The sequence below is a fragment of the Methylophaga thalassica genome (assembly GCF_030159795.1).
GTDB lineage: Bacteria > Pseudomonadota > Gammaproteobacteria > Nitrosococcales > Methylophagaceae > Methylophaga > Methylophaga thalassica.
In genome coordinates this window covers 115,343-576,715 of sequence record NZ_BSND01000005.1, presented here as the reverse complement: position 1 = coordinate 576,715, position 461,373 = coordinate 115,343, and the positions used below count along the sequence as shown (strand labels likewise).

The 461,373-nt window shown below is 43.7% G+C and carries 434 protein-coding genes, 1 tRNA gene, 1 other RNA gene and 3 riboswitches (2 of these 439 only partly in view); of the genes, 261 read left to right on the top strand and 175 right to left on the bottom strand.

From position 1 onward, the window contains the following. From QQL60_RS09940 to QQL60_RS09920, 5 genes are all read left to right on the top strand, one after another. Positions 1–2,939 carry the 3' portion of a DEAD/DEAH box helicase family protein gene (locus QQL60_RS09940; protein WP_284723211.1) on the top strand. Its footprint begins 385 nt before the window's first position, so only the last 2,939 of its 3,324 coding nucleotides appear in the window; its start codon lies beyond the left edge, outside the window; it ends in the stop codon at positions 2,937–2,939. Positions 2,940–3,040: 101 nt separating this feature from the next. Next, positions 3,041–4,192: an SIR2 family protein gene (locus QQL60_RS09935; RefSeq protein ID WP_284723210.1), complete on the top strand. Its 1,152-nt coding sequence runs from the start codon at positions 3,041–3,043 to the stop codon at positions 4,190–4,192. Beyond that, entirely contained in the window at positions 4,189–5,943 is a 1,755-nt protein-coding gene (locus QQL60_RS09930) for an ATP-binding protein (protein WP_284723209.1), read from the top strand. The genes QQL60_RS09935 and QQL60_RS09930 overlap by 4 nt, the downstream gene beginning before the upstream one ends. Positions 5,944–6,118: 175 nt before the next feature. Next, positions 6,119–8,326 carry a GmrSD restriction endonuclease domain-containing protein gene (locus tag QQL60_RS09925; protein WP_284723208.1) on the top strand — a complete coding sequence of 736 codons (2,208 nt, stop codon included), beginning with the start codon at positions 6,119–6,121 and terminating at the stop codon, positions 8,324–8,326. Between the two features lie 70 nt (positions 8,327–8,396). Further along, positions 8,397–8,669, top strand: a complete 273-nt coding sequence (locus QQL60_RS09920; protein ID WP_284723207.1) for a hypothetical protein — start codon at positions 8,397–8,399, stop codon at positions 8,667–8,669. Positions 8,670–9,111: 442 nt separating this feature from the next. Here QQL60_RS09920 and QQL60_RS09915 read toward each other — a convergent pair whose 3' ends face one another. The 9 genes from QQL60_RS09915 to QQL60_RS09875 all read right to left on the bottom strand — a co-directional run bounded on the left by QQL60_RS09915 (position 9,112) and on the right by QQL60_RS09875 (position 14,689). Beyond that, entirely contained in the window at positions 9,112–9,291 is a 180-nt protein-coding gene (locus tag QQL60_RS09915; RefSeq protein WP_284723206.1) for a hypothetical protein, read from the bottom strand. Between the two features lie 14 nt (positions 9,292–9,305). Continuing rightward, complete coding sequence (locus tag QQL60_RS09910; RefSeq protein WP_284723205.1) at positions 9,306–10,322, bottom strand: type IV secretion system protein; 1,017 nt, start codon at positions 10,320–10,322, stop codon at positions 9,306–9,308. Then, a complete protein-coding gene (locus tag QQL60_RS09905) occupies positions 10,322–10,819 on the bottom strand; it encodes a hypothetical protein (RefSeq protein WP_284723204.1) in 498 nt (165 codons plus the stop codon). The genes QQL60_RS09910 and QQL60_RS09905 overlap by 1 nt, the downstream gene beginning before the upstream one ends. 13 nt (positions 10,820–10,832) lie before the next feature. Further along, positions 10,833–11,687: a hypothetical protein gene (locus QQL60_RS09900; RefSeq protein WP_284723203.1), complete on the bottom strand. Its 855-nt coding sequence runs from the start codon at positions 11,685–11,687 to the stop codon at positions 10,833–10,835. A 105-nt stretch (positions 11,688–11,792) separates the two neighbouring features. Next, entirely contained in the window at positions 11,793–12,527 is a 735-nt protein-coding gene (locus QQL60_RS09895; protein ID WP_284723202.1) for a hypothetical protein, read from the bottom strand. Between the two features lie 479 nt (positions 12,528–13,006). Continuing rightward, a complete protein-coding gene (locus tag QQL60_RS09890) occupies positions 13,007–13,237 on the bottom strand; it encodes a hypothetical protein (protein WP_284723201.1) in 231 nt (76 codons plus the stop codon). A 223-nt stretch (positions 13,238–13,460) separates the two neighbouring features. Further along, on the bottom strand, positions 13,461–13,667 hold the full coding sequence (locus QQL60_RS09885; RefSeq protein ID WP_284723200.1) for a hypothetical protein: 207 nt from the start codon (positions 13,665–13,667) through the stop codon (positions 13,461–13,463). Between the two features lie 137 nt (positions 13,668–13,804). After that, positions 13,805–14,422 (bottom strand): helix-turn-helix domain-containing protein, encoded by a 618-nt coding sequence (locus tag QQL60_RS09880; protein ID WP_284723199.1) that lies wholly within the window; start codon positions 14,420–14,422, stop codon positions 13,805–13,807. 63 nt (positions 14,423–14,485) lie between these two features. Then, positions 14,486–14,689 carry a helix-turn-helix domain-containing protein gene (locus QQL60_RS09875; RefSeq protein WP_284723198.1) on the bottom strand — a complete coding sequence of 68 codons (204 nt, stop codon included), beginning with the start codon at positions 14,687–14,689 and terminating at the stop codon, positions 14,486–14,488. Positions 14,690–14,803: 114 nt separating this feature from the next. Between QQL60_RS09875 and QQL60_RS09870 the strand changes: the two genes are divergently transcribed. Continuing rightward, a complete protein-coding gene (locus QQL60_RS09870; protein ID WP_284723197.1) occupies positions 14,804–16,396 on the top strand; it encodes a DUF6166 domain-containing protein in 1,593 nt (530 codons plus the stop codon). Between the two features lie 141 nt (positions 16,397–16,537). On the opposite strand, the gene QQL60_RS09865 is transcribed toward QQL60_RS09870, so the two are convergent. Both QQL60_RS09865 and QQL60_RS09860 read right to left on the bottom strand, forming a co-directional pair. Next, the gene (locus tag QQL60_RS09865) at positions 16,538–17,113 is read right to left on the bottom strand and encodes a hypothetical protein (RefSeq protein ID WP_284723196.1); all 576 of its coding nucleotides are present in this window, start codon (positions 17,111–17,113) and stop codon (positions 16,538–16,540) included. A gap of 402 nt (positions 17,114–17,515) precedes the next feature. Further along, positions 17,516–17,746, bottom strand: coding sequence for a sulfurtransferase TusA family protein (locus QQL60_RS09860; RefSeq protein WP_284723195.1), 231 nt, complete (start codon positions 17,744–17,746; stop codon positions 17,516–17,518). A 103-nt stretch (positions 17,747–17,849) separates the two neighbouring features. On the opposite strand from QQL60_RS09860, the gene QQL60_RS09855 reads away from it, so the two are divergent. From QQL60_RS09855 to QQL60_RS09730, 26 genes are all read left to right on the top strand, one after another. Then, on the top strand, positions 17,850–19,292 hold the full coding sequence (locus QQL60_RS09855) for a M48 family metalloprotease (protein WP_284723194.1): 1,443 nt from the start codon (positions 17,850–17,852) through the stop codon (positions 19,290–19,292). Between the two features lie 5 nt (positions 19,293–19,297). Continuing rightward, positions 19,298–19,783, top strand: a complete 486-nt coding sequence (locus QQL60_RS09850) for a thiosulfate oxidation carrier protein SoxY (RefSeq protein ID WP_284723193.1) — start codon at positions 19,298–19,300, stop codon at positions 19,781–19,783. After that, a complete protein-coding gene (gene soxZ, locus QQL60_RS09845; RefSeq protein WP_284723192.1) occupies positions 19,783–20,100 on the top strand; it encodes a thiosulfate oxidation carrier complex protein SoxZ in 318 nt (105 codons plus the stop codon). Before QQL60_RS09850 ends, soxZ begins: the two co-directional genes overlap by 1 nt. Further along, positions 20,097–21,815, top strand: a complete 1,719-nt coding sequence (locus QQL60_RS09840) for a PAS domain-containing protein (RefSeq protein WP_284723191.1) — start codon at positions 20,097–20,099, stop codon at positions 21,813–21,815. The genes soxZ and QQL60_RS09840 overlap by 4 nt, the downstream gene beginning before the upstream one ends. Beyond that, positions 21,812–22,456, top strand: a complete 645-nt coding sequence (locus QQL60_RS09835; RefSeq protein ID WP_284723190.1) for a response regulator — start codon at positions 21,812–21,814, stop codon at positions 22,454–22,456. The genes QQL60_RS09840 and QQL60_RS09835 overlap by 4 nt, the downstream gene beginning before the upstream one ends. A gap of 129 nt (positions 22,457–22,585) precedes the next feature. Further along, the gene (gene pqqA, locus QQL60_RS09830) at positions 22,586–22,657 is read left to right on the top strand and encodes a pyrroloquinoline quinone precursor peptide PqqA (RefSeq protein ID WP_081443609.1); all 72 of its coding nucleotides are present in this window, start codon (positions 22,586–22,588) and stop codon (positions 22,655–22,657) included. Between the two features lie 142 nt (positions 22,658–22,799). Next, positions 22,800–24,143: a sensor histidine kinase gene (locus QQL60_RS09825; RefSeq protein WP_284723189.1), complete on the top strand. Its 1,344-nt coding sequence runs from the start codon at positions 22,800–22,802 to the stop codon at positions 24,141–24,143. Beyond that, complete coding sequence (locus QQL60_RS09820; RefSeq protein WP_284723188.1) at positions 24,140–24,784, top strand: response regulator; 645 nt, start codon at positions 24,140–24,142, stop codon at positions 24,782–24,784. Before QQL60_RS09825 ends, QQL60_RS09820 begins: the two co-directional genes overlap by 4 nt. Before the next feature lie 184 nt (positions 24,785–24,968). After that, positions 24,969–26,747, top strand: coding sequence for a methanol/ethanol family PQQ-dependent dehydrogenase (locus QQL60_RS09815; RefSeq protein ID WP_284723187.1), 1,779 nt, complete (start codon positions 24,969–24,971; stop codon positions 26,745–26,747). 267 nt (positions 26,748–27,014) lie between these two features. Next, positions 27,015–28,367, top strand: coding sequence for a sensor histidine kinase (locus QQL60_RS09810; RefSeq protein ID WP_284723186.1), 1,353 nt, complete (start codon positions 27,015–27,017; stop codon positions 28,365–28,367). After that, on the top strand, positions 28,354–28,992 hold the full coding sequence (locus QQL60_RS09805) for a response regulator (protein WP_007146856.1): 639 nt from the start codon (positions 28,354–28,356) through the stop codon (positions 28,990–28,992). Before QQL60_RS09810 ends, QQL60_RS09805 begins: the two co-directional genes overlap by 14 nt. Before the next feature lie 190 nt (positions 28,993–29,182). Continuing rightward, positions 29,183–30,961, top strand: coding sequence for a methanol/ethanol family PQQ-dependent dehydrogenase (locus tag QQL60_RS09800; protein ID WP_007146855.1), 1,779 nt, complete (start codon positions 29,183–29,185; stop codon positions 30,959–30,961). A gap of 224 nt (positions 30,962–31,185) precedes the next feature. Then, positions 31,186–32,961 carry a methanol/ethanol family PQQ-dependent dehydrogenase gene (locus QQL60_RS09795; protein WP_284723185.1) on the top strand — a complete coding sequence of 592 codons (1,776 nt, stop codon included), beginning with the start codon at positions 31,186–31,188 and terminating at the stop codon, positions 32,959–32,961. 40 nt (positions 32,962–33,001) lie between these two features. Further along, entirely contained in the window at positions 33,002–33,640 is a 639-nt protein-coding gene (locus tag QQL60_RS09790; RefSeq protein WP_273178491.1) for a response regulator, read from the top strand. 174 nt (positions 33,641–33,814) lie between these two features. Then, the gene (locus tag QQL60_RS09785) at positions 33,815–35,593 is read left to right on the top strand and encodes a methanol/ethanol family PQQ-dependent dehydrogenase (RefSeq protein WP_007146852.1); all 1,779 of its coding nucleotides are present in this window, start codon (positions 33,815–33,817) and stop codon (positions 35,591–35,593) included. A gap of 488 nt (positions 35,594–36,081) precedes the next feature. Beyond that, on the top strand, positions 36,082–36,153 hold the full coding sequence (gene pqqA / locus QQL60_RS09780; RefSeq protein ID WP_081443609.1) for a pyrroloquinoline quinone precursor peptide PqqA: 72 nt from the start codon (positions 36,082–36,084) through the stop codon (positions 36,151–36,153). A gap of 105 nt (positions 36,154–36,258) precedes the next feature. Beyond that, the gene (gene pqqB / locus QQL60_RS09775; protein WP_284723184.1) at positions 36,259–37,173 is read left to right on the top strand and encodes a pyrroloquinoline quinone biosynthesis protein PqqB; all 915 of its coding nucleotides are present in this window, start codon (positions 36,259–36,261) and stop codon (positions 37,171–37,173) included. A gap of 30 nt (positions 37,174–37,203) precedes the next feature. After that, positions 37,204–37,935, top strand: coding sequence for a pyrroloquinoline-quinone synthase PqqC (gene pqqC, locus QQL60_RS09770; RefSeq protein WP_284723183.1), 732 nt, complete (start codon positions 37,204–37,206; stop codon positions 37,933–37,935). Beyond that, a complete protein-coding gene (pqqD, locus tag QQL60_RS09765; RefSeq protein WP_284723182.1) occupies positions 37,932–38,216 on the top strand; it encodes a pyrroloquinoline quinone biosynthesis peptide chaperone PqqD in 285 nt (94 codons plus the stop codon). Before pqqC ends, pqqD begins: the two co-directional genes overlap by 4 nt. Continuing rightward, positions 38,188–39,381, top strand: coding sequence for a pyrroloquinoline quinone biosynthesis protein PqqE (pqqE, locus tag QQL60_RS09760; RefSeq protein ID WP_273180231.1), 1,194 nt, complete (start codon positions 38,188–38,190; stop codon positions 39,379–39,381). Before pqqD ends, pqqE begins: the two co-directional genes overlap by 29 nt. Beyond that, complete coding sequence (locus QQL60_RS09755; protein WP_273180233.1) at positions 39,371–40,309, top strand: ABC transporter ATP-binding protein; 939 nt, start codon at positions 39,371–39,373, stop codon at positions 40,307–40,309. The genes pqqE and QQL60_RS09755 overlap by 11 nt, the downstream gene beginning before the upstream one ends. Next, on the top strand, positions 40,306–41,094 hold the full coding sequence (locus QQL60_RS09750) for an ABC transporter permease (RefSeq protein ID WP_273180235.1): 789 nt from the start codon (positions 40,306–40,308) through the stop codon (positions 41,092–41,094). The genes QQL60_RS09755 and QQL60_RS09750 overlap by 4 nt, the downstream gene beginning before the upstream one ends. A 177-nt stretch (positions 41,095–41,271) precedes the next feature. Beyond that, the gene (locus QQL60_RS09745) at positions 41,272–41,928 is read left to right on the top strand and encodes a protein-L-isoaspartate O-methyltransferase family protein (RefSeq protein ID WP_273180237.1); all 657 of its coding nucleotides are present in this window, start codon (positions 41,272–41,274) and stop codon (positions 41,926–41,928) included. 14 nt (positions 41,929–41,942) lie between these two features. Then, entirely contained in the window at positions 41,943–42,266 is a 324-nt protein-coding gene (locus tag QQL60_RS09740) for a rhodanese-like domain-containing protein (protein ID WP_273180239.1), read from the top strand. Between the two features lie 40 nt (positions 42,267–42,306). Then, entirely contained in the window at positions 42,307–43,629 is a 1,323-nt protein-coding gene (locus tag QQL60_RS09735) for a TolC family outer membrane protein (protein WP_273180241.1), read from the top strand. Further along, positions 43,630–44,196, top strand: coding sequence for an isochorismatase family protein (locus QQL60_RS09730; protein ID WP_273180242.1), 567 nt, complete (start codon positions 43,630–43,632; stop codon positions 44,194–44,196). Here the strand turns inward: QQL60_RS09730 and QQL60_RS09725 are convergent. The 4 genes from QQL60_RS09725 to hemL form a co-directional block, all read right to left on the bottom strand. Continuing rightward, positions 44,189–44,404, bottom strand: a complete 216-nt coding sequence (locus tag QQL60_RS09725; RefSeq protein WP_273180244.1) for a DUF1289 domain-containing protein — start codon at positions 44,402–44,404, stop codon at positions 44,189–44,191. The genes QQL60_RS09730 and QQL60_RS09725 overlap by 8 nt on opposite strands. 77 nt (positions 44,405–44,481) lie before the next feature. Continuing rightward, positions 44,482–45,993: a B12-binding domain-containing radical SAM protein gene (locus QQL60_RS09720; RefSeq protein ID WP_273180246.1), complete on the bottom strand. Its 1,512-nt coding sequence runs from the start codon at positions 45,991–45,993 to the stop codon at positions 44,482–44,484. A 1-nt stretch (position 45,994) separates the two neighbouring features. Then, entirely contained in the window at positions 45,995–47,443 is a 1,449-nt protein-coding gene (gene sbcB / locus QQL60_RS09715) for an exodeoxyribonuclease I (protein WP_273180247.1), read from the bottom strand. A 105-nt stretch (positions 47,444–47,548) separates the two neighbouring features. Then, on the bottom strand, positions 47,549–48,829 hold the full coding sequence (gene hemL / locus QQL60_RS09710; RefSeq protein WP_284723181.1) for a glutamate-1-semialdehyde 2,1-aminomutase: 1,281 nt from the start codon (positions 48,827–48,829) through the stop codon (positions 47,549–47,551). A 72-nt stretch (positions 48,830–48,901) separates the two neighbouring features. Here hemL and QQL60_RS09705 point away from each other — a divergent pair, with 72 nt between their 5' ends. The 12 genes from QQL60_RS09705 to QQL60_RS09650 all read left to right on the top strand — a co-directional run bounded on the left by QQL60_RS09705 (position 48,902) and on the right by QQL60_RS09650 (position 60,299). After that, positions 48,902–50,341, top strand: coding sequence for a LapD/MoxY N-terminal periplasmic domain-containing protein (locus tag QQL60_RS09705; protein ID WP_237701235.1), 1,440 nt, complete (start codon positions 48,902–48,904; stop codon positions 50,339–50,341). Next, positions 50,235–50,870, top strand: coding sequence for a response regulator (locus QQL60_RS09700; protein ID WP_040576633.1), 636 nt, complete (start codon positions 50,235–50,237; stop codon positions 50,868–50,870). Before QQL60_RS09705 ends, QQL60_RS09700 begins: the two co-directional genes overlap by 107 nt. A 293-nt stretch (positions 50,871–51,163) precedes the next feature. After that, positions 51,164–51,937 (top strand): DUF3450 domain-containing protein, encoded by a 774-nt coding sequence (locus QQL60_RS09695; RefSeq protein ID WP_273180249.1) that lies wholly within the window; start codon positions 51,164–51,166, stop codon positions 51,935–51,937. Further along, positions 51,934–53,289 (top strand): MotA/TolQ/ExbB proton channel family protein, encoded by a 1,356-nt coding sequence (locus QQL60_RS09690; protein WP_007146833.1) that lies wholly within the window; start codon positions 51,934–51,936, stop codon positions 53,287–53,289. The genes QQL60_RS09695 and QQL60_RS09690 overlap by 4 nt, the downstream gene beginning before the upstream one ends. Then, complete coding sequence (locus tag QQL60_RS09685) at positions 53,273–53,797, top strand: MotA/TolQ/ExbB proton channel family protein (RefSeq protein WP_007146832.1); 525 nt, start codon at positions 53,273–53,275, stop codon at positions 53,795–53,797. The genes QQL60_RS09690 and QQL60_RS09685 overlap by 17 nt, the downstream gene beginning before the upstream one ends. A gap of 9 nt (positions 53,798–53,806) precedes the next feature. Then, a complete protein-coding gene (locus tag QQL60_RS09680) occupies positions 53,807–54,214 on the top strand; it encodes an ExbD/TolR family protein (RefSeq protein ID WP_273180251.1) in 408 nt (135 codons plus the stop codon). An 11-nt stretch (positions 54,215–54,225) separates the two neighbouring features. Then, a complete protein-coding gene (locus QQL60_RS09675; RefSeq protein ID WP_007146830.1) occupies positions 54,226–54,885 on the top strand; it encodes an energy transducer TonB in 660 nt (219 codons plus the stop codon). Next, a complete protein-coding gene (locus QQL60_RS09670; protein ID WP_273180252.1) occupies positions 54,882–56,114 on the top strand; it encodes a tetratricopeptide repeat protein in 1,233 nt (410 codons plus the stop codon). Before QQL60_RS09675 ends, QQL60_RS09670 begins: the two co-directional genes overlap by 4 nt. Continuing rightward, a complete protein-coding gene (locus tag QQL60_RS09665; protein WP_284723180.1) occupies positions 56,095–56,667 on the top strand; it encodes a class II aldolase/adducin family protein in 573 nt (190 codons plus the stop codon). The genes QQL60_RS09670 and QQL60_RS09665 overlap by 20 nt, the downstream gene beginning before the upstream one ends. An 80-nt stretch (positions 56,668–56,747) precedes the next feature. Next, positions 56,748–58,886, top strand: a complete 2,139-nt coding sequence (gene ovoA, locus QQL60_RS09660) for a 5-histidylcysteine sulfoxide synthase (protein WP_273180256.1) — start codon at positions 56,748–56,750, stop codon at positions 58,884–58,886. Further along, entirely contained in the window at positions 58,886–60,061 is a 1,176-nt protein-coding gene (locus QQL60_RS09655; protein ID WP_273180258.1) for a pyridoxal phosphate-dependent aminotransferase, read from the top strand. The genes ovoA and QQL60_RS09655 overlap by 1 nt, the downstream gene beginning before the upstream one ends. A gap of 37 nt (positions 60,062–60,098) precedes the next feature. Beyond that, entirely contained in the window at positions 60,099–60,299 is a 201-nt protein-coding gene (locus QQL60_RS09650; RefSeq protein ID WP_007146825.1) for a winged helix-turn-helix domain-containing protein, read from the top strand. On the opposite strand, the gene QQL60_RS09645 is transcribed toward QQL60_RS09650, so the two are convergent. The 6 genes from QQL60_RS09645 to cydP are packed head-to-tail and all read right to left on the bottom strand — an operon-like array spanning position 60,286 to position 64,147. Then, positions 60,286–60,870, bottom strand: coding sequence for a Tll0287-like domain-containing protein (locus tag QQL60_RS09645; protein ID WP_284723179.1), 585 nt, complete (start codon positions 60,868–60,870; stop codon positions 60,286–60,288). The two genes, QQL60_RS09650 and QQL60_RS09645, sit on opposite strands and share 14 nt — an antisense overlap. A gap of 5 nt (positions 60,871–60,875) precedes the next feature. Continuing rightward, positions 60,876–61,154, bottom strand: coding sequence for a cyd operon YbgE family protein (locus QQL60_RS09640; RefSeq protein ID WP_007146823.1), 279 nt, complete (start codon positions 61,152–61,154; stop codon positions 60,876–60,878). Further along, positions 61,147–61,251 carry a cytochrome bd-I oxidase subunit CydX gene (cydX, locus tag QQL60_RS09635; RefSeq protein ID WP_040576631.1) on the bottom strand — a complete coding sequence of 35 codons (105 nt, stop codon included), beginning with the start codon at positions 61,249–61,251 and terminating at the stop codon, positions 61,147–61,149. The genes QQL60_RS09640 and cydX overlap by 8 nt, the downstream gene beginning before the upstream one ends. A gap of 9 nt (positions 61,252–61,260) precedes the next feature. Then, positions 61,261–62,403, bottom strand: a complete 1,143-nt coding sequence (gene cydB / locus QQL60_RS09630; RefSeq protein ID WP_284723178.1) for a cytochrome d ubiquinol oxidase subunit II — start codon at positions 62,401–62,403, stop codon at positions 61,261–61,263. A gap of 2 nt (positions 62,404–62,405) precedes the next feature. After that, positions 62,406–63,968 (bottom strand): cytochrome ubiquinol oxidase subunit I, encoded by a 1,563-nt coding sequence (locus QQL60_RS09625; protein WP_273180263.1) that lies wholly within the window; start codon positions 63,966–63,968, stop codon positions 62,406–62,408. Next, positions 63,965–64,147 (bottom strand): cytochrome oxidase putative small subunit CydP, encoded by a 183-nt coding sequence (gene cydP, locus QQL60_RS15285; RefSeq protein ID WP_379006734.1) that lies wholly within the window; start codon positions 64,145–64,147, stop codon positions 63,965–63,967. The genes QQL60_RS09625 and cydP overlap by 4 nt, the downstream gene beginning before the upstream one ends. A gap of 293 nt (positions 64,148–64,440) precedes the next feature. On the opposite strand from cydP, the gene parE reads away from it, so the two are divergent. From parE to lysS, 8 genes are all read left to right on the top strand, one after another. After that, a complete protein-coding gene (parE, locus tag QQL60_RS09620; protein ID WP_284723177.1) occupies positions 64,441–66,342 on the top strand; it encodes a DNA topoisomerase IV subunit B in 1,902 nt (633 codons plus the stop codon). A 20-nt stretch (positions 66,343–66,362) separates the two neighbouring features. Beyond that, a complete protein-coding gene (gene parC / locus QQL60_RS09615; protein WP_007146818.1) occupies positions 66,363–68,600 on the top strand; it encodes a DNA topoisomerase IV subunit A in 2,238 nt (745 codons plus the stop codon). A 171-nt stretch (positions 68,601–68,771) separates the two neighbouring features. Then, complete coding sequence (gene surE / locus QQL60_RS09610; RefSeq protein WP_007146817.1) at positions 68,772–69,518, top strand: 5'/3'-nucleotidase SurE; 747 nt, start codon at positions 68,772–68,774, stop codon at positions 69,516–69,518. Between the two features lies 1 nt (position 69,519). Continuing rightward, entirely contained in the window at positions 69,520–70,179 is a 660-nt protein-coding gene (locus QQL60_RS09605; protein WP_007146816.1) for a protein-L-isoaspartate(D-aspartate) O-methyltransferase, read from the top strand. Continuing rightward, complete coding sequence (locus QQL60_RS09600) at positions 70,179–70,754, top strand: YqaA family protein (RefSeq protein WP_273180266.1); 576 nt, start codon at positions 70,179–70,181, stop codon at positions 70,752–70,754. Before QQL60_RS09605 ends, QQL60_RS09600 begins: the two co-directional genes overlap by 1 nt. Positions 70,755–70,758: 4 nt before the next feature. Continuing rightward, the gene (locus tag QQL60_RS09595) at positions 70,759–71,547 is read left to right on the top strand and encodes a peptidoglycan DD-metalloendopeptidase family protein (RefSeq protein WP_284450950.1); all 789 of its coding nucleotides are present in this window, start codon (positions 70,759–70,761) and stop codon (positions 71,545–71,547) included. 110 nt (positions 71,548–71,657) lie between these two features. After that, positions 71,658–72,735 (top strand): peptide chain release factor 2 gene (prfB, locus tag QQL60_RS09590; protein ID WP_284723176.1). Its coding sequence is split into 2 segments (ribosomal slippage): positions 71,658–71,711 and positions 71,713–72,735, totalling 1,077 coding nucleotides; the frame shifts between segments, so codons are not numbered across the junction. 13 nt (positions 72,736–72,748) lie between these two features. Then, positions 72,749–74,242, top strand: coding sequence for a lysine--tRNA ligase (lysS, locus tag QQL60_RS09585; RefSeq protein WP_007146812.1), 1,494 nt, complete (start codon positions 72,749–72,751; stop codon positions 74,240–74,242). Positions 74,243–74,341: 99 nt separating this feature from the next. Here lysS and QQL60_RS09580 read toward each other — a convergent pair whose 3' ends face one another. From QQL60_RS09580 to QQL60_RS09570, 3 genes are all read right to left on the bottom strand, one after another. Beyond that, complete coding sequence (locus QQL60_RS09580; protein WP_284723175.1) at positions 74,342–74,785, bottom strand: DUF3617 domain-containing protein; 444 nt, start codon at positions 74,783–74,785, stop codon at positions 74,342–74,344. An 83-nt stretch (positions 74,786–74,868) separates the two neighbouring features. After that, positions 74,869–75,402, bottom strand: a complete 534-nt coding sequence (locus QQL60_RS09575) for an NlpC/P60 family protein (protein ID WP_284723174.1) — start codon at positions 75,400–75,402, stop codon at positions 74,869–74,871. Between the two features lie 76 nt (positions 75,403–75,478). Further along, positions 75,479–76,327: an HDOD domain-containing protein gene (locus tag QQL60_RS09570; RefSeq protein ID WP_007146809.1), complete on the bottom strand. Its 849-nt coding sequence runs from the start codon at positions 76,325–76,327 to the stop codon at positions 75,479–75,481. Between the two features lie 95 nt (positions 76,328–76,422). On the opposite strand from QQL60_RS09570, the gene alaC reads away from it, so the two are divergent. Genes alaC through QQL60_RS09550 form a run of 4 tightly spaced genes read left to right on the top strand, consistent with a single transcriptional unit; the run spans position 76,423 to position 80,627 of the window. Further along, positions 76,423–77,601: an alanine transaminase gene (gene alaC / locus QQL60_RS09565; protein WP_040576629.1), complete on the top strand. Its 1,179-nt coding sequence runs from the start codon at positions 76,423–76,425 to the stop codon at positions 77,599–77,601. An 8-nt stretch (positions 77,602–77,609) separates the two neighbouring features. Further along, positions 77,610–78,923 carry a homoserine dehydrogenase gene (locus tag QQL60_RS09560; RefSeq protein WP_007146807.1) on the top strand — a complete coding sequence of 438 codons (1,314 nt, stop codon included), beginning with the start codon at positions 77,610–77,612 and terminating at the stop codon, positions 78,921–78,923. Between the two features lie 34 nt (positions 78,924–78,957). Next, complete coding sequence (thrC, locus tag QQL60_RS09555; protein ID WP_007146806.1) at positions 78,958–80,100, top strand: threonine synthase; 1,143 nt, start codon at positions 78,958–78,960, stop codon at positions 80,098–80,100. Between the two features lie 5 nt (positions 80,101–80,105). Continuing rightward, positions 80,106–80,627, top strand: coding sequence for a hypothetical protein (locus tag QQL60_RS09550; protein WP_284450954.1), 522 nt, complete (start codon positions 80,106–80,108; stop codon positions 80,625–80,627). A gap of 30 nt (positions 80,628–80,657) precedes the next feature. On the opposite strand, the gene QQL60_RS09545 is transcribed toward QQL60_RS09550, so the two are convergent. The 5 genes from QQL60_RS09545 to rph form a co-directional block, all read right to left on the bottom strand. After that, on the bottom strand, positions 80,658–80,948 hold the full coding sequence (locus tag QQL60_RS09545) for a hypothetical protein (protein ID WP_273180279.1): 291 nt from the start codon (positions 80,946–80,948) through the stop codon (positions 80,658–80,660). Between the two features lie 40 nt (positions 80,949–80,988). After that, positions 80,989–82,143 (bottom strand): radical SAM family heme chaperone HemW, encoded by a 1,155-nt coding sequence (gene hemW, locus QQL60_RS09540; protein WP_284723173.1) that lies wholly within the window; start codon positions 82,141–82,143, stop codon positions 80,989–80,991. Beyond that, positions 82,143–82,613, bottom strand: a complete 471-nt coding sequence (locus tag QQL60_RS09535) for a hypothetical protein (protein ID WP_284723172.1) — start codon at positions 82,611–82,613, stop codon at positions 82,143–82,145. The genes hemW and QQL60_RS09535 overlap by 1 nt, the downstream gene beginning before the upstream one ends. Positions 82,614–82,823: 210 nt before the next feature. Further along, positions 82,824–83,429: an RdgB/HAM1 family non-canonical purine NTP pyrophosphatase gene (gene rdgB / locus QQL60_RS09530; RefSeq protein ID WP_007146801.1), complete on the bottom strand. Its 606-nt coding sequence runs from the start codon at positions 83,427–83,429 to the stop codon at positions 82,824–82,826. Further along, positions 83,426–84,145 (bottom strand): ribonuclease PH, encoded by a 720-nt coding sequence (rph, locus tag QQL60_RS09525; protein WP_007146800.1) that lies wholly within the window; start codon positions 84,143–84,145, stop codon positions 83,426–83,428. The genes rdgB and rph overlap by 4 nt, the downstream gene beginning before the upstream one ends. Positions 84,146–84,275: 130 nt before the next feature. Here rph and QQL60_RS09520 point away from each other — a divergent pair, with 130 nt between their 5' ends. From QQL60_RS09520 to QQL60_RS09490, 7 genes are all read left to right on the top strand, one after another. Further along, the gene (locus QQL60_RS09520; RefSeq protein ID WP_284723328.1) at positions 84,276–85,130 is read left to right on the top strand and encodes a YicC/YloC family endoribonuclease; all 855 of its coding nucleotides are present in this window, start codon (positions 84,276–84,278) and stop codon (positions 85,128–85,130) included. Between the two features lie 351 nt (positions 85,131–85,481). Then, positions 85,482–86,738 (top strand): tyrosine-type recombinase/integrase, encoded by a 1,257-nt coding sequence (locus QQL60_RS09515; RefSeq protein WP_284723171.1) that lies wholly within the window; start codon positions 85,482–85,484, stop codon positions 86,736–86,738. 1 nt (position 86,739) lies between these two features. Beyond that, complete coding sequence (locus tag QQL60_RS09510; protein WP_284723170.1) at positions 86,740–87,078, top strand: hypothetical protein; 339 nt, start codon at positions 86,740–86,742, stop codon at positions 87,076–87,078. Between the two features lie 195 nt (positions 87,079–87,273). Continuing rightward, positions 87,274–87,576: a type II toxin-antitoxin system HigB family toxin gene (locus QQL60_RS09505; protein ID WP_001926661.1), complete on the top strand. Its 303-nt coding sequence runs from the start codon at positions 87,274–87,276 to the stop codon at positions 87,574–87,576. 31 nt (positions 87,577–87,607) lie between these two features. After that, positions 87,608–87,979 (top strand): helix-turn-helix domain-containing protein, encoded by a 372-nt coding sequence (locus QQL60_RS09500; protein WP_000354813.1) that lies wholly within the window; start codon positions 87,608–87,610, stop codon positions 87,977–87,979. Between the two features lie 25 nt (positions 87,980–88,004). After that, a complete protein-coding gene (locus tag QQL60_RS09495) occupies positions 88,005–90,413 on the top strand; it encodes a TOTE conflict system archaeo-eukaryotic primase domain-containing protein (RefSeq protein ID WP_284723169.1) in 2,409 nt (802 codons plus the stop codon). A 468-nt stretch (positions 90,414–90,881) separates the two neighbouring features. Beyond that, a complete protein-coding gene (locus tag QQL60_RS09490) occupies positions 90,882–91,568 on the top strand; it encodes a hypothetical protein (RefSeq protein ID WP_284723168.1) in 687 nt (228 codons plus the stop codon). A 188-nt stretch (positions 91,569–91,756) separates the two neighbouring features. Here QQL60_RS09490 and QQL60_RS09485 read toward each other — a convergent pair whose 3' ends face one another. The 12 genes from QQL60_RS09485 to QQL60_RS09430 all read right to left on the bottom strand — a co-directional run bounded on the left by QQL60_RS09485 (position 91,757) and on the right by QQL60_RS09430 (position 107,729). Then, a complete protein-coding gene (locus QQL60_RS09485) occupies positions 91,757–92,470 on the bottom strand; it encodes a M48 family metallopeptidase (RefSeq protein WP_284723167.1) in 714 nt (237 codons plus the stop codon). Then, the gene (locus QQL60_RS09480; RefSeq protein WP_284723166.1) at positions 92,470–95,562 is read right to left on the bottom strand and encodes a type I restriction endonuclease subunit R; all 3,093 of its coding nucleotides are present in this window, start codon (positions 95,560–95,562) and stop codon (positions 92,470–92,472) included. Before QQL60_RS09480 ends, QQL60_RS09485 begins: the two co-directional genes overlap by 1 nt. Positions 95,563–95,700: 138 nt before the next feature. Continuing rightward, positions 95,701–97,173: an ATP-binding protein gene (locus tag QQL60_RS09475; protein WP_284723165.1), complete on the bottom strand. Its 1,473-nt coding sequence runs from the start codon at positions 97,171–97,173 to the stop codon at positions 95,701–95,703. Positions 97,174–97,243: 70 nt separating this feature from the next. After that, positions 97,244–98,221 carry a hypothetical protein gene (locus QQL60_RS09470; protein ID WP_284723164.1) on the bottom strand — a complete coding sequence of 326 codons (978 nt, stop codon included), beginning with the start codon at positions 98,219–98,221 and terminating at the stop codon, positions 97,244–97,246. Then, positions 98,218–99,327, bottom strand: coding sequence for an AAA family ATPase (locus QQL60_RS09465; RefSeq protein WP_284723163.1), 1,110 nt, complete (start codon positions 99,325–99,327; stop codon positions 98,218–98,220). The genes QQL60_RS09470 and QQL60_RS09465 overlap by 4 nt, the downstream gene beginning before the upstream one ends. Beyond that, complete coding sequence (locus tag QQL60_RS09460; protein ID WP_284723162.1) at positions 99,320–100,450, bottom strand: DUF262 domain-containing protein; 1,131 nt, start codon at positions 100,448–100,450, stop codon at positions 99,320–99,322. Before QQL60_RS09460 ends, QQL60_RS09465 begins: the two co-directional genes overlap by 8 nt. After that, complete coding sequence (locus QQL60_RS09455) at positions 100,443–101,843, bottom strand: restriction endonuclease subunit S (RefSeq protein ID WP_284723161.1); 1,401 nt, start codon at positions 101,841–101,843, stop codon at positions 100,443–100,445. Before QQL60_RS09455 ends, QQL60_RS09460 begins: the two co-directional genes overlap by 8 nt. Next, on the bottom strand, positions 101,840–102,883 hold the full coding sequence (locus QQL60_RS09450) for a PDDEXK nuclease domain-containing protein (RefSeq protein WP_284723160.1): 1,044 nt from the start codon (positions 102,881–102,883) through the stop codon (positions 101,840–101,842). Before QQL60_RS09450 ends, QQL60_RS09455 begins: the two co-directional genes overlap by 4 nt. Continuing rightward, positions 102,880–105,318, bottom strand: coding sequence for a type I restriction-modification system subunit M (locus QQL60_RS09445; protein ID WP_284723159.1), 2,439 nt, complete (start codon positions 105,316–105,318; stop codon positions 102,880–102,882). The genes QQL60_RS09450 and QQL60_RS09445 overlap by 4 nt, the downstream gene beginning before the upstream one ends. 9 nt (positions 105,319–105,327) lie before the next feature. Continuing rightward, the gene (locus QQL60_RS09440) at positions 105,328–105,552 is read right to left on the bottom strand and encodes a helix-turn-helix domain-containing protein (protein WP_039422734.1); all 225 of its coding nucleotides are present in this window, start codon (positions 105,550–105,552) and stop codon (positions 105,328–105,330) included. Between the two features lie 271 nt (positions 105,553–105,823). After that, positions 105,824–107,566: a DUF927 domain-containing protein gene (locus QQL60_RS09435; RefSeq protein ID WP_284723158.1), complete on the bottom strand. Its 1,743-nt coding sequence runs from the start codon at positions 107,564–107,566 to the stop codon at positions 105,824–105,826. Further along, a complete protein-coding gene (locus QQL60_RS09430) occupies positions 107,553–107,729 on the bottom strand; it encodes a helix-turn-helix transcriptional regulator (protein ID WP_428243026.1) in 177 nt (58 codons plus the stop codon). The genes QQL60_RS09435 and QQL60_RS09430 overlap by 14 nt, the downstream gene beginning before the upstream one ends. Positions 107,730–108,273: 544 nt before the next feature. Here QQL60_RS09430 and QQL60_RS09425 point away from each other — a divergent pair. Beyond that, the gene (locus QQL60_RS09425) at positions 108,274–108,588 is read left to right on the top strand and encodes a helix-turn-helix domain-containing protein (RefSeq protein WP_000381861.1); all 315 of its coding nucleotides are present in this window, start codon (positions 108,274–108,276) and stop codon (positions 108,586–108,588) included. 319 nt (positions 108,589–108,907) lie between these two features. Here QQL60_RS09425 and QQL60_RS09420 read toward each other — a convergent pair whose 3' ends face one another. The 3 genes from QQL60_RS09420 to QQL60_RS09410 all read right to left on the bottom strand — a co-directional run bounded on the left by QQL60_RS09420 (position 108,908) and on the right by QQL60_RS09410 (position 111,583). Beyond that, positions 108,908–110,257 (bottom strand): type II toxin-antitoxin system HipA family toxin, encoded by a 1,350-nt coding sequence (locus QQL60_RS09420; RefSeq protein WP_284723157.1) that lies wholly within the window; start codon positions 110,255–110,257, stop codon positions 108,908–108,910. Beyond that, positions 110,247–110,537, bottom strand: coding sequence for a helix-turn-helix domain-containing protein (locus tag QQL60_RS09415; protein WP_001011876.1), 291 nt, complete (start codon positions 110,535–110,537; stop codon positions 110,247–110,249). The genes QQL60_RS09420 and QQL60_RS09415 overlap by 11 nt, the downstream gene beginning before the upstream one ends. Positions 110,538–110,932: 395 nt before the next feature. Next, complete coding sequence (locus QQL60_RS09410) at positions 110,933–111,583, bottom strand: hypothetical protein (protein ID WP_284723156.1); 651 nt, start codon at positions 111,581–111,583, stop codon at positions 110,933–110,935. Between the two features lie 345 nt (positions 111,584–111,928). Between QQL60_RS09410 and gmk the strand changes: the two genes are divergently transcribed. Genes gmk through QQL60_RS09365 form a run of 9 tightly spaced genes read left to right on the top strand, consistent with a single transcriptional unit; the run spans position 111,929 to position 120,323 of the window. Beyond that, positions 111,929–112,546, top strand: a complete 618-nt coding sequence (gmk, locus tag QQL60_RS09405) for a guanylate kinase (protein WP_273180287.1) — start codon at positions 111,929–111,931, stop codon at positions 112,544–112,546. 45 nt (positions 112,547–112,591) lie between these two features. Next, entirely contained in the window at positions 112,592–112,852 is a 261-nt protein-coding gene (gene rpoZ, locus QQL60_RS09400; protein ID WP_007146778.1) for a DNA-directed RNA polymerase subunit omega, read from the top strand. Positions 112,853–112,858: 6 nt separating this feature from the next. Beyond that, the gene (locus QQL60_RS09395; RefSeq protein WP_007146777.1) at positions 112,859–115,015 is read left to right on the top strand and encodes a RelA/SpoT family protein; all 2,157 of its coding nucleotides are present in this window, start codon (positions 112,859–112,861) and stop codon (positions 115,013–115,015) included. A gap of 24 nt (positions 115,016–115,039) precedes the next feature. Beyond that, positions 115,040–115,426, top strand: coding sequence for a RidA family protein (locus QQL60_RS09390; RefSeq protein WP_284723155.1), 387 nt, complete (start codon positions 115,040–115,042; stop codon positions 115,424–115,426). 26 nt (positions 115,427–115,452) lie between these two features. Then, positions 115,453–117,540: an ATP-dependent DNA helicase RecG gene (recG, locus tag QQL60_RS09385; protein WP_284723154.1), complete on the top strand. Its 2,088-nt coding sequence runs from the start codon at positions 115,453–115,455 to the stop codon at positions 117,538–117,540. Between the two features lie 15 nt (positions 117,541–117,555). Beyond that, positions 117,556–118,098, top strand: a complete 543-nt coding sequence (locus tag QQL60_RS09380) for a chorismate--pyruvate lyase family protein (RefSeq protein ID WP_273180293.1) — start codon at positions 117,556–117,558, stop codon at positions 118,096–118,098. After that, positions 118,095–118,973: a 4-hydroxybenzoate octaprenyltransferase gene (gene ubiA / locus QQL60_RS09375; RefSeq protein WP_273180294.1), complete on the top strand. Its 879-nt coding sequence runs from the start codon at positions 118,095–118,097 to the stop codon at positions 118,971–118,973. Before QQL60_RS09380 ends, ubiA begins: the two co-directional genes overlap by 4 nt. Then, the gene (locus QQL60_RS09370; protein ID WP_273180296.1) at positions 118,970–119,467 is read left to right on the top strand and encodes a hypothetical protein; all 498 of its coding nucleotides are present in this window, start codon (positions 118,970–118,972) and stop codon (positions 119,465–119,467) included. Before ubiA ends, QQL60_RS09370 begins: the two co-directional genes overlap by 4 nt. A 31-nt stretch (positions 119,468–119,498) precedes the next feature. Then, the gene (locus QQL60_RS09365; protein WP_273180297.1) at positions 119,499–120,323 is read left to right on the top strand and encodes a thermonuclease family protein; all 825 of its coding nucleotides are present in this window, start codon (positions 119,499–119,501) and stop codon (positions 120,321–120,323) included. Positions 120,324–120,326: 3 nt separating this feature from the next. On the opposite strand, the gene QQL60_RS09360 is transcribed toward QQL60_RS09365, so the two are convergent. Genes QQL60_RS09360 through QQL60_RS09350 form a run of 3 tightly spaced genes read right to left on the bottom strand, consistent with a single transcriptional unit; the run spans position 120,327 to position 122,569 of the window. Further along, a complete protein-coding gene (locus QQL60_RS09360) occupies positions 120,327–120,755 on the bottom strand; it encodes a potassium channel family protein (RefSeq protein WP_273180298.1) in 429 nt (142 codons plus the stop codon). After that, entirely contained in the window at positions 120,756–121,820 is a 1,065-nt protein-coding gene (locus tag QQL60_RS09355; RefSeq protein ID WP_273180299.1) for a GGDEF domain-containing protein, read from the bottom strand. It lies immediately after the preceding gene. Positions 121,821–121,858: 38 nt separating this feature from the next. Next, positions 121,859–122,569, bottom strand: a complete 711-nt coding sequence (locus tag QQL60_RS09350; protein WP_284723153.1) for a ComFC family protein — start codon at positions 122,567–122,569, stop codon at positions 121,859–121,861. Positions 122,570–122,611: 42 nt separating this feature from the next. Here QQL60_RS09350 and bioB point away from each other — a divergent pair, with 42 nt between their 5' ends. From bioB to QQL60_RS09315, 7 genes are all read left to right on the top strand, one after another. Next, on the top strand, positions 122,612–123,625 hold the full coding sequence (gene bioB, locus QQL60_RS09345; RefSeq protein ID WP_284723152.1) for a biotin synthase BioB: 1,014 nt from the start codon (positions 122,612–122,614) through the stop codon (positions 123,623–123,625). Between the two features lie 15 nt (positions 123,626–123,640). Continuing rightward, on the top strand, positions 123,641–124,816 hold the full coding sequence (gene bioF / locus QQL60_RS09340) for an 8-amino-7-oxononanoate synthase (protein ID WP_284723151.1): 1,176 nt from the start codon (positions 123,641–123,643) through the stop codon (positions 124,814–124,816). Then, positions 124,806–125,567, top strand: coding sequence for a pimeloyl-ACP methyl ester esterase BioH (gene bioH / locus QQL60_RS09335; RefSeq protein ID WP_284723150.1), 762 nt, complete (start codon positions 124,806–124,808; stop codon positions 125,565–125,567). Before bioF ends, bioH begins: the two co-directional genes overlap by 11 nt. Next, positions 125,560–126,453 carry a malonyl-ACP O-methyltransferase BioC gene (gene bioC / locus QQL60_RS09330; RefSeq protein ID WP_284723149.1) on the top strand — a complete coding sequence of 298 codons (894 nt, stop codon included), beginning with the start codon at positions 125,560–125,562 and terminating at the stop codon, positions 126,451–126,453. Before bioH ends, bioC begins: the two co-directional genes overlap by 8 nt. After that, the gene (gene bioD, locus QQL60_RS09325; RefSeq protein WP_284723148.1) at positions 126,450–127,115 is read left to right on the top strand and encodes a dethiobiotin synthase; all 666 of its coding nucleotides are present in this window, start codon (positions 126,450–126,452) and stop codon (positions 127,113–127,115) included. The genes bioC and bioD overlap by 4 nt, the downstream gene beginning before the upstream one ends. A gap of 257 nt (positions 127,116–127,372) precedes the next feature. Then, positions 127,373–129,853: a P-loop NTPase gene (locus QQL60_RS09320; protein ID WP_284723147.1), complete on the top strand. Its 2,481-nt coding sequence runs from the start codon at positions 127,373–127,375 to the stop codon at positions 129,851–129,853. 194 nt (positions 129,854–130,047) lie between these two features. Beyond that, complete coding sequence (locus QQL60_RS09315) at positions 130,048–130,632, top strand: hypothetical protein (protein WP_284723146.1); 585 nt, start codon at positions 130,048–130,050, stop codon at positions 130,630–130,632. Positions 130,633–131,301: 669 nt separating this feature from the next. Here QQL60_RS09315 and QQL60_RS09310 read toward each other — a convergent pair. Continuing rightward, the gene (locus tag QQL60_RS09310) at positions 131,302–131,940 is read right to left on the bottom strand and encodes a helix-turn-helix domain-containing protein (RefSeq protein ID WP_284723145.1); all 639 of its coding nucleotides are present in this window, start codon (positions 131,938–131,940) and stop codon (positions 131,302–131,304) included. Between the two features lie 235 nt (positions 131,941–132,175). On the opposite strand from QQL60_RS09310, the gene QQL60_RS09305 reads away from it, so the two are divergent. From QQL60_RS09305 to QQL60_RS09210, 20 genes are all read left to right on the top strand, one after another. Continuing rightward, on the top strand, positions 132,176–133,417 hold the full coding sequence (locus QQL60_RS09305; RefSeq protein ID WP_007146758.1) for an FAD-dependent oxidoreductase: 1,242 nt from the start codon (positions 132,176–132,178) through the stop codon (positions 133,415–133,417). A 15-nt stretch (positions 133,418–133,432) separates the two neighbouring features. Continuing rightward, positions 133,433–133,696 carry a sarcosine oxidase subunit delta gene (locus QQL60_RS09300; protein ID WP_040576622.1) on the top strand — a complete coding sequence of 88 codons (264 nt, stop codon included), beginning with the start codon at positions 133,433–133,435 and terminating at the stop codon, positions 133,694–133,696. Further along, complete coding sequence (locus tag QQL60_RS09295; RefSeq protein WP_284723144.1) at positions 133,693–136,605, top strand: FAD-dependent oxidoreductase; 2,913 nt, start codon at positions 133,693–133,695, stop codon at positions 136,603–136,605. Before QQL60_RS09300 ends, QQL60_RS09295 begins: the two co-directional genes overlap by 4 nt. A gap of 2 nt (positions 136,606–136,607) precedes the next feature. Further along, positions 136,608–137,276 carry an aminomethyltransferase family protein gene (locus QQL60_RS09290; protein ID WP_007146755.1) on the top strand — a complete coding sequence of 223 codons (669 nt, stop codon included), beginning with the start codon at positions 136,608–136,610 and terminating at the stop codon, positions 137,274–137,276. Between the two features lie 38 nt (positions 137,277–137,314). Then, positions 137,315–138,682: a type III glutamate--ammonia ligase gene (gene glnT / locus QQL60_RS09285; protein WP_284723143.1), complete on the top strand. Its 1,368-nt coding sequence runs from the start codon at positions 137,315–137,317 to the stop codon at positions 138,680–138,682. A gap of 33 nt (positions 138,683–138,715) precedes the next feature. Beyond that, the gene (locus tag QQL60_RS09280) at positions 138,716–139,618 is read left to right on the top strand and encodes a class II glutamine amidotransferase (RefSeq protein WP_284723142.1); all 903 of its coding nucleotides are present in this window, start codon (positions 138,716–138,718) and stop codon (positions 139,616–139,618) included. 25 nt (positions 139,619–139,643) lie between these two features. Beyond that, the gene (locus tag QQL60_RS09275; protein ID WP_284723141.1) at positions 139,644–140,369 is read left to right on the top strand and encodes a GltB/FmdC/FwdC-like GXGXG domain-containing protein; all 726 of its coding nucleotides are present in this window, start codon (positions 139,644–139,646) and stop codon (positions 140,367–140,369) included. A 25-nt stretch (positions 140,370–140,394) separates the two neighbouring features. Further along, positions 140,395–141,726, top strand: a complete 1,332-nt coding sequence (locus QQL60_RS09270) for an FMN-binding glutamate synthase family protein (protein ID WP_007146751.1) — start codon at positions 140,395–140,397, stop codon at positions 141,724–141,726. Between the two features lie 411 nt (positions 141,727–142,137). Then, entirely contained in the window at positions 142,138–142,926 is a 789-nt protein-coding gene (gene folE2 / locus QQL60_RS09265; protein ID WP_284723140.1) for a GTP cyclohydrolase FolE2, read from the top strand. Positions 142,927–142,940: 14 nt separating this feature from the next. Next, on the top strand, positions 142,941–144,092 hold the full coding sequence (gene ribBA, locus QQL60_RS09260) for a bifunctional 3,4-dihydroxy-2-butanone-4-phosphate synthase/GTP cyclohydrolase II (RefSeq protein WP_284723139.1): 1,152 nt from the start codon (positions 142,941–142,943) through the stop codon (positions 144,090–144,092). A gap of 60 nt (positions 144,093–144,152) precedes the next feature. Next, the gene (gene sugE / locus QQL60_RS09255) at positions 144,153–144,467 is read left to right on the top strand and encodes a quaternary ammonium compound efflux SMR transporter SugE (RefSeq protein WP_273179659.1); all 315 of its coding nucleotides are present in this window, start codon (positions 144,153–144,155) and stop codon (positions 144,465–144,467) included. A gap of 467 nt (positions 144,468–144,934) precedes the next feature. Beyond that, on the top strand, positions 144,935–145,258 hold the full coding sequence (locus QQL60_RS09250; RefSeq protein ID WP_284723138.1) for a helix-turn-helix transcriptional regulator: 324 nt from the start codon (positions 144,935–144,937) through the stop codon (positions 145,256–145,258). Next, the gene (locus QQL60_RS09245) at positions 145,255–146,532 is read left to right on the top strand and encodes a type II toxin-antitoxin system HipA family toxin (RefSeq protein WP_284723137.1); all 1,278 of its coding nucleotides are present in this window, start codon (positions 145,255–145,257) and stop codon (positions 146,530–146,532) included. The genes QQL60_RS09250 and QQL60_RS09245 overlap by 4 nt, the downstream gene beginning before the upstream one ends. 289 nt (positions 146,533–146,821) lie before the next feature. Continuing rightward, the gene (locus QQL60_RS09240) at positions 146,822–147,172 is read left to right on the top strand and encodes a hypothetical protein (protein ID WP_284723136.1); all 351 of its coding nucleotides are present in this window, start codon (positions 146,822–146,824) and stop codon (positions 147,170–147,172) included. A 178-nt stretch (positions 147,173–147,350) separates the two neighbouring features. Beyond that, positions 147,351–147,887 carry a DUF6988 family protein gene (locus QQL60_RS09235; RefSeq protein WP_284723135.1) on the top strand — a complete coding sequence of 179 codons (537 nt, stop codon included), beginning with the start codon at positions 147,351–147,353 and terminating at the stop codon, positions 147,885–147,887. Positions 147,888–148,304: 417 nt separating this feature from the next. Continuing rightward, the gene (gene ribH, locus QQL60_RS09230) at positions 148,305–148,778 is read left to right on the top strand and encodes a 6,7-dimethyl-8-ribityllumazine synthase (RefSeq protein WP_007146729.1); all 474 of its coding nucleotides are present in this window, start codon (positions 148,305–148,307) and stop codon (positions 148,776–148,778) included. Between the two features lie 168 nt (positions 148,779–148,946). Next, the gene (locus tag QQL60_RS09225) at positions 148,947–150,080 is read left to right on the top strand and encodes an aminomethyl transferase family protein (protein WP_273179683.1); all 1,134 of its coding nucleotides are present in this window, start codon (positions 148,947–148,949) and stop codon (positions 150,078–150,080) included. A 12-nt stretch (positions 150,081–150,092) separates the two neighbouring features. After that, a complete protein-coding gene (locus tag QQL60_RS09220; RefSeq protein ID WP_284723134.1) occupies positions 150,093–150,701 on the top strand; it encodes a dimethylamine monooxygenase subunit DmmA family protein in 609 nt (202 codons plus the stop codon). Continuing rightward, positions 150,698–151,651 carry a PDR/VanB family oxidoreductase gene (locus tag QQL60_RS09215; RefSeq protein ID WP_007146726.1) on the top strand — a complete coding sequence of 318 codons (954 nt, stop codon included), beginning with the start codon at positions 150,698–150,700 and terminating at the stop codon, positions 151,649–151,651. The genes QQL60_RS09220 and QQL60_RS09215 overlap by 4 nt, the downstream gene beginning before the upstream one ends. Before the next feature lie 10 nt (positions 151,652–151,661). Further along, positions 151,662–152,702 (top strand): heme-dependent oxidative N-demethylase family protein, encoded by a 1,041-nt coding sequence (locus tag QQL60_RS09210; protein WP_284723133.1) that lies wholly within the window; start codon positions 151,662–151,664, stop codon positions 152,700–152,702. Between the two features lie 292 nt (positions 152,703–152,994). Here QQL60_RS09210 and QQL60_RS09205 read toward each other — a convergent pair whose 3' ends face one another. The 4 genes from QQL60_RS09205 to QQL60_RS09190 form a co-directional block, all read right to left on the bottom strand. Further along, on the bottom strand, positions 152,995–153,399 hold the full coding sequence (locus QQL60_RS09205; protein ID WP_284723132.1) for a hypothetical protein: 405 nt from the start codon (positions 153,397–153,399) through the stop codon (positions 152,995–152,997). Between the two features lie 59 nt (positions 153,400–153,458). Continuing rightward, positions 153,459–154,253 (bottom strand): hypothetical protein, encoded by a 795-nt coding sequence (locus QQL60_RS09200; protein WP_284723131.1) that lies wholly within the window; start codon positions 154,251–154,253, stop codon positions 153,459–153,461. A gap of 29 nt (positions 154,254–154,282) precedes the next feature. Further along, positions 154,283–154,813, bottom strand: coding sequence for a hypothetical protein (locus QQL60_RS09195; protein WP_284723130.1), 531 nt, complete (start codon positions 154,811–154,813; stop codon positions 154,283–154,285). A gap of 325 nt (positions 154,814–155,138) precedes the next feature. Then, positions 155,139–155,786, bottom strand: coding sequence for a glutathione S-transferase (locus QQL60_RS09190; protein WP_284723129.1), 648 nt, complete (start codon positions 155,784–155,786; stop codon positions 155,139–155,141). 96 nt (positions 155,787–155,882) lie between these two features. Here QQL60_RS09190 and QQL60_RS09185 point away from each other — a divergent pair, with 96 nt between their 5' ends. Together QQL60_RS09185 and QQL60_RS09180 are read left to right on the top strand one after the other, a co-directional pair. After that, positions 155,883–156,956, top strand: a complete 1,074-nt coding sequence (locus tag QQL60_RS09185; protein ID WP_284723128.1) for an efflux RND transporter periplasmic adaptor subunit — start codon at positions 155,883–155,885, stop codon at positions 156,954–156,956. Next, entirely contained in the window at positions 156,949–160,140 is a 3,192-nt protein-coding gene (locus QQL60_RS09180; protein WP_284723127.1) for an efflux RND transporter permease subunit, read from the top strand. The genes QQL60_RS09185 and QQL60_RS09180 overlap by 8 nt, the downstream gene beginning before the upstream one ends. Here the strand turns inward: QQL60_RS09180 and QQL60_RS09175 are convergent. Together QQL60_RS09175 and QQL60_RS09170 are read right to left on the bottom strand one after the other, a co-directional pair. Further along, entirely contained in the window at positions 160,127–160,741 is a 615-nt protein-coding gene (locus tag QQL60_RS09175) for a PilZ domain-containing protein (protein WP_284723327.1), read from the bottom strand. The genes QQL60_RS09180 and QQL60_RS09175 overlap by 14 nt on opposite strands. A 91-nt stretch (positions 160,742–160,832) precedes the next feature. Beyond that, positions 160,833–162,242, bottom strand: a complete 1,410-nt coding sequence (locus tag QQL60_RS09170; protein WP_007146710.1) for a PhoH family protein — start codon at positions 162,240–162,242, stop codon at positions 160,833–160,835. 580 nt (positions 162,243–162,822) lie between these two features. On the opposite strand from QQL60_RS09170, the gene QQL60_RS09165 reads away from it, so the two are divergent. Together QQL60_RS09165 and QQL60_RS09160 are read left to right on the top strand one after the other, a co-directional pair. After that, entirely contained in the window at positions 162,823–163,254 is a 432-nt protein-coding gene (locus QQL60_RS09165) for a hypothetical protein (protein WP_284723126.1), read from the top strand. A 324-nt stretch (positions 163,255–163,578) separates the two neighbouring features. Beyond that, positions 163,579–165,930: a bifunctional diguanylate cyclase/phosphodiesterase gene (locus tag QQL60_RS09160; protein ID WP_284723125.1), complete on the top strand. Its 2,352-nt coding sequence runs from the start codon at positions 163,579–163,581 to the stop codon at positions 165,928–165,930. Positions 165,931–166,009: 79 nt separating this feature from the next. Here the strand turns inward: QQL60_RS09160 and QQL60_RS09155 are convergent, their stop codons facing one another. Continuing rightward, a complete protein-coding gene (locus QQL60_RS09155; protein WP_284723124.1) occupies positions 166,010–166,723 on the bottom strand; it encodes a matrixin family metalloprotease in 714 nt (237 codons plus the stop codon). Positions 166,724–166,932: 209 nt separating this feature from the next. Between QQL60_RS09155 and QQL60_RS09150 the strand changes: the two genes are divergently transcribed. Continuing rightward, the gene (locus tag QQL60_RS09150; RefSeq protein ID WP_237701234.1) at positions 166,933–167,175 is read left to right on the top strand and encodes an MGMT family protein; all 243 of its coding nucleotides are present in this window, start codon (positions 166,933–166,935) and stop codon (positions 167,173–167,175) included. Positions 167,176–167,272: 97 nt separating this feature from the next. Further along, positions 167,273–168,154: an EamA family transporter RarD gene (gene rarD / locus QQL60_RS09145; RefSeq protein ID WP_284723123.1), complete on the top strand. Its 882-nt coding sequence runs from the start codon at positions 167,273–167,275 to the stop codon at positions 168,152–168,154. A 27-nt stretch (positions 168,155–168,181) separates the two neighbouring features. Here rarD and QQL60_RS09140 read toward each other — a convergent pair whose 3' ends face one another. Then, on the bottom strand, positions 168,182–168,652 hold the full coding sequence (locus QQL60_RS09140) for an Lrp/AsnC family transcriptional regulator (protein ID WP_273179723.1): 471 nt from the start codon (positions 168,650–168,652) through the stop codon (positions 168,182–168,184). Between the two features lie 312 nt (positions 168,653–168,964). On the opposite strand from QQL60_RS09140, the gene leuA reads away from it, so the two are divergent. The 8 genes from leuA to QQL60_RS09100 all read left to right on the top strand — a co-directional run bounded on the left by leuA (position 168,965) and on the right by QQL60_RS09100 (position 182,035). Then, positions 168,965–170,662, top strand: coding sequence for a 2-isopropylmalate synthase (gene leuA, locus QQL60_RS09135; RefSeq protein WP_284723122.1), 1,698 nt, complete (start codon positions 168,965–168,967; stop codon positions 170,660–170,662). A 226-nt stretch (positions 170,663–170,888) separates the two neighbouring features. Continuing rightward, complete coding sequence (locus QQL60_RS09130) at positions 170,889–171,158, top strand: hypothetical protein (protein WP_007146698.1); 270 nt, start codon at positions 170,889–170,891, stop codon at positions 171,156–171,158. A 179-nt stretch (positions 171,159–171,337) separates the two neighbouring features. Then, the gene (locus QQL60_RS09125; protein ID WP_007146697.1) at positions 171,338–171,814 is read left to right on the top strand and encodes an LEA/WHy family protein; all 477 of its coding nucleotides are present in this window, start codon (positions 171,338–171,340) and stop codon (positions 171,812–171,814) included. A 75-nt stretch (positions 171,815–171,889) separates the two neighbouring features. Further along, on the top strand, positions 171,890–173,599 hold the full coding sequence (locus tag QQL60_RS09120; RefSeq protein WP_284451040.1) for a potassium/proton antiporter: 1,710 nt from the start codon (positions 171,890–171,892) through the stop codon (positions 173,597–173,599). 261 nt (positions 173,600–173,860) lie between these two features. Continuing rightward, a complete protein-coding gene (locus QQL60_RS09115; RefSeq protein ID WP_284723121.1) occupies positions 173,861–175,969 on the top strand; it encodes a methyl-accepting chemotaxis protein in 2,109 nt (702 codons plus the stop codon). Positions 175,970–176,094: 125 nt separating this feature from the next. Beyond that, complete coding sequence (metH, locus tag QQL60_RS09110) at positions 176,095–179,793, top strand: methionine synthase (RefSeq protein WP_284723120.1); 3,699 nt, start codon at positions 176,095–176,097, stop codon at positions 179,791–179,793. After that, positions 179,793–179,996, top strand: coding sequence for a SlyX family protein (locus tag QQL60_RS09105; protein ID WP_007146693.1), 204 nt, complete (start codon positions 179,793–179,795; stop codon positions 179,994–179,996). Before metH ends, QQL60_RS09105 begins: the two co-directional genes overlap by 1 nt. 14 nt (positions 179,997–180,010) lie before the next feature. Then, the gene (locus tag QQL60_RS09100) at positions 180,011–182,035 is read left to right on the top strand and encodes a tRNA(Met) cytidine acetyltransferase TmcA (protein WP_284723119.1); all 2,025 of its coding nucleotides are present in this window, start codon (positions 180,011–180,013) and stop codon (positions 182,033–182,035) included. On the opposite strand, the gene QQL60_RS09095 is transcribed toward QQL60_RS09100, so the two are convergent. The 9 genes from QQL60_RS09095 to rluC are packed head-to-tail and all read right to left on the bottom strand — an operon-like array spanning position 182,032 to position 188,848. Then, entirely contained in the window at positions 182,032–183,240 is a 1,209-nt protein-coding gene (locus QQL60_RS09095; RefSeq protein ID WP_284723118.1) for a permease, read from the bottom strand. The two genes, QQL60_RS09100 and QQL60_RS09095, sit on opposite strands and share 4 nt — an antisense overlap. Positions 183,241–183,274: 34 nt before the next feature. Then, positions 183,275–183,622 carry a Rieske (2Fe-2S) protein gene (locus QQL60_RS09090; protein WP_284723117.1) on the bottom strand — a complete coding sequence of 116 codons (348 nt, stop codon included), beginning with the start codon at positions 183,620–183,622 and terminating at the stop codon, positions 183,275–183,277. After that, positions 183,619–184,479: a PfkB family carbohydrate kinase gene (locus QQL60_RS09085; RefSeq protein ID WP_284723116.1), complete on the bottom strand. Its 861-nt coding sequence runs from the start codon at positions 184,477–184,479 to the stop codon at positions 183,619–183,621. Before QQL60_RS09085 ends, QQL60_RS09090 begins: the two co-directional genes overlap by 4 nt. 45 nt (positions 184,480–184,524) lie before the next feature. Continuing rightward, entirely contained in the window at positions 184,525–185,172 is a 648-nt protein-coding gene (locus QQL60_RS09080; protein WP_007146688.1) for an adenylate kinase, read from the bottom strand. Between the two features lie 37 nt (positions 185,173–185,209). Continuing rightward, the gene (locus QQL60_RS09075; protein WP_007146687.1) at positions 185,210–186,061 is read right to left on the bottom strand and encodes an HDOD domain-containing protein; all 852 of its coding nucleotides are present in this window, start codon (positions 186,059–186,061) and stop codon (positions 185,210–185,212) included. Next, positions 186,058–186,207 carry a hypothetical protein gene (locus tag QQL60_RS09070; protein WP_007146686.1) on the bottom strand — a complete coding sequence of 50 codons (150 nt, stop codon included), beginning with the start codon at positions 186,205–186,207 and terminating at the stop codon, positions 186,058–186,060. Before QQL60_RS09070 ends, QQL60_RS09075 begins: the two co-directional genes overlap by 4 nt. Position 186,208: 1 nt before the next feature. After that, the gene (locus tag QQL60_RS09065; RefSeq protein WP_007146685.1) at positions 186,209–187,192 is read right to left on the bottom strand and encodes a S49 family peptidase; all 984 of its coding nucleotides are present in this window, start codon (positions 187,190–187,192) and stop codon (positions 186,209–186,211) included. A 40-nt stretch (positions 187,193–187,232) separates the two neighbouring features. Next, complete coding sequence (locus QQL60_RS09060) at positions 187,233–187,895, bottom strand: HAD-IA family hydrolase (protein WP_007146684.1); 663 nt, start codon at positions 187,893–187,895, stop codon at positions 187,233–187,235. Next, the gene (gene rluC, locus QQL60_RS09055) at positions 187,892–188,848 is read right to left on the bottom strand and encodes a 23S rRNA pseudouridine(955/2504/2580) synthase RluC (protein ID WP_284723115.1); all 957 of its coding nucleotides are present in this window, start codon (positions 188,846–188,848) and stop codon (positions 187,892–187,894) included. Before rluC ends, QQL60_RS09060 begins: the two co-directional genes overlap by 4 nt. 557 nt (positions 188,849–189,405) lie before the next feature. Between rluC and QQL60_RS09050 the strand changes: the two genes are divergently transcribed. Further along, entirely contained in the window at positions 189,406–191,886 is a 2,481-nt protein-coding gene (locus tag QQL60_RS09050) for an Rne/Rng family ribonuclease (protein ID WP_284723114.1), read from the top strand. After that, a complete protein-coding gene (locus tag QQL60_RS09045) occupies positions 191,870–192,145 on the top strand; it encodes a hypothetical protein (RefSeq protein WP_284723113.1) in 276 nt (91 codons plus the stop codon). Before QQL60_RS09050 ends, QQL60_RS09045 begins: the two co-directional genes overlap by 17 nt. Here the strand turns inward: QQL60_RS09045 and kdsB are convergent. Genes kdsB through QQL60_RS09010 form a run of 7 tightly spaced genes read right to left on the bottom strand, consistent with a single transcriptional unit; the run spans position 192,131 to position 199,153 of the window. Next, entirely contained in the window at positions 192,131–192,883 is a 753-nt protein-coding gene (gene kdsB / locus QQL60_RS09040) for a 3-deoxy-manno-octulosonate cytidylyltransferase (RefSeq protein WP_284723112.1), read from the bottom strand. The two genes, QQL60_RS09045 and kdsB, sit on opposite strands and share 15 nt — an antisense overlap. Beyond that, on the bottom strand, positions 192,884–193,063 hold the full coding sequence (locus tag QQL60_RS09035) for a Trm112 family protein (RefSeq protein WP_284723111.1): 180 nt from the start codon (positions 193,061–193,063) through the stop codon (positions 192,884–192,886). Continuing rightward, positions 193,056–194,039, bottom strand: a complete 984-nt coding sequence (gene lpxK, locus QQL60_RS09030) for a tetraacyldisaccharide 4'-kinase (RefSeq protein ID WP_284723110.1) — start codon at positions 194,037–194,039, stop codon at positions 193,056–193,058. The genes QQL60_RS09035 and lpxK overlap by 8 nt, the downstream gene beginning before the upstream one ends. 5 nt (positions 194,040–194,044) lie before the next feature. Further along, entirely contained in the window at positions 194,045–195,799 is a 1,755-nt protein-coding gene (gene msbA, locus QQL60_RS09025) for a lipid A export permease/ATP-binding protein MsbA (protein ID WP_284723109.1), read from the bottom strand. A gap of 3 nt (positions 195,800–195,802) precedes the next feature. Then, on the bottom strand, positions 195,803–196,222 hold the full coding sequence (locus QQL60_RS09020; protein ID WP_284723108.1) for an ExbD/TolR family protein: 420 nt from the start codon (positions 196,220–196,222) through the stop codon (positions 195,803–195,805). Continuing rightward, positions 196,197–196,853: a MotA/TolQ/ExbB proton channel family protein gene (locus QQL60_RS09015; protein WP_007146675.1), complete on the bottom strand. Its 657-nt coding sequence runs from the start codon at positions 196,851–196,853 to the stop codon at positions 196,197–196,199. The genes QQL60_RS09020 and QQL60_RS09015 overlap by 26 nt, the downstream gene beginning before the upstream one ends. 56 nt (positions 196,854–196,909) lie before the next feature. Then, entirely contained in the window at positions 196,910–199,153 is a 2,244-nt protein-coding gene (locus QQL60_RS09010; protein WP_284723107.1) for a DNA internalization-related competence protein ComEC/Rec2, read from the bottom strand. A 44-nt stretch (positions 199,154–199,197) separates the two neighbouring features. Between QQL60_RS09010 and QQL60_RS09005 the strand changes: the two genes are divergently transcribed. Next, positions 199,198–199,734, top strand: coding sequence for a DUF2062 domain-containing protein (locus QQL60_RS09005; RefSeq protein WP_273179775.1), 537 nt, complete (start codon positions 199,198–199,200; stop codon positions 199,732–199,734). Here QQL60_RS09005 and lolD read toward each other — a convergent pair. The 3 genes from lolD to rpiA all read right to left on the bottom strand — a co-directional run bounded on the left by lolD (position 199,717) and on the right by rpiA (position 202,376). Beyond that, positions 199,717–200,403, bottom strand: coding sequence for a lipoprotein-releasing ABC transporter ATP-binding protein LolD (lolD, locus tag QQL60_RS09000; RefSeq protein ID WP_284723106.1), 687 nt, complete (start codon positions 200,401–200,403; stop codon positions 199,717–199,719). The genes QQL60_RS09005 and lolD overlap by 18 nt on opposite strands. After that, entirely contained in the window at positions 200,396–201,643 is a 1,248-nt protein-coding gene (locus QQL60_RS08995; protein WP_273179780.1) for a lipoprotein-releasing ABC transporter permease subunit, read from the bottom strand. The genes lolD and QQL60_RS08995 overlap by 8 nt, the downstream gene beginning before the upstream one ends. A 67-nt stretch (positions 201,644–201,710) precedes the next feature. Next, positions 201,711–202,376 carry a ribose-5-phosphate isomerase RpiA gene (gene rpiA / locus QQL60_RS08990; RefSeq protein ID WP_273179782.1) on the bottom strand — a complete coding sequence of 222 codons (666 nt, stop codon included), beginning with the start codon at positions 202,374–202,376 and terminating at the stop codon, positions 201,711–201,713. A gap of 162 nt (positions 202,377–202,538) precedes the next feature. Between rpiA and ilvA the strand changes: the two genes are divergently transcribed. Next, positions 202,539–204,053 carry a threonine ammonia-lyase, biosynthetic gene (ilvA, locus tag QQL60_RS08985; RefSeq protein ID WP_284723105.1) on the top strand — a complete coding sequence of 505 codons (1,515 nt, stop codon included), beginning with the start codon at positions 202,539–202,541 and terminating at the stop codon, positions 204,051–204,053. A gap of 48 nt (positions 204,054–204,101) precedes the next feature. Here ilvA and QQL60_RS08980 read toward each other — a convergent pair whose 3' ends face one another. Beyond that, positions 204,102–204,791, bottom strand: coding sequence for an SIMPL domain-containing protein (locus tag QQL60_RS08980; protein WP_284723104.1), 690 nt, complete (start codon positions 204,789–204,791; stop codon positions 204,102–204,104). A 169-nt stretch (positions 204,792–204,960) separates the two neighbouring features. Between QQL60_RS08980 and pgl the strand changes: the two genes are divergently transcribed. From pgl to QQL60_RS08960, 4 genes are read left to right on the top strand one after another with little or no spacing between them, the layout of a single operon-like run. Continuing rightward, complete coding sequence (gene pgl / locus QQL60_RS08975; RefSeq protein WP_284723103.1) at positions 204,961–205,671, top strand: 6-phosphogluconolactonase; 711 nt, start codon at positions 204,961–204,963, stop codon at positions 205,669–205,671. Positions 205,672–205,673: 2 nt separating this feature from the next. After that, entirely contained in the window at positions 205,674–206,660 is a 987-nt protein-coding gene (gene glk, locus QQL60_RS08970) for a glucokinase (RefSeq protein WP_284723102.1), read from the top strand. A gap of 3 nt (positions 206,661–206,663) precedes the next feature. Further along, positions 206,664–207,044, top strand: a complete 381-nt coding sequence (gene apaG / locus QQL60_RS08965) for a Co2+/Mg2+ efflux protein ApaG (protein WP_007146665.1) — start codon at positions 206,664–206,666, stop codon at positions 207,042–207,044. A gap of 16 nt (positions 207,045–207,060) precedes the next feature. Next, entirely contained in the window at positions 207,061–207,681 is a 621-nt protein-coding gene (locus QQL60_RS08960; RefSeq protein ID WP_284723101.1) for a DUF2238 domain-containing protein, read from the top strand. Here QQL60_RS08960 and QQL60_RS08955 read toward each other — a convergent pair. Further along, entirely contained in the window at positions 207,670–208,551 is an 882-nt protein-coding gene (locus QQL60_RS08955; protein WP_284723100.1) for a pentapeptide repeat-containing protein, read from the bottom strand. The two genes, QQL60_RS08960 and QQL60_RS08955, sit on opposite strands and share 12 nt — an antisense overlap. Before the next feature lie 65 nt (positions 208,552–208,616). On the opposite strand from QQL60_RS08955, the gene fliK reads away from it, so the two are divergent. The 3 genes from fliK to QQL60_RS08940 all read left to right on the top strand — a co-directional run bounded on the left by fliK (position 208,617) and on the right by QQL60_RS08940 (position 212,596). Beyond that, the gene (fliK, locus tag QQL60_RS08950; protein WP_284723099.1) at positions 208,617–210,302 is read left to right on the top strand and encodes a flagellar hook-length control protein FliK; all 1,686 of its coding nucleotides are present in this window, start codon (positions 208,617–208,619) and stop codon (positions 210,300–210,302) included. Continuing rightward, entirely contained in the window at positions 210,299–210,592 is a 294-nt protein-coding gene (locus QQL60_RS08945; RefSeq protein ID WP_007146661.1) for an EscU/YscU/HrcU family type III secretion system export apparatus switch protein, read from the top strand. The genes fliK and QQL60_RS08945 overlap by 4 nt, the downstream gene beginning before the upstream one ends. Before the next feature lie 186 nt (positions 210,593–210,778). Then, the gene (locus tag QQL60_RS08940) at positions 210,779–212,596 is read left to right on the top strand and encodes a putative bifunctional diguanylate cyclase/phosphodiesterase (protein WP_007146660.1); all 1,818 of its coding nucleotides are present in this window, start codon (positions 210,779–210,781) and stop codon (positions 212,594–212,596) included. On the opposite strand, the gene QQL60_RS08935 is transcribed toward QQL60_RS08940, so the two are convergent. From QQL60_RS08935 to QQL60_RS08820, 24 genes are all read right to left on the bottom strand, one after another. Further along, on the bottom strand, positions 212,593–212,964 hold the full coding sequence (locus QQL60_RS08935; protein ID WP_007146659.1) for a DUF2802 domain-containing protein: 372 nt from the start codon (positions 212,962–212,964) through the stop codon (positions 212,593–212,595). The genes QQL60_RS08940 and QQL60_RS08935 overlap by 4 nt on opposite strands. Positions 212,965–212,993: 29 nt before the next feature. Further along, complete coding sequence (locus QQL60_RS08930; RefSeq protein WP_273179807.1) at positions 212,994–213,176, bottom strand: hypothetical protein; 183 nt, start codon at positions 213,174–213,176, stop codon at positions 212,994–212,996. A gap of 12 nt (positions 213,177–213,188) precedes the next feature. Continuing rightward, positions 213,189–213,662 (bottom strand): chemotaxis protein CheW, encoded by a 474-nt coding sequence (locus QQL60_RS08925; protein WP_007146657.1) that lies wholly within the window; start codon positions 213,660–213,662, stop codon positions 213,189–213,191. A gap of 83 nt (positions 213,663–213,745) precedes the next feature. Next, entirely contained in the window at positions 213,746–214,507 is a 762-nt protein-coding gene (locus QQL60_RS08920) for a chemotaxis protein CheW (RefSeq protein ID WP_284723098.1), read from the bottom strand. After that, positions 214,500–215,288 (bottom strand): ParA family protein, encoded by a 789-nt coding sequence (locus tag QQL60_RS08915; RefSeq protein WP_007146655.1) that lies wholly within the window; start codon positions 215,286–215,288, stop codon positions 214,500–214,502. The genes QQL60_RS08920 and QQL60_RS08915 overlap by 8 nt, the downstream gene beginning before the upstream one ends. 2 nt (positions 215,289–215,290) lie before the next feature. Then, positions 215,291–216,184: a flagellar motor protein MotD gene (gene motD, locus QQL60_RS08910; RefSeq protein ID WP_007146654.1), complete on the bottom strand. Its 894-nt coding sequence runs from the start codon at positions 216,182–216,184 to the stop codon at positions 215,291–215,293. A 10-nt stretch (positions 216,185–216,194) separates the two neighbouring features. After that, positions 216,195–216,935 carry a flagellar motor protein gene (locus QQL60_RS08905; RefSeq protein ID WP_273179812.1) on the bottom strand — a complete coding sequence of 247 codons (741 nt, stop codon included), beginning with the start codon at positions 216,933–216,935 and terminating at the stop codon, positions 216,195–216,197. Position 216,936: 1 nt separating this feature from the next. Continuing rightward, positions 216,937–217,992: a protein-glutamate methylesterase/protein-glutamine glutaminase gene (locus QQL60_RS08900; protein WP_007146652.1), complete on the bottom strand. Its 1,056-nt coding sequence runs from the start codon at positions 217,990–217,992 to the stop codon at positions 216,937–216,939. An 8-nt stretch (positions 217,993–218,000) separates the two neighbouring features. Then, positions 218,001–220,019, bottom strand: a complete 2,019-nt coding sequence (locus tag QQL60_RS08895; protein ID WP_284723097.1) for a chemotaxis protein CheA — start codon at positions 220,017–220,019, stop codon at positions 218,001–218,003. Positions 220,020–220,030: 11 nt separating this feature from the next. Further along, positions 220,031–220,762, bottom strand: a complete 732-nt coding sequence (locus QQL60_RS08890) for a protein phosphatase CheZ (protein WP_007146650.1) — start codon at positions 220,760–220,762, stop codon at positions 220,031–220,033. A gap of 14 nt (positions 220,763–220,776) precedes the next feature. Next, entirely contained in the window at positions 220,777–221,154 is a 378-nt protein-coding gene (gene cheY / locus QQL60_RS08885; RefSeq protein ID WP_040576613.1) for a chemotaxis response regulator CheY, read from the bottom strand. Positions 221,155–221,182: 28 nt separating this feature from the next. After that, entirely contained in the window at positions 221,183–221,905 is a 723-nt protein-coding gene (locus tag QQL60_RS08880; protein WP_284723096.1) for an RNA polymerase sigma factor FliA, read from the bottom strand. Next, positions 221,902–222,774 carry a MinD/ParA family protein gene (locus QQL60_RS08875; RefSeq protein ID WP_007146647.1) on the bottom strand — a complete coding sequence of 291 codons (873 nt, stop codon included), beginning with the start codon at positions 222,772–222,774 and terminating at the stop codon, positions 221,902–221,904. Before QQL60_RS08875 ends, QQL60_RS08880 begins: the two co-directional genes overlap by 4 nt. After that, positions 222,767–223,975, bottom strand: a complete 1,209-nt coding sequence (gene flhF, locus QQL60_RS08870; RefSeq protein WP_007146646.1) for a flagellar biosynthesis GTPase FlhF — start codon at positions 223,973–223,975, stop codon at positions 222,767–222,769. The genes QQL60_RS08875 and flhF overlap by 8 nt, the downstream gene beginning before the upstream one ends. Positions 223,976–223,996: 21 nt before the next feature. Continuing rightward, positions 223,997–226,084: a flagellar biosynthesis protein FlhA gene (gene flhA, locus QQL60_RS08865; RefSeq protein ID WP_007146645.1), complete on the bottom strand. Its 2,088-nt coding sequence runs from the start codon at positions 226,082–226,084 to the stop codon at positions 223,997–223,999. Positions 226,085–226,090: 6 nt separating this feature from the next. Then, positions 226,091–227,224, bottom strand: a complete 1,134-nt coding sequence (flhB, locus tag QQL60_RS08860) for a flagellar biosynthesis protein FlhB (protein WP_284451067.1) — start codon at positions 227,222–227,224, stop codon at positions 226,091–226,093. Further along, positions 227,217–227,999 (bottom strand): flagellar biosynthetic protein FliR, encoded by a 783-nt coding sequence (fliR, locus tag QQL60_RS08855; protein WP_273179824.1) that lies wholly within the window; start codon positions 227,997–227,999, stop codon positions 227,217–227,219. The genes flhB and fliR overlap by 8 nt, the downstream gene beginning before the upstream one ends. Before the next feature lie 2 nt (positions 228,000–228,001). After that, the gene (gene fliQ, locus QQL60_RS08850) at positions 228,002–228,271 is read right to left on the bottom strand and encodes a flagellar biosynthesis protein FliQ (protein ID WP_007146641.1); all 270 of its coding nucleotides are present in this window, start codon (positions 228,269–228,271) and stop codon (positions 228,002–228,004) included. 2 nt (positions 228,272–228,273) lie between these two features. Next, positions 228,274–229,008: a flagellar type III secretion system pore protein FliP gene (fliP, locus tag QQL60_RS08845; RefSeq protein ID WP_007146640.1), complete on the bottom strand. Its 735-nt coding sequence runs from the start codon at positions 229,006–229,008 to the stop codon at positions 228,274–228,276. Further along, positions 229,005–229,427 (bottom strand): flagellar biosynthetic protein FliO, encoded by a 423-nt coding sequence (gene fliO, locus QQL60_RS08840; protein WP_284723095.1) that lies wholly within the window; start codon positions 229,425–229,427, stop codon positions 229,005–229,007. Before fliO ends, fliP begins: the two co-directional genes overlap by 4 nt. Next, positions 229,427–229,885, bottom strand: coding sequence for a flagellar motor switch protein FliN (gene fliN, locus QQL60_RS08835; RefSeq protein ID WP_007146638.1), 459 nt, complete (start codon positions 229,883–229,885; stop codon positions 229,427–229,429). Before fliN ends, fliO begins: the two co-directional genes overlap by 1 nt. Beyond that, a complete protein-coding gene (gene fliM, locus QQL60_RS08830) occupies positions 229,882–230,904 on the bottom strand; it encodes a flagellar motor switch protein FliM (protein ID WP_284723094.1) in 1,023 nt (340 codons plus the stop codon). Before fliM ends, fliN begins: the two co-directional genes overlap by 4 nt. A gap of 2 nt (positions 230,905–230,906) precedes the next feature. Further along, entirely contained in the window at positions 230,907–231,404 is a 498-nt protein-coding gene (locus QQL60_RS08825; protein WP_284723093.1) for a flagellar basal body-associated FliL family protein, read from the bottom strand. A gap of 50 nt (positions 231,405–231,454) precedes the next feature. Continuing rightward, a complete protein-coding gene (locus QQL60_RS08820) occupies positions 231,455–231,865 on the bottom strand; it encodes a flagellar basal body-associated FliL family protein (RefSeq protein WP_007146635.1) in 411 nt (136 codons plus the stop codon). A gap of 83 nt (positions 231,866–231,948) precedes the next feature. Between QQL60_RS08820 and asd the strand changes: the two genes are divergently transcribed. Beyond that, positions 231,949–232,839, top strand: coding sequence for an archaetidylserine decarboxylase (asd, locus tag QQL60_RS08815; RefSeq protein ID WP_284723092.1), 891 nt, complete (start codon positions 231,949–231,951; stop codon positions 232,837–232,839). 61 nt (positions 232,840–232,900) lie between these two features. On the opposite strand, the gene zwf is transcribed toward asd, so the two are convergent. After that, a complete protein-coding gene (gene zwf / locus QQL60_RS08810) occupies positions 232,901–234,370 on the bottom strand; it encodes a glucose-6-phosphate dehydrogenase (protein WP_007146633.1) in 1,470 nt (489 codons plus the stop codon). Between the two features lie 79 nt (positions 234,371–234,449). Between zwf and glgA the strand changes: the two genes are divergently transcribed. Next, entirely contained in the window at positions 234,450–235,913 is a 1,464-nt protein-coding gene (gene glgA, locus QQL60_RS08805; RefSeq protein WP_273179840.1) for a glycogen synthase GlgA, read from the top strand. A gap of 4 nt (positions 235,914–235,917) precedes the next feature. Continuing rightward, on the top strand, positions 235,918–238,761 hold the full coding sequence (gene ppc, locus QQL60_RS08800) for a phosphoenolpyruvate carboxylase (RefSeq protein ID WP_284723091.1): 2,844 nt from the start codon (positions 235,918–235,920) through the stop codon (positions 238,759–238,761). Here the strand turns inward: ppc and QQL60_RS08795 are convergent. The 9 genes from QQL60_RS08795 to trxA all read right to left on the bottom strand — a co-directional run bounded on the left by QQL60_RS08795 (position 238,758) and on the right by trxA (position 246,801). Further along, a complete protein-coding gene (locus tag QQL60_RS08795) occupies positions 238,758–239,249 on the bottom strand; it encodes a paraquat-inducible protein A (RefSeq protein WP_284723090.1) in 492 nt (163 codons plus the stop codon). The two genes, ppc and QQL60_RS08795, sit on opposite strands and share 4 nt — an antisense overlap. Continuing rightward, positions 239,236–240,447 carry a DEAD/DEAH box helicase gene (locus QQL60_RS08790; RefSeq protein WP_284723089.1) on the bottom strand — a complete coding sequence of 404 codons (1,212 nt, stop codon included), beginning with the start codon at positions 240,445–240,447 and terminating at the stop codon, positions 239,236–239,238. Before QQL60_RS08790 ends, QQL60_RS08795 begins: the two co-directional genes overlap by 14 nt. Further along, the gene (locus QQL60_RS08785) at positions 240,448–241,317 is read right to left on the bottom strand and encodes an SMP-30/gluconolactonase/LRE family protein (protein WP_273179850.1); all 870 of its coding nucleotides are present in this window, start codon (positions 241,315–241,317) and stop codon (positions 240,448–240,450) included. Positions 241,318–241,371: 54 nt separating this feature from the next. After that, positions 241,372–242,241: a DMT family transporter gene (locus tag QQL60_RS08780; RefSeq protein ID WP_284723088.1), complete on the bottom strand. Its 870-nt coding sequence runs from the start codon at positions 242,239–242,241 to the stop codon at positions 241,372–241,374. Between the two features lie 2 nt (positions 242,242–242,243). Further along, complete coding sequence (locus QQL60_RS08775) at positions 242,244–242,753, bottom strand: DUF411 domain-containing protein (protein WP_284723087.1); 510 nt, start codon at positions 242,751–242,753, stop codon at positions 242,244–242,246. Next, positions 242,754–243,005, bottom strand: a complete 252-nt coding sequence (locus tag QQL60_RS08770) for a hypothetical protein (RefSeq protein WP_284723086.1) — start codon at positions 243,003–243,005, stop codon at positions 242,754–242,756. Beyond that, a complete protein-coding gene (locus QQL60_RS08765) occupies positions 243,002–244,111 on the bottom strand; it encodes a TRAP transporter substrate-binding protein (protein ID WP_284723085.1) in 1,110 nt (369 codons plus the stop codon). The genes QQL60_RS08770 and QQL60_RS08765 overlap by 4 nt, the downstream gene beginning before the upstream one ends. A 15-nt stretch (positions 244,112–244,126) precedes the next feature. Further along, a complete protein-coding gene (gene uvrD, locus QQL60_RS08760; protein WP_284723326.1) occupies positions 244,127–246,295 on the bottom strand; it encodes a DNA helicase II in 2,169 nt (722 codons plus the stop codon). Positions 246,296–246,474: 179 nt separating this feature from the next. Further along, the gene (trxA, locus tag QQL60_RS08755; RefSeq protein ID WP_007146622.1) at positions 246,475–246,801 is read right to left on the bottom strand and encodes a thioredoxin TrxA; all 327 of its coding nucleotides are present in this window, start codon (positions 246,799–246,801) and stop codon (positions 246,475–246,477) included. A gap of 98 nt (positions 246,802–246,899) precedes the next feature. On the opposite strand from trxA, the gene rhlB reads away from it, so the two are divergent. Genes rhlB through QQL60_RS08740 form a run of 3 tightly spaced genes read left to right on the top strand, consistent with a single transcriptional unit; the run spans position 246,900 to position 249,211 of the window. Continuing rightward, the gene (gene rhlB, locus QQL60_RS08750) at positions 246,900–248,204 is read left to right on the top strand and encodes an ATP-dependent RNA helicase RhlB (protein ID WP_007146621.1); all 1,305 of its coding nucleotides are present in this window, start codon (positions 246,900–246,902) and stop codon (positions 248,202–248,204) included. Further along, positions 248,188–248,532, top strand: a complete 345-nt coding sequence (locus QQL60_RS08745) for a hypothetical protein (RefSeq protein WP_007146620.1) — start codon at positions 248,188–248,190, stop codon at positions 248,530–248,532. Before rhlB ends, QQL60_RS08745 begins: the two co-directional genes overlap by 17 nt. Further along, positions 248,519–249,211: a hypothetical protein gene (locus QQL60_RS08740; protein WP_284723084.1), complete on the top strand. Its 693-nt coding sequence runs from the start codon at positions 248,519–248,521 to the stop codon at positions 249,209–249,211. Before QQL60_RS08745 ends, QQL60_RS08740 begins: the two co-directional genes overlap by 14 nt. Here the strand turns inward: QQL60_RS08740 and QQL60_RS08735 are convergent. The 5 genes from QQL60_RS08735 to QQL60_RS08715 all read right to left on the bottom strand — a co-directional run bounded on the left by QQL60_RS08735 (position 249,204) and on the right by QQL60_RS08715 (position 254,141). After that, positions 249,204–249,797, bottom strand: a complete 594-nt coding sequence (locus tag QQL60_RS08735; RefSeq protein ID WP_284723083.1) for a DUF502 domain-containing protein — start codon at positions 249,795–249,797, stop codon at positions 249,204–249,206. The two genes, QQL60_RS08740 and QQL60_RS08735, sit on opposite strands and share 8 nt — an antisense overlap. A 64-nt stretch (positions 249,798–249,861) precedes the next feature. Continuing rightward, positions 249,862–251,076, bottom strand: coding sequence for a UbiH/UbiF/VisC/COQ6 family ubiquinone biosynthesis hydroxylase (locus QQL60_RS08730; protein ID WP_284723082.1), 1,215 nt, complete (start codon positions 251,074–251,076; stop codon positions 249,862–249,864). After that, positions 251,073–252,278: a 2-octaprenyl-6-methoxyphenyl hydroxylase gene (gene ubiH / locus QQL60_RS08725; RefSeq protein WP_284723081.1), complete on the bottom strand. Its 1,206-nt coding sequence runs from the start codon at positions 252,276–252,278 to the stop codon at positions 251,073–251,075. Before ubiH ends, QQL60_RS08730 begins: the two co-directional genes overlap by 4 nt. A 4-nt stretch (positions 252,279–252,282) precedes the next feature. Continuing rightward, positions 252,283–253,593, bottom strand: coding sequence for a Xaa-Pro aminopeptidase (gene pepP / locus QQL60_RS08720; protein WP_284723080.1), 1,311 nt, complete (start codon positions 253,591–253,593; stop codon positions 252,283–252,285). After that, the gene (locus QQL60_RS08715; RefSeq protein ID WP_284723079.1) at positions 253,593–254,141 is read right to left on the bottom strand and encodes a UPF0149 family protein; all 549 of its coding nucleotides are present in this window, start codon (positions 254,139–254,141) and stop codon (positions 253,593–253,595) included. The genes pepP and QQL60_RS08715 overlap by 1 nt, the downstream gene beginning before the upstream one ends. Positions 254,142–254,293: 152 nt before the next feature. Here QQL60_RS08715 and QQL60_RS08710 point away from each other — a divergent pair, with 152 nt between their 5' ends. The 4 genes from QQL60_RS08710 (at position 254,294) to QQL60_RS08695 (ending at position 256,977) form a co-directional block, all read left to right on the top strand. After that, positions 254,294–254,503 carry a TIGR02449 family protein gene (locus QQL60_RS08710; RefSeq protein ID WP_007146613.1) on the top strand — a complete coding sequence of 70 codons (210 nt, stop codon included), beginning with the start codon at positions 254,294–254,296 and terminating at the stop codon, positions 254,501–254,503. Beyond that, positions 254,500–254,805, top strand: coding sequence for a cell division protein ZapA (locus QQL60_RS08705; protein WP_273179884.1), 306 nt, complete (start codon positions 254,500–254,502; stop codon positions 254,803–254,805). The genes QQL60_RS08710 and QQL60_RS08705 overlap by 4 nt, the downstream gene beginning before the upstream one ends. A gap of 41 nt (positions 254,806–254,846) precedes the next feature. Next, positions 254,847–255,029: non-coding RNA, 6S RNA (gene ssrS, locus QQL60_RS08700), on the top strand. Between the two features lie 208 nt (positions 255,030–255,237). Further along, positions 255,238–256,977, top strand: coding sequence for an OFA family MFS transporter (locus QQL60_RS08695; protein ID WP_284723078.1), 1,740 nt, complete (start codon positions 255,238–255,240; stop codon positions 256,975–256,977). A gap of 66 nt (positions 256,978–257,043) precedes the next feature. Here the strand turns inward: QQL60_RS08695 and aroE are convergent, their stop codons facing one another. Next, complete coding sequence (aroE, locus tag QQL60_RS08690; protein WP_284723077.1) at positions 257,044–257,871, bottom strand: shikimate dehydrogenase; 828 nt, start codon at positions 257,869–257,871, stop codon at positions 257,044–257,046. A gap of 27 nt (positions 257,872–257,898) precedes the next feature. Beyond that, positions 257,899–258,912: a porphobilinogen synthase gene (hemB, locus tag QQL60_RS08685; protein ID WP_284723076.1), complete on the bottom strand. Its 1,014-nt coding sequence runs from the start codon at positions 258,910–258,912 to the stop codon at positions 257,899–257,901. 159 nt (positions 258,913–259,071) lie between these two features. On the opposite strand from hemB, the gene QQL60_RS08680 reads away from it, so the two are divergent. The 23 genes from QQL60_RS08680 (at position 259,072) to QQL60_RS08570 (ending at position 284,147) form a co-directional block, all read left to right on the top strand. Then, the gene (locus QQL60_RS08680; protein WP_284723075.1) at positions 259,072–259,884 is read left to right on the top strand and encodes a carbon-nitrogen hydrolase family protein; all 813 of its coding nucleotides are present in this window, start codon (positions 259,072–259,074) and stop codon (positions 259,882–259,884) included. Between the two features lie 163 nt (positions 259,885–260,047). Then, complete coding sequence (gene carA, locus QQL60_RS08675; RefSeq protein ID WP_284723074.1) at positions 260,048–261,178, top strand: glutamine-hydrolyzing carbamoyl-phosphate synthase small subunit; 1,131 nt, start codon at positions 260,048–260,050, stop codon at positions 261,176–261,178. 6 nt (positions 261,179–261,184) lie between these two features. Next, positions 261,185–264,403 (top strand): carbamoyl-phosphate synthase large subunit, encoded by a 3,219-nt coding sequence (gene carB / locus QQL60_RS08670; protein WP_284723073.1) that lies wholly within the window; start codon positions 261,185–261,187, stop codon positions 264,401–264,403. Next, the gene (gene greA / locus QQL60_RS08665) at positions 264,403–264,879 is read left to right on the top strand and encodes a transcription elongation factor GreA (RefSeq protein ID WP_007146603.1); all 477 of its coding nucleotides are present in this window, start codon (positions 264,403–264,405) and stop codon (positions 264,877–264,879) included. The genes carB and greA overlap by 1 nt, the downstream gene beginning before the upstream one ends. A gap of 1 nt (position 264,880) precedes the next feature. After that, a complete protein-coding gene (locus QQL60_RS08660; RefSeq protein WP_284451087.1) occupies positions 264,881–265,345 on the top strand; it encodes a DUF4149 domain-containing protein in 465 nt (154 codons plus the stop codon). A gap of 1 nt (position 265,346) precedes the next feature. Continuing rightward, complete coding sequence (gene rlmE, locus QQL60_RS08655) at positions 265,347–265,964, top strand: 23S rRNA (uridine(2552)-2'-O)-methyltransferase RlmE (RefSeq protein WP_284723072.1); 618 nt, start codon at positions 265,347–265,349, stop codon at positions 265,962–265,964. A gap of 38 nt (positions 265,965–266,002) precedes the next feature. Continuing rightward, positions 266,003–267,904: an ATP-dependent zinc metalloprotease FtsH gene (ftsH, locus tag QQL60_RS08650; protein WP_040576611.1), complete on the top strand. Its 1,902-nt coding sequence runs from the start codon at positions 266,003–266,005 to the stop codon at positions 267,902–267,904. Positions 267,905–267,922: 18 nt separating this feature from the next. Then, positions 267,923–268,762, top strand: a complete 840-nt coding sequence (gene folP, locus QQL60_RS08645) for a dihydropteroate synthase (RefSeq protein WP_465263622.1) — start codon at positions 267,923–267,925, stop codon at positions 268,760–268,762. Further along, on the top strand, positions 268,755–270,101 hold the full coding sequence (glmM, locus tag QQL60_RS08640) for a phosphoglucosamine mutase (RefSeq protein WP_284723071.1): 1,347 nt from the start codon (positions 268,755–268,757) through the stop codon (positions 270,099–270,101). Before folP ends, glmM begins: the two co-directional genes overlap by 8 nt. Before the next feature lie 127 nt (positions 270,102–270,228). After that, positions 270,229–271,014, top strand: coding sequence for a triose-phosphate isomerase (gene tpiA, locus QQL60_RS08635; RefSeq protein ID WP_284723070.1), 786 nt, complete (start codon positions 270,229–270,231; stop codon positions 271,012–271,014). 6 nt (positions 271,015–271,020) lie between these two features. Next, positions 271,021–271,350: a preprotein translocase subunit SecG gene (gene secG / locus QQL60_RS08630; RefSeq protein WP_284723069.1), complete on the top strand. Its 330-nt coding sequence runs from the start codon at positions 271,021–271,023 to the stop codon at positions 271,348–271,350. A 23-nt stretch (positions 271,351–271,373) separates the two neighbouring features. Continuing rightward, positions 271,374–271,458: transfer RNA gene (locus QQL60_RS08625), tRNA-Leu, on the top strand. 158 nt (positions 271,459–271,616) lie between these two features. Continuing rightward, positions 271,617–272,207 carry an adenylyl-sulfate kinase gene (gene cysC / locus QQL60_RS08620; protein ID WP_284723068.1) on the top strand — a complete coding sequence of 197 codons (591 nt, stop codon included), beginning with the start codon at positions 271,617–271,619 and terminating at the stop codon, positions 272,205–272,207. Between the two features lie 5 nt (positions 272,208–272,212). Beyond that, positions 272,213–273,187: a DHH family phosphoesterase gene (locus QQL60_RS08615; protein WP_284723067.1), complete on the top strand. Its 975-nt coding sequence runs from the start codon at positions 272,213–272,215 to the stop codon at positions 273,185–273,187. Between the two features lie 73 nt (positions 273,188–273,260). Then, complete coding sequence (locus tag QQL60_RS08610) at positions 273,261–274,670, top strand: undecaprenyl-phosphate glucose phosphotransferase (protein ID WP_007146593.1); 1,410 nt, start codon at positions 273,261–273,263, stop codon at positions 274,668–274,670. 229 nt (positions 274,671–274,899) lie between these two features. Beyond that, a riboswitch (cyclic di-GMP riboswitch) is annotated at positions 274,900–274,986 on the top strand. 37 nt (positions 274,987–275,023) lie between these two features. Continuing rightward, entirely contained in the window at positions 275,024–275,512 is a 489-nt protein-coding gene (locus QQL60_RS08605; RefSeq protein ID WP_284723066.1) for a hypothetical protein, read from the top strand. Positions 275,513–275,696: 184 nt separating this feature from the next. Beyond that, positions 275,697–275,775: riboswitch (cyclic di-GMP riboswitch) on the top strand. 35 nt (positions 275,776–275,810) lie between these two features. Further along, on the top strand, positions 275,811–276,329 hold the full coding sequence (locus QQL60_RS08600) for a hypothetical protein (protein ID WP_284723065.1): 519 nt from the start codon (positions 275,811–275,813) through the stop codon (positions 276,327–276,329). A 128-nt stretch (positions 276,330–276,457) separates the two neighbouring features. Then, positions 276,458–277,009, top strand: coding sequence for a polysaccharide biosynthesis/export family protein (locus QQL60_RS08595; RefSeq protein WP_284723064.1), 552 nt, complete (start codon positions 276,458–276,460; stop codon positions 277,007–277,009). A 23-nt stretch (positions 277,010–277,032) separates the two neighbouring features. Further along, positions 277,033–278,211, top strand: a complete 1,179-nt coding sequence (locus QQL60_RS08590) for a porin family protein (RefSeq protein ID WP_284723063.1) — start codon at positions 277,033–277,035, stop codon at positions 278,209–278,211. Between the two features lie 44 nt (positions 278,212–278,255). Next, on the top strand, positions 278,256–280,010 hold the full coding sequence (locus QQL60_RS08585) for a Wzz/FepE/Etk N-terminal domain-containing protein (protein ID WP_284723062.1): 1,755 nt from the start codon (positions 278,256–278,258) through the stop codon (positions 280,008–280,010). Positions 280,011–280,039: 29 nt separating this feature from the next. Continuing rightward, on the top strand, positions 280,040–280,885 hold the full coding sequence (locus tag QQL60_RS08580) for a CpsD/CapB family tyrosine-protein kinase (RefSeq protein ID WP_284723061.1): 846 nt from the start codon (positions 280,040–280,042) through the stop codon (positions 280,883–280,885). A 3-nt stretch (positions 280,886–280,888) separates the two neighbouring features. Then, a complete protein-coding gene (locus QQL60_RS08575; RefSeq protein WP_284723060.1) occupies positions 280,889–281,779 on the top strand; it encodes an ExeA family protein in 891 nt (296 codons plus the stop codon). A 328-nt stretch (positions 281,780–282,107) separates the two neighbouring features. Continuing rightward, positions 282,108–284,147 carry a right-handed parallel beta-helix repeat-containing protein gene (locus QQL60_RS08570; protein ID WP_284723059.1) on the top strand — a complete coding sequence of 680 codons (2,040 nt, stop codon included), beginning with the start codon at positions 282,108–282,110 and terminating at the stop codon, positions 284,145–284,147. A 63-nt stretch (positions 284,148–284,210) separates the two neighbouring features. On the opposite strand, the gene QQL60_RS08565 is transcribed toward QQL60_RS08570, so the two are convergent. Then, positions 284,211–285,128 (bottom strand): glycosyltransferase family 2 protein, encoded by a 918-nt coding sequence (locus tag QQL60_RS08565; RefSeq protein WP_284723058.1) that lies wholly within the window; start codon positions 285,126–285,128, stop codon positions 284,211–284,213. Positions 285,129–285,236: 108 nt separating this feature from the next. On the opposite strand from QQL60_RS08565, the gene QQL60_RS08560 reads away from it, so the two are divergent. Further along, positions 285,237–286,310: a polysaccharide pyruvyl transferase family protein gene (locus QQL60_RS08560; protein ID WP_284723057.1), complete on the top strand. Its 1,074-nt coding sequence runs from the start codon at positions 285,237–285,239 to the stop codon at positions 286,308–286,310. Here QQL60_RS08560 and QQL60_RS08555 read toward each other — a convergent pair. Both QQL60_RS08555 and QQL60_RS08550 read right to left on the bottom strand, forming a co-directional pair. Beyond that, entirely contained in the window at positions 286,307–287,665 is a 1,359-nt protein-coding gene (locus QQL60_RS08555) for an oligosaccharide flippase family protein (RefSeq protein ID WP_284723056.1), read from the bottom strand. The two genes, QQL60_RS08560 and QQL60_RS08555, sit on opposite strands and share 4 nt — an antisense overlap. Next, positions 287,665–288,927, bottom strand: a complete 1,263-nt coding sequence (locus QQL60_RS08550; protein ID WP_284723055.1) for a polysaccharide pyruvyl transferase family protein — start codon at positions 288,925–288,927, stop codon at positions 287,665–287,667. Before QQL60_RS08550 ends, QQL60_RS08555 begins: the two co-directional genes overlap by 1 nt. 172 nt (positions 288,928–289,099) lie before the next feature. Between QQL60_RS08550 and QQL60_RS08545 the strand changes: the two genes are divergently transcribed. The 20 genes from QQL60_RS08545 to QQL60_RS08450 all read left to right on the top strand — a co-directional run bounded on the left by QQL60_RS08545 (position 289,100) and on the right by QQL60_RS08450 (position 311,569). After that, a complete protein-coding gene (locus tag QQL60_RS08545) occupies positions 289,100–290,032 on the top strand; it encodes a glycosyltransferase (RefSeq protein WP_284723054.1) in 933 nt (310 codons plus the stop codon). Then, a complete protein-coding gene (locus QQL60_RS08540; RefSeq protein ID WP_284723053.1) occupies positions 290,025–290,963 on the top strand; it encodes a glycosyltransferase family 2 protein in 939 nt (312 codons plus the stop codon). The genes QQL60_RS08545 and QQL60_RS08540 overlap by 8 nt, the downstream gene beginning before the upstream one ends. A gap of 131 nt (positions 290,964–291,094) precedes the next feature. Further along, positions 291,095–292,225 carry a glycosyltransferase family 4 protein gene (locus QQL60_RS08535; protein WP_284723052.1) on the top strand — a complete coding sequence of 377 codons (1,131 nt, stop codon included), beginning with the start codon at positions 291,095–291,097 and terminating at the stop codon, positions 292,223–292,225. Then, complete coding sequence (locus QQL60_RS08530; RefSeq protein ID WP_284723051.1) at positions 292,222–293,130, top strand: NAD-dependent epimerase/dehydratase family protein; 909 nt, start codon at positions 292,222–292,224, stop codon at positions 293,128–293,130. Before QQL60_RS08535 ends, QQL60_RS08530 begins: the two co-directional genes overlap by 4 nt. Before the next feature lie 9 nt (positions 293,131–293,139). Beyond that, positions 293,140–294,540, top strand: coding sequence for a hypothetical protein (locus QQL60_RS08525; protein ID WP_284723050.1), 1,401 nt, complete (start codon positions 293,140–293,142; stop codon positions 294,538–294,540). Beyond that, the gene (locus QQL60_RS08520; protein ID WP_284723049.1) at positions 294,540–295,556 is read left to right on the top strand and encodes a glycosyltransferase family 4 protein; all 1,017 of its coding nucleotides are present in this window, start codon (positions 294,540–294,542) and stop codon (positions 295,554–295,556) included. Before QQL60_RS08525 ends, QQL60_RS08520 begins: the two co-directional genes overlap by 1 nt. A 23-nt stretch (positions 295,557–295,579) precedes the next feature. After that, complete coding sequence (locus QQL60_RS08515; protein ID WP_284723048.1) at positions 295,580–296,179, top strand: acyltransferase; 600 nt, start codon at positions 295,580–295,582, stop codon at positions 296,177–296,179. Then, positions 296,169–297,149: a glycosyltransferase family 2 protein gene (locus tag QQL60_RS08510; protein WP_284723324.1), complete on the top strand. Its 981-nt coding sequence runs from the start codon at positions 296,169–296,171 to the stop codon at positions 297,147–297,149. Before QQL60_RS08515 ends, QQL60_RS08510 begins: the two co-directional genes overlap by 11 nt. Next, the gene (locus QQL60_RS08505) at positions 297,142–298,005 is read left to right on the top strand and encodes a sulfotransferase domain-containing protein (protein ID WP_284723047.1); all 864 of its coding nucleotides are present in this window, start codon (positions 297,142–297,144) and stop codon (positions 298,003–298,005) included. The genes QQL60_RS08510 and QQL60_RS08505 overlap by 8 nt, the downstream gene beginning before the upstream one ends. Before the next feature lie 9 nt (positions 298,006–298,014). Further along, positions 298,015–298,539 (top strand): serine O-acetyltransferase, encoded by a 525-nt coding sequence (locus tag QQL60_RS08500; RefSeq protein ID WP_284723046.1) that lies wholly within the window; start codon positions 298,015–298,017, stop codon positions 298,537–298,539. After that, positions 298,536–299,570 (top strand): acyltransferase family protein, encoded by a 1,035-nt coding sequence (locus QQL60_RS08495; protein WP_284723045.1) that lies wholly within the window; start codon positions 298,536–298,538, stop codon positions 299,568–299,570. The genes QQL60_RS08500 and QQL60_RS08495 overlap by 4 nt, the downstream gene beginning before the upstream one ends. 74 nt (positions 299,571–299,644) lie before the next feature. Then, positions 299,645–300,628 carry a glycosyltransferase family 2 protein gene (locus QQL60_RS08490; RefSeq protein ID WP_284723044.1) on the top strand — a complete coding sequence of 328 codons (984 nt, stop codon included), beginning with the start codon at positions 299,645–299,647 and terminating at the stop codon, positions 300,626–300,628. A 50-nt stretch (positions 300,629–300,678) separates the two neighbouring features. Continuing rightward, positions 300,679–301,602 carry a glycosyltransferase family 2 protein gene (locus tag QQL60_RS08485; RefSeq protein WP_284723043.1) on the top strand — a complete coding sequence of 308 codons (924 nt, stop codon included), beginning with the start codon at positions 300,679–300,681 and terminating at the stop codon, positions 301,600–301,602. A gap of 12 nt (positions 301,603–301,614) precedes the next feature. Beyond that, positions 301,615–302,844 carry a glycosyltransferase family 4 protein gene (locus QQL60_RS08480; RefSeq protein WP_284723042.1) on the top strand — a complete coding sequence of 410 codons (1,230 nt, stop codon included), beginning with the start codon at positions 301,615–301,617 and terminating at the stop codon, positions 302,842–302,844. Positions 302,845–302,988: 144 nt separating this feature from the next. Continuing rightward, positions 302,989–303,564, top strand: a complete 576-nt coding sequence (locus QQL60_RS08475) for an ElyC/SanA/YdcF family protein (RefSeq protein WP_284723041.1) — start codon at positions 302,989–302,991, stop codon at positions 303,562–303,564. Continuing rightward, entirely contained in the window at positions 303,561–304,682 is a 1,122-nt protein-coding gene (locus QQL60_RS08470) for a WecB/TagA/CpsF family glycosyltransferase (protein WP_284723040.1), read from the top strand. The genes QQL60_RS08475 and QQL60_RS08470 overlap by 4 nt, the downstream gene beginning before the upstream one ends. Before the next feature lie 8 nt (positions 304,683–304,690). Next, positions 304,691–306,244 carry a VPLPA-CTERM-specific exosortase XrtD gene (gene xrtD, locus QQL60_RS08465; protein WP_284723039.1) on the top strand — a complete coding sequence of 518 codons (1,554 nt, stop codon included), beginning with the start codon at positions 304,691–304,693 and terminating at the stop codon, positions 306,242–306,244. Positions 306,245–306,253: 9 nt separating this feature from the next. Continuing rightward, positions 306,254–308,644: a tetratricopeptide repeat protein gene (locus tag QQL60_RS08460; protein WP_284723038.1), complete on the top strand. Its 2,391-nt coding sequence runs from the start codon at positions 306,254–306,256 to the stop codon at positions 308,642–308,644. A 30-nt stretch (positions 308,645–308,674) separates the two neighbouring features. Next, positions 308,675–310,072, top strand: coding sequence for a mannose-1-phosphate guanylyltransferase/mannose-6-phosphate isomerase (locus tag QQL60_RS08455; RefSeq protein ID WP_284723037.1), 1,398 nt, complete (start codon positions 308,675–308,677; stop codon positions 310,070–310,072). 9 nt (positions 310,073–310,081) lie between these two features. Further along, positions 310,082–311,569 carry a phosphomannomutase gene (locus QQL60_RS08450; RefSeq protein ID WP_284723036.1) on the top strand — a complete coding sequence of 496 codons (1,488 nt, stop codon included), beginning with the start codon at positions 310,082–310,084 and terminating at the stop codon, positions 311,567–311,569. 31 nt (positions 311,570–311,600) lie between these two features. Here QQL60_RS08450 and QQL60_RS08445 read toward each other — a convergent pair whose 3' ends face one another. Then, a complete protein-coding gene (locus QQL60_RS08445; protein WP_284723035.1) occupies positions 311,601–314,240 on the bottom strand; it encodes a PAS domain S-box protein in 2,640 nt (879 codons plus the stop codon). Between the two features lie 290 nt (positions 314,241–314,530). Between QQL60_RS08445 and QQL60_RS08440 the strand changes: the two genes are divergently transcribed. The 16 genes from QQL60_RS08440 (at position 314,531) to fusA (ending at position 331,404) form a co-directional block, all read left to right on the top strand. After that, positions 314,531–314,887 carry an NADH-quinone oxidoreductase subunit A gene (locus tag QQL60_RS08440; RefSeq protein WP_007146561.1) on the top strand — a complete coding sequence of 119 codons (357 nt, stop codon included), beginning with the start codon at positions 314,531–314,533 and terminating at the stop codon, positions 314,885–314,887. Further along, positions 314,878–315,360: a NuoB/complex I 20 kDa subunit family protein gene (locus tag QQL60_RS08435; protein WP_007146560.1), complete on the top strand. Its 483-nt coding sequence runs from the start codon at positions 314,878–314,880 to the stop codon at positions 315,358–315,360. Before QQL60_RS08440 ends, QQL60_RS08435 begins: the two co-directional genes overlap by 10 nt. A gap of 14 nt (positions 315,361–315,374) precedes the next feature. Then, positions 315,375–316,034, top strand: a complete 660-nt coding sequence (locus QQL60_RS08430) for an NADH-quinone oxidoreductase subunit C (protein WP_284723034.1) — start codon at positions 315,375–315,377, stop codon at positions 316,032–316,034. Beyond that, on the top strand, positions 316,034–317,287 hold the full coding sequence (locus QQL60_RS08425; protein WP_284723033.1) for an NADH-quinone oxidoreductase subunit D: 1,254 nt from the start codon (positions 316,034–316,036) through the stop codon (positions 317,285–317,287). The genes QQL60_RS08430 and QQL60_RS08425 overlap by 1 nt, the downstream gene beginning before the upstream one ends. Further along, a complete protein-coding gene (gene nuoE / locus QQL60_RS08420; RefSeq protein ID WP_284723032.1) occupies positions 317,284–317,796 on the top strand; it encodes an NADH-quinone oxidoreductase subunit NuoE in 513 nt (170 codons plus the stop codon). Before QQL60_RS08425 ends, nuoE begins: the two co-directional genes overlap by 4 nt. Further along, complete coding sequence (gene nuoF / locus QQL60_RS08415) at positions 317,793–319,070, top strand: NADH-quinone oxidoreductase subunit NuoF (protein WP_284450662.1); 1,278 nt, start codon at positions 317,793–317,795, stop codon at positions 319,068–319,070. The genes nuoE and nuoF overlap by 4 nt, the downstream gene beginning before the upstream one ends. Positions 319,071–319,083: 13 nt before the next feature. Next, positions 319,084–321,423, top strand: coding sequence for an NADH-quinone oxidoreductase subunit NuoG (gene nuoG, locus QQL60_RS08410; protein WP_284723031.1), 2,340 nt, complete (start codon positions 319,084–319,086; stop codon positions 321,421–321,423). Next, positions 321,420–322,478: an NADH-quinone oxidoreductase subunit NuoH gene (nuoH, locus tag QQL60_RS08405; protein ID WP_273180004.1), complete on the top strand. Its 1,059-nt coding sequence runs from the start codon at positions 321,420–321,422 to the stop codon at positions 322,476–322,478. The genes nuoG and nuoH overlap by 4 nt, the downstream gene beginning before the upstream one ends. Further along, on the top strand, positions 322,475–322,966 hold the full coding sequence (gene nuoI / locus QQL60_RS08400) for an NADH-quinone oxidoreductase subunit NuoI (RefSeq protein WP_007146553.1): 492 nt from the start codon (positions 322,475–322,477) through the stop codon (positions 322,964–322,966). The genes nuoH and nuoI overlap by 4 nt, the downstream gene beginning before the upstream one ends. A gap of 12 nt (positions 322,967–322,978) precedes the next feature. After that, positions 322,979–323,575, top strand: a complete 597-nt coding sequence (locus QQL60_RS08395; RefSeq protein ID WP_284723030.1) for an NADH-quinone oxidoreductase subunit J — start codon at positions 322,979–322,981, stop codon at positions 323,573–323,575. After that, entirely contained in the window at positions 323,572–323,877 is a 306-nt protein-coding gene (gene nuoK / locus QQL60_RS08390) for an NADH-quinone oxidoreductase subunit NuoK (protein WP_091712823.1), read from the top strand. The genes QQL60_RS08395 and nuoK overlap by 4 nt, the downstream gene beginning before the upstream one ends. A 3-nt stretch (positions 323,878–323,880) precedes the next feature. After that, positions 323,881–325,827 (top strand): NADH-quinone oxidoreductase subunit L, encoded by a 1,947-nt coding sequence (nuoL, locus tag QQL60_RS08385; RefSeq protein ID WP_284723029.1) that lies wholly within the window; start codon positions 323,881–323,883, stop codon positions 325,825–325,827. A gap of 20 nt (positions 325,828–325,847) precedes the next feature. Then, on the top strand, positions 325,848–327,359 hold the full coding sequence (locus tag QQL60_RS08380) for an NADH-quinone oxidoreductase subunit M (RefSeq protein WP_007146549.1): 1,512 nt from the start codon (positions 325,848–325,850) through the stop codon (positions 327,357–327,359). A 14-nt stretch (positions 327,360–327,373) separates the two neighbouring features. Next, positions 327,374–328,807, top strand: coding sequence for an NADH-quinone oxidoreductase subunit NuoN (nuoN, locus tag QQL60_RS08375; RefSeq protein ID WP_284723028.1), 1,434 nt, complete (start codon positions 327,374–327,376; stop codon positions 328,805–328,807). A gap of 8 nt (positions 328,808–328,815) precedes the next feature. After that, complete coding sequence (locus QQL60_RS08370) at positions 328,816–329,118, top strand: DUF2818 family protein (protein ID WP_007146547.1); 303 nt, start codon at positions 328,816–328,818, stop codon at positions 329,116–329,118. 195 nt (positions 329,119–329,313) lie between these two features. Next, positions 329,314–331,404, top strand: a complete 2,091-nt coding sequence (fusA, locus tag QQL60_RS08365; protein ID WP_007146546.1) for an elongation factor G — start codon at positions 329,314–329,316, stop codon at positions 331,402–331,404. A 63-nt stretch (positions 331,405–331,467) separates the two neighbouring features. Here the strand turns inward: fusA and QQL60_RS08360 are convergent, their stop codons facing one another. From QQL60_RS08360 to rluD, 9 genes are all read right to left on the bottom strand, one after another. Continuing rightward, positions 331,468–332,841 (bottom strand): PFL family protein, encoded by a 1,374-nt coding sequence (locus tag QQL60_RS08360; RefSeq protein ID WP_007146545.1) that lies wholly within the window; start codon positions 332,839–332,841, stop codon positions 331,468–331,470. 39 nt (positions 332,842–332,880) lie between these two features. Beyond that, complete coding sequence (locus QQL60_RS08355) at positions 332,881–333,447, bottom strand: glycine cleavage system transcriptional repressor (RefSeq protein ID WP_284723027.1); 567 nt, start codon at positions 333,445–333,447, stop codon at positions 332,881–332,883. 153 nt (positions 333,448–333,600) lie between these two features. Then, on the bottom strand, positions 333,601–333,759 hold the full coding sequence (locus QQL60_RS08350) for a YqaE/Pmp3 family membrane protein (RefSeq protein WP_007146542.1): 159 nt from the start codon (positions 333,757–333,759) through the stop codon (positions 333,601–333,603). 34 nt (positions 333,760–333,793) lie between these two features. Continuing rightward, positions 333,794–334,252 (bottom strand): DUF4112 domain-containing protein, encoded by a 459-nt coding sequence (locus QQL60_RS08345; RefSeq protein WP_007146541.1) that lies wholly within the window; start codon positions 334,250–334,252, stop codon positions 333,794–333,796. Further along, complete coding sequence (locus QQL60_RS08340; RefSeq protein WP_007146540.1) at positions 334,249–335,157, bottom strand: diacylglycerol/lipid kinase family protein; 909 nt, start codon at positions 335,155–335,157, stop codon at positions 334,249–334,251. Before QQL60_RS08340 ends, QQL60_RS08345 begins: the two co-directional genes overlap by 4 nt. Further along, the gene (locus QQL60_RS08335; RefSeq protein ID WP_284723026.1) at positions 335,147–335,941 is read right to left on the bottom strand and encodes a metallophosphoesterase family protein; all 795 of its coding nucleotides are present in this window, start codon (positions 335,939–335,941) and stop codon (positions 335,147–335,149) included. Before QQL60_RS08335 ends, QQL60_RS08340 begins: the two co-directional genes overlap by 11 nt. Positions 335,942–335,967: 26 nt before the next feature. After that, on the bottom strand, positions 335,968–338,082 hold the full coding sequence (mdoH, locus tag QQL60_RS08330) for a glucans biosynthesis glucosyltransferase MdoH (protein ID WP_007146538.1): 2,115 nt from the start codon (positions 338,080–338,082) through the stop codon (positions 335,968–335,970). Further along, the gene (locus QQL60_RS08325; protein ID WP_040576604.1) at positions 338,082–339,635 is read right to left on the bottom strand and encodes a glucan biosynthesis protein G; all 1,554 of its coding nucleotides are present in this window, start codon (positions 339,633–339,635) and stop codon (positions 338,082–338,084) included. Before QQL60_RS08325 ends, mdoH begins: the two co-directional genes overlap by 1 nt. Before the next feature lie 127 nt (positions 339,636–339,762). Next, positions 339,763–340,725, bottom strand: coding sequence for a 23S rRNA pseudouridine(1911/1915/1917) synthase RluD (gene rluD, locus QQL60_RS08320; RefSeq protein WP_007146536.1), 963 nt, complete (start codon positions 340,723–340,725; stop codon positions 339,763–339,765). Positions 340,726–340,797: 72 nt separating this feature from the next. On the opposite strand from rluD, the gene QQL60_RS08315 reads away from it, so the two are divergent. Continuing rightward, positions 340,798–341,094, top strand: coding sequence for a c-type cytochrome (locus tag QQL60_RS08315; RefSeq protein WP_284723025.1), 297 nt, complete (start codon positions 340,798–340,800; stop codon positions 341,092–341,094). Here QQL60_RS08315 and mutM read toward each other — a convergent pair whose 3' ends face one another. The 12 genes from mutM to gatC form a co-directional block, all read right to left on the bottom strand. Beyond that, complete coding sequence (gene mutM, locus QQL60_RS08310) at positions 341,095–341,913, bottom strand: bifunctional DNA-formamidopyrimidine glycosylase/DNA-(apurinic or apyrimidinic site) lyase (protein ID WP_007146534.1); 819 nt, start codon at positions 341,911–341,913, stop codon at positions 341,095–341,097. A gap of 6 nt (positions 341,914–341,919) precedes the next feature. Next, positions 341,920–342,801, bottom strand: a complete 882-nt coding sequence (locus tag QQL60_RS08305; protein WP_007146533.1) for a DUF4340 domain-containing protein — start codon at positions 342,799–342,801, stop codon at positions 341,920–341,922. Next, on the bottom strand, positions 342,798–344,171 hold the full coding sequence (locus QQL60_RS08300; protein ID WP_007146532.1) for a GldG family protein: 1,374 nt from the start codon (positions 344,169–344,171) through the stop codon (positions 342,798–342,800). The genes QQL60_RS08305 and QQL60_RS08300 overlap by 4 nt, the downstream gene beginning before the upstream one ends. Then, positions 344,171–344,914 carry an ABC transporter permease subunit gene (locus QQL60_RS08295; protein ID WP_007146531.1) on the bottom strand — a complete coding sequence of 248 codons (744 nt, stop codon included), beginning with the start codon at positions 344,912–344,914 and terminating at the stop codon, positions 344,171–344,173. Before QQL60_RS08295 ends, QQL60_RS08300 begins: the two co-directional genes overlap by 1 nt. Next, on the bottom strand, positions 344,907–345,848 hold the full coding sequence (locus QQL60_RS08290) for an ABC transporter ATP-binding protein (RefSeq protein ID WP_007146530.1): 942 nt from the start codon (positions 345,846–345,848) through the stop codon (positions 344,907–344,909). The genes QQL60_RS08295 and QQL60_RS08290 overlap by 8 nt, the downstream gene beginning before the upstream one ends. Before the next feature lie 5 nt (positions 345,849–345,853). Continuing rightward, a complete protein-coding gene (locus QQL60_RS08285) occupies positions 345,854–347,080 on the bottom strand; it encodes an EAL and HDOD domain-containing protein (protein ID WP_007146529.1) in 1,227 nt (408 codons plus the stop codon). 101 nt (positions 347,081–347,181) lie between these two features. Then, positions 347,182–347,337, bottom strand: a complete 156-nt coding sequence (rpmG, locus tag QQL60_RS08280; protein ID WP_007146528.1) for a 50S ribosomal protein L33 — start codon at positions 347,335–347,337, stop codon at positions 347,182–347,184. Between the two features lie 9 nt (positions 347,338–347,346). Further along, positions 347,347–347,583: a 50S ribosomal protein L28 gene (rpmB, locus tag QQL60_RS08275; RefSeq protein ID WP_007146527.1), complete on the bottom strand. Its 237-nt coding sequence runs from the start codon at positions 347,581–347,583 to the stop codon at positions 347,347–347,349. Between the two features lie 125 nt (positions 347,584–347,708). Then, the gene (locus QQL60_RS08270) at positions 347,709–348,206 is read right to left on the bottom strand and encodes a TlpA family protein disulfide reductase (RefSeq protein WP_284723024.1); all 498 of its coding nucleotides are present in this window, start codon (positions 348,204–348,206) and stop codon (positions 347,709–347,711) included. A gap of 6 nt (positions 348,207–348,212) precedes the next feature. Beyond that, positions 348,213–349,844: an acetolactate synthase large subunit gene (locus QQL60_RS08265; protein WP_007146525.1), complete on the bottom strand. Its 1,632-nt coding sequence runs from the start codon at positions 349,842–349,844 to the stop codon at positions 348,213–348,215. Positions 349,845–349,945: 101 nt separating this feature from the next. Continuing rightward, positions 349,946–351,400 carry an Asp-tRNA(Asn)/Glu-tRNA(Gln) amidotransferase subunit GatA gene (gene gatA / locus QQL60_RS08260; protein WP_284723023.1) on the bottom strand — a complete coding sequence of 485 codons (1,455 nt, stop codon included), beginning with the start codon at positions 351,398–351,400 and terminating at the stop codon, positions 349,946–349,948. Positions 351,401–351,418: 18 nt separating this feature from the next. Next, entirely contained in the window at positions 351,419–351,706 is a 288-nt protein-coding gene (gene gatC / locus QQL60_RS08255; RefSeq protein WP_273180059.1) for an Asp-tRNA(Asn)/Glu-tRNA(Gln) amidotransferase subunit GatC, read from the bottom strand. Between the two features lie 121 nt (positions 351,707–351,827). Between gatC and QQL60_RS08250 the strand changes: the two genes are divergently transcribed. The 14 genes from QQL60_RS08250 to QQL60_RS08185 all read left to right on the top strand — a co-directional run bounded on the left by QQL60_RS08250 (position 351,828) and on the right by QQL60_RS08185 (position 365,546). Next, a complete protein-coding gene (locus QQL60_RS08250; protein ID WP_091715336.1) occupies positions 351,828–352,874 on the top strand; it encodes a rod shape-determining protein in 1,047 nt (348 codons plus the stop codon). Between the two features lie 78 nt (positions 352,875–352,952). Beyond that, positions 352,953–353,855, top strand: coding sequence for a rod shape-determining protein MreC (mreC, locus tag QQL60_RS08245; protein WP_284723323.1), 903 nt, complete (start codon positions 352,953–352,955; stop codon positions 353,853–353,855). Then, positions 353,839–354,318, top strand: a complete 480-nt coding sequence (mreD, locus tag QQL60_RS08240; RefSeq protein WP_284723022.1) for a rod shape-determining protein MreD — start codon at positions 353,839–353,841, stop codon at positions 354,316–354,318. The genes mreC and mreD overlap by 17 nt, the downstream gene beginning before the upstream one ends. A gap of 7 nt (positions 354,319–354,325) precedes the next feature. Beyond that, positions 354,326–356,179, top strand: coding sequence for a penicillin-binding protein 2 (gene mrdA, locus QQL60_RS08235; RefSeq protein ID WP_284450677.1), 1,854 nt, complete (start codon positions 354,326–354,328; stop codon positions 356,177–356,179). Further along, complete coding sequence (gene rodA / locus QQL60_RS08230) at positions 356,172–357,302, top strand: rod shape-determining protein RodA (RefSeq protein ID WP_284723021.1); 1,131 nt, start codon at positions 356,172–356,174, stop codon at positions 357,300–357,302. Before mrdA ends, rodA begins: the two co-directional genes overlap by 8 nt. Beyond that, positions 357,299–358,276, top strand: coding sequence for a lytic murein transglycosylase B (gene mltB / locus QQL60_RS08225; RefSeq protein ID WP_284723020.1), 978 nt, complete (start codon positions 357,299–357,301; stop codon positions 358,274–358,276). Before rodA ends, mltB begins: the two co-directional genes overlap by 4 nt. Continuing rightward, positions 358,273–359,112 (top strand): septal ring lytic transglycosylase RlpA family protein, encoded by an 840-nt coding sequence (locus tag QQL60_RS08220; protein ID WP_007146515.1) that lies wholly within the window; start codon positions 358,273–358,275, stop codon positions 359,110–359,112. The genes mltB and QQL60_RS08220 overlap by 4 nt, the downstream gene beginning before the upstream one ends. Before the next feature lie 24 nt (positions 359,113–359,136). Continuing rightward, positions 359,137–360,285 carry a D-alanyl-D-alanine carboxypeptidase family protein gene (locus QQL60_RS08215; RefSeq protein WP_284450680.1) on the top strand — a complete coding sequence of 383 codons (1,149 nt, stop codon included), beginning with the start codon at positions 359,137–359,139 and terminating at the stop codon, positions 360,283–360,285. A 6-nt stretch (positions 360,286–360,291) separates the two neighbouring features. Then, entirely contained in the window at positions 360,292–361,140 is an 849-nt protein-coding gene (gene dat / locus QQL60_RS08210) for a D-amino-acid transaminase (protein ID WP_284723019.1), read from the top strand. Beyond that, complete coding sequence (locus QQL60_RS08205) at positions 361,137–361,412, top strand: HP0495 family protein (protein ID WP_091715358.1); 276 nt, start codon at positions 361,137–361,139, stop codon at positions 361,410–361,412. The genes dat and QQL60_RS08205 overlap by 4 nt, the downstream gene beginning before the upstream one ends. A 5-nt stretch (positions 361,413–361,417) precedes the next feature. Further along, on the top strand, positions 361,418–362,032 hold the full coding sequence (gene lipB, locus QQL60_RS08200) for a lipoyl(octanoyl) transferase LipB (RefSeq protein ID WP_284723018.1): 615 nt from the start codon (positions 361,418–361,420) through the stop codon (positions 362,030–362,032). After that, complete coding sequence (lipA, locus tag QQL60_RS08195) at positions 362,029–362,985, top strand: lipoyl synthase (RefSeq protein WP_284723017.1); 957 nt, start codon at positions 362,029–362,031, stop codon at positions 362,983–362,985. Before lipB ends, lipA begins: the two co-directional genes overlap by 4 nt. Before the next feature lie 18 nt (positions 362,986–363,003). After that, positions 363,004–364,278 carry an NAD(P)/FAD-dependent oxidoreductase gene (locus QQL60_RS08190; RefSeq protein ID WP_284723016.1) on the top strand — a complete coding sequence of 425 codons (1,275 nt, stop codon included), beginning with the start codon at positions 363,004–363,006 and terminating at the stop codon, positions 364,276–364,278. Positions 364,279–364,388: 110 nt separating this feature from the next. Then, a complete protein-coding gene (locus QQL60_RS08185; RefSeq protein ID WP_273180084.1) occupies positions 364,389–365,546 on the top strand; it encodes a citrate synthase in 1,158 nt (385 codons plus the stop codon). Here QQL60_RS08185 and epmB read toward each other — a convergent pair whose 3' ends face one another. Beyond that, complete coding sequence (gene epmB / locus QQL60_RS08180) at positions 365,547–366,554, bottom strand: EF-P beta-lysylation protein EpmB (RefSeq protein WP_284723015.1); 1,008 nt, start codon at positions 366,552–366,554, stop codon at positions 365,547–365,549. It lies immediately after the preceding gene. A 51-nt stretch (positions 366,555–366,605) separates the two neighbouring features. On the opposite strand from epmB, the gene efp reads away from it, so the two are divergent. Genes efp through QQL60_RS08165 form a run of 3 tightly spaced genes read left to right on the top strand, consistent with a single transcriptional unit; the run spans position 366,606 to position 369,163 of the window. Continuing rightward, a complete protein-coding gene (gene efp / locus QQL60_RS08175) occupies positions 366,606–367,175 on the top strand; it encodes an elongation factor P (RefSeq protein ID WP_284723014.1) in 570 nt (189 codons plus the stop codon). 8 nt (positions 367,176–367,183) lie between these two features. Continuing rightward, positions 367,184–368,164 carry an EF-P lysine aminoacylase EpmA gene (gene epmA, locus QQL60_RS08170; protein WP_284723013.1) on the top strand — a complete coding sequence of 327 codons (981 nt, stop codon included), beginning with the start codon at positions 367,184–367,186 and terminating at the stop codon, positions 368,162–368,164. A gap of 60 nt (positions 368,165–368,224) precedes the next feature. Next, positions 368,225–369,163 carry a GGDEF domain-containing protein gene (locus QQL60_RS08165; RefSeq protein ID WP_284723012.1) on the top strand — a complete coding sequence of 313 codons (939 nt, stop codon included), beginning with the start codon at positions 368,225–368,227 and terminating at the stop codon, positions 369,161–369,163. Positions 369,164–369,214: 51 nt separating this feature from the next. Here QQL60_RS08165 and QQL60_RS08160 read toward each other — a convergent pair whose 3' ends face one another. The 3 genes from QQL60_RS08160 to QQL60_RS08150 all read right to left on the bottom strand — a co-directional run bounded on the left by QQL60_RS08160 (position 369,215) and on the right by QQL60_RS08150 (position 373,351). Next, entirely contained in the window at positions 369,215–371,296 is a 2,082-nt protein-coding gene (locus QQL60_RS08160; RefSeq protein WP_284723011.1) for a TonB-dependent siderophore receptor, read from the bottom strand. A gap of 223 nt (positions 371,297–371,519) precedes the next feature. Continuing rightward, complete coding sequence (locus QQL60_RS08155; protein ID WP_284723010.1) at positions 371,520–372,827, bottom strand: TRAP transporter large permease; 1,308 nt, start codon at positions 372,825–372,827, stop codon at positions 371,520–371,522. Then, positions 372,827–373,351, bottom strand: coding sequence for a TRAP transporter small permease subunit (locus tag QQL60_RS08150; RefSeq protein WP_007146500.1), 525 nt, complete (start codon positions 373,349–373,351; stop codon positions 372,827–372,829). The genes QQL60_RS08155 and QQL60_RS08150 overlap by 1 nt, the downstream gene beginning before the upstream one ends. A gap of 147 nt (positions 373,352–373,498) precedes the next feature. Between QQL60_RS08150 and QQL60_RS08145 the strand changes: the two genes are divergently transcribed. Genes QQL60_RS08145 through thpR form a run of 4 tightly spaced genes read left to right on the top strand, consistent with a single transcriptional unit; the run spans position 373,499 to position 376,601 of the window. Then, positions 373,499–373,819 (top strand): DUF4389 domain-containing protein, encoded by a 321-nt coding sequence (locus QQL60_RS08145; RefSeq protein ID WP_007146499.1) that lies wholly within the window; start codon positions 373,499–373,501, stop codon positions 373,817–373,819. 43 nt (positions 373,820–373,862) lie between these two features. Continuing rightward, positions 373,863–374,633, top strand: coding sequence for a peroxide stress protein YaaA (gene yaaA, locus QQL60_RS08140; RefSeq protein ID WP_284723009.1), 771 nt, complete (start codon positions 373,863–373,865; stop codon positions 374,631–374,633). 36 nt (positions 374,634–374,669) lie between these two features. Further along, positions 374,670–376,079, top strand: a complete 1,410-nt coding sequence (locus tag QQL60_RS08135; RefSeq protein ID WP_040576601.1) for a diguanylate cyclase — start codon at positions 374,670–374,672, stop codon at positions 376,077–376,079. Positions 376,080–376,088: 9 nt separating this feature from the next. Further along, complete coding sequence (thpR, locus tag QQL60_RS08130) at positions 376,089–376,601, top strand: RNA 2',3'-cyclic phosphodiesterase (RefSeq protein WP_007146496.1); 513 nt, start codon at positions 376,089–376,091, stop codon at positions 376,599–376,601. 6 nt (positions 376,602–376,607) lie between these two features. Here thpR and QQL60_RS08125 read toward each other — a convergent pair whose 3' ends face one another. Beyond that, positions 376,608–377,255 (bottom strand): TetR/AcrR family transcriptional regulator, encoded by a 648-nt coding sequence (locus QQL60_RS08125; RefSeq protein ID WP_007146495.1) that lies wholly within the window; start codon positions 377,253–377,255, stop codon positions 376,608–376,610. Positions 377,256–377,538: 283 nt separating this feature from the next. Between QQL60_RS08125 and QQL60_RS08120 the strand changes: the two genes are divergently transcribed. Together QQL60_RS08120 and QQL60_RS08115 are read left to right on the top strand one after the other, a co-directional pair. After that, a complete protein-coding gene (locus QQL60_RS08120) occupies positions 377,539–378,729 on the top strand; it encodes an efflux RND transporter periplasmic adaptor subunit (RefSeq protein ID WP_007146494.1) in 1,191 nt (396 codons plus the stop codon). Between the two features lie 46 nt (positions 378,730–378,775). Then, positions 378,776–381,940 (top strand): efflux RND transporter permease subunit, encoded by a 3,165-nt coding sequence (locus tag QQL60_RS08115; RefSeq protein WP_284723008.1) that lies wholly within the window; start codon positions 378,776–378,778, stop codon positions 381,938–381,940. 12 nt (positions 381,941–381,952) lie between these two features. On the opposite strand, the gene QQL60_RS08110 is transcribed toward QQL60_RS08115, so the two are convergent. The 6 genes from QQL60_RS08110 to QQL60_RS08085 form a co-directional block, all read right to left on the bottom strand. Further along, entirely contained in the window at positions 381,953–383,257 is a 1,305-nt protein-coding gene (locus QQL60_RS08110) for a YbaY family lipoprotein (protein ID WP_284450695.1), read from the bottom strand. 99 nt (positions 383,258–383,356) lie between these two features. Beyond that, positions 383,357–385,231, bottom strand: coding sequence for a methyl-accepting chemotaxis protein (locus QQL60_RS08105; RefSeq protein ID WP_284723007.1), 1,875 nt, complete (start codon positions 385,229–385,231; stop codon positions 383,357–383,359). Between the two features lie 80 nt (positions 385,232–385,311). Next, positions 385,312–386,214 (bottom strand): tRNA glutamyl-Q(34) synthetase GluQRS, encoded by a 903-nt coding sequence (gene gluQRS / locus QQL60_RS08100; RefSeq protein ID WP_284723006.1) that lies wholly within the window; start codon positions 386,212–386,214, stop codon positions 385,312–385,314. 26 nt (positions 386,215–386,240) lie between these two features. Beyond that, entirely contained in the window at positions 386,241–386,519 is a 279-nt protein-coding gene (locus QQL60_RS08095) for a YrhK family protein (protein WP_007146489.1), read from the bottom strand. A gap of 109 nt (positions 386,520–386,628) precedes the next feature. Further along, the gene (locus tag QQL60_RS08090; protein WP_284723005.1) at positions 386,629–387,024 is read right to left on the bottom strand and encodes a YkvA family protein; all 396 of its coding nucleotides are present in this window, start codon (positions 387,022–387,024) and stop codon (positions 386,629–386,631) included. Positions 387,025–387,040: 16 nt separating this feature from the next. Further along, on the bottom strand, positions 387,041–387,796 hold the full coding sequence (locus tag QQL60_RS08085; RefSeq protein ID WP_007146486.1) for an endonuclease/exonuclease/phosphatase family protein: 756 nt from the start codon (positions 387,794–387,796) through the stop codon (positions 387,041–387,043). Positions 387,797–387,983: 187 nt separating this feature from the next. On the opposite strand from QQL60_RS08085, the gene htpG reads away from it, so the two are divergent. From htpG to QQL60_RS08070, 3 genes are all read left to right on the top strand, one after another. Beyond that, positions 387,984–389,891: a molecular chaperone HtpG gene (gene htpG / locus QQL60_RS08080; protein WP_007146485.1), complete on the top strand. Its 1,908-nt coding sequence runs from the start codon at positions 387,984–387,986 to the stop codon at positions 389,889–389,891. A gap of 141 nt (positions 389,892–390,032) precedes the next feature. After that, the gene (gene hslO, locus QQL60_RS08075; RefSeq protein ID WP_284723004.1) at positions 390,033–390,920 is read left to right on the top strand and encodes an Hsp33 family molecular chaperone HslO; all 888 of its coding nucleotides are present in this window, start codon (positions 390,033–390,035) and stop codon (positions 390,918–390,920) included. Between the two features lie 516 nt (positions 390,921–391,436). Further along, the gene (locus tag QQL60_RS08070; protein WP_348530027.1) at positions 391,437–391,919 is read left to right on the top strand and encodes an Hsp20 family protein; all 483 of its coding nucleotides are present in this window, start codon (positions 391,437–391,439) and stop codon (positions 391,917–391,919) included. A 617-nt stretch (positions 391,920–392,536) separates the two neighbouring features. On the opposite strand, the gene QQL60_RS08065 is transcribed toward QQL60_RS08070, so the two are convergent. The 7 genes from QQL60_RS08065 to QQL60_RS08035 all read right to left on the bottom strand — a co-directional run bounded on the left by QQL60_RS08065 (position 392,537) and on the right by QQL60_RS08035 (position 398,126). Further along, positions 392,537–393,040 carry an HNH endonuclease gene (locus tag QQL60_RS08065; protein ID WP_284723003.1) on the bottom strand — a complete coding sequence of 168 codons (504 nt, stop codon included), beginning with the start codon at positions 393,038–393,040 and terminating at the stop codon, positions 392,537–392,539. A gap of 335 nt (positions 393,041–393,375) precedes the next feature. After that, positions 393,376–394,551: an AI-2E family transporter gene (locus QQL60_RS08060; protein WP_284723002.1), complete on the bottom strand. Its 1,176-nt coding sequence runs from the start codon at positions 394,549–394,551 to the stop codon at positions 393,376–393,378. A 56-nt stretch (positions 394,552–394,607) separates the two neighbouring features. Beyond that, the gene (locus QQL60_RS08055; RefSeq protein WP_284723001.1) at positions 394,608–394,814 is read right to left on the bottom strand and encodes a hypothetical protein; all 207 of its coding nucleotides are present in this window, start codon (positions 394,812–394,814) and stop codon (positions 394,608–394,610) included. 82 nt (positions 394,815–394,896) lie between these two features. Next, a complete protein-coding gene (locus QQL60_RS08050) occupies positions 394,897–395,115 on the bottom strand; it encodes a hypothetical protein (RefSeq protein WP_284723000.1) in 219 nt (72 codons plus the stop codon). Between the two features lie 44 nt (positions 395,116–395,159). After that, the gene (locus QQL60_RS08045) at positions 395,160–395,861 is read right to left on the bottom strand and encodes a phytanoyl-CoA dioxygenase family protein (RefSeq protein ID WP_284722999.1); all 702 of its coding nucleotides are present in this window, start codon (positions 395,859–395,861) and stop codon (positions 395,160–395,162) included. Positions 395,862–396,194: 333 nt separating this feature from the next. Beyond that, complete coding sequence (locus QQL60_RS08040; RefSeq protein WP_284722998.1) at positions 396,195–396,593, bottom strand: hypothetical protein; 399 nt, start codon at positions 396,591–396,593, stop codon at positions 396,195–396,197. 564 nt (positions 396,594–397,157) lie between these two features. After that, positions 397,158–398,126 carry a bifunctional methionine sulfoxide reductase B/A protein gene (locus QQL60_RS08035; protein ID WP_284722997.1) on the bottom strand — a complete coding sequence of 323 codons (969 nt, stop codon included), beginning with the start codon at positions 398,124–398,126 and terminating at the stop codon, positions 397,158–397,160. A gap of 243 nt (positions 398,127–398,369) precedes the next feature. On the opposite strand from QQL60_RS08035, the gene QQL60_RS08030 reads away from it, so the two are divergent. The 3 genes from QQL60_RS08030 to QQL60_RS08020 all read left to right on the top strand — a co-directional run bounded on the left by QQL60_RS08030 (position 398,370) and on the right by QQL60_RS08020 (position 399,934). Further along, complete coding sequence (locus tag QQL60_RS08030) at positions 398,370–398,534, top strand: hypothetical protein (RefSeq protein ID WP_284722996.1); 165 nt, start codon at positions 398,370–398,372, stop codon at positions 398,532–398,534. Continuing rightward, positions 398,504–398,797: an autotransporter domain-containing protein gene (locus QQL60_RS08025; protein WP_284722995.1), complete on the top strand. Its 294-nt coding sequence runs from the start codon at positions 398,504–398,506 to the stop codon at positions 398,795–398,797. Before QQL60_RS08030 ends, QQL60_RS08025 begins: the two co-directional genes overlap by 31 nt. Positions 398,798–398,959: 162 nt before the next feature. Next, the gene (locus QQL60_RS08020; protein WP_284722994.1) at positions 398,960–399,934 is read left to right on the top strand and encodes a helix-turn-helix domain-containing protein; all 975 of its coding nucleotides are present in this window, start codon (positions 398,960–398,962) and stop codon (positions 399,932–399,934) included. Here QQL60_RS08020 and QQL60_RS08015 read toward each other — a convergent pair. Continuing rightward, positions 399,931–400,767, bottom strand: a complete 837-nt coding sequence (locus tag QQL60_RS08015; RefSeq protein WP_284722993.1) for an alpha/beta hydrolase — start codon at positions 400,765–400,767, stop codon at positions 399,931–399,933. The two genes, QQL60_RS08020 and QQL60_RS08015, sit on opposite strands and share 4 nt — an antisense overlap. Positions 400,768–400,936: 169 nt before the next feature. Beyond that, positions 400,937–401,016: riboswitch (cyclic di-GMP riboswitch) on the top strand. Positions 401,017–401,035: 19 nt separating this feature from the next. On the opposite strand from QQL60_RS08015, the gene QQL60_RS08010 reads away from it, so the two are divergent. After that, complete coding sequence (locus QQL60_RS08010; protein WP_284722992.1) at positions 401,036–402,418, top strand: autotransporter outer membrane beta-barrel domain-containing protein; 1,383 nt, start codon at positions 401,036–401,038, stop codon at positions 402,416–402,418. A gap of 121 nt (positions 402,419–402,539) precedes the next feature. Here QQL60_RS08010 and QQL60_RS08005 read toward each other — a convergent pair whose 3' ends face one another. Next, on the bottom strand, positions 402,540–404,018 hold the full coding sequence (locus tag QQL60_RS08005) for a hypothetical protein (RefSeq protein WP_284722991.1): 1,479 nt from the start codon (positions 404,016–404,018) through the stop codon (positions 402,540–402,542). A gap of 291 nt (positions 404,019–404,309) precedes the next feature. Between QQL60_RS08005 and recC the strand changes: the two genes are divergently transcribed. The 9 genes from recC to QQL60_RS07960 all read left to right on the top strand — a co-directional run bounded on the left by recC (position 404,310) and on the right by QQL60_RS07960 (position 421,664). Then, a complete protein-coding gene (gene recC / locus QQL60_RS08000) occupies positions 404,310–407,537 on the top strand; it encodes an exodeoxyribonuclease V subunit gamma (protein WP_284722990.1) in 3,228 nt (1,075 codons plus the stop codon). Then, complete coding sequence (gene recB, locus QQL60_RS07995; RefSeq protein WP_284722989.1) at positions 407,534–411,019, top strand: exodeoxyribonuclease V subunit beta; 3,486 nt, start codon at positions 407,534–407,536, stop codon at positions 411,017–411,019. Before recC ends, recB begins: the two co-directional genes overlap by 4 nt. Further along, on the top strand, positions 411,012–412,760 hold the full coding sequence (gene recD, locus QQL60_RS07990; RefSeq protein ID WP_007146464.1) for an exodeoxyribonuclease V subunit alpha: 1,749 nt from the start codon (positions 411,012–411,014) through the stop codon (positions 412,758–412,760). Before recB ends, recD begins: the two co-directional genes overlap by 8 nt. 122 nt (positions 412,761–412,882) lie before the next feature. Then, positions 412,883–414,538: a FecR domain-containing protein gene (locus tag QQL60_RS07985; RefSeq protein WP_007146462.1), complete on the top strand. Its 1,656-nt coding sequence runs from the start codon at positions 412,883–412,885 to the stop codon at positions 414,536–414,538. Between the two features lie 13 nt (positions 414,539–414,551). Then, positions 414,552–417,029: an EAL domain-containing protein gene (locus tag QQL60_RS07980; protein ID WP_284722988.1), complete on the top strand. Its 2,478-nt coding sequence runs from the start codon at positions 414,552–414,554 to the stop codon at positions 417,027–417,029. A gap of 220 nt (positions 417,030–417,249) precedes the next feature. Continuing rightward, entirely contained in the window at positions 417,250–417,801 is a 552-nt protein-coding gene (locus QQL60_RS07975; RefSeq protein WP_007146460.1) for a hypothetical protein, read from the top strand. 38 nt (positions 417,802–417,839) lie between these two features. After that, entirely contained in the window at positions 417,840–418,382 is a 543-nt protein-coding gene (locus QQL60_RS07970) for a cytochrome b (RefSeq protein ID WP_007146459.1), read from the top strand. Positions 418,383–418,573: 191 nt separating this feature from the next. Further along, on the top strand, positions 418,574–421,282 hold the full coding sequence (locus QQL60_RS07965) for a cation-transporting P-type ATPase (protein WP_284722987.1): 2,709 nt from the start codon (positions 418,574–418,576) through the stop codon (positions 421,280–421,282). 46 nt (positions 421,283–421,328) lie between these two features. Then, positions 421,329–421,664 (top strand): hypothetical protein, encoded by a 336-nt coding sequence (locus QQL60_RS07960; RefSeq protein WP_284722986.1) that lies wholly within the window; start codon positions 421,329–421,331, stop codon positions 421,662–421,664. 415 nt (positions 421,665–422,079) lie between these two features. On the opposite strand, the gene QQL60_RS07955 is transcribed toward QQL60_RS07960, so the two are convergent. Next, positions 422,080–422,655: an arylesterase gene (locus QQL60_RS07955; RefSeq protein ID WP_284722985.1), complete on the bottom strand. Its 576-nt coding sequence runs from the start codon at positions 422,653–422,655 to the stop codon at positions 422,080–422,082. A 72-nt stretch (positions 422,656–422,727) separates the two neighbouring features. On the opposite strand from QQL60_RS07955, the gene QQL60_RS07950 reads away from it, so the two are divergent. From QQL60_RS07950 to QQL60_RS07935, 4 genes are all read left to right on the top strand, one after another. Then, positions 422,728–423,408, top strand: coding sequence for an ABC transporter ATP-binding protein (locus tag QQL60_RS07950; RefSeq protein WP_284722984.1), 681 nt, complete (start codon positions 422,728–422,730; stop codon positions 423,406–423,408). Then, complete coding sequence (locus QQL60_RS07945) at positions 423,408–425,867, top strand: ABC transporter permease (RefSeq protein WP_284722983.1); 2,460 nt, start codon at positions 423,408–423,410, stop codon at positions 425,865–425,867. The genes QQL60_RS07950 and QQL60_RS07945 overlap by 1 nt, the downstream gene beginning before the upstream one ends. A gap of 29 nt (positions 425,868–425,896) precedes the next feature. Further along, on the top strand, positions 425,897–426,298 hold the full coding sequence (locus tag QQL60_RS07940; protein ID WP_284722982.1) for a lysozyme inhibitor LprI family protein: 402 nt from the start codon (positions 425,897–425,899) through the stop codon (positions 426,296–426,298). A gap of 166 nt (positions 426,299–426,464) precedes the next feature. Next, positions 426,465–426,929 carry a hypothetical protein gene (locus QQL60_RS07935; RefSeq protein WP_284450731.1) on the top strand — a complete coding sequence of 155 codons (465 nt, stop codon included), beginning with the start codon at positions 426,465–426,467 and terminating at the stop codon, positions 426,927–426,929. Between the two features lie 10 nt (positions 426,930–426,939). Here QQL60_RS07935 and QQL60_RS07930 read toward each other — a convergent pair whose 3' ends face one another. Then, positions 426,940–427,596 (bottom strand): class I SAM-dependent methyltransferase, encoded by a 657-nt coding sequence (locus QQL60_RS07930; RefSeq protein WP_284722981.1) that lies wholly within the window; start codon positions 427,594–427,596, stop codon positions 426,940–426,942. Positions 427,597–427,843: 247 nt separating this feature from the next. Further along, positions 427,844–428,098 carry a hypothetical protein gene (locus QQL60_RS07925; protein ID WP_284450733.1) on the bottom strand — a complete coding sequence of 85 codons (255 nt, stop codon included), beginning with the start codon at positions 428,096–428,098 and terminating at the stop codon, positions 427,844–427,846. A gap of 278 nt (positions 428,099–428,376) precedes the next feature. Here QQL60_RS07925 and QQL60_RS07920 point away from each other — a divergent pair, with 278 nt between their 5' ends. Next, on the top strand, positions 428,377–428,745 hold the full coding sequence (locus tag QQL60_RS07920; protein ID WP_284450734.1) for a YidH family protein: 369 nt from the start codon (positions 428,377–428,379) through the stop codon (positions 428,743–428,745). After that, positions 428,745–429,242 carry a hypothetical protein gene (locus tag QQL60_RS07915; protein ID WP_284722980.1) on the top strand — a complete coding sequence of 166 codons (498 nt, stop codon included), beginning with the start codon at positions 428,745–428,747 and terminating at the stop codon, positions 429,240–429,242. Before QQL60_RS07920 ends, QQL60_RS07915 begins: the two co-directional genes overlap by 1 nt. 83 nt (positions 429,243–429,325) lie before the next feature. Here QQL60_RS07915 and QQL60_RS07910 read toward each other — a convergent pair whose 3' ends face one another. Continuing rightward, on the bottom strand, positions 429,326–429,790 hold the full coding sequence (locus QQL60_RS07910) for a pyridoxamine 5'-phosphate oxidase family protein (protein WP_284450736.1): 465 nt from the start codon (positions 429,788–429,790) through the stop codon (positions 429,326–429,328). Between the two features lie 228 nt (positions 429,791–430,018). Beyond that, on the bottom strand, positions 430,019–431,065 hold the full coding sequence (pstS, locus tag QQL60_RS07905; protein ID WP_284722979.1) for a phosphate ABC transporter substrate-binding protein PstS: 1,047 nt from the start codon (positions 431,063–431,065) through the stop codon (positions 430,019–430,021). 234 nt (positions 431,066–431,299) lie between these two features. On the opposite strand from pstS, the gene QQL60_RS07900 reads away from it, so the two are divergent. The 7 genes from QQL60_RS07900 to QQL60_RS07870 all read left to right on the top strand — a co-directional run bounded on the left by QQL60_RS07900 (position 431,300) and on the right by QQL60_RS07870 (position 437,564). Then, the gene (locus QQL60_RS07900; RefSeq protein ID WP_284722978.1) at positions 431,300–431,692 is read left to right on the top strand and encodes a hypothetical protein; all 393 of its coding nucleotides are present in this window, start codon (positions 431,300–431,302) and stop codon (positions 431,690–431,692) included. Continuing rightward, the gene (locus QQL60_RS07895) at positions 431,692–432,039 is read left to right on the top strand and encodes a metalloregulator ArsR/SmtB family transcription factor (protein WP_284722977.1); all 348 of its coding nucleotides are present in this window, start codon (positions 431,692–431,694) and stop codon (positions 432,037–432,039) included. The genes QQL60_RS07900 and QQL60_RS07895 overlap by 1 nt, the downstream gene beginning before the upstream one ends. A 22-nt stretch (positions 432,040–432,061) precedes the next feature. After that, entirely contained in the window at positions 432,062–432,565 is a 504-nt protein-coding gene (locus QQL60_RS07890; protein WP_284722976.1) for a phosphatase domain-containing protein, read from the top strand. Between the two features lie 2 nt (positions 432,566–432,567). After that, on the top strand, positions 432,568–433,566 hold the full coding sequence (locus tag QQL60_RS07885; RefSeq protein ID WP_284722975.1) for an ArsJ-associated glyceraldehyde-3-phosphate dehydrogenase: 999 nt from the start codon (positions 432,568–432,570) through the stop codon (positions 433,564–433,566). An 18-nt stretch (positions 433,567–433,584) separates the two neighbouring features. Next, on the top strand, positions 433,585–434,814 hold the full coding sequence (arsJ, locus tag QQL60_RS07880) for an organoarsenical effux MFS transporter ArsJ (RefSeq protein WP_284722974.1): 1,230 nt from the start codon (positions 433,585–433,587) through the stop codon (positions 434,812–434,814). Between the two features lie 200 nt (positions 434,815–435,014). Next, on the top strand, positions 435,015–436,103 hold the full coding sequence (locus QQL60_RS07875; protein WP_284722973.1) for an alkene reductase: 1,089 nt from the start codon (positions 435,015–435,017) through the stop codon (positions 436,101–436,103). Positions 436,104–436,154: 51 nt separating this feature from the next. Then, positions 436,155–437,564 carry an NAD-dependent succinate-semialdehyde dehydrogenase gene (locus QQL60_RS07870; RefSeq protein WP_284722972.1) on the top strand — a complete coding sequence of 470 codons (1,410 nt, stop codon included), beginning with the start codon at positions 436,155–436,157 and terminating at the stop codon, positions 437,562–437,564. Between the two features lie 86 nt (positions 437,565–437,650). Here the strand turns inward: QQL60_RS07870 and QQL60_RS07865 are convergent, their stop codons facing one another. Both QQL60_RS07865 and QQL60_RS07860 read right to left on the bottom strand, forming a co-directional pair. Then, on the bottom strand, positions 437,651–439,177 hold the full coding sequence (locus QQL60_RS07865) for a DHA2 family efflux MFS transporter permease subunit (RefSeq protein WP_284722971.1): 1,527 nt from the start codon (positions 439,175–439,177) through the stop codon (positions 437,651–437,653). Then, positions 439,170–440,180, bottom strand: a complete 1,011-nt coding sequence (locus QQL60_RS07860; protein WP_284722970.1) for an HlyD family secretion protein — start codon at positions 440,178–440,180, stop codon at positions 439,170–439,172. The genes QQL60_RS07865 and QQL60_RS07860 overlap by 8 nt, the downstream gene beginning before the upstream one ends. Before the next feature lie 293 nt (positions 440,181–440,473). On the opposite strand from QQL60_RS07860, the gene QQL60_RS07855 reads away from it, so the two are divergent. From QQL60_RS07855 to QQL60_RS07845, 3 genes are all read left to right on the top strand, one after another. Then, complete coding sequence (locus QQL60_RS07855) at positions 440,474–442,636, top strand: transporter substrate-binding domain-containing protein (protein WP_284722969.1); 2,163 nt, start codon at positions 440,474–440,476, stop codon at positions 442,634–442,636. A 171-nt stretch (positions 442,637–442,807) separates the two neighbouring features. Beyond that, complete coding sequence (locus tag QQL60_RS07850; RefSeq protein ID WP_284722968.1) at positions 442,808–443,626, top strand: HD-GYP domain-containing protein; 819 nt, start codon at positions 442,808–442,810, stop codon at positions 443,624–443,626. A 340-nt stretch (positions 443,627–443,966) separates the two neighbouring features. Next, complete coding sequence (locus QQL60_RS07845) at positions 443,967–444,413, top strand: hypothetical protein (protein ID WP_284722967.1); 447 nt, start codon at positions 443,967–443,969, stop codon at positions 444,411–444,413. Positions 444,414–444,498: 85 nt separating this feature from the next. Here QQL60_RS07845 and vapC read toward each other — a convergent pair whose 3' ends face one another. Together vapC and QQL60_RS07835 are read right to left on the bottom strand one after the other, a co-directional pair. Further along, on the bottom strand, positions 444,499–444,900 hold the full coding sequence (vapC, locus tag QQL60_RS07840; RefSeq protein ID WP_284722966.1) for a type II toxin-antitoxin system VapC family toxin: 402 nt from the start codon (positions 444,898–444,900) through the stop codon (positions 444,499–444,501). Further along, on the bottom strand, positions 444,897–445,091 hold the full coding sequence (locus tag QQL60_RS07835; RefSeq protein ID WP_040576595.1) for a type II toxin-antitoxin system VapB family antitoxin: 195 nt from the start codon (positions 445,089–445,091) through the stop codon (positions 444,897–444,899). The genes vapC and QQL60_RS07835 overlap by 4 nt, the downstream gene beginning before the upstream one ends. A 414-nt stretch (positions 445,092–445,505) precedes the next feature. Here QQL60_RS07835 and QQL60_RS07830 point away from each other — a divergent pair, with 414 nt between their 5' ends. From QQL60_RS07830 to QQL60_RS07800, 7 genes are all read left to right on the top strand, one after another. Further along, a complete protein-coding gene (locus tag QQL60_RS07830; protein WP_284722965.1) occupies positions 445,506–446,513 on the top strand; it encodes a DNA topoisomerase IB in 1,008 nt (335 codons plus the stop codon). A gap of 103 nt (positions 446,514–446,616) precedes the next feature. Continuing rightward, positions 446,617–446,811, top strand: coding sequence for a hypothetical protein (locus QQL60_RS07825; RefSeq protein WP_284722964.1), 195 nt, complete (start codon positions 446,617–446,619; stop codon positions 446,809–446,811). Positions 446,812–446,874: 63 nt separating this feature from the next. Continuing rightward, positions 446,875–448,359, top strand: coding sequence for a cytochrome P450 (locus QQL60_RS07820; RefSeq protein WP_284722963.1), 1,485 nt, complete (start codon positions 446,875–446,877; stop codon positions 448,357–448,359). A gap of 398 nt (positions 448,360–448,757) precedes the next feature. Continuing rightward, positions 448,758–450,407, top strand: coding sequence for a ShlB/FhaC/HecB family hemolysin secretion/activation protein (locus tag QQL60_RS07815; RefSeq protein ID WP_284722962.1), 1,650 nt, complete (start codon positions 448,758–448,760; stop codon positions 450,405–450,407). Positions 450,408–450,428: 21 nt separating this feature from the next. Further along, entirely contained in the window at positions 450,429–456,140 is a 5,712-nt protein-coding gene (locus QQL60_RS07810; protein ID WP_284722961.1) for a hemagglutinin repeat-containing protein, read from the top strand. Beyond that, positions 456,137–456,742, top strand: a complete 606-nt coding sequence (locus tag QQL60_RS07805; RefSeq protein ID WP_273181256.1) for a hypothetical protein — start codon at positions 456,137–456,139, stop codon at positions 456,740–456,742. Before QQL60_RS07810 ends, QQL60_RS07805 begins: the two co-directional genes overlap by 4 nt. Before the next feature lie 57 nt (positions 456,743–456,799). Then, positions 456,800–457,156: a hypothetical protein gene (locus tag QQL60_RS07800; RefSeq protein WP_273181254.1), complete on the top strand. Its 357-nt coding sequence runs from the start codon at positions 456,800–456,802 to the stop codon at positions 457,154–457,156. Positions 457,157–457,264: 108 nt separating this feature from the next. Here QQL60_RS07800 and QQL60_RS07795 read toward each other — a convergent pair whose 3' ends face one another. Next, on the bottom strand, positions 457,265–457,762 hold the full coding sequence (locus QQL60_RS07795; protein WP_431356901.1) for a GNAT family N-acetyltransferase: 498 nt from the start codon (positions 457,760–457,762) through the stop codon (positions 457,265–457,267). Continuing rightward, positions 457,762–458,034 (bottom strand): type II toxin-antitoxin system TacA family antitoxin, encoded by a 273-nt coding sequence (locus tag QQL60_RS07790; protein ID WP_284722960.1) that lies wholly within the window; start codon positions 458,032–458,034, stop codon positions 457,762–457,764. Before QQL60_RS07790 ends, QQL60_RS07795 begins: the two co-directional genes overlap by 1 nt. 507 nt (positions 458,035–458,541) lie before the next feature. On the opposite strand from QQL60_RS07790, the gene QQL60_RS07785 reads away from it, so the two are divergent. Then, entirely contained in the window at positions 458,542–458,964 is a 423-nt protein-coding gene (locus tag QQL60_RS07785; RefSeq protein WP_284722959.1) for a BLUF domain-containing protein, read from the top strand. A gap of 150 nt (positions 458,965–459,114) precedes the next feature. After that, entirely contained in the window at positions 459,115–460,569 is a 1,455-nt protein-coding gene (locus QQL60_RS07780; RefSeq protein ID WP_284722958.1) for a catalase, read from the top strand. A 71-nt stretch (positions 460,570–460,640) separates the two neighbouring features. Here the strand turns inward: QQL60_RS07780 and QQL60_RS07775 are convergent, their stop codons facing one another. Beyond that, positions 460,641–461,054, bottom strand: coding sequence for a ZapG family protein (locus tag QQL60_RS07775; protein WP_273181244.1), 414 nt, complete (start codon positions 461,052–461,054; stop codon positions 460,641–460,643). Positions 461,055–461,196: 142 nt separating this feature from the next. Here QQL60_RS07775 and QQL60_RS07770 point away from each other — a divergent pair, with 142 nt between their 5' ends. Next, positions 461,197–461,373 carry the 5' portion of a helicase HerA-like C-terminal domain-containing protein gene (locus tag QQL60_RS07770; protein ID WP_284722957.1) on the top strand. It continues 1,269 nt past the right edge of the window, so 177 of the gene's 1,446 nt are visible here — the first part of the coding sequence; its start codon is at positions 461,197–461,199; the stop codon falls past the right edge of the window.

The following is a 461,373-nucleotide window of genomic DNA, read 5'->3' as shown; positions in this document are numbered from 1 at the left end:
ACCTGGATGCTTACTTTAAGGATCGTCATGCATTACTGGAAAGTCTTAATGAGCAAGTAGATTGCTTTAATTCTTTATGGAATGGCAGAGGCTTTCAGACAGGCATTGGGCATTATGAACTTGAAGACCTCAACAAACTTTGCCTCCAAAACGCGACTGGGAGTGGTAAGACCTTGTTGATGCATACGAATATTAGACAGTTTCGGCATTATTCCAAGCAGTCAGGCAAGACTAACGACTTTGGTCAAATCATTCTAATCACGCCGAATGAACGCCTGTCAGAGCAGCATGAGCAAGAATTCGCGGATAGCGGATTAAAAGCAGAGCGTTTGTCACAGGACACTGGCGACCTGTTTAGTGGTGAGCGTCAATCACTTCAGCGCCTTTCTGTAACAGAAATCACTAAGCTGGCTGTGAGTCAGGGCAAGAAGACCATGGCGGTAGATAGCTTTGGTGATGCAAACCTGTTGTTAGTTGATGAGGGCCACCGTGGCTTAGGTTCTGCAAAAGAAGAAAAAGGTTGGTTGGCTCATCGTCAGAAGTTGGCAGGACGAGGCTTTACTTTTGAGTACTCAGCCACCTTTAAAGAGGCTGTGGTGGCTGCCAAGGATGCTGAAGTTGAACAAACTTATGCTAAGAGCATCCTGTTCGATTATGGCTATCGCTATTTCTATGAAGACGGCTACGGTAAGGATTATCGTATCTTTAATCTACCAGCCAAAGTCCAAGACCACCGCCGTAATTACTTAACAGCGGCCTTAGTAGCGTTTTACCAACAGCGTAAGCTTTATGCTGAGCGTAAGACGGAGTTTCGCCCATACAACCTCACATCCCCGCTTTGGGTATTTGTAGGAGCCAGCGTAGTCAAAGATGATGGTAGTAAGGAAACCAAGAAAAACTATGATGAGCGTGCTTCGGATGTCGCACAGATTCTCCAGTTTATGGCTTGGTTCAGTGCAGAGCGCGAGCATGCTATCTCAGCCATAGAGTCAGTGGTCTTTGGCAATGCTAAAGGAGCTGGTCTGGTTGATGAGAATGGCAATGATATTTTTGCTGGAAGCTTTCCATTCGTAAAAGATTTAAAGCTCGATGCCGCTGGCCTCTACACTGAAATTATGCGCCATGTTTTCGGTACCAATGGTGGTGGCACCTTGGTGGTGGATCGTATTACGGGTGATTCTGGTGAGTTATTACTAAAAATTGGTGATAACGAGACACCATTTGGTTTAATAAATGTGGGTGATGCGCCAGGTTTGGCTGAACACTTGGAGTCGGCCAAACTTGAACACGTCGAGGTGCGTAAGTCAGAGTTTGACAGCCCTATCTTTGCTGAAGTGAATGGTGAAGCTTCACCTGTTAATGTTCTGATTGGTTCCAAGAAATTCATTGAAGGTTGGAACTGCTGGCGTGTTTCATCCATGGGCTTGATGAATACAGGTAAGAAAGAAGGCTCACAGATCATCCAGCTATTTGGTCGTGGTGTGCGACTCAAAGGCAAAGGCATGAGTCTGATGCGTTCTAGTCACCTTGAGCCAGCTACAGCACCAAAGCAAATTCATCTCTTAGAAACTTTGAACGTCTTTGGTGTAGGCGCTGACTTTATGGCGACATTCAGAGACTTCCTGAAAGATGAAGGCCTGCCAGGAAATGATAATCCTGAAGTCATTACTCTGAAGCTCAATGTCACGACTGATATGGGCAAAGAGCTCAAGATGCTAAGGCCTAAAGTTAGGAAAGATAATAACCAGCAATATTCCTTCCCCAGACATGGTCCTCTGGTACGTTTTGGTGGTGATGGGGCCGATTTGGGATTGCCGCCGGATATTACAAAAAAGAACCGGAAGATTCTGCTGGACCGCTACCCGAGGCTGGAAACAATTCAAGCCGATGGTGTGGCAATCAATGAGGCTGCAGCAAAACAGGCGAAAATTAATACCGTCGTCTTTGATGAAATACGCTTGTCATTTCTCGACATGCAGTGTCTATACTTGGATTTGAGTCGATACACCACACAGCGTGGTTATGCGAACTTATTGGTTGAGGCCGACACCAGCAAGCTGAAAAAATTATTGTTGTCGAACGATTGGTATGAGGTGCAATTGCCTCATAGCATGTGGAACCTCAGCACTAATAATTTTGTATTGTGGCAGCAAACAGCATTGGAACTGCTTTGCTTATTGGCAGACCGGGTTAATAACTACCATAAGCGTGCTTATTTAGAGCCTCGCCTAGAATTAGTAGCCCTGAAAGATGCTGATGGTAATTTACCTACTGATAACGAATATAGGCTGATTGTTGATGGTTCTGAGTCAGCACTAATTGAGGACATCAAGGCATTACGTAAAGCCTTCGATGAGAGCGGTTCTGACTCATACACATCCGGCTATGAGGATGGTGTTGATGGTACGCGTTTGGGTATTCATTTATACAACCCTTTGCTATCGGCCAGAAGCAACCGAATAAAAGTTGAGCCTGTTGTACTGGAAGATAGTGAGTTCCAGTTTGTGGAAGATCTAAAAACCTGGATTACCACCAATCAGGCCCGCTTGGATGCCTCTGGAGAGCAGCTCTATCTTTTAAGGAATCTTGTTCGCCATGGTGTCGGCTTTTTTGAAGCCGGAGGCTTTTGGCCAGACTTTATCTTATGGCGTGTCCACCAAGGTAAGCAGAAGATCGTTTTTATCGATCCTCATGGTCTTCAACATGAAGGTCCTGGTAGTGAAAAGATTGAGTTCGCAGAACGGATCAAAGAGCTTGAGAGCCGGCTGAAAGATACCGATGTCGTTCTTGAAAGCGTGATTTTAGGCCCACCAAAATCAAGTCGCTTAGAGATAGCCGGCCGCTGGAAAATGACAGATGATGAGCTTGCTCAAAGGCACGTTCTATTTATGGCTGACCACGATTACATGACCCAGTTGATGTCTCTGATAAGGACATAGCAGAAGTGATTAGGGTGAATTGTATATACACTTGGATACTGGAGCTTATGACGGTACAGTGTCTAAGCCCATAAAGTACAAACTATAAGCAAGGAAGCACTATGGCAGAAGATCCTCTTTCCCCTATTTTCAAAAAACCATTTGATGAAGTAATTCACCGCCTAGATGAGCTTTTATCTCAGAGTGGCAGAGCTTTCCTGCTTGGTGCTGGCTGTAGCAAATGTGCCAGTTTACCTTTAACTGCGGAGCTGACTGAAAAAGTTCTAGCCGATGGTGAGCTTGATGGTGGTGCTTCTGCCATTCTGCAAGCAATAAAGGATGAATTTGAAGGAGCTGAGCCTCCTGCGCATATTGAAGATTATCTGAGTGAACTAGTTGATTTAACCGCGATTGCCAGTCGACGACAGTCTAGAAATGCTGCCAGTCAGACCGTATCAATTGGTGGAAATGACTACACAGAGCCAGAACTACTATCGGCTATTGAGCACATTAAGAAAGCAGTGGCCGATATTATCGGAGCATCTGTAAATATTCATACACATAAACGCTTCGTATCGGCAGTTAACCAGCACTCAGCACGACCTGGGAAGTATTCACAAGCGCAATCTGTAGACTACCTGATTTTGAACTATGACACGCTTGTTGAGGATTCTTTAGCATTGGCCCAAATACCTTTTTCAGATGGGATGGAGGGCGGAGTATGTGCTTGGTGGAATCCTGACACATTTGAGCGCTCAGATCTTGGAGCAAGGGTATACAAATTACACGGATCAATTGATTGGTATGAAATAGCAGGTAGCACACTGCCTCAACGTGTCCCAATGAGAATTGAGCCTAGCGATATTGGTCAGCAACGAATTCTAATTTGGCCAGCCTCAACCAAGTATCGTGAAACTCAATTAGATCCATATGCTCAGCTTGCTGATCGAGCCAGAAGAGTCCTAAACCCTCAGCGTGGTACTCAAAGAGTCTTAGTTATTTGCGGTTATAGCTTTGGTGACTCCCATATCAATATCGAAATAGAGCGTGGACTGAAGGCCTCATCTGGCGATCTGACGGTGATTGCATTTACAAATGAGGATGAGCCAGCCGGGAAATTAAAAGAATGGCATGAAGATGAAAGCATAACTGAACAGGTACTTATTTTTGCCAATAAAGGTTTTTTCCATGGGCGCGATGTTCGGCGATCTGATGATCCACTTCTTTGGTGGCAGTTTGAACATATAACTTCCATTTTGGAGGGTAAAAAATGAGTAAGCCTGACTCAGTCCATGGAAAGCCAATTGAAAACCTGGCCATAGGCAAAGTTATAGAAGTCGACGGTTCACGGTTAATTGCCGAGCTAGATCCAAACATTTCAGAGTTATCCCGAGTTTATGCAGGTGAAACCTATCCCATTGGTCAGTTTGGCTCGATAGTTAAAGTCCATTTCGGAAGAAAGTCGATCTATGCATTAGTTGGCCGTTTGAGGATGAAAGCTGACTATCAAGTTGAGAAGGGGTTAGCGTTATCGGCCTCTGCAGATGAGCGAATTATTGAGGCAGACCTTTTTGGGGAGAGCGAGTGGGCTCAAAATCATGATGGCCAAGCTCTATTAAAATTCGACAGAGGGGTTGCCACTTATCCTCTGCCTCAGCAAACGCTTTATATTACGCCCAAGTCAGAGTTACGTTTTATATATGGTGATGCCAATGGCGCTGTTATCTCTTTGGGCTACCATGTCGGGTCAGGTGGAGCACCATGTTATGCAGATTTGAATGAGCTGTTGGGTAAACACACAGCAGTGTTAGGTTCAACAGGAGCTGGTAAATCAGGTACTGTAGCAGCAATCATTCACAGCATTTTGGATCGTGGTAATGAAGCCCAATATGCTAACTGGCATCCTCAAATTATCATTCTTGATCCCCATAATGAGTATGGAAAAGCTTTTGATGGACACCAAAGGCTTTCAACAGATGAGGGCTCTTTAAAGTTGCCATACTGGCTCTTAGATTTAGAAGAGTCACTTAGCCTATTCATAGGCAAAACAGAGTTCGCGGCCACGTCCCAGTCAAACATTGTAAAAAATGCTTTGATTGATGTTCGTGAGCAGGCCGCGAAAGCTCTTGATCTAGATACATCCAAACTTACCGTAGACTCACCTGTACCCTACATGTTGGGCTCTACGATAGGGCTTGATGATTTTGGAAAGATTGATGGCAACCGTTACGAAGTGGGACTGGTTGGGGCAATAAATAAACAAAGACCAGATAACAACAATAGAAGTCAGCATGAGGATTTTAACAAGGTAATCCGGAAGATTGACTCATTACTCAAAGATGGACGTCTGAGGTTTATGATGGATTTATGGAATGGTGAAGGTGATCCATTACCTGAAATCATGAACCAGTTTTTGACGGATCAATCAAAGGTACAAATTGTTGACTTGTCAGGCGTGCCTAATGAGGTTGCGGGTACAGCCAGTGCTGCAATTTCACGCATGATTTTTCAGATGAAAGTCTGGCAAAGCGAGGAAGAGAGAAAAAACAGCCCGGTGCTACTTGTATGTGAAGAAGCCCACCGTTATGTACCAAACCGTGGAGAAGCTCAATACGAGGCTGCTCAGAATGCTGTTAGGCGAATCGCTAAAGAGGGGCGAAAATACGGTGTTGGCTTACTCCTAGTGTCACAACGACCTAGTGAAGTTGAAGCAACGGTTCTATCACAATGCAACTCCTGGATCGTACTACGTATAACAAATGATGCCGATCGCGAGCATGTTAGGTCCATATTGCCAGACACAATGTCGGGTTTAACAAAAATGTTGTCTGGATTACGACGCCAGGAAGCGATTTTTGTAGGTCAGGCGGCTACATTACCATCAAGAATAATGATTAGAGATCTTTCAGAAAATCAGGTGCCTCGATCCAACGACATCGATTTTGATGGTGGTTGGCAAGAACCGGCGATGATTATAGATAATTTATCTGAAGTTGCCCAGCGTTGGAGGTATCAACAAAAATGAGTTCCATGCCTAAATAGACTCAGTTTTAGATTTTGTAGGCTGTCCTGGTCACCAATACAAACTATTGGTGGTTTGTGGGGCGACTTAAACGAGGCTTAATGAAATTGTGAGTAGCCCCTCTAAGTCATTCACCCTCGACAAGCAGGCCCTTTGGTGAGAACTAAAAAGAAAAAACATGAAGAATAAATCAGTATCAATTCGTAAGGCTGTCGGTTATCTGAATAATGAAGAGCAAGATGGTGGTTTTTGGTTACCTAATATCCAAAGGCCTTTTGTATGGAAGGAAGAGCAGATCGAGAAATTGTTCGACTCTCTAATGAGAGAGTATCCAATCAGTACTTTGCTTGTATGGCGAACACAGTCTGCAATTAAAAGAAGACGTTTCATAGATCTTTATAAGGATGGTGTGAAACTTTCTAATTATCATGTGCCTGAGGATAAAAAGACCAAAATGTTGGTGCTGGATGGGCAACAGCGACTGCAGAGTCTCTTTATAGCCTTGAAGGGAAGCTATAACAAGAAGGAGCTTTATTTCCATATACTGAGTGGGGGACAGAAAAATCCAGAGGAGATGAGATACCGTTTTCAGTTTATGGAGCCAGAAAAAGCGAGCTTTCCATGGGTCAACTTCAAAGAAATTGTTTTTTCTAACAGGGTTATGCCCAGTCAATTGGCTGACCACATTATAACGACCTCCTCTGCTACTGCTTCAGATGAAAGCCATAGAATAATGGAGGAAAATATCTGGCGTGCTCATAACGTTTTCGTCAACCAAGAGGCCGTCAATTACCAAGAGTTAGATAGCATTGATAATCCAGATGCCTACTCTGAAGATGATGTTGTAGAGATCTTTATTCGTGCTAACTCTGGCGGCACAAAGCTCGGTAAGTCTGATCTATTGTTCTCACTGCTTACAGCCTCATGGGAGGATGCGGATGAGGCGATGGAAGATCTTATCAGTGAACTCAATGCTACCGGTTATGAATTTAGTAGGGACTTTATATTGAAGACCTGCTTAGTATTGCTGGATAAAGGCGCAGCCTACGATGTAAGAAAATTCCGTGAAGAGACAACAAAGAGCCAGATCATTGAGCGTTGGGAAGACATTTCAAATGCAATTAAGGCTGTGAGAGATTATCTCTATGGCAAGACTTACATCAAATCAGATCATGCCTTGCCATCATATTTAGGTCTGATACCCCTGATCTATTTAAGATATAAATATCCAGAGAAGTGGGCGAAAAACAGACACGTAGATGCCTACCTTTTCAGGACCTTACTCTGTGGCGCGTTTAGTGGAAGACCAGATAATCTTATTGATAAATGTATCAAGAGGATAAACAAAGACGAGGACATGATTGCCGAGTCCATGTTTGATGTTATTCATAACGATGGTCGAAACATGGATGTCTCAGATGAGTCGATTTTGCACTCCAGCTACGGATCAAAAAACATTCATCTTTTATTTAACCTCTGGTACAGAGAGTTTGATTACAACCCGTCTTACCAGGGTAACTCACCAGAAGTTGATCATATTTTTCCTCAATCGATGTTGCGATCACAGAAGACTGAAGTACCGGAAACGGGTAAATGGGTCATGCGCTACCAAGCGGGGGCCAGAGATCAGATTGCCAACTGTATGTTGCTTACATCTGATGAGAATGGCTTCCAGAACAAAAACGATACCTTGCCGGAAGAATGGTTCTCAGATAAGCCCAGACATTATCTAGATTTGCACCTGATACCTGATAACCCAGAGCTGTGGAAGCTGGAGAATTATGAGCTATTCATAGAGGCGAGAAAGCAGCTCATCCTCAAGAAATTCCGCCCTATCTTGGAGAACCTTGGGGTAGTAACCAGTGAACGTTATATTCCTGATGCCGTAAGCGATAGGACAACGCCTGCTCCAGTAGAACGGATCGTAGCTCCTTCTGCAGATGCTACTGAAATGGTTGAATCGGATGATTCTGAAGTGGTGGCTACTAGAGCGATACAACCAGTTCCTGAGCCGCTACAGCATGACACTTCTGTAGGTGAAGTTGCTGATGCAGAGCAGCTACTTGGTAATGTCTTCACGCTTATAACCGAGCCAACAAAGTATGTTGCAGGCTATCGTGCTCCGAATGGTCTTGAGCTTGCCCTTATGAGAACAACCAAGTCCTTAACGGTTTGGACGGAGCAAGTGGATGGCTATGACGCTATAGGTCTAGTGCCAGAAAAAAATTACTCATCACTTGAACCAAGAAATTCCAACTTAAATAGAAAAAATACGCCAAAGCTACGGCTAGGGTTCCCGGCCATGGTATGGAAGTTGGAGAGTGTTGATGAGTTGATGGATCTAATTAATTGGTACAGTAATGCCGAGAGTCAGGTCTTAATCTAATCTGTGGCGATGATAAGTTTCGATTGACTATGCCTACCGGAAATCGATGGCGAGATCAGTCTAGGAACCAATGCCTAGACTGGTCTTGATTTCCCAAGTTGAGTATAGTTCCAGCTTGCTAGGCCGCGACTCTCCAGTTAAGTTTCGGTACTCTGTTTTTATCGCGCAGCCACTCTCCGCCGGCATAGAGTTTATGAACAAGCGTCTGAAAATACTGGCAAGTCAGTATTTCACTGTGCTTTATATATCCCGACAGTCTGGCAGTGTAATACTCGCGTTTTATGATAGCTCTTCATCTGCCGCGCTTCGCTTGTCTGATAGCTACAGCAATCAGGCTACCTGAATACTGTAGCTATCTCTTGGTTTAGGCATCATGATTATTAATGTAGTGATTCCCTGTAGCGTAACTCAGCATTGGCAGGGCCTCTACGACTAAGCGTTCCACTTAAGCATTAATGTAGTAATTCCCTGTTCCAGTGCTTCAGGCAATATCCCAATATGAATGTAGTGATTCCCTGTAGTTGAAAATAACGGAGTCAGTTGGGAGAAGAGCCTATATTGCCATCATTATTTAGCTGCGAGATTTGCTTAGATAGATCATGTGTTTTGTCGGTCACGCTCAAAATCTTTTTGTCAGTGATCTTATCTCCATCACAGTGGACCATTTCAGCGAAGTGATAAACCTGACCTAGGGTTGACTCACTCAGTTCAGGTGACCACACACACGCCATATCGCTTCACAGCTAAAACATAAAATGACATAAGAAATCCTTTTCTCAGTGTGATTAATGATTATTGTATTTCTCTACTTCCTCGATAGCTTCATCCAGCCGTTGTTTATTTTCTGGACTCGCCTCAAGGTGTGTGTGAGCATCCTCAGATGCTTCACACTTCATAATCCAGTAGGCAAAGACGCACCCCATCAAGATGATGATGAAAAGTGCGATAATATTTTCGATATCCATGATAACCACATTCACTATTTGAGATAGCGGCTCACTCCACCTGCACCGGCTAAGGCAACTTGGCTAAGCGTGCCACCAAAACCACCTACTCCACCAGAAATTGCTACGGCAAATTTTCCTGTAGCGAATAGTGCCAGTATGGAGACAAGGCACATCGACATCAATGCCCCAACATCTGAAAATGAATTGGCGGTTATGACAATGTTTTGGATTTCTGCATCGACACCCAACGGGATATCAAAATAGGCCTTCATCATAACGGCAACCAGGGAACCATTTACTCGGATAATGACGGCATAAAATAAAAAGCCTAGAAAGAAACGAAGCCAGCCATCAAACAAGGTCGCCGTTTTATCCAACAATAGGAAAGGCAGGAAAAACCAACCAATGAGTTTTGCCAGGGCAAAGCCCCATATTGACCATGCCATTCCGAAGAATGCGGCAATGCTGACAAGCCACAATAACCCTGTGCAGATGAACAGCATCAAAACATTCATCAAGTCAGGCATAAGACTCCAGCTATCATCAGTAAATGAGATTTTATCGACTACGTTGCTGAGATATGACGTGATAAAAAACACGTCATCATTGCCAACGATGGTGTATTGGATTATGCCGGCAAGATCTCCAGACCAGGTGAGTAAACCTGTGGTCAGGATATCGTAGAAATCAATCAGAATTTGCACGATTGAGATAAGTAAAACAACGGCAAAAATATCAATGAGTTCAGCGCTGTCCATAGCCCACTTGGACAGGATCATTGATAACCGAATAGTAGCGAAAGTGATAAATTCAGCATTGATAAACTGTGCAGCCTTGGAGTCTGGTGCCAACAACGCCTCTACATACGAGCCCACTTCTCTCAGAAAGGTCTCAAATGAGCTATGAGCCACTTTGTAACTGCCATAGTCGACATCTGCAGCAATAGCCATGTTTGAGTCTAATAACAGCCACAGCAAGCCTGTCAGAAACCCCAGAACCCATGCTTTTTTGTGGAGTTCATATTCCTTTTGAACTTTGCTTTTATACATTACTCGCACTCCGGTTCTCTGCTCTCGATGAAGGCCTTTTGCTTTTCATCCAGTGAGATGACGCAATGACGGTCAGGGTCATGATCACGCAGGTAAATAAGCTGATTGATTTCATACTTCAGCTTGAATTGAGTCAGCTCCCCCGGTTGGATTTCATCAGAGCTATACAAGTCCGCATCTTTAGCGTTTTGGAGTTGAGTTTCAATTGCCTCAATAGCTCGAGTGATATCTTCGTCGCTTTTGTTGATGAAGTGTTTGGCAAGGTATTCAGGTGTTCCTCTGATTCGTCCATCTATACGATAGGGCCGCTCAACTCGTGTAAAACAATCGAGTCGTTTTACAACAGGTACTTTTTTACACTCGCTCTCACGTGCCTTATCAATTGCTTTTTCAACTATGGCGTAGTCAGTATCTATGACCGCGTCATCACTGGTGATTATCTCTGCATGCGCTGGCATCATGGCTGCCAGTAAGCCAAAAACTAGAGTTCTCATCATCAATTCCTTTTGTTTACAGCCCCAAGTCTGCCCAATTAGTAATGCCAGATAACTCAGGTTTATTATCTTTGACTGCCTCCAACCTGGCGGCCTCGTTTTCTAGGCGCTTCGCCTTTTGAGCTGCATAGAGCGCTGAAGGGGGCTCATAGGTTTGTAGCAGTTGATTGAGCATCGTTGCCTGACCTTCCAGCTGATTGGAAAGCATGATTTGCTGGGATGCTATTTGTTGAAGTGTTGCTAGATCAGATTCATCCCCAAGCGATTTAAGCAGGGATTTATTTCTCTCTCTTATCCTGTGAAGTTTGGCGATCTGTTGTCTATTGGAAGCCACCATTTCAAGTTGATTGGAGTACTTGGAATAGGTTTGATTGGCTTGATCCATATTGGATTGAAATGCAGCCGTGTCTGTGACACCGGCTGACTCAAATCTAGTGATGACATCGTCTGTCGACTTGGGGGCAAGACCATATTCGTTCAGAACGCTACGAACATCTTCTTGATATGTCGGTGAAGTGTGATCCATGGAAGGGATAACCGATATATCAGCACTGCCATAAAATTGCTCAACAGTGCCAATCAACATATCCCATTCGCTTGCTGAGATCTGATTCTGTAATCCTTGGATCTGATTCAGATAGTGACCGTACTCCCTGAGAACTTGTTGGTAGTCGGTCAGCATCTGCATCATCTGACTCTCCTGTAATCCAGTTTGGATCATGTATTCTTTGTAATCTCTCAACTGTTGTTGATATTGCAGGACGGTTTCTGCGATGTGAGCCACATCAACAACCGGGATACCCGTTGCATAGACGTTCACAGAGCACAGACTATTGAAGAAAATAACTGCAGCAATAATGTGTTTTTTCATGGTTGTTTCCTGAATTAATTCCAGTTAAAAAAGAGACCCTAAGATAGGGTGACTGCGAGCAGACTTGTCTGATCCAGGTGCTCCATTGCAGCCTTATGCACCTGTTTACTGATAAGGCATACCTGTGGTGAATGAGAAGCGTTGCCTGATTTTGTCGCTTCGAGCATCAGCCATCACAAGCTCACCGTCGCGGATTTGCTGCTTGAATTTCCCTGTTTTATCTCGATACACGACTGGCCAGAAGTCGTCGTTAAACCGTTTCTGATAACGACTCATTAACGACGCTGAAGGGAAAATGTATTCAACATGTTCGTAATGCTCCGATTTCATATTTTCAATCTGTTCAAGAAAGCCCGCGTAGATACGATTACGACTTTTCTGAGTGATTTCGACCTCTAAGGCATGCCAGACACCATTTTTCATATAGACGGCATCTGGACGCTTGCCCTTGGTAATTTCAGTGACGTGTTTATCAAATCGGAAGTTGAATGGACGACTCAGATCCGCACGTGAGATTACGGCTTGTTGAACATTGAGGTTATGTATCAGGTTGGAGCCGGTGATTCGACTCTCTGTCATGGAATACGACTCTGCTAACTCTGATAGCAGGAACGCATAGTTTCGCCCTTGGTGAGACAAAATAATGACGTTCTCTCTGATAAAAGGGTGCCGGATAAATTTGAACAGGCCTGACTTTTTTAAAGATGCAAAGAAATTGCTCTGATGTTGTCGGTTGAGCCCGAGAGCAGAGCATAGGATTCTGGGAGTGGTGTAGTGAAATTCCAAAACCCACTCGATCAGAAAATCCCGTTTTTCTTCAAATCGTGCATGTTTATCCATAAACATTCTCCCTATACTTGATTTTTCGGTTCCGAAAAAGCACAGACTTCAATCAAAAGATCAGCTATTTTTCGGAACCGAAAAATAGAGACCTAACTTGTGTCATCGATTATTTTGCGGCCTAGTAAAATAGCGTTGACACAATGACGACATTCGCGACTTTTTCTATCAAAAAGCGAATGAGTCAGTGCATCGCCCTTGTGATTGATAAACCACAAGGGCGATCACACCTGGTGGCCAACCACCTGGATGCGAGCAGAGCAATTTCAGCCAGAAATTGCGGTCTCATTTGTGCCTTCCCAAAGGCATAAATGTGATGCTCGTTCCGTCAGCTTCCGTTCAGGATCTGACGGAATGACAAACGGCCAAGTTTGTCACTAATCGCTATGGTCAGCCCCTAGGCTGAACAAGCATGGTTTTGGCCCAAGCCAAAAATATGCGTTAGTGATTGCGCCCCCGTCATGCAAGTGCCATCCAGGTTAAGCACAGCGATAATCAATCAACGCATAACAAGTAATGTCATCATTAACCATCATTTCGCACGCAGCCTGACTACCTGTTTCGTGGGTCGAGCGTCCAGCGAGAGTTGCGGCCTCAAGCCACAACCGAGGCGATAAATAACCCCATGCAATGTGGTTTCGCCGAAGCCTGCGAAGCAGGTAGTCAGGCTGCGTGCAGTCCTGACGGGGGCGCTTCAAATTCATCATCATTATTTGCTCCATTTTCATCAGGGGCATTATCCAGGCAGGCAAAAAACGCTCTTTTTTGACTGTTATATCAGCGTTTTGCGAGGTGGTTGGGAATTCGTCCAGAATCAACCACGTCGTATTAAAAACGCGATTACATGCGATATCTAATGCGATATGAGCTCACATAAAGTCATGCGTGAGTCAGGCCTCATTGATTCACGCATACAGAAATGTAGTAATGTCATTATTGGGAAGGCTGAGTTATTGCTCGCATGCAGTTGCTTTCAATCAATGACTTCATTGCTTCAATACCTGCAGTCAGATCGTCATGGGTGACAGAGAACTTTTGTCCGTTGTAAGTCTTTTCGATTAAGAAAAGGCCATCAGGTAGTTCTGTGATTTCATTTTTTGATACATGTAGTCCAATCATAGAAACAGTGTTTTTATTCATTTGCTCGCTTCTTTGTTAAGTAAATTTCAGTTATCCACAATTTTTTTACTCTAAAAGATCTATATATCTATATATAAGGAAGAGACCCGTATCATATTTGATACGACCCCCAGCTCATATTTGATACTACCCCCATATCATATTTGACCCGGCTCATTTTTGAGCTGTGGATAAAGTTCGGTAAGTTTTTTTCTAAAATTCGGTGGTGTTTTCGGGTTTTGCAAGGCGCTTAAAATTGAGTCCATTTCTTCTTTTGTTAGATCAACGTCATGACTGATGTTGATATTAACCACGTTGTTATAGAAGTTGATGGTCATATTCTCGATGCTGACAGATACATCACTGGAGAGCTCACCTCCGGCTAGATATTTCTTTATTTCATCTCGAACCTTCGTCTCAGTAGCAGGTGCGTATTCCCACTTAGCTAATTTCGGCTCACCATCAACGACTAGTGGAACATGCTCAACTAAGTGGTACTGATTAACTTGTCCGTTACGTGACTTGTTTCTGAGATATTCATTCTTTACCAGGTTCGATATAGAGCGCTTAATCGTAGCAGTCGATAAACCTGCCATTTCAGACAGTCTTGGAGCAGCAATTTCTACCTCACCTGTTTTGTAATTGGCATAAGACTTAATCAAAAGATACAAATAAATATCCGTCGTATTTATTTTCTTTTGTCTTAGGGCACTTGCCATGGTGGTGAGCGTTGCCCGAATAACTCGGAACCAATTTAGGTCATTAGTTGGTTTCATAGATATTGGTCAAATGACGTTTATTAGGAAGAAAAGGTCGGTTTAATGCCACTAATTGGCAGCCTAAACCTCCTGCTCATTTGACGTCAGTTGTGCTGTTAGCCACTTACTTAGCTCGCTTACCGGAAATAGTCGACGACGTCCGATTTTGATCGAGGGTGGCATGGCGTCTCCTCTGCTTAAACGGTTTCTTATTGTTCCTACATCCATGTGAAGGACATCTGCCAGCTCTGCGACAGTAAGTAAATGAGTATCATTGAATGACATGAAATTATGCTCCAGAACGATATCGGATGGTTTTGGTGCATGTTATGCTTCAAGTGACAGTAGAAAAAGGTAAAGAATTGATTCTTTAGAATGTATTTTTTGCAGGAGTGCAAAATGGCAGGAAGACCTCCAAAAGAGGCTACTCGATTACCAACATGGGAAATTAGACTTCAGGCATGGGCTTTCCAATTGAAAAGAGAGTTCTGTCTAAGTCAAGAGATCACGGACATGGGTGCTGTAAGAGATATTGATCTTTATAACTTTGTCCATAATAGGTTGCCACTGTCCATTCGCATGTCCACTCGCAATAAAAAGCAAAACTTTTGCGATCCAACTACTGACAATGAAAAGCAATACTTTTGCGATCCAACCACTTTTAGTCGTTGGTTAAAGAGAAAAAGCGATCCCCCTCCTAGCAAGAGAGAGAAATTGTGCATTGCTTCACCTGACTCAGGGCAATTCCTCGTTCCAGATCATTCATTTATAGGCATACCAGCGCTATTGACAGCACTCGACTGTTACTTGTGTGCTAGATCTGCTGAACTTAGGCCATCTTTGCTGGCTCCGGATGATCAAGAAAGACTGGCAGAACGATGTTTGAGTGAAATTGCAAAAAAATGGCGAATTCCTTTTGTCTATGAAGGGGAAAAAACGTGGCAAAAAGATTTCGCAGTAAACGACATTTCTTTATCTTTACTTTGTACGCATAGCGTATCAGCTATACCAATGTTCTTGTGCAGTTCCGTCACGGATAAAATATTAAGTGACGAATCGGCTTTATGTGATTGGTATCTTGATATCATGATTTCTACACTGTTTGTTTCTGCAAGGCTGCATCAAAATATTTTTGACGACCCACACAGAGATTTAACGGAGGCAGAGTACCGCAGATTTCATTCAGAATATAAAAATTTAGTGGGCACCCCCTCAAACTTACTTAGGTTCTTGGGACTTCTAATAAGTGCAGAGTTTCCTATCGGCAGTGGAGCAATGGCTCTTGCATGCGTGAGTAATGACATTGTTGAAGTTGAAGAGCCTGAAAAGTTATTAATTGCTGTCTTGGCTGGGTATCAAAAGTTATCAAATGAATTTGAGAAATTAGGTTTTTCATGGGGAGACTTGGCCAAAGTAATAGCAAAAACTTTAAAGTTAGCTGATCCTATTATGAATGTGTTTTTGCCGCTAGTTCATATAGAGCCCATATCAATACAACATTATAGGTATTATGAAAAAACAAAAATCAATTTGAATACATTGGTTCTGTATCACTTAGATACGGAGGATGGGATTAGCCTTAAAAGGCAACTCATACATGATTCAGGGTACGTTTCAGATAAAACGAGCCTTTCACAAAAGCTAGGATTGTGGGGAGATCCCTCAAAAATTTTATGTGACCCACACAATGATAGTGAGTTTGCATGGGGCTATGGAGGAAGAGGTCCATACCAACTGGCATACACCATGTTGAAAGATCTTTTCAAAACTGCAGGTGTTTCTGAAGAGGTTGAATTTTATCATTGTGAAATAGTTGTTTACAGACTGTTGTCTAGATTTCCTGGCGATGTTTCATATACCGTGTCATCACGACAGCTACTACATGTACTTGGAAAACCATTGGTTTCAGAGAAAGATAGAATGCAATCTATTTCTTCTTCAATGAATCGATTTTTACTCAAGGGCTGTGTTTTTTCCAACTCAGGAACCTAACAGAATTTACAATATTGTTCAGAATCATTCTCGAACTATAAAAATGATAGTTCGGGGCTACTAAAAATTATTGGATTAGATAAAACGCAAGAAGCCTCTTTCTAGAGGCTTCTTTTTTTTGGGGGTAGGTAATGGCCTTGTTTACATTTCTTTCTCTGTAACCCATCCCTTATTCGTTTTAATAAGCATCATTGCATGTTTGGGTTCGGTATTACCGTATCCACCTTTTAAGCCTGATTCAGTGATCTTGAAAATCTTGCTCAGGTTTTCATTTTTTGACCACTCTGGTCGATCACTGACATTGAGAACATAATTTACACGAGACACCGTGTATCCCCGCATCGTGTTAGGTTCAGTAAAGTTAGTGACCTCTGTTACTTGAATACTGCCATAACAAAAGCTACCACTCCCATCATAGTATTTCTCGCCAGTGCTAGATAAAGAATAACCATCGCCAGCTTGTTCAATTAATCCGGCATCATTCAAGGCACCTAACTTATCTTCGAGAGAAGCACCGCCGATGTTCCAATCTAATGTTTTCTGATTTTCGTAAGGGAATTTTAGACCTGCTGATATGCAAGTCGCGGGTTTATCTAAAGAGTTGTAGTAATTTTGAAGAACATTTTTAAAGTTTTTTTCGCTGGCTTGATCGCTTGAGCAGCCGGTTACAGCAAAACTAAAAAAAATTGCAGTAAGAAAAGATTTACATAATTTCACATCACTCTCCATAGTGGTTAAGATTCCAGATTCTCTTTCAGAATAAAACAAATGCAAGTATTTGTCGTTAATACACACTCAAAAGATTAGAATATTTGGGACAAATTTGGGACACTAACAACGTGATTATTCGTGACTTAGTGTGCTTAGTCGTTATACTAAGTGATAGTAAAATCAGGGTGTTATAGAATACCCCTTTATAAAACAAAAGGTTAAATCCGTCTCCTAAGGGGAAGGCCACAGGTTCGACTCCTGTCGGGGACGCCATTTATCTTATTTTTTCAATAACTGACACATTCATTGCTGCAGTTTTTCTACCCATACAACGTTCTATAGCGACTATCTTGAGACACTGAACAGGGCTGTTTCGACAGGTCGAGAAGCGAACGAAAGTGCTGTCTTTTAGGCTTTTTCGAGGATGAAGTGATATTTGTTATCGACCTCTGAAGTATCAACCAACTGATTACCCGTCATTTTGCAAAAAGCGGGAATATCTTTGTTGGCACCTTTATCGGTCGCAATTAACAAAAGCCGCTGCCCAGATGCCATGTCTGCGAGTGCTTTTCGGGCTTTCAGTACGGGAAGAGGGCAATTGAGTCCGGATGTATCAATTTCTTTATGAAATTCTGACATACTAGTTGTCCAATTTATTCTTAAAATGTGACGCAATGATAAACGGATTTGTATTCACTGTCTTGCTGGAACCGTGCGCCTTTGTGGTAGGTCTATTTAGCTTATGAGAACAATATTTCACATCGTCAGCGTACTTTTCTTTTGTCATCTGAGCACAAGCTGGGCGCTGGATATTGCTTTACCTGAAATGGGCGATAGTGCCGGTGAGTTGATTTCTCCCCGAGAAGAGCAGGAGATAGGTCAGGCTTTTTTCTGGCGATTACAACAAAGCACAGAGCTGGTCGAAGACCCTGAAGTGACGAGTTACATTCAATCTTTGGGGTATCGATTGGCCTCAAACAGTAATGAGCCTAATTTAAACTACACTTTTTTTGTGTTGCCAGATGGTGCCGTTAATGCTTTTGCCACTCCAGGTGGCTATGTTGGTGTCAACTCAGGTTTGATCATAACGGCTGCCAATGAAGACGAATTGGCTTCTGTTATGTCGCATGAGATAGCTCACATTACTCAACGTCATATTTTGAGAAGTTTTGAGAACTCAAAGCGTATGACTATACCTCGTACTGCAGCCATGATAGCGGCTGCGTTATTAGGGGCGGCAGATCCCAAAGCTGGTTCGGCTGCCATTATGGCTGTGCAGGCAGGGAGTATTCAGAGTCAGATTGATTACACTAGAGCGAATGAAGCAGAAGCTGACAACATTGGTATGCAAACACTGGTTAAATCTGGGTTTAATCCGGAAGCCATGCCGAGCTTTTTTGAGAAGCTACAACAAGCAAGTCGATTTTATGGGGGGGATGCTATTCCAGAGTTTTTACGGACTCACCCTGTTACTACGTCACGTATCGCCGACTCCAGAGGTAGAGCCTCACAATATCAAGTTAAGCCTCGGCTTTCCGATCATGAACAGTTCTATTTAATTAAAGAAAAGCTGCGTGTGATGACGGCACAAGATATTCAGGAAGTCATTAAGTATTATCAGCACCAGTTGACTAGAGATGAGCTGACGAACAAGGACCCTGTCAATTATGGATATGTGCTGGCCTTGATTAAAAATGCACAATACACAGCGGCTCGGCAGCGTTTAATGCCATTAATCGAAAGGGAACCTGATCGCCTAGCCTATCAGCTCGCTCTAGCGGACATTGAATTATCTGTTGGTAGAGTAAAAGCAGCACTGGATATTTACGAGGATAATCAGCGCCTATATCCAGATGACCGGGCGTTGACTCTGAATCAGGTGCATGCTCTATTAAGAACGGCTAGGCCAGTAGAAGCCGCTAAGCTATTGCAAACCCAGATAGAGTTAGGTGAAGGGGGGCGCCAGATTTATAAACTCATGGCGCAAGCAAAAGGTGATACGGGACAAAAAAGTGAGTCCCACGCTTGGCTAGCAGAATATTATTACGAATCTGGTTTACTTAAAGCGGCTGCCGATCAGCTGCATTTGGCAGCAGAGGCAGCAGGTCGTGATGAATATCAACTATCAAAAATTGCTTCACGATTAAGAGAGGTTGAGAATGCCATGAGCGAAATGGAAAATTAAACGTGATGGATAATTCAAATAAAAGCCGACGTCATTTTTTAAAGAGTGCTATTTCTGCATCGACCTTGGCTCTGGTCGCAAGTACGGGCTTATTAGCTCCCAAGAGAGTGTTAGCTCATTGGCCCTCTGATGCCTTTACAGCTGATACAGTAGAGGATGCCTTGTTAGCACTGCTAGGACAGGCTCAAGATATTCCAGAAGATAAAGTCAGTTTTAAAGTAGGCTCACCACCCAGCTATGCGGTAAATGGTGCTTCCGTTCCTTTTGAGGTGCGCTCTTCTTTGGAAAATATTGAGCGTATCGCTATCTTGGTTGAGAAAAATCCTAATCCTCTGGCAATGAGTCTCGAATTAACCTCAGATGTAAAGCTGCCATTCAAAAGCATGATTAAAGTGGCTGAAGATTCAAAAATTATCGCTGTTATCAGAGCGGATGGTAAGTTATACAAAACCTCACGTGATATTTCAGTGGATATTGGAGGCTGCGCTTAATGGCCATTACTGCTAGAGATCGAATTCGTGCGAAGTTGAAAGATGGTGATACCACCGTTCGTTTATTGCTTGCCCATCCGATGCATACGGGAAGAGGCAAGGATGAAAAAGGTGAATTGATTCCAGCGGAGTTTATTCAGGATATTCGTTGCTGGCGAAATGGGAACGAAGTCATGGCGTTAAAGTGTGGAACGGCTACTGCACGTAACCCTTATTTTTCTTTTCAATTAGCTGGTGGAGCACTGGGCGATAAGATTATGATTCGATGGGTGGATAACCTTGGCGCCAAAGGCGTAACTGAAACTGAGTTACGATGAGTCTTAAATTAAAAGTTAATCTGTTTTTTACCGCTTTATTGTTGCTTTCATTACTGGCAAGCACAGGTGTATTGATATCGAATGCTCGCCAGTCAGTGCAGGTTGAAGTCGAAGACACCATGAATGCCGCAGCACGACTTATCACCCTAACTCTAGCTGATAAGCCTCTCAATCGTGACCACGGTATCAACGAACAAATTCATGAAATGGTCAAGGCCTTAAGTCAAATCAGAAGTTTACATATTCTGATGTTCGATACTCAGGGGCTGCTGTTTGAAGGTGAGCCTGACGAAACGCTAAAAGTTGAGCCACCTCAATGGTTTGTAAAAGTATTGTTTCCTGAAATTACTCCTCTATCGAAACGTTTTGGTACTGGGCATATGGTCATCTATGCGGCGCCAATGCAGGAAATTAGTGACCGTTGGATGGATATAAGAGGGATTTTAGCCTTAGGGCTAGTCGTTTTTGTATTCGTCAGCGTATTTCTCTACTGGGGCGTAGACTGGTTTCTTAGGCCATTGCAGAGACTATTACAGGTCTTATCTGCGTTTGAGAAAGGTGATCTGCATTTACGTTTACCTGACTTTAGTTTGGGGGAAATGAATCAGATTAGCCAGACATTTAATCGGATGGGGCAAGCACTTGAATTAAGTATGGCTGAAAACCAACGCTTGGCAATGCTAGTAAGGCAGTCTGGTGATGCTATTTTGTCTTTGGATCATGCAGGGAATATTACCTTCTGTAATTCGACAGCAGAGCGTTTATTTGCTAAACAAACCCCGGTTTTAAAAGGTGAAGCGCTTGCTAATTTAGGTTTCCAACAGTCTCATCAACAGATAGCGTCTATCCTAGAAAACTGTGAAACCACTGAAAATATGGAAACGACACTTTTGAGGCCGGATGGTGAAAAAGTATCACTTCTCATGTCAACAGTGCCCTTGTTTGATAAGGAGCAGCAAGTTATTGGCCTGATTTGTACCTTGCGTGATATCACCGAACTAAAACAGGCTGAAGCTGCCAGAACGCAACTCAGGGAAACACGTTTGCTGACACAGCATATGGATGAAGTACAAGAAGCGGAGCGACGCCATCTTGCTAGAGAGCTGCATGATGAATTAGGGCAATGCCTTACTGCGATTAAGACGGATGCCGTGTTAATCCGTAACCGCACCGAGCAGACTGAACCACGTGTATTCAATAGTGCTCAAGCAATTATTGATACAGCGAGTCATATCTACGATGTGGTGCATAATATGATCACGCGCCTGAGGCCAAGTCCTCTCGATGATTTAGGCTTGGTGCCGACATTGCAACAGGCGATTACCAGCTGGCAAGAGCGAGAGCCCGATATTCACTTTGATATACAAGTCTCTGGAAAGCTGGATAATTTGAATGAAATGATGAATATGACCGTATTCCGTGTTGTGCAGGAAGCCATAACCAATGCGGTTCGACATGCCGAAGCAAGCCAGATTCATGCGCTTGTTAAGACACAGAAAGCCAGTAACAGCGAGTTTGATAATCTTATTATCGAGATTAAAGATGACGGCAAAGGCATGGTCGTTAAAGACTTGCATTCCGATGTTGATTTTGGATTGCTAGGTATGCGTGAACGTGCGCAGAGTCTTGGTGGTGAGTTTCAACTAATTAGTGAGCCAGGTCATGGCGTTAAGATCAGCGTAATTATTCCTCTTAGAACGGACAGATTATTATGAGTCTGGATAAAAAAACAATATTGTTGGTTGATGATCATGAATTGGTCAGAGCAGGATTCCGCCGTCTTTTAGAGGATGGAGATAAGTTCACGGTAATCGCTGAAGCAGGGAGTGGAGAACAAGCCGTTCAGGATTTTAATAAGTATCACCCTGATGTGGTCGTAATGGATATTTCTATGCCGGGCATCGGAGGTGTGGGAGCCATTGAAAGAATTATTGCAAGAGAATCGTCAGCAAAAATACTGGTGCTGAGTGTGCATGAAGATAGTGTCTTTACCACCAGAGCCATGCAAGCCGGTGCCTTAGGTTTCATACCTAAACGAAGTGCACCTGAAGAAATGTTGAGAGCTGTAGAAATGGTCGCTCAGGGAAAAACCTGTATTGCACCTGAAATCGCTCAGCAACTCGCTATGCAAAAGCTAACAGGGTCTGAAAATCCCGTGGACGTGCTCAGTCAACGTGAGTTTGAAGTATTTCGACTGCTAGCCGAAGGGAAAACCGTGAACGAAATTGCCGATATTCTCAACTTGAGCCCGAAAACGGTAGGAACCCACCATACCAATATCAAACAGAAGTTGAATGTATCGAATTCGGCTGAGCTAGCAAGACTGGCCATCCGCTGTGGTTTGGTCGATGCCTAAGTATTCATCATTCAGAAAAATCCTGAGTTTTATCGAGTAAAAACCTCTCCGAATTCTTAACTGAACTGCGTAAAGTGTGAACCATGGAATTCAGCCAATAGTGGTTGAATAAATGAAGAGGTATTTATCATGTGGACTAAACCAGAATATTCAGACATGCGTTTCGGTTTCGAAGTAACAATGTACATCTGCAACCGCTAAACGCCTTTCTCATACAGAGAATACAAAAAGCCCCGCAAAGGGGCTTTTTTTTGCCTATCCCTTTTGTAAAAGGGAATTTCTCCTATCTCCAAGACATCTCGGCAATACTAAAATGATTGTTTTTTTCACATAGTCTTGCTGCATGAATCTCCGATACAGACTTAATCTAATCGTCACAGCTGTCTTATTAATTATTTTAGTTATTGGCGCCGTGAAGGCGATCCATAATGCGCGTGAAGATGTAAGGGCTGAAGTGGCTTCTACAATGGACTTTGCATTACACATGCTAGATGCGGAGTTAAGCCATTTTAGGTTCAAGGATAAAGCACTGGCAGAGCAATCTCAGTCACCATTTATGCTGAGTAAGTTAGCCGGTGTGAGACATCTGAGAATAGAGTTTTATGGACCAACTAATCAGCTTATTGAAAGCAATGAAGGTGAGAGTAGTGATGATCATCAACCATATCCTGACTGGTTCGGACAGGAGATGTATTCCGCGCTTGATGATTTGAAACCGGAAAGATTGCCTGTTTATGTCAACACCAAGAAAGTTGGTGAACTAGTTATTAAACCAAAACCAGACAATGAAATTGCCGAAGCATGGGGAGAGACAAAAACGTTGTTGACCATGATTTCTTTGTTTTTTGTATTTGTGAACATTTTGGTATACCTCGTGGTAGCTCGCGCTTTAAAACCTATTGATCAGATTATCTCCGTACTTACCGATATTGAAACCGGAAATCTGGATAGTCGCTTGCCTATCTTTGAATTACCTGAGATGGCCAGTATCAGTCACAAATTTAATATGATGGCTTCCACTTTGCAGAGCAGTATCCGCAATAATCATCGATTAACTCAACAAATCATTCGCTTGCAGGAAGCCGAGCGTAAAAGCCTCGCTCATGAGTTGCATGATGAAATTGGTCAGCATCTGACGGCGATTCACGTCGATGCTTCGGTTATCAAGTCAACTAATGAATTGGAAGCAGCTAAAAAAAGTGCTACTGCCATAGATGAAGTAGTGGGTTTGATGATGGATATCCTTCGTACCATGCTACAGCGATTGAGACCGGGTGGGCTGGATGAGCTTGGTTTTATTGCCGCTATGCAGGAACTTGTTGATAGTTGGCGTGAAAGACATCCCAATATAGATATGGAATATCACTTTGATGGTGAATTCTCATCTCTGGAAGAAAATGCACAATTAACACTTTATCGTGTCATACAAGAATGTCTGACTAATATCAGCCGTCATTCCAAGGCCAAGCAAGCTTGGATTGTTCTGAAAGAAGAAAATCAAGTCATTCATTTGACTGTAACGGATAACGGTAAAGGCTTTGACCCCAGAAAACATACACAACGTTTTGGTCTCGCAGGCATGAAAGAGCGATTAGACAGCGTGGGGGGCACTTTTGATATTTCATCTAATCTAAATCAAGGCGTCACTATAGATGTGACGGTTCCCAAACAAGGAGATAATGCGTGAGCCAGTTAATAAAAGTCATGCTGACTGATGATCATGCCGTCGTCAGATCAGGTCTATGCCGTTTACTCGAACAAAATGCTGAAATCAAAGTCATTGCTGAAGCTGAAAGCGGTGAACAAGCGTATCAAACTTATCCCGAAAACAAGCCAGATGTCCTTGTAATGGATATGTCTATGCCCGGTATGGGGGGGTTGGAAGCATTACGCCGGATTCTCCATCGCTGGCCTGAGGCAAGAGTTATCATGTTTTCTATGCATGAAAATGCGACCTATGCCATTCAATCACTAACCGCTGGAGCCATGGGATATGTCGCCAAATCTGGAAATGCAGAAGATCTCGTCAAAGCCGTCAAGGAAGTCGCTTCAGGAAAAAGTTTTTTAAGTGCTGATATGGCACAAAAGGTTGCATTACAGAGTTTGACAGGTGATGACAATCCAACTCAAAGGTTAACGTCTCGGGAGTTTGAGGTCTTTCGATTATTAGCTGAAGGTAAGTTGGTTGAAGAAATTGCGGGTCGTCTCAACATCGGTCAAAAAACCGTGGCGAACTATCAAACTAGCCTAAAACAGAAGCTAGATATTCATTCTCCGGTTGAATTGGTGAGATTGGCAATGAAATATGGCGTAATTACCGAACAGTAATTATTGATGAAATAATAATCATTTCAGTTGTTTAAGTTTTAATTCCTTAGTTAGCGTTATTTTGTTCCTGTGAAAATCGGGAAAATTTGGTAATGATTCTTGGGCATAACCAGCATAAAGTGTGGGAACCGTGTCGTTGTTATTCCTCTCGACACGTTCTGTAATCAAAAACTAGGGATTAAAAATGAAGCTGAAAACTTTGTCATTAGCAATGATGACATTGGCAGTGCCAGGCTTGGCTGCTGCTGATGAATTGCTTGAAATGCAAAAAGATCCAAATAACTGGGTAATGCCAGCGGGTAACTATAACAACCAACGTTACTCTGAATTAACTGAAATCAACAAAGACAATGTCAAAGACGTAAACATGACATGGTCTTTCTCAACCGGTGTTTTACGTGGTCATGAAGGTAACTCTCTAGTTATCGGTAGCACCATGTATGTTCACACACCATTCCCTAACATTGTTTACGCGTTGGACTTAAACAACGACGGTGCAATGAAATGGAAATTTGAGCCAAAACAAAACTACGATGAAACAGTGCCTGTTATGTGCTGTGACACGGTGAACCGTGGCTTGAGCTATGCAGATGGCAAAATCTTCTTAAACCAAGCTGATACTACTTTGGTTGCTCTGAATGCTGAAGACGGCAAAGTTGTCTGGTCTGACAAACGTGATGATGCAAAACGTGGTGCTACTAGCACGGCAGCAGCTCACGTATTCAAAGACAAAGTTATCGTTGGTATCTCAGGTGGTGAGTTTGGTGTACGTGGCTACGTTCAAGCGTATGACTTTGACGGTAATGTGAAATACAAAGCGTATAGCACAGGTCCTGATGATGAAATGTTAGTTGATCCTAACAAAACCACTTCTATGCTGAAACCAATTGGCAAAGATTCTTCTTTGAAAACATGGCAAGGCGACCAATGGAAAATTGGTGGTGGTACAACTTGGGGTTGGTATTCATATGATCCTGATTTGAACATGTTCTACTATGGTTCAGGTAACCCATCAACATGGAATCCAGTACAACGTCCTGGTGATAACAAATGGTCAATGTCATTATTTGGCCGTGACTTAGACACCGGTATGGCAAAATGGGTTTACCAAATGACGCCACATGATGAGTGGGATTACGATGGTGTTAACGAAGTCATCCTGGCTGATCAAAAGCTAAATGGCAAAATGCGTAAAACAGCCGTTCACTTTGACCGTAATGGTTTCGGTTACACCATGGACCGCGTCACTGGTGAACTGTTAGTGGCTGAAAAATATGATCCAGCTGTTAACTGGGCGACTGGTGTCAACATGAAGACTGGCCTGCCAGAACGAGCTGTAAAATACTCAACAGCAGCTAACGGTGAAGACGTGAATACTACAGGTATCTGTCCTGCAGCGTTAGGTTCTAAAGACCAACAACCAGCGGCTTTCTCGCCACGTACGGGTTTGTACTATGTGCCAACCAACCACGTTTGTATGGACTATGAACCATTTGAAGTGGAATACGTAGCGGGTCAACCATACGTTGGTGCAACTCTGAACATGTTCCCAGCACCAGGTGGTACTCATATGGGTAACTTCATTGCTTGGGATGCTCGTGAAGGTAAGATCGTATGGTCAAACCCAGAACGTTTCTCAGTATGGTCAGGTGCATTAGCAACAGCTTCTGATGTGGTGTTCTACGGCACGCTGGAAGGTTACCTGAAAGCGGTTGATGCACAAACAGGTCGTGAACTGTGGCGTTTCAAAACAGCATCAGGCATCATCGGTAACGTCAACACTTACCAATATGAAGGCAAACAATATCTGTCTGTCTTGTCTGGTGTAGGTGGTTGGGCTGGTATCGGTATGGCGATTCCTGACTTAGAAAACAGCTCTGATGGTCTTGGCGCAGTCGGTGCATACCGTGCACTGTCTAGCTGGACTAACCTGGGTGGTGTTCTGAGCGTATTTAGCCTGTAAGACCCAGATGATGTAGATTACTCCGTAATCTTAGTCTGAATAAAAGGCCCGGTATCTTTTGATGTCGGGCCTTTTTTTATATCTCTAAATCAAAATGGGATTTGAGGTATGTCTGTGGTTAAAAAAGCTATAATAGTCGGCTTCGACTGCATTGTTTATATCTAAGGATGTTGATGTAGCAAGGTGTGCTTGGGTGTGAAAACCTAAATACCAAACTTATTTCGTTAGGGACTACAGGTATTTTTAAGCCTCACGATAAGGGTATTGATGAATAAAATATTGACCGGCTCAGTTGCACAGAAAGTAGCGTTATTTATCGCTGGATTAATTTGCTTTCTAATTTTCTTAGAAGTCTTAGCCCTAGTACAAATCTACTTGATTAACCATCGTGAAACTACTCAGGAAGCCACCTTGGTTTCATCTATGATTCGTGAGCAGATTGACGATTTTAATATCGCCGAGACAGATAAAAATCAGATTCCTATATTTGAACTACAACAATGGCGTAATTTAGATCGTTTGAATATTGAGTTCATCTCTCAAGATGGTTCTATGATTGAAAGTAATCATCAATATCAATCTGATACTGATGGGGTGATGACAAAAGTGATGAAAGTCATTTTAGATATCTTTCATCTTAAATCTGTTTATATTATTGAGCCGGTAGTGATTCACTCCAGGCATGTCGGTGAAGTCATCATTCGCAGTGATATATATCATGAGCTGAAATATGTTGGGATAGGGATTGCCGAATTATTAATTCCCATTTTATTTACGTTCATATTATCAAGCTGCCTGGTCGTGTTTCTGTTCTCACTCATTTTAGAGCGTATTGATGGTCAACTTAACTTTCCAAGGCAGAAGGAAGAGAAAACTGGACGTCTACGTTATCTATCCTTATCCAATATCAAACGCCTTATTTTTCGTATTATTGAGTCAAGTGAAAGTTTAAAAAAGGTTTTTCACATACAAAAGAGAAAAGCCGTTGAATTACAAGAAATCGAACGAAAACGTATTGCGGCAGAGCTACACGATGAGCTCGGTCAACTTTTAACCACAATGCGTATTGAGTTGGACAAGTTTTATCACTCAGATGATCCCAATACAAAAGAAAATACCATCGCTAATCTAAGGCAACGTAGCGAGAGAATGTCAGATATTCTGAGATCGAATCTTAAACAATTACGCCCCCCTAATTTATCTGAATTTGGTTTAGCACATTGTTTACATGAGTTGGTTAATGACTGGATTTATAACCATCCGCAGCATCAACTTGAATTGACCATAAATTGTAATTTGAGGTTACTTGATGAGCATATGCAATTAAGCTGTTACCGTATCATTCAGGAAGGTTTAACTAACATCAGTCGTCACGCTGGTAACAATGTTGAAGCTAAAATTCTGCTTTACAGAAAAGACAATGACATTATTATCGACGTGATGGATAACGGTCAGGGATGCGATTTAAACTTGATAAAAAAAGGCTATGGATTATTAGGTATGCGAGAACGGGTAGAGACAGTATCAGGTCACATTCATATTGAAAGTCAGCCAGGACAAGGCATGAAAATTAAAGTGAAGCTGCCGTGTGGTATCGGAGAGATCGATGGCAAAAATTAAGATTCTATTGGCTGATGATCATGAGATTGTACGATCAGGTCTAGCGAGTATGCTGAACAGTTACGATGAGTTTCAGGTTGTGAAAGAAATTCCAAGCGGGGAAAAAGCCTATCAGGCATACACAGAATTATTACCCGACATCCTTATCACTGATATGTCGATGCCAGGTATTGGCGGTTTGGAAGCAGTAAGAAGGATCTGTGGTAAGTTTCGAAATGCTCGTATTATTGTCTTTTCAATGCATGAAAATGTGACATTAGCGATGCAAGCAATGAGTGCTGGAGCAAAAGGTTACGTTATCAAATCAGGTGATAGTCAAGATCTGGTGACGGCTATTCATCAGGTAATGAATGGCAAAAACTTTTTAAGTGCTGAAATGGCACAGAAAATTGCTATGCAAAGTGTGTCTGGCTCCGATGACCCTACCCAAAGATTGAGTACGCGGGAATTTGAAATATTCAGGCTGTTGGCTGAAGGACTGACCATTTCACAGGTTGCCTCCCAGTTAAGTCTGGAAGCGAAAACTATTGCTAATTACCAGACCATGTTAAAACATAAATTGGGTTTTAATTCATCGGCAGAAATGGTTCGCTTAGCCATAAAGTACGGTGTAGTCAGCAGTTAATACTAGATTTTCAATTATTTTCAGGAATCTTATTAATATTGTGTGGGAAGCCTTTCCGCCATGCTTGGGAATATATCCCAAACTATGGGTGATTATTCCCTAATGAAAAGAAGGTAAAAGCCGAATAGAGTCCTCCCTGACCGGCCAGTGTTGCCGTCATGTTAAATAACAATTAATAGAGGTCACTCTAATGAAGCTGAAAACTTTATCAATCGCAATGATGACTTTAGCTGTGCCAAGCTTGGCTGCTGCTGATGAATTATTGCAAATGCAAAAAGATCCGAATAACTGGGTAATGCCAGCAGGTAACTATAACAACCAACGTTACTCTGAATTAACTCAAATCAACAAAGACAATGTTAAAGATTTAAACATGGCATGGTCTTTCTCAACCGGTGTTTTACGTGGTCACGAAGGTAACTCTCTGGTTATCGGTGACACTATGTATGTCCATACTCCTTTCCCAAACATCGTTTATGCGTTGGACTTAAACAGTGACGGTGCGATCAAATGGAAATATGAGCCAAAACAAAACTACGATGAAACAGTACCTGTTATGTGCTGTGACACGGTTAACCGTGGTTTAAGCTATGCAGACGGCAAAATCTTCCTGAACCAAGCCGATACAACACTTGTTGCATTAAATGCTGAAGACGGCAAAGTGGTTTGGTCTGATAAACGTGATGATGCTAAACGTGGTGCAACAAGCACGGGTGCTGCATTTGTATTCAAAGATAAAGTGTTAGTCGGTATCTCAGGTGGTGAGTTTGGTGTACGTGGTTACGTTCAAGCCTATGACTTAGATGGTAACGTTAAATACAAAGCCTACAGCACGGGTCCTGATGATGAAATGTTAGTTGATCCTAACAAAACAACGTCTATGCTGAAGCCGGTTGGCAAAGATTCATCTTTGAAAACCTGGCAAGGTGACCAATGGAAAATTGGTGGTGGTACAACATGGGGTTGGTATTCATACGATCCAGATCTGAACATGTTCTACTATGGTTCAGGTAACCCATCTACCTGGAACCCGGTTCAACGTCCTGGTGACAACAAATGGTCAATGTCTCTATGGGGTCGTGACTTAGACACCGGTATGGCGAAATGGGTTTACCAAATGACACCACATGATGAGTGGGATTATGATGGTATCAACGAAGTTGTACTTGCTGATCAAAAAGTGAAAGGCAAAATGCATAAAACTGCTGTCCACTTTGACCGTAACGGTTTTGGTTACACCATGGACCGCGTCACGGGTGAACTGTTAGTGGCTGAAAAATATGATCCAGCGGTTAACTGGTCAAACGGTGTGAACCTGAAAACCGGTTTACATGATCGTGTAGCGAAATACTCTACTGCACGTAACGGTGAAGATGTGAATACATCTGGCGTATGCCCTGCAGCATTGGGTTCTAAAGATGAGCAACCTTCAGCGTATTCTCCACGCACAGGTCTGTTCTACGTGCCAACCAACCATGTATGTATGGACTATGAACCATTTGAAGTGGAATATGTAGCAGGTCAACCATACGTTGGTGCAACATTAAGCATGTACCCCGCACCAGGTGGTACACACTTAGGTAACTTTATCGCTTGGGATGCCCGTGAAGGTAAGATCGTATGGTCAAACCCAGAACGTTTCTCAGTCTGGTCTGGTGCCTTAGCAACCGCTTCTGACGTCGTCTTCTACGGTACATTAGAAGGTTACCTGAAAGCCGTTGATGCGCAAACAGGTCGTGAGCTGTGGAGATTCAAAACTCCATCAGGCGTTATCGGTAACGTCAACACCTACAAACATGACGGTAAACAGTATATTTCTGTACTGTCAGGTGTCGGTGGTTGGGCTGGTATCGGTATGGCGATCCCAAGCTTAGAAAACGAAACAGATGGTCTAGGCGCAGTCGGTGCATATAAATCACTGTCTAGCTGGACTAACCTGGGTGGTGTTCTGAGCGTATTCAGCCTGTAAGACCCAGATGATATAGATTACTCCGTAATCTTAGTCTGAATAAAAGGCCCGGCATCGTTTGATGTCGGGCTTTTTTTATTCAGCCAAGGTTCACTTGTCACATGTGAAAATACTCAGACTGGTCAGATCGGGAAGATTTGCCGGTGATTCATTCGTTTTTTAGGCATAGAGTGTGATGACCTACATGCCCTGAAAACGCATTTTTAATGAATAAACTGAGTAATATGACATTTCTAAGATTTTTAATTGCTTCTGCAGTCGGAATTTATGCTGGCACCAGCCAAGCTGATGAATTACAAAAACTTCAAGATGATCCGGCCAACTGGGTGATGCCAGCCGGAAATTATAATAACCAACGATACTCATCACTCAAGCAAATCAATAAAAAAAATATTAACAAGCTGAACATGGCCTGGTCTTTTTCGACAGGTGTTTTACGTGGTCATGAAGGCAATTCTCTAGTCATTGACGATACTCTATATATTCATACACCTTTCCCTAATATTGTTTATGCGCTCGATTTAAATAATGACGGTGCTATTAAATGGAAATACGAACCCAAGCAGAGCTATGACGAAACTGTGCCAGTCATGTGCTGTGATACGGTCAACCGAGGCCTGGCTTATGCAGATGGAAAAATATTTCTTAATCAGGCAGATACGACCTTGGTTGCGTTGGATATGCACACAGGTAAAGTCGTTTGGTCTGATAAACGTGATGACCCAAGGACAGGTGCCACCAGTACTGGCGCCGCTTTTGTTTTTAAAGATACGGTTTTAGTCGGCATTTCTGGCAGTGAATTTGGTATTCGTGGTTATGTTCAGGCATATGATTTACAGGGGAATGTGAAGTATAAAGCCTATACCACAGGACCCGATGATGAGATGTTGGTAGATCCTGTAAAAACCACCTCAATGTTGAAACCGGTAGGTAAAGATTCATCTCTGAAAACATGGCAGGGTGATCAATGGAAAATCGGTGGCGGTGTCACATGGGGTTGGTTTTCATACGATCCTGACTTAAATCTGTTCTATTACGGGACAGCAAATCCTTCCACATGGAATCCCGTACAACGACCCGGTGACAATAAGTGGACTATGTCATTGTTTGCCAGAGATTTGGATAGTGGAATGGCAAAGTGGATTTACCAAATGACACCTCATGATGAATGGGATTATGACGGTGTGAATGAAATTATTCTCAGTGATCAGAAAATTAAAAATAAACTACGCAAAACCGCAGTTCACTTTGATAGGAATGGTTTTGCCTACACCATGGATAGAGAAACGGGTGAGTTATTACTGGCGAAGAAATTTGATCCATCTGTGAACTGGTCAAAAGGGGTTGATTTAACCACCGGAAGGCATGACCGTGTTCAACAATATTCGCCCGATTTTAATGGTGAAGATGAGAATACAACGGGTATTTGTCCTGCAGCGTTAGGGTCAAAAGATCAGCAACCGGCGGCTTATTCTCCACGAACCGGTTTGTTTTACGTGCCAACCAATCATGTTTGTATGGATTATGAACCATTTGAAGTCGAGTATGTGGCCGGTCAGCCATATGTTGGAGCCAGCCTGTCAATGTACCCGGTAGATGACGATCCCAACTTAGGTAATTTTATTGCCTGGGATGCCCGTGAAGGCAAGATTGTCTGGTCTAACCCAGAACGTTTTTCTGTCTGGTCAGGTGCTTTGGCGACTGGGTCAGATATTGTTTTTTACGGCACCCTTGAAGGCTACTTAAAAGCGGTGGATGCCCAAACTGGACGCGAGCTTTGGCGTTTTAAGACGGCATCGGGAATCATTGGTAACGTCAATACCTATGAACATAATGGCAAACAATACGTTTCAGTGATATCTGGACTGGGTGGCTGGGCCGGTATTGGTATGGCGATGGGACTAAAAAATGATGCTGATGGCGATGGAGCAGTAGGTTTATACAAATCACTTTCCAGCTGGACAAATCTAGGTGGTGTATTAAGTGTCTTTAGCCTCTAAGCCAACTTACTTTCCTAAGATAAAAGTGATGTAAATATTAATGATAACAGTCATTCTGGTTGATGAGCATCATGTTGTACGTGCTGGGATTAAACGTCTAATTGAAGAACAGAATGACATATTAGTGATTGCAGAGACCAACCAGAGTGATCAACTGCCAGCCTTGTATGAAGAGTATCAACCGGATGTATTCATCATTGATATGAATACGGCTTATGGCTCGACCTTAAATAGGGTTAATGAGCTTACAATGACATACCCAAGCGCCCGTGTGATGATATTTTCGAACCTGCCGGAGTCTTTTTTTGCCAATGAAGCTATCCAATCTGGTGCAAAAGCTTACATAAGAAAAACCAGTACAACTGAAGAATTGCTGCTAGCCATTAGAAGTGTCGCTGCAGGCAAAACATATCTGAGTGTGGATATTGCCGAAAAATTGGCATTAAAAAATGTTGCTGATGAGCATGAGCCAAGCACAATACTTACCCCTAGAGAGTTTGAGATTTTTCGTTTACTTGCTGAAGGTATGGAAGTAGAATCCATCGCGAAAGAATTGAAGATCAGCCTCAAAACAATGGCTAATTATCAAACGCAGTTAAAGCAAAAGTTGAATATAGCGACACCCATTCAGTTGGTTCGTTTAGCACTTAAGCATCACGTTATCACCCTAAATGAATAATCAGAATTCATTTCTAGCGCCAAGTCAATCCCGAGTTAACTATGATTAATTCCTGCTTATATAGGGAGTTGCTCCTAATGTGCTAGGGGAAAAATAAGAATAAAGTATTCAGCAGTGGTTATTTATAGATTAGCCACCTATAAAAACAAACCTTCAATACTAGAGGTATATAAAATGAAGCTGAAAACTTTATCAATCGCAATGATGTCATTGACTGCGCCTGGCTTGGCTGTAGCTGATGAATTGCTTGAGATGCAAAAAAATCCGAATAACTGGGTAATGCCAGCAGGTAACTATTCAAATACACGTTACTCAACATTAACTGAAATTAACAAAGATAATGTCAAAGATTTAAACATGGCATGGTCTTTCTCAACGGGTGTTTTACGTGGTCACGAAGGTAACGCTTTGGTTATCGACGGTACTATGTACGTTCACACACCATTTCCAAACATCGTATTCGCATTGGACTTAAATAATGATGGTGCGATCAAATGGAAATATGAACCAAAACAAAACTACGATGAAACAGTGCCTGTTATGTGCTGTGACACGGTTAACCGTGGTTTAAGCTATGGCGATGGCAAAATCTTCCTGAACCAAGCGGATACAACATTAGTTGCTCTGAATGCCGCTGACGGTAGCGTAGTTTGGTCTGACAAACGTGATGATGCAAAACGTGGTGCGACCAGCACTGCAGCGGCTCACGTATTTAAAGATAAAGTTCTGGTGGGTATTTCAGGTGGTGAGTTTGGTGTACGTGGTTATATCAAAGCCTATAGCCTGGATGGTAAAGAACAGTACACGGCATACAGCACGGGTCCTGATGACGAAATGTTAGTTGATCCTAACAAAACCATGTCTATGCTGAAACCAGTTGGCAAAGATTCATCTTTGAAAACCTGGCAAGGTGACCAATGGAAAATTGGTGGTGGTACAACATGGGGTTGGTATTCATACGATCCAGATCTGAACATGTTCTACTACGGTAACGGTAACCCATCAACCTGGAACCCGGTTCAACGTCCTGGTGATAACAAATGGACCATGTCTTTATGGGGTCGTGACTTAGACACTGGTATGGCGAAATGGGTTTACCAAATGACGCCACATGATGAGTGGGACTATGATGGTGTGAATGAAGTCATTCTCGCTGAACAAAAAGTGAATGGTAAAATGCATAAAACCGCTGTCCACTTTGACCGTAACGGTTTTGGTTACACCATGGACCGCGTCACTGGTGAGCTGTTAGTCGCTGAAAAATATGATCCAGCGGTTAACTGGTCAAACGGTGTGAACCTGAAAACTGGTTTACATGACCGTGTAGCGAAATACTCCACTGCACGTAACGGTGAAGACGTTAACACAACAGGTATTTGTCCTGCGGCTTTAGGTTCTAAAGACCAACAGCCAGCGGCATTCTCGCCTCGTACAGGTCTGTACTATGTGCCAACCAACCACGTTTGTATGGACTATGAACCATTTGAAGTGGAATACGTAGCAGGTCAACCATACGTTGGTGCAACATTAAGCATGTATCCCGCACCAGGTGGTACACACTTAGGTAACTTCATCGCTTGGGATGCCCGTGAAGGTAAGATCGTATGGTCAAACCCAGAACGTTTCTCAGTCTGGTCTGGTGCCTTAGCAACAGCGACTGATGTCGTGTTCTACGGTACATTAGAAGGTTACTTGAAAGCCGTTGATGCACAAACAGGTCGTGAGCTGTGGAGATTCAAAACAGCGTCAGGCGTTATCGGTAACGTCAACACCTACAAACATGACGGTAAACAGTATATTTCTGTACTGTCAGGTGTGGGTGGTTGGGCTGGTATCGGTATGGCGATTCCAAGCTTAGAAAACGAAACAGATGGTCTGGGCGCAGTCGGTGCATACAAATCACTGTCTAGCTGGACTAACCTGGGTGGTATTCTGAGCGTATTCAGCCTGTAAGACCCAGATGATATAGATTACTCCGTAATCTTAATCTGAATAAAAGGCCCGACATCGTTTGATGCCGGGCTTTTTTTTGATCAAAAAAAACCAGGCACAGGGCCTGGTTAAATGAAATATAGGTAATGCAATAATGTGGTAAACCACAAAAAGATTAAAGAAGCTGAAATTCTCTAACTTGGTGAATAGTCTATCTTTCATGGTTAATCATGTCGTGAGCATAAATGCATTTAAATTTAGGTGTTTTTTGCCTGACCAGGCTAAGAAGATCTTCCCGCACATTTAGTCATTTTCATCAAATTTTAAAACTACTGTTTTAGCTAAAACTAAGCAGATAGAGCCTCTACAGCTTTTCGGTGAATCAGGAAAATCCTGAATGGCAAGGCGGGGAATCCTGACGAAACATCTCAATCTGCTGTGTACTATCTAATCGTCATTCAAATAGGTTGGATGACATTAAATAAAACAATTTTAGAGAGGATATAGTTATGTGGACTAAACCTGAATACTCAGATATGCGTTTTGGTTTTGAAGTAACCATGTACATCTGCAACCGTTAATCACGGTTTTGATGTATGCCCGGGGCTTTCTGCTCCGGGCAACGTTATACCAGATAAAATTTGTTAAAGTCTTATCTGGTCTAATGCAAGTTTCTAAGGATAATTATGTTTGTACATGTTTTAGGTTCTGGAGCCGGTGGTGGCTTTCCTCAGTGGAATTGTAATTGCACTAACTGCAAAGGTGTAAGAGAGGGCACAATCAAGGCCAGTCCTCGCACACAATCATCCATTGCTATCAGTGCAAACGGAACAGACTGGATTCTGTTTAATGCTTCACCTGATATCAAAAAACAACTGGATGATTTTCCCGCTTTACAACCTGCCAGACAAGTCAGAGATACCGCTATCTCGGCGATAGTGATCACAGATGCACAGATCGACCATGTCACCGGTATGCTCACCCTTAGAGAACATAATAAGCCATGGGATGTATACACAACCAAGGCTGTTTATGAGGATCTGACCACAGGATTTCCAGTCTTTAATATTCTTGGCCATTTCCGTGGCATTAATCATCATGAAATTGCGACGGATGAATCAAGCTTCACCATCCCCTCAGCAGAGGGATTGGTGTTCACTGCCGTGCCTTTGAAGAGTGAGGCACCTCCTTATTCACCACATCGTCATAATACGGTGCCTGGTGATAATATCGGCATGCGTATCGAAGATACGCGTACCGGCAAAAACTTATTCTATGCACCAGGATTAGGTGTAGCAGAACCGCATGTTATGGAATATATGGCGAATGCTGACATGGTTCTTGTCGACGGTACCGTTTGGACTGATGATGAGATGTCACATGAAGGCATTAGTAATAAACGTGCGCAGGAAATGGGGCATCTCGATCAGTCGAGTAAAGGCGGCATTATGGAGATCCTGAGTGGCATGGATAAACCACGTAAATTCCTGATACATATTAATAATACTAATCCAATACTCAACGAGGAATCACCCCAACGGAAAACGTTGGAAGCGGCTGGAATTGAAGTGTCGTATGACGGCATGGATATCGAGCTTTAACAGTCTAAGATGATTCTAGAGGAACATTACATGTCAGAAAAACCAGCACCATGGACACGCGAAGAGTTTGAACAAACATTACGTGATAAAGAGTCGCTGTATCATATCAACCATCCTTTTCATAAATTGATGCATGCAGGCAAGCTGGATCAAAAACAAGTTCAAGGTTGGGTCGCCAATCGCTTCTATTACCAAACGGCGATTCCAATTAAAGACGCAGCTATTATGGCAAATTGCGAAGATGCTTCTGTACGCAAACATTGGGTGCAACGCATACTTGATCATGATGGTTATGGCGGAGAAGAGGGTGGCATTGAAGCTTGGTTGCAACTGGGTGAAGCTGTTGGTTTGACAAGAGAAGAACTGGAATCACATCAACATGTATTGCCAGGTGTTCGCTTTGCTGTAGACGCGTATGTTAATTTCGCACGCCGGGCTAACTGGCAGGAAGCCGCCGGTTCTTCGTTAACAGAGTTATTCGCGCCTAAGATTCATCAGGCGAGATTGGACAACTGGCCAGATTTATATCCCTGGATCGATGAACGTGGTTATCGTTATTTCCGTAAACGTTTAAGTGAAGCGCGTCGTGACGTAGACCATGGTCTGCAAATTACACTTGATTACTGTGATACACGTGAGAAACAACAACGTGCTGTTGATTTATTACAATTCAAGCTTGATATCTTGTGGACCATGTTAGATGCGATGTGGATGGCGTATATTGAAGGACGTCCTCCTTACTATATGGAAGTTGAAAAATGACCGATCGCATTTTTAATGCAGACACGATTCCTGTGCTGGCTCTGGGTTACCGTTTCCAATGGGAGCCAGCGCAGGATTGTTACGTACTGCTTTACCCAGAAGGCATGGTGAAGTTAAATCCAGCTGCAGGTGAAATCCTGAAGCGGGTAAGTGAAAAAAAGCAAACTGTCGGCGAGCTCATCGCTGAACTTAAAGAAGCCTTTAATGGCGCTGACTTAGACGATGACGTCTATCAGTTTTTGGAGGAAGCTCATGACAACGACTGGATCAGACCAGAATAAAGCGCCCGGAAGTACTGGTGGCGCTGTAGGTATGAATGTCCGTGATAGCATTCGTCAGCCTCTATGGTTATTGGCCGAGTTAACCTACGCATGCCCGCTGCAATGTCCTTATTGTTCAAATCCTATGGATTTTGCCAGTGTCAAAAAAGAGCTGACAACAGAAGAGTGGATCAATGTTTTCCGTCAGGCTCGGGAAATGGGGGCCACTCAGCTGGGTTTATCAGGTGGTGAACCTTTAACTCGTCCTGATTTGATTGAACTTATCCGTGAAGCCAGAAATTTAGGTTTTTACACCAATTTGATTACCTCGGGTGTGGGGCTAAACGCAGATAAAGCAAAAGAGTTTAAAGAAGCTGGCCTGGATCATATCCAGGTTAGTTTTCAGGCGAGTTCAGAAGATTTGAATAATCTTATTGCTGGTACTGATGCTTTCCAACATAAGATTGAGATGGCAAAAGCGGTGAAAGCTGCTGGTTATCCAATGGTGTTGTGTTTTGTCACACATCGTCAGAATATTGATAAGATTGATGAGATTTTGGATCTGGCCATTAATCTTGATGCTGATTATGTTGAGCTTGCTACTACTCAGTACTATGGTTGGGCGATGCATAACCGTGACCAATTATTACCGATGAAAGAACAATTGGTGCGTGCAGAAGCAATTGCGCACGAATATCAGGAAAAGCAAAAAGGCAATATGAAGATTTATTATGTTGTTCCTGACTATTATGAAGATAGACCCAAAGCTTGTATGAATGGCTGGGGAAATGTCTTTCTGACAGTGACGCCAGATGGAACCGCCTTGCCTTGCCATGCTGCCCGTGAATTGCCAGGCATGGAGTTACCTAATGTTAAAGAGCTCAGTATAAAAGAAATCTGGGAAGGCTCGAACGACTTCAATCGTTTCCGTGGTTTTGACTGGATGAAAGAGCCTTGCCGTAGTTGTGATGAAAAAGAAAAAGATTTTGGTGGCTGTCGTTGTCAGGCCTATATGCTAACAGGGGATCCAGCCATGGCTGATCCTGTTTGTACGAAATCTCCCGATCATCATCTAATTCTGGAAGCGATTGAGAATGGTCGGCAGGAGGCTGAAAAATCAGCTGATGTTGCCAAACCTCTTGTATTCAGAAACCCGAAAAATTCAAAAGAAATTTGTGGCTTATAAAAATCAATATGCGATTTTAACCAAGGGCCTGACCAAGCAATATGGTCAGGCCCTTGCTGTTAATGGGCTTGATCTTAGTATCGAACCAGGACGGTTCTATGGTTTGCTTGGTCCTAATGGGGCAGGTAAAAGTACGACTATTCATATGCTGACTACCATGACTTCAGCCTCATCAGGCGAAGCCTGGATATCTGGTCGTGAAGTCAAACGCTATCCAGTACAAACACGTGCCGCAGTTGGCTTGGTTTTCCAGGATTCAGCCCTTGATCGGATGATGACGGTGGATGAAAACTTACAGTTCGCTGCCGCTTTATATAATCTGAATAAACAGCAAGCAGAGCAACGTATTTCTGAGTTGTTGTCAGTATTTGGCTTAGAAAAAAAACGTCATCAGAAATTATTAGCCTTATCCGGTGGGCAGCGGCGCGCTGTAGATATTGCTCGTGGCGTTTTACATAAACCTCAGGTCTTATTTTTGGATGAACCGACTATTGGTTTGGATTTACCTAACCGTCGTGCCATTTGGCGATTCATTGAACAGCTAAGAAAAGATGAAGGCATGACGGTATTTCTGACCACACATTATCTGGAAGAAGCAGAAGCCTGTGACCATGTCGATTTCATACAAAAAGGACAGTTGCAAAAAGGTGGCGCGCCTAAAAAACTGATTAAAAATCTAGCAGCATATATGCTGGAAATTGATTGTGCTGATACCGAAATAGTTAGCCAGCAGATGCGTCCGCAATTTGGTGAGCCTTTATGGGAAGACCAGCATCTGACGTATCGTATTCAAGATAAAGAAACCGATTTTTATCAGTTACAAAAAACGCTTGGTAATGCCATCAATGCAATGCAATGGCGTAAACCTAATCTCAATGATGTGTATCTATGGACAGTATGTCCACCTGATTATGGGGTCGTGACATGACACATATACTCGCCGTTAAGGCTGTGGTGGCAAGAGAGCTGACGAAGGTCTTCCGTCAACGTGCAAGACTGATCAGTGCCATGGTCAGACCGATGATTTGGCTGCTGGTGATAGGCTCTGGTGTTGGCAGTATGTTGCAGGGTGAGCAGCAAGCTGGTTACCTCAGCTTTCTAGTGCCTGGCATTGTGGCGATGACACTATTATTTGCTGCTTTATTGTCAGCATTAACCCTTGTTTATGATAAAGAATTTGGGGTGATGCGGATGATGTTGATTGCCCCAATTCCTCATTATTTAATTGTTATTGCTAAATTAATTGCTGCAGCTATTACCGCGATGGTTCAGGCCATTCTATTATTAGTGATCTTGGCCTTGATAGGTTTGATCGAAGTGAAAGTCGCTTTATGGTTATTATTACCGGCTTTAGCGACAGCCGTATGCTGTGCGGCAATAGGCGGTTTGATCGCTGCCTGGTCTAAAACTCTGGATAATTTTGCGGTGATTATGAATTTTTTCATCTTCCCGGTGTTTTTCTTGAGTGGTGCGCTTTATCCAGTCAATCAATTACCAGAGATGCTGAAATATGTCGTGTTAATCAATCCATTTAGCTATGGTGTCGATTTGATGAAACATGTTGTACCGACCGCGAATAGTGATTTTTCTATCATGACCGACATTACCGTGCTGGCAGTTTTTTCAGTGATGGCAATAAGTATTGCTTGTTGGCGTTTCTCTCGTGAGTCAGTTCATGAGCCATTATTTCATCGGGCTACAGGAAAAAAATAGACCGAATTAAGTGCGCCAGACTTGATGGGGTAGATGTCTATGCTTATCCATATCTGACAATAAAACACAGAATTAGCATATATTAATATTCCCCTATTTCCTCTATGGTTGCACCTATATAAGAAAGCACTTATCCTTAGTCTCCTAACTGCCATAGCTCAATAATAGGGGCAACATGTGTCTTCGCTAAATCATGCTCATACCAATATGGTCATTCAACAAGTTCGTCCTAGTGAAGTCCTGAATGACACTGTTTTAGCTGTGATGTCAGATGTTGCCAGGGCGGACTTTGTTGACGAGGATTCGGTGGGCATGGCGTATGCCGATACAATGCTAACCATTGCTTATGAGCAATGTATGTTAACGCCTATATTGGAAGGTCGTTTTTTACAGGCGCTTGACTTAACACCTGAAACAAATGTGTTGGAAATAGGAACCGGATCAGGCTATTTCACAGCATTACTGGCTAAACTCTCGAATCACGTTATTTCCGTTGAATATTATGCTGATTTATCTGAGTTAGCAGCTAAACGCTTAGCTAAAGCAGATATCAGAAATGTCACGTTAACTGTTGGTGATGCCAGCCAGGGATGGCCGTTAGTTGAGCGTGTTGACACAATTGTTATTACGGCTGCCTGTGCACAGATCCCTGATGACTATTTACAAAGTCTGAAAGTTGGTGGGAAATTATTGATAGTCACAGGCACAGCGCCTGCTATGTCGGTTCAATTAATCACACGAATGAATGAAAGAGAATGGCAGCCAAAATTTTTATTTGAGACCGTTATTCCCTACATGATTAACGGTGAACCAATCCAACAATTTGAATTCTAAGCCAGAGTAAAAACATGAAACAAATGACCGCCACTGAATTTAGCACTTTGTTATTAAGTGAAGCGCCACCGGTAATGATTGATGTTCGTGAAAGCCATGAATTGGTTCACGGCATGATTGAAGGGGCAATGCACATTCCGATGAACGAGATTCCTGCGCGTCTGGAAGAGTTAGGACCTTATCAGAATAAAACGGTTGCGATTATTTGTCGTAGCGGAAAACGAAGTGCCCAGGTCGGGCAGTTTCTTGAACACGTTGGTTTTAATGATGTGATTAATCTTGATGGTGGTATGAATGGCTGGGCAGTTAATGTCGATACTACAATGTCGACATATTAATATTGAATACTATCATCTGAATGACTCCTAAGGAAGGAAAATGAAAAAAATTGCGTTAGGCGCATTGATTGCTTCGGCATTATTTTCTAGCTCTGTTTGGGCTGAAGATTTATTAGATGTATACAAATTATCTCTTAATAGTGATCCACAGCTTTTAGCAGAAGCCGCATCCCGTCAAGCTGTTGGTGAACTGGATGATCAAGCTATTGCTAACTTTTTGCCACAGGTTGGTCTATCGGCGAATGAAAGTAAAACCTGGTTAGATTCATCATCACGTCTTTTTACCGGTAACACAGACTATACAAGTCATGGCTATACGTTAAGCCTGACTCAGTCAGTTTATAAACGTGAGAATTTTGTGCAGAAAACCCAGGCTGAAATCGCCATGAAAGGGGCTGATGCCAGTTACACTATTGCTGAACAATCTCTAACATTACGCGTTGCAGAACGCTATTTTGGTGTATTGGGCGCACAGGATGATCTAACGTTTGCTTTGGCAGAACGAGAAGCCATTGCTAAACAGTTAGAACAAATGCAACAGCGTTTTGATGTTGGCATGGCGACGATTACCGATATCACTGAATCACAAGCAGCTTATGATTTGGCGAATGCGAGAGTGATTCAGGCTCAAAATGACCTGGCTAATGCGCAGGAACAATTGCGTGAAACAGCAGGCAAGTATATTGATGATCTGGTCGGACTCTATGGTGAGTCACCACTGGTAAAACCTGAACCTGCAAGCATTGATGCCTGGAGCGAAACAGCGATTTCGCAGAATCCGTCTTTATTACTTGCGAATATCAATGTTGAAGCTGCAAAACAGACAATTGAGTTGCAACGCAGCGGTCACTATCCGTCATTAGGTATTGTGGCCCAGAAGAGCTACAGCTCTGATAGCGATGGTATTTATGGTCGGAGTAATTCATCAAATGAAAGTGTTGGTCTTGAGTTCAATCTGCCAATCTACTCAGGTGGCGCAGTATCATCCAGGACACGTGAAGCAGGTCATCGTCTAGACGAAACCATGCAGGTTGAAGAACAACAACGTCGTGCCGTGACCAGGCAAACACGTGAGTCCTATAATGGAGTGATGTCTGGAATTAGCCGTGTTACAGCGCTTAAACAAGCGGTGGTTTCAAACCAAAAAGCATTAGAGTCGACAGAAGCTGGCTATGATGTGGGTACACGGACAACCGTTGATGTTCTTAATGCACGTCGTAATCTGTTCAGTGCAAAACGTGATTATGCACGTTCTCGTTATGATTACATTCTGGATACACTGCGATTGAAACAAGCCGCCGGTATTTTGAGTGTGAATGATTTGGTTGATATTAATAACTGGCTGGGTAAAGGCACTTCCTAAGTGAGTAAAGCCTTATCTATAGCCAGTGCTGAAAAGGGCGTGCTGATAGTAGTCGATATTCAGGATCGACTTCTGTCAGCCATGCCACAAGAGCAGCAGCAACTGATTCAAACCTCTGTGCAGACTCTGCTTGCTGCGGCTGATGTGCTGGCTTTACCTGTGTTAGTGACTGAGCAGTATCCCAACGGTTTAGGACATACAGTGGCAGGTATTCAGGAGGTTTTACCAGCGAATACATCTGTTTTTGAAAAAACACAGTTTTCAGCCTGGCAAGTCGATGGTATTGCTGCTGTGCTAAAGCAATCTGAATATCAGCAAGTATTTTTAACTGGCATGGAAACGCATATCTGCATATTGCAGACAGCATTGGATCTGCTTAAGCAAGGGTTTGAGGTTTTTGTGATAGAAGAAGCGGTATGTTCACGTGATAACAAACACTATCAGAGTGCCTTAAACAGACTTCGTGATGCCGGAGCAGTGATTACCAATATCGAGTCACTGTTATTTGAGTGTCTTGGTGATGCCCGTCACCCTCAGTTTAAAACCCTCTCAAAACTGATTATTTAGTTTTTCTTTTTTGTGCTAAACGTAACTGTCTGCGTTGCTGACAACGTTCCAGTGTTTGTAATTTTGCCGTGTTATCCATGGCTGCCCAGCCAGTGATTTCATCAATCCGGCGATAGCAGCCCAAACAGACATCGCGTTCATCCAGGCAACATTTCCGCAGACAAGGGCTGGCAATGACTTGTTGAGATGCGTTGGATTGTCTGGTCATAGCTTGTCTCTCATCCCTTTATGAGCGCATGTATGATTAAATTGAAAAGTGCTGCAAGCATTTTCGTTCAGTCAGTTTTAGCCATGATAGCGCTGACGCTTATTGGCCACCCCGGCTTTTGCCGGCTTATTCAGGCTTGGTAAGTTCTCGTAGTCCAAAATACCTTTAACACCTGCTCGAGCGTAATCAAGTTTTAGGTGATCTTTGACTGTCTGTTCATCAATCGCTAAATCCTCAGTTAACACGACAAAGAGCAGTTCAAATAATCGTTTGAGTGCGATTTTCCAGGTGCTGCCACTTATTTCAAAAAGCCGGTCAGACACAAGCATAAAGCGGAGAAATGCATCGTCAGCCAGGATAAGTGGCAGCGTATTAATAAAGCGGCCGGAATTGCCAATCATATCCCAGAATCGTGCAAAGCGATTTACCCGTTGCATCGTCATAAAATCGACGCTGCTGGTCGATAAAATATTATACGGCGCTTGTGGATTATAGTTTAAAGCGAAGTTTTCATTATGACGATTAAGTGGCGCACCACGCAGCCGTTTCAGAATGCCTAGCTGAATTTCATGCGGGTTCAGAGCGACCAATTGATTAAAACTCTCAGCAAAATTATCCAGCGAGTCAGAGGGCAGACCAAAAATCAGATCGGTGTGTAAGTGAGCACCAGTATGTTCCCTCAACCAGCGAATATTCTCTCGGGTTTTATCATTGTTTTGTTTACGGCTGATAAGAGTTTGAATATCGCTGTCAAAAGTCTGAATACCAATTTCAAATTGCAGACTATTGGGTGGGAAACGTTTCAGCGCCTCTTTCAATTTATCAGGCAGATTATCAGGCACCACTTCAAAGTGGAGATATAAATCATCCGTCATTCGTTCAAGGAAAAATTCCAGAATACGAATACTGGTGGAGACCTTCAGGTTGAAAGTGCGATCAATAAATTTAAAGTTACGAACGCCGCGTTGCCACAATGCGTCCATTTCAGCCAGGAATGATTCCAGCGGGAAGGCGGTAGCTGTTTTATCTAATGCCGATAAACAGAATTCGCACTTAAACGGGCAACCACGAGACGCTTCGACATAAATCAGCCGGTTACGAATATCTTCTTCATTGTAGAGGTGGTAGGGCAATTGTAATTCAGCTAACTCAGTAGCGATACCATCAATATATTTTGTTTCAGGCCGTGCCTTGTCTAAAATTTGGCGGCACAGCTCTCGAAAGCTTTTTTCACCCGGCCCACTGATCACAAAATCAGCTAATGCACAGATATCCGGTACATCCGGGTAATGGCCGACTTCCGGCCCACCAAGCACGATAACGGTGTCGGGTGAGATTTGTTTAATGACGGTGACAATGTCGCTGATTTCACGAATATTCCAGATATAGACACTAAATCCGATAATTTTAGGTTGATACTGCAATAGCTGCTCGGCGATATTCAGTGTCTGTTCCTGAATGGTGAACTCGAGCATTTTAGTTTTGGACGCCAGTTCTTCCATATTGGCGAGAAGATAGCGCAGCCCAAATGCTGAATGCATATAACGCGCATTAAGGGTAGTAAGTAGAATGTCGACTTGCTGAGTCATATTAGTTCGCTTGGTAACCAAGTTCAGCAGCTAATTGGCTGGCGTAGTGGGTGAGTTCAGCCAGAACTTTTTGTTTTTGTTCAGGCAAATCTTGTTGCTTTGCTTCAGCAAGCGCTGAATAAAACCTTGAGAAGTTAAGAATAGCGTCTGGTGTCTCATCTGCCAGTCGTTGCTGACGATATTGCAGCCATTGATCTTGTTCATCTTCAGTCAAGGAATCAGGCCAGTTACGAGCACGATAACGGAATAACATCTCGGCCAGACGCGAGTCTTCAAAAGGGATAGATAATGTTTTTAACATATCCGGCTCAGCTGAACGAATAAGCTCCATCTTGCGTTTATCATTGTCACTGAAAAAACCACCGCTGTAGAGACTGGCATCAGGATCAGCGACCGGATCAAATGGTTTAGGTGTAAAAATCTGTGACAGCTTTTCGTTTAAATCACCTGCCGCATTCAACATGTCCAGGTGACGTTGATGCTGGGCACGATCAATATCTAAGCGTTTTGCGGCATCCTCATTTAACGTCGCTGCCGGCACAACCACTGGGCATTTATTGATATGAATGGTTTTGAGGGCCGGTCGTTGAATACCTTCAGCCAGATCGACTGAGGGGGTAAATAAACGTTGCTGTAATGTCTCTGCATCAAGCTCAATCAGATCGGTGGGATCATAACGGCAGTCGTAGACAATAACCCCATTAGGATTAGTTGGATCTTTTGCTAAGGGCACAACCAGTGCAGTGCCACAATATTCACTCGGATACATTCTCGACACATGAATGACCGGAGTTCTGTCATGGATATTGAGCAGCGGGGCAATATTGTTTTTGCGACGATTCTGGTAAACGTAATCAAATAATTTGGGTTGGGCATTTTTGATGAGCTTGGCAATTTCTATCGTCGCATAAACGTCGACTAAGGCATCATGAGCACCGATTTGTTCGATATTGTTTGCGGCTGTTAAATGTTCCAGGCGGAAACTGGGTTTGCCATCATCATGATCCGGCCAGTTGATGCCTTCTGGTCGTAAAGCTCGGGTGAGTCTGACCATATCGATAATGTCCCAACGGGAATTACCGTTTTGCCATTCACGGGCATAGGCATCATAAAAATTACGGAACAAACTAAAGCGTGTGAACTCATCATCAAAGCGCAAGCTGTTATAACCAACGCCACACGTGCCGGGTTCTGCGAGTTCGGCATGAATACGTGCAATGAACTCGGCTTCTGTTAAACCTTCCTGCTGAGCTTTTTGTGGGGTAATACCCGTGATTAAAGAGGCTTGAGGATGGGGCAAAAAGTCATTGGCGGGTTTGCAATAAATCATCAACGGCTCGCCGATGATATTAAGATCTTCGTCTGTACGAATACCGGCAAACTGCAAAGGTCTGTCATAACGGGGATCCGTGCCAGAAGTTTCATAGTCATGCCAGTAAAGCGTATTCATAGTTAATTCAATATCTTAGATTTGTATAGATGGGATATATACCATCTTAACGTACAAAGCCATACATCTGCTGAGCATGTATGGCTTTGTAACGGTAATGGTGATTTATAAGGCAGCGAAAGTGGCTTTTGCTGCTGATAAGGTATGCTCGATTTCTTGTTCGCCATGGGCAGCAGAGACAAAACCGGCTTCAAATGCTGAGGGCGCCAGATAGACGCCATTGTTAAGCATTAAGTGGAAGAAGTGTTTGAAACGCTCCTGATCACAAGCCACAACTTGCTCGTAGTAGTTCACTTGGCTGTCTTCGGTAAAGAATAAACCAAACATACCGCCAACTTGGTTCGTTGTCATTGGAATACCCGCTTTATCAGCCAGTTCCTGTAAACCTGAGACTAAAGTTTCGGTGGTTTTTGTTAATGCATCGTGAAATCCAGACGCCTGAATCAGTTTTAACGTTGTCAGTCCGGCAGCCATGGCGATAGGGTTACCTGATAAAGTGCCCGCCTGGTAAACGGGGCCGAGCGGTGCGATATATTCCATCACTTCACGTTTGCCACCAAATGCACCTACTGGCAGACCACCACCAATAATCTTGCCAAAGGTCGTTAAGTCCGGGGTGATATTGTAATGCGCTTGCGCACCACCCAGTGCAACACGGAATCCGGTCATCACTTCATCAAAAATCAGTACCGCACCATATTCATCGCAGATTTCTCTAAGCCCTTGCAGAAATCCGGGAACAGGTGGAATACAGTTCATATTACCGGCAACAGGTTCAATAATAATGCAGGCAATCTGATCACCGGCTTCTTTGAAACAGGCTTTGACGGACTCTAAGTCGTTATAACGTAATGTCAGTGTGTGTTCAGCTAATGAGGCTGGCACACCTGCAGAAGAGGGCACACCTAGAGTTAAAGCCCCTGAGCCTGCTTTCACTAATAATGAATCGGCATGGCCGTGATAACAACCTTCAAATTTGACGATTTTGTCACGACCGGTGTAACCACGTGCTAAACGAATGGCGCTCATCGTGGCTTCAGTCCCAGAGCTCACCATACGAACTAACTCCATTGATGGAACAAGTTCACAGACTAAGTCGGCCATGGTTGTTTCAATTTCTGTCGGTGCACCAAAACCTAAACCATGATTAACCGCCTCTTTGACAGCATCAATCACTTCCTGGTGTGCATGACCGACAATCATCGGCCCCCAGGAACCAATATAGTCCACATATTTTTTCCCTGTCGCATCTGTCAGCCATGCGCCTTTTCCTTCGCGGAAAAATACGGGATCCCCACCCACACCTTTAAATGCGCGGACGGGCGAGTTGACGCCACCTGGAATATGTTTTTGGGCCTGTTGGAACAAGTCGTGATTATTTTGCATGCTGTTTCCTAATCGTCTCCGTTGTAACTGTGCGATAATTCTAAACTTATCTCATCTATTGTACTGATGATCATGAGTTTAAAACTACGATTACTAATAATAGTCAGCATTATTTTGCTGATTAACTTCGCTGCTGCCGGTTATTTTATGGTGCAAAACGCCAGATTAGCGCTTGCCCAGGAAATGGCCTCCAGTACGCAGCTGGCTAAAGGTTTGCTGGTAAATGCGCTCCCGACATTACGTTTTTCTAATGATCTGAGTGAGCGATTGACGCTGATTGTCGATAGTGTCAGACATACCCGTCATATTCGTGCCTGGTTTGAAGATATGCATGGCGAACCGTTGATTGGACAGGAAGATCAAACCGGCTTTTTTAATAAACCCGATGCACCGGACTGGTTTATTCGAATGATGGAGCCTGAAGCCGTCGCTTTCCGACGATTAATTACCAAAGGCAGTAAATCTTATGGTTATCTGGTGGTAGAGGCTGATCCCAGTGATGAAGTCACCGAAGTCTGGCAGGATATCCAAACCTTATTTTGGCTGGGTGTGTTCTTCTTATTACTGATTTTGAGTTTAATTTATCTGGCTTTACGTCAAGGTTTAAGGCCGTTATCACAACTGTCAGATGCGCTGGGGCATCTTGAACAAGGCGACTTTACAGCACGGGTGGATACTTCTGCTGTAAAAGAGTTGAATCCCATTCAGATCCGCTTTAATCATATGGCCAGCGTGTTAGAAAAAACCATGGCAGAAAATCATGCACTTGCCGGTAATATGCTCAGCTTACAGGAATCTCAACAGCGCGATTTGGCAAGAGAACTTCATGATGAGTTAGCGCCATGTTTATTCGGGATTCGCGTTGATTTAGGTGAAATTGAGCGAATTGCTGGCGAAAATCATCTGATCGAGATCGAAGAAAAAGTAGGCTCTGTAAAAACGATTACTAATCATATTCAATCTTTAGTCAGGAAAATGTTAAGCCGACTGCGTCCGATGACGCTGGATGATTTAGGTTTAACAGAAGCATTAAGAGATATGTTGCACAACTGGCGTGAGCGTCAGCCGGAAATTGACTGGGAGTGGGACTTTGTCGGTGAATTTGAATCACTGCCTGATACACTACAGGTAACGATTTACCGTCTGGTTCAGGAATGTACGACCAACTGTGTACGCCATGCCCATGCCAGTCATGTCAAAGTTGAAGTACGCCGGGAAACAGAGACCATCAAAGTGGCTGTAACGGATGATGGTAAGGGGCTGGATGCTAATCTGGTCAAAGGTTTTGGTTTAATTGGTATGCGAGAAAGGGTGTCAGCACTCGGTGGTCGTATAGCGTTTGATACGGAAGAAGGACGTGGTTTACAGGTCCGGGTGTTGATTCCATTAAAGGGTGAAGCAAAAAATGAAACAGGCATTAACAATTTTGGTAGTGGACGATCATCCGATAGTCAGAGCAGGTTGCCGTCAACTGATTCAACAAATTCCCTCGGCTACAGTTCTCGAAGCTGAAACTGGCGAAGAGGGTTATCGTCTCTTTCAGGAGTCGCAGCCAGATATGGTGTTGCTTGACATTACGCTGCCAGGTGTCGGTGGTCTGGAAGTATTAAGACGGATCAGAGCAAACCGTGAAGATGCCAAAGTGTTGATGTTTAGTATGCATGAAGATCCTGTGTTCGCATCACGTGCCATGCAGTCAGGCGCCAGAGGCTATATCACTAAAAACAACGCGGCGGATCACTTGGTCGAAGCGGTGAATAAAGTGCTTGATGGTAAAATTTACTTAAGTCCGGACATGGCTCAACAATTGGCCATGCTGAATATTGATGCAGGCACCAGTGCTCTGAGTGATTTATCGCGCCGTGAGTTAGAAATTTTACGACTATTGGGCGAAGGCAAGAGCATGACGGAGATTTCTGAAGTATTGGGAATCAGTTATAAAACGGTGGCCAACAATTTGACCCAGATAAAAAGTAAGCTAGATATCAGCAAAACAGCTGAACTGATGCGCTTTGCGATAAGCCACGGTATTTCATCGTAAATAATTGATATTGAAGGAAAGAGGAATAGGAATAAATTCCCGAGTTATTAGGATAAGTCGCTCATTTGAAAATCAGGAGTGATTTGTATTATGTATCTCAAGTTTATAGAAATTTCAGCTTCTATAGTCTTATATTTCTCTCTCCTTCTATGAAGGTTTCGCCAGATACAATTTGTATCTGGCTTTTTTTTGTCTAAATTCTACGCTAAACCGTTTCCCACTTTCCATTCTCTTGTTAAGATGACTCCTTTCGTTTACTGCCGTGATGACGGCAAATATGGGATTTGAAATCTATGCACCTCAAGCAAACCATCAAACGTGGTTGGCAGTTGAGTATTTTTCTTGCGTTGCCTTTTTTAGCCAATGCAGGCGCCTTGGATGAGGCGATTGATACTCAGGTCAATACCGATATTGCCGCTCAGAAGTCTCAAGAGAAAATTGATAGTTTATCCGATGAAACCACGGATATGCTGGCGGAGTACCGTGATGTTCTAAGACAAACGCAAAGTCTCAAATCCTATAATGACCAACTCCAGTCACTGGTCGATTCTCAACAAGAAGAAATGGCCTCCATCGCTGAGCAATTAAATAATATCGAAACAACACAGCACGACATTGTGCCGCTCATGCTGAAAATGATCGATGTCCTGCAACAGTTTGTGTCATTGGACGTGCCTTTTCTGAAACAGGAACGTCAAACGCGTTTAGAGGCGTTAACTACGATGATGGGGCGCGCTGATGTGTCATTAGCAGAAAAGTATCGTCGTATTATGGAAGCCTATCAGGTCGAAACTGAATATGGTCGAACCATCGAAGCCTATCAGGCTGATTTGGAAGACGGCGAAACGAAAAAAACAGTCGACTTCTTAAGAATTGGTCGTGTCAGCCTGTATTACCTCACACTGGATGGAAAAGAAGCGGGTATGTGGGATAACGATAAGAAGCAGTGGGTCACATTGTCTGATGATTATATTCAGCCCATAACCGATGGCTTGAAAGTAGCGAAAAAACAATTACCACCGGATCTGATGGTGTTACCAGTTAATACTGTAGGAGAGAAACAATGAAACAACTGATTTCTCTTCTTTGTTTACTGACGCTGAGTTTGCCTGTATTCGCTGCGGATAAACCGGCGAATCTTGATGAGTTATTGCAGCAGGTCAAACGTGAACGTGTGCTTGAGCAACAACAAAATCAGGTACGTGAAGCTGAGTTTGCGAAAGCGCATGATCAACAAGCCAGTCTTTTGGCCCAAGCCAAGCAAGAATTAGCGGACCAGGAAAAGCGTACCCAGCAACTGAACACCATTTTTAATGAACAAGAGCAGCGTCTAGCCGAGCAACAAAGTCTGTTGGATGACAAATCAGGTTCATTAGGTGAGTTATTCGGTACCGTCAGACAAGTCGCCAATGATAGCCGTGCTGTGCTGGAAAGCTCGATGACCAATGTTCAGCATCCTGAACGTGTCGATTTCCTTAATCAATTAAGCGACAGCAAACAGCAACCCACCATCGAAGAACTTCGTCAGTTATGGTTGACCCTGCAAGAAGAAATGACCGCTTCAGGAAAAGTGGAAAAATTCACTACCCCCGTAATCACCACTACCGGGGATGTTGAGGACAAACAGGTTACCCGAATTGGTGTGTTTACCGCGTTTACTGATGGCTTGTTCCTGCGTTATTTGCCAGAAACAGGCAATTTAGTTGAGCTGGCAAGACAACCTGTGGATCGATTCAGAAAGCTGGTCGCTGAGTTTGAAGATGCCCAGCCAGGTGAGTTACTACCAACGGTGATTGATCCGACCCGGGGTGCGATTATGGCACTGTTAGTGCAAACACCGACCCTAAAAGAACGTATAGAGCAAGGTGGCTGGATTGGTTATATCATCCTGGTGCTGGGTGCGATTGGTTTGATTATCGCTCTTATTCAGTTCTTATCTTTGACCAAAGATGGTCATGGTATTGCCAAGCAGCAAAAACAAAAAGAAGTCAGTCAGAAAAATCCGCTGGGACGCATTTTGTCTGTGTACAACGATCGCTTAGCACATGATGTTGAAACCCTGTCATTAAAACTGGATGAAGCCATTCTCAGAGAAATGCCAAAACTGGAACGCGGTTTAATCACGCTGGCTATTCTGGCGGCGGTTGCGCCAATGCTAGGCTTATTAGGTACGGTTTCAGGCATGATCGAGACATTCCAGTCGATTACCTTGTTTGGTACCGGTGATCCGAAATTAATGTCTGGTGGCATATCCCAGGCACTGGTCACCACAGAACTGGGTCTGGCTGTCGCCATCCCTTTGTTATTGATTCATAGTGGTTTATCGAGCAAATCAAACCGTCTAGTGCAAATTCTTGATGAAGAAAGTGCTGCTATCGTTGCTCGTAACGCGGAAAAACAACATGACCAGTCTGTCTGACGGACTCTTTCAGATTGAATTGCTGATGGAAAGCGGCGGCAGTGTGCTGTGGCTGATCCTGTTTGCTTCGGTGTTAATGTGGAGTTTGATTATTGAACGTTATTTGTTTGTGGTGTTTGAGCATCCTAAACAGGTCAAACGTTTGATTAATGAGTGGCAGCAACGTAAAGACAGAAATAGCTGGTTTGCCCATCAAATACGTCAAGGCATGATTACAGAGAGTCGTATTTCCTTACAACGTTATTTGATGACGATTCGTACACTTACTATGGCGCTTCCTATGTTGGGTTTGTTGGGCACGGTGAGCGGAATGATTCAGACATTTGATGTGATGACCGTATTTGGTACCGGTAATGCCCGCGGTATGGCGGGTGGTATTTCTGTTGCGTTGATTACCACGATGGGCGGTCTGTTAACCGCATTATCAGGTTTGTATTTCAGCACTCAGTTAACCCAACGTGCAGAACGTGAAGTCGATAAAGTGGCTGATGCCTTGCGTAGAGAGTAAAGGATAAAAATGAGAAACCGACATTCCCGACGCCAAAGTGGTGGTATCGCTGAAATCAATATGACACCACTGATTGATATGGTGTTTATCTTATTAATCTTTTTCATTGTCACCAGTTCGTTTGTAAAAGAAACCGGCGTGGATGTGAACCGTCCTTCGGCAAAAACAGCGGTGAAAAAAGAACGGGCCAATATTCTGATTTCTATTCGTCCCAATGGCGAAATCTGGATGGATAAACGCCAGATTGATCGTCGTGCTGTCAGAGCCAATGTAGAACGTATGCATGCTGAAAACCCGGAAGGTTCAGTCATTATTTTGGCCGACGAAGAAGCGAAAACCGGCCTGTTAATTGAAGTTATGGACCAAGCCCGACTGGCGGGCGTGGCCAATGTGTCTATTGCTGCTGAACGCGACTAACGGCGGATTTGATGAGATTAGTTGTTGGTATTGTTCTCGCACTACTGGTTAACTTTGGTTTGTTCTATTTAATGGAACATATGACCAATAGTAAGAGTGTGGATAAACGCGATATTGAAGAAGTTCAGATTCTGGACTTTGTGCGTTTGAAAAAGGAAGAAGCGCAACCGGAAACCAAAAAGCGTGAGCTGCCCAAAAAACCGCCACCACCGGATGAGCCGCCACCGCCACCTGAACCTGCTCCTACCCAGGCAAATAAGCCGGATGCACCGACACCAGAAATGGATATTCCAGCGATCGATGTACCGATGAATATCACGGGGGGACCGTATTTGGGGGATTTCTCTGCGGCGCCTAAAGCAGCACCTGCTCCAGCACCTAGTGACGCGCCGATGCTGGATAATGAAGTGGTGCCATTGGTACGTATTCCACCTAAATATCCGCGTGTTGCATCACGGCGTGGTATTGAAGGCGTGGTGACGGTGACATTTATTATCACTAAAGATGGCAGGGTACGCGATCCAAAAGTGATAAAAGCTGAGCCCGCCAGTGTATTTAATGATGCGGCGCTGAAAGCTATTTTGAAGTGGAAGTTCAAACCTAAATTAGTGGATGGACAGGCGGTTGAGCGTCAGGCCACTCAGGAAATCGAGTTTAAATTGTCACGATGAAAAAGCCATTATTAACGATCCTTTTTCTTACACTATCTCTGTTGGTACTGGGAAGTGCATCCGCGGCTGATGATGAGAAACAATTTTTACTCAGTGAAAAAACATATAAAGCCTTGAATCAGGCACAGGAGTTGATGGAAAAACAAAACTATCAACAGGCCAAACAGCAGCTTGATAGTTTACTGAGTACCGTTGAAAAGGGCAGTTATGAGCAGGCTGTTGTTCTACAAACTCTAGGCTTTTTATATTCATCATTAGAGCAGTATAAAAAAGCGACAGAGACATTCCAGCAGGCGCTGGATTTAAACGCATTACCAGAAGATGTCACACATACCCTGCGTTATAACCTGGCGCAATTACTTATTGCTGATGAGCAGTATAAAAAGGGCATTCCACTGATGGAGAGCTGGTTAGCCGCGGAGAAAAAACCAGATAATACGGTTTATGTGCTTTTGGCCAGTGCTTATTATCGTGTAAATAATTTTTCTAAAGCGGCCGACAGAATACAAATTGCTATTAAAAATGATAAAGCACCTCAAGAAGACTGGTACCGATTATTGCTGTCTTCTTACCTATCGCTGAAACACTACAAATCAGCTATATCGGTGCTGGAATTACTGATTACCAGCTACCCTGACAAAAAAATGTATTGGGATCAGCTGGCGGCTTTATATATGCAGGAGAATAAAGAATTTACTTCTCTTGCCGTGCGTATGTTAGCTAAAAGGCTGGATCTGACCGAACCTAAAACGCTGGTAAATCTGGCTGATATGTATCGTTATCTGCGAGTACCATACAAAGCTGGTCAGTTACTTGAGCAGGGAATGAAACAAAACGTTATTCCCAGTAACTTTGAAAACCTGAATAAGTTGGCAGACAGTTGGTTAGCTGCCAGAGAAAACCAGCGTGCCGTAGATACTTTAAAAGTCATGTTACCTATGGATAGTAGTGGTGATACCCAGTTAAAACTGGGGCAAATCTATATCAGTATGGAACAATGGGGAAATGCCATTGATACTTTATCTTCAGCATTAAAATTACTGAAAGGTAAAAAATTAGGCCAAACCTACGCGATGTTAGGCACGGCTTACTATCATCAGGACAACTTTGAACAAGCCAAAGCACAATTTCTGAAAGCGGCTTCCTTTGAGGCTCAGAAAAAACAAGCGGCTCAATGGCTACAACATATTAATAGCCTGTTAGAGAAAAATGATGAGCCGGATGCCTGATTTACAGCAACAGAAACAGGCTTTAGTTCAGCACTATAAATGGCTGCGTCAGTATGGTTGTAATGACTCTCATAGCGGTAATGCGTCTTTTCGTTGGCATGATGATGTCTGGGTCACGCCAACAGGCTGTTGTGCTGATACTTTAACCACTGATGATTTGGTGCTTTGCCACATTGATGGTCATTGTGGTGAGGGCGCGTCGCTTGATGCCCCTTTGCATGTGGCGGTGTATCAAAAAAATGAACAAGCTAGAGCGCTTTTTCATAGCCATGGTCCTTACACGGTCGCTATGACGATGAAGGAAAAAAGCTTCACACCCATCGATTTCGAAGGTCAGTATTATTTTCCAGAAGTGCCAATTATTCATATCAACTATGCGCAGTATGTCGAACTGGCACCTGCTGCAGTTGCGCAGATCCTTCAGGACTATAAAGTAACAGTCGTAAGTGGGCATGGTGTCTATGCCTGTGCTGATAGCATAAATTTGGCTTATAAATGGACATGTTCCCTGGAGTTGTCAGCAAAAACAGCATGGATCGCCAAACAAATCTGATGTGTGTGACTTATTTTCGCAACAAATTCACAGTTCATTAGTCATAACACACAATAAAAATACAGAGATGGAGTAGCAATATGACTGCTGAGAATGCCTTGAAAAAATATGCCTCGATGGAGAGTTCTTATTTGAGAACGCCTTTATTAGATGGTGGTAATGCTGCAGATAAACGACAGGAAATTGCAGATTACTTCAATTTCACTTTTGAGCGTTATGAATCGCTGTTTGATACGTTAATTGATGATCAGGCGTATTTTCAGAAGTCTATTCCTCTACGTCACCCACTGATTTTTTATTTTGGTCATACCGCCACCTTTTTTGTAAATAAGATGTTGTTGGCCGGACTTATCGATAAACGCATTGATCCCAAATTTGAGTCTATGTTTGCTGTCGGTGTAGATGAGATGAGTTGGGATGACCTCAATGAAGATCATTATGACTGGCCAGCATTGGAAGAGGTGAAAGCCTACCGCAAAAAAGTCCAGGCGATGGTGAATAAAGTCATTCGTCAAGCTCCCCTCAAGTTACCTATTGATTGGGAAAATCCGTGGTGGTCGATCATGATGGGGATTGAGCATGAACAGATTCATCTGGAAACCTCTTCCGTACTGATTCGTCAACAGCGTCTGGAGTGGGTCAAACCGCATCCAGCCTGGCAACCGTTCAGAGAGACGAATGAGGCACCGAGAAATAGTCTGGTGGATATTCCCGCAGGTAGCGTTAGTTTAGGTAAGTCGTACTCAGATCCCATCTATGGTTGGGATAATGAATATGGTGAGCATGAAGCGGATGTTGAGGCCTTCCAAGCAGCCAAGTTTTTGGTCAGTAACCAGGAGTTTCTCGAATTCGTTGAAGACGGTGGGTACCACACAGATGAGTTCTGGTCTGAGGATGGTTTACAGTGGCGTCAGTTTACCAAAGCACAACACCCCACATTCTGGCATCAAACAAAAAAAGGCTGGCAGTGCCGTTTGATGGCGGAAGTCATTGATATGCCGTGGGACTGGCCAGTGGATGTTAACTACCATGAAGCAAAAGCGTTTTGTAACTGGAAAGCGAAACAGACCGGCCAATCTGTACGTTTGCCAACAGAAGATGAATGGTACCGACTCTATGAGGTGGCCGGACTGGATGAATTAACCAGCGATTTGGCACCCGCCAATATTCATCTGGATTATGCGGCATCCTCTTGTCCTGTTAACTTCTTTAAACATGGTGACTTATATGATGTGATTGGCAATGTCTGGCAATGGACTGAAACGCCAATTTATCCTTTTGATGAGTTTAAAGTTCATCCTATTTATGATGATTTTACAACGCCAACCTTTGATGGCCGTCATAATCTGATCAAAGGTGGTTCGTGGATTTCGTCAGGCAATGAGAGTCGTAAAGCATCAAGGTACGCGTTTCGTAAACACTTTTTCCAACACGCTGGTTTTCGTTATGTCGTGTCAGAGGCTGAACTGGAAGAATACAGTTCTAATTACGAAACTGACATCATGCTTTCACAGTATGCTGAATTTCATTACGGTGATGAATATTTCAATGTCGCTAATTTCCCTAAAAAATTAGCGGAATTGGCTGTGGAGATGATGGCAGGCCGGCCAATGAAAAAAGCCCTGGATTTAGGCTGTTCTGTCGGCAGGGCCAGCTTTGAGCTAGCAAGACATTTTGACAAGGTTACTGGTATTGATTTCTCAGCACGCTTAATCAATCTCGGCACGCAAATGGCTGAACAGGGTGTGGTGCGCTATACCATTACCGATGAAGGTGAGCTGGTTCACTATAAAGAACGCCGTTTGGAACAGCTGGGTTTGGAAGATACGGCCTCTAAAGTTGAGTTTTTACAAGGTGATGCCTGTAATCTTAAGCCGATGTTTGAAGGTTATGATCTGATCCTGGCTGCTAACTTGATTGATCGCCTTTATAAGCCTGCACAGTTTTTAGCTACTGTTCACGAGCGACTCAATCAGGATGGCATTCTGATGTTGGCCTCACCTTATACCTGGCTGGATGAACACACTGAAAAAGAACATTGGTTGGGTGGGTTCAAAAAAGATGGTGAAAGCTTTACCACATTGGATGGTCTGAAAGCGATTCTGGAACCTCATTTTGAACTTATTCGCGTGCCGGAAGATATTCCGTTTGTTATTCGTGAAACCAGCCGTAAATTTCAGCATACCTTATCTGAGGTGACGGTCTGGAAACGTAAATAATGACGGTTGATTTTGACCAGAAAATAGATCGAAGTTTTAGTCAAAGCCTGAAATTTGATGCCAGAACGGCCTATTTTGGCCGTAGTGATGTTATCCCAATGTGGGTGGCGGATATGGACTTCGCTGCCCCTGAAGCTGTGACTAAGGCTCTGGTAGAGCGTGCTAAACATCCCATCTATGGTTACACGCTTCATCCTGATTCCATGTATGAAGCATTGATTGAGTGGAGTGCAAAGCGCTACGACTGGCAGATAAAGCAAAGCGATATCATTATGTGTCCAGGCGTTGTACCTTCAATCAATGCCGTCATTGAAGCGATAACGGAGCCCGGTGATAAGGTCATTGTTCAGCCACCGGTTTATTTCCCTTTTTTCTCGTCGGTAGAAAAAACGGGGCGAGAATTAGTATTAAACCCGTTAAAGTTAGACAATAATCGTTATTTTATCGATTTTGAACATCTAGAGGACTGTGCCCAACAAGGAGCAAAAACATTACTTTTCTGCTCACCGCATAATCCTGTGGGGCGAGTCTGGACTCGCGAAGAATTACAGCAGTTGCTGGAACTGGCCGAACGTTATCAGATGACGATTATTTCTGATGAGATTCATGCTGATCTTATCTTCCCCGAGCAACAACATATTAGCCTGGCAACCTTAACACACAGTAATAATGTGATTACGACGTTGGCGCCCAGCAAGACATTTAATATTGCCGGCATGGGGCTTTCAGCGTTGATTGTCAGTAATATGCAACAGCGCAAAGCTATTAAAGCCGTATTTGAACAATGGCACATCAGTCCCGCTAACCCTTTTAGTATCACCGCATTTGAAGCGGCTTATCGCTATGGTGAAGACTGGTTAAAACAGCTGAATGTTTATATTTACAAAAATAAAAAATGGGTAGAAGATTTTCTTCAAAAGCGTTGTCCTCAGATCCAGTTAATCGAGTCTGAAGGTACATACTTATTGTGGCTTGATTGTCGTGCACTGGGTATGGATAACGAATCGCTCAGACGCTTTTTTATTGAAGAGGCCAGGGTGGGCATGAATCCGGGTTATGTGTTTGGCGATAATGGCTCAGGGTTTATGCGATTAAATATCGGAACACGTCTTGAAGTTGTCCAGCAGGCTCTGGAAAACATGGCGGATGCTATTGCTGGTCTCAAAACAGTTTAATCAACACTCTTTCATGAGTTAAATGGAGTTTAGCCCCATGATGAATGATGAAATTGGTGAAGCTGCAGGCCTTATCTGGACATATTTAAATACCCGTGGCGAAGCGTCAGTCACGCGTATATGTAAGGATACGATGCTTGAGCCTAAGCTGTGTCAGCGTGCTATTGGCTGGTTGGCAAAAGAAAATAAGTTGGGCTTTAGACAGCAGGGGCGAACAGAACTGATCAGTCTGCTTTAAGTTTTGAGTAGCGGCGTTTCACAGAAAACGCCCCACGGATATCACCCATTTTGTAGCCGATGGCCATGTCACGGGGATAATTTTTATCTATCAACTTCTGAACGGGTAATGCAATCTGACTGCCATGACACGATAAGCAGAGTTTATCAGTTGCAATGGCTTTCATATAACGCCACTCATATTCCAGCTCTGAATCTACTCTTTCTACGAAGCTGAGTGATTGAATAGCCTCACCCGTCTTTAGACGTGTTTCAAAACTTTGTAATACACCAGTTTCCCAACTGTCTGCCTCATTATCAGGATTTCGAACGCGTAAACTGGTTCGATGAATATCAAGACTGTATTTTTTTGAGACTTCGTCAGCAAGAGTAGGTGCCACCAACTTACAGACTGAGATAGCCTCTATAGGACCACCATCCTGCAAGGCGGACATCAACGCTTCTTTGAGATGGGTAGACAAATCCTTAATAGCTGCCTGAGCATCACGTTCAAACGCGATTTGCTCTTGGTTTTTAGCAAAAGCGGGTAAGGCTAAACCGAAAGCAACAATGAAAGGGATAAAACCTCGCATAGGCATTAGTTCAGAGCCATATGGAATACGCCATAGAACATAATCGGCCAGCAGGTGTATGGGCTGAGTAAAATATGCAACAGCGTCTTTTTAGGAGCGAAACCGACACCATGAATAAAACCGATACAGACACCAACTAATAACACCATTAATAAATCATGATCCGATTTACCATTTTCCATCAAAAGCCGGTTAGGGAAAATTAATATGGCAGCAGATAAGCCCAGTGCAGTTAATAAACTAATTAAACGTACACCAGACTTATCTATCCACGAATTAGTCATCCAATGTATCCATCGGGCAGTTTTCTAACCACATCACATTAATGATACCGAATGCGACGGCTAATAAAACGCCAAGTATCCAAGCAAAATACCACATAATAGATTCCTAATAGGTTGAATGTTGGTTACCGCGAATAAAGTTCACGTCGATTCTTCGCCACATACGACGATAGGTCCAGAAACTGTAACAAATTATAATTGGCACCATGACGATGGCCACCCAGAACATGATTTTTAATGTCAACAGACTGGAGGTGGCATCCCACATGGTCAGACTATGATTCACAGCATCACTTGATGGCATGACAAATGGGAACATAGAAAAACCAGCTGTCAGAATGATGCCTGTCAGTGTTACGGCACTACTTATAAAAGCCATACCAGGACGGGACAAGTGAGAGAATAGATACACACCAATCATCCCCAGAAAAGCAAATGCTGGGGCTAAAATCATCCATGGATATTGCTGATAGTTCAGCAACCAACCTCCCACTTGGGTGGTGACTTCTTTCATATCCGGAGTGAAACTTGAGTTTGCGGCTGGCATAGCGCTCACAACATAGCCATCCATACCAAAAGAAACCCACAAACCTGCAAGAGCAAATGCGATCAATAAAGCAACCGAACTGGCTTTAGCCACCTGAGTTGCCCGCCACTCCAGACTATCCAGTGTACGAATTTGTAACCAAACAGAGCCATGCATAACGATCATTAACAAGCTGACCACGCCGGATAACAAGGCAAAGGGATTAAGCAGTTGTAAAAATCCACCCGTGTAATTTGGACGCATCATATCGTCGAAGTAAAAGGGGACGCCCAACAATAAATTACCAAAGGCGACACCGAAGATAATCGGGGGGACAACACTTCCCACAAATAAACCCCAATCCCAGCTTGAACGCCAGCGTGAGTTATCCAGTTTGCTGCGATAATCAAAGCCAACAGGTCGTAAGAAAAGTGCAAATAGCGTTAACATCATCGCTAAATAAAAGCCTGAAAATGCCATGGCATAAACAAGGGGCCATGCAGCGAATAAAGCACCACCGGCAGTAACCAACCAGACTTGGTTGCCTTCCCAGTGAGGGCCTACTGTGTTGATCATAATACGGCGTTCTTCGTCTGTATGACCGATAAACGGTAATAAAATACCGACGCCCATATCAAAACCATCGGTGAGAGCGAATCCGATGAGAAGAACGCCCATCAGCAGCCACCAGATTAATTTTAGTGTTTCATAATCAAGAATCATGATTAGCCTCTCTCTGCTGATGCTTCATAGTGGTAACGGCCGGTATGCAAGCTGCTCGGCCCTTGCCTGACGAACCGAATCATCAGATAGAGTTCAACAATTAACAGCAGGGTATAGAACACCACTAAGGCAATTAAACTGTTTTGAACATCACTGGCAGATAAGGTTGATGTCGAAATATGTGTTGGCAAAATGCCACTGATGGTCCAGGGTTGACGACCAAATTCAGCAACAAACCAGCCTGTTTCTGCCGCTATCCAGGGTAGCGGTAGACCGAGCATCGCCAGACGCAGTAACCATTTCTTTTTGTATTCTTGTCGCTTGGCACAATGATAGAAAGACAAGAAAAAGATAATCAGCATGGCAAAGCCAGATGCGACCATGATCCTGAATGCCCAGAACATCGGTGCAACAGGTGGAACGGTATCATGCGCTGCTGCTTTTATTTGTTCATCCGTCGCATCGGTAACGTTATTGGTATATTTTTTCAATAACAAACCATAACCCAAGTCATCTTTGACTTTATCAAATTCGGCTTTGGTTTCCTCTGTTACAGGGCCGTCACGTAATTGTTTTAACAGCGCGTAGGCTTTCATACCATTACGAACACGGTCTTCATGCTCTGCTCTCAGGTCTTTAATCCCAGCTACGGGCTCAGTCACTGATCGTGTAGCAATTATGCCCAGCAAATAAGGGATTTTAACGGCGTAGTCTGTTTCCATTGTTTCGTCATTAGGCCAGCCGAACAAGGTAAAGGCGGCTGGTGGTTCTGCTGTTTCCCACTCGGCTTCAATTGCCGCTAATTTGGTTTTTTGTACATCACCTACTTCATAACCGCTTTCATCACCCAGCAAAATGACTGAGCATATTGCCGCTACGCCGAAACCTGCAGCTACAGCGAAGCTGCGGCGAGCAAAACCGACATCACGGTTTCTTAGTAGGTAATAAGCGCTGATACTTAATACAAACATAGCGCCAGTGACATAACCGGCTGCAACGGTGTGAATAAATTTCACCTGTGCGACAGGGTTGAAAAATACTTCGGCAAAGCTGGTGAGCTCCATACGCATTGTTTCATAGTTGAAGTGCGCTCCGACCGGATTTTGCATCCAGGCGTTTGCCACCAGAATCCACAATGCTGAGAGATTTGAACCTAGTGCGACCAGAAAAGTGGTGGTGAGATGTTGTCGTTTACTGAGTCTGTCCCAGCCAAGGAAAAACATACCAACAAAGGTCGATTCAAGCATAAATGCCATCAAACCTTCTATGGCAAGTGGGGCGCCGAAAATGTCGCCAACGTAATGCGAATAATATGCCCAGTTGGTGCCAAACTGGAATTCCATAGTCAGGCCGGTGGTCACCCCAAGGGCAAAGTTAATCCCGAATAACTTACCCCAGAACTTTGTCATGTCACGGTATATTTCCTTACCTGTCATGACATACACCGATTCCATAATCACCAGAATCCATGATAGCCCCAGCGTGAGCGGCACAAATAAAAAGTGATACAGTGCCGTGATAGCGAACTGCAAACGGGATAAGTCGACTAAGTGTTCAGAAATCAAGGTGAATCTCCATCTGAAGAGTGATTAATAATCACGTCAGCGACGGCGTCATGGGTAATGTCGTCGGGGGCGCTACTAAAAAACAAATGCCATATAAGAAAAAGTAACAACAGCTTGCAAACCAACATGATGCTAAGCTCAATGATCAATTTTCTATCAGTGAATAATTTCTTTGCCACTATTCCACCACAACACAAGTTAAGAAAACATGATCTTAGTCAATTTTAGTTAAATCAGGTTGCACGCTCTGCCAAATTAAGGGGCGAATAATACGCCAGATGCCACAAAAGACAGTATTCTTAGCGGGTTATTTACAAAACTTTACAAACTTGTCACTTTAAAAGCGAGGGAATATTTACACGAATTCGGATTAAACCGGTTTTTTTTCACAGATATGTTGCTTCTGTGTTGTCTGTTAGGCTTTTATCCTGCTAACCTTCGGTGGGAACAATTTTAGGTAGATATCTCAATAATGACGAATACATACAATGCATCTGCCATTGAGGTTTTGACGGGGCTAGAGCCTGTCCGTAAACGACCAGGCATGTACACCGATACAGCACGTCCCAACCATCTTGCTCAAGAGGTCATTGATAATAGTGTTGACGAAGCGGTAGCAGGCCATGCGAAACAAATTCAGGTTACCTTACATAAGGACAATTCACTGGAAGTCAGTGATGATGGCCGAGGTATGCCGGTTGATATTCATCCGGAAGAAGGTGTTCCAGGTGTTGAAGTTATTCTCACGCGCTTACATGCGGGGGGGAAATTCTCCAATAAAAACTACCGTTTTTCCGGTGGTTTGCATGGTGTCGGTGTTTCCGTTGTTAATGCATTGTCCTCGCGTCTGGAAGTCAAAATTCGTCGAAACGCCACGGAATATCAAATTGCGTTTGAAAGTGGTGCTTTGGTTGAAGCCTTGAATGAAATCGGTACCGTTGGAAAACGTAATACCGGAACGACAGTGAGATTCTGGCCCGAAGAACCGTTTTTTGATTCTCCTAAATTTTCTGTTCCCAGACTAAGACATGTGTTGCGAGCAAAAGCTGTTTTATGTCCCGGCCTTGTTGTGACCTTTACCGATTTATCGGGTAAAGAGAAGGTGGAAGATCGCTGGTGCTATGAAGATGGTTTAAATTCATACCTTTCTACGGCGATGACCGATTCGCCCTGTGTTCCTGCAACGCCTTTTGTTGGACATATGAGTGAAGAGTCACAGGAAGTGGACTGGGTACTTATGTGGCAGTTGGAGTCTGGCGATGAGTTAGCAGAAAGTTATGTCAACCTCATTCCTACAGCTCAGGGTGGAACCCATGTTAATGGCTTACGAAGTGGCGTACTGGAAGCACTCCGGGAATTTTGTGAGTTTCGTAACTTATTGCCCAGAGGCGTGAAGCTAGCCCCGGAAGATGTCTGGGAGCGTTGTTGTTATGTGTTATCGGTCAAGTTAGAGGATCCCCAATTCTCAGGTCAGACCAAGGAACGTTTATCTTCTCGTCAATGCGCTGGCTTTGTGTCTGGTGTGGTGAAAGATGCCTTTAGTTTATGGCTGAATCACCACGTAGAAGATGGTGAAAAAATTGCCGATCTGGCGATTAATAATGCGCAGTCCAGATTAAAACAGGCGAAAAAAGTGGTACGCAAACGCGTACAGTCTGGTCCGGCGCTGCCCGGTAAGTTAGCGGATTGCGCTTCTCAGGATCCTTCGCGTACGGAATTATTTTTAGTGGAAGGGGATTCGGCTGGCGGTAGTGCCAAGCAAGGCCGAAATAGAGAGTTTCAGGCCATCATGCCATTACGTGGCAAAATTCTGAATACATGGGAAGTGGAACCCGGACAAGTGCTGGCTTCTCAGGAAGTCCATGATATTGCCGTGGCTATTGGTGTGGATCCCGGTTCTGATGATTTGTCGGGCTTACGTTACGGTAAAGTTTGTATTTTAGCCGATGCGGATTCAGATGGTGCCCACATCGCCACCTTATTATGTGCGTTATTTGTCAGACATTTTCGCCCCCTGGTCGAAGCAGGCCACATCTGCGTTGCTATGCCACCGTTGTATCGTATCGATGTGGGTAAACAAGTGTTCTACGCACTGGATGATGAAGAACGTAAGATTATTCTCGACCGAATTGAAAAAGACAAAATCAAAGGTAAAGTCAGTACTCAGCGCTTTAAAGGTCTGGGGGAAATGAATCCTATGCAACTGCGTGAAACAACGATGGCACCTGATACCCGACGTTTGATTAGACTGACCATTAATGCTGAAGACGATACGATGATGACGCTGGATAAGCTTCTGGCTAAAAAACGTGCTGCTGATCGTAAGTCCTGGCTTGAGCAACATGGTGATTTAGCGGATCTGGCCGCTTTATAAATGATAAAGAGATATAACCCATGACTACTTTCGTCGATGATTTGGAGAATATGCCGCTACGCGATTTCACTGAAAAAGCGTATCTGGATTATTCGATGTATGTCATTCTGGACCGTGCATTACCGCATATTGGTGATGGTCTGAAACCTGTTCAGCGGCGGATTATTTATGCAATGTCTGAACTGGGTCTGAGTGCCTTATCCAAGCATAAAAAATCAGCCAGAACCGTCGGTGACGTCTTAGGTAAATACCATCCGCATGGTGATTCTGCCTGTTATGAAGCCATGGTATTAATGGCGCAGCCGTTCTCTTATCGTTATCCCTTAGTCGATGGACAAGGAAACTGGGGTTCAATCGATGACCCTAAATCTTTTGCTGCAATGCGTTATACCGAAGCGCGTCTGGCAGCTTATTCGCAGGTTTTATTAAGTGAGTTGGGGCAGGGCACAGCGGATTGGGTGCCGAATTTTGACGGTACCATGGATGAGCCGTCCTTGTTGCCAGCCCGGTTGCCTAACCTATTACTAAACGGTACGACAGGGATTGCTGTGGGGATGGCCACTGATGTGCCTCCTCATAATCTGCGTGAAGTGGTTAATGCTTGTCTACGCCTGTTAAAAACACCCAAAAGTACTCTGGAAGATTTGCTTGAAGATATTCAAGGGCCGGATTTCCCAACCGGGGCTGAAATCGTCTCCAGTCGCGATGAAATTCATAAAATGTATGCCACCGGGCATGGCTCGATAAAACAACGGGCATGTTATAAAAAAGAAGAAGGTGAAATCATCATTTATGAGTTGCCCTATCAGGTGTCCGGGGCAAAAGTACTGGAGCAAATCGCGGCTCAGATGCAGGCAAAAAAATTACCGATGGTTGCCGATTTGCGTGATGAGTCGGATCATGAAAACCCAGTTCGTCTGGTCATTATGCCTCGCTCCAACCGGGTTGATATCGACAGTCTGATGTCGCATTTATTTGCGACGACTGATTTAGAACGCAGCCATCGTGTCAATATGAATATGATTGGCATGGATGGTCGTCCGCAGGTGAAAAATCTGTTGGACATGCTGCAGGAATGGTTGGCCTATCGTGTGGAAACGGTTCGTCGTCGTTTGCAATATCGTCTGGATAAAGTGCTGGATCGGATGCACGTTCTGGAAGGCTTACTCGTTGCCTATCTGAATATCGACGAAGTCATTGCGATTATCCGTACTGAAGATGAACCCAAAGCAGTGATGATGGAACGATTCGGTATTACTGACAGACAAGCCGAAGCCATTTTAGAACTGCGTTTACGCCATTTAGCCAAACTGGAAGAGATGAAAATCCGTGGCGAAATGGATGAGTTGAGTAAAGAGCGCAAACAGCTTGAATTATTATTAGGTTCAGACACACGCCTAAAAACACTGATTCGAAAAGAATTGACGGCTGATGCAGAAAAATTTGGTGATGACAGACGTTCAAACATCATTGAAAGAAAGGCCGCAAAAGCATTAAATGCCACCGAGTTATTACCGACAGAACCGTTGACCATCGTGTTATCTGAAAGTGGTTGGGTACGCGCAGCTAAAGGTCATGATGTTGATCCTGCTTCGTTAAATTTCCGTACTGGTGATCGTTATTTTGCTTCAGTAAAAGCCAGAAGTAATCAACAGATTGTGTTTCTGGATGATACTGGCCGTAGTTACTCGCTGGGCGCGCACACACTCCCTTCTGCACGAGGTCAGGGTGAACCGCTGAGTGGGCGTTTACAATCACCTGCCGAGGCCAGGTTTGTGGCTGTGATGGTAGTTGAACCTGAACAGTCAGTCTTACTGACCAATACGGCAGGTTACGGATTCATTACTACGCTTGATAATTTATTGGCTAAAAATAAAGCAGGTAAGGCCATTTTTAATATTCCAAAAGGCGCTGCTTTGCTGCCACCGTTATTTATTGACAGTAAAGAAACACAGATTGCCGTAGCCTCCGGCGATGGTCGTTTACTGGTGTTTCCTGCTGATGACATTCCAGAAATGAATAAGGGCAAAGGGGTTCGTTTGATCAATATTCCTCAGGCGAAATTCACTTCGGGTCAAGAATGGATGCAAGCCGTCGTTATAGTACCTAATGAACAGGGGCTCACCTTACATGCTGGCCGACGTCATTTAACGTTAAAAGCCGCTGATTTAGCCCATTATGAAGGCAGTCGTGGTAAAAGAGGACATAAGCTTCCACGCGGCTTACAGAAAGTCAGTGGTATGGAAGTCGCTGAATAAATTTCATTACCGTGACAACGATGTCATATGACGCTGATAGCGTTGAAGAACAGCCAAAGTATTCTTTCTTCAGCCACATGGCTGTTTTTGCGTGATTTTATAACGATCGCTGCTCAATCTTGTTAAGATATGAGCGCTTAAATAACAAGAGCTTAAAGACCAAACAATCTAATGAAAATCCTGATAAGCAATGATGACGGGTATATGTCGAAAGGCATTCGCACTCTGGCAAAAGCGATGGCAGAACTGGGGGAGATCACCGTTGTCGCCCCTGATAGAAACAGAAGTGGTGCCAGCAATTCACTGACACTGGAAAATCCGCTAAGACTTGAACAACAAGAAGATGGCGTCTATCGCGTTGAAGGCACGCCGACAGACTGTGTGCATCTGGCGATTACAGGCTTACTGGAGGATGAACCGGATATGGTGGTGTCGGGTATTAATGCTGGCGCCAATCTGGGTGATGATGTGCTTTACTCTGGTACGGTAGCGGCGGCCATGGAAGGACGTTTTCTTGGCTTGCCAGCAATCGCTATATCACTCACATCGCATAATGGCACCCACTACGAGACAGCAGCCTGGGTAGCCAAGAAACTTGTTGCCCAGCTTAAGTTATCTGCATTACCCGCTGATACGATTCTGAATGTGAATGTGCCGGATTTACCTATTGACGAAATTACCGGTATTGAAAGTACAAGACTTGGCCATCGTCACAAAGCCGAGCCGGTCATTAAAGAAGTGGATCCACGTGGTCGTATGATGTACTGGATTGGGCCTGCTGGTGAAGAGGAAGATGCGGGTCCAGGAACTGATTTTGATGCTATCCGGCGCGGTGCTGTTTCGGTGACTCCTTTGCAAATTGATTTAACACGCTACGATGCTATTGATGGCGTTGCCAACTGGTTGAAAGATATCTGAAATGAAAACCGACTACCGAGGCATCGGCATGACCTCACAGCGCACACGCGATCGATTGGTAACTCGATTACAGGAGCGTGGAATCAAGAATAATGAAGTGCTTTCTGTCATTCGTGAGATGCCAAGACATTTATTTGTCGATGAAGCTTTAGCCAGCCGTGCTTATGAAGATACGGCTTTGCCGATTGGTCATGGTCAGACTATTTCACAGCCATATATTGTGGCAAAAATGACTGAAATCCTGCTCGAAGATGGGCCACGCCAGAAAATTCTGGAAGTAGGTACGGGTTCCGGTTATCAGACGGCGGTGTTATCTAAACTGGTTGAACGGGTCTACAGTGTTGAACGAATTTCGCCGCTGCAAAATCAGGCTCGTGAACGTTTTTATCAACTTAAACTCAATAATATAAAACTCAAACACAGTGATGGTAACTGGGGTTGGGAATGGTATGCACCGTATGACGGTATTATTGTGACCTGTGCGCCTGAACACATCCCATTAGAATTATTAAAACAGTTAGCGCCGGGCGGACGTCTGGTGATACCGGTTGGTACAAGTCAGGGTCAGTCTCTACGTGTGATTGATCGTCAGGGTGACAGGTACGAAGAAACGGAGTTAGATCCTGTCAGTTTTGTTCCTCTATTGAGTGGTCAGATTTAATGCGCTTATTTTCAGGTTTGTATGCACAAGTGATGATATGGGCCCGACATAAGTACGCAACCTACTGGTTAGCTTTAGTCAGTTTTACCGAGTCTTCCTGTTTTCTTGTGCCACCGGATGTAATGCTGGCACCGATGACCTTAGCCAGACCAGAACGTGCCTGGTTTTTGGCTGCTTTAACCACAGTGACATCAGTTTTAGGTGGGTTGTTGGGGTATCTCATTGGCTTGTTTGCTTTTAATATGGTTGAACCCTGGCTGGTGTCTCTAGGTTATATGGATGCTTACACCCATGCTGCCGAGTGGTTCCATGAGTGGGGAATCTGGGCCATTTTTCTTGCTGGATTTACACCGATTCCCTTTAAAATCTTTACTATCGCGGCCGGCGTAGCCAGCATGGCTCTATTACCATTTATATTTGGTTCTTTGGTTGGGCGGGGAATGCGTTTCTTTCTGGTGGCGGCTTTAATGCGTTGGGGCGGTGCTGAGTTAGAGTCAAAACTTCATTTATGGATTGATCGTATTGGCTGGTTTACGGTGTTAGCACTGGTGATAGGTTATTTTATCTTCATATAAATTTATGCAATGGATCTGGCCGTTACTACTGGTTTTTACCTTAACATCCTGTGGTGGTGGAAGCCGGGCGTTGGCGCCAGTTGGTTCCTATGGTTATGAAAGCAATCAGCGGAAAATAGCCAAAACGCCTTATTCTTATACGGTCAAAAAAGGCGATACTCTGTATTCCATAAGTTGGCGTTATGGAATGGATTACAAGGAATTGGCGCGTATTAATGGCATTCGGTCTCCTTACACCATATACGTCGGACAAAAGTTAAAATTCAGAGGTTCTACGTCAAGTACTAGGGCGCCGTCCAGTTCCAGCAAACAAAAAGTAGTGACCAAGCCGACGACGCCTGCACCAAAACCTAAAACACAAGCGAAGCCAACTTCCCAGCCAGCAACTGCCTCAACAAACTCCAGCTATACGGGTAGCCAGAACTTGCAATGGCGCTGGCCGACGGATGGACTGGTGATTGCGACATATTCCAATAGCAGTTCAGGTGGTAAGGGTATTGATATTTCTGGCAAAGCCGGGCAACCGGTAGTCGCCGCCGCTTCAGGAAAAGTGGTTTACAGTGGTAATGGTTTGCCGAGATATGGCAACTTATTGATTATAAAACATAACGATGTTTACTTGAGTGCCTATGCGCATAACGAACGTTTGTTAGTGAAAGAGGGCGAGGTTGTGAAGTCTGGGCAAAAGATTGCCACATTAGGACGGACCGGTACTCAGCGATACCAACTGCATTTTGAAATTCGTCGTAATGGTAAACCTGTCGATCCACAACGTTTTCTACCCAAACAATAAACGCTGGGTACGCCATTTTTATGACAAATCAGCTACAATATGTGGCTTGCCGGATTCGCCGGTAGTTCAATCAAATTTACTAGAGGTTACCTTTGGAACTAGGCGCAACGATGCAGCGAATCAAAGACCTACGGGATCGCAGTGACGATCTTAGGGGGTATCTTTGACTATGATGAGAAAGCTGAACGATTAATTGAAGTCACGCGCGAACTGGAGTCGCCCAGTGTGTGGGAAAATCCGGAAACTGCCCAGAAACTAGGGCAGGAACGTGCGAGTTTAGAAAAAATTGTCACCACCTTATCCGGCCATCGTGACATGCTGGATGATGCAAAAGAATTACTCGAATTAGCCGTTGAAGATAATGATCAGGCCACGTTTGATGCGATCCAGGCTGATCTGAATGAATTAGAAAAAGGTCTGGAAAAGCTGGAATTTCAACGCATGTTCTCCGGTAAGCTGGATAAGAACAATGCCTATCTGGACATTCAGTCAGGTTCTGGTGGAACTGAGGCACAAGACTGGGCAAACATGATTTTGCGTATGTATCTGCGTTGGGGTGAGTCACAAGACTATAAAGTCGAATTGATCGAAGTCTCTGCTGGTGAGGTGGCGGGTATTAAAAGTGCCACAGTCCGGTTTGAAGGCGAATATGCCTTTGGTATGCTGCGGACCGAAACCGGTGTACACCGCCTGGTTCGTAAGTCACCGTTTGATTCTGGTGCGCGTCGCCATACCTCATTTGCATCGGTATTCGTTTATCCGGAAGTGGATGACACCATTGAAATTGATATCAACCCGGCAGATCTGAGAACCGATACTTATCGTTCCAGTGGTGCCGGCGGTCAGCATGTTAATACGACGGATTCTGCTGTTCGTATTACGCATGTACCTACCAATACGGTGGTGCAATGTCAGACCGAACGCTCGCAGCATCAGAATAGAGACCGTGCAATGAACCAGTTACGTGCGAAACTGTACGAACTGGAGTTGATGAAACAAAACGAAGTGAAACAGGCTGCTGAAGAGTCGAAGTCAGATATTGGCTGGGGCAGTCAGATACGTTCTTATGTGCTCGATCAGTCCCGCATCAAGGACCTGCGAACAGGCGTCGAAACCGGCAATACTCAAGCGGTCTTAGATGGTGACCTGGACCAATTTATTGAAGCCTCACTCAAATCAGGATTATAAGCTGGAAACCCGAATGACAAATGAAACAGAATTGGACGAAAACCGATTAATTGCCCAACGCCGTGAAAAACTGGCCGACTTAAGAGAGCAGGGCAATGCTTTTCCTAACGACTTCCGTCGTAATGTAATGAACGCTGAATTACAGGCAGAATACGCAGAGTGGGATGCTGAAAAATTAAAGGCAAATCCATTACGCGTGAAGATTGCCGGCCGTATGATGACCAAGCGTGTCATGGGTAAAGCAAGTTTTGCCACCATTCGTGATATGTCTGGCAATATTCAGTTGTATGTCGCACGCGATGAATTACCGGAAGGTGTCTATGCGCAATTTAAAAGTTGGGATTTAGGCGATATTATCGGTGCTGAAGGCACACTATTTCGTACCCAGAAAGGCGAGTTGTCGGTGCATGTTGATAGTATTCAGCTTTTAACAAAATCGCTCAGACCATTACCAGAAAAATTCCACGGATTATCGGATCAGGAAACACGCTATCGTCAACGCTATGTTGATTTAATCATGAACGAAGCCAGTCGTGATGTGTTCCGTATTCGTACCAAAATTGTTGATGGTGTTCGTCGTTACCTGATGAGCAAGGATTATCTGGAAGTGGAAACACCGATGATGCAGGCAATTCCAGGTGGTGCCACAGCCCGTCCATTTACGACACATCACAATGCGCTGGATATGGGCTTATACTTGCGTATTGCCCCAGAGCTTTATCTGAAGCGTCTGGTAGTCGGTGGTTTCGAACGCGTATTTGAAATCAATCGTAACTTCCGTAACGAAGGTTTATCGACTCGTCATAATCCAGAATTCACCATGGTGGAGTTTTACCAAGCCTATGCTGACTACCATGAATTAATGGATTTGACTGAGGATATGCTGCGTACCATCACGCAAGATGTGTTGGGTACAACGCAAGTGCACTATCAAGGTTTAGACATTGATTTTGCCAAACCCTTTACCCGAATGACCGTGAAAGAGTCGATTCTGCATTTCAATCCTGAATTAAAAGCTGAACAACTGGATGATATTGAGTCTGCACGTGCAATCGCTAAATCATTAGATATCGCGCTGAAAGACAGTTATGGTTTGGGTAAAGTCCAGATTGAGATTTTTGAAAAAACCGTTGAACACCGTTTAATGGATCCGACTTTCATCACGGCTTATCCAACCGAAGTCTCACCATTAGCGCGTCGTAATGATAATGATCCGTTTGTGACCGACCGTTTTGAATTTTTTGTCGGTGGTCGTGAAATTGCTAATGGCTTCTCAGAGCTTAATGATGCCGAAGATCAGGCGGAACGTTTCAAAGCACAGGTGGAAGAAAAAGACGCCGGTGACGATGAAGCGATGCATTATGATGCCGATTACATTCGTGCTCTTGAATACGGTATGCCACCTACCGCGGGTGAGGGTATCGGTATTGATCGACTGGTGATGTTACTGACAGACTCACCTTCTATAAGGGACGTCTTGTTATTCCCGCATATGCGTCCTGAATAGTTATATATTAGTTAATAAAAAAGGCGAGTTTTGACTCGCCTTTTTTGTTTCTGTTTTATTGCAGGGGGAGGTTGTAAGAGGCACGAACCCCAAAAGTTTTTATTCAGCCGCCGGACATGCACCAATCCGTTTTGCGGTAAAATTCATCTTCATCACCATCACCCCCATCGGACTATTCATTTCACTGCTCATTTGACCATCCATATGATCACCGTGGAAATTAGTGTGGCCGATAAAGTGATTTTTTATACCTTGAATATCACAGTCAACAGCAAAGTCAGCACTATCCCGTAATACCTTTACTTTTTGAACAATACACTGCTGAGGTATTTCCAACATATTCACACCTTTATCAATCTGAGCCTGGGTCAGACATTCCTGATTGGTGCTGGTTTGTGGTTGCAGTGACATCGGGCCTTCGATGGTTGTGGTTGTGGTATGAGCCCAAATGCCGGGGTGGAGGTTAGGTGTTTCAGCAAGAACGGGGAAACTGATAATGGTCAGACTAAAACAGATCAGTAACATATAAGCGCGTTGAAACATGAGACGTTCTCCTAGAGTTTTATTCATCACTGAATAATGAATCTCGCACATATTGCCGCGAGTTTCTCAATATAGCAATGCGTCTATGGTGAAATAGTGATAACTGGTTTGACACGCACTGCTTGCCAAAAATAACGTGACCAGTAGCTGTTGTGCATACTGGAAATAGTAACGCCGACTTTGGTGGACACATGCAAAAATTTATCGTCTTCTAGATAAATTCCGACATGACTGCCCTTACGGAAAAAAACCAAGTCCCCAGATTTGAGTTCGCTTCGTTTTATCGGATGCCCCTGCAGGATTTGTTGCGACGTTGTTCTGGGCATAGGGATGCCAAATAGTGTTTGATACGTCTGCTGTACAAAAGCAGAGCAATCTATACCAGAGTGACTATTACCACCTAAACGGTAAGGGGTGCTTGCCCATTGTTGATATTGACGATAAAGCAGACTAAGCGTTTGTTGCTGATCAGGCGTAGCAATGGCTTGTGGTGGAGGGCTATAACTATAGTCGGGAGGACTCGTCTGACAAGCAGCGAGCAGATTGAGTAAGGACAGAATTATGAAGCGCCATAAATAGCGGTTTAACCGATTAATCTCTAAGTGGAGAATATGCATATCACACAGTTCTGTCTCTTTGCTTCCAAATAAACAAAAAGGGCAGTATGACTGCCCCTTATGCATAAATTTAGTTTTAAGGTTTGATGTTAAATAAAGCTAATGCTTCCAGATATTCTTCACTATTTTCGTCAATTTCATATACAGTCAGACCTGTATCTGCACCCACTTTCTCGAAAGAAATCACTTTATTTAATGTGAGCGGGTCTAGTGCTTTTTCAGTATCAAATAAGCTTTGAAGGTAGGCAACTTGCACCACATCGACTAAATCAGGACCGGAAGGACCACTATTACGATTGAGATTTTTATGTTCAGCGGCGACCTCAACCAAACTTTGTGGAAATTCCCATTTGCGGAGGATTGCTGCGCCAATACGCGGATAAAGATTATCGATAATCTGGTCTAAACGCTGCGGATTTTCTAATAAACCGGGTTCGTCTTGGGCCTGCATTAGAATAGGGAGTGTGCCTATGGAGTGAATTAAGCCCGCTAACATCGCTTCATCTGTATTCATTTTGGGAAGTTTGCTGGCCAGCACCTGACTCTGCGCAGAAACCTTAGTGCTATGCTCCCAGAGTGTTTTTAAACGTTTTTCTAAACGTTTATTGGTCGCTTTAAACATTTGTTCCATCATCAGACTGGTAACGATATTACGCACCATTGTAAGTCCCAGTCTTGGCACGGCCATGTGGATACTTTCAATCGGGACTCGGCCACGGTATAGCGGACTATTGGCAACTTTTAATAAGCGCGCTGACAGGGCAGGATCGGTTACAATAATATCTGCCAATTGCACTGCAGTGGCATCTGGATCATCGACAACTTCTCTCACCTTCAAGGCCACTTCTGGCAATGTCGGTAGAAGAAGTTTACCGTCCTCAAGATCTTTCAGGATTTTGTTATAAAATAGGTCTTGCTGGCTCATAGTAATCGCTTCTGATAAATGAATTTGAAGTGTTTATTAATTTCAGTTATTTTGCTTAGTTTGCCGACAGTTTTTAGCTTATCGCAGGTATTCAGTTGAACGACGAATTTCCAAGAATTAAACGCCTTCCGCCCTACGTTTTCAACATTGTAAATGATTTGAAAGCAAAAGCACGTGCGCGTGGTGAGGATATCATTGATTTTGGTATGGGTAACCCCGATCGCCCTGCACCCGCACATATTGTAGAAAAACTGGTCGAGGCGGCGCAGCGGCCAGATACCCACCGTTATTCGGTTTCTCGTGGTATTCCCAGGTTACGTAAAGCTTGCGCGGGCTGGTACAAACGTAAGTTTGATGTCGAACTTGATCCGGAAACTGAATGCATTGTTACTATCGGCTCTAAAGAAGGTTTAGCGCATCTAGCACTAGCTACTGTCGGTCCTGGTGATGCGGTATTAGTGCCTAACCCCGCTTATCCGATTCATCCTTATGGCTTTGTTATCGCGGGCGCAGATATCCGCCATGTGCCATTGACGCCTGATGTCGACTTTTTTGCTGAGCTGGAAAAATCGGTTAAGGATTCATGGCCTAAACCCAAAATGCTGGTGCTGAATTTCCCTGGCAACCCGACAACACAATGTGTTGATTTGGACTTTTTCCAACGGGTAGTCGACTTTGCCCGCGAGCATAAAATCTGGGTGATTCATGATCTGGCTTATGGTGAAATTGTATTTGATGGCTATAAAGCGCCGTCCATTTTACAAGTGCCGGGCGCGAAAGAAGTCGCTGTTGAGTTTTATACCCTGTCAAAAACGTACAATATGCCTGGCTGGCGTGTGGGCTTTATGTCTGGTAATCCGACATTAGTCGCTGCACTGGCACGAATGAAGTCTTATCTGGACTACGGTATGTTTACGCCGATTCAGGTAGCAGCCATTACCGCTCTGGAAGGGCCACAGGACTGTGTTGATGAAATTGTGGAAACTTACAGAAGTCGTCGTGATGTTTTATGTGATGGACTGAATGCCATTGGCTGGCAGGTAGAAAAACCCAAAGCCACCATGTTTGTCTGGGCGAAGATTCCTGAGAAATATCGTGAGCTTGGCTCATTAGAATTTAGTAAAAAATTATTGAAAGAAGCGAAAGTCGCTGTATCACCAGGTATTGGTTTTGGTGAGTACGGGGATGATTATGTACGCTTTGGATTGATTGAAAATGAACATCGTACACGTCAGGCGATCCGTGGGATCCGTGACATGATGAGAAAACCGTAGGGGGCAGAGTGCAATCAGTAAAAATCGGAATTCTGGGTTTAGGAACGGTTGGTAGTGGTACTGTCAACGTATTAACCCGGAACTCGAGAGAAATCAGTCGTCGTGCAGGCCGTGATATTGAAATATATCGCGCTGCTGATCGTGACCTTGATAAACCTAAAGGCTGTGACACTTCTGCTATCAATTTAACGGATGATGCTTTTGACATCATCAACGATCCTGAGATTCAGATTGTTGTTGAATTGATTGGCGGTACAGGTGTTGCTAAAGAGTTGGTGATTAAAGCCATCGAAAATGGCAAGCATGTCGTGACAGCCAACAAAGCGCTTATTGCCATACATGGTAATGAGCTATTTGAGCTTGCTCAGGAAAAAGGCGTCACAATCTCCTTCGAAGCGGCAGTTGCTGGTGGTATTCCGATTATCAAAGCCATGCGTGAAGGTCTGGCTGGTAACCGCATTGAATGGCTGGCAGGCATTATCAACGGTACAGGTAACTTTATCCTGACTGAAATGCGGGAAAAAGGTCGTGATTTTGCTGACGTTTTAGCGGAAGCACAGGCGCTGGGTTATGCCGAAGCGGATCCTACGTTTGATATTGAAGGTATTGATGCGGCGCATAAACTCACCATTATGGCTTCCATTGCATTTGGTATACCGTTGCAGTTTGATAAATGCTACACCGAAGGTATCAGCCGTATAGCGCAAGAAGATGTGCTGAACGCCAATGAATTGGGTTACCGCATTAAACACCTGGGTATTGCGAAGAAAACCACAGCTGGTGTGGAACTAAGAGTCCACCCGACCTTGATTCCGCAGCGACGTTTATTAGCCAATGTAAATGGTGTGATGAACGCGGTTGTGGTGAAAGGTGATGCAGTTGGCCCAACACTCTATTACGGTGCAGGTGCAGGTTCAGAAGCCACGGCTTCAGCCGTTGTCGCAGATATCGTGGATATCGTTCGTGCTTTGACCACTGATCCTGAAAATCGCGTACCCCATTTGGCCTTCCAGCCTGATGCATTAAAAGACACGCCGATTCTGCCTATGTCAGAAGTGGTGACATCGTATTATTTACGTATTCATACCTTAGACAAGCCGGGTGTGTTAGCCGATATAACCCGTATTTTGAGCAATGAGGGCATCAATATTGAAGCTATCTTGCAAAAGCAGCCTGAAGAACATGAAGGCATGGTACCGATTATCATGTTGACCCAAGCTGTGGTAGAGAAAAATATGGACCAGGCCATTGCACAAATTGAGGCATTGGATACGGTGCCGGATTCTATTATGCGTATTCGCATGGAATCTCTCGGTGGTTAAGCCTGTATAAAGAATTCATTTAGAGGAAATTATTATGTCATTTCGACCACGTTACACTGGACTCATTGAGCGCTATCGCGACCGTTTACCAGTCAATGACGATACCCGCCTGATCAGTCTTGGTGAAGGCAATACCCCGCTTATTAAGCTCAACCACATTACCAAAGAGCTGGGTAAGGATGTCGATATTTATGTGAAGTACGAAGGTCTGAACCCAACGGGGTCATTTAAAGATCGTGGTATGACCATGGCTGTGACCAAAGCGGTAGAAGAGGGAAGTAAAGCGATTATCTGTGCCTCAACAGGTAATACATCGGCTGCGGCTGCGGCTTATGCTGCACGTGCAGGCATCGCTGCATTTGTACTTATCCCAGACGGCAAAATCGCACAAGGCAAACTGGCCCAGGCAATGATGCACGGTGCAACCGTTATTCAAATCAAAGGCAACTTTGATCAGGGCATGCAGTTAGTCAAAGAAGTCGCTGAACATGCGCCGGTGACTATTGTGAACTCGATAAACCCATATCGTTTACAAGGACAGAAAACAGCGGCCTTTGAAATTGTCGAAGAACTGGGCCGAGCGCCTGACTATCACTGTTTGCCTGTAGGGAATGCCGGTAATATTACGGCTCACTGGATTGGCTACTGTGAGTATTCATGTAATTCAGGTGATCATGTCACCGATTCATGTGCTTATTGTGGTGGTAAATGTAAATATGCGGGTGGTGCCATTGTCGGCAATCGTCCTAAGATGATTGGTTATCAGGCGGCTGGCAGTGCGCCTTTCATGCGTGGTCATATGGTAGATGATCCTGAAACAGTCGCCACAGCAATTCGTATCGGTCACCCGCAAAGCTGGGATAAAGCCTGGCAGGTGAAAGAAGAGTCGGGCGGTTGGTTTGATGAGTGCTCTGATGAAGAAATTCTGGCTGCGCAGAAGTTATTAGCTGAAAAAGAAGGTGTGTTCTGTGAGCCTGCTTCAGCAACATCTTTGGCGGGAGCTATGCGTGATATTAAATCAGGCAAAATCCCTGAAGGCAGCACTATTGTTTGTACTTTAACGGGTCACGGCTTAAAAGATCCTGACACAGCGATCAAACAAAGTACATCTGCTGTTGTTACCGTAAATGCTGAGCTTGATGCCGTGCGTGAAGCCATTTTGAACAATATGGCGTAATCGATATGACGCATTTCGCGGAACCAACCGAAACAGAGATTGCTCGTGCCAAGTTGCCTCATGATATTTTTCTAAGCAACCTGATTGGCAATCATATTCTGGTGTTTACCGCGATATCTACGTTTGGTCCAACGTATATGAAGTATTTATTCCTGGTGCCATTAATTTCTTTTTTGGCACTGGGATATACCTACTGGCGATCGAGTCGGGTCAAACGTGAAGAGGGTGAGTTTGTCTGGGCACATTGGCAAGTAGCACGTCGTTGGAGTCGTTTTTTTATGATGATTCTTCTACTGCTTGTCAGCGTGTCGACCCTGGGTGTGCTCGGTCATATGCATCTTGGCATGATGAAAGAAGCTGTCTATGCCATGATCGGTGGTCTGGGAATTTTGCCAACGCTGGTCAGTGTATTGGTGTTGATTGTTATTGAGTCTGATTCTTTGCATCATGCAAGGATGGGAACGCTGCCGAAATGGGCATTAAAACGGTTTTTGAATATTGATTCTGCACCAAGTCAGGACGATTAACGCGACTATCTAATTTAGTGGTCTCGATATTTATTTGACGACAACAGAATGAATTACTTTGTCGTATTCAAACACCACCTCAAACTTTGCATACTCCCAACGCGTAATTGGCGGCTGTCCGACGGCTGGACGAATGGTATCTGGTTCCCCAAACTGTTCTTTTACCTGAACCATTGTCATTCCTCGGGTGGGCCGGACAATGCCTGAGGGATCATTAGCTACCTCATAACTGGGATCCGTAATGGAAATCACTTCTGCCTGACAGAGGTTGGTAAAAAACAATAATGCGGTGCCAATAATTAGCAGAGAACGGTTTGCCATAAACGTTTCCTTATGTCTTTGTGCAAAAAGCATACTATGCCTATATAAATAGCTCAATGAGACTGTTGAGATAACGTTGCCCCTTTTCTGTCGGCCGAATTCTCTCGATAGTATGTTGCAATAATTCTAACTGTTCAGCTTTTTGCATAGCCTGTTTTATTGTAGAAATTGGCACGCCAGTATGTTGCTGGAAAAGCGGTGTGGGAACGCCATCAAGCAAACGCATCGCATTCAACATAAATTCAAATCCAACCTCATCCTTGCTGACGAAAGTTTGCTCAAGCAATCCCGCTTCTGTGCCTGCCGTATCGATATATTTCTGTGGCTGTTTTTGTTTAACACGCCGTTGAATCTGTTGTGGAGAAGCACTGCTGATTTTGCCATGAGCACCGGCACCAATGCCGATATAGTCACCATAGCGCCAGTAGTTAATATTATGGCGGCATTGATGGCCTTTTTGAGCGTAGGCCGAGGTTTCATACTGCATATAACCCGCTTCAGCCAGACTTGCCTGATTGGCAAGCTGCCAGTCATAAATTGGATCGTCATCCGGAAGACTCGGCGGTTGAGCATAAAACAGCGTATTAGGTTCTATCGTTAATTGATAATAGGAGATATGTGGTGGAGCCAGGGCAATGGCAGTTTCAACATCATGCCTGGCTTTTTTCTCATCCTGTCCGGGCAAGCCAAACATCAGATCCAGATTAAAACTATCAAACCCTGCCTGATGAGCATATTCCACGGCTTTGATTGCTTGCTTGCTGTCATGGATACGGCCCAGTGCCTGTAGTGCATCCTGATCAAAACTCTGGATACCAATACTCAGCCTATTGATACCGACATCACGATATTCGCTGAAACGACCCGCTTCTACAGTACCTGGATTGGCTTCTAAAGTAATTTCAGCATCATGTTGCAAGGGCAGTAAGGCACGGACTGAAGAGAAAAGCCGATCATATGCTTCTGCTGAAAATAAACTGGGTGTGCCACCACCGATAAAGACCGTATTGATCGAGCGTCCCCAAATCAGGGGTAATTCTTGTTCCAGGTCACGTATCAATGCATCAATATAGGCCTGTTCTGGCAGTGATTGATGATTATCATGAGAGTTAAAGTCACAGTAGGGGCATTTACGCACACACCAGGGCACATGAATATAAAGGCTAAGAGGCGGTAAGCTTGTAAAGTTGAACATTATTGTTGTTCCGGTTCCCAGCCTGACATCCATTTATCCAGATTGATAATGACGGGGGCTTTTCCATTTTCATAAAACCACGAGTCTACGGCATAACGGATCTGCGTTTGCGTATCAATCATCGTTGCCGTGTTGTGTGGCGCCTGACCCTGAAAAATACCTCGTGACATACGTGAAGCGGTAGTATGCCATGTTAAAACACCGGCATTTTCAAGCATACGCAGATAGACACTGGTATTGGTGGCCTCATCAACACAGTCCATCTGACCATAACGATTAGACGCTATCTGGTTACGAGCTAAATCATGCTGGCTGCTAATCTGTATTCCGACCAGAAATTCTAAACTGGCAATGGCTTGTTGAACTGCATGACGTTCATCTTCAGCACTGTCGTTGTTGGCAAACAGTGTGAGAATGTTCTGCCAATCCTGCTTATTAATGCTCGCTTCACTGATTTTATAGCAGCTCATGCTGTGACAGACTGAAAAACGATCGGGAGTGGGATGACCAATAAAAAAACGATAATCATTGTCCCATATATCATTCAGGCTCTGACTACTACGGATCGGTTTTATAGGATGCTCAGCGTAAGGGGATGAACAAGCTGATAAAGCTAAAAATAGCGTGATGAATGGAGTCCGGTATCGAAGCATCACATTAAATAGTAGCTAAAAATGTGATCAAAACTGATGGCGATTGTATGGGAATTCTTCCACAAAACGATGCATTGCTTGGCCACGGTGGCTGATCGCATGTTTTTGTTCTGAGCTAAGTTCTGCTGCACTGCAGCCCGTTTCAGGAACAAAAAAGATCGGATCATAACCAAAACCTGCTTCGCCAACGGCTTCTGTCATTATTTGACCTTGCCAACTACCGTGAAATATCAGGGGTGTCGGATCGTCAGCATGACGCATGAAGACAATAACGCATTGAAAACGGGCGCTGCGCTCAGAAGCCGGTACATCTTTCAGTGCGTCTAACAGAGCAGCAATATTGTCTTTATCTGTGGCAGACTTACCGGCATAGCGAGAAGAATAAATGCCCGGCGCACCGCGCAGGGCATCTACTTCAATACCAGAGTCATCAGCAATGGCTGCAAGGCCAGTCTGTTTACAGGCATTGCGAGCCTTGATGATGGCATTTTCGACAAAGCTTAAACCGGTTTCCTCAGCCTCAATGACACCAAGATCGGCTTGCGAGACGATGTCGATTTTGAGAGGGGCGAGTATTTCTGCAAACTCACGAAGCTTGCCTTGATTGCCGGTCGCTAAGACGATTTTTTTCATGATACTGCCAGTACTTCCCGTTGTTTTTCCATAAGCTGACTGATGCCATGACTAGCCAGATCCAACATGGATTGTAATTCTTCAGCTCGGAAGGCATGTCCTTCAGCGGTGCCTTGTAATTCGATATAAGCGCCTGCATCGTTCATGACCACATTCATATCAGTTTCTGCAGATGAGTCTTCATCATAGTCCAAATCCAAAACCGGTGTGCCGTTATAGATACCGACGGAAATTGAAGCAACTTGACCATGTAGGGGACTGGATTTCAGCTTTCTGGTGTTGAGTAAATGGCTGATGGCATCGTGTAATGCAACATAAGCACCCGTGATAGAGGCTGTACGAGTACCACCATCGGCCTGAATCACATCGCAGTCAATGGTAATACTGCGCTCACCTAATGATTTCAGATCAATGGCTGCGCGTAATGAGCGTCCAATAAGGCGTTGAATTTCCATTGTACGGCCGCCTTGTTTTCCTCTGGCCGCTTCACGTTGCATGCGGCTACCGGTAGAGCGTGGAAGCATGCCATATTCAGCGGTCACCCAACCTTCACCTGTACCGCGTAAGAATTGTGGAATACGTTCTTCAACGGTTGCAGTACAAAGTACTTTGGTGTCACCGAACTCTACCAGTACTGAGCCTTCGGCATGTTTGGTGTAGTTACGGGTGATATTGACGTGTCTTAATTCATTGGCTTGACGACCACTTGGACGCATATTCGCTTTTCCTCAGTCAAATTTAACCTATTATACCTGCCCTAAATCACTGCCGCAGATGCTTTTTATCAATGGTTTTCTGTAAGATGTCAGATTAATTCAGAAATAGGACATGATTGTGACACGAAGTATGACCGCCTTTGCCCGCCATGAGGAGCAAACTGAGCTTGGCAGCTTGAGCTGGGAAATTCGCTCAGTAAATCATCGTTATCTGGAAGTGTCTTTTCGTTTAGAAGAAAGTTTTCGTCCGTTTGAAATGGCGATGCGCAAACTGATCAGCGACACGCTGAGTCGGGGTAAGGTGGAAGTCGCATTACGCTATCGTGTGCCTGAGCAAGCGCAGAATGCATTACAAATGAATGTCGACCTGGCTAAAACTGTTATGGAAAACTATCAACAGCTGGCTTCTTTTACTGATAATGCGGCGCCGATTGATATCTTACGGGTGATGCAATGGCCTGGCGTCATTCAGACTGAAAGTCTGGATCAGGATGCTTTACAAGCAACCGTATTGAATTCTTTAAAACACGCGCTGGATGATTTAGTGGCAACCCGCGAGCGAGAAGGTGCAGCGCTGGAACAGATGATTATTCAACGCTGTGAGCAAATCAACGATATTGCAGAACAAACTAAAATTCGTCTGCCAGACATTCTTGCCAGCCATCGACAAAAATTATCAGACCGGATTGCTGAGCTTGAGGTGAGTCTGGAACCCGAGCGGCTTGAGCAGGAAATGGTGCTATTGGCGCAAAAAGCCGATGTGGCAGAAGAAATCGATCGTTTACAGAATCATGTGAATGAAGTGAAACATACATTGAAACGGAATGAGCCTATCGGTCGCCGACTCGATTTTCTGATGCAGGAATTAAACCGTGAAGCCAATACATTAGGCTCTAAATCGATTGATACTGATACCACACGATACTCAGTTGATCTGAAAGTATTAATCGAACAGATGCGTGAGCAAATTCAAAACATCGAATAGTTTTTTTACCCGTCCAAGAATGTCTTAGAAGCCCTGTTATTTGCTTGTAAATACAGGGCTTTTTTATTTTCCCCGTCCATATCGGTTTGCAGATGTCCGTTACCAGTTGCTGTTTAAGTGGTGGGCAAAATGGTGGGCAAGTCCTGTTTTTTTGACTCAATAAGCAAAAAGTCAAGATATCTGGTGAGCAGATTTTTGCATCTATCTCACCACCGCCTTATGCCATCTCCACTTATCGTGCTGCTTGCAGATTGTTCAATCACTCAACTATCGAATCAATCGATAAACAAACAGTGGTGGGCAATGGTGAGCAAATTTTAACGATTTCTTAGGAATATAGAGTAACAAACGATGGCAAAACTAACCGCAACTCAGGTGCAGTCTTATGCTCGCACCGCAACAGCAAACAAAAAATACAGTGATGGGAATGGCCTATATTTTTGCGTAAGAAAATCTGGCATGCCGTATTGGATGCTAAGGTATACCAGCCTAAACGGACGACGAGAAGCCACGCTCGGTCAATATCCAAGCATGACCTTAGCAGAGGCTCGACTTGAATCATCTAAAATGCAGCTACAACTTCAGCAAGGTGAAGACCCATTAGCAATCCGTGCTATTGAAACCATCCCAGAGATCCAAAATGTCAGTCAGCTGTTTCAAGACTGGTATGCCAAAGACTTAAGTCGCCGGTTAAAACATCCAAATATACCCAAACGTGTTTTTACCAAAGAGATTGCCCCCGTGATTGGTCAACTCCCTATCCAAGCAGTGCGGCCAACACATGTGCGCGAAGTATTAGAGCGCATTCGAGAAAGTAACCGCCCTACCATCGCCAACGATACCTTGATGTACATGAAGCAGCTGTTTCGACATGCGATAAAGCTCGACTTAACCCTGAACAACCCAGCCGCTGCATTTACCGTGGACGATGCCGGTGGCGTGGAGTCCAGTAAAGACAGGATGCTCAGCAAAGAGGAAATTCACTACGCCTTCAGTGTGTTCCATACCCATATCAATAGCTTTGGCCGCGATAACTACCTCGCTTGCTGCCTGTTTTTGGTGTTGGGCGTGCGCAAAAGCGAACTATGCGAAGCCATGTGGCGTGAAATGGATTTAACCACGGGCGTGTGGGACCTACCCAAGGAACGAAGTAAAACTGGCGTGCCGATAAGCATTCCCTTACCACGCCAAGCCATTGTCTGGTTTAACGAGCTGCAAATCCGCGCTTGTGGCTCGCCTTATGTTTTCCCTGCCAGACGAGCAAGCCATCGTCCACATATGGGGCCAGATACGCTAAACCGTGCCATTTCTAAACTCTTTGGTCGCGAGCCTGGGCGCAAAAAGCAGCCACCCAATAAAATGGGCAAACTTGAACACTTCACCGTACACGATTTGCGCCGCACCTTTCGCAGCCTTGCCGCCTCTTTAGGCATTGCAGGCAACGTGGCCGAACGCTGTCTTAACCATAAGCTAAAAGGCGTTGAGGGCATCTACGACCGCCACGATTACTTTGAAGAGCGCCGTATTGCCCATCAAACCGTGGCTGATGTGGTTGAACCGCTGGTGAACTTTGAGCCCGCTTCACAGCACAACACGAGAGGGCGTTAACATGCAACTGATGATGCGACTCGCCCCCATTACCTTTCCAATAGCCATGCTGGCAGGCCTTGGCTGGTGTATTGGCATTGTTTTACTCGAGCAATCTCATGGCGCAGGCTACACACTTACCCGATATTGCCTGACGACATTGGTGGTTCTCGCCCCGTGGCTGACGCTAAAACTCACGTTCTACGTGATTGTCAGCCTAGGACGTAAACTAGGACTCATACCGCCTGCACGCCCAACGTATAGCCTAGGTTATGAAGAATCCCTCTATTGGTTCAGAGTATTGGCGTTCTTCGATGGCAAACGCAGCCGTATGCCAAAAAAGCCAATCAGGCGAAATTAGCAAGCCCCCATTTGCTCACTTACTGTGGGCATTTGGGACAATGGGGCAACACTTGATACCACAAGCTTTAGAAGGTGAATAAGAGGAGTTTGAACCGCCCCAAGGAATGGGGCAATCGGGGATGCTATAAGAACTCCTAACCGCATCAAAAATGCCAAACTTGCAAAAGTCCCAATATGGGACTAACATCTGTTTATGAGAATTATCGCACTATCAACCTTAAAAACATTTTGGGAAGACAGCCCAGAATACATTGACGCGAAAGAGCCAACGTTAGCGTGGTATAGGCATGCATTAAACGCTGATTGGGGATCACCGGCGGATGTGAAACAGGACTTTAGAAATGCCAGCATCCTCAAAGATGGGCGTGTCGTGTTTAACATTGCCGGTAATAAATACCGATTAGTCGTTTGGATCAATTATGCCTACAAGGTGGTTTACATACGGTTTATCGGCAGCCATGCACAATACGATAAAATTGATGTGCAAACGATTTGAAGCCAAAAGGTAGTAACAAGAGGTAAATATAATGGACATCAGACCTATTAAAACAGATGCCGACTACCGCGCGGCATTAAACGACATCGAAAACCTAATGATGGCGGAGCCAGATACCATTGAAGGCGAAAAGCTGGACATTTTGGTTACGTTAGTCGAGGCCTACGAAGCAAAGCATTTTCCAATGGATTTGCCAGACCCTGTTGAGGCAATAAAGTTTGAGATGGAGCGCAAAGGCTTAACGGTTAAAGATCTTGAACCCATGATAGGTAAAAGCAATCGTGTTTATGAAATCCTAAACCATAAGCGATCACTCACGCTAAAAATGATTTGGAAACTTCATGAAGGGCTAGGTATTCCAGCAGAGTCGCTGATCAAGCCGCCGCAAGTTCGCGCTTCATAGTGCTTCGAATCAAAATTAGTTTGTTATGAATGATGCTCGCTACCCAAACATTTCTGCTATTGATAACAGGCTAGCTGAGCTTGAAAATGAAAAGCAGCAGCTTCTCGCATTAAGAGAGACTTTGCGTAGCGCTCAAAACGAGCGTTCAGTACAGACATTCACGCCAGCACAAAAGGTCGCCCTGTTCAGACAACGATTTCGTGGACGAGAGGATATCTTTGCCAATCGTTGGCAAAACCAACAGGGCCGAAGTGGCTACTCCGTAGCCTGTGATAATGAATGGGTAAACGGGGTTTGCAACAAACCCCGCATTAAATGCCAAGACTGTTCACACCGAAAGTTTAGCGAACTAAACGAGCGCATTATTTACAGGCACCTTGCCGGTCATCAAGTGGTGGGACTGTATCCCTTACTGAAAGATAATACGTGCTATTTGTTGGCAGCCGATTTTGACAAAGGCTGTTGGCAAGAAGAAGTCAAAGCAATGTCTAAAGCGTGCCAAGCGTTTGATATTCCCCACGCGATAGAAATCTCGCGTTCTGGCAACGGGGCGCACTTATGGATCTTTTTTGAAACCAATATCCCGGCGAACCAAGCTCGGGCACTGGGTTTCGCTTTGCTTGATAAAGCCATGGAAATATTTCCAAATCTATCGTTTGACTCCTATGACAGGCTCTTTCCTAACCAAGATGTACTTCCTGAAGGCGGGTTTGGCAATCTCATTGCGCTACCACTTCAAAAGGAGGCTCGCCTTTCAGGCCGTAGTTGCTTTGTTGACAGTGATCTGAATGCCATCGATGATCAATGGCAGTACCTTGCTGGGCTTAAAACGCTCACTCAGTCGAGTATTGATCAACTCATAACAACCATTTCACCCAATACCCTATTGCTGTCCGAACAAGGGCTAACAGACAACCGCCCTCCTTGGGAAATCACGGCCAAAGCCGCACCAATAAAATTAGAGTCTTTGCCGAAAAACGTGACCATTACCTTGGCCAACCACATCTACTTTTTGATGAACGAGTTACCTGGGCCACTACTGGCAGGACTAAAGCGATTAGCGAGTTTTTCTAATCCTGTGTTTTTTAAAACACAAGCGTTGCGCTTTTCAACCCATGATATTCCAAGGTTTATTTCCTGTGCTCGTATCGAAAATGGTTATCTCGCACTACCGCGAGGCTGTCTCGATGACGCGATTGCTTTGCTACAAGAACATAATCTTTCTCCACTATTTGTCGATAAGCGTGAAACCGGCAAACCATTATTGAAACTTAGCCCCGAGTTCACTTTGCGAAAGAACCAGCGTGACGCAGTGGCCGCAATATCTAAACACGACTTTGGTATTTTGCATGCGCCCACCGCATTTGGAAAAACGGTTACAGCCATTGGTATGATCGTAAAACGCAAGGTAAATACCCTAATACTGGTTCATAGCCGACAACTACTCGAACAATGGCAAGAGCGCTTACGCACGTTCCTACCCGAAGTAACCATTGGCAGTATAGGCGGAGGTAAAAGAAAGCCGAGTGGCATTATCGACATAGCCACCTACCAAAGCTTGGTCAATAAAAAAGACAACTCCATCACGCCTCTCATCCAAGACTATGGCCACATTCTTGTTGACGAATGCCACCACCTATCTGCACCAAGGTTTGAAATGGTACTCAACGAAGTAAGATCAAAATATGTGTTGGGCCTAACAGCAACACCTGAGCGACAAGATGGTCATCAAAAGATCATTTTTATGGCGGCAGGGCCCATTCGCTACAAAGTGAAACAAAGCCCTGATGAGCAATTTACTCAAATCGTGATGATTCATCAGCTCTACGATATACCGCCAGCTGAGCTAATAAAAACAGATGAGCGCCCAAAAATAAGCGATGCCTACCGCTGGCTCGTCGATAACGAACAGCGCACGTCAAAAATCGTCTCAGACGCCTACGAGTGTGTTCAAAATGGCGGACACCCGTTAGTCCTTACAGAGCGTAGAGAGCACGCAGAGTACATACACTCACGACTTACAGAGATGGGTATAAGCACTGTCGTACTAAAAGGCGCCATGAAAGCTGCCGAACGCAAGAACGCTGGCAATCATCTGCAATCGGCTCAAGTCGTCGTCGCAACAGGAAAATATGTAGGCGAAGGATTTGACCTGCCAAGACTTGATACGTTGTTTTTGGCCATGCCCATCGCATGGAAAGGTACATTGGCCCAATATGCTGGTCGTATTCATCGTGAATCGGAAGGCAAAACACAAGTCACCATTCACGACTATGTAGACTGCGCCCTCCCTATGCTGCAACGCATGTTTAAAAAACGCGAGAAAAGCTACAAGGCAATGGGGTATGCCCTTGATTACATTGATGGCAACAGTAACAAGCAACCTTCACTGAAGTTGGAAAACGCCTCTTCATCAAATACCAAGTCAAATTAGCAAGCAGCACTTCGTTAAACACTTCCCCATGCCTTTACCCCCTTACGCCAAAACCACTATCCGTTTGGCTTTTGGATCGAAACGCCAAACAGGGAAATTAACCCATTTACTGTTTGGCTTCTCGATTGAAATCCAACGCTGGTAGGCTTTGCCAATACTGGCTCAAAGCAAGGTTTGGCACTTTTTTCGCCCTAAACCAACCTCGACTCCAAAGTACAAACCGTTTGATTTTTTAAACCCAGAATGCAAACGATCGTTTGGCGTCTCGATTTTTTTGCACTAGCCAAATGCCGCCAAACAGCACTGTATTGGACTATGTATATCAAACAATTAGCCACGCACAGGTCATCAAAAAAACCGTTTTGACTGGTTAGTTTGATGGCCATTTCTTTCATCTATTTCACCACTGAGTCTGCATCCGACGACTGAAAATAGACGGCATGAAAAACCAACAAGGTGATAAGTGACGTGTTATGGGCAAGTGGCAACGATTGGAATAGAGAATGGATACAACAGGTGGTCGCTTTACTAGTTGGGCATGGCGCGTTTACCCTCTACCCAGCACTAAGCCAGTGCGAGAATGCAGCCGAACGTTTAACCCGCTGGCTGATACATCAACTGCCTCGCGTTAAACAAGCACACCCTGGCTGCCCGATTCACCAATGGCTGAACAGCATTGGCGCACAAGTGATCGTGGAAAAGTGGCAAAGCCCCGAGCAATGGCCAAACCTGTATTGGTTGCCTTTACCTGAGGTTGATGGCCACGCGCAAGGCGGGCTAGTTTTGTTACCGGCACATTTATTACCGACAGACAGGAATGACACAAGTCAAACCAACACATTGCAAGCAAACACGCCCGCCAACGCCTGTATCTTTTGGTGCATTTCGCCTTTGTCTAAAACAGCAAAGCGCGCTACCTTGCACCCCAAACAGCAAAACCGCGCCTTTTGCCTGCCCAGTTCGCCGGAGCAAATAGGAAATTCATGCACAGGGTTATTACTGAGAGGTTTGAGAAAAGAGAGCCAAAAACGAAACGGCAACGTGATCAGCCACCAGATCAACCTAGCGCTGCTACACCATCTTTGTGGGCCGGAGAATGATGTTTGGATTAAAGCGAATTTTGGTGCCGTAACTCATTACGGTACCAAAAATTAGAAGCCTGAAAAAAGAGTAACCCCTCACAGGGCGCTGATCTAACGGGTAGCGGGAGGGGTGTTGTTGGTGCGATTTTAATATTAACAATGCTAAGTGGCCATATATTCGTACCATCTCGTGTAGAACCACGAAATGGTCAGTAATATCCGTTAATACCCCAGTTCACCTGCATTAAACAAAACCAAACCTTAGTAAATCCAATTATTATGTGCTAAAGGCATTCGGTTTAACAAATCACGGCGCTCTCGCCAATCGGGAAGTAGCTTGTCCATATACCCCTTGAAGCGTTCATTGTGATTACGCTCAAGCAAGTGCACCAATTCATGCACTAGGATGTACTCCAAACACTCCGGTGGCTTTTTAGCAAGTTCTAAATTCAGCCAAATACGCCTGGCCTGCGTGTTGCAGCTGCCCCACTTGGTTTTCATCTTTTTGATTCCCCAATCGGCAGCTGTAACGCCGATCTTATCTTCCCAAACAGGCAATAACTCAGCGATTCGCGCTTTAAGCGCATCTCGATAATATGAGCTCAGTACCAGCGCCTTGTTCTCAAGCGTTGTTGCGAGATTGACATATAAATGCAATCGACCACGACCTAGCTTGATTTCATGCTTTCCGGAACGCTCAATAAGATTCAGACGGTAACGCCTGCCCCACAGGTAATGACATTCACCGCTAACCATTGCTCGATCAGATTGGCGAGGTTGTTTGGCAAAATCACTCTGCTGTTTCTTGATCCAAGGAATGCGGCTGATCACTGCCATACGGATTGCGGTTTCTGTCATAGATTCAGGAGCAGAAACACGCACACGCCCATCAGGTGGCAACACGCTGATATGAAGGTTTTTAATTGCCTTACGATTTAACTGCATCGCAATAGAACCAATTTCTACCTTAGGCATCAATGGTACTCTTTTTGCGCTTTTGCCAATTCCATTACACCCTGAATATCCACCTCATACCCCGTCGTTTCTTCTCGCACCGCATTGGCAATTTCTCGCTCCTTAAATCGATCTCCCACCCAATCCGCTTTTTTGGTATAACGAATGGCACTATCTATTTTGGTAGCCAGCAATTCATCTTGACCAAAATTATCGTAAAACGCGCGTTTTGGATTAGAGTCCATCGATGGCGGATAGTTAGCCGCTGTCTGCTCCGGACGTATAACCTTACGAGATAGCTCGCGGATTTTTTCCAGATACTCTTGATATTCAATCGCTTTTTGGCGACGAAGCTCAATCAGCTCATCCAATAACACCGACATTTGCTCGTAATACTTAGGGTTAACCGGGTTTTCATCAACGATGGTTTTACGCACGTTATTTTCGATGGTTTCGGCCATGGCTTCCTGATTCTTGCGAATACTCTCAGGCAAAGCCTCCACGGCATCAGCGCCTTTTTCGACAATGAGCTCAATAAGCCCCAGCTCTTCGAAATCCATCAGTACTTCGCTGTCATCCGCACGAATATACATATCTAACAAATGGCGCATCGCAGGCTCAAAGCGTTTCATTTCTACCAAATCGCCACTGGCCAGTTTTACTTCGTCACGGACTTTTTCAAAATGAGCCACTTCAGCTCTTATCAAGTCTACATCTTGCGCGCAATAGCCTGCATCAGGCATTTCATTGGCGATATTGGCGAACGCACGCAGCAGTTTGGCAACGTTCTGATAAAGCGTTAAACGCAGTGCTTCTTTCTCGGTGAGCTCGTCTTGGTTCAGACCTGACTTACCACAAAAATAATAAATGTAGTCTTCCGTATTGCGTGGCGCTTTTACCGGCTCACACAAGGCGCGCACCATTTCCAGCGCATTATCCAAATCGAGCTTAGCTTGCTCTAAACGATCTTTCAGCAGCCCTGCAACGTCTTCCTTGTCATAACCATCAAATGCGCCTTGAGTATAATCAGAAATCGCTTTATCCAACGAGCGGAACAGATCTTTGTAATCAATGATGTAACCGTATTCTTTATCATCGCCATCCAAGCGGTTCACGCGGCAAATGGCCTGAAACAGATTGTGATCAGCCATCTGTTTGTCGATATACAAATAGGTAGCCGAAGGGGCGTCAAAGCCAGTCAGCAATTTATCGACCACGATGAGCAAACGCATTTGTCCTGGTTCATCAATAAATTGCTTTTTAACTTCTTTTTCAAACTCTTCAACCCGGTTTGCAGCCTTGTCTTCCGGTTGCTCGAAGTAATCCGCAAGCATTTTGCGGTAAATATCGTATTTAAAGAGCTTTTCCGTTAAACCTTCACCGGTTTCTTCCCCTTTAATGCTTGCAGCAGTCGGCTGAAAACTGGTGACAATAGCCACCTTACCGGCTAAATCTGTTTGGCTGAACATTTCATAGGCTTTACAAGCCTGATAGACGCTGGAGCAAACCAACATCGCATTGCCATAACCATCCATCAGGCGTGGCTTAGTGTCCATATCCAGCAAAATATCATTCACAATCTGCTGCAAACGCGATTTACTGGACAGCACCTTTTGCATGGTGCCCCATTTCTGTTTCAACTGGGTTTTCGCTAATCGAGATAAGCCGCGAGTTTTGGCTTCAAACCATTCATCGACCTTTTTCTGCGAAGTGACGTTTTGGTCGATGTCTCGTGCTTCGTAGCGTAAATCGAGCACAACGCCATCGGCCACAGCTTCATCAAACTTATAGGTGTGAATGTAAGGGCCAAATACCTCAACCGACTTTTTCTTGTCTTTCTTCATCAAGGGGGTGCCGGTGAAGCCGACAAACATGGCTTCTGGCAGGATGGACTTCATCGCTTCGTGCAACTTGCCCGATTGAGTACGGTGACACTCGTCCACAAACACAAACAAATCGCCTTTGGCTTTAAAGTCCGATGGTAGCGATTTCTTTAACTCGGCAATAAACTCATCCGTCGCGGTATCGTTTTCCGAATCAGACTGCCGACCAAATTTATGGACTAAAGAGCACACCAACCAAGGGTTGGGCTGGTTGAGCGTCGCCACCAAATCGGCACCGCTTTTGGTGCGATAAATATCTTCCTCAACACCGGTGAATACTTTTTCAATCTGCTCATCCAGCTCGGTACGATCAGTCACGATCAATACACGGGCGTCTTTGACATTTTCACGTATCCATTTGGCCAGCCATACCATAGTGAGGCTTTTACCAGAACCTTGCGTGTGCCAAATAATGCCGCCTTCTCGCCTTGCGATATGGCGTTTTGCCGCTTCAATACCAAAGAATTGATTGTGGCGACAGGTCTTTTTTATACCCGCATCGAAAACAAAAAAATCATGGATGATTTGTAGCAAGCGCGCTTTGTTACACACGCGGCTCAGGTGGAAGTCGAGCTTATGCACATAAGGATTGGCAATGTCTTCCTTCCACTCAAGGTAGTGTTTTTCAGGCGTTTCAATGGTGCCGTAACGCAGTCCTTGCGTGTCGTTACCCGCCATCACCAATTGCATGCTTGTAAAAAAGTTACGAATAAAATCTTTCTTCTGATTATCGAGGTTCTGGCGAATACCTTCAGAGACAGACACCGAAGAGCGTTTTAGCTCAATCACACCAAGCGCGATACCATTGACATACAACACAATATCTGGACGTTTTTTATTCTCGCCCTTGATAGAGACTTCTTCGGCAATGGCAAAATCGTTTGCTTCTGGGTTTTTCCAGTCAATCAGCCACACAGTTTCATTAAGATGGCCAGCACCTTCTTTGTCTTTCACGCCGTAACGCAGCAAGCGATAAACCTCTTTGTTGGCGTAATAGAGCTTTTTACCTTCGCCCAGCGCTGCTGCCGTATCCAATTGGCGAATAGCACGATTGATCAACGCCTCGCTGACACCACGCTTTTTTAACCAATCAACGAGGATATCCACTTCAATATTTTTATTATTAGCGCGATCCTGCCAATCGCCTAAATAGCGATAGCCTAAGTCAGTTTGAAAAAACTGAACGATACGATTTTGGGTAGCGCGCTCACGCTGACCAACGTTACTCATCCTAACCTCTAATCAATTCGAAGCTTGTTCCCCTTGCCAATCAAGCAACGATCAAGCAAATTTTATCCATTTAAATCAATAAATTACTACCAAACCAGTTAGATTCAGCACCACTCAGTCAAGCAACGATCAAGCAAATTACGCCCAACAAGGCACATAACGCATAGCTTTCGTTCCAGCGTCTGGGTCATAGGCTCTGATCAACCCTGCGTTCACGGTGTCTTTTATCACTCGACTTACCTGAGCTTGATTCTTTTGTTCGATACCAAAGCGTTCACGTAGAGAAGCATTGTTCATATGCTCACGGTTCACATGTCTTAAACAGCAATGCAGATAGCACGCACGAATGCGATCCTCTTTGTCCATTTCAGCAAACTCTTTATGGCCAAAGAGCACCGATCGAGTATGGTTTTGAGTCATCTCAAATATCGGCGCAGGCAGTTGATAGAACTCCGTTTGCGAAACGACCTTATCAATACCCGAACCACGCTCTTCACAAATGTTTACCCGCCGCATAAAAGAAGCCAGCGCCTCGTTACGACTTTGTGGCGGTGAGTCTAAAAATCGCTCCGTCGCAACCAAAGGAGTCCCCGGGTTAACGATTTCCATTCGAGCCTCAAAGACTTCAATCAAGGGGCCAGTACCGGTTAAAGAAAAATCCTGATGTATAATGGCGTTAGCCACTAGCTCACGAATCGCTAATTCAGGGTACATTGGCACTTCTTTGCGAAACGCTTTTCCTATTTCCTCATTTGACGGCAATAACGTTTTTAAGTAATCAATCAGCCCCTCAAAGCCAACCGCATACCCTTTATTGCCTTCAATTTCCCGAACAGTTTCAATTCGGCTATTGCCTTTATACTGAATTAAACGGACAGCCTTGCGGCTTAGATGAGCAAAGTTTTGCAGCTTCTTTGCGAATAAGATCGCACCAAGATTTGTAATATTCCATTGCCCGCCTACGGAAGGCTGAATCAACTTATCGGCTTTTAACGCTTCCAAAATCCCACTGCGGTTGTCAGGCAAGGGGAACCCGGTTAAATCAAAATAGGCTGGGTACTCAAGCAGCCTCAATACTTCTTCGGATGAGATATTGCTTGCGGCTAGTTGTTGCTCAAAAGGCGTTTTATCAAAGGCTCGCCATAAGGCTCGCTCTTTTTCCGGAAACTCTTTGAGTTTTTTCTTATAAGAACCACTGCGAATAAACTCAACACCGTCAAATTGAACAGGATTGTGCGTGGCTGGCTGTATTTCTAAGATCACCACGGCCAATTCTTCGAGTTCACCCGCCAGAAACTCATAAAAGCGAAAGTGGATTTTTGGCTGCAACTTTTGCAATAACCAGTTTTCAATTTCTTGTTGTTTATGTTTTTGCTGTGATGGTTTAAACGTTGTACCAACTACTTGATGGGAATCATCATCGACACCAAACACCATGTAAGCACTTTGTTTGCCAATCAATGCAGCCGAATTGGACAACGCCGATATATATTCACCGATTTTTTCAACATCGGCATTGCGTTTAAACTCAACCCATTCTGTCTCGGTAGGCAATGAACAGAGCTCTTTTAATAACCCCTGCAACTGTTGCGATGTCATATCAACGGGCATGGTAATCTCCAAGTACGCTAAGCTTTGCCATACAGAATGGAGCTAAGTTACTCATTAAATTTCCTTAAATTCATAAAGTTAAATGCGGTCCTAAATACGCCACATATATCCGCTTATTTGCGGCATCAGCATAAAAATGCAGTCGGTAACCGTCAGGTAGTTTTACATGATTCTCGCAATAGACCTGTCGCCCATCATCTAACCAAAACATGCGCTCTTTCTTCTTTTTGGGATCATTATTTACACTGTCCGATTCACCGCTAACTTCAGCCGCTAGGCCCAAGTCTCTTAAATACTCATGGCGATATTCAACATACTCACCTGCTAGCCATTTATCACTAAATGACTCCAGCACATTTAGTGCATCACGCGCCTTGAGCAAGACATCTTGCCTAGCAGACCAACCTTGCAGACTTGTACCAATTTGATTTGGCAACAACGTGAGATGAGGAAACAAATCCGCTCTTTGCAACCAGATATTCTTAGCGGAACTTAACAACGCATTACGGCGTTGTTTGAGCTCATCACCATGCACACCCAAGCTTGCAGAATCACTCAGATTTAAAAGCGTTTCATCCCTTTGTTCTGGTGTTGCATCAATCTCGAAAATCCATACTTTAATATGGCTATTTGCCCAAGCAGCCAAAGCCGTGAAACTGGCAAGGAACGTTTCAAAATAAAACGCGGCTAATAGCACAGGCTTACCTGAATCTTCTCCTGGCAAGCCAACTTCTAATACATCACCAACACTTTCAATATCCACGGTTTCAAAGAGTGGCTGTTTCGTTTCAAGGGATTTAAGAAACCGGCACCAATCCGCTAGCTCCGCAACCTTGCTTGCCGAGGCAAACCAATTGCGCACATAGTAGCCTTTAGCCAGTTCCAGCCCCATCAATGACTTATCTTGATCTTCATCGACCAACAAGATTTTTAGACCCGCAGTTCGGCAAACTTTAAGCACATTGAAGAAAGCCAATAATCCATTATCTGCATCCTCTTTGCTGGCAAACGGCAAAGAGTGATGGTTCAACACAATTCCATTGCTCATAACAACTGATCCAGCTCCTTATCCCATTGGTCAAAGAACCCTTCCGGCCAGCAGTCTATGCGGCCTTCATCATCAATATTTGGGTACATAACTTCTGAGGCATGAATAGAGTTATGAACATCTCGCTGCAAGAAAAAGACTTTTACATCGTCAGCTGCAACTACTTTCTGCTTCACCGCAACCCGAATACCGTTGAGGAAATGGTCTGAATGAGATTCAACGATTAATTGCACGCCATTATTGGCAGCAATGGCACATAGCTTACCCATTAATGATTGCCCAGCCGGGTGTAAGTGTGACTCTGGGTTTTCAATAATCAGCAAATCACCTTTTGCGGCACTTAAAATACTAGTCACGACAGGTAGTACGTAACTTAGGCCAAAGCCCACATTCTGAGGCTTAAACTCTTCGGTTGTTTCTTTACCTTGGTTGAAAGAGTAACTCAGGCTCGCCGAATTAAATTGAGGCTGCGCCACTGCTTTGATTTTTAGACCGGGCGTAATATCCGACATCCATGCTTCAATATTAGCAAGCAACGTCCCTGATACTGCCTTTGGATGGCGTAACGCGTCTATCTCCAGATCTTTAGCGCCATTGACTGCGATAAAATGAACCGCAAACTCACCATGATGGCCAAGCGACTTTAAATCACGAATATGAAACTCAGACAACTGGTGATGACTTTGTGGGCCTAATCTGTCGGCACATAAGTACTGAAAATTGGAGTTGAATAAACTCAAGGATTCAGAATCACCGTCAATACCCGACTTGCGAAGTGGCAACAGATCCGAGTCATGTTGATAGTCAAACTCAAAGCGTATTGGCTGCTCTTTCTCGCCCCATTTAACAGTGAAAATAATCTCTTCTTGTTCACTAAAACTGGAAAGCGCGTCTTTACCCGTACCGATATTAACGTAATCTCCATTTAACAGCAGCCCCTTGGTTTTGAGGGTATTGCGTTCGTAAGACTGCCTTAAAAGCAACAAGCTCTGCACAAGCGTCGATTTTCCCATGCCATTAAGGCCTGAAAATAAATTCAGATTGCCCAGAGGAAAGCTAGCATTCAACAAGGTTTTAAAGTTCTGAATATTAATAAACTCAATCATTCAGCACCTCCTTAATCAGCGCATTAACCTTTTCGTAGCGTCGTTCAACATGGTCTTTTTTCTGCGTCGAATAAGTAATGGCATTGAAGAATTCGCCGTCTTTGAGTAGTGCTCGCGCCTTTTCCTGAAAGACGCTTTGCTCATTCAAAAGGCGATCGAATTCCGTGTCCGTGAGTTTGGCCAGCGCTACCATCCACACTTCGTACAAAGTAGAGTTCTTTGAGCGTTTGCGAGAATTTGAAGATGGATCTTTCTCAAATCCGGATTTTCCCAAAAGTTGATAACAGCGCTCTATCGCAGTTGAATACCTAGTTTTAAACTCTGAGCGGTAGGCATCATCGCCTTTCTTGATATCTTCCATCGCTTTATCTAAAAACGAGGCAATTTCCTTTTTATTTTTAGGGTCAAGATAGTCAAAGCGATAGAATGCCCAAAATCGCAATACCAACTCCTGATCTTTCATACGCTTGGAAAGATCGCCCAACATGGCCTTCGAGCATTCTGAATTGGCTAATTCTTCAAGCAGTTCTCTGTCTCGTGGCTTAGCAAGCGCATTACGAATTTCTTGGTTATTGAGCGTTAAGCCACCCGTATTGATACGGCGAAACACTGAATACTTAACATCTTCAGGCGTACCCGGTTTAATCATGTACACGGTAACAGGGCACTCTTCAATACGGCGCTGATATTGGCGATGCAGCTTATCGAAGGTTTTACCATTAAGTTCCGTTAAGAACTCCAACCCATTAAGGCGAAGCTTTTTATCTAACACAAACTTGCGAATCGTAGATAACCGCTGTAAACCATCCACAATTAGCCAATTATTTTCATCGGACGCATCAAAGTAAAAAGCCGGTAACGGAAACCGAATCAAAATGGATTCGATTAATCGGCTCATCTTGCGGTTATCCCATAACTCCGCATGACGCTGAAAATCGGTATTCATATCGATTTCGTTATGCTGAATTCGCTTTATCAAAGCGTCCAACGACTTCGGCTCAACGACAATATCAATATCTGTCGGGTTGAACGGGTGCATCACCTCATCAAGCAGTTCAGGCTCTTCTTCCGAACCTGGATCAATCAGCTCTTCATCGAGCTCAGTTTCTTGATAATCAGTCATGTGCTTCCCCTTGAATTAATCTTGTCTTACCCGTCAGCAACTCTTGCATCATGCCTTGTTTGATTTGGCGGGTTTTGCCAAGACGTTGTTCCAGTGCCTGAATCTCTGCGTCCATATCGGAGAGGATGGTGGCGATGGCGGTTTGTTCGTCTTTTTCCGGCCATGTAAGCATTAAGCTACCGTACTCATTTCCATTAATTCCCGGCTGACCACTTCTCATTGAGTTTACTGTTACCCAAGACCAATATCGTTCAGTTTGCAGGTATTGAAAAAGAAATTTCGGATCTAACTTGGATTGCTCTGGCGTCACCTTGATGAGGAAACCTGCATACACGAGGACTCCATCTTCAGGTCTATATAGATATGACTTGCCAACACTAGCTCCTGTTCTTGCAAGAACAAGATCGCCATCGGCTAACTGATACAAATCTGAAAATGGGCTTTTAACGCCAACTTTCTCAGTAGGCTTAAAATAACCATCCTCAGATATATCGGTAATCCGAATATAAACAGGTAATTTACCTTCTAACGGAACAGCAGGAGCATTTATTCCATATTTTGGGCTATCTTTTAGTAGATCTTTAAGAGCAACAACCTCCCAATCCTCCGGTATTTCCCCCAACTCACTTGGCTTGGTGCCTTTTGGTGTGCCATCTTCACGCAAGGCGAACTGCGGCAGGCGGGTGCGGCCTGTGAGAAGTTGTTGCATGGTGGCGATTTTGATGGCCTGTTTTTTGGCGATCAGTTTTTCCAGCTCGCTGATCAGCGCATCGACATCGGATAGCGCATTAGCGATGGCGGTTTGTTCTTTTATGGGTGGGAGTGGCACTTTTGCCTTTCTTATATCTGATGTACTGATATTCGCTTGTACCCCTAACGAAGCAACAGCCTTACAATATGTTTTCCAAACAGGCAAGGAGCTCAAAAAATTAAAGTATCCAGAATAAGCAATTTCATTCTTAAGCCTAAGCAAGCCAACCCGTTGATTAAGAAGCGCTATGCCGTCTAACTTTGCAACTGTCATTTGACCGATAAGATTTTTATCTGGAGTCACATCAGTCATGGCTATTAGGAGATCACCATCTCGAACCCAGAAATCTTTTAGCGAATCATGCTGTTGTGAATCCCATTTATTTACCTTTGAGACATCAAATTGAAATAAGCCAGAAAGACCAATTTGAGCCATAGTAATGATTGGTGTTCCTGTGGAAGCGTATCCACTTGTCGAGAAAGCATACCCATTTCGAAACTCTTTCAATGTGCTGCCAAACTCCACTACATCCCAATCTTCCGGTATCACTCCCACTTCCGTTTGCTTATATCCAGTTGGCACGGCATTCTTTGCCGCTTCCGCCAGATACTTTGAACTCACTTCTGCAACTTGGCTGCTCATCTCTCTAACTCCTGCTGTTGCAGTTGCGCTAGGGCCTGTTCGCGTTCGCGCTCCAGCTCTCGTTTCAGCTCTTCTTCTGTCGGTAGGTAAGGCAAATATTTAGCCGCGAACAGTTGTTTCTGATCGGCCAGTACCGAGTATTTCACCACGGCTTCGCTTTTTTCGCTGCATAGCACCAAGCCAATGGTGGGGTTGTCGTCATCGCCTTTGCGCTGCTCGTCATAGAGGCGCACATAGGTATCCATTTGGCCGATATCTTGGTGTTTCAGCTTGCCCAGTTTTAAGTCCACCAGCAGAAAGCATTTAAGTTTGAAGTTGTAGAACACCAGATCAATATAAAAGTCTTCATCCTCAAAGCGGATACGCTGCTGGCGCTCCACAAAAGCAAAGCCTTTGCCCAGTTCCAGCAGGAATTGTTGCAGGTTGCTGATAATGGCCTGCTCCAGCTCGCTTTCCTGGTAGGTTTGATCTTGCAGGTTTAAAAAGTCGAGAATGTAAGGGTCGCGCAGGTAGTCCTTGGCGCTTTCTGCCAGTGGCTGAGTGTTGGCTTGGGCTTCGTGTTCAACCGCTGCTTTCTCTTGGCTGGCTAATAGGCGCTCGTAGTACAGCGTGCTGATTTGGCGTTCCAGTGCGCGGGCGCTCCAGCTTTGGCTGATGGCCTCTTGCAAGTACCAATCACGGGCGGCGGGGGTGTCGATTCGCATTAAGGCACGGTAGTGTGTCCAACTCAATTCACTACGCACTGCGTCGTGAATTGGAAACGTCAGGTAAAACTGGCGCATATTACGCAAGTTGCCAACATCAAAACCTTTACCCAAGCGTTCTGTCAGTTGCTTTGACAGCTGCTGCAACTGCTGTTTGCCGTAGGCGGCTCGGTTTTCCCCCTGTTGCTCCTCCTCAACAATCAAACGGCCAATTTGCCAGTAGCTTTGTACCATAGCGCTATTCACTGATTGGCGAACTTGGTTTCTGGCTTGTTCAATTTGCCCAGCAATCGCCTCCACCAGCTTGCTCAATCCCGTGGTGTTTAATGCTGTCATAGCGCCCACTCCAGCCCCATGGCTTTTAAGTGGCCTGCCACTTTATCACTCAGGTTCTCTACCGATTGGGTGATGGTTGGCAGTGGTTCGCTGTAGCGCTCTTCCAGCTCTTTGACACGATTGGCCAGTTGCTGGGTCACGCGCTCGATTTCAGCGACGATATTGCTTTCAAGCGTTGCCAGCCATTTGTCATTCACAATCAGGGATTTGATCTCTTCGACGCTGAGTTTGGGGTATTGCTTACATACCGCTAAATCCAGCGCGTCTTGCGCTTCTTTTAGGGCTTTTTTGGCTTCAAACTCGGCATCAAACAGCTTTTTGGCTTGCTTTAGCGCGGCTTTTTCATCGGGGTCAGTGGCGAGTTTCAAACGTGCCGTGACTGTGGCTTTGGTGACTTTGTCTTTGTCGTTCAGCGCATCATTCAGTAAACCGTCGTCGCCACCGCCGGAGCCTGATGAAGAGTTTTCTTCAAGGAAGGTTTCCAGCTCTTGGCTGGCGCTATCCAATAGCGATTGCAGCGTATCGACTTTGGTTTGTTCAGCAGCAAAAAAGCGCGCCACGATTAACGCTGGCGGGATAAGTTCAGCTTTGTATTTGGTTTTGCCGATGGTTAGGTCAGGCGTTTCTTTGAGCTTTTCGCCTTTATTCACCACCAATTCACGCAGTACCTTGCCCGCTGGCCAGCCGTCTTGCACTAGCACGTATACATCGTCTTGCATTGACTCCGCCCAGTAGTCCATCAGGATCTGGTAGATATCGTATTTGCTCAGCAGTGAATTGTGGGAATAGCTTTCTAATAGATCTTCGCTGATACGGTGAATAATCTGTTTAGGTAATTCGCCTTGTTCAATGGCGTGCAGGTTTGAGCGCTGCGCCCATTCGGTAAAGGGTTCAAGGCTTTGTGCAGCAAAAGTTTTAAACTCGTCATGGTTAAGGATGGTGCTTTTCACCTCGGAGGCTTTAACCAAGGCTTTGCTGTAACCTTCACGGGCAGGCTCAAACAAGGTCGCACGAATGCTCGGGAAGACTTGCCAGTAGCGCTCTAAAGCATCGATGTCGCGGTTTGGAATGCCCCCTTGTAGATGGGCGCTTAAGTCGTGGAGGTCTTCTGGCTCACTGGAGTCGATATAACGCGGAATATTCAGGTTGTAGTCGTTGGCGGCAATCTCAGAGAGCGGCACCATGCGCGAGTAACGCGGCAGTTCTAGCTGCTTGGTAAAGACATCGACGATTTTGTGAATATCTTGGCTGCGCAGGCGGTTTTTATTGCCGTCTTTGGCAAAACCTTTGCTGGCATCGACCATAAAGATTCCTTTCCTTGCCTGCGCGTGCTCTTTATCAATCACGATAATACAAGCAGGAATGCCGGTGCCGTAAAACAGGTTCGCAGGTAAGCCGATAATGCCTTTGATGTAACCTTGCTTGATGAGGTTTTCACGAATACGCGCCTCAGCATTGCCACGGAACAAAACGCCGTGAGGCAGAATGACCGCGCCTTTACCGGTGCTTTTTAGGCTTTTAATGATGTGCAGTAAAAAGGTGTAGTCACCGTTTTTCTCCGGCGGAATACCCCAACTGAAACGGCCAAATTCATCGTCGTTTGGATTGATGCCGCTGGTCCAGTTTTTGTTGGAAAACGGCGGGTTGGCTACCGCAAAATCAAAGGTTTTTAATTGGCCGTTTGCTTCTTTCCACTGGGGATCAGCAATAGTGTTGCCTTTCCAGATTTTGGCGGTGGCGTTGTTATGCAGGATCATGTTCATACGCGCCAAGGCACTGGTGGCGTTGTCCATCTCCTGGCCAAAAATACTCAAGCCACGCGGCGCTTCATCACTGGCTTTTAGCAACAGCGAGCCCGAACCACAGGTTGGGTCGTAGACGGTGGCATCTTGCGAGGTATTGCTATCAATACCAATCACTTTAGAGAGGATACGCGACACTTCCGATGGCGTATAAAACTGCCCTTTGGATTTACCCGATTCGGTAGCAAAGTGGCGCATTAGGTATTCGTAGGCATCACCCAACAAGTCATCGCCATCGGCACGGTTATCGCCAAGGTTTAGCCCTTCAAAAATGCCGACCAGCTTACCTAGCCGATCAACCATTTCTTTGCCTTTGCCAAGCTTGTCTTCGTCGTTAAAATCGGCAACGTCTATCACGCCTTTGAGGTCGTTTTCTTCGGCCAGCGCGCTGATGACCTTGTTGATTTTGTCGCCAATTTCTTTGTCGCCTTTCAGGGCAACCATATCGTCAAAGCTGGCACCTGGCGGCACCACGATCATGCCGTAAGGGTCGCCTTTGTATTTATCGGAGACGTACTTCATAAAGAGCATGGTCAGTACATAGTCTTTGTACTGGCTGGCATCCATACCGCCGCGCAGCTCGTCGCAGCTGGCCCAAAGGGAAGAGTAAAGTTCGGTTTTCTTAATGGCCATTTGGGCTCCTTAATCTTTCATCGTCTGGCTTTTGGCCGGAATATGTTCCAATAATTGGTTTAACTCGCAGTTAAACAAACTGCACAGCTTATCGAGCGCCTCTAAGTCCACCTTAAGCGCAGTTTCTTTGTACAGTAGCGTGACGGTGGTACGGCTTAGGCCGGTTTCTCGCATCACGTCGCTAATGCGCATTTTTCTCTCACCCATTAATCGGGCTAGGTGGCAGCGGATCATGCTCTCTCCACGGTGTTTTCTTAACCATAAACTTGGGGATTTTTCACTGTTGCTACCCTACCACGATTATGATTATTCTCAACTTATTTGAGTTAAAACCAAATAATTGAGCGTATTTGTTATTCGTTCGGTGCTGGTTGTTGGTACGCTAACGGTTCACGGGAATGCCTCTAGCGGTATTGTCTGTGTTGGACTTCAAGCATCGCTAGCTATTTATGTTGACTGGCGGTGCACTGCAAGGCGACAAGCCCACGCAGGGGTCATCGCCTTTTTAGTCATCCAAGATGCTGCCTTTCACACAGTACATTCGTGGGCGTGTGTTGTCGGGCAGGCTGACTTTGCGCTGTGGTCGGTTGCCATCGGGGACTAGGTAGCCTGCGGCCATCAGTGCTTTGGCAGCGCGATCTGGGCTTAGGCCTTCGGTGGCTTCACGCCAGCCGGTTGGGTAAAACAGGTAAAGGGTTTGTGGGCCAGTAGTATCAAGCCAACCTGCGCGTTGGCGTACTTGGCTGCTGTAACCGGTTTGTTTGGGTGTAAAACGGCTTTCGCCATGTTGCTCAATAAAGCTGCGCACTTGACGAATAGCTTGTTGGTCTTCATTGGCGGCCACACCACCGCGAGCGAGTATCCATTGGTTTAGCTGGCTTAAACAGGCAGCTTCGACACTTTGGGTTGGCCAATCGAGCACCTTGGCTTGAATGGCTAACAGGCCTGCGCTGGCCAGTAAGGCAAATTTTTCGGCGACTCGACGCACTTGGCCGTCGGCCTCGGGAGGCAAGCTGGCTAAAAAACGTTGGCGTACGTTTTGGAAAACGGGGCGCACCTGCGCGCAGTGCTGCGTTAAATACCGTAACCAGTCCAAGGCCAAGCTGCCGTAATGTTGGCGACTTTGCTGTTTTAGATGATCGGCTAAATCGGCAGCGTTCATACCATGGCTATGGTTAAACACGCCCATTTGCGCTCCGGCATCGGCACTGAGATCAATCACGCGCACTTGCTGGCCAGCTTTTACGCGCTTGCCGATACTGGCAAGATGGCTTTCGAGCGTCACTTCGCCAGTGGATAAAAACACCAAACGCCAACGGGCGGGTAAGCGCATTTCACCGTATTTGCCTGCACGGGTTTTACCTTGGCCATTGGCGAGCATGTAAGCGACATCGCCAGCTTCTTTTGGGTCAACTTCGCCCATTTCATCGAGCGCTAGCAAGGCATCGTTATGCGCAAGCGCTGTGCCTTCCAAACCGTTAGCCGTGGCACGCCAACTATGGCGCAGTTGATTAGGTTCGCCCCACACCGATAATGCCGGATACAGCGCTGCGGTTTTACCAGTACTGCTGGCACCGTAGAGGTGTAAACCAAAACCATCCACCCCGCACAAATGCAACAAAGGCGCGGCCAGTGCAGCGCAGACACCAACAATTAATAGCGGGTTATCCAGACAATAACGGCCAACGTGCTGCCGCCAACTGTCGCTACTGCCTTGTTGAATAAAGCCTTCTATCGGGTGCATGGTTTGCAGCACCATGCGCGGGTTGTTGCTGTGTTCGCTTGGGTAAAAGGTGAGGCGCGGATGCACATAAGCGTGGTGATGCCAGCCAATACAGTTCACGCTAATGGCCTTTTGCGTGGCCAGCTCGCCCATTTGTTGAATAAACAGCGAGAGCAACTGCCGCGCTTTGACACTGTTACTTAGCCGCATGCCTCGGCTGAGTAGGATTCGACGGTACTCGCTGCCGTCTCCGGCTAAGAGTTCTGCGGGCATGGCCCAATAGCGATGGCGATTGTCATCGTCTAACCAGTGCAATAAATAACCGTAGTTATCCCCTTGCGGATCGCGGGTGCGGGCGGCCACTTGCAACCAAGAGCAGATTTTAACTGGGCTATCTTGCCCAGCCGGTTGCATCACCAGCCAGTTTTGCGCGTTATAGGCAAAACCAGCCGGTAATGTTGGCGCGTTGCTATGCATCTCACTGGCAGGTAACGGGTTTGATGCTGATGCTTTATCCACGGCCATAAGCAGCACCGATACGGCGAGTTTCAATCCACTGGTCGATATCGCTTTCTAACCAGCCCACGGCACGCGCGCCAATGCGGATGGAACGGGGAAATTCACCATTGGCCATCAGGGCATAAATGGTGCTGCGGCCAAAACCTGTTTTGGCCTTTACCTCGGGCAAACGCAAAATCCGCTGCTGACGCGCAGGGGGTACTGTGTTTGTGGGTGATTGTGTAGTTGGGTTCATTGTTTGCTTCCTCACTGTTCTGTTAAGTTCAGTTAGGAGTTTGCCAGTGCTAAACGGACGCAGTAGGCAGATAAATGCCCAGATCGTGCAGCTTTCTGAGGGTACAAGTAGCTACTTGCCCCAGAATTTACATAATGCCCCAAGTCATAAATACCCTGTGGGCAGGGTTAGCGTATTGCTAAGTGGCGTGAATTAAGGCTTTGCCCAGACTGCCCCAAAAGCCCAAGGGATGGCGTACTGCTTTGAAGTTTCCTACTCAAAACTCAGTTTTGGTGAGTCGTATGGATTGAGTGTTGATATGTCGAGTGTATCGACACACAAGAAAGTCATGTCGAAAAAACAGTAAAAAATCGACATGACCTGTTCAGGTCTTGGCTCACTTTACTTCGAGAGATGGCAATTTATTGCTTTACAACTTGAAGATAAAAGTGAAACTATAATTTCACTAAATTAAGATTTAAGAAAACATAGTTTCATTATGGATACTGTCGAGCCAAAATCAAAACGCACTGCGGTCATATTCCCTAGACAAAGGAAGATGTTAAACATCTTGGGCGAAAACTTAACATTGGCGATGAAGAGACGCGGCATTACTCAAGAAATGATGCATAGTAGGACAGGGATTTCTAAGCCAACACTGCGTAAAATATCAAAAGGTGATCCTTCCGTTTCACTTGGTCACTACGTTAAGGTTTTGGCAGTCCTAGGCTTGTTAGACGACCTAACCAAGGTTGCCCGTGATGACGAGCTGGGAAGAAAGATCCAAGACATCCAATTGCTAAATAAAAAATAAGGGCGTCATATTCTTATAGCATTTGCTCATGTCCACATCGCTAAAACTTGGCAAACAATGCCAGCCAGCTTCAAAGAAGAAAGATAGCTATTAAGTGGCTGATTTATACTCAACCAGAACCCGTTTACACTTTTATGCGCATAAAAATGTAAAATTCCGCACTTTTATGCGCGTAAAAGTGTGCAATACAAGCTGAGTACTCGTCTATGCGTTTTACCGAACGGGGGAATGCAGAGGTTAGAGGTCTACACAAAGTGACTTTATGGGTAACAATCTGTAGACCTTGTATTTATTGTGAATTGAAAAGTTTGTTTTACTTTCATTGAAAAAGCGCTGCATTTTCCTGTTTGCGCTGATCCAATGTCTTAGCAATCGCAGACACTGTTGTTTTACTGATCCCTTGCTGCTGTGCCAGATACGTAAATTGGCTGATGGCTTCTGCGACTTCTTCAATGACTTGCCTTGCATCATGCCAATTCGCAAAGCCAGCACTGGTAGCAAGTTTTTGCATCACCTTAAGCGGTGGCGCTTTGCCATAACCTCCGAACGCAGTGGCGTGTTCGTTGAATGGATGTGGGCTGTAGGTAACATCGTAAAAAGGGGCAGGATCCCATTGACCGTCATCCGCTTGCAAAAACGCCCAGTTTTTACTGTGGTCGTCTTGATTAGACGACAGCAGGTTAAAAACGGCACGGCGAAATTGCAGCTGCCCAGCGGCTGGAGATTTACACAACTGACGACTGGCTTTAATCAAGTCAATGTAATCTAAACTTGGCGTTCGAAAGTCTGCATCCAGCAGCCCGCAAGCGCTGTGCATATGCAATCGACCTGCACTGCGCTTTCTGCCTAAGTCGGCCTGTTCAGTGACATAATCAAAACGCTTAAGCGCCAACCAAGCAGACGCACCGCTTGTAGGTGGTGCTTCAATGAGTTGCCATTGCGGCGGTTGACACTTAGCAAGTTCTGCCATTTGTAAATAAACCGCCTCACACACGCCTTCTTCATGGCCGAGCGCGAGATTTTTAGAGGTAAACTTAATCAGCCAAGCCTCATCTCCAGGCTGAGCGAAGGTTCGACAATGTTGAGTTTCCCCAGCAGGCATATAAATCTGCGCCTTAGGCCTTGCCCCACCCGAACTACCACCCGCGACCAATGCGGCCAACACCTGTTGCGTATGCCCATCTAACTCATCTTGGTTGTCGTCCATATAGTCTGACATTGAAGCATCGAACAGCGTTTGTGCTTCTAAGCCTAACGTAGCTAAATCAATATTCGCATGCGTGGTGGCTGAAAACTCAGACACCGGAGAAAAAGACAATGCTCCCATGCCTTTATCACCGACAAAGGCCAGTCTATCCATCGCAGTTAATTGATTAGGTAGGATGCCCTTTTGCCGGAAAATACGATCTTGTAACAACATGCCCCAACCATCGGGCAAACAATCTCCAAATACGCCATGTACACCTTGGTGCGGCGCTTTAGGTGCGGCTTGAACTTGCGTATTCGACTGCAAGGTAAACGGTGATAAATTGCCAAACTGCTGCAAATAGCTGTCTGCATACTGGAAAAAAACGCCTTGCCGATTCTGCGCCAAGACCCCAACAGATATCTGCTCACCTGAGCTTAGCGTACGAGTAACATTAAGCTTCTGAATCGGTTTAAAACTCATCTTTTAGCACCTCATCAATACTCGTGGGTATAGCAGCGCGTTCTTTGCTAAGTTGCGTGAGCTGATAAAGCCTATCTAGCGAATCAAGGGTCTGCCATAGCAACAGCAATTGACGAAATGAAATTTGCCCAGTCAGCTCAAATTTCTTAATGGTGGCCGCAGGTACGCAGCTTCGCTCAGCCAATGCAGCGCGCGACAGCTTTGCCTGCTTGCGTAACTCACGTAAATAAGCCGCATAAGCTTGGCTTACATCGGTATCATCAAGTAAGGTAAAATTCATCCGCAAAGACCAAGTGGATACAGTTATATCCATTATAGCGAAATAAAACAGAGCTTGGATACTATAATATCCATAAGTGCGTAGAGTGTTGAAAAAATTACTCGATAAAGCCCTTTAAAACTGCTATTTTTCAGTACTAACAGCAGCATAAAAACGGCACTGTTTTTCCATTGCTAACCACTAAGATTTAGTAAAAGCCATAGGCAAGTGGTGGGCAGTTTGGTGGGCAAACAGGCATTTTTGAACGATTTCTTTTCGGTAAATCATTGAGTTTGTTAGGATCTAGTCCGCTGCTCAATGAGCAAATTCAGAATATTGAGTGATTGAAAATCTTTTTAATCAGACATAAAAAAACGCGGCTTTTGGCCGCGTTTTTTTGAGCTTTTACGACAATCTTACTTAATCGCTGATTGCCTTCTACAGAAACCAACTAAACCAAGTAATGCTGGAGCAAACAGCCATAAAGCGGCAGGCACTGGCACTGCAGAGATAGGGGCTGTGTTGAACAAGGCAATATGAGAAATGCCCTGTTTAATAAAGGTTTTGAAATACAACTCTGAAATCGCATCACTGAATAAGGCGACAAGGGTAGTGTTACCTGATTTGATCATGATGCCTTCAAATGTCAGACCCAGTGAGCTTGTATTCAGATAGCCGGTTGAAAACACATCTGAGGTGAAAAAGTCGGTGCTTTCTGTAGCCGCAGGGTAGGAACCCGTGCTGTAAAAATCTGATACATCGTAGCCAACCAGTTCAGAATAATTACCAGAAGCTTCAGCAGCATTAAACGCGGTGTTTAACTGGTCTTGTTTAACCGAGTTTGTTGTTGCCTCTGGATTGATTTGATATGCGTAATCCGGGCCTGTACCAGCGGTGAAGCTACCATCTGTACTTACGTACTGATAAGCGCCTGCAAAGTGCTGAATTGTGCTTTCTTTTTTATTTTTTGTCGCATAAATAACTTTGTCGCTGAGGTGAGCAGCGGAAGCTGAACCTGCGATGAAGAGTGACAGAGCCACACCTGCTAAAGTCTTTAATATTTTCATTTTCCCCTCCAAATGAGGAAGTAGTTAATCGCTGAACTAGTTTGCTTTCAAAGAAGTTATGAAGGAATCGTCGGTAATTCCACTAGTTTGTTACGCTGTGATAATTATATGCATGGACAACCATTTTTATATTGTACCTTGGTACTAGTGCACATAATTGGTTGCGCACAATCATTATGATTGATAATTGTGCCAATGTGAATTGGCTTAATAAAAATAGTTGCTTATGTTCATCATTTAGATCGGTTTATTTATGAAAATAGAGGCAGCATTAGATCCTTCATGGTGAAACACAGGGCTTTTTGTCATAATTGCCCAATTATTCCTAACAGCGTTCAGAATTTTATGATGGGTAATCTTTTTATTGTGGCTGCACCGTCAGGTGCGGGCAAAACGAGTTTGGTCAATGCGCTTATTGCACAGCATGCTGAAATTAAACTATCAGTCTCACACACAACTCGCGCTCCTCGTGAGGGTGAGATCGATGGTAAGGATTACCATTTTGTCGATCAGCAAACCTTTTCAGCGATGCGAGATGCTGGCCAGTTTCTAGAGTCAGCCACGGTATTCGATAACAGTTACGGCACATCTTCTGAAACAGTTGAAACCTTATTAAGTGAAGGCTTTGACGTCATTCTGGAAATTGACTGGCAGGGCGCGCAACAAGTCAGAAACAATTTCCAGCAAGCGATTGGCATATTCATTCTGCCGCCATCAAAAGCGACTTTGGAACAACGTTTACGTAATCGTGGTCAGGATAATGAGGATGTCATTTCCAGGCGTATGCGTGATGCAGAGAATGAAATCTCGCACTATGTTGAATTTGACTACATAATCGTCAATGATGATTTTGAACAGGCACTGACCAGTTTGTCATCTATCATCGTTGCACAGCGTCATTCCTTAGCGATTCAAAAAAATATTCAAGCGGACTTAATCGCTGAATTACTGGCTCAAAGCTAAGATATTTCGTAAAATTGATTCTTTAAATTTTAACTGGGAAAAACCATGGCTCGTACTACTGTTGAAGATTGTTTAGAAAATGTTGATAACCGTTTCCAATTAGTCCTGGTTGCTTCAAAACGTGCTCGTGAAATCGCCATGGGTGATGACGCTATGGTCAGCATTGATAATGACAAACCTACTGTTCTAGCGTTACGTGAGATTGCTGCAGGTTTAGTTGGTCGTGAAATTCTCGAAAAGACCAATGCCCGTGAACATGCTGCTGAAAGCATCGTCAGTGACGAAGAATTACAAACGGAAGAATAAACGACAGTGAGTGCCAAGCCATCCGTTGCTTCTGAACTGGATTTTATCCAGGAGTCAGAACCCAAACTGACAATAGATGACTTGTGCTATGCGACGGCAAATTACCTGGAATCAGGCCAGGTCGATGCGATACGAAGAGCCTATCATTTCGCGGATAACGCACATGAAGGCCAAACTCGCCGCAGTGGCGAGCGATACATCACCCATCCGTTAGCCGTCGCCCATGTTCTGGCCATGATGCATATGGATTATGAATGTATCATGGCCGGATTGCTTCATGATGTGATTGAAGACACTGCTCTGACAAAAGCTGACCTGGCCGCTGAATTTGGTGAAGAAGTCGGTGAGTTAGTTGAAGGTGTTACCAAATTAGCAAAAGCTGCTTTTGAAACGCAAAAGCATGCTCAGGCTGAAAACTTAAGAAAAATGCTGCTGGCGATGTCTCGTGATATCCGCGTTATTATCGTTAAGCTGGCAGACCGTCTCCACAATATGCGTACGCTGGGTCATTTACGCCCTGAAAAACGCCGTCGCATAGCCAACGAAACATTGGATATTTACGCACCCATTGCCCAACGCCTCGGCATGAATTTAATGCGTTGTGAGCTGGAAGATCTGGGATTCCATGTTCTGTATCCGATTCGTTACCGTGTGCTTCAGGATGCAGTAAGAAAATCGCGTGGTAACCGCAAAGAAATTGTCACACAGATCACTGCGTCTATTCTGAACCGAATGGAACAGGAAGGGTTGAGTGCTGATATTCAGGGTCGTGAGAAAAACCTGTATAGCCTGTACAAAAAAATGGTCAGTAAACAACTGTCATTCTCTGAGGTGATGGATGTGTACGCTTTCCGCATTATTGTCGATGATGTGGATGCCTGCTATCGGATGCTGGGGGTGGTGCATAACCTGTATAAACCGGTACAAGGTAAATTCAAAGATTATATTGCGATTCCTAAAGCCAATGGCTACCAGTCATTACATACGGTGTTGTTTGGTCCTTATGGTGTGCCTATTGAAGTGCAGATTCGTTCCCGTGATATGGATCACATGGCAGAAGCGGGTGTTGCTGCTCACTGGTTATACAAAACCGGTGAATCAGTGGGTAATAATTTAGCCCACCGTAAAGCACGCCAATGGCTGCAAGGCATTCTGGAAATGCAGAAAGGCTCTGGTGACTCAATGGAGTTTCTGGAAAATCTGCGTATCGATTTATTCCCAGACGAAATTTATGTGTCGACGCCAAAAGGGGAAATTCTGACCCTGCCACGTGGCGCTACAGCGGTCGACTTTGCTTATGCTGTACATAGTGATGTGGGTAACAACTGTGTCGCCGCCCGTGTTGGACGTCATCTTGTACCGCTGAGCAGTCAGCTGGAAACCGGTGAGTCTGTTGAAATCATTACTTCACCCGCTTCACACCCAAATCCTGCCTGGCTCAATTTTGTGGTGACGGCGAAAGCGCGAACCAATATTCGTAATTATTTACGTCATTTGCAGACCGAAGAAGCGGTGTTACTCGGACGTCGTTTGTTAAACAAACACCTGACCGCGTTCTCGACTAATCTGGATGAAATTCCGGTTGAACGCTTTAACGAGCTGATTAATGAGTTTGAACTGAAACAATTTGATGACTTGTTAGAGGATATCGGTCTCGGTAACCATTCTGCTTTATTGATTGCCCAGAAACTGGTGCATGAATCAACGCCGGATACTGAAGCGCAGGCACTGATGATTGCCGGAACCGAGGGTATGGTGGTGAGCTTTGCCCGTTGTTGTCATCCGATTCCGGGCGATCCGATTCATGGTTATGTCAGTAGTGGTCGCGGCATCATTATTCACCAACGTGGCTGTAAAAATACCTCGCATTTACGCGTGCAAAATGAAAAATGGCTGGATGTGGCCTGGTCGCCTGACGTATCACGTGACTTCCCGGTCGATATTATGATTCATGTGAAAAACCAACGTGGCGTCCTCGCGACGATTGCGGCCGTGGTATCTGAGTCCGATTCCAATATCGACAATGTTGTCGTTGATGAACGTGATGGTGGCTACTCTGATTTACGTCTGACCATCGAAGTAGCCAATCGCCAGCATTTAGCGCGTGTTATTCGCCGCTTACGTCGCCTCGACATGGTAGAAAGAATTACTCGTATTAATTAAAACCAGACTTTGATGGAGAAATGAATGTCTCGCGAAATTATTCATACAGCGGATGCCCCTGAAGCTATTGGCACATACTCACAAGCAGTAAAAGTGGGTGATTTGGTTTACCTGTCAGGACAGATTCCATTGGTACCCGAAACAATGACTGTTATCGAAGGTGACTTTAATACACAGGTTAAACGTGTGTTTGATAATTTGTCTGCGGTAGCTAAAGCGGCTGGTGGTAGTTTGCAGGATGTGGTGAAGTTGAATATCTACCTGACCGACTTGAGCTATTTCGGTGCCGTGAATGAAATTATGGCGGAATATTTTGAACAGCCTTACCCAGCACGTGCAGCGATCGGCGTAGCTTCTTTACCAAAAGATGTGCCTGTGGAAATGGATGCAATTCTGCATCTTAATGCGTAATTATTAACCTTTAGGAGGTTAAGGTTGTGGTGGCGGATAATGGATTATCACAACCCGTGACTTCATTAAAAGGCGTGGGCGGAAAAGTCGCCGAACGTCTTGTCAAAATTGGTGTACAGCAGGTCCAGGACCTGCTGTTTCATCTCCCTCTCAGATATCAGGACCGTACTCGCTTAATGCCGCTTGGTGCGTTAAGACTGCAACAGGAAGTCCTGGTAGAAGGCACCATTCAACTCTCACAAGTAAAATTTGGCCGCCGTCGTTCATTGTTATGTCATATCTCTGACGGAACAGGTTCATTGATCCTGCGTTTTTTCCACTTTTCCAAAGCTCAACAATTGCAGTTGGAAAAAGGCCGGAAGATTCGCTGTTTTGGAGAAGTACGTAACGGGCCTTCCAGTTTTGAGATGGTACATCCTGAATATCAGTTAATTGATGCCGGTAAAATTGTGCCGGTCGATTCTGAACTGACACCGGTGTATCCAACTACAGAAGGGCTTCATCAACTTTCCCTGCGCAAACTGATTACACAGGCGCTGGCCAGTCTTGAAAATGGTTTGATGCCGGAGTTAGTGATACCTGAAGCTCGTTGTCACAATGTGGCTGATTTTTCTCTGACTGAGGCATTGAAGTTTGTACATCAACCGCCGCCAGATGCACCTGTGCAGCAACTGATCGACAGGCAACATCCTGCACAAAAACGACTGGCTTATGAAGAGTTACTGGCTCAGCAACTGACCATGAAAAAGCTGCGTCAGCAGACACAACATCATCGGGCACCAGCATTAAATCCGGACCCCGCACAGCGCGAAGCTTTGTTAAATCAGTTGCCATTCCCGTTAACTAAAGCGCAGCAACGAGTACTAACGGAAATTGAAGCGGATATGACCAAGCCGTTTCCGATGCAGCGATTGGTACAAGGAGATGTAGGCTCAGGCAAAACCGTTGTAGCGGCACTTGCCGCTATTGATGCTGTCAGTGCTGGTGCGCAGGCTGTGATGATGGCGCCAACAGAACTACTAGCAGAACAGCATTTCAAAACCTTTACCCAGTGGCTGACACCGTTGGGTATGAAAGTAGGCTGGTGCGCTGGAAAACAGACTGCAGCAGAACGACGACAGGTATTAGAGCAGCTAAAGTCAGGTGAGATTAAAGTGGCTGTAGGTACCCATGCCTTATTTCAGGATGAAGTGGTATTTAATCAGCTGGGTTTAGTCATTATTGATGAGCAACATCGCTTTGGTGTGCACCAGCGTCTGGCTTTACGAGATAAAGGCCGTGATGTGGATACCATGCCACACCAACTGGTGATGACGGCAACCCCGATTCCCCGCACACTGGCGATGACCGCTTATGCTGATCTAAGTGTCTCGGTGATCGATGAGTTACCACCCGGAAGAACACCTGTCACTACCGTCGTCGTTTCAGATGGCCGACGTCAGGATGTGATTGAACGTGTCCATGCTGCTTGCCAGCAGAACCGGCAGGTCTATTGGGTGTGTACCTTAATTGAAGAGTCTGAACATTTGCAGTGTCAGGCCGCCGAAGATACCGCGACTACCTTGCAGGAAAGTTTACCGGACTTAAAAATAGGGCTTGTGCATGGCCGGATGAAGTCAGCGGACAAAGAGCGTGTCATGTCAGCGTTCAAGGCTGGAGAGTTAGATATGCTGGTGGCGACCACTGTTATTGAGGTGGGCGTGGATGTGCCCAATGCCAGTTTGATGGTGATTGAGAATGCCGAGCGACTTGGGCTGGCACAGTTACATCAATTGCGTGGTCGGGTTGGACGGGGCCAGGTCGAGAGTCATTGTGTTTTGATGTACCATGCGCCACTGTCTGAGAATGGTCAGGCCAGATTAAAATGTCTGCGTGAAAGTAATGATGGTTTTGTGATTGCTCAGCGTGATCTGGAAATCCGTGGACCCGGTGAAGTTCTCGGTACTCGTCAGACTGGTCTGCCGCAATTTCGCGTTGCTAATTTACTGGAAGATCAGGAACTGTTAACGGTGATGGAACAGGCGGCCAATAAAATGCTGGAGTTAGCTCCGGAGAAAGCCGAGGCCTTAGTGACACGTTGGTTTGCCCACAAACTTGATTTTGGGCATGTTTAATTGGTTGGATTTTGAATGAAGCATTGGACAAACTGGCTGCCAGCTCGTAAGCCATCATTACCGTATGACTTACGCGAGTGGCTGACGGATAGCGGATCACTGACCAAGCGTCTGCAATCTGTCAGCGAGCAAGCAGTGAATGTCGAGTTATTACATTATGACTGGCATGCCGCCTTGCCTGAAGAAAGCCTGTTTCTTCAGCAACCATTTCGGCGTATTCAATTGGAGCGAGAGGTTTTATTGTGTGATGGCGACAGACCGGAAATTTATGCCCGAACGATTATTCCTCAATCCACCTATCAAGTCTTGCCGTCTCGGTTCGATAACCTAGGTACAAAACCATTAGGTCAGATGTTATTTGATGAGCCAACATTAAGCCGAAGTGATATTCAGGTCGCGTGCTTAACGTCGCAGCATTGGTTGTATCAATTAGCGACCGAGTGGTTGAATATTCGTCCTGATATTTTATGGGCAAGACGGTCATGTTTTTACTTGAATGGGAACCCAGTACTTGTGTGTGAGATATTTCTGCCATCAGAAAAATGGAGTCATGTGTGAGCAAGGTTCAACAACGTATCATGCCTTATATCCAGTTGATGCGACTGGACAGACCGATTGGCATTTTACTTTTGTTATGGCCAACATTATCGGCATTGTGGATTGCTGCAGAAGGCATACCTGATCTCACGGTGTTAGTCGTGTTCATCTTAGGTGTGATTTTAATGCGTTCAGCAGGCTGTGCGATTAATGATTTTGCCGACAGGGAAATAGATGGCAGTGTCTGGCGAACACAAAACCGTCCTCTGGCGACGGGAGAGTTAACGGCCAGACAAGCGGTGTATGTCTTTATAGGCATGGCCTTGGTGGCCTTTATTCTGGTGTCCTTACTGAATAGCTTGACCATCTGGTTATCGTTGGGTGGTGTCTTTCTGGCTGCGACTTACCCGTTCATGAAACGCTACACCTATTTCCCTCAGATTTATCTGGGCATGGCATTTGGTTGGGCGATTCCCATGGCATTTGCAGCACAGACGAATACGGTTCCGGTGATGGCCTGGTTATTGTTTCTGGCTAATATTATCTGGACAACGATGTACGACACATTTTATGCGATGGCAGACAGGGAAGATGATCTGTTGGCTGGGGTCAAATCAACAGCCGTGTTATTTGGTGATGATGACCTGATTATTCAGGGCATTATGCAAGTCGCCTATATCGTGGTGATGGTATTAGTCGGCCTGCAATTAGAGATGAGCTTTATTTTTTATTTGGGGTTGTGTCTGGCTAGTGCCCTGTTTGTCTATCAACAGTTTTTGGCAAAAGATCGACAGCCACAACGCTGTTTACAAGCATTTTTAAATAATAACTGGGTTGGATTGATTATTTTTATCAGTCTGGTCATTCATTACAGTATTTTGTCGGTGGGCAAATGAACGCGATATCAGAATTATCTTCTTCAAGTTTGCAGCAGCAAGCAGATGCTCTGGCAAGGGCAATGGATGATCTTAATCCCATGTTAAAGAAAATGCGTTTACTGGCTTCCAATGCGGTCAGTGCCGCTGCCAGGGCTGGTTCCGAAGGTGATGCATTTCGTGTGCTAACCCAAGGTATTCAGGAGTTAGGGCTGGAAATCAAACATGAAATTGATAATTCCAAAGAGCTATTGCTTGCACTCGCTGACAGTCAGTCAGAGGCTGAAAAGAAAAAACTCTTATTTGAAATCAAGTCAACATTGGAAGAATTACCAGCCGCAGTGGCAAAAGGCGATTATTTAGCTATTTATTGTTCCGTGGAAGCGGCGCATGCAGAGAGCCATGCGACACGATTTAATTCAGTTGCGCAAATGTTGAAATCCTTGATTACGGATCTCAGAGAAGAGATTGTTAAGCAAAAAACACTAATAACAAATATGCTTGAAGAAGTTTAGTCATCACTATCGTTATTCATGGAGGAAAACGATGCGAATGATTCTGGTGTTTATCACCATCATCATACCGACTGTTTGTTACCCCACATCGGTTTATCAATCACAGAATGAGCAGGGGCGGACTGTTTTTTCCGATCAGCCCTCTGACAATGCGACCTTAATATCAGTCAAGTCAAAACCCTATCGTTATCGCGTCAGTCTTAAACGTGTGATTGACGGTGATACCCTCGAATTACAATCCGGGCAAGTCATTCGTTTACTGGGCATCAATACCCCTGAGGTCCTGAGTCGTTATCGGGATGGCGAAGCCGGTGGTGAGCAGGCGAAAAAGTGGTTAAAAGAAATGTTAAGTCAGCCGGAGCTTTTTATTGAATACGATCAGCAACAGCGAGATAAATATGATCGTGCTTTAGCTCATTGTTTTTTGCCGGATGGACGTTATTTAAATGCCATGCTGATTGAGCAAGGTCTTGCTTCACTGACATTGATTCCACCTAATTTGCGATACAGCGATAAACTTATTGCTGCACAAAACAAAGCTGAGCAAGCTAAAAAAGGTCTCTGGTCTTTGTCTGACTATCGGGTAAAACGTCTCTCCGAGTTAAAAACTGGAAAGAACTACCGTGGCTGGCAGCGAATTAAGTTAAAACTCAAATCAATAAAATACGGCAAAAAGACGGTTTTTCTGGAAGCGAATACGCATTTCAGATTAGCGATCAAAAAGAAAGATATCACCTATTTTGGAGATTTAAAAAGTTACCTTAATCAAACGTTTGAAGTGCGTGGCTGGATTCGTCGACAGGGTAAACAGTTTTATATGAATGTCAGCCATCCTTCAGCGATAATAAGCCAATAACAATTAGCGTTTTGGCCAGTATTTTTGCATCTCCAGAAATACAAAAGAGGCGGACCAAGTAATCATCACTAATCCTGTCAGTGACTCCAGTCCGGTTAAAAAGCGGACATAACCCGTCGGTTCGATATCGCCAAAACCCAGCGTGGTATAAGTGGTGAAAGAAAAATAACTACAATCAAGCAAGCTGGAATCAATATTTCCCATCAGCGTGCCGAAACCATCAACCTGTATCATCAGGTAATAAGCGATAGCAAATAGCCAAATCTCAACGATATGAGCCACCATCACCACCATCACCGCTAGTAAAACACGATAACGATGAATAATATGCAAGGCAGGGAGGCGCTTAGCTAGCTGGTAAAGTGTTTCGTAGTGGATGAGTATGGTGCTGACAAAAACAAAAGTATTGATGACAAACGTCGTAAGTAACATTTAACGTGCCTGTTTGATTTGATTTCGACCTGATAATTTAGCTGCATAAACAGCCTGATCAGCCGCTGCTATCAGTGATTTTGTGTCATGAATATGACTATATTGACCAAGTGTTGCTGAGCCAATAGAGAGAGTGGCGTGTATGGCTTTGCCAGATGGAATAATAAATTCAGTTTTCTCGACTCGATGGCGAATTTGCTCTGCTATCAAAGCGGCATCTTCGGCGCTGGTATCCGCTAATAAAATGACAAATTCTTCTCCACCATATCGGGCAAGCACATCATTATTACGCAAACGGTCATTGAGTAATTGTGATACTTGTTTGAGCACCGCATCACCCGCTTGATGGCCGTAGTGATCATTAATACGTTTAAAAAAATCTAAATCAATAAACAAGCAGGTTAATGGACTATTTAGCCGTTTAGCCCGACTGACTTCTTCACTGAGCCGTTGATCGAAGAAACGACGATTATTAATGCCAGTTAAAGGATCACGCAGGCCGACTAATTTAATATGTTCGTGTAAACGGGCATTTTCCAGACAGGCTGACATGACTGCGGCCAGATGTTCCAGAAACTGAGTGCCAATATTACTTTCAAATCGGGTTGGATTGCGGCTGCCTAAATTCAAACTACCGATTAATACGTTATGCCTGATTAGTGGTAGTAAGGCGATGGAACCCAGCTCGGCTTGATCAGGAAATAAAAAAGCATGTTGATGAGGTGAGTAACGGATCAGGCGTGGTTTACGTAACGGGCTGAAATATTGATTTAATAAATGAGCTGATTCAGTAAATATCAGTTTGTCTAACCAAGTTGATTTGACGGGTTGAGCTTCGATCAAACGCTGAAAGTCATATTCAGGGTCATGCAATAGCAGGGTCACATCAGTCAGTTGAAAGCGCTCTTTGTGCTCTTCCAGCACGATCCCTAACAGCTCATGAAGATTATTACTGGCAAGAAGTGCTAGCTCATATTCCTGGAAATTGGTTTGTTTTCGCTCATTGCTTTTAGCGATGCGAAGTAGTTCATCCAAACGAGCTTGTAAGGTGGCGATATCTTGCATCCAAACGCCTTATGAGCCTAAGTGTGATTTAGTTAACACTAATAATGGCTTATTGCACGTGCAATTGTCCACACTTCTATTGTCTCTACGCCAGCTCGCTTTAATACACGTGCCGCTTCATGTGTGGTTGCACCGGATGTCATGACGTCATCGATAATCGCTACATGCTCAGGTACAAAAGAAGAATCATACTTAAAAGCTTGTCGCATATTTTTATGTCGTTGCTTGGCATTAAGCTGAGTCTGTGTTGCTGTTTTTTTGACTCGTTTCAGTAATTCTGGTCGGCAGGGAATCTTCAATAGCTGAGCGAGCGTATCTGTAAATAACAGAGATTGATTATAACCACGTTGTCGGAGCCGGCTCGGGTGCAGTGGTATGGGAAGCAAAACGTCCGGGGGCGTAGCTAATGAGTGATACGCAATAAATTCTCTGGCACAAATGTCTGCAAGCTGAATTTGCCGATGATATTTCAGCGCTGACATCATTCTGGGGACCGCCTGTTCATAGCGATATAGACTCAGGCTGGAATCCTGAATGGGTGGTTTTTTCAAACATTGTCCGCAAATCTGTCCTTGTTCTATAGGTATCGCGCAGTGAATACAACACTGTTGGATAACAGGTAATTCAGCGATGCAGCTCTCACATAGCGCTTGCCCTTCTGTTACCAAGCCGCAGAGTAAACACGGAATTGGAAATACTTTCCTGTATAATTGTTGCAATTGTTGTGTCAGTGAGAGCAGATTTGCCATGACATGACCTAATTTCATCCTTTAAATCAGTAAAGAGTCATCATGCCTGAGAATGTAGCAGAAACCCAAGCAACAATCCGCAACGACTGGAGCCAGCAAGAGGTTGAAGCCTTATTTGCCATGCCCTTTAACGACCTGATGTTTAAAGCACAAACTGTTCATCGTGCCAATTTTGATGCTAATGCGGTGCAAATTAGTACCTTATTAAGCATTAAAACCGGTGGTTGTGCCGAAGACTGTGGTTATTGCCCACAGAGTGCACATCACGAGTCAGCCGTCAAAGCTGAGCCTTTGATGCCGCTCAACGAAGTGCTGAAATCAGCCAATGAAGCTAAAGAGGCCGGCGCTAATCGTTTCTGTATGGGCGCGGCCTGGCGTAGTCTGAAAGACCGTGATCTGGAACGTGTTGCTGAAATGGTTGAAGGCGTAAAAAGTTTAGGTCTGGAAACCTGTGTCACATTGGGCATGCTGGAAGAGCACCAAGCGAAACGTTTAAAAGAAGCCGGTCTGGATTATTACAACCATAACCTGGATACCTCACCTGAATATTACGGTGAAATTATTACTACTCGTACTTATGAAGATCGTCTGAATACCCTAAGCCACGTTCGTGATGCCGGTATTAATGTATGTAGTGGCGGTATTGTGGGAATGGGCGAAGGCCGTCATGATCGTGCTGGTTTATTAATCAGCCTGGCTAACCTGCCAACCCAACCACAAAGTGTGCCTATCAATCTATTAGTTCAAGTTGAAGGTACACCATTAGATGGTGTTGATAATCTGGATCCAATCGAGTTTGTCCGCACTATTGCTGTCGCTCGTATCATGATGCCGAAATCATTTGTGCGTTTATCAGCCGGTCGTGAACACATGACAGATGAGTTACAAGCGATGTGTTTTCTGGCTGGTGCTAATTCGATTTTCTACGGTGAAAAACTGTTAACCACTGACAACCCTGATACCAACCATGATCAGCAACTGTTCAAACGTTTAGGTATCACACCTTGGGTGGGTGAAGAAAAAACCGAAGAACATAGCTGTTCTTCAGCAGCCTAACGTCTTTATTTTCGAGTGGCCAAACTCCCTTGGCATAATGAACTGACCGCCGCTTTAGCTGAACGCAAAGCGGCGGGGCGTTACCGGCAAAACCGGCTTCGTATCGGTGAGCAGGGCGTGCATATTCATCTTGGTGACAAAACCATTTTGTCATTTTGCAGCAATGATTACCTTGGATTGGCTGCTCATCCTGCTATCAAACAAGCATTCAAACAGGCCGTAGATAAAGAGGGTGTCGGTAGTGGCGCCGCACATTTATTAACCGGACACAGTTTTTATCATCAGGCTTTGGAAGAAAAGCTGGCCGACTTTACGGGTCAACAGCGCGTATTACTTTTTTCCACTGGTTATATGGCCAATCTGGGTGTGATTGATGGTCTGCTTACTCGCGGCGATGCCGTGATTCAGGATAAATGGAATCATGCCTCTCTATTAGATGGTGGGCGTCTGACCGATGCCGATCAGTTACGTTACCCTCACGCCGATATGAGTCTGTTACACAAACGACTCCATAACGCGGCCACGGCAAAACATCGACTTATCGTCAGTGATGGCGTATTCAGTATGGATGGTGATATTGCCCCCTTACCTGAGATTATGGCGCTATCGGAACAGCACCGTGCAGCGGTATTGATTGATGATGCCCATGGTTTTGGTGTCATTGGTGAAGGTGGTCGCGGCACAGTATCTCATTATCAAATCGCAGCAGATAAAGCCCCCATTGTGGTGGGCACCTTAGGTAAAGCCATTGGTACTGGTGGTGCCTTTGTCGCCGCCGACGAACTGGTCATCGAAACCTTAATTCAGCAAGCACGCAGTTATGTGTACACCACAGCACAACCACCGGCGATTGCGGCTGCGACGTTGGTGAGTCTGGATCTGGTTGAAAAGGAACAATGGCGGCGTGACAGGCTGCAACAGTTGATTCAGCAATTCAGACAAGGCGCTGAACAACTCGGTTTAGAATTAATGCCATCGATGACACCGATCCAGCCGGTGATTATCGGTGATGATAAACAGGCGCTGGAAATAGGGGCGAGGCTGGAACAACAAGGCATCCTGGTAGGCGTTATCCGTCCACCCACCGTGCCTAAAAATACAGCAAGACTGAGAATTACATTCTCTGCTGCCCATACAGAAGAGGATGTAGAACGGCTGCTTGTAGCATTGGAGCAGGCGTATGCACATTAACAGCATAGGTCAGGGGCCTGACTTAGTATTGGTTCACGGTTGGAGTATGCATAGTGGTGTCTGGCAACCACTCGTTGATTTATTGGCTGAACATTTTCGTTGTCACTTGGTTGATTTACCCGGCCACGGTCAAAGTGACTGGCAACCAGGGGACTTTGAATTACCAACATTATTAGCCTCTTTAGCCAAGGCATTATCGCAAAAAGCCATTTGGCTGGGCTGGTCATTAGGTGGCATGGTCGCTTTAGCTATGACGCAGCGTTACCCTGATAAAGTCAAAAAGCTGATTTTGCTGGCAAGTAATCCCCGCTTTGTTCAAACAGACGACTGGCCTTGTGCCATGGCTGCTGAGGTGTTTGATACCTTTTCAGCCAGTTTAGCTGTTGATCAACAGCAGACCTTGCAGCGGTTTATTATGCTGCAAGCGAAAGGTGCGAATCAGCCCCGGCAAGTGATTAAACAATTAAGCGAACAACTGGCTCAACAGCATGAACCAGAACCAGAGGCATTACAGGCAGGCTTAAAATGTCTGGCTGAGTGGGATTTACGAGATGCTCTTACCACCGTAAATTGCCCCACACAAATGATTCTGGCAGAAAATGATCATCTCGTTCCCGCGTCCTTAGCAAATTATGCAGTTGAGTTACAGCCAAAACTTCGCATTGATGTGATGCCGGGATTAGGCCACGCGCCGTTTATTTCGCAGCCTCAGCAATGCCAATTAGTGATAGAACAATTTCTCCATGAGTGAATATCGTCCCGATAAAAAAAGAGTGGCACAGTCATTTTCTGCCGCCGCCGAACATTACGATGATGTGGCTGTGTTACAAAGGCAAACAGCCGATGAGTTATTAGAGCGCTTGTCATATATCACTATTGAACCTCAGACCATACTGGATTTGGGAGCGGGCACCGGACGTAATTTATCGTTATTACAAAAGCGCTATCCTCATGCACAACTTGTGGCGGTTGATATTGCACCGCAAATGTTAAAACAGGCCGAAAAGCGTTATCGGCATGATCAGGGTATTAAACGCTGGTTACCAAATCAGCCACGTTTACAGGCATTAGCCGGTGATGCCGAAGCCATTCCACTAGCCGATAACAGTGTCGATCTGATCTATGCCAATCTGGCATTACAGTGGTGTGATCCCAAACGTTGTTTCAGTGAAATCTTTCGGGTGTTGAAACCTCAAGGGCTATTGATGTTTACCAGTCTGGGGCCGGATACCTTGACGGAGTTGCGTCAGGCTTGGGCTGAAGTCGATACCTATCCACATGTGAATTTATTTTACGATATGCATGATGTGGGCGATGCGATGACAGCCAGTGGCTTAGCTGATTGTGTGCTGGATATGGAACCTTACACATTAAGTTACAACGATGCGATGAGTGTGATGCGCGATTTGAAAATCCTTGGTGCTCGTAATGTAAATGAAGGCCGTCGTCGCGGACTGACTGGAAAGCAACTAATGCAAAAAGTGATTTCCTCGTATGAAACATTTCGCCAAGCTGACGGTTTACCTGCCAGCTATGAAGTCATTTTTGGTCATGCATGGAAATTAGCTCAATCAGGTCAATGCCGAGCTGATGACGACAGTGTTTATATTCCGATCAGTGAGATCAAACGATTATGACCAGCACACATTTTTTTATAACAGGTACAGATACTGAAGTAGGGAAGACATTCATCAGTGTGGGCTTGGTATCTCTACTGCAACAACAAGGCTATAAAACAGTTGGCATGAAGCCGATTGCCAGCGGTTGTGAGTGGTTAGATGGGCAGTGGAAAAATGAGGATGCACTCGCATTAATCAAACAAAGCCAGTCAGATTTAGCTTATTCACTGATCAACCCTTATGCCTTTGAACCGGCTATTGCCCCTCATATTGCGGCTGAGCGTGAGGGGGTAACACTCTCTATTGCCAACATTAAAGGCAATTATGATTTGATTGCTGAACAAGCAGACGCAGTCATTGTGGAGGGTGCGGGTGGCTGGTATGTACCACTAAACACAGAAAGCACTATGGCCGATCTTGCTGTTGAACTTCAATTGCCGGTAATTTTGGTAGTGGCAATTAAACTAGGTTGTATTAATCATGCCTTATTGACTGTGGCAGCCATTGAACAACAAGGTCTCAAACTGGCTGGCTGGGTGGCGAATCATGTTGCTGAACAATCAGAATCAACTGAAATGATAGAGACCTTAACAAGCCGAATTGATGCCCCCTGCTTGGGAGTGGTCCCTTATCTTAATAGCCACCAGTCGGCGGCCAGTTTCCTGCGACTACCTGAATAAACTCATCAAATTACTTTATAAAACCGCCTTCCCAAAATAAGTAATGTCAGGCACTATTCTTCAATACTAGTTCAAAATTTGGCCTTATAATTCAAAACTACGAAATAAAAATTGATTAATAATCAGTTTGTTATGTTTTCGGAAATGAATTATAAGGCCGCCTGTTTTATATTTATTATGAGGCCAGTGGCCTTATAAAATAGACTGTTATAACTCTGTCAGACCTAGGTGCACCTATATTTATAAAGGAGTAAAAATTGAATCCTCATATTAAAAATGCATTACTAAATGGAAGGCTAGTACTTTTATTTGGTGCTGGAGCATCCATCGGTTGTAGAAATAGTCTTGGGCAAACACCACCTCTGGGTTGGGATTTAGCCAAAATACTCGCAGAAGAAATCGGGGAAGAATTCTCAGATGAAGATTTGTCAGATGTTTATGCTGCGGCTAAGGAAGTTTTAGGAGATCAGGTTCATAGGATTTTTGAAAAACACTATAAACACTGCACGCCATCGAATGAGTTTAAGGAGCTTTTAAAGTATCCGTTTTTTAGAATCTATACATTGAACATTGACGATGGTTTCGAAAAAGCAGCCCATCAAATACCAAACCTAAAATTCAATGTAAAAAATAGAGATGACAATATTACTGAGGTAGATCAATTCTATCAGACACTTGACTATATAAAGCTCAATGGAGATGTAAACCACCCATCAAAAGGTTTTATATTTTCTGCACAGGAGTATGCAAAAGGCTCTTCAGGTGAACCGCTCTGGTATAGTGAGCTAGCTAAAGATTATCATAAATATACCTTTATATTCATAGGAACCAAGCTTAAAGAATCACTATTCTTCCATCAAATTGAAAAATATAAAGCTAAAACTAAAAGTAACGACTTAAAAAGTTACATCTTAATTCCTTCTCTTACAGGTATTCAGAAGAAAAGTCTGCAAGCTTCTAATATTGAACACTTAGAAGGAAAGCTAAGTGATTTTACAGATTGGCTTGAAGGTGAATTTGACGAACCACCGACAAGTGTAGACGTAGTTATAAATACCCGTCCAGAATTAAACTTTGAGCCTAAAGAGAAAACTAAATATTTATCATTGTTTTCAGGCGTAACACCGGTAAACAGATCTTCTTTAGCATTAATAGACTCTGATAGCTCAAGGTCAAAAATCAGAAACTTTTATAAGGGCTTTAAGCCCACATGGCTGGACATACTAGATAATGTTCCAGCCAGCTTATCTGATGTAGAACGGTTCTATAATGCTGTTTTAGAAAATTCCAATGCAAGTGAGCTTGAATTGCATATTCTGTTTGGATCTGCAGGATGTGGTAAAACCACAGCTCTAAAACAACTTGCATTAAGAGTCGCAGACCAAGGGTTGCGAAATGTATATTTTATTGAAGAGTATAAAGATAATTTCCAAGAGCTTGTGACAGAACTCGACCACAGACATGATAAGGCATATTATTTATTTATTGAAAGAATTGGTGATGTCGCCCCTCAGATAGCAGAAATAATAAAATCAGCCAAATCTACAAAGGCTATTTTCATCAGTTCTGAAAACCCCAAAATATGGAAAACGAGAGTAAAAGAACACCTGGGTGAATACTTAACATCTTCAACAGATATATCTCATATCAACTCTGATGATGCTGATTTGATTTTAGAAAAACTAGAGCGCTTCGGTAACTGGACTCGGTTATCCAAGCTGTCACCTAAAAATAGGAAAATAGAATTAATTAGAAAGTCAAAAAGACAACTTCTAATCGGTTTAATAGAGACGACTTCTGGTGAAGGATATAATGAAATAATACAAAAGGATTACAAAGGAATAACATGCGATTCAGAGAGAGCATTGTTGCTGCTGGCTGGTTTAGCTACTACACAACGAGTTCCCGCAAATGAAGCCACATTAACCAGAGCACTGTCATATTTAAACTTAAATCCTAATGTGCATCAACTCGCCTCTCAAATGGATGGCATTGTTACTTATACTAACGGGAGTGTTACAACTCGGCACAGAGTTTATATTGAGCGATTGTTTAATCTTTATGTTCCTCAAAAAGAGTTACTGAAAATAATAGACTCTTATATAAGAGCATTTTCAGTTTACCAATTTCCTATTGTTAAAAATATATCTAGGAATGAAGCGTCTATATACAAGCATCTTGTTAATGCAAAATCGTTAAAGCGCATTCTTAAAAACGATAAAGACAGTGTTCTTTCTGTTTATGAGGAATATGAAAAGACATTCGAGAATGAAGGCCTATTCCTACTTCAATATGGATTGGCCTTAAGGTCATTTGAGGAAAATCAACAAGCTTTCGAAAAGCTTAGAATAGCACATGATGCATTTCCTGAATCACCGCATATTGAACACGCCCTCGCACAGCAGAGAATTATTTTAGCTTGTATGGAAACGGATGAAACTGTAGCTATGGCTCATTTTTCCGAGGCTGAAACAGTTCTCAATAGATTGAATTCTGCAAATGTTAGTGCTTTTGACAGGTATCCGATAATTACTTTGTCTGAGGGTCATGTAAAAGTGCTAGACAACCTCGGGTACACTAAAGAAGCAAAAATAATGGCTAAGCAATACCATGATAGAATTAGTAAGAACAAAAATCTCGAATCTAATTATCGCCTATCTCAAACCGTAAGCGATCTTGCAAAGTTTTATCTAACAGGAAAGTGGCCAGAACGCACCCATTCTGATTTAGTGAGTTAGAGTTATAACAAGCGCCTGCAATCGGACAGATTTCCCTGCCGTTGAGGCGGGCGTTATCTCTAAAAAGGAGCAGAAACCAATAGGGTCAGAGTCTGACCTCATTGGTTTGTGACCCCATTGGGTTGCTTGTTTAATATATATTCTGAGGCCATTGGTCTCTTAAAATAGACTTTTATTGCAATAAGGAGTTTGCTTTGGATTCATTTCGCACAATAGTTGAAGAGTACAAAGGTAAAGAAGGCGTAGCTCAGTTATTCGGTGTTTTACTTTATACTGACCAACACCCAAATATAAAAAAAGTATTAAGAGATGAAGACTATTGGCTATCGTTTAATGAACTAACAGGTGACCGATTTTGTGTGTTTTCGGTGAAACCAGCAAAAGGAAAGTATGAAGATTCAACTTCCCCTAGAGGCGGTTTTTTTGGAATGATGGTTCGAATATGGAAAGAGCCCGCTGAGAATAAAAAGTTAATAGAATTATTTGAACTCGAAGACACCAAAAATATCCCAATGTTATTGCTATTCACTGAAATTAAGGGCGAGTTTCTGAAAATTGAGTTGAGACTCGACGACTCAAGTCAAGATACTGCATACAGTTCAATCAAGGAGCAGTTAGAGTTTTCTTGTAATGCTTTATCGCAGATAAAAGAAGAAAATCTCAAGAATACTTCCGGTTTATATTCAGCCCTAAGCCTTCATCAGAATGATAGATTAAAATGGAAATTACTAACGAAAAGTGTCGATTTATATTCCTACATTAAGGGTTTGTTGCCATAACAAACACATTAAGTCGATCGCCATCTCCTAGGGATAGTAACACGTAGGCTCTGTCGCTTCGCGCTGGATTTTAGTCCAGGCGTAGACCAAAGAGGGTAGACTCGATTGGTATGATTGATGTTGGAGATCAATGGGGGCAGATTCTAGACGAAAGAGGTCAGACTCTGACCCTATTGATATCCTAGAAGAAATATAGGGACAACAAAAAACAAAATAACCATCAAAAAAAGTGATGGCAAGTACATATATTTAAAAAGAAAGCTCAGTCTGATAAACCATTTGTCTTGTGTTTTCTTAAATACGTTATTGAATAAAAAGAACCACAATCTATACATATTAAACCACGGTGTGTAGCCTAAATACTGCAAATCATATTCCCATACTTGTCTATGTTTTTGTTTTATATACCAGATATAAAAAGGGGTAATTAATACTCCACAAACCAGACATAAAATACCAGCAATGAAAAAAATAGCTCCCAACACTGCATCAGAAAACGTTACCATTCACGTAACTCCACACCTTTTTCAATTAGATCATCTCTGTATGCATTAATAAAGATATTAGGGGTCAAGTTGAAATTTATTAACAATAGCCTTACCACACCGCGAGCTAATATTGGAAAGTAAGCTTTTTTACACTGACCCTAAATACTCAAACAGGCTAGTCTTAGTAACTATCGTCTTCGAAGTCATCAAGGCTATCGTAGTAGATGATGGCCAGATACTGAATCGGCATTTTGAGTTTTGTTTCTGGTCGATGCGGTTGCTCTGCATGAAACGTTAACGAGTCGCCTGGTTCAAGAATAAAACGTTCATCACCCACGCTGTATTCCAGTTTGCCTTCCAGCATGTAAATAAATTCAGTGCCGGCATGTTCAAACGGATCAAACACTTCACTTTCTTCATTTAAGGTAATCAAAAACGGTTCAAACAGCTTTTTCGGACCGGTGTCATACGCCAGTAATTGGTAGGTATGACCGCTCTTGGTACCACGACGTACCACTTCCATACCTTCGCCATTCTTCACATATTGAGCGCCACCAATAGGGGTGTCGTAATCATGAAACAAGCGTGAGAGTTTGACGCCGAGAGCATTGGCAAGATGTTCCAGTTTTTCAAGACTGGGTGAGGTCAGCCCGTTCTCTATCTTGCTCAGCATGCCGCGGCTGACATTGGCTCGCATAGCGACATCCGCAATGGTTAGTCCATTCTCAGTACGAATATGTCGCAGCGTATTTCCGAGGTGTTTGTCTAGAGACTGATGTGTCGCAGATTCAGTCGTCACGATCGTTTGCTGTTTGCTCACGGCAAGAATACTCCGTCTTCTTTAAGGCTGTTTTGCCTGATTATACCTGAGGTTTTTTTATTTATCCCCACTAAATGTTTCCTATTGTGAAAAAAAGTTTACAAGGCTATTGACATGTTTTTTTCGACATGAGTAAATAGAACCATGTTTCATCACATGAAATATTGTTTACCTAGTTAGAGGTAGATTCGCATACTACTTTAGTAGTATTGAGCATTATGAGTGGAGGTTAAGAATGCCATTAGGGCTATTAAAATATGGTCTGAGTAGTGAACACCCGGCACCACGTTTTTTTAGGGACTGTACCGAGCCTAAGAAATCGTACGATGCCGTGATTATCGGTGGCGGCGGACATGGTTTGGCTGCGGCGTATTACTTAGCGAAAGACTATGGCATTACCAATGTAGCAGTATTAGAAAAAGGCTATATTGGTGGCGGCAACACGGGCCGTAATACCACCATCGTACGTTCAAATTACCTGACACCAGAAGGGGTTAACTTCTACGATGCCAGCGTTAAATTGTACGAAGATTTATCAGAAGAATTAGACCTGAACCTGTTTTATTCAACTCGTGGGCACTTCACTTTAGCTCACACAGAATCAGCAATGAGAACCATGCGCTGGCGTGCAGAAGTGAATAAACATGTTGGGGTTGAGAGTTATGTCGTCGGTCCTGAGGAGATATCCAAAGCGTGTCCGCAATTGGATATCTCCTGCAGTGGCCAAGCGCCTATCCTGGGTGCTTTATACCATGCACCAGGCTCTGTAGCTCGTCATGATGCCGTGGCATGGGGTTATGCAAAAGAAGCGGATCGCATGGGTGTTGAAATATTCCAAATGACGGAAGTCACGGGTATTGATACTAAAGGCGGCAAAGTCGTTGGTGTGAACACATCTAAAGGCTATATCAGCACAAATCGTGTTCTATCTGCAGTGGCAGGTTTTACACCACGTATCACTGAGATGGTGGATTTGAAAACACCGATTGTGATTCATCCACTGCAAGCTTGCGTATCAGAACCGATGAAGCCCTGGCTCGATACCATTTTAGTTTCCGGTAGTTTGCATGTGTACGTGAGTCAATCGTCTCGTGGTGAACTGGTCATGGGGTCATCACTGGATCCTTATGAATTCCATTCAACACGTTCATCACTGGATTTCGTGGAAGGACTCACCACACATATCACCGATATGTTCCCGTTTTTATCGAATGTCAAAGTGGTACGCCAATGGGCGGGTATGGCTGACATCACGCCTGACTTTGCACCGATTATGGGTAAAACACCACTAGAAGGGTTTTATCTGGATGCCGGATGGGGCACATGGGGATTTAAAGCCACGCCAATCAGTGGCAAAACCATGGCCGAGACAATAGCCAAAGATATGGCTCCTGATCTTATTAAATCATTCCGTTTATCACGTTTTGAAGACTATGAGCTGACCGGTGAAAAAGGCGCAGCTTCAGTTGGTCACTAAGTTAAGAGTAAGGCTATGAAACTACTTGAATGTCCCGTTAATGGTATCAGGCCGATGAGTGAATTCACCTACGGCGGAGAATATCGAAATATGCCCAACCCTGACACATGTTCAGATTCTGAGTGGGCTGCCTATGTGCACTATCGTAATGGAGCACCTGGTTTGAAAAAAGAATGGTGGTATCACACCCCCAGCGGTACCTGGTTTATCGCTGAACGTAACACGATGACTGATAAGGTCAACCGTACTTATCTTCTGGGTCAGGAGGAAGCTAAATGACCAGCCGTATTGCTAAGAAACGAGGTGAGTGGATTAACCGTGACAAGCCACTGACTTTTCAATATGAAGGTCAGACCGTGCAAGGTTACGAAGGCGATACCATTTCCAGTGCCCTGTGGGCGGCTGGTATTAATGTGCTGGGTCGTAGTTTTAAATATCACCGTGCACGTGGTGTATTGAGTTTTGCCAATCATGATGTTAACGCCATGATGACAGACGGCGTGGATACCAATATCCGTGCTGATGTCTGGCCTGTTGCTGATGGTATGGATATTAAAGCCGTCAATACTATTGGTGGTGTATTAAAAGATAAAAACAAATATATCGATTATTTATCACCGTTCCTGCCGGTCGGTTTTTATTACAAAACGTTTTATAAACCAAAAAGCCTGTTTCCGTTCTGGGAAGACAAAATCCGTAAGGCGGCTGGTTTAGGCGAAGTTAACTTTAACTACCCACGTATTATTAAACCGAAAAAGTTTGCCCACTGTGATGTGTTAGTCATCGGTGCCGGTCTGTCTGGTTTATCAGCAGCGGTTAAAGCGGCTGAGCAAGGCCTGGATGTTATTGTTGTTGATGAAAACAAACAGGCGGGTGGCAGCCTGACATACGACTATGCCGGTGACCAAACGACGACTGATACGCTGACAAGCCTGTTAGGTAAAGTGGAGTCAAACCCGAATATTCGTTTAATTACCGATGCGTATGCCGGCGGTTTTTATGGCGATAAATTGGTGCCATTAGTCGGTAAAGACGGTATCACTAAAGTCTGGGCGAAAACGGTGATCGTGGCTGCTGGTGCGTTTGAGCAACCACCCGTGTTCCGTTACAACGATTTGCCTGGTGTGATGATGGGATCGGCAGCACAACGCCTGATTCATCGTTATGCGGTTAAACCTTTTAATAAAGGGGTGGTGGTCACAGCAAATGACTATGGCTATCGTACCGCACTGGATCTGGCCTCAATTGGCGTTGAAGTGGTTGCTGTCATTGATATGCGTAGAAACGGCGCACCACGTGAACTGGCTCAGAAAGTCAGAGATCTAGGTATTCCTGTTCATATCTCAAGCTGTATTTATGAAGTGATCCCGACCTCTGACAAGTTAGGCGTTAAAGCTGTTGCTGTCAGCCCTTATGACGATATTAGTGCAGGCGCCGATAGTGGTCACACTGTGCGTTTGGCATGTGATGGTGTAGCGATGAGTGCCGGTTGGGCACCAGCAGCTGCCTTGCTGTATCAGGCAGGCACAAAAATGCGTTATGACTATAGCGTCGAGCAGTTTGTCCCTGACGAGTTACCGGAAGGGGTGTTTGCAGCGGGTAAGGTCAATGGCGTATTTGATTTTAAAGCTCGCCAACTTGATGGTCAGCGTGCAGCAGCAGAAGCAGCCGCTTTCCTTGGTAAGTCAGTTGATGCGGTTGTCGTGCCTGCTGTTGAGATGAATTCACCCAGCCATCCTTATCCGATTGTTGAGCATCCGAAAGGTAAAAACTTTGTCGACTTTGACGAAGATATTCAAGTCAAAGATTTCATCAATGCCGCCAAAGAAGGTTTTGACAATATCGAGTTGATGAAACGCTTTACCACGGTGGGTATGGGCCCAAGTCAGGGTAAACATTCCAATATGAATGCGATTCGTATTCTGGCTCGTATTCGTCAGTTACCGGTTGAGAAAATTGGTAGCACCACCGCGCGTCCATTCTTCCACCCAACACCGATTGGTCACCTGGGCGGACGTGGATTCCACCCTCATCGTTATACCGCGATGCATGAATGGCATGTTGATAATGGTGGTGTGATGATGGATGCGGGTATGTGGATGCGTCCTGCTTATTATCAATATTCGGGTCGTTCAATGACGGCGATGGAAGCGGTACAGCAAGAAGCGTTAGCGGTCAGAAAACAGGCCGGCATGATTGATGGCAGCACCTTAGGGAAAATTGAAGTCTACGGTGCCGATGCCACTGAATTTCTGGAACGCTTTTATACAGGCAAGTTCAGCAAACAGAAAATCGGCGAAAGCCGCATTGCTCTGCTGCTGGATGAAGCAGGTGTCATGCTGGATGACGGGATGGCTGTTCGTGTCGAAGCTGAAAAGTTCTATGTATCAACGAACTCATCCAATGCCGCGACGGTTTACCGTGAAATGCAACGTAATGTTCAGGCATGGGGATTACAAGTCACTTTGGTGAATCTGACCGGCGCCATTGCAGCGATGACACTGGCCGGACCGAAGTCACGTGAGATTTTAAGTTCACTGACCAATGCCGATTTGAGTGAAGCCTCGTTACCAGATGGAAACATGATTGAAGCTGAGATTGCCGGTGTGAATGCCAAAGTCATGCGAGTAAGTTTTGTTGCTGACCTGGCTTTTGAAATTCATGTGCCTTACAAAGCGGGACTGCATGTCTGGAAACAAATCATGGCTGCCGGACAAGATCATGGTATTCGTCCATTTGGTACAGATGCACAGCGTCTGCTACGTCTGGAAATGGGACATCACCTGATTAGTCACGATACCGATGGTCTGACCAATCCATTTGAAGCGCATTCCGAAGCGTTACTCAAAATGGATAAGCCGTTCTTTATCGGCCAACGCAGCCTGAAAATCATCGCTAAGAAAAAGCTGAACAAGAAGTTAGTGAACTTTGTACTGGAGAAAGGCTTTGCCAGGGAAATGCCGAATGAATGCAATCTGGTGATTGATAACGGCAACAACATCAAAGGCCGTGTCACCAGTATTGCATACAGCAGATATCTCGACAGAGTAATCGGTTTTGCTTTTGTTGCACCAGAACAGGGCAGTGTGGGCTCAACGTTTTCCATTCGTACCGATAGCGGTGCAATGGTTGAAGCGACTGTCGTCGAAGCCCCTTTTTTTCACCTACTTGATAAAGACGGAGAGTAAGCATGCAAGACGGCATTTTTAAAAGCCCGGTCGCTTTTGCTCAAGCCCCTTTGAAGCCGATTAGTGGCATCGTGAATGGCATGGAGACTGCAATAACCATGGCGGACAAGGCCATTGAATCTTCACGTTACGAGTTATTAAGTATTTGTGATGTGAGTGCATTAAATCGCTTTGGCGTGAAAGGACCTAATGCAGCGGAGTGGTTAGCCTCTGCCAACCTGACACTGCCAGAAGCAAAAAACAGTTGGACATTACAAGGCAAAAGAGAGCTGGTCTTAAGATTGGGGGGAAGTGAGTATCTGATTGAAGAGCCACTGAACTCTCATCTGGTCGCTCAGTTAAATGCCTTGCCTGTGAATAAAGCAGGTGTCCACAAGGTAATTCGCAATGATGCGTCGTTTATTGTCAGTGGCAAGCTGACATCAAAGTTATTTTCTGAAGTCTGTGCTATCGACCTGTCAGGAGATGCACTTGAAGAGAATCGTCTTGTCATGACTGTCATCGCCGGTGTATCGGTAACGTTGCTGAGACAGATGCTGAATGGCCAATCTGTTTATCGCATTTGGTGTGATGGTACGTTTGGACCCTACCTGTGGAAAACACTATTGGGCATCACCGAAGAATATGGTGGCGGTGCTATAGGGTTCAGTTTTTATTACGAGATCAATTGATACGACCAAGTGTTGATCATTCAAACAGAGGAAATGTTATGAAGTATGAATTCGACCCTAAGGCTTCGCCAGCAGACCAATTAGCCTATGCGCAGAAGTTTTTGGCTGAAAACAATGTGAAATATGTGTTGGCCCAGTTTGTTGATATCCACGGTGTGGCTAAGGTCAAATCTGTGCCAGCAGATCACCTGGAAGACATTATTAAAACCGGTGCTGGTTTTGCTGGTGGTGCTATTTGGGGAATGGGCATTAAACCTAATGGTCCAGATTACATGGCAATGGGCGACTTAAGCACATTGAGTTTATTGCCATGGCAACCTGGTTATGCACGCCTGATCTGTGATGGTCACGTTAACGGCAAACCCTACAGCCATGACAGTCGTGTTGTACTGAAAAAACAAATTTCCCGTCTGACTGAAAAAGGCTGGATTTTATACACCGGTTTAGAGCCTGAATTCTCTTTATTGAAAAAAGATGAGTTCGGTCATCTGCATCCATTTGATCCAACCGATACGCTGCAAAAACCGTGTTATGACTATAAAGGCATCACACGTCAGAGCGGTTTCCTTGAAAAACTGACTGAGTCTTTAATTGATGTCGGTTTAGATATTTACCAAATCGATCATGAAGATGCGAATGGTCAGTTTGAAATTAACTACACCTATGCTGATGCACTGAAGAGTGCGGATGACTATGTGATGTTTAAAATGGCGGCCAGCGAAATTGCTAACGAAATGGGCATGGTATGTTCATTTATGTCTAAGCCATTCAGTAACCGCCCTGGTAACGGCATGCATATGCATATGTCGATTGGCGATGGTGAGAAAAGTTTATTCCATGATGACAGTGATGAAACCGGTCATGGTTTATCGAAACTGGCTTATCACTTTATGGCAGGCATTCTGGCGCATGCCCCTGCATTATCAGCGATTGCCGCGCCTACCGTTAACTCATACAAACGTTTAGTGGTCGGTCGTTCTTTGTCCGGCGCGACTTGGGCACCAGCCTATATTTCATACGGTAATAATAACCGTTCGACCATGGTGCGTATCCCTTATGGTCGTATCGAACTACGCCTGCCAGATGGTACTTGTAACCCATACCTGACGGCAGCAGCAGCGATTGCAGCTGGTTTAGATGGTGTGGAACGTCAACTGGAAGCCGGTCCAGGTTATGACATCAATTTATATGACTTAAGCCCAGAAGAGCTGGAAGAAAAAGGCATTGGCATCTTGCCACAAAATCTTCATGAAGCTTTGACCGCGTTAGAGAAAGATGACGTGATTAAAGGGGCCTTGGGTGAGGAGTTTGTTAAAGAGTTCTTAGAACTCAAACACATGGAATGGGTGGAATACATGCGTCATGTATCTGATTGGGAAATCAATCGTTACGTTGAATTTTATTAAAAGTCCCTAGGGAATGTTGTTAGGAGAATAGTTATGTGTGGAATCGTTGGCCTGTATTTGAAAAACGATAAATACGAAGACCGTCTGGGTGAACTGTTTGCACCAATGTTAATTGCAATGACAGAACGTGGCCCTGATAGTGCTGGGTTTGCTGTTTATGGTGATGAAGTGGATCAAGGGGTGAAGTTAACGCTTCGCAACGAAGATGAGAACTATGATTGGTCAGCACTGGCAAAAGAAATTGAAGCCAAACTGAATACAAAAGTCGACTGGTTCCAAAACAGCAAAGTAGCCGTATTTAAAGTCGATATTGATGCTGAAACAGTTGAGAACTATCTGATGGAAAATCATCAGGACGTACTCATCATGAGTTCAGGTAAGTCTATTGAAATCCTGAAAGAAGTCGGTTTACCAGAGCGTATCGTCAATCTTTTCCATCTGGAAAACATGAAAGGTAGCCACATCATCGGTCACACACGCATGGCGACTGAGTCTGCTGTGACCATGGCGGGTAGCCATCCTTTCTCAACCGGCATGGACTTGTGTCTGGTACATAACGGTTCACTGTCTAACCACAACCGTTTACGTCAGGAACTGAAACGTGAAGGCATTCACTTTGAAACTGAAAACGATTCAGAAGTCGCAGCAGGTTATCTGACCTATCGCTTACAACAAGGCGATAGTCTGAATGAAGCGTTGACGCATGCTTTAGACGATCTGGATGGTTTCTTTACCTTCACTATCGGCACTAAAGATGGCTTTGCTGTGGTGCGTGACCCTATCGCCTGTAAACCTGCAGTGATTGCAGAAACAGATGATTACGTGGCTATGGCCTCTGAATATCAGGCGCTAACAACATTACCTGGCATCGAAAACGCCAAAGTATGGGAACCAGAGCCTTCAAAAGTCTATGTTTGGGAACGTACTACGCACTAAGCAATGGTGTATGAGGAGAATATAAATGAGTACTAAATCTGTAGCAGAATCAGTGACCACATCCGGCAAGCAAACGGTGGATCTGGCACAACAAACAGTTCGTGACTTGAATCAGGCTTTGCATGATCAAAACAAAGAACTGACCATTGCTGAATGGGAAGTATTAAACCCGAAAGGGGAGCATAATCTCGCTGTCGGACTTGATCAGAAGCTTAAAGTCGATATCTATGGCCCGGTTGGTTACTACTGTGCGGGTATGAACAAAGAAGCCGACATCACCGTTCATGGCCATGCTGGTCAAGGCATTGCTGAAAACATGATGTCAGGCAGCGTGCGTGTCAAAGGTAACGCTTCATCAGCAGCCGGTGCGACAGCGCATGGTGGTTTTTTGGTGATTGAAGGTGATGCCGGTTCACGTTGCGGTATCTCGATGAAAGGTATTGATATTGTTGTGAAAGGCAATGTCGGTCATATGAGCTGCTTTATGGGCCAAGCTGGTTCACTAGTGGTGTGTGGTGATGCCGGTGATGCGCTGGGTGACTCGCTCTACGAAGTGCATATCTATGTAAAAGGTTCTGTGAAATCACTGGGTGCTGACTGCATCGAAAAAGAAATGCGTCAGGAACACCTGGATGAACTGTCGGCTTTATTAGAAAAAGCCGGTGTGGATGAAGATCCAAAAGCCTTCAAACGTTATGGTTCAGCTCGTCAGTTGTACAACTTCAAAGTTGATAACGCGAGTGCTTATTAATTGCTGATATTGCGAGGAAATAGAAATGACTGAAAAGAAAAAATACATGACCGTACCGCGCGAGTCAGCGACGTTTGATAAATTGACGATGGCTGAAATCCGTCGCGCTGCTGATACGGGTATCTATGATATCCGCGGTGCCGGTGCCAAACGTAAACTGCCACATTTTGACGATCTGCTTTTCCTGGGCGCGAGTATGTCTCGTTACCCATTAGAAGGGTATCGTGAAAAATGTAATACCTCTGTGACCTTAGGTACCCGTTTTGCGAAAAAGCCAATCACTATTGATACGCCTGTCACGATTGCCGGTATGAGTTTTGGTGCATTGTCAGCTTATGCGAAAGAAGCCTTAGGTCGAGGTGCATCAGCAGTAGGCACGTCTACCACGACAGGTGATGGTGGTATGACGCCAGAAGAACGTGGTCAATCAAGCAAACTGGTTTACCAATACTTGCCATCACGCTATGGCATGAACCCAGACGACTTACGAAAAGCAGATGCGATCGAAGTGGTATTGGGACAAGGCGCAAAACCAGGCGGCGGCGGTATGTTACTCGGCCAAAAGATCACAGAACGTGTTGCCAAAATGCGTACATTGCCAATGGGCGTAGACCAACGTTCAGCGTGTCGTCATCCTGACTGGACGGGGCCTGACGATCTGGAAATCAAGATCAAAGAACTGCGTGAAATCACAGACTGGCAAGTGCCTATCTACATCAAAGTCGGTGCAACACGTACATACTATGATGTGAAGCTGGCGGTGAAAGCCGGTGCTGACGTTATCGTCGTCGACGGTATGCAAGGTGGTACAGCGGCAACGCAAGACGTGTTTATTGAACATGTCGGTATCCCAACCATGGCAGCGATTCCTCAAGCGGTTCAAGCCTTACAAGAAATGGGCATGCACCGTAAGGTTCAGCTGATTGTATCTGGTGGTATTCGTAATGGTGCTGACGTGGCGAAATGTATGGCTTTAGGTGCTGACGCCGTCGCTATCGGTACCGCTGCATTGGTGGCATTGGGTGATAACGATCCTAAATGGGAAGAAGAGTACCAAAAACTGGGCTCAACAGCCGGTTCTTATGATGATTGGCACGAAGGTCGTGATCCCGCTGGTATTTCTACTCAGGATCCAGAGCTCATGAAACGCTTTGATCCCGTTGAAGGTGGTCGTCGTCTAGCTAACTACATTCGTGTTCTGACACTGGAAGCACAAACCCTAGCGCGTGCTTGCGGTAAAAATGACCTGCGTCATTTAGAGCCAGAAGACTTAGTCGCTTTGACAGTGGAATCAGCAGCAATGGCTCGTGTGCCATTAGCTGGTACAAGCTGGATTCCAGGTACACACACATTCTAAACAAATGGTGTAGTGCCATTCAGAGTTAAAAACTGGTGTTACAAAGACAACGTGGCTTAGCGCGATCCTTACCCCGTCAAACTAAGTCACTTGTCTGAGTAACATTGGTTTTTTTTTGAGTAACTCTCTGATGTGTGAAATGTCCTGTGAACAGCAGAACTATCAGGACGCACTCCAATAGGTAACAGGTATAACCCCAAGGTAGTAATCCTTCTTTGGAATTTTTTTACCCCTTGAACTAAGCAATACTGAACCTGAAGTTGGTTTTTAGATGAAACCGTTTCTTCATGGTTATCCTCGGACTCTTTGCGATTTGAGACCTTTGGGTGAATGACTGATGACATTCAGTCATTCACACCATTTTTTCTCTTGATTCGACTGAGTGTGAATCAAAAAAAACAAGGATACATAATGAATCTGCCTCTAACGCATCGACTAGAAGATGTTCAAAATACGCCAGACAAGCGCCAACTCATCATTGATAAAGTCGGTATCAAGTCACTGCGTTATCCGGTTTTATTCCAATCAACAACAGAAACACCGATTCGTGTTGTCGCCGAATTTAATATGTATGTGCATTTAGCGGCCGATGTGAAAGGCACGCATATGTCACGTTTCATCGAATTACTGGAACGCCCTGATTCCGTTTTCAGCCTAAGTAACATGCCTGCGTTTATGACCGATATGCTGGAATTACTGGGTGCCAAACAAGGCCATGTCAGCCTGAGATTCCCTTATTTCATCAGCAAAGCGGCACCTGTATCAGGTGTGAAAAGCTTTATGGATTATGACATCACGCTGACGGCCGATTACAAAGACGAACTGGAACTGACCGTCAAAGCTGAAATCCCCGTGACCAGCCTTTGCCCGTGTTCTAAGAAGATTTCAGACTATGGGGCGCATAACCAACGTTCACTGGTTAGTGTTGAAGCACGCATCAGTGAAAATATGACGCTGGATGCCCTAATTCAACTGATTGAAGAGCAAGCTTCTAGTCAGCTCTATGGCTTGTTGAAACGTCCAGATGAAAAGTATGTCACCGAATTTGCTTACGATAATCCTAAGTTTGTTGAGGATTTAGTCAGAGATATCGCTGTCGCATTAGCTCAGCAAAATGATGTGTCGGGCTTTAGAGTCGAATGCGAAAACTTCGAATCTATTCACAATCATTCTGCCTACGCCGTTATTGACCAGTTATAAGGAGTTTTAGACTCATGCCAGAATCCACGTTGAAATCTTATTCTCAAGTCTCACCGCTCGCGACGACTGAGGAGATTATTGAGGACATTCGACAAGGCAAAATGGTCGTCTTGATGGATGATGAAGACCGTGAGAATGAAGGCGATCTGGTTATGGCGGCCAGTCATGTGACATCAGAAGCCATTAATTTTATGGCGATGCATGCACGTGGTTTAATCTGCCTGACGTTGACTGAACAACGTTGTGAGCAATTAAATTTACCCTTAATGGTTAAGCAAAATAAAGCGGGGTTTGAAACCAACTTCACGTTGTCGATTGAAGCAGCTGAGGGCGTGACGACGGGTATTTCAACACAAGACCGAGCTGTGACTATTCAAGCTGCGGTAGCGGCTAATGCGACCGCTGATGATATCGTCAGTCCTGGTCATATTTTCCCTGTGATGGCGCGAAGCGGCGGCGTGTTAACACGTGCAGGGCATACTGAAGCAGGGTGTGACTTAGCCGCGATGGCAGGTGAAGAACCCGCTGCGGTTATCTGCGAAATCATGAATGACGATGGCACCATGGCTCGTTTACCTGACCTGATTGAGTTTGCTAAACAACATGATTTAAAGGTTGGCACCATTGCTGATCTTATCGAGTATCGTCATCAGCATGAGCAAAATGTGGTTCGTCTGAGCGAGCGTGATATGCATACCATGCTTGGTTCATTCCGTCGTCATGATTATCTGGACAAAACAACAGGCATGAAACATCTGGCACTGGTTTACGGCACACCTGTCGCTGGTGAAGAAACCTTAGTTAGAGTTCACGCGCCGTTTAACACAATGGATCTACTGGATGATGACCGTCATGGTCACACTTGGAGCGTGGCGGAAGCCATGCAGCATATTCAACAAGAGGGCGCAGGTGTTCTTGTGTTACTTCATGGTGATGAAGGTGAATGGGAGCGACTGATTCAGTCTGACCGAAATTATGCTGAAGAGTATGTGCTTAAACACTATGGCGTCGGTGCTCAGATATTAAGAGATTTAGGTGTCACAGAAATGCGCCTGATGACATGGCCAAGAAAATTACCTTCGATGAGTGGTTTTGGCTTGAGCGTGACTGATTATGTGTTGCCTGAAGATCTTGCTGAAAAATTAGCGACATCAGCCGCCGTCTGATGTCGGTGACAGCATCAACTTCATAATTTTAAATTTACGAATGAAATACAAGGGCTGTTTATGGCTTGGCTAGCATTAGTAGTTGCGGGATTACTGGAAGTCGTCTGGGCGGCGGGATTGAAATACTCAGAAGGTCTGACCAAGTTAGGCCCCAGTCTGCTGGCGCTCGTTACCGTTGCTTTGAGTCTGTGGTTATTGGGTGTGGCCATGAAAACACTACCACTAGGCACTGCCTATGGCGTTTGGGTCGGCATCGGTGCGATTGGTACCGTGATTTTCGGTATTGTGTTTTTATCAGAGCCAGCCACGATAGCGCGTATATTCAGTATCTTATTAATTCTATCGGGCATCATTGGGCTAAAAATCTCTCACTAAAATAAGCCAATGGCCTTTTCCGACTTACATCTGTGTATTGCTGGGGGAATTCTGTCTGTTGTAGGTTCAACACAGTCTTGAACCCGCTAAGGCAACAAAACAGCAATCAGTGTGAGGCCGCGAGTTTAGTCTTTATTATCACGCTTATCGGCTACCACTTCATCATAGAACAGTGGTGCGATAAATGTATTGTCGATGTGCCCAAAAGCTGTTTTCCAATCCGGAGTATTAAAGGCTTTAACATGCCGTGCATGAGCGATCTGTAACTCTTTTCGACATAAAGCTACTTATCCAGTTTACCTATCCCTTGATTTCGCTGATTTCTAAGTACACCTATAAAAGCAATATATAAGTTTCTTTTCGTAATAAAAACACGTTCAATTTAAAAAGAAACATATATATTGCTAATGTATAAAAAAGAAACTAGTATGTTTCCTATAAATGAATAGCAATATATATGTTTCATTATGAATTCACTACTCGACCAGATAAAAAAACGCCGTATTGCATTGGAACTCAAGCAGCACGATATGATGCTGCGCGTTGGTATATCGCGCCAGCAATATCAGCGACTGGAATCCAAAGGCAATCCACGCCTTGATACACTTGAACTTATTGCCAAGGGGCTTAAAAGTGAATTACTGCTGATACCACAGGAAAAACTACAAGATGTGCTGGCGGTATTGGCTGACGATAAGTCGGTATCAACTAAACCAAATACGACGGGCAAAGAAAAAAGTAGCTCATTGGCTGATGATCCATGGCAGGGATTGCTGGGAGAAAATGAATGAGCACAGACAGCAATGATGAAGTAAACGTATTACAACTCTCCATCCACGGTGTATTGGTCGGCTATCTCGCTGGATTTAAGAATGGCCGCAATGTATTGAGCATTGCAGACTCATTTAAAAATGATCCTGAGCGCCCAACATTCAGCCTCATCACTCACCCTTCATTTCCTAAAGCGGCCGAAATCATGGCCGAGCCATGGGCTAGGAATCAACGGTTACATCCTGTGCTTTCAAACCTGCTGCCAGAAGGCTCTTTACGCGAGCTAATCGCACAAAGCTTGAAGGTGCACGTTGATAATGAATTTCACATTCTCTCTTACCTTGGTGAAGACTTACCGGGTGCTATCGAAGCCACGACGATGGATCCCGAAGATGTGCCTGGTTACATCCTCAGGGCTCACGGAGAGGCTAGGGCGGTTAAGTTCGATAAAGTGACCCAAGACAACAAGTTTTCCTTAGCTGGCGTGCAAATGAAATTTTCTATGAAGGAAAAAGATGGGCGCTATAACTTATCGAAGGGCAATGTGCTGGGTGACTGGATTATCAAAACACCCTCAACCAAGCACAAGTTTGTGCCACTGAATGAATATACTGCCATGTCACTGGCGGGGATGGTCGGCATTGATATTCCTGAGATCAAACTTGTTGACCTGGATAAGCTAGATAATCTACCACAAATTAACTTACCCGATGAAAAGCAAGCCTTTGCCATAAAGCGATTTGATCGTGACAATGACCAGCGTATTCACATGGAAGACTTTGCACAAATTCTGGTGAAGTATCCGCACGAAAAATACACTTCAGCCAATTATGAGAATATCGGCAAAGTCATTTATGACTTTTCTGGCGACGGCCTTGCGGACGCACAACAGTTCGCAAGACGATTACTGGTGAATATTCTTTTAGCTAATGGCGATGCCCACATAAAAAACTGGAGCTTTTTGTATCCTGATAAGGTGACGCCGCGATTGTCTCCTGCATACGATATCGTCACAACGAGTGTGTATATTGAAAATGAAACCAAGTATGCGCTTAACCTCGGTAAAACCAAAGAATGGTATACCGTCACGATGGATCATTTTCAATCATGGGCAGAGAAATCTGGCATTCCATGGCGAGCGATTAAACCTCATTTAGATGACACAATGGCAAAAGCTAGAGAGCTATGGCCTGAAGCACTGAAAACACAAGTAATGGACGAAGCACACAAAGAAGGCCTTAGAACGCACTGGGCCAGGCTTCAGAAGGATTTTAAGATTGAAGCCAAACAGTGACGGTTTCTTGATTCACTACTTAGTTCAATGAAGGCTCTCAGCTTTGTAATTATCAAGTTTGCTGACCCCTTGATTCTTCTTGATTCCTTTGGAAACAAGTTAACAAAAGCTCGGCACTATTTTTCCCGCCTAGTTCAATTTTTTTGCCTTATAACTTCAAGCTTTGAAATTAATTTATCTTATAGTCAATATGTTATGGTTGCCGAAAATGAATTATGAGGCCATCAGTTTAATATTTATTATGAGGCCAGTGGCCTTATAAAAAACACTGTTATGTCGAAGAAACCACATGAATACATCACTTGAAGACTTCTTTATAGTTCGTGAACAACAGCTGTTTCGAATTAGAAATGGTAAAGAAAAATTAATGTGTATAGCTTATCCAGAGCTTGTAGATATTACTAATGAAGGCAATAAATCTTCTCCTATAGCCATTTATCATTTTCATATTCACTCAAACACAGACTCAAACTTCGTGAGCATCTCTCTTCCTGGAAATAAGCTGGCAACTAAAACCGCCTTGTCTAACCTCATGGCCAGTAAAATTCCATTTGCCAAATTTTGGGGCAATCAAAATGATTTTGATAATTTTTTAAGGCAATCTTTTAGTGAATGCTTTTCAAAAAATAAAGTCACATAACAAAAAAATTAAGTTTGCTCACTATCGTTCGCGGGACTGCGATATCGCGCAGCCCATTATTTAGGCCTTATGAGTAGTTACACCATTGATAAATAGTTTGCTATCACGATCTGCTGAACTCGAAAGCAGACTCTTGGAGTTTTTCGCGCTCGCTCCTTTTAATGATTCGAAAAGAGTCATGGCTAGTAGAGTCATGTGTAGTATTGCATTCGAGCATGCTGAAAGCGCGAAGATGCTGATTTCGGGTGGCAATCTCACCTCCGCGACGGGACTTGTTCGTCTTCAGTATGAGGCTTTGGTCAGGGCAATGTGGCTTCTCTACGCGGCTCCCGACGCCGCCGTTTCTATGTTGACCAGTGAGCTGACACAAGAGGCAGCAAATAAAGCGAATAGGCTTCCGATGCTCAGCGTAATGCTCGAGAAATTACAGGGTAAAGCACCCCAGGAGCTGGTGAATATGCTGCTGGAATTTAAAGAGCACTCTTGGAAGCCTCTAAGTTCGTTCATCCACGGCGGTATTCATGCAATCCACCGCCACAGTAAAGGCTATCCACTTCCTTTACTCGAGCAGATGGTCCGAATATCCAATGGTGTGTCAGTAATGGTAGGAATGCTATTGGTCATATTGCATGGAGGTGGTGCGCAGCGCGGCAAAATGCCACTTATTCAAAGAGAATTTGCTGACTGTCTACCTGACACCAAGTCGCAAATCTGATAACAAGGTGGTCAACGGGATGCCAACTACGCTGCGCTCCGTCGTAGCCCCTTACCTAAATCGTTAGGCACAAATATTAATATCCATATTAAATGGCTTCTCATATTTAGGCTGAACGCAATTTTAGGTTTTGTGTTGAGTGTGAAACCATTTGATTGCTGACTTAGACTGGTTGCCAACATCATGTCGGGTAGGGCAATCTGGCAAGCCTAATAGGCGCTATTTATTACTGTGAAGCGCCGAAGATTTCCAGCTAAATTCTATATACGGCAGGAATAAAACATGTACGAAGTATGGTGACGCATAGCTTTAAGATTGAAGAAGCATTGCGCATAGACTTTGAATAGCGTTATTTTATCCAGCATCGAGAGGGTATTTGATTGCCCCAATGCGATTTATTTACATGAGGAAACAGATTTGGCAGATATACATGGGGCAGGTGTTCGTGACGATATTGACGGCAATGGCTTTCGAGTAGGTATCGTTGTCTCGCGGTTTAACTCTGAGATTTGCACGGCACTGTTAAATGCCTGTGTTGACCAGTTAAAAGCCAGCAACGTTCAGGAACGGGACATTCAGGTATTGTCTGTGCCGGGTGCATTGGAAATTCCGATGGTTTTACATGAACTGGCATTAAAAGGTAATTGTGATGGTCTGGTCGCATTAGGCTGCATCATTCGTGGTGAAACCTATCATTTTGAGATTGTGGCCAATGAGTCAGCACGTGCCTGTACTGATATTCAGATTGGCACAGGAATTCCGCTGGCCAATGCGATTCTGACCACAGAAGATGAGCAACAAGCAAAAGATCGCATGATTATCAAAGGCCGTGAAGCGGCATTAGTGATTATTGAGATGATTCAGACACTAAAGTCTTTGCACGCAGAGTAAATTTTTCTTAATTATTTTCTTTCTTATCAATGGATTATAAAAGGTAGAGCATAAAAAATCAGATGGTTTTTACCCATTAAGGAGTACTCCATCATGAGAATTTTTATATGCGGCTGATTTCGGTAAGTTTTTTACATTGAATTCGTTCTATGTAACCGGAGTTAGACCATGAATAATCCACTGCCCAAAGAAACTACCACACGGAACTCAGTACTCAATGTTCGCCATAAAGAACTTGGGTCAACACTGGATGGCGAAACATGGAATGGCATGCCCATTCCATGGAGCTACCATTCGGATGTGAATGATGAGGTTGTTGCGGTCCGTACCCGGGCAGGTCTTTATGATGTGTCTGGTCTCAATATTGTTAATGTATCTGGGCCAGCCGCATTAAAAATTATCGACAAGCTGGTGACGATTGATGTCACTAAGCTCGAACCAGGTACTTCCCGACTTGCCGGTGAAGTTAATGAAGAAGGTGCGCTGGTCGATGACATCATGGTCATTTGTGATGATAAAGAACATTACCGTTTATCTCATGGCAGTGGCGCCACACAACAAACCTTAGCCGAACTCGCTAAAGGTGAGGATGTCACAGTTGAACAGGATTATGATGTTCATATCCTGTCGCTGCAGGGCCCTCGTTCTATCGATATTCTGGATCCGGAACTGGATTTCGACCTCGCCGGATTACCTTATTTCAAACATATCAAGACGACCTTATTCGGTCGTGAAGTGATCCTCGCTCGCGGTGGTTATTCCGGTGAACGCGGCTACGAAGTCTATTGTTCCGCGGCTGATGCTGTGTACCTGTGGGACATGATTCTGGAAAAAGGTCAGCCCTATGGCTGCATCCCGGCATCATGGGACTCACTGGATCTGACACGCGTTGAAGCAGCCTTACTTTTCTTCCCATTTGATATGCCTGAAGGCGATACCACACCGTGGGAAGTCAATATGGACTGGTGTGTTGATGAAGATAAACCCGGTGATTACATCGGTAAAGAAGCGGTGCTGAAGTTAAAAGGCAGAGAACGCTTTAAACAAATTGGTCTGGAATGTCGCTCAAAGCAAGCGGTAGAGGTCGGTTCTAAATTATTCATTGATGGCAAAGAAGTCGGTGTGGTGACCAGCTCCAGCTACAGCCAATATCTGATGAAGTCACTGGCGATGGCACATATCAAACCGGAATACAGTCAACTTGGCACCACAGTAACAGTGGCCGACGGTGACGAGGTCAAAGCGACCATCGTCAAGATGCCTTTTTATGATCCTATGCGTGTTCGCACTCACCCTGAGTAAATTGAGGAATAGATGATGGAAAAAGGTTACTCAATTACAACCAAACCTATTTACGGCACCTTGGTCTGGCAAAAAAAAGCGACACATCATGTGGTGATCGTTGGCGGTGAAGGTGGTGGTAAAGCCTTGCTGAAGTTATTCCAGCAAATGGTGCCAAAACAACCTTTATCAGTGTTTTATCTGGCTGATGATGCAGCAAGTAACAAGTATGTGAGCATCGTTGAAGAGATGTCAGGTGAGTCAATTACTGTCTGCGACTCACAGGAATCCTTAACAGCGGCGATGAAGACTGAGCTGGACAATTGCTATATGGGCACACAGTTCTACGTTGCTGGTGAAGAAAAACTGATTTGGCCAGTCGCCAAGTTGCTGACTGAATATGGCGTCGATGACCGGAATATTTTTAAAGAACAGACAGGTTCTTTAGCTAGACGCGTGTTCTGCGTGCATTGCGAAACGATTAACGAGGACGTTCACCACAACATCCATCAATGTGTGAACTGTGGCCTGAATTTATTCGTTCGTGATCATTTCTCCCGTCATTGGGGTGCCTATATGGGCTTTATGGTCGATGGTGAAACACCCGGCGAGATTCCACCAGCACAGGAGGTTTACCCATGAGTGCTTTAAAAGTCAAAGTCACTTCCGTTGAGCAAGTGGCTGAACAAATCAAACATTTTACGATGGTAGCCGAAGATGGCAGCCCACTGCCTTATTTCTCTGGCGGCAGCCATGTGGTTGTATCGATGGATATCGATGGCCGGACCCATCGTAATGCCTATTCCTTAATGGGCCCTACCAACGATAACAGTGCCTACCAGATTGCGGTGCGTAAGCAGGAAAAATCACGTGGTGGTTCAGTGTTTATGCATGAGAAAGTGGAACCAGGCACCTTATTAGAAATATCGATGCCTACCAATTTATTCTCGATTCATCGTCTGGCGAAAAAACACATTCTGGTGGCCGGTGGTATTGGTATTACGCCTTTCTTGTCACAGATTACCGATTTAAATCGTCTCGGTCATGACTACGAATTACATTATGCTTATCGCAGTGCTGAACATGCGGCTTTCCGCAAAGAAATTGAAGCCTTATGCGGTGATAAAGCGTTTTTCTATCCTGAAAATGAAACCGGCCGACTCAATATCACTGAATTATTGAGCAAACAGCCACTGGGTTCGCATGTGTATGTGTGCGGTCCGGATCCAATGGTAAACGGTTTGGAACTGATCGCTTCCGAGCTGGGCTGGCCAGAAACGTCTGTACATAGTGAGAAGTTTTTAGCACCAGCGAGTGGTGCGCCATTCACTGTCAGCTTATTGCAATCCAATACCGAGGTCGTTGTGCCTAGTGACCTCAGCATGCTTGAAGCGCTGGAGGAAGCGGGTATCGATGCGCCTTATATGTGCCGTGGCGGTGCCTGTGGTCGTTGTGAGGTGGAAGTCGTCGAATGTGACGGTGACTTAGTTCATCACGATGAATATCTGTCCGACGCTGAGCGTGTCGCCGCTAAGAAAATTTTACCTTGTGTCTCGCGTGCCAACTGTACACGCATGGTCATCAATTTGTGAGGAATAAACGATGAATATGGCATTTAATGAAGAAACATTCCGTGGTGATTTCACGTTTAGAAACTCGCCGGAATCAGTACGCCGTTTTCCTTACCCGTTTGAAGAAGACGAGTATATGTATAGCGTCAACATTGAGCAGCACACCCCAGGTGCGCCTGGCTCTGTGTTTGAACACCCGATTGATGTCGACGAACACTATGTGGCCGAATGTAAAGAGCGCGCCATTGTATTAAGTGAAGACCACACACGCTGTGTCGCTTTGCCGCATATGATGGATGCTCAATGGGACACACTGGAATTAGTGATGACATCGCTTTCTGAAAGTTATCCGTCTGAGATTCAGTTAACCATTGATGGTGATAACTGGCACTGGGTCAATAAACCACTGGGTATTGAAGATCGCTTTGTGTTTGGTGACGTATCCACCTTACCGATGGAGCCGTTCGAATACGTGATGCGTCAGGTTCAGGGTGACTGGGTCATCATGGATCAACGTGATAATGATCTCTATGCCGATCTCGGCATGGTAACTGGACAGGCGGATTGGTCGGTCGCATTTGATGCAGGAATGTCATTTAAAGAATGGCACGCACCGGTGCCTCATGCGCCTGAAATGGGCATTTTTGATCGTGCTCTGAAATACCTCTTACATCTGCAATACGGTAGCCCGGTTCGTCGGACTAACTGGCGTATGTGTGTTAATCCTCGACTGGATACGTCTTCTGAAACCTATGATGTCTGGGGCACGGATAACGTGTCGGCCACCAAAGAAAATGCCGGCGACAAAGTCTTTTTACGGGTAGAACTGCAAGCCTTGTTCAGACTGCCACGCAGTAATGCGATTGCCTTCAGCATCCGTACATATATGGTGAGTTTGGCAGACTTAGCAACCTATCCACGTTGGGCAAGACGTTTAAACCGCGTATTACGAAGCCTGCATCCGGATCTGGCGGAATACAAAGGCTTGAATAGCTTTAAACAACCGGTACTGGATTGGCTGGAACCATTGGATGATGGCGCCTTTTTGGAAAAAGGTGTTCATCCGGAATAACCCATAGTTTGGTGTCATCATTTATTACTTGTTTCATAAGCGGCAGCAGAGAATCATGGACGACTCTCTGTTATTGCTTTGAAGATATATGGACCAGACCAGCTATTATGGCTTGATAGTATTCACTTCTGCTGACATCCACACCTTTTATCAATAGCTGGCTCTGTCAAAGTTTATTACACTGTTTTTAGTGCATTTTTTTATATTGCCTGTACGCCACAGGTTTAGATGCAAAAAATCAAAAGTTCTCTCTGGCACGTGATCAACAAATTCCTGATCTGAATATAAAAGTCTATTCAGCGTTTTCTGTTTCAATGACCCAATCCCGTTCACCTGTTGGGCAGCAACGTGGTTCATCCGGTTTATGCATGGTGGTGGTGAGTGTAATCTGTCCTGGTGTTATCACGACATTACGTGGATTACCACCAAACACATTATCAACACTCCGATAATAGCTGAGCTGACCATTTTCATAACGGAATAAGGCGACATCAAGGAAATCACTATTACCGCCACTGGGATAGAGAATCCAGGCGAGCGCGTCATCCATACCATCCCCAGTAAAGTCACCATAAAATACTTGTACGGGTTCGTAGACATTATGACCATGCTTTTCATGTGCCCAGGCGATAATGGCAGAGTCGGAATGAGATTGGATATTGTGATTAGCTGAGTTTTCAGCATATACCACTGACATCAGCGATGCTGTAATGAAACAAAAAAGAAGGTTGTGTTTTAGCATGGTCAGGTCCCTTCTCAAGATAGGCTTTTGCTCATTTCATCTTTGGTTTTGGTGATATCACTCACTAAGGCTGTGGCAGATTCCAGTGTCAGGCCACCTGCAAGAACATATGGCTCACTGTTACCCTCGGCTCTTATTTCCACACAATAGTCGCGTTCAGCCTGTCGATGTCCCCAGTGTCGGCCTAACATCGAAGAAACGGGCACGCCATTGGGTCCAGGCATAATAGGATCTTCTGCTACAACCAAGCCGTTATGAACGACCTTAATTTCTGCGATAGAGGCTAGAGGCATGCTAAAGTCGTCATGCTCGATACTTTGTTTGGAAACGGACACCCGTGCTGGTTTTCGGTAACGTGCCCCGGGTAAAACAAAGCTACAGCCGACGCCGATAAAGATCAGCGACAGAATATAAATCCATACGGATGAAATCAGAATAAAGCTGAACAGGAAAAACACACCCACAGCAAATAGAAAAATGGCTGGCGTGCGTGTCGCTCTGGCTGGCTGAATATCAAACAGATAGCCACCAGTCGCTGGATCCTCTCGGCGGGTAAAGTCGGATACGGATGGATTGCCCCAGGTTTGCAGAACGTTCTTTAAGTGCCAGCGCCAGATTGGAATGGCGAGCGTGGCACCAGCCAGTATTAACACAAAGAGTTTGCCGAAATATCTGCCGAATATTTCAAACACAAAAAAGAGGGCGACGCCAACGGTGTTGAATAACAGAAAGATGATCACAAGCCACAGCAAAAGACGCTGCCAGAGGGGGCGATCTTTACTCATCAACTTATCGATAAATTCACTCATGAGCTGCTACCTATAACGAGTCTGATGGATTATTTAAAAACGCTGATAGAGCCGTCTTGTTTGAAGATCAACACCGCAGGCAAAATGACTTCTCCATTTTGGACTTTGTTTTTAAGCACATCGGCTTCTGCCCAATCCGCGGTAATTTCACGGTTCACAATCACTTTTACTGGAATTTGCATGCCTGGTTTGAAGCCATCGTCGGTATCAGGCAAACCTTCAACATCTTCATAGCGTTGAGTGCCATAACAGAAATGACCTTCATTAGTTGAGTATTTCAATGCTTTTTCGGTCATGGTGTAGATGTATTCTGAGCCTGAATTCGTTTTTGATTTCCGTTCTTCCATATCCAGAAGGCCATCATCTACCATTGGTTGAAGCCAATCGCGTGGCTTAGGTCGTGCTACATAAGGGAACTGTTTGAGTTCTTTAAAACACAGATTGGTATCGAACTTAGCGGCTAAAGCTTCATCAATCTGGCTTTTCTGACCATCGCCACATGCGCTTAATAATAGAGATGAACTGAGAACAACAAAACCTACCAAATTCCTTGTATGCATTAGAGATTCCCCCTCAAAAAACTCTAAAGATAATTAATGTCAGTTGGGTGTTGCGTTAGAACGTCCTTTTTGTGCGATAAAAAGACTGAATCAAGTTTAGTCAGTGTTTGTGTGTGAATGAATATTTAACGGATTTTTTTAGTTTAATCAATACTTTGTTTGTTGTTGTCATTGATTCGAAGATGGATAAACACTTTGTTAAATAAGGCGTTTATCTGAGGTGACATTTCGAGGGGATGAATGCGGCGTTTCTGTGATTCAATATGCTTTATCTACGCTATATAGAGCCAAGCATGAAGCTGACTCTATATGCTCTGTCCCGACATTATGGAAACAGTATTTGTGGCTGATTGGCATGCCATTGATCGTATTTTGTCATCACACTGGCAAACAGCTCACTTTGTAGAAAGTGATTTAACCAGTCTCTGACGAGAGGATAATGTGCTGTGTTGAACCAGTCTTTATCAACTAAAGCAAACTGACGAACGAAGGGCAGCAGCGCGATATCTGCCATCGTCCATTTTTCACTGATCAGACAGCCATTTTCTTTTAATAACGATTCCAGATTTTGTAAGGTTTTTTGACCTTGCTCACGGTAATAGCTTTCTGGATGTTCCGGATAACGGTCAGCATATTTATAGCGATCAAGGTAGCACTTAAAGTCACCATCATTATTGGCAATCAGTTCATCGCATTGGATTTGTTGACGCCGATCGAGCGATTGATACCAGTTTAATGGATCGCGTTTATCCAGTGCCCAACGCATGATATCAATACTTTCATCAATCACTCTGCCAGTTTCAGTTTGTAAAACAGGTACTGTGGCTTTGGGGGAAACAGCCATTAATTCTGCGGGTTTATCTTTTAATACCACTTCACGAAGTTCGGTTTTTATTCCACTGGCGGCCAATGCAAGTCGGGCCCTCATGGCGTAAGGACAACGGCGAAAGCTATATAAAATGGGATACTTCATGAACAGATTATTTCCAGCTTGAACAAAAACTCAGTATAGACAATCAGTGGTGATAAATGTAAATTAGCAAATGCTAATATTGATGTTGAGATTACCATGGAACATTCATTTACTAAATGGATTGTCTTTTTCATACTGTTTTTTCCTGTGAGTTTTACTGTTCAGGCCGAAGCGCTACCCCATGCCGAAGCGGTGTTAAAAAACTACGCTCAGCAATGGACTTTTGATGGCAGTATTGAAGCTGTTAATCAGGCGACTGTCTCTTCCCGTGTTTCAGCGCAAGTGGCTGAGATCTTTTATGACGTGAATGACAGAGTGGAAAAAGGTGCACTGATTTTACGGTTTAATGATGAAGAAATTAAAACCCGTCTATGGCAGGCAGAAGCGAATCTGCTGGCCGAACAGGCGCAGTTAAAAGAAGTTCAGGCCAGATATACTGAAGCCGCTGCTGAAGCTAAACGTATTAATGATTTGTATCAACGTAAACAGGTGACACGCTCCGCTTTAGATAAAGCTGAAGCGGATAAAGCGGCGACAGCGGCACGCGTCAATGTATTAAATGCCCAAATTAAAGCGCGGCAAGCGGAAGTCGAGCAGGCTAAAGTTGAGCTGTCCTATACCGAAGTGCGAGCACCTTACGCGGGTGTGATGACTAAGCGCTGGATTGAAGTGGGCGAGATGGCAACACCTGGACAGGCATTGATGTCCGGTTTATCACTGGATGATTTACGCGTGGTGTTTACCGTGCCAGAGAAACAATTAACTGAAGTGATGGCGGCCAAGCTGGATGTCCTTTTACCTACAGGCGAGCATTTAACACAGCTTGATAAAATCTTAATTCCAGCTGCAAATCCAAAGTCTCACAGTTTTCATATCCGTTTGGATTTACCACAAAAGATCAATGGTATTTTCCCTGGCATGACGACAAAAGTCATCGCATATGGCAGTGATCAGCCGGTGTTGGTGATTCCAAAACAGGCGTTGGTGAAACGGGCTGAAGTGAATGGGGTCTACGTGCTTGCACAGCAACGGGTTGTATTCCGACAAGTCAGAGTGGGGACGGACTACGATGATGGCTGGGTTGAAGTCTTATCCGGCATCGATGCCGGAGAACAAGTGATTACTCAGCCAGATATGGCCTTATTGTATTTGCAGCTACAACATGACTGAACCTAAGCCAAAACTGGGAATATCCGGTCGTATTGCCGGGTTATTTCAGGACAATGCACTGACGCCATTGATGGCGCTGTTAGCATTGTTACTGGGATTGTTTGCATTGATGGTGACGCCGCGTGAAGAAGAGCCGCAGATTGATGTCACGATGGCAGATATTTTCATTGCTTACCCCGGTGCGTCAGCCAAGGAAGTTGAGAGTTTGATAGCGACACCGGCGGAGCAGGTGGTCAGTGAAATTTTTGGTCTGAAACATGTGTATTCAGTATCAAAGCCAGGACTGGCTATTATCACTGCCGAGTTTGAAGTCGGCGAGAACCGTACCGATGCGATTGTACGTTTGTACAATAAAATCTATTCCAATCTGGATTGGTTGCCCAAAAACTTAGGTGTGTCACAACCTATTATTAAACCCAAAGGCATTGATGATGTGCCTATTCTGACGCTGACCTTATGGCGTCAGGGCCAGCAGGATTCAAATCAGTTAAAACAGTTGGCACAGTCCTTGGAAGTGGAACTGAAGCGGGTTGATGGAACACGGGATATTTATACTGTTGGCGGCGCTGATACCGTAGTGAATATCACCTTAGATCCACAGGCAATGGCGGCTTATCACATTGATAGTCATCGTTTGAGTCAGGCATTGTCAGCCGCTAACCAATCTGCTGAGGCTGGGACGACAGTACAGAATAATCAAATGACTAGTGTTCAAGCGGGTCAGTTTATTGTTTCCGCTGACACGCTGAAGTCATTAATTGTCGGTGTATTTAATGACCAACCGGTGTATTTAACTGATGTGGCTGATATTGCTCTTGGTCCAGAACAACCCAGTCAGTATGTGTGGTTTGGCACCGGACCTGCTGCTGCAGACAAACAGATTAAAGCTCAGGGTGAATATGATGCCGTCACCATCGCCATTGCCAAACAGCCTGGAACCAATGCCGCCGATATTGCCGATGCCGTTCTGCAGCAGGTAACAGAATTAAAAGGCGTGATGATTGCGGATGATGTGCAGGTGACCGTCACACGTAATTATGGTGAAACGGCGGATCAAAAAGCCGATACGCTGATCCATAAACTTATTTTTGTCACGGTGGCTGTGGTTTTATTGGTGTTATTTGCACTGGGCTGGCGAGAGGCCATTATCGTTGGCGTAGCGGTGGTGATTACCTTATTACTGATGTTATTTGCCTCGTGGGCATGGGGTTTTACTTTAAATCGGGTGTCGTTATTCGCCTTAATTTTTTCTATTGGCATTTTGGTGGATGATGCGATTGTGGTGGTGGAGAATATTCATCGTCATATTCAACAAGGAAAATTAACCTTAAAACAAGCGATTCCCATCGCTGTCGATGAGGTAGGCCAGCCAACCATATTGGCGACTTTAGCCGTGATTGCCGCCTTATTACCCATGGCCTTTGTCAGCGGTTTGATGGGCCCGTATATGAGCCCGATTCCGATTAATGCCAGTATGGGCATGCTGCTGTCATTAATGGTGGCCTATATCGTGACACCATGGATGGTGTTGAAGATGCTTTCACATTCTCGTTCGACCAACCATGAGCAAGTCGCCGAGTCCCAATATAACGCCGTTTTTCAGCGTATTTTGAGTCCCTTTCTATTACATGAAAATGCAGCCCGCCGCCGAAAATTACTGTGGGGTGGACTTATTTTGCTGGTCATTGTGTCTGTTGGTCTGGCAGCAATGAAACTGGTTATTCTGAAAATGCTGCCGTTTGATAATAAGTCTGAAGTGCAGATTGTGATTGATATGCCTGAAGGCTCGCCATTAGAAAAAACAGCCGCAGTCACCCGTGCATTGACAGATTATCTGTCGACCGTTGCCGATGTGACCGATTATCAGGCCTATGTCGGCACAGCTTCGCCGATTAATTTTAATGGTCTGGTGCGTCAGTATTATTTGCGTGAGGGCTGGCATCAGGCAGATATTCAAATCAACCTCAGAGATAAACATCAGCGTGATGAACATAGCCATGCCTTAGCACTAAAGCTAAGAGAGCCACTGACAACGATTGCTAAGAAATGGGATGCATGTATCAAGGTCGTTGAAGTGCCGGCGGGACCACCTGTGTTATCACCCATTGTGGCGGAGTTGTATGGCTTGAATGAACAACAGCGACAAAATCAGGCATCACAACTTGTTAAGGTGTTCGAGCAAACCGATGGCATTGTCGATATTGATAGCAGCATTGAGGCGAAAGCCGACAGACAGATGATTAATGTAGATAGAAATAAAGCGAGCTTATTTGGCCTGAGTCAGCAACAGATTGTTGAAGCTATTCAGTTAGCGCTGACTGGTGAGGACGTAGGGTATCTGCACGATGATAATGTGAAATACGCCATACCATTGCGGTTGCAATGGTCAATCGAGGATAAAGCGAATCTTGATGCCGTATTGAATATGAAGCTCATCAATCAACAAGGTGAGCTGATTCGTTTATCTGATGTCGTCAATGTGGTGGATGGTGAACATCAGCAAACGCTTTACCACAAGGACTTACAAGCCGTGACTTACGTCACAGCGGATATGGCTGGCAAGGTCGATAGTCCATTATATGGAATGTTTTCGGTGTATCAGCAATTAGAGAATATGTCGATTGAGCAATATTTGGTTTCAGTGCCAAGTCTGGCGCTACAAGATTCACTGAAATGGGATGGAGAATGGCAAATTACCTATGAGACGTTTCGTGATATGGGCTTAGCTTATGCCGTGGGCATTATTCTGATTTATCTGCTGATTGTGGCGCAGTTTCGATCTTATTTATTACCGTTGATTATTATGGTGCCAATTCCACTGACCGTAATTGGCGTCATGCCTGGGCATGCTTTATTAGGCGCATCTTTTACAGCAACATCAATGATTGGCATGATTGCAATGGCGGGGATTATCGTGCGTAACTCTATTTTGTTAGTCGACTTTATTCGTCATGCGATGGCTGAAGGCATGACGGCTGAGAAGGCAGTGATTGCCGCTGCTGCAACCCGTGCCAAGCCCATTATTCTGACTGCGCTGGCTGCGATGGTAGGGGCGGTCTTTATTCTCGATGACCCCATATTTAATGGCTTGGCTATTGCCTTGTTATTCGGAATTCTGGTGTCGACCTTATTAACCTTATTGGTCATTCCGTTGCTGTATTACAGCTATATCAAGACTCGATAAGGGTCATAGCGCCTGTGAGCTCACCTTCGCGTAAACGTTCGGCCTGACGTTTTAAGGTGTGGCGAATCAGGACATTACGATCCATTTCATCCATATGAGTGAAGGCCATACGTAATAAATAAGGTGTTTCAGACGGTGCTTGTTCGATTTTGTCACAGCCAATCACCGTCGCCAGAGTATGAATGGTGCTGGCTGATGGCACTAACTGCATAAAAAGTTCAACATAATCTCTTGGTGGAATAGGGGTGGCCACTAATAAAGCAACGCCACCCCCACTTAAGTTAACGTCTGTCAGTTTGTCAGGATTGATCGGATTGTTATGACGCTCGATTCGCTGCGCTATCAGATTTACTTTGTCATCCAATAACCGTAGGGCACGTGCCATTTCACGATCATGCTGGCTGATTTGGTCCAGTAAATGTGAAAACACGTTTTGCATTGTACGTAACTGTGCCCGTTCAGAATCACCATCATTATCTGATGATTGTGAAATACGTTTTGCGACTTCACCAACGTGTGTTTTTTCCACTGGTTTGAACTCAATCACCACCGAGTCATTGATTCGAAAAAATTCACGTCTGTCTGAACCTGAATGTTGCATCACTCTCTACCGTTATCCTTGAAAACCTAATGCCACTTAATCGGCTTGAATATAGGATTCTTTATATCATGTTCCGATTAAGTTGCCAGCATTAAAGGTTTTCGGAGGCATAATCAGCCAGTCTTGAACGTTCACCTCTGAGTAACGTAATGTGACCACTGTGCTGCCAATATTTAAAGTGATCAACCACATAAGTCAGACCTGATGTCGTCTCACTCAAGTACGGCGTGTCAATTTGAGCGATGTTACCCAAGCAGACAATTTTAGTGCCTGGGCCTGCGCGGGTAATCAAGGTCTTCATCTGTTTTGAGGTTAAGTTTTGCGCTTCATCAATAATTAAAAAGCGGTTCAGGAAGGTGCGGCCGCGCATAAAGTTTAATGAACGGATTTTGATCCAGCGCTGTAATAGATCATTGGTCGCCTGACGACCCCATTCGCCACCTTCTGTTTTATTTAATACCTCAAGGTTATCCATTAATGCGCCCATCCAAGGCGTCATTTTTTCTTCTTCGGTACCCGGTAAGAAACCAATGTCTTCACCGACAGGCACGGTGACACGGGTCATGATGATTTCACTGTAACGTTTGTGTTCGACAGTTTGTGTTAATGCTGCTGCCAATGTCAGCAACGTTTTACCGGTACCAGCCTGACCCAGTAAGCTGACGAAATCAACGTCAGGATCCATTAATAAATTCAGTGCGAAATTTTGTTCGCGATTGCGTGCTGTAATTCCCCAGATGGCATGATTATCTTTACGGTAATCGTTGATAAGCTGAATATCAGCACTGGTTTCAGTGACCGAGCGCACTACCGCTTCAATATTGTGATCTTCACCGGGCGAGTAAATGAGCTGATTGGGATACCAGTCTTTAACCACATCGCCTTCAACTTCATAAAAGGTCTGACCATCAGCCGTCCACGATTCCAGACGATTTAAGTCATCCCAAAAGTCCGCATTCAGTTCGCTTGCACCGCGATAGAGCAGATCCACATCATCCAGGACTTTATCGTTGTAGTAGTCTTCGGCACAGATACCTAAAACGGTGGCCTTGATGCGTAAGTTAATGTCTTTTGAAACGAGAATAATCGTGTGATCTTTAATCGCTGCCTGTAATGCAATTGCCACACTTAAAATGGCGTTATCACCTTGATGACTCGGCAGCTCTTTAGGTAATTCCTGCTCCATTTGAGTGGTCTGGAAAAACAAGCGACCACTGGCATTTGGCATATCGCCGCTATTCACGCTGGGCAGAGGTATGCCTTTGCTAATGGCTTCATTATCTTCAGCCTGTAACAATAAATCATCGAGGAATCGGCTAACTTGACGTACATTGCGGGACACTTCAGATAAGCCTTTTTTACCGCGGTCAAGTTCTTCTAATACCACCATCGGTAAATAGATATCATGCTCATCAAAACGGAATAAAGCCGTTGGGTCATGCATTAACACGTTGGTGTCCAGAATAAACAGACGTTTACCTTCGGCGGGACGTTTGATCATTGGTTCGAGATCCTCTTTGGTTAGTTGGAGACCTGAAGTTGATTATGGTGCAAGAAATCATTACTGCAAAGAGTGAGCAACGATTATTTTCCCAATGCTATTCATATCAACCGCAAGCCACTTCACAACTACTTATTTAGTGTTAATATGAAAAGCCTTCCCCGAATGATGTATCTTCGAACGTTTAGCCATTATTCTGGTTTTCTGGGTCGGTATTCCTTTTGGCTTGATCCCATTATCTCGTTGATTAATAAGCAATCGATATTGTTTTTATCCGATATGACTGAATTGCTGAACCCATAATGATTGACCGCGTTGCTCTGACTTAAAGGCGGTTTTCTCCTCCCTAAATAACGGCAAAATTTTTCTGTTTTCCCAGCAAGCTGATATCAAAAACAGAGGCTTTTGCGATATCTCTACATCACCGCATTAGGAGTCAGTCACAATTATCACTAGGACATCTTGTTCTGTCTTACCAGCAAGATTAGTGTTGTCGAACGAGTTAGGCGGGTGTTATGAATATTGATGAAGTAATGAATCCTCCTATATCTATGTAGACATCTAAGGAGGGTGATTCCCCATGAAATTAAAAACAATGTTGGCAGTACTGGTTGGTCTATCTATATCAAGCATGGCTGTTGCGGAAGTAAGATTCGATGATTTAATTGGCACCTGGTATGCCGAAACCGATCATGACGGTGAAACTATGAAATGGTTGGTCAAACGTGAAGCGGATCAGAGTTACGCCGCATTGTTTCTGGTCTGTGACGGTGAAAATCTTTCCTGGGTGCAAAAAGAGCGAGGTCAGTGGAAGATGGAGGGCAAAGAGTTACATACGGTCATTGCAGCTTTTCAGGATATGAATGGAAATTCTTCTGATCAGATTGGTAAGCAAATTCATTATGAGAATCTGGAATTAGTTAATGACGAGTTGAACTATGAACAGAAAGGTAATGACAACACTTACAGCTTTAAGCGCGTCAAAGATGGCTATCAAGTCAGTTGTCAATAATCGAGGAAGGTCAGCCTGATTCAGGCTGGCCTTTTTTATAATTTCAATGATTCATCGTCGGCGTTTCCTTCGCTGACATTGTGATCGTCATTTTCAATCAGCAAAAAGGGGCGAGGATTCGCCCCTTTTTTTATTTCTAATCGGCTCCAGAGAGTGGTTCCAGGCGAATAATGACGAAGATTTTTATAACGACAGTACTACTTTCACACTCACATCACTGCACAATTAATTTACTACTCAAATGAAGCAAAGCGCTAATATAAACATGTGATTATACAAATCAGTTCAAGGACACTAATTTGTTTGTTGATGGGGTAAACAACGATGTTTGTAAGGCCATTTAAATTAAGCAGACGGGTCAAAGCATTAACCACAAGAACACGTTTGGAATTATTTTTGTTTACTCTGATGATCTCTGTTGGTATTGCTAGCAGTCTGATTTTTTTTAAACACCATATAGAACACGTCAATAGTGAAGTATCCGATACGCACGAAACGACAGTTAAACTGTTTAGGCAATTTCTTGAAGCAGATGCGGTAGGTCTGGCCAGAGCAATTACTGCACTTTCCAGTAATCAAACATTACTCGAAAAAATGCAATCAGGGCAGCGCGATACGATCTATGCTGAATTTGAAGATGATTTTGAGCGCTTAAAAAATCAAACAAAAATCACCCACGCCTATTTTATCGGTCCCAATGGCGATGTTATTTTGAGAGCTCACAAGCCCGACCAGTTTGGTGACCGTTTATCTCGCACTACCTACCTTAAATCTGCCAGAACACAGAAACTTGTCTGTGGCATTGAAATGGGCATGAATTTTTATTCTCTCCGTTGTGTTCAGCCGGTTTATCTAGGAGAGTCACAGGAATTCATAGGTTATATTGAGTTAGCCGAAGAAATCGACCATATCTTTCACGAATTAAAAGAGGCCACGGGTAATGATCTTGCCATTTTATTAGTGGATGACTTTATTACTTTCAGTGAGGCTGATATCCAAGGTCAGGCGTTTAGTCATTACCAGCTGATTTATTCAACCGATTCATCGCTGATGGAGACTCTTTTGCCCAAAGTCGACCTAGATGCTGGATTTATCTCTACAGCAAATAATTTCATTACTGATAAAGATGAGAAATATGGTATCGGTGTAAGCCCGTTTGAAGATATTACTGGGCAGATATCCGGGGTATTAGTGTCGGTTGAGAACATCACTCGCCTTTATAAAAGTGCCATAAACGAGCTGTGGATCAATGTCGTCGGGGCACTGCTTATTATTTTGCTCACTATCATATTGTTTAGCATCGCCATTAAACGCGCTTTTAAAGCTATGGAAGAGGCGCTGGACGAACGCACGCGCCAGATTGAGTTTATGGCTTTGCATGACGAGCTTACTCAACTTCCCAATCGTGCGATGTTCTGCAAAATGGTACAACATCAGATTAATGAAGCTAAGCGCTATGATCGTCAGTTCTCGCTGTTATTCATGGATTTAGATGGCTTCAAGGCGGTGAATGATAATTTGGGTCATGATGCTGGCGATGAATTACTCAGACAAGTGGCTGAAAGATTAAACTTGAGTATTCGTGACAGTGACGTAGCCAGTCGTATTGGTGGTGATGAATTTATTGTTCTACTACCCGAAGTATCTGGTGAGGAAGAACATAAACATGTAGATGTGGTTGCTGGCCGAATTCTGAATGCTATTGCTGCCCCATTTATGCTCAAAGACCAAGTCATTCACATTACCGCAAGTATTGGTATCAGCTGTTATCCGGAGCATGGTGATAATGAAGATGAGCTGACTAAACATGCGGATGCCGCTATGTATGCTGCAAAAGAGTCAGGTAAAAATGGAATTCAGCGTTATTCAGCAGAGCTTCACAAGCAATCTTTTGAGCGCAGGGCATTGGAAGCCGACTTAAAGAACGCCCTACATAACCATGAGTTCGAGATGTTTTACCAGGCCAAGCTGGATTCACAAAGCATTGAAATTATAGGTATGGAGGCACTTATCCGCTGGCATCATCCTAATTTAGGCTTGGTTGAACCCGCTGACTTTATCAGTATTGCAGAAGATACCGGGTTGATTATTCCCATCGGTAAATGGGTCATAGAAACGGCTTGTCGTCAAAATATGCAATGGCTAAAAAATGGCAATAGATTATTACCCATTGCGGTTAACTTATCGCCGAAACAATTTAATGACGAACGTCTTTTGGATGATATTCTCAAGATATTGTCCGAAACCCAGATGCCAGCAGAGTATTTAGTGGTTGAAATTACCGAGCGTATCGTGGTCGAGGATGCGGTTAACGCTAACAAAGTTCTCAGAGCCTTGAAAGAACTCGGGGTCGGATTGGCTATTGATGATCTAGGTGTCGGCTATTCATCATTCAGCAGCTTAGAAATTTTCCCTGTCGATAGCGTCAAGATTGATCGATCATTTATCCATGGACTGCCGGAAAATCAGAGCAATAGTGCCATCACGGAGGCGATCATTAACATGGCTGATAGATTAGGGCTTAATGTGATTGCCGAAGGCGTTGAAACCATTGAGCAACTTGAGTTTTTAAGAAAATATCAATGCCCGCAACTTCAGGGATTTTATTTTAATAAACCGATGCCAGCAGATGAGTTTGAGAAATACTTGAATAATTCAAAGCAGAGCTTAGCTTGATGGCCGTTCGAGATACTATGGTATTGGCAAATAAAGATGTTGAGCCTCTCACCCACATAGAGTGAGAGGCTGATTCATATTAATTTTTAGAAGATGTTTTTCTTCTTAATCCACACAAGCCTACCAAGGCTGAACTTAATAACCAGAATGCTGCCGGAACTGGGACGGCTGAAATATTGGCACCATAGAGATATTGAATACCAGCAATATCATCAGCTTGAAGACCTGTCAGAACAGGGTTGTAATAAGGCCCCATGATAGCGTTAGATTCGTTTGAATGACCCAAGCCCAGGGAGTGGCCAATTTCGTGTAAGGCTACCCAGAAGATGCTGATGCCATCAACCAGATTATCAATACTCCATGTTTCTGATGTATCAAAATGCAGGTCACCTCCAGCAGAAAAATACCAATGGGTATCGGGATAAAAAGCATGAGCTAATACGCCGCTTGGTCCATCAATCATTTCACCACCGATGCGGATATCGCCTGAGGTGGTTAATGTATTAAAGTTAGCGCCATCGTCTGCAACTTCAATAAAATTGAGGTTGGCGACACTGCTCCAGGTATTAAATGCTTTTTTGATTTCTTGCTGAAACCCCAATGGCATAAAGCTATCTAACGCAGAGCAAGTAGATGTATCGCATTGTTCTCCACCCATCATAAAGCTGTAACTGATCGTTGCCCCCGTGCCGAGTGTGGGGTCTCCCCATTTCTGTATTGGGCCAGAAGATAGGGTGTAAGCATTGGCTGTTGATAAGAAAAATAAACAGAGTAAGGCTGTGAATGTTTTCACTAAAGTCATCCTTGTCTTGAGTTGATAAAGTAGCGTTCTAGCTAATGTGAAATTTATCACATTTTTTAGCCTTATCGCTTGGCTGAATAACACAAAAAAGTCCCTTGTTTATCGACAAAATAAATGAATCAACGTCTATACTCAGCACAATGAACGAACTTGATACCATGATATGGCAAACCGTTGCCGATATACCTTTCGGAAAAGTGATGACATACGGACAAATTGCTAAGCGTTGTGGCTATCCAGGATATGCTCGTTATGTCGGGACGGTACTGAAAAATTTACCGGCAAATACGTTATTGCCCTGGCATAGAGTCATTAATGCCCAGGGGCGTTCATCTTTTCCTGAAGGCAGCGATAAATACGCTATGCAGATACAGTGCCTTCGCGCAGAAGGCATTGTCATTCATAACGGGAAAATACAATTATCGGTTTACCAGCACCATTAATATGCACCGTAACTCTCTGATAAGGGGAGTTAGCTGATAAGTGTTTATAGCCGTTTGTGTCACTGATACCATATGTATTTAAATTTCTGAGAACACCATGCAAGGTCTAGTCTTAGCCATTCTGGCTTATACCATCTGGGGTACTTTTCCACTCTTTTTCAGTTACCTGAGCCACGTGTCACCAATCGAAGTGACCGCGCATAGGATTATCTGGTCACTGGTGGCGACTTTAACAGTGGGCTTGTTGCTAAAGCGCGGTAAGCACCTATGGGAAGCATTGCATAATAAAACGACCTTATTGTGGCTGGGCGCATCAGCGGTATTTATTGCCATTAACTGGTTGGTGTATATCTGGGCCGTTGGTCAACATCGGGTGCTTGAGGCCAGTTTAGGCTATTTCATCATGCCTTTGGTCAGCTTGCTGATGGGGCGACTCTTACTAAAAGAGTCTTTGCATCCGTTGCAAGCCATCGCAGGGGGGATTGCGTTTCTGGCAGTGCTTTGGGAACTGTGGTCATTTGGCAGCTTGCCATGGGTGGGCGTAATTTTGTCATTTGCTTTTGCCTTCTACGGACTTATCCGTAAAATCCACCCGATTGATGGTATTAACGGACTCACCATAGAAGCTTTGTGGTTAATGCCTTTTGTTATGCTGTGGATTGGCTGGCAGGCTAATGCTGAGCCGTCAATATTACAATTCGGCGAGGATACAACGACAACAGTGTTGTTGATTAGCTCAGGCTTTTTGACGGCATTACCTTTGGTTTTATTTGCTATGGCAACCCGACGTATTAATCTATCGATTGTCGGTTTTATTATGTATATCAATCCAACCATACAATTTCTGATTGGTGTGTTTGTATTGGATGAGCACTTTCCTCAAGCCAGATTAGTGACGTTTATTATTGTTTGGTTAGCGATGCTGCTGTTTATGGCTGGGATGTGGCAGCTACAAAAGCAGAAACGACCTGATGTATAACTTAACTTTAGCTGATGCACTAATGCATCAGCCAACAGGCAAAGCCGTGGTTTTAATTGGCGACTTCATCACAAAGGAAGTGTGAACACCCGTTACACCTTCAATTCGAGTTAATTTATTGAGCAGAAATTGTTGATAAGCATCCATATCTTTCACAATGACTTTTAATAAATAATCTGCCGATTGGCCGGTTATCAGATGACACTCAAGGACTTCAGGGTAACTGGCGAGTGTCGATTCAAGTGCTTCGAATCGTTCTGGTGTATGTTTATCCATGCTAATGCCAATAAAGGCCATTAAGGTCAGGCCTAATTTTTTGGCGTTGAGTAAAGCAACATAACCATCAATTAAGCCTTTTTCTTCCATTTGTTTAACCCGGCGCAGACAGGGCGAGGGTGAAAGTTTGATGGCTTCGGCTAATTCCTGGTTGGTGATACGTCCGTCAGTCTGTAATTTTTGCAAGATCATGACATCGTATTTATCAAGTTGCTCAGACATGAAATATTCCTGTTAATTTATAATGTGGTTATATATTTCAATATTTTATAAATATAAGCAATATTATTCTTTTATGTGTTGGTTTTGTGCAAACTTAGCAATTTAATTCTATTAGCACTTCTTTATACTATTTCACATGGCTGGAACTGATAGCTCATGCGCCAAAAGCGCGGCTGGCACGATGCACGGACATGATCAAAAGTCATGAACGGTACATCGGAAAAGTATCAATTAACCCGATTGATATGGTGAGTCAGGCAAATTTGTTTCAGCATCTTTTGTGTCATTAATGTGTATTGTCAGGAGTCAGACATGATTAGTCAGCCCGCTCAGAAGTATCGCCGCTTTGATGCTATCCAATTGCCGGATCGGCAGTGGCCTAATGTGGTACTGGATAAAGCCCCCATCTGGATGAGCACCGATTTACGTGACGGTAATCAGGCTTTGATTGATCCGATGTCTGTCGACACTAAAATGCGGTTTTTTCTGGCCCTTGTGGATATGGGTTTCAAAGAAATTGAAGTTGGCTTTCCATCAGCTTCGGAGACGGACTTTAATTTCGTACGCCGGCTGATTGAAGAAAATCGTATTCCTGATGATGTCACCATTGAAGTCTTAACTCAGGCCAGAGAAGACTTAATTGCCCGAACAGTGGAATCCTTAAAAGGCGCGAAGCGTGCCATTTTGCATATGTACAATCCGATTGCACCGGCATTTCGTGAGATTGTCTATCGTACAGACAAGGCGGGAGTTAAGGAGATCGCAGAACGTGGCACACGCTGGGTCAAAGAAATGACGGCAAAGCAGCCCGAAACTGAGTGGTTTTATCAATATTCACCGGAGACATTTTCCAGTGCTGAAATTGAGTTTGCTAAAGAAGTCTGTGATGCAGTGACGGCGATCTGGCAGCCGACTCCAGACCATAAAATGATTATTAACTTGCCGGCAACCGTGGAAATGGCTACGCCGAATACTTATGCCGATCAGGTTGAATGGATGCATCGCCATTTAAACAATCGCGACAGTATTATATTGAGTGTGCATCCACATAATGATCGCGGTACAGCGGTGGCAGCAGCTGAATTAGCGGTAATGGCAGGTGCAGATCGTGTGGAAGGCTGTTTATTTGGTAACGGTGAGCGTACCGGTAATGTGGACTTGATCACTTTGGCAATGAACTTGTACTCACAAGGGATCCATCCTGGTGTTGATTTCACCCAGATGGATCAGATCCGTCAGTTGTTTGAAGAAACTACACAATTGCCTGTACATCCTCGCCACCCGTATGCAGGAGAGTTGGTGTTTACCGCATTTTCAGGTTCACACCAGGATGCGATTAAAAAAGGCTTGGCTGTGCAAAAAGCCGATGATTACTGGCAAGTTCCTTATTTGCCGATCGATCCGGCCGATGTTAATCGTAGTTATGATGCGGTGGTTCGGGTAAATAGTCAGTCGGGTAAAGGTGGTGTGAGTTTCTTGTTACAGCAGCATGCCGGATTTGAATTGCCACGACGTTTGCAGATTGAATTCAGCAAAGTGGTACAGAAAGTCAGTGATAGCAGCGGGCGTGAAATCAATGCTGACAATATCGCGACCTTGTTTGATAAAGAATATGTTCAGGTGAATAGTCCATATCAATACATGGGTAGCCATATTGTCGATGAAGAGAGTCATCAGGTGTTGAGCCATGTGGTGGTGAAATATCAGCAACAACGTATTGAATTAAAAGGTCAGGGAAATGGTCCTTTGGATGCGGTGGCAAAAGCGATATCTGAGCATATTGGTGAAACGGTTACCGTTGCTGATTATCACGAGCATGGGATGAGCGCTGGGTCTGATGCGACGGCAGTCAGTTATGTTGAGGTCAAGGTCGGTGAACATGCCACCGTGTTTGGTGTTGGTCAGGATCAGAATATCACCACCTCGGCGATAAAAGCCTTATTAAATGGCGTGAATCGTTTTATTAACGGTACTAACCCTGAGATAGTTGAGAACGTGGCGGCAGGATAATCAGTCATTTCCCGAGTAAGTGTCAAGGATTATCTGACATGATGCTCGGGATTGTGCCTGATCTGGTGTGATGATTTTTAGTTATTGATTATTAAAGGAAAAATATATTTTCGTGATTTGAATTCTACTCAATAATTCGTTAGGGTAGGAAACAGTCCTGAATATATAGATATCTGTTCAGGTTCTTCTCACCGATGTTTGATGGAATCAAACAAAGGAGAAAATCATGTTAAAAACACAACTAACAACTTTATTATCGGTTGTAATGCTGGTTTTATTTAGTTCAGGTGCAGCCTTTGCAAATGAACATGAGTCGTCCCATGAGGGTGCAAAACACCCTGCTCATGAAATGGGTGAAGAGCTGGATACCATCAAAGATAAAAAACACAGCGAAGAATATAAAGAAAATATGGAGGAAGCAGAGGATTCTGCTAACTCACCGCATCCGGCATATGAGATGGATGAAAATGAAGAAGTTCAGGAACGCGGTCAATAATCTGAATTTCTGAATGGACACTGCGTCCATAAGCTTTAACAGGCGCCGTGCTTTTGAAAGAAAGTGCGGCGCTTTTTTTGTGACCTTTCAATTTAATCTGTCTGATAAGCTTGAATTAAGCCTCCGAGGGCATCATTTGTTGTGGGTTACTCGATTCTAAATCATCACAGGAGCATTCAATGCGACACTTTCGTTGGGTCATTCTTTTTATCATGACTTATACCTTATCAGCATGCGCTACATTGTCTCCTCAGTTCGAACAGCCGCAGGTCAATATCACCTCCTTTACTCTGGCGCCTCAATCAACAGCTTCAACACCGACATTTCTTGTTGGCTTAAAAGTCATTAATCCCAACCGGAGTGCACTGCCATTGAAAGGTATGAGCTATTCCGTTGAAGTTGATGGCTATCGTATTTTAAGTGGTGCTGAACCTGACTTGCCTCGGGTCGCAGGCTACGGCACGGAGGAGTTTACAATCAGGGCTGTGCCAGATTTGATTGGCGGTGCGAAGTTAATCAGTCAATTGATGAGTAATAACAAAGATTCATTTGATTATCGATTTAAGGCGCGTCTGGATGTCGGCAGCCTTTTACCTTTTATTGATATTGAAGAGGCCGGGACATTTAGTTTAAAAAATCCCTCATCACCCCGATAAATTCACTGTCATTTCGTGCTCTTCTGAGCATTTGTTGCTATGTTTATGACATAGCTCATATTTAAAAGCGCCCCTATGAATTCGATAAGTATGTTGTTTCTGTTAAGTGGTTCCCTGATTGCTCTCAGCATTCTGGCCAGCCGCTTATCGTCATTATTTGGTCTGCCTCTGCTGATTATCTTCCTGGCTTTAGGTATGTTGGCTGGGGAAGACGGTGTTTTAGGTATTCAGTTTGATAATTATTCTGTGGCTTTTGTCATCGGTCATCTGGCATTAGCGATGATTTTGCTTGATGGCGGGATGCGTACTCGCCTGAAAACATTCCGTGTTGGTTTTAAACCTGCCTTATCTATGGCAACCGTTGGCGTATTTATTACCAGCGGCGTCGTTGGTTTAATCGCAATGTGGATTTTTGATCTGACATTGGTTGAAGGGCTGTTGATTGGTGCTATTGTCGGATCAACCGATGCGGCTGCCGTATTTTCCATGTTGCGTGGCCAAGGGATTAATATCAACGAGCGGGTTGGTGCTACCCTTGAAATTGAATCCGGTACTAACGATCCGATGGCTATTTTCCTCACCTTGATGTTTATTCAGTTATTGATCAGTGATGAAAATACGGTTTTAGGCAATGTCTTATTTTTCCTGCAACAATTTGGTTTTGGCATTGGTATTGGTCTTTTAGGTGGTTGGTTAGTCAAACGTTTATTGAACAAATTAGAGTTGGTACCAGGCCTGTATTCTCTGCTGGCTTTAGCACTGGGGTTTACTATTTTTGGGTTGGCTTCCTGGGTAGGGGGCAGTGGTTTTCTGGCGATCTATCTTTGCGGCTTAATGATAGGCAGTGAAAACACGCGTCAGTTACAGCACATTTTACCTGTGTATGACGGTCTGGCCTGGTTAAGTCAAATTGGCTTATTCCTGGTGCTGGGTATGTTGGTCACGCCTACTGAATTGATGAAATATGCTTTACCGTCACTGGTTATTGCCTTAGCCCTTATTTTTGTTGCCAGACCGCTGGCTGTCGTGCTCTCAGTAAAACCGTTCTTTAAGTTCCGCTGGCGGGAAATCGGCTTTATTTCCTGGGTTGGATTGCGTGGTGCTGTGCCGATTGTGTTAGCGATTTTCCCTGTTATCGGCGGAGTAGATAATTCGTCAATGTATTTCAATGTGGCGTTTGCTGTGGTCCTGCTGTCGCTATTAATTCAGGGCGGAACATTATTGCCGATGGCAAAATGGATGCGGGTACAGATCCCTAAAAAAGCCAGCCCAAGACAGCGTGGATCTCTGGGGATTTTGCCTGAGCGTGATTATGAAATGTTTGTCTATAAAGTAGAAAATCATCGCCTTGATGAGCAACCTATTCGTTTATTACGTTTTCCATCTGGGGCAATGATTTCTGCCTTATTCCGCAATGAGGAAATGATTCATCCCAAAGGAAGTACCCGCTTAAAATTGGGCGATATTCTATGTGTGATTAGTCGCGAAGAAGATTTAGATAATTTAAATGAGTTATTTAATGGCGATAACCAACTTAATCAGAAACAGTTAGCCTTTTTTGGTTCTTTTGTACTCAATGGTGATGCAATGTTAGTGGATGTGGCTAAGGCCTATGGCTTAACCATCAGTCCTCAGGAAGTCGGCGTCAGTCTAGGGGAATTTATTGCCCGCCGTGTAGGTGGACACCCGGTAGTGGGCGATGATATTGACTGGCATGGCATTCATTGGGTAGTGAATGAAGTCGATGGCGATACGGTGAAAAAAGTCGGCATGAGACTGTATTGAGAAAGAGATATGTGACTGAATCCATGTTTCCTCTCATTAAACATTGTTTTCTATTTCGCTTTCTGTCATATTTTGCACATCATCATTTCTTTGGTGACTTGTCATAACTTATAGAACACGTTTGAGCACTGTTTAATGGAGAACAGTAGCCTGAATTTGTCGTCTGTTTGTGTACATTTTTATAGTGGCGCTTTAGCTTTATTCATCAGCTAACAAACAGGATACAGTTTTGACGGGTGGCTGTATTTCTACGGAGTTAAAATGAATTTATCTATTCAGCAACGCTTTAGCGTTTGGGCTGGGCTGAGTCTGCTGTCTGTTGTGTTGGTAACGGCACTTGTTGTGGTATACAACTTTGGCAAAATTAACGATTCACTAGCAGATTACAGCAGTGAAATAACAAAAGAGCAGGCAGAAAACTACCTCGATCTGCTGGCCAGTGATACCAGTGCCAGTCTGCTTGTGCCTCTTGAAAAAGCGTTAAATGTAGCCACTACCACATCGATGTCTATGCAGACACTCGCCGATGCCTCGAATAGCATTGATAAACGTCAACTAGCACTTGATATCCTGAAAAAGACCTTAAATCTGAGCCCTAATTTCTTAGGGACCTATGTCGCTTTTGAACCGAATCAACTCGATTTTTCTGATGGCTTATATCGTTCAACAACGGGTAGTGATGAAAATGGTCGTTTCCTACCTTATGTCATTCACGGTAATGATGAGGGGTTTACTATTGAGAATCTGGTTGGACTTGAAGACCAGAGCCGTGACGAAAATGGTGTCAGAGCTGGCGAATATTACCTATGCCCGAAAGATTCCAACAAAAGTTGTGTCATTGACCCTTATATTTATCCTATTAATGGTAAGGATGTTTTATTGACCAGTATGGTCGTCCCCATTAACAACAACGGACAGTTTATTGGCATGACGGGTGTGGATATCAGTGCTGACTTCCTGCAATCCAAAGTCATAGATGTTGATAAACGGCTTTATGATGGCGCTGGTCAGATGCTGTTATTAAGCCCTAAGGGTGTCATCGTTGCTGATAGCGAGCATCCTGAATTGGTGGGCAAAAACCTGAAGTCTATCGATGCTGGTCTGGTCGAAAAAATTAAAGCCGTATCTACTTCGGGTGAGGGCAAAATATTTGCTGACGACTCTGCATTGAGAGTTTTAAAACCGTTCACTCTAGCTCAAGCTGATAAGCCATGGATTGTGTATATTTCAGTGCCTGAAGCGGTTATCTATGCTGATATTGAGAAGCAGCAGTCATTCATGGATAAACAGCAGTCACGATTTATCACCCAGACAACGTTACTCGGCATCTTATTCGCGATCATCGGAATGGTTATTGTCTGGTTCGTCGCGAAAAGTAGTGTGAAACCCTTACATGATATGACGGGCATTGTGGGTAAATTGGCCGGTGGAGAAGGTGATCTCACTCAACGCATTAATATCACTCGCCAGGATGAAACCAGCAAATTGGCTGGTTTGTTGAATACATTTATTGAGAAGTTACAGACGCTCATTAAAAAGATGCTGCCTATCGGTAATCGCATAAGTGAATTGTCCGCACAAGGTAAGCAAATTAGTCAGCAAACCAGTGAGCAGATGAATGAGCAAAGCAGTTTATTAGATCAGATGGTGTCTGCAGTTACTGAAATGTCGGCCTCAGCTCAGCAAATTGCCGGTAATGCTGAGCGTACAGCGACACTTGTCAGTGATGCACACCAATCAACCGAAGCCGGTGCCGATCTTGTCAGTCAGAATGCACAGTCAATCAGTGATGTGAAAAACAGTGTTCAACTTTCTGAAGCAGCGTTGGATCAACTGGTCAAAAACAGCGGCGCTATTGCCGAGATTTTGGTTGAAATTCAGGGCATCGCCGAACAAACCAATTTATTAGCATTGAATGCCGCGATTGAAGCTGCCAGAGCAGGTGAAAAAGGACGTGGTTTTGCTGTAGTGGCAGATGAAGTACGTGCATTAGCTAACCGCTCGCAGTCAGCGACCGTAGAAATCCAGAATCGACTTTCATTATTGAATCAGGGTAATAAAGAAGCCTCTGAAGCGATGAAGAAAAGCGGTCAGCAGGTAGAGCATAGCGTGGAATTAGCGCATTCAGCTGCCAGTGCCTTAATGAAAATTAAAACCGCCATTGATGAAGTCTCTGAAATGACTTTACAGATTGCTTCAGCCACTGAAGAGCAGAGTAATGTCTGTGAAAACGTCAGTGAGAACTTAACCCGTATTTCTGATCTGGTTCAGCAAACGGCGGAAGGCGCAAAACAATTGAGTCAGGTCGGTAGCGATTTGGATGCCACAGCCAATGAGTTGCAAACCGGCTTATCGTCATTCAAGGTGTAAATCGTTAATCAGCCAGCAGCAATGCTGGCTGAACTACATCGATCAGAGTTAAAAAGTCATGGTGAGTATCTGGTATAATCGTGCGATTTTTATAATCGCTTTACCAGATGGGAAATCTGCTTTAAATGACTGTGCTTCAACAAATTAAATCCTTACTCGAACAACGTATCCTGATTCTTGATGGTGGCATGGGCACGTTGATTCAAAGCTACAAGTTGGAAGAGAAAGATTTCCGTGGAGCACGGTTTGCTGATCATCCTTGTGATGTTAAAGGCAATAACGATCTTTTGTCTCTGACCCAACCCCAGATTATTCGCGATATCCACCGCGCTTATTTTGAAGCGGGTGCGGATATTGTCGAAACCAATACCTTTAACGGCACCTCTATTGCTATGGCTGATTACCAGATGGAAGATCTGGTGTATGAGTTAAACAAAGTCTCCGCTGAACTTGCCAAAGAAGTGGCTGCTGAGTTTACAGCGAAAAATCCGGATAAACCGCGTTTTGTCACTGGGGTGTTAGGCCCAACTAACCGCACGGCCAGTATTTCTCCTGACGTAAATAACCCTGGCTTTCGTAATGTCAGTTTTGATGAACTGGTTGAAGCCTATCTGGAAGCCATTCGTGGTTTGGTTGATGGCGGTGCGGATTTATTGCTGGTTGAAACCGTTTTTGACACATTAAATGCCAAAGCTGCTCTGTTTGCGATTGATCAGTTCTGCGAGCAAAACAATGTGCATATCCCGGTCATGATTTCCGGCACTATCACGGATGCCAGCGGCCGCACGCTTTCTGGCCAAACCGCCGAAGCGTTCTGGAACTCACTGGCACATATCCAGCCGTTGAGTATTGGTCTGAACTGTGCGCTGGGTGCGGAGCAATTACGTCAATACGTAGAAGAATTATCCAATGTGGTCACTTGCCACGTCAGTGCTCACCCTAATGCGGGTTTGCCAAATGAGTTTGGTGAATATGATGAGTCACCAGAAGTCATGGCGGCGCAAATTAAAGAATGGGCACAATCTGGTTTCTTGAATATTGTTGGTGGCTGCTGTGGTACCGCACCTGCACATATTAAAGCCATTGCCGATGCAGTGGCAGGCATTAAACCACGTCAGCCAAAAGCTAATTTACATCATTGCCGTTTAAGTGGTTTAGAACCACTGAATATCACTCCTGACAGCCTGTTTGTGAACGTCGGTGAACGAACCAACGTCACGGGTTCCGCCCGCTTTGCCAAGTTGATTAAAGAAGGTGACTACGACACCGCTTTAGAAGTCGCTCGTCAGCAAGTGGAGAATGGTGCTCAAATCATCGATATCAACATGGATGAAGGCATGTTGGACTCGAAAGAGGCTATGGTCACCTTCCTCAATTTACTGGCTGCTGAGCCAGATATCAGTCGTGTTCCTGTGATGATTGACTCATCCAAATGGGAAGTTATTGAGGCAGGTCTGAAATGCATTCAGGGTAAAGGCATTGTTAACTCCATTAGCTTGAAAGAAGGCGAAGAAAAATTCATCGAACAGGCCAAGCTGGTTCGTCGCTATGGTGCGGCAGTGATTGTAATGGCGTTTGACGAAGTTGGTCAGGCTGATACCCGCCAACGTAAACTGGAAATCTGCAGACGCTCTTATGAAGTGTTAACTGAAAAAGTGCATTTCCCACCAGAAGACATCATTTTCGATCCGAATATTTTTGCCGTGGCTACAGGTATTGAAGAACACAATAACTATGCCGTCGATTTTATCGAGGCGGTGCATGATATTAAACAGAGTCTGCCACATGCGCTGATCAGTGGTGGTGTGTCGAATGTCTCGTTTTCATTCCGTGGTAATAATCCGGTTCGTGAAGCGATTCATGCGGTTTTCCTTTACCACGCCATTAAAGCCGGTATGGATATGGGTATTGTCAATGCCGGCCAGTTGGCGATTTATGATGATTTGCCAGAAGAATTGCGTGAAGCCGTAGAAGACGTCGTGCAAAACCGTCGTGACGATTCCACTGACCGCCTGCTTGAACTGGCAGAAAAATACAAAGGTGAAGGCGGCAGTGTCGCTAAGCAGGAAGACCTGGCCTGGCGTGAGCTTCCGGTGATAAAACGTCTGGAACATGCTTTGGTTAAAGGCATTGCTGATTACGTTGAAGACGATACGGAAGAAGCCCGTCAGCAATATGCCAAACCACTGGAAGTGATTGAAGGGCCATTAATGGATGGCATGAATGTGGTTGGCGACTTATTTGGTGAAGGTAAGATGTTTTTACCTCAGGTGGTCAAGTCTGCCCGCGTCATGAAAAAAGCCGTTGCCTATTTGATGCCCTTTATCGAAGCGGCGAAAGAAGAGGGTGACACCAGCAAAAATAACGGCAAGATCCTGATGGCCACGGTCAAAGGTGACGTACATGATATTGGTAAAAATATCGTTGGCGTGGTGCTGCAATGTAATAACTTCGAAGTCATTGATCTCGGTGTCATGGTGCCAGCACAGAAAATTCTGGATACAGCACGAGAAGAAAATGTCGACATTATTGGCTTGTCTGGCCTGATTACGCCATCACTGGATGAAATGGTGCACGTCGCTAAAGAAATGGAGCGACTGGGTATGGAGACGCCGTTAATGATTGGCGGTGCAACGACCTCATTAATCCATACGGCTGTGAAAATCGAACCGAACTATCATGGCTGCAGTATTTATGTAAAAGATGCGTCACGTGCGGTGGGTGTGGCCCAGCGTTTAGTCACCAAAGACACTCGTGATGCCTTTATTGCGGATCTGAAAAAAGATTATGAAGAGAAGCGTTCAAGACATAAAGGACGTAAGAGCAGTCGCCGTCAATTAAGTATTGCTGAAGCACGAGCGAATAAAACCAAGATTGACTGGGCCGCTTATCAACCTACCAAACCCGCTAAATTAGGTTTGGAAGTGTTTGATGATTATCCATTGGCTGAACTGGTTGATCGTATTGACTGGACGCCATTTTTCCAATCATGGGAACTGGCGGGTAAATTCCCACGTATCTTGACTGATGAAGTGGTGGGTGAACATGCCACGCACTTATTTGAAGATGCGAAAAAAATGTTGCAGCAAATTGTCGATGAAAAATGGCTGACAGCGAAAGCGGTGATCGGTCTGTTCGCAGCCAACAGCATCAATGACGATGATATAGAAGTCTATCGTGATGATAATCGTGATGAGGTGTTGATGACGCTGCATAGCTTACGTCAACAAACCGAACGTCCACCTGGTCGCCCTAATGCGGCGCTGGCTGATTTTATCGCACCAAAAGAAACCGGCGTGAATGATTATATCGGCGCTTTTGCGGTCACTGCGGGTATTGGCATTGATGAACACGTCGCCCGTTTTGAAGAAGATCATGATGATTACCACAGCATTATGCTGAAAGCGCTGGCGGATCGTCTGGCAGAAGCCTTTGCTGAACGTATGCATGAACGGGTGCGTAAAGAGTTCTGGGGGTATGCCAAACAAGAGCAATTAGATAATGAAGCGCTGATTGACGAGAAGTACCAAGGCATTCGTCCTGCGCCAGGTTATCCGGCCTGTCCGGACCACACTGAGAAAGGCTTGTTATGGGATCTGATTGATCCTGTCACACATGCCGGCATGACCATTACGGAAAGCTATGCCATGTTGCCGACTGCCGCTGTCAGTGGTTTCTATTTTGCACACCCTGAATCACGTTATTTTGGTCTGGGCAAAATCGATCAGGATCAGGTGGAAGACTATGCTCAGCGTAAAGGCTGGGATAAGCAAACAGCAGAGCGCTGGTTAGGTCCTGCCTTATCTTATGATGGAGATGATTAATGAATAATGACATTATTGATCTTCAAACCCGTTTAGCTTTTCAGGATGGTTTGCTGGAAGAGTTAAATCAGGTAGTCATCAATCAACAAAAACAGATTGATCGATTGGAACAACGTATGGCTGCTTTCAAAGCGCAAATGGAAAGCATGCAACAGATGCAACTCATGCGGCCGAGCGATGAGCCACCGCCACCGCACTATTAAGCTTTAAATGATAAATGATGTCTTTGCCACAGCGTCACTGTTGGATATTACAAGGCGATTTTGATTGGCTTAATAAACAGGCACAGGTTTTTTATCAATCGGTGCCTTCGTCTGCTTGCTTTTGGCTAACTGACAATACTGCTTCAGATGAAGCAGTATCGGTTAAAAAGGCGCATCAGCATTTAGGGCAAGAGTGTGAGCTGCTGATTTTTCAGGTAACAGCGCAGTTTGACGCTGATGCATTTGGTGCTCTTATCGGTTGTGTCAAAGCTGGTGGTACAGTGTTGGTCTTGCTCAACACGGCGTTACAACCAACACGCTGGTTGACACGGTTTTTGGCTATCGCCAGTACCTTCCCCGAGATTCAATGCTTTAATCAGCAGCAAACCTTGCCTGATTTAACCTCTCTGCAAGCAGCAAATCCTCCATCTCCCCTTATCCCGACACCGACGGAAGAACAAGGTCTTGCGATAGCTGCTGTGACGAAAGTTGTAAACGGACATCGTCGCCGTCCATTGGTGTTAACGGCAGATCGGGGACGGGGCAAAACGGCTTTATTAGGCATGGCCGCTGCTGAACTTCTGAAATCAGGTAAGCAACATATTCTGGTGACAGCTCCCAGTCCGGCAAGTATCCAAACTTTACTGCTACATGCTCATCAGCAATTAGCAGAGAGTAAACTGGGTAAAACATCTGTTCGCTGGCATGATGCCATCATTGAATTTATGGCACCCGATGCTATTTTGCAGAGCCAACCAGTCACCGATTTGTTGATCATTGATGAAGCCGCGGCCATTCCGGCCAGTATGCTGGAGCAATATCTGATCAACTATTCCCGCTTAGTATTCAGCTCCACTATCCATGGTTATGAAGGGACCGGACGCGGCTTTGTAATGCGTTTTTATAAAACCTTGGATAGATTAGCTCCAGGCTGGCGGGCATATGTGTTGGAGAAACCCGTTCGCTGGACTGAGAATGATGTGGTTGAGCAATTTAGTTTTGCCGCATTGCTGTTAGAAGCTGAGCCGGTTGATGGACAAGTAATCTCTGCTGCTGAGCAAAACCAGCTGATTTTTGAAACGCTTGAGCAACAGCAACTGTTGAATGATGAACGTTTACTCAGGCAGGTATTTGGTTTGATGGCACTGGCCCATTACCGAACACGTCCAGCTGATGTGCAGATGTTATTGGATCATCCTGATATGCAGGTCAGTGTTTTGCGTTTCCAGGGGAATGTCGTTGCCACACTATGGACGATTGCTGAGTCAGCACTGGACGGTGAGTTAGCACAACAAGTTTATGATGGTACGCGTCGTCTACAAGGACATTTATTACCGCAATCCTTACTAGTGCACGCCGGAATTGAAGATGCGGGGCAATACCATTATCAGCGAATAAGCCGTATCGCTGTGCATCCTGATTGCCAACAACGAGGCTGGGGTCAGCTTTTATTACAGCATTATCTTGCTAGTCTTAATGGGGTTGATACGGTGGGTGTCAGCTTTGCACTGTCGGTCGAGTTACTCCGTTTCTGGTCAAAAGCCGGGTTTAAAATTGTGCGTATCGGCCAACACCGGGACGAGGTCTCTGGCAGTCTATCGGTGATGATGTTAAAAGCCATCAATGCTGATGGAGAAAAGCTGGTCAAAAGGGCACATCAAACGCTGGCCCAGCAGTGGACTTTTTTACTGGAAAGGCAGTGGCAAGAACTGGATGCGGAAGCAGTCATGCAAATCAGTCAGTCTTTTGATGATGAAACGTTGATGCTTGATTATCAGCAGCAAGTAAACAGTTTTGCTTTTAAACAACGCCCTTATGAGTCTTCGGAATGGGCATTGTGGCAGTGGCTTGGCGATCAGCTTTCTCAGCCATGTTTTAAGCAACTGCCATTAAAGCAACAGCATCTATTGATTATGCTGATTTTGCAGGGCAGATCATTTGATGCTGTTGCTGAACAACTCAAGCTGACAGGACGTAAACATATCGTTAATGAGCTAAGAGAAGCAGTGAGACATATACTTAGCGCTGAAACAGATTAATTCAGCACTAATTTCACTAATACGCCGCCTGCTAACCAAACCCCTGACAGTATCGTTAGTGAATTCATCACAATGTCAGTCCATGACATGGTTTTGTTATGGTCATGATGATGACTGGATTGCGCGTTTCTCCATGTCAAAAAAAGATAGGCTGAAATAAGTAAGAAACCAATATTCAAAAAGAAATTGTAGTTAAGTTTAAAGTGATTTTGTTCTGCCGGTGATGACCAGTCCTTTGGATTGGGAAGTAAATCGAATATCTGGAAACCATAATGCAGTAACAGAGAGGAAATCACTAAACAGGTGAACAGCATCATTAAAATAAATAATGCCATTTTCCAACCATAATATTTCGCATTGATGCGAAGTACAGGCAAAACAACCATATCTGAGAAGATGAATGCCATCACACCGGCAAAAGCTACACCTTGACCATACAACACAGCTGCAAGTGGAATATTACCCATAGAACCGATAAAGGTGAAAAAAGCGGCTATTGGACCCACTAATGTTTGTTGTAATACTGACCAAAAGTCTGGATTTTCTGTGCCTGCACCGATAAATAGCCATTTAAAAAAAGCGTCAGGGACAAACGCAGAGATAATGCCTGCCACAGTAAAACCAATCAGCACGTCCTTCCATACCATTTGCCATTCCATGACATATTTTTGGCTGATTTTTTGCCAAATTTCTTTACTGAATAAACGGGACCACTTATATCCGTCGGATTCGTTGGCATTCATCTCATCAGGTTTATTTTCGCGTGCATGTTTTATCAGGGACTTAGGATTGGTCAAATAAATAAACAACCAGGCAATCAGGATTAATAAAACGGCACCTATATATTCCCCAATAACAAATTGCCAGCCGAGAAAAATGGCGATGACAAAGCCGAGTTCAATAACAAGATTAGTGGAAGCAAGCATATAGGCCATGGAGGCAGCAAAAGTAGCCCCTTTCTGGAATAAGGCCCGGGTGGTCGATAATGCGGCAAAACTACATGAGCTGGAGATAAAACCGAACAAGGTACCTGTTGATATGGATTTGAGATCATCACCTCCCATTAGGTCACGCATTTCTTTTCTGGAGACCATCACCTGAATGATACTGCTGAGGATATAGCCAAAAATAAATGCCCATAGCGCCATCCAGAAAAAACTCAGGCTAGTAATCGAGGCTTCAGACCATTTTTCCAATAATTCCACAATTATCTCCGAGACAAGATAATTGTTCACCCTATCAGCTGGAAGAGATCAGGTAAACATCCCCAGTGGCTGAAACCTTGATATTCAGTGAGGTCAAACTCTCGCCTCGGCATGGCCCGGAAAAGCAGTAACCATCTTCCAGTTGAAACAGGGCGCCATGTGTTGAACATTGAATATGGGTACCTTCCAGCGACATAAACTGATCAGGTTGCCAATTAAGCGGAATACCCAGATGAGGACAAAAGTTTAAATAGGCTCGAACTTCGCCATCCTGTTTTAGCAGGAAAAAATCCAATGTTTTATCACCGCCTAATTCAATATCGAAGCCGCGGGTTTGATATTCCTCAAGCTCATTTTGATTGCATAGATAGATTTCTGTCATGGTATCGTTAAATTAGTCAGTCCATCCTGGCCGCATTTGTGTCCGGCCAGACGACATGCATACTCAAGAGTCTCTTGGTGAGAAAGCTGCTTAGCCAATCCTGAAATAATGCCTGCATTAAATGTATCACCAGCAGCCAGCGTATCAACTACCTGTGGCGGAGGGACGGCGGGGCAGTGAATGATTTTATCATTGGCCTTAAGCCAGGCGCCTGCCTCTCCCCAGCTGCAGGTCATGATATTTTCCTTTGTTAAACTCTGAAGAAAGTGTTGTGCTGAGCTAAACCCCTGACTGATTGCATAAGGTTTTGAGAACAGAAGTACATCAGCTAAAGAAAACAGCTGCTCTATTCCTTCACGCGGTTTCTCAATTTCCAAAGAGCAAAGTAAATGAGGATAGTGTGTTTTTAACCAACTCAGCATTTGCTTTAATTCAGCTACATTTCGGCCTTCAAAATGCACCCAGTCAAATGTGTTTAAATCGAGTTGCGAAAAAAACGCAAAATCCAGTTCTGGGCAGTCCCGGTAATGCACAATCGTTCGGCTTCCGGTACTTTCGCTGACATTAATATAAGAGGTGGGTAATTTGCCCTGAGAAATGACTTTGCAGTGGTTAAAGTCAATCTGATGCTCAGCTAGTTCATTTTTGACAATGGCAGCATCGGTCTCGTCTATTAATACACCAGACCAAGCACATTGGTGACCTAACTGACTGAGTACAACCAGTGTATTAGTGGCATTACCACCGCGCCGAATGGTCTGACTGACAGCCCGAACTTCGTCATCTTCTTTTGGATAGCGACTCACACGATTGATAATATCAATGGTGGCGATCCCAACAGCTAAAATATTGGCCATAAAGTAAAACCGGCCCAAATGTGGGCCGGTATATGATGCTTGCAGTTAGATAGTGTCGAAGACAGCGCCAACGGCATTGGTGATTTCATCGATGTCACCTGTGCCTGGGATAGCGTGCAGTTTGTGTTGTCTCTGATAATAACCAATCAATGGCGCTGTTTGCTCTTCATAGACTTTCAGACGATTACCAATGGTTTCTTCGTTGTCGTCAGCGCGTTGAAATAATTCACCACCACAGCTATCACATTGGCCTTCTTTTTTAGGCGGTGACAAGTGAATATTGTAGATAGCACCACAGTCTTTACAGGTGCGACGACCTGTTAAACGTTGCATCAATTCTTCAAATGGTACGTCCAGTAACACAACCCCTTGTAATGGCTGGCCTAATTGCTCAAGCATACTGTCTAACGCTTCAGCCTGAGCGATATTACGTGGGAAACCATCAAGAATGTAGCCATCTAAAGCATCTTCTTCTGACAAACGCTCGCGGATCAGACCGATAACGATATCATCAGAAACCAGAGCACCGGCATCCATAGCACTTTTAGCTTGTTTACCTAACTCTGTGCCAGCTTTCACTGCGGCACGCAGTAAGTCACCTGTTGAAATTTGAGGGATATTGAATTTCTTTGATAACACAACACCTTGTGTACCTTTACCGGAGCCTGGTGCACCGAGAAGAACCGTTCTCATTGTAAGCCTCTTGAATAGATTAGTCTTATTTCGAAATTTAATGTTCAGTCATCATAACCGATTCCAAACGTTCGATTTGCTTGGCAACTTGTCTGAGCAAATCCGGAATCTGATATTCATTTAAACCCAGTAAGTCCCATGCTGCAGGGTCTAATGGGGGAACATGGCTATCACCACTGTGTCCGAAGGGCACGGAAGATACCAAGATGTCAGCAATATGTACAACTGCTGCATCAATCATATACTCATCAGCTTGCGACGGTGAGTGATGGTAGCGTGCTACTTCCTGCAGCGATTTTGGCAGTCGCCATGCTTTGGTGAGTGCTTCACCCACATGGGTATGATCAAAGCCCATCGCACGTTGTTCTGCTTCATAAATCACTTCATGACCAAACTCTGCACTATTAATCGCTTCGCGTGCCAGTTCAGGCACCGTTTGATATATCACTAAGCTACCAATATTATGCAGAAGTCCAGCAATAAAAAAGCGTTCGCTTGCACGTTGACCACATTCTTCCGCCAACATTTTACTGGCAATAGCACTGGCAAAACTATGACGCCAGAACTCATTCATATTAATGAGTGACGTCGGAATTCCCTTGAAGGAATTGAGTACGGATGTGGCCAGAATGAGGTTGGTCAACTCACGAGTACCAATGATGGTGATGGCACGTGAAATGGTATTGATTTGCGATGGAAAGCCGTAAAAAGGGCTATTCACAATCTTTAATAAACGTGTGGCTAAGGCTGGATCGGTATTAATGACAGCACTGATATCATCAATACTACTGTCTGGATCTTCCATTAGCTCGTTGAGTTGAGTGTAGGTAGTGGGAGGAGAAACCAGTTCCAGTGATTTATTGACTAGGGATTCGGCGGAAAGCGTCATATTTGCTCCTCCTGCTCGTTCTCTAAGTCTAAGTCCAGCTGCATTTCATACAACGCCTTCATTAGCGGATGCGTCAGATCAACATAACGAAAACGCTCATCACGTTCTTGTCGTTGGGCTTCGGTTAATTCAATGGTATCTGCCATATCAGTTCACACTCCATGATGCCTTCTCACTGACAAATTGAGAAATTGATGCGCCGAGCTTTCCTGCAAACTGGTCAAGATAGTTGGGACGTGGGGTGTAATCAACAATATCTTCGGCACCTAACATATCACGTGCAACCGTACTGGTATTGGCTAAACCGTCAATCAAACCAAGATTGACCGCTTGCTCACCTGACCAGAACAAACCTGAAAATAGATTATCATCCTTCGCCAGTCTGTCTCCACGACCTGCTTTTACTACGTCAATAAATTGTTGATGAATGGTATCCAGCATTTGGTGAGCATGTTTGAGATCCGATTCTTTCATCGGCAGGAATGGATCTAAAAAGGCTTTATGTTCTCCAGCCGTTAAAGAACGGCGTTCAACGCCCACTTTATCAATCAAATCGGTGAAGCCAAAACCATCCATTCTGACGCCAATTGAACCCACAATACTGGCTTTATCTGCATAAATTTTATCGGCCGCTACAGCGATGTAATAACCACCAGAAGCACAGACATCCTGGATCACAGCATAAACTGGAAAATCAGGACGTGTTTTTTTCAGACGTTGAATTTCGTCATTCACAATGCCAGATTGGACAGGGCTGCCACCTGGCGTATTCATTCGCAAGATCAAGCCTTTCGCTGACTGGTCTTCGAAGGCATTACGAATACCGGTCACAATATTGTCAGCATTGGCTTCTGAGTCACTGGCAATAGGACCACTGATTTCGACCATGGCGGTATGAGGACCAGTTGCTGAAGAGAGTTTACTTGGAGAGTAGCTCAGTATTAAAAAAGCGATGAGGTAGAGAAAAAGCAGACCTTTAAAGACATAACCCCAGCGACGTTTATTACGTTGTTCTCTGATGGCTGCAAAAGCTAAATCTCTCAGAACATTACGCTCCCAGCTATGATCTTCCTTGTCGTTGCCCTTATTTTCCGAATTATTATTAGATGGGAAATCGCCGAATGTTGCCATATTGATCTATTCCTGAAAAAAACATAAGTATGCCATCATATCAAAACTCTGTGTCAGGACGAGTTAACCATTTCTCGACTTGATAAAGATTATGGACAATAGCTTTTGGCTTAGCTGCTTTTAGTGTTGTTTCTGAGTGGGCACCATGTGTGATACCTAAACTATGCGCGCCGGCATTATGAGCCATCATTAAGTCGAATTCTGTATCACCAATCATCAGTGTTTGTTCGGCATCAACACCGACAAAATCCATCAGTTCCATTAACATCTGAGGATGGGGTTTGGAATGACATTCATCCGCGCATCGGGTTGAGATAAATAACTCACCCAGCCCCGTTTCCTTTAGGGCTCTGTCCAGACCCCGACGGCTTTTTCCTGTGGCTACACCCAGAAATATCTCTTGCTCATTAAGTTGCTTAAGCAGGTTTTCCGCATGTTCAAACAGCGGTGTCGATTCTGGGGTGCTGATCCAGGTTTGTCGATAACAATCAGCTAATGCATTCCAAGTCGTGGTATCCGCATCAGGGTAGAGCGTTTGAACCGCTTCGTTTAATCCCAGCCCGATAATATGACTCACCTGGCTGTCGCTCAATGGCTCAAGTGATAATGTGGCAATGGCTTGATGCATACAAGCCGTGATATGACCTGTTGAATCCATTAAGGTCCCATCCCAGTCGAACACAATGAGTTGGTAAGGACTCATGCTTGCTCCAGCTGTTTTATGACCCGCTGCAATTTCTCTGGAAGTGGTGCTTCAAGTGAGAGTGGTTCCTGAGTGATAGGGTGGTGAATACCCAGTCGCCAGGCATGTAGAAATAAACGTTTAAGTCCAAACGTTTTCATTTGTTTATTAAATTCACGGTCGCCATATTTATCATCGCCTGCTACCGGATGACCAGACCAGGCAGAGTGAACACGAATTTGATGTGTTCTTCCAGTAAACAGTTTGACTTCGCTCAGTTGAGCGATGCCATAACTTTGTCTTTTTATGAATAGTGTCTTTGCCGATTTACCTTCTGGGTCGACTTTAACCATACGTTCACCGGAAGACACGGTGTTTTTTTGTAAAGGTTGCTCTATATAGACTTCACCGCTATTCATTTCACCTTTGAGTAATGTCAGGTAGCGTTTATCGATTTGATCCGAAAGCATCTGTTGCTGAAGATTGAGCAGGCTTTCACGACTTTTCGCTATTAGTAAACAGCCCGATGTATCACGATCTAGACGGTGAACTAATTCGATAAATTCCAATTCGGGTTTAATTAGCCGAAAAGCTTCAATGACACCAACCTGAATTTGGGTTCCGGCGTGTACAGCAAGTCCTGAGGGTTTATTCAACACCAGCATGGCATCATCTTCAAAAATGATACTGGCCAGTAATTGCTGCTGAAGTGATTCATTAATCTCGGTCGGTGCTGTTTTTTCAGAAACTTGCAGTGGTGGCACACGAATGACGTCACCGGCTTCGATTTTATAGGTTTGTTTGATGCGTCCTTTATTGACCCGAACTTCACCTTTACGGATAGCTCGATAAATGCGACTTTTGGGCACGCCTTTTTCAAGAGTGAGTAAAAAATTATCGATACGTTGCCCGGCTTGAGAAGCACTTATTTCGATAAATTGCACTTTTTGTGACTGTGGTTTGTGAGCTGCCATAGAATAGGTTTAATTTTTCAGTTGCTGAGATGGCAATAGACTGCTATATTCGATCGTTGGTCCGTGCGTAAAATGAGGTCAGTATACCTACTTTTGCCCACGTTGACTGATTTTTGCGTCGCGCCCTCCACAAATGAGGTTGATGCGGCGCCCGGTAAACAAATATATCTTGGCTGAACAGGGGTTCAGCAGGCGGACTCATAGGGAGTCCTTGTAAGAATATCAGGTTCCCATGTCTTGATTGCCATCAAAACGAGTAGAAAGACGCATCAGGCAGGACGACAATTTAAAGTAATTAATATAAGAAGAACGGTTCAGATACATAAAGCTTAACTTAAGCTGAGAAACCAATGAAAGTTGCAGAACCTTATTGCAACACGAAAAAGATACAAAGATGGATCATGCATGCCTTGATGGGAGGGCACATGAAGAAACAATACGATTTACAATTAATTACTGAATAACAGACATCGTCGCTCTGTAAAGCCCGATTGGCTAACGCGTCCGCTACGGTGGTGTGCGGCAGGATATGCGGACCTCAACATTGAGGTTAGTGCATGAAACGAATTTTAATTAACGCAACGCACGAAGAAGAGTTGCGTGTGGCAATGGTCGATGGCCAACGCCTGTTTGATCTGGATATCGATACACCTTCCAGAGAACAAAAGAAAGGTAATATTTATAAGGGAAAAATCACTCGTGTAGAACCGAGTTTAGAAGCTGTCTTTGTTGACTATGGTGCAGAAAGACAAGGCTTCTTACCACTGAAAGAAATTTCAAAAACCTACTTCAAAAAGCGTGATGACAATGACGACAATAATGGTCGCCTGAATGTTCAGGACGTGCTTTCTGTTGGCCAGGAACTGGTTGTCCAAATTGAAAAAGAAGAGCGTGGTAATAAAGGTGCTGCGCTGACTACCTTCATCAGCCTGGCTGGTCGCTATTTAGTCTTAATGCCAAACAGCCCTCGTGCTGGTGGTATTTCTCGTCGTATCGAAGGTGATGACCGTGCAGAGCTGCAAGAAGCCCTGCGCTCACTTGAAGTGCCAGATGGTATGGGCATGATTGTGCGTACCGCCGGTGTGGGTAAGCAACCTGAAGAACTACAGTGGGATCTTGAATACCTTATCCAGTTGTGGACGGCGATTGATGTGGCTGTAAAAGATCGTAGCGCGCCATTCCTTGTTTACCAGGAAAGCAACATTATCATCCGCGCACTACGTGATTATCTGCGTAAAGATATCGGTGAGATTCTGGTTGATTCGCCTGAAGTTTACCAAACAGGCTATGACTTCATGCGTATGGTAATGCCGCATGAGCTGAGTAAATTTAAGCTATATCAAGACAAAGTTCCGCTATTTACCCGCTATCAGGTTGAAAGCCAGATTGAGAGTGCTTTCCGTCATGAAGTTCGTCTGCCGTCTGGTGGTGCACTAGTGATTGATCCGACCGAAGCGTTGATTTCTATCGATGTGAACTCAGCACGCGCTAACAAAGGCGGTGATATTGAGGAAACAGCTCTAAACACTAATCTTGAAGCGGCAGAAGAAATTGCCCGTCAGTTAAGGTTGCGTGATCTAGGCGGTTTGGTGGTAATTGATTTCATTGATATGGGGCCAAGCCGTAATCAGCGTGAAGTCGAAAACCGTTTACGTGAACATTTGAAAGCAGATCGTGCCCGTGTTCAGGTTGGCCGCATCTCTCGCTTTGGTTTGTTAGAAATGTCACGTCAGCGTTTACGTCCAGCTTTAGGTGATGCGCATCAGGAAATCTGTCCTCGCTGTGCGGGTCTGGGTCATGTTCGTGGTGTTGAATCACTGGGCTTAGCGGTATTACGACTCATTGAAGAAGAAGCCACCAAAGACAAAGTCACGCAATTAATCGTTCAGTTACCTGTTCCTGTGGCGACATTCATTCTTAATGATAAGCGCACACAGGTCGATATCATTGAGAAGCGACACGGTGTGAAGTTGGTTCTAATTCCAAACCCACATCTGGATACGCCTCATTATGATATCGAGCGCATTAAGGATGGCAGCGAGCGTAATGAAGTCAGCCATCAATTAATTTCTCCGCCAGAACAGGAAGTACCAGTTGTTTTACGTGACAAACCTGTCATGGAACAACCTGCGGTGAAAGGCATTTCGCCTGCAGCACCTGCTCCTGTGATTGTTCGTGAGAAAGAGCCTGAACAAAAACCAAGCCTGCTTAAACGTCTGTTGAATGTGTTGACAGGAAAAAGTGAGCCAGAAAAGGAAGAAAAGTCCGTAGTGGATACTAAAAAAGAAAAAAGCTCACAGGAACAACGTTCGCAGAATCGTCGTGGACGTAGCCGTCCTAAAAATAATGCAGCGAATAATCAAGAGTCTGCTGAAAAAAATGGTGAACGTAAGAATCCGCGACGCAGGAATGATAAAAACGTCGATAACACTGAACAGAAAAAGGCTGACATGCCTACTCCACCAGTGAAAGAGGAGTCGGCATCAGACAATAACGATGATAAACAGCCTCGTAATAGTAATGGTCGTCGTTCACGTCGCGGTGGTCGCCGTCGTCGTCCAGCGCGCGCTGAAAACGGTGCAACTGACAACAATGCAGTCAATCCTGCTGAGGTGGATAAAGGCAATATAGCGCCACCACCGCCACCAGAGGTGAATGGAAATGCTATTCCTGAGCCAGAGCCTGAAGTGAATGGCAACGTCATCAAATCGGATAAAGAACCGGAAATAGATGGCAATAAAGTACCAGCCAACAAGCCTCGCCGACCTCGCTCATCAGGACCTACAAACAGACGTCGTCGTCCAAGTGATAAGGACAAAGCAGAAGCGGCAGCGGCTAATGCGGCAAAAGAGGGTGATTCAGCTAAACCGGTAGAAAAAGCAGAAGCAAGTGATAAGCCGGTTGAAAAACAAGCGGAAAAACACGCTGAAGACAAAAAAGCAGTGGTAGAAAAAAGTTCGACTTCGGATGATAATGGTTCTGAAAAGAAAACGAAGGCCAAATCTGAAGCGAGTGAGACGAATGCCACGCAAGAGTAATATTCTGCACGAAGAACTGCTGGCCTTAATTGGCCAGCAGGTTTCTTATCAACAACATCGCTGCGAGATTATTGAGCTGCTGGATGGGGCTGAGTTAATCCTACAAGTATTAGAGTCGGGCCATAATATCCAGCCGAATCAATACGGCGAGGGCCACAGGCCAGTCCCCGTGACATATACCTTGCCTGTATTTGATGGTGAGGGAAATATACATGCCGAACTGATTGCGGCAGGCTTGGATAAGCTACTCTGCCAGTAAACGTCTGACTTCAAGTAAGTCTGCTTCTGTATCTACCCCATGTCCGGCACTGATTAAAGCTTCTGACATGTGTATTCTTTTACCGTGAAACAATACCCGCAATTGCTCTAAAGATTCTTCTGTTTCAAGCAAACAGGGGGTCATTTCAGCGTAGTTTTTCAGAAAAGCAGCCCGATACCCATATAAACCAATATGGCGGTAGTGAGGGAGTTCTGGAGGCAACGGGGTTGTATGAAAATGATCACGCATCCAAGGAATCGGCGCGCGGCTGAAATATAAAGCATAGCCCTGACTGTCCATGACGACTTTGACCACATTAGGATCAAACACCTGTTTTTCCTGATGAATTCGACTGAACAGTGATGCCATATCTGCATCGGCATGTTGAGCAAGATCGGCCGCTACCTGATTAATTAATAAAGCGGGCAAGCAGGGTTCATCACCTTGCACATTAATGACAATCTCATCATCCTTAAACTGTCTCAGCTTGATAACCTCTGCTAGCCTGTCTGTGCCAGAACGATGATTTTCAGAAGTCATACAAACATCGGCATCAAAAGCTGTGGCTGCTTCAGCAATACGTTCATCATCGGTGGCAATGATAACGTTATCTGCATCACTTTCTAAGGCACGTTCATACACGTGCTGAATCATGGCTTTACCGGCGATGTCTAGTAAAGGTTTACCAGGCAAACGCGTTGACGCATATCGTGCAGGAATAACAATGCTAAAGCTCATTTATACCTCTTCATCTGCGGGCAGTTGACGTGCTTCTTCTATCAGCATAACGGGGATATCATCTTTCACAGGATAAGCAAGACGGCAGGCCGAACATAATAATTCCTGTGCCTCTTTTTTATAGTGCAATTTACCTTTACAGGCCGGGCAGGCAAGTATCTCTAAAAGTGCATTATCCATTAGAAAGTTCCTTTAATGTTTGGTGTATAGCAGGGAATACTGAGCTATGAATTGTGGCTTCAACCGGTAGATACCACATATTTTTATGAGCAAAAGACTGACATTTTACGGCATCTTTCTCGGTCATTAGAATGGGCAAGTCATCATAAAATTCCAGATCTGCCGGTAGATAATCATGGTGGTCTGCAAAGGCATGAGGATGAACAATAATCTCAGCTGCGGCTAATGAGTCAAAAAAACGTTTGGGGTGACCAATTCCCGCGACAGCATGTACTTCATTCTGACTGAAACTGTTCAATGCTTGTTTAAGGCTGGGATCCAGCAGATTTGTCCATTGCGTGCCTTTTAACTGCATTGAAATAGTGTGTTCGTCACTATTGCCGTTATAGATAATGAAGTCAACGTTATTCAGTCGGGAAAGCGGCTCACGCAGGGGCCCTGCTGGTAGACAATGTTTATTGCCAAATCGTCTGACACTATCAACTATGATAATTTCCATATCACGTTCTAAAGCATAGTGTTGCAAACCATCATCTGAAATAATCACATCACAATGGTATTGGCTCAATAGATGAATAGCCGCTTGTGGCCGATCCGGATCAACTACAAGCGGACGACCAGTGCGTCTGGCAATGAGTAAGGGTTCATCACCACAAAGTTTTACATCACTGTTTGCATCGACATCGAGTGGATATTTACGGCTATTACCACCATAACCTCGGCTGATAATACCGGGTTTGTAACCTGCTGCTAGAAGTTGCTCAGCCAGCCAGATAACAAATGGCGTCTTTCCGGTACCGCCCACAGTAACATTTCCCACTACAATTACCGGTACGGGCATTTTGTGTGTGGTGAAGATGCCTGAGCGGTAGGCCCATTTCCGCATGATAACAACAAGTCGATACAGCCAACTCAGAGGTAATAAGAACCAATATTGGGTTGATGACTGATACCAACTGTCAGTTAACCATCGCATTATGCTTAGTCATCCTGAAACTGTAGACGGTATAACTCTGCGTAATGTTTCCCGTTTGCCAGTAATTCCTGATGGGTACCGGTTTCAAGAATTTCGCCGTCATGCATAACAATAATTTTGTCGGCTTTTTCAATGGTGGATAAACGATGCGCGATGACCAGGGTAGTACGTTCACGCATCAGCTCTTCAAAGGCTGCCTGGATATGACGTTCTGCTTCGGTATCAAGTGCTGACGTGGCTTCATCAAGAATCAGGATGGGTGAGTTACGTAACAGTGCTCGGGCAATAGCCAGACGTTGTCGCTGCCCCCCCGACAGAAGTACACCGTTTTCGCCGACTTCTGTTTGTAAGCCTTGCGGTAATTTTTGAATGAATTCCCAGGCATGAGCCGATTTTGCAGCTTTTATAATGGCTTCTTCACTCACTTCACCCGCTTGGCCATAACTAATATTGTTAGCTATGGTGTCATTGAATAACACAACCTGCTGATTGACCAGTGATAATTGTTTACGCAAATCTTTTAGCGTGAGTTGACTGATATCTACGCCATCAATCAGAATTTGGCCTTTTTCAATATTGTAGAAACGGGCGAGTAAACTGACCAAGGTGGTCTTACCACTGCCAGAATGACCAACAAAAGCGATAGTTTGACCCGGCATAGCCATAAAACAAATATCATTCAGCACACTGCCTTTGCCTTCATCATAGCTAAAGCTGACATGACGGTATTCAATTTCACCCTTGGCGCGATCCATGGTCAGTGTGCCGGTGTCATGCTCTGGCTCTTCATCCAGTAAGGTGAAAATACTTTCTGCAGCGGCAATACCCGCCTGTAATTTAGAGTTCACTTTTGTCAGACGTTTAAGTGGTGTAAGCAGCATAAACATAGCCGTGATAAAGGAAATAAAGCTACCGACGGTAATCGAGTTCAGGACTTCTGGTAAGGTGGCCAGATAGATCACCACGGCAAGCCCTAAGACGGTAATCAGTTGAATGACAGGTTCACTTGAAGCATCGGTGGCAATTTTTTTCATTTGTTGGCCACGATTTTTTCGGTTTATGCGATCAAACCGTTCTGTTTCATAAGCCTGACTGCCAAATGTTTTGACTTCACGGTGTGCTTCGATGATTTCGCCACAGACATGACTGACATTGCCCATCGAGCCCTGAATTTCTTTACTGATCCGACGAAAACGAATACTGACAAAATAAACAAGGATGGCAACAAAGGGCACGGTCACTAAAATGATCAGAGATAAAAAACCGTTCAGATAAATCATCCAGGCAATCAGACCGATAATCGTTAGGGTATCGCGGATAACTGTCAAAATCGCATCGGTGGCCGCTCCGGCGACTTGCTCAACGTCATAAAGCAATTTCGACATGAGCTGACCAGAGTTATTTCTATCGTAGAAACTGGCCGGTAAGGTAATGAGTTTTTCAAACATTTCTTCGCGCAAGGTCTTGATAACATTGCGAGCAATCCAGCCAAGGCCATAGGTGGTCAGAAAATTAGCCACGCCACGAATTAAAAATAAGCCGATCAGCATCAGCGGCACGTACTTGATAGTGGTGGGATCTTTTTCCACAAAACTACCATCGAGCAGAGGTTTCATTAACGCCGCCATCCCGGTTTCTGTGCCGGCGAAAGCAATCATAGCAATAATGGATATTACAAAAGCCAGCCAGTATGGCTTAACGTAACTTAATAGACGTTTGTATAACTGGACTGCTGTCAGGCTGACAGGTGTTTGACTCATTGATTATTCCGCAGTTGTTTGACGTGTTGCCAGGGTCAGTTTGGTATAGCCTAATTGTTGTGCTGTATCCATGGCTGTGACGATAAGTTGATATTCAGCTTTGGCATCAGCACTGATAATGACATGAGGATCTTTTTGTTCACCCACCACGCGTTTTAACACAGCGGCCAAGGCTTCAGATGTGACTGTAGCGACTTCCTGATCATTTACCAGCACTTTACCATCTGCCTTGATCACGATATCAACAGGCTCAGCCTGTTCCGTCATTGCTTCACCGGTCGCTTCGGGCAAATCAACTTTTAGTGAACTTTCACGAATGAAACTCGTGGAAACCATAAAAAACAATAAAAGCAGGAAAACGACGTCAATCATCGGTGTCAGATTGACATCTGGTTCCTCAGATCGTTTTGGTGATAGATTCACGTCTTGCTTCCTCATCTGGATCATACTGACGATCACCATGCAGAATCTCGATTAACTGCATGGCTTGTTCTTCCATCCCAACCACGAGCATATTGATTTTACCGCGGAAATAACGATAAAAAATTAAGCTTGGAATGGCAACCACCAGGCCTGTAGCCGTGGTGATTAAGGCTTCTGATATACCGCCAGCGAGCACTTCAGGGTTGCCTACACCTGCGGTGGTAATCACGGTAAACACTTTAATCATGCCAAGTACCGTACCCAATAAGCCAAGTAGCGGGGAGATTGCTGCAATGGTTCCTAACGTGTTGAGATTTCGTTCTAAAGCTACAGTGACATGACGACCAATGTCCTCAATACTCTCTTTGGTGATTTCCCGTGAACTATTACGGTTCAGCAGTCCGGCAGCCAGAATCTGGCCCAGAGGAGAATTGCTTTGCAGAGCTTTGATGCGATGTTCATCAACTTGATTAAACTTTAGCCATTGCCAGATTTGTGTGATCAATTCTTTAGGGGCAATGCGTTTTTTTTGAAGACTCCAAAAACGTTCTGCGATGATAGCAATGGCGATGACCGAACAGATAAATAGCGGGATCATCAACCAACCGCCTGCTTTAAACAATTCCAGCATGATGTCAGTCTCAGTTGTTTAAATGAAAATAGCGCTCATGATACGTGAAAATTGTCTTACTCAGTAGCTTTCGACGTCCACAATTGTTCTTCATGCTGACGCCATAAAATGGGAGCGTCGCCGTTACGGAACAGGATGGCTCCATTCCAGTCGGTTCGAAGAATTTCACTTTCTACAGTCGTATAGCGTTGGACAATGTCTTTCACCGGAAAACCATAGCGATTACGAAAGCCAACAGAAAAGACAGCGTATTTTGGCGATACGGCGTCGATAAAAGGCTGGCTTGAGGAAGTTCTGCTGCCATGATGAGGCACAAGTAAAATATCTGATTTCAGCGCTTCGCCATAGTGCTGAACTAATGCTTGTTCTCCGTGTTTCTCAATATCGCCTGGTAACAATGCGGATAGATTCTTGCCGTGGACTCGTAGTACGCAAGAACGTTCATTTTCTGAGCCAGCTTGAGTAGGAAATGGCTGTAATACGGTGAATTCAACCTCATCCCACTGCCAGTGTTGACCGGCTTTACATAGACGGGTGTCGATATTGGTGATGCTTTGGCTAACCATGACCTTATCTACAGCAATATTATTGATGACCCCCTGTAGTCCTCCTATATGGTCATTATCCCCGTGACTAATGAGTAATATATCAATATGATCTATAGCGCGGTAGCGTAAGAAGGGAACAACAACAGCTTCTCCTGTGTTAAAACTCTCGCTGTATCGAGGACCCGTATCGAATATCAGTGTGTGATGTTTTGTTTCTATGACCGATGCTAAGCCTTGACCTACATCCAAAACGGTCAGATAAAAATCACCCGTATCTGGGCGGTCGGATTCGTAAAAAAGTACTGGTATTAAGAATACTAACGCGAGATATTTTCCAGGATGCCCTCTGGGTAGTAAAACCAATAAGATAGCCAATAAAAGCATGAATAACAGTGGCCAGGGATAAACAGGCGTAGTCCAACTAGCAAAAGACAGATCACTTAAAAATGACAAAATATGCCAGAGCATATTGAGTAAAAAGTCAGCTGCATAAAGCAATATTGCAGCTAATGATGAGCTCATAGGTAAAACGATCATCGCCAAAATAATCAGCGGTACAACCAATACACTTACTAGTGGTATAGCAATCAGATTCGCTATTGGGGATATCAACGACACATCGTTAAAGAAAAGAATCAGTAATGGGATCAATCCCAAAGCCATTAAAAAGTGAATCTTTAACCAAGCAAGTCTGATAGCGGGAAAACGCTGGGTAAAACAAAGCAAGATAATGGCAACAGCAGCAAATGATAACCAAAATCCAGCACTTAACAAGGCAAAGGGATTAATTAGCAACACCAAAATACAAGCCAGTGACAAAATATGTGAAGGATAGACCGACCTTTTCAGAAACAGGGCTAACATGGCGAGGCTTATCATTACTAAAGCTCGTTGTGTTGGAATGGACAAGCCAGCAAGACAAGCATAAAAAATAGCCACTGTCAGTCCTCCCACCGCACCAATCCGATGTGCAGGTATGCGAAGAGTATTAAACGGTGTATAGCGCCATAAGCCACTTATCAGATAAAAGCCTAAGCCGGCGGCTAAACCAATATGTAGCCCGGAAATCGCCATCAGGTGACTAGTGCCGGTTTGCCGCAGAACTTGCCATTGCGACTGACTGATATCATGTTGACCAATTGCCAGTCCGAGAATCAATGGCAACTGGCTTGCTGTAGGAATAATGGATTGAATGTGTTGCTGAAGCTGAAAGCGCCAGTCATTAATCTGCCAGTATTTGGATTTAACCAGTCGTTGGTTGTCTGCTGTTTTTTTGACATACCCCGTCGCGCCGATGCCTTGACTGAATAACCATTTTTCGTAGTCAAAGCCACCAGGATTCATCATGCCAAAAGGCGGTTTTAGTTTGACCGTCAGTTGCCAGCGTTCTCCGGCTTTGGGTGTGTGTTCAGGAGGAAAATACCAGCTTAACTTTATTTTTCTGGGTAGTGACGGGGCCTCTGGCAGAAATTCAAAGCTGATATGATCCGGATATGTTTCAGGGATAGAGGCGATAAGACCTTGTACCTGTGATACTTTTACAGGTGCGTTTGCTGCCAGTTTATTTTCAATGGCGAATTGTGCTTGATATGCACACCATAATAGTCCGACAATAAAACCCAATATCCATATTTTTCGATAGCAGATAAATGTCACTAAACACAGTAGTAACAAGCTTCCGGTTACTAAAGGATAGCTTACGTACAGACTAAGCAATGTGCCGAGCAAAAATGCAATGGCAGTTTTATTCATATATCCCTATAATGACGCCCGACTTAGCATGTTACTGAGACGCCATGCCTCGTAAATTCCTAAAACGCATCATGCCAGATCACAACACGATGCGCGAACATCCACATCTGCGTAAGTTTGGTCAGAGATTAACTGAACCACGTTTATGGCATACCAACCGTCGTTCCATCGCTGGTGGCGTGGCATTAGGTTTGTTTGTCGGATTTATGCCGATTCCTGGGCAGATGTTTGTTGCCGCGGCATTAGCCATACTATTTAGAGTTAATTTGCCGATTTCTGCGATGGGCGTTTGGATTACCAATCCTTTTACCATGGCCCCCATCTTTTTCTATGCTTATAAACTAGGTGCCTGGGTTTTGAACGAACCGATGGGCACACCTGCCTTTAGCCTGACCTGGGAATGGTTTTCACAAGAGTTTTTATCGATTTGGCAGCCCTTACTGCTCGGATGCACAATTTGTGGTGTGATAGCGGCAATAGCGGGCATTATTTTTGTAAGGTTGGGTTGGCGATTAGTTGTTATCCATACCTGGACACAACGTCAGCGCCAACACAAAAATAAATCAGGCTCCGGCAGCTAAGCAGCCGTCAATCAAGGTGAGTTGCTGATCCATTTTGGCTGCAAGCCCGGTATCGTGGGTGACAATCACCAATGCAGTGCCAAAATCCTCATTTAATTTCAAAATAAGATCAAAGATGGCTTGAGCGGTACGATGATCTAAATTACCTGTAGGTTCATCAGCAAGTAAACACGCCGGTTCTGTGATTAAGGCTCTGGCAAGGGCCGCACGCTGACGTTCACCACCGGATAATTCGCTGGGTTTGTGCTGAAAGCGGTGGCTAAGTCCGACTTTATCAAGCAGTTCAGTCGCACGTTGTTGTGCTGATGAGGGTGACATGCCACCAATCACTAACGGCATGGCGACATTTTCGACAGCGGTAAACTCTGGCAGCAAATGGTGAAACTGATACACAAAGCCCAATTGTTGATTTCGCAAGCGACTGGCCGCTTTATTTTTCATAGCATGGATATCATTTCCCTGAACCAGCACCTGACCTTCCGTAGGTGAATCAAGGCCGCCAAGGATATGTAAAAGTGTACTTTTACCCGAGCCAGAACTACCGACAATGGCAATACGGTCGGATCGGTTAACCGTTAAATTAATGTTATTAAGAACATCGGTTTTTAACTGGCCATCAGTAAAGGATTTTGATAACTGGCTGGCAGATAACACTGCTTGATTAGTCATAACGAAGCGCCTCGGCCGGTTTAATCTGTGATGCACGCCATGAAGGGTAAAGCGTGGAAAGAATAGATAATACAAATGCGGTAATAGCAATGACGCTGACATCACTCCATTCCAGCTGTGATGGCAAACTACTGATGTAGTAAACATCAGCAGGCATGAACTGATAGCCAATCAGTTTCTCTAAACTAGCGATTAAAGACTCGATATTCCAGGCCAGCAGCACACCACCGACAACACCCATGGCGGTACCAATTAAACCGATCAAAGTCCCTTGCACCATAAATATGCCCATCACGCTGCCAGGATTCATACCTAAGGTCCGTAATATAGCGATATCCGATTGCTTATCTGTGACCATCATTACTAAGGTTGACACAATATTAAATGCGGCAACGGCCACGATAAGCATCAAGATCACAAACATCACGGTTTTTTCCGTTTTTAATGCACGGAAGAAATTCGCATGTTGGAATGTCCAGTCAGCGGCACGGTAGTTAACAGGGACATCCTGCATTAACTTGCGTAATAGTTGCGGCGCTTTAAACACATCATCGAATTTTAAGCGTAAGCCGGTGACGCGACCGGGTATTTTGAATAATTTGGCGGCATCGTTAATATTCATCACGGCCAGCCCGCTGTCATATTCATACATGCCGATTTCAAAAATACCGACAACAGTCAGACGTTTCAGACGTGGTATCACACCAGCAGGTGTGGGGCTGACATGAGGCGTAATCATGGTGATTTTGTCGCCGGTAGTCACGCCCATGGCTGAGGCTAAGTCTTTACCGAGCACAATGCCGAAGCTGCCATCAGTTAAATCAGCTAATTTACCCTGAATAATTTTATCGCCAATGGTCGAAACGCTCTGTTCCAATTCAGCGTCAATCCCACGAACCAGGGTGCCGCGTACGCGACTTCCTTGACTTAACATGGCCTGACCTTCGACAAAAGGGGCTGAGGCAATCACATCCGGATCATGTTTGATCAGGGTTTGTAAGCCTTGCCAGTCTTTTAATGTGCCATCCTCGCCAGTAATAAAAGCATGAGAAGTCATCCCTAGGATGCGATCTTTCAGTTCTTTCTCAAACCCGTTCATCACTGACAGTACGGTAATTAATGCCGCAACACCCAGAGCCACACCGAGCATGGACGTTAGTGAAATAAAAGAAATGAAATGATTACGACGTTTGGCGCGTGTATAACGCATGCCGATATAGAGACTGAGCGGTCTGAACATAATGTCGCCAATGATGAGAAAAAAGAAAACTGATCCCGCTGAGCAGGATCAGTCCATATTTAGCCTTTTATGATTTCGCGAATACGGTTTTGGTTCCCTCTGGTGAACCCAGTAACAGAACATCCGCTGGACGCATCGCAAATAAACCATTTGTGACCACACCGACGATATCATTCAGGGTTTTTTCTAACTTAATCGGTTCCATGATATCTAAGCCATGCACATCTAGAATCACGTTGCCGTTATCGGTGATAACACCTTCACGGTAAACAGGCTGACCACCTAGCTTGACGATTTCACGGGCGACGTAGCTGCGTGCCATCGGAATCACTTCAACAGGTAAAGGGAATTTACCTAAGACATCGACTAATTTTGAAGCATCAGCAATACAGACAAATTGTTTACTGGCTGCAGCAATGATTTTTTCACGTGTTAATGCGCCGCCACCGCCTTTTACCAGTTCCAGTAAGTGATTCGATTCATCTGCGCCATCGACATAGACTTCAATTTCATTGCAGTCATTTAGATCAAAGACTTTAATGCCGTTAGCTTCTAATTTTTGTGTAGAGGCTTCAGAACTTGATACTGCGCCTTCGATACGATCTTTAATCGTCGCCAGTGCATCAATGAAGTGATTAACTGTCGAACCGGTACCCACACCGACAATACCATCGCCTTTAATATACTCAAGCGCTGCCCACGCAGCTTGTTTTTTCATTTCATCAGCATTCATATGCAGCTTCCTTTGTTTCAAATCACTTAAAAATTATCCCGGCAATTATAGAGATAAATGACGGTCAATGGTAACGTAAGCGATTGCTTAGAAAATGATGGCTGAATTTAGCTGTCTATAACTAAGTCTTTTTTTAAACATAACTGACTGATTTGGGCTGAAATGCTAACTGGATACGTAGAAAAAATTCTTAAAGCTCGTGTTTATGATGTGGCGAATGAAACGCCTCTTGATGTCATGCCTCGTTTATCGAAAAGACTTAACAATACGATTTTACTCAAGCGGGAAGATCTTCAGCCGGTTTTTTCATTTAAATTGCGTGGTGCGTATAACCGCATGAGTCAGCTATCGGCTGATGAACGCGAACGCGGCGTGGTTTGTGCTTCGGCGGGGAATCATGCGCAAGGTGTGGCGCTGGCAGCCAGTAAAATGAATATTCCTGCTTTGATTGTTATGCCGAAAACTACGCCACCCATCAAGGTCGAATCTGTTCGTGCTTATGGCGCTGAAATTAAATTACATGGCAATAGTTATGATGATGCCAGCGCTTATGCCTCAGCTGTTGCCGAGAAAGATGGTCGTACCTTTATTCATCCTTATGATGATCCGGAAGTCATTGCCGGGCAGGGCACGATTGCGATGGAAATTATCCGTCAGCATCCTGAACCCATTCATGCTGTTTTTGTACCCGTTGGTGGTGGCGGTTTAATTTCCGGGGTATCGGCTTATATCAAAGCGTTTTGGCCAGAAATCAAAATCATTGCTGTCGAGCCGGCTGATGCGGCTAGTCTGAAAGCCGCGCTGGAAGCTGATGAACGGGTCAAGCTGGATCAGGTAGGCTTGTTTGCCGATGGCACGGCGGTCAGACAAGTGGGGGTCGAACCCTTCAGAATTTGTCGTGAAACAGTGGATGAAGTCGTCACCGTCAGTAGTGACGAACTATGCGCTGCTATTATGGATATATTCCAGGACACCCGTTCTATTGCTGAGCCATCGGGCGCGCTCGCTGTGGCCGGTGTGAAAAAATATCTAGCACAGAACCCGATGGAAAATCAGCAACTCGTTGCGATTAATAGCGGAGCCAATATTAACTTTGATCGCCTTCGTCATGTTGCTGAGCGTTCTGAGATTGGTGAGCGCAGGGAAGTCTTATTTGCCACCAAAATCGATGAACAGCCGGGTAGTTTCCAGAAATTCTGTAAAACACTGGGTGAGCGTGGCATTACCGAATTTAACTATCGCTATGCAGATGAGCAAAAAGCGCAGGTATTTGTCGGCGTGCGGATGAATGGGCAGGAAGAAGAACGACAGCAGTTATTTTCTCAGCTGGATAATGCTGGCTATGACTGGGTTGATTTCACTGATAATGAAACTGCGAAACTACACGTTCGTTACATGGTGGGAGGGCATGCGCCTCAGATCGATAATGAACGCTTAATTCGATTTGAATTTCCTGAGCGACCTGGCGCTTTACTGCGGTTTCTGACTCGAATTGGTCAGCGCTGGAATATCAGTCTTTTCCATTATCGCAACCATGGTGCTGATTATGGTCGCGTGCTGGTGGGTATTCAGGTTGGAGAAGACTATAAGCAGGAGTTTCAGACGTTTCTGGATACGCTGGGATATACCTACTGGGAAGAAACCGATAACCCGGCTTATGCACTGTTTTTGAAATAAGGGGATATCCGCGGTGATGTCCTTCTATCACCGCGGATATGACAGGATTTATTGATTCAGTTTGATACTGCCACGGACGTTGACGGAAATTTCGTTACTACCTCCGGCTAATGCGGCTGGTGCGCCTTTCATTTGCATATCAGCGGACATCATATTGGCGCGTTCCATCATCGGCATTGGGTTAAATGCATTACCATCAATGGATATAGACACGATTTCATAACCACTGCGATCAAATTCGCTGCTGATAAGTTTCGCTTTATCTTTAAATTTGCTGATCGCCTGTTTGAGCAAGTCGGTTTTCACCTGTTCAGCTCGGTCATCTGACACCATAAACTGCATAGATTGGATATTGGCCAAGGTATTGATATCAGCAATAAATTGGCTCATTTGGTCAAACTGGCGTGTTTCCAGAGTCAGTTGTTGACTGACGCGCCAACTGGCAATTTTGCCATCATCATAGATAGGCTGGGTGGAGTAGTTGGATGTTTCGGCTTTAATGGCGTTGAAATTTTTAACCGCATCCAGAACAAGGGCTGTTTTTTTATTCACCATATTGGTTAATTTGGCTGGATCTTTTCCTTGCTCAAAAACTTGCAAGCGGGTGATGAGTTCATCATTTTCAACGTCCATACTAGCGCTGGTATCAAGGGTCACCATGCCTAGTTGTAGGACGTCTTCAGCAAAACTGAGCGGGCTGATGGCTAAAAGCGAAATGAGTGCCAAAGTTTTTTTCATAGATCCTTCCTTAATTGTATAAAAAATGCTGCGTCTTTTAAGACTAGCTCAAAAGCGTTAAGTTTTGATATATCATGCTTAAAATTCATTCGAGAACTGTGGTGATTAATGTTGAGATTAATTGCCGCTATTTCAGCATAGTTTAAATAATCAGAAATTGAGGAACACAATGAAAGCAGAACAAAAAATCCTGCCTGATGCGACGAGTTTGATTACCGCTGCAGCAGAACATTTTGTCAGCACAGCGCGATCAGCGATTGCAAAAAGAGGTGTTTTTTATGTGGCACTTGCAGGTGGTTCTACGCCGAAAGGCTTATATGAAAAATTAGCGACTTCACCTTATATTGAACAGATTGATTGGGCCCGGGTGCATCTGTTTTTTGGTGATGAGCGTTGTGTGCCTGCCACACATGATGACAGTAATTTTAAGATGGCCCGTCAGGCAATGATCGATTTAATACCCATCCCGGCAGAAAATGTACATCGTATGCCAACAGAAAGTGGTGATGCTGCTGATGTGGCTGTGCGCTACGCTGATACTATGAAAATGGTCATGGATGGTGCGCCGTTTGATTTAGTCTTGTTAGGCTTAGGACCCGATGGACATATTGCTTCATTGTTCCCTGAAACACCGGCTTTAGATGTGACGGATACGCTCACGGCAAGCCTTTATGTGGAAAAATTTGATTCATGGCGAGTGACTATCACCTATCCCGTCATTAATGCCGCGCGTCAGGTAATTGTATTTATTGCCGGTGAAGCCAAAGCGGCGATCGTCAATGATATTACAACTGATGCTGTATCCGGTTTACCAGTACAACGTCTGGCGCCAGAAAATGATTATTACTGGTTTATGGACAAAGCCGCCGCGGGTCAGTAGTGATGTCACATATGCTGGCCGTCGATGTAGGTGGAACAAAAACACTATTTGAGTTATCCGATGCTGATGGCTATGTTTTATCTAAGCTCAGATTAGATAGTCAGCGCTTTGATAGTTTTGATGCGATCCTGGCTGCTTTTATTGAACAGCTGCCACAAGCATATTCGATTGATTCAGCCTGTATTGCGCTTGCAGGCCCGGTCAGCGGTCAGTATGGACAAGTGACAAAATTACCCTGGAAGTTAGATGCCAGCTTGATTGAGAAGCAATTCTCAATCAAGCGTGTCACCCTCTGTAATGATTTTGAAGCGGTGGGTTACGGCATTGCCAGTCTTCAGTCAGCGGATTTTGAAACCATACAAATTGGGGAGCCTAGTGAAATTTCGCCCCGCGTTGTCTTAGGTGCCGGCACCGGACTAGGGCAGGCGATATTGATTCCCGACAATGGTGACTGGCGAGTTTTTCCGACAGAAGGCGGACACGTTGATTTCGCACCATTAGATCGGACGCAACAGCTTTTTCTGGAGCATCTACAACAACGTCATGGTCATGTGTCTTATGACCGTATTGTCTGTGGTAGCGGTCTTGTTAGTCTTTATCATTTCTTACGTGACTATAAACAAATTGACGAAAATAATGCTTTGAGATTAGCCATGGTTAATGGTGATGCGGCATCTGCTATTAGTCAGTTTGCGCTGAAACACAATGACGTTCTAGCAAATGAAGCCTTAGACATGTTTGTAGATATTTATGCGGCACAAGCCGGGAATTTAGCGCTGACAACACTTGCTCGAGGTGGTGTTTATCTGGTTGGCAACATTCTGCTGAAGAATATGGCTAAGTTTAGAGCCCCATCATTTATCAACAGCTTTGCTGAAAAAGGCCGTATGACGACGTTGATGAAGCAGATACCGATCCATATCGTACTTGATGAGGAAGTCGGTCTGAAAGGTGCGCGCTTATTGGCACAAAAAGCCATGTATAATTAAGCTATGAATGAACAAAATAACGATATTTTAGTTGATGTAGAAACGACCTATCTGGATGAAGAGTCAGATCCGGAAAAAGCACGCTATCTATTTGCCTATACCATCACTATCAAAAATCACAGCCAATCATCGGCACGGCTGTTATCGCGTTACTGGAAAATTACCGGTGGCGACGGTCATGAGCAAGAAGTAGAAGGCGATGGTGTCGTAGGACTTCACCCTTATCTCGCCCCTGAACAGGAATTCACCTATACCAGTGCGGCGATGCTAGATACGCCTGTTGGTATGATGCAAGGTCATTACAAAATGATGGGTGATAATGGCGAACGCTTTGAAGTGAATATTCCGGCATTCACCCTGGCTGCGCCACGTAAATTGCACTAAGCCCAAGCTCTGCGTAATGCTGACAAGTCATAATATAGAAAAACTGATCTGGTTGGGATTCGTTTCTATTGCCTTGCTTGTTTCTGCCATAGATCCGGTTGCTGATCGATTGACCTGGTTTATGGAAACCGTGCCGGTCATGGTTGCAATACCTCTATTGCTAGTGACGCATAGACGATTTCCACTGACTATTATTTCAATTCGCGCTATTAGCATCTTTGCTTTTATTCTGATTATTGGCGGTTTTTACACCTATGCAGAAAATCCCTTATTTAACTGGATTCAGGACGAGTTCGACTTAGCCCGTAATCATTATGATCGTCTGGGCCATTTTATTCAGGGTGTTGTACCAGCATTATTAGCTCGTGAAATATTATTACGCGCTTCTCCACTTCAGCGAGGCAAGTGGTTATTTTTTCTGGTCTGCTCTGTAAGTCTGGCTATCAGTGCCTGTTATGAGTTTGTCGAGTGGGCCGCTGCTGTAATTAATGCCCAGGCGGCTGAGGCGTTCCTGGGAACGCAAGGTGATAACTGGGATACACAGTGGGATATGTTCTTAGCCTTAAATGGCAGTATCTTTGCTCAATGCGTTTTTGCTAGAACTCAGGATCGTCAATTAGCCGAACTATTGCACTGATTGTCGGCAAATACCAATCGAGTTTTTACCGCATATTGCACCATTAATCCAGATGGCATTATCTAACTGAACGCCTTCCAGCTTGGCACCATTGATATTGGCCAGGGTTAAATCGGCGTAGGACAAATCTGCATAAGACAAATCGGCATCACCTAAATCTGCTTCTCTTAAGTTTGCACCTTTCAGATCAGCCTTCATTAATAGGGCGTAACTCAAATTCGCCTTACGCAGATCACTATAAGCCAAATCAGCTCCCGATAAGTCACTATTCATCAGGTTAGCATTGCTAAGATTACTAGCACGCATTAACGCCATGGAGAGAGTGGTATTGGTAAGATTTTGGCCTGAAAGCTGACAGTTATTCCAATTGACCTTAGGTGCTGCTGGAGACTGGCAATCAGATTGTGGCGTTGGCAAAGGTGTTGGAAAGCGAATGGCTAAAATACTGACAATGACAAGGACAATTAAAATAGAGATGCTGGGCCAGAATATGTTTTGGTTACGGTTTAAGTAACGATGCATGAGGATTCGACGCAGATATCGTCTTTTCAGCTCTATTTCCGCTTCTTCCTCGCGCCGTTCGCCTTGACGTTGTTGTAATACTGACTCATCGACTACAGTATCTGTTGAATTACGTCGATCCAAGCCTGTACGCTCATCTAAATAGCCTTTTACAGGCTGATCTTTTGAGGGAGCAATAGTGAAATCAACAGAATCAGCAAAGCTATGCCAATGACGACGGTCACGTGAGACCTCATCATCCAAACTAAGCCGCCCTACTTTTAGGTGATTACTAATAACAGAAGCGGTAAACGGGCCTGAAATCTTGCCCTGTTTACGAATATACCATTGTCCATTTTTATGTTTCATTGCCATTGCTCTTAGCAATAACCAGATTGCTATACTAGCATTATGTCGAGTTATATAGTGACTTTATGCAGATAAATAGATCTCAACAAGCGAATACTGAAGTGATTGTAAATGCCTCTACAAAATTAGCGGATGCACTTCCTGTCGGCCAAAAAGTAGAGGCGACAGTGATTGGAAGAGTCAATGCCGAACAGATTAAACTTCAGCTTGGTGATAAGGTGTTTCAGGTCAATACGCAACAAGAGCTGACGCCTGGTCAAAAAGTCACTCTGCAGAAATCTATCGAAGCTGGCCAGCCAGTCATTCAATTAACGCCTGCCTCAGCACAAAAAATCGATATTGAGCCAATGACTTTGGCAACACTATTAAAAGCAGGGCAAGTCATTGCTGCCGATGTTGTCAAAATGCTTGCACAAAATCGCTTATTAGTGGCACCTAAATTTATTACTGATGGGTCGGTAACTCAGCCTCAAGCTAACCAGCTTGCTCAATTAAACAACGCTTTACCTAAGCTAATGGAAATTGATGTTAGTGGTATCAATCAGCTGTTTAAAACAGGCGATAAACTTGCTGTTGAGGTATTAAAAACACTGCCATTATCGGTGAAGATCATGCCGGATGCTGCGACTCGTGAACAGCGGGTGATGAATTACCAGCGAGAATTATTACCATTATTACAGAACCTGATAGCTAAACCGGCGAGCATGAATTTATCGCCAGATACTATGCAATCTCTGCCTGAGCCCGTGCGACAAGCACTAACTGGTTTAATACAAAACCTGGTGGATAAGAGCAGCTTGCAGCAGCCGGAAAAGCTGCAACAAACGATTAATAACAGTGGTGTGTTTTTTGAAAATCAGCTGAAGCAAACGACTGCGGAGACGAATTTACAACAGAACTTGAAAGGGAATTTATTACGATTAGCGGATGTGCTTAGAGCACAATTACAATCCCCATTATTACCTAAATTACTGGATAACCCAGAGTTGATAAAACAACTACCGATCGAGGTGCAAACTGCTATCAGGCAGGTATTATCAACACCGCAGGATATGAGACCTCTGCCAGCACAAATATTGCCAGCTCTGGCAAATCGTGGGCAAACACCAACTCAGCTGTTATTCAGTTTATTGTCAGGATTAACAACAGCAAGCAATACAGATAAAACAGCATCACCCGTGACGACAAGTTCACCACCGGTCACGACTGCACCAGTTGTGAATGTGGCTGCAAATGCGCAACAGGCTGTTACGCGAGCGATTGAGTTTCAAATGATGCGTGATTTATTGCAGGATGTTGAGTCAGTCACTGCGAAAATTCAGTTCAATCAATTGTCGATGGTCCAAGACAATGATCTCAATACCAACGCCAATGTTTGGCTATTTGATCTACCCGTTAAGGAAAAGCAGCAACTGGAAATGTTGCAGATGCGGATTGACCAGCAATATACCGGGAAGAACAAAGATAAGGATTCAGCGATTTGGCAGGTCCAACTCAACCTTGAAACTCAGAATTTAGGTCCTATGCAAGCCAGAATCACACTGCACGCGCTTGATGTGAGTGTGGTGTTATTAGCGGAACGTCAGCAAAGTGCCACATTATTGACAACTTATTTAGAGTATTTAGATGGACGCTTAAATGATATTGGGCTTAATGTCAGTCACCTAAGTTGCAGACAAGGCATTGTAAAGCCTGTAACACCGATTGTGATGACAGAACGAAATGATCACCTGGTGGATATTTCCGTATGAGTAAAAAAGATATTTTGCATGCCATAGCACTTCAATATGATGGTGAGAATGCACCTATTGTCACCGCCACTGGTCAAGGTGATATTGCGGATGAAATTATTCGCATAGCACGCGAACACAATATCCCATTGCGTCAGGATGCGCTGTTGACCGAGTTATTGAGTGAACTCAAACTTGGTGAAGAAATTCCCCCGATACTCTACAGAGCGATTGCCGAGGTTATTGCGTATGCGTATCTGGTGTCAGGAAAAGTTCCTGTAAATAAAAGAGAAAATAAAAACCAAAGCTGAAACTCAGCATTTATATACATAAGCATTTTCTGGAAACATACTCATAAACTTTATAATCAGGATTATAAAAATAACATTAAGTGTTGATTTTAATATATATATCCGATATTGTCGGTGCATGTTTAATTTCTGGTCTACAGAATGTAGCTCCCCTAACTGATGAAAAATAAAATCAAGGAAACGTTGATGCGTGAGATAGCACTTGATCAGAAATCTGATCTACCTGCTAGCATAGCTTCAGTTACAGAACTCCTTGATGCAAAGATCATCATTGGCGGTCGCCATCCAGCCGAAACGGCATTTACAAAAACCTTACTTGAAATCAGTGGTTTTAAACGCATACAAAGTGCGACTGATACTGATGGGGTTATGCTGTTACTGCGGCAGAGTATCCAAAACGACTTATCCGATATCGACTTATTGATTTTAGATAATGATTTACCTGGAATTTCTACCAAAGATATTCGTATGGTGATGGATCAGTTTGATGAATGGCGTTTGATCCCCATTATTTCGTTATGCAGGCAATCTATTTGGGATCATGCTCAGTTACTTACTGATTTAGGCTATGGTGTGACTTCGCTCCTTTACCACCCGATGACAGCTGAATCATTACCTCCAGCGATTATGACGGCATTAGCAATTAAACGAGAGCGTGATAAAACGTTTAAACGACAAACAGAGCTTGAAGATGAACTTGCTAACCTGAAAGTGATGGAAGCACGCTTACAGTTTTCAGTGAATCATGATGATTTAACCGGCCTGGCGAATCGACGACGTCTAGAGAATGCACTGGATATGACCTTGAGTCAGGTGCGTAATTTCATGAGCGTCAGTGCACTTTTTTATATTGATTTAGATAGCTTTAAAGTGCTGAATGACGCCGAGGGACATGAAGCAGGCGATACTTTGCTGGTACAGGTGGCTAACTCGCTGAGGCGTTATTTTAATATTAACGATATTCTGGTGAGGATTGGTTCGGATGAGTTTGCTGTGCTGGTCAACAATACGGATAAAGAAACAGCAATCAAATTAGCTGAAGATCTACGCAATCTTTTTGATGGCTATGATTTTGAACATCATGGTCATCATTATCATCTGTCAGCCAGTATCGGTTTAAAAGTGATTGATGCGGACAATGCCACCACGGTAGGGGAAGTACTGTCACATTCAAATCAGGCTTGTTATACCGCCAAAACTCGCGGACGCAACAGAGTGCATCTTTACAGTCCTGATGACCGAGAAATGCATACCTTGCGTCATAGTGTGGAATGGGCACCACGCATTCGCGCTGCGTTGAAGGAAGGTTTGTTTTTATTAGAGTTCCAACCGATTTATTCACTTGAATCCGAGCAGGTCTCACACTATGAGTGCCTGATTCGTATGCGTGGTGATGGTAACGTTATTTTTTATCCAAAAGAGTTCATTCCTGTTGCTGAAGCAATGGGGTTGATACATCAGATTGATTTCTGGGTCGTGGCGAAAGTCTTTGAGCTGATCGTCAATATGCCAGAAAATCTATCGTTTGCTATCAATCTTTCAGGCAATGTATTTCTGGATGAGAATTTATACAAGTTAGTACGGGATAAGCTGAGTCAGACCAAGATAGATCCGAATCGTATTGTTTTTGAAATTACCGAAACCTACGCCATCTCTAACTTTGAGCAGACAAGAAGAATGGTGTCGGATTTGCGTTCACTGGGATGCCGCTTTGCACTCGATGATTTTGGGGCAGGCTTTAATTCGTATAGTTATTTAAAACATTTCCCTGTCGACATTTTGAAAATTGACGGCGGATTTATTACTGATTTGGATAACGACCCGGTTGATCAGCAATTAGTGAAATCGATGATCGATATTGCTCATAGCCTTGGTAAAAAGACGGTGGCGGAGTTTGTCGAGAGAAGAAGTACCTTAGAATTGTTAAAGAGTTATGGTGTTGATATGGTTCAAGGCTTTTTAGTCGGTAAACCCAACGCCAAAATACCGAAACCAAAAGATTAATGTACATTACGCTGTCCATGTAATGTGGTAATCAGATGAGCCTCTTCATCGCTTAAATTACAGTTATTTATCAGCTGTTGAATATCCGCCCCTTTCTTAGCTAAACGAATCGCATGGTCGTAACCCGGTTGATGATTGGCACTGAGGTCGAGGCTGCGTTGATGATCACGCAGTTTACTAAGTGTTTGCTCGAACTTATGGATACGATCATCAGTACCAGCAGCACCCGAGCATAAGGCAGTGATTTGATTTTGAAGATCATGAATACGTTTAGTTTGCAATTGATACAGTTTCAGCAGACGCATGGTAGCGAGGCCAATGACCAGAAATACGGCACTCATCACGGTAAATACGACGAAAATAGTCATGGTTTTACTCCCCAGACAACTGTCTGAACTTAAACGTACTCATCAATAAACTCGCCCTTATCATCTTCTTTTGGACGCGGTTTCTCTTCTTCTTCAGTCGTCTCTTGTTTCTTCTTGTGCTGATCCTGTTGCGCCGGTTTATCTTCATCTGAGACAGGATGAATAACAGGCAAGGGCGTGGTCGGCTGGATAGGATTAATATCATCAGCCATTGACTTTATCCCTTAAAAACCAGAAATGTCAGCAATCTCTTCATCGTTTAATAATTTATTGACGTCGACCAGAATCAACAAATATTTATCACGTTTGCAGACCCCTTGAATAAAGCGTGAACTGTCATCACTGACATTAGGTGCAGTATCAATTTCTGACTGTCGTAAATAAACGACTTCTGCCACACAGTCGACCAACATACCAATAACATGGCCAGAGACTTCTACGATAATAATTCGAGCCCGATCATCAGGTTCAATCGCGTTTAAACCAAAACGCATTCGGGTATCGATGACGGTCACTACATTGCCACGTAAGTTAATAATACCCAGTACATAAGAAGGCGCGCCTGGTACCGGCGCAATTTCAGTCATGCGTAATACTTCCTGCACCTGCATGACGTTAATACCATAGTATTCGTCTTCGAGTTGATACGTCACCCACTGTAAAATCGGGTTTTCGTTACTGTTATCTTTCTCGCTCATGTTTTATGACCTTCTGATATGGCTGTCATTTTTATGACAGCGAGCTGCTGATAAAGGATATGCAGACATCATGCCAGTTAACATCACTCTAAGGCATTAATGATGGCAGAGATATCCAAAATACTGTGCATTGTTTCGCTCAGTACGCCTGTAAACCATGGCCGCTGACTTGTATCATGGCGCCAGTTAATGTCGCCACTGTTTTTATTGATAATTTGCTCAATGTTATCGCATGCGATACCAGTGCGTCTGTCATTGACCAGAAGTATATAGTTTGCTTGTAATGCTGTTTCTTTATTGGGGGTATGTAGTAGCGTTCTGATATCAATGACATTAGTATTTTGACCATTGTCACTGAAAAGACCGACTTCCCATGATTTACGTCCAGGAATTTGACTCAGCCCCTGCGTTGGCCAGCGAATAATTTTATCAAGCGAATCAACTTTGATAGCGACTTTCATACCACCGATATCACACAATAATATTTTGAGAACAATATTCGGTATTTGTCGCTTGTCTGCTGTCGTTTCTGTTGCGGCATCAGATTGGAGGGACTCTTCTACTATCGATTCTGTTTCGCTGCTCACGTCTTGAGGCTGTATGTCATCCTCGTTTTCTGGCGTCGGTGTCGATACCAGCGCGTTGGCTGGAACGACAATATCTTCATCAGACTGGATAATATCCTCTGTTGGAAATATGACAGTCTGTTTCAATGCGGGTTTGGTTATTGGTGGTTCTGAATGGCTTACAGCAGCATCGCTCGCGGTCTGCTCTGAATCCAATAACATATCATTGAAGTAAGCGGATAACGCATCCCGCTGTTCATAAATTTTTTTCTTAGCCATTGGAAACATTCACCTCTGGCTCATTTAACATATTCAACAATTGTTTATAGGCTCTTGTGCCTGCGCTATCGGGTGACATTTCTGGTAAAGGCAGCCCAAGCTTACTGGCTTCACGAAAGCCGATATCGACAGGAACAAAACTTTGCCAGACATTATCACCATAGCGTTTATGAAGTTCTGCCAGACAGTCTATAGCTGCTTTTGTTCGGCCATCATGCATGGTCGGAACAATAAAATAGGGCAGGGCGCTTCGTCGTGAATGATTAATCATCGACACGGTGTGCAACATATGCTCAAGACCTTTGAGCGATAAAAACTCAGTCTGGACCGGAATAATCAGTTTATCGCAGGCTGCCAGCGCGTTGATCATTAACACCCCAAGCATTGGCGGGCAGTCAATAAGCACGTGTTTAAAGCGATCTTTGAAAAAGCTTAATGTTTTACGAATCACTAAGCCTTTCCCTTGTTGAGCACCTAACTGTCGGTCCAGTGTTGCCATCGCGGTGGAGGCGGGTAATAAGAAAATATTATCGTGACGAGTTTTTTTCAGACTTTTTAAAATGGCTTCTTTGGGAGTGTTGTCTAATTGCTGAAATAAGGTGTAAATACTGGTTTCAATGCTGTCAGGATCATAACCGAGATAGGTTGTCAGTGAGCCATGAGGATCAAGATCGAGCATCAGCACGGGCTCACCTTTCTGAGCAAGTAGGCTGGCAAGCGACACTACTGTTGTCGTTTTTGCGACCCCGCCTTTCTGATTACATACTGCCCAGACAGCCATGATTATTGTTCACCTGTATTATTTTGGCCAGACTGGCTTGTGTCAGAATTAACGGGGATTGACGATCTGGATGAAGGGGAGCCTGTGCTTGCATCATGGAAAACATTGATATCCCGACGGCTCATATCATTACCCAACACAACCAACACCACCCGGCGGTTTTTCTGCCGTCCTGCTTCAGTATCATTACTTGCAATCGGTTTATACTCGCCATAGCCGATAGCTGACATACGGTCAGGTTGAATACCGTACCTGTCCAATAAATGGACAACACTGGCAGCACGTGCAGCCGATAATTCCCAGTTAGATGGAAAACGTGGCGTATTAATGGGGTTATTATCAGTAAATCCTTCAACCTGAATAGGATTAGCTGATTTTTGAAGGATACTAGCTATCTCCCCCAGAACAGGTATAGCAGGGCGGGCCAGCCTAGCTTCACCACTTTCAAATAACACTCGTGACTTTATTTCCAGTTCTAGCCAGTCTTCACCTTGTTTTATCATGACATCGTCAGATTTAATCCAATCGGATAATGCGGAGCTGAATTGTTTGGATAGATCATTGATGGTACGGATATCATTATCTGTCGCTTTAGGTGGAAAGTTGGAAACAACCTCAGGTAGAGGCGTTTCCGGCACTACTGGGGCGAGAGGTTCAATCACTATCTCACCTTTTCCCCGACTGATTTCACCAATTTGTATTGGATCTTTACTACGAACAGGTTCTGAGAATACCGCTTCCAGAGTATCGGACAGCACACGGTATTTACCTTCATTGACGGAAGAGATCGAGTACATCACGACAAAAAAAGCAAATAAAAGGGTGATAAAGTCAGCATAGGAGACCAGCCAACGTTCGTGATTTTCATGTTCTTCATGTCTGTTTCGACGAGCCATAGAGCATCACTCAGTTTAAATAGGCCTGAAGGCGACTTTCGATATTTCTTGGGTTGTCACCATCAGCTACACCAATTAACCCTTCAATCAACATCATTTGAAGACGACTACGCTTATTAATCAACGCTTTTAGCTTATTACCGATTGGCAGGAATAATAGGTTGGCAAGACCCACACCATAAATTGTAGCGACAAAGGCAACAGCAATACCTGAACCCAGTGAGGCAGGATCTGCCAGATTTCCCATCACATGAATGAGTCCCATCACAGCGCCAATAATACCAATAGTGGGTGAGTATCCACCCATGGCTTCGAACACTTTGGCTGCCTGAAAATCATCTGATTCCTGAATATCCAGATCATTTTCCAGTACCTCTCTGAGTACTTCCGGTTCAATGCCATCAGCAATCAATTGCAGGCCTTTTTGCGTGAAAAGATCGGTCTCTTCAATCGCCATAGATTCCAGTCTGATGAGTCCTTCTCGTCGTGCAACCTGATTCCATTCCAGTATTTTTTCTAATTGCAGGCGAGGTGATAACTTGGGTGGTTTGATGATCCATAAAGACATTCGCATGGCACGCAGAAATGTACTCATTGGCGTTTGTAGCATGACTGCACCAAGCGTGCCGCCCATCACAATCAACAGGGCGACAGCGTTCATAATGGTGTCAATATGACCGCCTTCAAGATACTGGCCTATCAGTATGGCCCCAAAACCAATAATGAGTCCGAGGATACTCAAAATATCCATATCAACTCAGTTCCGCCAGTTGTCGACCAATGTCGTTGATATCGAGAATTTTGTCAGCCAGGCCAGCTTTAGCGACAGCCATTGGCATGCCATAAATCGTACTGCTTTGTTGATCCTGAGCCCATACGGTGCCAGTTCTTTTCTTGATATTTTCACAGCCATTACGACCATCACTACCCATACCCGTCAAGATAACAGCTAAGGTTTTGGCTCCACATATATTGGCAATAGAATCAAATGTCAGATCCACACAGGGTTTGTAGGTCTCATTAGCGTCACCTGCTTCGATACTGACATAGAGATGATTTGGGCGGCCTTTAAGTAACATTTGTTGGCCGCCAGGTGCCAGATAGGCTGTACCCGCTTGCAACACTTCACCATTTTCTGCCTGTTTTACCCGAATTGCACATTGTGTATTCAAGCGTTCTGCAAATGAGGGTGTAAATGTGGCCGGCATGTGCTGAATTAATAAAATAGGACAAGGAAAATTCGCCGGCAATTGTGTTAATACTTTTTGTAGAGCAACCGGGCCACCTGTCGAGGTACCGATGGCAACCAGCTCAGGTGTCGTATTTGAGGACTTATCAGCTTTCACTGGAACAGATACTTGGCTTTTGACTATTCTGTTCGCCGCTGATAAATCTGAGTGATTGGCGTGAAAGCCACTGGACAGTTGATATATTCGCTGGCAAAGCTTGCGTTGAGCTTCAACTTTATCACTCGATAAATCTTCAAAACGCTTTGGTAAAAAATCTGTCGCACCGGCTTCCAGTGCATCCAGCGTCGATTTCGCTCCTTCCGTGGTCCAGGTCGACAACATAAGGACGGGTGTATTACGGATTGCTTTTATTTTACGTACGGCGGTAATGCCATCCATCACCGGCATTTCTAAGTCCATTGTGACCACATCGGGATGGTGACGTTGTACTTCCCTGATAGCTTCTTCGCCATTACTGGCAGTGGCAATGACTTGAAGTCGCGGATCGGTTGCTATGATTTCAGCAAGACGTTTACGGAAAAAACTTGAGTCATCGACTATCAGAACCTTAACCGTCACACCTGCTCCTAATATCCACGGTTAGCATGGACTTTCATTAATTCAGGGAAATCCAGAATTAATGCAATGCGGCCGTCACCAGTAATAGTCGCGCCAGCAAACCCATGAGTTCCTTGTAACAAAGCTCCAAGTGGTTTAATAACAACTTCTTCTTGCCCCAGCAGGACATCGACCACAAAGCCGACACGCTGAGTACCTACATTTACGATAACAACATGTTCAATTTCAGGTTTTTTGCCATCAGTCCGACCTTTGGTCAGCCATTTGCTGAGATAAAATAAGGGTAAGGCTTTATTTCTCACCATAATGGTTTGTTGACCATCCACCACATTGGTTTTAGAAAGATCGAGATGGAATATCTCATTCACGTTAACCAACGGGAATGCAAAAATTTGTTCACCCAACATCACCATCAATGTCGGCATAATGGCTAATGTCAGTGGGACCTTAATAGAGAGGGTTGTACCCACACCGACTTCAGATTGAATATCGATAACGCCATTCAGTTTCGATATGCTGGTTTTTACCACGTCCATACCGACACCACGGCCGGAAATATCTGATATTTCCTGTTTCATGGAAAAACCGGGAGAGAAGATCAGTGAAAAGCACTCGGATTCTGTGAGTCTTCCTGCTGTGTCTTCATCCATCATGCCTTTTTCAACAGCTTTACGGCGCAGGGTTTCAGGGTTCATACCCGCACCATCATCAGCGATAGTCAGTAAGATATGATCACCTTCCTGAGCGGCAGAGAGGACGACTTTACCTTGACGAGGTTTACCAGCAGCTTCACGCACATCTGGCATTTCAATACCATGATCCACCGCATTTCTGACCAAATGCACAAGCGGATCGGCCAGTGCCTCAACTAAGTTTTTATCAAGATCGGTTTCCTCACCACGAAGCTCAAGATCAATATCTTTTTTAAGGCTTCTGGCTATATCCCGCACAACGCGAGGGAAGCGACCAAATACTTTTTTGATTGGCTGCATACGCGTTTTCATCACAGCCGTCTGTAAATCCCCTGTGACCACGCGCAGATTATTGACAGCCTTTGCCATCTCTTCATTTTCAAACGCTGATTCAAGCGTGCTTATACGGTTTCTTACCAGTACAAGTTCACCCACCATATTCATGATTTCATCAAGACGGCTTGTATCAACACGTACACTGGTATCCGCTGCTTGTTTGGCAGGAGCCGCTTTCGCTTCAACCTTTTCAGCAGCAGGGGCTTTTTCTACTGGTTTCGGTGCAGAAGCTTTGGTTTCTGCCGCTTTATCAGATGCTGGCGGGCTAGCTGGTTTGGGCACGGATGGCGTTGGGGCGGGGGGCTCAGCTTGTGCCTTTTTTGCTCCCTGTAATTCATCCAGAAGAGCCTCAAACTCTTCTTCAGTTATGTCATCACTACCTGTTGAAGTGGGTGTTGGGGTAGGAGCAGGTGTACTTGCTTTTTCTGTGTCTTTAATGCCTGGCGCAGAATTACCATGGAGCTGGTCTAATAAAGCTTCAAATTCATCATCCGTGATTTCATCATCTGCAGCTGTACTGGCTGATTCTGATCCTTGAGATGGCGCAACTTCCTCAACTTGTTCTTCAGGCGCGACTTCTGGTTCTGGCTCTGGCGCACCCACGGCTGAATCATTATTGATGTATACAGATAATTGCTCAATAATTTCATTATCAGCAGGGCTTGGATATTGACCGGATTTAATTTCGGCAAACATCGTATTAAGAATATCGAGCACTTTGAGGAAGGTATCCATCATATCGGCATCGACAAAGCGTTCACCTTGTCTTAACAGATTGAATAAGTCCTCGCTCTTGTGGCAAAGATTGACCATCGCTTCCAGACTAAGAAAGCCTGCACCACCTTTAATGGTATGAAAACCACGAAAGATGGAGTTAAGGAGATCGGCATCTTGCGGGCTATTTTCTAGCTCAACAAGTTGCTCATTCAGACCTTCTAATATTTCTTCTGCTTCAACAAGAAAGTCTTGCAGGATTTCATCATCTGTGTCCAGCGCCATGAATCATTTCCTCAGAAGCCGAGGCTAGATAACAAGTCATCCACATCATCCTGGTTATTCACCACGTTCGGGTTGTCTTGTGCATTTATCTGCGGACCTTCGGCTTTAATTGGGTCAATTTCTTTTTTATTCGGAGACTGTTTCGGTTTGCCAGCCACTTTGACTAACTGCACTAAACTGTCTTCCACTTCTTCTACCAAGCTAATAACCTGACGAATCACTTGTCCTGTTAAGTCCTGGAAGCCCTGAGCCAACATCATTTCAGATAAATTATGGTGAACCTGATCTGCATGTTGTTTCACTGTAGGTAAATACTCTTCTATTTCTTTTACCAACAAGCGAAACTCATCTGCATTCATTTCCTTTTTCCGAAAACGGTGCCAACTCTCATCTATCTTTTCGGCAGTATTTCGGAGTTCTTGAGCTAAAGGTAAGGTGTTATCGATGTAACCTAAGGTTTTGTGTGCCGCTTCTTCTGTCGTGGTGATGACATAGTTAAGCCGTTCACGTGTGTTAGGCATATTATTCTGGGTTAAATCGACCAGTTTTGCATCAAGATTGAAGTTATTCAAAGAATCATGAAGTTCACGTGTAAGCTTGCCTACTTCTTTGAATAAATGACTTTCCTGTGCTTTTGCCAGAATTGTCAGTTGTTCCTCAGCAGCGATCTCATCATTCTTTTCAAGCGCCTCGACGAGGGCTCGTGCTGCTTCTAATTGGGTTGCCTGATTTGCTGAAGCCATGAGCCGAGTGCTCCTTATTGTGCGTTGATGCGTTCAAAAATCTTTTCGATTTTTTCTTTAAGCGTTGCTGCAGTAAATGGCTTGACGATATAACCATTCACGCCAGCCTGTGCCGCTTCAATAATCTGCTCGCGTTTTGTTTCGGCGGTGACCATCAGAACCGGTAGTGATGAAAGTTTTTCATCGGCACGAACAGTTTTAAGCAGATCAATACCTTGCATGCCTGGCATATTCCAATCGGTGACCAGAAAATCAATTCCGCCTGCCTGAAGAATAGGCAAGGCCGTAAGACCATCATCAGCTTCTTGCGTATTGTTAAATCCCAGATCTCGTAACAGGTTTTTTATTATCCGACGCATTGTGGAAAAATCATCCACGATCAGGATCTTCATATTTTTATCCAAAGCACACCTCCAAAATTTACATAATCCAGTCACGAAGTTTGGCGCGAAGTCGAATCACAGTTTGGCTATGAATCTGACTGACCCTGGATTCACTGACTCCCAGAACCTCGCCTATCTCCTTTAAATTTAATTCGTCATTATAATACAGGCTCATTAATAAGCGCTCTCGCTCTGGTAGTGTGTCTATGGCTTGTGCCAATGCCTGTTGGAAATCATCATCCTGAACTTCATCATCGGGTCCGCTGGGGTCGACAGATATTGGATGAGCATGGGTTTCATCATTATCAGTAAACTCGTCAAGACTGAAAATCTGATAACCACTCGAATCATTTAACTGTTGATAGTATTCATTGATATCGATACCAAGTGCACTCGCTACTTCACTGTCTGAAGCATTTCGCCCTTTTTCTTGTTCTATTTTATGCATTTGTTCTGCAATTTCTCGGGCTTTTCTATGAACGGATCTCGGTGCCCAGTCATTACGTCGGATTTCATCCAGCATCGAACCACGAATACGGATACCGGCATAGGTTTCAAAACTGGCACCCTGAGCTGAGTTATACTGATGTGAAGCATCAAGTAAGCCAATCATACCTGCCTGGATCAAATCTTCTACATCAACCGATGCTGGCAGTCTGGCGATCATGTGATAAGCGATTCGCTTTACCAAAGGCGCGTGCTGTTCAATCAATTCTGATTTACTTTGACCCGATGTGTACATGACAGCTCTGTTGCTCATACCATTTCCATACTTGCCTGAATGAGTCTTTCAACAAAAAATTCCATGTGCCCACGTGGCTGCTTCTGTACTGGCCAATACTCTATTTTTTTAGCTAAATGATTAAACGCTGTAGCCGCTTTGCTACGTGGAAATGCTTCTACTACACTGCGTTGTTTCTTGACAGACCGTCTTAAATCCTCATCAAACGGTACTATACCCATAAAATCGAGGGTGACGTCGAGAAAGCGATCACAGACTAGCGAAATTTTATCAAACAGTTCACGACCTTCTTGTACACTTCTACACATATTAGTGACGATATGGAAGCGCTCTACTTGGTGTTCACGACTGAGTAATTTGATTAAAGCGTAAGCATCGGTGATGGAAGCGGGTTCATCACACACCACCACAATGACTTCTTGAGCAGCTTTACTAAAGCTGATAACACTATCTGCGATCCCGGCTGCACTATCGATAAGTAAAACATCAATATGCTGATCCATTTCGCTGAAGGCTTGTATCATGCCAGCGTGTTCAGCACTGCTTAACTCGGCCATTTTTTTCACGCCAGACGTCGCAGGAATGATTTTTAAACCAGAGGGACCCTCAACAATTATTTCATTCAGTGTTTTTGAGCCATCCAGAACATGAAGCAGATTGAATTGAGGATGAAGCCCTAACATAACGTCAATATTTGCCAAGCCTAAGTCAGCATCCAATAGAACGACTTCTTTGCCCAATGCAGCAAGTGCAACGCCCAAGTTAACGGTGACATTGGTTTTACCAACCCCACCTTTACCACTGGCAATAGCAATGACCTTCACTGGTCTGGCTGCTTGCGCCATTTTTCGAAGGCCAGCAGCTTGATCATGGGTATTTTCAGCCATAGGCGGCAAAACCTCCATAACTGGATACTGTTTGAGGATCCAGTTGTTGCTCATCATTCATCAACTCACTGGCCTGATTAACAAGTGTATTTGGCCGGGCGAGACTCAGATCCTCAGGAACCTGCTGACCATTAGCAATATAGGCCAGTGGTAAACGATGCCGCACTAAAGCTGAAACGGCACCACCAAGACTGCTGGCTTCATCTGTTTTTGTCAGGATACAGCCGCTCAAGTTCAAGTGAGAATAGGCATTAATAATATCATCCATAGCACTTGTTTGAGTGTTCGCTGACATCGTTAAGTAAGTTTTGACACGAGGTGACTGCTGTTTAATCACGGCAAACTTCTCTGTCAGTTTTATATCACGTTGATTCATTCCCGCAGTATCTATCAGGATAAAGCGGCGATCAAGCAGGTCATTAAGTGTTTCAGTCAGCTCAGCATGGGTTCGGGCAACTCTGACAGGTACGCCTAGAATCCTGGCATAGGTGCGTAACTGCTCTTGTCCACCAATGCGATAGCAGTCAGTAGTGATCAGGGCAACCTGCCGGGCGCCATGCTTTAGAGCGCAACGAGCGGCCAGTTTAGCGATGGTAGTGGTTTTGCCAACACCGGTTGGTCCGACCAGGGCATAGATGCCGCCCTGCGATAAAATATCTTCTTCAGTGAGATGAATTTGAGAGGCTAACTGCCCGAGACAATGACGCCATGCTGTTTCTAAATCATCAATACCTTGTATTTTTGCGGTAATGGATTTGGCAAGTTCAACATCAATACCCATTTGCATAAAGCGCTTCAGTAGCTGTACCTGAGTTGGATTTTGACGTTCCATATCTTTCCATGTCAGATCGGAAAGCTGGTTTTGCAGCATATTACGTAAGCCAGCGATTTCTTTACGCATCTGGACTAAAGTGGGTTCCTGAGACCAGATATTTTGTTTCGGAGCAGGCTGAGATGGCTCAAACGAATTACTCTCAAGACTGGGATTAATTTCTACCCTTGGAGATACATGAGGTTGTGGCGCTTCGTCTACCTGAGACTGACGACGAAACTGCGATTCGTCATAATCAGTGGCCGCGACGATCTCAATCCCACCGTCAACACGTGTGTTGGAGAGAATGACTGCATCCGGACCGAGAACATCTCTTACTTCTCGGATAGCTTGACGTACATCAGCTGCCTGGAAACGTTTGATTTTCATACATCAACCTCAAACTCTAATTCATCGGCCGATATTGGCCACTATTCTTATTTGTTTGTCATCCGGTATTTCGTTATAGGACAACACGTTCAAACCGGGAATGGAGTGGCGAATAAAACGAGAAATCCAACTTCTCAAACCTGCCTGAACTACCAGAATAGCTGAGTCACCCGTCATTTCCTGTCTTTGAGTGGCTTCCTGCAAGTTCTTGTGCATATTCTCTGCCAGTCCTGGTTCCAGGCTGGCTCCACCTTCTCCCGATGCCTGTAAAGTTTTTAGCAATATCTGTTCCAGTTCTGGATCTAAGGTGATAATCGGCAAATCAGTGCGAGTGCCATTGATATGCTGAATAATGGAATGACTCAGTGCCATACGCGTTGCGGCTGTAATGGCTTCAGGATCTGGATTACGACTCGCCTGTTCAGAAATCGCTTCGGTGATGGTGCGAATGTCACGCACAGGAATGTTTTCTTCCAACAGGTTTTGTAAGACTTTTTGTACCGTACCTAATGGCACGGTATCAGGCACCAGACCTTCAACTAGTTTAGGCGCAGATTTTCCAAGGTTATCGAGCAAGTGCTGAACTTCTTCACGTCCCAGCAGATCATGGGCGTGATTATTCAAAATCTTACTCAAATGGGTAGCAATAACCGTGTCGACATCAACAACGGTGTAGCCTTGCGCTTGTGCATATTCTCGTTGACCGGTTTCGATCCAGGTAGCATCAAGTCCAAAAGCAGGATCTTGTGTTTTGATACCTTCAAGCGCACCAAAAACCTGACCTGGGTTGATAGCCAACATTCTGTCTGGATGTACTTCTGCTTCACCAAATGTCACCCCAAACAGGGTGATTTGATAGGCCGTTGGTGCCAGATCCAAATTATCGCGAATATGTACCGGTGGGATCAAAAAGCCCATTTCTTGTGAGATTTTCTTACGTATTCCTTTGATTCTATTCATTAATTGTCCGCCCTGGTTTTTATCTACCAGAGGAATAAGGCGATAACCCACTTCCAGGCCAATAGGATCAACCGGGCTCAAATCATCCCAACTGAGTTCACGTTGCTCACGGGAAGTCTCAGATGAAGGTTGTTGGGACGCCGTTAATTCATTCTGCGTGGCGACTTTTTGACGCTGATGAATCATAAATGCACTGCCACCACCGATGGCGGCTAGAATCAGGAAGGGGATATTTGGCATACCTGGAATTAAACCGAGTCCACCGATAATAATCGATGTCACCGCCAAGGTTTTGGGATTACTCAATAACTGACTGACAATCTGTTGCCCCATATCCTGTTCTTTTGTGGAGCGTGTAATCAGCAGGCCGGCTGCTGATGCCAGTAATAATGAAGGTAACTGGGCAACCAGACCATCACCAATAGTTAATAATGTGTAGTTCTGTGCGGCTTGAGAAAAACTCAAATCATGTTGGGCAACACCGATAATGAAACCGCCAATAATATTGATAAACAGGATTAGGATACCGGCGACAGCATCACCACGGACAAACTTACTGGCACCGTCCATGGAACCGTAAAAGTCTGATTCCTGCATAATTTCTTCACGACGACGACGTGCTTCATCCTGATCGATAAGACCAGCGTTTAAATCAGCATCGATCGCCATTTGCTTACCAGGCATAGAGTCCAGAGTGAAGCGGGCACTAACTTCGGCAATACGTGTAGCACCTTTGGTGACCACGACAAAGTTAATAATGACGAGGATAGAAAACACCACAAAACCGACAGCATAGTTACCACCAATCACGAACTCGCCAAAAGCTTCGATAACGTTACCAGCCGCCGCCGCTCCGGTGTGTCCTTCCAGCAGAATGATGCGGGTTGAGGCGACATTTAATGCTAAGCGCAGTAGGGTTGCGATCAACAAAATACTGGGAAAGGCTGCAAAGTGCAGCGGTTTAAGCATGTAAATACTGGCAAGTACAATCACCAGTGATAGGGCGATATTAAAGGTAAATAGCATATCCAGCATAAAAGCTGGTAAGGGAAGGATAACCATGGCCAGCAATGCCACCAGTAGCATTGGCGTGGCTAATTGACCGTTTACAACTGATTTAAAACGGGCAGCCAGTACGTTATTTTCCATGTAGCGTTAATCTCGTCTAAATTCTTCAGGTATTGGCAAATCTTCTGGATTCAAATGCGGTTTCTTGCCACCTTGTTTTCGGTAGCGACGCAATTGGAATACAAAAGCCAGTACCTGAGCTACTGCAATATATAGACCAGATGGAATTTCTTCGCCGATTTCTGTTGAATAATATACGGCACGAGTCAGCGGTGGTGCTGCCAGAATAGGGACTTCATTATTTTGTGCCACCAGTCGAATTTGTTGTGAAATCAAATCTGCGCCTTTAGCCACAACAATAGGTGCGCCAGGACGAGATTGATCATAACGAAGCGCGACAGCGTAATGAGTCGGGTTAGTAATAACGACATCCGCTGAGGGAATATCCTGCATCATCCGCTGCTGGGACATTTGAATCTGCATACGTCTGATACGACCTTTGACTTCAGGGTTACCGTCTGTTTGTTTCATTTCATCTTTGACTTCCTGCTTGGTCATCCGCAGTTGACGGTTGTGATTCCATAATTGAAATGGCACGTCGATGAGTGCGATTAAAATCAAACTGGCTGTGATTGCAAGAAATACCCACAACGTTAAATAACCTAAATCGGTCATGGCAACGTTCACTTCCTGGCTGCCAAGCGTCAATAATTGGTCACGTATTCCCCACAAAATTGCGGTAGATATAGCACCAATAAGAATGAATTTACCTAAGGCTTTTGCCAGCTCAGCTAAACCTTGAGGACCAAAAACGCGTTTAAGCCCCTTAATGGGATCCATTTTTTCAGGTTTAAACGCCATGGCTTGTGTGGAAAAATTCCAGCCGCCTATGAGGGCTGGTGCTGCCAGTGCTGCAAAGACAGTGACGGCAAGGAACATGCCCAAATCAAAAGAAATAATTTCGATCATATGCATGAAATGATGCACCATCGCCATCGGATCAAATATTTGTTTTTGGGTCAGGGTAAGGGATTCATTCATGACCGCAGCCATATCCGCAATCAGACTGCTTCCCATAAAAAAAAGAGCGATGGCACTGGCTACCAGAACCATCACCGTAGTTAATTCTTTTGAACGTGGAACCTGGCCTTTTTGTCGGGCGTCTTCTAAACGCTTGCCCGTAGGCTGTTCTGTTTTTTCTTGTCCAGTTTGCTCAGCCATCCTGAACCACCATTAACCTTATCAGTTGTAATATGTGATCTGTCATCTCCAGTAAGTGATCAGCCACTAATGGCAAGGTCACAAACATAATGACAAACCCCATCACAATGGTCATCGGAAAGCCGATAGAGAATGGACTGATTTGCGGTGCAGCACGCGATAAGATACCAAACGCTAAATTGACCATCATAATGGAACCTATCGCAGGTAAAGCAATAATGACGCCAGCAGCAAACATCCAACTTGCCTGAGCAGCAATATCCCGAAGATCAGTAGGGGTTAAGCCGCTTGCAGAAATCGGCATGGTGACAAAACTTTCGGATAACACCTTAATTAGAATCAAATGCCCATCTACGGTGATAAACAGTAATGTGATAAAAATCAGATAAAACTGACTGATGACCGGGACCAGTACGCCGTTTTGTGGGTCAACCATGGAGGCAAAGCCCAACCCCATCTGCATCGCAATGATTTGCCCGGCAACGATAAAGGCATTGAACAGTAATTGCAGCATAAAGCCCATGCAGGCGCCAATCAGAATTTGCTGAGCGATGATCAATAAACCTTCGACACTTAGCGGTTCAACGCTAGGCATACTGGCGGGGATATTCGGTACCAGAATAATACTGATGGCCAGGGCGATAATGATGCGTGTGCGGGTACTTAAAAAATTACTACTAAAAATCGGGGAGACCATGATCATGGCTGCAATACGAATGAAGGGCCACATATAAAGCCCTAACATACCGGTAATCTCAGCGGTGCTGATTTCCATCATTAACCGATAAGAAACGGTATTTCTTCATACAAACGACGAGTGAAGCCAAGCACCATTTCCAGCATCCATGGTCCGGCCATCACCAGTACAAGCAGGGTGATAAACAGTTTAGGAATAAAACTCAACGTTTGTTCATTGATTGAAGTCGCCGCCTGAAACATGCTGACCAGAAGCCCAATCAACAGTGCGGGTAGTAAAATAGCAGCGATCAAAATCGAGATGATCTGTAAGGTCTGCTGCATCACGGTGAGAACGGTTTCTGGCGTCATAATTACACGTAAAAACTCGAAGCTAAGGTACCCATAAGGAGTGCCCATCCATCAATAAGTACGAACAGCATTAATTTAAAGGGTAGTGATATCAACATAGGAGAAAGCATCATCATCCCCATTGCCATCAGCACACTGGCCACCACTAAATCAATAATCAGAAACGGAATAAAAATCAGAAACCCAATCTGAAACGCAGTTTTAAGTTCACTGGTCACAAATGAGGGTAGTAACAAACTGTAGGGAATATCCTGCGGTGTTTGCATTTCTTCATAGCCGCCAATAGAAGCAAATAAGGCAATATCACTTTCCCGTGTTTGAGCAAGCATAAATTCTTTAAACGGTTGCCCAGTCTGTTCAATAGCTTGCGTAAACTCGATGTCGCCATTCATATACGGCACAATGCCATCATTGTATGCATGGTTAAACACCGGATGCATGATAAAAATAGTCAGAAACAAGGCTAAGCCGATGAGTACCTGATTGGAGGGGGTGGATTGCACACCAATCGCCTGACGTAATATTGCTAAGACAATAATAATCCGGGTGAAAGAGGTCATCATCATTAAAGCAGCAGGCAGTAATGTGAGCGCCGTCATTAATGCCAGAATTTGTAAGGTGACGCTATAGCTTTGTCCACCTTCACCATCAGTCACCGTCACAGCCGGAATGCCGGGATCAGCGAGACTGATTAATGGAAATGCCAATAAGCATAGACTCAGCAACAGTCGTATCATGTATCACCTCGTTGCATTAACTGGCGAAGTTTATTGGCGAATTCATTGGGAGATGACGATTCGATCTCTGTTAACGGTGTTTCCAGTTTGTGTAAGGTATTAATCTGTTGAGCCGTTACCCCAAGTAATAATTGTTCTTCACCGATTTGTACCAAAATGACACGCTCTCTGGTACCCAACGGAATGCCTGCAATGACCTTTAATTTACCGTTGGCGGCGGCGTGAAAGCGATTTGTCCGTTTCAGTAGCCAAGCTACGGCGACAATACAGGCCAGAACCAGTAACAAACCAAATAAGGTTTGCAATAAATTAAGGGCGGACAGTGGTGACTGGTTTAGGCTATGCGTCGCGGACTCAGTAGCAGCATAGCTTGATACTGAAAAGCCCAAGCCGATTATGAGAGGCCAGAGTTTTTTCATCAGCGCAATTTCTTGATACGTTCTGATGTGCTGATAATATCCGTCAGACGAATACCAAACTTATCGTTAACCACAACAACTTCACCATGGGCAATTAGAGTATCGTTGACAAGCACATCCATCGGTTCACCCGCCAGTCTATCTAGCTCAACCACTGAGCCCTGACTGAGTTGTAAAAGGTTACGAATACTGATTTTGGTACGACCAATTTCCATTGAGATAGTGACAGGAATATCCATCACCATATCCAGATCGACATCTGATTTTGGTCTTCCTTCATCATCAAGCTTGGCTACTGGAGCAGGATTCGCTTTTTGACTGGCTTCTGATTCAGCTTGCTCTTCTAAAGCGGCTGCCCATGGATCCTCTTCAGCACCATCGGCATCACCTTGTTGTTCCAGTGCAGCCGCCCATTCGTCAGCCAATTCCTGATCTTGTGTCTGGGTGTCTTCACTCATAATTTTTTACCTTTTTTCAGGTGGATCGTTGAACTTGTATCGTGAGGATGTTCAATAATTTCCATGATTTTTAATGCCGTTTTTTCATGATGTTCACCAAATGTGGCACGAAACATGGGAATGTCTTCTACCATGGTCGTGACTTGCTTGGGCATATCAATCGGGATGATATCCCCTGGTTTTAATTTCATTATTTGTCCAAGTGATAATGTGGCTTGAGCTAAGTTTGCCCAGAGCTCTACATCAGCCAGCATAATTTCTTCACGCATGGATTTTTCCCAGCGTCCATCATCCATGCTGCGGTCACTTTGTAAGCCGGTGTCCAGCAACTCACGAATAGGTTCAAGCATAGAGTAGGGGAAAGTAATGTGGATATCGCCACTGCCACCGTCTAAATCGACATGGAAGGTAGAGATAACCACGACTTCACTTGGATTCACAATATTGGCAAATTGTGGATTGACTTCGTGGTTAACAAACTCGAATTCAACCGGCATCACTGGCGACCAGGCTTCAGTCAGGTCTTTGAAACAGAGGTTGAGAACCATATTGATGACGCGTAGCTCGGTTGAGGTGAACTCTCTTCCTTCAATACGTGCTTGAAAACGACCATCTCCACCAAAAAAATTATCTAAAAATGTAAAGACTAATTTGGGCTCAAACACCACCAAGCCCGTGCCTCTGAGCGGATGTAGATGAATCAAGTTCAGACTGGTCGGTACAAATAAAGTGTGTATGTACTCAGAGAATTTCATCACCTGCACACCGCCCACTGAGATTTCAGCAGAGCGGCGCAGCATATTAAAAAGGCTGATCCTTAAATAACGACCAAAACGCTCATTAATCATTTCCAGGGTTGGCATCCGGCCACGGATGATACGTTCTTCATTGCCGAAGTCGTATGGTCGGGTGCCTACATTGGCATTATTGTCTGATGAATCAGTTTCAAGATCGCCATCACCCAAGCCATTAAGCAGCGCATCTACTTCATCTTGTGAAAGGATGTCATGAACAGCCATGATTATTGCATTATGAAGCTGGTAAAGTAGACGGCTTCCAGTTGTCCATCAACGGAAGATTCATTTTTCAAAATTTCATTTATGGTATTTAAACAAGCTTGTTGCAAGGCTTTGGTACCTTCGACAGTCTGAAGTTCGTCATAATTTTGACTAAAGAACAGCATATTTAGCTCATGTTGAATCGCTGGCAGGTTAAGCGTGACCGCATCAATCACATCCTGAGAGCGGGCTTTAACCTTAAGTTTGATCTGCATGTATTTCACTTCGCCTTTGCTTTGCTCAGAGAAATTCACAATGAAAGGTTCTTCAATGGCGTAATAAATAGGGGGTTGTTTGACTTCAACTTTCTCTTCTTCAGCCTGTTCGTCACCGCCACTCATTAGCAAAAATGCCGCTACACCGCCTCCGATCAGTACTAATGCAGCAATGATGATAATCAGCAGTTTTTTCTTACCACCTTTGCCTTCAGTAATTTCAATGTCTTCGCGTTCTTCAGCCATGGTATTGTTATTCCGTTTTGTTAGTTTATCTTAAGCAAAGAGTGTGCCGCTTATTGGAGAATGAAACTCGTAAAATAGACTTTTTTGATATCACTGTTGCCTGTTTCTTCTTGTAGTACTTTTTGTACGCGTTCAGTTGCAAGAGCATCTAATTTTTCTCTGCCTTGTATCGTCGTCACCGACTCGTATGTTTGTTGTGAAAACAATGTTCTTAACTCATCCTGAATCATGGGCAGATTGAGTACAGCACTATCCATAGCTTCCTGGCTTGAAGCCATTAAAGCAACTTTGATTTGCAGGTAGCGTGCTCGTTTCTGACTCTGATTAACAAAGTTGATAGTGAAGGGTTCTTCGATTTTGTAATAAACAGGTGGTGTTTTCTCGCTTTCATCAGCAGCATGAATCGGCGTCACTAACAGAGACATTAATAAGATGGTGATTAGCGACAGCGACTTCTTCATTGCTTGTTATACTCCATGATTTATTTCGATAAAGGTTTACACAGAATTATGACAAGCTTGGGCAATTGGTTAAAGAGGCAGGCATGAGTAAAACGCAAAAACACCAACAACCTTCTTGGTTCAGCAAACTATCTGATGTGATTTTGACGTTGCCGCAGTATGTGATTCCGCAGCATACCTTATCTGTCATCATGCATGCGCTGACACATAGTCAGATGACATGGTTTAAGAATGCATTTATCCGTTTTATTACTTGGAAGTTTGACGTCAACTTGAGTGAAGCTGCGGTGTCTGATCGTAATTTTTATCCAAGCTTCAATGCTTTCTTTACGCGTGAACTTCGTCAGGGCATTCGTCCCCTTGCTGCAGGAAAGGATGTGGTTGTTTCACCCGTCGATGGGGCCGTGAGTCAAATAGGACCTATCATTGAGCAAACCATTGTTCAGGCTAAGGGGCGAAGTTACAGTGTTGAAGAATTATTGGGGGGCGATAAGGCGTTGGCGCAGCGCTACGATAATGGGCAATTTGCCACCATTTATTTATCACCTCGCGATTATCATCGTATCCACATGCCGGTAGCAGGAAAGTTAAAGGCAATGCGTTATGTGCCTGGAAAATTATTTTCAGTTAATCCTCGAACCGCGAGAGCCGTACCCCGATTATTTGCTCGTAATGAACGTGTTATTTGTGTATTTGACACGGAATTTGGTGATGTTGTTTTGGTATTGGTGGGAGCTATTTTTGTTGGCAGTATGGAAACGGTATGGGCCGGCCAGATAACTCCACCTTATGGTAAAACAATCGAAAACTGGACTTATGTAGGAGATGAAGCGCTATCATTTGAAAAAGGCCAGGAAATGGGCCGGTTTAATATGGGCTCGACGGTAGTGATGTTATTACCTGCTGGTATGAAACCCTTTAATCAAGAATGGCAGCCAGAGAAAAAAATTCAACTCGGGCAGGCGATGAATTAAGTTTGTATATAGATGAAATAAAAAAGCCGGCTTGAAGCCGGCTTTTTTGTTGTAGAACAGATTAAATGTTGTTGCGCCATGCGTGACATGAATTGTCCTGAATACGGCTTACTTCTTCAGGTCCCCATGTACCCGCAGGGTAGGTGTGAACAAAGCTTTTATCTTTTGCCCATTTCTCGATGACAGGATCAACGACTTTCCATGCCAGGTTGACTTCATCAGAGCGAAGGAACAGTGAGCGGTCACCTAAAATAGCATCCAGAATTAATGCCTCATAGGCATCTAAGCGGTGTTTTGTGTCTTCGGTTTCAACTGTTTCAAGTGCCACTGTGTGGTTGCTTAATTCTAAACCAGGTTGTTTGGCTTGCAGTTCAATACGTAAGGTATTGTCTGGTTGCAGCCCCATGACGATCCAGTTGGCATGACTGTCACCAATCACCGTATCTTTAAATAATTCTTGAGGTGGTTTCTTAAAGCGGATAGCAATCATCGCTTTAGATTCAGGCATGCATTTACCCGTTCTTAAATAGAACGGTACACCGCGCCAACGCCAGTTATCGATATAAAGCTTCATAGCGGCGTAAGTTTCTGTCACGCTGTCATTAGGTACTTCATCATCTTCCAGATAACCAGGTTCTTTTTTACCATTGACTTCACCTGCCGCATATTGTGCGCGGAAGGCATGGTCATCGACGATATCTTCAGTAATAGGACGAATTGCTTTTAGGACTTTTACTTTTTCATCGCGTAATGATTCATCACCTAAGTCTGCTGGCGGTTCCATTGCCACGAGTGCCATGACTTGCATCAAGTGACTTTGGATCATATCGCGCAGCGCGCCAGAGGTATCGTAGTAACCGGCGCGGCCACCAACGCCTTGTTGTTCAGCATGAGTAATCTGGACGTGATCAATATAGTTACGGTTCCATAATGGCTCCAGCAACAAGTTAGCAAAGCGGAATACAAAAATATTCTGTACAGTGCCTTTACCTAGATAATGATCAATACGATAGGTTTGTTGTTCTGTGAAGTTTTTGCGCAAAATACCTTCTAATTCTTCAGCGCTCTTCTGGTCGTAACCAAAGGGTTTTTCCACCACTAGGTGACGCCAGCCATTATCTTCTTTATTCAGGCCAACGGCGGCTAACTGATCTCCCACAACACCGAATAAAGCAGGGGCGATAGAGAGATAGAAAACAATGTTCTGTGAGAAATTATTTTCTTCTGAAGTAATTAATGTATTCAATTCGTGATAGCTGAATGCATCATTAATGTCGCATTGGAAATAATGAATACGGTCCAGGAATGTGTTGAGAAGATCACTATTCACGCCGCCACGTGCTTTGGGGCTGACAAATTCTGTGACCTGTGCTTTCCAATCTTCTTGACTGGATTCGCGACGACCCATACAGATAATGCGTGTATCTGCCGTTAAACGCTTTTCCGCATCAAGATGGTATAAAGCAGGCAATAACTTTTTCTTAGATAAGTCGCCTGTGGCGCCAAAAATAACAATGGTACAAGATTGCATGATTTCTCCCGTTGCAGGCTATTACTCAGCCGTTGACCGTATATAATTTGGAGAATTGTACAATTTTTGGGAGATAAGCGTGCGAAAAATTCTTTTTGCCAGTAGTGAAGTTCATCCTTTAATGAAAACCGGCGGCTTGGCTGATGTTTCTGCCAGCTTACCGACTGCTCTGGCGCAACATGGACAAGATGTCAGAATTTTTATGCCTGCCTATCGCCAATGCCTGCAAAAAATTGAAAAGATTCAAATAGTCGCGACATTGAAACTGGATGGTTATCACATGCCTGTAGAGATAATCGAAGCGCGATTACCAGGTACCGAAGTTATCGTATGGTTATTAAATTCACCATATCACTTTGACAGAAATGGTGGCCCTTACAGCCACCCTGATGGTTACGACTGGGAGGATAATGCGGCTCGCTTTAGTCTGTTTTGTCGCGCCATTGTAGCCTTGGCCATGGATGAAGCTGGTCTGGACTGGAAACCGGATATTTTGCATTGTAATGATTGGCAAACGGGTTTGGCGCCGGCTCTGTTATCGCCGAGAGAAAATAAACCTGACACCATTTTCACTATCCATAATATGGCCTATCAGGGATTATTTGAACGCCCGGTGTTTGATGCGCTCGACTTACCTGAAACGCTCTGGTCTATTGAGGGGCTAGAGTTTTATGGGCTGATGTCATTTATGAAAGCAGGCCTGATTTTTAGTGATCAGATTACAACGGTGAGTCCAACTTATGCCAAAGAGATTTGTCATGCTGAATTTGGTTACGGTTTAGAAGGTTTATTATCTTATCGGGCTGAGCAGGGGCGTTTAAGCGGTATCTTAAACGGGATTGATTATGAAGAGTGGAATCCGGCCATTGATCCCTATTTGAATTATCACTATTCAGTAAAAACACCGAACCGTAAAAAGAAAAATAAGCAGGCATTGCAGCAAAAGTTTTATTTACCTCAATCTGAACAGACATTATTCATTGGCTTGATAAGCCGTTTGGTGTCACAAAAGGGCATTGATCTGTCGATAGAAGCCGTGACACGCTTACTGGAACAAGGACAGGATGTTCAGCTGATTTGTCTGGGCAGTGGTGAATCAGATTTTGAGCAAGCATTACGTGTACTTCGTGCCCGTTTTCCTGATAAAGTGGCATTAACAATTGGCTATGACGAAAAGCTTTCGCATCAGATTGAGGCTGGCGTTGATGTTTTTCTAATGCCGTCCCGTTTCGAGCCTTGTGGCCTGAATCAGATGTATAGTCTGCGTTATGGTACCCTGCCAATTGTGCGTAATACCGGCGGCCTGGCTGATACCGTCGTTGATGCTAACGACGACAACCGTAAATCCGGCACCGCTAATGGATTTTGTTTTGACGAGGCTTCAGCAGAAGCTTTATATGAAACACTGGAACGCGCTATCGCACTGTTTCAGCATCCGCGGATATGGCGAAAACTGATGATCACCGCAATGGAGGGGGATTTCAGTTGGGAAAACAGCGCCAATATCTATATCGATCTCTATCACCATGTAAACGAACGTTGAAACTATGACAGATTATGAACCTGTACTAAGTACGGTCGAGCAATTATCTATGCTTGACGATAAAGAGCTGCGCCAACACGTCCGCTTTCTTGGCCATATCCTTGGTGAAGTTATTGATGAGCGTGCCGGCCGTGAGGTCTATGAGACGGTAGAGCGATTACGTAAGGGCTTTATCAATCTTCGCAAGGACGATAACGCTTTATTACGAACAGAGTTATTAAGTTTTCTGAATACCCTGGATGCGACGACACTCCGTGAAGTGATTCGGGCGTTTAATTTGTATTTCAGTCTGCTAAATACGGCGGAAGAAGCGTTTAACTACCATAACCGACTGATCCAGCTTCGTAACGGTCGTGATTTATGGCACGGGTCCTATCTAGATACCCTGACCCAGTTTAAACAGGAAGGCGTCACCCTCGAGCAATTACAGCATATGATGGATACCATGGTGTATATGCCTGTATTTACGGCGCATCCGACCGAGTCAAAACGTCGTACCTTGATGGAAATCCTGCGTCGTATTTTCTTACTTGATGAAAAGCTGACCAATGATCCGTTAACGGCTTTTGAAGAAGAGCGCACACGGGCAGAGATAAAAAAACAGGTGCAACTACTGTGGTCAACGGATGAAGTGCGTGCAGTTAAACCCACCGTGCGTGATGAAATTAAGAATGGTCTTTATTATTTCAACGTGAGCCTGTTTGATGCGGTGCCTAGAAGTTATCGCAATATGGAAAATGCGATTCGCCGGGTTTATAAAGAGGAAATCGCGGCGGGTGCGACATTTAAAGTGCCGGGTTATATTCAGTTTGGTTCATGGATTGGTGGTGACCGTGATGGTAATCCTTTCGTGACCGCAGAAACAACTGATATGGCAATTCAGTTACAGAAACGTACGGTGATCCGGCGTTATCTGGAAGATGTCACTAAACTGAGTTACCAACTCACGCATTCACAGCCTTTGTGCCAAATCAGTGACGAATTAGCGGCGAATATTGATGAATCCGAGCAGCGTTATGCCGGTGCCTTCAGAGCCAAACCAGATCGGTTCCTGAATGAACCTTACCGTCGAAAACTTTATATGATGCGGCATCGGCTGGAAGATAATTTACGTCTATTGCAGCAATATTTTCGTCCTGATCTTGAACCCACTTCATTGGGGCTGGCTTATCAGAATGAAGAGGAATTATTGCAGGATCTCCGCATCATTCATCATTCATTAGTCTCACACGGTGATGCCGATCTGGCCGGCAGTGAACTGACCGATTTGATTCGACTGGTAGAAACGTTTGGCTTTTATTTATATCACCTGGATGTACGTCAGGAATCGACATTACACACTGAGGCAGTGGCACAGGTTCTTCGTCAAACGGGCTTATGTGAAGATTATCAACAGTTGGATGAAACACAACGCCAGTCTTTACTCACCGATCTGCTGGCAAGACATGAATTACCACCATTACCCAAATTAGAAGGGCAAAATAAAGAGATATTGTCAGTGTTTCAACTGATGAATCGATTACAAAAAGAAGTCAGCGCGAATGCATTTGGCAGCTATGTGATATCGATGACACATCAGGCGAGCCATATTCTCGAAGTGTTAACGCTAGGCCGCTTTGCGGGCTTATGTGGTTATCAGGAGAATGGGGAGACGTTCTGTCTGCTTCGGGTTTCACCGCTGTTTGAAACCATTGAAGATTTATCACACATTGAACCGGTGATGTCGGCCTTGCTGGAAAATGAACATTATCGTCGTTTATTAACGGCTTCGGGCAATTTACAGGAAGTCATGCTCGGCTATTCTGATTCCTGTAAAGATGGCGGTATTCTGGCTTCGGTATGGAATTTATATCAGGCGCAGCAGCGCATAAGCCATCTGGCAGAACAACATGGTGTGAAATGCCGAATGTTCCATGGCCGTGGTGGCACCATTGGTCGCGGTGGTGGCCCAACTCATGATGCGATTCTCTCTCAGCCTGTTGGTACGGTGCAAGGACAGATCAAGTTCACTGAGCAAGGCGAAGTGTTGTCGTTTAAGTATGGCAATATCGAAACAGCCGCCTATGAATTAGGTATGGGTGTGTCTGGATTAATGAAGGCTTCGCGTAGTCTGGTGGCCGAGACCGGCCATGATGAACCTGCCTTTATGGACGTTATGCATCAACTCACCACCGTGGGTGAGCAGAGTTACCGTAAATTAACAGAAAATACAGCGGGTTTTCTGGATTACTTTTATGAGGTGTGTCCGGTCACAGAAATCGGCATGATGAATATTGGTTCCAGGCCGTCGCACCGTAAACAGGGCGATCGTTCCAAAGCCTCAGTACGGGCTATCGGTTGGGTCTTCTCCTGGGCGCAGTCACGACATACTTTACCGGCATGGTATGGCATCGGCACTGCGCTGGAACAATGGCATCAGAATGACCCTGAAAAAATTGAAACATTACGCAGAATGGTGAAGGAGTGGCGTTTCTTTAGTGCACTGTTGAGTAATACTCAAATGTCTCTATCGAAGGCGGATATGAATATCGCTCGCCGTTATGCGGCGTTGTGTGAAGATGCGTTTCAGGGGCAGCAGGTGTTTGAGGTGATTTCAGCCGAATATCATCGTACGGTGAAACAGGTGTTGCTGGTGGTGAATGAAGATAAACTCATGTCGGAAACACCGGCACTGCGCTCCTCTCTGCGCAGACGCGAGCCGTATCTGGACCCGATTAACTATATCCAGATTCTGTTATTGCAGCGTTATCGTGAAAATGCCCTTTCCGAAGAAGAACGCGATAAATGGCTTGATCCGCTGTTACGAACCATTAGTGCAATTTCGGCAGGGATGCGAAATACGGGTTAGTCTGTCTGACTGCGTAATGCATTCACTGTCAGTTGCGTGGTCAGCATAATCAGTAATACGGCTGCGCCAAACACGTACAAGCCCGGGTGAATTTGAATACTGGCAATAGCGCCTAGTTTGACGGTGACAATCAGCATCGCAACCACCATAACGTCGAGCATCGCCCAGCGACCATAGTCATGCATGAGATTTAATAATTTCATTTTTACCGGTGTCGGATGCGAGTCTGCCTGTAATAAACGAAACAGTAGGCCGATTTTGGCTAATGGCATCACAATGCTAAAACTGCCGATAATAAAAAATAATACGTACTTTTGTGCTTTCCAGAGTTCAGTGATACCGGAAATCACCGAGAAATCATCACTGATGACCAGAAATTGCGTAATCGTCAGCATGGGCATAAACAGCCCTGCCAACAACAACACGCTGCTTATGACTAATAAGCAGCGTAACAGATTGACTGACTTAGCTGATTTATTCCGGAGCACGATCTTTTTTAGCGATATAGCGATTGCTTGCTGATTTTTTGCTTTTTTGTTTGTTGGCTTTACCCTTTGGAGCCAGACCTTTCATTTTGACCACCGGCAGAGTTTGGCCGATATGATGCTGGATACGTTCCAGGTTTTTTTGATCGTGTGCTTCCACTAGATTGACAGCAATCCCTGACTGCCCGGCCCGACCGGTTCTGCCCACTCGGTGAATATAGATGTCGCCGCGGAATGGCACGTCATAATTAATGACATGGCTTACCTGTGGTAAATCCAGGCCGCGAGAGGCAACGTCAGTCGCCACTAATACTTTGGTTTTACCCTGGCGAAATTTGCGGGTACGTTCGCGTCGATCTGCTTGTGAAAATTCACCATGCACAACTTGGGCAGAAATGTTTTGTGACTGCAGATAGTCAGCGACTTCATCAGCGCGTTCTTTTTTATTACAAAACACTAAAGCACTTTTACAGTCATCTAAGTTGATAACGGCTGTTAATAAAGCCTGTTTATGCTCACGGTTATCAGCCAGATAAACACGTTGTTGTACTTGTTCTGCGTACTGATTAGAGGCATTCACATCCACTCGTGTGGCATCAGGCAATAAGGTATTAGCAAAAATCTCAACACCGGCACCAGCCAGGGTGGCGGAAAATAAACAGGTTTGAAAAGCGGTTGTAATGGAGGCTAACAGTGTCGCTACATCCGGACCTTGTCCCATATCCAGCATACGATCAGCTTCATCAATCACCACAAATTCAATCAGTGATAAATCGGCCTGATCTTGTTCAACTAAATTTAATAGACGACCAGGTGTGGCGATAATGACATCACAACCTTCATCCAAAAACTTTTGTTGTGCTGCGGGCGCCTGACCGCCGGTAATCATCGCAATATCAATAGGATCTTGTTTACTAAATGTTTTTATCACGTGCTGGATCTGAAATGCCAGCTCACGTGTCGGCGCCAGAATTAAGGCAACAGGTTCATGCGAACGCTGCTTTCTATCCCACAGTTTTTGCAATAAAGGCAGCACAAAGGCCGCTGTTTTTCCTGTACCTGTCGCTGCACAGGCCAGTACATCCTGACCTGCCAGAATAAGCGGTATAGTTTCTGTTTGTATTGGGGTGGGTTCAGTATAGCCTTGAGCAGAAATTGCACTTAACAGGCTGTCTTCTAGTAAGAGATCTTCAAATGACATTTAACGATTTATCCGGAATGCGGTGATGACGTTATCCATCATCATCGGAACAATAACGAGGTCTTTCTCTGGCATCACGGTGTGATCAGCACTACCCTGATTAAACTCAATCAAGGTTTCACTGTGACCCTGAGGTGTAATTTTTAATAAACGACCATTGAGCCAGTCAGTGACCAGGTAGTTACCCTGTCCATCAGCTTCAATGCCATCAAGATTACCTGCAGGAGATTGATCTCCCAGGCTTTTCATTTGGTGAGTAATGAGATCAATGATTTTTAAATGACCTGGTGTTTCGGTTTCAAAGCCATTGGTCATATGGCCCCAACTGGCGACGATTAAATTATTGTGTTCTACCAGTAAACCGTTGGGAGCTTCCAGCGCTGGGTCTTCCATCCAGATATCAAATTTGTCATCAGCTAAACGATAGATGCGATCTGTCATCATATCGCTTACATAGACATTACCTTGTTTATCCACCGCAACATCATTAAGAAATTTTGCCCCTTCGGCAGGATAACGTTTAATAATCCGTTGCTCAGCAATATCAATGACGACTAACTCATTAATGTCAGAAACATAGAGATTATTGCCATTCAGTGCCAGGCCTTTGGGTGCATTGAGTTCATCCAGCCAATGCAGTTTTTGTATCTTGCCATCTACAGATAATTGGCTGATAAAGCCATTGCCATCAACATCAAGTGGGCTACCATTGACGTTCGAGACGTATAACAATTTTGTTATCGGATCGTAGATAACGGACTCAGGGTTTTTGAGTTCTGCCGGACTCGTCCATACTGGTGTCAGTATGGTGTTGGCAAAAACGTGCATTGACATGAACAGGCCGGTCAGCATGACAGTTAACCGTTTCATTGTATTCTCCATTAGCAATCTGAGTGCATGATAACAGGCGACGCCTGATCTCGCTCAAGCGTTTAACACCAGTAAACTGCCAGCAACCATCACCAGGCAGGCTGACAGACGCCGCCATATATATTGTTCATTAAAAATACGGTAGCCCAAGAAAACCTGTAACACCATACTTAACTGAAATAATGCCAGAGAATAAGCGACGAATAGGTGTGAAAATACCAGCATTGTCATGTATTGCATCAGAAAGATCAGACAACCCAGATAAATAAACGACTGAATATTTCCCTGTGCTTTTGTCATGTTTTCTTGCAGCTTGCCTTTGATGAAAAACCATTCGGTCATGGCAGCCAGTGGTAGTCCGAATAGACACCAGAAAACGGTTGTCGCTAAGGCGCCGCCATTAACCACAGCTGTTTTAAGAGGCAGGGTGCCGATAGAAAAAAGCAGAATAGATAAAAAACGGTATTGAACACCTTTATCTTTCAATAAGGTCTTGATGCGGCTCTGCTGAGTTGTTTTAGCTGGAAATAAAAAATAACTACCGGCAACGATAACAGCGACACCAAAGAAACCTTGCAGGTTTGGTATTTCACCAATAAAGATCATTGCCAAAATCATTGAAACAACGACTTTATAGGCATTCAATGGGCCGAATACAGATAAATCAGTTTTTGACAATGACATCACCAGATACACCGTACCGGCCATGTCGAGTAAAGCAGCAAAAAAAATATTGATCCAGAACGTGGGCGTCAGCGAAAACGGATCAAATAAGAACAGTAATGGCAGACAAATTACAGCCAGAACAAGGTAAGCACTAAACACAATAAACAGTGAGTCAAAACCACGGTGAGTCAGCTGCTTTTGAAAAACATTAGAAAATGCCGAGAACAGTAACCTGCTCAGCACAACGAGCACTTCCATCGTTATTCCTCGGTTGTGCTGGCCTGATATTGGTGATTCTTATCAACTTGGTATGTTGTAAAAATAGAATATTGCTGTGCTTGATTAAATTCGATAACAGCAAAGTTATCTTTACGCAGTCCCATTTCCATTCCGGGTGTGCCGACAGGCATTTGTGGCACGGCGAGTCCGGTGATATCCGGCTTTTGGGTTAATAAGCGCATAATGTCTTCTGCTGGTACATGGCCCTCAATAGCATAACCGTCTACCACGGCAGTGTGGCAGGAGTGCATCGCACTGGGCACACCGAGCTTCTCTTTTATGGCATCAAGATTGTGTGTTGGTTGATCAATAACATGAAAACCGTGATCTTCCAGGTAAGTCATCCATTTGTGGCAGCATTGGCAATCAGGGTTACGGTAAACCTTGATATCAATCGGTTTATCCACTTGGACATCTGAGGCAGCCCACTCTGAGTCGGCAAATACAGGCAAACTGATCAAACAAAAGACGATAAAAAGGACATTTTTCATTTATAAATATTCAACATAGATTTCATTGTCACGACTATTTTTTTCTACGTGACTTAAGGCATTTAATACCGCTTTCTCATTGCCTGCATCAACCTGTTCGGGTAGAAAATAACAATCACAACCTGCAGCGATAAACCCAGACAATTTATCATTTTCTTGTAGACCAGGATTCAGCCAGAGTGTGGCTTTCTCTGCTTTTATCTCTGCAGCGGCTTCTGCTAAGCCTTCAGTGGTAAAGATCAAAAAAATCATTGTGCCGGTTCAATATTAAGATAGCTACGCTCAGAGATTTCAGACCAGGCAGCATCTTTCTTACGAAATGCCTGATATGCCTCATACACACGTTTAAACTTAGGATTTTTCGCCGCTTCTTCGGCTAATGTCTCTTCAGATAAGGTTTTTAAACGTTGTAAAACATCATCAGGAAATGGTGCAATGGTGATGTCATCGCGGGCTTTTAAAATCTGTAATGCCTCGGCATTTTTGTGTTCCATTTCTGACAACATAGTCAGGTTTTCTGCTTGTGCGGCATTAGTGACGATTGCCTGTAGATCTGCCGGTAAGCTATTCCAAGCACGTTCATTGACGGTTAATTCGAGTACGGTGCCCGGTTCATGCCAGCCCGGATAATAATAATGCTGTGCAGCACGGTAAAGGCCTAAACGCTCATCATGGTATGGACCAATCCATTCAGTGGCATCAATGGTATTACGTTCAAGCGCACTATAAACTTCGCTACCAGCCAATAAAACAGGGTTACCGCCAGCTTTAGCCAATACTTTGCCGCCTAAGCCAGGAATACGCATTTTTAGACCTTGCAGATCATCAACGGAGTTGATTTCTTTATTAAACCAGCCACCCATCTGAACACCCGTATTACCAAGTGGGAAGGGGATGACATGAAACGGTTTATAGATTTCACGCCATAATTCGAGACCGCCGCCATCGTATAGCCATGAATTCATACCTAAAGCAGTCATACCAAAAGGCACGGTAGAAAAGAACTGGGCTTCAGGTACTTTACCGGCCCAGTAATAGGCACTGCCATGACCCATTTCTACCGTACCTTGTGACACGGCTTCAAATACCTGCAAAGCAGGAATCAGTTCACCACCTGCATAAACTTTAATTTCCAGACGACCATTGGACATCGCTTTGATATTAGCGGCAAAACGTTCAGCCCCTTCTTGTAAAACAGGGAAGCCTGGTGGCCATGTCGTGACCATTTTCCAGCGGTAGGTCTTATTGTTCGTTGTATTATCAGTGACGGACTGAGATGGATCACTTTGTCCACATGAGGTCAACATCAGGGCGAGAAAACCCACAATGAATGAACGTGATAAACATGATGCCAACATAGATAATATCCCTGATTAAAGTATGTCTAATTTAGCATAAGCAAGTACCAACCACTTACTTCCTGCATGCTTAAAGTTGACTTGTACCCGTGCATTTTTACCTGAACCTTCAGTATCTACCACAACACCGGGGCCAAATTTTTGATGATGAACTTGTTGTCCAGTTTTGATGCTGGTTTCATTTAATGTCTGACTTTCCCGACCACGAACACCATTGATGCTTGGGCTAATGTGATTATTGCGAGCACGAACTTCTTCTGTACAGCTGCTGGGTAATTCGCTCAAAAAACGGGAAGGCCGTTGCATCATCTCCTGCCCGTAAAGGAAACGCGATTCTGTGAATAGGAGATATAACGTCTTTCTGGCACGTGTCATACCGACGTAGCAAAGACGTCTTTCTTCAGCGAGTCGAACCGGATCATCACTGGATTTCTGTCCAGGGAAAAGGCCTTCTTCCATTCCCACCATAAAGACGATAGGAAACTCCAGACCTTTAGCCGAATGAAGCGTCATTAACTGCACGCAGTCTTCCCAGCGATCGGCCTGATTCTCACCTGCCTCCAGTGCGGCATGGGCAAGAAACGCATCCAGATCGGACATATCTTCAGCTTCTTCAGGCTTGTGAAACTGTTTGGTGGCGGAGATTAATTCCTCTAGATTGTCTAACCGGCCCTGACCTTTTTCAGTTTTATCTTTCGCATAATGGGCTTTTAAACCACTTTCATCGATAACCAGTTGGGTGATTTCGTTTAAAGACATCACACCTTCTTGCTCAGGCGTTAGCGAATCAATCAAGGTGAGAAAAGCCGCCAATGCATTGCCAGCACGGGCAGCGAAAGTTTTAGCATTCAGCATTTCAATAGCGCTATGCCACATGGAAATACCGCGCTCACGGGCATATTGACGCAATTGTGTCAGCGTGGCCGCCCCTATGCCTCGGGTCGGGGTGTTAACGATACGTTCGAAGGCGGCATCGTCGAGACGATTTGATACCAGCCGTAAATAAGAAAGCACATCCTTGATTTCGGCTCGCTCGAAGAAGCGTAAGCCACCATAAACCCGATAGGGCATGGCTGCTTGTAATAAGGCTTCCTCAATGACACGTGATTGGGCGTTGGAGCGATACAGCACGGCAGCATCACTGCGTTTACCGCCATTTTCAACCCATTTGCGGATTTGTTCTACCAGATAAGAAGCTTCATCGCGCTCGTTATAAGCGTTGTAAATCTGGATGAGATCACCATCATCATCTTCAGTCCAGAGTTCTTTGCCTAAACGCTCACTATTATTGGCGATAACCGCATTCGCTGCTTTGAGAATATTCCCGGTGGAGCGATAGTTTTGTTCCAGACGGATGGTGCTGGCACCTTGGTAGTCTTTATCAAACTGTTGGATATTTTCAATGCGAGCACCACGCCAACCGTATATCGATTGGTCATCATCACCGACGATGAAAAGGTGTCCGCTACTGCCAGCTAACATACGTAACCAGGCATATTGCAGGGTATTGGTATCCTGAAATTCGTCGACTAAAATTTGTTTAAACCGCTGCTGATATTGCGCCAGAATATCGGGACGTTTTAACCACAGTTCATGGCTTCTGAGTAATATTTCACCAAAATCAATCACACCAGCGCGCTGACAGGCCTGTTCGTAGGCACTATAAATCGCCAGCATATTTTTTGAATAAGGATCATGGCCGGCTTGAATGTCTTTAGCTCTGAGACCTTCGTCCTTCTGAGCATTGATGTACCACTGAGCCTGTTTGGGTGGCCACTGGGCTTCATCAAGTTCCATGGCTCGGATGATGCGTTTTAACATCCGCAGTTGGTCATCACTATCAAGAATCTGAAAGTTCTGTGGCAGTTCTGCCTCTTTCCAGTGAGATCGGAGTAAACGATGCGCCAGACCATGGAATGTGCCTACCCACATTCCGCCGGGTGGGTAGCCCAGAATGTCTTCAATTCGACCACGCATTTCAGCGGCAGCTTTGTTGGTAAAGGTAACAGCAAGAATATTGCCCGCCGAGAAACCTTCAGCCTGAATCAGCCAGGCGATACGATGAACTAATACACGCGTTTTACCACTGCCGGCACCCGCTAATATTCTGGCGTGGCCCAACGGAGCAGCAACGGCTTCACGTTGTGGTTTATTTAGGTCATTTAAAAGTTCTGAGACATCCATTTTGTGATCATATAGTTCAGGCATAAAGAAACCAGCGCATTATCAGATGTGACTGAATGTACTGGTCGAGGGTGGTCATGCATTACCAGCCAGGCGGGGGGCTGATGAATAGCCGGCATAACTCACAAGCTTAAAAAGCAAACTCCCCGCTGAGGATATCCGGCGGGGAGTTCATTTTTTTAAATATTGCTGTCTAAAAATGCAGCCAATTGTGATTTCGTTAAAGCACCCACTTTTGTTGCTTCGACTTCACCGTCTTTAAATAGCATCAATGTTGGGATACCACGGATACCGTAACGTGGTGGAGTGTCCTGGTTTTCGTCAATATTCAGTTTGCAAACTTTCAATTTACCAGCGTACTCGGTCGCGATTTCATCCAATACAGGGGCGATCATTTTGCATGGACCGCACCATTCAGCCCAGTAATCGACCAACACAGGCAGGTCAGACTGTAGTACTTGGCTATCAAAGTCGCCATCGGTCACGTGGGTGACGTTTTCGCTCATGTTTTATCTCCAGTGGTATATAAAGTATCGTGGGTCTATACTCCCATACGATATAGCCTAACATTTTTTCCTATCATAAAAGGTAATGCAAGTATTCTATGAGTGCACATCTAACCGAGCAGGCCTTCTCATCCTTGCCACTCCACGCTTCACTAAAAGCCGGGCTGGCACAGGCCGGATTCGAATTTTGCACGCCGATCCAAGCATCTGCGCTGCCACTATTATTATCCGGGCGCGATGTCGCTGGTCAGGCACAGACAGGAACAGGAAAAACCATCGCTTTTTTACTGGCGACTTTCCAGTGTTTACTTGAAAAAGCCCCTGCGGAAAACTGGGATGGAAAACAACCCAGAGCACTAATCCTGGCGCCAACTCGCGAATTAGCCATTCAGATAGCCAAGGATGCGGAAAAACTGAATGTGGAATCAAATTTACGCATAGGCATCGCTCATGGTGGCAAAGATTACCAACGTCAGCGAGATATGATTACTGGTGGTCTGGATATTTTGATTGGTACACCCGGACGCTTGCTGGATTATCAGAAACAGCATGTTTTCAGTTTAAAATTTATTGATGTGGTGGTGCTGGATGAAGCGGATCGGATGTTTGATCTTGGCTTTATTAAAGATGTGCGTTATTTCCTGCGCCGCATTCCCAAACCCGAACAACGTTTAGGCATGTTGTTTTCCGCCACCTTGAGTTACAAAGTCAGTGAACTCGCCTATGAACATATGAATAACCCGGAAAAGGTTCAGGTTGAGCCTGAAAAAATGATGGGCGATCGTATTGAAGAATGGGTGTATTACCCGGCGAATGATGAAAAGATTCCATTATTACTTGCGTTGATTGCTCGGTTAAACCCAGAGCGAGGCATTATTTTTGTGAATACCAAACAAGCTGCTGAAGTAGTTTGGGGCTATTTAGAAGGAAATGGGTACAAAGCTTCATTACTTTCTGGCGATGTACCGCAAAAAAAACGCGAGCGTCTGTTACAGCATTTTCAGGATGGTGAGTTTCCTTTTCTTGTCGCCACCGATGTCGCTGCGCGAGGCCTGCATATTCCTGCAGTCAGTCACGTGTTTAATTATGACTTACCTCAAGATGTGGAAGATTATGTGCACAGAACAGGCCGTACAGCCCGTGCCGGCGCCAGTGGTGTGGCCATTAGTTTAGCTTGTGAAGAATATGTGTTTTCATTACCGGATATTGAGGCTTATATTAAGCATAAATTACCCTTGGCTTCGACGTCTGATGAACACTTAGAAACTCCAAAACCGCGGGTGAAAAGAGAAAAAGAAGCGATACCGCAGCGAAAAAGACATGACGTGAATAAACCAGAAAAACCCAGACGCAGGCGTAACAAGCCGAGAAATGGCGTAAATTCACATGCAGATAAACAATAACAGACAAGCTAATTTCTATCCGCTGGTTCCCGCTGAATCACGCAATAGCTCACGTTTACCTGTTACTTTTGATTCTGCTGTTGAAACCAGTTTAACGCTGATTGATAAAGAACAAGCCGATACCTCCAATATTGTTACCCCTGTGGTATCAGCACAAGATAGCCAACAAGCACAGTTTATTCGTTATTTTATTAGCACTGAAAGTGAATCGTCTCAGTCTGAACAAAAATCGACAGTGTTACCAAAAACAGTGCAGCAGTATTTGTATATTGAGAATTTAGATAACACCAAGCCATCAGGAGGGCAAATAGTGGATGAGATGGTTTAGTGTTTTATGGCTTGTCTGCTTTTTAATGGGGTGCGCGACAAGCGGAAATAACGGACAGTCTGAGCCTGGCGTTTCTCGACTGGCTAAGAGCGATATAGATGAGGTGATAGAAGTTCACCAGCAAGCTGTTATGGCTCAGCTCAAAAGGTTGATGTTTAAGCTTTATAAACGTAATCCAAATCTGCGCCATGACAGGGATGTCAGAACCATAAAAGAGAGTGTAGAGAGAACATTCTCCAGACAGGTCGACTTTATCTATCCCGAATGGGCCATCATCAGAAAACCCACCGATATTATCCGGCTTGCGTTGGATGAACGCTTTCAGGGAGATCGTGTGCTGGCCTATATTATCGGCTTAAGAAAAATGCTGATGGCGTCTTACGATAATCATAGCGAGTTTTTTTATCTGACTTCTATCGATCAGCAAAAACTATACAACAGTGCGCGTAACATCGAAATTGCTGCCTGGTTACTGGCAAAAAAACGTGACTCTGAGGGTAATTTACTTATGCTCAGTGACAGCCTTTCAGGGGAAGTACGTAATTTAAGCTATCAGCGTATATTTGGAAAAATGATAGCGACACAAGATAATCTTGCTCAAATCATAGCCCAGAAAAATGGCCGTATTATCAAGACTTTTGTCGTCAGGGCGGCCACATTAGCTTTCCTACCTATTTAGGTTTTGTATGACCCGCGACACCAGCGGTTAATACAAAGCGCATCGCCTGTTCCATGGTCATATCAACAGGTTTCAACAAGCGTCTTGGCATAATGACTGGGTAACCACCGATGTTGTAACTCATCGGAAAATAGACCAGCACGCGTTCTTCATCATCTTGTGTCGGTAAATGTTCGGCATTATCCAGTGTAATAAAACCAATCATTTCCATACCATTATCGAGTTTGACGGCGACAACTTGTTGAAACTCTGTTTCTCGACCGGGGGTGAAGTAATGGAAAAAGTCATGCATGCTGCCATATATCGATTTGATAACAGGTAAGTGATAAAGCAGACTTTCTGCAAATTTGAATAAGCGTTTGAAAACATAGAGCCGCATCATGATGCCGAGTGAAAAAATCAAGGCAATGGCAGCAAGAAATCCCATGCCAGGCCAATACATATACTCAGGCAGGATAAACTTAATGACGTGACTTAACGCCTGTTCAGTTGAAGAAATAACCCAGTAAATCAGATAGAGCGTTATGGTGATAGGCAGTATTGTGATAAGGCCGGTCAGAAATTGACGGGTAAGAAATCGAAACATACATGGCTCCGTGGAGTAGGGTAAGTCATCAAAAACAGACAGGTCTGTCAGCCTTATTTTTCAACTAGTGATGATCATGAAGGCGTTCAGCTAATTTGGGAGTGGCAAAGGATCGGCTTGCCGCTTGCTGCATAAACAGGTTTTTTAGTAAACGGCTTTTATTGACCTGGCGTAAACCCAATTGACGTAACCATTTTACTGGTGTCAGAGAGTTAGTGAATACACGCTTAATCATATCCATACTCATTTGCATCAGCAGATTATCCGCATGCCGTTGTCGCTGATATTTTTGTAATGTATGTAACTGGCCAATATCTCGGCCTTGCTGGGCTGCAGTAATAATGACTTCAGCCAAGGTTGCCGCATCTAATAGACCAATATTAACGCCTTGCCCAGCCAGTGGATGAATTGTATGAGCAGCATCACCGACAAGAACTAAACCTGGTTTGATATAGGTGTGAGCATGGCGTAACTGTAAAGGGAAAGCATTGCGATGACTGATTTTTGTGACTTTACCAACACGTTCTTCAAAAGCGATATTGAGCTCGTTAATAAACTCATCATCAGGCAGTGCCAATAAACGATCGGCATTGTCAGAGCTCAAAGTCCAGACGATAGAACACTGGTGACTATCTGCGAGAGGCAGGAAAGCAAGAGGGCCTTCCGGTAAAAAGCGTTGCCATGCCGTCTGCTCATGTGAGGACGTTGTGGTGACATTGCACACCAAGCCTTTTTGTTGATACGTCCAGCCTTTCGTTTCAATGTCAGCGAACGCTTTTATGGCGGAATGTGCGCCATCAGCAGCAATGATCAGTTTCGTTTTCAGTGTACGATCATTGTCGAGATGAAGTTGCTGGTATTCAATAGCGATCGGTTTTGCCGGTGTAATTACATCAATATTGGGCTGCTGCTGACATAGAGAGAAACTGGTTTGCTGCAATTGTCGGTTTTCGATAATGTGGCCGAGGTTAGCTGCCCCCATATCCGCACTATTAAAATGCAGTTCACTGTCTGTTGTTTCCCAGACTTTCATATCAGAAAATGCGGATAACCGGGATGTGGGTATCATTGACCAGATATTGAGCGTTTTTAAAATATTCTCACTGCCCTTGGTTAAGGCGCTAACCCGGATATCAAAAGGGGCATCTTCAGCTAAAGCTTCAAATGTCTGCGCTTCAATCAGGGCAATACTAAAGTCACTGTGGCGCGATAATGCTAAGGCCAGACAAGAGCCAACCATACCGCCACCGACAATCGCAATGTCATATTCTTGTTTCATGTTAGTGGAACACCTCTGGCTAATTTTGGCTGTGCCTGCGCCAAGCCCATACTTTTTGTGGCAAGCCAGTGTTTCATCACTGGCATGGCGTCAACTAATGTCAGGCCTGCGCCTCGCAGATGACCCAAAACAGGGATATTGTTACTGAATAATTTGACCAACTGATCAGTGGATTTGACCACTTGATTCTGGTCTTGTTGGCGTTGTTCCTGATAGTTTTTGAGTAGTTCTGCATCACCGCAGTCTTTTGCGTTAAACAGATGTTCTGCTAATACGGCAACATCACGCAGTCCCAAATTAAAGCCTTGTCCGGCAATAGGATGCAGACTGTGAGCGGCATTACCAATAAATACGATCCTTGGCTGAACAGGCATATCCGCTTGCATCAGAATTAAGGGATGACTATTTCGCTGGCCGACACGAGTAAAGCGACCGGCACGATAGCCAAATTCGCTCTGTAATTGTTTCAGAAACGCTTGTTCTGGCATCGCCAGCAACGCCTCTTGCTCACCTGCCTTAACAGTCCATACCAGACTACTTCGTTTGTCAGTCATTGGTAACAAAGCCATAGGACCAGAGGCTGTGAAACGTTCGTATGCCCATCCCTGATGAGGTTTATCCGTAGATATATTGGCCGTGACAGCAACCTGATTGTAATCTTGCTCCCACGCCCCTAATTTCAGGTAATGGCGGATAGTGGAATTGCGGCCATCAGCGGCGACAATCAATTTTGTCTCTAATACTGCTCCATCACCCAAGGTGACCTTAACTTTATCAGTCTCAGTTAAGACACTCGTTACCGAGGCAGGGCAGAATAATGTCAGATTACTAAGTTTCAGTAATTGGCGGTTAAGGCTGTGACCTAAATGTCTGGCAGTGATAACTTGTCCTAAAGCAGGCACTTGTTCTTGTTCAGCAGATAAGCGGGTAACGCCGAATCGGCCGCGTTCAGACACATGAATATGATGAATGGGGCTGGCATGCTGAGCAATGTGAGACCAGATACCCATGGTGTCAAATATGCGCTGTGAGCCATAACTGAGCGCAATACCACGATCATCGTAACTGGGTTGTGAATCAGTCTCTAATGATTTGGCTTCAATAAGACCAATTTTTAACTGACTATTTTTTAATGCGATAGCAAGGCTGGCTCCCGCCATGCCTCCCCCCACAATGAGCACATCAAATACGCCGTGATTCACGTTTTTATATTGCCTCCGCCATTAAAGCTTCAATTTCATCAATTTCTTTGGGTGCCGCCTCAGTTAGCACTTCGCAGCCGTCCTTTGTTACCAACACATCATCTTCTATACGAATGCCGGTGAAGTGCCATTTTTTATCAACATGAGCCTGATCACGTATGTACAGACCGGGTTCAACAGTCAAGACCATGCCCGGTTCAAGCAGTCGCCATTCGCCACCTACTTTATAATCGCCGACATCATGAACGTCCATACCTAACCAATGACCGGTGCGATGCATATAAAATTCGCGATAGGCGGCGTCTTCAATAAGTTGAGCGACATCGCCTTTCAGGATACCCAGATCAACCAAGCCTTGTGTCAGCACTTCTACCGCTACTTCGTGAGGCTGATTCCAATGATTGCCAGGTTTGACGGCCGCTATAGCGGCTTTTTGCGCATCTAATACCACCTGGTATAAGGCCGCCTGAGCTGGGCTGAATTTGCCATTAACAGGGAACGTCCGGGTGATGTCACCTGCGTAACATTCATACTCTGCACCAGCGTCTATTAATAACAAGTCGTTATTTTTCAGTTTGGCGTTATTTTCGATGTAGTGAAGGATGCAGCCATTTTCACCACCACCGACGATAGAAGGGTAAGCCGGAGAACGGCAGCCATGTTTCATAAATTCATGAATAATCTCGGCTTCGACTTCATATTCCCATTTGCCTGGTTTAGTAAATTGCATTGCACGAATATGCGCTTGAACAGAGGCTTTTGCCGCCTGTTTCATCGCTTTGATTTCCTGACTGCTTTTGAATAGGCGGAGCTCATTGAGGCAATGCTCCAATTCAATAATTTCAGTCGGTGAATGTTTTCCTGAGCGAGAGGCTTGTCGTAGGTGATTTAACCAAGACACCATATGCTGATCAAAGCTGGGTTGGTTTCCCATGGTGTAATAGACTTTTTCTTTGTCTTCCAGCAGGCCCGGTAAAATATCATCGAGATCACTGATAGGGTAGGAGTCGTCCGCACCAAAGTTATTTATGGCGCCATCCTGGCCGGCACGGTAACCATCCCAGATTTCCTTGTCCAAATCACGTTCACGGCAAAACAAGATATATTCACCATGTTCTCGACCTGGAATCAGCACAAGCACCGATTCAGGTTCGTCAAAACCAGTAAGGTAATGAAAATTGCTGTCACTGCGGTAAGGGTAGTCAACGTCACGGTTACGGTTAGCGATAGGAGCATTGGGTAGCACGGCTATCGTGTCTGGCCCCATAATATCCATAAGGTGTTGACGGCGTTTAGCGAATTCTTTCTTTTGCATTAGTGTTCGGTAGCTTCGTCTGTAGGATCGGCAGGTTGTAACTCTCCGTATAATAAAAAGAGTCCCATGCGGATGTATTCAACTAACTCTTCAAAGTTAGCACGTTCTTCTTCTGTATCTTCCACATTATCAAAGTTCACCTGGCTGATTTTGATCACATCGGTGACGTATTCCTGACAATCATCTGATAACTCGGTTTCATTGGTCATGCCTGATGTACCGAGGCCATAGACCAGCCCCTGACACCAATCAGCCATCGCAGATAAACGCGAAACTATCGGAGCATTATCATCCGGCAGTTCCATCTGGAAATCGAAGTCGAGGCTGTTTAGTGATTGAATGGTATCGTCGAATAAATGTGTTAAATCTTGTTTTTCTTCTTCGGCTGGCGAAAAGTCTTCAAACAGTTGTACATACCAGTTTTTTCGATCAGCTAAAGCATCCATACACAGCAAACCGCATAATGCGCCCTGGAGTTCTGCAAGGCTTGCCGGGCCATCACCTGTCTGATTATCGGGAGATAAGGATGGAAAATAGAGTTGTGACATAAAGTTAAAACCTGAATAATGACTAAAAAGATATCTTGTTCAATGTGATGCATTGGAACACAAATTGTTCCTATTATGACAGTTGTTGACCGAGTCGGCAGCGCACGTCTATAGTTAGGCTTTATTCTCGCACAGCGAAAGAACTCATATTAATGGACAAAAACGCGATACAACAATTGGAACAACAAGTGGATGAGCTACTTCGTACCAGTCGTCGATTGCGGGAAGAGAACATGTTGTTACGCTCACAGCAGACAGCATGGCTTTCAGAACGTACGCAACTGATCGAAAAAACCGATGTTGCTCGAAGCCGGATTGAGAAAATGGTTAGTCGTTTGAGAGAATTGGATAGCGAATTATGAGTTCACCGGTAACCGTCACCATTCTGGGCAAGGAATATCAAATTGCTTGTCCGGAGGAAGAAAAAGAAGCGCTGATTGCTTCCGCTAAAATGGTCCATGACAATATGGAAAAAATCCGCCAAACCGGAAAAGTCGTGGGTGTGGATCGCATTGCTGTGATGGCAGCATTAAATTTAGCGCATGAGTTGCTTATTTTTAAACATGACGAAGGTCATGACATGGAAAAAGTAAACAATAAAATTCTACAATTGAAAGAGCGTGTTAGCGCTTTTCTGGAAGAAGATAGACAGTTAGAGCTCTGAAAAACTTGAGCTAAGCCAAGTTATTTTGCGTATCATTAGTTATGTCCCTGCGGTGCTCGATAGCGACATGTGTGTCTTGAGCCGATAAGCAAATGCTTAAGGAAACTGAAAATTAGAAGTTGAAAAACAAGCCCGCTTGACGGGAAGTTTGCCATCTTCATGAAGTTTCCCTCTTGAATCTCATGGTTCAAGAACCCCCGTCGCACCGACACTGTGGGGCTCAACTTCCCCTTCATCCTCACCTGATCCTAATCACAATAAGAAGCCGGTCATTAGCGGTGGGGATGTTTTTCTTTGTCTGTTTATACGCCATTGTAAATAATCTCTGAGTCGCTTTTTTCGGCTTTTTTGCTATGGCGGTTCCGTCTTGATGAATAGTTGTGATATGTTGCTGAAAAACATAATAACTATATCTAGAGAGGAATATTACTGATGTCATTGTTCGACAAGCTAGCCGCTCGGCTAACCAAGAAACATATCATTGCCAAACCCGGGTTTAATCGCTGGTTAATCGCGCCAGCATCTGTTGCTATCCATTTATGTATTGGTTCAGTGTATGCGTGGAGTATTTTTAATCCTGCGTTAACAAAACAATTTGGTGTGGTAGCGAGTGCTGCCGATGACTGGAGCTTTTCATCAGTAGTCTGGATATTCTCAACAGCCATTGTTTTTTTGGGTTTAGCTGCTGCTATTGGCGGTAAATGGCTGGAAGAAGTCGGACCAAGAGCCACCGGATTTCTTGCTGCCTGTTTATGGGGTGGTGGTTTTCTTGTCGGTAGTATCGGTATTGCCACACATGAACTTTGGCTTATCTATTTAGGTTATGGCGCTATTGGTGGCTGTGGATTGGGGCTGGCTTATGTCACACCGGTGAGCACACTGATTCGCTGGTTCCCTGACCGACGAGGAATGGCAACGGGGATTGCCATTATGGGTTTTGGCGGTGGCGCGATGATTGGCGCACCACTGATAACTTACCTACTGAGTTTGTATTATCAGATGCCGGAATATTTGGGCAAAGTGACGGATGTTAACCTGATAACGGAGGCAGGCAGACGTTATGCTGAGGTGGCTGGCCAACAAGTTGAAGTGGTCATTGCTTCTGCTGCTGATATGTTGAAAACCCCGGTTGCAGGGCCAGAAGGGGTGTATGTCGTCGGTACTGGTGATACTGGTGCTACCAGCGTATTTATTACGCTGGGCATTGTTTACTTCATCGTGATGACAATAGCAGCGTTTAGTTTCCGCGTACCAGCAAAAGACTGGAAACCTGAAAACTGGACTCCTCCAGCTAAAAATGAATCAACAAAAAATCGTCTGATTACAGATAATCACGTTCATATTGATCAAGCATTAAAAACTCCTCAGTTTTATCAACTATGGATCGTCTTATGTTTTAACGTGACAGCGGGGATTGGGGTGATTGGTGTCGCAAAAACCATGATTACCGATATCTTTAGCCCCAGCTTGCCAGGTATCGTCGACGCCAGTTTTGCAGCCACCTATGTGTTGATGATCAGTGTTTTTAATATGTCAGGCCGTTTTTTATGGTCAACAGCGTCTGACTATATTGGTCGTAAGAATACCTATCATTGCTTTTTTGTTCTGGGCGCATTGCTGTATTTATCTATTCCCTATATTGCAACGCAAGCCAGTGTGAGTCCGAGTGTGACCGCATTAGTCATGTTTTATGCGGTAACCATGATTATCTTCACAATGTATGGTGGTGGTTTTGCCACTATTCCTGCTTATCTGGCTGATATTTTCGGTACGATGCATGTGGGTGGCATCCACGGTCGCTTATTAACCGCCTGGAGCACGGCAGGTATTTTGGGACCTTATGTCATTACGCATTTACGCGAAAACTCGCTGAATAAAGTCTTACATGAACTAGCCACCAAAGTGGAGCCGGCCGCCTTTTTGCAAAAATTCGGGGCGAGTATCGATAATCTCGATCAATTGATTGCGGCAAAAACGGTGTCTATTTCGCAGTTGATGGAAATTGCACCGGCAGGGACTTTGGATCCAACACCTAGCTTATATAACTCAACCATGTTCGCCATGGCAGGACTATTGATCATTGCGTTTATTGCAAATTTATCTATCCGTCCGGTAAGAGACAAACATCATGTTCACAATACGCATCCGGAATTAGCTGAAGAGCATAAATAGTTTTGAATGCTTTCAGAATAAATAAAGCCTGCTTTTGCAGGCTTTATTTTTTAGAGTAGGGTACGCTCAGCTCGCTTGCATATCGTCCCGAAGCTTTTGCATGACTGAGCCGGTGTCAGGCCTGACTTTTCGCCAGAGATAAAAAGCTTCGGCAGCTTGTTCGACAAGCATGCCTAAGCCATCTACTGTCTTGCTGACATTATGTTTTTTAGCCCATTCAATGAAAGCGGTGTCGGTATTGGCATACATCATGTCGTAACAACAGGTTTGCTCAGTAAAAATGCTGGCCGGTAAATCTGGCACTTCACCTTGTAAGCTTGCTGCTGTGGCATTGATAATCACGTCGAAGTGACTATTTACCTCACTAAAGCCACCTCCCTGAATCTGGCCTAAATCAGCAAATAGTTCTGCCAGTTTTTTCGCTTTGCTGGCGGTTCTATTGGCAATAAAAAGCTCAGCAGGTTGGTAGGTCATTAACGGAGCAATCACACCACGCGCTGCACCGCCTGCACCAATTAATAAAACCCGTTTATCTTTTAAGTTGACATCATGGTTTTCAAGATCACGACATAAACCAATGCCATCAGTATTGTCTCCAAACATCGAACCGTTGTTTTCAAACATCACGGTGTTTATCGCACCGGCACGTTGAGCACGGTCCGATAAATTGTCTGCCAGCTCCCATGCCTGTTCCTTAAATGGAACGGTGATATTAATGCCTTTTAATTTCAGAACATCACGTAGTTGCTGAAGACTTGAAGCTAGCGAGTCCAGTGGCACTTCTATTGAGGTGTATTCAATATCCTGCTGACATTGTTTGGCAAACTCCGCATGAATAAAAGGTGATTTACTATGTTTAATTGGGTGGCCGATAACGGCATATTTATCTGTCATAGATATAGCTAATAAATTTCTTGAGAATCAGATCCCAGCTTTCAGGCGCTGAGCAACATCTTTGGCAAAATAGGTCAGAATGCCATCAGCACCAGCGCGCTTGAAGGCAAGCAGACTTTCCTCAATCACCGCATCTGATAACCAACCGTTTTGAATCGCCGCTTTTAACATGGCGTATTCACCGCTGACCTGATAAACATAGGTCGGCTTTTTAAAGGTCTCTTTGACACGGTATAAAACGTCAAGATAGGGCATTCCTGGTTTGACCATCACCATATCAGCCCCTTCCTGAATATCTAATGCGACTTCATGCAAGGCTTCATCACTGTTGGCCGGATCCATCTGGTAGGTAAATTTGTTACCACTGCCTAAATTACCTGAGCTGCCTACGGCATCACGAAATGGTCCATAAAAGCTGGAAGCATATTTGGCTGAGTAAGCCATGATGCGCGTATGAATGTGACTGTTGAATTCCAGTGCATCGCGAATGGCGCCAATTCTGCCATCCATCATATCGGAAGGTGCGACAATTTGAGCACCAGCTTCGGCATGAGACAGGGCTTGTTTAATCAGCACATCAACAGTCTGATCATTCACGATATAACCATCATCATCGAGTAAACCATCCTGGCCATGAGTTGTGAAAGGGTCTAACGCGACATCGGTCATAATGCCCAGCTCAGGGAATTCTTTTCGTAATGCACGAACGGCTTGTTGAACAAGGCCGTCGGGATTATAGGCTTCACGTGCATCTTCTGTTTTTTTCTCACTAGGTGTTACAGGGAATAAGGCCATCACTGGCACACCAAGCGTATGAATGGTTTCGGCTTCTTTCAGAAGAAGATCAATACTAAGCCTATCCACGCCAGGCATCGATTTCACTTCTTCACGCTGATTTGAACCTTCCAGAACAAAACAAGGATAGATTAAATCATTAACAGTCAGCACATTTTCCCGCATTAAACGTCGAGAAAAATCATCTTTACGCATTCTTCTTGGGCGTTGGTTAGGGAAACCACTATTGATTATTGATTGTGTCATGGCTGACCTCATTGATTACACATTAAACACTCCAATATACCCAAGCAATGCTAATGTCACCAGTGATTTTCTAATGTGTCTGGCATGAGTTTGTGTAGAGCGTATTTTTGTTATATTTTCGCTACAGGGGATTAACCGCATTAAAGATAAGGTGATGTGATGGTAATTGATGTAGGCATCGTGCAGATGAATTCGTCCGAAAGCTATGAAGATAATCTGGCTTTTTCTGAGTATATGATTGCAGAAGCCGCTGAGCGAAAGCTCAATCTTTTAGCCTTTCCTGAAACCTTTCTCTATGTCGGTAATGACCATTCAGCGAAGCATGATGTGGCCGAGAAACTGGAAACGGATATCCTGCCTCGCTTTAGCCAGCTTGCCAAACAGAGTAATTGTGCCCTCTTGCTGGGCAGTGTGTATGAAATCACTGATGAAAACAGTGGAAGGTTGTTCAATACGTCTATCTTCATTGACCGCGATGGCACTGAAAAAGCTCGCTATCAGAAAATTCATATGTGTGACGCCGTTCCACTGGGGTATATGGAATCAGCCGGGATAAAGCCGGGTAGTAAAACAGTGGTGATTGATCATGAGCTGGGTCGGCTGGGATTTAGCATTTGTTATGACTTACGTTTTCCGGACTTGTTTCGATCACTGTCAGACAAAGGCGCTGAAATTATTTTTGTTCCGGCGGCATTTTTTCTCCACACAGGTAAACATCACTGGTTACCGCTGTTAATTGCAAGGGCTATCGAAAATCAGGTCTATATTGTTGCGCCGAATCAGTGGGGGAAGCATTATGGTGATCGCATTTCATATGGTAGTAGCGTCATTATTGATCCCTGGGGAAGTATCCTGTGCTGTGCACCTGAAAGAGTCGGCCTCACCCTGAGTCGAATGGATATTGAGTATCTGCGTCAGGTTCGGTCAAATATGCCGCTACACACACATCGCAGACCGGAACTTTATATATAGAATCCTAGATACACTTCAGGAAATTGAAACAGTTATCGCCAACGCTGAAGGATAATCGTTTTTAGCGTGGACTCGACCGGCTGTTTTGCGATAAAATTGCAAAGATTTTGTCTGGGGAGAACGTCATGTTTGCCCCATTATTTTTATCTGGTGGAGGTTTCCCTTGCGAACGAGTGCGTTACTTGCTCTTGAAGACGGCACGGTTTATCACGGCGAATCGATTGGAGCCATTGGCCAGTCAGTCGGTGAAGTTGTTTTTAACACGTCAATGACTGGCTATCAGGAAATCCTGACCGATCCTTCTTATTGTCGACAAATAGTCACATTAACCTATCCTCATATCGGAAATACCGGTGTTAATGATGAGGATGAAGAATCTGACAACGTTTACGCAAGTGGACTTATTATTCGAGAACTGTCTCCTGTTGTAAGCAGCTGGAGAAGTGAACAAGCATTGGATGCTTACCTAGTCAAACACAATATCGTCGGCTTGGCAGGTATTGATACACGCTCACTAACACGTTTGATTCGTGAAAAAGGGGCAATGAAAGGCTGCATCGTCGCAGGTGATAACATTGACATTGAAGCGGCTATCGCTGCTGCAAAAGGCTTTCAAGGTTTAAAAGGGCTGGATCTTGCCAAAGAAGTCAGCACAAAAGCATCTTATGTCTGGGATGAGGCCTGCTGGCATATTGATGGTCAGTCTAAAGCGGCTGAACCGAAATATCATGTGGTGGCTTATGACTATGGTGCCAAGAAAAACATTCTCAGAATGTTGGTTGAGCGCGGTTGCAAGCTGACTGTCGTGCCGGCACAAACCCCTGTTGAAGAAGTTTTAGCCCTCAATCCGGATGGGGTATTCCTATCAAATGGTCCTGGTGATCCTGAACCCTGTGATTATGCGATAAGTGCGATTCAAACGTTGCTGGAAAAAGATATCCCGACCTTCGGTATCTGCCTTGGTCACCAATTGTTAGGTCTCGCCTGTGGCGCCAAAACAGTCAAAATGAAGTTTGGTCATCATGGTGCTAACCATCCTGTGCAAGAACTGCTGGCGGGATTGGTTATGATTACCAGCCAGAATCATGGCTTTGCCGTAGATGAAGAAACACTGCCAGACACATTGACAGCAACGCACAGATCATTATTCGATGGCACCTTGCAAGGTATCCACCACGTCAGCAAGCCAGCATTTAGTTTCCAGGGACATCCTGAAGCAAGTCCTGGTCCGCAAGACGCAGCTCCACTTTTTGATCACTTCATCGATCTACTTGAACAAGCAACGGGTAAATAACACACGATGGCTAAACGTACTGATATTCAAAGTATTCTGATTCTGGGTGCAGGACCGATTGTTATCGGTCAAGCCTGTGAATTCGATTATTCTGGTGCACAAGCGTGTAAAGCGCTGCGAGAAGAAGGTTATCGTGTCATTCTGGTGAACTCGAATCCAGCCACGATCATGACTGACCCTAATATGGCAGATGCCACTTACATCGAACCGGTTACCTGGCAAGCTGTAAGCAAAGTCATTGAAGCAGAACGTCCAGATGCCATTTTGCCTACTATGGGCGGACAGACAGCGCTTAACTGTGCACTGGATCTGGAAAAACACGGTATTTTAGAACAATTCGGTGTCGAAATGATCGGTGCTGATAGTGAAGCTATTAACAAAGCTGAAGACCGTGACTTATTCCGTGAGGCTATGCGTAAAATCGGTCTGGATATGCCACAATCTGATATTGCACACACGCTGGACGAAGCCTTACAGGTTCAAGAAAAATTTGGTTTCCCAGTGATTATCCGTCCTTCTTTTACGATGGGCGGTAGTGGCGGTGGTATCGCTTATAACAAGCAGGATTTTATTGAAATCTGTCAGCGAGGTTTATACCTCAGCCCAACTTCTGAATTACTGATTGAAGAGTCAATCATAGGCTGGAAAGAGTATGAAATGGAAGTGGTGCGTGACCGTAAAGATAACGCCATCATTATCTGTTCCATTGAAAATCTGGATCCTATGGGCGTACACACAGGTGATTCAATCACCGTTGCCCCAGCTCAAACCCTGACAGATAAAGAATATCAAATCATGCGTAATGCCTCTCTGGCAGTATTGCGTGAAATTGGTGTGGATACCGGTGGTTCAAACGTACAGTTTGCTGTTAATCCAGAAACAGGCCGTCTGATTATCATTGAGATGAATCCACGTGTCTCGCGTTCTTCAGCCCTGGCCTCTAAAGCAACAGGTTTCCCTATCGCGAAAGTCGCTGCAAAACTGGCAGTAGGCTATACACTAGACGAATTGCAAAACGAAATTACCGGTAACGCGACACCGGCTTCGTTTGAGCCAACAATCGATTACGTGGTGACAAAAGTACCGCGTTTTACGTTTGAAAAATTCCCACAGGCTGATAACCGTCTAAGTACGCAGATGAAGTCTGTCGGTGAGGTGATGGCTATTGGACGTAACTTCCAGGAATCATTACAAAAAGCCTTACGTGGATTGGAAATCGATCGCGATGGCCTGACAGAAGTTATTGATCTTAGCGAAGAAAACATAGCAGAAACATTACGCCGTGAGCTGAGTTTACCGGGCTCAGATCGTTTATGGTACGTAGCAGATGCCTTCCGTTATGGTTTCAGTTTTGATGAAATTCAAAAGCTGACTCATATAGACCCATGGTTCTTGATTCAAATTGAAGAGTTGGTGACATTAGAAAATCAACTTAAAGAATGCTCGCTTAACGATATCGATCAGCAGGAAATGTATGCCTTAAAACGCAAAGGTTTCTCTGATTCACGATTGGCTAAACTGTTACAAAAAACAGAAAAACAGATCCGTGAGTATCGTCAGGCGATGCAAGTACGTCCGGTCTATAAACGCGTTGATACCTGTGGTGCTGAGTTTGCAACTGGCACGGCGTATATGTATTCAACTTACGATATGGAATGTGAAGCCAACCCAAGTGATCGTGACAAGATTATGATTCTGGGTGGTGGTCCTAACCGTATCGGTCAGGGTATTGAGTTTGACTATTGCTGTGTTCATGCGGCATTGGCCTTACGTGAAGACGGTTATGAAACCATCATGGTTAACTGTAACCCTGAAACGGTTTCAACCGATTACGACACCTCAGATCGTTTGTATTTCGAATCATTAACATTGGAAGATGTATTAGAAATCGTCGAACTGGAAAAACCGAAAGGGGTCATCGTACAGTTCGGTGGTCAAACACCATTAAAACTGGCGCGTGCACTAGAAGCTGCGGGTGTTCCTATTATCGGAACATCACCAGATGCGATTGATCACGCAGAAGACCGTGAACGTTTCCAGCAAATGGTTGAGAAACTGAACTTGTTACAACCACCAAATAGACTGGCCCATTCTGTTGATACCGCTGTCGCATTAGCATCGGAAATTGGTTATCCCTTAGTGGTACGTCCCTCGTATGTATTGGGTGGACGCGCGATGGAAATCGTTTATAACGAAGAAGAATTACAACGTTATATGCTGAATGCGGTGAAAGTATCGAATGAATCGCCCGTTTTATTAGACCGTTTCCTTGATGATGCTATTGAAGTCGATGTTGATGCTATCTGCGATGGTAAAGATGTACTGATTGGCGGCATTATGGAACACATTGAACAAGCTGGTGTTCACTCTGGTGACTCTGCTTGTGCTTTACCTCCATATAGCCTGAGTCAGGCAACACAGGACCAGTTGCGTGAGCAAGTACGTCAAATGGCGTTAGAGCTCGGCGTAAAAGGTTTAATGAATACGCAGTTTGCCATCAAGGGTGAGCAAATCTATATTCTTGAAGTCAATCCACGTGCGTCACGTACGGTGCCTTATGTGTCGAAATCCATTGGTGTGCCGTTAGCTAAGATTGCTGCGAGAGCTATGGCGGGTCGTTCACTAGTGGACCAAGGCGTAACGAAAGAGGTCATTCCTTCTTATTACTCTGTTAAAGAAGCGGTATTCCCATTCATTAAATTCCAAGGCGTTGATCCTATTCTTGGCCCTGAAATGAAATCGACGGGTGAAGTCATGGGGGTCGGCAGAACATTTGGTGAAGCTTTTGCAAAATCACAGTTAGCCGCTTCAGTTGTACTGCCTACTGGAGGCAAAGCCTTTATCAGTGTGCGTGAGGCTGATAAGGTAGCTGTTATACAAATTGCGAAAGACCTGTCCTCACTTGGTTTTGCATTGCTCGCTACACGAGGCACACAGCGTGTATTAGAAGAAGCGGGTGTGAATTGTGAGCCTGTGAACAAAGTCGCGGAAGGTCAACCTCATATCGTCGATATGATTAAAAATGATGAAATTGACTTGATTGTGAATACGACCGAAGGTCGCCAATCTGTTGCCGATTCAAGAGAAATTCGTCGTGCAGCACTGCAGCATCAAGTCAACTATACGACAACATTGGCAGCTGCTAGAGCCACTGTTCAAGCATTAAATAGCGAAGATATTGGCTCAGTAAACAGGCTGCAATCTTTGCATGGAGAGTTAAATTAATGGCTGTACCAATTACTTCACGTGGTGCTGAAGCACTTAAAGAAGAATTAAAACACCTGAAGATGGTGGCAAGGCCTGAAGTGGTTGCGGCTATTTCAGAAGCCCGCGCACATGGTGATTTAAAAGAAAATGCGGAGTACCACGCAGCAAAAGAGCAGCAAAGTTTTATCGAAGGTCGTATTCAGGAATTGGAGTCGGTATTGTCTAATGCTCAGATAATCGACCCGGCTACTTTGCCTAAAGAAGGCCGCGTGGTATTCGGGGTGACAGTAACCTTATTAAATATAGATACTGATCAGGAAGTGAAATATCAGATCGTAGGTGACTATGAATCTGATATTAAATTAAATCGTATTTCTGTATCTTCGCCTATTGCACGTGCACTGATTGGTAAAGAAATTGATGATGTAGCAACAGTGCAAGCGCCAGGCGGTAATATCGAATATGAAATTATTGATATAGGCTACGAGGCGTAGAATGCTGTCTGGCTATTCAGGTGAACGATTGCTTTTGACCCTTTGGATTGGTTCATTATGGTCGATAGGATATTTAGCTGTACCAATGGCCTTTGCGAATTTAGAACTAACAATTGCCGGTGATTACGCCGGCAAATTGTTTTATGCCGTCAATATTCTAAGCCTTATAAGTGCCTGTATTTTGTTGATAAGCCGGTTATTTGTTTTTGGTGTCACCACATTTCATCGCTATTGGCGAAGCTGGCTTATTTTAGCCATGTTAATAATGAGTGTTGTCTTTCTGCTTTTTATTCAGCCTGATATGGCATCGATAAAATTATTAGACTGGCGTGCAGATCCTGTTTTAACTGAACGGTTTAATACGCTGCATAAACTAAGTGAGAGTATATATATGTTAATGAGCTTACTTGGTTTGATGTTAGTATTAACTTCAGACAAGCGCGCAGAAGCAGAGCAAACATCCTGATATGGCTAGAAGTAAATCAAGTCAAAGCTGGTTAAAAGAACATTTTGATGATCAGTATGTCAAACAGGCTCAGAAAGAAGGCCATCGTTCACGTGCGACTTTCAAATTAAAAGAAATTGATAATAAAGATAAACTCATTCGTCCTGGTATGAGTGTCGTTGACCTTGGCTCAGCACCTGGCGGTTGGTCCGACTATGCCTTAGCTAAGGTTGGCGATAGTGGTAAAGTCATCGCATTAGATATATTAGAAATGACCCCTTTGACTGGAGTACATTTTATTCAAGGTGACTTCCGTGAAGACGATGTACTAGATGAATTGAATAAAGTATTGGATGGTCGGCAAATAGACCTTGTATTATCGGATATGGCCCCCAATATGACAGGTGTAGGGTCGATAGATCAGCCTTCAAGTATGTACTTGGTCGAGTTGGCTTTAGATTTTGCATTGAATAATTTAAGTAAAAGCGGTTGCTTTCTTGTCAAAGTGTTTCAAGGCGAAGGATTCGAAGCTTTTTTGAAAGAAATGAGAGACAATTTCACGAAAGTTGTTACCCGTAAGCCGGGGGCTTCTCGAGCGAGAAGTCGTGAAGTTTATTTGTTGGGGCGTGGTCTCAAATAACATTTAATGGTAACCAGAGGTACCTTACATTGAATGACATGATGAAAAATATTGTTTTGTGGGTAGTCATCGCCGTTGTGCTGATGTCTGTTTTTAATAATTTTGGTCCACAAAGTAATGATTCAGGCAGCATGGATTATTCTAGCTTTATCAGCAACGTGAAAAACGGGGCTGTAGCCAGAGTTGATATTCAGGGCAGAACCATTTCAGGTGAACTGACAGACGGTAGTAAATTCACGACATATAGTCCTGATTACGATCCCGGTTTGATTGGTGATTTATTAGATAATGGCGTCACCATCAAAGCGGAACCAGCAGAAAAAACCAGCTTACTGATGCAAATCTTTATCTCATGGTTCCCAATGCTTCTACTGATTGGTGTCTGGATTTTCTTTATGCGACAAATGCAAGGTGGCGGCGGTAAAAACCCCATGTCATTTGGTAAAAGCAAAGCGCGCATGCTTAACGAAGATCAAGTTAAAGTCACCTTCAAAGATGTCGCTGGTGTAGAAGAAGCCAAAGAAGAAGTGGCTGAACTGGTTGATTTCCTGCGCGATCCAAGCAAGTTCCAGAAACTGGGTGGTCGTATCCCTCGCGGTATTTTGATGGCCGGCTCACCAGGTACAGGTAAAACCTTACTGGCTAAAGCAATTGCAGGTGAAGCTAAAGTACCGTTTTTCTCTATTTCTGGTTCTGACTTCGTTGAAATGTTTGTTGGTGTGGGTGCGTCGCGTGTTCGTGATATGTTTGAACAAGCGAAAAAGCATGCACCATGTATCATTTTTATTGACGAAATTGATGCTGTAGGTCGTCACCGTGGCGCCGGTATGGGCGGTGGTAACGATGAACGTGAGCAAACACTTAACCAACTATTAGTAGAAATGGATGGTTTTGAAGGTAATGAAGGTGTGATCGTTATCGCGGCAACTAACCGTCCTGACGTACTTGATCCAGCATTATTACGTCCAGGCCGTTTTGACCGTCAGGTCGTGGTACCGCTGCCTGACATTCGTGGTCGTGAACAGATCCTCAATGTACATTTGCGTAAAGTACCAGCCGCTGATGATGTCGATGCAAGAGTGATTGCTCGTGGTACACCAGGCTTTTCTGGTGCTGATTTAGCTAACCTGGTTAATGAAGCGGCATTATTCGCTGCTCGCGGCAATAAACGTCTGGTTGGCATGGAACAACTCGAATTGGCAAAAGATAAAATCATGATGGGGGCAGAACGCCGCTCCATGGTGATGAATGAAAAAGAGAAAGAGTTAACGGCTTACCATGAGGCTGGTCATGCCATCATTGGTCGTTTAGTACCGGGGCATGATCCTGTCTATAAAGTCAGTATTATTCCAAGGGGTAGAGCATTGGGTGTGACGATGTTCTTGCCGACAGAAGATAAATACAGTTACAGTAAACAGACCTTAGAAAGCCAAATTTCAAGTTTATATGGAGGTCGTTTAGCGGAAGAGCTTATCTTTGGTCAGGAAGCGGTGACTACCGGTGCGTCTAATGATATCCAACGTGCTACTGAACTTGCTCATAATATGGTCACTAAATGGGGGCTTTCCGACAACATGGGACCATTGTCTTATGGTGAAGATGAAGGCGAAGTTTTCTTGGGCCGTAGTGTGACTCAGCATAAAGCGGTGTCTGATCTGACAGCGAAACAGATCGATGAAGATGTAAGACGTGTTATCAACCGTAACTATGATCGGGCAAAACAATTGCTGATTGATAATATGGATAAATTGCACACCATGGCTAAACTATTAATGAAATATGAAACCATTGATAGTGATCAGATTGATGCTATTATGGAAGGGCGTGAACCGGGTGAACCAAAAGACTGGACTGATCGTTCGTCTACACCACCATCTGGTGATACAGAATCTGATTCTTCAGAAACACCTTCTGGCAAACCAGCTGATCAGCTGCATTAAAAACCAGGAAGTAATTACGTGATTTTTGATTGTGCGGGCAAGTCCTTGGACTTGTCCGTTCCTCGTATTATGGGCATCGTAAATGTCACTCCTGATTCATTTTCAGATGGTGGCAAATTTCTTAATCATGATGCAGCCCTCAAACAAGCTGAAAAGCTTATCGCCGAAGGCGCAGATATTTTAGATATCGGTGGTGAATCTACACGACCTGGTTCAGACATCGTTGCGGAGCAACAAGAAATCGAACGTGTTGCACCCGTCATAGAAATGATAAGTGCAGAATTCGATATTCCTATCTCTATCGATACCATGAAGCCTGGAGTTATGAGAGCAGCGGTGAAGGCCGGTGCTGGGCTCATCAATGATGTGAATGCTCTACGAACTGAAGGTGCATTGGCAGCCGCTGTTGAGCTAAATGTTCCAGTCTGTCTAATGCATATGCAAGGCACACCTCAAACCATGCAACATGAACCTCATTACAGTGATGTGGTTGCTGAAGTGAAAGCGTTCTTGTTGGAACGCGTAGATACCTGTCTAAAAGCAGGTATTAAAGCTGAACAGATCATGCTTGATCCCGGTTTTGGCTTCGGTAAACGTGCCCGCCATAATCTAAGGCTGATGAAACATTTATCCACTCTGACGGATTTACCTTATCCGGTTTTAGTTGGTGTTTCACGTAAGTCTATTATTGGTGATATGTTAAAAGTCAGTGTGGATGAACGATTAGCTGGCAGCTTATCGCTCGCTTCAATCGCAACATGGTTGGGTGCAAAGCTTATCAGAACTCATGATGTTAAAGAGACACATCAAGCCGTAAAATTAAGTCAGGCAGTTATGCAGGTAGAAGATTTTGACTAAACAAAGACGTTATTTTGGAACAGACGGCATTCGTGGTCGTGTTGGTGACGGTGCCGTCACGCCGGACTTTGTATTAAAACTCGGCTGGGCGGTTGGCAGAGTCCTGGCGAAAGAACGTAACAGCAGAGTCATCATTGGTAAAGATACCCGTATTTCGGGCTATATGTTTGAGTCTGCCTTACAGGCTGGTTTATCTGCCGCAGGCGTTGATATCTATTTATTAGGGCCCATGCCCACTCCGGCAGTCGCTTATCTAACTCGTACTTTTCATGCTCAAGCTGGCATAGTTATAAGTGCTTCACATAATCCTTATCATGATAATGGAATTAAGTTTTTTTCGGCGCAGGGGACAAAATTACCTGATGAAATAGAACTGGAAATCGAGGCGATGCTGGAACAACCATTAAAAACGGTCGATTCAACCCGATTGGGTAAAGCACATCGTATTGGTGATGCCGCAGGGCGTTATATTGAGTTTTGTAAAAGTACAATACCAACCGGCATTGATTTAAGTGGGCTGAAAATCGTTGTTGATTGCGCGCACGGCGCTACCTATCACGTTGCCCCGGATGTCTTTAAAGAGTTGGGTGCTCAAGTTATTGTTATGGGTGCTGAACCTGATGGTTTTAACATCAATCTAAACTGTGGCTCGACTGAACCGCGACTTCTACAACAAGCTGTACTTGAGAATAAAGCCGATCTGGGCCTTGCATTAGATGGTGATGGTGACCGTATCATCATGGTTGATCATCGCGGGGAAATCGTCGATGGTGATGAACTATTATTTATCATCGCCAGAGCAAGACAACGTATTGGCGCAAGTATGCCTGATGTTGTTGGCACCCAAATGTCAAACCTAGGCTTAGAACATGCGCTGGCGAAATTTGATATGTCACTTCACCGGGCAAAAGTCGGTGATCGTTATGTCATGGAAAAACTGCAACAGGTCGGTGGTTTACTGGGGGGGGAAGCATCTGGTCATATCATTTGTCTGGACAAGACATCAACAGGTGATGGCATCGTTGCAGCACTGCAAGTGGTTGCAGAAATACAGCAAACTAACAACAGTCTGCATGAGTTACGATCTGTCGTAACAAAATATCCTCAACATTTGATTAATGTCAGAGTCAATAAAATGATTGATCTGAATAAAAATGCTGAGATTAACCAAGCCATTGCATCGGTAGAGAAAAGACTGGGTGATGAGGGACGGGTATTACTCAGAGCCTCAGGAACTGAACCGGTTATCCGTGTCATGGTCGAAGGTATTGATGCGACATTAACCAAACAACTGGCCGAGGAACTAGCCTCTGTAATAGAGCAGGAGCTGAAAAATTAAATGAGATGTTTTGATAAGAGCCTCAACTTATTCTGATAATTGCTTAGCCAGAACTATTTCATACATTGCTTTATCCATAGTGGGTATGTAGTCTGATGTTTCATTTTATATTGAAAGAGAGTGTTAAGTGCGTAAACCACTAGTCGCTGGTAACTGGAAAATGAACGGCTCTAGTGAGAGTAATAAAGCACTACTTGAAGGCATACTCTCTAAAGCCGATACTTTTTCAGATATTGAAGTTGCGTTATTTCCGCCTTCTGTTTATCTGCAACAAGTACAATCTGCCCTTACAGGTACAGGTTTAGCTTGGGGGACGCAGAACCTGTCTCAGTTTGAGAAAGGGGCTTACACGGGCGAAATTTCGGCGAGTATGCTGGTCGATTTTGGCTGCAAATATGTATTAATAGGCCACTCAGAAAGACGTTGTTTATATGCCGAGTTAGACCTAGATCAATGTCTACTTGATCGCATTATCGCTGAAAAATATGAAATGGCAGTTAGAGCAGGTATCACACCAATTATCTGTATTGGGGAAAGCCCTGACGAACATGCTGTTGGTCGTACCGAAGAAGTCGTGTTGCGATTACTCGATACTGTTATTGCGCATCAGGGCGTTGAAGGGCTCGCTCATACGGTTTTAGCATATGAACCGGTATGGGCTATCGGCACAGGCCGCTCAGCCACGCCAGAATGGGCGCAAGACGTACATAGCTTTATGCGTCAACGTGTAGCCAAACACGATAAAGAGATAGCAAAAAATATAAGAATACTTTACGGAGGCAGCATAAAAGGTAATAATGCTGCGCCATTGTTTCTACAACCTGATATTGATGGTGGACTTATCGGCGGCGGATCACTCGACGCCGATGAATTTGTTAAAATATGTCAGGCCGCAGTTTTAAAATTAGGTTAACAACACATGCACGCGATTATTCTCACAGTTCATATTATTGCCTGTCTTTTACTGATTGGATTTGTTCTGATTCAGCACGGCAAAGGCGCTGATGCAGGTGCTGCATTTGGTGGTGGCGGTGGTGGTGCCTCAGGTAGTCTGTTCGGCAGTCAGGGTTCAGCTTCATTTTTAAGCCGTGCAAGTGCGATCTTAGCGACTATCTTTTTCATCACAAGTCTGACACTAGCTTATTTTTCTGTGGATACACCAGGGAAAGCACAAAGTGTGACTGAGTCTGTGCCAACAACAGAACAAAAAGTCGATAAAACACCTGCAGATTTGCCGGAATTACCGTAGAATACGCAACCTTGATTACCCTTGCCGACGTGGTGGAATTGGTAGACACGCTATCTTGAGGGGGTAGTGCCTTCGGGTGTGCCGGTTCGACTCCGGCCGTCGGTACCAAATTAAAGAGCCTGACTAATGTCAGGCTTTTTTTTTGCCTATGGACTTTAGTAAAAACAACGAAATAATAAATTTTACATCAAGGGGCTAGGAATAATTAGTGAAGTCGGTAATATCTATCTCAATATATTACTTACTTAGAGAAGGAATTTTTCGTTATGGAAAATATTGTTTGGCATAAACACAAGCTAGAAAAGTTAGATCGATCAAAACAAAAAAAACAAAAGCCCTGTATTTTATGGTTTACAGGCCTAAGTGGTGCTGGTAAATCCACGGTTGCAGATGCTGTAGAACAAAAGCTATTTGAGCTGGGACATCACACTTATTTACTTGATGGTGATAATGTCAGACATGGTCTGAATAAGGATCTGGGATTTTCTGATGCCGATCGTGTTGAGAATATTAGACGAATTGGGGAAATGGCTAAGCTATTTGCTGATGCTGGCCTGATTGTCATGAGTGCTTTTATCTCACCGTTTCGCAGCGATAGGCAATTGGTTCGTGACCTTGTTGAAGAAAAAGAGTTTGTTGAGGTTTATATATCTACTCCTCTCAGCACGTGTGAAAAACGTGATCCTAAAGGTCTCTACAAAAAAGCCAGAAGTGGACAGATAAAAAATTTTACAGGAATTGATTCCGATTACGAAGTGCCACATCATCCTGAAATAGCACTGAATACAGCTGAACTTAATGTAAATGAGTGTGTTGATAGAGTTATTTCCTACTTAAAACAAAACGAGATTATTTAAATCTAATGACAAATTTTGATGTTTTTAACGGCGATGCTGACGGTATTTGTGCGTTAGTTCAATTGAGACTAGCTAATCCAATTCGGTCTGAACTAATCACAGGAGTTAAACGCGATATAAAATTACTGAGTAGGGTCGATGTAGAAAAAGCCTCTCAAGTAACAGTGTTAGATATCTCAATGCAGAAAAATCATGATGCACTGCTAAATCTGCTATCACATGATGTTGATGTGTTTTATGCCGATCATCACAACCCAGGAGATCAAATCAGTCATCCTCGCTTAGAGGCACTGATTGATATGCATCCCAACAAATGCACAGCGTTGATAATCAATGAGTACCTAAACAATGCCTATGAACTATGGGCAATAACAGCGGCTTTTGGTGACAATCTTGCCAAAGTTGCTGAAGATTATGCAAATAAAATTCAGCTTGATGAAAGTAACATAATCAAACTCAAAACCCTGGGGCAGCATATTAATTACAATGGCTATGGTGCCAGTATTGATGATTTATTTTTCGCACCTGATGAGTTGTATAGATGTTGTGTTAACTACCACTCACCACTAGATTTTATTGATGACAATGCTGAGATAATTGAAACTCTGAACTCAGGCTACAACTCTGATTTGGCACAGGCCAAACAACAAAAGCTCAGCTATGAAAATGAGACGGTGGGAGTCATCACACTACCTGATGATAAATGGGCAAGACGTATTAGTGGTACCTATAGTAATTATTTAAGCAATCAGTATCCCTCGCGAGCACATTTAATTCTCACTGAAATACCTGATTCATCTGCTTATGTGGTAAGCATAAGAGCACCCAAAATACGTCAAGAAGGAGCTGATTATATTGCAGGTCAATTTGACACTGGGGGAGGTAGAAAAGCTGCTGCAGGTATTAACTGCTTGAAAGAAGATGAGTTGCCTAAATTAATCTCTGTTCTTGAAAGCTATTATAAGAGCGAAGCGAATTAATCCCGCATCATTTATACTTAAGGTATAGATGTTACTTAATATCAATAAATACTAATAAGGTAAAAAGGAACAAATGGCTCAAGGCAGGATAAGACAGTATGATGCAAAAATTAATGCGATATCACGCCTGATTGATAGTGGCATTATCCTGCTTACCTTTTTAGCCTTATTTGATATTTTTAAGGCGGGATGGGATGTCCTTTATATATGGAGTCTCTTATTCGCTATTCTATTGTTTAACTTTTTTGCCGAATCTCAAGATGCTTATCGTTCATGGCGAGGCACTGCATTGAGAGAAGAAGTTTCGGCAGTTATGTTTTCATGGTTTACCAGTGTTTTCATTCTGGTAATGATTGATATCTTTTTCATTCACTCTGGTAGTTATCTGGATAGCTTTGTTTTTTTATGGTTTTTATTGACGCCAATTGAATTAATTTCCTGGCATGCCATTGTGAGAACATCGTTGGCAATTCTCCGGGCTCGCGGAGTCAACACCAGAAACGTTGCTATCGTTGGTGAAACAACTTTGGGAAAACGTCTGGAGCGTGCATTTAATGAAATGGACTGGTCAGGATTCAGGCTGGTAGGTTATTACGATGACCGCTCACAAAAACGTGTCGAAACGGAACCTAACTTAGTCGTCACCAACAAAAACGTGGGTGATTTCAATCAGCTGATTGAGGACTGTAAAGCAGGTAAAGTGGATACGGTGTATATCACTCTTGCTATGTCAGCAGAGCATAGAATACGGCATATAACCGAGCTATTGGCAGACAGCACCGCCTCAGTATACTTAGTACCAGACTTGTTCACGTTCAATCTTCTTAATTCACGTTGGGTGGATTATCAGGGCATTACGGCTATTTCAGTTTATGAAACGCCCTTTGCTGGTATCGATAGTATATTGAAACGATTAGAGGATATTATCCTCAGCTCCATTATTCTGATGATTATCGCTATACCCATGTTGATTATTGCAGCTGGGGTGAAGTTCACATCTAAAGGACCTGTATTTTTCAAACAGACCCGTTATGGTGTGGATGGTGAAAAAATTAAAGTATGGAAATTCCGTACAATGACTGTCACGGAAGATGGTGAAAAAGTCACGCAAGCTCAGAAGAATGACAGCCGAATTACGCCTTTTGGTGGTTTCCTGCGTAGAACCTCACTTGACGAGCTTCCACAATTTTTTAACTCTCTGGGTGGGTCGATGTCCATCGTTGGACCACGGCCACACGCTGTAGCGCATAATGAGCAATATCGCGCACAGATTCAGGGATATATGCTGAGGCATAAAGTTAAGCCGGGCATTACCGGACTAGCACAAATAAATGGTTTTAGAGGTGAAACAGATACATTGGATAAAATGCAGGGACGTGTGCATTATGATCTCAAATATATTCAGAACTGGTCGCTATTACTAGATCTTGAGATTATTTTTTTAACGCTGTTCAAAGGGTTTGTCGGTAAAAATGCCTATTAATTGCCCGTTTAGTTTTAATTAGTAATGTTACTTACTAAATATACTTGTTACTTACCTTGAGACACAGTATTATATACATACTGTTAAGGTATCGGTGTAAAGCATATACACTAGATAATACTAGTTATCATAAGTATCTTAATAGCAATCAGAACAATAGACATCAACGGTGATGGCTTTGTAGCAAGATCATATCTGGTCTTACACAATGTCGACGTGTTTGATGTTGTGTAATTAAAGCCAAACTCGTCGTGAGGCGGGGTCGGAAAGCCACAGATCTTTAATGCTATATTTTAAAGATGGCTGGGTTGCATTGCTTGTTTTTTCGAATTCTTATGCATAAGGAAATTATTATGAAAAAAGCGATGCTATTTATCGTAGCTTTATTGTTTTCAGTAAGTGTTAACGCCGCGACGTTATCTCTGACTGAAGCTGGTTCAACTAACGCAAGTCAAAGTGTTGATTTATCTGGCAGCTCAGTTGTTTTAGCTGGTGGTACTGTCTCTAAGAAAAGTACTTGGAGTTCAGCGTTCTCATTAACTACTGACACAGATACACCTGTTGTAATCGCATGGTCATTTAACCCTGCAATTAAAGGTGCAACATTAGTTTTTGCTACATTGGGTGACACTGTGTCATATGCAATTACTGAAGACTTCAGCTTCACAGCTATGTTGACAGCAGGTACTAGCTACATCCTGAGTATCATTGATGCGACATCAGGCGTAGTTAAATATGACGTTTCAGTATCTGCAGTACCTGTTCCAGCCGCATTATTCTTGTTTGCCCCTGCTTTATTAGGCTTTTTGGGTCTGCGTAGAAAAACAGCTGTTGCAGCATAAAAACAATGTTTTTGATAAAAAAGGGAGCTTAGGCTCCCTTTTTTATATTCATTAGCGAATTGATTTTAAATTCCAATAGCAAAATTGTACCAAGGTACAATAGACACGGGTGGACAATGCTCCATATCATTCACTCATCTGACAAAGTCAGATAGGTGATTATCATATCTTATGGATATGGTAATTTAACAAAAGCCAAACTCGTCGTGAGGCGGGGTCGGAAAGCCACAGATCTTTAATTTAAAGATGGCTGGGTTGCATTGCTTGTTTTTTCAACTTATGCATAAGGAAGTTTATTATGAAAAAGGCGATGCTATTTTTAGTAGCTCTCATGTTTTCGGTTGGTGTCAATGCCGCCACATTAACTCTTACTGGTATCGGATCAAGTGGCGCAACACAATCTGTTGATGTAAATAACAACAGTACTGTACTCGCTGGTGGTACTGTAGGTGAGGTTGGTAACTGGTATTCACAATTTGATCTTACCTCTGATACAGCTACCAACGTGAAAATTGAATGGTCTTTCAATCCATTCACAGCTTTAACAGGCGCAACAGTAAAATTCGGAGAAATCACCGGCCCTAACGGTAGTTACTTACCAGGTGCACAAACCTTTGTTATCACTGGTGATTTTAGTTTCACTGCATTTTTAGCTGCGAACGTTTTCTACGGTTTAGATATTATTGATGCAGCCTCTAACATCTTAAAATACGATGTGTCAGTATCTGCTGTACCAGTACCAGCAGCATTATTCTTGTTTGCTCCTGCCTTATTAGGTTTCTTGGGGCTTAGAAGAAAATCAGCAGTTGCTGCATAAGAATTAAGATTTAAGTTAACAGTAACTTAACTGTCACAAATTGAAAGGGAGCAAAAGCTCCCTTTTTTTTTGAAAAATAGAGTGTTAATATCAAAATTGAATGTCATTTATAGATAAGGATTTTCCTCATGCCAAAACGCTTCATTTTATTCTGTATTGTCTTCGTTTCACTGTTTTCTTCATCCGTATTTGCTGCCGAACGTTATTTGTTAAATTCAGGAGACGTTTTAGACATTTCTGTATGGAATGAAGAATCTTTGCAAAAACAAGTAACGGTTTTACCTGATGGTGTTATTACCTTTCCACTAGCAGGGGAAGTTGTCGCTAAAGATAAAACGGTGGCAGAGGTAGAAGAAGAATTAACTAAAAAACTCAACGAATACTTGGCTGATCCGGTTGTTACAGTTTCTGTCACTAATGTTGAAGGCAATAGGGTCCATATTTTAGGAAAAGTACTTAACCCAGGTTCATTTGTGATGAATCAACCTTTAGATGCCATGCAAGCTCTGAGTTTAGCGGGTGGATTATCGCCTTACGCAGAAGAGAACAATATTATTGTGCTTCGTAGAGATGGAACTAAGCAACAAGTTCTGCCCGTAAAATACGCTGAGATAAAAAAAGGTAAAGAATTGAAGACAAACATCACTCTAGAGAGTGGTGATGTGATGATTGTTCCTTAGCTTGTGGTTGTGGCAGATATTTAATGAAAAGAACTTTATCTCTAGCAATATTATTATCGGTAGTCGGGCAAGGATATGCTGCGGAATGGGGGATTGACTTTAATGCTGACCCTGGATTTAAATACGACGATAACGAATTACTCAGGGAAAATAAAAAGGGTGATTTCAGTTTAAATATTACCCCGACATTATCTCTTTCAAGAACGTTAGAAAACTCTAAGTCACAGATTAATATGGGGTATCGAGTCAGTCGATATGATAAGTTAAGTGAATTAGATAAAGAAAACCCATTCTTCGGTTTTTCGACATCTTACTCAACCGAGCGAAGTTCATATGGACTCAATCTCAATTATGCTGAAAGGGAGTCTCGCTCAATTGCTGAGGACGATACAGCTGATTTCAGTAATACATCGACAACCACCACTAAATCATTGTCTCCAAGCTATAGCTATAGATTGACTGAATTGGATACAGTCAATACCAGTATTTCATATCAAAAGAGAACACAGTCAGCATCAAGTAGTGGATTGTCTACAGGTAATACAAATTTGACTGATAACGAGACAAAGAGTCTAAATTTAGCTTGGCAACACCAGTATTCTGAACGATTAAGTGGAGGGGTTTCTCTTGGCTATGTTAATTATCAGGCTGAATCAGATACTTTAGATAATGAGTACGACTCATATACGGCTGGATTCACTTCAACATATCAACTAGACGAGCTATGGACACTTAACGGACTTATTGGGGCACGTTATCTAGATAGTCAAAATAACTCTTCTACTGGCATCTCCACAACTAGTAATAGTAGTGGACTAAATTACTCAATCAGTGCTACAAAAAAAGGTCAGTTGGATTCTATAACTCTATCTGCAAGTCGTTCTTTACTTCCATCAAGTGAAGGTGATGTGAATGAGCAGGATGCATATACATTCACATATAGTAGAGATTTGACTGAAAAGCTCAAAGCCAACTTATCAACAAGTTATCGTGAGTACACAAGTGCTGACGACCTTAATAGCAACACTACTAAATATATTGATTTCTCACCTAGTTTAAGGTGGAAGTTATATGAACAATGGTCATTTGTTTTTGGCTATCGTTATCGGAGTATTGATGAGTCTGAGGGGAGAAATGTTAACAGTAACGCTGTCACATTTAATGTTGACTATAACTGGGATGGAATCCATTATTCTCGCTAATTATCAACTTAAAACTAATTACATCAGCTAAGAGCAAATAATCAATGGAAGAAGAAGTAAAAGGCTTAGGAGATTACCTTAATATCCTATGGCGAAGAAAGTACTGGATAATTATCCCTGCCGTATTGCTAGCTATTGCAACAGTCTTAGTAGTTTATTCCCTGCCAGCGACCTATAAGTCAGAAGGCACGATTCTTATTGAGTCTCAGGAAATTCCAAATGATCTAGTTCGTTCAACAGTGACGAGTTATGCTGATCAACGTATCGAAGTTATTAAGCAGCGACTCATGACGACATCAAGAGTCATGGAGATGATTAGGAAATATAATCTTTATCGAGAGGAAAGACAAAAAGCGACGGCGACATCAGCTTTAGTTGCACTTTTCAAATCTAATGTTAGCGTGGATTTAGTTCAAGCTAATGTTACCGACCCTGTCAGTGGTCGAGCGAAGAGGGCGAGTATTGCTTTCACTGTTTCTTTTATGGATAAATCTCCTCAAAAAGCACAACAAGTAGCAAACGAGCTTGTTACAGAGTTTCTCAATGAAAATGTAAAGGCGCGCACTGATCGAGCAGCAGAAACAAAGGACTTTTTAAAAGAAGAAGGTGATAAGTTTCAGGCACGAGTCCGTGAACTTGAAAAACAGATAGCTGAGTTCAAAGATAGATACAGCCAAAGTTTACCTGAATTACTTCAATATAATCTGTCAATGATTCAGCGACTGACTGATGAACAAAACACCAACCAAAATGAAATTTTAGTACTGAAAGATCAAGTAACTACTCTTAGTTTACAATTGTCAACCATACCTTCAGCGTTATCTAGCAATATCACAAACCCAAATCAAGTATCGACTTCTCAGCAACGACTTGAGCAACTCAGAATTCAGTACAGCGACTTGTTGTCTAAGTATGAACCCAATCATCCGGATGTTTTAAGAACTAAGCGTCAATTGGATGCACTCGAAAAAGAGTTAGGAGTGAGTGGAAACAGCCAAGAAGTTATTCAGGCAGAGTTAGAACAAGCTAGCGCGAAGCTAAGTACGCTGAGAGAAAAGTATGCTGAAAATCACCCTGACATAAAGGCTCTGAATAGTAAAATTTCGTCGTTACAAGAAAGACTTAAAACGGCAGCTAATGCTGATAAAAGTAACACATCATCAACTAAGAATGTAAATCCGGCTTATGTTCAAATACAAGCAAGAATTGCTTCAACGGAAGGAGAAATAGCCCGTCTAAAAAATAGGCAAGAAGACATTAAGCAAAAGATTGCTGACTTTGAAAAAAGGGTTGCAGAGACTTATCAGGTTCAACGTGCTTATAGTGATCTAACACGAGATCATGACAACACACTTGCAAAATATCGAGAGTTACGTTCCAAGCAACTCCAAGCTGAATTGGCACAAAATTTAGAGTCTGAGAATAAAGGCGAGAGCTTTTCTTTAATTGAACCGCCTGCTGTACCATCCAAAGCGGAGAAGCCAAACAGACCAAAATTACTTGTTTTAGGTGTTGGAGCATCAATCGGGGCCGGATTGGGCTTGGCATTACTCATAGAGCTTTTGTTTGGTGGGGTTAGAGGTTACACTCAAGTGACGCATTTAGTTGGTAAGACTCCTTTAGTAGTGATTCCTGTCATTACAACATCACGTGAGTTAGCTCGTAAAAAAACAATCAGAAATCGCTGGATTGTGTTTGCTATTTTTGTTGCTATTGTTACTGTGATAGCAGTGCATTTTTATGTTGTTAATTTAGAAGTGTTGTGGTTCAAATTAATGCGTAAAGTTAGCTTGCTTTAATTAAGCATACCTTCTGATAGGAATTAATAATGGATAGAATTCAAAAAGCGTTAGATAAAGCAAGACAGAAGCATGCTGGCAATGATATGGACGATCGAATAAAGACTCAGGTCAAGGATGATGTTCAGCAAGAAAGTAGTTTCCCTCATGATCCGTTAGCTCCTGCTCTAGAGAATATCCAATACACACAAACAAAGGTGGTTAAGACTCCTGCTAGTACATTAGAAAGCAATCGAGTTATTGCTGGACACTATAACAATCCACAATCGGCCGTATTTAGAATGCTAAGAACACAAGTGCTTCAAAAAATGAGGCAAAATGATTGGCAAAGTATAGCAATAACTTCCCCAACAGCAGGTGAGGGAAAGTCGTTGATTTCTACTAATTTGGCAGTAGCAGTGGCAATGGAGCTCAATCAAACAGTATTACTGGTTGATATGGACTTAAGAAGTCCCTCAATTGCTAGGTACTTTGGTTTAAATGTAGAAGTTGGGTTAAAAGAATATCTCGAAGGGGATTTGTATTTACATCATGTCCTCGTTAATCCAGGAATTGAACGATTAGTTGTCTTACCCGGCGTTGGGCGAGCAGAGGATTCGGCAGAGCTATTATCAAGTCCTAAAATGGCTTCATTAGTCAAAGATATTAAGTCTCAATATAACTCAAGGGTAATTATCTTTGATGTTCCACCTTTATTACAAACAGATGATGTCTTGTTGTCTACAAATTATTTTGACTGTACCTTGTTGGTTTTAGAAGACGGAAAAAATAATGAAGCGAATATTAAAAAATCATTACAGCTGTTAGAGGGCACTCATTTAATTGGTACAGTGTTGAATAAAGCTGATACTCCACCATCACATCAGAATTACTAATCTATGTATTTAGAACATTTCGGTCTTAAATTTAAGCCCTTTAATCTTGTTCCTGATCCTCGATTTGTATACTTGAGTCCATATCACAAAAAAGCATTAACTATGCTGGAATATGGCTTGATGAGTCAGGCCGGTTTTACCGTCGTTACCGGTGAAATTGGTGCAGGAAAAACAACGCTAATCCGCACACTGTTACAAAATCTAGACGATGAATATGTTATTGGATTAATCAACAATACTAGCGAGTCATTTGGTGAGTTAATGGAGTGGGTCTTAGATGCGTTTGAAATAGAGTCTTCAGCAACAGACAACTCAGGGCGTTATCGGGATTACGTTAATTATGTTGTTGAACAGCATGCGAAAGGAAGAAAAATTGTCCTAATTGTGGATGAAGCTCAAAATCTATCAGTTAAAGCATTAGAGGAGCTGAGGCTGTTGTCGAATGTTAATATTGATGCTGATATATTTATGCAGCTAGTTTTAACTGGGCAGCCTGAGTTAATTGAGAAGCTTAATTTACCCGAACTGGAACAGTTTGCACAACGCATTGGTGTGGAGTATCACCTTAAAGCACTAAGTTATCCAGAAACACAAAAATATATAGAGCATAGAATGCAAATTGCAGGTGCTGAACGTAAAATTTTTAGCAATGAAGCATGTGCTGCGATTTTTTGTTATAGCGAGGGTGTACCAAGGCGAATCAATAATTTATGTGATTTTGCATTAGTTTATGCTTTTGCAGATGACTTAAAAGAAGTAAACGTCAACACAGTAATCGACATGATAAAAGATAAACGCTCATCAACAATTATCAAGATAAAAGAAAGCCAAAACCCAGATGTAAAGCGGGTAAGAAGCTGGTTGTTAGAGCTTTATAATATTCACTTAGTTTAAAAAAAACTCTTTTTAAACTACTAACAATGTGACTTCGTTCACGACTGAACATCAGATTAAACGGTAAATTAGCACTGCAGTATAAAAAACTTTCTGCCCCCCAGAGAGTTTTAAGCCCAGTGTATCCACTGGGCTTTTTTTTTGAACCAAGTCTGAGTAACTTTGACTAAGTAATTATCGATTGAGGTCGTTATACTGTTTGTAAGTTCACAAAAAATCAAAAAAAGATTTTTTCCGTTTAAATTGTGTGAAAGAAATCACTAATACTACTGTGAATCAAGCATATCATTAACCCGTGTTATCTGAATTATCACGGGGGGAGATGGACATGAAAAAACTGAGTTTATTCTTTTTAGCTATATCTTTAATTCTTATATCATCCGTTAGTTACTCACAAAATTACTATGTCTGTGACTCTACAGGTAGTGACAACAATGATGGTCTATCAGAATCAACAGCGTTTCAAACCTACGGCAAAGCAATATGGAGTTTTAATAAGTTGGATGCCGGGGGATCTCTACTTTTCTGTCGTGGAGGGCAGTTTGAGGCCACCACTACAGCTAGGCTATACAATAAAAACTGTTCTGCGGAAAAACCATGTTCAATTAGTGACTATGGTGATGCTGCCCTAGATGCTCCTCAGATTATAAATACTGCAGGATATTATGTTATCAACTTTGAAGATGGTGGCAATGCAAACCAAGATGGCGGTTACATTGTAGAAAATCTAACATTGTTGTCTACTTCAGGCAGTGGGGTAGGAGTACGAATGTATAATGATGTTGATGATCTCACAATCAGAAATATGCATATACAAGGTTTTAAAATAGGCGTTTACTCTGCTGGAAGTAACGTAACCGAGGATCCGAACTCGAATCGGATGAACGATCGATTGGTTTTGAGAGATTCAACAATCATCGAAAACTCGACGCAAGGCTTCTTGGGGGGGGGTAATGATTGCCTGATTGAAAACAATCACTTTGAAAATAATGGCGATAGAAGAAGCTTGGATCATAATATCTACCTAACAAACAAAGGGAAACATGCTGAAGGCATTACTGTTAGAGGAAATACGTTGTATAAATCAGCCATAGTGGATGGTGTTTGCCAAGGTGTATCTTTAGTTGGTCATGGTTTATTAAAAGACGTATTAATCGAAAATAATACTATCAAAGAAGATGCTGGAAAAGTTTCTCTAGGGTGTTGGGGAATTAGTCTAGATACAGGTTATGGAACAAGTGAAGAATCATTTATAAATGTTACGATTAGAAACAACGTGCTTATTAACCTCGGAGGTAACGCGATTGGATGTGCATCATGTGATGGGTTAGTAATAGAAAATAACCAAATCATAGATGAAGCTGGTAAGTTAACCTCTGGGATTAGTGTTCCGGTTAGACCTGAAGACTCGGTGAAATCGAGAGATGTATTCATTAGGGGGAACAAAATCGTAAATAACTTAGCAAATTCGAGAGGGATTTATATCGAAGGCACAAACTCTTATTCGGTCACCCATAACCAAATTTGGCACCGTGAAGACTCAAAGAATGATTGTATTGAAAAAAGTGGTGCTAATATCGACACGGATATCTCCACTAATGTATGCGAGACTCATACAGGTGTTAACTTACAAAGTCTAATGTTATCTCCTGCTGAAAGTCTTTCTGAAGCTGTTGAAGATTCAGATACTGTGTCTGATGCCGTAAATACGGTTATCGAAGAACAGGTAAACGAAACTTCCATTGATGATAAAGCAGCTGAGGATATTGTGAACACAACCTCTAATGGATTTAGAAGTAATATTTCTTCTGTTCAACAGAGCAGTACAGAGTTAGAAACAAGTTCAACAGGTTCAACAGGTTCAACAGGTTCAACAGGTTCAACAGGTTCAACAGGTTCAACAGGTTCAACAGGTTCAACAGGTTCAACAGGTTCAACAGGTTCAACAGGTTCAACAGGTTCAACAGGTTCAACAGGTTCAACAGGTTCAACAGGTTCAACAGGTTCAACAGGTTCAACAGGTTCAACAGGTTCAACAGGTTCAACAGGTTCAACAGGTTCAACAGGTTCAACAGGTTCAACAGGTTCAACAGGTTCAACAAGCGACAGTAATCTTTCTGATGTCACTATTCAGAGCGAGCAACCTGCAAGTCGCTACTCTTTATCAAATCTAAGTCCTAGCGAGAGTGGGGATACTTCAAACATTGAAAGTATATCGTCAGAAATAGTGGAGCCAAGTTCTACCACTAGAAGTACTATCAAAAGTGTGACTATCAATGAAGTTATTAATGCAACTAATGAAGATAACACTAACGTTGAACCGACTACTTGCCGAGCATTCTCAAGAAACGTGTGTATTATGAGATAATTAATACGTTAAAGTAGTTCCGGCTGTTACTAAGTAAGGTTAGCTTCTGCTAACCTTCTTTTTTTAGAATGAATCTTTTTTATCTAATAGCCATGGTTTTTCTTTAATAATGAAAAAGATATAGCCAGGATCAATTTTAGAAACTATAAACAGATGCCTAATTAGTTTTAAAATTGATATAGGATGAAGAGATAAGTGATGGGAGAAATTGGACAGCCAGTATCTGACGCGGTGTTTCTTTAAGCGCTTATTTAGCAGTATCGATATTTCTTGATTATCACTGTATTCAGATTTCAATTTTTTTAACAATTTAATGGCATAAAAGTGGAGTTTTGTTTTATTGCGTGTGATTGAGTTTTCAACCGGGCGATAGATAGCATAACCTCCATCAGTTCTTGCGACTTTTCCATTGTCTAGAACGATTCTAATTCGTACACTGGAGTCAGCAAAAGCTCTCATGTCCTCATAAAAGCCACCTAATGATTTGACTTTAGATGCTCGGTACATTTCACAAGCTGGAAATGGTGGAGGGGACAGTAAAAATAATTCTTTTGGGTTATCAGGATGATTAGGCCAATTACAGTCATTGACTTTACTTTCGCTACCATCTGGCATTATTGATTTAGAGTTTGCGCAAGTGATGTCTATTTCAGGCCACTTCTGAAATGTTTTAACATGTTCCTTGACGAGATCGTCTGATATCCAGTCATCAGAGTCGAGAAAAATAAGAAACTCACCATTTGATGCTTTTAGACCAGTGTTTCTAGCTACACTAACACCACCATTTTGTTGGACGATTAGCTTAACTTTATCCTTGTAAGTTTTGACAACATCAACTGAATTATCTTTTGAGCCATCATCAACTACAATGATTTCAATGTTTGGATAGGTCTGTCTGAGACAGCTATCAATTGCATCTCTGATGTATTTTTCTCTGTTATAGCATGGGATGATAATACTGACTAAAGGAGAGTTATGCATTGCTGACCTTGTTTTTGTTTTTTTTGAGCTTATTACATGAATACAATAAGTCTACATTTTATGAAGCTAATGTCCATATAATATGTACACCATTGAGTCCTAGCAATTTTGATTGTCATTGCTCAGCAGAAAATTAGGAGAAAAATATTGATCATAATGAGTTTTAATAACAGGAATGATAATTTTGGTGATCAACTCATATTCTCTTTGCTCTATAAAGAGCTTTCACAACAAACTTCAGTATATCTGCTAAATAATAAGCCTAATATTCTATCTGACATTCCTGTGATCAGAATACGACAAGCATTTAAGTTGGCTATATCTGCAAGATTCCATGGTGAAACAGTATCATTATTAGATCCCCCATGTGCCAGGCTAGCTCCACGATTTGTAAAAAAGTCTCTTAGTGAAAAGCTTAAGACACATATCATTCAAACAGTGTGGCGACTTATTGGTGTTAAACGTTGTGTTGTTGGGATATCTGTTGCGACTGATTTACCAGTGGATACATTCCGTGGATATCGTGTCATTGGTCTCAGAGACAAAGTCAGTCTTGAACAAATCACTAAATTACACAAACAGGCGACTTTTTGTCCTGACATGGCATGTTTAATGACTGTAAAGAAAAAAACATATCGTCCTCACGGTACAGTTATGTTGAGTTTCAGAAAAGATGTACCAGAGATAGTGGGGGGAACTGATACTGATCTTGTGGAAGATTGTCTTGGTAAGCTTTTAAATGCCGATGCAAATATGCTTAACAAAGATAATGTGAAATTTTATGCCCAAGTAGATGAAGATGTAAGCTACAACAGACAACTTGCCTTGGAGTTACTTAATCAAGAAAGGCTCATTGTGTCACAAGCACAAGATGAAACATATTATGCCGAGTTGTTTGCAGACTGCCAGTTAGTTATTAGTAATCGTCTACATGTTCTTTTGCCTGCTATGTTGGAGGGTATTCCAACCATTGCCTTAGTATCAAAATCTCACGCAAAGATAGTTAATTTACTGGAAAGTTATGGTCTAGAGCACAACATTCTTTTCATCGAAGATGTCATGAATGGAGATTACCAACCCATCGGCGTAAGGAATCATCAGTCAATACTCAAACACAACTATGAGCAGTTATTGTCCATTCATGAACAAGTTAAAGATTATTTAAATTTAAATTTCGGCTAGTTGAACGGTTGGCTTGTCATCATAAATGATATGTCTGAAAACGATAAATATAATGCCGTCACAATACCTGCCAAAATAATAACAGGGATATCAATTTCGGGTTGCCAGATTTTTAATTTAATTGCTGTAATCATATTAGCTGGGTATAGAAGCCAGCCAATTACTGCTAACCCCATCACTATTCCGTGAACGCCATTCAGATGATAGCCGATGAGTATGACACTGACTTGAATTAACAGTTGATACATCAGCAGAAAGGAAATATAGGATGATTTACCTTTCGCTAGATAAGCATTGTGATAGGTCAGAGCTAATACTCCGACAAATGAGCCCAGTGGTAAAACTTGGATCATCCACACAGCATCTTGATATCGCTCATCATAAAGCCAATCGATAATCTGACTGCCAAGCAAGATCAATGTCAAGGTAGCAAACCATGTGGCAGAAACCATTAAAATTCTTGTTTTTCTTAGTGCTTTATAAAGACGATCATGATTCTCTTCCCGAACTAGCCTAGAGTAGGATGGGAATAAAACCTTACTACCTAAAATCTGTGTGGCTTTGTAGGCAGTTTCTTTGAACATGGCAGCAATTGAATATATACCGAGAGTGGCCGTACCCATTAAATACCCAAGTAATATGCGATCAATTTGAGCTGCAAAGAATGTCAAGGCTGTGCTGACAAGGATCCAGCGCCCAAATTTGAATAAGCTTGATGCGGCTTCTTTTTCCCAATGAAAACGATTTCGTCTTTCTGCAATCCATAGATGCGTCAATGTCATTTTGACTAAGGCGTTAGCAAGTCCGCCAGCAACTAAACCCCAAACCGTTGGAGATATATATACCCAAACGATCATCACCGTTAATGATATAGCTTGAGCAAGAACATCAAGAATAGTAATGTTTTTTAACTTAATATCTCTATTAGCAGTTGCTAAAGCTGTTGAATTGAAACCTGAAATTACTGCACTTAAGCCTGCGATAGGAATCATCGTGGCTAATAACGGCTCATTATAAAAAATAGAGTATGGATACGCGCCAATGACGGCTATACCCCACAGAATAAAACCGCGAATAACCTGCATTGTCCATGCTGTATCCAAAAAGTTCGGATCATTCCCGCGTTTACTTTGAATAATACTGGGAATAATACCGATATCAGAAAACATACTGATACCTTGCATGAACACCATGACTAATGTCATTAGACCGAATGCTTCCGGGAAGAGAAGCTTCGCCATAATAACATTGCTAACCAATCTCAATGCTTGAGCTGATACATACCCGCCAATTGTCCAAATCGCTCCGGAGACAACGAGCTTTTTTAAAGAAGTATTATTTTGCATGCTGGCCATTATGTTCTAGCGTGTGAAAGTTTTGAATATGCTTGTTTTGACTTTGCTATCTGCTTAATTGAAGCATCGTCTAGACCAGCTTTATAATCGTTGAAGTTTAACCAATAAGATTTTAATGCTTCTTTGTAGGCTTGTTCCCAATTGTCATTTTTCAGATCAATCATTTGCATTCCTGAACCAAACATATCTGCCAGTCCACGAAATTTATCAACGTAATATTCTGACGCTATTAGTGCTATTACGGTTCGCCCATTGGCAAGAGCAAAAACAGCCGCATGGTAACTAGTCGTGATAATTATTCTGCACTTATCAATTTGAGATATCAGTCCTTCTATCGTTTCAATATTCTCAGAATCTTTATTGTTGAAGTTTTTGAGAAGTTTTGAGGTTTGTGCAAGATCATTTTCATCTTTATGCCATGAAATTGGGACAGGAATTATCTCTGCCCCAGTTTCTGCAGCATAATTCTCAGCTGTTGATACTATAATGTTTGCTTTGTCTGAAGTGACGCCCATATAGCTGGCAAATCGAATATTTAATCCTAAAGAATGAGCTTCTGACTCGTTTTTTCTGGAACGAGCAATTTCTATTGCATCATCCCCAGTAATGACTAGATTTTCTTTGTTTACCCCCAGTTTCTCTAACAACTCAGGTCCTTTTAGCCTTTCTCTAAGGGCTATAAGCTTAGCTTTAGGCAAAATTATCCTTATTATATTTTCTAGCTTCTCAGAAAAAATAGGGCCAATACCTTGTCCGAAAAGATAAAATGGGATCGCAAACCTATCTGCAAGAATTAGTGTTTCTAATATTTTTGAAGCATGATTTTCAAAGGAATCTGTTATATAGCCGCCACCACTCAGAATAACAAGATCAAAACTTCTTAGTGTACAAATGAAATTATCAACTTCTTTTTTCTTGTTAGGGTCTCTCCGGTATCGCCATTTTATAATCTGTAGTGATATAAGTGGAAACTTCCTTTTAAAAGTCAGTTCGATATCGTCAATAATTTTATCGTTAAAAGGAAGTAATTTATGTACTGGACCAAAGATATTACGAGGTTGAAGCCATAGCAAACGGCCTGTTAAAAAGCTAATTGCTTTTGTTTTATCAGAAACATTCAGCAATTTTTCTGGTGACTCTGTAACGGTATAAATTTCTGATGTAGGAAATAACTCATGAACTCTATCGATACATACTTTCAACATACTCAGATCGCCAGCATTATGACAATCATAAGTCCCATTTTCTATTAAAATTTTCAATGTTTTCTCCGTGTGTCGATTGATATCACAACTTATGTTCTTTGTATGCGCCATGTGACTAGTAACTTTCAAATCAATTTAGCTTATGTCTTGATATTTTCATGCTAGTTTTAGGCCTTGATGTTATGCTTTCATTCACAATTTTACATAGTATTAATAAAGTCTATATTAAATGATGAATGTTCTACCAAAAGTTTCAGTAGTAATGGCAGTTTACAACGGCGGTGAATACTTAAAGCTCGCGATTGAAAGTATTCTTGAGCAATCTTTCACGGATTTTGAATTTATCATTATCAACGATGGCTCGACTGATAGTACACCGAACGTGTTAACTGAATATGCTCACCGAGATCGACGTATCAGAATTATTTCACGAGAGAATAAAGGACTTGTTGCTAGCTTAAATGAAGGTATTTCTGAGGCTAGAGCACCATTGATCGCTAGAATGGATGCTGATGATATTGCTTTACCTCATCGTTTATTTGAGCAGCTCAATTATCTTGAGAAAAATCCTAATGTTGTTTGTATAGGTACAGCTCAAATAATTATAGATGATGATGGTGATGAGTTAACTACATTAAAGGTTCCAACAGACAATGACAAAATACAGCGGTTGTTACTATCAGGGCATTGTCCACTTGAACATCCATCAGTTATGTATAGAACTGAATCTGTAAATCAGGTTGGTGGGTATAGAAAAGAATATGAGACAGCCGAGGATTATGATTTATGGCTGAGACTCAGTGAGGTTGGTGAGTTTGCAAATATCAATAAACCTCTATTGAAGTATCGTTACTTAAATTCATCTATTAGTGCATCAAACCAACAAAAACAGAAAAATTTGACTATGAGAGCCTGTAACGAAGCATGGCGTAGAAGAGGTATTGAGGGTCAATTTTCAGCCACTGAAGAATGGCGAGCCACTAGCAGTATAAGTTCTCAGCATAGATTTGCCTTGAAATTTGGCTGGTGGGCTTTTAACTACAATAATAAAAAAGCTGCAATAAAATATGCAAAACGGTCAATCAGGTTAAAACCTTTTGCGTTTGAAGGCTGGAATTTATTACTAAATGCTTTTATTAAACTCAAGGGGTCGCATGAGTAAACTGGTTTCAGTGATTATGCCAGCTAGAAACGCTGGTGACTTTATAAAGAAAAGCATAGACTCTGTTCTTGCACAAACCTATCCTGATTTTGAGTTGATTATCATAGATGATAAATCGACAGATAACACACGTGAGATTGCGAAGAGTTATGCTGACGCGAGAATTAAGATAGTCGATGGGCCAGGAATAGGAATTTCAGCCGCATTCAACACTGGGCTCGAGAATGCTAAGGGCGAGTATTTTTGTCGGTGTGACGCTGATGATTTATTTCCTGAAGAACGCCTAATGATTCAAGTTCAATGGTTGAACGAACATCCCGAATATGTAGCGATTTGTGGTTCATATACTTCCATTGATGAAAAAGGCCGTCATATTCTTCAATATCACAAAGATACACATTCGCGCTGTATTGATAGTAAGTTTCAAGAAGGACATACGATTACACATTTTGGTACTTTTTTGATAAAAACTGAGGTAATAAAAAGTATCGGTGGTTGCCGGAGTTTTTTTAAAACAGCAGAAGACATCGACTTACAGCTTAGAATGTCGCAGAAAGGCGCTGTTTTTTTTATGGCAAAGAATTTTTATCGTTATAGACTTCACAACCTCTCAATCACACATAACCAGCCGAGTACCCAACGTAAGTTCTTTGAGGCATTTGCAAAAGAATGTCATCGAGAGAGAGTCAGTGTCGGCACAGATGCTTTAATGAGAGGGGATACGCCTGATATTCCTGACGTGATTGATGAAAAACAGCACACAGCTGATAGTCACATGATGAATCAACTTATGTCAGAGTCATGGTATTGGTTTAACGCTGGCCATCGTGGGCAAGCATTTAAATCCGGTTACCGTTTAGTGAGTATATCGCCGTTCAGTTGGTTAGCATGGCGTAATTTAATGCTTTTAGTACTGAAATCGTTCAAATGAAAGTATGCTGAGCATAGGTTACTCAATGTGAGTGCGTGCGCAATAATCAGCTAGTCTAAAGTTATGGTTTAGTGAAATACCATCTCTCAGTTGCTTGTAGACTAGATAGCAAAATTAACACAAGGACAAGTATGAAGGTTTTATCTTATCTGCATCATCACATTCATCCTTATGGTATTGGTTATGCAGCTCATTCTATTGCTGTTGGTATGAATGGCCAGAATATAAGCTCTGAAATTTTTTCTATACACTCTGATTTAGCAAATGGATCAAGATTTGTTAGACAAGCAATAAAATCCAGCCTATTACTCAGAGTCCTGTCTAAATTTGTATCTATTGAGAGAATAAGACGCTTTACAGAGTGGCGCTTTCGACGTTATGCAAGAAAGTTCGATGTGGTTATTCTATGGCCGGGTTGTTCTTTAGAAACATTTAAGTATCTAAAGTCATTAGGAAAAATTATTGTAGTAGAAAGTATTAATTGCCATCAAAAGTTTGCTGAAAAACTATTGTCTGAGGAAGAGTTAAGGTTGGGAATAGGTAAGACTCATCTTATTGATGAGTCGAGTATTGCGGATGAAAATGCAAAACTGGCCATTGCTGATTATGTGTTCAGTCCAAGTCCTCAAGTAACTGAGTCACTTATCGCTTCGGGTGTATCTAGACAACAGATTTTACCGACTTCATATGGTTTGAGTCAGGATCAGATATTACCCGTTATTTCTGATTCCAATGATAAGCCAGTTTTTTTGTTTGTAGGAAGTGTCATTGTCCGTAAGGGTATTCATTTATTATTGGAATATTGGCATGACGCGAATGTTGATGGAAAGCTGATCATCGTAGGTAAAGTTGACCCGAGTGTTCAGTCACTGATTGAGCAATATTCTTCCGACGATAGTATTGAGTTTATCCCTTTCACCACTGATATCGAATCACTGTACCGTCTAGCCGATGTTTTTATTCTGCCGAGCATTGAGGAAGGGAGCCCTCTCGTAACTTATTTAGCATTGGGCGCCGGCTTACCATGTATAGTCTCTCCAATGGGCGGTGATGGTGTAGTGAGTGACGGGGTGGATGGATTTGTGATTGATCCACATGATAAGCAGAAATGGATTGCTAGTATTCAGCTGGTTGCCGCTGATAGAGAGTTAAGACATAACTTTTCACAACACGCGCATGAAAGGTCATCAGACTTTTTATGGAATAATGTCGCTAAAAAACGTCGTCAGTTATTGATTGAAAAAATAGGTAATGAGCATTGAAAGTTCTTGTATTAGGTGGTTCTGGATTCTTAGGCAAGCATATTGTCAGAAAACTCATTGAAGACAGTCACCAGGTGACTGTTTTTGGCAGACAAGCAGACAAAATTGATATCCCAGGTGTTAAGACGGTGAGTGCTGATTTTTCTGATACTTTATCGTTGTCTGAATCTTTGATTGGGGTTGATAAGGTTGTTCACTTGATTAGTACTTCCGTGCCAAGTACTTCAAATAGAGATCCTATTAGCGATATTCAAGGTAATTTAGTAAATACAGTGAAACTTTTAGAAATGATGAAGCAGTCAGGGTTAAAAGATATTGTGTATTTTTCTTCTGGCGGGACGGTTTATGGTCATCCTCAAACTATTCCTATAAGTGAATCACATGCTAATGCACCCGTATGCAGTTATGGCGTTGTTAAACTAGCAATAGAAAAGTATTTGCATATGTATTCTGATTTGTATGATTTCAATACCGTTATTTTGAGGCCTTCGAATCCATTTGGGCCTGGACAAACACATACTGGTGTTCAAGGATTTATTGGGACCTGCATTGCTGCTGCATTATCCGATAACTCTCTGACTATTTGGGGGGATGGAAGTGTAAAAAGGGATTATGTTTTTGCTGAGGATGTTGCTGAGGCAACTATTTCAGCTTTGAATTATCAAGGAAGTGATAATTTTAATATTTCTAGTGGAGAGGGTGTTTCTCTAAATGAGATCATTGAATTGGTTCAGCAAGAAACTGGTAAATCTATAACAGTCAACTACCAAGCAAAACGAGATTTTGACATTCCAGAAATTATTCTAAATAACGAAAAAGCTCGACGCTTACTCAACTGGCAGCCGAGCACAAGTTTTACAACAGGGTTGAGTTTAACCGTTCGTAATGCCCTGACAATGAGTTAAAACAGAGATATGCCTAATTTCATAGCATACATTGCGCTTTTATCGTGGCCTATTGTTACGATTTTTTTGATTAAACGAAAAGGCCTGGAAGTGGGTGTTTTGCTTGCTCTATTAGGGGCTCATATGTTTCTCCCCGTTGCATTCAAAATTGATTTACCTGCTATTCCTCCTCTGAATAAATACTCTATCACCACAGTGACAATCTTAATTTATCTTATTTTAAATAAAAAACGGCTGGGGTTTATTGCGTTGCATCGATATATGAAGTTCGTCTTTGTTATGCTTCTTGTTCTGCCTTTTTTAACTGCCCTCACCAACTCAGAGAGATACTCGTATTTACCCGGATTAACTCTCTATGATGGATTAAGTGATGCCATCACAAATTTTCTAATCATCGTTCCATTTTTGTTTGGTGTGCGATACTTCAATACTTATGAAAAGCAATTAATATTATTCAAGTATTTTGCTATTGCTGCTTTTGTTTATGCCTTTTTTACCCTGTATGAAGTGAGAATGAGCCCTCGCTTGCATTGGATGTTATACGGTTACTTCCCAAATTCATGGCTGCAGCAGTATAGAGAAGGGGGATTTCGTGCAATTGTATTTATGGGGCATGGCCTTCTCGTCGCCATTTTTCTAGCATTAGGTGTTGCAGCAGCCACTGCTATGACAAGGCTTAAAGAAAAAGTTCTGCCCATCAAAACTCTCTATGTGCTCATCATTATTTTCATGACGTTAGTTTTACAAAAGAGTCTGGCTTCACTCATATTCGGTACGTTTGGTTTGATTATGATAATTCTGATGAGCCCCAAACGTATGCATCAAATGGCTTTACTTATTGGGTTATTATTCTTAACTTATCCAATGCTATCGTCTCTGAATCTTTTCCCTCATAAAACGATACTGGATGTAGCAAGCAGGGTAAGTGCTGAGCGAGCACAATCATTAGAGTTTCGGTTTGAGCAAGAAAAAGCTCTATTGAATCATGCCAATTCAAAACCTCTATTTGGTTGGGGTGGCTGGGGGCGTAATCGGATTGTTGATGACCTGACCGGATCTGATACAAGTACGACTGATGGACGTTGGATTATAACGTTAGGTGTGAGTGGCTGGGTAGGGTATCTATCTCAGTTTTTACTTATTGTTGTGCCTTTATATCTGACATATAGGATAACTGTAAAACGGCGTATTCACGACAAAAAGGAATCAATTTTGTTGGGCGCTCATGCAATACTTTTATCAGTCCTATTGCTCGACCAAATGCCAAATTCTTCACTAAATTCATTTTATTGGTTAGTAGTTGGCTCTCTATTAGGACGTGCTTATAAGATTAATCAAGACTATCTTGGCGAGAAAAGAGCTGAGAGTAGTCACAATACTAAACTGGTAAATAGTGTGGACAACGGGTAATGAAAACTATTTATTACATCATCCCAGATTTATTTCAGAGGGAGGCTTTTTCTGTCAGGAAGAGCTTTAGAAGCTTGAAAGAGGGGCGATTGGGTCACTATCTAAAACGGTGTTTCATCCGAAAATTCAAACCCGTTGGTGGTGTAAAGGTTATATATCAGCATTGCCTCATGCTCAATAAAGCTGGTTATAAAGCCTATCCTGTTTTGATGGGAAAATATCATGGAAATTTCTTTGGCTTTGATGTTGAAACGTTAAGCTATGATGAAGCTTTAGCTCATATGGGCGAAGATGATATCGTCGTTGCCACTGAATTTTCTCCTTATCAAGCGTTCTTATTTCCTGCACAAACAAAAGTCCTTTTCTTACAGAATTTGGTTGGGCTTAGACGTTGGTTAAAATCAGACGATAAGAAGAAAAGTTACCTAGACCTTGGTTACGATGAAGTCATGACATGTAGTCAATTCTGTTCTAACTTCGTTGAAAAGGATATGGAGATTTCCGTAACCACCATGACTAATGGAATAGACCTAAATGTATTTTTACCTAAACCAGAGTTAAGAGTTGAACATCGTATTTTGGCTATGTCTCGTAAAAACCCTCATGATCTTGCGTTAATCAAGCGGGGAATGGCAGAACACGGGGTAGACATCAGAGTAGTAGATGGATTAACACAAGATGAGTTGATAAAAGAGTATCAGGCTGCCGATATTTTTATTGCAACAGGTTATCCTGAAGGATTCTCCTTACCGCCTATTGAAGCAATGGCATGTGGTGCTGTTGTGGTTGGATTTACTGGAGGGGCGGGAGAAGAGTTCATGATTCATCAACAAACAGCTCTAGTTGCTGATGACGGCGATACACAGTCGGTTATTACGCATCTTCAAATGCTGATAAAAGACTCAATATTGAAAGAACAAATTAGAACTGAAGGCTTAAAAAAAGCGAGGGAGTATGGACTCGATAAGCTACAAATTAACTTAACAGCGTTTTATCAAAAACTATCAAATAAGTAAAAATAACTTAATGGGATTGCCATATGCTTAGAGCTATCATAAAAAAGATAGCATTCAAAACTGGACATTTTAAGAGACTCTATTTAAAACTCTGCAATCCATCTGGTTTTGAGTATGCTGAATATCTAAAGCGTTGGGGAAATTATCATCAGATAGGTGAGCATTGTGCCATATGGCCATATACCAATGTCACTAACCCTGAATATACGAGGCTGGGCAATAACGTCATGCTCACTGCCTGCACCATTCTCGGTCATGATGGTTCAATTGCGGTACTTAATCGCGCTTACCAGAAAAAACTTGACCGGGTGGGTAAAGTCGATATTAGAGATAATGTATTTATTGGTCATGGTGCTATTGTTTTACCTGGAACAACTATCGGACCAAATGCCATTGTAGCAGCCGGAGCTGTTGTTAGTCGTGATGTTCCCGAGGGCAGCATTGTGGCGGGGGTACCTGCTAGAGTTATTGGGGATGTGGCAAAACTTGTTAATAAATTAGAAATAGAGACAGACAGTTTACCGTGGGCTTATCTCATTCATCAGAGAGACGGAAGTTTTGATCCTGCTTTGGAACCGCAATTGAAAAAATTAAGAAAGGCCTATTTTTTTGATGACAAATAATCGCTTTGAGCTAGCTATTATCATTGTAAATTATAAAACGCCCAAAATGGTCATTGATGTTCTCAACTCCATCAAACTGGATGTTGCCAATATCGATGCTCAGGTTCTAATCGTTGATAATGACTCCCAAGATGATTCTGTCACTAGAATTAATGAATGGATAACGTCTGAAGATAAAAAAAAGAAATTCAGATTAATCGAGTCCTCTCATAATAGTGGTTTTTCTGGTGGGAATAACATTGGGATTAATGCTGTAGATGCTGACTATTATCTATTATTAAACAGCGATACTATTGTTCAATCTGGGGCACTAGAGTCATTGCTGGAAACAGCAAAAGAGAATAATGATGCTGGTTTAGTGGGAGCTAGATTGGAGTGGCCTGATGGACAACCACAAGAGAGCTGTTTCCACTTTCACACTCCTGTTAGTGAGTTTCTAAAAGCGGCTAGTGTTGGTTTATTTTCTCGGCTATTAGCTCCTTACATTGTGGCCAGACCTGTCGTTGATCATGTAGAGTCATATCAGTGGGTAAGCTTTGCATGTGTATTAATAAGGTCGCAGGTAATTAAAGATATTGGGCTTTTGGATGATGAGTTCTTCATGTACTTTGAGGATGTCGAATTTAGTTATCGTGCACAGAAAGCTGGCTGGAAAGTCATTTATCAACCCAATGCACATGTTGTTCATTTGCGTGGAGGTAGCTCCCCTCTGAAATCTCAGGCTAAACTGAGAAAAAAGCTACCGCGCTACTTCTATGAGTCACGGACACGATATTTTTATTTAGTTTATGGCTACTGGGGGCTGATTTTTGCTAACATTGCTTGGATACTTGGCGCTGCTATTTCGGGGCTAAGAGAAAAGTTATCTAAACACTATCAAAGCAATACCGCACAAGGGCAATGGCGCGACACTTGGATAAACTTCACTAATCCACTAAAAGCCTACATTCATCCAAAAGATTATGACTAAACCAAACTTTATTATTATTGGTGCAATGAAAAGTGCCACAAGCACTTTACATGAGCAACTGGCACTACAGCCAGGCATTTTTATGTCTACACCGAAAGAGCCAAACTTCTTCAGTGATGATGGTGTTTATCAGCTCGGTTTAAATTGGTATCAAGGGTTATTTGCAAAAGCAAATGAGGATGATATTTGTGGGGAGTCGAGTACACATTATACAAAACTACCAGACTATCCAAATACACTCGCTAGAATGTCCAGCTATTTGCCAAAGCTAAAACTTGTTTATGTTATCAGGCATCCTATTGAAAGACTTGTGTCTCATTACATTCATCAATGGAGTCAGAATGTAATCCGCGCTGACATTAATACTGCGATTGATTCATTCCCTGAGTTAATAAACTACAGTCTTTATTCGATGCAAATAAAGCCATATATAGAGCAGTATGGCAGTGAAAATATTTTATTAGTATTTTCTGAAGCATTTAGAAAACAGCCTGAGCTGGAGCTAGAACGTGTCGCTCGGTTTATTGGTTATGATGAACCGGTGGTATGGCATGAAACCCTTCCTGAACAGAATGTTTCTAACCAACGTGTCAGACGGTTTAAAGGTTATAACTTTCTCGTTAATAACCCTATCTTGGCGACATTAAGACGTAGTTTGATACCTAAAGGTCTGCGTGATTTCGTTAAACAGCAATTAGTGATGAAAAAACGCCCTGAGCTAACGGTTGAAAGCCAAATGAAATTGGAAAAAATATTCAACGATGATTTGAATACTTTGAGTCAATTGACTGGTACTGAGATAAATCTTGCCAACTATAAAGAGTTAGCAAAGAACAAACATATAAGTCTGGTCTAATTAGAGGAAATGAATGTGATCTCAGCGGATGAGCCAGATTGGCAAAGAGAAAAAATCACCACTTTTTGGCAGCCATCCAAAAAGCTAATAAAAAGTATACGTGACTATCAGAAGGCCTCGATGAAACACTCATTCCTCTCGTTATTTAGAAAAAAGATTGCTGTTTTACGCTATCGTTTCTGGTCTGTTGTCAGCGGTGCTGATATTCCTCTGAATTTAAATCTTGGTGGTGGTATTTCGATCCCACATGCTAACGGTATTGTTATCCACCCATCTGCTGTTATTGGTGTGAATTGTCTTATTCATCAGCAGGTAACATTGGGAGTGAAGCGGCATGAGGCAAAGGCACCTACGCTTTTAGGGCATGTGGATATTGGGGCCGGAGCTAAGATCATTGGGAATATCACCATCGGTAAACACGCATTAATCGGTGCTAATGCTGTTGTTACTAGAGATGTGCCTGATTATGCGATAGTTGCTGGGGTCCCTGCCAAGGTAATTGGTACCACCCATGCAAGTGATATTGATTCATGAATAAATTTTTTAAATTTATTACGGCCAAAGAGAAGAAAATAGCCGCTAACCGAGAACAAAATACAGAAGACTATTTTTACGTCCTTGATGGTTGGCGAGGCATTAGCATAATGCTTGTGCTTGCTGCCCATTTACTCCCTCTGGGACCTTCATTTCTGCAACTCAATTTCACTTCTGGTGTGATTGGAATGAGTATTTTTTTTATACTCTCAGGTTTTTTAATAACCAATTTCCTAATCCATCGCCCCAGTGTTCATGATTTTTTTATCAGGCGGATTCTGAGAATTATTCCTTTGGCCTGGCTATATTTAATTATTGCCTTTCCAATACTAAATATCGATCTGTCAAAACTTGCTCCTCATTTTTTCTTTTATGCTAACTATCCACCGATGGATCTCGTGCATGGCACGAGCCATTTCTGGAGTTTGTGCGTCGAAATTCAGTTTTACCTTGCTATCGGTCTGTTATTTCTCTTTTTTAAAGAGAAGGCATTTATTATTCTTGTGATTGGATGTTTTTTGATTACAGCAAACAGAATGGTTGATGGCGTACATGTCGCTATCAACACATATTATAGGGTGGATGAAATATTGGCAGGAGTAATTCTGTCTTTGATCTACAATGATAAAGGACTTGGCTTTCTTCAAAAATTTCTTCGTAAAGTTAATCCTTATTTTGCCTTGCTTGCATTAATGGTTGCCTCACACCCTGATGGTGGCTTTGTAAATTACTTTAGGCCGTATATTGCTGCAATATTGATCGGCTCAACTTTGTACAATGTTAATAGTTCTTTACTGACATATCTGAATGCCCGTGTTTTAGTCTATTTGGCGAGTGTTTCATATGCGCTCTATGTGATTCATCCACTTCTTGTCAATACATGGTTTGGTTCTGGAGAAACGCTGGAAAAGTATTTAAAACGTCCCATACTTTTTGCTGTGCTGTTTATTCTTGCTCATATATCAACGTTCTATTACGAAAAATATTGGATTAATTTGGCAAAACGAATGACCAAGAGAAAAACCAGTTAGGCAACTTAATTATGATTACGATTTTAAAACGTTGTCTTTTAGTTAAAGCATCAAGTAATAAGGTGAAGTAACAAATGTCACTATCGAATATTGGCGCAGTAATTATTGGCCGTAACGAAGGTGAACGTCTAATACGCTGCATCAAATCACTACAGCATGATTTAGAGCACATAATTTATGTAGATTCTGGTTCTAGTGATGGCAGTGTGGAGGCATCAAAGACTTTGGGTGTTGCAACTGTCATATTGGATCTTGATAAACCTTTTACTGCTGCTCGAGCTCGAAACGAAGGAGCCAGAGAACTGATTGCAGCCAATCCTGCTATTGAATTTATACAATTTGTGGATGGTGACTGTGAAGTCGCTCAAGGGTGGATTGATAAGGCATATATATTTCTGAAAACTTCACCTGATTATGCTGTTGTTTGTGGAAGGAGACGTGAACGGTTTCCGCAATACTCTGTATATAATCAGTTGTGTGATGTAGAGTGGAATACGCAAGTAGGTGATGCACACTCATGTGGAGGAGATGCTTTAATACGTGTTTCAGCTTTTCAGAGTGTTAATGGTTATTCGGATTTTTTGATTGCAGGTGAAGAACCTGAAATGTGTTTTCGTATGCGTCAGCAAGGATGGAAAATTATGCGTCTCAATGTTGAGATGACTTTACATGACGCAGCTATGACAAGATTCACCCAGTGGTGGAAACGTCATAAAAGAGCAGGTCATGCTTATGCTGAATCGTTTTATCTTCATGGTAGCTCTCAAGAGCGGTTTAGATATAAAGAAGTTCGGAGTAATATTTTTTGGTCGCTCCTTTTACCAACAGTAATCTTGTTCTCATTATGGCAACCGTTGATATCGTGGTTATTGTTTGTATATCCTCTGCAAATATTAAGGCTGACAATACGTGACAAGAGCAAGTATGCTTCGATTTCACTATCTTTTATTGTTGCCTGTTCAAACGTATTATCTAAATTTCCACAAACATTGGGCATCATGACGTTTTATAAAAACTTTTTAACAGGTAAACGACAGAAAATCATCGAATACAAATAACTCTCAGATTCGACTGAATTTCCGACTACTTAATATAATGAGAATAATTTATGAGTTATCTACTGGTTTCACCATGTCGCAATGAATCTGATTACATGCGCATAACACTGGATAGTGTTGTTAATCAGTCCATCAAGCCTGATCTATGGGTGATTGTTGATGACGGTTCTACTGATGCGACGCCACAAATTTTGGCTGAGTATGCTGAGAAATACTCATTCATAAAAGTAATTACACGTGAAAATCGAGGCCATCGTAGTGTCGGTCCTGGTGTGATCGAAGCCTTTTATTATGGCTATGAACAGGTGGATGTCAGTCAGTTTGATTTTATCTGTAAATTTGATTTGGATTTAGATTTGCCCCCACGTTATTTTGAGATTTTGATTGACCGCATGAAACAAAATCCACGTATTGGCACATGCAGTGGTAAAGCGTATTTCAGAGATAAAAAATCAGGTGAGCTTATAAGTGAGAAATGTGGCGATGAGATGTCCGTTGGCATGACAAAGTTTTATCGCCGAAGCTGTTTTGAAGAAATTGGTGGCTTTGTACGCCAAGTGATGTGGGATGGAATCGACTGCCATAAGTGCCGTCAATTGGGTTGGATAGCGGTGAGCTGGGATGAACCTGATTTAAAATTCATTCATCTGAGACCTATGGGCTCAAGCCAGAAGGGGATATTTACCGGGCGTATGCGTCATGGGTTTGGTCAGTATTTTATGGGAACTGGGCTGGTTTATATGACCGCTTCCTCGATCTTCCGTATGTTACATCCTCCTTATTTTCTGGGTGGTGCTGCTATGTGGTGGGGATATGTGAAAAGTATGCTGACCCGGCAGCCACGCTTTGCTGACAAGCCACTTGTTGCGTTTATTCGTCATTACCAATGGCAATGTCTTGTCAAAGGGAAAGCTGAAGCAACTCGACAGTTAAACGAACAACAAACAGTTGTTTGGCAACAATCTCACGGCTAGAAGGGAATACGTTTGAAACTGGCATATCTGGCACCTGAGATTCCTGCGTTATCTGCCACATTTGTATATAACGAAATTCTGGCGTTGACTGAACTAGGCCACGAGATAATACCGTTCTCTGTGCATAAACCGATCATGCCAGCCACTGATCAACACCTTGATGAATTGAGGTCGAAGGTTATATACCTTTATGCGATGCCAAAAAAGACTGTTTTTTTTAGTCATCTCAAATTACTGACTAAAAAACCTATTCACTACATCAAAGCACTTAGTGAGTGTATGAAAGATATGTTCCAAGTGAACATTCTATCGCGTGATGCACGAGGTCTTTTTTATCGCTTCTTCTATGCAGCTAAGCTGGCACAAGATTTAGTAGACAATGATATTCAGCATTTACATGTGCATTTTGCACATGTGCCCACGGATATTGCGATGTATGCCAGTATGCTTTCAGGTATTCCTTTCAGCGTAACAGCTCATGCAAACGACATATTTGAGCGCGGTTTATTATTAGATAAAAAGGTCGAAAGGTCAGGTTTTTTTGCCACAATTTCTGATTTTAATCGTCACTACATTCAGCAAACTTATCAAGTTGATCCTGGTAAATTAGAAATTATTCGCTGTGGCGTAGATAGCCGTGTGTTCACTCGCAAGTCTTCAATCGCATTATCAGATCCTGTTCGGATTGGCGTGGTCGGCAGGTTGGTAGAAAAAAAAGGCATTGATACGCTTATTTCTGCTCTAGCTATCTTACATACTCAATTTTCTGATTTTAAAGTAGAGATTGCCGGTTCAGGTCCACTGGAAGAGGAATTAAAACAGCAAGTCAACCAACTTGCTTTGACCGATAAAGTCGTATTTCTGGGGCCATTACCTCATGACCAGGTGGTTAAATTTGTTACTGGATTAGATTTGTTTGTCTTACCCTGTAAAAAAGACAAACAGGGTGATATGGATGGTATCCCGGTCGTATTGATGGAAGCTATGATGGTCGGGACGGCCGTCATATCATCAAAGATTTCAGGTATTCCTGAGCTGGTGATTAATGAACAAACCGGTATGTTGATTGAGCCTGACAACAGTGAACAATTGGCTGCTGCGATGCTCGAGCTAATAAAGGACGAGGCTTCAAGGACGACATTGATCCGTAATGCCGAGAAAAAAGTTCAGCAAGAGTTTGCACAGGATATCAACGCCAGGCGCTTGCAGACATTATTTACTGAAACAATCGGTCGTTTTTAGATGCAAAAACAGGGACGGTTTTTCAGACGACGATATATGCTTGTTCCTACCCTATGGACAGTAATAATTACTATATTGTTATTGCTTACTATAACCGTATTTTTTGTAAACAATGTTGCGTTCTTTTTAGCGAAACAAGAGCCGGTGAAAGCTAATATTCTAGTGGTAGAAGGCTGGCTTGAGCCTGCCGCACTCAGTCAGGCTTACGCTGAATATAAAACGGGTCATTATGATTTGGTTATTACCACCGGTGGCCCTGAAGCAAGAAATTTTACCGATCAGTTCGATTCATATGCCGAACAAGCGGCATATCAGCTAGCTTTATTGGGGCTTGATGAGAATAAGTTACAGGTTGTTGCCACCCCAGCTTCTGCTCAAGATAGAACCTATTTAAGTGCTGTGATGGTGAGAAAATTTATTGAGTCATCAATTGTCGGAGATGAAGTGAAAGGCATTAATGTATTTTCTGCTGATGTTCATAGCCGTAGAACTCAGTTTTTATATCAACAGGCTTTTAATGTTTTGCCCATACCCATTGGTATTATCTCAGCTGTGCCAGAAGACTTCACTTTAGAAAATTGGTGGCAAACCAGTGCCGGTGCCAAAACGGTACTGGTTGAATTAATCGGCTGGATTTATGCACATTGTTGTTTTGATTTACCAGTCAGGAATTCTTACCAGGAAATGTGGGGATTACCTCGCGATGAGACTATAAAATGAGTAACACATCTTTTTTTCCTGACCTCCATCAGCGAAACAAACAACATGTATTGATGGGCTTGCCTTTTGACTTTGTCAGTATGGCTGAATCAGCAAGCCTAATCGAGCAGGCTGTTTCATCAAAAAAACGCTGTTTTCTCTCTACCCCAAATATTAATTTCACCATAACAGCGAATGAGGATGATGCATTTTATCAATCAGTCGCTGTCAGTGATTTATCTGTGATTGATGGCATGCCTTTAGTCTGGCTGGCTAAAATGATGAAGTTACCGGTCAAAGAACGAGTAGCTGGTTCAGATTTATTTCAGTTTTTGTCCGAAAAAAAGAGAGAGCAGCCGATTAAAGTCTTTTTCTTCGGTGGTGAAAGCGGTATTGCCGAAAAAGCACATAAACAACTTAATATTGATTCCGCGGGTATGGTGAGTGTTGGTTTTTATGATCCGGGTTTTATCAGTATTGAAGAAATGAGTCAGGACAATATTATCCAGGAAATTAATGACGCAGAACCTGATTTTTTGCTTGTTGCGCTGGGTGCAAAAAAAGGTCAGGCCTGGATTATGAATAATATGGCGAAGCTAAACGCGCCGGTGATTAGCCATTTGGGGGCGGTAATTAATTTTGTGGCTGGTTCAGTTGTCAGAGCGCCTGAGAAATGGCGTAAATTCGGACTGGAATGGCTTTGGCGTATAAAACAAGAGCCAAACTTGTGGAAACGGTATGTAAAAGATGGCTGGAGTTTGAGTTGGTTATTACTGACAAAGCAACTTCCCTATTATTTTGTGAATAAAAAATATAAGCGTGGTATGAGTCAGGATAATGCCGTCAACTGGCAACCAAACACACACACCTTGTTTTTAGCCGGCTGTTTCCAAGCAAATAATCTTGAGAAAGTAGATGCATTGATAAGTACCATGGTGTTAGCTAATCACTCCCAATTAAAGATCGATTTGTCTGGTGTTAGCTATATTGATAGTACATTTATGGCGAGGCTATTGACACTTCAAGGCAAACTTAATTTGGCAGGTTGTGATCTTATTGTTTTGAATCCCAAACAGAAAATAAAACGATTAATGTCATTAGCTGGTGTTTTAAAACGATTCAAGGTAATCTCAGGCTAATTCATTACATGAAACAGCAAGGAGCGGGCACAGTGTTAAGCTATCAAAAAGCAAGTGTATTTATAGTCACGCTTGTGTTGGCTTTTATCACCTATTGGGGGGGGATTGCTGAAGCATATATGCGGTGGAATACACAGGAAGAGTATAGTCATGGTTTCCTCATTCCATTGGTCAGTCTCTATATACTTTGGGAGAAAAAAGATCTGATTCTCTCATCGGTCACTCGGCCCATGTGGAGTGGCTATTTTATCGTTCTCTTATCGTTACTTGTATATATCCTTGGACAATTAAGCGCCTTATTTATTCTGATTCAATATTCCTTTGTTCTGACTCTGGTTGGCTTGTCCATGATTTTTCTTGGCAAAGCCAGTCGATATACACTCGCTCCGATCTTGCTACTGTTATTTGCCATACCTTTACCTTACGTCATTGAGGTTGTGCTGACGGCGAAATTGCAGTTGGTGTCATCCTGGTTAGGCGTTCAGGTCATTCGCCTTTTTGATATTCCCGTGTATCTGGAAGGGAATATCATTGATCTTGGCGTCTACAAACTTCAGGTGGTTGAGGCCTGTAGTGGTTTACGCTATTTATTCCCGTTGATGAGCCTTGGGTTTATTGCAGCTTATTTTTACCGTGCCAGCTTCTGGAAAAAAGCCGTCGTTTTTCTGGCAACCATCCCTATCACGATTTTGATGAACAGTTTCCGAATTGGTGTGATTGGCGTGCTGGTGGATAACTGGGGTATTGCCCAAGCAGAAGGGTTTTTACATGATTTTGAAGGCTGGATTATCTTCATGGCCTGTGCTGGTCTGCTTGCATTGCTGATTTGGCTAATGGAAAAGCTGACATCGGGTTATTCGTTTGCCGATGTCTTCGGGGTAGAGCAATACAATAAAACCAAACCAATATTTTATGAAAACAATGCTTCGTCATCAGGTAATCTGATAATTTTTTCTCTGACTGTTCTCACCCTTTTATCAAGCTATGGTGTAACACACTATATTGATAATCGTCAGGAAATCATTCCAGAGCATAATGCCTTAGTAAATTTTCCGATGAAACTGGATGAGTGGACAGGATATCAAATGCCTCTAGATGACAGGGTTGAGTCCAAATTGGCGATGACTGATTATTTATTGGCTAACTATCAAAATAAGCAGAAACAAACAGTCAACTTTTATGTGGCTTATTATGAAACGCAACGTAAAGGTGAGTCACCACATTCTCCACGCGTATGTATTCCTGGCGGTGGTTGGGAGATAGCTGCATTTGACCGAATCGAAGCGAATGGCCACCCCGCCAATCGTGTCATCATTAAAAAAGGCACACAAGAACAACTCGTGTATTACTGGTTCCAGGGGCATGGTCGTATTGTCGCGAATGAATACATTAACAAGTGGTATTTATTACAAGATTCAATCATTAAAAACAGAACTGATGGCTCATTGGTGAGAATGGTCACCATGGTGGCAGACAATGAAACAGTGGCGCAGGCAGAACAACGAATATTGTCGTTTATGCAGGTCGCCGAGCCAAAGTTAAAACAATATATTGCGGAATAAGGTAGGGATATGAAAGCGAGTAAAGGTTTATTGCTGGTATTGATGCTGGGGATGGCAGCGGGATGTGGAAGTTCTGCTGATAGTGCAGCGGATTATGTTGAAAGTGGTAACGAGTTTTTTGATAACGGGAATTATGACAAAGCTCGGTTAGAATATAAAAATGCTATTCAGATTGATCCCCGACAAGCAGAACCTTACTATCGATTAGCCCTGTTAGATGAGCAAAGCAAAAACTGGAAGCAAATGTTTGCTAATCTGACCACGGTTGAACAGCTGGACCCCAACCATGCAGATGCTCAGATTAAACTTGGAAGACTTTACCTGCTGGGCGGTAAACTCGATGAAGCGATGACCAGAGCCGACAAAGCGCTGTCTTTAAAACCTAAGAGTTTTGATGGTCGAATTCTCAAAGCCTCTATCCTGGCTAAGGAGCAGAAGTTTGATGAAGCATCCAAACTGCTTGCTGAAGTAGCAAAAGATTATCCTGATCATAAAGACATTCTGTCTTTAGAAGTTTTAATCATGAAAGACAAAGGTCAGTTACCTGCCGCACTGGCAAAAGCTCAAGAGGCTGTTGAAAAATATCCTGAAGATCTGTCGTTGCGGTTAATCGAATTAAGTCTTTATAACGAAATGAAAGACTACAAGGGTATGGCTAATGTCTATGAAGAGATTTTAGAGCGAAAGCCTGATGAACGCGAAGTGGTATTGTCTTACGCTAAACTTTTAGTCTCACAGTTGGATAGATATGACGATGCGCTAAACATTTTACAGTCTTTCCTGAAAATACATCCTGATGACGCTGAAGCTCAGCAATTTTTACTGGGACTAATTAATCAGAAAAATCCTCAAGAAGCACTCACTAAACTGGATGAGATGATTAAAGCCGCACCCGAGAACTATGACTTGCGTTTTGCTAAAGCGGCCTTGTTAGATAAAAATGGTGATGTGGATGGTTCTGTCAGCGAACTTAACCGTATTGTTGAGGAAGACCCACAGGGTATTAACGGAAATAAGGCGCGGGTGATGTTAGCGTCGTACTACGCGTCAAAGCAGGATTTCAACAAGGCACGTGAATTAGCACAGGCGGTTCTTGATGTTGCTCCTGAGGAAAGTGGTGCATTGTTGGTTAGAGCCAAACTGGACTTAATCGATCAAAAGTATGATCAGGCTGTCACGGATTTAAGAACCGTATTAAGAAACTCGCCTGATTCAGATGAAGCTATGATACTACTTGCACAAGCCTATCAGAAACAAGGTTCTGAAGCTCTGGCAGAAGACAGCTTCCGACAAGCTTTAGCAGCCAACCCTTATAACGCAACTGCTGCATTAACAGTATCGAGTATGTTGGTTCAAGAAAGTAATTACGATAAGGCTGAACAAGTTTTGGTGACGGCTTTAGACAAAAATCCGACCAACGCTACATTGCTGCAACAACTGACAGAGGTCAGAATTCTTAAGAAAGACTGGAAAGCAGGCATTGAAACCATTGACCTTCTTAAAGACCAGCAAGGTGATACCTTGCTTTCTCATTTATTATCTGGACAGTTATACGAAGGGCAGGGTGACTACGCGCTTGCCAAGGCCGAGTATGAAGCTGGTCTTGAGTTGGAACCTAATTCAAGTCGTGCAATGCAGGGACTGGCTACCAGTATGGAAGCATTGGATGAAAATGAACAACTAGAAAGTTATTTGAACAATTTCAACCAAAAATACCCTAATTCGATGAATGGTTATGCCACTCTGGCTATTCACTACTTTAGGGTCGACAAAGCGGAACAGGCTGTCAGTATTCTTGAGAAAAAAATTGCTGAACAGAAAAACTGGACGCTGGGTTACTCGCTCTTAACAGATTATTACTTACGTAATGACAAATTAAATGACGCTGCAAAGGTATTGAAACAAGCAGTTGATAATATAGATGACAATATCCGTTTTTCACTACAACTGGCTTCTATTGAAGAGTCGCGGGGTAATTATGGTGAAGCACGTAATTTGTATGATGCAATTCTGAAAAAGAATAATAATGTGGATATTGCTGCTAATAATTTAGCCAGCTTATTAACCGATCGGTTTGAGTCGCCAGAAAACTTAAACCGTGCGTTGGAAATCACCCAACGCTTTAAGTCTTCAACACAACCTTATTTTCTGGATAGTTATGGTTGGGTCAATGTAAAACTGAATAAGCTCGATGAAGCAAAACCCGTGCTGGAACAGGCGGTTTCATTAGAGCCGAATGTTGCGGTATTTAATTATCACCTCGGTGTTTTACATGCGAAACAGGGCAATAATGATTTAGCCAGACAATATCTGAACACGGCTAAGCAACAAGCATCACAAGATAATGATAGTACTTTAATGGCCGATATTGACACGGCATTGAGTGCACTAGATAACTAAAGCTATTAACTTGTTAAAGCGGAATTTTAAATGATACCTGTTGTAATGTCTGGAGGAAGTGGTACGCGTTTGTGGCCACTTTCACGTAAACATAAACCCAAACAATTTTTGAATTTGTTTGGTGATGACTCTATGTTTCAACAAACTATTCTTAGACTGAAAGGTTTAGATAGTGCATCTCCTATAGTGGTATGTAATGAGAGTCACCGGTTTATGGTGGCGGAGCAATTACTAGAAATTGGTATTGAATCTCCCAGTATCTTACTGGAGCCTGCTGGTAGAAATACAGCGCCTGCTATTGTGAGTGCTGCATTTCAAGCACTTTCTCGTGAACAGGATCCGGTACTGTTAGTTTTGGCTGCTGATCATGTTATTGCGGATATTGAAGCCTTTCATCAAGCAATAAAAATCGCTGAACAGCAAGCATTAGCGGGAAATTTAGTGACATTTGGTATTGTTCCGAATTGTGCCCATACAGGTTACGGCTATATACAGGCTGAAGAAAAAGAGGCGATTTCTGCAGTTAAACAATTTGTTGAAAAGCCGGATTTAGAAACCGCTGAGCAATACCTGGCCTCTGGCGAGTATTACTGGAACAGTGGGATGTTTATGTTCAAAGCTTCGCTATTGCTCGAAGAAATGAACAAATTCAATCCTGATATCGTTGAAAAATGCCGTTTAGCCGTATCACAAAGTGAACAGGATTTAGATTTTGTTCGCTTGAATAAAACCGCTTTTGAAGCCTGCCCATCGGACTCCATTGATTATGCTTTGATGGAGAAAACCAATAAGGCCGTCGTCGTGCCGCTTGATGCTGGCTGGAATGATGTCGGCTCCTGGTCATCGTTGTGGGAGTGTTCACAACAGGATGAGAACAATAATGTGCTGAAAGGCGATGTCGAAATACAGAATGTAAAAAACGCTTATATTCATAGCGAGCACCGACTTGTTTCTGCAATTGGTGTTGAAGATCTGGTAATTGTAGAGACGGCGGATGCGGTGATGGTCGCCAGTAAAGCACAGGCGCAGGATATCAAAGATATCGTTGCCAAACTCAAATCACAATCACGCCCTGAAGCTGAAAATCATCGTCTTTGTTACCGCCCGTGGGGATATTATGATTCTATTGATTTGGGTGAACGGTTTCAGGTCAAGCGTATCCGAGTAAAACCGGGCGCGTCACTTTCTCTGCAAATGCATCATCATCGTGCTGAGCATTGGGTGGTAGTCCAGGGGACGGCTGAAGTAACCAGAGATGATGAGGTTTTCTTACTTTCTGAAAATGAATCAACTTTCATTCCTGTCGGACAAAAGCATCGACTGCATAATCCGGGGCGAGTGCCTTTAGAAATTATTGAAATTCAATCCGGTGGCTATCTTGGTGAAGACGATATTGTTCGCTTCCAGGATAATTACCACCGCAACTAAACTATCCAGATGAAAATTCATATTGAACAATTGATGTCAGATTCGGGCGTCAAATTTGGTACCAGTGGTACCCGTGGTCTCGTTACTGATATGACAGATCGTGTTTGTTTTGCTTATACCGCAGCATTCTTGCAGCATCTGATAGCTGGTAATCAGATTCAAACAGGTGATGAGTTCGGTATTGGTGGCGATCTGAGGTTAAGCAGTCCGCGTATTATGAATGCCGTGGCTAAAGCCTGCCAGTATTATGGTTTACGTCCCGTTAACCTGGGGTTTATTCCGTCGCCAGCGGTTGCTTTGTACGGTATCCAACATAAAATGCCGACCATTATGGTGACCGGAAGTCATATCCCCGATGACCGCAATGGCATGAAATTTAATTTGCCGACTGGGGAAATACTGCAGGCGGATGAACAAGCCATAAAACAACAGTTTGTTGATATTCCTGATGAGTTGTTTAATAACGACGGTCAGTTTATCAAACAAGATGATGTTTTCGCTGAGCCATCTTTATTAGCTGAAACGCTCTATATCGAACGCTTCTCACATTTTTTCCCAGAAAATTGCTTGTCAGGCATGACTATTGGTATTTACCAGCATTCTGCTGTGGGTAGGGATTTACTTCAACAGATTTTATCTGTGCTAGGTGCAAACACTATTTGTCTCGGGCGAAGTGATCAATTTGTATCAGTGGATACTGAAGCGATTCGTCCTGAAGATGTTCAACTTGCTCAACAATGGGCTTCTAAACATGAGCTGGATGCGATTGTGTCCACGGATGGTGATAGTGATCGACCGCTTATCAGTGATGAAAAGGGGCGTTGGCTTAGAGGTGATATTGTCGGTTTGTTAACGGCGATCTATCTTGCTGCTGATATTGTCGTGACCCCTGTAAGCAGCAACTCCGCTGTCAATGCTGACTTTTTTGAGCAGGTCATACGTACCCGAATAGGTTCACCTTATGTTATTTCAGCCATGCAAACGGCCGTCGCAGAATCAAAAAAACGTATTGTGGGTTATGAAGCCAATGGTGGTTTTTTACAGCAATCAGCCATTGAATTAGCAGGAAATACATTAAGCCCTTTGCCTACAAGGGATGCGGTTATTGTTATTTTAAGCGTGTTGTTATTGGCCAAACAACGACAACAGAGCGTGTCTGAACTGAATTCTTCTATGCCAGCGATTTACACCAGTAGTGATCGACTGAAAAACTTCGCACTGGAAAAAAGTCGTTTACTGCTTGAAACATTATTACCTGATAATGAGCTGAGTCGAGAGCAGGTTAAACAGCTATTCCCATTCATGGGTGAGGTCAAAGCTGTTGATACAACCGATGGTGTGAGAATGTCTTTTGCTGATGATGAAATCATTCACATTCGGCCCTCTGGCAATGCCCCGGAACTCCGTTGTTACATTGAAGCCAATCACGAAAAACGTGCAATAGCGTTAAACCAGCAGGCTTTAGACGCCATACAACTTTGGGCCGGGTCAGTTTAACTTATACCTGTTTAGGGTGACTCAACTGAGCTTAGTGTTTGATAGCTTTTTCTATAGCTTGGTTGATAGTTTCAATTAACAGTTCAAAGTTAAGCGGTTTAGTCAGATAATAATCAAAACCCGCTTTCAGGCCTCTATCAATGTCTTCTCGCATGGCGTTAGCACTTAACGCAATTGTTTTGATATCACGAGTGATGGCAGAACGTTTCAGGTCTTTTAATGCCTCGAAGCCATTTTTGCCTGGTAAGTTAATATCCATCAGAATAACTTGAGGCTCAAATTGTCTGGCTATTTCTAATCCTGATTCTGCATCGGCGGCGGTTAACAAAACAAATTGCGAGTACTGTCTAAAAAACCGCTGCATCAGGTTTAAGTTGGTAGGATTGTCTTCTATACATAACACTTTGATATGCTGAGTCTGCTCACCATCCAATTGATCAGACTGGTTATTTGCAGCTGATAATATCGAGCTATTGTTGACGGATGAGCGCTGAAGCTCTATCCAGAATGTCGATCCTATATCTCGCTTGCTGTCAAAGCCAAAACGTCCATTCATTAGCTTAATCAGTTCACGGCTAATAACCAGCCCTATTCCTGTTCCCTGTATATCAGAGGTGTCTTTATCAAGACGGTCAAAGGGCTCGAAAAGACGTTGCTGTAAATTTTCATCAATACCGTAGCCCGTGTCTTTGATAGCAATGCGTATCGAGTCACTATCCGTATGGCTGACAATAATTTCTATACTTCCATTAGGCTTATTGTATTTTGCCGCATTGGATAATAGGTTAAGCAATACCTGTTTTAATTTAATGTGGTCGGCACGGACAAATAGAGAAGAGGCTTGTTTTGGATAACTTTCGGTAATACGTAAATCAAGCGCACTAAGTTGATTATGAATGAAAGGTAAAATATGTTCGATGAGTGGTTTTAGTTCGACATCTTCCACTGAGACTGACATATGACCACTCTCTATACGTGACAGGTCAAGCACCTCATTGATTAATGACAGCAAATGATTACCTGAGCTTTCAATCATACTGACCGATTCGCGTTGATCATCATTTAACTTATCCATCTGTAACAGCTGAGAGAAACCGATAATGGCATTGAGCGGTGTTCTCAGCTCATGACTCATCTTGGCAAGAAACTCACTTTTAGCCTGATTAGCATGTTCAGCCTGCTGCATGGCTTTGATCAGTTCTTGCTGATATTGATAACGTTCAGAAATATCACGAATCACGCCGATATAAAATTTACGATGGCCAAACTGCATCGGGCTGACATTGAGTTCAATCGGAAATTGACTACCATCTTTCCTGCTCGCTGATAATGAGCGGGTCCGATGAATAATTTTCGGTTCATGTATATCAGCTTGTTTCAGATAATTATCATGTTTATGTCGCTGTTCTTCATCTATTAAAATGGATACCGGCTGACCAATCAATTCGGCTTCCTGATAGCCAAATAGCAAACAGATGGCGGGATTGACCATGGTGATTCTTCCCTGATCATCGATGGTGACAAAACCATCATCTGTTTGTTTAATAATGGCATCTCGTTGTTGCAGTGAGACAATTTGTTGCTGGGTGGAACGGCGATAGAAATAGGTACCAAATGCCGTCATAAAAATGATAAATACAATACTGACAATGACGCTGAATAACAGCGAACGGTATAGTTTGTATACTTCGGAAACCTCTGTTTCTGTGACAATCCCCATATTGAGTTGCTCATCCCAGCGCCAGCTGCCGATGACTTTGACGCCACGATAATCACGATAGCCCTTCAGGTTGACCCCAGTTTTATGCTGAGTCAGGGACTTAGCCATCAGTGTCAATGGCATAGGGCTTTTCACTTTTTTGTCGGGTGACTCCAGTAAATCAAAACCGGGGTCACGGACTTCGAGTTTCAACTCAGTGAGCGGATTCGAAGCATCGATTAATCCTGCACGAATTAATTGGTTAGTAAATTTACTTTGGGTCAGCATCCGCCCTTGTTCATCTATGGCATAGGCTTGACCGGTTTGTCCGACCTGATTTTCATGAAAAGCTGGGTTAAACAGCTTGTCTGGATTAATTTCAAACGCAAAAAAAGCGACTGTTTTTCCCGCCCAATCATGGATAGGAGCAATAAATAACATGGTTGGTAAGGGATATTGATGCCGTAATGTTGATTGCCATAGGGATGAAGGCATAAATGGATGAGAGGTATAGACATCCTTTTTCGATAATGCAGCAAGAATATTATCTGGCAGGGTAATATTCTGTTCAGGCTTTGCGAAACCGCTGATGCCTGACAAAATCAACTCACCGTTGAGGTTAAATAATTTGTAGTCTCGGTAACCTTCATTGGTGATCGTTGCTTTCAGACTGCCATCAACGAGTTGATATAAATCCTGCTGCATCGCTCTGTTTTCATGTTTATTAGCTAATAAAGCGATTTGCTGAATAACGGTATTCTCTGCCCAATAAACACTATTTCGCTGGTGATTGGTGAAAGATTGTTTGACTCTGTTAATGGAGGTAACTAATGCCGTATTTAGACGTGACGTGACATCCTCCTGAATCAGTGAGAATAAATGCGAAGCTGCCACACCAGCGGCTATTAAAGCCGCTAATAAAATGATGATCGCTACCACAACAGGTGTACTTAACCACTTATTCTTATTCACCTGAAATGATGCACCTTATTGTTTTTTTATCTGAGACATTGGTTTGTTGGGAGTTGAGCATTGCTCAAATCAAAGTAAGGCATATTCGAGCACAATCTATTCAGTTCTGTCCAGTCTCATAAGCTTGGTAAAAATCGTTATTTATCAAATATTGTGACTTCTCATCAGCGTTTTTAGTGTGTAGTATCAATCCTGATGATTGCGGTCATAGTTGATAATGCAATCAGGGGCATGAGCAGTGACGCAAGTCCCTCATGCTGAGTTGTCGAGACATCGTAAGGAAGCGCAGCATGCTGGAGAATTATCTCCCGATTTTGTTGTTTATCATTATCGGCATCGGCTTTGGTGTTCTGCCATTGCTGGCTGGTTTTGTATTAGGACCTCGTCATCCGGATAGTGAAAAACGCTCAGCGTATGAATGTGGGTTCGAGCCTTTTGAAGATGCTCACATGAAGTTTGATGTTCGTTATTATCTCGTCGCTATTCTCTTTATTATCTTCGATTTAGAAATCGCATTCCTGTTCCCCTGGGCCATCGTATTAGATGAGATCGGTGTATTCGGACTCCTAGCCATGTTCTTATTTCTGGGTATTCTGGTGGTTGGGTTTGTGTATGAGTGGAAAAAAGGAGCGCTGGAATGGGAATAGAAGGTGTTCTTGAAAAAGGCGTTGTCACCACCTCTGCTGACAAGCTGATTAATTGGGCAAGAACCGGATCCTTATGGCCAATGACATTTGGCCTGGCCTGCTGTGCTGTGGAAATGATGCACGCGGGTGCTGCACGTTATGATCTGGACCGATTTGGCATTGTATTCAGAGCCAGTCCTCGTCAATCTGATGTAATGATCGTTGCCGGTACACTGGTAAATAAAATGGCGCCGGCACTTCGTAAAGTATACGACCAGATGTCTGAACCACGCTGGGTGATTTCAATGGGTTCCTGTGCTAACGGCGGCGGTTATTATCATTACTCTTATTCTGTAGTCCGTGGTTGTGACCGGATTGTACCCGTAGATATCTATGTTCCGGGCTGCCCCCCAACGGCTGAGGCATTACTGTACGGAATATTACAACTGCAGAAAAAAATTCACCGTACTAATACCATAGCCAGACAACCCTGAAAGCGACCTGTTTTATGATGCAAACCCTAAAAGCTAAACTTGAACAGGATTTTTCAGAAGCCTTGCTGGACTGTGAGCTGGTTCGAGATGAAATCACTTTGCATGTGGCTGCAGAGCACCTTATCAACGTTTGCACAACACTACGCGACGACTATCAATTTGAGCAATTGATGGATTTGGCGGGAGTGGATTACTCAGAGTACGGTGGTAGCAGTTGGGAAACGAAACAATCAACAGAGTTTGGCTTTAGCCGGGCTGTAGATGGATTGGGTCATGCAGAACCGGTGACGGATGGTTATCGCTTTGCTGTGGTTTATCAGTTGCAGTCAATCAAACATAACCAACGCTTACGACTAAAAGTCAGACTGGCTGCCGAACAACCCCTCGTCGACAGCGTAACAAGTGTCTGGGCGTGTGCAGATTGGTATGAACGTGAAGCCTTTGATATGTTTGGTATTTTATTTGAAGGTCATCCTGATTTACGTCGCATTTTGACCGACTACGGCTTCGTCGGCCACCCGTTTCGCAAAGACTTCCCACTTATTGGCAATGTTGAGATGCGTTACGATGAAGACAAGAAACGCGTGGTGTATGAACCGGTCAGCATTGAACCAAGAACCCTGGTACCCAGGGTGATTCGTGACGATAACCGTTATCTCAGGGATGAGAAATAATGGCTGAGATAAAAAATTTCACACTGAACTTTGGTCCACAACATCCGGCTGCGCATGGTGTGCTTCGCCTTATTCTGGAAATGGATGGCGAAGTCATTGTCAGAGCGGATCCGCATGTTGGTCTGTTGCATCGGGGTACCGAAAAACTGGCTGAATCCAAGCCGTTTAATCAAAGCATCGGTTATATGGACCGTCTCGATTATGTATCGATGATGTGTAACGAACATGCCTATGTGATGGCTATCGAAAAACTGATTGGTATCGATGTGCCCATCAGAGCGCAATACATCCGCGTCATGTTTGATGAGATTACCCGGGTGTTAAATCATTTGATGTGGCTGGGAGCGCATGGCCTTGATATTGGTGCGATGACCGTTTTTCTTTATTGTTTTCGTGAACGTGAAGATTTGATGGATTGTTACGAGGCGGTATCTGGGGCAAGAATGCATGCCACCTATTACCGTCCCGGCGGCGTTTACCGCGATTTACCCGATAAGATGCCTCAATATCAAACATCTAAATGGCACAACGAAAAAGAGATAAAGAAAAAGAATCAAAACCGAGAAGGCAGTCTGCTGGACTTTATTGAAGACTTCACACAACGATTTCCTCATTGTGTCGACGAATACGAGACGTTATTAACCGACAACCGTATCTGGAAACAACGCACTGTCGGTATTGGCGTGGTCAGTCCGGATCGAGCCTTGCAACTTGGTTTTTCAGGGCCAATGTTACGAGGTTCAGGTATTGAATGGGATTTACGCCGTAAACAGCCTTATGAAGTTTACGACCAATTGGACTTTGACATTCCGATAGGTAAGGAGGGCGACTGTTACGATCGTTATTTAGTCCGCGTAGCCGAGATGCGTGAGTCTAACCGCATTATCAAACAATGTGTGGATTGGCTTAAAGCGAATCCGGGGCCTGTGATCGTTGACGATACTAAAGTCGCTCCACCCAAACGCAGTACGATGAAAAATGATATGGAAGCCTTGATCCATCATTTCAAATTATTTACTGAAGGTTATTGTGTCCCTGAAGGTGAAGTCTACAGTGCGATTGAACATCCCAAAGGCGAGTTTGGTATTTATATGATTTCGGATGGGGCCAATAAGCCTTATCGTGTAAAAATTCGCGCGCCAGGGTTCCCGCATCTGGCAGCTATGGATGAAATGGCAAAAGGGCATATGCTGGCGGATGTGGTTGCCATTATCGGTACGATGGATATTGTGTTTGGTGAGATTGACCGATGACAGAAATGGTATTAACCGGACCTAAACAGACTTTATTTACTGAGCAGTTGCGTGCTGAGTTGGATAAGTGGATAGCCAAATACCCGATAGGCCGGGCTCAGTCGGCAGTCATTCCATGTTTACATATTCTGCAAGAAGCCAATGGTGGCTGGCTTTCCAGAGCCATTATGGATGCGTTGGCGGAATACTTATCCATGTCAAACATCAGTGTCTACGAGGTAGCTACCTTTTACAGCATGTTTGAAATGGAGCCGGTTGGTAAACACAAGATCAGCCTGTGTACCAATATCTCTTGTATGTTGTGCGGATCAGAAGAAATTCTCGAACATTTGCAGCGACGCTTATCCATTAAGCCAGGGGAAACAACAGAAGATGGTTTGTTCACGCTAAAAGAAGTGGAGTGTCTTGGGGCTTGTGTCGGTGCACCAATGCTGTTGATGGATAAGCAATATCATGAGTATCTCACCAAAGAAAAAATTGATGCTTTAATTGATGGGGTTCAGTCATGAAGCTGGATCAAGTCTGCTTTCGTACCAGCCATCTGTCTCCATCGTGGACCTTGGAAGCCTATCGTCAGGTAGGTGGTTATCAGGTGCTTGAAAATATCTTGAGTAATAAACTCAAACCTGAATCTATCATCGAACAGATTAAAAACTCGGCATTACGTGGCCGTGGTGGCGCCGGTTTCCCTACCGGGTTGAAATGGAGCTTCATGCCCAGACGTTTGCCCGGTGATAAATATATTGTCTGTAATTCTGATGAAGGTGAGCCCGGCACCTGTAAAGACCGTGACATTCTCAGGTTTAATCCACACCAGGTGATAGAAGGCATGATTATCGCCGGTTACACCATCGGTGCCCAAACGGGTTACAACTACATTCGTGGTGAATTTTATGAGCCAATAGAACGCTTTGAAGCGGCATTGGAAGAAGCCAGAGAGGCAGGTTATCTAGGTAAGGATATTCTGGATAGTGGCTTTAATTTTCAGTTGCATACACATATCGGTGCTGGCGCTTATATTTGTGGGGAAGAAACCGCCTTACTCGAATCACTGGAAGGCAAAAAAGGTCAGCCTCGTTATAAACCCCCTTTTCCTGCCGGTTATGGCTTATATGGCAGGCCGACCACGATTAACAATACTGAAAGTCTGGCGTCTATACCCGTGATTTTGCAGCATGGTGCTGACTGGTTTCATGACTTGGGAACACCGAATAATGGTGGCAGCAAAATTTTCTGTATGACCGGCCATGTCAATAAACCCGGTAACTATGAAGTACCGCTCGGTACTCCCTTTGCTGAGTTATTGGAATTAGCCGGTGGCGTCAGACATGGCCATCAATTAAAGGCAGTGATTCCTGGTGGCTCATCCACGCCTGTGGTGCCCGCTGATATCATGATGGGACTGGATATGAGCTATGACGGCATTGCAAAAGCACGTTCAATGCTGGGTGCTGGCTCGGTGATTGTCATGGATGATTCAACTTGTATGGTAAAGGCCTTACAGCGTATTGCTTATTTTTATTATGAGGAGTCGTGCGGTCAGTGTACGCCATGTCGGGAAGGTACTGGCTGGTTATATCGGGTCGTGAAACGGATTGAAGAAGGCCAGGGCAGACAAGAAGATTTAGATCGGCTGGTGGATGTTGCTGAGAATATTAATGGCAATACGATTTGCGCCTTGGGTGATGCTGCCGCGGCCCCGGTTGTCAGTTTCATCAAACATTTTCGTGATGAATTTCAATACCACATCGATCACGGTCGGTGTATGGATAACACAGCGTGAAGGCTGAGTAGACATGGTTAATATCGAAATTGACGGTATTCCGCTGAAAGTGGATTCAACAAAAATGATTATTCAGGCTGCTGATGAGGCGGGCATTGATATTCCGCGTTTTTGTTATCACAAAAAGCTGTCGATAGCGGCGAACTGCCGTATGTGCCTTGTCGAAGTCGATAAGTCCCGTAAAGCGCTACCAGCCTGCGCGACTCCCGTTACGGAAGGCATGAAGGTGTTTACTCATTCCAAAGTCGCGGTCAATGCTCAACGCAGTGTAATGGAATTTTTGCTGATTAATCATCCGCTGGATTGCCCTATCTGTGATCAGGGTGGTGAATGCGAGTTGCAAGATCTTTCCATGGGTTATGGCGAAGGTATCAGTCGCTTTACAGAAGGCAAACGTGTTGTCAAAGACAAGGATATCGGACCTTTGATTCGTACCGATATGACACGTTGCATTCATTGCACTCGTTGCGTTCGCTTTGGTGTGGAAATCGCCGGCGTTAAAGAGCTTGGGGCAACTGGGCGCGGCGAACATATGGAAATCGGTACCTATGTCGAGCACAGTCTGGTTTCAGAGCTATCCGGCAATATTATCGATCTGTGCCCTGTGGGTGCTTTAACCTCAAAACCGTTTCGTTATAAAGCCCGTGCCTGGGAAATGAAAGCCCATCCTTCTATCGCGCCTCATGATGCCATTGGTTCCAATATTGAGCTGCATGTCAGACAAAATGATGTGATGCGTGTGGTGCCAAGAGATAACGAGTCTATCAATGAGGCCTGGTTATCAGATAGAGACAGGTTCTCTTATCAAGGTTTGGCACATTCAAAGCGACTGACTGATCCGATGATTAAGGTGGAGGGTGACTGGCAGGTGGTTGACTGGCAAACCGTGCTGGAAACAGCGGTAAAAGGTTTGCAAACCGTTATTAACAAGCATGGAGCAGAAGAGGTGGGTGGCTTAATTTCCCCCACAACGACCCTGGAAGAAGCGTTTCTTTTTCAGAAATGGCTGCGGGGGTTAGGTGTTGATAATATTGACCATCGCCTGCGTCAGCAGGATTTTTCAGATCATCCAGAACAGTACTATCTGGATAATTGGACATTGGTAGAAGTGCAGGAAAGTGATGCTGTTGTCTTGATTGGCAGCAATATCCGGGCTGAACAACCTATCCTTGCTCATCGTATAAGACAAGCGGCCTTGGCTGGAGCGTCAGTAACTAATATCAACTTTTTCCTGACTGATATGCTGATGCCGGTTGAGTATGAAATGGCTGTTGATATCAATGCGATGCTCACAACATTAGCCGGTGTTGCCAAAGTATTATCGTCAATTGCCAATGACACTGACGATGAATGGCAGGCTTTATATCCGGAACGTACGCCCAGCGCGTTTGAGCAAAATGTGGCAATGCAATTATCCAATGCCACTAATGCAACACTTATTGTGGGAGATTTAGCCAATCAGCATCCCAATGCAGCGAAAATTCGTGCTCTAGTGCAGAAGATTGCCGAGTTATCTGGCAGCCGTTGTGTTGTGATGCCATCAGCCAATAGTCAGGCTCATTTGATTGCCAATACGCTACCCGGTGATGCAGCTAAGAATAGTCTGCAAATGTGGCAACAGAGTCTGCGAGCTTATGTACTGATGGACTTTGATGCATTACAGGATACTGCGGTGCCAGCAATAGCCAAACAGGCATTAAAACGCGCTAGTTTTGTGGTGGGGCTGCATAGTTTTGACAGTGAATTTTTAAGACAAACGGCCGATGTGATTTTACCCACGGCCTGTTTTACTGAAACATCAGGCACGTTTGTCGGAATGGATAAACAATGGCAGCAGTTTGCTGGTGCTGTTGCACCTAGAGGCGATAGTCGACCAGGTTGGAAAGTTCTGCGTGTACTGGGCAATGTCAGCCAAATACAAGGATTTGACTATGTTTCGTCACAAGATGTTGTGGATGAGATTCGACAAAGCCAGGCCGATATGCAGGCTAAGACGATCTCACCTTATATCCCTGATTCATTGACGGCAGAATCAGAGTTGATGATGATTTCTGAAGTGCCAATGTATCGGACTGATGTTTTACTAAGACACAGTGACGCATTACAAAAAACGCCTGAAACTCAGCGTGCCCAGTTTGCCCGTATCAACAGAAAAGAAGCAGAAAAATGGGGTTTGAACCATCAAACGCCGTTGACACTGACACAAGAAGACAAAGTGGTACGCTTACCATTAGAGATTGATGACAATATTGCAGATGGCTGCGTGTATGTCGCCGCCACTACAGATGCGGCTAACCGCTTAGTCAGCTTATTTGGTCAGGTCTCTGTTTCTCAAAGTGAGGCAGCCACATGATCGATATGTTTTTACAGGATATCTTGCCGAATCTGCTGAAGATCTTATTAATTATTGTGCCTTTAATGCTGTCAGTCGCTTATCTGACTTACGCCGAGCGTAAAGTGATTGGTTATATACAAACGCGGATTGGTCCTAACAGAGTCGGTCCCTGGGGATTATTACAACCGATAGCAGATGGCCTGAAACTGCTACTTAAAGAAGTGATTTTTCCGGCAAAATCCAATTTATATTTGTTTCTGATAGCGCCAGTTTTGGCGATTGGCCCAGCGTTGGCGGCCTGGGCGGTAATGCCGTTTGATGATGGCATGGTGTTGGCTGACATTGATGCCGGTCTTCTGTACATCTTAGCGATCACCTCAATGAGTGTATATGGCGTGGTGGTGGCAGGTTGGGCATCTAATTCTCGTTATGCCTTTTTAGGCGCATTACGCAGCGCGGCACAAGTGGTGTCGTATGAAATTGCTATGGGATTTGCTTTGGTCGGTGTACTCATTGCGGCTGGCAGTCTGAATCTTGGTGAGATTGTGCTGGCTCAGCAAGGTGGCTTCTGGCACTGGTATTTCATACCGCTGTTTCCGTTGTTTATTGTTTATTTTATCTCCGGGGTGGCAGAAACCAACCGTGCTCCGTTTGATATTGCTGAAGGGGAATCTGAAATCGTCGCCGGTTTCCATGTGGAATATTCCGGGATGGCGTTTGCTATTTTTTTCCTCGCTGAATACGCCGATATGATTTTGATTTCCATGCTGGCTGCGACGCTATTTATGGGCGGCTGGTTATCACCGTTTGATGGTATCCCTGTGTTGGAAACGGCTTTTGCATGGGTGCCAGGTTTAGTGTGGTTATTAGCAAAAACAGCCATATTCTTGTTTATGTATCTGTGGTTTCGAGCAACATTTCCGCGTTATCGTTATGACCAGATTATGCGTTTGGGCTGGAAAATATTTATCCCGGTGACACTTGTTTGGTTGGTGATTGTGTCGACGGCTCAAGTGCTTGATATCGGGCCTTGGTTCACAGAAAGTGCAGTATTAACTGCGGGAGGGGGATGATGTCAGGTCTCCGTCATTTTTTTAAGAGTTTTTTATTGTGGGAGCTTATTCAGGGACTTCGTTTAACTGGGCGTTATTTATTTGCTGGTAAGGTGACGGTTCAATACCCTGAAGAAAAAACACCTCAGTCACCCCGGTTCAGAGGACTTCATGCATTAAGGCGTTACCCGAACGGGGAGGAACGCTGTATTGGCTGTAAATTATGTGAGGCTGTCTGTCCGGCATTAGCCATTACTATCGAAACCGAGCCCAGGGATGACGGCAGTCGTCGCACCACACGTTACGATATTGATTTGTTTAAATGTATTTATTGTGGGTTTTGTGAAGAGTCCTGTCCGGTCGATTCCATTGTCGAAACTCGTCATTTTGAGTTTCACTTTGAAAATCGAGGCGAACAAATTATGACTAAAGATAAATTACTGGCAATAGGGGATAAATATGAGCCAGAGATTGCTGCTGATCGTGCGGCTGATGCACCATATCGTTAGGATGACTGACTAGTGGAAAGCATTATCTTTTATACCTTTGCGGCTATTTTATTGTTTGCTGCAACGATGGTGATAACAGTACGTAACCCTGTGCGGGCAGCGTTATTTCTGGTGTTGGCCTTTTTCACCAGTGCTGGTATCTGGCTAATGCTAGAAGCAGAGTTCCTTGCCATTAGTCTGGTCCTTGTCTATGTGGGGGCGGTCTTGGTGCTGTTTCTCTTTGTCGTGATGATGCTGGATATTGATCTGGCTCCACTCAAAGAAGGTTTCACACGTTATTTACCACTCGGCATTATTGTGGCGGCGTTGATTGTGGTAGAGATGATTGCTGTATTGAATACCCCACAATTTAATATTAGCGCCGCCGCAGCGACTGATGCCAGCAATACCAAAATGTTGGGACGTTTGCTGTATACCGTCTATGTGTATCCGTTTGAAATTGCCTCTGTCATTTTAACGGTTGCCATTGTGGCGGCCATCACACTGACATTGCGTGAACACCACCGTAAATTGCAGGATCCGGCTAAACAGGTGACAGTTAAATCGACAGATCGGCTCAGAATGGTGGATCTTCGGCAAAAACAGGAAGGAGAGAGGAGAAAGCCATGATTGTGTTATCTGACTATCTTATTCTCGCTGCCATATTGTTCAGCTTGTCTTTAGCGGGCATTTTTTTGAATCGTAAAAACATCATTATTTTATTGATGTGTATTGAATTGATGCTGTTAGCGGTAAATCTTAACTTTATTGCTTTTTCGCACTTTCTGGGAGACCCCGCCGGTCAGGTATTTGTCTTCTTTATTTTAACGGTGGCAGCAGCGGAAGCGGCTATTGGTCTGGCCATTTTGGTGGTTTTATTCCGTAATCTCAGCACCATTAATGTGTCTGACCTGGATAGGTTAAAGGGGTAACGAATGCCACAGAGCTTGCTGCTTGCCATTGTCATCGCGCCTTTGTTTGGCAGTATCGCTGCAGGTTTGTTTGGTCGCCATTTGGGACGAAGCTGGACGCATCGGATTACTATTTTTTCTGTAGGCGTTGCTTTCTTTTTATCTGCCTGGGTACTGAAACTTGTTACTGTTGATGGGCTGACTTATAACGGTATGGTTTATCAATGGTTACAGGCTGGTTCTTTGCAGCTTGAAGTCGGTTTTATGATTGATAGCTTAAGTGCTGTGATGATGACCGTGGTGACCTTTGTTTCGCTGATGGTGCATATCTACACCATTGGTTATATGCACGATGACGATGGTTATTGTCGTTTCTTTAGTTATATTTCGTTGTTTACCTTTGCCATGCTGATGCTGGTGATGGCGAATAACTTTATGCAGCTATTTTTTGGTTGGGAAGCCGTAGGGCTGGTGTCCTACCTGTTAATTGGTTTTTGGTATAAAAAACCGACGGCGATTTACGCCAATCTTAAGGCTTTTCTGGTCAATAGAGTCGGGGATTTTGGCTTTTTACTAGGCATTGCTGCGGTACTGATGTATGCCGGGAGTCTGGATTATGTGACTGTCTTCCAACAAGCGCCATATATGGCAGAAGAAACCATCAGCCTGTTTCCTGATGTGACATGGTCGGTAATGACACTGACCTGCATATTATTATTTATCGGTGCTATGGGTAAGTCTGCACAAGTACCATTACATGTTTGGTTGCCAGATTCGATGGAAGGGCCGACGCCTATTTCAGCACTGATCCATGCGGCGACCATGGTGACGGCCGGTATTTTCATGGTGGCGCGTATGTCACCTTTGTTTGAGCTTTCTGAAACAGCATTGTCATTTGTACTGATTATTGGCGCCATTACTGCCTTTTTTATGGGGCTGCTGGGGTTAGTTCAAAACGATATTAAGCGTGTTATCGCTTATTCGACCTTGTCACAATTAGGTTATATGACGGTGGCATTAGGCGTGTCAGCCTATGCCGCTGGTGTATTCCATCTGTTGACGCATGCTTTTTTCAAAGCCTTACTTTTCTTGGCGGCAGGTTCGGTGATTATCGCTATGCATCATGAGCAGGATATGCGCAAGATGGGCGGGCTGAAAAAGTATATGCCGATAACTTACTGGACCAGCCTGATTGGTTCCTTAGCGTTGATCGGTTTCCCTGGTTTTGCCGGCTTCTTTTCTAAAGATGCCATCATTGAGGCTGTCCATGCTTCGAATATACCCGGTCATAGCTTTGCCTATTTTTCTGTGTTATCGGGCGTATTAATCACATCCCTTTATAGTTTCCGCCTGTTTTTTATGGTGTTCCATGGTAAGCCACGATTTAACACTGAGCACGGACATCAGCCTAAGGAGTCTCCATGGGTGGTCACCTTGCCATTGATACTGCTGGCAATCCCTTCGGTTATTGCTGGTTACTGGATCGGTAGCGTGGTCTACGGTGAGTTTTTTGCGGATGCTATTTATGTGGCAGCAACTCATGAAATTCTAGCTGAGCAGGCAACAGAATTTCATGGTGTGTTGAGCTTTATATTGCACGGGCTCACGGCGGCTCCGTTCTGGTTGGCCATGGCGGGTATCGTGATAGCTTGGTTTTTATATTTACGGCGACCTGATTTACCGGCTGTTTTACAGAATAAAGGTCAGTTTATTTATCGAATCCTGATCAATAAATATGGTTTTGATGACTTTAATCAGACGGTGATTGCTGGTGGCTCCCGTCAACTAGGCCAGCTTTTATGGCGAGTTGGTGATCGTATTCTGATTGATGGTGCCCTGGTGAATGGTTCAGCCAAGACGGTGGCATGGTGTTCACGTTTAGCCAGACAGATACAGACTGGCTATTTGTATCACTATGCCTTTGCAATGATTATTGGTGTGGGCCTGTTACTCACCTTTTTTGTAGCATGACAGGGACGGAATAGAAAACCATGCTGACACAACTCCCATTGTTAAGTCTGATTATCTGGTTACCCATTGCTGCAGGCTTGTTATGCCTGTTTTTGAATGATCGGGAATGCCTGAGTAAATGGCTCGCGGTGGGGACAGCGTCACTGACTATTTTATTATCCATCGCTCTGTATATCGGTTTTGACAATACCTCATATCAAATGCAGTTTGAGGAGTTGCATCCCTGGATTGCGACGTTTGCCATTAATTATCATCTTGGTATTGATGGGTTTTCTTTACCGTTAATCATTTTAACAACGATTTCGACATTGCTGGTTGTAGTGGCAGGCTGGCGTGTCATTGAATATCGCTTAAATCATTACCTGGCTGCCTTTTTGATTATGGAAGGTTTGATGCTGGCGGTATTTTCAGCATTGGATGCCATATTGTTTTATGTGTTTTTTGAAGCCATGCTGATTCCATTGTTTTTGATTATCGGCATCTGGGGTGGGCCGAATCGCGTTTATGCCACGATCAAATTCTTTTTGTATACGTTTTTTGGTTCGGTGTTTTTATTAATTGCTCTGCTGTATTTGCATCACGTTGCAGGCAGTTTTTCATTGCTGGATTATCATGCGGTCACTTTATCCATGACCGAGCAAACCTGGCTGTTTTTTGCCTTTTTGATTGCATTTGCAGTCAAAGTACCGATGTGGCCAGTGCATACCTGGTTACCAGATGCACATGTTGAAGCCCCTACCGGCGGTTCAGTCATTTTGGCGGCTATTACCTTAAAGATTGGCGGTTATGGTTTTATCCGATTCGCCTTACCTATTACACCGGATGCCAGTATGGTTTTTGACTGGTTATTGATTACCTTGTCATTGATTGCTGTGGTTTATATTGGCTTTGTGGCACTGGTACAGTCGGACCTGAAAAAATTAATTGCCTATTCGAGTATTGCTCATATGGGCTTTGTGACGCTGGGCTTATTTATTGTTTTCAGAATATTTTTTAACTCAGCAACAGGTAGTGGGGCAGTGCTGGCGGTGGAAGGGGCCATGGTGCAGATGGTGTCACATGGCTTTATTTCCGCAGCGATGTTTTTGGCTGTCGGTGTATTGTATGACCGGATGCATACCCGTGAAATTAGTGCCTATGGTGGGGTTATTAATACCATGCCGACATTCACGGCATTTGCGGTATTTTTTGCCATGGCAAATGCCGGTCTACCAGGCACATCAGGTTTTGTGGGTGAGTTTATGGTGATTCTGGCTGCTTTTCAGGCGAATTTCTGGTTTGCTTTTCTGGCAGCGACAACCTTAATTCTTGGTGCAGCCTATACCTTGTGGATGGTGAAACGAGTCTTTTTTGGTGAAGTGGCAAATCAACACGTTGCTGAACTGGAAGATATTAATACCCGTGAATTTATGCTGTTAGCGAGTTTAGCGGTGATTGTTTTAGTGTTAGGTCTCTGGCCTGATCCATTGTTAGACGTGATGCACGCTTCTGTTGAAAATTTATTAACACAAGTGTCTCAATCCAAGCTCTAAAAGGACAATTGATAATGAACTACCAAGTGCCAAATATGTTGTTTGCATTACCTGAAATGGTCATGCTGGCAATGGCTTGTGTTGTCTTATTATTTGTTGCTTTTACCGGCAGTAGAAAAGTGAGTTGGGTCTATGGGCTCAGCCAGTTAAGTTTACTTGCTGTACTGATTATCCTGGTTTCTTCCTGGGGCGAAGCCGGAAAGACCTTTTCCGACACTTATGTTAAAGATGGCCTGAGTGATGTATTAAAAATAGCCATCTGTCTGGTGAATATGTGTGTCTTGTTATATTCCGTTGAATATTTACGGGTACGCCAATTACTTCAAGGCGAGTTTTATGTTTTAGCCTTGTTCGCCACGCTGGGTATGTTGATTATGGTGTCGGCGAATCACTTTCTGACTTTGTATTTAGGGCTGGAGTTATTGTCCTTGTGTCTTTATGCCATGGTAGCAATGCATCGTGATTCGGCGATTGCGACTGAAGCTGCGATGAAATATTTCATCCTCGGTGCGATTGCTTCGGGAATGTTGTTATATGGCATGTCTATTATCTATGGCATTACAGGAAGTTTGATGTTGCAGGATATTGCTACAGCTGTGTATTCATCGTCCAGCAATGACACAATCCTAAGCTTTGCACTGGTTTTTATTATTATTGGTATCGGCTTTAAGTTTGGCGCGGTGCCGTTTCATATGTGGTTACCGGATGTTTATCATGGTGCACCGACAGCGATGACGCTTTTTATTGCTGCCGCACCTAAAATTGCTGCTTTTGCTTTGTTGATTCGATTATTAGTCGATGGACTGATAGACTTACAAAGCTATTGGCAACCGATGATGATGTTGATGGCTGTTTTATCGATGATAATCGGTAATGTTGTGGCTATCGCTCAGACCAATATTAAACGCATGCTGGCGTATTCTACGATTTCTCATGTCGGTTTTTTATTGATGGGTGTACTTGCCGGTACGGAAGCAGGTTATGCCGCTTCGATGTTTTATACCTTGGTATATGCCCTCATGACATTAGGCAGTTTTGGTGTGATTCTGTTGATGAGCCGTTACGGCTTTGAAGCAGATAATATTGATGACTTTAAAGGACTGAGCAAACAACATCCGTGGTTGGCTTTGTTAATGCTGATTTTGATGTTTTCAATGGCAGGAATACCACCATTAGCAGGTTTTTATGCCAAATTAGGTGTAGTTAAAGCGGTGGTAGATGCAGATATGTTAGCCGTTGCGTTGGTTGCGGTGGTGATGTCAGTGATTGGTGCTTTTTATTATTTACGTGTCATAAAAGTCATGTATTTTGATGATGCCGAACACCATCATGAAGCGAATACCTCAGGTTCAGCTGGTTTTGTATTGAGCATTAATACTTTATTGGTGCTAGCACTGGGGATATTTCCAGGATTATTAATGTCGGTTTGTTCTACCGTTTTTTCTTAGGAAACAACATGTCTATTTGGCTTATGTTAGGGCTGTTTTTTATATTGGCAAATCTACCGTGGATAGGCGAACGTGTATTTTTTGTTTATGCACTGGAACAAAAATCCAACTGGATACGGTTACTTGAATTAGTCGTGTATTTTTTTATCAGCCTGCTTATCGGTATTGCTTTTGAAATCCGCTTTTCCGGAGATGTTTACTCACAAGGTTGGGAATTTTTTGTGACAGTGTTGAGTTTGTTTTTGGTGCTGTCGGTACCAGGGGTTGTATATCGTTATCAATGGGTACCGATGCAACACAGGTTTAAATAGCCTTTATAGATTCCGCAAATGATTTAACATCACGCTGTCATTACCTGATAGTAGATTTATTGAATGGCGACATAGCAGTCTTTGTCGCTTTTTTACTTATAAATGTGTGCATATACAAAGATTCTAGTTTAGAATTGGCGGGTTTAACTCCGTGTAAATGCACGAATTGTTCATTTAAATAATAGAGACAGGATTATGGCTTCTGATTTATCCAAGTACAGAAATATAGGTATCTTCGCCCACGTTGATGCGGGTAAAACCACAACAACTGAGCGTATCCTGAAACTGACCGGTAAAATTCATAAAACTGGTGAGGTTCACGAAGGTGAATCAACTATGGACTTCATGGATCAGGAAGCTGAACGTGGTATTACCATTCAGTCTGCTGCTACCACGTGTGCATGGAAAGGTTACCGTTTAAATGTTATCGATACACCGGGACACGTTGACTTCACTATCGAAGTATATCGTTCATTAAAAGTACTTGACGGTGGTATTGGTGTTTTCTGTGGTAGTGGTGGTGTTGAGCCTCAATCAGAAACTAACTGGCGTTATGCTAACGAATCAGAAGTATCTCGTCTGATATACGTTAACAAACTTGACCGTATGGGTGCAGACTTCTACCGCGTTGTTAAGCAAGTTGAAGATGTTCTTGCTGCCACACCTTTAGTTATGGTTCTGCCAATCGGTATCGAAGATGAGTTCAAAGGTGTTGTTGACCTGTTAACGCGTAAAGCATGGTACTGGCCTGACGAAAAAGATCCTGAAAACTACAGCATTGAAGAGCCACCTGCAGAGATGGCTGACCAGATCGAAGAATGGCGTGAAAAACTTATCGAAACTGCGGTTGAGCAGGACGATGATTTGATGGAAAAATATCTGGAAGGTGAAGAGCCTTCTATTGATGAACTGAAAAAATGTATCCGTAAAGGTACATTAGAATTAGCGTTCTTCCCAACTTACTGCGGTAGCTCGTTCAAAAACAAAGGTCTTCAATTAGTACTAGATGCTGTTGTTGATTACCTGCCTGATCCAACAGAAGTGGATCCACAACCAGAAGTCGATTTAGAAGGTAACGAAACAGGTAAAGTGGCGACTGTTGATATCAATGGTCCACTACGTGCATTGGCATTCAAAATTATGGATGACCGTTTTGGTGCACTGACCTTCGTTCGACTCTACTCTGGTGAAATTCGCAAAGGTGACACCATTCTGAATACCTTCACAGGTAAAACAGAACGCGTTGGTCGTATGGTGGAAATGCATGCGAACGACCGTAACGAGCTTGATTACGCTCACGCGGGTGACATCATCGCTATTGTAGGTATGAAAGATGTTCAAACAGGTCACACATTATGTGATCCGAAGAACGCAGCAACACTTGAACCAATGGTCTTCCCTGATCCTGTTATCTCAATCGCTATTGCACCTAAAGATAAAGGTGCGGCAGAGAAATTAGGTATCGCTCTGGGTAAAATGATTAAAGAAGATCCTTCATTCCGTGTTGAAACCGATGAAGACAGTGGCGAAACCATCATGAAAGGTATGGGTGAGCTGCATTTGGATATCAAAGTAGATATCCTGAAGCGTACTCATGGTGTGGACGTTATCGTTGGTGAACCGCAAGTGGCTTACCGTGAAACTATCACGCAACGTGTGGAAGACAGCTACACGCACAAGAAACAATCAGGTGGTTCTGGTCAGTTCGGTCGCATTGATTACATCATTGAACCAGGTGAACCAGGTAGCGGTTTTGCTTTTGAATCTACAGTAACTGGTGGTACAGTTCCTCGTGAATTCTGGCCTGCTGTTGAGGGTGGCTTCAAGAAAATGATGGGTAGAGGTGTATTAGCCGGCTTCCCATTACTGGACGTTAAAGTGAATTTATTTGATGGTTCATTCCACGCCGTTGACTCATCTGCCATCGCGTTTGAATTAGCCGCAATGGGTGGTTTCCGTCAGTCTATTCCTAAAGCGGGTCCTCAGTTACTTGAGCCGATCATGAAAGTTGACGTGTTTACACCAGAAGATAATGTCGGTGACGTTATTGGTGACTTAAACCGTCGCCGCGGTATGATCAAGTCTCAGGATGCGGGTGCAACTGGTGTCCGTATTAAAGCTGAAGTGCCACTGAGTGAAATGTTTGGTTACATCGGTTCACTACGTACAATGACATCGGGTCGTGGTCAGTTCTCTATGGAGTTCTTACACTACATGCCATGTCCACGTAATGTAGCTGACGAAGTTATCAAAGAAACAAAAGAGCGTGAAGCTGCTAAGAAATAAGTTATTATTTCTAGAGAAAATAAAAAAGGGCTGATTTATCAGCCCTTTTTTTATGCCTTAGATTTAGTTAACTAGACTTTGTATTGGAGATGGAATACGTCCACCGAGTCGAACAAAGCGGTTCTCATGACTACCCATGTTAACAGCCATGACCGGGCCTTCACCTAATAAACCACCATAGACAACATGATCACCGGCTTTCTTGCCTGGCGCAGGAATCAGACGTGCTGCCGTGGTTTTTTTGTTGATAACACCAATGGCCATTTCATCTGCAATAATGGCTGAAATCATCTCTGCAGAGGTGTCACCAGGTATAGCGACCATATCCAAGCCAACAGAACATACGGCTGTCATGGCTTCCAGTTTTTCCAGTGATAATGTGCCATTCACTGCGGAATCAGCAATCGTCAAATCTTCACAAACCGGAATAAAGGCGCCACTGAGTCCGCCGACGTGTGAACTGGCAAACGCACCACCTTTTTTAACCGCATCATTCAACATTGATAAAAAGGCCGTACTACCAGGTGCGCCTATCGCAGGTAAACCGATAGCCTCAAAAATTTCACCGACGCTATCGTTTTTATTCGGCGTAGGGGCGAGTGAAAGATCAACAATACCAAAGGGTAACCCTAATAATTGAGCGACTTCACGGCCAACTAATTCGCCCGCTCTTGTAAGGCGCGCTGCTGTCTGTTTAATCACATCTGCGGCACGACTTAAGTCCATGCCGTCTTCTTCTTCAAGAGCACGTTCCAGGGCCGCTTTGACCACACCTGGGCCACTAACACCGACACTGACAACGGCATCAGCTTCACCAATGCCAAGATAAGCACCGGCCATGAATGGCACGTCTTGCGGGATATTGGCAAACACAACCAGTTTTGCTGCTGCCAGGCCATCGTCTTTTGCTGTCATCTCAGCGGCTTGTTTGATGATGACGCCCATATCTTTGATGGCATCCATATTGATACCGGCACGGGTGCTGGCGACATTGACTGAAGAGCAGACGCGCTGACTCTCAGTTAATGCTTGTGGAATAGCATTGATGAGTGCTCTATCACCATGTGTCATACCTTTTTCCACTAGAGCGGTGAAGCCACCGATAAAGTCGATACCTAATTCTGAGGCAGCTTTATCAAGCGTGAGCGCAATTTCCACCATTTGATCAGAGTTAAAGGGGGCAGCCACTACTCCGATGGGGCTAATAGAAATGCGTTTATTAGCCACTTCGATGCCGTAGCGTCTTTCAATACGGTTACAGGTACTGACAAGATTGCCGGCGATACGGGTGATTTTGTCGTAGATTTTGCGTTTAAAAGTATTAATGTCGTCACTGACACAATCAGCAAGACTGATCCCTACGGTCACAGTACGTAAATCCAGATTTTCTTCACGTACCATTTGTAAGGTAGAAATAATGTCTTTGGGATTAATCATTTTATGTCCTGATATGAACGGGTAAGAATATAACGGCGATTAATTAAGTATATTGCTCACGGAATCAAAAATTTTACGATGTTGCACACTGACTTCCAGATCCAGTCGTTGTGAGATTTCTGCAAGCGCATCACGTAAATCATTCATGATCGTGGCTTTAGGTACATCAATTTCAAATACCATTAAATTATCCATGGGGTTTTTACCACCCTTGAAAATAGCTTGCATATTGGTGATATTCACACCGTGTTTAAACAGTTGTCCAGCCACTTCAGCCACAATGCCCTGACGATCTGGCCCAATAACCGTGACAATATAGGGTTGAACCTCAGGTTTATTTTGATACCAGTCTGATGCTTTTTCATTCCATGGGTGTACACGGATGAATAGCCCCATGTTGTTACAGGCGTTTTCTAATGCTGTTTGAAGTTCTTCAGCCACTTCCTCATGCGGAACATCAACAAGTAATAACGCACCAAAAACAGAGTTGAGCAGCGTTTGACTCAAATTCTCAATATTGCCATTGCGCTGATTAATCACATCTGCAATAACGGCCATAATTCCGGGTTGATCACTTCCCAGAACAGAAATTAATACTTTATTCATTTTTCACCTTAGAGAGGTTTGCAGGATCTAGCGTTATATGATCGCAACATTATTGATCATAGACAAATACAAAAATGCCGGGATAAGTCCCGGCATCAAAAAAAATTCGATTTTGACGTGATGCCTTGATTACAAAAGGCATCATACTCGGTATTAACGCTTGGCAATGATCCATACTGCGTGAACAATACCTGGAATATAGCCGAGAATAGTTAGCAGGATATTTAGCCAGAAAGCACCACCGAAGCCGACTTGTAAGAATACGCCAAGCGGTGGTAACAAAATAGCAATCAGAATTCGTATTAAGTCCATAATAACTCCCTTTTATTGATAGTTGTTTTTCTTACTATGATTGAAACAATGCCGTCCAGATTAAGCTGATAATCCAGCCGACAAAGGCTACCGCCAGGCCAATCATGGTGATTAAGATAAGAATAATAGCGATATTTTCCAGCAGTGTTTTACGATATACCTGCCGGGGTTGTTGCTCATACTCGCTGAGTAGAGCGACATTTCTCCGGTTAGCTTTCCAGACAAAATCAAAGACATCACCAATGACCGGAATAGCACCAAGTGTGGTATCAATTAACATATTGATAGCCATTTTTAACAGAATCATTTTTGGTGCACCTAGCTGATGAGCCTGATAAATAATCACACTGGAAAGCAGGCCACCAATAAAGTCACCAAAGCCAGGAATAAGACCTAGAAATCCGTCAGCGCCGATTTTATAGCCACCGGGTAAGGTGATCGATTCATCTAAAAACCAACTAAGTCGGTGTATAAACCGTGTTCGATTACTCATGTATCTCCATCCTTCGCATCTGGAACAACAACATTCAGGCTATCGCGTTTGAAACGATAGTGTAATGGTGGTTTGAGTTTGATTAACTCCCCATCAACAGCAACAGTAAGCCATTTCTTACGTGAACGCAGGGTCACTTTCACCTCGTCAATAATGGCGTTATCGACAAGCTTTGCTTTTTTTAAGGGATCAATTCCCATTAACATCGCACTAAAAACGAGTTTGATAGCTGACCAGCTACTGTTGCAGCGAATAACGATAAGGTGCAGACCTTCACGGCCACCAGCTTTAACTTGTCCTGCTGATGGGATTTGAAGATCGCGTTCACCGACGCCAACAAACACCAGAGGCGTTTTGATTTTTTGTTCATTCAGAATAATGTGAGTATGGCGAAAATGGTAGAGTCTTCTGATACCTGCCAATATGCTGGCCATCATATATCGCATTTTTCGTTCCAGATATTCACGGGTGCGAACAAAAGTCACATAAGCGCCAACAGAGCTTGTGTTGAGAAATATCTGATCATTAACATAAGCGACATGGGTGCTGGCCACCTTACCATGAGTAGCCAGTTCGATGGCTAAAGAGGTATCGGTCGGAATGGATAAGCGCTGGGCAAAATGGTTGAGCGTGCCACCTGGAATAATGGCCAGTTCAGTTTCTGTACCGGTGATTATCCCAGCGGCTAATGCCAACGTACCATCACCGCCTGAGACGATAATGCGTTTATGACCATCATCAATGGCATTTTGAATAGCCGTTTGCATATCGGTGGCAGATAAGCTGTGGAGAGTAATGCTGTCATATGCTGTTAAGCTGTTTATTACGGCTTCAGCACTACCCGCGTGTTTATTCACAAAAACCGGTATTTTGGTTTCGGGCCTTCTGTTTTGATTAGGCTTCATGCCATTGCCCGTTTTTACGTTGAAAAGTCTGTGACTGAGATAGTTGAAATTCACCTTGCTGCCAATGGTGACGGGTAATAGTCAAACGGTTTTTATCACCTTGAATCACGTTAAAACTATTTGGCGTATCGGGTAGAAGCCTATCTGATGTGGTGGTGCCAGCATGAGAGATGATCATACCGTCAAGCACGTGACAATAATCAATATGCACATGCCCACTGAGTATTAAATCAAGACCACGGCCTTTAAATGATGCTAACGCTTCAACGCGACCGCCGATGAGATGCCTGGCTTCATATTGCGGAGGTAGCCAGAAAGGGTGGTGTGCCACAAGCAGTTGAAGTTGTTGCTGCGGTGCATGACTCATCTGCTGTGTAATTTGTTGTATTTGTGAAGGACTGATTCGCCCTCTGGACCAATCCATATAAAAACCGGCTTTTCTGGCAGTGTTAATACCCATAAGCTGATAGTCTTCTGTTGAAAACTGGGGCTCTAAATCAGACTGAATCCACTTTTTCCAATTACGCCATGGACAGATAAACCGCTCGACAACTCGGAATGTACTGAGATCATGATTGCCGGGAACGATAAAATAAGGTGTATTGAGTGAGCTAAGAAATTCAGCGGCTTGCTGATATTCTTTGGCTGTTGCACGCTGGGTCAGATCACCACTAATGATAATCATCTCGGGTGCTAAGACACGAATACTACGTTTTAAGCCTTCTAAAACATCAGTCAGAATACGTCCAAAGTGTAAGTCGGATATATGTAAAAGTGTTGTCATAGAAGGCTAACCACTAGCTTGTAGGTTTAGTCATGATGTTTGACCAGGCCATGTGTTTTGAGTTGTTTCACGGCTGACTCTTGTGAGAGTAAGGCAATCAACTCAACGGGTTCTAATGTCTTTTCCAGTTGTTGCAGAGAGGAGGCATGTCGAATTTTCCATTCGGCCGTTACTGTCGGTGCATGGAATTCGTCAGGCTTCGGCGCATCAATTAACGGCAACTGAGCCAGATGCCATTTACAGAGTCCGGCATGTTGATCCAGACAAATAAGCGGAGTATCAATAGGCTCTTGTTTAGGCGTGTTGTTAATCTGTTCAAGTAGGCTTTTGACAATGGCGCTAGGACGTTTTTCTTCTGGTGCCCTTAGGAAGCCGAAAATCGTAAAGGGTCTCGCCCGTTTTGCTCCTCCACTTAACCATGAAAGAGGAATAGACAGCATCAGTCCACCGGATATGGGTAACAGCCAATAAAACATTTCGATGCTTAAGCCGTAAGAAATACCTGCCAGGATAAAACCAAACAAGGTATGGCCCCGGTGGGCACGGGTAACTTGTCCTAAACTCAGGGCACCATCATCTCGCGACTGAGGGTTCCAGCCACTGTCTTTGCCCATAAGGATATGACAGACAACACCAAACTGAGCAACCATTAGAATAGGCGCATAGAGTGCCGACATTAACGTTTCAAAAAGCGTACTCAGGGTTAATAAAATTGGTCCGCCAAATTGTCTGCAACGGCGCCAATTCACCAAAGCAGCAAACCAGCCAAACAGTTTTGGTGCCAGAACAATCGCCATAGACACAATAAACAGCTCCAGTGCACGTTCAGCATCAAATACTGGCCAGATAGGGAACAGTGACGGGTTTGCAAAATATTCGGGGCGAACTAACTGAGCCTGAACAGCAATGGCTAAACCGACCATGATTAACGATAACCAGAGCACAGCGCTGAGGTAGGACATCATGCCAGAGAAAATATGCAGTCTGGTTGGAAATGCCAGATCATGCGCAAGCAGAATGCGCCCATGCTGTAAGTTACCCTGACACCAGCGTCTGTCACGCACAATCACATCGGTTAATGACGGAGGTGCTTCTTCATAAGAGTGTTGAATATCGGTATCAAATCTGACGCCCCAGCCTGCACGTCGAAGCAGCGCTGCTTCTATAAAGTCATGACTGAGGATATGACCACCAAAAGGGGCTTTACCGGGTAATATCGGTAATGAGCATGATTCAGCAAACGCTTGAGTGCGAATAATGGCGTTGTGACCCCAAAAGTTGGAAGACAATCCATGCCATGCGGCCAGGCCTTCAGCGTAAATAGGACCGAAACAGTGATTGGCAAATTGTTGTAACTTGCCATACAGGCTACTGGCGCTAATTAAAGTGGGTAGCGTCTGGATTAAGCCAACACCGGGCGCTGCTGCCAGTCTGCGAGATAATGTGAGCATGCTTTGTGCACTCATCAAGCTATCTGCATCCAGCACGATCATCGCTTCATATGCGCCACCCCAGTTAGTGACCCAATGCGCAATATTACCGGCCTTACGCTCCTGATTATTGGCACGGCGGCGATAATAAACCGGGCAGTTTTCATCCTGGGTTTCAAATAATTCAATAAACGCTTTTTCTTCTGCCAGCCAGGCATTGGCTTGATTGGTGTCACTTAATATAAAAAAAGCATATTTACCGGGTGCCTGTTTTAATAAATCTTCACGCATGGCTTTTATTGCTGCCACAATTCGGCCGGGTTCTTCTTTATAGACGGGAAATAAAATGGCCGTTTTGAAGGCGGGATCGGTCTCGGCTTTTTTAATAAGGCGTGGTTTGAGATTAATTAAAAACCCCAATAATGCCTGCGAGAAAGCAAATGATATCCAGATAAAGTTCAAACTGAACAAAAACAAAAACACCCACTGTAATGACGTAATGCTATTGGTGCTGAGCACGCCATGCATTTCGATAATACCGTAGCTGGATAAGCCAACCGTGACCAATAAAATAAATAACCGTGAAAAAACAGTACTTAATGAATAAAAAAAGGAGACTGAATTTTGACGTAAGGCTTGACCGCGTTCATTAACACGGTGACGTGGCATATCTAGTGGTGCGCGCTCAGGTAAAACTTTATGTGCTTTCATTATTCGCCTGTAAATAGACCTGGCTTAATCCAACGATATAGCCATGTTTCGCTGATAGGAATATTTTTATTCATTAATTGCAATCGTAATTCGGCAACATCTGCATTTTCCGGATTGAAGGTCAAAAATACACGAGCGCCGTCGATATTAGGGTTAGCTATCAGCTTTGTTTTAACAACTTTTCCATGATTGCTGGATGCATTAATGCTCAGCGTTTTCAATTGTTCGGCACTAATGTGACTAAAATCGATAATCATCACTCTGTTGCCATCTTCTGACGATTGTCCTTTGGCACTGCGCACAATCTTTGTTTTGCCGGGCATTGGATTGATATCGTTTAACCAGATAAGACGGTAGTTGTAACTAAAGGTCTGGCCTTTTTTTAATCCGCCTTCCGGGCGCCAGTAAGCCACAATATTGTCATTACTATCCGCATTAGAAGGAATTTCAAATAGTTGAACCTGACCTTTACCCCAGTCTTCAATAGGCTCTACCCATAAAGAAGGGCGAAGTTCATAATGTGCTTCTAAATCCTGATAATTCACAAACTGACGATCACGCTGAATCAGTCCAAATCCTTTGGTATGTTCATCCATAAAGCCACTGATCTGTAGTGAACTAGGGTTATTCAGGGGGCGCCATAAATGTTCGTTATTCCCTGTGGTGATGGCCAATGCTTGTGAATTATGCACTTCTGGCCGGTAATCCGTTGATTTCGCAGGCACCATCCCGCCATGTAGGAACATTGAGGTCAGCGGTGCTAGACCAATATGTGGGATATCAGCACGTGGAAATAGAGTAACTTTGACATCCATATGGGTGGGATCATCAGGATAAATCCCAAAACGGTATGCGCCGGTGACACTTTTACTATTAAGTAGGGCATGAACAACGATCGCTTTTTGCTCTCTGCCTGGCCGTTCTATCCAGAAGTGAGTGAACGTAGGGTGTTCTTCACCTTTGGGCTCTGCTACATCAATGGCTAAACCTCTGGCTGAAATGCCGTAAAGCTGACCTTTTGAGACGGCTCTGAAGTAGCTGGCACCCTGAAAAATAATGAACTCATTTTTATCCTGACTATTATTAAGCGGGTAGTGCAGACGGAATCCAGCATACTTCCCAACTTGAGCGAGCGCTTTGGCAATTTCCGGATTAGGTACCTTGAACGAAGATTCGGTGACATTAATTGGTACACTTTTTCCACTTTCAACAATATCAATATTCACCAGGTTCTTATATAAAAAACCGGGAGCAAATAGTTGGATAGAAAAGGGGGAGGGTGAGTTACCCCAAATAGCGGCATGTTGCTGGAAGCGAATTTTCTGATAGGTCTCGGCATCCAGGCGGGTAAGTGAAATGGGCGCTTGTTTAGGAAGCTTATAGGGCTCCTTGGCTAATTTTTTGGCTAAATCAAGCACTGTTTGATGACTGAACTTTGCGTCTTTGACATTCTCAGCTGATGCCAGGCTGGACAGGCTAAAGAAAAGCAAAAAAGCACACAATCCTGCTTTAATGAGAGCAGATAGAGATGGATATAGATGATTCACAGTCATCACGCTGTATTGTCTCCTTGATGAGATAATCTGAATACTAATGGCGTACCAACTGATGTATGAATTGACTCATGACCGTGAAGTATTGTCCACGACAGAGAATTCAATGCAATGTCATAGGTTAAAGTCAGTCAATCATTTCTGCATCAGCTGCCAGAGCATCCACCAACTGTTGCATATCATCAGGTAAATCGATTTGCCATGACACTTCTTCGCCAGTCGTTGGATGGATAAAGCCAAGTAAACCGGCATGTAACGCTTGTCTGCGGAAATTCTGAATGACTTCTCGGCAAGACTCGGTCATGCCTTTTGCCTGTTTAAATCGGCCCCCGTAAACCGGATCTCCTAAAAGAGGGTGTCTAATATGAGCCATGTGTACGCGGATCTGATGCGTGCGACCGGTTTCAAGCTTGCACTTAATCAAGGTATGCGCACGATAACGTTGTTCAACACGATAGTGGGTCACTGAAGGTTTCCCTGTTGCGCTGACTGCCATTCTTTTGCGATCAATACCATGACGACCAATTGCTTCATCAACAGTTCCTCCGGCGGTGAAAACACCACAGGCGACAGCCAGATATTCACGTTTAACGCTACGAGCCTGAAGCTGGGAAACCAGTGAGTTATGCGCAGTTAAGGTTTTGGCGATCATCAATAAGCCGGTTGTGGCTTTATCGATTCGATGCACGATGCCGGCACGAGGAATATTGGCCAGTTGTGGCGCATGGGCTAATAACGCATTGACTAGGGTGCCTTGGTGATTTCCAGCGCCGGGGTGTACGACCATACCCGCTGGTTTATTGATAATGATGACATCGTCATCTTCGTAGATGATATCTAAAGCAATTGTTTCAGCCAGCCAGCTTTCATCCTGGACTTGCAGTTCTGTACCGATAGTGACTTTCTCACCACCCTGAATACTTTCCTTAGGTTTAAGTAACTGCCCATTGACCAGCACATCACCGGCTTTAAGCCACTTTGTCAGTTGTCCGCGTGAATATTCGGGAAACATTTTGGCGAGCGCCTGATCGATGCGCATACCCATCAATTCATCCGGAATGATATCTTCTAATTGAATTTTTTCTGACATGGAAACTTAGCTGATGATTAAAGCGACATTATAACGTAGGCTTATAACTGGCGTTGGATTATGGAGACAAAAATGCGTTTTTCTCATTTTATGGTAGCTGGGATTATGTTGATTTCAATTCATACTGCACAGGCTGATCCCCGTAATGTCGCGTTATTGGCATCTGCATGTGCTGTTTGTCATGGTACCAATGGTCATAGTCAGGGAGGAACGCCTAGCCTCACTGGCTTAAACAAAAATTATTTTGTTCAGCAAATGCTGGCTTTCAAGCATGGGCAGCGAGAGGCGACTGTCATGACACAGCATGCCGCTGGCTATACTGAGCAAGAGATTCGTTTGCTGGCGCAGTATTTTTCAGAGCAGAAATAATCAGCGAGGCTGACATTGGGGGCAGAAATAAGTAGCTCTTTGCGCTTGCCTGATACTGCTTATCGGGGTGTGGCAGCGTAAGCAGGCTTGTCCTTCCCGTCCATAGACGTGGAGTTCTTGTGCGAAATATCCCGGATTGCCATCACTTTTTCTGAAATCACGTAAGGTTGTTCCTCCTGCGAGCAAGGCTTTTTCCAATACTTTTTTGATGGCATCGACTAATTCAGCAAGTTGTTTTTTGCTGATTTTACCGGCAGCAGTACTCGGGTGAATGCCCGCCATAAAAAGGGCTTCATTAGCATAGATATTACCGACGCCGACCACCACTTCACCATTCATAATAAATGTTTTTATAGGGCTGGTCCGACCTTTGGCACGCTGATGAAGATAGTTAAGATCAAAGGCATCTGACAAAGGCTCTGGCCCTAAATGGGCAATGAGTGGATGGTGTTCATATGATTTCTCTGTCCATAAAACGGCACCAAAGCGGCGTGGGTCGGTAAACCTCAACACATAACCGTTGTGAAAAAAGATATCGACATGATCATGTTTATTGATGTTGTTATCATTATCGAGCACACGTAAACGTCCGGACATACCTAGATGGATTATCAAGGTGCCGGTGTCACAGTGTAAGAGTAAATATTTTGCTCGGCGCTCAATTGTGTGCACAGTTTGATCTTTTACGATGGATTCCAGCCCTTCAGGAATCGGCCAGCGTAATCCGCGATGACGCACCACCATTTTGGTAATGGACTGGTTTTTAATAAAGGGCTGAATACCACGCCGAGTGGTTTCTACTTCAGGTAGTTCAGGCATAGTCGATTAATTTGTTTGAGTCGGTGTGTCCGGCAACAACTGCGTGCTCATTGCCATAGGGAAAATATATTCCAAACCTGAGTCTGGATTAATCAGAGTAAGATTATTATCTGTGGTTTGCAGGATAAGAGAAACAGGCTGTTGCTGATCCTTGAGCCATACGCGTATTTGAGGACTAGGCAACGCAGTTAAAGCCTCTGGCGCGAGTTTTCTTACCTGAGTGGCGTAGGCAAACTGCCAGCCATCTATCAGTATTTTTAATTGGTCAGCCGTGAGTTTTTTATCATCGCTATGCCATTGCCCATCGACATTATCAATCTGAACTATATCTGAGTTACTCAGTGAGTGGGGAAGGCTGAGTTTTTCAATCGTATTATTTTCAGTAATCAGTCTGTTATCAATAAAACTATCAGCACTTGCTGTTAATAAAGGGGTGACATCATCCTCAATCAGATAAATCATATGCTGATATAGAACATAACGTCGTTTGCTGATTGATTCCACATCACCAAAAGCAAAACTCTCATTATTCATGCTGACAATGACGGCGGGTGTATTCAGACCAAACTGGGCAAGTGATGAAGTGTCCATTGGCTGAAACTCGCCATGCACCGGCGTTTTTAACAAGCTCAGAATAAGATTAATACGAGTTTGACTCACCGGGGCAGGGTAAGGCGACATCAGTTGCCAGGACTGATTATTGCGTATTAGTTTTATATCGTCTTTTTGACGTTGTTGGATATCAATCGTGTTGATATCTTCTGGATTTAAAGAGGTTAATAACTGAACTGAGTTGTCAGCTTGCTTGTTAGTGTTATGTTGCGAAAACCAGAACAACCCGACAACTAATAACAATAAAATGAAGTTTGTAAAATAGCTGCTTTTCATCGACGTTTTCTCCGCCACCACAAGGTCAGCCCGATAGTGAGGAGGAGTAATGGCACAGCAAATAAAAAGCCAAAACCAATAATAATAGATTGTGTTTTTGATAAGGTAAGCTGCGTGCCGATACTGGTTTTTATCGGAATAGAAATGAGACCATCATCTTCAACTAACCAATTAATCAGCGCCATACCTAAGTCCAGATTGGCAGCGTTACCGATATAACTATTGGCGACAAAGTCGGCATCACCAATAACCGCGATGCGCTGTTGCTGACTATCGTCCTTTTCTGTATCACGGTCAATTAGCATGCCGAGTGAAACCGGGCCTGATACATCAGCACCCTCGTTATATTTTTGCTGGCTAAGATTGGCTTGTGTAATGGGTGTTGATTCTACCCAGGCGTTAGGCTGACTGTTGAGCAAATTAATGTAGTGCCACGGACTTTCTGTGTTTTCATCACGTTTTTGTATGGCTGTCGCTTCTGCCAATAAGGTCACGCTTTTCACTGCCTGCCCGACAGGATGGTTCGCATAATCAGTAATCAGAACAAATCTTGGATCTTGAATTCCCAGCATGCTGGAGTTGGGATCGAGAATCGTGCCCGGCACGAATTCAATGCCTAACTGCTCAGCTAAAGGCGCTAATGATTTTGTCTGAGTCGGGTCGGCTAACCATAAGAGGTTACCGCCTTTATCTAAATAGTCACGAACGATTTTGATTTCACCTGGAAGCCATTCTTTTTCTGGGCTGGCAATGACTAAGGCCGCTGTATTATCTGGTAGTTCGGGCGCTTCCAGAAGATTCTGTGACCGAAGTTTTATACCCTGACTTTCCAAGTTTTTCGCCAGTGTGTCGAGGCCAAAATCACTTCTGTCATAAGGGCTTCTCTCACCATGACCTTCGATAAATACTAACCAGGGTTGCGATTGTCTGGAGACAGTGACAATGGCATTGGTCAGTGATTGTTCCGAGAGATCAAATACATGCTGATTTTGTTCACCACGGCTGATGACCATTTCGCCTTGCTGTTGAATATTAAATTGTCTGACTATATCCGGTGAGAAGCTGGGATCAACAAACTGGATTTTCAGTTTATCGCTGTGTTGTTGATAACGTTGTAGCAACTCAACGATAGCTGAACGGTACTCATAGTCAGGGCTAACAAAGACCTGGATAGTGATGCTATCTTTTAAATTATGGAGAATAGTTAAACTGGTGTCAGATAAGGTATGCCGATGATTCTGAGTCCAGTCAAACTGTTTATTAGTTGAAATAGACAGCTGACTCAATAAGACCACAGCTGCAATTAATAAGGCATAGAAAACGATTTGCTGAAAACGAATCAGGTGTTGTGCGCGTTTGGTGATTTTCATTAGTCTAAACGCTCTCTATCCAGTCGACGTACAGTCAATAATAGAAAAGCCGCAATAATGATTAAAAAGTAGCTGATATCTTGTGTATTGATTTGTCCCTGAATCATCGGTTCAAAGTGCTTTAGCAGGGATAACCAACTAAACAGTGAGAATTCGGTGGTGCTGTGGCTTGCCCAATCGATAATCCAGAATAAAAAGAGAATGGCAAACGTACTGATGGCCGCGATAGTTGGCTGTCTGGTCAGACTGGACATATAAATACCAACGGCGGTAAAGCTGGCAACTAATAAAACAAGCCCTAGTACACCGGCGCTTAACTGATAAAAATCTAGTGTGGTGCCAACAGCCAATGAACAAATCATGAATACCGTGAGCAATGTCATTAATAGGAAAAAGGTTAAGGTACCAAAGAATTTTCCAAGCACAATATCGAATATGCTGAGTGGCGCTGATGAAAGCAAAGGCAAGGTCTCGTTTCGTCTTTCTTCAGCAAGGGTGCGCATCGTTAATAATGGGCTGATAAGCAAAGCAATAATTGCGGCATTACTCAACAGAGGCATAGCAATAAGTTCTGTCACACCGGGAGCACCTGGAATAGCAGAAATTCGACTCTGGATGCTGTTGAAATAATCCATATGCGTTAAAAACAGGTAAGCCAGCAATAACTGACTCAACGCTAACATCACCCAGGCAAGTGGTGATAAAAACAAGCGATGTAATTCATTACGAGCAATGTTAAGCATGGGCATCTTCTTCACGAATAATTTTCATAAAGACATCTTCTAAAGAATGCTGCTCTGGTATTAATGACCTTAACGGCCAGTTATTTTCAACAGCACTTTTTAATAGGGCTTGTGTTGGGTTTTGCTCAGGAAGATACGTCACTCTGTAGCGATGACTATCCATTTTTTCTACATCGATCACACCAGGAAGTGAAGTCAGAGATTGTTGCCCAATACTTTGCGAAAAACCAACAACAATAGCGGTAGATTGCATTTGCTCAGTAAGCTTTTGCAGACTGTCATTAAATAATAACTGGCCTTTTGAAATGATCTGCACCCGGTCACATAACATCTGCACCTCAGGCAGAATATGGGTAGACAGGATAACGCTGTGTTCATTGGCAATATCGCGGATAAGCTGACGTATTTCACGAATTTGTATAGGGTCCAGTCCCGATGTCGGTTCGTCCAGTATCACTACGGCTGGTGAGTGAATAATCGCTTGAGCAATACCAACACGTTGTTGAAACCCTTTTGATAGATTAGCAATCAAGCGCTTACTGACATCAGCCAGGCCACAACGTTCAATCACATTGTCGACAGCGGTTTTTTGCTGCTTTTTAGCTATGCCATTCAGGCGGGCGCAGAACTGTAAAAATTCGCTGACAGTATGCTCTTTGTATAGTGGTGGTGTTTCGGGCAGATAGCCAATGCAGGCTTTGGCCTGTTTAGGATTATCCAGTAAATCAATGCCGTTAATGATTATCTGTCCATTATCAGGAGCAAGGTTGCCGGTCAGCATACGCATGGTGGTACTTTTTCCGGCGCCGTTTGGTCCCAAAAAACCAAGTACCTCACCTTGTTTGATATTAAAACTGACGTTGTTAACAGCTGCAGTATCGCCGAAAAAACGGGATAGTTCTTTCGCTTCGAGTAAGAGTATGGGATCAATCATTTACACTAAATCGTATCGAGAGTAATTGTGGCCCAGTGACAGGCTTCAATATAGGCATTGCTCATCACTTCCAGTGATGGTCCGGTACTATCGGCTACCTTATTCCAATGTCCTTCACAATAATCAGTAACACAGTTTAATAGTTGACCTTTTATACCACCACGACTAATCAGTGCAAGGCTCGATTCATTACTGAGTGGGATTGATTTAATAATTTCGTCCATCGGTTTTGACAATATGGTGTCAATGGTTGAAAACAAGCCTAATAAAAAGCCACTATCCGGTGAGCAGCCAAATTGAGCTGCTATCTTTTCTGCCATTTTTGCTCTGACCAATGTCATATGAATTAGTTCTGCCGGTCCAGAACTCATTTCACTCATCACAATCAAAGTTGTCCAGGTTTTTATTGCTTTTAAACCTAAAATAACGAGGCCTTCACGCAATGAGTTTATCTGTCTTGGAAACCCTATCGCAGCTGAGTTGAGTAAACGTAACAGCTTTAAACTGAGACCAGGATCCTGACGAATGATTGCTTCTATCGTTTTAAATTCAATATCCGGATCTTGTAGTTTACCTAATAACTCGAGCAGTTTAATCTTATTATCAGGGATGGGATTATCTTTAATGATTTCAGGCCGACAGAAAAAATAACCCTGAAAATAGTCAAAACCCAATTCCATGCACAGTTCAAATTCAGCCTTGGTTTCAACTTTTTCTGCCAGTAGCTTGACTGGAAACGCTCGAAGCCGCTCGACATGATGCCTTAATTCCGACTCTGATAAAGAAAGTATATCGACTTTGATGATGGAGGCTAGCTCAATAAGTGGCCGTAATGATTCATGGAAAATAAAATCATCAAGTGCGATGTGATAACCACTCAATGCTAGTTTTTTAACCGCATTAATCAGTTCTTCATCAACCTCAATATTCTCCAACACTTCCAGGACAACACGCTCACCACCAAAAGGTATTGGGTCATCACTTAGTATAAAATTCCGGGTCAAGTTGACGAAAGCCAGGTGATTGCCGATAACGCGCTCTATACCCAGTTCAAGAAAGCTGTAATTGATAACACGTGTGGTGGCGATATCGCCAGAGTAATAATCTAAATCAGCTGATTGTGATGTTTGGTTATTACGGAATAACAGTTCATAAGCATAAGTATTATAGTGACGATCAAATATAGGCTGCCTAGCGATAATGATAGAAGATAAATCAGCGTCGTCACTCATGTATCAGAACTTAATAATAAACAAACGAGCATAATAGTGTGATTTCAGACATAAAAAAACCCGCGAAGGCGGGTTTTTCTAAAATAATATTGTGGGCAATATTATTTAATTTTAGCTTCTTTATACATAACGTGTTTACGCACAACAGGATCAAACTTTTTGATCTCTAGTTTTTCAGGCATAGTACGTTTGTTTTTGTCTGTGGTGTAGTAGTGACCAGTACCAGCAGATGAGACTAATTTAATTTTATCGCGCATGTCTTACTCCTAAATTTTTTCGCCACGGGCGCGGATGTCAGTAAGGACGGAATCAATCCCTCTCTTATCGATGATGCGCAGACCATGGTTGCTGACACGCAGCTTAACCCAGCGATTTTCAGACTCAACCCAAAAACGGTGTGAGTGAAGGTTGGGTAAGAAACGACGTTTTGTTTTGTTATGAGCGTGTGAAACATTGTTACCGCTCATAGGGCGCTTGCCCGTTACCTGACATACTCTGGCCATTTTAAAACCTGCTCCTGATACACTTTTACCACAGGGCGCCGATTTTGGTCCCTGCCTGCATTTACAAAGCCGTACTTTATACCATATAAGACTATAGAAGTGTAGTGTAAATGTATTAGAATTTGCTACAGCCCCATACTGCTGAGTTTCTCGCTGAGCATTTCTTTTGACACACTACCGATTTTGCGCATAACAACATCACCATCAGCGGAGTATAAAAAGTGAGTAGGGGTAACCCGCACATTGTTAAACGCATCTGCCAGTTCACCCGTTTTATCCCAGCTAATCAGATAGGGGATCTGTTTTTCAAGCCGCATTGCCAGTAAATGTTCAGGTTTATCGTGTGCTAACGCAATACTGACAACACCTAAGCCTTTAGGCGCGTACTCTTTATAAACCGCTTTGAGTTCGGGTAGCTCCTGGACACAGGCAGGACAATCCGTCGCCCAGAAAATAACTAATAATGGTTTCCCTTTAAAATCCTCAAATGAATGTGTCTTTCCATCCAGATCCGTAAAGGTTTGTTCAGGTAGTCCTTGTTTTGTCTGGACGACATTAAAAATAAGTACTGCGACTATCGCAAGAACGATGACGCCAATGGCGGGTTTTATAAACTGTGTCATGTGAAATTAAATCGTTAAGGTTAGTTGGCCTAATGCTTCTGTTAGTTTGAGGTTCTCTCGATAATCAACCGGGCAATCAATAACTGTCACGGTATTTCTGTCTAAGGCTTCTTTTAGAATGGGCATTAATTGCTCTGTCTTCTCAACTCTGACACCAAACGCACCAAAAGATTGCGCGTATTGAACAAAATCTGGGTTGGTGAATTGTACATGACTGGTCCGGCCAAATTGATTTTGTTGTTTCCACTCAATCAGGCCATAACTGGCATCGTTCCATACCAGAATAACAATGGCGATATTCAGTCGCATGGCTGTTTCGATTTCTTGTGAGTTCATCAAAAAGCCAGCGTCACCAGTGACGGCTACAACTTTGCGTTGTGGATTGGCTAACTTAGCAGCAATCGCCCCCGGTACGGCAATACCCATGCTGGCAAATCCATTGGATATGATGCAGGTGTTAGGATATTCACAGCGGAACATCCGAGACATCCACATTTTATGGGCACCGACATCACAGATCACAATATCCTGCAAATCCATCGCGGTACGTAGATCCCAGATAATTTTTTGTGGTTTAACCGGAAACTCAATATCGTCACGGTGAATATTCATCTCAGTGATCAGGCTGTCACGCAGGGTACGCATAGCCTTGCCCTGATGCGGTGTCGTTAGTGCAGCCACTCGGTTGAGACTGTGGCGAATATTACCAACAACCGCCAAACTGATACTGTAGTGTGCATCGACTTCTGCATGTGTTGTGTCGATATGGATGATGGTTCTGTCACGTGATGGATGCCATAGATAAGGGTGGTATTCCACAATATCGTAACCAATACAGATAATGACATCAGCATTAGCAAAACCACAGTTAGCATAATCATTAGATTGCAGACCAACACTACCTAATGCCATTGGGTGACGAAAAGGAACAACCCCTTTCGCCATAAAGGTATTGGCGATAGGAATGCCCAATTTCTCTGAAAATTCGGCCAGTTCATTACAGGCATCGGCACGGATCACACCATTACCAGCGAGAATGATCGGGCTTTTTGCATTAGAAATCACTTCTGCCGCACGTTCAATTTCTTCTGCAGCAGGTTCCGGAGCGGAGGCATTTTTGACCCGTAATGGAACATCGTCAATCTCCATTTCAGCAATATTTTCCGGAAACTCAATAAAGCAGGCTCCGGTTTTTTCTGTCTGGGCGACTTTAAATGCTTTTCGAACCACTTCTGGAATAACTTCTGGGCTGACAATACGCGAGGCGTATTTAGTAATCGGCCGAAACATCGCTTCCAGATCTAGTACTTGATGAGATTCTTTGTGCAGGCGGTGAGTGGATGCCTGACCAGCAATAGCAATTAACGGTGCGTGATCCATATTTGCATCCGCAACCCCAGTGATCAGATTGGTAGCTCCCGGACCCAAGGTAGCAATACAGACGCCAGCACGCCCGGTAAGCCGACCATAAACATCCGCCATAAAAGCAGCTCCTTGCTCATGACGAGTTGTAATAAATTGGATATGTGAATCCAGCAAGGCATCCATCACGTCCAGGTTTTCTTCTCCCGGAATGCCAAAAATATATTCAACACCTTCATTCTCAAGTGCTTTGACAAATAGCTCTGCTGCCTTCATTGAGCGGTTTCCTCATACCCAGATTGATTATTCAAGCAAGAATAACAGAAATAGACATGGCTTAGGCGTAGAAAAAAGGGGCGATGAGCCCCTTTAATTTCTTATTTAAACGTTTCCGGTATACGTTGATGCCAATCTGTTTCTTGTTGGTAACGATGACCGATATTTAATAATCTTGCCTCATCAAAATAGTTACCAATAATTTGTAAACCGACGGGTAAATTATTAACAAAACCGGCTGGAATAGACATACCGGGTAAGCCAGCCAGATTGGTATTGATGGTATAAATATCTTCCAGATACATGGCAACCGGATCATCGGTTTTTTCACCAAAACGGAATGCGGGGTTGGTGGCTGTCGGTCCCATAATCACATCGACTTCTTTAAATGCTTCCTGGAAATCATTACTGATAAGACGACGACATTGCTGTGCTTTTAGGTAATAAGCATCGTAGTAACCAGCCGATAAGGCATAAGTACCAATCATAATGCGACGTTTGACTTCTTCACCAAAGCCTTCGCCACGTGAACGGGTGTAAAGATCCATTAAGTCTTTCGGATCTTCGGCACGGTGACCGAAACGTACACCATCCATTCGGGACAGATTTGATGAACACTCCGCAGGGGCAACCACATAGTATGTCGGCACAGCCAAACCGGTATTCGGTAAGGTAATTTCTTTTAATGTTGCGCCCATTTTTTCATACGTTTTAATGGCCGCTTCCACTGTAGCCGCAACACGAGGATCAAGACCTTCGCCAAAATATTCTTTAGGCAGGCCAATGGTCAGGCCTTCCAGTGAATCATTCAAACTGGCCGTGTAATCAGGTACATCACGATCCACACTGGTCGAATCTTTCTCATCAAATCCTGACATAACGTTCATTAACCAAGCCGCGTCTTCAGCACTGTTAGCCATCGGCCCAGCTTGATCCAAACTGGAAGCAAAGGCAATCATGCCGTAGCGAGAAATACGTCCATAGGTGGGTTTCAGACCAGTAAGATTACATAAAGAAGAGGGCTGACGGATGGAGCCACCTGTATCAGTGCCTGTGGCAATAGGCGCTAAACGCGCTGCCATGGCTGCTGCTGAGCCGCCTGATGAACCACCAGGCACACGGTCAGTATCCCATGGGTTTTTTACTGGGCCGTACCAACTTGTTTCATTAGATGAACCCATAGCAAATTCGTCCATATTGGTTTTACCCAGGGTGACCATACCTGCCTGATCAATCTTTTCAACGACGGTGGCATCATAAGGCGCAATAAATTTATCCAGCATTTTGGAACCACAGCTGGTGCGGATACCTTTTGTGCAGAAAATATCTTTATGAGCGAGCGGAATCCCGGTTAGCGCGCCAGCTTTTTTTTCTGCCAGTAATTTATCTGCCGCTTTTGCTTGTTCTAATGCGCGTTCTTCGGTGACCGTGATGAAAGCATTTAAGGTACCGTTGTGTTGATTGATACGGTTCAGGTAATGCTGAGTAAGTTCAACACTGCTTATTTCACTGTTGTGCAGGGCTGCCGATAATTCTGAAAGTGATTTGTTATGCATGTGTTTGCCTGTGTTGCTTTATTCGATGACTTTAGGAACCAGATAGACACCGGCTTCAGTTTTAGGAGCAATCGCCTGAAATGCTTCACGCTGATTGACTTCAGTAACAGCATCAGGCCGTAAGCGTTGATGTGCATCAAGAGGATGGGCCATAGGAAGTATGTCGTTTGTGTCAGCTGCGCTCAACTGGTCAACTAAATTGAGAATATTATTTAAATCCCGTGCATAATGAGGGATGTCATCTTCCTGTATCGACAGGCGTGCGAGGTGCGCGATTTTTTCTACATCGTGTTTATCTAAACTCATCGACAGTTCCAAAGGTTAATTGCTTCAACAAAGCAGTAAGTTTAAATGATTAGTTGCTTGCCCAACAGCCCAGAGCATTGCTAAAGTATCTATTTTACCCCTTTCAGGTGTGGTTTCTTCAATGTTTGAACGTTTACGTGGAATTTTCTCCAACGATCTGTCGATCGATCTTGGAACAGCGAATACGCTGATTTATGTGCGCGGCAAAGGTATCGTACTAGACGAACCTTCAGTTGTTGCTATTCGTCAGGATAAAGGTCCGGGAGGCCCTCGTTCTATAGCTGCGGTCGGTGTCGAAGCCAAGCGCATGCTGGGACGAACGCCGGGCAATATCACTGCCATCAGGCCATTAAAAGATGGTGTTATCGCTGATTTCACCGTAACGGAAAAAATGTTGCAGCATTTTATTCGTAAAGTGCATGAAGGACGCTTCTTAAAACCAAGTCCGCGCGTTTTAGTCTGCGTACCCTGTGGTTCAACTCAGGTTGAGCGTCGCGCAATTCGTGAATCTGCCGCAGGTGCAGGGGCACGAGATGTATTTTTGATTGAAGAACCGATGGCCGCAGCGATTGGTGCGGGCATGCCGGTAGATGAAGCTAGTGGTTCGATGGTATTAGACATCGGTGGTGGTACCACAGAAGTCGCGGTTATCTCATTAAACGGTATCGTCTATTCTGCTTCAGTACGTATCGGTGGTGATTTATTTGATGAGGCCATTGTTAATTACGTTCGTCGTAATTACGGCACGCTCATTGGTGAATCCACCGCAGAAAAAATCAAAAAAGAAATTGGTTCAGCCTATCCAGGTAATGAAGTTCGTGAAATGGAAGTACGTGGTCGGAATTTGGCCGAAGGTGTTCCACGCAGCTTCACATTGAATAGCAATGAAATTCTGGAAGCCTTACAAGATCCGCTTTCTGGTATTGTCGCAGCCGTTAAGACAGCACTTGAACAAACGCCACCAGAATTAGGTGCTGATGTCGCTGAGCGTGGTATCGTGTTAACCGGTGGTGGTGCATTATTACGCGACTTAGACAGACTGCTTATTGAAGAAACTGGTTTGCCAGCGATAATTGCAGAAGATCCACTTACTTGTGTCGCTCGTGGTGGTGGTCGTGCACTTGAGATGATTGATGAAAAAGGTACTGACGTATTTACCTTTGAGTAATTGTGACTAGATTGAGTAGTAAGACCTTTGCAAGTGTTACCCATTTGCGAAGGTCTTTTAGTTTTTGGACTTTGAGTTATTAAACCTTTATTCGCCCATACACCTTCTTTAAATACCCGGATGATGCTGGCAGTTATCGCATCAATTCTGGTGTTTTTTCTCGACACGCGTCTGGATTATTTCAAGCCAGTACGTTCGGCTTTGTCGACGGCTGTTTATCCAATGCAGGCGGCTGCATCCTTACCCACAGATTTAACGGATTGGGTTAATGACTTTTTTCAGGATCGTAAGCAACTGCGTGAAAAAATTACCGTGATGGAAGCGAATAATATGTTGCAGAGTATTCGCTTACAGAAACTACAGTCCTTAGAACGAGAAAATATGCGATTGAAAGAGTTATTAGGCTCTTCATTTCGTCTACAAGAAAGAGTTCAGGTTGCTGAATTGTTGACGATTGACCTCGATCCCTTTTCTCAACAGGTGGTGATTGATAAGGGTAGGAATTATGGTGTCTATATTGGCCAACCGGTATTAGATGCCACGGGCGTGATGGGACAGGTGACGGAAACATCAGAAGTGTCGAGCCGGGTGGTGCTGTTAACTGATCCCAGCCATAGTATTCCGGTACAGATTAACCGTAATGGTCTGCGAGCTGTTGTAACAGGACGTGGATTAGGTGAATATCTGCAGATGGACTTTTTGCCTCACAATGCGGATGTCCGTGAAGGTGATTTATTAGTGACATCTGGCCTGGGTGGACGCTTTCCGGTCGGTTATCCAGTGGGTAAAGTGGTGTCAGTCGAATTTCCCCAGGGTAAACCTTTTGCGGATATTAAAGTTGAACCCGCGGCGAAGCTGTCGACCAGTCGTGAGGTAATGTTGGTGCTGCCAGGTGAAAAAATTCAAACAGAGCGTTTACCAGCTATACAAGCTGATATTGAGTCGTCAAAAGCGGAGATAGAGCATGGCGACGACAATTAAAACGCGTAACGGCTTTGTGATCGTTATTACACTCATTATTGCCATTTTGATGATGCTTATGCCATTACCTGATTATGCGCGTTTTTTTCGTCCGGAATGGGTCGTCATGACATTAATTTACTGGGCAATGGCTTTACCTCATCGTGTCAGTATCGGTGTTGCCTGGTGTACAGGATTCATAATGGATGTGACCATGGGCGGCATATTAGGCGTGATGGCTTTTAGTTATGCATTGGCCATCTATTTAATTGCCCGTTTTCATCTTCAATTACGTCAGTATCCGCTATGGCAACAGGCATTAACCATTCTGTCAGTTGTATTTTTGGTCGAATTTATTGATGTGGCGGTAGCGCGGGCAACATTACGTTGGGAAAGCTGGATGCCAGTGTTAACCAGTACACTTCTGTGGCCATTAATGTATGCGGTGTTACGTAAAATTCGTCGCACATTTCAGGTGACGTGAACTTGATATGGCATCAAAGTTCACCCTTAAAGATCATTTTCGTGAAAGTCGCCTGGTAAACGGACGTTTATTATTTTCCGGCCTACTCTCGGTCATTATTTTTGGCATTGTTATCTTCCGTTTAGTCTATCTGCAAGTGTTTGAATATGAACACTTTGACTCTCTATCAAACCGCAATCGTGTTGATATCGAACCGCTGCCACCACAGCGGGGACTGATTTATGATCGTAACGGTGTTCTGCTTGCCGAGAATATTCCAACGTTCAGCCTGGAAATGGTGCCGGAAAAAGTCCCTGATATTGACCAGACACTGAGAGAGTTAAGTCAGCTCTTGGCTTTATCTGACGAGGATATCGATGCCTTTAAAGACCGGATGAAACGTCAACGTCGTTTTCATCATGTGGTTATTAGGCAGCGATTGACGGAAGAGGAAGTCGCTAGATTTTCTGCTAACCGTTATCGATTTCCCGGTGTGGACATCGAAGGCCGGTTGATTCGTCACTATCCGCAAAATAATCTGTTTGCTCATGCTGTTGGTTATGTGGGCCGTATCAATGAACGTGATATGGAACTCATTGATCAGAAAGATTACAAAGGTACTTCTCAAATAGGTAAGACAGGTATTGAGAAACAATACGAAGATACCTTGCATGGCAGCGTTGGTTATCGTCAAGTTGAAACGAATGTGCAGGGGCGAATTGTTCGAGAATTAATGTCGGTACCTTCGCAATCGGGTGATGATTTATTTCTGAATTTAGATATTAATTTGCAGCGAGTGGCTGCTGATTCTCTGGGGGATTACAACGGCTCCATTGTCGCTATTGATCCGCGAAATGGTGGGGTTTTAGCGTTGGTCAGCAAGCCTGACTATAATCCAAATTCGTTTGTTTCAGGTATCAGTAGCAAGGAATATGGGGAATTGAGAGATTCGCCTGACCGTCCTTTATTCGACAGGGCACTTCGTGGACATTATCCCCCTGGTTCAACACTGAAACCATTTGTTGCGCTTGCTGGCTTGGAACTTGGCGTTGTGGATGAGCATTCCAAAACCTATTGTCCAGGCTGGTATAGCTTACCTGGCAGTAGCCATCGCTATCGCTGTTGGAAGAGTTATGGCCATGGCATGGTGGATATGAAGGATGCTGTTGCTCAGTCCTGTGATGTCTATTTTTATGATCTGGCGCATACATTAGGCATTGATCGCTTACACAACTTTTTAGACTATTTTGGCTTTGGGCATCGCAGTGGGATTGATTTGCCTAATGAAAGTGAAGGCTTGTCACCTTCCAGTGAGTGGAAACGAGCCAGTCGTAACCAAGCCTGGTTCCCTGGGGAAACCTTGATTTCAGGTATTGGACAAGGCTTTAATCAAACCACCCCCGTACAATTGGCTCATGCTACTGCGACACTCGCTATGCGTGGTATTTCGATGCAGCCACAGGTAGTCAGAGCAACCCGTCCTGCTGGGCAAACAGATATGAATCTCAGAAATAGCGAGATCATGAACAATTTGCCGATGCAAAATAGTCAGAACTGGGAAAATGTGGTGCAGGCAATGGTAGAAGTGATTCATGGCGCGCGGGGCACAGCCAGATCGGTAGGAAAAGATATGCCGTTCAAAGTGGCTGGCAAAACGGGTACCGCTCAAGTGTTCGGTATTGCCCAAGATGAAGAATACGATGCTGAAACGTTGGAGCGAAAGCTGCATGATCACGCCTTATTTATTGCCTTCGCACCTGCAGATAAACCCGAGTTTGCGGTCGCTGTTGTAGTCGAAAATGGTGGTAGTGGTAGTAAAGTGGCTGCACCGATTGCCAGAAAATTAATTCAACAATATTTTGGACTTAAAGTCGATGAGTAGCCTGCTAACAGACAGAAGAAAATCACATCAGTGGCAACTGTCTTCGATGCTGAGACGCTTTCATATCGATCCATTATTATCTCTTGGGCTGCTGGTGTTGATAGGGGCTGGTTTGATGATGTTGTTTAGTGCCGGAGGCCAGGACTTTGGCATTATTCTACGGCAGCTAGTCAGGATAGGTATGGCCCTAACAGTGATGATTGTGATTGCGCAGATTGATCCGGATCGGCTGCGCGATAATGCCTATTGGCTGTATGGATTTGGCTTGATTTTATTGATTGCGGTTTTACTATTCGGTCATGAAGGTAAAGGTGCTCAACGTTGGCTTAATCTGGGATTTTTCCGTTTTCAGCCTTCTGAAATTATCAAATTAGCGGTACCTATTTTAATAGCAGCCTATATTGCCGAACGGCCTTTGCCGCCATCAGCCTGGCGCATTCTTTCTGGCTTGATACTGATCGGTTTACCGTCATTCTTAATTGCCAAGCAGCCTGATTTGGGGACAGCTATTCTGATTGCCAGTTCGGGACTGATTGTGTTGTTTCTGGCTGGAATCAGCTGGAAGATTATCATTAGTTTTTTAGTGGCTTGTGCATCAGCTGCGCCGGTTTTATGGTATTTCATGCACGATTATCAGCGGCGTCGTGTTCTGACTTTTTTAAATCCGGAAAATGATCCTCTTGGCGCTGGCTATCATATTATTCAGTCAAAAATTGCGATTGGTTCAGGTGGTTTATTTGGTCAGGGCTGGTTGCAGGGAACACAATCGCATCTGGAATTTTTGCCTGAACGATCTACCGACTTCATCTTTGCTGTCATCTCAGAAGAGTTCGGCCTGGTAGGGGTGGCCATTTTATTATTCATTTATTTATTGGTTGCCAGCAGAGGACTGTATATTGCCAGCCAGGCTCAAAGCAGCTTCGCCAGATTATTAGCAGGAAGTATTTCTATTACTTTCCTTGTCTATGTGTTCGTTAATGTTGGGATGGTAACAGGATTGTTACCCGTTGTAGGGGTGCCGTTGCCCTTAATCAGTTATGGGGGAACGTCTATGGTGACCCTGCTGGCAGGCTTCGGTATCCTGATGTCTATTCATACTCACCGAAGGATGATGTCACCGTGAAAAAAAAGCTATTCAGTTCTTTGCTGCTGCTTGCCAGTCTTAATTTGCAAGCCAATGACCAATTGCCGGATGTCGAGCAATTTATCGATGAGATGGTCGTCAAACACGGTTTTGATCGTGCTGAGTTAGAAAATGTCTTTGATCAGGTCGAAGTGAAGGATGCCATTCTTAAAGCTATTTCCAGACCGGCTGAAAAAAGTAAACCTTGGTATGAGTACCGGAATATTTTTATCACTGACTCGCGTATTAATGGCGGCTATGAATTCTGGCAGCAACATAAAGAAGCCCTGGAAGCGGCTGAAAAACAATATGGCGTGCCTGCAGAAATCATTATCGCGATATTAGGCGTTGAAACCCGTTATGGCCAGCATATGGGCGGATACAGAGTAGTTGATGCTTTATCGACCTTGGCTTTTCGCTACCCACCACGCAGTCCTTTCTTCCGTAGTGAGCTGGAAAAGTTTTTAGTTTTGACACATGAAGAGAAAATATCTGAGCTTGAACCTGTAGGATCATACGCCGGTGCAATGGGACTTGGACAGTTCATGCCAAGCAGTTACCTTGCCTATGCTGTTGATTTTGATGGTGATGGACATCGTGATATATGGACGAATCCGACAGATGCCATCGGCAGTATTGCCAATTATTTGAAGTTACATGGTTGGGTGTCCGGTCAGTCCATTGTGCATCGTACTCAAGCCAGTAAACCGCTTTCACAAGCGATGTTAGCTAATGATCTTAAGCCAGCGTTCACACGACAACAGCTTCAGGAAGCGGGCTTCTCATTGTCACAGGTACCAACTGGTGATGACATGTTATCCGTCGTTGGATTAACTCAACAAGACGGTGAAGAATATTGGTTAGGACGTCAAAATTTTTATGCAATTACTCGCTACAATCACAGCCGAATGTATGCCATGGCTGTGTATCAATTAGCACAAGCTATTCGAGAAAAAATGGATAATACAAAATGAGGTTAGTGGTACACCGGTCAGCGATATTATTGCTGATCGGCTTTTTAACTTCTTGCGGTGGGGGTGTTGGTGTTGTCAAACAGGATCAGGATAGTGCACCGACGCGTGTTCCGGATCTCAGTAATGTGCCTGATGCCGTTCCTAAAAATGAACCCTTAAGTAAATATGGTAATCCACGTCAGTACAAAGTATTAGGTAAAAATTATTACACCCTAAGCAGTGCTGAAGGCTACCATGAGAAAGGTATTGCTTCGTGGTATGGCACCAAATTCCATGGACGCAGAACATCGAGTGGTGAAATTTACGATATGTACAAAATGACGGCTGCGCATAAGACTTTGCCGTTGCCAACCTATGTCGAAGTGACTAATCTGGAAAATGGTAAAAAAGCGATTGTGAAGGTCAATGATCGTGGTCCATTTCACGAAAACCGCCTGATTGATTTATCATATAGTGCAGCGACCAAACTCGGTATCATTGCGAAAGGTACTGGACTTGTGGAAATCCGTGCACTGACAACACCGGGCAAAGCCAATACGGTGACTCCAGTAGTAAAGGAGCCAGCATCTGAGGTGACTGCTTCGGTAAAGTCAATAAGCTCAGCAGAAATGTTCCTGCAAGTGGGGGCCTTCAGTAGCCTTAGCCGTGCTGAGCAAGTTAAACGGAAATTACAGCATGAAATTACAGGTGTGATTACGATCACACCATTTAAAAGTTCGCAGGGAACCCTATATCGTGTGCGTATAGGGCCATTAAGCAGCGTTGAACAAGGTGATAGCCTTGCAACGAAAGTCGCTGGTCTTGGCTTTCCCAATTCGCACATCGTTATCGATTAAACATTTAGATTCAGAGAGTTCAATATGCTGAAAAACACGAAAGTTGTTTTATTTCTGTCCTTTTTATTTGCTTTTACCCAAGTTTTTGCAGGTGCAATCACACCTCAGCCGTCTGCGCCGAGTGTCGCGGCAAAATCCTATATTTTAATGGATTACGATAGCGGTCGAATTCTTGCTGAAGAAAATGCCGATGAGAAGTTACCACCGGCAAGTATCACTAAACTGATGACTTCTTATGTCGTGTCTCATGAACTACATGCGGGCAATATCCATCTGGATGATGAAGTGCTGATTAGCGAGAAAGCCTGGCGTATGCAGGGCTCACGCAGCTTTATGGAGGTTAATACTAAGGTCAGTCTGGAATCGTTAATGCGCGGTATGATTGTGCAGTCAGGTAATGATGCGGCTGTTGCTTTAGCAGAACATATTGCCGGTAGTGAAGAAACCTTTGCACAGATGATGAATCAGTATGCTCAGCAGCTCGGCATGTACAACACCAACTATATGAATGCCACGGGTTTGCCTGACCCAGATCACTACACAACAGCTCATGATATTGCGATTTTATCAGCCGCTTTGATTCGTGATTTCCCCGAACATTACGAATGGTATTCAGAAAAAGAATATACCTATAACGGCATTACTCAGCATAACCGTAACAAGCTGTTATGGCGTGATAATAGCGTAGATGGCTTAAAAACGGGTCATACAGAAGAAGCAGGTTTTTGTCTCGCTGCCTCTGCAAAGCGTGGAGATATGCGTTTAATTTCTGTGGTACTTGGCACTCGCAGTGAAAACGCGCGTGCACAGGAAACACAAAAATTACTGAACTATGGTTTCCGTTTCTTTGAAACACATCAGTTATATAAAGCCAATACTGGCATTATTGATACTAAAGTATGGAAAGGCGCGACGGATCAGTTATCACTCGGTCTGGCTAAACCGTTATCTGTCACCGTGCCACGTGGTCAGTATGACCAGTTACAAGCGACAACCAATATTCAACAACCGGTTATTGCCCCTGTTAAAGCCGGTACAGTCCTGGGCGAAGTGGATATTCGTCTTGGTGATGAAGTGGTAGCAAAACAACCATTAGTGGCCTTAAATGATGTTGAACAAGGTAGTTGGTGGCGTCGCCTGATTGATGAAATCATGTTGTGGATTTGGGGCTAACCATCCATGGCAACTGTGTTCTTAAACGATACTTTTTTGCCTGCTGAGCAGGCAAAGGTATCCGTTTATGACCGGGGCTTTTTATTCGGTGACGGGGTCTATGAAGTAATCCCTGTCTACGGTCGTCAACCTTTTCGTTTACAGGCACATTTATCCCGACTACAAAATAGTCTGGATGGTATTCATTTAAACAATCCGTTTGATGAAGCGCGTTGGACACAGTTAATCACCCAGCTGATTGAGCAGAATGACAGTGATAATCAGGCGGTTTATTTGCAGGTAACACGAGGTGTGGCACCGCGTGAACATGTCTTTCCGGAAGGGGTTAAGCCGACTGTATTTATGATGAGCAATCCGCTTAATTCGCTGCCCGAGTCATATAAAGAACAAGGGATTAAAGCGATCACTGTAGACGATATTCGCTGGCAGCGCTGCGATATCAAAGCGATTGCTTTGTTACCAAACACCATGCTGAGACAGCAGGCACACGAGCAGGGGGCTGGCGAAGCCATTTTGATTCGTGATGGTGTGATGACGGAAGGTTCTGCCAGTAATAGTTATGCTGTGTTTGATGGTGTGATCTATACGGCAGCAAAAGATAATACGGTTTTACCCGGCATCACCCGTGACTTCGTGTTAGAGCTGGCAGCTAAAGCCAATATTGCTTTCAGAGAAGAATCGGTGACAGCAGAAAGGCTTACCCGGGCTGATGAAATTTGGATCAGTAGCTCAACGCGGGAGTTATTACCTGTGACGACGTTGGATGATAAGCCTGTAGGGCTAGGAATTCCGGGACCTATCTGGCAGCAACTGGATGAACTTTACCAACGTGATAAGTTGGAGGCGAATAAATGAGTGAACAAGAACAACAAGAGACATTATTAGAATTTCCTTGTGACTTTGCTATCAAAGCCATGGGCGAGACCAGTGAAGAACTTGATAGCATTGTGGTCGAAATTGTCAGACGTCATGTTGATGATATTGCTGAAGGAGCGGTCAGCCAGAAACAGAGTTCTGGTGGTAAATTCACATCGATTACCGTGACCATAAGAGCAACAAGTAAACCTCAGCTCGATGCGATCTATCAGGATTTAAGTGATCACGACGCCATCAAATACGTACTTTAGCCTTCATGCAAATTAACGATCTGGGGCTGGTTGACTATGTGCCAACCGTGGATGCCATGCAGTCTTTTACGCTCGAGCGACAGACTGACACAGAAGACGCCTTATGGTTACTTGAGCACAATCCAGTCTTTACCCAAGGGGCAAATGGTGATCCTGCCCATATTTTGATGGAATCGGCGATTCCTGTTGTGACCACAGATCGTGGCGGACAGGTAACCTATCATGGTCCCGGACAACTGGTTGTGTATACCTTAATTGATTTGCGCCGAGCTGGGATTGGGGTTAGGCAAATGGTGACAAATATTGAGCAGACAGTCGTGAATTTGCTCGCACAATACGGTGTTGATGCCTATGCCAGACAGGATGCGCCCGGTGTCTATGTTGATGAGCGAAAAATCGCTTCACTGGGGTTACGAGTGAAACGAGGGGCCTGCTATCACGGCGTCAGTCTGAATATTGATATGGATTTAACACCCTTTAGCTACATTAATCCATGCGGTTATGCTGGCATGGAAGTAATTGATATGAGATCGCTGGGCATTGATATAACAATGACAGAAGCGAAACAACAATTTGTGTCCGCTTTTCAGCAACTGACACAATTAGGAAATAATGCATGACTGAAACAGTAGACGGAAGACGAGACGTTCGCGCTCTTAAGGGCGAATCAAAGGTCTCCCGTATTCCGATAAAAATTGAGCCAAGCAAGCCAAAACGTAAACCAGAATGGATTCGGTCAAAATCACATGCCGATCCAAAAGTGAAACATATTAAAGATATGCTTCGTGAACATAAGCTGCACACGGTATGCGAAGAAGCTGCTTGTCCTAATTTAGGCGAATGTTTTTCTCATGGTACGGCAACTTTTCTGATTATGGGTAATATCTGTACCCGTCGCTGCCCGTTTTGTGATGTGGCGCATGGTCGTCCTGATCCATTAGATGAGAACGAACCAGCACATCTGGCCAAAACCATTGCTGCCATGCAACTAAAACACGTTGTGGTCACCTCTGTTGATCGTGATGATTTGCGTGATGGTGGAGCGGCCCATTTTGTCCGTTGTATTGATGAAATTCGCCAGCAGTCACCACAAACCAATATTGAAGTACTGGTGCCAGATTTTCGTGGTCGGATGGATGTGGCGCTGGATATTCTCAAGCAAAGTCCGCCGGATATTTTTAATCATAATCTGGAAAGTATTCCACGTTTGTACAAGGCCGTCAGACCAGGTTCTGACTATCAGTGGTCGCTGGATTTAATCAAGCGGTTTCAGGAGATGCATCCCGATGTGCCGACTAAATCAGGTTTGATGCTGGGCTTGGGTGAAACTATAGATGAAGTCAAACAAGTGATGCAGGATCTGCGTGACCATGGTTGTCGAATGTTGACCTTAGGGCAATATCTGCAACCGAGCATGCATCATTTACCGGTTGAGCGGTTTGTCACGCCAGCCGAATTTGATGAACTTGCTGTGGCAGGTAAACAAATGGGCTTTGAGCATGTTGCCAGTGGCCCGATGGTGCGTTCTTCTTATCATGCCGATTTACAGGCACAAGGTGAGCATGTTTCTTGATTAAGTAGGGGAGTTATTATGGCTATTAATCGCCGGCAAGTGATGAAAAGAGCTATATCAGTATCTGCGTTAGCCGCATTTCCGAATATAAGCTCAGCCATGGTGACTCCACCTAGAAAGCCTCAACGTGTTGTGATTATTGGTGGCGGGTTTGCGGGTGCCACTGCTGCCAAATATATACGCATGTGGTCGCCGGATCTTGAAGTGATTCTGATTGAGAAAAAAACGGCTTTTGTTTCCTGCCCACAAAGTAATCTCGTATTAAGTGGTCACCGAACCCTACAGCAATTGACCTTTGATTATCATGCCCTGAGTTCTCACTACGGTGTGAAGATGATTCAGGCCACGGTAAATGCGGTGGATGTTGATAACAAAAATGTGCGTCTTGATGATGGCACAGTGGTTCAGTATGACCGCCTTATCGTTGCTCCCGGTGTTGATTTTATTTATGACCAGTTAAGCATGCTCACGCCGGAGATTGTTGAGACTAAGATTCCTCATGCCTGGAAAGCTGGACCGCAAACACAGTTGTTGCATGAACAGTTAAAAGCCATGCCTAAAGGTGGCAAAGTGGTGATGACCATTCCACAAGCGCCATTTCGTTGTCTCCCCGGCCCTTATGAACGTGCTTGTCAAATCGCCTTATTTTTAAAACAACATAATCCAACAGCCAAATTAATTATTCTCGATGCCAATGGTGATATCGTCTCTAAAAAAGCCTTGTTTAAAGGTGTTTGGGATGATCTTTATGCCGATATTATTGAGTATCAACCCAGTAATGGTGTGGAAAATATTGATGTTGATACCCTAACGGTCGATAGTGTATTTGATAGTGTTCAGGCAGATGTATTGAATGTTATACCGCCACAACGAGCCGGTAAGGTAGCTGAGCTGGCAGGCGTGATTAATGTGGATAAACGCTGGTGTGAGGTTGATTTTAGAACGTATGAGTCAACTGCTGTTCAGGATGTCCATGTGATAGGTGATGCTGTGGCATCTACCTTACCCAAATCGGGTCATATCGCGAATGTGCAGGCCAAGGTATGTGCAGCCGCGGTCATTGCATTATTGCATGAGCACGACGTTGAACCTGAACCCGTATTTGGTAATACCTGCTATAGTTTTACTGACGGCGAAAAAGCAGGCCATGTCGCGGCTGTATTCAGATATGATCCAAAGACGGAAAAAATGGCGGTGATGCCAGGTGGGGGGATAACACCAACACCTACGTTGTTAGAAGGCGAGTTTGCCGATGCGTGGGCACATAATATCTGGTCAGATATTCTTAGATAACCCCGTAAAATCAGTAGTTAAGAACATCGGTGATGCTGCTGTACCTGCAATGCAGTATAATGCCAGCTTTTCCGATAATCTCCACCATCAAGATAATTATGAGGTTGTAGATGAGTGATTTTTTACCAGGCCTGGAAGGTGTACCCGCAACAAAGTCAGCCATTTCATTTATTGATGGTGAAAAAGGCATACTGAGTTATCGTGGTTATCCACTCGAAACTCTTGCTGAAAACAGTACATTTGAAGAGACCACCTTGCTTTTATTAGATGGTGAATTACCAACTAAGAAAGCATTAAACGATTTTTCCCAACAGTTAAAAGATAATTACCGTATCAAATATCACATTCGTCAGATGATGCGGCATTTTCCCCACACCGGTCATCCCATGGATATGTTGCAAACGGCTGTATCCAGCCTGGGAATGTTCTATCCAGGCACGGAATGTCTGACAGATGCTAACAGCTGTGAAGATCTTGATTACGTGCGTAATATGACGGTGAATATCATCGCTCAAATGGCACCACTGGTGGCGATGTGGGAACACATCCGTAATGGCTGGGACCCGGTTAATCCAAAGCACGATCTGTCTGTTGCAGAAAACTTGTTATACATGTTTAACGGTGAAGAACCGGATCCATTAATGGCAAAAATTATGGATGTGTGTTTGATTCTGCATGCAGAACATACCTTGAATGCTTCTACTTTTGCGGCATTGGTTGCAGGTTCGACACTAGCTACACCATATAGTGTTATTTCAGCGGCCATTGGTACCTTATCTGGACCGTTACATGGCGGTGCCAATCAACGTGTGGTTGGCATGTTACAAGAGATAGGCTCACCGAAGAATGTCGAAAGCTGGGTTGATCAGAAGCTGAAAAACAAAGAAGTCATCTGGGGAATGGGTCACCGTGAGTACAAGGTCAAAGACCCGCGTGCTACCATTTTGCACAAACTGGTAGAACAGTTAGTTGCGGAACGTGGTGGTCATCTGGATGATATGTTCGATACCGCCCTAAAACTGGAAGAAGTCTGTGCTGATCGCCTCGGCCATAAAGGCGTTTACCCGAATGTTGATTTCTATTCCGGCATTCTCTATAGCGAAATGGGCATTCCTGAAGACGAATTCACCGCTTTATTTGCTGTCGCTCGCTCTGCGGGTTGGTTGGCTCACTGGCGTGAACAAATCTGCGATAATCGCATTTACAGACCGACACAAATATATGTGGGTAGTGATATGCGTGACTACACACCTATCGAAGAACGGTAATTAACTAATTACCGTTTTACTGGCTTCACCTTGTTGCTCACGTACCAGACGGGGCACAAGGTAGCCAGGCAATTGTTTTCTCAAAGTCTCAATCAAATTAACCGCTATTTCTTCTTCCACATCAAAATGATGAGCACCTGCTACTTTATCCAGTAAATGCAGGTAATAAGGTTGCACATCGACTTCATTTAAACGTTCACTCAAGTCTCCAAGTGCCTCTACAGAATCGTTAATCCCTTTTAATAACACTGTTTGATTCAGTAATTGCACATCAGCTTGCCTTAGGGCATACAGCACCTGTGCCGCTTCCTCATCAATTTCATTGGCGTGATTGGCATGAATCACCATCACCACTTTCAGATGGGTATTTTGCAGACAGTTAAGTAATGAGTCCGTGATACGCTCTGGCAATACGACGGGTAGCCGGGTATGAATTCGTAGTCGTTTTAAATGCGGGATCTTATTCAGATCGCCTATCGCATTATTGAGTTTTTCATCATTCAGTGAAAGCGGATCGCCACCACTCAGGATAACTTCAGTAATTGACGTGTCGGCCCTTAATACATCAAGCGATTGCTGCCACTGAGCAGCCAGCGGATTGCTTTCTGAATAGGGAAAGTGACGACGAAAGCAATACCGACAATGAATGGCACAAGCACCTGTCATCAATAATAAAGCGCGTCCTTGATATTTTTGCAAAATACCGGGGGACTTAACGGCCAAATGATCTCCCACCGGATCGCTATAAAATCCATCGACTTCATAAGCTTCATCAAGCAAAGGAAATACTTGACGAAGTAAGGGATCGGTCACATCACCGTAGCGCATCTTTTTAATGTAACTGAGCGGAACGCGCATGGGAAACTGGCGTATTTTATCTTTATCAACCGCCGAAAGTTGGCCGCTAAGCCCTAATAGCGCTAATAACTGGTCGGCATTGTTTACGGCATTAGCGAGTGAGTGCTGCCAGTTTTGTTTTGTCTTTACGGTGGTGGTTTGCGGTATCATAGTGGCTTTTATTTTGAAGCAAGTGAAGATCGTCCCCTAAAAGAGGTTAAGATGGCAAGTTATAGTACAAATGAATTCAAATCCGGCCTGAAGTTTATGCTTGATGGTGATCCATGCAGCATCATTGAAAACGAATTTGTTAAACCGGGTAAAGGCCAAGCATTTAATCGTGTTAAGTTCCGTAACTTGAAAACTGGCCGAGTGAATGAGCGGACGTTCAAATCTGGCGATACAGTAGAAAGCGCAGATGTTGTTGAAGTTGATCTTGAGTACTCATATACCGATGGTGAATTTTGGTATTTCATGGATCCAAGCTCATTTGAACAATATGGTGCCGACGCTAACGCCATTAGTGAAAGTAAAGACTGGCTGAAAGAACAATATGTTTACACCGTGACCTTATGGAACGGCACGCCTTTGTTAGTGACCCCGCCTAACTTCGTTAATCTCGCTGTAGTTGAAACGGATCCGGGTGTACGTGGCGATACTTCAGGTGGTGGTGGTAAACCCGCTACACTGGAAACAGGTGCCGTTGTTCGTGTTCCTCTGTTTATTGAAATTGGTGAAGTCCTCAGAGTCGATACTCGTTCTTCATCTTATGTTGAACGCGCAAAAGACTAATTCCCAATATGTACGATAAAGACTGGCAACCTTCTGCAAGTCTGGATCATTTAAAGCGACGGGCTCAGTTTCTGACTGAGATCCGTCGTTTTTTTTATCAGCGAGATGTGTTGGAAGTCGATACGCCCATTCTGTCTCATGCGGCGCCTACCGCACCCTACCTTGATAGTTTCACTACGGAATATATTGCCGCTGGTGGACAGAAAACCTCATGTTATTTACATACTTCACCTGAATTTGCGATGAAACGGCTGTTAGCTGCTGGTTTGGGGGATATTTATCAGATCGCAAAAGTGTTTCGTAATGGTGAACAGGGCCGACACCACTCTCCAGAATTTACGATGCTGGAATGGTATCGTCCTAGTCTGAATTATCACCAGCTGATGGCTGAAGTCGATGATTTATTACAAAGTGTCGTGGGCTTACCGGCTGCGATTAAATTGAGCTACCAACAGGTGTTTTCTCAGTATCTTGCTATTGACGTTAGTGATGTGAGTGAACAGCAACTCAAACAATTTGCCATGTCCAAAATAACGAGTCTTCCTGATGACTGGCAAGCTGACAAAGATGGCTGGCTTGAGCTTTTGATGAGTGAACTGATTGAACCACAATTCGCCTTGTCGGGTCAGCCCTATATTATTTATGATTTTCCCGCTTCACAGGCACAATTAGCAAAATTACATCGTTCAGAAGAGGGAGCAATAGTGGCGGCCCGATTTGAAGTCTATGCGCGAGGACTTGAACTGGCTAATGGCTATGACGAATGCCTGGATGCTAACGAACTGAGTCAGCGGTTTGCCAAAGATAATCTTATCCGTCAGCGACAAGGTAAAGCTATGATGCCAATGGATCAGAATTTAATTGCGGCCGTCAATGCAGGGTTACCTGCTTGTACTGGTGTGGCTATCGGTGTCGATAGACTATTGATGTTAAATCTCGGTGTAAATGATATAAATGCCGTCAGCAGCTTTAGGTTTGAGCAGAGTTAATGCCCGACATTTTCTTGGGTGATGAGTTTATTAGTGAGTTTTGATAAAAGGATCATACCTATGGGCGATATGGATACTTCTATTACCCAGAATAATGATGTTTATAAAACATTATTAGAATCTACAAAAGCTATTCCCTGGCGTATTGACTGGAAAACTATGCGTTTTTCCTACATCGGACCACAAATAGAGAAGTTATTAGGCTGGTCGCCGGAAAGCTGGCAAACGGTCAATGAGTGGGCTGAAAGAATGCATCCTGAAGATCAACAATGGGTGGTCGATTTCTGTGTTGCCCAGTCAAAAGCCGGTGTTGATCATGAAGCCGATTATCGGGCAATGACCAAAGATGGGCATTATGTGTGGATTCGTGATGTTGTTCATGTGGTCAGAGATGAGCAGGGTGAAGTCGAAGCTTTGATTGGTTTTATGTTTGATATTACTGAACGAAAAGAAACCGAACAAAAATTGCTGGATTTGCAAAAAGAGCTGGAAGAACTGTCCTTTAAAGATGGTCTGACCGGTATACCTAACCGACGAATGTTGGACAAAGTGTTAGAAGAAGAATGGATGACGGCTAAACGTCACCAGCAACCCCTGTCTCTGCTGGTAATGGATATTGATTTTTTCAAACAATATAACGATTGTTATGGCCATATTCAGGGCGATGATTGTTTAAAACAGGTTGCCCAGACGCTCACTTCAGCTGCTACGCGATCCAGAGATTTTTTTGCCCGATTTGGTGGTGAGGAATTTGTGATGTTATTGCCGGAGACTGATAATCCTGCTGCAGTAAAAATCGCTGAGCGCTGCCAGCAATTAATGATGAAATTACAAATTAGCCATCAGCAATCTGCAGTTTCACAGCTGCTGACCATCAGTATCGGCATCGGTACGATTGTTCCAGGTCCTCACGATCAGCTTGTCGATTTTGTCGAACAAGTGGACCAGGCCTTATATCGTGCGAAAGAGTCAGGCCGTAATTGTATCAAGGCAGCCTAAACAGATTTGGAGTCTTTAACTCAAACCTGTTTAGGCTGTTCAGGGTTATCTTTATAAGGTGGTTTTAAATGACAAGGTGATTAAGCGCGGATCACCTGGATAAATCTTACTATCGTTAGAGCCACCCGTGTAATAGGTTTCATCAAACAGGTTTTCGATATTCAGTGCGAAACGATACTGTTTGATATCGTAATAAAAGCCGAGATCAACGCGAGTATGGCTTGGTAGCTCAACACGTGTTTCTTTATTCGAACTGGTGTACTGAGCAGATTGATAGTTCAGTCCCAATGACGTCCCAACTTTCCCGCCAAAGACAGGCTGAGGGATATTGTATCGTGTCCAGATGAAGCCATTATGTTTAGGCGCAAACGCATTTCTGTTACCCACTGTGTCACTGTCAAGGCTATGAGAGATGAACGAGTCAACATTGGCGTAACCGACACGAATCTGCCAGTTTTCGATGGGCAGTGCTTGTATTTCAAACTCTGTGCCTTTACTTTCCAGTTCACCTACTAACCTGTTATCTCCAGTATTCGGATCGCTTTCCGTAATATTACTTTTGATGATTTTAAAGCTGGATGCGGTGAAGTTGAGTCTGTCATCGAATAAAGTGGCCTTAATACCAAATTCATTTTGTTTACCTAACTCCGGATCTAAGCTTTCACCATCAGCATTTCTGCTTTCAATGCTGTTAGGATTAAATGATTCAGAGTGACTTAAGTAGAGCGAGACTTCATCTGTTGCTCTGAAAACAAGGGCAGCTTGTGGTAAGAATTTTTTGGTATTTTGTTTTTTAAATTCATCTGACTGACCTAGATTTTTTTCAACAAAACGTGTTCGCTGTGTATCAAAGCGTCCACCCAGCATCACAGAGATATAATCATTCAGATCCACCGTGTCTTGTGCGTACAAACCAAGATTGTAATTATCAGTAATTCGATGATTGCCAGAAAGTTGAGCTAACGGTGTACCATTATTCGAATCAGGATTAAAAATGTTCAGGTTAGGCGTAATAACATTCTTTGATGAAAAACGTTTTCTGTCAAAATCAGCACGTTCAAAACCGCCATTGATACCAATAAGGGTGTTATGGAATAACTCACCAGTTTCAAACTTATGCGATAAGTTGGCATCAAAGAAATGATATTGGCGTTTATTAACCTGATAACGGTCACGTCTTCTCAAGGTTGAGTCCACAATGTTCGTGGCATCTATCACGGCATTATTTTCATAGAGTTCGCGCTCATCTTCGTGATAAACACTTCTCAGATTCAGGCGGAATACGGTGCTGTCATTAATCTGGTTTTCCAGTCGACCAAATAACGTTAATCCGTCATCATTATCCGAATCACCGTCTCTTTGATAGCGAGTCGACAATGAAGCCGTTTGATCAATATCGTTATTGACGGCGACTAGGCCATCATCGGCATCACGACGTTCACGAATATATTCCATGCCAATAGTGGCATTCATATCCGGATTAATCTGATAAGAAAGGGTGGGGTAGAGATAGAGATTATTATCATTGACGCCATCACGGAAGGAATCAATGTTTTCAACACTACCAATAAAACGGTAGAGTAAATCTTTATCCTCAGTGAGTGCACCGGTAGAGTCATAGGTAAACGTGCCGCCGACATCAGAACCAAACCCTGAGTCACTTGATGCATAACTGCGACCACTAAAGCTGAGACTGGTTTGTGCCTCTGCCTGTGGTTTTTTAGTGACGATATTGACAAGGCCGCCCGGTTCCATCAAACCATAAAGCACAGAAGCGGGTCCCTTGAGTACTTCGACGCGTTCAATATTGGCCGTGGAGGGAGAACCAAAGCGGGAGGCAAGGCCCGGTAAGCCATCAATCTGCACATTCTGTAAGCTTGAAGATAAACCCCGTAAGGTAAAACTATTGGCATTGGTGCCTGATTGACTTAGTCCGACAATATAGGGATAAACATCAGCTAGCGTTTCAGCTTGCAAATCCTGAATAAAGTTCTGGTTAACAATATTGACGCTAAACGGTGTGTCTAATAAATCCTGATCGGTTTTGGTCGCTGTTTCCGAGAGTCGGATATAGGGTGTTTGTTGACCGGTGACGACTAGGGTGGATAAAGAGGCGGAATTATCTTCGGCCATCGCCGATTGAAAAGATAATAAGCTACAGCTCAGGCATAGTAAGGGAGTTATTGGTTTCATTTTAATCTAAATGCTAATAGTTATCATTAGCGATATAGAATAGATTTTTTAATGAAACTTTACAATTTAAATCACCATATCCAATGGCTGGTGAATAAACTTTAGCCCTTTAAACTAAGCCGGTGCAGAGATGGAGGAGAAAACTCCAGCTCTGCAACAGAGCTTATTTGGACATGAGTTCAGGCAGCCAGAGGCTGATTTGCGGAAAAGCGATGATTAAAGCCAACACCACAATTTGTATTGCTACAAACGGCACAATGCCTCGGTAGATTGATTCCAGTTTTAAGGAAGGGGGCGCACTGGCTTTTAGATAAAATAGTGAAAAGCCAAAAGGTGGTGTTAAAAATGAGGTTTGCAGGTTTAAGGCTATCAATAAAGCAAACCATAATGGATCGATGCCCATATGAATGGCTACCGGGGCAATTACCGGTACAACAATAAAACAAATTTCAATGAAGTCCAGGAAAAAGCCTAAGAAGAAAATCAGTAACATACTGAGTACCAGAAATGTCCACTTTCCTCCCGGTAAGCCTGTAAATAAATCCAGAATCAGTTTATCACCGCCCATACCGACAAAAACCAGGCCGAATGCGGTGGCGCCGATAAAGATAATAAATACCATACTGGTTAATCGGGTTGTACGCTGAAGTGCTTCACGTAAATTCGCTAGGTTCATACGTCTGTGGATGGCAGCCAGTAGAATGGCACCCATAGCGCCAACAGCAGCTGACTCTGTTGGAGACGCAATACCAAAGAAAATAGAACCTAATACCGCCAGAATTAATAACATCGGTGGCACGAGACTTTTAATCACACTAAAAACTAAATGCGTAGAATCATCGGCCGAATTAGTGATTGCTGGTGCGGCTTCCGGATGCCGCCAGGCGGTCCAGATTACATAAAGAATATAGGCAAGAATTAATAACGTGCCTGGTACCGCGGCTGCCATAAACAATTCGCCTTCAGGTACACCGACTACATCACCTAATAAAATCAGAATAATACTGGGTGGAATGATTTGGCCTAATGTGCCAGAAGCGGCAATCGTGCCACTGGCTAAAGCAGGTGAATAGCCACGTTTCAGCATAGACGGCAGTGCAATAACCGTCATTGTTACTACAGAAGCACCAACCACGCCGGTTGTTGCTGCAAGGAGCGCACCCACTACCACCACCGAAATAGCAAGCCCACCTCGCAGATTACCAAACAAGCGACCCATGGTATCAAGCAGTTCTTCTGCTATTCCTGACTTTTCGAGAATCACTCCCATAAACACAAATAGCGGCACGGCAAGCAAAGTAAAGTTTGTCATCACCCCCCAAATACGCAGCGGTAATAAACTAAAAAACTCGAAACCTAAAAATATACTGCCAAAACCAAGCGCGATAGCGCCTAATGTAAAGGCGACGGGATAACCGATTAACAGCAGTAAAAATAACACCAGAAACATGGCGAGAGCCCAATACTCCATTATTTGGACTCCTTATTGCAGATAATTTTCAGATTCTTAAGTATGTCAGCTATACCTTGCAGCATAATAAGTGCAAAGGCGACTAAAATCGCTCCTTTGAGAATGAAGCGATAAGGCAGACCGCCGGGGTCAGGTGAGCCTTCATTGTAATAAAATGCATTTTCAGCAAATGGCCAGGCAGTTAATACAATCATCATGCAAAACGGGAATAAAAAGAAGAGCGTGCCTAACAGAGAGATCCAGGCGCGTCCTAAATCAGAAACGAACCGGCTTTGATAGAAAATATCAACTCGGACATGTGCGTCATGCCGAAGGGTATAAGCTCCACCGAGCAGAAAAACCAGCGCAAATAAATGCCATTCCAGTTCCTGCAAGGCGACAGAACCATAGTTGAATAAATAGCGCATAGCTACGTCATAACAAATGAGTAACACCATGGCCAGTATCAGCCATGATACTGCTCGACCAGTCAGGTCGATAAAATTTTCAATGACGGAAATGAATGGCTCAAAGCGTGTTTTCATGTCGATATGTCTATGTGCTCTACAATCGAACAAGTTTCCCATAAATCACAGTTAAGCTCTAGTTTCTGTCATAGACCTTCAATGTTCTTACTCATATAAAGAGGGAAGTGATAAAGTTGTCTCTGGAATAATTTCAGGAGAGGGAGCATGGATAACGAGCAAATTAAACAAAATATGAGTGATAAAAATCAATGGACACGGATCCTGTATATGGTTCTGTTTGCGATCATTCTTTATTTGAGCATGATGGTGGTCTGGCTGGTGGTATTGGTTCAATTACTGTTTGCACTAATAACAGGTAAACCACATCATGATATTGCTGATTTTGCAGCGGATTTGAGTCAATATGTCTATCGGATTGTGGCGTTTTTAACTTATACCAGTGAGTATCGTCCCTTTCCCTTTAGTGACTGGAAGAGTGATGGCTTTTTAAGAGATGTGACACGCAATGATAGCGATGTTAATTGAAGCCTTTAACGTTTTTATTCTTTGAATTTATGCAGGAAAATTTATGCTGATTGTTATTTCACCGGCGAAAACTCTTGATTTTGATACGCCGCCAATCACACAAACTTACTCTCAACCGCGATTTTTGACGCAGTCAAAACAACTCATTGATACATTGCGCAAGTTAAATGTGGCGGATATTGCCAGTCTGATGAAGCTCAGTGATAAATTGGCCGGGTTAAACGTCGCCAGATACGAATCGTGGCATACCCCTTTTGATTTGAATAATGCTAAACAAGCCGTTTTAGCCTTTAAAGGTGATGTTTATACCGGTTTAGAAGCTGAGTCGCTTGACGAAAAACAACTGGCATTTGCTCAAAAGCATCTCAGAATTCTGTCTGGTCTTTATGGTGTATTAAAACCGTTAGATCTGATTCAGCCATATCGTCTTGAAATGGGCACCAAGCTGGAGAATGCACAAGGTAAAGATCTTTATTCCTTCTGGGGCAGTGATATTCGTGAATCACTACAGGCCGAAGAGTCGCTGCAGGATGAAGTGCTGATTAACCTGGCCTCAAATGAATATTTTAAAGCCGTTGAAGCAAAAAAGCTGACTGCTCGGATTATTACCCCCGTATTTAAAGACTGGAAAAATGGCCAGTACAAAATGATCAGTTTTTATGCCAAAAAAGCACGGGGCATGATGAGCCGATATATCATTGAACATCAGATACAAGATCCTGATAGAATTAAGAATTTTGACACGGATGGTTATCGTTACAGCGCCGAAATGTCGAAAAAAGATGAGTGGGTTTTTATTCGTGACCATGAATGATTCGATGCTATAAGTGATATGAGGCTATCAAGGAAGATGAAGTTGAGCTTACGGTTTTTACTGTTACTTTGTGTTTATATCTCGGTTCAAGCTCCCTCGTTTGCTCAACAAACACTTAATCTGACAGTATCAGAACAAGCTTTCCTTGATAAAATCGACGAGATTCATCTTTGTACCGATCCAGATTGGATGCCATACGAAGGGATTGATAAAAGCGGCCATTACACTGGCATCATGTCGAGTTTTCACCAATTATGGTCAAGCATGATTGGTAAGCCGGTAGTGCTGGTGGAAACGGTCAGCTGGGATCAATCACTCGAATTTATTCAACAAAAAAAATGTGATGTGTTATCCAGTGCCCAGGATATCCCTGAAAGACGCGATTATCTGACCGTTACTAAACCCTATATAACCTATTCACTTGCGTTGGCGACTCACCCTGATATTCCATTTATTATTAACTTGTCTCAAGTGAAAGATAAAAAATTTGTCATGGTTAGAGACTACGCTGCCATAAAACTTATCAGGGACAATTATCCTGGATTGAATATTATTGAAGCCGGTAGTGCTGTTGAGGGCCTGAAACTGGTAGAACGCGGGATGGCGTTCGCATTTATTGATACCGTGCCGAGTATCAATTATCAAATGCTGGCACACGGTATTTCTCATCTGAAAATCAGTGGTGTGCTTAATGAACAATACAATATGTCTGTTGGTATTCGTAAAGACCTTCCTTTGTTATTGTCGATTTATAACAAAGCAATCAATGCAACTAGTGAAGCCCAACGCCAACAGATTTTGAATAATTGGCTATCGGTCAAATTGGAATATGATGCTGACTATAGTTTGTTATGGAAATTACTTGCTGGTTTATTCATCATTCTCCTCTTGTCTCTTTATCGTTATCGCGTTGTTCATCGACATAATAGGGAGTTGAAAGCGGTTAATAAAAAACTGGTGTATATGTCACAAAATGACCAGTTAACCGGATTACCCAACCGTTACTATCTGCATGAGGCATTTCAGGAAGCATTGCAGACTTACCATCGATATCAACATCAATTTTCGGTCATCATTATGGACATTGACCATTTTAAGAAAGTGAATGATACCTATGGTCATGTCATTGGTGACAAGGTTATAAAAAAAATTGCTGATATGTTGTCTGAGAATTTGAGAGACACAGACATCGTTGGCCGTTGGGGTGGCGAAGAATTTTTAATCGTCTGTCCTGAGACCAACAATCATGGAGCTAAGGCTGTGGCCGAGCATATGAGACGATTGATCGAGGACACTGATTTTGGCTTAGATGATCTGCAAGTGACGGCAAGCTTTGGTGTGACTGAGTACAATGAAGATGAAGCAGTTGATGACTGCATAAAAAGGGCCGATATGGCGCTATACCGAGCCAAAGAACTTGGTCGCAATACAACGATTGTGTTTTAGCGATCTAATATGCGACGTGTGTTTTTTGCACTTTGGCCTGATGATACGATACGCACTGAGGTGAGTCAGTTATCTGAGCGTCTCGAACAACCGGGTTTAAGAAAATTAAAGTCGACCAATTTACACGTTACATTAGCTTTTTTAGGGAATGTTGAAGAGGACGTTATTCTGACATTAAGACAGAGGGCAAGAACACTGAGGTCATCTTCAGTCACACTTCAATTTGATGAAATTGATTACTGGTCAAGACCTCGAATAGTCTGCTTAACCTGTCAGAAACAGCCATTATCCTTATATCAATTGGTCAATGCTTTAAACCAGCTGATACGGGATTTACCTGTCCATAAAGAAAGCCGTCCATTTCGTGCTCATATGACGTTGGCCAGAAAAGCAAAATATCGACCTCAGATCTGCTTTAACGCGATTTCAATGCGGGCAAAAAAATTTGCTTTGGTTGAGTCAGTTTCTTTAGCATCAGGGGTGGAATACAGGCTAATAGAAAGTTGGGAGCTACAAGCATAAGCATCACTATTTTGCTAGCAGTGGTTGCTTATTCCAGGTAGCTGATTCCGTAAACCAATATTCTTCTTTGATACCCAGAAGCCGGTATAAGCCTTCAGGCAGATCTTTTCTTACGGTTGAAATATCAGTCTGAAGGTGAGCAAAGCTCATTACACCGTGAATATAGGTGTACATCATTCGGCCTAAACTTTCTGGATCGGCCTTGTAATTGAGATAGCCAGCTGATGCCAGCGCTTTAACCAGAGCAATATCATAATTAATGGCTGTTTGTGACAGCGATCGTAAGGCTTCCAATACCTGTTCATCATCCGTACCAATTTGTGCTCCGGCGTTAAAGAAGGGACAGCCTGGTATCGGTTTATTACGTGTACTTATTTTCGATTTAAAAACAAACTCGATGAGATTCTCAAGTTGTTGCAGAGGCGAGTTGATAGGTGAAAAAACAGCATCTAGGTCGGTTTTTATAACTTGCCAGTAATAGCTTGCGGCTTCACAAAATAATGATGCTTTAGAATCAAAGTGATGATAAAACGCGCCTTTGGTCACGCCAGCCTGCCGACAAATATCATTGACGCCAACGCAGTTGTAGTTGCTTTGCCAGATCAGCTCCAGTGCTGTTGACAATAGCTTTTCACGAGTTTCTGTGACAGACATATTTTATAAACCATTCATTCTAATAATACAGTATAGATACCGCTCGGTTTGTGTGACAAGTTTCTTACAAGAAACTATCCAAAATGAAAGCATACTTTAAATAAGATGAGTTACCGTGATGGTGAATTAGATCGTTGTTTTATATGAATCTTGTAGAAAAGTTGACTATTTTCTCGGTCATATTGACTAACATACCGGTCGGTATGTATTCTATTGCAGTTTATCCTGAACAGGATAGTTTTATCAAGGACCTGCTAGGCTTATCTGGCTCACGGAGATTTCCATGTCTGAAGTATCATCAAACCGTCAAAATCGCGGTGGATTAAAGCTACTTATTTTTATTCTTGTGTGCATCGCAGCGGGAGTTGCCTATGTGATGTTTGCAAAGCAGGGTGAGAAATCTGCACAAGCCGCAGCGCCAAATACGCCGCCGCCACCTGTCGCTGAGGTGATTACCATACAACCAGAGAAAGTTCGCATCTGGACAAGCTTTTCTGGTCGATTGAGTGCAGTTGATAGAGCGGATATCAAACCGCTCGTTGGCGGCGAACTTCAACAGGTATTGTTCACTGATGGCCAGTTAGTGGAGAAAAATGAGCTACTTTTTGTTATCGACCCACGTCCTTACAAAGCGGCTTTAGCCAGTGCCGAAGCGCAATTGGCATCTGCTAAATCGAAAGCGACGCTGGCCAAAGATGAGCTCGCTCGTACAGAAAAACTGGTCAGAGATAAATTGGTGTCTGATAGTGTGTTTGATGCCGCTAAAAATGAAAATCAGGTTGCCATTGCGGCTATTCGCGAAGCAGAAAGTGCTGTCTCACAAGCAAAACTGAATCTGAATTATTGCTATATCCGTGCGCCATTTGCTGGTCGTCTCAGCCGCGCTGAATTGACGGTAGGCAATATCATCGAAACGACACCGAGTGCGCCCGTATTAACCACCATTGTGGCCAATGATCGTTTTTATGCTGAGTTTGATGTCGATGAGCAAACATATATAAAGATGATGAGAAATACGGAAAAAGAACACACAATGCCTGTTGATATGACTCTGGCGGCAGATGAAAGCGTTGTGTATCACGGTGATATTTATTCTTTAGATAATCGTTTGGATATTGCCAGCGGCACCATACGTGCCCGCGCTATTTTTGATAATAAAGATGGTGCGTTGACGCCGGGTATGTATGCCAATGTAAAAGTCGGTTCACCTGATAAACAAGATGCATTGCTCATCCCTAGCAGAGCGATTGGCACCAATCAAAACAAGAAGTTTGTGTTTGTGATCAATGATGAGAATCAGGCGGTTTATCAGGAAGTTGTGTTAGGTGGACATCACCAAGACAAGCGTATCGTGTTATCGGGCTTAAAAGCCGGTGATAAAGTCGTTGTAAATGGCCTGTCTCACATTAGACCAAATATGGTTGTTTCACCGAAAGCTGTGGCTGAAACAGATGCTCCGGTGTCAGAAAAATAGCTTTGACAATAAGTTAAGTCGCTAAATAGCGTAACGAAGGAACGCAATGAATATTTCCAAGTTTTTTGTGGACAGACCCATATTTGCGGGTGTTTTATCCATTCTTATTTTTATTGCCGGCTTACTGTCGATGTTTCAGCTGCCGATATCGGAATATCCTGAGGTATCGCCACCCTCAGTTGTCGTCAACGCTCAGTTTCCGGGTGCCAACCCTAAAGTCATTGCTGAGACGGTAGCCAGACCACTGGAAGAGCAGCTGAGTGGTGTAGAAAACATGATCTATATGTTTTCACAAGCTACCTCAGATGGTCGCATGACACTGACTGTGACTTTTAAAATAGGCACCGATCCGGATTTAGCTCAGCAGATGGTGCAAAATCGTGTCACGCAAGCAACACCTAGATTGCCAGAAGTGACTCGTCAACTAGGTGTGACGGTGGTTAAAAGCTCGCCAGATCTGACCATGGTTGTGCATTTAACCTCTCCTGATAAACGCTATGATGAGTTATATCTGCGTAACTATGCCGTTCTTCATGTTAAAGATGAGTTAGCCAAAGTTGAAGGCGTCGGACAAGTTCGTCTGTTCGGTTCGGGTGACTATGCCATGCGTATTTGGCTCAACCCTGAAAAAGTGGCTGAGAGACAATTGACGGCGATGGATGTGGTCAACGCGATCAGAGAACAGAATGTTCAAGTTGCTGCCGGTATTATCGGTGGCGCGCCGATGACCGAACCGGTTGATGTGCAATTACCGATCAATGCAAAAGGTCGTCTGGAATCACCGGAAGAGTTTGAAAACATCATCATCAGAGCTGGTAGTGATGGTCAGGTAACACGTCTGAAAGATGTGGCCAGAGTAGAATTACAGGCGGCTGAGTTCAGCTTGAACTCAATGTTAAATAATCAGCCTGCGGTAGCGATTCCTATCTTCCAGTCACCGGGTGCGAATGCCATCGAGATTTCCGACAATATTCGCAGCACCATGGCTAAGCTGAAAAAGAATTTCCCTGAGGGCGTCGATTACAGCGTGGTGTATGACCCGACCGTATTCGTTCGTGACTCCATTCATGCGGTCATTAAAACCTTACTGGAAGCGCTTGTCTTAGTCGTTATCGTCGTGGTCGTGTTCTTACAGACTTGGCGTGCTTCATTAATTCCATTATTAGCCGTGCCGGTATCAATTATCGGTACTTTTGCATTGATGCATGTGTTTGGTTTCTCTATCAACACTTTGTCCTTATTCGGTTTGGTGCTGGCAATTGGCATCGTGGTGGATGATGCCATTGTGGTCGTGGAAAACGTCGAACGTAATATTGAGAATGGTTTATCTCCGCTTGAAGCAAGTTACCAAGCCATGCGAGAGGTCAGTGGGCCTATCGTCGCGATTTCGTTAACGCTGGTTGCGGTGTTTGTACCTATCGCTTTTGTGAGTGGTTTAACAGGGCAGTTCTACCAACAATTTGCATTGACGATTGCTATCTCAACAGTGATTTCAGCCGTTAACTCCTTGACCTTGAGTCCAGCATTATCGGCGCTGTTGTTGAAAGGGCATGATGCACCAAAAGATAAACTCACCAGAATCATTGATTTTCTGTTTGGCTGGTTCTTTAACATCTTCAACAAGACGTTTAAGAAAGCATCAAATGGTTATTCTGGTTCAGTCGGTGGTTTGTTAAAACACAAAGTCATCATGTCTTTTGTGTACATCATCTTATTAGGGATGACGGTCTATGGTTTGAATATATTGCCAAAGGGCTTTGTACCAGCACAGGATAAACAATACCTGATCAGTTTTGCCCAGTTACCTGATGGTGCATCTCTGGCGCGGACACAGGATGTTATCAAAGAAATGGGGCGTATTGCACTGAATGAACCAGGTGTTCAGAGTGCTGTGCAGTTCCCGGGATTATCCGTCAACGGTTTCACAAATAGCCCAAGCGCCGGTATTGTGTTTGTAACTTTGGATTCATTTGATAAACGTAAGTCACCTGACCTGTCTGCTGCGGCTATTGCCGGTCGTTTGCAAGCGAAATTTGCTCAGGTAGAAGAAGCCTTCATCGCCATTTTCCCGCCACCACCCGTGCGTGGTTTGGGAACGACAGGTGGTTTTAAATTGCAGATTGAGGACCGTGCGGATCTGGGTTATGAAAAACTTGCTGAAGTAGTCTCTCAGGTGCAAGGTCAGGCATGGCAGAGTCCTGCACTTACCAGCGTTTACTCGAACTATAAAATTAATGTGCCTCAGCTTTATGCTGATTTAGATCGGACAAAAGCCAAACAGCTTGGACTGAACATCAAAGATATTTTTGACACCATGCAGATTTATCTCGGTTCACTCTATATCAATGATTTCAATCAGTTTGGTCGTACCTATCAGGTGATTGCTCAGGCAGATTCTGATTATCGTAATGCTCCGGATGATGCGTTGAATCTAAAAGTACGGAATAGCAATGGCGATATGGTGCCATTAGGCAGCGTATTACAAATGCAAGAAAGCTATGGTCCGGAAAGTGCGGCTCACTATAATGGTTATCTGGCGGCTGACTTGAATGGTAATGCCGCACCGGGTTACTCAAGTGGCCAGGCCCAAGATGCGATTAGTGAGATCCTGGAAAAAACCTTGCCTTCGGGAATGGAATTTGAATGGACTGATTTAACCTATCAACAAGTGATTAGCGGGAATACTGCGTTATTCATTTTCCCTTTATGTTTGTTATTGGTTTTCTTAGTGTTAGCTGCACAATATGAAAGTCTTATCTTGCCGCTGGTGGTGATTACCATTGTGCCGCTATCGATTCTGGCAGCAGTGACGGGTGTATGGTTAACCGATGGCGATAGCAATATCTTCACGCAGATAAGTTTCTTTGTGCTGGCGGGACTGGCCAGTAAAAATGCCATTTTGATTGTTGAGTTCGCTCGCGAGCTTGAGATTGATGGCATGGAAACAGTAAAAGCGGCAATCAAAGCCAGTCGTATGCGTTTAAGACCGATTTTGATGACATCCTTTGCGTTTATTATGGGGGTTGTACCGATGGTGCTATCGACCGGTGCAGGTTCAGAAATGCGTAATGATATTGGTGTCACCGTTTTCTCAGGCATGCTCGGGGTCACATTCTTCGGCTTGTTCTTTACCCCAGTTTTCTATGTGATGTTACGGAAGCTGGAAGGTAATCGCCGTTACCATAGTCACAATCATGTGGTAATGAAATAAAGCCCGGCTTTATCAGCGACGGGCGGTAATCGTCCGCCCGTCTGCTGTTTTCAAAATCAAAGCGCCGTTGATGCTGATATCCAGCGATTCCACATCCGTCAGTATCGACAAAAATAATTTTTCCTGATTCATAATAGCCACCGGACACACTTTTTGTGTGGTAATCGCTGAAGCGATATCCAGTCGTTCATTAAATTCATAAGCCGTACTGTACTGGTTACATGAAGTAAATCCTGATAAACGCCCCTGATCATCAAAGGTCATGGTCAGGCGTGAAAAATCAATCACACCTTGTTGATTTAAGTCCTGAACTATCCATTCCTGACCTACGAGTAAATCACGACTATGGCCCCCGCAGCCCTGAAAATCGAGATTGTCCAATCGCACGCTAACCTGATAAGGGTAGGGTAATCCCGACATATCATCACGGCATAAAGTAGCTAAGGTTTCTACTTTGATATAGCGGGTGTCAGAGTAGGCTTTGAGTTCAAAACCGGTGTGGTAAATATTCAGTTCTGTCTCAGCCAGCACGCTCTGTTTCTGTCCTTTATCCCACGTCATAATCACCTGGTCATACGTTGCAGAAAGCGACCATTCTGGCTCGTGGCCTTGAGCCCGGAAAGGCAGTTGTTCCAGTTGATCCTGATTAACAGCAGTACAATGACTCCAACTCATATCAGCAATGGTCAGAATCCCCTGATGACCTTTACTCCAGAAACTGACTAATTTATCTTTAGACTGATATTTGGCACCGGAAGCGGTTGGCACCTGAAATAGCATATACAAATCATCGTTCATCTTGAGCTGCATAGACTCATTTTTGATGACGGTTCTGATCTGTTGTTCACCACATTGAAACAGTACCGTGTGACTATTATCATTCTCAGGCTGTTGAAATTTCACCAGATTAAGTAGGCCGAGCGAAACTTTATCGGTATCTGTAGGAACCAGATTCAGTTCATCGGTGGTCCAGAGTAATTCCCCACTTTTATCCTGAATAGAGGCACGCAGTGCATAATTTTCATCTTTATTCAGCTGATCTTTAAACACCTGTAGCTGAAAATCGATGGGCACTTGACGGTTGCCAAGGGATATCGTTTTTTCGGCAATGATTTCGCCATTTTTTTGTGCGCTGGTGATATTTTCCAGTTTAATAATGAGTTGGGAATTTTTGGGGAGTGCAATACGTTCGCGATAACTGATCTGACCACTGATATTCAGTTGTTGTTGCTTGAGTGTCCGTTGCGCCGAGTCAGAATCACATGCAGCCACCGTCAGGCTGATTAACACAAATATGAAGAAACGGTACAAGGGCATAACATGTCATCCTGAATATAAGTCCTGAGTATGCATCATAATGTGAATCAGCACTGTCTTGCTACCACTGATAGTCGTCATCCATGACGCTCTGTTATGTCAGACTTTGAACTGAGTAATCAGTTTTTGCAAGTCTGCTGCCAGTCCAGCAAGGCCCTGACTGGTTTCCGTTGTTTGTGATGTGCTTTCAGCATTTTCTTCGGCTACTTGTGCAATGTGATTTACATTACGGTTAATGTCTTCAGCCACGGCACTCTGTTCTTCGGCGGCACTTGCAATATGTGTGTTCATATCCATAATCGATCTGACACGTTCTGAAATCATACTCAGACTTTCGCCAGCTGCGCCAACTTTAGTCACGGTGGCTTCTACATATTCCTTACCTTTCATTGTAGCTGTCACACATTGATTGGCTTCATTTTGCAAACGCTCGATAATCGTTTTAATTTCTTCTGTTGACTCTTTGCTGCGTTGTGCCAATGTTCTGACTTCATCTGCGACAACAGCAAAACCTCGACCAGACTCGCCAGCGCGTGCCGCTTCAATCGCTGCATTTAACGCTAGTAAGTTGGTTTGTTCGGCAATACTTTGTATCACGGTTAATACGGTGCCAATGTTTTCACTTTCTGCCTGCAGGTTTTTAATGGCATCTGCGTTACTTGAACTCTGAACAGCCAATTGTTTGATGGAATCAATGGTGTCTTTGACCAATAATTGTCCCTGACTGGTCTCGCTATCAGAACTTTTAGATAAACTCGCTGCTTCAGCCGCATAACGTGCGACTTCCTGCACAGTCGCGGTCATTTCATTCATGGCTGTAGCAACTTGCTCACTACTGCTTTGTTGGTTGATAACACCTTTTTTGGTTTGTTCAGCCACTACAGAGAGTTCCTCAGCTGCGGCACTGACGGTGAGAGCAGAGGTCATGACCTGTTGAATCAGCTTTTGAAATGAGGCCGTCATTAGGTTAAAGGAGTGTGCCATTTCGGCAATTTCATCCTTACCCGAGTCATCAACACGCAAACTTAAATCACGATTTTTTTCGACTTCTTGCATGGTCTCAGACAGCTTATGAAGTGGAATGATAATACTTTGGCTTAATAGCCTGATAAGCCATAAAATCAGTGCTGCCAGTGTCAATGCGATAACAAAAACAGTGATTTTTGCATTTTGTATCGCTTTAGGGATTTCATTACTGATATGTTGTTCAAGCGTATCAAGTTCACCTTCACCTCGATGGATCGTGCTACGTAACTCTCCCAGCAATCCTGACTCAGAATTCATCCCACGTGTTTCATAACCTTTCACTAAAGATAAAAAATCAGCACGATACTTTTCTATTTCATTGCCAATCTGTTTTTTCATATCCGTGGAAATATAGCTGTCATCCAGGCGGCGATTAAAATCAGTATAGGATTCTTCAAATTTACTGACATATTTGATGTCTGAACGCAGCATAAAGTCTTTTTCATGACGTCTCAGCATCAGCATGGCGGCAAGTAAAGTATCGTCATTAAATGTGTTGATGGTCTCCTCAACCTGATGCACTGCTTTTCGAAGGTTGCCATATAAACCATCGGTAGGGGTTAATCCTATGGTTTGTTCAACGGCTGCAATTTCATCAAATTTTGTGCCGTATTCAATCAGCACATCATGAAGTGCATTGAGTGACTCGTGTGACTGACCCAGCTGATCCAGTGACTGAGAAAGTTGTTCAAGATTACTGAGAAAAATCTGTTGTGTTTGATGAAACTCATCTTGATATTTCAAATCAAGTCGTTTGAGAAAGTCTTTTTCATGTCGACGTAACATCAACATATTCGTTTCTAACTTAACAGCTTGATGAGCGGCATTTTCTAAGTGAATAATTTTGGATAGGAATATCTGCCCGAGAATAATCATCACTAATATTGTCACACCGACCAATACTGACAAAATGAAGAGTTTCTTTTTCACAGTGAGTTGATTAAGCATGCGGTTTTCCTTAAAAAAACATGAAGTTGTCATGTTGATTGATAATGCTATTCACCTTAGCGGACAGGCGCTTACTTTCCTTAGCTTTTTTCACTGTTTTTTTGGATGATTTTTTTCTGAACTCCGGAGAGTTGCCAATGGGGCAATGCCCACTGCCATAAAGTTGAAACCGGCATCGCTGAAGACAGCGCTGTTACATCAAGCCCCAAAAAAAATAGGGCGTTAATTAACTGTGCAGTTGCCTCCTTGTCTTTGATTGCTGGTGCAGCGGTTTGTTTACTCAGCTTTTCACCTTGAGCATTTTTTACTAGAGGAATATGGGTATAGCTTGGTGTCGAAACACCTAGTTGCTGCTGCAGATAAATCTGGCGACTGGTCGAATTTAATAAATCTGCACCTCGAACAACATGAGTGATACCTTGCTCGGCATCATCCACTACCACGGCTAACTGATAGGCAAAGAGCCCGTCAGCGCGTTTTAATATAAAGTCACCAAAATCATTCTTTAGATGATGCTGGAAGTTACCATAGACCCGATCACTAAAAACCAGTCTGTCGCTATCTACTCGAAGTCGCCAGGCTATCTGTTGCCGGTGTGATGACAGACCATGTCTACATGAGCCTGGGTAGATAGGACCTTCTATTCCTGCATGGGCAATGTCGGCAATTTCGCGGCGGCTACAATTACAGGGATAGACACGTTGTTTATCAATGAGTTGGTCAAGATAAGATTGATATAAGTCACTACGTTGGCTTTGATAAACAACCTCTCCATCCCATTCAAAGCCATAACTTTCCAGCGTACGTAATATCTCATCTGCTGCGCCAGGCATTTCTCTGGGTTTATCCAGATCCTCCATTCGCAATAGCCATTTGCCTGACTGGGTTTTAGCCTCAAGATAGCTGGCAACAGCAGTGACCAGTGAACCAAAGTGTAGTGGTCCAGTGGGAGAGGGGGCATATCGCCCGATATAATCGGTCATCGTAGAATCTTATTGTTCGTTAACCACTATTTTTGCCACTCAGACTCAGGAATACGCTGCAGGTGAATATGAGAAGCTAAACGTAAAGTGGGCCGTAATAAAAACTGAAAACTACCAATAATGAAAAGCCATACTGCGGTATTTTCGTACTCGGGATACAGAAAGAGAATACTGCCGATCAAAAACCAGATAGCAATCAGAAAATCATTGAGAATACTAACCACTTCATAGCGTCGACGAATCTGTAATTGTTCGTGGCCTATAGTGAAGGTAATCGGATTATCGAGTTTTGTTGACTCAGACATTGGCACCTCAGATAAAGACGGTTTTTTTTCAAAGAAAAGTAATCGTTGATAGAGTTATAAACCGAATCATTAAATGAAAATTACCTTATCTCTGCAAGTTCATGCTGCCTTAAAAATACTGTTCAAAGTAGGGCCAGGCTAAAGAGAGTAGCCAAACAGCCAGCAAACACCAAATGATGATAATACCCCACACGATCCATCGGTTACGCGGCAGTTGGATAGAACGATGTTGTGCTTTTTCCTGACAATCGAGCCAAATGGCAGAGGGCATTAATCGAATAGCCAGCCAACAGCCGAGAGGTAACAGCAGAATTTCATCCAACCAGCCTAAGACGGGAATAAAATCAGGAATCAGATCAATCGGGCTGACGGCATAAGCGATGACAAGACTAATAATGATTTTACTCAGCAACGGAACATCTGGACGCTGATAGGCGATAAACAATGCGGTAATTTGGGTTTTTAATGCAGTTGCCCATTTTCTGAGCTGTTCGATGATTTTCATCCTTAAAGCTATCGACTCAGGGTAAGTCAAAAGCAGCGATAAGTGGTGCGTGATCGGATAATTGGTTCCATGCCGAATGCGGTGGTCTGCCACATAATGTCGGCTCCATGCCCCGATAATAAATACGATCCATTTTCAACATTGGCATCCATGAGGGCCAGGTTCGCGCATAGCGATTATGCAGGGTACGGTAAGCTTCTTTTAAATCCAGACGCTGTGCCAGACGCTTTTCAGCCTGACCAGTCCAGTCATTAAAATCACCGGCGACAATGAGTGGTGCGCTATCCGGTACATGCGCCTGTATACGATCACATAACAAGCCAAATTGCTTGCGACGTTCTATACCGGTTAAACCCAGGTGAATACAAATGATATGCAAAATCTCATCTGACCAGGGCAATTGAATTTCGCCATGTAACAGACTACGGCTGGCCCAACTGAATGGAGAGACATTGATATTTTCCCAGCTGACAAGTGGATATTTGCTGAGAATAGCATTGCCATGGTGGCCGACTTCATAAATGGCATTCTTGCCGTAAGCATGATGAGGCCAAACATCTTTTGCCAAAAACTCAGAGTGTAAACCTTCCGGCCAAGCGTCATGAGTTAAACCATGTTTACTGTGCTCGCCCTGAATCTCCTGCAGCAGCATGATATCGGCATTGGTTTCCACCAAGGCATCTCGGATCGGATGCAACGTGAATTGGCGGTTACTGGTGTTAAAGCCTTTATGCAAATTGTAGGTCAGAATGCGGAGCTGGTTTTTCGACATGTATGTAGAATCCAATGTACTTGTGTCAACCGAGCACTATCCGGCTTTAGAAAATTATTCACTATTATGGTTGGCTGGGAAGAAAAATCCAAGTGACAGATATTCATCATTTGCTCTTGATTTTAAAAAAGCCGACCCCATCTGCTTCCCATGTCCAAACAAATAGCCATACGGAGGCATTTTTTCAATGAGTGTTGATGCACATAAGGAAACGCTAGGTTTTCAAACTGAAGTCAAACAACTATTGAATCTGATGATTCACTCTTTGTACTCCAATAAAGAGATCTTTTTACGTGAATTAGTTTCAAACGCGGCCGATGCAGCTGATAAATTGCGTTTTGAAGCGTTATCAGACGATGCACTTTATGAAGATGATGCGGAATTAAAAATTCGTGTCGAGTTTGATAAAGATAAAAATACCGTCACTATCAGTGATAACGGTATTGGTATGACGCGTGAAGAAGTGATTGAAAATATCGGCACCATTGCTCGCAGTGGTACTCGTAAGTTTTTTGAAAAGCTCACAGGCGATCAAAGTAAAGATTCACAATTAATTGGTCAGTTCGGTGTCGGTTTCTATTCTGCCTTTATCGTGGCTGACAAAGTGACATTACGAACACGCCGTGCTGGTCTGACGGCTGAGCACGGTGTGCAGTGGGAATCTGCCGGTGAAGGTGAGTTCACCATTGAAACCATCGAAAAACCACAACGCGGTACAGAAATCGTGCTGCATCTTCGTGAAGGTGAAGAAGAGTTCGCTAACGGCTGGCGTCTGCGTAATATCATCACCAAGTACTCAGACCACATCAACCTGCCGATTGTGATGGCAAAAGAGCCATTACCGAACGAAGATGGCGAAATTGATGAAGCCGATAAAGGTGATGAAACCATCAACAAAGCGACAGCCTTATGGTCTCTGTCGAAAAATGACATCACCGATGATCAGTACAAAGAGTTCTACAAACAAATCGCTCACGACTATCAGGACCCCATGCTGTGGAGTCATAACAAAGTCGAAGGCAATATCGAATACACCTCACTGCTCTACATTCCGTCAAAAGCCCCATTTGATTTGTGGGACCGTGACCGCATGCACGGCATCAAGCTGTATGTAAAACGCGTCTTTATCATGGAAGACAGCGAACAATTGATGCCACGTTACCTGCGCTTTATTCGTGGTGTGGTGGATACCAATGACTTGCCACTGAATGTGTCACGTGAAATTCTGCAAAGCAGCAAAACCATTGACACCATTCGTGCCGCGTCAGTGAAAAAAGTTCTGAGCGAACTGAGTAAACTGGCGAAAAACGAACCTGAGCAATATGCTGAGTTCTGGAAAGAATTTGGTCAGGTGTTAAAAGAAGGTCCGGGCGAAGACTTTGCTAATAAAGAAACATTGGCGAAACTATTCCGTTTTGCCACTACCGAATCTGGCTCGTCAGACCAAACGGTTTCTCTGGAAGACTACGTCAGCCGGATGAAAGACAAGCAAGAGAAGATTTACTACATCACTGCAGAAAGCTACGCGGCAGCGAAAAACAGCCCGCATCTGGAAGTTTTCCGTAAGAAAGGTATTGAAGTCTTATTGCTGACGGATCGTGTCGATGAATGGTTAGTGAATTCTCTGACTGAGTTTGATGATAAACACCTGCAATCAGTCGCTAAAGGTGACCTGGACTTAGGTGAGCTGGAAGACGAAGAAGAGAAAAAAGCGCACGAAGAAACCGATAAAAACTTCGAAGACTTAGTGGAAAGAGTGAAAAAATCACTGGAAGACAAAGTCAAAGATGTACGTATCACGCATCGTTTAACAGACTCTCCAGCCTGTTTAGTCGCTGATAACTACGATATGAGTATGAATCTTGAGCGTATGTTAAAAGCAGCCGGTCAGGATGTGGCAGGGACTAAACCGATTATGGAGCTGAACCCTGAGCATCCGATGGTCGTGAAACTGAAAGATGAATCCGATGAAAGTCGCTTTACCGACTGGACATCGATTCTGTTTGACCAGGCATTATTGGCAGAAGGTGGGCAACTGGAAGATCCAGCCACCTATGTCAAACGTATCAACGAGATTTTGTTGAAGATTGCTTAGTTAAACACCGCAGATGCGATAGAATAGCCGGGCAAACATTTGTCCGGCTTTTTTATTGGATGAGCGAAATGTCATTATTTCGTTTTAGCCATTTGTCGTATGACACCCATTCCCAAACTTAAAGAAATAGGTATCACAGCAGTGAAATCAGATTGTTTACAACGTTTTATTTTTGACAATGCAGCGATTCGCGGTGAGTGGGTCAACTTGCAGGAAAGTTGGCAGGAAGTGTTAAATCGCCGTGACTACCCTCAAGCCTTACGCAATGTCTTAGGTGAAATGATGGGGGCGGCAGCACTGTTAGCCGCCACAGTCAAAATCACTGGCCGACTGGTATTACAAGTGCGTTCTGAAGGCCCTGTTTCATTGATGATGGTGGAATGCACCAGTAAAGATACCTTACGTGCACTCGCTCAGTGGGATGGGGAGATCGCCGACGATGCCAGCCTGACTGATATGATGGGTGGCGGTACCTTAGCAATTACCATTGAGCAGGAAGGAGCCAAACAACCTTATCAGGGCGTAGTCAGTCTGCAAGGTGTTAACTTAGCTGAAACCCTGGAAAACTACTTCGAAAACTCCGAGCAATTAGCCACTAAAATCTGGCTGTCAGCGAATGAACATAATGTCGCAGGCTTATTCTTGCAGCAGCTACCCAGCGAAGAAAATCAACGTGAAGATGCTCAGGAAGACTGGTTCCGTATCAGTCAACTGGCAAGCACGATTACCGATGAAGAATTGCTGACATTAGAGTCAGAAACTTTATTACATCGTTTATTCCATGAGGAACAAGTCAGACTGTTCGAACCAACTGATTTACGTTTCTCCTGCACCTGCTCACGTCAGCGCGTAGAAGAAACCATCGCCATGTTAGGGCAGGAAGAGGCCGATGATATTATCGTCACCGAAGGTGAGATCGAAGTCGCCTGTGAATTCTGTAATCAGCATTACACCTTTGATAAAGTCGATGTCGCCAAGTTATTTAATGACACCGTCGCTTCAGCAAGTGAACCCAATACGTTGCACTAAGCACTAGGGTTTAAGAATTAGTGGATGATAAAAGAGGGGAGTGAGCCGAAGCTAACTCCCTTTTTTTATAAGCTAAATGCGGTAGGTTAGGTTGAGAAAAGAAACCAAATGGATAGTTTCTTATTTTTAAATCACAGGCTGCCGCGAGGCGTTCATTTATTTTGCTTGCCCAAAATAAACGAACCAAACAAAAGGGCACCCAATATTGCCTTTGATCCAAACATTAGCCTTGTTTGATGGCGTGGTCGATAACTCCCTTCGGTCAGACACTCGACCACTTAATCCATCAACCAACCCTAATTTTTGGCGGCAATAGACGGGAGAATGGAAGCTTTTCATATCCCCTTTGTGCTGACAAGTGCATTGCCATTTTCACATTGACCAGATAAAAATTTCATAAAAAGACTTGAACTCTGCTGGGTCAAACCTTATTAAAAATAACGTGAGAGGCTGCCATGAAGGGGCCCTCACCATTGATTGTTTTTGTTTTATATTGCTTCTAACGGAGGATATACCATGAATGCAATTGACCTAACCCCTCTTTATCGTAGTAGTGTTGGTTTTGATCGTTTGGGATCACTGATTAACCATGCACTCACTGCAGACTCCACTTCCAGTGGATACCCTCCCTACAATATCGAGCTTATTGAGGACAACCGCTATGCCATCACACTAGCCGTTGCCGGCTTTACCCAAGAGGAGCTTGATATTCAGGTTGAAAATGGTGTGCTGACTGTAAGAGGTGAAAAAGCGGCTAAAGAAGAGCGTAAATACCTCCATCAAGGTATTGCTTATCGTTCATTTGAACGTAAGTTCAACCTTGCTGATTACGTCGAAGTGACTGGCGCTGATCTTTCCAACGGCTTACTGACTATCAGCCTTGTGAAAGAAATTCCTGAAGCGATGAAGCCTAAATCGATTCCGATTAATCAAACGGTTAACAAAGCTTTGGAACATGATGTGGAAGATAAAAAAGCCGACACTTCTAAAGCAGCCTAACTCATCCGGGGTGCGCGCAAGCGCACCCTTCTTTAAACTATAAGAGAATATGTTAATCTGTATAATGGTTTGATTTTTATAATAAAAACTATGGGGTATGTAGGTTGGGTAGAGGAACGAAACCCAACGAATAGTTTCTTTGTTTAAAACGACAAGCTGCCGCAAGGCGTTCATTTAATTTGATTCGTGACATCCATGTCACTCACCCTACGGGCGCCTCTGGCGTCCAAATTCGTTCCAGACGAATTTGTGCATGCCCAAAATAAACGAACCAAACAAAAGGGCACCCGATATTGCCTTATCTCTAAAAACTTACTGTATTTTATGGCGTGAACACCAACTCGCTTCGCTCAAACACGTGTCCACTTAACCCATAAAATACAGTAAATTTTTAGCGGTAATAGACGGGGGAAGAGGAGCTTTTCAAAGTCCTGATTTGTACTGAGAGGTTCAACTTAATTCCAATAGCTTTTTATGCTACAAGTATGTTTGATTCTTCATATTGCCAGTTATATTATTTCTCAAAAAATCAAACGCTCTGATCGCATTGGTTTCTTAACTATAAAGCTGGTGCATGCACCCTCTGATATTTATAGTTCATTTAGTCATAGAGTTCTCTAATCAATTGTCTCGCGTGCTTCTTCATCGATCTGGCGAAAAACCCATGCCCAAGTAGCAGGGTTGATCTTTCCTTGACCCCAATGGGTACTGGTCTTTTGAAATATTTGCTGAGCGACGTCCATAACTTTTTTCATGAGCTCATCAGTATTCGTGAGTCCAGAGAACGGTTTTTCACCATAAACAAATTCGTACTCGCGAATTCCGCGCTCAAGCCAATAAGTGCCATAAAAGCTAACAGCGTGAGCTCGAAGCCATACCCACATGAACTCAGGATCATTAACATTTGGGGCTTCCGCATGACACTGAGCACATAAGAGCACTAGGTTGCTAGGGCTTTCATCTCCACCAAGGGAACGTGGAATAATATGGCAACGTTGAAGCATTCGTTTATGCGCACAACGCCAACAAAGTTTTTCTGCTTCTCTCCAATCGACGGACAGACCACATTCGCTTTGGTGACCTATCCAATAATTAACAATTTCGCGATGAGTAGTTTCCATAATTCCTGATTCTCTTTTGAATCAATAGCTATTAAAATTAATAGAACCAATAGGGTCAGAGCATTTGATTTTTGCATAATCAGACAAATGGTTTCCAAGCCTTATTGCCATCTATCTTGTCTCTTTATTTCATTTTCGAATGCCGACGAAAAAGATTTCATTTTTGCTTTTAATAGTCTTCTGCGGCCTTCTTCTGTTCGCGTATAAATTAACTCAGATAAACACACATTCTTTTGCCAAGACTTATAACCAATAGTGTCAGAGTGTTTGATTTTGTTTCTTGATTTCAAGCTTCTCTTTCCCGACGCTATCTCTATTTTTCCTCTAGTCTCACATCAGGTTTCTGTCTCGGCATTTTCTGGATGAAAATTTTCACTACCCCGTGCCGAGAGAAAAGTACCAAATGCCTGTAAGCTGGGGATATGTTCGCAAAAGGTGCGAACAGCAACCAATAATGGCACTGCTACTAACATACCCACAATCGACCACAGCCAGGCCCATAATGCGACCGAGAGGAAAATCACGACGGGGTTCATTTCTAAACGCCGACCAACGAAATATGGTGTGGCAATCTGCCCTTCAAAAATAGTTAGGATCAAATAAGTGAGGGCCGGAAGCAGTGCGGTACCGGTATGGTCAAAGGTAAGCAATCCCACGAGAGCCGCGATCACAACGCCGACAATAGCACCAAGGTAAGGCACAAAATTAAAGGCGAACGCTAACACTCCGAATAAGATGGCATTTGGCATGCCCAGTAGCCACATTGATACTCCAACCGCTATACCAAGCACAGCATTAATAAGGGTGATAGTGAATAAGTAATTCGACAACTTACGTTCAATGTCATAGCTAATTTTGATCGCGTTACGTTTATCTTTAAACGTCGGCATGATGTGTACTAGCTTTTCGTAAAACATATCACCTGAGGCCAGCAGAAAGAACAGCAACACTAGGGTGAATACCATTTGCGCCAGAATTTCAGGCACCGAAGTAGCGAGTTTGACAAGCACTCCTGGCTCGCGTGGTGAGACTTTCTGTACTTGCTCTGTCTCGTTTTCTAGTGAAGCGATCTGCTCAATCTGTTTACCAGCATCAATGACTTCTTTTGCTGACTGGTTGGCACCACGCAATTTCTGTTCTATTTTAAAGCCGATGGTGGGGGCTTCTTTAATCCAACGCTGTACAGGATCAGCGAGCGTACTTAAGCCCAAGCCTATTAGCGTCATCAATCCGCATACAATAATAAAAGCGGAGATAGCTGGTGGTAGCCGTCTGCGTTCAAGGAAACGTCGCACCGGACTAAATACCAGTGCCAATAACACACCAAGCGCTACCGGCACGAGAAAATCACGAGCGTGAGCAATACTGGCCAGTAACAGCAGTAAAAATATACCGACTACAGCCCAGTGCGAACTCGACTTAAATATGGTGGTAGCAGGTATATCGTTTGACAGTAATTCGGGGCTGGCATCTGCTGGCATGGCGTGGTTATTTTGTATATCGTCTGACATGTCAGCCTTGCCTCAAGTCGAAATCAATTGGTTTATAGTGTTTGAATGTTTGATTATTAATCATCAGAACAATAACCTTTTGCTACATTCTGAATAAATAAAGACAGAAGAAAAATTACAAAAAAGGTTGCTCCCATTTTGCTCAAGATGACAAACACGGGTGGAGATGCCCAAATTGCTCCAATGACGCAAACTGCCACCAATACGATAGAAACAATCGCAGATATAGCAGACCAAAATCTAAATTTTTGTGCAGATGTCATTTGATTCCTTGTTATGCATTATGTTCACTTCCTTCATCAATACGGCACTTGTTTATGCCTATAACTTTTTTCAGACTCAAAATTAATCGTCACTTTGATTTTCAGAACAAAGTCCTTTAGCTAAATTTTGTATGGATAGAGAAAGTAGAAAAATAACAAAAAATGATGCCCCAACCCTGACGAATACATCAGATAGTGGCATAGCTGTCCAAACCGCACCGATTACAGAAACTGCCATCAAAATGATTGAGATAATCGCAACGACAGTGGACCAAAATTTGAGCTTTTCTAATGATTTCATCTAATTCCTTATCAGGACTGTGTCCATTTTGGAGCATGCCAGTGTTAAGTCCATGCTAGCCCGATTGGTAACTGAAAGCTACTGTACTCTATATGAACAATACGACGGTGATTTGGCTCTGTGCCTTTGCTTGATGAATGCAGTAAATGTGGCCGCATCACTAATAAGTCTCCCGATTTAGCTGAGCAGATATATGCTTCTGATTCAGCAACAATACGATCTTGTTCATTTTTGCTGAGAATGCCCAATTTATGACTCTTAGGTATTACTTTTAGGCAGCCATTGCTCTCATTCGCATCATCTAGATGAATGCGGAAAGTTACCATTTCCTCCAAGACATTTAGCTTAGGTTGAACATGGTGAACCCCATCTTTCAAAGTCCAAGGCCCCCAACCATCAACCTCCTTCTTGTCACTAACTGAAATTGTCTTATCTTGATGCCAAGTAACAAGCCAGTTCTTATCGGCCGTTTTATCAAAGACAATAACTCGCACTACTTCAGGTTTTCCTGTGAGATAAATCCTGGCCTTTTCTAGAAGCAAGTCTGACTCGACGAGATTTCTAACAGAGCTGAGTTTCTTCTCAGCGTTGCGAATTCCATGTTTCGGGAAGTCTGAATCTAACGCTTCAATCTCAGTAGTTATTTCATTAATAGAGTCGTTACATAGAAAGCTAGAGTGCATCTCAAATCCATTTTCTTCGATGCCCAAATTTAACTCCACTCTCAAAGCCTTTAACTCCGCCATAAAACGCTGCCGAAGCAACGCGAAGGCAGTCCGGTGGAGGCCGTGCTTTTCGTGGCCGTAACGAATTTAATGGCCTTGTTATAAGGGGTTGGCACATCAGCCCTCATTGCTAGTTTCACCGCCGCGCCTGCTCGTTACCCAACGGTAGATAATCAGCGAGAGGCTAACCAACAAGCAGATAGAAGAGATCTTAAAAACCAACTGTATTCCGGTGTTTGGGCAGCCCCACATACAGGTCGACAAAAGCCCTGCTAAAGAAAGCCTAAGAAACAGAGCGTTGGCTATTACAGAAACAAAATACTTCATAGCTACCAGTACTTATAACAGTGTGTTTTATAGCTTTGCGTATTTGTATGCACACCAACATCCTAAAACAACCGCAGTTGAACAATAGCCAAACATCAGAAAGCTTTGCAACGACGGCGCAAGCCACAATGTTACGGGCAGTGCGCCAAGCAAGCCAAGAATTGTCAGTGGGAAAAAGCCCAGCCTTTGATAGCGCAGAAGAACCAAAACTGCAGGAACACCCAGAACGACGACTAACGGATATGCGATAAGTAGGCCGACAACTGAAACAAACAGGGCAGACACAATGGCACCCTGCCAGTCTGAATCAGCACCCTGGAATAGCACATTAACCAGCGTTGCCAGAACGATGGCAGGCACAAGAGCCAGCGGGCCAACAGCAACCGCAAAAATATTCCTTCTTGTCGTCTCTGAGAAAGTGTTCATTTCTTCATTCGCTATAACAGTGTCTTTTATGAAGCCTCTGGCTTCATAATAAATATTAAAGAAGTCGCTCTGTAATACTGGTTTAGATTTCTTAAGTATCTGTTTATTAATAAAAACGCGATTATTTTTTTGGGAAATAGAGCCGGAATGGTGAGCTTGGCTGGAAAAATAAAGCCAACTTATTAGTATTCATGAAACCTTCCATATTTTCTGAATTAAGTTTAACTCTGACTTATTTTGTGTTTTCTGGCAATAGCTTAAATACAAACTCACTAGCGTTTTTTGTCAAGCCAAAGAAAGGGAAGCGAAGTGCTTTATTGTTAGGCATAAAAAGGGCACCCAGCACTGTAGGTTGGGTTGAGGTACGAAACCCAAAATATATATTCAAGTATAGGATTTGTTGGGTTTCACAGGTTCTACCCAACCTACGTTTTTAAGCAAATTTATTTTTCGGTCAAATGCTAGTGGACTAGCTCTTAGTTGTGATGCTTAAGGTCTGGAAAATAGATAGGCATACAAAAGGGCATCCAGATTGGATGCCCGAGTGTGTGATTTATCTAAGCTTTACTTTTTCAACTTCCAGTCTTTACGAATCCAATGACATGTATAGCCATTCGGATAATGTTGTAAATAGTCCTGGTGTTCGGGTTCGGCCTCGTAAAATGGTCCGGCTTTGGTGACTTCGGTAGTGATGGGGCTGGGGAGAATGCCGCTGGCATCGAGTTCTTTTATTAACTCATTAGCGACTTTGGCTTGTTCACTATTTTCCACAAAAATAGCCGAGCGGTAACTGTCACCGATATCATTTCCCTGGCGGTTTTTGGTGGTGGAGTCATGCACCATAAAGAAAAACTCCAGGATGTCACGATAGCTGGTTTGTGAAGAATCAAACATCACTTCAATCGCCTCAGCATGTCCGGTGTCGCCTTGTTTGACAACTTTATAGGTGACATCAGGTACATGGCCGCCGGTGTAGCCAACGCGGGTATTGATCACGCCGGGTTGATGACGGAATAATTCTTCCATTCCCCAGAAGCAGCCACCGGCTAAGATGGCGGTTTCAATGGTGTCGGTATCCGTTGATTCGTCATTATCAAACAAGGGCAGGTAGTCAGCATAACCTTCAGCGGCTAACTGGTCTTTTGGAATAAAACGTAAGCTGGCCGAGTTAATACAGTAACGCAAACCACCCTGTTCTTCAGGGCCATCAGGGAATACATGACCCAGGTGCGAGTCACCGAATTTTGAACGCACCTCGGTTCTGACCATTCCTAGTGTGTTATCACTATGCTCAGTGATATTATTGGCGTCGAGTGGACGTGTAAAGCTGGGCCAGCCAGACATCGAGTCGTATTTATCTAATGAGGTAAATAAGGGCTCGCCAGAGACCACATCGACATAGAGGCCCGGTTCTTTATTATCCCAGTAGGCATTGTTAAACGGAGGTTCAGTGCCACATTGCTGAGTGACGTGATATTGCAGTTCATCAAGCTCAGAAATGGCCGCGTCGTTTTTATGATATATCTTCGTCATATTCGTCCTTTGATTATTTTGCTGTAGGTGTATTGACACATAATGGCTGTGAAAGTGGCATAAATAAACAGAAATAACCAAGAATAAAGCGTCATCTTTTTGGGCAGGCCCTTATGATTTTATTTGAAATGCGGTTTGATTCTGATCGCTTTTTTCATTTCAGCGTCAAGATTTGCCATAATTTGTATTTGCTTTATATCCTTCTACCATCGTATATCGATTGAGTTCGCTGACATATCATCTATGTCAGTTTTAAACAGTGAGTGTGTTTTGTTACCTGATCTTCGTACTATCATCCTTGTTCTGGTTATTACATTGTTTATTTCTGCCATTGCTTCTTTCTTTTTACTGCTTCGTAAGGGTATTGATGTCAGCTTATGGCACAAACTGATATCGACCACCAGTTAAATGATAAGACCACCTTACTAGCGAATATGGGTATCGGTTATGACCTCATCAATGACGATACCAGTATGACGGCATCGTATACCGGTGGTGGTACTGCCTTCACAACAGAAGGTATTGACCCTTCACCGTGGTTAGCCAGAGCGGGTGTCGTTGCCACCTTTAACATAAACGACTACACCGATATCACGGCTCAATATGATGTTGAAGGTCGTGAAGACTTTTTAAATCAAACGGCTTCTGTGAAATTACGTTTGTCGTTCTAAGCTAAATTTAATCGCCCAAGATAAAAAGCCTCGGCAGATTCTGCTGAGGCTTTTTTGTTTTATATGCCATAAGTAATTGAATTAAGGTATATTCATTGCCTACCTTCTTTTATGGCTTTTTCTTCGTATGCTTAGTTCATATACCTGTGCCAACACATTAATATGATACCGACACAAGCGCTTGTGTATTGTGATCAGCCTTTGTTTGATGCTTATGAACAGCAGCTTGTGCAAGATTGGTTACCGATTGAGATTAACCAGTTATCCGCAGGTCAGTTTTATGGGCACTACCGTGAAGTGGGTAATGAGGCGTTCAGAGTGGTGTTCGAGCAGCAAAATCAGGTCGTACATAAACGCGCCATCATCGAAAAAGACTTTTGTACCATCTCCTTCGAACGTACCACACAAAATCAGGTACGAGTATCTGAATATAATGCCTTTGAGAATTCACTATTTTTCTTGCCAGCTAATGTTGAAGTCGATATCCAGGCTGAGGGAAATGCTGAAACGGTCTATTTTCGATTCGAACAATCGGCCTTACTTGAGTCTGCCAGAGCGATGAATCCACGGCAGTGGGAAATGCCTGTGGACAGTGTTTTAGTATTTGATGGTGTAAATCGACAACCGTTAGAGCTGTTTACTGATTACCTATATCAATTATCAGCGATGTCTTCGGATGACCGTCAGCCAGAGCAGCAAAAACATTTAAATACTTCTGTGATGGAACATGTGCTGCTGTCATTAGATTCATCCTTACTTTTTGATGGGCAAGAAACTGATGTCGTGGCACGGCGAAGAGCGGCTAAATCAGTGAGATTAGCTATCGACTATATTCACGCTAAGCTGGACAGTCATATTTGCCCAACCATTATCGATATTTGTAAAGATGTCTGTATCAGTCAGCGTAACTTGCAGTATCACTTTAAAAAAGTAATGGGCATCACCCCTAATGCCTACCTTTATCGCTTGAGGTTAAATCGAGTGCGATCCCAATTGCTCAGGCCTACAGATATTAATATGACGGTGACGCAAGTAGCCAGCGACTGGCACTTCTGGCATTTAGGGCGGTTTTCCAATGATTATCTACAGTTATTTGGCGAGCTACCGTCAGCGACATTACGTCGAGCATTTAATTAAGGGGCAGGTTTCTTAGCGGCAGATATTTCCTGCAATAGCTCTGGCCAGTGCTCAACCCAGCAGCAATGATGAGTCATACCGGTGATTACTCTTACAGTGGGGCGCTTTGATTGAGGAAAATGTTGCTGGTATGCGTTAGCCACAGCAACGGGCATGATCTTATCTTCACTCCCCACAAAATGAATTTGTGGAATGGCCTGTAATGAAGGCCACTGGTCTGCTGGATTTAATGAGCCTGTTAACGGAGAAATATGCTGTAATGTCGTCCAGTAATCAGTATCAATATTACCTGCCACAGTGACTAACTGAGAAACATCGTCTCGCTCAGCCGCTAATAACGTCGCGACAGCACCCCCCCCAGAGTAACCAATAAGCCGTAAAGAAGAAGCCTGATATTGGGCTTTTAACTTATCCACGGCTTGATTCATCGCTTGTAATACCTCAGGAGAAAAGCGGGCTGAAGTCCACAGACGCTGTTCACAGCCTCCAGACCACACATATTGGCATGGGCGGGCCAGATAGACGGCATGGTTATCGAGAAGTGCGAGCTTGAGTGTTAATGGATCGATAGGGGTCGGATCTGAAGACATTTTCCGTCGACTCAGCCAGGCTAAACCATCACCTTCTATGTAAATGGTTAACTCTTCGGACGGTGAGATTTTTTCAGGGATAAAGCTTTGCAAGTTAAATGAGGCTGTAGTGATGATCTGGGATTTCCAGCCATTGAGCTGAGCTAAACGAACTGCCGTATCAGTGCGGTTTTGTGTGGTGGGTATGGATGAGCAGGCCTGTAATATCAAAAAAAGCAGGCAAATAAAGTAACGAAAAACCAAAATAGCTATCCCTTATTATTCCGTCTTAGGTATGTGAAAGCACATCATATACGAGTCAGAAAATATTATCCTCAATGCCCGTCTCTCATTAATTTATACGTTTGCGAAAATCGGATAGTGCCGTTGTAGCTGTCTCTATATCATCAATCCTGGCTGGGTTGGATGCCCATATCATTATTGCCAAACTCAGCGTGAGCTGAGGACGGAAAGCTACAGACCTTAAGCTCTTAAGGTGGCTGAGTTACATAGACCGAGAGAGACTCAGAACATGCATACTCAATTTCTAAAACGTTCTTTATTCACGACCTTATTTACATCATCACTCCTATTAAGCGCTGCCGCCAGTGCTGATGGTGTTTTATCTGGAATAAACACTTCGCCTTTAACGATTGATGATGATGCCACGACAAGCATTGTGTCCGGAACACAGTTTCAAAATGATAGTGAGTTGTCAGTGATAGGCTGGCCTTTTTCTGTAGATCCTGTTTTAGCTAATCAGGGTACCTTTATTAATAATGGTACTTTTTATGGTAAATACAGTGATTTAAATAATTCTGGCATCTTGCTAAACACGGGAAGCATGACAACGCATGTCAGTGATTTGAATAATGCAGCAAGTGGTCAGATTACCAATACAGGCTATATAGAGAATAAAAGTGGCAGATGGATCAATGATGGCCAAATTGATAATCAGGCTGAATTTCTGAATCAGGGCACCTTTAGCAATAACGGACAATTGAGCAATAACGATATTCTCACCAATACCGGTACTTTATCGAGTTACAGAGGTGGGACCGTTACTAATAATGGCATTTTGACCAATAGCCGCGCCGGTAAATTAAATAACTACATTGCTTCTACCCTGGTGAATAATGGCACGCTGAATAATGAGGGCACATTCACTAACGCAGGTCGCTTAATTAATCAGGGTTCAATGACGAATAACTATGTCTTGACCAATGCTATTAATGACACCGTGGTGAACAATGGTGTGATGACGAATAATAAATCGATATATAACCAGAACGCCTTCGTTAACACTGGCACGTTTATTAACAATGAAAAAGCGAAATTGGTCGGTAGTGGTGCCTGGGTTGGTGATTACACTCAAACCGCAGGTCAAACTATCAACAATGGTGTCATGAGCCAAACCAGCGTCAATATTAATGGGGGTAACTTGTCAGGAACCGGCACCATTAACAGCCTTGTGACGGTAAATGGTACCGGGTATGACAACTATGCCAGTCTGACCGCCGGTAATTCGGTCGGTACGATGACGATTAATGGTAATTACACGCAAGGTGAATTTGGTTCGATGGTTGTGGAGTTTGATGAAACGCACTCCGATCTGCTGGATATTTCGGGTGTCGCTTCGCTGGCTGGTTTATTAAGCTTTGAGTTTATTGGTGATGATGTGCAAGAAGGCACATTTAACTTCCTGACCTTTGCCAGCATCGTCGGTAGTTTTGACAGCATTATTTTACCGGCGATAAGTGGTTTTAATTTTGAAGTGGTATTTGGCGATACCTTTGCGAATCTTGTGATAAGTCAGGCTGTGAGTGCTGTGCCTATTCCTGCCGCGTTTTTCTTGTTGGCACCGGTCTTATTCGGCTTTTTGGGTTTGCGTCGTAAAGCGAGTTTAGTTGCATAAACATCACATATAAAGTTAAGCAAAACCGATAAAACTCAGGGCCAGTTTAAACACGAAAAAAGATGTTTAAACTGGCCCTGAATACTGCTTATGCTGCTGTCAGTGTTTAACCATAACTGAACTAGGCCGCTTTAGAACCTGTAAGACGTGAACGACCCGCCCACATGCCAATCAGACCAAAAGCAAACAATGGCAGTGCTGCAGGTAATGGTACGGCACTTGGGTTAGCGAACTGGCTGGCAAGATACTCAGTAGAGAACATGCCATCACCAAAACCCCATGATGAGAAGTTTTTGAATTTGCCTGATAACAGCTCGCCACTATCGACGCCTAATGACAGGTAGACAAGTGCATCTGATATTTCAAATGACAAAATATCTGACAGTTCAAAGTCCTTGAAGATAATGCTGTTATTGCCCAAGCTGCCATCGAAGATACCTGAACTCAGCTCACCTGTGGCAGTGAGTCCGTCAACGATCACCATATCGTCACCGCTACCGAACATCACATCACCGATAATTTCACTGTTACCTGTCAGTGTCAGGCTGCTGTTACCTTGATTGGGCGCAAAATGTATAGCTGTGCCTGAACGACCGACTAAAGTACCACTGTTGGTGACGGTAACTTCAGAAGTACTGGCATCATCCGAACCAATGGCATGAACGCCTTCGATGTAACCTTCATTGATGATGGTCAGTGGACCGGCTGTGCGAACATCACCTACATTCGGTTCGAAAAGTGGATCAATATCAATACCATTACCCCCATTTAAAGGGTCACTTTCTGTACCGGTTGAAACAATGACACCAGTAGCATGGTTGTGTACTTTGCCTTCGTCGATATCGATACCGTCATCGGTGCCCAAAATCACACCATAGTTATCTGCGGTGCCACTGGCAAATTGCACACCATCTTCATCATCCGTGGCGCCAGTATTTGTCCAGGTTTTTGTTGCTGCGTTCCATGACAAACCATTCAGGGCGATGGTGCCGTGATTTTCAAGGGTGAAGTCTTCGCGTGCTTCAACCACTTCTTCATTACCACGTAATGTCCCGTAGTTAATGACTGTTGTGCCTGCACCACGACTCTGAATAGCACGACCTTTTTCACTCTCGATCTGACCATAGTTAGTAATGTGTGCATTTTTCAGTTCGGTGTCATCATCTAATCTTACGGCTTGATTTTCAGCGAAGATTTGTCCTGTTTCACGATTAATTAAGGTGAAATTGCTTGCTTTGTCCTGCAGGCGAATACCGCGATCACCACCAATAATCATGCCTGAGTTATCAATGGTCAGGTTGGCACCTTTAGCGCGAATAGCATCATCATCGCCGCTTTCGATAAGGCCATAGTTATAGACAGTCTGGTTTGACCCTTTCAATTGCACAGGTCGATCTTTTTCATCGACGATTTCTGCACCATTTTCAACGGTCACTGACAAATTATCACGCTTATCATCAATATTATTGCTGTCAGCTGAAGTACAAGTCAGGGTAGGGGAGCCAGTTGTACCACCGGCAACACAATCTTCTGCCAGCACGGGTGCGTTGTATAAAGCGGTTAATATCGAAGCAATCAGTAGTTTATGTGTATGTTTCACGTTAACTCCAAGTCAGGTAATAGAGATGACGCTCAAGATAATGATGGATTATGACAATGTGATGAATTTTCAAAATAATGTGAGGTATGCCACAAACAAACATCATAGAAAATGCTAAGTAAGCTCGAATGGGCGGGATGACCTGAGGCTTGGCTGTTCAGCTGTTTTTTATAAAGCAGATAAGCCCTTATTTTTAATGGTGTTAGCTTCAGCCCTTGTTCTGACATTCAAAGCAGTTTGTTTCAACCGCAACATCCCGTAATATGTGGCTTTTGACGTGAAGGAATCCACATGCTGAAGATGGTTTACAGTAATGACAGCAGACAACTGGCTGCCTGGCTTGCTGAACAGCTTCAGTCCGCGCCGCTCAGTCCGTTTGAGCAGGAAAATATTATTGTGCAGAGTAACGAGCTAGCTCGCTGGTTGTCACTGTATCTAGCCAATGAGCATGGTATTAGTGCCAATACGGAGTTTCCTTTTCCCTCTGCCTATATCTGGCGTTTATTTCGGCAAATCTGGCCGGATATTCCTCTGCATTCACCTTATGCCAAAGCACCGATTAGCTGGCGTTTATTTGCCCTGTTGCCCGAGTTAGCAGATGAGCCGGAATTTAGTGCGATTGCCGCTTATTTAGGTGAACAAACGGATGAATTAAAACGTTTTCAATTAGCCGAACGGCTGGCGGATACCTATGATCAGTACCTGATGTACCGACCAGACTGGATTGCAGAATGGGAGCAGGGAAAAAGCGATAACTGGCAAGGGCTTCTCTGGCAAAAAATCACGGCGGATGATCCCGAACCTATGCATCGGGCCAGATTGTTAAACCAGCTTAATCATCTATTACAATCGGCTATCGAAAAGCCGGCCGGCCTTCCTGAACGACTCAGTATTTTTGGCATCTCCTCGTTACCACCCGTGTATTTGCAGACCTTTGCTTTAATGGCGAAATTTGTCGATATCACGCTGTTTTATTTATCCCCCAGTCAACATTATTGGGGCGATTTAATTGATGCCAAACAGCAACAGCGTCAGCAATTGGAACTCATGCTGGAAGAGCCCGAACCAGAGCTGAATGCAGATGTAGGTCATCCATTATTAGCGAGCCTGGGCAAACAAGGGCAGGAGTTCTTTCGTCAGTGTCAGGAACTGCCTCATGAGGCGGAAACCTGTTTTGCAGAGCCACACCCCGATACCATGCTGGGCATGTTGAAAGCCGATATGTTTGAGCTGGATGTTGGACAGCAGCAAACAGTGAGTGCTGATGATAACTCTATCCTGATTCAAGTCTGTCATAGCTCGATGCGAGAAATGGAAATTCTGCAAGATCAGCTGTTGGCGATGTTTGAACAGCAGCCCGATTTATCACCTACGGATATTGTGGTGATGACGCCCGATATTGATGTGTATGCCCCCTGGATTGAAGCGGTATTCGGTGCGGCTGATCCGGCTCATGCGATTCCATTTAGTATTGCTGATAGCAGCGGTCAGCAAGAAAGTATTTTACTCAATGCCTGGTTCAGTATTTTAGCGTTGCCACAGTCACGGTTTGATGTGGAAAGTGTGCTGGCTTTGCTGGAGTGTCCGGCCATTCAACAGCGTTTTCAGTTGGATGAAGCGGCTTTATTGTGGTTACGCGAATGGTGTCAGCAAACCCGGATTCGTTGGGGTCACGATGCCAAAGATAAAATGGCATTGGAGTTACCAGCTAATGATGCCAATACCTGGCGTGCCGGCTTAGACCGTTTATTACTGGGGTACGCTATGCCGCTGACCGAGCAGGGCGAACCCTGGCGCTTGTTTGACGGCCAACTTGCTATGGATGGCATTACTGGTGATAAAGCCCGGATTGTGGCGGCAGTATCACAGTTTATTTCTGCACTGGATGACTGGCGACAACAGCTCAGCCGTCCACGAACACCCCATGATTGGCAACAGCATTTAAACCGTTGTCTGGATACCTTCTTTGAGGCAGAACAGCTGGATGATCCGTTGGCCGAACGTGAGCTGATTTCCATCCGTAGCCAACTTGATCGCTTGATTGAAAGTACCGATTTAGCTGGCTTTGAGGAAACGATTGGCATTGATGTGATCTTAAGCTGGCAGCAATCCCATCTGGAACCCTTAGATAATAGTCATCGTTTTATGGGGCATGGCGTTACCTTCTGCGGCATGGTGCCGATGCGTAGTATTCCATTTGATGTAGTTTGTCTGATTGGTATGAATGATGACGTGTTCCCACGTCGTCAGCCGAGTTTAGGTTTTGATCTGTTGGCGCACCATCATCGCGAAGGTGATCGTTCACGTCGTGATGATGATCGGTATCTGTTCCTGGAAGCCTTATTGTCTGCTCAACAAACGCTTTATATCAGTTATATCGGCGCCAGCATTACCGATAATGCGGAGATTCCACCGTCTGTGTTGATTAGCGATTTGCTGGATTATCTGGATGAACGGTTTGTCACTGAGCAGGGCGATTCAGTCATAAAACAGCTGGTGACACATCATCCACTGCAAGCCTTTAGTCGCCGTTATTTTGATCAGCAGCATGACAAGCTGTTTAGTTTTAATGCCTTGCAATGTCCCAAACCAGACACAAAAACTGAATCTACATTATGGTTTGCAGAACCATTACCAGAACCTGATGCGTCATGGCGAGACATTAGCTTGATGCAACTCAGCCAGTTTTTTATGCATCCGGCCCGGTTTCTTTGCCGTGAACGTTTAGGCGTCAGACTGGAACTGGATGAAGATGAATTGAGTAGTCGTGAACCGTTTGAGTTAAACGGGCTGGAAGCCTGGCAGCTCAGACAATGGCTGCTGGAAAGTAAACTCAGCCAAACCACTGAAACCCATATTTCTGAACTAGTACACGCCACTGGCATGTTACCTCAAGGTGAGTTTGGCGAAGAATGGCTTCATCAGGAAAACCGTAAAGTTGAGGCATTTGTAGAGACATTAATGCCCTATCTGGGTGATGAACGTTTACCGGCTTTACCCTTTGAACTTGAGATAGGTGAGTTCAACATCAGTGGTCAGCTCGATAATCTCAGTGAAGCAGGGCTATTGCGCTATCGTTTATCACGTAAAAAAGGACGCGATCTGATTAATGGCTGGTTAGAACACTTGATCCTCAATATTCTGAAACCAGCAGGCATGAGGTTAACCACCCAACTGGTCTTTGAAGATGATGAGCTGTGTTTCACACCGGTAGATAATGCGCGTCAGTTACTGGAGCAATATCTCAACTTATATTGGCAAGGCTGCCAACAACCTTTGCCACTGTTTGATAAAACCAGTCTGGCGTATGCCAAACAAGCACTGAGTGATAAACCGGAGAAAGCCCAGCAAGCGGCTGAAAGAGCCTGGGCACCCGCCGGTGAGTTTGTGATGGCTGAACAGGACGATGCTTATTATCAATGTTGTTTCCCGGCAAACCCTCTCGATGAAAACTTTGCTGAGATTGCCTTGCAGGTCTATGGGCCGATTCAGCAGCACATTGAAGGAGGGCAATTATGAGTGCCCAATTTAATGTGGACACGGTTGCACTCAAAGGCATTAATCTAATTGAAGCCAGTGCCGGCACCGGTAAAACCTTTACGCTGGCAGAGCTGTATTGCCGTCTGGTGGTGGAACAGAAACTGGAAGTCAGCCAGATTCTGGTGGTGACTTATACCCGTGCAGCTACCGAAGAGTTACGCGGACGTTTAAGGGCACGACTGGTTGATGAACGTAAACAACTGAGCCAACAAGCGCAGGCAGATCCTCAGGCGATAAAACGTTTACAACTGGCGATTCAGAGTTTTGATGAAGCCGCTATTTACACCATTCATGGTTTTTGCCAACGCGCTTTGCAGGACTTTGCATTTGAAAGCGGTCATTTCTTTGATATGGAAATGGTGGCCGATGAACAAGAACTCAAACAAGCGGTTGCCGATGATTTCTGGCGTCGTTATGTCAGCTCGGCAGATAACGCTTTTGCCCGTTATTTATTACAAAAACGCCAAAGCCCGGAAGTGTTATTGCAGTCAGTCAGCAGCTTGATTGGCAAACCTTATCTTGAAGTCATACCGCTGCCGGAAATGGCGGTGGAGCCATTACAAGCTTTATATGATGAGCAGTTTGAACACGTTCAGTCGTTGTGGTGGCAACAGCGTGATGAAGCGATTGCGGTTTTGCAGGATAAAAACGTGCTCAACGGTAATAAATATCGTGCGGCCAGTGTCAGTGGCTGGATAGCTGAAATGGACAGCCTGATGCAGGCTGGAAAACAAGCAGGATTGTTTGAGAAGTTTGCCAAGTTTGGTCAGGCTGAACTGACACAGGCGCTGAAAAAGGGACAGGAGCTACCTGAACTGAGTTTATGGCGGGCATGTGATGTCTTGCTCGATACCGACCAACAACTGCAAACGGCGCGTTCGTTACAATTGCAGCAACTACGTCAGCAATTATCAGAGTATCTCGCCACTGAGTTACCCAAACGTAAACAGCAATTAAAACTGCAGGCCTTTGATGATTTGTTACTTAATCTGCAACAGGCCTTACATGGCCCGCAAGCCGATAAGCTGATCGCTAAAATTCGTGAGCAGTTTCAGGCGGCATTGATTGATGAGTTTCAGGACACCGATCCGATTCAATACGACTGTTTTCATACGATTTTTGCCAACACCGAGCAGCCGGTGTTTTTTGTTGGCGACCCAAAACAGGCGATTTACAGTTTCCGTGGCGCTGATATTTTTACTTATCTGAAAGCAAAACATGCGGCTAGCAATGAGTTTAATCTGGATACCAACTGGCGCTCGCATCCACGTCTGGTGAAGGCGGTTAATCATTTGTTCGAACGCGTGCCACAGCCGTTTTTGTATGACGATATTCCGTTTTATCCAGTGAAAGCGGCTCGTGCTGATGAGGCGTGTTTAACGGTGTCAGGCCAGGCTTTGTCGCCGCTATCATGGGTATGGATGTCATCTGACACGCCATTTAATGTTAGCGATATGATGCAAAATGCGGCAAATGTGACTGCCGATCAGATCGCAACTTTGTTAAATCAGTCAGCCAGCGATGAGGTAATGCTGACCGATAAAGATGGCCGTCAACGTCAGCTCAATGGCGGTGATATTGCCGTCTTAGTCAGAAGCCATAAACAGGCAACAACCATTCAGCAGGCACTACGGGCACGTGGTGTGAACAGTGTGCAGCAGTCACGTGACAGTGTGTTTGAAACACCGCAGGCGGTGATGCTGGAACGGGTGTTAATGGCGATTGCTCAACCCAGTAATGACAGCCTGATTGCCACGGCTTTAGCAACCCCCTTATTTGCTAAAAGTGCATTAGACATTTATCAGGCTCAGCAAGACGAACAGCAGTGGCTGAAGCAGACAGACTTTTTTGTCTCGCTGCATGAGCAATGGCAGCAGGCCGGTTTTATTGTGATGTTCCGTGCCTTACTGGCTGCACTGGATGTGCAACGTCACTGGTTAGCCTTAGCTGATGGTGAACGGCAACTGACCAATTTATTGCATTTGGCTGAATTGATTCAGGCGCATGCAACGCGACGCAATAATACGATGGAAGCTATTTTGATGTGGTTAGCTTCACAGCGACAGTCTGCTGATAAAAGTGGCGATGCCGCTCAGATTCGGCTGGAAAGTGATGAACAACTGGTCAAAGTGATTACCATTCACACTAGTAAAGGGCTGGAATACCCGATTGTGTTTTGTCCGTTCCTCTGGCATCAAAGCCAGTTCAATCAACAGCCGACAGTGATGACGTTTCATCGAGCAGACGATAATCAGGCCTGTGTTGCCTTTGGCGAGCCTGGTTTTTCTGAAGCACAACCGATTATGGCTGAAGAGCAGCAAGCTGAAGACTTACGTTTGCTTTATGTGGCATTAACCCGTGCTCGTGAACAGTGTGTGATTGTGTGGGCACCTGTGAAAAACGTTCAGCAAAGCGCCTTATTTCAGTTGCTTCATCCTGAGTTAGAACAAGTTAATGCTGGTGAAATGCAACAAAGTTTGCAGCAGATGGTGGCATCACAGCAAGACAATATGAACGTGATTACCTGGGATGCGGATGTACCACCGGTTGTCAAACAGGCGGATGTGTCAGCACAGACATTACAAGCGAGACAGTTTGCAGGACAGATTCAGACACCCTGGCATATTGGTAGCTTTACCGGCTTGAGTCACGGGCAGCATATCGAGTTACCGGATCATGACGCACCGTTGCTGCCAGTAGACATGCCAAGCAGTGAGCCACGTCAGGATCGGTTTGGGTTTCCAAAAGGCGCAAATGCCGGTACCTGTTTACATAGCTTGTTTGAACACTGGGACTTCCAGCAGCAGAATGAAGAACTCACCATCTTGGTAGACAAAACGTTAAGCCAGTTTGGCATTGATAATGAGTGGTCTGCTGTCGTTTCATCCTGGTTGGATGCCGTGGTCAGTACTAAATTAAATCAGCAAACCGGGCTGACCTTACGTGATATTCAGCCGCAGCAGCGTTTAGATGAAATGGCATTTTTCTTTCCAGTAAGGCAGTTAACAGCAAAAAGTTTAAAACAGACATTAATGCCTTTTGTCGACGATTACCCGATTCTCAGTCCGGTGGTGAAGTCATTACAATTTGTCGATCTTAGCGGCTTTATGAAAGGCTTTATCGATCTGGTGTTTGAGCATGAGGGGCGTTTTTATATTGCCGACTATAAATCCAACTGGTTAGGAACTCAGGCTGACAATTATCGGCAGGCAGCGTTAGATGAGGCCATGGTGGCTCATAGCTATCCGCTGCAATATTTAATTTACAGCTTGGCATTGCATCGTTATCTGCAAACGCGTCTGACTGATTACGATCCTAAGCAGCATTTTGGCGGTGTGTATTACTTGTTTATACGGGGTATGCATCCGGATTGGGGTCAAGCGGGTGTGTATTTTGAACGTCCATCGACTGCCTTATTAGAAGCGCTCAACCGTTGCATGTCTGAGGTGGACGATGTCTGATTTGCTGAAGTTATTACGCCAGCACGGTTTAAGCGAATTAGCCTGTCAGTTTGCCGCCTATATCGATCGTAAAGAACAGGGCATGCGTCCAGTGGTAAGCATGACGGCAGCCATATTGTCAGAAGCGATTGCTGAAGGACATGTGTGTCTGAATTTGCATCAACTCCCCACATTTTGTCAGCCCTTAAAATCGGTATTACCTGATTCTGTTGCTGACTGGATGGAAATATTGTCACAGGCCAAAACAGTTGGTCAGCCCGGTGATTACACGCCACTGATTTTGACAGAACAAGGCCTGGTTTATCTTTACCGTTATTATCGTGATGAGCAGGATGTGGCTCGGCTGATTCAGCAACGTTTACAGCCCGTCGATGATATCGATATAGAACAACTCAATGCCGATCTTAGCCGCTGGACCAGTGTGATTGGAGGTACAGACTGGCAAAAAGTCGCTGTCGCTGTAGCCTTGACCAGACAATTTGCGGTTATCTCTGGTGGCCCCGGCACGGGTAAAACCACGATTGTGTTAAGCATGCTTAATAGTTTGCAACAGCAATTTCCTGATCTACATATTGGGCTGGCGGCACCCACGGGTAAGGCCGCTGCCAGACTGCAGCAATCGATTAGTGCTCAGCATCCCTATGAAGTAAAAACGCTGCATCGCTTATTGGGCATTACTGAGCATAACGACCAGGGTCGTTACCATGCCGAACGTCCTTTACCATTAGATGTATTGATCATTGACGAAGCATCGATGGTCGATATCAGTTTGATGGCCAAATTAATGCGAGCTTTATCGCCTTCAGCCAGACTGATTTTATTAGGTGACAGCCAACAATTGGCCTCCGTTGAGTCTGGTGCGGTGTTAGCGAATTTGAGTGATGAACAACAAGGCCAGTTTTCGGCTGAGTTCAGTGAGCAATTTCCCGAACTGGATATTCCTGTCTCAGAAAACTCAGCGCCATCGACGCTGTTAAATAGCTTTGTGCGTCTGCAACACAGTTATCGTTTCGATAAAGACAGTGCGATTGGCCAATTAGCCAAACAGGTGAATGAAGGTGATGTACTGGCCGCGCTCGCTTTATTAAATCCAAGTGTGAATGATATCTGGTCGGATAGTGATGAAAAGCAGCAGCAAAGATGCTTTATGGCTGGATACCAAAGTTTTATTGAGGCGGTGGAATCCAAACAGTCACCACAACAAGTAGTACAGGCCTTTGATACGTTCAGAATTCTGGCTGCCTTAAAGCAAGGGCCACAATCAGTGTTATCAGTGAATCGTTTGCTGATGCGTTTATTGGCACAACGCGGCTGGCGAACCAGCTTACCGTTTTATGCTGGCAGACCGATTATGATTACGCAAAATGATTACCGGCAACGACTGTTTAATGGTGACACGGGCATCATTTTGCATGATGAGACTGGACAACTTCGCGCCTGTTTTTGTTTTGATGAGGAAGTGCGTTGGGTACCGATTAACCGACTTCCTGCTCATGAAACTGCGTTTGCGATGACGGTGCATAAAAGCCAGGGCTCCGAGTTTGATAGCGTTAGTATTTTATTACCAGATGAAATCAGCCCTATTCTTAACCGTGAACTGCTTTATACCGCGATTACCCGAGCCAAACAGCAGGTATTTATCCTCAGTAAAGAAGTGACATTACGTCACACGATTCAAACCCGACATCAACGTGAGAGTGGCTTGAAAAGGCACTTGATGAATGAAAATCAAAATCACTGATAGCTGATTTTATAACACTTTATCCATACTGATTTTTTTATGTAAAACAGTGTCGTTTTTGCTGAGTTGAGTGCTACTATACGAAAAAGGATGAAAATCACAAATAACACTTGGAGATGCCAGTGAAATATCTGTCTTTTATAGGTATTTATCGATTTGTCTTGTTGTCGGTTATTTGGTTTTTTGTCTCGACAGGGGTGTATGCCGAGGATTGGATTTATACCGTCGTTGAAGGTGATAATCTCTGGAGTTTGAGTGAACAGCATCTTGATAAAGTCACTCGGTTTGAGCAGTTACGTAAACTCAATAATATTGAAAACCCCAAACATCTACAGCCAGGCACCAGGATACGTGTACCTCTAGACTGGATTCGCAGTAACCCCGTCGCCGCCAAGATTGTTTCCATCACCGGAACTGCTGAAATTCAGCGCGCCAGAAGCGCTTCCACTGAGCCTGCAAAAGTCGGCTCTTTAATGCAGCTTGGTGATCAATTAATGACGACTGATAATAGCAGTGTTGCCATTGAGTTCGCTGATAAGTCGATACTTTCCCTTCATGAAAAAAGCATCGTTCACTTCGACCATTTGAGTGCACATGGAGTAACCGGCATGGTCGATTCCAGGCTGAACTTATTAAAAGGCCGGATAGATACCAAAGTGACTCCGGCCGTTGGTCCTGGTTCACGCTTTGAAATTGAAACGCCGTCAGCTATCAGTGCAGTTCGTGGCACGATTTATAGAGCACTCGTCATGGAAGAGGGGGATGTCTCAAATATAGAAGTACTTCGTGGAAAAGTGGCCGTTTCCGGCGCCAATAAACAGTTATTGGTGAATAAAGGTTTCGGTACTCAGGTTGTGTCAGGTAAACCGCCTATTCCGCCTCGTGAACTACTACCTGCGCCAGTTTTTGAGCCAGTGCCGAATACCATCACAGAAATCAATTGGCGACTATCCTGGTCAAAAATTGCCGGTGCTAGCCGTTACCGGGTTGAAGTGGCAGTCAGTGATGATTTTGAAACGTTGTTATGGCAAGAGCTGACACCGCATAACCGTATTGCCTTTCCTGATTTGAGTGATGGCAATTATGCCGTGCGAGTTCGGGCGATTGACACACTAGGGCTTGAAGGCATGGATCAACAGGTGCTGATTAGACTCAATGCTCATCCACAACCACCTATTGCACTCAAGCCGGTTGAAGCCCAGGTCTTACGTGGACAGTCACCCGTATTGCAATGGACTGCAGCTGAAGAAGCTTCGGCTTATCGTCTGGAAATTGCCTCTGATAAAAACTTCTCACAGTCACTATTGGATCGAACCGTTACAGAAACACAGTTTGATACAACATCTTTGTCAGCGTTAGGAAATTATTATTGGCGTTTATCCAGCATTGCAAATGATGGCGAAGTGGGTCCTATAGGGCCGATACGCTCCTATCAAATCAAAGCGATTCCAGAAAAAGTAGATGCATCGCTGTCTGCTGAAGAAGACGGCCTGTTAATGGCCACCTGGAATGTCAGTTCAACTGAACAGCACTATCAGGTGCAAATTGCTAATGACAAGGCGTTTAGCGACATCATTATTGATAAAACGGTAACAGAGCCACAGTTTGCATTTGAACCGTTTAAAGATACTCCGCGATATTTACGTGTGAAAAGTATTGAGCAGGATGGTTATGAAGGTCCCTGGGGGGCAACACAAACTATCGAACCGTTGCCCAAGGAACCATTTAATTTCTGGCCCTTAGGCTTATGGACAATTTTTACAATCATTTTAATTTAGTATAGCCGTGAGCATGTCTGACTATCAGCGTAGTTGGATTATTGGCTTTTTTTTAGTTATCTGTCTGGCTTTAGCTGGTTTTTTTCTTTCTGCGAATAAATCACTGCAGCGTTTAGACTTACTTATTTATGACCTGATGCTGCCGTTACAGGCCCCGGCAATGAGTGATGATATTGTCATTATTGCCATTGATGATGCTAGCATCCAGGCCTTAGGCAGATGGCCATGGACCCGACAGCGTCATGCTGAACTGCTTGATACGTTATTGGCTCTGTCACCACGGGCCATTGGTATAGATTTGTTATTTTCCGAACCAGAAAATAATAGTGATGCTGATCAGTCTCTTGCCAGGGCGATGACGGAGAATAATCGCACTGTTCTGGTCGTTGCACCTATTCAGGAAACGCCGGATTCCATCATCATAGAACGATTACCTATTCCTGTTCTGGCCTTAGCTGCTGAGGCTTTGGGGTATGTTGATGTGGAATTGGATATTGATGGGGTGAATCGTCATTTTTATTTGTATGGCGGTATTGCTGATCCACATTGGCCGAGTATGGCGCTGGCAATGTTGAATGTGGGGAATGATAGACCCATCAGGATGCCACCATCCTATGCAGACAAAGCCGATAAACAGACAGGAACTGGCTGGCTTCGTCGCCATAAGGTGATGCTTTCATTTACATCGCCAGAAGATAAAGCACAACGAATTTCTTATGTAGATGTCCTTGCTGGTCGGGTTGCTGCTTCGGCTATAGAAAACAAGTATGTATTAATCGGGGCCACTTCAGCTGGTATCGGTGACATGATTTCAACCCCAGCTAACCAGTCTCATCAACGAATGCCTGGTGTGGAAGTCATCTCTCAGGAAATGAATACATTACTTCAGAATAAATGGTTATATGAGTTAGCACAGCCGATTCAGTCGGTATTAACGGTCATCTTGATTGTGTTCAGTGTCACGATATTGTTTTGGCTGCCGCAGCGTTATTCGCTTGTCACTATGATCGTGGCATTGCTTCTTATTACAGGCTGCTCATTAGGCTTATTGCTATGGCCAAAACTCTGGTTTGCACCGGCAAGTGCTTTGATCATGACACTATTATCCTGGCCTCTGTGGACTGTCTGGCAATATCAGCTTAACGATCGCTTTACAAAAAAGCTCATGTCTCAGTTAGAAAAACAGTCCCGGCAACATATCATCACAGGTTTGCCAAATCATGGTGTGTTACAGGAACAATTGCATAAATTAAAAAATCTAAGCCAACCCAATTCATTGGCAGCCTTGTTTGTTATTCATGTGACTCGACCTGATTCAGCTATCAGTGTTATTGATCGCTCGATTAGTGATTCTCTGTTGCTAACGATTTCTGAACGGTTAAAGCAAGCGACGGAGAGTGATGCGTTTATTGCGCATTTAAATGAAGATGATTTTGCTGTCTTAATTATGGAGCAGCAAGATATCAACACAATCCAATATGCAGCCAATAGGCTGTTATTTCATTTGCAAACCCCCATCCATGACTTTGGTGAAGAAATTGTTCTGACACCCAATATTGGCCTCAGCATCTGGCCAACAGACAGTCGTGACTGTACAGAATTACTCCGAAAAGCCCATACTGCTATGTTTAAGTCACGCTTGGATAAGACGCTTCCTATTTGCATTTACACTGCTGATATTGGGCAAGAGATTGAATCGCGCGCTGAGTTGGAACGAGCAATGAGTGGTGCTTTGGGAAGAGGTGAATTTGAAATTTATTATCAGCCTCAAGTTGAGGCTCTGACTGGTCGGTTGGTTGGGGCTGAAGCACTATTACGCTGGCATAGTCCCGAATTAGGTGATGTCGGCCCAGAATCATTCATCCCCGTTGCTGAGCAATCCGGATTGATTAATGCTATCGGACAATGGGTACTCAGAAAAGCTTGTGAAGATCTGAAGTTAATGAAAGAGATAGGCTTGGAGCATATCAGAATTGCTGTGAATTTATCGCCACTGCAGTTTTCGGATATGACACTTGCTGATGAAATTGCAGAGACATTGCGAAATGCCGGTATTGAACCATCCAGACTTGAGTTGGAAGTCACGGAAAGTACGCTGATGAATAATATGAGTAACGCTGTTGAGGCCATGACGAATATTAAAAAACACGGTATGAGTCTGGCGATTGATGATTTTGGTACCGGTTATTCCTCACTGAAGCACTTGCAGTTGTTTCCGTTGGACTGTTTGAAAATAGATAAGTGTTTTACTCAGGACTTAAGCCATAAAAGTACGGCGGAAATTACCTTGTCTATCATTGAGCTGGCCAGACGACTTAATCTTCGCATCATCGCTGAAGGCGTTGAGAGCCGTGAACAAGCGGATTTTTTTCGTCAACATAACTGTGATGAGTTGCAAGGGTATTTATACAGCAAACCCATACCTGCAAAAGCGCTAATCGAATTAATGAAACAGCAAGCCAGCACCCGCATAAATTTCAATACTCAATAATGCTGTAGTCGTCACTTTAAGTTTAATTCCGGCTTGGCTACCTTCTTATTTTTCCCTTGAACCATTGGGTTTTCTTCCTGTCACTAGACTGATGGGGCGGGTTTATTGACTTTAACCATCTAATCTATTGAAACAAAAGCTGAAAAGGTAAAACGATTCGTCTTTATTTCAATTTAAGAGAGAGAAGTTTTATTCACTATAACAAGAGGAAACGTGTTGCATGTCTAATGAAAACAACAAGACTTCACTGCCGCACTGGGCAAGTATCCTCGGTGTTGTCGCCATTATGCTGGGCGTTTTTTTAACGGCTGTGCAGGGTAATGAGGCGATGAAACAATCCGTGGTGACCAACAATATGCCAGCGGATGGTGTGATGCCGGCAGCTGACTGTCCAGAGGAAGAACTGGAAGAGGAGGGGATCACAGTAGCTGAATGTGAATACCTGATTGAGCATGTTAAAGGCGTAGCGCTCGCTGCACCTGACTGGTTCCCTAATGTACAAATGACCTTAGCGGGTATCGGGGCCGTGTTGGCGTTTATCTCAGTGATTATCGGCGGAGCATTGGTAAATTACACACCATGGGCATCAAAAGCGGCAGTTGTCGTCTTTAGTGGTCTCGCCGCCGTTGATTTATTGCAGTTTGCTGCTGTGGTGAATACCGGCCCAACTCTGAGAGAAATTTATCTGGGCGGTATTTTGCTCTGGTTCATTCTGCATTTGATGTTAGTCGTGGGCACATTAGCTGGCAGACACACAGAAGCCAGTGCCTAATCTCCTACAATTGCAACGAAATATAAACGGAAGCTGTTATGCAAAGACAAGGTTTTAGTAGAACGGCGGTAATCCTGCATTGGTTGCTAGCTGTTTCAATTTTCTTTTTATTTATCTCAAGCTGGTGGATGATGGGCTTACCTTTGCCATCACCCGAATTACAATTTCGGGCATTTCCTTTCCAGCTACATAAAAATATTGGTATCACTTTGGTGATAATCATTCTGATGCTGCTTTATGTTCGTCTCAGACACCGGCCTGCGCCACCAGATTCAAGCGATATGGCGCCATGGATGCACTGGTTAGCTATCGCTGCTCATGTCGCTGTCTATGGTTTGGTGTTAGCGGTATGTATTACTGGCTATCTTTCATCAGCTCATACCCGTTGGGATACGGTGTTTTGGTGGACGATTGAGTTTCCACGTATTGCGGCACCCAGTGAAGAGTTAAATGAATTCTGGGGTGAGCTGCATATGTGGACAGCATGGGCGCTGCTGGGCATTATTGCCGTGCATGTGAGTGGTGCTATTTATCATGCTTTCCGTAATGATGGCATTGTGCGTCGTATGATGCGTTGGTAATCCCATCATCATTACATTGAGCTAAAAATGGGTCCTTTGGGGCCCATTTTTTTGTTTTTCATCTTTTTGTCATACTAGCTCTATGATTATTTGCATTACAGTAGCTCGGCATGATTGATTTATGTTGTCAGCAGATTAATGACTAAATTTGCTCGGATCACAGAGAGATGGATGATGTGAGACACTTGAGTATGAATACATCAAAAAACAGCGTTTCTGCATGGCATAATTTGAGTGTCGAATCTTCATTTGAAACAGTCAATACGTCAGCGACAGGATTGAAGCAGCAAGTGGCTGAAGAGCGCCTCAAACGCTATGGAAAGAATAGCCTGCCCAAAGCAAAAAAACGCAGTGCGTTTATCCGATTTCTGAGTCATTTTCATAACATCCTTATTTATGTTTTGCTGGGATCTGCTGTGGTTACGGCAGCCCTTGCGCACTGGATTGATACGGGCGTGATCCTTGCGGTTGTGATGGCTAATGCCATTATTAGCTTTATTCAGGAGGGTAAAGCAGAATCGGCCATGGGGGCGATTCAACAGATGCTGGCACCCATTGCTCATGTCATACGCGATGCTGAGCGAGTCAGTATTGACGGCGAAGAGCTGGTGCCGGGTGATATTGTGTTGATTGAAGCCGGTGATAAAGTGCCAGCTGATTTACGCTTGTTTGATGCACATGGATTATCCATACAAGAATCGATTTTGACGGGTGAATCGGTGGCGGTAGAGAAACTGACCAGCCCTGTTGATGAGCAAGCGGCGTTGGGTGACCGAACGTGTATGGCATTTTCTGGGACACTGGTGTCCTCTGGTCAGGGAAAAGGCATTGTTATCGCTACGGGTGGCAACACTGAGATTGGCCGTATCAGTCGTTTGCTTTCAGAGGTGGAAACGCTAACGACGCCACTTATCAGACAGATGAATGTGTTTGCTAAATGGTTAACACTGGTTATTTTAGTGCTCGCTTCAATATTGCTGGTGTTTGGCTATTTCTCCGCTCAGCATGATTTTGCTGAGATGTTTATGTCTGTCGTGGGCTTGTCTGTAGCGGCTATCCCAGAAGGTTTACCCGCGGTGCTCACCATCACGCTGGCCATTGGTGTGCAGGCCATGGCCAGACGTCAGGCCATCGTTCGTCGCTTACCTGCGATTGAAACATTAGGATCGGTGTCAGTGATTTGTTCTGATAAAACCGGGACACTCACACGTAATGAAATGATGGTGGCCTCCGTTCTGACACAGCAACATCTGTTTACGATAGAAGGCGAAGGCTATAGACCAAAAGGGGCGTTGAAGTTAAACGAGCAGCAGATTTCGCCATCAGAGCACAGTGTATTAGAGGAAATGGCCCGAGCAGCAATACTGTGTAATGACGCGTCATTAATAGAAAGAGAAGGTGTATGGCGAACCGAAGGTGATCCCATGGAAGGGGCTTTACTCTCTTTTTCAGCCAAGATGAATGTGGAGGCTCGAACTGAGCTGGCTTTATGGAAACGAACTGATGCCATTCCTTTTGATGCTCGTCACCGTTATATGGCGACCTTGAGTCATGATCACCAACATCACGCTTGTATTTTTGTAAAAGGTGCACCAGAACGCATTCTGGAAATGTGTGATAGTCAGCGCAATGCTAGCGGACAAAACGAAGCTTTAGACAGGGAACATTGGCAGCAAAAAATGTTGACGATGGCGGCCAAAGGCCAGCGTCTTTTAGCTTTTGCTATGAAGCCTGTTGATGCGAATTACAGCGTGCTGGAACAGGATGACCTGCAGCATTCGCTGATTTTGTTGGGTATAGTTGGTCTGATTGATCCTCCCCGCTCAGAAGCAATAAAGGCTGTGGCTGAATGTCATGTGGCCGGTATCAGGGTGAAAATGATCACGGGCGATCATGCTGAAACAGCCGCGGCTATTGCCAAACAAATTGGCTTGAAGAATTCACAAAACGTGCTGACCGGCAAGGAGCTGGACGGCTTGGATGAGCAACAGTTAAAAGCCCAAGTGCTTGAATGTGATATTTTCGCCAGAACCAGCCCTGAACATAAGTTACGATTGGTGACGGCAATACAGGCACATGGTCTGACAGTGGCGATGACGGGGGACGGTGTAAATGATGCACCGGCTCTTAAACGTGCTGATGCCGGTATTGCCATGGGCCTTAAAGGTTCTGAAGCCGCAAAAGAAGCAGCCGAGCTGGTACTGGCAGACGATAATTTTGCCACGATCGTCTCAGCCGTCCGCGAAGGACGCACTGTCTATGACAATTTGAAAAAGATTATTAGCTGGACCTTACCGACCAATGCGGGCGAAGCCATGACAATCATTGTGGCTCTGCTGTTTGGCATGACATTACCTATTACACCGGTTCAGATTCTCTGGGTTAACCTCATAACAGCAGTGACTTTGGGGATTGCACTGGCTTTTGAACCGACAGAAGAAAATACCATGCGCCGGCCGCCACGTTCACGTGATGAGTCTTTATTAAGCGTCGAACTGATGTGGCATATTGTCTTGGTCTCTATGCTTTTTTTATCTGGTGTCTACGGTATTTATCACTATGCTATTAATCAGGGCTACTCGGTTGAACTTGCCCGTACATTGGCCGTCAATACGCTGGTGGTGATGGAAATTTTCCACTTATTTTTTATTCGGAATATTCATGGCACATCGCTCACCTGGAAAGCGATCTGTGGCACAAAAGTTATCTGGCGTGTCGTTTTCGTGATTAGCTGTGCACAGTTTGCCATTACTTACCTGCCGTGGCTTCAGGCCATTTTTGGCACTGAAAGTATTGCTTTTTGGGATGGCATTCTGGTGGTTGGTATCGGAGTGATGCTATTTGTTGTGATTGAAGTGGAAAAACAACTGCGGCTTCTTGTGGGACGGGTCAGAGCATAAAAGAATTTACCTTGATCATTCATTAAAATGGACGTTGGGATGATAAATGTTTGAACGATGGAAGAAGAAAACCGAGCTTAGAAATGAGCGTGATAAGAACGGCCTTCGATTTCTCGGTGCAGAAATTCAGCCTAATGGCGATCTGGTTTTTAATGGTCAAGACATAGGGCCAGGTGTTGAAAAGGTGTTAGGTTCGTCTGAATATGAGTGGTATTGGACGGTAAAAGCAGAGCATATTTCGAGCTTACAACAAGCACTAGGTGGCGGCCATATAATCACATTACTCGAAAGCCATTTTAGTGGTGAAAAAGCGGCTGGTCTGATGCCGTTTATGGAAGCGCACAACATCCCATTCGAATCATGGTACCGTCAGGGCGATTAGCATTTACCCCAAATAAGGTATAAGTCGGGTTTAGTCTTGGTGATGTGATATGCCATAAAGAGATGGGAAATCAGTAAATAAACTATCGCTTATTGATAATTGAGCCCATACTGGGCGTCTATGTACCAACATTGATTGGCATTGATGTTTCTACCTAGAACATGCCCTCAAATCAGCCAACAAGCCGTTGAGGTTAATGCATTCACCCAAAGGGAAATATCATGAGTAAAGGTCAGGACACTAAAAAGGACAAGAAAAAGGCACCGTTGCTAACACCGAAAGAAAAGAAAGCAGCAAAAAAAGCCAAGCAAACGGACAAGAATGTTTTTGGACATTAATCAAAAAAGGCTACTCATAAATTGAGTAGCCTTTTTTCTGCCATCACTTATGACAACCGTCGGTGATAACACTATTTTTATTTAGATTCTTCCAAAAGTGGTAACAACACCGGTTTAATATTCTGTAACACAACCGGTTGTCCCTCTTTGTTTGGATGTAGGCCATCGGCTTGCATCAACGCTTTATTGAGTGCGACACCTTTGAGCATAAAGGGCACATACGCCAGCTCATATTCCTCGGCCAACTCTTTGTATAAATTAAAAAACATTTCGGTATAACGTTTGCCGTAATTCTTTGGAATCTGGTTGCCCAGCAATAGCACTTTGGCGTCAGCCTGATGTGCTTGTTCAATCATGGATTCAAGATTGTTTTTGGTTTGAGTAAGTGGATAGCCTCGCAAGGCATCATTGGCACCTAGTTCTATGATCACCCAACTGGGTTTATGCTCAGAAAGCAGTTGTTTAAAGCGGGACAAACCACCCTGTGTGGTTTCACCACTGACACTGGCATTGACGATGGTGATTTCCGGATGAGACTCTGAAAGTTGATTTTCCAGTAAACTAACCCAACCTAATTCGGGTCGTAGATTGTAGGCAGCGCTGAGGCTGTCCCCCATAACCAGCAGTGTTGATGCAGATGCAAGGTTACTCATGAATAAACTGATGAGTAACACAAACCAATATTGTCTTTTTAAAAACATAAAAACCTTCAAGAGTGGAAAAACATGGCAGTCAAAACTGCAATCAAAGTAAGCAATTTAACTCATACCGTATCAGCAAATACAGGCGATTTGACCATACTGAGAGGGATTAGTTTAAACATTAATGAAGGGGAGTCAGTCGCTATTGTCGGCGCGTCTGGTTCGGGTAAGTCGACCTTACTGGGCTTACTGGCAGGATTGGATGTGAATACTTCTGGTGAGATTTATCTCTACGACCATGCTTTCTCAACAATGGATGAAGAACAGCGGGCGTTATTACGCGGGCAATATGTGGGGTTTATATTTCAATCGTTTCACTTGTTACCCAGTTTGCAGGCGGTTGAAAACGTGATGTTACCGGCGGAGTTAAAAGGTGATAAAGACGCACGACAAAAGGCAGAAGCCTTGCTGGACAAGGTGGGGCTTTCGCATCGCTTAACGCATTATCCGAATCAGCTTTCTGGTGGTGAGCAACAGCGTGTCGCCATTGCCAGAGCGTTTGCTTCCAGTCCGAAGATTCTGTTTGCCGATGAGCCTACTGGCAATCTGGATGAAGGCAATGGACGTATCATCATCGAACAGCTTTTTGAGCTGAATAAAGCGCAAGGCACCACACTGGTGATGGTCACACACGACAACCATCTGGCAGAGAAGTGTGATCGTCAATTAGTCATGTCTGCTGGTCAGCTGGTGGAAAAAAACTGATGCGTTTTGCCTTACGACTATTACTACGCGATATGCGTAGCGGCGATATTCTAACCCTGATTTTTGCATTGATTATTGCAGTGAGTACGGTCACAGCAATTACGCTATTTATTGACCGCTTGCAGCTATCATTTGAAAGCGAGTCTGCCAGTTTGATGGCCGCTGACAGACTGATTAGTTCTGATGATGAGATTCCGCAAAACTGGCAAAGCAAGGCAAATGAATTAGGGCTTAAACAAGCGGAACGGACTTCATTCAGAACCATGATATTTGCCGGTGACAATCTACAACTAAGCCAAGTCAGTGCAGTTACGGATCTGTATCCGTTAAGAGGTGCCTATCTGGTTGACGATACCTTATTTGGTACCGGCACGGATGACACAACACCACCTCAACCGGGAAAAATATGGCTGTCTTCACGCTTGGCAAGTTTATTGGGTGTCACTATTGGTGATCAGGTTGAAGTGGGTGAGACGACCTTAACGGTCAGTCAATTTCTGGTCAGAGATCCTAATGCCAGCAGTTCGGCTTTTGCTGTGTCACCTCGTGCAGTGATTAATATGGCAGATCTGGCTGCAACAAAGGTGATTATCCCTGGCAGTCGGGTTCGTTACAGCCTATTGCTGGCGGGGGATAAATCCGCATTGGATGAATATGAAACTTGGGTAACATCCCAACTTAATGAGGGCCAACGCTGGCAGACTCCAACGCAGAAAGGCGAGCGTATTGGTGACACCATTGGTAAAGCACAATCATTCCTTCTACTAGCGGGGACACTAGCGGTTATCCTATCTGGTGTCGCGATGGCCCTTGCCTCATCACGTTTTGTAAAACGCCATTTAATGCAGGTGGCTGTGTTAAAAACACTAGGTGCCACACCAAGAAAATTGATCCATGTATTTTTAATTCAATTTATTGTCTTGTTTATGCTGGGGGCTGGGGTTGGACTCGCTATTGGCTGGGGACTTCAACTCATTATTTCCTCATTGCTGGCGGGATTGATGTCAACAGCATTGCCTGAACCTTCCATCAGCCGTTTATGGCTGGGAGTGGCGACGGGGTTTGTTTCCATGCTGGCATTCTGTTTTCCATTGATGCAGCGTCTGATCAAAGTGTCACCGATGTCAGTGTTACAGCCGGGTTTTAAAGTAGAACAAAACACCGTCATCATTTATGGCATCGGCTTTATTGGTATGTATGGCCTGATGTGTCTATACACGGGGGGATTTATTCTGCCCAGCATCATGATGTTAGCTATTGTCGGGATTGGGATAGTTGTCGCTTTACTGGGTTATGCTGTATTCAGTTTAGGCCGTTCGCTGACCTCCGGGGCAACCAGTGGTTGGCAGATAGGCTTTGCCGCCTTGTATCGTCGCTTATTACCCAACTTATTTCAGTTATTAGTCTTCACGCTGATTATTATGCTGGGCTTGATATTGGTGGGTGTGAAATCAAACCTGATTTCAGACTGGCAACAGCAATTACCTGCTGATGCGCCAAACCATTATCTGTTCAACGTTCAGGCAGACCAGATTAAGCAAATAGATCAGGTAACAGATGATTTGGGGATAAAACGATCTGATTGGTTCCCGATGGTTCGCGGGCGAGTCATCACCATCAATGGCACATCGGTACAAACACTTTATCCTGAAGATAGACCTGAGCCGGAATTATTCGAACGTGAGTTAAATCTGACCTGGTCTGATGAAGTAGGCAAAGGCAGTAAGCTGATTGAAGGTGACTTTGCTGCCGATGGCTTATCTATTGAGCAACGGGTGATGCAGGAAGCGAATTTGAAAATGGGGGATGAGCTCACCCTGAATATCGGTGGTAATGAGGTTACTTTACCTATCACTTCCGTGCGAGAGGTCGATTGGGGATCCATGCAGCCGAATTTTTACCTGATATTGCCTAAGCATGCTATAGCGGACTATCTCGCTAATTTTGTCAGTAGTGTGTTTATCAGCCAGCAAAATGCCCAATCCTTTTATAAGGCGATGTCTCAATTTCCAACCGTGTCGATGTTAAATGTCGGTGATTTATTAAAACAAGTGCAAACGGTTATAGGGCAATTGTCACAGGCAATTCAACTAGTACTTCTCTGCATCTTGAGTGCCGGTGCTCTCGTGTTATTAGCGAGTGTACGCTCGACATTGGAAGAACGTTTGGAGGAGGGGGCTTTATTACGCGTGCTTGGCGCCAAGAAAGCCCTGGTGCAGCAGGCACTGTTTGTTGAATTTGGTGCACTGGGATTGTTTTCAGGACTGATTGCCGCTGCTGGTGCCGAAGCCTGCCTGTATGGTTTACAGGTATTTTTATTTAAAGCAGAAGCAAGCTGGCACCCTTTGTTATGGAGTCTTGGTCCTTTGATTGGTGTGGTGGTTATCTCAGCAATTGGTTTATTTGCTAGTAGAAAGGTGTCGAGTGTGCCACCGATGCATTTGTTACGAGCAGTTTAGTTTGATAAGGATAAAATGAATTGAAAAGGATGCGAAAGACGGTATTAGTTATGATGGGGATGGGACTGATTTCATCTATAGCCCATGCTGAATCTGAGACTCATCCATGTCAATCTGCCAGTGATGAAAAAAGCATGTACGACTGTTTGCAGCAAGAACTTAAACAAGCAGAAGCCAAGTTGAATGATGTCTATGACAGACTGGAAACGCGTTATAAAGAGGATGCATCCGAGCTGATGGATAATCCATCACAGGCCGACTATCTCGCTAAAGCACAGGATGCCTGGCATCAATATCGTCAGACAAGCTGTGATTTTGAAACCTATGAATCCAGGACGGGTACTGGCTTTGGTAGCATCTATACCGCTTGTCTTCTGGAAAAAACGCAGCAACGTACCAACTACTTACAGTGGTTTGTTGACAACCCTTAATGCATCGACCGCAAAAGAAGTGAAGTGCTTTTATGATGTAAAGCGGTTAGCGAAATTCACTGGCTTGTAATCGTCAACAAATTTTAATTTGATAGCGCTACACTTATCGCTGTTGGTCATCAGCAATAAGTCTATGTTTTGTGCGGAATACAATGGAGGTGTTGATATGCTTAACGAGCAAGCCAGGGCTGTAATCCCTCATCAATTATTGGTATTTAATCTGCTGGTGTTTAATCTGTTATTGCCGATCGGTTCTCTATTGATGGGATTGGAAATATTACTGTTACCAATCGCCATCGTTTGCTCATTATCAGTGATTTTTTATATTTGGTATCGAGCAAAACATGTACATCAAACCCCGCTAATCAATGCACACTGGCATATTGTCTGGAAACGGTGTCGTATAGTTTTGATTGCTTACTCTATCTCGATTTCGATAGAGCTGCTCAGTACTCTGATGATATCGTTTCAAAAAGATCCGCAATTACGTTCCATCATGATGATCGCCTTCACACGCATTGCCATCGTACCGACTCTCTTGGTGGTGACACCATTACTGATTTCGTCGACGATCGCGATGACCAAAGTGCGGCGAGGAAAGTTGAAAGTAGCCGGTATTACGCCGCAATAAAAAGATAGTTTTAGCGTGAGAATCTTAGGATAGAACCTTTATAGCTCTCTTTTAAGTAGTCGGTGTGTTCAGGTTTTATGTAACTACTGGTAAAGCCAAATGCGATCATTTCCCGATCCAGTTTGTTTTTTCGGCCCCTGTCCGGATCGACCAGAACAACATCGCAATGCTGATTCGCATGATTATTGATGAAGTTGGCCAGCAACAGGACATGCTCATCTTCGTAAAGCAGATCGCTACCGATAATTAAATCAAACTTGCCCAAATCACTATCATCATTCGCCCAGTCCACTTGTTCGAAAGCAATATTTTTCCCACTGTTGAGATCGGTGTTTCGATCAAGAAAATGATTCACTTCAGGGTGGTAGTCAGTCGCCGTGATATCGGCCATGCGTTCATTGAGTAATAAGCTGGATAAGGCCATACCACAGCCAATTTCAAGGATACGTTTATTTTTAATATCGTAATCCAGCATATGATTGGCGAGCACAATGCTGGACGGCCAGACAACACCAAACAGGGGCCAGGTAGCTGAAGATATACCCATATCATCCGCTTCACCCTCGGGATCACTAAATTGCTGTTTGTCACGAAGAGTACAAAGGTGAATATCCATGTCACCGACTTCAATTGTCTGGTAACGAACACGAACGGGCTTGGTCATCATTTATCCTGATAAAGCAATGGGAGCTGAGCCAGTTATATGGGATAAATGACAAAACGAGAGTAGGCCAGAATATAGTAATTATCGATAACTGCAAGTTTCTTATTTTAATTCAGTGATGTAGTCATGATGTTTGTTTTTTATCAGGGGGCTTGTGATACATCAATCATGGAGTAGAAATATAAACCGAATAGGTAAAAAAAGCCCTATGACGCTTTTCACAGACGTGCATAGGGCTTGTTTTTAAGTATTAATGTTGTGATTCGATAAGATGCGATTCTGCATATTCCAAAGCAAGGTCATAATCAAATTTCGCGCCTGCTTCGATAAGTTCATCTAATTGGGATTTAGCATGTTCTTTGTTGACGTGGTCTGAATCTATCACCGCCAGATACGCATACGTGCCCGCGACTTCTTCTGGCGAGTCACTGTTTGTTCCACCATGATCGATTAATTGAACAACATCTTGAATTGACCGAGCTTCCTTAATTTCAGTTGAAATCATTTCAACCTCCTATTTAATTGGCTGGACTTTCAGTGAAACGCGATAGCCTGTTTGAGTCAAGTCGATGCCTGGTTGTTTTACCTATTTTTACAACCGATAGTTTTGTGAAAATAGGTTTTTATCAATGTGCGATGATGCTAAGCGTGCAGTCATAAAAACTGTCCGCAATCAGTTTGAAGTGAAGTAGAGGTATGTTTTCAATTTCTTGGTGGTTATCTTGGTCATTTGACGTTATGGTTTAACCTCACTGTAAATCTTGAGTGGAAGAGCGATTTGATATGTCTTATTTAGATGATCCGAGAGTGTTGTTTGCTGCGGAACGCACATTATTAGCCTGGAACCGCACCAGTCTTGCCATGATTGCCTTTGGCTTTGTTGTTGAGCGGGCCGGTCTGTTAATCGCAGTCATGCAAGGGCATCAGGCACCTCATACAACATCTTCAACTTTTATACTTGGTCTCGCTTTTATCCTGCTTGGTGCGGTATGTGCGCTTATCTCGTCCTATCAGTATGGCGTGGTACTCAAGCAATTAAGCGAAGCCGAAATACCCAAAGGTTACAAAGCGCGCTGGGGCGTGTTGGCTAATCTGGTTGTTGCCGTGTTGAGTCTGGCCTTGGCAGTATCATTATTTAATGTAGCGAGCTGATGAAGCATCTTAGACTTTACGGGCAGAGTAAACTTATCGGGCTTTTATTACTGCTGTGTTTATCAAGCAGTCTTTACGCTGAAAATGTATGTCACAAACAGGAAACGATTTCCTTTAGTTGTCATATCAAGTCTAAAGCAGTTTCAGTCTGTGTCAGTGCACAGGACACGTTAATCTATCGCTTTGGTAAACCGGAACAGATTGAGCTGGAACTCCACGCACCTGTGCAATTCAGTTCGACAGCATACAGTGGCGGTGGAGAAGGACGCCTGCGGTTCTCAAACGGGCGTTATGACTATATCGTTTATTCCGGCATCAGCAATGGAGAATGGATTGATGCAGAGGCCGGTGTCAGAGAAAAACGTGAATTTGCCGGGATTTATGTCGTGAAAGATAAACAGGTGCTGGCTGATCTCAAATGTACGGATTATGCAGATAAACACTATATTCATGACTTACCTGCACATGAACAAGAACCTTTTGTTTATTTCGACTAGGCAATAATTGGGGTCAATAAAAAAGCCCTGCTCAGAGGTATGAGCAGGGCTGGTTTTGCATATTTTAAACGAGAGTGGCGGGTTTATAGGCCAAGCTTTTTATGTTCACCCATCATCTCCGGCTCAACTTTGCCATCGGTGAACAGTTTAAATAAACCTTTAATACTCGGATCGGAGATCCATACCTCCGCATCATCCAGCTCAAAACGCATCATTAGTAATGAAGGATCTTCACGACCCTGTTCATACCAGGATGCCGCCATTTTTGACCAGTATTTATCGATCACAGCCTCATCCGTTTCTGGTTTTAATGTGCCTCGAATAGAAGCAAAGACTTTATGATCTTTACTGACAAAATTGGCTTTGGCCGGGCCGCCTTTCGCTATACGGTTGGTTTTTGTGGTGTAAAACCAGAATTCACTATCAGCGTTTTCATCTAACTGTGCTGTCATGGGCTCACTATGTTGGAGCGTGTTATCCAGCCCAATCATCAGAAATGGACTATCACTCATCGCTTCCCACATGGTTTTTCGAATATCGTTACTCATCTATATCTCCTTGACAGTGGTAAATTCAAATTCAACTAAAGATAGCAATGCACATGTTTGTATAGTGTGAAATGCTTTTTATTCATGTCATTTGATTTTTGCACACAGCTTATCTTTAGATGAATCAACGCATTGATTAGTGCGACAACTGACTACGACGATGATTCCTGATAATCCTTTCACTCCTAAATAAGACATACACTTATAGAAATATAATTTTATACATGGTCATAATTTTGATTGTTCTGATCGAATAAGCTGTTCAGGTAATGGGAGGTAATACAAATCCTCAGCAAGTTCTTGGCCGTCATTAAGCGTCCATTTTATTAAGTCTCGAACTTTTTCTGTTTTTCTAGGATCGTTGTAGTCTTTACGTATCAAAGCCCTTGTATATGTCACGATTGGATAGCCATCAGGATCACTAATCGATGAAACTTGTTCCCCAGTTTCATTGTAATGCTCATCATTAAAACTGGCTTGACCTGATTCAATGTCAGGCAAAACAAACTTTCCATGTTTATTCTCTAGTCGTGCCATTTTTAATCCAAGTTGTTTTGCAAAGCCAAACTCAACATAACCAATACTGTTTTTTGTAATAGATAATCGTTGAGACACGCCTTCATTCCCCTTCGCTTTCATCGCCTTTCCCGGCCAATCTATGACTTTGTGTACACCGAACGCGTTTTTCCATTCTGGGCTGATTGCTGAAAGGTGTTGAGTAAAAGCATGGGTTGTACCACTACTATCGGAACGCGTAATAAGCTGAATATGACTCTTCGGTAAGCTGATATCAGCATTGGCAGATTGTATTCGAGGGTCATTCCACTGGGTTATTTTCCCAAGGAAAATATCTGTATACACATCTCTCGGTAGGTTTAAGGGGGTGTTAATTCCATCAATATTGTATGCAATGCTAATCATGCCGGAGGTAACTATAATCTCTTCATACCCTTCTTTCAGGCGACTGGATTCTGCCGAGTTGATAGGGGCATCCGTTGTTCCAATATCTGCTTCTCCAGCTATGAACTGTTCAATCCCTGCACCACTACCGACCGAATGATAAGCATATTGGGTGCTTTGATCCCGTGTTTTGTATTTCTCTAATACATTCTCGAAAAAGGGGCGAGCAAAGGTGGATCCCGAGATAACAATACTCGTGTCTCCATTATCAGCACTCGTCGTGACGGACGAAGAGGATTCGGAATCACACGCTGTCAAACCGAGTGCAGTGAAGACAATACCAATATAAATACTATTTCTAATAAACGATTTCATGACTATTCCTTTTATTTGTGGTGAGCATCTAAATAGCGTTGCTGAGAATTGAATAGAAGGAATATACATATATCATATTACATATATATGAAATATGATATATTAGTTTATTTTTAATGATATGCTACCGAATTTATTTGATTAATGTGGTTTTATAGTTTTATTCTATGTGTAATATTAATGAAATATATATCAATTATCATATATTAAGTCGATCAACGAAACTGAATAAAAATGCAAAGAATTTGTTTCCAATGCCAAGAAAATCCTGTTTATGCTTATCTGGCTACTTTACTGCTGAATAAGGCAGGCGGAAATGACTTCCGAGGATATTGTCATGACATCACATTAGATACTGAGGTATCAGGGGCAATAGCTTACTCAAAGCTGATACCTCATCAAACAACACCTATGAGTCTCACCGAACAATACGATTTCTCGATCTATTTATGTGATAAACAATCTGATGGATGTCCTCAGAACGATGACAGCTCCAAGCAACTATGCTGGCATCTAAATATTGTATCTCTTCCACAAAATATGGTTTTTTGGCTTTCTGTCATAAGAGAGCTGAATAACCGTATTCATTTATTTACCTTAGTTAAATCCAAGCCTGGAATAGAGTGATGAGCCCAGTAGATTTTTATAAATGTCTCTCCGATGAAACGCGTTTACGTTGCATCTTGTTGATTTTCAAACAGGAAGAATTATGTGTTTGTGAATTAACGGAAGCTTTAAATGAAATTCAACCAAAAATCTCCAGGCATTTAGCTCAACTCAGAAAATGTGGGCTTATACAGGATAGACGTCAGGGACAGTGGGTCTTCTATCGTATCAATCCTGACTTACCTCTATGGATGCAAGCCGTGATATCAACCACCCAAATACATAATCAGCAACTTATCGATGAAGACGTGCAACGATTACAACAAATGTCGGATCGTCCAGATAATCAAAAAAATTGCTGCGGATAATTTTTAAGAACGTTGTTAAATCATGAATACACATCCAATTACTTTTCTTCCCCTGCCAACCGGCGGGCAATTTATTTTTACGCCATGTCCTGGCACAAAAGAGACTGACATAGAACAGGCTTTAGACGTTTTGCATCATGCGGGAGCAACATCTGTCATAACAGCCCTACCCGATCACGAGCTTATGGATTTAGGTGTGCCTGACTTGGGAATACTGATCCAGAGGAAGGGGATGCACTGGTTTCAGTTACCCATCGAAGATGATATGTCTCCAGATGCACTTTTCTTGACGAGATTTTCTCAGGTCAAAACTGAGCTACTTAAACAGTTAAAGCAAACATCGACCATTTCTATTCATTGTCGTGGTGGTTCGGGTAGAACAGGATTGATTGCAGCCATACTTTTACTGGAAATGGGTATGGAATGGAAAGAGGTTAAGGAGCTTGTCCAGTCTGTAAGACCTCGTGCTTTAACAGTAACGACACACCTGAATTTCTTAGAAACATACTACGCAATTAAGGATTAAACATGACAATCAAAGTAGGTATTAATGGGTTCGGTCGAATCGGTCGCTTAGCGTTAAGGGCTGCATTTGATTGGGATGATATTGAATTTGTTCAGATTAATGATCCTGCTGCAAATGCAGATACATTGGCTCACTTACTCAATTTCGACTCAGTTCAAGGTACTTGGCAGCATGAGGCGATGTCTGAAGATAATGTCATTCACGTCAATGGTAAACACATCATCTGCAGTCAGAATAAAAGCATCGCTGAGACTGACTGGTCATCCTGTGATGTTGTCATTGAAGCCAGTGGCAAAATGAAAAGCAAGGCCATCCTGCAAGATTATTTGAAACAAGGTGTAAAGCGTGTCGTTGTGACGGCGCCCGTGAAGGAAGAGGGCGTATTAAATGTCGTGATGGGTGTCAATGATGATAGTTATGACAAAAACCAACATCAAATTGTGACAGCCGCTTCCTGCACAACAAACTCTCTTGCGCCTGTGGTTAAAGTTATTCACGATAAGTTAGGTATTAAACATGGCTCTATAACGACCATTCATAACATTACCAATACCCAGACGATCATTGATGCACCACATAAAGACTTACGTCGCGCACGGTCATGTGGCACTAGCTTGATTCCAACAACAACAGGTTCAGCAACGGCGATTACAGAAATTTTTCCTGAGTTAAAAGGGCGTCTTAATGGGCATGCTGTACGTGTGCCGCTAACCAATGCCTCGCTAACAGATTGCGTGTTTGAGGTTGAGCGTGCAACAACAGCTGATGAAGTCAACCGTTTATTAAAAGAAGCGGCTAATGGTGAGTTGAAGGGTATTTTAGGTTTTGAACAGCGCCCTCTGGTATCGATAGATTACAAAGGTGACCCGCGTTCAAGCATTGTTGATGCCTTATCCACCATGGTCGTCAATAACACGCAGGTAAAGATTTATGCCTGGTATGACAACGAGTGGGGCTATGCTAACCGTACTGCTGAGTTAGTGCGTTTGGTCGGTCGCTAGGATTCGGAGTAATCATCAATGACAGCTTTGGCTAAGCTATCTGACGAGATTCGCCAGTATCTTATTATCACCACAAACTACTGGGCTTTTACCTTAACTGACGGTGCATTACGCATGTTAGTGGTATTGCATTTTTATAGTTTGGGTTACAGCCCGTTGCAGATCGCCATGCTCTTCTTGTTCTACGAGATTTTTGGGGTGATCACTAATCTTGTTGGAGGCTGGCTCGGTGCACATATTGGCCTGAATAAAACGATGAATATAGGGCTGCTGCTGCAAGTTGTCGCCTTATCTATGCTACTTGTGCCGAGTGAATGGTTAACTGTTATCTGGGTCATGGCGGCACAGGCCTTATCCGGTGTCGCCAAAGACTTAAATAAAATGAGTGCCAAAAGTGCCATTAAGTTACTGGTGCCAAAAGAGGAAAATGGTCAGCTCTATAAATGGGTTGCCGCGTTAACCGGATCAAAAAATGCATTAAAAGGGGTCGGCTTTTTTCTCGGAGGCGGGCTGCTCACGCTGATTGGATTTAAAGGGGCGGTCTTAGTGATGGCCCTTGGATTAATGATAGTTTGGATATTTAGCCTGTTTTCTCTTAAACAAGAGCTTGGCAGAGCTAAAAATAAGCCTAAATTTAGTCATGTTTTTTCTAAAAGCCAGTCAGTTAACGTGCTTTCTGCCGCCAGAATGTTTTTGTTTGGCTCACGGGATGTCTGGTTTGTTGTGGCCTTACCCGTTTATTTATCCACCAGCTTTGGTTGGGATCACTGGTATGTAGGCGGTTTTTTGGCTTTATGGGTGATAGGTTACGGCGCGGTACAAGGTTTTACGCCTCGATTAACTACCCGCTCTAAACACAGACTTCCAGATGGCAAAGATGCCTTATTTTGGGCGCTAGCCTTAAGTTTGATTCCAGTAATGATCGCAGTCGCACTGAGCTATAACTGGCATAAAGAGCTGGTACTGATAGTGGGGCTGATGATCTTTGGTGTTTTATTTGCCATTAATTCAGCGTTGCATAGTTATCTGATTGTTAGTTATGCAGGTGAAGACGGCGTATCACTTGATGTCGGCTTTTATTACATGGCAAATGCCATGGGCAGGCTGATAGGTACGGTGCTTTCAGGCTGGCTTTACCAGTCTTATGGTTTAGGGTTTTGTTTATGGGTGTCTGCTTTATTTATCGTCATCACAGCCGTGATATCGCTGTATTTACCCAAACATAAACGAGCAAGTGTCAGTATTTAACATCAGAGAACGCATATCAGAATGTAGAACTGTCATCGGGTAAGGATTAAAAGGGACTTTTTATTTTAGAGTGTTGTTTTATGGACGCTCAGGTTTATCTCTTCACATAGAAAAGACAGTTTCTCTCCTATAGTTAGCCAACGAACTATTTACTGGTATGTGCATCAAACTAGTTATCTGGACAACAAAGGAGGAAGTATATGAATGACTTATTCAGTCCTGTGAAGATGGGCTCAGTGGAACTCAAAAACGGCATTTTTATGGCCCCACTGACACGAAACAGAGCCCATGATGATACGGATATCCCCAATGATCTCTCCATAACATACTATTCACAACGTGCCAGTGCTGGTCTTATCATTGCTGAAGGCACGCAAATCAGCAAGATGGGTAAAGGCTATATCAAGACCCCTGGTATTTACTCTGACGAACAAGTAGCAAAATGGAAAGAAATCACGGATGCCGTTCACGACAAAGGTGGAAAGATTTTCTTACAACTCTGGCATGTTGGCCGAATCAGTTATCACTCTGTTCTGCCAGAAGGTGAGAAGCCGCTTGCTCCTTCAGCGATTCGTGCTCAAGCACAAACCTTTGTAGACGGCCAAATGGTCGATGTGTCAGAGCCACGCGCGATGACAACAGATGACATTAACAATCTGATTGAAGAATATAAAACAGGCGCATGCAATGCCGACAAAGCCGGTTTTGATGGTGTTGAAATTCACTCCGCCAATGGTTATTTATTAAACCAGTTCATTTGTGATGGCAGTAATCACCGTACTGATAATTACGGTGGTTCAGTTGAAAATCGTATCCGCCTGGTGAATGAAGTGGTCGAAGCCGTGCTTGAGGTGATGGATGCTGGCCGGGTAGGTATACGACTATCTCCAACCGGTACCTTTAATGATGTTAGTGATAGCGATCCGCTGACAACCTACACTGCACTTATCAATCACCTAAACCATCACAAACTGGCCTATGTTCATATCGTTGAACGCTTTCCAGGCATTGATGTCAGCAATAAAGATCTACACATTGTTGAGCAACTTATCCAGCAATGGCAGGGCTTTTACATTGCCAATGGCGACTACAATCTCCTCACGGCCCAAGATGCAGTGAAAAGCCAACGTGCTGACGCAGTAGCCTTTGGCCGTCAATACATTGCCAATCCGGATCTAATGGAACGCCTGAAAGCCGGTGCAGCACTCAACACACCCGATCAAAATACCTTTTATGGCGGTGGCGCTGAGGGATACACCGATTATCCCTTCATGGAGGATGCTCGTTAATTTTCAATCTGCAAAAAGCGTTATTTTTCTTACTATTAAAGAGGATAAAACATGACACAAGCAGAATTGAAAACTACCACTATTTCTCGTCAGACGATTGATACCTATAACCCGGCTACAGAAGAGGTGTATAAAACTTACTACCTGCACACAAAGCAGGAAGCAGAAGCCTTAATTGATGATTCTCACCAAGCTTTTCAGGAATGGAGAAAGACCTCACTGGAACATCGCGCCACCATCATCAAAAAAATTGCTGAATTACTGCGTCGAGACAAAGCCAATTTAGCTCAAATGATGGCAAAACAAATGGGAAAAACCTTAGCTTTAGGTGAAGGTGAAGCCGAGCAGTGCGCTGCTATTTGTGAATATACGGCTGAGCATGGCATTGATGCATTAGCCGATGAAGAGCGTGGAATTTCAGGTGGTAAAAAAGGCATTATTACTTATCAGCCTGAAGGTGTGATTTTAGGTATGCAGCCCTGGAATTTCCCACTTTATCAATGCATCCGCTACAGCATTGCTGTCATCATGGCGGGTAACACGACGGTGTTTAAACATGATGAGTCCTGTTTTGAAACAGCAGAAGCTATTCAAAAAATTTATGAAGAAGCCGGTTTGCCTAAAGGCGTATTTAGCTGTCTATTTGTCGATGGTGAGACAGCAGATGAACTGATTGCTCACCAACATATCCGTGGGGTGACGTTTACCGGTAGTGCCAGCATTGGTCGATTGATTGCTAAAATTTCAGCCGAACATCTGAAGAAAAATGTACTCGAATTGGGTGGTAGTGATGCCTATCTCGTTCTTCGCGATGCCGATATCGATCTGGCGGTGAAAACCTGTGTGCAGGGGCGGGTGATGAATAGTGGCCAAACCTGTATTGCGGCTAAACGTTTTATTATTGAAGCGCCTGTCTATGAAGAATTCAGAGATAAATATGTTGCTGCGATGAAGCAGGTGACTTTCGGTGATCCCACCGACAGTCAGAATGATATGGGCCCTCTGGCTCGTGTCGATCTCCGTGACAAACTGCATCAACAGGTTCAGCAATCTGTAATGAAAGGGGCCAGCTGTTTATGTGGTGGTGAAATACCAGAGCAGAAAGGGGCCTATTACCCCGCCACAGTGTTGGAAAATATCCAGCCCGGTACGCCAGCTTATGAGGACGAGTTATTTGGTCCGGTGGCTTCATTATTCAAAGTGGCGGATGAAGCTGAAGCCATTGAGCTTGCCAATTCGCATCGATATGGTCTTGGCGGTGGCATATTCTCTAAGGATGAGAAACGTGCTACTCGAATTGCTCGGGAAGAACTCGACACGGGCATGGTTAACATTAATGGTTACGCCGGTCCTCAAGCCAATATGCCCTTTGGTGGAGTTAAAGAAAGTGGTTATGGCCGTGAGCACGGTGGCTTTGGTATGAAAGAATTTGTAAATGCCAAGTCTTTATTCATTTCATAAATAACTTTCGCTATTACTCAGGTTTAATGAATCCCGGGTCAGCATGCTGGCCCGGGATTTTTTATAACAAGACTTTTGTGCTGAGATTAATGCACGCTGGCAGGTGCTTTAATCTCTGACTTCTGTGGTTTTTGAATTAATAACACCATCGGCAACATGGCAAAGGCCGCGAGTCCGGACAAAATAAAGGCATCCTGAAACGCTAACATTGACGCTTGAGCTAACACTTCATTGGCTAATACTTTTGCCCCTTGTCCAGTCGTCGGGGAGAGCCCCAGAGGCGCTAAGTAGGTGCTAACCGCAGGATTGAAAGGCGTAATTTGTTCAGTGAGAATGGCGTAGTGAAGATTCGTTCTTCGCGCCAATTGCCAGCCAATAATGGCAATACCGACGGATGAGCCCAGTGACCGCATCACACTGTAAATACCGGAGGCTTCATCTTGTTTTTCTCTAGAAATATTCTGAAAAGCCAGTGTCGACATGGGCACAAAAAACAGTCCCATGCCTAAACCTGATACCACTCCTGGCCATGATAGTTGCCAGAAACTGACCTCCAGATTCAGATTGGCTAGCATGAAGTTGCCACTGCCTGTGAGAATTAATCCGATGGCTAATAACATGCGTGGATCAAAGCGATTCACCAGAAACGAGCCGGTCACCACCATGGAAAAACCAGCAGCGATGCCTCGTGGAATAAACAGCTCACCTGATTCCAATACCGGATAATCTAACAAGCCTTGTACAAATAACGGCAAAATAGCTATCGCGCCAAACATCGATACACCAAAGCCGACAATGGCGACATTACCCGCCGCAAAGCTTCTGTCCTTCAGTAAGGAGAAGTCGATGATATTGAGCTTACGGCCTATGCCACGAGTGAAGAAAATAAGTCCGGTAACGGCCGAGGTGATCGCTGTGATTTGAATCAGGTGAGAATCAAACCAGTCATGACTTTCCCCTAAATCCAGCGTCATTTGTAACGCACCAATAGCGGTAACCATGAGTAATAGCCCCACCCAGTCGATATCGACATGCTGCGTCTCTTCTTTTTCAAGTTCGCCACTGACCATTAGCAAAGCGATAAAGGCGATAGGCATATTGACGTAAAACACCGCACGCCAGGAAAAATGTTCAGTTAAGATTGCACCGAGAGTGGGGCCAAGTACGGGGGCAACAATCACACCTAAGCCAAATATCGCCATCGCCTGTCCACGCTTTTCTCTTGGAAAGCTGGTAAACAGAATTGCTTGAGAAAGCGGGATCAAAAAAGCCCCAAAAAAGCCCTGGCCTAAGCGAAAAAATACCAGCATTTCGAAGTTTTGAGCCATGCCTCCCAATGCTGAGAAAAATGCAAAGCCAACAATGGCGGTGATAATTAAACGACGGCGACCAAATTTACGTGAGAGCAAGCCCGTCAGAGGCATGACAGCAATGGAAGCGACAATGTAACTGGTGACAATCCAGACCGTTTGATCGCTGGTAATGCCAAATGCAGCTTTGATATGAGGTAAAGCCACATTGACGATGGTGGTATCCAATACTTCAAGTACGGCCGTGAGCACCACCGCAAATACGATTAACCATTGAACAGGCTGTTTTTCTGCCTCAGTCATTGGCTGTATCTAAATTCGTGGTATCCACTGTAGCCGTGACACTGGCGCCGGCTCGCAAACGTTGTTGCTGGTCTGGCGAAGGCTGATAGTCTAAATGAATCCGTACTGGAAAGCGCTGAGTTACATGCACCCAGTTTCCGGTGGCATTTTCAGGAGGAAGCAGAGAAAAAATAGCCCCTGAGCCCATGCCCAAACTGGCGACTTTGCCGCTTAATTTCAGATCAGGGTACATATCAACTTCAATGCTGGCGGGCTGACCTGGCTGAATACGAGAGAGGGCGGTTTCTTTAAAATTGGCAGTGACCCACCAATCATTTTTTTCAACAAGGGAAAATAATGACTGACCTGCTGTAATAACATCACCCGGGCGCAGAGTCAGGTTAGCAATCCAGCCGTCAGCCGGGGCATAGATGACGGCATGACTGAGTGCTATCTGGGCACGTTTTAATGTGGCACGAGCAGCACGCACGGCCGGGTCTTCATCGGTTTTCCCGCCAAGCTGAGTCTGAGCAGTATTTAAGGCTGCTCTGGCACTGTCTCTGTCGGCTTTGATTTTATCGAGATTAGCTTGGGTTTTATCTAAGGTGGATTTAGAAATAATCCGGCGTTCATACAAGGTTTGCTGACGTTCAAATTCGAGTTCTGCATCGCGTAATGTGGCCTGTACAGCATTGAGATTGGCGATAGCTTCGCTGACATCTGAACCGGCCATCATGTGTTTTTGAATCGTTTTTTCTAGCTCTGAGGTGGCCTCATCAACAGCACTTTGTAAATCACTGTCATCAATTTTAAGAAGCACATCACCGGCTTTAACATAAGCATTTTCAGTAGCATTAAGCTCAGTTACCCGACCAGACTCTTGTGATGATACGGTTAATATATTCGCTTCGACATAGGCATCGTCGGTAGAAGGATAGGTTTTTTGGTGCTGCCACCACAGGCCAAGTCCAACAATAATCCCTATAAGGCAGATACTCAGTAAGCCTAACTTAGCCCATTTCATGCGGTGTCCTTTTTATTTTTCTATCTGCTATGAGGTCAACAGGGTCTTAGTATAGTGAATGGTGTGAGCTTAACCAGTCCTGAACACTTGTTTGTTTTAACAAAAAATATGGATGAAAACCTATTTAGGCAAATAAATTTTGCTAAGGGAATATGGCGCCCATCACATATTTCTCATGAATCTGTGTTTTAACCGATAACTTAAGGTGTATAGTCAAATCCTGGACCTACCCGCATGACAACAATTACGGGTAATTTGATGTGATGTAGCATTTAGCGATACGGACACTGCGAATGGCAGAACACAGACAACACCCCCGTCGGTTTAAACTGACGATACGCATCACCGTGGTGATGACCTTTATCATTGCTACCGTGCTCACAGCCTCTGCGGCTTTGCTTTTGCAATATTTTTTCATGCAGCAGATGGCCACGGAAAATGCCACAGAACGATTCAATAATCTGGCAGATAAGACCAGCCAGCTACTCAACACGATTGACAGCCAGGCAGTCGAAACCACACGAATTCTTGCCAGTTATCCTGGCTTGGTGAATGGCAATAACGTTACTAAGGATGCCAGAGGCATTTTTTCCTCCCTGATGTTGAATCGCGACATGTTGTATGCGATTTATGTTGGTTTACCGAATGGTGATTTTTATGAAGTCATTAACCTGAACAGTGGTGATGATGTTCGTAAGCAGCTCAATGCAGATCCTGAAGATCGTTGGGTGGTGGTGACAATACGTGGTGACGAAGCTCAGCGTAGCCGAACGTTTGAATATTATTCCAGCGACTTTCAGCTCAGGTTTAAACGCAGCGAACCGAGTAATTATTTATCTACCATCCGACCCTGGTTCGTGAACGCCGATAAAGAAACGATAAGAAAAACGGACCCGTATTTATTCCACAATATCCAAGCACCCGGCCAGACCTATTCCAAGCAGCTTGATAGTGGTGCAGTGATAGCGGTTGATATTGCTTTGAGTTCCATGTCTGATTATCTAAGTCAGCATGAACTCAGTGATTATGGTCAGGTATTTTTATACCGTTCAACGGGCGAGTTATTAGCTTCTAACTTGCCCAGTAATGAAGCCATTTTGATTCCAGAAACACGTACACCGCTTGATTTAACAGAAGAAGAAAAAGCGCTGATTGCTGAATCGAAACGTTTAACCGTTTCGAATGAACGAGACTGGGCCCCCATTGATTTCTCCAGCTCTGGGCAACCAAAAGGTTACAGCATTGATTATCTTTCCATCATCGCTGATATGACAGGATTAAAGTTTGACTATATCAATGGCTATTCATGGAGTGAGCTGGTTGCACAGTATGAAGCTGGTCAGATTGATATTTTGCAGTCGGTATTTGATACCGGTCAGTCACTCTATTCTGGTCGCTTTACCGATCCTTTTGTAAATTTACCTTATTCATTGGTGACAAAAAGTGGCAATGTGCCCATTACCCATATTCAACAGCTAAATGGTAAAACCGTTGCTATACCTGAGGGCTGGTCAATCATTCAGGTCGTCGAACAGGCTTTCCCTGAAATAACGATTAAAAAAGTCCCATCAACCCGGGCGGTGTTTGAAGCAGTAAGTGATGGCGAAGCCTTTGCTGGCCTTGATGTAGCTGAGATTCTACATTATGTGGGAGAACGGTTTTTCTATAATGACGTGCAATACCATGATGATATTGATTTCTCGCCGACACCTTTCCCCGGTGCATTAAAAATATTGGTTTCAGATAAAAATCAGGGCTTATTAAGTATTTTTAATAAAGCCATAGCTCATGTGTCAGATGAGCAAAAAATAGCGTTGGCACATAAATGGTTTCTCAGTAAACAGCAGGGTTTATTAAGCGTACCTTACTCACCTCTATTGGATTACGCATTTCAACAAAGCGATCAACGTCAGTTAAAACAAACCACTCTAAACGGTCAGGATCTTTATGTGTATGTCTCGCCATTTGGCAGTTATGGCGCCAGGAAAGACTACCTTGGGATCGTGATTCCAGTTAAAGCTGTATTGAGCGGTGCACAAGAAAAAGTGACATGGTCTTTATGGATGTCGATTGGTGTGCTGTTGCTGTTATTACCTGCACCCTGGTTATTTGCCTCACCGATTGTGGCACCGATTAAAAAGTTAGCAGAAGAAAATCAGAAAATCCGCGAACGCCAATTCGATAAACTGGATATTCCAGATAGCTTTATTCGTGAAATCGATGAGCTTGGGCATTCTATGGAAGATATGTTGGCAGCCATTCGTCAGCATGAAGCAAATCAGGATCGGTTGATGGATTCCTTTATTCAGTTAATTGCTCAAGCCATCGATGACAAGTCACATTACACGGCCAGCCATTGTGAACGTGTTCCTGAATTAGCTTTCATGTTGGCAGAGCAGGCTGAAACCTCTCTGGCACCAGCTTTCCGTGAATTTCGTTTCCACTCTAAGGAATAATGGCGTGAATTCAAAGTCGCTGCCTGGCTACATGATTGCGGCAAAATAACCACACCCGAACACATTGTTGATAAAGGCAGCAAACTCGAAACCATCTACAACCGTATTCATGAAATACGTACCCGTTTTGAAGTCTTATGGCGTGATGCTGAAATCATCTATTGGCAGAAAATGACACAATCACCTGAAAACGAAGTGCAACATCAGGCCGAGCTTGAACAAACCCATCGGCAGCTTAAGGAATACTTTGCCTTTGTTGCCGAAATGAATGTCGGTGGTGAAGTACTGAGTGAAGACAAAAAAATACGGCTCGACTTTATTGCTCAAACCACATGGCTTCGGCATTTCAGTAACCGACTCGGCTTATCACCTGCCGATCAGGAACGGATATCGTCGGAAGAAGAAAGTCTGCCATGTGAAGAACAGCTATTGTCAGACAAGCCAGAACATATTATTTCCCGTAAGAGTGGCACAAGTTATGAGCCTCATCTGGACATAAAAATGACGGTCCCTGAGTATCTGTACAATCAAGGTGAGCTCTATAACCTCAAGGTCGAGCGGGGCACGCTAACCGCCGAAGATCGTTTTAAAATTAACGAACATATCATCAGCACCATTCGTATGCTGGATGCGTTACCCTTCCCCAAAGAACTAGCCCGTGTGCCTCGTTATGCCTCCACCCATCATGAAAAAATGGACGGCACTGGCTACCCCAGAAAACTCACAAAAGACCAACTTTCTATACCAGAACGCATCATGGTATTAGCCGATATTTTTGAAGCACTCACTGCCGCAGACAGACCCTATAAAAAAGCCAAAACAGTCAGTGAAGCCATTAATATTATGGCCAAAATGGTAGCCGAAGAACATATCGATGCAGATGTCTTCGAATTATTTTTGACCACCGAAACGTACAAAGTTTATGCCGAAAATTTCCTGGCACCTGAACAGATTGATGAAGTGGATGTGGCGCGGTATCTGAAAAAGTAGTTGCTAAGAATTAAAGGTTATTTAAAGCCCTGTTTCAATGATAGTGTCTGACATTGGATTGGACACAATCGAAGATTGAAAAAAGTAGCATTTAAATTATTGCCAGAGAACAAAAAATAGATCAGAGTTAAATCAGGTTCAGAAAAAATGGAAGGTTTCATGAATGCTAACAAGTTGGCTCGATTTTTCCACCCCAACTCATATCTTTGGCTCTATTTCCCAAAAAAATTAATCACGTTTTTATTAATAAACAGATGCTTGGAAAATATAAAGACGAATTATGAAGCGGCTTCTTTAATATTTATTATGAAGCCACAGGCTTCATAAAAGACACTGTTAAGTGTCAAAAGAGGAAATGATGGCAGCAAATGGAGCAATATACATCCAACGAGATAATGTTGATCTAAAAGATGTGTTTGATGATGTGACAAGTGACAAAGGTATATTTAGAAAGCCAACGTACTATGATGTCAAGTTAGGCGAGGATGTTGTTCGATTCAATATTATGGAATCTTCAGAAATTCCTAATCATCTTGATGGTTTTCTTGGGTATATCGCTTCTTTGAACAACAGCGACGATAGAAAAGAGGATACTAGTTACGCAATTAGTCATACAAAAGTTGTGCTTGGACTAGTTTCTGATACTGACTTTGAAGATAACCACAAGATCTGGCAAAGCCTGTTTCAGATAGCAGACAAATATGATGGCTTTGTCTTTGTTTATGACAGCGTTCTTTTACCTAATGGGGCAGCTTTGGTTGGTCCATTGGTGCAAACAGACACTTAACAAAGCATTTAAGAGTGATTCGCAACGCTTGGCAGTTTCGCTTCGCTCAAGTATAGCCAACCGCCGCTCACACCTTAATGCAGCGTTATGTTTTTTCTGTAACTGAGCGCAGTTTTAGGTGTTTAGTAAAGGGGATAAAGTCTTTATCTGTATATAAGAGAGGGATCCTATTTTCAATGCAGAATGTGGCAATGATTACGTCAGCTGTTTTTCTTATTGTAATTCCTTGTTTCCTTAGCTTGCGGTAATTGTCCGCGGCTTTGATGGCTAGCTCAGGAGTAAGCATATTAAATTGATGCAAGGCCTTAAGGTGATCCTTCGCTATTTTATAATCCTTGTCTGTTCTAAAGCCTTGTAGTATTTCTAGCAGTATGAGGTCGCCTATGGCTACGTCTTCGTCACCCAAGGCGCTATCCAAAGCCAAAGTTTCTGGTGTGTCTAGACCTTTGAAGAAGTCTATCCAAACACTAGTGTCGACTATAATCATTTGGTGGATCTCATGGCATCCAAATCACCGTCCCAGTTAAGTTTGCCTCTCAGGCTACGAATGCTGGATTGTTTTCTTAGCTTTATCAGAGCTTTCAATCCCTCTTCAACGGCTTCTTTCTTGGTATGTAGGCCGGTGGCCTTTAGTGCGTCAGCCATAAGTTTATCGTCTATAACAATGTTAGTTCGCATACTGCACCTGTGTGTATTTTTGGTTGATATCGTACACATTGTGGCTCATTGGCTTAAACATAACAAGGCCATCAATCAGACAGCTGTCGCTGGCTCTGTGGCTTAACGCTACGCTGCCACAAAACGATCAACTCCAAAGCTTCCGCTTATGGCTGCGTTAGACATGAAAAAATCAATAGGGTCAATCGTTTGATTTTATCCATATAGATTAAATTAAAAAGTTATTTAAGCCAGGATTGCTCAAGGTTATGTGGGGTCAGGTTAAAAACTATTAAGATGAGCCTTACTAAACGAGGCTGAATAGCGGAAGTAAGCTATTCTTACACTGACCTAAATACCTGAAGTCGAAAGAATGCGTTTGAATTAATGGCATTGTTCGACTTTGTGAAAGACGGTTATCCCCTGACTATTTGATTGAAATTAACTGATATGTACTATAGAAGAAAACATGGCACGGGTTTTACCTACATTGATGAACAGAATAAAACGGTAAAAGATAAATCCATAAGAGAGTGGTTCACCAGCTTGGTAATACCACCTGCATGGACTGATGTTGAAATATCAGAGGATAAAAAAGCCGATATCTTAGCGACTGGAAGGGATGCTAAAAATAGAAAACAATATATTTACAATCCTGATATTCAAGAAAAACATAACCAAGAAAAATTTGACCGTATCATTCGTTTTGCTGAGCAATTAGAGCATATGCGGCGTGTCACAGGCCAACATTTACGACAACGTAAGATGTCGAGAGAAAAAGTATTATCCACCATGCTACGTCTAATGGACCAAGCGTATTTTCGACCTGGTAGCCCTAGATATACTGAAGAAAACAATACGTATGGTTTAACCACGCTACGAAAAAAGCATGTAGAAATTAATGACGACGAAATTATATTTTCGTATCTGGGTAAGTCTGGTCAGGAACAGGAACGTCATGTCGAAGATAAAAAGTTAGCCAATGCTATTAAAAACTTAGATGATATTCCTGGTTATCGCCTGTTTAAATACTATGATGAAAATAACAATAAAAAAGAAGTTGAAGCCAGTGAGCTTAACGATTTCATTCATGAGTGTATGGGGGAGGATTTTTCAGCGAAAGATTTCAGGACATGGGCGGGCACTATGATCGCTGCATTGGCCTTCGATGAGCTCGGCACAGTCAGCAAAGAAGACCAAGCATCGCTTGATAAGAATATCAAATCAGTGGTCGTTAGTGTTTCTGAGCAGTTGGGTAATACTCCCGCTGTTGCAAAAAGTGCTTATATTGATCCCAGAGTCATTGATAATTACATTGAGGGTAAAACAGCACATTATTTCTTAGATCAAGTGAAACACTTAATAAAAGACAATCAAAATTTGTCGGAAGAAGAGTTAAGTGTGTTGTGTATGCTAAGAGAGAGTTTAAAGAAAAAGTCTTAATCCATTAGAATCAACGTAGATAAGGAATCAATAGCGTCATATCGTTTGATTTTATACATATAGATTAAATTAATTTTAAAAGTCATTTAAGCAAGGATTGCTCATGACCAGATTACCAAGATTATTCATAAAAGATTGTTCACAACATCTCATTCAACGCGGCAATAACAGTCAAGCTATTTTCTTTTCTGATGAACATTACACAGCCTATTTAGTTAAGTTCAAAGATTTCTCCGAGCGGTTTGAAGTAAAAATTTATCCTATAAAAATCAAACACGCTGACCGTATTGGTTCTTAAATTTTTCCATACTAACATTGCAATTCTGAGTAGACCCCATTGCATTTTCATCAAGGTACTTAAATGCGTTTATTAAAAAATATCTGGCAGCAAATTATGGATATTAATCCATTTAAAGGTGATGTTTTACCTTCGCGTGTATATCTATTTGAGAGAGGGCGGCCATGTCTCCCTTTTCCTCATCTTTTAAACTACAAAACGCCTTTGGCACTCTTCGATGCTTTTTATACAAACGCTAAATCATCTGATTTATTTGAGCGTGATAACCGCTATTTATATGTGATGGGTATGCCGCCGGTTTTCATTACCCGTGATCCAGCCGTCATTAGAGCTATTCTACTTGCTACAGGCGATAAGCCTGGGCAATTTGATCGTGATACGACACCAATGACTGGAATTGCCCGTGTAACCGGGGTTAATTCTCTATTGTATGCAAACGGCAAAGTATGGCGAAAACAAAAACAGATGTCAGCGGGACCTTTTGGAAAAGGCTCTCTGTTCCAACCTGAAGAGTTTCATGAGTTTGAGAAAACCTTTCGTAAAACGATAGAGAAACGATTAATCGTTTTACGTGATGCGCAGAAGGTGAGTAAGAAAAACATTTCTCGTGTCGAAATTGAGAACGAAATTCAACCTATTATGCTGGAAATGTTAGTGAATAATTTCTTTGGTGGTTCGGTTGAGTATAAGGAGTTACGCGAACGTTATGTACCTGCGTTACTTTCGTTAATTGATTACATGATTACCAATACCGTGGCGCCTAACCTTTCGGCTATTCATCAATTTATTTCGGGTAAAGGAACTGATGTAAAGCGTTGGCGGGAGGCCCTTGAGGACTTAACTGATATTGCACTTTCTGGCAGAGGTGAAAAGTCAGGACATTGGAAAAACTTCATTGATAAAGTTGAAGATGAAGAGGCATTGCGGAGTAATATCAGAGTATTTTTAGCCGGGGCTTTAGAAGCGACCTCCTCGTTTGCGACTTGGACCTTATCTCATTTGTCACGACAACCTGAGTTGCAAGAGCAGATATATAGCGAAGTAAAAGACATTGATGTTTACGACCCCGAAAGCTTAACCGAAGCAAAATTACTTAATCAGTGTTTGAATGAAACCTTACGTTTAACCCCCTCACTTTATTTCTTTCCCCGGAAAGCCACGGCCGATACGTGGCTCAAATTAGACGATACAAGAAAAATAATGATTCCCAAAAATACCACCATCCGACTGGATATTTGGAATGCAAACCGCAACGAAGCTTTTTGGGGCAAGGAGATTTCTGGATATCCGGCAGACACGTTTTCACCTTTACGCTGGGATGAGCTTACGCGTCGAGGCATAACGCGTAAAAATTTAACCCATTTTGGGTTTGGTTTAGGAGCTCGTGTATGCCCGGGTCAATTTCTTGGTCAGTTAGAAGTGGGTCTAGTTGTCGGCGCCTTTATCAAGGTATTCAAATTTAAAGCTGTTACTAATGCATCTGGAGTACGGGCTGGTGTTACAACCAAACCAGATGATGGGACTTTAATGGATCTCGAACTGCGATAATGCTTTATAGCCCACGATTTTGGTAAACTAATATGTTTTGGGTCAGGGGCAAAACTTATAAGAGTAGCCTTACCAAACCGTGGTCGAATAACGAAAAGTAAGCTATTTCGAGCTGATCAAAAATACTACTGGAAAGAACCATCCTTGTGAGTGGTGTCACAAAACTGCAATATTTGTCCTCTTATGCAGTAGAAATCATTTTTTTGATTTGATTAAATTGATCACGCTGTGCATGGATGCACGCAAAAAAACATTTCTAAACCGTCATGGAGGACAGTCAGAATGAATCAATTCACCTTTAATTATCAATTTGCTATTCATCGCGTTTAATCGCGATGCGAGTATTAAAATCTTTACGGCATATAGCCATATGCTGCTTTTTTCTGTGTTTGTGGTTTTTGAGTTTTCCCGTTGTTTCTGAAACATTGCCTGAAATTGATGCTCTCAAAGATCAGCGTCGACAAGAGCAGTTAGATGCGCTACGCAAACAACAGGAATATGAGCCGGACGTCAGATTAGAAAGTGACAAGCCAATCGAGGCCAATATTATCCCGTTTGATGAGAAACCATGTTTTGTCATTGAGCAGATTTCATTAGAGGGTGATGAATCAGCTAGGTTTCATTTCGCTATTTCAGAAACGCTTCATCAACATCCTGATTTACTAGGCCAATGTCTTGGTATTAATGCTATCAACCAGATTCAGTCTGTGCTTCAAAACAGCATCATAAAGAAAGGCTTTATTACGACTCGCGTGCTGATAGAACCTCAAGATTTAAATTCTGGGGAATTAAGCTATAGCCTGATACCCGGGCGAATTAGCATTGTCGATACTGATAATTCGGTGTCAAGGTTAACACTATGGTCAGCTTTACCGAGTGGTGAAGGTGATTTGCTCAATGTGAGAGATCTCGAGCAAGCGATGGAAAATATGAAACGTATTCCAACTGTGGATACCAATATTGATATCAAACCTGATGATACGGAAAACAGTCAACCGGGGGATAGCCAGCTTTTATTGGATTACCAACAGTCGAAGCCTTTCAGGTTGACTCTGGCATTTGATGATAGTGGTTATGAGTCGACAGGGCGTTATCAAGGTTCGGCTACTTTGTCTCTGGATAATATTTTGGGACTTAATGACCTTATTTATATGAGTAAAAACAAGGATTTTGGCGGTAAGGAGAATGTCGGCGGCAGCCATGGGGAAACGGCCCATATTTCTATTCCTGTCGGCTACTGGTTATTCTCATTTACAAATAGTGAATATGAATATGACCAGCGTGTGGCCGGACTCAACCAGACCTATGTTTATCAGGGTAAGAGTGAAAGGCAAGAGCTTGCCATGAGTCGGGTTTTATATCGCGATCAGTTTTCGAAATTAACCACTTCATTGACTGGCTATCATCGACGTTCACATAACTTTATTGATGATACCGAAATTGAGGTTCAACGCAGAAAAAGTGCTGGCTGGATTGCCGGTGTTGATTACCGTCGTTATATCGGCACAGCAACCATAGATGCGGGTGTTTCATATCAGCGGGGAACAGGTGCATTTGATGCCATTTCTGCACCAGAGGAAGCCTTTGGTGAGGGCACTTCCAGACCAAAAATTTTTAATGCTTATTTGAATTGGTTCATGCCCGTTCAGATCACTGACTATCAGATTCAGTTGCAGTCAGAGTGGCGGGCGCAGTGGAATAAAACGCCATTGGTTCCTCAGGACAGATTCTCGATTGGTGGGCGATATACCGTCAGGGGATTTGATGGTGAACAGTCTTTATCTGCCGAGCACGGTTGGCTTAGCCGCAATACGATTAGTTTCCCTTTGCAAAACCAACAACAAATTTATATGGGAATAGATTTTGGTCATGTCAGTGGTCAATCGGCGAAGTATTTATTGGGACAGACTTTAGCTGGCGCTGTGATTGGCTTAAGAGGTCAGTGGCACGGCCTTTTTTATGATGTGTTTGCGGGGAAATCATTATCAAAACCCGATGGCTTTGAGGATGGACGGCATCTTGGATTTAATTTGACCTATCAATACTGAACGGATTCAGGAGATATGATCATGGAAGATCGTTTCAACAGAAAATATTTAAGCATTTTGATTTCGGTGGCACTGTGTGGCGCATCACTTTATCAGGACAATTTATTAGCTGCTGGCATTGCTGTTGACCCATCTGCGCCGGCTAGTCAACAGGCCATCATTACGCAAACAGCAAATGGTTTGCCACAAGTGAATATTCAGACACCGAGTTCGGCTGGGGTATCCAGAAATAAATACAGCCAGTTTGATGTGGACAAAAACGGTGTGATTCTTAATAACAGTGCCAATAATGTACAGACACAATTAGCAGGATGGGTGCAAGGAAACAGTTTGCTTGCAGGTGGCACAGCCCGAATTATTCTTAATGAAGTGAATTCACAACATCCCAGTTATCTGAACGGACCAATGGAAATTGCTGGAAGCAAGGCACAGCTTGTGATTGCTAATCCTGCTGGTATCAGCTGCGATGGTTGTGGTTTTATTAATGCCGACAGAAGCACATTAACCACCGGTCGAGCTCTGATGAATAATGGCCAGTTAAGCGGTTTTTTGGTGGAAAGAGGCAACATCAGTATTCAGGGGGCCGGTTTGGATGATAGCGCTACAGCCTATACGGATCTGATGGCAAGAGCCGTGTTAGTCAATGCCGATATTTGGGCAAACAATCTCACTGTCACTACGGGAAAAAACCGTGTTAGTGCCACCAACGACATCATAGCTAAACTGGATACGGATGTTGACCAACCCAGCTTTAGTTTGGATGTCAGTGAGATTGGCGGCATGTATGCAGGTAAAATTCGTTTAATCGGCACGGAAGAAGGCGTCGGTGTTAAACAATCTGGAGAGATAAAAGCTAAGCAGAGTCTGACACTGACAACGGATGGCCGCCTGATAAATACAGGAACCATTAGAGCTGAAGCAGCGAGTGCTATCGAAACGCTTGAACTTCACAATATGGATTCTGGTGAAATTGTCTCTGATGATTTACACATACTGGCTGATTCAACGATAGAAAATAAGGGGTTAATTAATGTCAATCAGCTGCTTATCGATGCGGAGAGATTAAACAATCAGCCAGGTGCACGTATTTATGGTGATAACACCACCTTCAACACGACAACGCTCAATAATTATTCCGTTATTGCGGCCAGAGAAAATTTGTCGATATCGACTGAAACCGTATTCAATGATCAGAATGCTGAGATTCTCAGCCAGGGCAATATAGATATTGCTGGAGGCTATTCCGGGGATGCTTTGACATCAGCTAGGCAGGTTATTAATTCAGGCGGCCGGATCGAAGCTTCAGGTGATATATCGATACACGCTGATGAACTTCAAAATCTTAATGCCGAGATGATCACGGAATGGGTAACCGATAGTGTTGAGCGAATCATTGAAGTACAGCCTGAGGGATGGGCACATAAATATGATGTTAGCCGTTTTCCCTTAATCAATAACCATAACGTAGAAAAACAGCCTTTCACCAATGAGAACGGCAATATCATTCGCTACTTCGAAGACTATACCTATTACGACTACACGGCTAAAACACAAAGTACTCACATTGTCAGTTCTTCCCCGGCAAAAATCATGGCGGCAGGGAATATTCAGATAACAGGTGATGTGCTTAATAGCGATAGCCAAATTGTGGCAGGACAAACGCTGACTGTGACAGGTGGAAGCTTGCAAAACATAGCTACACCTGGACAAAAAAGAGTCAGTTATAACGGTACACGCCAGTTCAGAGACTGGGATGGCAATGATGAAGAACTCGATTTTGGTGGTATAGCACCTTACAGTCCGGCAGCTAAAAACACAGAGTTTAATTTAGGCATCAGTCTACTGGAGGATAGTCATGCTGATATCCAAAATCTGTCTAACATTCAGACTATGACGCTGCCAATCATTAACAGCGCTATGTTTAAACTAGTGGACAATCCGACTCAATTTTATATTGAAACCGATCCACAGTTTTTAGATTACAGCGATTGGTTGAGTTCTGACTATATGTTGCAACAACTCGCTTTTGATCCCACTACGGTTATGAAACGACTCGGTGACGGTTTTATTGAGCAACGATTAGTCACTGACCAAATTGCCCAGTTAACCGGGCATCTGTATCTGAGTGAATACAATGACCAGCAAACACAGTTTATGGGATTGATGGATGCGGGTGTGACTATGGCAGAAACACTTCAGTTAACGCCAGGTATTGCCCTCAGCGCTGAACAAATCGCTCAATTAACGACTGATATCGTTTGGTTAGTTAATACAGAGGTGACATTGGACAATGGTGAGCTTATTACCGCACTGATTCCAAAGGTATATATCAAACCCGAAAAAGATGACTTGATACCAGAAACAGGCTTACTTGCTGGTAATGAAGTGAACTTTGAGATCGACGGGCAGACATTTAACGCTGCCAGTATCAGAGGCAAAAATACCGTTTCGATGAACAGTGAATATTATCAACAGTCTGGCGGTGATATTCAAAGTCAATCTATTGCAGTAAATGCGACAGATATTTCAATAGAGGGTGGCACATTATCCGCCAATAAGTCACTTTCGCTCTCTGCTGATAACGATATAAACATAAGCAGCTCAATGTCGCATAGCGAGCAGAATCAAGCTAATAGTTACTTCAAGCGCGATAATATTAAGCGATACGCCAATCTCTATGTGACTGATAGAACAGGTAAATTAATAGTTGATGCCGAGCGTGATGTTGCACTTAATGCAGCGAATATCAATGTGTCAGGAGAACAAAGCCAAACGCAAATATCTGCTGGACAAAATTTAACACTGGGTATGGTCAAAGAGTCTGAAACAAACCTGAGTATATTGAATGCTCGTGATTTCAATAAGATGAATGAGCAAAAAGACAGCGGCACATCCATTAAGACAAACGGTGATGTCAGCTTGAAGGCTGGTAATACACTTCAATTAACAGCTGCCGACATTAACTTACAACAAGGTCATCTAGACCTGACAGCCAGACATATCAATATTGAAAATGGTGAAGCGACTTATCAATCAGATATTGCCACCTATACGAAACGTTCAAGCGGATTTAGCTCACGAAAAAAAGAGCAAAGAGATATGTTCAGCCAGCAAACGTCGGTGGCATCATCAGTAACAGCTAAAAATATTTCAATTGATTCTGCTACCGATATTAATGTGAAAGGCAGCCAGATTCTGGCAGATGAGAGCATTCAATTAAATGCGACGAAAGATATTAATATCACGGCTGCAGAGCAGTCTTTTACTGAGTCTCATTATATAAAAGAGAAAAAATCAGGACTTTCAGGTACAGGCGGTGTTGGTATCAGCATTGGCACCCGAGCAATGAATATGCAAACTGAGATCATGCAGCTGATTCACAATAAATCGACGATAGGTGCACTCAATGGGGATATTTCAGTGGTCGCTGGGGAAGCCTTTCATCAGAAAAACAGTGATCTGATTTCAGTAAAAGGTGATATCGACGTTAAAGCAAAAGATATCAATATTACGAGCCTTTATGATAAGAGCGAGACGAAGCAGGTAACCGAATTTTCACAAAGCGGTTTGTCACTATCTTTGAAAGCGCCAGCCATTTCAGTTGCCACTCAGGCTTATCAGCATGCTCTGGGGAGTGTAGAAGAAGATAAAAAGAAAAACCGTGTTCTGAATGGTATTACAGCCTATGTCCAAGCTAAGCAACTCGCTGAGATGGTGGAAAACACGCTAAACCTCATTAATGAAGGCAAAGCAGATGAGGCGATATCTTCTTCAGGTTTAAAAATAAGCATCAGTATTGGTAAGTCAGAAAGTAAAACTCAGACAGAGACCAAATCACAAACCTCACAGGCGAGCACAATTCGGGCTGGTCAAAATGTGCGTTTAACAGCAACAGATAAAGATGTGGTTGTCACAGGTAGCGATATTTTAGCCGATGGCGATATTACCATTAATGCTGCTAATAATATTGATATCTTAGCCAGTCAAAATACCCAACAGCAACACACCAAAATGGCATCAAGTAGTGCCAGTATAGGTCTGTCTTTCGGTATCGGTGAGAATACAGGCGTCAGTCTTGATATGGCGATGAGTAAAGGAAAAGGTAAAACAAATAGTGAGGGTGTGTTTTATCAAAATAGCCATATCACGGCTGCAAAAGACTTATCCATGACGACAGGTAATGATCTCAGCTTGATTGGTGCAGAAGCCAAAGGCGATCAAGTCTCTATCGATGTGGGTAATAACTTAACCCTGTCTAGCCTGCAAGACAGTCATTATTTAACGGGGAAAGAGTCCAATTCTGGTGGTGGCGTTGGTATTGGTGTGGGGGCAGCTACCTCGTCATTTAATCTCTATCACAACGTCCAAAATTCAAATAGCGATTACCTTAGTGTAAATCAGCAAACCGGCATTATGGCTGGACAAGAGGGGTTTGATATCAATGTAGGCAGACATACCGAATTGGATGCTGCCCTTATTGATAGCCAGGCACATGAAGATAAAAACCAAATCACTACAGCCACCTTGCATACGTCGGATAAACAAAACGCAATGAGTGCTGAAGTCAGCCAACAAGGCTTTAATATTAGTTCTGATGCCTTCTCGGGAAAATATGGCTTGTTAAAAACTGCGTCTCAGAATTTAAGTAATAAAGGCGAAGCCAGTGTGGATGATGCAAGTTCAACATTAAGTGCCATCGCCCCTGCTGAGATCACAATAACCGATGCTGATGAACAATTAGCGGTGTATGGTAAAACAGCAGAAGAAACGATCTCCGATATCAATAGAAATACTCAAAATACCCATCGAAAACTCAATCTAGCAGATATAGAACTCCTCAAAGATGAGGCAGAAGCAGATCAACTTTCTAAACAATTACTCTATGAGGCCGCGACGGCGTTTACCGATGAAGCATTCAGAAAAATGTTTCTTACCAAGATCGAGTTTTATCAAGTGATGCGTGATGAAAATGGTGAAGTGATCAAAGATGAAAATAATGAAGCGATATGGAAAAAATTAACTGAGGAAGAAAAGCAAAATTTAAAACCGGGTAAAGATAATAAGGTACATATTTTTAATAACGGGATGTTTAATTCAGTCGATGCGGCTAAAAAACTGGCACTACAAAATCATCAATCAGACTATTTGATTCATTTCCCATTAACCAATAATGCCTTGTCGGAGCTAATGGTTGCCGGCTACCAGAAATTTCTTGAAAGCGAAGGTTTTGGACTCACTAATGCTGTTAAAGAAAATATTAAGGTGATGGCTAAATACGGTGATAAAGGACTAATAATTGATGCACATAGTCGGGGTGGGATGACTACAGGGAATGCTTTGGAGGTAATAGATAGCAGAAATGCCAACGATAGTTCAATGCTTCAATACATGGATATATATACAGTTGGTTCAGCATTTAATAATCAACAGATGGCAGATTTATTAAATAAAAATTCTGGTCAAAATGGTAATGTTTATGCCCAAGTTCACAAAGACGATTTTGTTGGTACTTTCATTGGTGGTAACGAGGCTACTGGAGGCACTACTCCTGAGGGTAGTACCAGTTTTATTGAAGGACTGAAATCAATCTTTTTTGATGTCACGGTGCATAATAGCTACGGGGAAGGAAAGCCTAATGGTGCCAGTAAGAAATATTGGCAGGATAGTCCCGATGGGAAAGCTAAATTTATCTTAATACCAGCAAGTAATAACAAGGAAGTGTTAAATAAATGACAGAAAAACTAATAGTTATACTGATCTGCTATATGTTTGTAACTGCATGTAGCTCTGTATATCAACAACAAGATTGTGAAAAAAAAGGAAACAATGAATGCCAAAACGGAGCTGGTGGATATGTTCTTATACAACCAAAGATTGATGAGGACTATGTCAGAAAATACAATATCCCGTCACTTGAGTTATACAAAAATCAACTAAGCATTATAAAGACCAGCAATTGGCAAAAAGATGATTTAACACGTCAAGAACGTGATGAGGCACTTTTAGAATGTGGCTCTAGTGATATATGGATGTCAAAAAACTATGCCTTAATGAAGACGTTAACTCCTGATGAATATAACGGCAAACTGTTATTAATCAAACGCTGCATGTTGAATGATGGCTTCACTTTCCTTGGTGATTTTTCACCATGTGAGAGTAATCCCATTCCAGCATGCGATTTACCCGTACCTAAACGAGAAACGGAAAGACGACTTAATAGTGAGTACTGCATAAAAAAGGCCTATGTAGATGCATGTCAGCCTCAATCCCGAGAACGAATTTTGAATACAGAAAAGTGTAAACTTTATCCAAAGCTATATTTTTGTGATATCTGACTACTGGCTTTGCTAAGGCAATTTCTTTTTCAAAACCACGATACATGGAGGTATCAGATGACCTATTTTTCGAGAATTATTTTCACTCTTTTTATGCTTAGTTTGACGGGCTGTTCTCTATATCAGGTTGTTCCAGACCCGCTCTGGGATGCTTGGTATAAACGAGGCAGTGATAAGGAAACAACTATAAAAGACATGAGAGAGTGCGGATATGGTAAAGACGTGCAGAGTGGAGCAGATTTACCTAACAGCAAGATTGCTCCTCTTCACCTTTGTATGGAAGAAAAAGGCTATAAGTTTGATTTTAGTAGTTTTAGAGCGAATAACTGTTACGGCACAAACGCTCCCTATCCTTGCCGAGCTTACTGGGGCGGTGGTAACGCTCAATGGGAAGAAGTAAAACCGAATAACTAAAAGAGTTTATTAGATAGGAATCAATGGGGTTAGGAACTTAGCTCCATTGATTCCTATCACTAAAACTATTTAGAGTATTATCCTGGTGAGTTTATCAAGGCTGGCGCTTTACTCACTTAAGCTCGCTCTAATATCGGCAATGGTGATAAAGAGTTTGTGCTCAGCATCTTGAAAAGCTTGAAAGCCATAACGTTCATAGAAGTGCTTTGCTCCGTCTTTGGCGTCAACGATAACGACTGGAAAGGCCACACTATCACTAGCTGCTAATAGCTTTCTAAGAGCGTCTACCAGTAACCACTCGCCAAAGCCTTTTCCTTTGTATCTCTCGTCGACGGCTAAACGAGCAATCAGACCTCCTGAAGTAGATGAGTGATGTTTCTTTTGTAACTTATCGGGCAATGCCTCTAAGTCAATTGGTGTCATTGTTAGCGTATAAAAGCCGATGATATCTGAACTGTCATTATCATCCTCTAAAACGAAAGTTCTGGTGTTGTCTTTCTTTGCTTGTTGACTAGCCATTACTTTTAAGTAATTGTTGAGCCCTGCTACACCACAGTTGAATCGGTTTCTATCGTGTTTAGCTTTATCCAGAAGTACCGTATTCATTATTGAGTTTTGTTTTCATAACGTTCAGAAGCAGCTTTCAGTTTTGAATTCGAGCTAGGTGGGCGGTCTAGAGCCTCCATCAGTAACATCGTGTCAGCATTACTCAGTTTTAGCGATTGCTCACGCTCGATCACTTGTTTGGCTTTTTCAATTGCTGCATTCAGAACAAATGAGTTAATGCTAGACATGCCAGCAATCGCGGCAGCTTTTGTGAGTAAGTCTTGTGTTTCGGTATCTACTCTAGCGGTGATGCGAGGCAATGTAGTAGCCATAATGTAATCTCCTAATGTGTCAAAATGTCACGCAAGTATTATGGTATTAAAAGGTGAAATAAGCAATATATGTGTCACTTTGGCACATTGTATAACAAGCTTTGAAGAAGGATTCACAACGCTTGGCAGTTTTGCTTTGAATCAGCTTTAGTAATTACGGCACATGTTTTGGGCTGGTGGCAGCTTTGCTCACTAGTTAATTGGGAGTTGGGCTCAAAGCGTTTTGTCTTCTATTCATCTTAGAATAAAAGGAAAAAGCTATAAGTCGGATTTTATTAGTTATTGAGACACCTATTCAGACCTCCATGTTATTCTTAGAAAAGCTATTGGCTCCATCCAATATCGATTTCATAAAACCATTCTGACTTTTACCGCTATTTTTAACTTAGATTAATCCATTCATTTTGCTGGGTTGTTATATTGCCTCACTATCGTTTTGAACTTATCTCTGTGATTTTCTGACAAACAAATAATTGCTGGTGATAAGCCTTTCTGTAAGGAGGCACTTTGTATTCCATTACTTATGTCAGTAAAGCCACAGAGGATTATTCTCAGGCTCAGCTATTAGCTTTGCTTGAGGTGTGTCATAGAAATAATCTTAGGGATAAGCTCACTGGTCAGCTTCTTTATAAAGACCGGGAGTTTATGCAGGTTTTGGAAGGCGACGAAATGGTATTGAAACGCGTCTTTGAGAAAATCTGCCGCGATAAGCGTCATAAAAATATACTCATCTTGGATGAAGGTTTTATCCAGCAACGTGAGTTTGATGACTGGACCATGGGCTTTAATAATCTGGATGAAGAGTTACAGCATCACATTCCCGGTTATAGCCATATTCTTAATTATCCATTGACGGGTCATGAGTTTCAGGCTCAGCCGTCTTTAGCTCAGAAGTTATTACTTTCGTTTAAAAGTCCACCACCGGTGTGACGTTTTTTAATAATAGTTATTTATCTTTGATATGGGGAAAGTCTAGGTATAAGGTGACTAAACCCTATCCATTCTAATTATCAGATTTGTTTCAGCACCGCCGCACCGTTCTTCAGGTGTTCTTAATACGGTTTAAGAGAGGAGAAAAAAATGAGCAGGAATGATAACAATCGCACAACGACTGATTCAGGGATGCCTGTTTCCAGTGATGAACATTCGCTAACCGTTGGCCGTGATGGGCCAATTTTGCTACATGATTTATATTTAATTGAGCAAATGGCCAATTTTAATCGTGAGCGTATTCCAGAACGACAACCGCATGCTAAGGGCTCTGGTGCATTTGGTCATTTTAAAGTGACACATGATGTCAGCCAGTTCACAAAGGCGGCGGTGTTTCAGCCTGGTACTGAAACCGAGACCTTGATGCGTTTTTCCAGCGTGGCGGGTGAGCGTGGAAGCCCTGATACTTGGCGTGACCCGCGTGGTTTTTCCATTAAGTTTTACACGAGTGAAGGCAATTACGACATGGTGGGCAATAACACACCGGTGTTTTTCATCCGTGACCCACTGAAGTTTCAACATTTTATTCGCTCACAAAAGCGTCGTGCCGATAATGGGATGCGCGACCATGATATGCAATGGGATTTTTGGACCTTATCACCAGAGTCAGCTCATCAGGTCACATGGTTAATGGGCGACCGAGGGATTCCCAAAACATGGCGCAATATGAATGGTTACTCGAGTCATACCTATTTATGGGTGAATGATAAGGGGGAAAAGTTTTGGGTGAAATATCACTTTAAAACTAATCAGGGCATTGATTTTCTGACTCAGGATGACGCAGACATGCTCGCGGGTAAAGATGGTGATTATCATAGACGCGATTTATTTAATGCGATTAAAGAGGGGAATAACCCAAGCTGGACCATGAAGGTGCAGATCATGCCGTTTGAAGAGGCTAAAACCTATCGTCTGAATCCGTTTGATTTAACCAAGGTCTGGCCTCATGAAGATTATCCACTGCATGAAGTTGGGCAACTCACGCTTAACCGTAATCCGACTGATTTTCATACTGAGATTGAACAGGCCGCATTTGAGCCAAGTAATTTAGTGCCGGGTATTGGTATCAGCCCTGACAAAATGTTACTGGGCCGGATGTTTTCTTATGCCGATGCTCATCGTCACCGTTTAGGTGTGAACTACAAGCAGATTCCGGTGAATTCGCCGAAATGCCCTGTGAACAGCTACAGTAAAGACGGTGCGATGCGCGTGCAAAATGTGACCGATCCGGTTTATGCACCGAACTCGAAAGGTGGGCCAAAAGCCGATCCTGAAAACTATCCTGAAGACACTACCTGGGCTGCCAGTGGTGAATTTACACGTGAAGCTTATACCTTACGTGAGGATGATGATGATTTTGGTCAGGCCGGCATTTTAGTCCGTGAAGTGATGGACGATGCACAACGTGATCGTCTGGTATCAAACGTAGTAGGTCACGTCAGTGATGGTGTTGAAGAACCCGTATTGTCACGGGTGATTGAGTACTGGAAAAATATTGATGGTGATATTGGTGAACGTATTGCCAAAGGGTTAGGCAAAGCCTGATTACACCGTTTTTCCGTTAAACAAAAAAGCCAGCTCTAAGCTGGCTTTTTTTATGCGAGTATAAAGATTTTCTATCGTGTTAACGCGTCTTCATCACCTTTATGGTTTGGATGAATAAAGTTCGATTCTTTTGCTGTATGGGTATCCGGCCCATCTAAAAGTGCGCCGGCACGTTCTGGTAAAACGCGTTGGTCTGAAAAGTTACCCAGTTCTTCATAACCATGAGACAGATGATCAAATAATTCTTTATATGAACCGGCCATATCTTTGAAGGCTTGCGCTGTTTTATCGTAATGGGCGTGCACTTTTTGTTTGTAGGCGTCGAGTTCGGCTTGTTTATCGGCCAGTTGGCGGTCGTATGACTCAGCGATTTCTTTCATTTGATGATCACTGCCAGGAGCTTGGCGACGTCCCACAGCAAAGCCGATTAATGCAGCAATAATAGCGATGACAATAGTGAGTGCCCAGATTTCCGTTGAGGTCATAGTTATTTCCAGTAGATAGTGAATAAGGTCTAGTCTAGCCACTGGCAGAGCACATGACAAACCGTTTTCTTTATCGTGTTTATTTTATGATTTAATAAGTCATCGTCATCATTTATCTCCGCCATAACAGAAAGGATACAGCATGGTTTCACCTATCTTTTTAGGCCAGTCAACGTCTGCAGTGACCTTATTACCGAATATGGCCAATCGCCATGGTTTGATCGCTGGTGCGACAGGAACAGGGAAAACCATCACTTTACAAGGGCTGGCGGAAAGCTTTAGTCAGATCGGTGTACCGGTTTTTGCGGCAGATATTAAA

Bases quoted from the DNA above. Each gene is read 5' to 3' on its own strand.
- QQL60_RS09935 (WP_284723210.1), top strand. From the start codon at position 3,041: ATGGCAGAAGATCCTCTTTCCCCTATTTTCAAAAAACCATTTGATGAA.
- QQL60_RS09930 (WP_284723209.1), top strand. From the start codon at position 4,189: ATGAGTAAGCCTGACTCAGTCCATGGAAAGCCAATTGAAAACCTGGCC.
- QQL60_RS09925 (WP_284723208.1), top strand. From the start codon at position 6,119: ATGAAGAATAAATCAGTATCAATTCGTAAGGCTGTCGGTTATCTGAAT.
- QQL60_RS09920 (WP_284723207.1), top strand. From the start codon at position 8,397: ATGCCTAGACTGGTCTTGATTTCCCAAGTTGAGTATAGTTCCAGCTTG.
- QQL60_RS09915 (WP_284723206.1), bottom strand. From the start codon at position 9,291: ATGGATATCGAAAATATTATCGCACTTTTCATCATCATCTTGATGGGG.
- QQL60_RS09910 (WP_284723205.1), bottom strand. From the start codon at position 10,322: ATGTATAAAAGCAAAGTTCAAAAGGAATATGAACTCCACAAAAAAGCA.
- QQL60_RS09905 (WP_284723204.1), bottom strand. From the start codon at position 10,819: ATGATGAGAACTCTAGTTTTTGGCTTACTGGCAGCCATGATGCCAGCG.
- QQL60_RS09900 (WP_284723203.1), bottom strand. From the start codon at position 11,687: ATGAAAAAACACATTATTGCTGCAGTTATTTTCTTCAATAGTCTGTGC.
- QQL60_RS09895 (WP_284723202.1), bottom strand. From the start codon at position 12,527: ATGGATAAACATGCACGATTTGAAGAAAAACGGGATTTTCTGATCGAG.
- QQL60_RS09890 (WP_284723201.1), bottom strand. From the start codon at position 13,237: ATGATGATGAATTTGAAGCGCCCCCGTCAGGACTGCACGCAGCCTGAC.
- QQL60_RS09885 (WP_284723200.1), bottom strand. From the start codon at position 13,667: ATGAATAAAAACACTGTTTCTATGATTGGACTACATGTATCAAAAAAT.
- QQL60_RS09880 (WP_284723199.1), bottom strand. From the start codon at position 14,422: ATGAAACCAACTAATGACCTAAATTGGTTCCGAGTTATTCGGGCAACG.
- QQL60_RS09875 (WP_284723198.1), bottom strand. From the start codon at position 14,689: ATGTCATTCAATGATACTCATTTACTTACTGTCGCAGAGCTGGCAGAT.
- QQL60_RS09870 (WP_284723197.1), top strand. From the start codon at position 14,804: ATGGCAGGAAGACCTCCAAAAGAGGCTACTCGATTACCAACATGGGAA.
- QQL60_RS09860 (WP_284723195.1), bottom strand. From the start codon at position 17,746: ATGTCAGAATTTCATAAAGAAATTGATACATCCGGACTCAATTGCCCT.
- QQL60_RS09855 (WP_284723194.1), top strand. From the start codon at position 17,850: ATGAGAACAATATTTCACATCGTCAGCGTACTTTTCTTTTGTCATCTG.
- QQL60_RS09850 (WP_284723193.1), top strand. From the start codon at position 19,298: ATGGATAATTCAAATAAAAGCCGACGTCATTTTTTAAAGAGTGCTATT.
- soxZ (WP_284723192.1), top strand. From the start codon at position 19,783: ATGGCCATTACTGCTAGAGATCGAATTCGTGCGAAGTTGAAAGATGGT.
- QQL60_RS09840 (WP_284723191.1), top strand. From the start codon at position 20,097: ATGAGTCTTAAATTAAAAGTTAATCTGTTTTTTACCGCTTTATTGTTG.
- QQL60_RS09835 (WP_284723190.1), top strand. From the start codon at position 21,812: ATGAGTCTGGATAAAAAAACAATATTGTTGGTTGATGATCATGAATTG.
- QQL60_RS09825 (WP_284723189.1), top strand. From the start codon at position 22,800: ATGAATCTCCGATACAGACTTAATCTAATCGTCACAGCTGTCTTATTA.
- QQL60_RS09815 (WP_284723187.1), top strand. From the start codon at position 24,969: ATGAAGCTGAAAACTTTGTCATTAGCAATGATGACATTGGCAGTGCCA.
- QQL60_RS09810 (WP_284723186.1), top strand. From the start codon at position 27,015: ATGAATAAAATATTGACCGGCTCAGTTGCACAGAAAGTAGCGTTATTT.
- QQL60_RS09805 (WP_007146856.1), top strand. From the start codon at position 28,354: ATGGCAAAAATTAAGATTCTATTGGCTGATGATCATGAGATTGTACGA.
- QQL60_RS09800 (WP_007146855.1), top strand. From the start codon at position 29,183: ATGAAGCTGAAAACTTTATCAATCGCAATGATGACTTTAGCTGTGCCA.
- QQL60_RS09795 (WP_284723185.1), top strand. From the start codon at position 31,186: ATGACATTTCTAAGATTTTTAATTGCTTCTGCAGTCGGAATTTATGCT.
- QQL60_RS09790 (WP_273178491.1), top strand. From the start codon at position 33,002: ATGATAACAGTCATTCTGGTTGATGAGCATCATGTTGTACGTGCTGGG.
- QQL60_RS09785 (WP_007146852.1), top strand. From the start codon at position 33,815: ATGAAGCTGAAAACTTTATCAATCGCAATGATGTCATTGACTGCGCCT.
- pqqB (WP_284723184.1), top strand. From the start codon at position 36,259: ATGTTTGTACATGTTTTAGGTTCTGGAGCCGGTGGTGGCTTTCCTCAG.
- pqqC (WP_284723183.1), top strand. From the start codon at position 37,204: ATGTCAGAAAAACCAGCACCATGGACACGCGAAGAGTTTGAACAAACA.
- pqqD (WP_284723182.1), top strand. From the start codon at position 37,932: ATGACCGATCGCATTTTTAATGCAGACACGATTCCTGTGCTGGCTCTG.
- pqqE (WP_273180231.1), top strand. From the start codon at position 38,188: ATGACAACGACTGGATCAGACCAGAATAAAGCGCCCGGAAGTACTGGT.
- QQL60_RS09750 (WP_273180235.1), top strand. From the start codon at position 40,306: ATGACACATATACTCGCCGTTAAGGCTGTGGTGGCAAGAGAGCTGACG.
- QQL60_RS09740 (WP_273180239.1), top strand. From the start codon at position 41,943: ATGAAACAAATGACCGCCACTGAATTTAGCACTTTGTTATTAAGTGAA.
- QQL60_RS09735 (WP_273180241.1), top strand. From the start codon at position 42,307: ATGAAAAAAATTGCGTTAGGCGCATTGATTGCTTCGGCATTATTTTCT.
- QQL60_RS09725 (WP_273180244.1), bottom strand. From the start codon at position 44,404: ATGACCAGACAATCCAACGCATCTCAACAAGTCATTGCCAGCCCTTGT.
- QQL60_RS09720 (WP_273180246.1), bottom strand. From the start codon at position 45,993: ATGACTCAGCAAGTCGACATTCTACTTACTACCCTTAATGCGCGTTAT.
- sbcB (WP_273180247.1), bottom strand. From the start codon at position 47,443: ATGAATACGCTTTACTGGCATGACTATGAAACTTCTGGCACGGATCCC.
- hemL (WP_284723181.1), bottom strand. From the start codon at position 48,829: ATGCAAAATAATCACGACTTGTTCCAACAGGCCCAAAAACATATTCCA.
- QQL60_RS09705 (WP_237701235.1), top strand. From the start codon at position 48,902: ATGAGTTTAAAACTACGATTACTAATAATAGTCAGCATTATTTTGCTG.
- QQL60_RS09700 (WP_040576633.1), top strand. From the start codon at position 50,235: ATGAAACAGGCATTAACAATTTTGGTAGTGGACGATCATCCGATAGTC.
- QQL60_RS09695 (WP_273180249.1), top strand. From the start codon at position 51,164: ATGCACCTCAAGCAAACCATCAAACGTGGTTGGCAGTTGAGTATTTTT.
- QQL60_RS09690 (WP_007146833.1), top strand. From the start codon at position 51,934: ATGAAACAACTGATTTCTCTTCTTTGTTTACTGACGCTGAGTTTGCCT.
- QQL60_RS09685 (WP_007146832.1), top strand. From the start codon at position 53,273: ATGACCAGTCTGTCTGACGGACTCTTTCAGATTGAATTGCTGATGGAA.
- QQL60_RS09680 (WP_273180251.1), top strand. From the start codon at position 53,807: ATGAGAAACCGACATTCCCGACGCCAAAGTGGTGGTATCGCTGAAATC.
- QQL60_RS09675 (WP_007146830.1), top strand. From the start codon at position 54,226: ATGAGATTAGTTGTTGGTATTGTTCTCGCACTACTGGTTAACTTTGGT.
- QQL60_RS09670 (WP_273180252.1), top strand. From the start codon at position 54,882: ATGAAAAAGCCATTATTAACGATCCTTTTTCTTACACTATCTCTGTTG.
- QQL60_RS09665 (WP_284723180.1), top strand. From the start codon at position 56,095: ATGATGAGCCGGATGCCTGATTTACAGCAACAGAAACAGGCTTTAGTT.
- ovoA (WP_273180256.1), top strand. From the start codon at position 56,748: ATGACTGCTGAGAATGCCTTGAAAAAATATGCCTCGATGGAGAGTTCT.
- QQL60_RS09655 (WP_273180258.1), top strand. From the start codon at position 58,886: ATGACGGTTGATTTTGACCAGAAAATAGATCGAAGTTTTAGTCAAAGC.
- QQL60_RS09650 (WP_007146825.1), top strand. From the start codon at position 60,099: ATGATGAATGATGAAATTGGTGAAGCTGCAGGCCTTATCTGGACATAT.
- QQL60_RS09645 (WP_284723179.1), bottom strand. From the start codon at position 60,870: ATGCGAGGTTTTATCCCTTTCATTGTTGCTTTCGGTTTAGCCTTACCC.
- QQL60_RS09640 (WP_007146823.1), bottom strand. From the start codon at position 61,154: ATGACTAATTCGTGGATAGATAAGTCTGGTGTACGTTTAATTAGTTTA.
- cydX (WP_040576631.1), bottom strand. From the start codon at position 61,251: ATGTGGTATTTTGCTTGGATACTTGGCGTTTTATTAGCCGTCGCATTC.
- cydB (WP_284723178.1), bottom strand. From the start codon at position 62,403: ATGATTCTTGATTATGAAACACTAAAATTAATCTGGTGGCTGCTGATG.
- parE (WP_284723177.1), top strand. From the start codon at position 64,441: ATGACGAATACATACAATGCATCTGCCATTGAGGTTTTGACGGGGCTA.
- parC (WP_007146818.1), top strand. From the start codon at position 66,363: ATGACTACTTTCGTCGATGATTTGGAGAATATGCCGCTACGCGATTTC.
- surE (WP_007146817.1), top strand. From the start codon at position 68,772: ATGAAAATCCTGATAAGCAATGATGACGGGTATATGTCGAAAGGCATT.
- QQL60_RS09605 (WP_007146816.1), top strand. From the start codon at position 69,520: ATGAAAACCGACTACCGAGGCATCGGCATGACCTCACAGCGCACACGC.
- QQL60_RS09600 (WP_273180266.1), top strand. From the start codon at position 70,179: ATGCGCTTATTTTCAGGTTTGTATGCACAAGTGATGATATGGGCCCGA.
- QQL60_RS09595 (WP_284450950.1), top strand. From the start codon at position 70,759: ATGCAATGGATCTGGCCGTTACTACTGGTTTTTACCTTAACATCCTGT.
- lysS (WP_007146812.1), top strand. From the start codon at position 72,749: ATGACAAATGAAACAGAATTGGACGAAAACCGATTAATTGCCCAACGC.
- QQL60_RS09580 (WP_284723175.1), bottom strand. From the start codon at position 74,785: ATGTTTCAACGCGCTTATATGTTACTGATCTGTTTTAGTCTGACCATT.
- QQL60_RS09575 (WP_284723174.1), bottom strand. From the start codon at position 75,402: ATGCATATTCTCCACTTAGAGATTAATCGGTTAAACCGCTATTTATGG.
- QQL60_RS09570 (WP_007146809.1), bottom strand. From the start codon at position 76,327: ATGAGCCAGCAAGACCTATTTTATAACAAAATCCTGAAAGATCTTGAG.
- thrC (WP_007146806.1), top strand. From the start codon at position 78,958: ATGTCATTTCGACCACGTTACACTGGACTCATTGAGCGCTATCGCGAC.
- QQL60_RS09550 (WP_284450954.1), top strand. From the start codon at position 80,106: ATGACGCATTTCGCGGAACCAACCGAAACAGAGATTGCTCGTGCCAAG.
- QQL60_RS09545 (WP_273180279.1), bottom strand. From the start codon at position 80,948: ATGGCAAACCGTTCTCTGCTAATTATTGGCACCGCATTATTGTTTTTT.
- hemW (WP_284723173.1), bottom strand. From the start codon at position 82,143: ATGTTCAACTTTACAAGCTTACCGCCTCTTAGCCTTTATATTCATGTG.
- QQL60_RS09535 (WP_284723172.1), bottom strand. From the start codon at position 82,613: ATGAGCTGCTATAAAATCAGTGAAGCGAGCATTAATAAGCAGGATTGG.
- rdgB (WP_007146801.1), bottom strand. From the start codon at position 83,429: ATGAAAAAAATCGTCTTAGCGACCGGCAATCAAGGCAAGCTTCGTGAG.
- rph (WP_007146800.1), bottom strand. From the start codon at position 84,145: ATGCGTCCAAGTGGTCGTCAAGCCAATGAATTAAGACACGTCAATATC.
- QQL60_RS09520 (WP_284723328.1), top strand. From the start codon at position 84,276: ATGACCGCCTTTGCCCGCCATGAGGAGCAAACTGAGCTTGGCAGCTTG.
- QQL60_RS09515 (WP_284723171.1), top strand. From the start codon at position 85,482: ATGGCAAAACTAACCGCAACTCAGGTGCAGTCTTATGCTCGCACCGCA.
- QQL60_RS09510 (WP_284723170.1), top strand. From the start codon at position 86,740: ATGCAACTGATGATGCGACTCGCCCCCATTACCTTTCCAATAGCCATG.
- QQL60_RS09505 (WP_001926661.1), top strand. From the start codon at position 87,274: ATGAGAATTATCGCACTATCAACCTTAAAAACATTTTGGGAAGACAGC.
- QQL60_RS09500 (WP_000354813.1), top strand. From the start codon at position 87,608: ATGGACATCAGACCTATTAAAACAGATGCCGACTACCGCGCGGCATTA.
- QQL60_RS09495 (WP_284723169.1), top strand. From the start codon at position 88,005: ATGAATGATGCTCGCTACCCAAACATTTCTGCTATTGATAACAGGCTA.
- QQL60_RS09485 (WP_284723167.1), bottom strand. From the start codon at position 92,470: ATGCCTAAGGTAGAAATTGGTTCTATTGCGATGCAGTTAAATCGTAAG.
- QQL60_RS09480 (WP_284723166.1), bottom strand. From the start codon at position 95,562: ATGAGTAACGTTGGTCAGCGTGAGCGCGCTACCCAAAATCGTATCGTT.
- QQL60_RS09475 (WP_284723165.1), bottom strand. From the start codon at position 97,173: ATGCCCGTTGATATGACATCGCAACAGTTGCAGGGGTTATTAAAAGAG.
- QQL60_RS09470 (WP_284723164.1), bottom strand. From the start codon at position 98,221: ATGAGCAATGGAATTGTGTTGAACCATCACTCTTTGCCGTTTGCCAGC.
- QQL60_RS09465 (WP_284723163.1), bottom strand. From the start codon at position 99,327: ATGATTGAGTTTATTAATATTCAGAACTTTAAAACCTTGTTGAATGCT.
- QQL60_RS09460 (WP_284723162.1), bottom strand. From the start codon at position 100,450: ATGACTGATTATCAAGAAACTGAGCTCGATGAAGAGCTGATTGATCCA.
- QQL60_RS09455 (WP_284723161.1), bottom strand. From the start codon at position 101,843: ATGAGCAGCCAAGTTGCAGAAGTGAGTTCAAAGTATCTGGCGGAAGCG.
- QQL60_RS09450 (WP_284723160.1), bottom strand. From the start codon at position 102,883: ATGACAGCATTAAACACCACGGGATTGAGCAAGCTGGTGGAGGCGATT.
- QQL60_RS09445 (WP_284723159.1), bottom strand. From the start codon at position 105,318: ATGGCCATTAAGAAAACCGAACTTTACTCTTCCCTTTGGGCCAGCTGC.
- QQL60_RS09440 (WP_039422734.1), bottom strand. From the start codon at position 105,552: ATGATCCGCTGCCACCTAGCCCGATTAATGGGTGAGAGAAAAATGCGC.
- QQL60_RS09435 (WP_284723158.1), bottom strand. From the start codon at position 107,566: ATGGCCGTGGATAAAGCATCAGCATCAAACCCGTTACCTGCCAGTGAG.
- QQL60_RS09425 (WP_000381861.1), top strand. From the start codon at position 108,274: ATGGATACTGTCGAGCCAAAATCAAAACGCACTGCGGTCATATTCCCT.
- QQL60_RS09420 (WP_284723157.1), bottom strand. From the start codon at position 110,257: ATGAGTTTTAAACCGATTCAGAAGCTTAATGTTACTCGTACGCTAAGC.
- QQL60_RS09415 (WP_001011876.1), bottom strand. From the start codon at position 110,537: ATGAATTTTACCTTACTTGATGATACCGATGTAAGCCAAGCTTATGCG.
- QQL60_RS09410 (WP_284723156.1), bottom strand. From the start codon at position 111,583: ATGAAAATATTAAAGACTTTAGCAGGTGTGGCTCTGTCACTCTTCATC.
- gmk (WP_273180287.1), top strand. From the start codon at position 111,929: ATGATGGGTAATCTTTTTATTGTGGCTGCACCGTCAGGTGCGGGCAAA.
- rpoZ (WP_007146778.1), top strand. From the start codon at position 112,592: ATGGCTCGTACTACTGTTGAAGATTGTTTAGAAAATGTTGATAACCGT.
- QQL60_RS09390 (WP_284723155.1), top strand. From the start codon at position 115,040: ATGTCTCGCGAAATTATTCATACAGCGGATGCCCCTGAAGCTATTGGC.
- QQL60_RS09380 (WP_273180293.1), top strand. From the start codon at position 117,556: ATGAAGCATTGGACAAACTGGCTGCCAGCTCGTAAGCCATCATTACCG.
- QQL60_RS09370 (WP_273180296.1), top strand. From the start codon at position 118,970: ATGAACGCGATATCAGAATTATCTTCTTCAAGTTTGCAGCAGCAAGCA.
- QQL60_RS09365 (WP_273180297.1), top strand. From the start codon at position 119,499: ATGCGAATGATTCTGGTGTTTATCACCATCATCATACCGACTGTTTGT.
- QQL60_RS09360 (WP_273180298.1), bottom strand. From the start codon at position 120,755: ATGTTACTTACGACGTTTGTCATCAATACTTTTGTTTTTGTCAGCACC.
- QQL60_RS09355 (WP_273180299.1), bottom strand. From the start codon at position 121,820: ATGCAAGATATCGCCACCTTACAAGCTCGTTTGGATGAACTACTTCGC.
- QQL60_RS09350 (WP_284723153.1), bottom strand. From the start codon at position 122,569: ATGGCAAATCTGCTCTCACTGACACAACAATTGCAACAATTATACAGG.
- bioB (WP_284723152.1), top strand. From the start codon at position 122,612: ATGCCTGAGAATGTAGCAGAAACCCAAGCAACAATCCGCAACGACTGG.
- bioH (WP_284723150.1), top strand. From the start codon at position 124,806: ATGCACATTAACAGCATAGGTCAGGGGCCTGACTTAGTATTGGTTCAC.
- bioC (WP_284723149.1), top strand. From the start codon at position 125,560: ATGAGTGAATATCGTCCCGATAAAAAAAGAGTGGCACAGTCATTTTCT.
- bioD (WP_284723148.1), top strand. From the start codon at position 126,450: ATGACCAGCACACATTTTTTTATAACAGGTACAGATACTGAAGTAGGG.
- QQL60_RS09305 (WP_007146758.1), top strand. From the start codon at position 132,176: ATGCCATTAGGGCTATTAAAATATGGTCTGAGTAGTGAACACCCGGCA.
- QQL60_RS09300 (WP_040576622.1), top strand. From the start codon at position 133,433: ATGAAACTACTTGAATGTCCCGTTAATGGTATCAGGCCGATGAGTGAA.
- QQL60_RS09295 (WP_284723144.1), top strand. From the start codon at position 133,693: ATGACCAGCCGTATTGCTAAGAAACGAGGTGAGTGGATTAACCGTGAC.
- QQL60_RS09290 (WP_007146755.1), top strand. From the start codon at position 136,608: ATGCAAGACGGCATTTTTAAAAGCCCGGTCGCTTTTGCTCAAGCCCCT.
- glnT (WP_284723143.1), top strand. From the start codon at position 137,315: ATGAAGTATGAATTCGACCCTAAGGCTTCGCCAGCAGACCAATTAGCC.
- QQL60_RS09280 (WP_284723142.1), top strand. From the start codon at position 138,716: ATGTGTGGAATCGTTGGCCTGTATTTGAAAAACGATAAATACGAAGAC.
- QQL60_RS09275 (WP_284723141.1), top strand. From the start codon at position 139,644: ATGAGTACTAAATCTGTAGCAGAATCAGTGACCACATCCGGCAAGCAA.
- QQL60_RS09270 (WP_007146751.1), top strand. From the start codon at position 140,395: ATGACTGAAAAGAAAAAATACATGACCGTACCGCGCGAGTCAGCGACG.
- folE2 (WP_284723140.1), top strand. From the start codon at position 142,138: ATGAATCTGCCTCTAACGCATCGACTAGAAGATGTTCAAAATACGCCA.
- ribBA (WP_284723139.1), top strand. From the start codon at position 142,941: ATGCCAGAATCCACGTTGAAATCTTATTCTCAAGTCTCACCGCTCGCG.
- sugE (WP_273179659.1), top strand. From the start codon at position 144,153: ATGGCTTGGCTAGCATTAGTAGTTGCGGGATTACTGGAAGTCGTCTGG.
- QQL60_RS09250 (WP_284723138.1), top strand. From the start codon at position 144,935: ATGAATTCACTACTCGACCAGATAAAAAAACGCCGTATTGCATTGGAA.
- QQL60_RS09245 (WP_284723137.1), top strand. From the start codon at position 145,255: ATGAGCACAGACAGCAATGATGAAGTAAACGTATTACAACTCTCCATC.
- QQL60_RS09240 (WP_284723136.1), top strand. From the start codon at position 146,822: ATGAATACATCACTTGAAGACTTCTTTATAGTTCGTGAACAACAGCTG.
- QQL60_RS09235 (WP_284723135.1), top strand. From the start codon at position 147,351: ATGGCTAGTAGAGTCATGTGTAGTATTGCATTCGAGCATGCTGAAAGC.
- QQL60_RS09225 (WP_273179683.1), top strand. From the start codon at position 148,947: ATGAATAATCCACTGCCCAAAGAAACTACCACACGGAACTCAGTACTC.
- QQL60_RS09220 (WP_284723134.1), top strand. From the start codon at position 150,093: ATGATGGAAAAAGGTTACTCAATTACAACCAAACCTATTTACGGCACC.
- QQL60_RS09215 (WP_007146726.1), top strand. From the start codon at position 150,698: ATGAGTGCTTTAAAAGTCAAAGTCACTTCCGTTGAGCAAGTGGCTGAA.
- QQL60_RS09210 (WP_284723133.1), top strand. From the start codon at position 151,662: ATGAATATGGCATTTAATGAAGAAACATTCCGTGGTGATTTCACGTTT.
- QQL60_RS09205 (WP_284723132.1), bottom strand. From the start codon at position 153,399: ATGTCAGTGGTATATGCTGAAAACTCAGCTAATCACAATATCCAATCT.
- QQL60_RS09200 (WP_284723131.1), bottom strand. From the start codon at position 154,253: ATGAGTGAATTTATCGATAAGTTGATGAGTAAAGATCGCCCCCTCTGG.
- QQL60_RS09195 (WP_284723130.1), bottom strand. From the start codon at position 154,813: ATGCATACAAGGAATTTGGTAGGTTTTGTTGTTCTCAGTTCATCTCTA.
- QQL60_RS09190 (WP_284723129.1), bottom strand. From the start codon at position 155,786: ATGAAGTATCCCATTTTATATAGCTTTCGCCGTTGTCCTTACGCCATG.
- QQL60_RS09185 (WP_284723128.1), top strand. From the start codon at position 155,883: ATGGAACATTCATTTACTAAATGGATTGTCTTTTTCATACTGTTTTTT.
- QQL60_RS09180 (WP_284723127.1), top strand. From the start codon at position 156,949: ATGACTGAACCTAAGCCAAAACTGGGAATATCCGGTCGTATTGCCGGG.
- QQL60_RS09175 (WP_284723327.1), bottom strand. From the start codon at position 160,741: ATGCAACATTCAGGTTCAGACAGACGTGAATTTTTTCGAATCAATGAC.
- QQL60_RS09170 (WP_007146710.1), bottom strand. From the start codon at position 162,242: ATGATCAAACGTCCCGCCGAAGGTAAACGTCTGTTTATTCTGGACACC.
- QQL60_RS09165 (WP_284723126.1), top strand. From the start codon at position 162,823: ATGAAATTAAAAACAATGTTGGCAGTACTGGTTGGTCTATCTATATCA.
- QQL60_RS09160 (WP_284723125.1), top strand. From the start codon at position 163,579: ATGTTTGTAAGGCCATTTAAATTAAGCAGACGGGTCAAAGCATTAACC.
- QQL60_RS09150 (WP_237701234.1), top strand. From the start codon at position 166,933: ATGACATACGGACAAATTGCTAAGCGTTGTGGCTATCCAGGATATGCT.
- rarD (WP_284723123.1), top strand. From the start codon at position 167,273: ATGCAAGGTCTAGTCTTAGCCATTCTGGCTTATACCATCTGGGGTACT.
- QQL60_RS09140 (WP_273179723.1), bottom strand. From the start codon at position 168,652: ATGTCTGAGCAACTTGATAAATACGATGTCATGATCTTGCAAAAATTA.
- leuA (WP_284723122.1), top strand. From the start codon at position 168,965: ATGATTAGTCAGCCCGCTCAGAAGTATCGCCGCTTTGATGCTATCCAA.
- QQL60_RS09130 (WP_007146698.1), top strand. From the start codon at position 170,889: ATGTTAAAAACACAACTAACAACTTTATTATCGGTTGTAATGCTGGTT.
- QQL60_RS09125 (WP_007146697.1), top strand. From the start codon at position 171,338: ATGCGACACTTTCGTTGGGTCATTCTTTTTATCATGACTTATACCTTA.
- QQL60_RS09120 (WP_284451040.1), top strand. From the start codon at position 171,890: ATGAATTCGATAAGTATGTTGTTTCTGTTAAGTGGTTCCCTGATTGCT.
- QQL60_RS09115 (WP_284723121.1), top strand. From the start codon at position 173,861: ATGAATTTATCTATTCAGCAACGCTTTAGCGTTTGGGCTGGGCTGAGT.
- metH (WP_284723120.1), top strand. From the start codon at position 176,095: ATGACTGTGCTTCAACAAATTAAATCCTTACTCGAACAACGTATCCTG.
- QQL60_RS09105 (WP_007146693.1), top strand. From the start codon at position 179,793: ATGAATAATGACATTATTGATCTTCAAACCCGTTTAGCTTTTCAGGAT.
- QQL60_RS09100 (WP_284723119.1), top strand. From the start codon at position 180,011: ATGATGTCTTTGCCACAGCGTCACTGTTGGATATTACAAGGCGATTTT.
- QQL60_RS09090 (WP_284723117.1), bottom strand. From the start codon at position 183,622: ATGACAGAAATCTATCTATGCAATCAAAATGAGCTTGAGGAATATCAA.
- QQL60_RS09085 (WP_284723116.1), bottom strand. From the start codon at position 184,479: ATGGCCAATATTTTAGCTGTTGGGATCGCCACCATTGATATTATCAAT.
- QQL60_RS09080 (WP_007146688.1), bottom strand. From the start codon at position 185,172: ATGAGAACGGTTCTTCTCGGTGCACCAGGCTCCGGTAAAGGTACACAA.
- QQL60_RS09075 (WP_007146687.1), bottom strand. From the start codon at position 186,061: ATGACGCTTTCCGCCGAATCCCTAGTCAATAAATCACTGGAACTGGTT.
- QQL60_RS09070 (WP_007146686.1), bottom strand. From the start codon at position 186,207: ATGGCAGATACCATTGAATTAACCGAAGCCCAACGACAAGAACGTGAT.
- QQL60_RS09065 (WP_007146685.1), bottom strand. From the start codon at position 187,192: ATGGCAACATTCGGCGATTTCCCATCTAATAATAATTCGGAAAATAAG.
- QQL60_RS09060 (WP_007146684.1), bottom strand. From the start codon at position 187,895: ATGAGTCCTTACCAACTCATTGTGTTCGACTGGGATGGGACCTTAATG.
- rluC (WP_284723115.1), bottom strand. From the start codon at position 188,848: ATGGCAGCTCACAAACCACAGTCACAAAAAGTGCAATTTATCGAAATA.
- QQL60_RS09050 (WP_284723114.1), top strand. From the start codon at position 189,406: ATGAAACGAATTTTAATTAACGCAACGCACGAAGAAGAGTTGCGTGTG.
- QQL60_RS09045 (WP_284723113.1), top strand. From the start codon at position 191,870: ATGCCACGCAAGAGTAATATTCTGCACGAAGAACTGCTGGCCTTAATT.
- kdsB (WP_284723112.1), bottom strand. From the start codon at position 192,883: ATGAGCTTTAGCATTGTTATTCCTGCACGATATGCGTCAACGCGTTTG.
- QQL60_RS09035 (WP_284723111.1), bottom strand. From the start codon at position 193,063: ATGGATAATGCACTTTTAGAGATACTTGCCTGCCCGGCCTGTAAAGGT.
- lpxK (WP_284723110.1), bottom strand. From the start codon at position 194,039: ATGCGATGGTTAACTGACAGTTGGTATCAGTCATCAACCCAATATTGG.
- msbA (WP_284723109.1), bottom strand. From the start codon at position 195,799: ATGAGTCAAACACCTGTCAGCCTGACAGCAGTCCAGTTATACAAACGT.
- QQL60_RS09015 (WP_007146675.1), bottom strand. From the start codon at position 196,853: ATGCTGGAATTGTTTAAAGCAGGCGGTTGGTTGATGATCCCGCTATTT.
- QQL60_RS09010 (WP_284723107.1), bottom strand. From the start codon at position 199,153: ATGAATAAAACTGCCATTGCATTTTTGCTCGGCACATTGCTTAGTCTG.
- QQL60_RS09005 (WP_273179775.1), top strand. From the start codon at position 199,198: ATGCCTCGTAAATTCCTAAAACGCATCATGCCAGATCACAACACGATG.
- lolD (WP_284723106.1), bottom strand. From the start codon at position 200,403: ATGACTAATCAAGCAGTGTTATCTGCCAGCCAGTTATCAAAATCCTTT.
- QQL60_RS08995 (WP_273179780.1), bottom strand. From the start codon at position 201,643: ATGTTCAGACCGCTCAGTCTCTATATCGGCATGCGTTATACACGCGCC.
- rpiA (WP_273179782.1), bottom strand. From the start codon at position 202,376: ATGAATGCTGATGAAATGAAAAAACAAGCTGCGTGGGCAGCGCTTGAG.
- ilvA (WP_284723105.1), top strand. From the start codon at position 202,539: ATGCTAACTGGATACGTAGAAAAAATTCTTAAAGCTCGTGTTTATGAT.
- QQL60_RS08980 (WP_284723104.1), bottom strand. From the start codon at position 204,791: ATGAAAAAAACTTTGGCACTCATTTCGCTTTTAGCCATCAGCCCGCTC.
- pgl (WP_284723103.1), top strand. From the start codon at position 204,961: ATGAAAGCAGAACAAAAAATCCTGCCTGATGCGACGAGTTTGATTACC.
- glk (WP_284723102.1), top strand. From the start codon at position 205,674: ATGTCACATATGCTGGCCGTCGATGTAGGTGGAACAAAAACACTATTT.
- apaG (WP_007146665.1), top strand. From the start codon at position 206,664: ATGAATGAACAAAATAACGATATTTTAGTTGATGTAGAAACGACCTAT.
- QQL60_RS08960 (WP_284723101.1), top strand. From the start codon at position 207,061: ATGCTGACAAGTCATAATATAGAAAAACTGATCTGGTTGGGATTCGTT.
- QQL60_RS08955 (WP_284723100.1), bottom strand. From the start codon at position 208,551: ATGAAACATAAAAATGGACAATGGTATATTCGTAAACAGGGCAAGATT.
- fliK (WP_284723099.1), top strand. From the start codon at position 208,617: ATGCAGATAAATAGATCTCAACAAGCGAATACTGAAGTGATTGTAAAT.
- QQL60_RS08945 (WP_007146661.1), top strand. From the start codon at position 210,299: ATGAGTAAAAAAGATATTTTGCATGCCATAGCACTTCAATATGATGGT.
- QQL60_RS08940 (WP_007146660.1), top strand. From the start codon at position 210,779: ATGCGTGAGATAGCACTTGATCAGAAATCTGATCTACCTGCTAGCATA.
- QQL60_RS08935 (WP_007146659.1), bottom strand. From the start codon at position 212,964: ATGACTATTTTCGTCGTATTTACCGTGATGAGTGCCGTATTTCTGGTC.
- QQL60_RS08930 (WP_273179807.1), bottom strand. From the start codon at position 213,176: ATGGCTGATGATATTAATCCTATCCAGCCGACCACGCCCTTGCCTGTT.
- QQL60_RS08925 (WP_007146657.1), bottom strand. From the start codon at position 213,662: ATGAGCGAGAAAGATAACAGTAACGAAAACCCGATTTTACAGTGGGTG.
- QQL60_RS08920 (WP_284723098.1), bottom strand. From the start codon at position 214,507: ATGGCTAAGAAAAAAATTTATGAACAGCGGGATGCGTTATCCGCTTAC.
- QQL60_RS08915 (WP_007146655.1), bottom strand. From the start codon at position 215,288: ATGGCTGTCTGGGCAGTATGTAATCAGAAAGGCGGGGTCGCAAAAACG.
- motD (WP_007146654.1), bottom strand. From the start codon at position 216,184: ATGGCTCGTCGAAACAGACATGAAGAACATGAAAATCACGAACGTTGG.
- QQL60_RS08905 (WP_273179812.1), bottom strand. From the start codon at position 216,935: ATGGATATTTTGAGTATCCTCGGACTCATTATTGGTTTTGGGGCCATA.
- QQL60_RS08895 (WP_284723097.1), bottom strand. From the start codon at position 220,019: ATGGCGCTGGACACAGATGATGAAATCCTGCAAGACTTTCTTGTTGAA.
- QQL60_RS08890 (WP_007146650.1), bottom strand. From the start codon at position 220,762: ATGGCTTCAGCAAATCAGGCAACCCAATTAGAAGCAGCACGAGCCCTC.
- cheY (WP_040576613.1), bottom strand. From the start codon at position 221,154: ATGAAGATCCTGATCGTGGATGATTTTTCCACAATGCGTCGGATAATA.
- QQL60_RS08880 (WP_284723096.1), bottom strand. From the start codon at position 221,905: ATGAGCAACAGAGCTGTCATGTACACATCGGGTCAAAGTAAATCAGAA.
- QQL60_RS08875 (WP_007146647.1), bottom strand. From the start codon at position 222,774: ATGGCTGAAAATACCCATGATCAAGCTGCTGGCCTTCGAAAAATGGCG.
- flhF (WP_007146646.1), bottom strand. From the start codon at position 223,975: ATGAAAATCAAACGTTTCCAGGCAGCTGATGTACGTCAAGCTATCCGA.
- flhA (WP_007146645.1), bottom strand. From the start codon at position 226,084: ATGGAAAATAACGTACTGGCTGCCCGTTTTAAATCAGTTGTAAACGGT.
- flhB (WP_284451067.1), bottom strand. From the start codon at position 227,224: ATGGCTGAGCAAACTGGACAAGAAAAAACAGAACAGCCTACGGGCAAG.
- fliR (WP_273179824.1), bottom strand. From the start codon at position 227,999: ATGGAAATCAGCACCGCTGAGATTACCGGTATGTTAGGGCTTTATATG.
- fliQ (WP_007146641.1), bottom strand. From the start codon at position 228,271: ATGACGCCAGAAACCGTTCTCACCGTGATGCAGCAGACCTTACAGATC.
- fliP (WP_007146640.1), bottom strand. From the start codon at position 229,008: ATGATACGACTGTTGCTGAGTCTATGCTTATTGGCATTTCCATTAATC.
- fliO (WP_284723095.1), bottom strand. From the start codon at position 229,427: ATGAAAAAACTCTGGCCTCTCATAATCGGCTTGGGCTTTTCAGTATCA.
- fliN (WP_007146638.1), bottom strand. From the start codon at position 229,885: ATGAGTGAAGACACCCAGACACAAGATCAGGAATTGGCTGACGAATGG.
- fliM (WP_284723094.1), bottom strand. From the start codon at position 230,904: ATGGCTGTTCATGACATCCTTTCACAAGATGAAGTAGATGCGCTGCTT.
- QQL60_RS08825 (WP_284723093.1), bottom strand. From the start codon at position 231,404: ATGGCTGAAGAACGCGAAGACATTGAAATTACTGAAGGCAAAGGTGGT.
- QQL60_RS08820 (WP_007146635.1), bottom strand. From the start codon at position 231,865: ATGAAGAAGTCGCTGTCGCTAATCACCATCTTATTAATGTCTCTGTTA.
- asd (WP_284723092.1), top strand. From the start codon at position 231,949: ATGAGTAAAACGCAAAAACACCAACAACCTTCTTGGTTCAGCAAACTA.
- zwf (WP_007146633.1), bottom strand. From the start codon at position 234,370: ATGCAATCTTGTACCATTGTTATTTTTGGCGCCACAGGCGACTTATCT.
- ppc (WP_284723091.1), top strand. From the start codon at position 235,918: ATGACAGATTATGAACCTGTACTAAGTACGGTCGAGCAATTATCTATG.
- QQL60_RS08790 (WP_284723089.1), bottom strand. From the start codon at position 240,447: ATGTCATTTGAAGATCTCTTACTAGAAGACAGCCTGTTAAGTGCAATT.
- QQL60_RS08785 (WP_273179850.1), bottom strand. From the start codon at position 241,317: ATGAAACGGTTAACTGTCATGCTGACCGGCCTGTTCATGTCAATGCAC.
- QQL60_RS08780 (WP_284723088.1), bottom strand. From the start codon at position 242,241: ATGGAAGTGCTCGTTGTGCTGAGCAGGTTACTGTTCTCGGCATTTTCT.
- QQL60_RS08775 (WP_284723087.1), bottom strand. From the start codon at position 242,753: ATGAAAAATGTCCTTTTTATCGTCTTTTGTTTGATCAGTTTGCCTGTA.
- QQL60_RS08770 (WP_284723086.1), bottom strand. From the start codon at position 243,005: ATGATTTTTTTGATCTTTACCACTGAAGGCTTAGCAGAAGCCGCTGCA.
- QQL60_RS08765 (WP_284723085.1), bottom strand. From the start codon at position 244,111: ATGTTGGCATCATGTTTATCACGTTCATTCATTGTGGGTTTTCTCGCC.
- uvrD (WP_284723326.1), bottom strand. From the start codon at position 246,295: ATGGATGTCTCAGAACTTTTAAATGACCTAAATAAACCACAACGTGAA.
- trxA (WP_007146622.1), bottom strand. From the start codon at position 246,801: ATGAGCGAAAACGTCACCCACGTGACCGATGGCGACTTTGATAGCCAA.
- rhlB (WP_007146621.1), top strand. From the start codon at position 246,900: ATGAGTGCACATCTAACCGAGCAGGCCTTCTCATCCTTGCCACTCCAC.
- QQL60_RS08745 (WP_007146620.1), top strand. From the start codon at position 248,188: ATGCAGATAAACAATAACAGACAAGCTAATTTCTATCCGCTGGTTCCC.
- QQL60_RS08740 (WP_284723084.1), top strand. From the start codon at position 248,519: ATGAGATGGTTTAGTGTTTTATGGCTTGTCTGCTTTTTAATGGGGTGC.
- QQL60_RS08735 (WP_284723083.1), bottom strand. From the start codon at position 249,797: ATGTTTCGATTTCTTACCCGTCAATTTCTGACCGGCCTTATCACAATA.
- QQL60_RS08730 (WP_284723082.1), bottom strand. From the start codon at position 251,076: ATGAAACAAGAATATGACATTGCGATTGTCGGTGGCGGTATGGTTGGC.
- pepP (WP_284723080.1), bottom strand. From the start codon at position 253,593: ATGCAAAAGAAAGAATTCGCTAAACGCCGTCAACACCTTATGGATATT.
- QQL60_RS08715 (WP_284723079.1), bottom strand. From the start codon at position 254,141: ATGTCACAACTCTATTTTCCATCCTTATCTCCCGATAATCAGACAGGT.
- QQL60_RS08710 (WP_007146613.1), top strand. From the start codon at position 254,294: ATGGACAAAAACGCGATACAACAATTGGAACAACAAGTGGATGAGCTA.
- QQL60_RS08705 (WP_273179884.1), top strand. From the start codon at position 254,500: ATGAGTTCACCGGTAACCGTCACCATTCTGGGCAAGGAATATCAAATT.
- QQL60_RS08695 (WP_284723078.1), top strand. From the start codon at position 255,238: ATGTCATTGTTCGACAAGCTAGCCGCTCGGCTAACCAAGAAACATATC.
- aroE (WP_284723077.1), bottom strand. From the start codon at position 257,871: ATGACAGATAAATATGCCGTTATCGGCCACCCAATTAAACATAGTAAA.
- hemB (WP_284723076.1), bottom strand. From the start codon at position 258,912: ATGACACAATCAATAATCAATAGTGGTTTCCCTAACCAACGCCCAAGA.
- QQL60_RS08680 (WP_284723075.1), top strand. From the start codon at position 259,072: ATGGTAATTGATGTAGGCATCGTGCAGATGAATTCGTCCGAAAGCTAT.
- carB (WP_284723073.1), top strand. From the start codon at position 261,185: ATGGCTAAACGTACTGATATTCAAAGTATTCTGATTCTGGGTGCAGGA.
- greA (WP_007146603.1), top strand. From the start codon at position 264,403: ATGGCTGTACCAATTACTTCACGTGGTGCTGAAGCACTTAAAGAAGAA.
- QQL60_RS08660 (WP_284451087.1), top strand. From the start codon at position 264,881: ATGCTGTCTGGCTATTCAGGTGAACGATTGCTTTTGACCCTTTGGATT.
- rlmE (WP_284723072.1), top strand. From the start codon at position 265,347: ATGGCTAGAAGTAAATCAAGTCAAAGCTGGTTAAAAGAACATTTTGAT.
- ftsH (WP_040576611.1), top strand. From the start codon at position 266,003: ATGATGAAAAATATTGTTTTGTGGGTAGTCATCGCCGTTGTGCTGATG.
- secG (WP_284723069.1), top strand. From the start codon at position 271,021: ATGCACGCGATTATTCTCACAGTTCATATTATTGCCTGTCTTTTACTG.
- cysC (WP_284723068.1), top strand. From the start codon at position 271,617: ATGGAAAATATTGTTTGGCATAAACACAAGCTAGAAAAGTTAGATCGA.
- QQL60_RS08615 (WP_284723067.1), top strand. From the start codon at position 272,213: ATGACAAATTTTGATGTTTTTAACGGCGATGCTGACGGTATTTGTGCG.
- QQL60_RS08610 (WP_007146593.1), top strand. From the start codon at position 273,261: ATGGCTCAAGGCAGGATAAGACAGTATGATGCAAAAATTAATGCGATA.
- QQL60_RS08605 (WP_284723066.1), top strand. From the start codon at position 275,024: ATGAAAAAAGCGATGCTATTTATCGTAGCTTTATTGTTTTCAGTAAGT.
- QQL60_RS08600 (WP_284723065.1), top strand. From the start codon at position 275,811: ATGAAAAAGGCGATGCTATTTTTAGTAGCTCTCATGTTTTCGGTTGGT.
- QQL60_RS08595 (WP_284723064.1), top strand. From the start codon at position 276,458: ATGCCAAAACGCTTCATTTTATTCTGTATTGTCTTCGTTTCACTGTTT.
- QQL60_RS08590 (WP_284723063.1), top strand. From the start codon at position 277,033: ATGAAAAGAACTTTATCTCTAGCAATATTATTATCGGTAGTCGGGCAA.
- QQL60_RS08585 (WP_284723062.1), top strand. From the start codon at position 278,256: ATGGAAGAAGAAGTAAAAGGCTTAGGAGATTACCTTAATATCCTATGG.
- QQL60_RS08580 (WP_284723061.1), top strand. From the start codon at position 280,040: ATGGATAGAATTCAAAAAGCGTTAGATAAAGCAAGACAGAAGCATGCT.
- QQL60_RS08575 (WP_284723060.1), top strand. From the start codon at position 280,889: ATGTATTTAGAACATTTCGGTCTTAAATTTAAGCCCTTTAATCTTGTT.
- QQL60_RS08570 (WP_284723059.1), top strand. From the start codon at position 282,108: ATGAAAAAACTGAGTTTATTCTTTTTAGCTATATCTTTAATTCTTATA.
- QQL60_RS08565 (WP_284723058.1), bottom strand. From the start codon at position 285,128: ATGCATAACTCTCCTTTAGTCAGTATTATCATCCCATGCTATAACAGA.
- QQL60_RS08555 (WP_284723056.1), bottom strand. From the start codon at position 287,665: ATGGCCAGCATGCAAAATAATACTTCTTTAAAAAAGCTCGTTGTCTCC.
- QQL60_RS08545 (WP_284723054.1), top strand. From the start codon at position 289,100: ATGATGAATGTTCTACCAAAAGTTTCAGTAGTAATGGCAGTTTACAAC.
- QQL60_RS08540 (WP_284723053.1), top strand. From the start codon at position 290,025: ATGAGTAAACTGGTTTCAGTGATTATGCCAGCTAGAAACGCTGGTGAC.
- QQL60_RS08535 (WP_284723052.1), top strand. From the start codon at position 291,095: ATGAAGGTTTTATCTTATCTGCATCATCACATTCATCCTTATGGTATT.
- QQL60_RS08525 (WP_284723050.1), top strand. From the start codon at position 293,140: ATGCCTAATTTCATAGCATACATTGCGCTTTTATCGTGGCCTATTGTT.
- QQL60_RS08520 (WP_284723049.1), top strand. From the start codon at position 294,540: ATGAAAACTATTTATTACATCATCCCAGATTTATTTCAGAGGGAGGCT.
- QQL60_RS08515 (WP_284723048.1), top strand. From the start codon at position 295,580: ATGCTTAGAGCTATCATAAAAAAGATAGCATTCAAAACTGGACATTTT.
- QQL60_RS08510 (WP_284723324.1), top strand. From the start codon at position 296,169: ATGACAAATAATCGCTTTGAGCTAGCTATTATCATTGTAAATTATAAA.
- QQL60_RS08505 (WP_284723047.1), top strand. From the start codon at position 297,142: ATGACTAAACCAAACTTTATTATTATTGGTGCAATGAAAAGTGCCACA.
- QQL60_RS08500 (WP_284723046.1), top strand. From the start codon at position 298,015: ATGAATGTGATCTCAGCGGATGAGCCAGATTGGCAAAGAGAAAAAATC.
- QQL60_RS08495 (WP_284723045.1), top strand. From the start codon at position 298,536: ATGAATAAATTTTTTAAATTTATTACGGCCAAAGAGAAGAAAATAGCC.
- QQL60_RS08490 (WP_284723044.1), top strand. From the start codon at position 299,645: ATGTCACTATCGAATATTGGCGCAGTAATTATTGGCCGTAACGAAGGT.
- QQL60_RS08485 (WP_284723043.1), top strand. From the start codon at position 300,679: ATGAGTTATCTACTGGTTTCACCATGTCGCAATGAATCTGATTACATG.
- QQL60_RS08470 (WP_284723040.1), top strand. From the start codon at position 303,561: ATGAGTAACACATCTTTTTTTCCTGACCTCCATCAGCGAAACAAACAA.
- xrtD (WP_284723039.1), top strand. From the start codon at position 304,691: ATGAAACAGCAAGGAGCGGGCACAGTGTTAAGCTATCAAAAAGCAAGT.
- QQL60_RS08460 (WP_284723038.1), top strand. From the start codon at position 306,254: ATGAAAGCGAGTAAAGGTTTATTGCTGGTATTGATGCTGGGGATGGCA.
- QQL60_RS08455 (WP_284723037.1), top strand. From the start codon at position 308,675: ATGATACCTGTTGTAATGTCTGGAGGAAGTGGTACGCGTTTGTGGCCA.
- QQL60_RS08450 (WP_284723036.1), top strand. From the start codon at position 310,082: ATGAAAATTCATATTGAACAATTGATGTCAGATTCGGGCGTCAAATTT.
- QQL60_RS08440 (WP_007146561.1), top strand. From the start codon at position 314,531: ATGCTGGAGAATTATCTCCCGATTTTGTTGTTTATCATTATCGGCATC.
- QQL60_RS08435 (WP_007146560.1), top strand. From the start codon at position 314,878: ATGGGAATAGAAGGTGTTCTTGAAAAAGGCGTTGTCACCACCTCTGCT.
- QQL60_RS08430 (WP_284723034.1), top strand. From the start codon at position 315,375: ATGATGCAAACCCTAAAAGCTAAACTTGAACAGGATTTTTCAGAAGCC.
- QQL60_RS08425 (WP_284723033.1), top strand. From the start codon at position 316,034: ATGGCTGAGATAAAAAATTTCACACTGAACTTTGGTCCACAACATCCG.
- nuoE (WP_284723032.1), top strand. From the start codon at position 317,284: ATGACAGAAATGGTATTAACCGGACCTAAACAGACTTTATTTACTGAG.
- nuoF (WP_284450662.1), top strand. From the start codon at position 317,793: ATGAAGCTGGATCAAGTCTGCTTTCGTACCAGCCATCTGTCTCCATCG.
- nuoG (WP_284723031.1), top strand. From the start codon at position 319,084: ATGGTTAATATCGAAATTGACGGTATTCCGCTGAAAGTGGATTCAACA.
- nuoH (WP_273180004.1), top strand. From the start codon at position 321,420: ATGATCGATATGTTTTTACAGGATATCTTGCCGAATCTGCTGAAGATC.
- nuoI (WP_007146553.1), top strand. From the start codon at position 322,475: ATGATGTCAGGTCTCCGTCATTTTTTTAAGAGTTTTTTATTGTGGGAG.
- nuoK (WP_091712823.1), top strand. From the start codon at position 323,572: ATGATTGTGTTATCTGACTATCTTATTCTCGCTGCCATATTGTTCAGC.
- nuoL (WP_284723029.1), top strand. From the start codon at position 323,881: ATGCCACAGAGCTTGCTGCTTGCCATTGTCATCGCGCCTTTGTTTGGC.
- QQL60_RS08380 (WP_007146549.1), top strand. From the start codon at position 325,848: ATGCTGACACAACTCCCATTGTTAAGTCTGATTATCTGGTTACCCATT.
- nuoN (WP_284723028.1), top strand. From the start codon at position 327,374: ATGAACTACCAAGTGCCAAATATGTTGTTTGCATTACCTGAAATGGTC.
- QQL60_RS08370 (WP_007146547.1), top strand. From the start codon at position 328,816: ATGTCTATTTGGCTTATGTTAGGGCTGTTTTTTATATTGGCAAATCTA.
- fusA (WP_007146546.1), top strand. From the start codon at position 329,314: ATGGCTTCTGATTTATCCAAGTACAGAAATATAGGTATCTTCGCCCAC.
- QQL60_RS08360 (WP_007146545.1), bottom strand. From the start codon at position 332,841: ATGATTAATCCCAAAGACATTATTTCTACCTTACAAATGGTACGTGAA.
- QQL60_RS08355 (WP_284723027.1), bottom strand. From the start codon at position 333,447: ATGAATAAAGTATTAATTTCTGTTCTGGGAAGTGATCAACCCGGAATT.
- QQL60_RS08350 (WP_007146542.1), bottom strand. From the start codon at position 333,759: ATGGACTTAATACGAATTCTGATTGCTATTTTGTTACCACCGCTTGGC.
- QQL60_RS08345 (WP_007146541.1), bottom strand. From the start codon at position 334,252: ATGAGTAATCGAACACGGTTTATACACCGACTTAGTTGGTTTTTAGAT.
- QQL60_RS08340 (WP_007146540.1), bottom strand. From the start codon at position 335,157: ATGAAGCCTAATCAAAACAGAAGGCCCGAAACCAAAATACCGGTTTTT.
- QQL60_RS08335 (WP_284723026.1), bottom strand. From the start codon at position 335,941: ATGACAACACTTTTACATATATCCGACTTACACTTTGGACGTATTCTG.
- mdoH (WP_007146538.1), bottom strand. From the start codon at position 338,082: ATGAAAGCACATAAAGTTTTACCTGAGCGCGCACCACTAGATATGCCA.
- QQL60_RS08325 (WP_040576604.1), bottom strand. From the start codon at position 339,635: ATGACTGTGAATCATCTATATCCATCTCTATCTGCTCTCATTAAAGCA.
- rluD (WP_007146536.1), bottom strand. From the start codon at position 340,725: ATGTCAGAAAAAATTCAATTAGAAGATATCATTCCGGATGAATTGATG.
- QQL60_RS08315 (WP_284723025.1), top strand. From the start codon at position 340,798: ATGCGTTTTTCTCATTTTATGGTAGCTGGGATTATGTTGATTTCAATT.
- mutM (WP_007146534.1), bottom strand. From the start codon at position 341,913: ATGCCTGAACTACCTGAAGTAGAAACCACTCGGCGTGGTATTCAGCCC.
- QQL60_RS08305 (WP_007146533.1), bottom strand. From the start codon at position 342,801: ATGAAAAGCAGCTATTTTACAAACTTCATTTTATTGTTATTAGTTGTC.
- QQL60_RS08300 (WP_007146532.1), bottom strand. From the start codon at position 344,171: ATGAAAATCACCAAACGCGCACAACACCTGATTCGTTTTCAGCAAATC.
- QQL60_RS08295 (WP_007146531.1), bottom strand. From the start codon at position 344,914: ATGCTTAACATTGCTCGTAATGAATTACATCGCTTGTTTTTATCACCA.
- QQL60_RS08290 (WP_007146530.1), bottom strand. From the start codon at position 345,848: ATGATTGATCCCATACTCTTACTCGAAGCGAAAGAACTATCCCGTTTT.
- QQL60_RS08285 (WP_007146529.1), bottom strand. From the start codon at position 347,080: ATGAGTGACGACGCTGATTTATCTTCTATCATTATCGCTAGGCAGCCT.
- rpmG (WP_007146528.1), bottom strand. From the start codon at position 347,337: ATGCGCGATAAAATTAAATTAGTCTCATCTGCTGGTACTGGTCACTAC.
- rpmB (WP_007146527.1), bottom strand. From the start codon at position 347,583: ATGGCCAGAGTATGTCAGGTAACGGGCAAGCGCCCTATGAGCGGTAAC.
- QQL60_RS08270 (WP_284723024.1), bottom strand. From the start codon at position 348,206: ATGACACAGTTTATAAAACCCGCCATTGGCGTCATCGTTCTTGCGATA.
- QQL60_RS08265 (WP_007146525.1), bottom strand. From the start codon at position 349,844: ATGAAGGCAGCAGAGCTATTTGTCAAAGCACTTGAGAATGAAGGTGTT.
- gatA (WP_284723023.1), bottom strand. From the start codon at position 351,400: ATGCATAACAAATCACTTTCAGAATTATCGGCAGCCCTGCACAACAGT.
- gatC (WP_273180059.1), bottom strand. From the start codon at position 351,706: ATGAGTTTAGATAAACACGATGTAGAAAAAATCGCGCACCTCGCACGC.
- QQL60_RS08250 (WP_091715336.1), top strand. From the start codon at position 351,828: ATGTTTGAACGTTTACGTGGAATTTTCTCCAACGATCTGTCGATCGAT.
- mreD (WP_284723022.1), top strand. From the start codon at position 353,839: ATGGCGACGACAATTAAAACGCGTAACGGCTTTGTGATCGTTATTACA.
- mrdA (WP_284450677.1), top strand. From the start codon at position 354,326: ATGGCATCAAAGTTCACCCTTAAAGATCATTTTCGTGAAAGTCGCCTG.
- rodA (WP_284723021.1), top strand. From the start codon at position 356,172: ATGAGTAGCCTGCTAACAGACAGAAGAAAATCACATCAGTGGCAACTG.
- QQL60_RS08220 (WP_007146515.1), top strand. From the start codon at position 358,273: ATGAGGTTAGTGGTACACCGGTCAGCGATATTATTGCTGATCGGCTTT.
- QQL60_RS08215 (WP_284450680.1), top strand. From the start codon at position 359,137: ATGCTGAAAAACACGAAAGTTGTTTTATTTCTGTCCTTTTTATTTGCT.
- dat (WP_284723019.1), top strand. From the start codon at position 360,292: ATGGCAACTGTGTTCTTAAACGATACTTTTTTGCCTGCTGAGCAGGCA.
- QQL60_RS08205 (WP_091715358.1), top strand. From the start codon at position 361,137: ATGAGTGAACAAGAACAACAAGAGACATTATTAGAATTTCCTTGTGAC.
- lipB (WP_284723018.1), top strand. From the start codon at position 361,418: ATGCAAATTAACGATCTGGGGCTGGTTGACTATGTGCCAACCGTGGAT.
- lipA (WP_284723017.1), top strand. From the start codon at position 362,029: ATGACTGAAACAGTAGACGGAAGACGAGACGTTCGCGCTCTTAAGGGC.
- QQL60_RS08190 (WP_284723016.1), top strand. From the start codon at position 363,004: ATGGCTATTAATCGCCGGCAAGTGATGAAAAGAGCTATATCAGTATCT.
- QQL60_RS08185 (WP_273180084.1), top strand. From the start codon at position 364,389: ATGAGTGATTTTTTACCAGGCCTGGAAGGTGTACCCGCAACAAAGTCA.
- epmB (WP_284723015.1), bottom strand. From the start codon at position 366,554: ATGATACCGCAAACCACCACCGTAAAGACAAAACAAAACTGGCAGCAC.
- efp (WP_284723014.1), top strand. From the start codon at position 366,606: ATGGCAAGTTATAGTACAAATGAATTCAAATCCGGCCTGAAGTTTATG.
- epmA (WP_284723013.1), top strand. From the start codon at position 367,184: ATGTACGATAAAGACTGGCAACCTTCTGCAAGTCTGGATCATTTAAAG.
- QQL60_RS08165 (WP_284723012.1), top strand. From the start codon at position 368,225: ATGGGCGATATGGATACTTCTATTACCCAGAATAATGATGTTTATAAA.
- QQL60_RS08160 (WP_284723011.1), bottom strand. From the start codon at position 371,296: ATGGCCGAAGATAATTCCGCCTCTTTATCCACCCTAGTCGTCACCGGT.
- QQL60_RS08155 (WP_284723010.1), bottom strand. From the start codon at position 372,827: ATGGAGTATTGGGCTCTCGCCATGTTTCTGGTGTTATTTTTACTGCTG.
- QQL60_RS08150 (WP_007146500.1), bottom strand. From the start codon at position 373,351: ATGAAAACACGCTTTGAGCCATTCATTTCCGTCATTGAAAATTTTATC.
- QQL60_RS08145 (WP_007146499.1), top strand. From the start codon at position 373,499: ATGGATAACGAGCAAATTAAACAAAATATGAGTGATAAAAATCAATGG.
- yaaA (WP_284723009.1), top strand. From the start codon at position 373,863: ATGCTGATTGTTATTTCACCGGCGAAAACTCTTGATTTTGATACGCCG.
- QQL60_RS08135 (WP_040576601.1), top strand. From the start codon at position 374,670: ATGAAGTTGAGCTTACGGTTTTTACTGTTACTTTGTGTTTATATCTCG.
- thpR (WP_007146496.1), top strand. From the start codon at position 376,089: ATGCGACGTGTGTTTTTTGCACTTTGGCCTGATGATACGATACGCACT.
- QQL60_RS08125 (WP_007146495.1), bottom strand. From the start codon at position 377,255: ATGTCTGTCACAGAAACTCGTGAAAAGCTATTGTCAACAGCACTGGAG.
- QQL60_RS08120 (WP_007146494.1), top strand. From the start codon at position 377,539: ATGTCTGAAGTATCATCAAACCGTCAAAATCGCGGTGGATTAAAGCTA.
- QQL60_RS08115 (WP_284723008.1), top strand. From the start codon at position 378,776: ATGAATATTTCCAAGTTTTTTGTGGACAGACCCATATTTGCGGGTGTT.
- QQL60_RS08110 (WP_284450695.1), bottom strand. From the start codon at position 383,257: ATGCCCTTGTACCGTTTCTTCATATTTGTGTTAATCAGCCTGACGGTG.
- QQL60_RS08105 (WP_284723007.1), bottom strand. From the start codon at position 385,231: ATGCTTAATCAACTCACTGTGAAAAAGAAACTCTTCATTTTGTCAGTA.
- gluQRS (WP_284723006.1), bottom strand. From the start codon at position 386,214: ATGACCGATTATATCGGGCGATATGCCCCCTCTCCCACTGGACCACTA.
- QQL60_RS08095 (WP_007146489.1), bottom strand. From the start codon at position 386,519: ATGTCTGAGTCAACAAAACTCGATAATCCGATTACCTTCACTATAGGC.
- QQL60_RS08090 (WP_284723005.1), bottom strand. From the start codon at position 387,024: ATGAAAATCATCGAACAGCTCAGAAAATGGGCAACTGCATTAAAAACC.
- QQL60_RS08085 (WP_007146486.1), bottom strand. From the start codon at position 387,796: ATGTCGAAAAACCAGCTCCGCATTCTGACCTACAATTTGCATAAAGGC.
- htpG (WP_007146485.1), top strand. From the start codon at position 387,984: ATGAGTGTTGATGCACATAAGGAAACGCTAGGTTTTCAAACTGAAGTC.
- QQL60_RS08070 (WP_348530027.1), top strand. From the start codon at position 391,437: ATGAATGCAATTGACCTAACCCCTCTTTATCGTAGTAGTGTTGGTTTT.
- QQL60_RS08065 (WP_284723003.1), bottom strand. From the start codon at position 393,040: ATGGAAACTACTCATCGCGAAATTGTTAATTATTGGATAGGTCACCAA.
- QQL60_RS08060 (WP_284723002.1), bottom strand. From the start codon at position 394,551: ATGTCAGACGATATACAAAATAACCACGCCATGCCAGCAGATGCCAGC.
- QQL60_RS08055 (WP_284723001.1), bottom strand. From the start codon at position 394,814: ATGACATCTGCACAAAAATTTAGATTTTGGTCTGCTATATCTGCGATT.
- QQL60_RS08050 (WP_284723000.1), bottom strand. From the start codon at position 395,115: ATGAAATCATTAGAAAAGCTCAAATTTTGGTCCACTGTCGTTGCGATT.
- QQL60_RS08045 (WP_284722999.1), bottom strand. From the start codon at position 395,861: ATGGCGGAGTTAAAGGCTTTGAGAGTGGAGTTAAATTTGGGCATCGAA.
- QQL60_RS08040 (WP_284722998.1), bottom strand. From the start codon at position 396,593: ATGAACACTTTCTCAGAGACGACAAGAAGGAATATTTTTGCGGTTGCT.
- QQL60_RS08035 (WP_284722997.1), bottom strand. From the start codon at position 398,126: ATGACGAAGATATATCATAAAAACGACGCGGCCATTTCTGAGCTTGAT.
- QQL60_RS08030 (WP_284722996.1), top strand. From the start codon at position 398,370: ATGTCAGTTTTAAACAGTGAGTGTGTTTTGTTACCTGATCTTCGTACT.
- QQL60_RS08025 (WP_284722995.1), top strand. From the start codon at position 398,504: ATGGCACAAACTGATATCGACCACCAGTTAAATGATAAGACCACCTTA.
- QQL60_RS08020 (WP_284722994.1), top strand. From the start codon at position 398,960: ATGATACCGACACAAGCGCTTGTGTATTGTGATCAGCCTTTGTTTGAT.
- QQL60_RS08010 (WP_284722992.1), top strand. From the start codon at position 401,036: ATGCATACTCAATTTCTAAAACGTTCTTTATTCACGACCTTATTTACA.
- recC (WP_284722990.1), top strand. From the start codon at position 404,310: ATGCTGAAGATGGTTTACAGTAATGACAGCAGACAACTGGCTGCCTGG.
- recB (WP_284722989.1), top strand. From the start codon at position 407,534: ATGAGTGCCCAATTTAATGTGGACACGGTTGCACTCAAAGGCATTAAT.
- recD (WP_007146464.1), top strand. From the start codon at position 411,012: ATGTCTGATTTGCTGAAGTTATTACGCCAGCACGGTTTAAGCGAATTA.
- QQL60_RS07980 (WP_284722988.1), top strand. From the start codon at position 414,552: ATGTCTGACTATCAGCGTAGTTGGATTATTGGCTTTTTTTTAGTTATC.
- QQL60_RS07975 (WP_007146460.1), top strand. From the start codon at position 417,250: ATGTCTAATGAAAACAACAAGACTTCACTGCCGCACTGGGCAAGTATC.
- QQL60_RS07970 (WP_007146459.1), top strand. From the start codon at position 417,840: ATGCAAAGACAAGGTTTTAGTAGAACGGCGGTAATCCTGCATTGGTTG.
- QQL60_RS07965 (WP_284722987.1), top strand. From the start codon at position 418,574: ATGAATACATCAAAAAACAGCGTTTCTGCATGGCATAATTTGAGTGTC.
- QQL60_RS07960 (WP_284722986.1), top strand. From the start codon at position 421,329: ATGTTTGAACGATGGAAGAAGAAAACCGAGCTTAGAAATGAGCGTGAT.
- QQL60_RS07955 (WP_284722985.1), bottom strand. From the start codon at position 422,655: ATGAGTAACCTTGCATCTGCATCAACACTGCTGGTTATGGGGGACAGC.
- QQL60_RS07950 (WP_284722984.1), top strand. From the start codon at position 422,728: ATGGCAGTCAAAACTGCAATCAAAGTAAGCAATTTAACTCATACCGTA.
- QQL60_RS07945 (WP_284722983.1), top strand. From the start codon at position 423,408: ATGCGTTTTGCCTTACGACTATTACTACGCGATATGCGTAGCGGCGAT.
- QQL60_RS07940 (WP_284722982.1), top strand. From the start codon at position 425,897: ATGCGAAAGACGGTATTAGTTATGATGGGGATGGGACTGATTTCATCT.
- QQL60_RS07935 (WP_284450731.1), top strand. From the start codon at position 426,465: ATGCTTAACGAGCAAGCCAGGGCTGTAATCCCTCATCAATTATTGGTA.
- QQL60_RS07930 (WP_284722981.1), bottom strand. From the start codon at position 427,596: ATGATGACCAAGCCCGTTCGTGTTCGTTACCAGACAATTGAAGTCGGT.
- QQL60_RS07925 (WP_284450733.1), bottom strand. From the start codon at position 428,098: ATGATTTCAACTGAAATTAAGGAAGCTCGGTCAATTCAAGATGTTGTT.
- QQL60_RS07920 (WP_284450734.1), top strand. From the start codon at position 428,377: ATGTCTTATTTAGATGATCCGAGAGTGTTGTTTGCTGCGGAACGCACA.
- QQL60_RS07915 (WP_284722980.1), top strand. From the start codon at position 428,745: ATGAAGCATCTTAGACTTTACGGGCAGAGTAAACTTATCGGGCTTTTA.
- QQL60_RS07910 (WP_284450736.1), bottom strand. From the start codon at position 429,790: ATGAGTAACGATATTCGAAAAACCATGTGGGAAGCGATGAGTGATAGT.
- pstS (WP_284722979.1), bottom strand. From the start codon at position 431,065: ATGAAATCGTTTATTAGAAATAGTATTTATATTGGTATTGTCTTCACT.
- QQL60_RS07900 (WP_284722978.1), top strand. From the start codon at position 431,300: ATGCAAAGAATTTGTTTCCAATGCCAAGAAAATCCTGTTTATGCTTAT.
- QQL60_RS07895 (WP_284722977.1), top strand. From the start codon at position 431,692: ATGAGCCCAGTAGATTTTTATAAATGTCTCTCCGATGAAACGCGTTTA.
- QQL60_RS07890 (WP_284722976.1), top strand. From the start codon at position 432,062: ATGAATACACATCCAATTACTTTTCTTCCCCTGCCAACCGGCGGGCAA.
- QQL60_RS07885 (WP_284722975.1), top strand. From the start codon at position 432,568: ATGACAATCAAAGTAGGTATTAATGGGTTCGGTCGAATCGGTCGCTTA.
- arsJ (WP_284722974.1), top strand. From the start codon at position 433,585: ATGACAGCTTTGGCTAAGCTATCTGACGAGATTCGCCAGTATCTTATT.
- QQL60_RS07875 (WP_284722973.1), top strand. From the start codon at position 435,015: ATGAATGACTTATTCAGTCCTGTGAAGATGGGCTCAGTGGAACTCAAA.
- QQL60_RS07870 (WP_284722972.1), top strand. From the start codon at position 436,155: ATGACACAAGCAGAATTGAAAACTACCACTATTTCTCGTCAGACGATT.
- QQL60_RS07865 (WP_284722971.1), bottom strand. From the start codon at position 439,177: ATGACTGAGGCAGAAAAACAGCCTGTTCAATGGTTAATCGTATTTGCG.
- QQL60_RS07860 (WP_284722970.1), bottom strand. From the start codon at position 440,180: ATGAAATGGGCTAAGTTAGGCTTACTGAGTATCTGCCTTATAGGGATT.
- QQL60_RS07855 (WP_284722969.1), top strand. From the start codon at position 440,474: ATGGCAGAACACAGACAACACCCCCGTCGGTTTAAACTGACGATACGC.
- QQL60_RS07850 (WP_284722968.1), top strand. From the start codon at position 442,808: ATGACACAATCACCTGAAAACGAAGTGCAACATCAGGCCGAGCTTGAA.
- vapC (WP_284722966.1), bottom strand. From the start codon at position 444,900: ATGATTATAGTCGACACTAGTGTTTGGATAGACTTCTTCAAAGGTCTA.
- QQL60_RS07835 (WP_040576595.1), bottom strand. From the start codon at position 445,091: ATGCGAACTAACATTGTTATAGACGATAAACTTATGGCTGACGCACTA.
- QQL60_RS07825 (WP_284722964.1), top strand. From the start codon at position 446,617: ATGACCAGATTACCAAGATTATTCATAAAAGATTGTTCACAACATCTC.
- QQL60_RS07820 (WP_284722963.1), top strand. From the start codon at position 446,875: ATGCGTTTATTAAAAAATATCTGGCAGCAAATTATGGATATTAATCCA.
- QQL60_RS07810 (WP_284722961.1), top strand. From the start codon at position 450,429: ATGGAAGATCGTTTCAACAGAAAATATTTAAGCATTTTGATTTCGGTG.
- QQL60_RS07805 (WP_273181256.1), top strand. From the start codon at position 456,137: ATGACAGAAAAACTAATAGTTATACTGATCTGCTATATGTTTGTAACT.
- QQL60_RS07800 (WP_273181254.1), top strand. From the start codon at position 456,800: ATGACCTATTTTTCGAGAATTATTTTCACTCTTTTTATGCTTAGTTTG.
- QQL60_RS07795 (WP_431356901.1), bottom strand. From the start codon at position 457,762: ATGAATACGGTACTTCTGGATAAAGCTAAACACGATAGAAACCGATTC.
- QQL60_RS07790 (WP_284722960.1), bottom strand. From the start codon at position 458,034: ATGGCTACTACATTGCCTCGCATCACCGCTAGAGTAGATACCGAAACA.
- QQL60_RS07780 (WP_284722958.1), top strand. From the start codon at position 459,115: ATGAGCAGGAATGATAACAATCGCACAACGACTGATTCAGGGATGCCT.
- QQL60_RS07775 (WP_273181244.1), bottom strand. From the start codon at position 461,054: ATGACCTCAACGGAAATCTGGGCACTCACTATTGTCATCGCTATTATT.